Source organism: Magnetococcus marinus MC-1, from assembly GCF_000014865.1.
Lineage (GTDB): Bacteria > Pseudomonadota > Magnetococcia > Magnetococcales > Magnetococcaceae > Magnetococcus > Magnetococcus marinus.
This window is the reverse complement of sequence record NC_008576.1, coordinates 3,682,672-4,144,044: the sequence shown is the minus strand read 5'-3', so window position 1 is coordinate 4,144,044 and position 461,373 is coordinate 3,682,672. Positions and strand designations below refer to the sequence as shown.

General features: G+C 54.6%; 355 protein-coding genes, 5 tRNA genes, 3 pseudogenes and 1 riboswitch (1 of these 364 only partly in view). Of the genes and pseudogenes, 190 read left to right on the top strand and 173 right to left on the bottom strand.

What is annotated here, in order from left to right; translation table 11 throughout:
* Positions 1-1,238: the 3' portion of a glycosyltransferase gene (locus MMC1_RS17015; RefSeq protein WP_011714871.1), read on the top strand. It extends 13 nt beyond the left edge of the window; only the last 1,238 of its 1,251 coding nucleotides appear in the window; the start codon falls outside the window, past its left edge; it ends in the stop codon at positions 1,236-1,238.
* Positions 1,239-1,303: 65 nt separating this feature from the next.
* Here the strand turns inward: MMC1_RS17015 and MMC1_RS22575 are convergent, their stop codons facing one another.
* The 6 genes from MMC1_RS22575 to MMC1_RS22570 all read right to left on the bottom strand — a co-directional run bounded on the left by MMC1_RS22575 (position 1,304) and on the right by MMC1_RS22570 (position 7,492).
* Positions 1,304-1,525 carry a transposase gene (locus MMC1_RS22575; protein ID WP_011714870.1) on the bottom strand — a complete coding sequence of 74 codons (222 nt, stop codon included), beginning with the start codon at positions 1,523-1,525 and terminating at the stop codon, positions 1,304-1,306.
* Positions 1,526-2,184: 659 nt separating this feature from the next.
* Positions 2,185-3,978 (bottom strand): hypothetical protein, encoded by a 1,794-nt coding sequence (locus MMC1_RS17005; protein WP_011714869.1) that lies wholly within the window; start codon positions 3,976-3,978, stop codon positions 2,185-2,187.
* Between the two features lie 42 nt (positions 3,979-4,020).
* Positions 4,021-4,767 (bottom strand): tellurite resistance TerB family protein, encoded by a 747-nt coding sequence (locus MMC1_RS17000; RefSeq protein ID WP_041641374.1) that lies wholly within the window; start codon positions 4,765-4,767, stop codon positions 4,021-4,023.
* 8 nt (positions 4,768-4,775) lie between these two features.
* Positions 4,776-5,255 carry a hypothetical protein gene (locus MMC1_RS16995; RefSeq protein ID WP_143711452.1) on the bottom strand — a complete coding sequence of 160 codons (480 nt, stop codon included), beginning with the start codon at positions 5,253-5,255 and terminating at the stop codon, positions 4,776-4,778.
* A gap of 944 nt (positions 5,256-6,199) precedes the next feature.
* A complete protein-coding gene (locus MMC1_RS20590) occupies positions 6,200-6,727 on the bottom strand; it encodes a DUF4760 domain-containing protein (RefSeq protein WP_011714866.1) in 528 nt (175 codons plus the stop codon).
* A gap of 567 nt (positions 6,728-7,294) precedes the next feature.
* On the bottom strand, positions 7,295-7,492 hold the full coding sequence (locus MMC1_RS22570; RefSeq protein WP_407081020.1) for a transposase: 198 nt from the start codon (positions 7,490-7,492) through the stop codon (positions 7,295-7,297).
* Between the two features lie 741 nt (positions 7,493-8,233).
* Between MMC1_RS22570 and MMC1_RS16980 the strand changes: the two genes are divergently transcribed.
* Positions 8,234-8,548 (top strand): hypothetical protein, encoded by a 315-nt coding sequence (locus MMC1_RS16980; RefSeq protein ID WP_041641371.1) that lies wholly within the window; start codon positions 8,234-8,236, stop codon positions 8,546-8,548.
* Between the two features lie 43 nt (positions 8,549-8,591).
* Positions 8,592-9,155: a hypothetical protein gene (locus MMC1_RS16975; protein WP_011714864.1), complete on the top strand. Its 564-nt coding sequence runs from the start codon at positions 8,592-8,594 to the stop codon at positions 9,153-9,155.
* Positions 9,156-9,355: 200 nt separating this feature from the next.
* On the opposite strand, the gene MMC1_RS16970 is transcribed toward MMC1_RS16975, so the two are convergent.
* Positions 9,356-10,300, bottom strand: a complete 945-nt coding sequence (locus MMC1_RS16970) for a GDP-L-fucose synthase family protein (protein ID WP_011714863.1) — start codon at positions 10,298-10,300, stop codon at positions 9,356-9,358.
* A 93-nt stretch (positions 10,301-10,393) separates the two neighbouring features.
* Between MMC1_RS16970 and MMC1_RS16965 the strand changes: the two genes are divergently transcribed.
* Positions 10,394-11,428, top strand: coding sequence for an MBL fold metallo-hydrolase (locus MMC1_RS16965; protein WP_011714862.1), 1,035 nt, complete (start codon positions 10,394-10,396; stop codon positions 11,426-11,428).
* Positions 11,429-11,441: 13 nt separating this feature from the next.
* Here MMC1_RS16965 and MMC1_RS16960 read toward each other — a convergent pair whose 3' ends face one another.
* The 3 genes from MMC1_RS16960 to MMC1_RS16950 form a co-directional block, all read right to left on the bottom strand.
* Complete coding sequence (locus tag MMC1_RS16960) at positions 11,442-12,293, bottom strand: GNAT family protein (RefSeq protein ID WP_011714861.1); 852 nt, start codon at positions 12,291-12,293, stop codon at positions 11,442-11,444.
* Positions 12,294-12,501: 208 nt separating this feature from the next.
* Positions 12,502-13,899, bottom strand: coding sequence for an SPASM domain-containing protein (locus tag MMC1_RS16955; RefSeq protein WP_011714860.1), 1,398 nt, complete (start codon positions 13,897-13,899; stop codon positions 12,502-12,504).
* A 193-nt stretch (positions 13,900-14,092) separates the two neighbouring features.
* A complete protein-coding gene (locus MMC1_RS16950) occupies positions 14,093-15,265 on the bottom strand; it encodes a glycosyltransferase (protein WP_011714859.1) in 1,173 nt (390 codons plus the stop codon).
* 225 nt (positions 15,266-15,490) lie between these two features.
* Here MMC1_RS16950 and MMC1_RS16945 point away from each other — a divergent pair, with 225 nt between their 5' ends.
* Together MMC1_RS16945 and MMC1_RS16940 are read left to right on the top strand one after the other, a co-directional pair.
* On the top strand, positions 15,491-16,339 hold the full coding sequence (locus MMC1_RS16945) for a hypothetical protein (RefSeq protein ID WP_011714858.1): 849 nt from the start codon (positions 15,491-15,493) through the stop codon (positions 16,337-16,339).
* Positions 16,340-16,345: 6 nt separating this feature from the next.
* On the top strand, positions 16,346-17,362 hold the full coding sequence (locus MMC1_RS16940; protein ID WP_011714857.1) for a polysaccharide deacetylase family protein: 1,017 nt from the start codon (positions 16,346-16,348) through the stop codon (positions 17,360-17,362).
* 239 nt (positions 17,363-17,601) lie between these two features.
* Here MMC1_RS16940 and MMC1_RS16935 read toward each other — a convergent pair whose 3' ends face one another.
* Both MMC1_RS16935 and MMC1_RS16930 read right to left on the bottom strand, forming a co-directional pair.
* Entirely contained in the window at positions 17,602-19,650 is a 2,049-nt protein-coding gene (locus MMC1_RS16935; RefSeq protein ID WP_011714856.1) for a HAMP domain-containing methyl-accepting chemotaxis protein, read from the bottom strand.
* Positions 19,651-20,029: 379 nt separating this feature from the next.
* A complete protein-coding gene (locus MMC1_RS16930) occupies positions 20,030-21,589 on the bottom strand; it encodes a bifunctional ADP-dependent NAD(P)H-hydrate dehydratase/NAD(P)H-hydrate epimerase (protein WP_011714855.1) in 1,560 nt (519 codons plus the stop codon).
* A gap of 104 nt (positions 21,590-21,693) precedes the next feature.
* Here MMC1_RS16930 and MMC1_RS16925 point away from each other — a divergent pair, with 104 nt between their 5' ends.
* From MMC1_RS16925 to MMC1_RS16915, 3 genes are all read left to right on the top strand, one after another.
* On the top strand, positions 21,694-22,602 hold the full coding sequence (locus MMC1_RS16925; protein ID WP_011714854.1) for an ATP-binding cassette domain-containing protein: 909 nt from the start codon (positions 21,694-21,696) through the stop codon (positions 22,600-22,602).
* A gap of 77 nt (positions 22,603-22,679) precedes the next feature.
* Positions 22,680-23,456 carry an ABC transporter permease gene (locus tag MMC1_RS16920; RefSeq protein ID WP_011714853.1) on the top strand — a complete coding sequence of 259 codons (777 nt, stop codon included), beginning with the start codon at positions 22,680-22,682 and terminating at the stop codon, positions 23,454-23,456.
* A 147-nt stretch (positions 23,457-23,603) separates the two neighbouring features.
* Positions 23,604-24,467, top strand: coding sequence for an SHOCT domain-containing protein (locus MMC1_RS16915; RefSeq protein WP_011714852.1), 864 nt, complete (start codon positions 23,604-23,606; stop codon positions 24,465-24,467).
* A 63-nt stretch (positions 24,468-24,530) separates the two neighbouring features.
* On the opposite strand, the gene MMC1_RS20585 is transcribed toward MMC1_RS16915, so the two are convergent.
* The 4 genes from MMC1_RS20585 to MMC1_RS16895 form a co-directional block, all read right to left on the bottom strand.
* Entirely contained in the window at positions 24,531-27,827 is a 3,297-nt protein-coding gene (locus MMC1_RS20585; protein WP_011714851.1) for a tetratricopeptide repeat protein, read from the bottom strand.
* The gene (locus tag MMC1_RS16905; RefSeq protein WP_011714850.1) at positions 27,824-28,510 is read right to left on the bottom strand and encodes a helix-turn-helix transcriptional regulator; all 687 of its coding nucleotides are present in this window, start codon (positions 28,508-28,510) and stop codon (positions 27,824-27,826) included. Before MMC1_RS16905 ends, MMC1_RS20585 begins: the two co-directional genes overlap by 4 nt.
* An 87-nt stretch (positions 28,511-28,597) precedes the next feature.
* Complete coding sequence (locus MMC1_RS21990; RefSeq protein WP_041641365.1) at positions 28,598-29,254, bottom strand: nitrilase-related carbon-nitrogen hydrolase; 657 nt, start codon at positions 29,252-29,254, stop codon at positions 28,598-28,600.
* A 795-nt stretch (positions 29,255-30,049) separates the two neighbouring features.
* The gene (locus tag MMC1_RS16895; RefSeq protein ID WP_041641362.1) at positions 30,050-32,038 is read right to left on the bottom strand and encodes a penicillin-binding protein activator; all 1,989 of its coding nucleotides are present in this window, start codon (positions 32,036-32,038) and stop codon (positions 30,050-30,052) included.
* A gap of 29 nt (positions 32,039-32,067) precedes the next feature.
* On the opposite strand from MMC1_RS16895, the gene rsmI reads away from it, so the two are divergent.
* From rsmI to MMC1_RS22285, 9 genes and pseudogenes are all read left to right on the top strand, one after another.
* A complete protein-coding gene (gene rsmI / locus MMC1_RS16890) occupies positions 32,068-32,928 on the top strand; it encodes a 16S rRNA (cytidine(1402)-2'-O)-methyltransferase (protein ID WP_081436333.1) in 861 nt (286 codons plus the stop codon).
* Positions 32,929-33,001: 73 nt separating this feature from the next.
* On the top strand, positions 33,002-33,376 hold the full coding sequence (locus MMC1_RS16885) for a YraN family protein (protein ID WP_011714846.1): 375 nt from the start codon (positions 33,002-33,004) through the stop codon (positions 33,374-33,376).
* Between the two features lie 86 nt (positions 33,377-33,462).
* The gene (locus MMC1_RS20580; protein ID WP_011714845.1) at positions 33,463-34,068 is read left to right on the top strand and encodes a BON domain-containing protein; all 606 of its coding nucleotides are present in this window, start codon (positions 33,463-33,465) and stop codon (positions 34,066-34,068) included.
* A gap of 53 nt (positions 34,069-34,121) precedes the next feature.
* Entirely contained in the window at positions 34,122-35,543 is a 1,422-nt protein-coding gene (locus MMC1_RS16875; protein ID WP_011714844.1) for an FAD-binding oxidoreductase, read from the top strand.
* Between the two features lie 158 nt (positions 35,544-35,701).
* Entirely contained in the window at positions 35,702-36,169 is a 468-nt protein-coding gene (gene dksA, locus MMC1_RS16870; protein WP_011714843.1) for an RNA polymerase-binding protein DksA, read from the top strand.
* Between the two features lie 128 nt (positions 36,170-36,297).
* A complete protein-coding gene (gene tnpA / locus MMC1_RS16865; RefSeq protein WP_011712018.1) occupies positions 36,298-36,639 on the top strand; it encodes an IS66 family insertion sequence element accessory protein TnpA in 342 nt (113 codons plus the stop codon).
* A complete protein-coding gene (gene tnpB, locus MMC1_RS16860; protein ID WP_011712019.1) occupies positions 36,639-36,998 on the top strand; it encodes an IS66 family insertion sequence element accessory protein TnpB in 360 nt (119 codons plus the stop codon). Before tnpA ends, tnpB begins: the two co-directional genes overlap by 1 nt.
* A gap of 35 nt (positions 36,999-37,033) precedes the next feature.
* Complete coding sequence (gene tnpC, locus MMC1_RS16855; protein ID WP_011712020.1) at positions 37,034-38,614, top strand: IS66 family transposase; 1,581 nt, start codon at positions 37,034-37,036, stop codon at positions 38,612-38,614.
* Between the two features lie 816 nt (positions 38,615-39,430).
* Positions 39,431-39,568 (top strand): annotated as a pseudogene (locus MMC1_RS22285) (IS110 family transposase); the annotation flags it as partial.
* Positions 39,569-39,955: 387 nt separating this feature from the next.
* Here the strand turns inward: MMC1_RS22285 and MMC1_RS16845 are convergent.
* From MMC1_RS16845 to MMC1_RS16810, 7 genes are all read right to left on the bottom strand, one after another.
* Positions 39,956-40,921, bottom strand: a complete 966-nt coding sequence (locus MMC1_RS16845) for a hypothetical protein (protein WP_143711451.1) — start codon at positions 40,919-40,921, stop codon at positions 39,956-39,958.
* Complete coding sequence (locus MMC1_RS16840) at positions 40,902-41,432, bottom strand: ImmA/IrrE family metallo-endopeptidase (protein WP_049757720.1); 531 nt, start codon at positions 41,430-41,432, stop codon at positions 40,902-40,904. The genes MMC1_RS16845 and MMC1_RS16840 overlap by 20 nt, the downstream gene beginning before the upstream one ends.
* A 545-nt stretch (positions 41,433-41,977) precedes the next feature.
* Positions 41,978-42,622, bottom strand: a complete 645-nt coding sequence (gene thiE / locus MMC1_RS16830) for a thiamine phosphate synthase (protein ID WP_011714838.1) — start codon at positions 42,620-42,622, stop codon at positions 41,978-41,980.
* Positions 42,619-43,017, bottom strand: a complete 399-nt coding sequence (locus MMC1_RS20575; protein ID WP_011714837.1) for a PilZ domain-containing protein — start codon at positions 43,015-43,017, stop codon at positions 42,619-42,621. Before MMC1_RS20575 ends, thiE begins: the two co-directional genes overlap by 4 nt.
* Positions 43,018-43,119: 102 nt before the next feature.
* Positions 43,120-44,112, bottom strand: coding sequence for an adenosine kinase (locus MMC1_RS16820; RefSeq protein ID WP_011714836.1), 993 nt, complete (start codon positions 44,110-44,112; stop codon positions 43,120-43,122).
* Between the two features lie 43 nt (positions 44,113-44,155).
* A complete protein-coding gene (locus MMC1_RS16815) occupies positions 44,156-44,980 on the bottom strand; it encodes a 3'(2'),5'-bisphosphate nucleotidase CysQ (protein ID WP_011714835.1) in 825 nt (274 codons plus the stop codon).
* A 301-nt stretch (positions 44,981-45,281) separates the two neighbouring features.
* Complete coding sequence (locus tag MMC1_RS16810; RefSeq protein ID WP_011714834.1) at positions 45,282-45,782, bottom strand: rubrerythrin family protein; 501 nt, start codon at positions 45,780-45,782, stop codon at positions 45,282-45,284.
* A 127-nt stretch (positions 45,783-45,909) separates the two neighbouring features.
* On the opposite strand from MMC1_RS16810, the gene MMC1_RS16805 reads away from it, so the two are divergent.
* Positions 45,910-46,551 (top strand): O-methyltransferase-like protein, encoded by a 642-nt coding sequence (locus tag MMC1_RS16805; protein ID WP_011714833.1) that lies wholly within the window; start codon positions 45,910-45,912, stop codon positions 46,549-46,551.
* Between the two features lie 647 nt (positions 46,552-47,198).
* Here the strand turns inward: MMC1_RS16805 and MMC1_RS16795 are convergent.
* Positions 47,199-47,570, bottom strand: a complete 372-nt coding sequence (locus tag MMC1_RS16795; protein WP_011714832.1) for a hypothetical protein — start codon at positions 47,568-47,570, stop codon at positions 47,199-47,201.
* 198 nt (positions 47,571-47,768) lie between these two features.
* On the opposite strand from MMC1_RS16795, the gene cobT reads away from it, so the two are divergent.
* Together cobT and MMC1_RS16785 are read left to right on the top strand one after the other, a co-directional pair.
* The gene (gene cobT / locus MMC1_RS16790) at positions 47,769-48,860 is read left to right on the top strand and encodes a nicotinate-nucleotide--dimethylbenzimidazole phosphoribosyltransferase (RefSeq protein ID WP_011714831.1); all 1,092 of its coding nucleotides are present in this window, start codon (positions 47,769-47,771) and stop codon (positions 48,858-48,860) included.
* Positions 48,829-49,623 (top strand): adenosylcobinamide-GDP ribazoletransferase, encoded by a 795-nt coding sequence (locus MMC1_RS16785; protein ID WP_160162732.1) that lies wholly within the window; start codon positions 48,829-48,831, stop codon positions 49,621-49,623. Before cobT ends, MMC1_RS16785 begins: the two co-directional genes overlap by 32 nt.
* A 7-nt stretch (positions 49,624-49,630) precedes the next feature.
* Here MMC1_RS16785 and MMC1_RS16780 read toward each other — a convergent pair whose 3' ends face one another.
* Complete coding sequence (locus MMC1_RS16780) at positions 49,631-50,452, bottom strand: glycosyltransferase family 2 protein (protein ID WP_011714829.1); 822 nt, start codon at positions 50,450-50,452, stop codon at positions 49,631-49,633.
* Between the two features lie 80 nt (positions 50,453-50,532).
* Here MMC1_RS16780 and MMC1_RS16775 point away from each other — a divergent pair, with 80 nt between their 5' ends.
* On the top strand, positions 50,533-51,708 hold the full coding sequence (locus tag MMC1_RS16775; RefSeq protein WP_227665276.1) for an aminotransferase class I/II-fold pyridoxal phosphate-dependent enzyme: 1,176 nt from the start codon (positions 50,533-50,535) through the stop codon (positions 51,706-51,708).
* A 98-nt stretch (positions 51,709-51,806) separates the two neighbouring features.
* Here the strand turns inward: MMC1_RS16775 and MMC1_RS16770 are convergent, their stop codons facing one another.
* A complete protein-coding gene (locus MMC1_RS16770; RefSeq protein WP_011714827.1) occupies positions 51,807-52,274 on the bottom strand; it encodes a hypothetical protein in 468 nt (155 codons plus the stop codon).
* Between the two features lie 207 nt (positions 52,275-52,481).
* Between MMC1_RS16770 and MMC1_RS16765 the strand changes: the two genes are divergently transcribed.
* Together MMC1_RS16765 and MMC1_RS16760 are read left to right on the top strand one after the other, a co-directional pair.
* Positions 52,482-54,122, top strand: a complete 1,641-nt coding sequence (locus MMC1_RS16765; RefSeq protein WP_011714826.1) for a nitroreductase family protein — start codon at positions 52,482-52,484, stop codon at positions 54,120-54,122.
* Between the two features lie 71 nt (positions 54,123-54,193).
* Positions 54,194-54,269 (top strand) — tRNA-Thr (locus MMC1_RS16760).
* A gap of 451 nt (positions 54,270-54,720) precedes the next feature.
* Here the strand turns inward: MMC1_RS16760 and MMC1_RS16755 are convergent.
* Positions 54,721-55,899 carry a glycosyltransferase gene (locus MMC1_RS16755; RefSeq protein ID WP_011714825.1) on the bottom strand — a complete coding sequence of 393 codons (1,179 nt, stop codon included), beginning with the start codon at positions 55,897-55,899 and terminating at the stop codon, positions 54,721-54,723.
* 595 nt (positions 55,900-56,494) lie between these two features.
* Here MMC1_RS16755 and MMC1_RS16750 point away from each other — a divergent pair.
* The 6 genes from MMC1_RS16750 to MMC1_RS20560 all read left to right on the top strand — a co-directional run bounded on the left by MMC1_RS16750 (position 56,495) and on the right by MMC1_RS20560 (position 68,358).
* Positions 56,495-57,451, top strand: a complete 957-nt coding sequence (locus MMC1_RS16750; protein ID WP_160162731.1) for an MJ1477/TM1410 family putative glycoside hydrolase — start codon at positions 56,495-56,497, stop codon at positions 57,449-57,451.
* Between the two features lie 110 nt (positions 57,452-57,561).
* Positions 57,562-62,637 (top strand): response regulator, encoded by a 5,076-nt coding sequence (locus MMC1_RS20570; protein ID WP_011714823.1) that lies wholly within the window; start codon positions 57,562-57,564, stop codon positions 62,635-62,637.
* Positions 62,638-62,795: 158 nt separating this feature from the next.
* Positions 62,796-63,944: an NAD(P)/FAD-dependent oxidoreductase gene (locus MMC1_RS16735; protein ID WP_011714822.1), complete on the top strand. Its 1,149-nt coding sequence runs from the start codon at positions 62,796-62,798 to the stop codon at positions 63,942-63,944.
* 183 nt (positions 63,945-64,127) lie between these two features.
* A complete protein-coding gene (locus MMC1_RS20565) occupies positions 64,128-66,209 on the top strand; it encodes a tetratricopeptide repeat protein (RefSeq protein WP_011714821.1) in 2,082 nt (693 codons plus the stop codon).
* A 96-nt stretch (positions 66,210-66,305) separates the two neighbouring features.
* Positions 66,306-67,211 (top strand): glycosyltransferase family 2 protein, encoded by a 906-nt coding sequence (locus tag MMC1_RS16725; protein ID WP_011714820.1) that lies wholly within the window; start codon positions 66,306-66,308, stop codon positions 67,209-67,211.
* A gap of 52 nt (positions 67,212-67,263) precedes the next feature.
* A complete protein-coding gene (locus MMC1_RS20560; protein ID WP_011714819.1) occupies positions 67,264-68,358 on the top strand; it encodes a glycosyltransferase family 2 protein in 1,095 nt (364 codons plus the stop codon).
* 100 nt (positions 68,359-68,458) lie between these two features.
* Here the strand turns inward: MMC1_RS20560 and MMC1_RS16715 are convergent, their stop codons facing one another.
* The 5 genes from MMC1_RS16715 to MMC1_RS16695 all read right to left on the bottom strand — a co-directional run bounded on the left by MMC1_RS16715 (position 68,459) and on the right by MMC1_RS16695 (position 74,305).
* Positions 68,459-69,382, bottom strand: a complete 924-nt coding sequence (locus MMC1_RS16715; RefSeq protein ID WP_011714818.1) for a phosphate ABC transporter substrate-binding protein — start codon at positions 69,380-69,382, stop codon at positions 68,459-68,461.
* Entirely contained in the window at positions 69,379-71,652 is a 2,274-nt protein-coding gene (locus MMC1_RS16710) for an AAA family ATPase (protein ID WP_011714817.1), read from the bottom strand. Before MMC1_RS16710 ends, MMC1_RS16715 begins: the two co-directional genes overlap by 4 nt.
* Positions 71,639-71,854: a hypothetical protein gene (locus MMC1_RS16705; RefSeq protein WP_011714816.1), complete on the bottom strand. Its 216-nt coding sequence runs from the start codon at positions 71,852-71,854 to the stop codon at positions 71,639-71,641. The genes MMC1_RS16710 and MMC1_RS16705 overlap by 14 nt, the downstream gene beginning before the upstream one ends.
* Before the next feature lie 109 nt (positions 71,855-71,963).
* Positions 71,964-73,109, bottom strand: a complete 1,146-nt coding sequence (locus MMC1_RS16700; RefSeq protein WP_011714815.1) for an ATP-grasp domain-containing protein — start codon at positions 73,107-73,109, stop codon at positions 71,964-71,966.
* A gap of 38 nt (positions 73,110-73,147) precedes the next feature.
* A complete protein-coding gene (locus MMC1_RS16695) occupies positions 73,148-74,305 on the bottom strand; it encodes an MFS transporter (protein WP_011714814.1) in 1,158 nt (385 codons plus the stop codon).
* A 234-nt stretch (positions 74,306-74,539) separates the two neighbouring features.
* On the opposite strand from MMC1_RS16695, the gene polA reads away from it, so the two are divergent.
* From polA to MMC1_RS16675, 4 genes are all read left to right on the top strand, one after another.
* Positions 74,540-77,275: a DNA polymerase I gene (gene polA, locus MMC1_RS16690; RefSeq protein WP_011714813.1), complete on the top strand. Its 2,736-nt coding sequence runs from the start codon at positions 74,540-74,542 to the stop codon at positions 77,273-77,275.
* 149 nt (positions 77,276-77,424) lie between these two features.
* Entirely contained in the window at positions 77,425-78,132 is a 708-nt protein-coding gene (aat, locus tag MMC1_RS16685) for a leucyl/phenylalanyl-tRNA--protein transferase (protein WP_011714812.1), read from the top strand.
* Between the two features lie 283 nt (positions 78,133-78,415).
* Positions 78,416-80,887: a pilus (MSHA type) biogenesis protein MshL gene (gene mshL / locus MMC1_RS16680; RefSeq protein WP_160162730.1), complete on the top strand. Its 2,472-nt coding sequence runs from the start codon at positions 78,416-78,418 to the stop codon at positions 80,885-80,887.
* 363 nt (positions 80,888-81,250) lie between these two features.
* Positions 81,251-88,615, top strand: a complete 7,365-nt coding sequence (locus MMC1_RS16675) for a FecR domain-containing protein (RefSeq protein ID WP_011714810.1) — start codon at positions 81,251-81,253, stop codon at positions 88,613-88,615.
* Between the two features lie 291 nt (positions 88,616-88,906).
* Here the strand turns inward: MMC1_RS16675 and MMC1_RS16670 are convergent, their stop codons facing one another.
* The 13 genes from MMC1_RS16670 to MMC1_RS16615 form a co-directional block, all read right to left on the bottom strand.
* Entirely contained in the window at positions 88,907-89,584 is a 678-nt protein-coding gene (locus MMC1_RS16670; protein WP_011714809.1) for a methyl-accepting chemotaxis protein, read from the bottom strand.
* A 161-nt stretch (positions 89,585-89,745) separates the two neighbouring features.
* Positions 89,746-90,456: a nucleotide-binding protein gene (locus MMC1_RS16665; protein WP_011714808.1), complete on the bottom strand. Its 711-nt coding sequence runs from the start codon at positions 90,454-90,456 to the stop codon at positions 89,746-89,748.
* A 459-nt stretch (positions 90,457-90,915) separates the two neighbouring features.
* Positions 90,916-91,293 (bottom strand): sulfur globule family protein, encoded by a 378-nt coding sequence (locus MMC1_RS16660; RefSeq protein ID WP_011714807.1) that lies wholly within the window; start codon positions 91,291-91,293, stop codon positions 90,916-90,918.
* 93 nt (positions 91,294-91,386) lie between these two features.
* On the bottom strand, positions 91,387-91,773 hold the full coding sequence (locus tag MMC1_RS16655) for a hypothetical protein (protein ID WP_041641348.1): 387 nt from the start codon (positions 91,771-91,773) through the stop codon (positions 91,387-91,389).
* Positions 91,774-92,084: 311 nt separating this feature from the next.
* On the bottom strand, positions 92,085-92,768 hold the full coding sequence (locus tag MMC1_RS16650) for a chromosomal replication initiator protein DnaA (protein WP_143711449.1): 684 nt from the start codon (positions 92,766-92,768) through the stop codon (positions 92,085-92,087).
* A 334-nt stretch (positions 92,769-93,102) separates the two neighbouring features.
* On the bottom strand, positions 93,103-93,720 hold the full coding sequence (locus MMC1_RS16645; protein WP_011714804.1) for a hypothetical protein: 618 nt from the start codon (positions 93,718-93,720) through the stop codon (positions 93,103-93,105).
* A gap of 22 nt (positions 93,721-93,742) precedes the next feature.
* Complete coding sequence (locus MMC1_RS16640; RefSeq protein WP_011714803.1) at positions 93,743-94,492, bottom strand: hypothetical protein; 750 nt, start codon at positions 94,490-94,492, stop codon at positions 93,743-93,745.
* Positions 94,493-94,634: 142 nt separating this feature from the next.
* A complete protein-coding gene (locus MMC1_RS16635; protein ID WP_011714802.1) occupies positions 94,635-95,612 on the bottom strand; it encodes a hypothetical protein in 978 nt (325 codons plus the stop codon).
* Between the two features lie 13 nt (positions 95,613-95,625).
* A complete protein-coding gene (locus MMC1_RS16630) occupies positions 95,626-99,516 on the bottom strand; it encodes an efflux RND transporter permease subunit (protein WP_049757856.1) in 3,891 nt (1,296 codons plus the stop codon).
* Between the two features lie 66 nt (positions 99,517-99,582).
* Positions 99,583-99,711 (bottom strand): hypothetical protein, encoded by a 129-nt coding sequence (locus MMC1_RS22425; protein ID WP_265101282.1) that lies wholly within the window; start codon positions 99,709-99,711, stop codon positions 99,583-99,585.
* A 374-nt stretch (positions 99,712-100,085) separates the two neighbouring features.
* A complete protein-coding gene (locus MMC1_RS16625; protein WP_227665275.1) occupies positions 100,086-101,144 on the bottom strand; it encodes an efflux RND transporter periplasmic adaptor subunit in 1,059 nt (352 codons plus the stop codon).
* 551 nt (positions 101,145-101,695) lie between these two features.
* Positions 101,696-102,091, bottom strand: a complete 396-nt coding sequence (locus MMC1_RS16620; protein ID WP_011714799.1) for a hypothetical protein — start codon at positions 102,089-102,091, stop codon at positions 101,696-101,698.
* A 530-nt stretch (positions 102,092-102,621) separates the two neighbouring features.
* Positions 102,622-104,022, bottom strand: coding sequence for a dihydrolipoyl dehydrogenase (locus MMC1_RS16615; RefSeq protein WP_011714797.1), 1,401 nt, complete (start codon positions 104,020-104,022; stop codon positions 102,622-102,624).
* A 183-nt stretch (positions 104,023-104,205) separates the two neighbouring features.
* Between MMC1_RS16615 and MMC1_RS16610 the strand changes: the two genes are divergently transcribed.
* The 3 genes from MMC1_RS16610 (at position 104,206) to MMC1_RS20555 (ending at position 109,018) form a co-directional block, all read left to right on the top strand.
* On the top strand, positions 104,206-105,087 hold the full coding sequence (locus MMC1_RS16610) for an EamA family transporter (protein ID WP_011714796.1): 882 nt from the start codon (positions 104,206-104,208) through the stop codon (positions 105,085-105,087).
* 107 nt (positions 105,088-105,194) lie between these two features.
* A complete protein-coding gene (locus tag MMC1_RS16605) occupies positions 105,195-105,689 on the top strand; it encodes a hypothetical protein (RefSeq protein ID WP_011714795.1) in 495 nt (164 codons plus the stop codon).
* A 245-nt stretch (positions 105,690-105,934) separates the two neighbouring features.
* Complete coding sequence (locus MMC1_RS20555) at positions 105,935-109,018, top strand: ATP-binding protein (RefSeq protein WP_011714794.1); 3,084 nt, start codon at positions 105,935-105,937, stop codon at positions 109,016-109,018.
* A 13-nt stretch (positions 109,019-109,031) separates the two neighbouring features.
* On the opposite strand, the gene MMC1_RS16595 is transcribed toward MMC1_RS20555, so the two are convergent.
* On the bottom strand, positions 109,032-109,472 hold the full coding sequence (locus MMC1_RS16595; RefSeq protein ID WP_011714793.1) for an STAS domain-containing protein: 441 nt from the start codon (positions 109,470-109,472) through the stop codon (positions 109,032-109,034).
* A 499-nt stretch (positions 109,473-109,971) separates the two neighbouring features.
* On the opposite strand from MMC1_RS16595, the gene MMC1_RS16590 reads away from it, so the two are divergent.
* Complete coding sequence (locus tag MMC1_RS16590; RefSeq protein ID WP_011714792.1) at positions 109,972-111,978, top strand: methyl-accepting chemotaxis protein; 2,007 nt, start codon at positions 109,972-109,974, stop codon at positions 111,976-111,978.
* Between the two features lie 79 nt (positions 111,979-112,057).
* Here MMC1_RS16590 and MMC1_RS20550 read toward each other — a convergent pair whose 3' ends face one another.
* Complete coding sequence (locus tag MMC1_RS20550) at positions 112,058-112,705, bottom strand: methyltransferase family protein (protein WP_011714791.1); 648 nt, start codon at positions 112,703-112,705, stop codon at positions 112,058-112,060.
* 227 nt (positions 112,706-112,932) lie between these two features.
* On the opposite strand from MMC1_RS20550, the gene MMC1_RS16580 reads away from it, so the two are divergent.
* Both MMC1_RS16580 and MMC1_RS16575 read left to right on the top strand, forming a co-directional pair.
* Positions 112,933-114,540, top strand: coding sequence for a fumarate hydratase (locus MMC1_RS16580; RefSeq protein WP_011714790.1), 1,608 nt, complete (start codon positions 112,933-112,935; stop codon positions 114,538-114,540).
* Between the two features lie 158 nt (positions 114,541-114,698).
* Positions 114,699-114,956 carry a hypothetical protein gene (locus MMC1_RS16575; protein ID WP_011714789.1) on the top strand — a complete coding sequence of 86 codons (258 nt, stop codon included), beginning with the start codon at positions 114,699-114,701 and terminating at the stop codon, positions 114,954-114,956.
* Positions 114,957-115,204: 248 nt separating this feature from the next.
* On the opposite strand, the gene MMC1_RS16570 is transcribed toward MMC1_RS16575, so the two are convergent.
* From MMC1_RS16570 to MMC1_RS16560, 3 genes are all read right to left on the bottom strand, one after another.
* On the bottom strand, positions 115,205-115,705 hold the full coding sequence (locus tag MMC1_RS16570) for a hypothetical protein (protein ID WP_011714788.1): 501 nt from the start codon (positions 115,703-115,705) through the stop codon (positions 115,205-115,207).
* A 9-nt stretch (positions 115,706-115,714) separates the two neighbouring features.
* Positions 115,715-116,239, bottom strand: coding sequence for a bacteriohemerythrin (locus MMC1_RS16565; RefSeq protein ID WP_011714787.1), 525 nt, complete (start codon positions 116,237-116,239; stop codon positions 115,715-115,717).
* A gap of 217 nt (positions 116,240-116,456) precedes the next feature.
* Complete coding sequence (locus MMC1_RS16560; protein WP_011714786.1) at positions 116,457-116,888, bottom strand: PilZ domain-containing protein; 432 nt, start codon at positions 116,886-116,888, stop codon at positions 116,457-116,459.
* Between the two features lie 484 nt (positions 116,889-117,372).
* Here MMC1_RS16560 and MMC1_RS16555 point away from each other — a divergent pair, with 484 nt between their 5' ends.
* Positions 117,373-117,927 carry a GDSL-type esterase/lipase family protein gene (locus MMC1_RS16555; RefSeq protein WP_011714785.1) on the top strand — a complete coding sequence of 185 codons (555 nt, stop codon included), beginning with the start codon at positions 117,373-117,375 and terminating at the stop codon, positions 117,925-117,927.
* A gap of 65 nt (positions 117,928-117,992) precedes the next feature.
* On the opposite strand, the gene MMC1_RS16550 is transcribed toward MMC1_RS16555, so the two are convergent.
* Entirely contained in the window at positions 117,993-118,850 is an 858-nt protein-coding gene (locus MMC1_RS16550; protein WP_011714784.1) for a tetratricopeptide repeat protein, read from the bottom strand.
* 94 nt (positions 118,851-118,944) lie between these two features.
* Positions 118,945-119,763, bottom strand: a complete 819-nt coding sequence (gene murI / locus MMC1_RS16545; protein WP_011714783.1) for a glutamate racemase — start codon at positions 119,761-119,763, stop codon at positions 118,945-118,947.
* Positions 119,764-120,007: 244 nt separating this feature from the next.
* Between murI and MMC1_RS16540 the strand changes: the two genes are divergently transcribed.
* From MMC1_RS16540 to MMC1_RS16495, 10 genes are all read left to right on the top strand, one after another.
* Positions 120,008-120,092 (top strand) — tRNA-Leu (locus MMC1_RS16540).
* Between the two features lie 281 nt (positions 120,093-120,373).
* Positions 120,374-120,652, top strand: coding sequence for an AAA family ATPase (locus MMC1_RS21410; RefSeq protein ID WP_081436325.1), 279 nt, complete (start codon positions 120,374-120,376; stop codon positions 120,650-120,652).
* Between the two features lie 355 nt (positions 120,653-121,007).
* Positions 121,008-124,595, top strand: a complete 3,588-nt coding sequence (gene dnaE / locus MMC1_RS16530) for a DNA polymerase III subunit alpha (RefSeq protein ID WP_011714781.1) — start codon at positions 121,008-121,010, stop codon at positions 124,593-124,595.
* A gap of 33 nt (positions 124,596-124,628) precedes the next feature.
* Entirely contained in the window at positions 124,629-126,590 is a 1,962-nt protein-coding gene (gene asnB / locus MMC1_RS16525; RefSeq protein ID WP_011714780.1) for an asparagine synthase (glutamine-hydrolyzing), read from the top strand.
* 145 nt (positions 126,591-126,735) lie between these two features.
* Positions 126,736-127,140, top strand: a complete 405-nt coding sequence (locus MMC1_RS16520; RefSeq protein WP_011714779.1) for a response regulator — start codon at positions 126,736-126,738, stop codon at positions 127,138-127,140.
* 7 nt (positions 127,141-127,147) lie between these two features.
* The gene (locus MMC1_RS20545) at positions 127,148-130,903 is read left to right on the top strand and encodes a transporter substrate-binding domain-containing protein (protein ID WP_011714778.1); all 3,756 of its coding nucleotides are present in this window, start codon (positions 127,148-127,150) and stop codon (positions 130,901-130,903) included.
* A 707-nt stretch (positions 130,904-131,610) separates the two neighbouring features.
* Positions 131,611-132,429 carry a flagellin gene (locus MMC1_RS16510; RefSeq protein ID WP_011714777.1) on the top strand — a complete coding sequence of 273 codons (819 nt, stop codon included), beginning with the start codon at positions 131,611-131,613 and terminating at the stop codon, positions 132,427-132,429.
* A 154-nt stretch (positions 132,430-132,583) separates the two neighbouring features.
* Entirely contained in the window at positions 132,584-134,575 is a 1,992-nt protein-coding gene (locus tag MMC1_RS16505) for an EAL domain-containing protein (protein ID WP_011714776.1), read from the top strand.
* 452 nt (positions 134,576-135,027) lie between these two features.
* Positions 135,028-136,062, top strand: a complete 1,035-nt coding sequence (locus tag MMC1_RS16500) for a GGDEF domain-containing protein (protein ID WP_011714775.1) — start codon at positions 135,028-135,030, stop codon at positions 136,060-136,062.
* 199 nt (positions 136,063-136,261) lie between these two features.
* Positions 136,262-137,230: an acetyl-CoA carboxylase carboxyltransferase subunit alpha gene (locus MMC1_RS16495; RefSeq protein ID WP_041641329.1), complete on the top strand. Its 969-nt coding sequence runs from the start codon at positions 136,262-136,264 to the stop codon at positions 137,228-137,230.
* Positions 137,231-137,293: 63 nt separating this feature from the next.
* On the opposite strand, the gene MMC1_RS16490 is transcribed toward MMC1_RS16495, so the two are convergent.
* A complete protein-coding gene (locus tag MMC1_RS16490; RefSeq protein WP_011714773.1) occupies positions 137,294-137,878 on the bottom strand; it encodes a DUF4276 family protein in 585 nt (194 codons plus the stop codon).
* Positions 137,875-139,059, bottom strand: a complete 1,185-nt coding sequence (locus tag MMC1_RS16485) for an AAA family ATPase (protein WP_011714772.1) — start codon at positions 139,057-139,059, stop codon at positions 137,875-137,877. Before MMC1_RS16485 ends, MMC1_RS16490 begins: the two co-directional genes overlap by 4 nt.
* 486 nt (positions 139,060-139,545) lie before the next feature.
* Here MMC1_RS16485 and MMC1_RS16480 point away from each other — a divergent pair, with 486 nt between their 5' ends.
* The 4 genes from MMC1_RS16480 (at position 139,546) to MMC1_RS20540 (ending at position 144,711) form a co-directional block, all read left to right on the top strand.
* Positions 139,546-140,955: a transposase gene (locus MMC1_RS16480; RefSeq protein ID WP_011711816.1), complete on the top strand. Its 1,410-nt coding sequence runs from the start codon at positions 139,546-139,548 to the stop codon at positions 140,953-140,955.
* Between the two features lie 205 nt (positions 140,956-141,160).
* Positions 141,161-142,225 (top strand): class II fructose-bisphosphate aldolase, encoded by a 1,065-nt coding sequence (gene fba, locus MMC1_RS16475; RefSeq protein ID WP_011714771.1) that lies wholly within the window; start codon positions 141,161-141,163, stop codon positions 142,223-142,225.
* 3 nt (positions 142,226-142,228) lie between these two features.
* Complete coding sequence (locus MMC1_RS16470; protein ID WP_011714770.1) at positions 142,229-143,824, top strand: caspase family protein; 1,596 nt, start codon at positions 142,229-142,231, stop codon at positions 143,822-143,824.
* Positions 143,821-144,711, top strand: a complete 891-nt coding sequence (locus MMC1_RS20540; RefSeq protein WP_011714769.1) for a formylglycine-generating enzyme family protein — start codon at positions 143,821-143,823, stop codon at positions 144,709-144,711. Before MMC1_RS16470 ends, MMC1_RS20540 begins: the two co-directional genes overlap by 4 nt.
* Positions 144,712-144,926: 215 nt before the next feature.
* Here the strand turns inward: MMC1_RS20540 and MMC1_RS16460 are convergent, their stop codons facing one another.
* Together MMC1_RS16460 and MMC1_RS16455 are read right to left on the bottom strand one after the other, a co-directional pair.
* Positions 144,927-145,814 carry an MBL fold metallo-hydrolase gene (locus MMC1_RS16460; RefSeq protein ID WP_011714768.1) on the bottom strand — a complete coding sequence of 296 codons (888 nt, stop codon included), beginning with the start codon at positions 145,812-145,814 and terminating at the stop codon, positions 144,927-144,929.
* Between the two features lie 36 nt (positions 145,815-145,850).
* Positions 145,851-146,732 carry an HDOD domain-containing protein gene (locus MMC1_RS16455; protein WP_011714767.1) on the bottom strand — a complete coding sequence of 294 codons (882 nt, stop codon included), beginning with the start codon at positions 146,730-146,732 and terminating at the stop codon, positions 145,851-145,853.
* Positions 146,733-147,265: 533 nt separating this feature from the next.
* On the opposite strand from MMC1_RS16455, the gene yajC reads away from it, so the two are divergent.
* The 5 genes from yajC (at position 147,266) to MMC1_RS16425 (ending at position 151,420) form a co-directional block, all read left to right on the top strand.
* A complete protein-coding gene (gene yajC / locus MMC1_RS16445) occupies positions 147,266-147,667 on the top strand; it encodes a preprotein translocase subunit YajC (RefSeq protein WP_011714766.1) in 402 nt (133 codons plus the stop codon).
* A 90-nt stretch (positions 147,668-147,757) separates the two neighbouring features.
* Positions 147,758-149,335, top strand: a complete 1,578-nt coding sequence (gene secD, locus MMC1_RS16440; protein WP_011714765.1) for a protein translocase subunit SecD — start codon at positions 147,758-147,760, stop codon at positions 149,333-149,335.
* A gap of 12 nt (positions 149,336-149,347) precedes the next feature.
* Positions 149,348-150,283: a protein translocase subunit SecF gene (secF, locus tag MMC1_RS16435; RefSeq protein ID WP_011714764.1), complete on the top strand. Its 936-nt coding sequence runs from the start codon at positions 149,348-149,350 to the stop codon at positions 150,281-150,283.
* An 86-nt stretch (positions 150,284-150,369) separates the two neighbouring features.
* Positions 150,370-150,744 (top strand): response regulator, encoded by a 375-nt coding sequence (locus MMC1_RS16430; RefSeq protein WP_011714763.1) that lies wholly within the window; start codon positions 150,370-150,372, stop codon positions 150,742-150,744.
* Between the two features lie 253 nt (positions 150,745-150,997).
* A complete protein-coding gene (locus MMC1_RS16425) occupies positions 150,998-151,420 on the top strand; it encodes a rhodanese-like domain-containing protein (protein ID WP_011714762.1) in 423 nt (140 codons plus the stop codon).
* Between the two features lie 103 nt (positions 151,421-151,523).
* On the opposite strand, the gene MMC1_RS16420 is transcribed toward MMC1_RS16425, so the two are convergent.
* From MMC1_RS16420 to metX, 17 genes are all read right to left on the bottom strand, one after another.
* Complete coding sequence (locus tag MMC1_RS16420) at positions 151,524-151,799, bottom strand: hypothetical protein (protein WP_011714761.1); 276 nt, start codon at positions 151,797-151,799, stop codon at positions 151,524-151,526.
* A gap of 338 nt (positions 151,800-152,137) precedes the next feature.
* Positions 152,138-154,870 carry a hybrid sensor histidine kinase/response regulator gene (locus tag MMC1_RS20535; RefSeq protein WP_011714760.1) on the bottom strand — a complete coding sequence of 911 codons (2,733 nt, stop codon included), beginning with the start codon at positions 154,868-154,870 and terminating at the stop codon, positions 152,138-152,140.
* Complete coding sequence (locus MMC1_RS16410) at positions 154,867-155,721, bottom strand: transglycosylase SLT domain-containing protein (protein ID WP_011714759.1); 855 nt, start codon at positions 155,719-155,721, stop codon at positions 154,867-154,869. Before MMC1_RS16410 ends, MMC1_RS20535 begins: the two co-directional genes overlap by 4 nt.
* A gap of 526 nt (positions 155,722-156,247) precedes the next feature.
* Positions 156,248-156,742, bottom strand: a complete 495-nt coding sequence (locus MMC1_RS16405) for a chemotaxis protein CheW (protein ID WP_011714757.1) — start codon at positions 156,740-156,742, stop codon at positions 156,248-156,250.
* A 311-nt stretch (positions 156,743-157,053) separates the two neighbouring features.
* Positions 157,054-157,245 carry a YgaP family membrane protein gene (locus MMC1_RS16400; protein WP_041641325.1) on the bottom strand — a complete coding sequence of 64 codons (192 nt, stop codon included), beginning with the start codon at positions 157,243-157,245 and terminating at the stop codon, positions 157,054-157,056.
* A gap of 90 nt (positions 157,246-157,335) precedes the next feature.
* Positions 157,336-157,998 carry a Crp/Fnr family transcriptional regulator gene (locus MMC1_RS16395; protein ID WP_011714755.1) on the bottom strand — a complete coding sequence of 221 codons (663 nt, stop codon included), beginning with the start codon at positions 157,996-157,998 and terminating at the stop codon, positions 157,336-157,338.
* Between the two features lie 368 nt (positions 157,999-158,366).
* Positions 158,367-159,191 carry a TIGR03943 family putative permease subunit gene (locus MMC1_RS16390; RefSeq protein ID WP_011714753.1) on the bottom strand — a complete coding sequence of 275 codons (825 nt, stop codon included), beginning with the start codon at positions 159,189-159,191 and terminating at the stop codon, positions 158,367-158,369.
* Positions 159,188-160,294 carry a permease gene (locus tag MMC1_RS16385; protein ID WP_041641324.1) on the bottom strand — a complete coding sequence of 369 codons (1,107 nt, stop codon included), beginning with the start codon at positions 160,292-160,294 and terminating at the stop codon, positions 159,188-159,190. The genes MMC1_RS16390 and MMC1_RS16385 overlap by 4 nt, the downstream gene beginning before the upstream one ends.
* A 204-nt stretch (positions 160,295-160,498) precedes the next feature.
* Positions 160,499-160,810 (bottom strand): ribosome hibernation-promoting factor, HPF/YfiA family, encoded by a 312-nt coding sequence (gene hpf / locus MMC1_RS16380; protein WP_011714751.1) that lies wholly within the window; start codon positions 160,808-160,810, stop codon positions 160,499-160,501.
* Positions 160,811-160,838: 28 nt separating this feature from the next.
* On the bottom strand, positions 160,839-161,972 hold the full coding sequence (locus tag MMC1_RS16375) for a sodium ion-translocating decarboxylase subunit beta (protein WP_041643020.1): 1,134 nt from the start codon (positions 161,970-161,972) through the stop codon (positions 160,839-160,841).
* 134 nt (positions 161,973-162,106) lie between these two features.
* Positions 162,107-163,891: a sodium-extruding oxaloacetate decarboxylase subunit alpha gene (gene oadA / locus MMC1_RS16370; RefSeq protein ID WP_011714749.1), complete on the bottom strand. Its 1,785-nt coding sequence runs from the start codon at positions 163,889-163,891 to the stop codon at positions 162,107-162,109.
* 144 nt (positions 163,892-164,035) lie between these two features.
* Positions 164,036-164,281, bottom strand: coding sequence for an OadG family protein (locus MMC1_RS16365; RefSeq protein WP_011714748.1), 246 nt, complete (start codon positions 164,279-164,281; stop codon positions 164,036-164,038).
* A 127-nt stretch (positions 164,282-164,408) separates the two neighbouring features.
* On the bottom strand, positions 164,409-165,290 hold the full coding sequence (hisG, locus tag MMC1_RS16360; protein WP_011714747.1) for an ATP phosphoribosyltransferase: 882 nt from the start codon (positions 165,288-165,290) through the stop codon (positions 164,409-164,411).
* Positions 165,291-165,646: 356 nt separating this feature from the next.
* On the bottom strand, positions 165,647-166,399 hold the full coding sequence (gene gph / locus MMC1_RS16355) for a phosphoglycolate phosphatase (protein WP_011714746.1): 753 nt from the start codon (positions 166,397-166,399) through the stop codon (positions 165,647-165,649).
* 26 nt (positions 166,400-166,425) lie between these two features.
* Entirely contained in the window at positions 166,426-166,980 is a 555-nt protein-coding gene (hpt, locus tag MMC1_RS16350) for a hypoxanthine phosphoribosyltransferase (RefSeq protein WP_011714745.1), read from the bottom strand.
* A 3-nt stretch (positions 166,981-166,983) separates the two neighbouring features.
* Positions 166,984-167,616, bottom strand: a complete 633-nt coding sequence (gene metW, locus MMC1_RS16345) for a methionine biosynthesis protein MetW (protein WP_011714744.1) — start codon at positions 167,614-167,616, stop codon at positions 166,984-166,986.
* Positions 167,613-168,797 (bottom strand): homoserine O-acetyltransferase MetX, encoded by a 1,185-nt coding sequence (gene metX, locus MMC1_RS16340; protein WP_011714743.1) that lies wholly within the window; start codon positions 168,795-168,797, stop codon positions 167,613-167,615. The genes metW and metX overlap by 4 nt, the downstream gene beginning before the upstream one ends.
* A 340-nt stretch (positions 168,798-169,137) precedes the next feature.
* On the opposite strand from metX, the gene MMC1_RS16335 reads away from it, so the two are divergent.
* Positions 169,138-172,365: a PAS domain S-box protein gene (locus MMC1_RS16335; RefSeq protein ID WP_011714742.1), complete on the top strand. Its 3,228-nt coding sequence runs from the start codon at positions 169,138-169,140 to the stop codon at positions 172,363-172,365.
* A 1-nt stretch (position 172,366) separates the two neighbouring features.
* On the opposite strand, the gene MMC1_RS21985 is transcribed toward MMC1_RS16335, so the two are convergent.
* The 5 genes from MMC1_RS21985 to MMC1_RS16315 all read right to left on the bottom strand — a co-directional run bounded on the left by MMC1_RS21985 (position 172,367) and on the right by MMC1_RS16315 (position 179,265).
* Positions 172,367-172,525 carry a hypothetical protein gene (locus MMC1_RS21985; protein ID WP_160162729.1) on the bottom strand — a complete coding sequence of 53 codons (159 nt, stop codon included), beginning with the start codon at positions 172,523-172,525 and terminating at the stop codon, positions 172,367-172,369.
* Positions 172,526-172,719: 194 nt separating this feature from the next.
* Positions 172,720-175,821: an efflux RND transporter permease subunit gene (locus tag MMC1_RS16330; protein ID WP_011714741.1), complete on the bottom strand. Its 3,102-nt coding sequence runs from the start codon at positions 175,819-175,821 to the stop codon at positions 172,720-172,722.
* Positions 175,818-177,137 (bottom strand): efflux RND transporter periplasmic adaptor subunit, encoded by a 1,320-nt coding sequence (locus MMC1_RS16325; RefSeq protein WP_011714740.1) that lies wholly within the window; start codon positions 177,135-177,137, stop codon positions 175,818-175,820. The genes MMC1_RS16330 and MMC1_RS16325 overlap by 4 nt, the downstream gene beginning before the upstream one ends.
* Positions 177,138-177,159: 22 nt before the next feature.
* The gene (locus MMC1_RS20530; RefSeq protein WP_011714739.1) at positions 177,160-178,569 is read right to left on the bottom strand and encodes a sensor histidine kinase; all 1,410 of its coding nucleotides are present in this window, start codon (positions 178,567-178,569) and stop codon (positions 177,160-177,162) included.
* Positions 178,570-179,265: a response regulator transcription factor gene (locus tag MMC1_RS16315; RefSeq protein ID WP_011714738.1), complete on the bottom strand. Its 696-nt coding sequence runs from the start codon at positions 179,263-179,265 to the stop codon at positions 178,570-178,572.
* 610 nt (positions 179,266-179,875) lie between these two features.
* On the opposite strand from MMC1_RS16315, the gene MMC1_RS16310 reads away from it, so the two are divergent.
* Positions 179,876-180,526: an EF-hand domain-containing protein gene (locus MMC1_RS16310; RefSeq protein WP_160162728.1), complete on the top strand. Its 651-nt coding sequence runs from the start codon at positions 179,876-179,878 to the stop codon at positions 180,524-180,526.
* A 263-nt stretch (positions 180,527-180,789) separates the two neighbouring features.
* Here MMC1_RS16310 and MMC1_RS22420 read toward each other — a convergent pair whose 3' ends face one another.
* Together MMC1_RS22420 and MMC1_RS16305 are read right to left on the bottom strand one after the other, a co-directional pair.
* Complete coding sequence (locus MMC1_RS22420) at positions 180,790-180,924, bottom strand: hypothetical protein (protein WP_265101281.1); 135 nt, start codon at positions 180,922-180,924, stop codon at positions 180,790-180,792.
* Positions 180,925-181,059: 135 nt separating this feature from the next.
* Positions 181,060-182,175 carry a zinc ABC transporter substrate-binding protein gene (locus MMC1_RS16305; RefSeq protein WP_011714736.1) on the bottom strand — a complete coding sequence of 372 codons (1,116 nt, stop codon included), beginning with the start codon at positions 182,173-182,175 and terminating at the stop codon, positions 181,060-181,062.
* Positions 182,176-182,298: 123 nt separating this feature from the next.
* Between MMC1_RS16305 and MMC1_RS16300 the strand changes: the two genes are divergently transcribed.
* From MMC1_RS16300 to MMC1_RS16285, 4 genes are read left to right on the top strand one after another with little or no spacing between them, the layout of a single operon-like run.
* The gene (locus tag MMC1_RS16300) at positions 182,299-182,784 is read left to right on the top strand and encodes a transcriptional repressor (RefSeq protein WP_049757712.1); all 486 of its coding nucleotides are present in this window, start codon (positions 182,299-182,301) and stop codon (positions 182,782-182,784) included.
* Positions 182,766-183,548 (top strand): ATP-binding cassette domain-containing protein, encoded by a 783-nt coding sequence (locus MMC1_RS16295; protein ID WP_011714734.1) that lies wholly within the window; start codon positions 182,766-182,768, stop codon positions 183,546-183,548. The genes MMC1_RS16300 and MMC1_RS16295 overlap by 19 nt, the downstream gene beginning before the upstream one ends.
* Positions 183,548-184,366, top strand: coding sequence for an iron chelate uptake ABC transporter family permease subunit (locus tag MMC1_RS16290; protein WP_011714733.1), 819 nt, complete (start codon positions 183,548-183,550; stop codon positions 184,364-184,366). Before MMC1_RS16295 ends, MMC1_RS16290 begins: the two co-directional genes overlap by 1 nt.
* Positions 184,356-185,360, top strand: coding sequence for a CobW family GTP-binding protein (locus MMC1_RS16285; protein WP_011714732.1), 1,005 nt, complete (start codon positions 184,356-184,358; stop codon positions 185,358-185,360). The genes MMC1_RS16290 and MMC1_RS16285 overlap by 11 nt, the downstream gene beginning before the upstream one ends.
* Here MMC1_RS16285 and MMC1_RS16280 read toward each other — a convergent pair.
* Positions 185,357-186,463 carry a tetratricopeptide repeat protein gene (locus MMC1_RS16280; RefSeq protein WP_011714731.1) on the bottom strand — a complete coding sequence of 369 codons (1,107 nt, stop codon included), beginning with the start codon at positions 186,461-186,463 and terminating at the stop codon, positions 185,357-185,359. The genes MMC1_RS16285 and MMC1_RS16280 overlap by 4 nt on opposite strands.
* Positions 186,464-186,624: 161 nt before the next feature.
* On the opposite strand from MMC1_RS16280, the gene speD reads away from it, so the two are divergent.
* From speD to MMC1_RS16230, 10 genes are all read left to right on the top strand, one after another.
* A complete protein-coding gene (gene speD / locus MMC1_RS16275) occupies positions 186,625-186,996 on the top strand; it encodes an adenosylmethionine decarboxylase (protein WP_011714730.1) in 372 nt (123 codons plus the stop codon).
* 49 nt (positions 186,997-187,045) lie between these two features.
* Positions 187,046-187,456: a YbjN domain-containing protein gene (locus MMC1_RS16270; protein WP_011714729.1), complete on the top strand. Its 411-nt coding sequence runs from the start codon at positions 187,046-187,048 to the stop codon at positions 187,454-187,456.
* Positions 187,457-187,495: 39 nt separating this feature from the next.
* Complete coding sequence (locus tag MMC1_RS16265; RefSeq protein WP_011714728.1) at positions 187,496-188,203, top strand: PspA/IM30 family protein; 708 nt, start codon at positions 187,496-187,498, stop codon at positions 188,201-188,203.
* 26 nt (positions 188,204-188,229) lie between these two features.
* Entirely contained in the window at positions 188,230-188,868 is a 639-nt protein-coding gene (locus tag MMC1_RS16260; RefSeq protein WP_011714727.1) for a DUF4178 domain-containing protein, read from the top strand.
* Complete coding sequence (locus MMC1_RS16255; RefSeq protein WP_011714726.1) at positions 188,865-189,710, top strand: DUF350 domain-containing protein; 846 nt, start codon at positions 188,865-188,867, stop codon at positions 189,708-189,710. Before MMC1_RS16260 ends, MMC1_RS16255 begins: the two co-directional genes overlap by 4 nt.
* Positions 189,707-190,303 carry a hypothetical protein gene (locus MMC1_RS16250; RefSeq protein ID WP_143711447.1) on the top strand — a complete coding sequence of 199 codons (597 nt, stop codon included), beginning with the start codon at positions 189,707-189,709 and terminating at the stop codon, positions 190,301-190,303. Before MMC1_RS16255 ends, MMC1_RS16250 begins: the two co-directional genes overlap by 4 nt.
* Positions 190,300-190,602, top strand: coding sequence for a hypothetical protein (locus MMC1_RS16245; protein ID WP_011714724.1), 303 nt, complete (start codon positions 190,300-190,302; stop codon positions 190,600-190,602). Before MMC1_RS16250 ends, MMC1_RS16245 begins: the two co-directional genes overlap by 4 nt.
* A gap of 76 nt (positions 190,603-190,678) precedes the next feature.
* Positions 190,679-192,268: a polyamine aminopropyltransferase gene (locus tag MMC1_RS16240; RefSeq protein WP_011714723.1), complete on the top strand. Its 1,590-nt coding sequence runs from the start codon at positions 190,679-190,681 to the stop codon at positions 192,266-192,268.
* 37 nt (positions 192,269-192,305) lie between these two features.
* Positions 192,306-192,626, top strand: a complete 321-nt coding sequence (locus MMC1_RS16235; RefSeq protein WP_143711446.1) for a hypothetical protein — start codon at positions 192,306-192,308, stop codon at positions 192,624-192,626.
* A gap of 281 nt (positions 192,627-192,907) precedes the next feature.
* Entirely contained in the window at positions 192,908-195,688 is a 2,781-nt protein-coding gene (locus tag MMC1_RS16230) for a bacteriohemerythrin (RefSeq protein WP_011714721.1), read from the top strand.
* Between the two features lie 36 nt (positions 195,689-195,724).
* Here MMC1_RS16230 and nhaR read toward each other — a convergent pair whose 3' ends face one another.
* Positions 195,725-196,627: a transcriptional activator NhaR gene (nhaR, locus tag MMC1_RS16225; RefSeq protein ID WP_011714720.1), complete on the bottom strand. Its 903-nt coding sequence runs from the start codon at positions 196,625-196,627 to the stop codon at positions 195,725-195,727.
* Between the two features lie 191 nt (positions 196,628-196,818).
* Between nhaR and htpX the strand changes: the two genes are divergently transcribed.
* A complete protein-coding gene (htpX, locus tag MMC1_RS16220; RefSeq protein ID WP_011714719.1) occupies positions 196,819-197,721 on the top strand; it encodes a protease HtpX in 903 nt (300 codons plus the stop codon).
* 307 nt (positions 197,722-198,028) lie between these two features.
* Here the strand turns inward: htpX and MMC1_RS16215 are convergent, their stop codons facing one another.
* The 3 genes from MMC1_RS16215 to MMC1_RS16205 all read right to left on the bottom strand — a co-directional run bounded on the left by MMC1_RS16215 (position 198,029) and on the right by MMC1_RS16205 (position 204,664).
* Positions 198,029-199,132: a response regulator gene (locus MMC1_RS16215; RefSeq protein ID WP_011714718.1), complete on the bottom strand. Its 1,104-nt coding sequence runs from the start codon at positions 199,130-199,132 to the stop codon at positions 198,029-198,031.
* Positions 199,133-199,315: 183 nt separating this feature from the next.
* The gene (locus MMC1_RS16210) at positions 199,316-203,197 is read right to left on the bottom strand and encodes a PAS domain-containing hybrid sensor histidine kinase/response regulator (RefSeq protein WP_227665332.1); all 3,882 of its coding nucleotides are present in this window, start codon (positions 203,195-203,197) and stop codon (positions 199,316-199,318) included.
* 15 nt (positions 203,198-203,212) lie between these two features.
* The gene (locus tag MMC1_RS16205) at positions 203,213-204,664 is read right to left on the bottom strand and encodes a PAS domain-containing protein (RefSeq protein ID WP_011714716.1); all 1,452 of its coding nucleotides are present in this window, start codon (positions 204,662-204,664) and stop codon (positions 203,213-203,215) included.
* Between the two features lie 306 nt (positions 204,665-204,970).
* Between MMC1_RS16205 and MMC1_RS16200 the strand changes: the two genes are divergently transcribed.
* The 3 genes from MMC1_RS16200 (at position 204,971) to MMC1_RS16190 (ending at position 209,994) form a co-directional block, all read left to right on the top strand.
* A complete protein-coding gene (locus MMC1_RS16200) occupies positions 204,971-206,140 on the top strand; it encodes an efflux RND transporter periplasmic adaptor subunit (protein WP_011714715.1) in 1,170 nt (389 codons plus the stop codon).
* Positions 206,141-206,142: 2 nt separating this feature from the next.
* Positions 206,143-209,265, top strand: coding sequence for an efflux RND transporter permease subunit (locus MMC1_RS16195; RefSeq protein WP_041641318.1), 3,123 nt, complete (start codon positions 206,143-206,145; stop codon positions 209,263-209,265).
* Positions 209,266-209,376: 111 nt separating this feature from the next.
* Positions 209,377-209,994: a TetR/AcrR family transcriptional regulator gene (locus MMC1_RS16190; RefSeq protein WP_011714713.1), complete on the top strand. Its 618-nt coding sequence runs from the start codon at positions 209,377-209,379 to the stop codon at positions 209,992-209,994.
* A 216-nt stretch (positions 209,995-210,210) separates the two neighbouring features.
* On the opposite strand, the gene MMC1_RS16185 is transcribed toward MMC1_RS16190, so the two are convergent.
* The 7 genes and pseudogenes from MMC1_RS16185 to rsgA form a co-directional block, all read right to left on the bottom strand.
* Positions 210,211-210,287 (bottom strand) — tRNA-Arg (locus MMC1_RS16185).
* Positions 210,288-210,415: 128 nt separating this feature from the next.
* Complete coding sequence (locus MMC1_RS16180; protein WP_011714712.1) at positions 210,416-210,769, bottom strand: histidine triad nucleotide-binding protein; 354 nt, start codon at positions 210,767-210,769, stop codon at positions 210,416-210,418.
* A 606-nt stretch (positions 210,770-211,375) separates the two neighbouring features.
* Positions 211,376-211,693: pseudogene (locus MMC1_RS22565) on the bottom strand (phosphoribosyl-ATP diphosphatase); the annotation flags it as partial.
* Positions 211,690-212,079: a phosphoribosyl-AMP cyclohydrolase gene (gene hisI / locus MMC1_RS16170; protein ID WP_011714710.1), complete on the bottom strand. Its 390-nt coding sequence runs from the start codon at positions 212,077-212,079 to the stop codon at positions 211,690-211,692. The gene hisI and the pseudogene MMC1_RS22565, both read right to left, overlap by 4 nt.
* A gap of 45 nt (positions 212,080-212,124) precedes the next feature.
* Positions 212,125-212,901, bottom strand: coding sequence for an imidazole glycerol phosphate synthase subunit HisF (hisF, locus tag MMC1_RS16165; RefSeq protein WP_011714709.1), 777 nt, complete (start codon positions 212,899-212,901; stop codon positions 212,125-212,127).
* Positions 212,902-212,905: 4 nt separating this feature from the next.
* Complete coding sequence (hisA, locus tag MMC1_RS16160) at positions 212,906-213,655, bottom strand: 1-(5-phosphoribosyl)-5-[(5-phosphoribosylamino)methylideneamino]imidazole-4-carboxamide isomerase (RefSeq protein WP_011714708.1); 750 nt, start codon at positions 213,653-213,655, stop codon at positions 212,906-212,908.
* A gap of 322 nt (positions 213,656-213,977) precedes the next feature.
* Positions 213,978-215,018 (bottom strand): ribosome small subunit-dependent GTPase A, encoded by a 1,041-nt coding sequence (gene rsgA, locus MMC1_RS16155; RefSeq protein ID WP_011714707.1) that lies wholly within the window; start codon positions 215,016-215,018, stop codon positions 213,978-213,980.
* A gap of 154 nt (positions 215,019-215,172) precedes the next feature.
* Here rsgA and MMC1_RS16150 point away from each other — a divergent pair, with 154 nt between their 5' ends.
* Together MMC1_RS16150 and MMC1_RS16145 are read left to right on the top strand one after the other, a co-directional pair.
* Positions 215,173-216,084, top strand: a complete 912-nt coding sequence (locus tag MMC1_RS16150) for an HpcH/HpaI aldolase/citrate lyase family protein (protein ID WP_041641316.1) — start codon at positions 215,173-215,175, stop codon at positions 216,082-216,084.
* Between the two features lie 464 nt (positions 216,085-216,548).
* Positions 216,549-218,510: a GGDEF domain-containing protein gene (locus tag MMC1_RS16145; RefSeq protein ID WP_011714705.1), complete on the top strand. Its 1,962-nt coding sequence runs from the start codon at positions 216,549-216,551 to the stop codon at positions 218,508-218,510.
* Between the two features lie 195 nt (positions 218,511-218,705).
* On the opposite strand, the gene MMC1_RS16140 is transcribed toward MMC1_RS16145, so the two are convergent.
* From MMC1_RS16140 to MMC1_RS16130, 3 genes are all read right to left on the bottom strand, one after another.
* The gene (locus tag MMC1_RS16140) at positions 218,706-219,785 is read right to left on the bottom strand and encodes a hypothetical protein (protein ID WP_143711445.1); all 1,080 of its coding nucleotides are present in this window, start codon (positions 219,783-219,785) and stop codon (positions 218,706-218,708) included.
* Between the two features lie 127 nt (positions 219,786-219,912).
* Positions 219,913-221,118: a cation diffusion facilitator family transporter gene (locus MMC1_RS16135; RefSeq protein ID WP_011714703.1), complete on the bottom strand. Its 1,206-nt coding sequence runs from the start codon at positions 221,116-221,118 to the stop codon at positions 219,913-219,915.
* Between the two features lie 42 nt (positions 221,119-221,160).
* Positions 221,161-221,415 carry a sulfurtransferase TusA family protein gene (locus MMC1_RS16130; RefSeq protein WP_143711444.1) on the bottom strand — a complete coding sequence of 85 codons (255 nt, stop codon included), beginning with the start codon at positions 221,413-221,415 and terminating at the stop codon, positions 221,161-221,163.
* A 381-nt stretch (positions 221,416-221,796) separates the two neighbouring features.
* Here MMC1_RS16130 and MMC1_RS16125 point away from each other — a divergent pair, with 381 nt between their 5' ends.
* A complete protein-coding gene (locus tag MMC1_RS16125; RefSeq protein ID WP_143711443.1) occupies positions 221,797-222,651 on the top strand; it encodes an alpha/beta hydrolase in 855 nt (284 codons plus the stop codon).
* A gap of 122 nt (positions 222,652-222,773) precedes the next feature.
* Here the strand turns inward: MMC1_RS16125 and MMC1_RS16120 are convergent, their stop codons facing one another.
* Together MMC1_RS16120 and MMC1_RS16115 are read right to left on the bottom strand one after the other, a co-directional pair.
* A complete protein-coding gene (locus MMC1_RS16120) occupies positions 222,774-223,220 on the bottom strand; it encodes a putative toxin-antitoxin system toxin component, PIN family (protein ID WP_011714700.1) in 447 nt (148 codons plus the stop codon).
* Positions 223,217-223,441 carry an AbrB/MazE/SpoVT family DNA-binding domain-containing protein gene (locus tag MMC1_RS16115; protein WP_011714699.1) on the bottom strand — a complete coding sequence of 75 codons (225 nt, stop codon included), beginning with the start codon at positions 223,439-223,441 and terminating at the stop codon, positions 223,217-223,219. The genes MMC1_RS16120 and MMC1_RS16115 overlap by 4 nt, the downstream gene beginning before the upstream one ends.
* 798 nt (positions 223,442-224,239) lie before the next feature.
* On the opposite strand from MMC1_RS16115, the pseudogene MMC1_RS21755 reads away from it, so the two are divergent.
* Positions 224,240-224,398: pseudogene (locus tag MMC1_RS21755) on the top strand (IS4-like element ISMasp2 family transposase); the annotation flags it as partial.
* A 44-nt stretch (positions 224,399-224,442) separates the two neighbouring features.
* Here MMC1_RS21755 and MMC1_RS16110 read toward each other — a convergent pair.
* Positions 224,443-225,483 carry a tRNA (5-methylaminomethyl-2-thiouridylate)-methyltransferase gene (locus MMC1_RS16110; RefSeq protein ID WP_011714698.1) on the bottom strand — a complete coding sequence of 347 codons (1,041 nt, stop codon included), beginning with the start codon at positions 225,481-225,483 and terminating at the stop codon, positions 224,443-224,445.
* Between the two features lie 107 nt (positions 225,484-225,590).
* Positions 225,591-226,565, bottom strand: coding sequence for a porphobilinogen synthase (gene hemB / locus MMC1_RS16105; RefSeq protein WP_011714697.1), 975 nt, complete (start codon positions 226,563-226,565; stop codon positions 225,591-225,593).
* A gap of 325 nt (positions 226,566-226,890) precedes the next feature.
* Here hemB and MMC1_RS16100 point away from each other — a divergent pair, with 325 nt between their 5' ends.
* The 16 genes from MMC1_RS16100 to cobJ all read left to right on the top strand — a co-directional run bounded on the left by MMC1_RS16100 (position 226,891) and on the right by cobJ (position 242,183).
* Positions 226,891-227,712, top strand: coding sequence for a PP2C family protein-serine/threonine phosphatase (locus MMC1_RS16100; RefSeq protein ID WP_160162726.1), 822 nt, complete (start codon positions 226,891-226,893; stop codon positions 227,710-227,712).
* Positions 227,713-227,738: 26 nt separating this feature from the next.
* Positions 227,739-228,647 (top strand): adenylate/guanylate cyclase domain-containing protein, encoded by a 909-nt coding sequence (locus tag MMC1_RS16095; protein ID WP_011714695.1) that lies wholly within the window; start codon positions 227,739-227,741, stop codon positions 228,645-228,647.
* Positions 228,648-228,916: 269 nt separating this feature from the next.
* Positions 228,917-229,167, top strand: a riboswitch (cobalamin riboswitch).
* 143 nt (positions 229,168-229,310) lie between these two features.
* Positions 229,311-230,111: a DUF4198 domain-containing protein gene (locus MMC1_RS16090; protein WP_011714694.1), complete on the top strand. Its 801-nt coding sequence runs from the start codon at positions 229,311-229,313 to the stop codon at positions 230,109-230,111.
* 12 nt (positions 230,112-230,123) lie between these two features.
* Complete coding sequence (cbiM, locus tag MMC1_RS21400; protein WP_011714693.1) at positions 230,124-231,416, top strand: cobalt transporter CbiM; 1,293 nt, start codon at positions 230,124-230,126, stop codon at positions 231,414-231,416.
* Positions 231,413-232,180 carry a cobalt ECF transporter T component CbiQ gene (gene cbiQ / locus MMC1_RS16080; protein ID WP_011714692.1) on the top strand — a complete coding sequence of 256 codons (768 nt, stop codon included), beginning with the start codon at positions 231,413-231,415 and terminating at the stop codon, positions 232,178-232,180. Before cbiM ends, cbiQ begins: the two co-directional genes overlap by 4 nt.
* Positions 232,180-232,845, top strand: coding sequence for an energy-coupling factor ABC transporter ATP-binding protein (locus MMC1_RS16075; protein WP_011714691.1), 666 nt, complete (start codon positions 232,180-232,182; stop codon positions 232,843-232,845). Before cbiQ ends, MMC1_RS16075 begins: the two co-directional genes overlap by 1 nt.
* Complete coding sequence (locus MMC1_RS16070; RefSeq protein ID WP_011714690.1) at positions 232,842-234,161, top strand: cobyrinic acid a,c-diamide synthase CobB; 1,320 nt, start codon at positions 232,842-232,844, stop codon at positions 234,159-234,161. Before MMC1_RS16075 ends, MMC1_RS16070 begins: the two co-directional genes overlap by 4 nt.
* Positions 234,162-234,178: 17 nt before the next feature.
* Entirely contained in the window at positions 234,179-234,997 is an 819-nt protein-coding gene (gene cobM / locus MMC1_RS16065; protein ID WP_011714689.1) for a precorrin-4 C(11)-methyltransferase, read from the top strand.
* Positions 234,997-235,836, top strand: coding sequence for a sirohydrochlorin chelatase (locus MMC1_RS16060; protein ID WP_011714688.1), 840 nt, complete (start codon positions 234,997-234,999; stop codon positions 235,834-235,836). Before cobM ends, MMC1_RS16060 begins: the two co-directional genes overlap by 1 nt.
* A 106-nt stretch (positions 235,837-235,942) precedes the next feature.
* Positions 235,943-236,596 (top strand): precorrin-8X methylmutase, encoded by a 654-nt coding sequence (locus MMC1_RS16055; protein ID WP_011714687.1) that lies wholly within the window; start codon positions 235,943-235,945, stop codon positions 236,594-236,596.
* Positions 236,596-237,741: a cobalt-precorrin-5B (C(1))-methyltransferase gene (locus tag MMC1_RS16050; protein WP_011714686.1), complete on the top strand. Its 1,146-nt coding sequence runs from the start codon at positions 236,596-236,598 to the stop codon at positions 237,739-237,741. Before MMC1_RS16055 ends, MMC1_RS16050 begins: the two co-directional genes overlap by 1 nt.
* Positions 237,734-239,005 carry a bifunctional cobalt-precorrin-7 (C(5))-methyltransferase/cobalt-precorrin-6B (C(15))-methyltransferase gene (locus MMC1_RS16045; RefSeq protein ID WP_011714685.1) on the top strand — a complete coding sequence of 424 codons (1,272 nt, stop codon included), beginning with the start codon at positions 237,734-237,736 and terminating at the stop codon, positions 239,003-239,005. The genes MMC1_RS16050 and MMC1_RS16045 overlap by 8 nt, the downstream gene beginning before the upstream one ends.
* Before the next feature lie 2 nt (positions 239,006-239,007).
* Positions 239,008-239,766, top strand: a complete 759-nt coding sequence (cobI, locus tag MMC1_RS16040; RefSeq protein WP_011714684.1) for a precorrin-2 C(20)-methyltransferase — start codon at positions 239,008-239,010, stop codon at positions 239,764-239,766.
* The gene (locus MMC1_RS16035; protein ID WP_011714683.1) at positions 239,763-240,512 is read left to right on the top strand and encodes a cobalamin biosynthesis central domain-containing protein; all 750 of its coding nucleotides are present in this window, start codon (positions 239,763-239,765) and stop codon (positions 240,510-240,512) included. The genes cobI and MMC1_RS16035 overlap by 4 nt, the downstream gene beginning before the upstream one ends.
* Positions 240,513-240,516: 4 nt before the next feature.
* Complete coding sequence (locus tag MMC1_RS16030) at positions 240,517-240,915, top strand: cobalamin biosynthesis protein (protein ID WP_011714682.1); 399 nt, start codon at positions 240,517-240,519, stop codon at positions 240,913-240,915.
* Positions 240,912-242,183 carry a precorrin-3B C(17)-methyltransferase gene (gene cobJ / locus MMC1_RS16025; protein ID WP_011714681.1) on the top strand — a complete coding sequence of 424 codons (1,272 nt, stop codon included), beginning with the start codon at positions 240,912-240,914 and terminating at the stop codon, positions 242,181-242,183. Before MMC1_RS16030 ends, cobJ begins: the two co-directional genes overlap by 4 nt.
* Positions 242,184-242,195: 12 nt before the next feature.
* Here the strand turns inward: cobJ and MMC1_RS16020 are convergent, their stop codons facing one another.
* Positions 242,196-243,662, bottom strand: coding sequence for a cobyric acid synthase (locus MMC1_RS16020; protein ID WP_041642981.1), 1,467 nt, complete (start codon positions 243,660-243,662; stop codon positions 242,196-242,198).
* 77 nt (positions 243,663-243,739) lie between these two features.
* Between MMC1_RS16020 and cobD the strand changes: the two genes are divergently transcribed.
* From cobD to MMC1_RS16005, 3 genes are all read left to right on the top strand, one after another.
* A complete protein-coding gene (cobD, locus tag MMC1_RS16015) occupies positions 243,740-244,786 on the top strand; it encodes a threonine-phosphate decarboxylase CobD (protein WP_011714679.1) in 1,047 nt (348 codons plus the stop codon).
* Between the two features lie 107 nt (positions 244,787-244,893).
* On the top strand, positions 244,894-247,152 hold the full coding sequence (locus MMC1_RS16010; RefSeq protein WP_011714678.1) for a hypothetical protein: 2,259 nt from the start codon (positions 244,894-244,896) through the stop codon (positions 247,150-247,152).
* Positions 247,153-247,498: 346 nt separating this feature from the next.
* The gene (locus MMC1_RS16005) at positions 247,499-248,557 is read left to right on the top strand and encodes an HD-GYP domain-containing protein (protein ID WP_049757709.1); all 1,059 of its coding nucleotides are present in this window, start codon (positions 247,499-247,501) and stop codon (positions 248,555-248,557) included.
* A gap of 45 nt (positions 248,558-248,602) precedes the next feature.
* Here MMC1_RS16005 and MMC1_RS16000 read toward each other — a convergent pair whose 3' ends face one another.
* Positions 248,603-249,349, bottom strand: a complete 747-nt coding sequence (locus MMC1_RS16000) for an HlyD family secretion protein (RefSeq protein WP_011714676.1) — start codon at positions 249,347-249,349, stop codon at positions 248,603-248,605.
* A gap of 243 nt (positions 249,350-249,592) precedes the next feature.
* On the opposite strand from MMC1_RS16000, the gene MMC1_RS15995 reads away from it, so the two are divergent.
* The 3 genes from MMC1_RS15995 to MMC1_RS15985 all read left to right on the top strand — a co-directional run bounded on the left by MMC1_RS15995 (position 249,593) and on the right by MMC1_RS15985 (position 252,038).
* On the top strand, positions 249,593-250,420 hold the full coding sequence (locus MMC1_RS15995) for a class I SAM-dependent methyltransferase (RefSeq protein ID WP_011714675.1): 828 nt from the start codon (positions 249,593-249,595) through the stop codon (positions 250,418-250,420).
* 92 nt (positions 250,421-250,512) lie between these two features.
* A complete protein-coding gene (locus MMC1_RS15990) occupies positions 250,513-251,757 on the top strand; it encodes a ribonuclease H-like domain-containing protein (RefSeq protein WP_011714674.1) in 1,245 nt (414 codons plus the stop codon).
* Positions 251,758-251,762: 5 nt separating this feature from the next.
* A complete protein-coding gene (locus MMC1_RS15985; protein WP_011714673.1) occupies positions 251,763-252,038 on the top strand; it encodes a hypothetical protein in 276 nt (91 codons plus the stop codon).
* Positions 252,039-252,326: 288 nt separating this feature from the next.
* On the opposite strand, the gene MMC1_RS15980 is transcribed toward MMC1_RS15985, so the two are convergent.
* Both MMC1_RS15980 and MMC1_RS22560 read right to left on the bottom strand, forming a co-directional pair.
* Positions 252,327-253,784 (bottom strand): tetratricopeptide repeat-containing protein, encoded by a 1,458-nt coding sequence (locus MMC1_RS15980; protein WP_011714672.1) that lies wholly within the window; start codon positions 253,782-253,784, stop codon positions 252,327-252,329.
* Complete coding sequence (locus tag MMC1_RS22560; RefSeq protein WP_227665274.1) at positions 253,781-253,966, bottom strand: TIR domain-containing protein; 186 nt, start codon at positions 253,964-253,966, stop codon at positions 253,781-253,783. Before MMC1_RS22560 ends, MMC1_RS15980 begins: the two co-directional genes overlap by 4 nt.
* Before the next feature lie 660 nt (positions 253,967-254,626).
* Here MMC1_RS22560 and MMC1_RS15975 point away from each other — a divergent pair.
* Positions 254,627-255,043 carry a TIR domain-containing protein gene (locus tag MMC1_RS15975; protein WP_011714671.1) on the top strand — a complete coding sequence of 139 codons (417 nt, stop codon included), beginning with the start codon at positions 254,627-254,629 and terminating at the stop codon, positions 255,041-255,043.
* 163 nt (positions 255,044-255,206) lie between these two features.
* Here the strand turns inward: MMC1_RS15975 and MMC1_RS15970 are convergent.
* Positions 255,207-255,283, bottom strand: a tRNA-Pro gene (locus tag MMC1_RS15970).
* 226 nt (positions 255,284-255,509) lie between these two features.
* Positions 255,510-256,283, bottom strand: coding sequence for a peroxide stress protein YaaA (gene yaaA, locus MMC1_RS15965; protein WP_011714670.1), 774 nt, complete (start codon positions 256,281-256,283; stop codon positions 255,510-255,512).
* Between the two features lie 162 nt (positions 256,284-256,445).
* Here yaaA and MMC1_RS15960 point away from each other — a divergent pair, with 162 nt between their 5' ends.
* The 7 genes from MMC1_RS15960 (at position 256,446) to MMC1_RS15930 (ending at position 265,953) form a co-directional block, all read left to right on the top strand.
* Positions 256,446-257,423, top strand: a complete 978-nt coding sequence (locus MMC1_RS15960; RefSeq protein WP_041641308.1) for an SUMF1/EgtB/PvdO family nonheme iron enzyme — start codon at positions 256,446-256,448, stop codon at positions 257,421-257,423.
* A gap of 882 nt (positions 257,424-258,305) precedes the next feature.
* A complete protein-coding gene (locus MMC1_RS15955; protein ID WP_011714668.1) occupies positions 258,306-260,951 on the top strand; it encodes a hypothetical protein in 2,646 nt (881 codons plus the stop codon).
* A gap of 14 nt (positions 260,952-260,965) precedes the next feature.
* On the top strand, positions 260,966-261,772 hold the full coding sequence (locus MMC1_RS15950) for an ABC transporter ATP-binding protein (RefSeq protein ID WP_011714667.1): 807 nt from the start codon (positions 260,966-260,968) through the stop codon (positions 261,770-261,772).
* The gene (locus tag MMC1_RS15945; protein ID WP_011714666.1) at positions 261,765-263,624 is read left to right on the top strand and encodes a hypothetical protein; all 1,860 of its coding nucleotides are present in this window, start codon (positions 261,765-261,767) and stop codon (positions 263,622-263,624) included. Before MMC1_RS15950 ends, MMC1_RS15945 begins: the two co-directional genes overlap by 8 nt.
* 717 nt (positions 263,625-264,341) lie before the next feature.
* Complete coding sequence (locus tag MMC1_RS15940; RefSeq protein WP_011714665.1) at positions 264,342-264,749, top strand: c-type cytochrome; 408 nt, start codon at positions 264,342-264,344, stop codon at positions 264,747-264,749.
* A gap of 7 nt (positions 264,750-264,756) precedes the next feature.
* Positions 264,757-265,056, top strand: coding sequence for a hypothetical protein (locus MMC1_RS15935; protein ID WP_011714664.1), 300 nt, complete (start codon positions 264,757-264,759; stop codon positions 265,054-265,056).
* Positions 265,057-265,230: 174 nt separating this feature from the next.
* Complete coding sequence (locus tag MMC1_RS15930) at positions 265,231-265,953, top strand: SOS response-associated peptidase (protein WP_011714663.1); 723 nt, start codon at positions 265,231-265,233, stop codon at positions 265,951-265,953.
* A gap of 93 nt (positions 265,954-266,046) precedes the next feature.
* Here MMC1_RS15930 and MMC1_RS15925 read toward each other — a convergent pair whose 3' ends face one another.
* On the bottom strand, positions 266,047-266,808 hold the full coding sequence (locus tag MMC1_RS15925; protein ID WP_011714662.1) for a hemerythrin domain-containing protein: 762 nt from the start codon (positions 266,806-266,808) through the stop codon (positions 266,047-266,049).
* Between the two features lie 224 nt (positions 266,809-267,032).
* On the opposite strand from MMC1_RS15925, the gene MMC1_RS21980 reads away from it, so the two are divergent.
* A complete protein-coding gene (locus MMC1_RS21980) occupies positions 267,033-267,173 on the top strand; it encodes a hypothetical protein (protein WP_160162725.1) in 141 nt (46 codons plus the stop codon).
* Between the two features lie 126 nt (positions 267,174-267,299).
* Entirely contained in the window at positions 267,300-267,542 is a 243-nt protein-coding gene (locus MMC1_RS15920) for a hypothetical protein (RefSeq protein ID WP_041641305.1), read from the top strand.
* 17 nt (positions 267,543-267,559) lie between these two features.
* On the opposite strand, the gene MMC1_RS15915 is transcribed toward MMC1_RS15920, so the two are convergent.
* Positions 267,560-268,675 carry a hypothetical protein gene (locus MMC1_RS15915; RefSeq protein WP_011714660.1) on the bottom strand — a complete coding sequence of 372 codons (1,116 nt, stop codon included), beginning with the start codon at positions 268,673-268,675 and terminating at the stop codon, positions 267,560-267,562.
* 490 nt (positions 268,676-269,165) lie between these two features.
* A complete protein-coding gene (locus tag MMC1_RS15905; RefSeq protein ID WP_011714659.1) occupies positions 269,166-270,008 on the bottom strand; it encodes a hypothetical protein in 843 nt (280 codons plus the stop codon).
* 184 nt (positions 270,009-270,192) lie between these two features.
* On the opposite strand from MMC1_RS15905, the gene MMC1_RS15900 reads away from it, so the two are divergent.
* A complete protein-coding gene (locus tag MMC1_RS15900; protein ID WP_011714658.1) occupies positions 270,193-272,121 on the top strand; it encodes a PhoX family protein in 1,929 nt (642 codons plus the stop codon).
* 24 nt (positions 272,122-272,145) lie between these two features.
* Complete coding sequence (locus MMC1_RS15895; protein ID WP_011714657.1) at positions 272,146-272,847, top strand: invasion associated locus B family protein; 702 nt, start codon at positions 272,146-272,148, stop codon at positions 272,845-272,847.
* Between the two features lie 124 nt (positions 272,848-272,971).
* On the opposite strand, the gene MMC1_RS15890 is transcribed toward MMC1_RS15895, so the two are convergent.
* Together MMC1_RS15890 and mazG are read right to left on the bottom strand one after the other, a co-directional pair.
* A complete protein-coding gene (locus MMC1_RS15890; RefSeq protein WP_011714656.1) occupies positions 272,972-273,298 on the bottom strand; it encodes an STAS domain-containing protein in 327 nt (108 codons plus the stop codon).
* A gap of 127 nt (positions 273,299-273,425) precedes the next feature.
* Positions 273,426-274,259 carry a nucleoside triphosphate pyrophosphohydrolase gene (gene mazG, locus MMC1_RS15885; protein ID WP_011714655.1) on the bottom strand — a complete coding sequence of 278 codons (834 nt, stop codon included), beginning with the start codon at positions 274,257-274,259 and terminating at the stop codon, positions 273,426-273,428.
* A gap of 350 nt (positions 274,260-274,609) precedes the next feature.
* On the opposite strand from mazG, the gene flgF reads away from it, so the two are divergent.
* The 9 genes from flgF (at position 274,610) to csrA (ending at position 281,244) form a co-directional block, all read left to right on the top strand.
* Entirely contained in the window at positions 274,610-275,419 is an 810-nt protein-coding gene (gene flgF / locus MMC1_RS15880) for a flagellar basal-body rod protein FlgF (protein WP_011714654.1), read from the top strand.
* A 65-nt stretch (positions 275,420-275,484) separates the two neighbouring features.
* Positions 275,485-276,276, top strand: coding sequence for a flagellar basal-body rod protein FlgG (flgG, locus tag MMC1_RS15875; protein ID WP_011714653.1), 792 nt, complete (start codon positions 275,485-275,487; stop codon positions 276,274-276,276).
* Positions 276,277-276,362: 86 nt separating this feature from the next.
* Entirely contained in the window at positions 276,363-277,073 is a 711-nt protein-coding gene (gene flgA, locus MMC1_RS15870) for a flagellar basal body P-ring formation chaperone FlgA (protein ID WP_011714652.1), read from the top strand.
* A gap of 57 nt (positions 277,074-277,130) precedes the next feature.
* Positions 277,131-277,829, top strand: a complete 699-nt coding sequence (locus MMC1_RS15865) for a flagellar basal body L-ring protein FlgH (RefSeq protein ID WP_011714651.1) — start codon at positions 277,131-277,133, stop codon at positions 277,827-277,829.
* A 320-nt stretch (positions 277,830-278,149) separates the two neighbouring features.
* Entirely contained in the window at positions 278,150-279,211 is a 1,062-nt protein-coding gene (locus MMC1_RS15860) for a flagellar basal body P-ring protein FlgI (RefSeq protein ID WP_407081019.1), read from the top strand.
* The gene (locus tag MMC1_RS15855) at positions 279,211-279,687 is read left to right on the top strand and encodes a rod-binding protein (RefSeq protein WP_011714649.1); all 477 of its coding nucleotides are present in this window, start codon (positions 279,211-279,213) and stop codon (positions 279,685-279,687) included. The genes MMC1_RS15860 and MMC1_RS15855 overlap by 1 nt, the downstream gene beginning before the upstream one ends.
* Before the next feature lie 217 nt (positions 279,688-279,904).
* Complete coding sequence (gene flgM / locus MMC1_RS15850; protein WP_049757707.1) at positions 279,905-280,222, top strand: flagellar biosynthesis anti-sigma factor FlgM; 318 nt, start codon at positions 279,905-279,907, stop codon at positions 280,220-280,222.
* A 117-nt stretch (positions 280,223-280,339) separates the two neighbouring features.
* Positions 280,340-280,846 carry a flagellar protein FlgN gene (locus MMC1_RS15845; protein WP_011714647.1) on the top strand — a complete coding sequence of 169 codons (507 nt, stop codon included), beginning with the start codon at positions 280,340-280,342 and terminating at the stop codon, positions 280,844-280,846.
* Positions 280,847-281,010: 164 nt separating this feature from the next.
* Positions 281,011-281,244, top strand: coding sequence for a carbon storage regulator CsrA (csrA, locus tag MMC1_RS15840; protein WP_011714646.1), 234 nt, complete (start codon positions 281,011-281,013; stop codon positions 281,242-281,244).
* 791 nt (positions 281,245-282,035) lie between these two features.
* Here the strand turns inward: csrA and MMC1_RS15835 are convergent.
* The 3 genes from MMC1_RS15835 to MMC1_RS15825 are packed head-to-tail and all read right to left on the bottom strand — an operon-like array spanning position 282,036 to position 285,674.
* Entirely contained in the window at positions 282,036-283,184 is a 1,149-nt protein-coding gene (locus tag MMC1_RS15835) for an N-acetyl sugar amidotransferase (protein WP_011714645.1), read from the bottom strand.
* A 43-nt stretch (positions 283,185-283,227) separates the two neighbouring features.
* A complete protein-coding gene (locus MMC1_RS15830; RefSeq protein WP_011714644.1) occupies positions 283,228-284,550 on the bottom strand; it encodes a glycosyltransferase family 4 protein in 1,323 nt (440 codons plus the stop codon).
* A complete protein-coding gene (locus MMC1_RS15825; RefSeq protein ID WP_011714643.1) occupies positions 284,547-285,674 on the bottom strand; it encodes a glycosyltransferase in 1,128 nt (375 codons plus the stop codon). Before MMC1_RS15825 ends, MMC1_RS15830 begins: the two co-directional genes overlap by 4 nt.
* A 574-nt stretch (positions 285,675-286,248) precedes the next feature.
* Here MMC1_RS15825 and MMC1_RS15820 point away from each other — a divergent pair.
* Positions 286,249-286,638, top strand: a complete 390-nt coding sequence (locus MMC1_RS15820; RefSeq protein WP_011714642.1) for an acyl-CoA thioesterase — start codon at positions 286,249-286,251, stop codon at positions 286,636-286,638.
* 29 nt (positions 286,639-286,667) lie between these two features.
* On the opposite strand, the gene MMC1_RS15815 is transcribed toward MMC1_RS15820, so the two are convergent.
* Positions 286,668-287,516, bottom strand: coding sequence for a LysR family transcriptional regulator (locus tag MMC1_RS15815; protein WP_011714641.1), 849 nt, complete (start codon positions 287,514-287,516; stop codon positions 286,668-286,670).
* A 272-nt stretch (positions 287,517-287,788) separates the two neighbouring features.
* Here MMC1_RS15815 and MMC1_RS15810 point away from each other — a divergent pair, with 272 nt between their 5' ends.
* From MMC1_RS15810 to MMC1_RS15775, 7 genes are all read left to right on the top strand, one after another.
* Positions 287,789-288,136 (top strand): hypothetical protein, encoded by a 348-nt coding sequence (locus MMC1_RS15810; protein ID WP_011714640.1) that lies wholly within the window; start codon positions 287,789-287,791, stop codon positions 288,134-288,136.
* Between the two features lie 35 nt (positions 288,137-288,171).
* Entirely contained in the window at positions 288,172-289,026 is an 855-nt protein-coding gene (locus MMC1_RS15805; protein WP_011714639.1) for an N-formylglutamate amidohydrolase, read from the top strand.
* 9 nt (positions 289,027-289,035) lie between these two features.
* Positions 289,036-290,934, top strand: coding sequence for a flavohemoglobin expression-modulating QEGLA motif protein (locus tag MMC1_RS15800; RefSeq protein ID WP_011714638.1), 1,899 nt, complete (start codon positions 289,036-289,038; stop codon positions 290,932-290,934).
* A complete protein-coding gene (locus MMC1_RS15795; protein ID WP_011714637.1) occupies positions 290,934-291,977 on the top strand; it encodes a glutathione synthase in 1,044 nt (347 codons plus the stop codon). The genes MMC1_RS15800 and MMC1_RS15795 overlap by 1 nt, the downstream gene beginning before the upstream one ends.
* A 114-nt stretch (positions 291,978-292,091) precedes the next feature.
* Positions 292,092-292,262, top strand: coding sequence for a hypothetical protein (locus MMC1_RS21975; RefSeq protein WP_160162724.1), 171 nt, complete (start codon positions 292,092-292,094; stop codon positions 292,260-292,262).
* A 652-nt stretch (positions 292,263-292,914) separates the two neighbouring features.
* Positions 292,915-293,250, top strand: coding sequence for a phage protease (locus MMC1_RS15780; RefSeq protein WP_011714634.1), 336 nt, complete (start codon positions 292,915-292,917; stop codon positions 293,248-293,250).
* A 223-nt stretch (positions 293,251-293,473) separates the two neighbouring features.
* Entirely contained in the window at positions 293,474-293,686 is a 213-nt protein-coding gene (locus tag MMC1_RS15775) for a cold-shock protein (RefSeq protein WP_011714633.1), read from the top strand.
* Between the two features lie 178 nt (positions 293,687-293,864).
* On the opposite strand, the gene MMC1_RS15770 is transcribed toward MMC1_RS15775, so the two are convergent.
* Positions 293,865-294,302, bottom strand: coding sequence for an Hsp20/alpha crystallin family protein (locus MMC1_RS15770; protein WP_011714632.1), 438 nt, complete (start codon positions 294,300-294,302; stop codon positions 293,865-293,867).
* 304 nt (positions 294,303-294,606) lie between these two features.
* Here MMC1_RS15770 and MMC1_RS15765 point away from each other — a divergent pair, with 304 nt between their 5' ends.
* Entirely contained in the window at positions 294,607-295,500 is an 894-nt protein-coding gene (locus MMC1_RS15765) for an RNA polymerase factor sigma-32 (protein ID WP_011714631.1), read from the top strand.
* A gap of 101 nt (positions 295,501-295,601) precedes the next feature.
* On the opposite strand, the gene MMC1_RS20525 is transcribed toward MMC1_RS15765, so the two are convergent.
* A complete protein-coding gene (locus MMC1_RS20525) occupies positions 295,602-297,317 on the bottom strand; it encodes a mechanosensitive ion channel (RefSeq protein WP_011714630.1) in 1,716 nt (571 codons plus the stop codon).
* A gap of 178 nt (positions 297,318-297,495) precedes the next feature.
* Between MMC1_RS20525 and MMC1_RS15755 the strand changes: the two genes are divergently transcribed.
* The 6 genes from MMC1_RS15755 to MMC1_RS20520 all read left to right on the top strand — a co-directional run bounded on the left by MMC1_RS15755 (position 297,496) and on the right by MMC1_RS20520 (position 308,375).
* Positions 297,496-299,148 carry an ATP-binding protein gene (locus MMC1_RS15755; RefSeq protein WP_011714629.1) on the top strand — a complete coding sequence of 551 codons (1,653 nt, stop codon included), beginning with the start codon at positions 297,496-297,498 and terminating at the stop codon, positions 299,146-299,148.
* A 91-nt stretch (positions 299,149-299,239) separates the two neighbouring features.
* Complete coding sequence (mgtE, locus tag MMC1_RS15750) at positions 299,240-300,667, top strand: magnesium transporter (RefSeq protein WP_011714628.1); 1,428 nt, start codon at positions 299,240-299,242, stop codon at positions 300,665-300,667.
* Positions 300,668-300,837: 170 nt separating this feature from the next.
* On the top strand, positions 300,838-301,668 hold the full coding sequence (locus tag MMC1_RS15745; protein ID WP_049757704.1) for a DUF3050 domain-containing protein: 831 nt from the start codon (positions 300,838-300,840) through the stop codon (positions 301,666-301,668).
* An 841-nt stretch (positions 301,669-302,509) separates the two neighbouring features.
* Positions 302,510-303,571: a response regulator gene (locus tag MMC1_RS15740; protein ID WP_011714626.1), complete on the top strand. Its 1,062-nt coding sequence runs from the start codon at positions 302,510-302,512 to the stop codon at positions 303,569-303,571.
* Between the two features lie 50 nt (positions 303,572-303,621).
* Complete coding sequence (locus tag MMC1_RS22455; protein ID WP_160162723.1) at positions 303,622-304,752, top strand: PP2C family protein-serine/threonine phosphatase; 1,131 nt, start codon at positions 303,622-303,624, stop codon at positions 304,750-304,752.
* Between the two features lie 122 nt (positions 304,753-304,874).
* On the top strand, positions 304,875-308,375 hold the full coding sequence (locus MMC1_RS20520; RefSeq protein ID WP_011714624.1) for an MASE3 domain-containing protein: 3,501 nt from the start codon (positions 304,875-304,877) through the stop codon (positions 308,373-308,375).
* 40 nt (positions 308,376-308,415) lie between these two features.
* On the opposite strand, the gene MMC1_RS15725 is transcribed toward MMC1_RS20520, so the two are convergent.
* From MMC1_RS15725 to MMC1_RS15710, 3 genes are all read right to left on the bottom strand, one after another.
* Entirely contained in the window at positions 308,416-308,745 is a 330-nt protein-coding gene (locus tag MMC1_RS15725) for an STAS domain-containing protein (protein ID WP_011714623.1), read from the bottom strand.
* Positions 308,746-309,896: 1,151 nt separating this feature from the next.
* On the bottom strand, positions 309,897-310,265 hold the full coding sequence (locus MMC1_RS15720) for a hypothetical protein (RefSeq protein WP_011714622.1): 369 nt from the start codon (positions 310,263-310,265) through the stop codon (positions 309,897-309,899).
* Between the two features lie 906 nt (positions 310,266-311,171).
* On the bottom strand, positions 311,172-311,495 hold the full coding sequence (locus tag MMC1_RS15710; RefSeq protein WP_011714620.1) for a hypothetical protein: 324 nt from the start codon (positions 311,493-311,495) through the stop codon (positions 311,172-311,174).
* 496 nt (positions 311,496-311,991) lie between these two features.
* Here MMC1_RS15710 and cysE point away from each other — a divergent pair, with 496 nt between their 5' ends.
* The 11 genes from cysE to MMC1_RS15650 all read left to right on the top strand — a co-directional run bounded on the left by cysE (position 311,992) and on the right by MMC1_RS15650 (position 320,484).
* Positions 311,992-312,705, top strand: a complete 714-nt coding sequence (cysE, locus tag MMC1_RS15705; RefSeq protein WP_011714619.1) for a serine O-acetyltransferase — start codon at positions 311,992-311,994, stop codon at positions 312,703-312,705.
* Between the two features lie 11 nt (positions 312,706-312,716).
* On the top strand, positions 312,717-313,190 hold the full coding sequence (gene iscR / locus MMC1_RS15700) for a Fe-S cluster assembly transcriptional regulator IscR (protein WP_011714618.1): 474 nt from the start codon (positions 312,717-312,719) through the stop codon (positions 313,188-313,190).
* Positions 313,187-314,338 (top strand): cysteine desulfurase family protein, encoded by a 1,152-nt coding sequence (locus MMC1_RS15695; protein WP_011714617.1) that lies wholly within the window; start codon positions 313,187-313,189, stop codon positions 314,336-314,338. Before iscR ends, MMC1_RS15695 begins: the two co-directional genes overlap by 4 nt.
* Before the next feature lie 127 nt (positions 314,339-314,465).
* Positions 314,466-315,677 (top strand): IscS subfamily cysteine desulfurase, encoded by a 1,212-nt coding sequence (locus MMC1_RS15690; RefSeq protein WP_011714616.1) that lies wholly within the window; start codon positions 314,466-314,468, stop codon positions 315,675-315,677.
* A gap of 108 nt (positions 315,678-315,785) precedes the next feature.
* A complete protein-coding gene (gene iscU / locus MMC1_RS15685) occupies positions 315,786-316,178 on the top strand; it encodes a Fe-S cluster assembly scaffold IscU (RefSeq protein WP_011714615.1) in 393 nt (130 codons plus the stop codon).
* Positions 316,179-316,180: 2 nt separating this feature from the next.
* Positions 316,181-316,522, top strand: coding sequence for a HesB/IscA family protein (locus tag MMC1_RS15680; protein WP_011714614.1), 342 nt, complete (start codon positions 316,181-316,183; stop codon positions 316,520-316,522).
* Positions 316,523-316,604: 82 nt separating this feature from the next.
* Positions 316,605-317,228 (top strand): Fe-S protein assembly co-chaperone HscB, encoded by a 624-nt coding sequence (hscB, locus tag MMC1_RS15675; protein WP_011714613.1) that lies wholly within the window; start codon positions 316,605-316,607, stop codon positions 317,226-317,228.
* 85 nt (positions 317,229-317,313) lie between these two features.
* Positions 317,314-319,191, top strand: a complete 1,878-nt coding sequence (gene hscA / locus MMC1_RS15670; protein WP_011714612.1) for a Fe-S protein assembly chaperone HscA — start codon at positions 317,314-317,316, stop codon at positions 319,189-319,191.
* Between the two features lie 60 nt (positions 319,192-319,251).
* Entirely contained in the window at positions 319,252-319,584 is a 333-nt protein-coding gene (locus MMC1_RS15665; protein WP_011714611.1) for a 2Fe-2S iron-sulfur cluster-binding protein, read from the top strand.
* 9 nt (positions 319,585-319,593) lie between these two features.
* The gene (gene iscX, locus MMC1_RS15660) at positions 319,594-319,788 is read left to right on the top strand and encodes a Fe-S cluster assembly protein IscX (RefSeq protein ID WP_011714610.1); all 195 of its coding nucleotides are present in this window, start codon (positions 319,594-319,596) and stop codon (positions 319,786-319,788) included.
* 620 nt (positions 319,789-320,408) lie between these two features.
* Positions 320,409-320,484 (top strand) — tRNA-Lys (locus MMC1_RS15650).
* A 319-nt stretch (positions 320,485-320,803) separates the two neighbouring features.
* On the opposite strand, the gene MMC1_RS15645 is transcribed toward MMC1_RS15650, so the two are convergent.
* The 4 genes from MMC1_RS15645 to MMC1_RS15635 all read right to left on the bottom strand — a co-directional run bounded on the left by MMC1_RS15645 (position 320,804) and on the right by MMC1_RS15635 (position 324,257).
* Complete coding sequence (locus MMC1_RS15645) at positions 320,804-321,652, bottom strand: Nmad3 family putative nucleotide modification protein (RefSeq protein ID WP_011714609.1); 849 nt, start codon at positions 321,650-321,652, stop codon at positions 320,804-320,806.
* The gene (locus MMC1_RS21750; protein ID WP_011714608.1) at positions 321,649-322,317 is read right to left on the bottom strand and encodes an Nmad2 family putative nucleotide modification protein; all 669 of its coding nucleotides are present in this window, start codon (positions 322,315-322,317) and stop codon (positions 321,649-321,651) included. Before MMC1_RS21750 ends, MMC1_RS15645 begins: the two co-directional genes overlap by 4 nt.
* A gap of 273 nt (positions 322,318-322,590) precedes the next feature.
* Positions 322,591-323,931 carry an IS1380-like element ISMasp7 family transposase gene (locus MMC1_RS15640; RefSeq protein WP_011712653.1) on the bottom strand — a complete coding sequence of 447 codons (1,341 nt, stop codon included), beginning with the start codon at positions 323,929-323,931 and terminating at the stop codon, positions 322,591-322,593.
* Between the two features lie 29 nt (positions 323,932-323,960).
* Positions 323,961-324,257: a hypothetical protein gene (locus MMC1_RS15635; protein ID WP_011714607.1), complete on the bottom strand. Its 297-nt coding sequence runs from the start codon at positions 324,255-324,257 to the stop codon at positions 323,961-323,963.
* Positions 324,258-324,420: 163 nt separating this feature from the next.
* Between MMC1_RS15635 and MMC1_RS15630 the strand changes: the two genes are divergently transcribed.
* From MMC1_RS15630 to MMC1_RS20515, 3 genes are read left to right on the top strand one after another with little or no spacing between them, the layout of a single operon-like run.
* The gene (locus MMC1_RS15630; RefSeq protein ID WP_011714606.1) at positions 324,421-325,431 is read left to right on the top strand and encodes a helix-turn-helix transcriptional regulator; all 1,011 of its coding nucleotides are present in this window, start codon (positions 324,421-324,423) and stop codon (positions 325,429-325,431) included.
* Between the two features lie 28 nt (positions 325,432-325,459).
* Positions 325,460-326,962 carry a DUF2779 domain-containing protein gene (locus MMC1_RS15625; RefSeq protein WP_011714605.1) on the top strand — a complete coding sequence of 501 codons (1,503 nt, stop codon included), beginning with the start codon at positions 325,460-325,462 and terminating at the stop codon, positions 326,960-326,962.
* Positions 326,962-327,330: a hypothetical protein gene (locus tag MMC1_RS20515; RefSeq protein ID WP_049757703.1), complete on the top strand. Its 369-nt coding sequence runs from the start codon at positions 326,962-326,964 to the stop codon at positions 327,328-327,330. The genes MMC1_RS15625 and MMC1_RS20515 overlap by 1 nt, the downstream gene beginning before the upstream one ends.
* 44 nt (positions 327,331-327,374) lie before the next feature.
* Here the strand turns inward: MMC1_RS20515 and MMC1_RS15615 are convergent, their stop codons facing one another.
* The 4 genes from MMC1_RS15615 to MMC1_RS15600 form a co-directional block, all read right to left on the bottom strand.
* A complete protein-coding gene (locus tag MMC1_RS15615; protein WP_143711440.1) occupies positions 327,375-327,728 on the bottom strand; it encodes a hypothetical protein in 354 nt (117 codons plus the stop codon).
* Positions 327,729-327,965: 237 nt separating this feature from the next.
* Complete coding sequence (locus tag MMC1_RS15610) at positions 327,966-328,919, bottom strand: SLAC1 anion channel family protein (protein WP_011714603.1); 954 nt, start codon at positions 328,917-328,919, stop codon at positions 327,966-327,968.
* Positions 328,916-329,884, bottom strand: a complete 969-nt coding sequence (locus tag MMC1_RS15605; protein WP_011714602.1) for an alpha/beta hydrolase — start codon at positions 329,882-329,884, stop codon at positions 328,916-328,918. Before MMC1_RS15605 ends, MMC1_RS15610 begins: the two co-directional genes overlap by 4 nt.
* A 572-nt stretch (positions 329,885-330,456) precedes the next feature.
* Positions 330,457-331,317: a hypothetical protein gene (locus MMC1_RS15600; RefSeq protein ID WP_011714601.1), complete on the bottom strand. Its 861-nt coding sequence runs from the start codon at positions 331,315-331,317 to the stop codon at positions 330,457-330,459.
* Positions 331,318-332,089: 772 nt separating this feature from the next.
* On the opposite strand from MMC1_RS15600, the gene MMC1_RS15595 reads away from it, so the two are divergent.
* Entirely contained in the window at positions 332,090-333,226 is a 1,137-nt protein-coding gene (locus tag MMC1_RS15595; protein ID WP_011714600.1) for a class I SAM-dependent methyltransferase, read from the top strand.
* A gap of 126 nt (positions 333,227-333,352) precedes the next feature.
* Here MMC1_RS15595 and MMC1_RS15590 read toward each other — a convergent pair whose 3' ends face one another.
* The 4 genes from MMC1_RS15590 to MMC1_RS15575 all read right to left on the bottom strand — a co-directional run bounded on the left by MMC1_RS15590 (position 333,353) and on the right by MMC1_RS15575 (position 338,823).
* Positions 333,353-334,747, bottom strand: coding sequence for an MFS transporter (locus MMC1_RS15590; RefSeq protein ID WP_011714599.1), 1,395 nt, complete (start codon positions 334,745-334,747; stop codon positions 333,353-333,355).
* Positions 334,748-334,868: 121 nt separating this feature from the next.
* Positions 334,869-336,053, bottom strand: a complete 1,185-nt coding sequence (locus tag MMC1_RS15585) for a YbfB/YjiJ family MFS transporter (protein ID WP_011714598.1) — start codon at positions 336,051-336,053, stop codon at positions 334,869-334,871.
* A 496-nt stretch (positions 336,054-336,549) separates the two neighbouring features.
* Positions 336,550-338,130, bottom strand: a complete 1,581-nt coding sequence (locus MMC1_RS15580; protein WP_011714597.1) for an MBOAT family O-acyltransferase — start codon at positions 338,128-338,130, stop codon at positions 336,550-336,552.
* A gap of 147 nt (positions 338,131-338,277) precedes the next feature.
* Positions 338,278-338,823: a DUF2059 domain-containing protein gene (locus MMC1_RS15575; protein ID WP_011714596.1), complete on the bottom strand. Its 546-nt coding sequence runs from the start codon at positions 338,821-338,823 to the stop codon at positions 338,278-338,280.
* 212 nt (positions 338,824-339,035) lie between these two features.
* Here MMC1_RS15575 and flhA point away from each other — a divergent pair, with 212 nt between their 5' ends.
* The 7 genes from flhA to MMC1_RS15540 all read left to right on the top strand — a co-directional run bounded on the left by flhA (position 339,036) and on the right by MMC1_RS15540 (position 346,736).
* Positions 339,036-341,162: a flagellar biosynthesis protein FlhA gene (gene flhA, locus MMC1_RS15570; protein ID WP_011714595.1), complete on the top strand. Its 2,127-nt coding sequence runs from the start codon at positions 339,036-339,038 to the stop codon at positions 341,160-341,162.
* Positions 341,163-341,262: 100 nt separating this feature from the next.
* A complete protein-coding gene (gene flhF / locus MMC1_RS15565; protein ID WP_011714594.1) occupies positions 341,263-342,621 on the top strand; it encodes a flagellar biosynthesis GTPase FlhF in 1,359 nt (452 codons plus the stop codon).
* Positions 342,622-342,752: 131 nt separating this feature from the next.
* Positions 342,753-343,739: a MinD/ParA family protein gene (locus tag MMC1_RS15560; RefSeq protein WP_041641290.1), complete on the top strand. Its 987-nt coding sequence runs from the start codon at positions 342,753-342,755 to the stop codon at positions 343,737-343,739.
* 12 nt (positions 343,740-343,751) lie between these two features.
* Positions 343,752-344,525: a FliA/WhiG family RNA polymerase sigma factor gene (locus MMC1_RS15555; protein ID WP_227665269.1), complete on the top strand. Its 774-nt coding sequence runs from the start codon at positions 343,752-343,754 to the stop codon at positions 344,523-344,525.
* A gap of 126 nt (positions 344,526-344,651) precedes the next feature.
* Positions 344,652-345,212 carry a hypothetical protein gene (locus tag MMC1_RS15550; RefSeq protein WP_011714591.1) on the top strand — a complete coding sequence of 187 codons (561 nt, stop codon included), beginning with the start codon at positions 344,652-344,654 and terminating at the stop codon, positions 345,210-345,212.
* 122 nt (positions 345,213-345,334) lie between these two features.
* Positions 345,335-346,429 carry a flagellar hook-length control protein FliK gene (gene fliK, locus MMC1_RS15545; protein WP_011714590.1) on the top strand — a complete coding sequence of 365 codons (1,095 nt, stop codon included), beginning with the start codon at positions 345,335-345,337 and terminating at the stop codon, positions 346,427-346,429.
* 4 nt (positions 346,430-346,433) lie between these two features.
* Positions 346,434-346,736 carry an EscU/YscU/HrcU family type III secretion system export apparatus switch protein gene (locus MMC1_RS15540; RefSeq protein WP_011714589.1) on the top strand — a complete coding sequence of 101 codons (303 nt, stop codon included), beginning with the start codon at positions 346,434-346,436 and terminating at the stop codon, positions 346,734-346,736.
* Positions 346,737-346,748: 12 nt separating this feature from the next.
* Here MMC1_RS15540 and MMC1_RS15535 read toward each other — a convergent pair whose 3' ends face one another.
* Positions 346,749-347,663: a class I SAM-dependent methyltransferase gene (locus tag MMC1_RS15535; RefSeq protein WP_011714588.1), complete on the bottom strand. Its 915-nt coding sequence runs from the start codon at positions 347,661-347,663 to the stop codon at positions 346,749-346,751.
* Positions 347,664-347,747: 84 nt separating this feature from the next.
* Positions 347,748-348,482, bottom strand: coding sequence for a class I SAM-dependent methyltransferase (locus MMC1_RS15530; protein ID WP_011714587.1), 735 nt, complete (start codon positions 348,480-348,482; stop codon positions 347,748-347,750).
* Between the two features lie 635 nt (positions 348,483-349,117).
* On the opposite strand from MMC1_RS15530, the gene MMC1_RS20510 reads away from it, so the two are divergent.
* From MMC1_RS20510 to MMC1_RS20500, 4 genes are read left to right on the top strand one after another with little or no spacing between them, the layout of a single operon-like run.
* Positions 349,118-351,541 carry a PAS domain S-box protein gene (locus MMC1_RS20510; RefSeq protein ID WP_011714586.1) on the top strand — a complete coding sequence of 808 codons (2,424 nt, stop codon included), beginning with the start codon at positions 349,118-349,120 and terminating at the stop codon, positions 351,539-351,541.
* A gap of 6 nt (positions 351,542-351,547) precedes the next feature.
* Complete coding sequence (locus MMC1_RS15520) at positions 351,548-353,953, top strand: PAS domain S-box protein (protein ID WP_011714585.1); 2,406 nt, start codon at positions 351,548-351,550, stop codon at positions 353,951-353,953.
* Positions 353,940-355,388 carry an adenylate/guanylate cyclase domain-containing protein gene (locus tag MMC1_RS20505; RefSeq protein ID WP_011714584.1) on the top strand — a complete coding sequence of 483 codons (1,449 nt, stop codon included), beginning with the start codon at positions 353,940-353,942 and terminating at the stop codon, positions 355,386-355,388. Before MMC1_RS15520 ends, MMC1_RS20505 begins: the two co-directional genes overlap by 14 nt.
* Positions 355,385-356,278, top strand: coding sequence for a response regulator (locus MMC1_RS20500; protein WP_011714583.1), 894 nt, complete (start codon positions 355,385-355,387; stop codon positions 356,276-356,278). The genes MMC1_RS20505 and MMC1_RS20500 overlap by 4 nt, the downstream gene beginning before the upstream one ends.
* Before the next feature lie 25 nt (positions 356,279-356,303).
* Here MMC1_RS20500 and MMC1_RS15505 read toward each other — a convergent pair whose 3' ends face one another.
* Positions 356,304-357,041: a PilZ domain-containing protein gene (locus MMC1_RS15505; RefSeq protein ID WP_011714582.1), complete on the bottom strand. Its 738-nt coding sequence runs from the start codon at positions 357,039-357,041 to the stop codon at positions 356,304-356,306.
* A 167-nt stretch (positions 357,042-357,208) separates the two neighbouring features.
* On the opposite strand from MMC1_RS15505, the gene MMC1_RS15500 reads away from it, so the two are divergent.
* Positions 357,209-357,862, top strand: a complete 654-nt coding sequence (locus tag MMC1_RS15500; protein WP_011714581.1) for a response regulator — start codon at positions 357,209-357,211, stop codon at positions 357,860-357,862.
* Between the two features lie 139 nt (positions 357,863-358,001).
* On the opposite strand, the gene MMC1_RS15495 is transcribed toward MMC1_RS15500, so the two are convergent.
* From MMC1_RS15495 to MMC1_RS15485, 3 genes are all read right to left on the bottom strand, one after another.
* On the bottom strand, positions 358,002-359,471 hold the full coding sequence (locus tag MMC1_RS15495) for a multiheme c-type cytochrome (protein ID WP_011714580.1): 1,470 nt from the start codon (positions 359,469-359,471) through the stop codon (positions 358,002-358,004).
* 394 nt (positions 359,472-359,865) lie between these two features.
* Positions 359,866-360,852, bottom strand: a complete 987-nt coding sequence (gene pfkA / locus MMC1_RS15490) for a 6-phosphofructokinase (protein WP_011714579.1) — start codon at positions 360,850-360,852, stop codon at positions 359,866-359,868.
* A gap of 375 nt (positions 360,853-361,227) precedes the next feature.
* Complete coding sequence (locus tag MMC1_RS15485) at positions 361,228-362,331, bottom strand: response regulator (RefSeq protein ID WP_011714578.1); 1,104 nt, start codon at positions 362,329-362,331, stop codon at positions 361,228-361,230.
* A gap of 304 nt (positions 362,332-362,635) precedes the next feature.
* Here MMC1_RS15485 and MMC1_RS22415 point away from each other — a divergent pair, with 304 nt between their 5' ends.
* Positions 362,636-362,758 carry a hypothetical protein gene (locus MMC1_RS22415; protein ID WP_265101280.1) on the top strand — a complete coding sequence of 41 codons (123 nt, stop codon included), beginning with the start codon at positions 362,636-362,638 and terminating at the stop codon, positions 362,756-362,758.
* 54 nt (positions 362,759-362,812) lie between these two features.
* Here the strand turns inward: MMC1_RS22415 and map are convergent, their stop codons facing one another.
* The 3 genes from map to MMC1_RS15470 all read right to left on the bottom strand — a co-directional run bounded on the left by map (position 362,813) and on the right by MMC1_RS15470 (position 365,397).
* Complete coding sequence (map, locus tag MMC1_RS15480) at positions 362,813-363,580, bottom strand: type I methionyl aminopeptidase (protein ID WP_011714577.1); 768 nt, start codon at positions 363,578-363,580, stop codon at positions 362,813-362,815.
* A 174-nt stretch (positions 363,581-363,754) separates the two neighbouring features.
* Positions 363,755-364,453 carry a DNA/RNA nuclease SfsA gene (gene sfsA / locus MMC1_RS15475; protein WP_011714576.1) on the bottom strand — a complete coding sequence of 233 codons (699 nt, stop codon included), beginning with the start codon at positions 364,451-364,453 and terminating at the stop codon, positions 363,755-363,757.
* 11 nt (positions 364,454-364,464) lie between these two features.
* Positions 364,465-365,397 carry a PDZ domain-containing protein gene (locus MMC1_RS15470; protein ID WP_011714575.1) on the bottom strand — a complete coding sequence of 311 codons (933 nt, stop codon included), beginning with the start codon at positions 365,395-365,397 and terminating at the stop codon, positions 364,465-364,467.
* A 316-nt stretch (positions 365,398-365,713) separates the two neighbouring features.
* Between MMC1_RS15470 and carA the strand changes: the two genes are divergently transcribed.
* From carA to MMC1_RS15435, 7 genes are all read left to right on the top strand, one after another.
* Entirely contained in the window at positions 365,714-366,847 is a 1,134-nt protein-coding gene (carA, locus tag MMC1_RS15465; protein ID WP_011714574.1) for a glutamine-hydrolyzing carbamoyl-phosphate synthase small subunit, read from the top strand.
* A 21-nt stretch (positions 366,848-366,868) separates the two neighbouring features.
* Positions 366,869-370,093, top strand: a complete 3,225-nt coding sequence (carB, locus tag MMC1_RS15460) for a carbamoyl-phosphate synthase large subunit (protein WP_011714573.1) — start codon at positions 366,869-366,871, stop codon at positions 370,091-370,093.
* Between the two features lie 192 nt (positions 370,094-370,285).
* Positions 370,286-370,759 (top strand): transcription elongation factor GreA, encoded by a 474-nt coding sequence (greA, locus tag MMC1_RS15455; protein ID WP_011714572.1) that lies wholly within the window; start codon positions 370,286-370,288, stop codon positions 370,757-370,759.
* Positions 370,760-371,013: 254 nt separating this feature from the next.
* Complete coding sequence (locus MMC1_RS15450) at positions 371,014-371,658, top strand: RlmE family RNA methyltransferase (RefSeq protein ID WP_011714571.1); 645 nt, start codon at positions 371,014-371,016, stop codon at positions 371,656-371,658.
* 36 nt (positions 371,659-371,694) lie between these two features.
* Positions 371,695-373,158: an IMP dehydrogenase gene (gene guaB, locus MMC1_RS15445; protein WP_041642925.1), complete on the top strand. Its 1,464-nt coding sequence runs from the start codon at positions 371,695-371,697 to the stop codon at positions 373,156-373,158.
* Positions 373,159-373,260: 102 nt separating this feature from the next.
* A complete protein-coding gene (gene guaA, locus MMC1_RS15440) occupies positions 373,261-374,829 on the top strand; it encodes a glutamine-hydrolyzing GMP synthase (RefSeq protein ID WP_041641288.1) in 1,569 nt (522 codons plus the stop codon).
* Positions 374,830-375,388: 559 nt separating this feature from the next.
* Entirely contained in the window at positions 375,389-375,715 is a 327-nt protein-coding gene (locus tag MMC1_RS15435) for a hypothetical protein (protein ID WP_011714568.1), read from the top strand.
* Positions 375,716-375,850: 135 nt separating this feature from the next.
* On the opposite strand, the gene MMC1_RS20495 is transcribed toward MMC1_RS15435, so the two are convergent.
* The 3 genes from MMC1_RS20495 to MMC1_RS15420 all read right to left on the bottom strand — a co-directional run bounded on the left by MMC1_RS20495 (position 375,851) and on the right by MMC1_RS15420 (position 380,506).
* Positions 375,851-377,137: a GGDEF domain-containing protein gene (locus MMC1_RS20495; protein ID WP_011714567.1), complete on the bottom strand. Its 1,287-nt coding sequence runs from the start codon at positions 377,135-377,137 to the stop codon at positions 375,851-375,853.
* Positions 377,138-377,352: 215 nt separating this feature from the next.
* Complete coding sequence (locus tag MMC1_RS15425) at positions 377,353-378,702, bottom strand: sigma-54-dependent transcriptional regulator (RefSeq protein ID WP_011714566.1); 1,350 nt, start codon at positions 378,700-378,702, stop codon at positions 377,353-377,355.
* Position 378,703: 1 nt separating this feature from the next.
* Entirely contained in the window at positions 378,704-380,506 is a 1,803-nt protein-coding gene (locus MMC1_RS15420) for a HAMP domain-containing histidine kinase (RefSeq protein ID WP_041641286.1), read from the bottom strand.
* A gap of 307 nt (positions 380,507-380,813) precedes the next feature.
* Here MMC1_RS15420 and rdgB point away from each other — a divergent pair, with 307 nt between their 5' ends.
* Both rdgB and MMC1_RS15410 read left to right on the top strand, forming a co-directional pair.
* Positions 380,814-381,422 carry an RdgB/HAM1 family non-canonical purine NTP pyrophosphatase gene (rdgB, locus tag MMC1_RS15415; RefSeq protein WP_011714564.1) on the top strand — a complete coding sequence of 203 codons (609 nt, stop codon included), beginning with the start codon at positions 380,814-380,816 and terminating at the stop codon, positions 381,420-381,422.
* Between the two features lie 2 nt (positions 381,423-381,424).
* The gene (locus MMC1_RS15410) at positions 381,425-381,874 is read left to right on the top strand and encodes an NUDIX domain-containing protein (protein WP_011714563.1); all 450 of its coding nucleotides are present in this window, start codon (positions 381,425-381,427) and stop codon (positions 381,872-381,874) included.
* Positions 381,875-381,975: 101 nt separating this feature from the next.
* On the opposite strand, the gene MMC1_RS15405 is transcribed toward MMC1_RS15410, so the two are convergent.
* The 6 genes from MMC1_RS15405 to MMC1_RS15380 all read right to left on the bottom strand — a co-directional run bounded on the left by MMC1_RS15405 (position 381,976) and on the right by MMC1_RS15380 (position 388,106).
* Positions 381,976-382,461, bottom strand: a complete 486-nt coding sequence (locus MMC1_RS15405; protein ID WP_011714562.1) for a hypothetical protein — start codon at positions 382,459-382,461, stop codon at positions 381,976-381,978.
* On the bottom strand, positions 382,455-382,880 hold the full coding sequence (locus MMC1_RS15400; protein WP_011714561.1) for an NUDIX hydrolase: 426 nt from the start codon (positions 382,878-382,880) through the stop codon (positions 382,455-382,457). The genes MMC1_RS15405 and MMC1_RS15400 overlap by 7 nt, the downstream gene beginning before the upstream one ends.
* A 283-nt stretch (positions 382,881-383,163) precedes the next feature.
* The gene (locus tag MMC1_RS15395) at positions 383,164-384,411 is read right to left on the bottom strand and encodes a L,D-transpeptidase family protein (protein ID WP_011714560.1); all 1,248 of its coding nucleotides are present in this window, start codon (positions 384,409-384,411) and stop codon (positions 383,164-383,166) included.
* Entirely contained in the window at positions 384,404-386,281 is a 1,878-nt protein-coding gene (locus tag MMC1_RS15390) for a nuclear transport factor 2 family protein (RefSeq protein WP_011714559.1), read from the bottom strand. Before MMC1_RS15390 ends, MMC1_RS15395 begins: the two co-directional genes overlap by 8 nt.
* Before the next feature lie 268 nt (positions 386,282-386,549).
* Positions 386,550-387,320, bottom strand: a complete 771-nt coding sequence (locus tag MMC1_RS15385; RefSeq protein ID WP_011714558.1) for a hypothetical protein — start codon at positions 387,318-387,320, stop codon at positions 386,550-386,552.
* Between the two features lie 24 nt (positions 387,321-387,344).
* Positions 387,345-388,106 (bottom strand): MlaA family lipoprotein, encoded by a 762-nt coding sequence (locus MMC1_RS15380; RefSeq protein WP_011714557.1) that lies wholly within the window; start codon positions 388,104-388,106, stop codon positions 387,345-387,347.
* 396 nt (positions 388,107-388,502) lie between these two features.
* Between MMC1_RS15380 and MMC1_RS15375 the strand changes: the two genes are divergently transcribed.
* Positions 388,503-389,177, top strand: coding sequence for a Tgt2/MlaC family protein (locus tag MMC1_RS15375; protein WP_011714556.1), 675 nt, complete (start codon positions 388,503-388,505; stop codon positions 389,175-389,177).
* Positions 389,178-389,314: 137 nt separating this feature from the next.
* On the opposite strand, the gene MMC1_RS20490 is transcribed toward MMC1_RS15375, so the two are convergent.
* From MMC1_RS20490 to ndk, 9 genes are all read right to left on the bottom strand, one after another.
* Positions 389,315-392,221: an ATP-binding protein gene (locus MMC1_RS20490; protein WP_011714555.1), complete on the bottom strand. Its 2,907-nt coding sequence runs from the start codon at positions 392,219-392,221 to the stop codon at positions 389,315-389,317.
* 11 nt (positions 392,222-392,232) lie between these two features.
* Complete coding sequence (locus MMC1_RS15365) at positions 392,233-393,147, bottom strand: ABC transporter substrate-binding protein (RefSeq protein WP_041641281.1); 915 nt, start codon at positions 393,145-393,147, stop codon at positions 392,233-392,235.
* A 418-nt stretch (positions 393,148-393,565) separates the two neighbouring features.
* Positions 393,566-393,901 (bottom strand): thiosulfate oxidation carrier complex protein SoxZ, encoded by a 336-nt coding sequence (gene soxZ, locus MMC1_RS15360; protein WP_011714553.1) that lies wholly within the window; start codon positions 393,899-393,901, stop codon positions 393,566-393,568.
* Between the two features lie 52 nt (positions 393,902-393,953).
* A complete protein-coding gene (locus MMC1_RS15355; protein ID WP_011714552.1) occupies positions 393,954-394,427 on the bottom strand; it encodes a thiosulfate oxidation carrier protein SoxY in 474 nt (157 codons plus the stop codon).
* A 529-nt stretch (positions 394,428-394,956) separates the two neighbouring features.
* Positions 394,957-396,237, bottom strand: a complete 1,281-nt coding sequence (locus MMC1_RS15350) for an NAD(P)/FAD-dependent oxidoreductase (RefSeq protein WP_011714551.1) — start codon at positions 396,235-396,237, stop codon at positions 394,957-394,959.
* A 22-nt stretch (positions 396,238-396,259) separates the two neighbouring features.
* Complete coding sequence (locus MMC1_RS15345; RefSeq protein ID WP_011714550.1) at positions 396,260-396,901, bottom strand: c-type cytochrome; 642 nt, start codon at positions 396,899-396,901, stop codon at positions 396,260-396,262.
* Positions 396,902-397,037: 136 nt separating this feature from the next.
* The gene (locus MMC1_RS15340) at positions 397,038-397,616 is read right to left on the bottom strand and encodes a DUF302 domain-containing protein (protein ID WP_011714549.1); all 579 of its coding nucleotides are present in this window, start codon (positions 397,614-397,616) and stop codon (positions 397,038-397,040) included.
* A gap of 505 nt (positions 397,617-398,121) precedes the next feature.
* Positions 398,122-399,192, bottom strand: a complete 1,071-nt coding sequence (rlmN, locus tag MMC1_RS15330) for a dual-specificity RNA methyltransferase RlmN (protein WP_011714548.1) — start codon at positions 399,190-399,192, stop codon at positions 398,122-398,124.
* 159 nt (positions 399,193-399,351) lie between these two features.
* Positions 399,352-399,780, bottom strand: coding sequence for a nucleoside-diphosphate kinase (ndk, locus tag MMC1_RS15325; RefSeq protein WP_041642909.1), 429 nt, complete (start codon positions 399,778-399,780; stop codon positions 399,352-399,354).
* 351 nt (positions 399,781-400,131) lie between these two features.
* On the opposite strand from ndk, the gene MMC1_RS15320 reads away from it, so the two are divergent.
* Together MMC1_RS15320 and MMC1_RS15315 are read left to right on the top strand one after the other, a co-directional pair.
* Positions 400,132-400,971, top strand: a complete 840-nt coding sequence (locus tag MMC1_RS15320) for a hypothetical protein (protein WP_011714546.1) — start codon at positions 400,132-400,134, stop codon at positions 400,969-400,971.
* Positions 400,972-401,440: 469 nt separating this feature from the next.
* Entirely contained in the window at positions 401,441-402,745 is a 1,305-nt protein-coding gene (locus MMC1_RS15315; protein WP_011714545.1) for a TolC family protein, read from the top strand.
* A 444-nt stretch (positions 402,746-403,189) separates the two neighbouring features.
* Here MMC1_RS15315 and MMC1_RS21970 read toward each other — a convergent pair whose 3' ends face one another.
* Positions 403,190-403,366, bottom strand: coding sequence for a hypothetical protein (locus tag MMC1_RS21970; RefSeq protein WP_160162722.1), 177 nt, complete (start codon positions 403,364-403,366; stop codon positions 403,190-403,192).
* Positions 403,367-410,321: 6,955 nt separating this feature from the next.
* Here MMC1_RS21970 and MMC1_RS15305 point away from each other — a divergent pair.
* The 6 genes from MMC1_RS15305 to MMC1_RS15280 all read left to right on the top strand — a co-directional run bounded on the left by MMC1_RS15305 (position 410,322) and on the right by MMC1_RS15280 (position 434,096).
* On the top strand, positions 410,322-424,037 hold the full coding sequence (locus tag MMC1_RS15305) for a calcium-binding protein (RefSeq protein ID WP_160162721.1): 13,716 nt from the start codon (positions 410,322-410,324) through the stop codon (positions 424,035-424,037).
* Positions 424,038-424,889: 852 nt separating this feature from the next.
* The gene (locus MMC1_RS15300; protein ID WP_011714542.1) at positions 424,890-426,731 is read left to right on the top strand and encodes an ATP-binding cassette domain-containing protein; all 1,842 of its coding nucleotides are present in this window, start codon (positions 424,890-424,892) and stop codon (positions 426,729-426,731) included.
* Entirely contained in the window at positions 426,728-428,059 is a 1,332-nt protein-coding gene (locus MMC1_RS15295; RefSeq protein ID WP_011714541.1) for an HlyD family type I secretion periplasmic adaptor subunit, read from the top strand. Before MMC1_RS15300 ends, MMC1_RS15295 begins: the two co-directional genes overlap by 4 nt.
* Before the next feature lie 83 nt (positions 428,060-428,142).
* Positions 428,143-431,376: a tetratricopeptide repeat protein gene (locus MMC1_RS20485; RefSeq protein WP_011714540.1), complete on the top strand. Its 3,234-nt coding sequence runs from the start codon at positions 428,143-428,145 to the stop codon at positions 431,374-431,376.
* Between the two features lie 115 nt (positions 431,377-431,491).
* Positions 431,492-432,283 (top strand): hypothetical protein, encoded by a 792-nt coding sequence (locus tag MMC1_RS15285; RefSeq protein ID WP_011714539.1) that lies wholly within the window; start codon positions 431,492-431,494, stop codon positions 432,281-432,283.
* 85 nt (positions 432,284-432,368) lie between these two features.
* Complete coding sequence (locus MMC1_RS15280) at positions 432,369-434,096, top strand: glycosyltransferase family protein (protein ID WP_011714538.1); 1,728 nt, start codon at positions 432,369-432,371, stop codon at positions 434,094-434,096.
* Between the two features lie 49 nt (positions 434,097-434,145).
* On the opposite strand, the gene pelG is transcribed toward MMC1_RS15280, so the two are convergent.
* The 9 genes from pelG to MMC1_RS15235 all read right to left on the bottom strand — a co-directional run bounded on the left by pelG (position 434,146) and on the right by MMC1_RS15235 (position 449,494).
* Positions 434,146-435,528 (bottom strand): exopolysaccharide Pel transporter PelG, encoded by a 1,383-nt coding sequence (gene pelG / locus MMC1_RS15275; RefSeq protein WP_011714537.1) that lies wholly within the window; start codon positions 435,526-435,528, stop codon positions 434,146-434,148.
* 3 nt (positions 435,529-435,531) lie between these two features.
* Positions 435,532-437,244, bottom strand: a complete 1,713-nt coding sequence (gene pelF, locus MMC1_RS15270) for a GT4 family glycosyltransferase PelF (RefSeq protein WP_011714536.1) — start codon at positions 437,242-437,244, stop codon at positions 435,532-435,534.
* Positions 437,241-438,413: a tetratricopeptide repeat protein gene (locus MMC1_RS15265; protein WP_011714535.1), complete on the bottom strand. Its 1,173-nt coding sequence runs from the start codon at positions 438,411-438,413 to the stop codon at positions 437,241-437,243. Before MMC1_RS15265 ends, pelF begins: the two co-directional genes overlap by 4 nt.
* The gene (locus MMC1_RS15260; protein WP_011714534.1) at positions 438,410-439,936 is read right to left on the bottom strand and encodes a GAF domain-containing protein; all 1,527 of its coding nucleotides are present in this window, start codon (positions 439,934-439,936) and stop codon (positions 438,410-438,412) included. Before MMC1_RS15260 ends, MMC1_RS15265 begins: the two co-directional genes overlap by 4 nt.
* Before the next feature lie 16 nt (positions 439,937-439,952).
* The gene (locus tag MMC1_RS21745) at positions 439,953-440,645 is read right to left on the bottom strand and encodes a CsgG/HfaB family protein (RefSeq protein WP_011714533.1); all 693 of its coding nucleotides are present in this window, start codon (positions 440,643-440,645) and stop codon (positions 439,953-439,955) included.
* A gap of 62 nt (positions 440,646-440,707) precedes the next feature.
* Entirely contained in the window at positions 440,708-443,563 is a 2,856-nt protein-coding gene (locus MMC1_RS15250) for a tetratricopeptide repeat protein (RefSeq protein ID WP_143711437.1), read from the bottom strand.
* Positions 443,560-446,265, bottom strand: a complete 2,706-nt coding sequence (locus MMC1_RS15245) for a tetratricopeptide repeat protein (RefSeq protein ID WP_011714531.1) — start codon at positions 446,263-446,265, stop codon at positions 443,560-443,562. The genes MMC1_RS15250 and MMC1_RS15245 overlap by 4 nt, the downstream gene beginning before the upstream one ends.
* The gene (locus tag MMC1_RS15240; protein WP_011714530.1) at positions 446,262-448,649 is read right to left on the bottom strand and encodes a polysaccharide deacetylase family protein; all 2,388 of its coding nucleotides are present in this window, start codon (positions 448,647-448,649) and stop codon (positions 446,262-446,264) included. Before MMC1_RS15240 ends, MMC1_RS15245 begins: the two co-directional genes overlap by 4 nt.
* Positions 448,646-449,494 (bottom strand): glycoside hydrolase family 191 protein, encoded by an 849-nt coding sequence (locus tag MMC1_RS15235; protein ID WP_011714529.1) that lies wholly within the window; start codon positions 449,492-449,494, stop codon positions 448,646-448,648. The genes MMC1_RS15240 and MMC1_RS15235 overlap by 4 nt, the downstream gene beginning before the upstream one ends.
* Positions 449,495-450,292: 798 nt before the next feature.
* Between MMC1_RS15235 and MMC1_RS22410 the strand changes: the two genes are divergently transcribed.
* A complete protein-coding gene (locus MMC1_RS22410) occupies positions 450,293-452,332 on the top strand; it encodes a sensor domain-containing diguanylate cyclase (protein WP_011714528.1) in 2,040 nt (679 codons plus the stop codon).
* A gap of 224 nt (positions 452,333-452,556) precedes the next feature.
* Positions 452,557-455,961 (top strand): EAL domain-containing protein, encoded by a 3,405-nt coding sequence (locus MMC1_RS20475; protein WP_011714527.1) that lies wholly within the window; start codon positions 452,557-452,559, stop codon positions 455,959-455,961.
* On the opposite strand, the gene arsJ is transcribed toward MMC1_RS20475, so the two are convergent.
* The 5 genes from arsJ to MMC1_RS15200 all read right to left on the bottom strand — a co-directional run bounded on the left by arsJ (position 455,952) and on the right by MMC1_RS15200 (position 461,224).
* A complete protein-coding gene (gene arsJ, locus MMC1_RS15220) occupies positions 455,952-457,163 on the bottom strand; it encodes an organoarsenical effux MFS transporter ArsJ (protein ID WP_011714526.1) in 1,212 nt (403 codons plus the stop codon). The two genes, MMC1_RS20475 and arsJ, sit on opposite strands and share 10 nt — an antisense overlap.
* A gap of 88 nt (positions 457,164-457,251) precedes the next feature.
* Complete coding sequence (locus MMC1_RS15215) at positions 457,252-458,253, bottom strand: ArsJ-associated glyceraldehyde-3-phosphate dehydrogenase (RefSeq protein ID WP_011714525.1); 1,002 nt, start codon at positions 458,251-458,253, stop codon at positions 457,252-457,254.
* A gap of 229 nt (positions 458,254-458,482) precedes the next feature.
* Entirely contained in the window at positions 458,483-458,845 is a 363-nt protein-coding gene (locus MMC1_RS15210; protein ID WP_011714524.1) for a metalloregulator ArsR/SmtB family transcription factor, read from the bottom strand.
* A gap of 346 nt (positions 458,846-459,191) precedes the next feature.
* The gene (locus MMC1_RS15205; RefSeq protein WP_011714523.1) at positions 459,192-459,866 is read right to left on the bottom strand and encodes a pseudouridine synthase family protein; all 675 of its coding nucleotides are present in this window, start codon (positions 459,864-459,866) and stop codon (positions 459,192-459,194) included.
* Positions 459,863-461,224: a M48 family metalloprotease gene (locus MMC1_RS15200; RefSeq protein ID WP_011714522.1), complete on the bottom strand. Its 1,362-nt coding sequence runs from the start codon at positions 461,222-461,224 to the stop codon at positions 459,863-459,865. Before MMC1_RS15200 ends, MMC1_RS15205 begins: the two co-directional genes overlap by 4 nt.
* Positions 461,225-461,373 lie beyond the last annotated feature (149 nt).

Here is a 461,373-nt window from a genome sequence, read left to right as displayed (position 1 = left end):
GCGTGCTGATGATCGCCTTCCATTTTCCACCTGCCATGGGTTATAGCGGCACCCAGCGGGCCTTAAAATTTTGCCGTTATCTGCCCGATTATGGTTGGCAGCCCATTGTTTTATCGGCCCATGCCCGCAGCTATGCGCAAACCACACCGGAGCAGTTGGTGGAGATTCCCCCACAGGTGCCGGTGTACCGTAGTTTTGCGCTGGATGCCACCCGTCATTTAGCGATTGCGGGGCGCTATTTTGGTTTTACGGCGCGTCCTGACCGTTGGCGTAGTTGGCGCTGGCCTGCCATTTGGCGGGGTTTGCGCATCATTCAGCGCGATCAACCGGATTTGATTTGGGCCACCTATCCCATTGCCACCTGTCACCGTATTGCCCATAGTTTAAGCCTGATTAGTGGGGTGCCATGGGTGGCGGATTTTCGGGATTGTCAGCTCAACGCGACCTTTCCCGCGCATCCGCGTCAGCGTGAGCTGTTTGGCACGTTAGAGGCGCGCCATATCAGCAGTGCCAACCGGGTGGTGGTGACGACGCCGGGCATACAGCGGTTATACAGGGAACGTTATCCCTATATGGATCCGGATAAGATTCAGGTGATCGCCAACGGTTTTGATGAAGAGAATTTTCAGGGTTTGCCTTTGGCCAGGGTAGCAGATCCGGAAAAGCCGGTGCATCTGCTGCATAGTGGTATTATCTATCCGGGTCAGGATGAGCGAGACCCGGTTACGTTATTGGAGGTTTTGGGGCGGTTGCACCGTTTGGGGGTGGTGGGTCCGGAGACTTTGCAGATCACCTTTCGGGGCAGTGGAATGGAGGAGTATCTTCAGCAGCAGATTGATCAAAATGGGTTGCGTAGCATGGTGCGGTTGGCCCCTACGCTGCCCTATGCGCAGGCTCTGGAGGAGATGGCGCAGGTGGATGCGCTGTTGTTGTTGCAAGGGGCCCATTTTAATGATCTGATTCCGGCCAAGTTGTTTGAGTATTTGCGCATGGGCAAGCCTATTTTGGCGTTGGGGGATGTTCAAGGGGATGCGGCGGATTTGATGCGAGCGGCGGGGTTGAGCAGCATATGGTCGTTGCACGATGCCACGGCCCAGGAGAATGCATTACCGGCGTTTGTGGAGCAGGTACGTAGCGGCGCGGTTGAGCGGGCCAAGCCAGCGGTGGTAGCCCGTTATTCCCGGCACGCTTTAACGGGCGAGTTGGCCGCGCTGATGGATGGCGTGGTGGGCAAGTAACACGCTCCTAGTGGATGGCGTGGTGGGCAAGTAACTCGCTCCTGGTGGATGGCGCGAATCTATTTTTATATAGTATTTTGCAGCGTCTCCTTGGCAAAGTACGCAGTGGCCTTTTTTATCACGTCACGCTCTTCTCGGACCTGCTTTAACTCTTTGCGTAATCGTGTAATTTCCGCCTCAAGATCAGAAACAGATCTGCCTCCTAGCATCTCCTTACCATGCGTCCTGGCGGCGGATGTCCAATTCGACAGGGTGCTCTTGGGGATGGCGAGCCTTTCAGCTGCCAACTCCAGCGTAAGCCCTTACTCCAAAACCAATTTGACCGCTTCGCTGCGGAATTCCGATGTGTAACTCTGAGCCTTTTTCATTATGAACACCCCTTTTGGGCATCATACCAAACAAAAGTGTCCAGAATCTTCAGGATACCTCACGAAATTGGTCTGTGTGGATATTGGAACTCAAAACACGCTCCGCAACGAGGCTTGTGGATATTCTGTACGCTACAAAAGGCGTTGTGTCGTGCCAGCAGGCTTTTACGGTACACAAACCATAGAATTCCGGGGAGAATTCCGGGGACATACACTTTATTCATGATCAACACTCATTTTTGACTTTGGTCCCGATTCAGACCTCCACACCACAAGCTTCACACCAAACACGTACATCTTTCAAATCGGCCTCATAATCGGATTCCTCAAAAAATATATCCTGCCTGCGGTTACCCTTCTGCGTAACATGGTGCGCTACACTTGGAATGACCACTCTTGCCAATCTCACCATTATTTGTAATCACTCCTAATCGCTCATTAAGTGTATGTCCCTGGAACTCCCTGCTTGCTCAGCCCGTTTTAACCAGCTCAAAGACCTCTGTGCACACGGAGATTTAAGTCTTCAGGAAAACGGCCCCTTAGAGCTCTTTGGCGTTCTTTGAGTTCTTGATGAGGAATCATTCACTTTCCTCCACTTCTGGTTGAAATCCGCGTAGGGAGTCAATATCGGACTTCCACTTTATCAATGCTTTAAAATGGTTCCCGTAGACATAACCGATTTTGCCTTCTATCATAATCAGTGTTGATGTTGGCATATCAATTAGCCATCTGCCTCCGAGGATATGACAATCATCGCTCACAGTATGCTTGACACGGTTTAGTGCAATTTCATCATCGTCAACCTGAAATTGCCAAATGTGATGTAAGGCATCGGATCCATGTTGAGCCACTAGCTCAAGACGCCCCTTCGCACCTACCATCCAGAATTTTTTATAGTCGCAAATGGCATTATCAGGAAGAGACACGTGATCATAAATAAAATCAGGTAAAATATGGACCAGATTTAATATAAAACTTGCAAGATTCCTATCTACGGCTTCAACAGGTGAATCAGTATGGAGAACCTGCTTCAAATCACTATCAGATTGAAAGTCAGCTTTAAATGAGAGTTTAGATCCGCAGCGATCAAATAACTGCTTTCTCCATTCAAATGTTTTCTTGGAGTTGTAAATCTCTTCCCCTGCCAAAAGGCCTGACTCATTAATGAAAGATTCAAGCTTTTCTACAAGAACACTTCTGTCACTTTGGTTTAGCTGGTAAGCTCCATCTACGCTATATACAAGGCTTTTTCCCGCAGCTAAGTGCCTGTATACATAGATACGATCATATTCACTTTTGAAAGAGATTCCAGAGACCGTCTGAAGTGATTGAGAAAGGACATTATGAGGTAAGGGGTGGAACACCTTGGAAATTTCTGTGAGTTCAAGGGAAAACAGCCATTCAATCCCTCTAAACCTGACAGAAGGCCCATAGAGATAAGCGACTTGATCTCCTACCATATTGACCAAATCACTTAATGTAGCCAACCCCATGGCTTCCTTTTTATGTTTAATGAACTCTTTCCCGGCTTCAGCAGCAACAGTTGAAGCCACTGCAGTCAGTGGGTGACTACCAGCGGAAATTCTAAGCAGTGGAGTGACGTACTTTGCCTTGGAGAGAATGGGCTCTGCTTTTTTATAAACCTTATAAAAAGCCACTCCTTTTTTAATGTATGCATAAAAATCGCTCAGTGATGTTTCCTTCATATTGAAGGGTAGTTGGTCAAGCATTACAAGAAGTTGAAGGCTTAATCTATTAAATGCCCTAACTGTTTTTTCAATGTTTGTTTCTAAAATCGGGCTTTTTGCATCTGGGTGATAAATTTTAGCTATTTGTTGAGCTATGGACACTAACTCATACTCCATCCTACCCCATTGAAATTGCCCGTCTTTAGTGTAGTAGTCAGTTTTAATTCTATCAAAAATCTCATGAATTTTTTCATCAATGAATTTTGAAACCTCTTTATCTTGCTCAGACTGTTGATGAATCTCTTCTTGTAGAAATTTATCTGCGTCGTTAAACTCTTTAAATTGTTGTAGCAAAACAAGTTTATCTCTGATTGCAGATTCTTTCTTTTGCAAATCATCCACAGCTTCTTTTAAATACGATTCTTTTTCTTTAATCGCTGCAAGTTTTTCCTGGTTATTTATTATTTCTAATTGGATCTTGTGATATTCAGCACTTTTCCTCGCCTCTTTCAGAAAAAGTGCTGCTATCGCAGACAGAAAACACCCGGCCAATGCAATGAACTTTAGGCCACCAAGATCCTGTTCTTGAGAAATATAGTAAATAGCAGTTACTGAAATTACATTACCTAAGATAACCGAGGGTACAATAAGCTTTACAATTAGTTGGTTTGATAAATTCGGCATCTTGTCTCATGCTTTTTTCTGGGTTTTCAGTTAAAACACCTGCTATATAGCTTTAAATGCGGCCATTAGGTTTTGGAGATCTTTCTTTTCAGCCTCGTGAATAAATCCATCAGCGTTACAGACTGATTTAGCGATTGTAAGAATTTCCTTTGTCATAACAGAAAATTTCAGATCACCAGTTTTTTCAAGATCACGCAAATTATCTGAGAGAACAGCGTAACTATACTTGTCCAGGTTTTTCTCCATTTCGGCTAAAGCCTCAACAAGATATGAACGATTGAACCCCCAATCATTGATAAAATATCTTTGTATGACCTTGCGTTCTGACTCGCGATAGTTTCCATCAGAATGAGCTAATTTGAGGGCTATGGGAGCAAAGATATTTAGGATTGATGCAGCCAAGACATCAATAGGACTATTAATGAATTTGGGAACTTCAGAAATAGCCTCTTTTTTTACAGATTTGAATAGGCGCTGAGCTCCAAACACTGCCGCAGCTCCCCCAACTCCAGCAAGCGTAACACACCCGACAGGGGTAGACACAGCCCCTACAGCAAGCCCCAATTGTCCAACCAACCCTAAAGACCCAAACCAGGCTGTTGCTGCTCCAGCGGAGGCCAAGCCACCTCCTCCCAGCACAGTCAAAAAATCGCTCAAATTTTCAGCCTTGTTTAAGTACGTGAATGACTCAGAACCAATCTTCAGGCGAGCTTTGAATTTTTCTGGTTCTTCGAGAACCGACTCTTGAGAAGTTGAAAAAAAATCCTCAATCTCCTGATTAATAGACATAGCCAACACTACCCTTTAAGAGGCTCAAAAATTTCTGCGCTCTTGATAATTGAATCTGCCAAGGAGATATTATCTTTTTTTAGATCTTCCCAAACTCCCCTTCCTAAGCCAAAGAGCATCAAAACTGGGCCAAGGAAGCTCGATAGGATGGGGCCAATACCTGGGATAACGCTAATCAAGAAAGTCAATAAAGCTGCAAAAATCAATCCGAAAGTTGAATGGGGATATTTACCTGTCAGGGTCAAAACAGTCTCCAAGATTTTCTTCCCAATGTTAATCACGGTGCTACCCACAGTGATTGAGCATTTAGCGAATTTGAACATGAAAGCTTTCGCTTCAGCTGGTATAGGCAATTTCTCTAAGCTGTTTTTGATTTGTTTATCAGTTGCATACTCTTTCAATAGCTTATTCAAAGCATCAGCATCCAGGTCAGGAAGTTTAAGTTTTATTATTTCCCCAGTTTCAGGGTGAATGGTTTCAGCAATCATAGCGACCTCAAACTCGTAAATTTTGATTAAAAAACTCATCTAAACATGCAGAACTACATGGTACCAATTTGACTCATCTTCCAGCAATATGCAATATGGAATTCGGATACTCTTCCGAATTCCATTTGACCTGCGGAATTCCGGGGAATTCCGGGGACATACACTTTATTCATGATCAACACTCATTTCTGACTTTGGTCCCGGTTTCTGCTTACCAAGCTTCCGTCCCGTCTGCTGCTCTAATCGCTTTGTAAACGCTTCGCTGCCCATTGGCCGACCTGTTCGTTCATGCAGTGGAATCAGCATCTGTTCCTCACAACGACTAGCGGCTTTTAAATATACCTCCCAATCGTCTACCCAATCCAATAAAGGCCCCAATGGGATTTAGGGAGCCCACTCTTGACCCAAATGTGTGCTCGCACTACTCCATGGATGATCACCTACTTCTGATACCATTCCTGCCCTAACAGGGTTCAACTCCACATAACGTGCGGCCTGCAATGTGTGCGCTTCATCCATTGGCGTTGATGCAAATCGACCCTGCCAAAGATAACCTCGCCATCCCTTCTTGAAATTGATTCTTCTCGTATGGCGTTGAATTCATGGGACATCCCTTTATTCACGAGCAACACTCTTTTTTGACTTTGGTCCCGATTCAGACCTCCACACCATAAGCTTCACACCAAACACGCACATCTTTCAAATAGGCCTCATAATCGGATTCCTCAAAAAATATATCCTGCCTGCGGTTACCCTTCTGCATAACATGGTGCGCTACACTTGGAATGACCTCTCTTGCCAATCTCGCCATTATTTGTAATCACTCCTTATCGCTCATTAAGTGTATGTCCCTGGAACTTTATCAACTTTATCAAACAAGGCTTAGAAAACGGCCCCTTTATCCTCTTACGTAACCACCACCGATCTTCTGTCACTGTAGCACTCTATTTTTTCTTGAGAGGGGATTTTTTCCAGCGTACGACCAAGGCTTCAAATGCTTGGTAGTGGGTGCCTCTTTTGTCGTGCTGGACCTGAACCCGCAGCATATTAACGTATGGCTCCACCTGGGGCCACGTATTCACAATCATCGTGTACCAAGCCTCTTTAACGGTCTTTTCATCAAAAACACCATTGTCTATGCAGACAGCGACCCGCTCAAAATGGTTGGCAATGTAACGTATATGCTCGGCCTCAAGGCTTAAAAAATTATCAGGGTAGGCAAATTTAGCGACGTCAACATCTGGGTCGTTGCTGTAAGCGCGCAGCTGCTTCATGCCTCCTACAAATTTGTCATCTCGTTTAGAGGCAAACAGCATATCGCTGGCGTTTTTTACGCGGGCAATCTTTCGCGAAGAGCGAATCGAAAAAAAGGCAAAGATACTGGCTAACGTGGCCGATACTAAAATGGCAAGAGCGCCACGCCCTTGCCATAAAAGTTCCACCAGAGTTATGGGTAGTGGACTTTCATCCACGGTTAAAACCCTTCACTTTCATCATGAATGCGCATTATTTTCTCCCTGCTTCAGATTCTCTTGCAAACGAACTTACCGCCAATCGTCTGCAAACAGCCTGCCATCTATCGTTAACGCATCATAATGACCTCGCTTGGAAAGATGCAAGCAAATTTATGGCTAAAAGAGAATAGAACCCCCCATAAGTAAGCGGTTATCGTGGGCGAGGGTTGCGTGTAAATATTTGAATAAAGGCTTAGGAATTCCGGGGACATACACTTTGTTCATGATCAACACTCTTTTCTGACTTTGGTCCCGGTTTCTGCTTACCAAGCTTCCGTCCCGTCTGCTGCTCTAATCGCTTTGTAAACGCTTCGCTGCCCATTGGCCAACCTGTTCGTTCATGCAGTGGAATCAGCATCTGTTCCTCACGACGATTACCGGCTTCTAAATAAGCCTTCCAATCGTCTACCCAATCCAATAAAGGCCCCAATGGGATTAAGGGAGCCCACTCTTGACCCAAATGTGTGCTCGCACTACTCCATGGATGATCACCTACTTCTGATACCATTCCTGCCCTAACAGGGTTCAACTCCACATAACGTCAGCCTGCAATGTGTGCGCTTCATCCATTGGCGTTGATGCAAATCGACCCTGCCAAAGATAACCTCGCCATCCCTTCTTGAAATTGATTCTTCTCGTATGGCGTTGGCTAATCTTCTTCATCGCTTTCTGTAAAGCATTTTCTGACTTTGGAACCAATATGAGATTAACATGATTCGTCATCAAACAGTAAGCCCAGACCTCCACACCATAAGCTTCACACCAAACACGCACATCTTTCAAATCGGCCTCATAATCGGATTCCTCAAAAAATACAATACATCCGGCCTGCGGTTACCCCTCTGCGTAACATGGTGCGCTACACTTGGAATGACCACTCTTGCCAATCTCGCCATTATTTGTAATCACTCCTAATCGCTCATTAAGTGTATGTCCCCACAACCCCCTCGCCATTATTTGTAATCACTCCTAATCGCTCATTAAGTGTATGTCCCCACAACCCCCAACCCCACCCACAACCCAATACTTGGCAAGCATATGCCTCATATATTGGTCCTGGGGCGTTATCTCTTTTGTGGCGGCTAACTTGCTACCGCGTCTGGTTAGAAAAAAGAACTCCAAGAAAATCTATAGCAGCCACCTAATAACAAGCAAAATTTCTGCACCTAGCACAAACAGGGTGCAGAGGCTGAATTCTCTTTGGCCTTTTTGGTAGGATGCTTATTGAATCCCGCCCTATGATAAGAACGATGCGTTTTCTCACGCACAAATGACCCCATTCAAGCAATCCATGAACCTTGTTGTCTCTCAATGCGGTTACAATCCCTCAATCTCACCAAGATGGTCCATGCCGTGGTGCCTGTTTTTAGAGCCCCCCAAAATCTACCATTGACAAGATGATTGTTGCGAATAAGAATGTATATTATTCGCAACAATGTAGACTCTAGGGAGACAGAGCAACCCATGGACGCCAATGTCAACTATTTCGCCCCCGCAACACGCCCTGCGCAGGCGTTAAAACAGCCAGCCGTGGCAGCCCCTCGTCCCAGAAACCGACCCGCAGCACGCCAAACTCCAACACGTACCAAACGTCGTATGGGCCGGGAGGCCATCAAAGCGGGTATGGCCGCCACCTTGACACTCAGCATGCTCACCGGCCTGCGCATCATCAAACCCATGAGCCTACACGGACCTGTAAGCTGGGCCTTTGTGGGATTGACCCTGGCTCATACCCTGATCTATGAAATTCCTAATAAAAAAAGCCGAAACGAAAGCTAATCCGCTCCTCGACCACAACACCCTTGTTATGGTGACTCAACCCATGATTCAACTAATCCCCATTGCCATGGCTGGTGGCTATCTTTGTGCCGCAGTGGCCCATCGCATCGCCCATAAGCGAGCCCCACAGCCCGCACCCGTTAAACCGGGTGAAATCATGATCCACTTCGTCAAAGAGTTTGTGGAAGCGGAAAACGAAGTCGTGGTGGCAGTGGAAGAGTTTCCTCTCGACAACCGACACAGCCAAACCGCCCTCGTCAGCGAACTGAGCTTTAGCCGCAGCGCCATCACCCGAATTCACGTCGAACAAGCCAAAGGGCGCGGCTTCGAATTACAAGGATCATTGTTCAAGGCATTGGAAAAGAAGACCAAAAATCACCTAACCCAAATTTTAAATCTGTCTTTAGAAGGGGAAACCCGGCGCGAGGTGAAGCTGCGACTCTCCGCCGAACCCCATACGGAAAATCTCTATCGCCTAACCTGGAAACAACAGGGACAACGGGGTTATCAAGAGGTCGAGGTAGGCGGGCGGTTCTATCAACTCCCCTTTTTTGTCACCTACGGGCTCTCGGTCACTGTCGAATCACTGCCCGTTGCCGCCGCATAAGCAAAACCGCACACCTCAGGGGAATTCAGGCGGGCGGCTTCGTCGCGCTAACCCGCTGCACCCAAAAGTAGGATTTTGTAAAACAGGAGCCAGAGTGTTCCGGCACTCTGCCCTTCAAAACACCCCATACTCGCCCCAAGTAGCCCCCTTTGGGGGAACTCCCCCCAACTTAAAAAATGTACACGGCTTGAGCCAGCGTGTCAGCGCATGCGCACAGCGTCGATATGGTCAAGGTACCACTGGTAAGCCCCCTGTAAACCCTGCGCCAAGTCGATCTTGGGGCTCCAGCCCAGCGCTTCAATCTTACTAATATCCAATAACTTTCTTGGTGTGCCATCGGGTTTGCTGCTGTCCCAGACAATCTCCCCCATATACCCCACCGTCTGCGCCACCAGTTCGGTCAAATGCTTAATGGTCACATCCTGCCCCGTGCCCACATTAACCTGCTGCCCCCCCTCATAATGATCCAAGAGGTGGATAACCGCCTCCGCCAAATCATCCACATGCAAAAATTCACGCCGGGGCGAACCCGTGCCCCAGGCCATCACCGAGGGCTGCCCCGCTAGCTTGGCTTGATGAAAACGCGCAATCAGCGCCGGTATCACATGGGCATTAAGATCATGAAAATTATCCTCTGGCCCATATAAATTGGTGGGCATGGCGCTAATGGCATTAAAACCATACTGCTCACGGTAAGCCTGACATAACTTAATGCCCGCAATCTTGGCAATGGCGTACCACTGATTGGTGGGCTCTAGGGCACCCGTCAGCAGACAATCTTCGGTCATAGGCTGCGGGGCCAGCTTGGGATAGATGCACGAAGAGCCCAAAAACAGCACCTTTTTAACCTTGGCCCGGTAAGAGGCATCAACTAAATTGGTGGCAATTTGGATGTTATCGCGGATAAATTCAGCAGGATAGGTGCTGTTGGCGTGAATACCCCCCACCCGCGCCGCTGCAATAATCACATACTCCGGCGCATGCTGGGCGACAAACTGCTCCACCTCAGCCTGACGGCATAGATCCAAGGTTTCACGTCCTGCAAGCAGAAGATTGCTGTACCCCTGCCCCTGTAGATAGCGGCAGATCGCGGAACCCACCATGCCACGATGGCCCGCCACATAAATTTTTGCTTGCTTATCCATGGAATAGACTCAATAGGCTGGTGTGAAACAACAGTTGCTTGCAAGATTGTCCCTGAATGTGCCCAAGAAATCCACCCACAAAGGTGTCTCGCTATGTTGAAAATAGCTTTAGGGTTGCTCTTGCTGATCGTGCTGGGGTTGCTCATGCGCTCTATGCTGGCAACCCCATACTATGGTGGCCCACTCAGCGACCATTTTGATGGTCAGCGCTTTTATGACACGCAAACACCCCCCAAACGGTTCTTGGATCTGTTCAAATGGAAGCTGTTCGGCGAGAAAACCCCCTGGCCAGAGTGGGTGGAAATCGCCCCCCAGCCCGCCCCCCCCAAACGGGTTGCGGGGGGTGCGCTGCGGCTGACCTTTGTTAACCATAACACCGTACTCATCCAAACCGCCGGGCTAAATATACTTACCGATCCACAGTGGTCCCAACGGGCCAGCCCGGTGCGTTTTTTGGGGCCCCGGCGGGTGCATGCCCCTGGGGTGGCCCTGGCCGATCTGCCCCCCATTGATGTGGTGCTGATTAGTCATAGCCACTATGACCATATGGATCGTGACACCCTGCAACAGCTCTATGCCCAGCATAAACCGCGCATTTTAGTGGGCTTGGGCGGTGTGGCCCTATTACATGAGATGGGTGTGCCCGCCGAAGCGCTGGATTGGGGTGGGCATCTGCCCCTAACATCCGTAGTGGAGGCCCACTTTGTACAGGTAAAACATTGGTCGGCGCGTACCCTGTGGGACCGCAATCAAGCCCTGTGGGGGGGCTTTGTACTCACCACCGCCCATGGCAACCTCTACTTTGGCGGGGATTGTGGCTATAGCGACGCCTTTGTGCAACAGGGGCAGCGCTATGGACCCTTCCGGCTGGCCCTGCTACCCATGGGTCACTATGCGCCGCGCTGGTTTATGCGCCATGCCCATATGAATCCCGCCGAGGCGGTGCAGGCGCATACCGATCTGGCAGCCCGCTACACGCTGGGTATTCATTGGGGCACCTTTCCCCTGACCGATGAAGGGCGCACCCAGCCGCTGCAAGATCTCGCCGTGGCCCTGCAAGCGGGAGGCGTGGATGCAGAACATTTTCGTACCTTACAGCCCGGGGAGAGCTGGCTGGTGCCCGAGTAGCACGGCAACGGCGTTATTGATCCAAAGCCACCGACTCGGAGTAGATATAGCCAAAATCCGCACCTTCCAGGGTGGGGCTGGAGTAGAGTTTGGGTTGCCGGTCAATAAGCGTGTAAGAGAGGGGTGGCGGTGTTGGGAAAAAGCGGGTATCGACCTGCATGGTCGCCATGCCATGGCGAAGCAACAGGTAACGACCCAACACCCAGCGCTGAGCCAAGAAATGTGTGGTATTGCTCAGGTAAAGAATGCGGGCACTGGGCAGTTTTTTAAAGATGCGGGTTTTATACAGCACCAAGCAGGCTTGCTGGGGGGGGCCAACCACCACCCATTTAAGCCAGGGCAACCCGCGATGGTCCCGCACGATGGCGCCATTGGCGGCATCCAGGGAGGCTTCTATGGCGTCCAGGTCGGTGAGGATGGCCTGTCTTGGTAAGGGTAGCCCCGGTAGACAGGGCAGCAGTGAGAGACGGGCATCCATGGTGGTAAAATGGGCACGCTCAAACAGCTTGGTCACCACCGGGTTGGGGGTGGTAATAAAAAAATGAAAATCCGGCTGCTCCAACAGCGCACGCATTAATAGGCGACTGTAGTTGCCCCGGTATGCGGGCAACACCACCCAGCTATTGGGGTTGCAAAAGCGGGCCAGCGTGCCCCGGATCAAGCGCTGTCCGTAAACCGCCATAAAGAGCCCCACAATCTCCCCCTTATCCACCAACATAAAACCATGGTTGGGGCGGTCGGGCAACCAGCCATGCTGAAAGGCTTGGCACCACTGGGTGGTGCTTAGATTGGGGTTCATATGGGTGTGCAGAAAGTGGGCGGCTGCGGGTAAATCTGCATCCAAAATGGGGTGAATGTCGGGCATGGCTGGGCACCTTGGGTTGGGGCGGGCCGTTCAAATAACCCCAACAGCATAACATAGTGACCACTTTGCACGCAGTAAGGTTATTAAAAACAAGAACCAAGAAGGGCGATCACCGCAGGGGGCAATCGAGGCGGGCGGGTGGCTTTAAGTGGCGCCATGCCCCGTAATACCCCCTCCGCACTGGCGGCAGAGGGGGGCAACCATCCGCTTAGTCGTGGCTGTCGTGACAACTGTGACATTGGCTGTGGGACTCCAGCCGGTTAAGCAGCAGATCCTCGGCATGATCGGTGGCGGTAAGGCCATTCCAGATCATATCTACCCCTTGCTGCTGTACGCTACCAAGGGGCATGCGGGCATTGATGTCCTTACTACAGGGGATCAAGGTACCATCCCACAATAAATTGAGTTGGTAGAAGGGCTCCCGACATTTGGGGGTGGCATTTTCATAGTTAACCGCAGCGGGTTCAATACGGTCTACAAGGTTTGCCAGAGACTCCAACAACAGCGGCGAACCAGCCTCATAATGGGCATCCAAAACCAGGGTGATGAGCATGGCATCGTTTAAATGCAGGGTGTTACGCTCCTGCCGGAGCAGGGTCAGCCCCTCTAGCATGCGCGTCCAGGCACCAGGGCCATGAATGGCGTCAACCTCAGCGGCACAGGTGCCATCTGGGGCGATCTGGAGGGTGTCGGGCGGGGCCAGCAATAGGCGTTGGCGAATGGCGGCATCGGCCAGTAATACGGCGTTGGTGCGCAGATGGACCCTGGCCCCCTTGGCTTTCGCCATGGTAATGAGCTGATCTAATTGGGGATGCAACAGCGGTTCGCCCACCGCTTGCAGGTGCAACGCGCCCTTGAGCACCACCTGCGTGACCACCTCGGCTTGGGGTAGATAGGCGAGGCTAAGCTGATGGCAGGCGCCATCCCAGCTGCTCAGGGCCTGCTCAAAGGTGGTGAGTGCCAACACACCTTGAGTGCGACTCATCTCCCCCAACCGATGCAAGGTGCCCAAACCTTGGTTGGTGGGCTCCACTTGTAACGCGGGGGGTGAGGGGGGACGATAGTGAAAGCGGCTACGCCCAGAGCGATCCCGATAGGGCTTTAAACGCTCTAAAAAGCGCACCTCAGGGTCTTCTTTAACCACCGGGTCGCCTAGGGCGTTGCGCAGGTTCATGGAGGTGCGGGCGGTGCGATAGCCCATGCTGCATAGGGCATGGTGTAGCTCTGGGTTGCTCTGTAGGGTGACCAGATGGTTAACCTCGCCGCACACTTGCAATAACTGGCCGCAAAAGCTTTGTAAAAACAGCAGCTGCTGGGGCTGCAAATAGAGTAACTGCTCGTGATCGTGCAGCAGCTCTACCAGATCTTGCCAGCTATTTAAGCCGGACAGCAGATTGCCTTGGGCACAGTAGAGATAGCCCAAGGTATAAATAGCGTGCAGATTGTGGGACTCCGTCTCCAGCAGGCGGCGACTATCCACCTTAGCTTGGGCCAGGTTGCCCACCGCGATAAGGTGGGCCATGCGTTGGGTGTAAGGCTGAGCCGGCTCCCGTTGCATGGAAGCGGGCATGCCATCATGGGCTTCTGCCTTATGTACAAGGGCCATGGTCATTCCTTTCAGACCAAGTGGGCAAATCCTGCCCATGTATGCCAGTCGACCAGACGATCCATTCGTCTGGTTTATAGCGGAATCCCTTGCCAATCCATTGGTTATACGGCCTATCCTGGCCTGTGCGGGATCAAAAAATGCAAACTTAATGATCCCTACAGCATCTTATGTGCCAGGATTAAAAGAGAGCCTACGCCAACATTTCCAGCAGCCAATTTTCCAGGGTGCTGGTGCGTTGGTCCCAGGTGTTGAGCAGGGCCACCTGTCGGCGGGTCTGGGGGGTGCCCACGCCGCCGTTGGTGAGGGCGGCTTGCAGGGCATCGGCCCACTGTTGGGGGTGCTGGGCGATGGCGGCAACATGGCTAAACTGATCCTTAACCGCACTTTGTGCTGCGGCTACCACCGGTTTGCCGGTGGCCAAATATTCATGCAGTTTGACCGGGTAGCCATGGATTACCCAATCGTCGGGGCGGATGCGGTAACAGATGGTGTTGACATCCATATGCTGTACATAGGCAGGTACCGCCTGCCTGGGTTTGGCCCCCAACAGATGCACATTATCCAGGGCGCAGCACTGCTGCCACAGCGCTTTAGCCTGCTTGGCCTGCTCGCCTTCCAACATGACCGGGCCAATAAACACCCAGTGCCAGTGGGGGTGGCGGCTGGCGACATACAAGATCATCTCCAGATCCAATTTGGCATTGACCGTGCCCACATAACCAATGCGGGGGCCGGGGATCATGGCCAAATCTGCCGGGCAGGGGCAGCCATCGGCCTCGATAAAGGGGCGGGGATCGGCGCCATTATTGAGCAATTTGGCCTTTTGCGGGCCCGGCGTGGGGAGCTGCTCCAGCATGCCTTGGGAAGAGGTGGTAATCAGATCGGCCCGCTCCACCAACTGCTGCTGGTAGTGATCCATTTGCGGGCTCCAGTTATCCATAACGGAAAAGACATCATAGATATGGTAGACCACATAGCGCGGCTGTAGCCGTTCTACGTAGGGCCAAAAGCGGGGATGAAACAGAAAAAGAATCTGTCGGTCAGCCTGGGCATGCCCCATAAGGGCCTGCATGCGTTGGGCGTGCAGACGCAGCGCCACATGATCCCACCAGGGGTAGCGCTGCCAAGCGGGAAACCAGCGGCCCGGTTGATCCACCTGCACATGGTCAACCTGTTCAACCCCCCCCAACCAACCGGCCTGTTGCCACAGGGGGCTTTCGCGCTGCCACACATTGAGGGGACCATAGCTGTAGGTGACGGGCCAACCCCGGCCACCCAGACGGCTCATTAACTGCTGCCGGCTGAGCCAGCGGTCGTGCCAACTGTGGGGGGCAAGCGCCAGAATGGGGGGCCGGTTAAGCATCGGTATTGGCGCTCCAATAGGTGTAAAAACAAAAACTTGAAATCATAATCGGGGGTATTGTAACCCGTTGTGCCAAGGGCGTCCAGCAGCAATCAAAGCGGGCTGTGTGGGCATCGCCCCACCTGACAAGGGTGGAGAAACCTACCTAAAGCAACTAGACTGCACAGGTTTAATAAGCAAGCCTTAAGGTAGAGGCCATTGTTACGGCAAAAGGGTGCGAGCAAAATGAAGGTAGGCGTGTTACCCATAACCGATGCTGATCTGGATGATGTATGCGATTTTTTGCAGCGACAGATGCACGGCAAACCCAATGCCATGCAGTGGCGCCAAGCCCTAAGTCAACCTTGGTTGGCAGAGCGGCGCAACCATGGGTATAAAATGGTAGAGGGCAACCTGCTGGTAGGGGTAATGGCGGTTATCTACAGTCAGCGCATCGTGGAGGGACAGCAGGAGCTGATCGCTAATTTGGCCAGTTGGCGGGTATCCGAAGCCCATGCAGAAATCTCCATGGAGATGCTTAAAAGCTTGTTGCAGCAGCCCAACCTTACGGTGGTGGCGACCAACCCCAGCCATGGGGCCCGTCGCATTTATCAAGCCTTGGGTTTTCAGATGGTCCCTTTGCTGCGGCGGGTGCTCTTACCCCATCCCGGTTGGGGCGATACCGCTAAAATGCTTGAGGGTGCCGATGCCTTGGCGGTGTTGCCGGAGGCGCAACAGCTGGCGTGGCGGGAACATGCCAGCTTCCCCTGGTTGCACCAAGCGGTGTTGCAAGATTTGAGCGGGGGTAAACCGTGCCACTTGGTTTGGCAGCGGGGCATGTGGAAACGTTTACCCGCAGCCATGTTGCTGCATATTGGCGCACAACATACGTTACTGGAACATCACCACAGCTTTAGCCGCTGGCTGTTGCGGCAGGGGCTTTTTTCTGCCCATGTGGAGCAGCGTATGCTGCCCGCGCTGCGCGTGGGTACCCTAGAAGATTATGGTATTGCCATGGCCTTTTTAAGTGAACGGCTTAGCCCAGCCCAACTAAGCTATCTTTATACCGAGCAGGCGGCGCTGCCGTGGGAGTAAAACCCTATGCACCCTTCTATGCGGCCCGTGCGGCTGCCCACCGAACATCCCCCCATTTTACAGATGGTGGTGGACACCGAGGAGTCCTTTGACTGGGCCGCCCCCTTTAATCGCGAGCAGATCGACGTAAGCCATATGCAGTATGTGCAACGGCTACAAGCCATTGCCGATCAGTTTGGGGTGCAACCCATCTATGTGGTGGATTATGCGGTGGCGGCTCAGAAGGCAGGTTACCAACCCCTCAAAGCCTTGTTACAGGCGGGGCGCTGCCACATTGGCGCGCATCTGCACCCCTGGGTTAACCCCCCGCACCGGGAGCCGGTTACGCCCTATAACGCTTATCCTGGCAATCTGCCGGAACCCTTAGAGCGGGCCAAACTGCTGGCGTTGACCGAAACCATTGCCCTCCATTTTGGGGTACGGCCCACCCTCTACAAGGCGGGACGCTACGGTTTTGGTCCCAACACCGCCGCGATTTTGGGGGATTTGGGCTATCAGGTGGATCTTAGTCCTTCGCCAGGGTTTGACCAATCGGCGGATGGTGGGCCGGATCATCGGGCTTACCCCTGTCACCCTTTTAGCTTTGCCGCGGGTTCTAAACGGCTGCTGTGTCTACCCACCACCGGCGGTTTTATGGGTGGGCTGCATGGTCTGGGGGGGCGACTGCAACCCTGGTTACACACCCCCTGGGGGCGGCGGCTGCGGTTGGGCGGGCTACTCTCGCGCAGTGGTCTGCTCAGCCGTATGCGGCTCTCGCCCGAAGGCTATGAGCTTGGCGATTTGCAGCGCTACAGCCGCTGGTTGTGGCAGCGGGGAGAGCGGGTTTTTACCCTGAGCCTGCACTCCCCCAGTTGGTCAGTGGGCAACACCCCCTATGTGCAGAGCGAGGCTCAGTTACAGCACTTGTTAACCACCGTCCATGACTATTGCGCCTTTTTTATGGGCAGCATGCAGGGCTGTTACCGCACCCCCGAGCAGATTAAGCAACTCGGCCATTGGCACGATCAGCACGGCGAGGCGTAGGTAGCATAAGCGGGTCATGATAAGGGGGGTAAAGCACACCAAACATCAGGCCTGTGGCGTACCATTCAGGTATACAGCACCCTTCAGGCATGAAAAAAAGGGGGTGCGATGCTGGGATAGGGTTTGAAGGTGCTGCGCTAGGCAACACCCCATAGCAGGGGGAGGGTGGGGCTTGCCGGTGGGTAGAACGGCGCCCGGGGGAGGGCGATGCTCCCCCCGGGCCTGGTTCCGATCAGACATTAAAAACGCTGGTAGTCGGCATCATTATCGTCATCATCACTTAGGTCCAGCATGACGCCCGATGATTTGGCCGAACCGGCCTTGGCGGTGGGTGCTTTAGGCATGGGTGCGGCATGTACCACCGGTTTGCTGGTTTTGGGAAGGGCGCGGGCAGTCACTTTGGGATGTGCCGTAACCAGATGCTGCTGGCTTGCTCTTCCTTGCCGCGTTACGCCGTGGTCCATGCTGAAAAAGGAGACCGTATCCTGTAACTGGCGGGCCTGCCCCTGCAACTCAACCGCTGTTGCCGCCATCTCTTCGGCCGTGCCCGCATTTTGCTGGGTGACTTGGTCCAGTTGCTGGATGGCACGGTTAATCTGATCGACCCCTTGGTTTTGCTCAATAGATGCTGTGGTGATCTGTGCCACCAGCTCTGCGGTTCTCTGAATATCCGGCACCAATTTGTTGATGATGCTGCCCGCCCGCTCAGAGACCTCTACCGAAGAGGTGGAGAGTTGAGAGATTTCGCTGGCGGCGCTCTGGGAGCGCTCCGCCAGTTTGCGCACTTCAGCCGCCACCACGGCAAACCCCTTGCCATGCTCACCAGCCCGTGCGGCTTCAATGGCGGCATTGAGGGCCAGCAGGTTGGTCTGTCGGGCAATCTCCTCAATAATGGAGATTTTATCGGCAATCTCTTTCATGGCGGTTACAGCGCTGGCAACCGCTTTACCCCCTTCACGGGCATCTTGCGAGGCTTGCTGGGCAATGGTCTGGGTCTGCCGGGCATTGTCTGAGTTTTGCGCAATGTTACCCGACATCTGCTCCATAGCCGCCGAGGTCTCCTCGACGCTGGCCGCCGCTTCGCTGGCCCCTTGGGAGAGGGAGTCTGACGAGCTGGACATCTGCGCCGAGCCACTGCCCACACTATCGGCAGCCAATTTGACTTCGCCCACTACCCCACGCAGCCGCTCCACCATATTGGCCATGGCAGCCATAAGGCTGCTGGTGTCGCCGGGTTTGGTTTCGATTTTGACATTGAGGTTGCCCTCTGAAACGCGGGTAACCAGATTGGTCAGGAAGGCCGGTTCGCCACCTAATGGACGTAGCACCAGACGGGTGATGTACCAGCCGATGATTATTGCCACCAGCACACTAAGCAAAGAGACAATGATGACCAAAGTGATGGTCGCTTCGTTCGCGGCCTGCACGGCAGGACCAAGCTTGTCTTGCTCGTTTTTAAGGGAGAGTTTGACATCCTCAACGGCCTTGGCCACTTCTGGCCCAAGACGATCCAGGCTCTCTTTTATCACTTTGTTGCGTGCTTCAATAATGGTGACAGCTTCTTTAAAAGCAGAGAGATAAGCATTGCGTGTGATTTTGGCCGACTCCATCAAGCTTCGACGGTGAGAGTCTTGTAGCTCTTTTTCCAAGGTGGCAAACAGGGGGTCTAGGTTGCTCTGTAACTCCTGTAAGGCGCGGTCGGCATCGGCTTGGTGATTGTCTTGTAAAAACTTCAGGGCATACAAGCGCCCCAATAACAGGTGCTCTTGGGCGCGTCCTGCATGATAGGCCACCGATGCCATGCCATCTTTGGAGGCCGACTCCACCATGGCGGTGAGATCTTCACGCATTTTTAGACCATTGGGGTCCATGCCTACTTCAACAGCCTTGTTGCGTGAAACGCGGAAGGCCTTGATCTGTTCAAAAGCGCGTTTGTATTCGTCAATCTTACGGTCGATTTCAATGATGAGAGAAGCCAGCTCTGGTTGCACAATCTCTCTTTTGGCTTCTTCGAGAAACGCACCGGTCGACGTGGCGTAAGCATTAAATTCGTCCGCATCCTTTTGGTCGCCAGAAATGTTAAAATCCTTAACATTCATGCGCATCATCAGCATGTTGGCCTGCAAACGCCCCAACAGGTTGGTATCGCGGGCTAGGGTGCGATAATTGCCAAAGCCGGTTACCGCACTCTGCAAACCCGAGTAAGAGGCTACGGAGACCACCAGGAGTAGGGCGGTCACGATGCCGAATCCCAAAGCCATCACCGACGAAAGTTTAAAATGACTCATGTCACTCCCCTAATTGATAAAACAGCGGCGACGTTTTTAACCCAGACGGCCAAGTTAGGGCGTGATAGCTAATATCTCACCAACTGTAACCGAGAAGGCCATGGTGTCAGAAATTCGGCAAAAGCGTAACCAGAAATTTTGAAAAATGAGTAAGCCTGCAACAATGCACTGGAAAAATAGTCATCCTGGGCCTAGGCATACCGCGCAATGCCTTAACCAGTATGACAGGTTTGAGAAATTTCCGTAAAAAATGTGCTTTATCCCGTCATACGCCTGAAGCCTGCCCCTGTGGCTCCATCCCTAAGGGGGACCATAATGGCAGGCTTCAAGCGCATCTACCCTGTGTGACGGATGCTTAGGGTTGGGCACTGCGCGACGCTCATGGGGTGGTTTGGGGGAGCTGGTTGCGGAGCCTGCGCAGGTAAGGCAGCAGGTCGCGGCTCTGCATGCCTGCCGCGCCGCCCTGTTCGGCCGCGCTCAGTTCCGCTGCTCGGCCATGCATCCAGACCCCAGCCAGGGTGGCGTCTTGCAGGCTCCAGCCCTGGGCCATCAGCCCAGCGATGCAACCTGTGAGCAGATCACCACTGCCACCGGTGGCCAAGCCATGGTTGCCGGTGGGGTTGATCCAGACCCGGTTATCGGGTGAGGCGATCACCGTACCGGCTCCTTTGAGCACCAGCCACACCCGCCAGGAGCGGGCAAAATTGCGCGCTATGGTGACACGGTCGGCTTGGATCTCTTCAACCCGATGCCCGCAGAGCCGGGAGAATTCACCGGGATGGGGGGTAAGCACCAACTCAGGCGCCCGGTGGGCGCGGAGTAATCCCGGTTGTAGGGCCAATAAATTGAGGGCGTCGGCATCCATCACCATGGGCAGTGGCGTGATCATAAGCTGGGCGATCAACTCTGCCGCACCACCACCGGTGCCTAAACCGGGTCCCACCGCCACCACGCTGGGGTTAAAACCAAGCTGCTTACAGGGGCCGCGATGCTCCGGCAGTATGCCGCCATCGCTCTCTTCATCCATGGCAAAGGTCATGGCTTCGGGGCAGAGGGACGCCACCTGGGGCTGTACCGAGCGGGGCACCGCACAGGTGATCAATCCGCTGCCCATGCGTTGGGCCGCCATGGCGGCAAGGGCTGGGGCGCCCCCTTTTCCCCGTGATCCCCCCAAAATTAATAGGTGTCCATGGTTGCCTTTATGGCTGGCGGGGGAGCGCGCGGGGGGGTGCCATCGTGCTGGGCTGTTGAGTGATACGGTGTGCTCCGGGCGCTCCAGCATGGGGCGCGGGATGCCGATAGGGGCAACCGTGATCTCACCACAATGCTCCGCCCCTGGGTGGGTGTAGTGGGCGATTTTGGCGGCGGCGAACGTTACGCACCAGGTGGCCCGTACCGCACAACCCAAGATCTGCCCTGTATCGGCATGAATGCCGCTGGGTAGATCCACCGCCAATACCGGTTTACGGCTGGCATTGAGCTGCTCAATGGCCAGGGCAAAGTGCCCCTCCACCGCTCTTTCCAGGCCGGTACCCAGCAGGGCGTCCACCACCACCCCCGCATGGCCCAGCCAGGAAGGCAACTTGGCCAGATCCTCTTCATGCAGGGCCTCGCGCAGCTCGCCGCCCAAACGGGTGTAGAGACGCTGGTTGGTGGCGGCATCCCCCGTTAAACGGTCAGCCGGGGTAAACAGGACCACCCGCGTATCCACCCCTGCATCCCGCAGCCAGCGGGCGATCACCAGACCATCGCCGCCGTTGTTGCCACCGCCACACAGAATCAGCACCCGCCGCCGGGCCAAGTCGGGCAGGCGAGCGTAAAGCAGATCCACACAGGCGCGGCCTGCGTTCTCCATCAAGACCATGCCGGGCAGGCCGAACCGTTCAATGGTGTCCTGGTCGACGCGGCGCATCTGTTCTGCGGTAAGAAGAGGCTGCATAATGGGGTTTCCTTTGGTGAAAAGCTGTTTTTACCCATTGCCGTAGCCGGTTGGACGCGCAAAGATGGGCCTTCACCCACTTTTTGATCACACCAGGAGCCATGATGGCCTGTGTTGTCCAAGCGACGGACCTAACCAAACAGTATCAGAATACGCCAGTTGTGCACGGAATCAACTTTGAGATTCATGGGGGCGAGTGTTTTGGCATTCTCGGCCCCAACGGTGCGGGTAAAAGCACCACCATGCGCATGGTGACAGGGCTCTCCCCGGTGGATGGCGGCGAGCTGTTGGTGTTTGACCAGCCCATGACCCCCGAAGCCACCCAGGTACGCCGCCGTTTAGGGGTGGTGGCTCAAGAGGATAATCTGGACGATGACCTGTTGGTTTGGGAAAATATTCTGGTTTATGGTCGTTATTTTCAGTTGTCCGATCGCCAGATCAAGCCGCGTATTCAGCAGCTTTTGGCCTTTGCCAAGTTAGAAGATCGTGCCAACGCCCCGGTGCGCACCCTCTCTGGGGGGATGAAACGCCGCTTAGTGATTGCGCGGGCGCTGGTCGCCGAACCGGAGCTGATGGTGTTGGATGAGCCCACCACTGGGTTGGATCCCCAGGCGCGGCACCTAATCTGGCAGCGCTTGCGTCAATTACGGGAGCAGGGCATTACCCTGCTGCTGACCACCCACTATATGGAGGAGGCCGCGCAACTGTGCGACCGTCTGCTGATTTTAGACAGTGGTCACATTTTGGATCAGGGCACCCCGCTGGAGCTGATTAACCGCCATGTGGAGCCCGAGGTGGTGGAGGTGCGTTCCAGCATCCCCTTGCTGTTGGCGGAGTTGCCCAAGTTGCCTGCCCGTTTGGAGCAGGTGGGGGATACCCTCTTTTGTTACACCCATGAAGCGCGGGCTGTGTTAGAAAAGTTGGGCAACCGCCATGATCTAACCCTGCTGGCCCGCCCGGCCAATCTGGAGGATGTGTTTTTAAAACTGACGGGCCGGGAGCTGCGGGATTGAGGGCGGCAGCCCCTGTTTGATTAACTTTTTAGCCCCGATTAAGCCAGAGTGATGGGGATTAGGTGGTAAGGGAAACCATGCGAGTAAGGGACTACATACCCAGTAGCGGGTGGATACAAACCTGGCGTCGTCATTTTATGGTGTGGCGCAAAACCTATACCGCCTCGTTAGCGGGCAATCTGGGGGAGCCGTTGCTCTATTTGGCGGGTATGGGTTATGGCCTGGGGCGTTTTGTGGGGGAAGTGGGGGGGATGAGTTATTTGGTGTTTGTGGCGTCGGGCATTCTTGCCAGCAGCTCCATGAACAGCAGCACCTTTGAGGTGCTCTATGGTGCCTTTACCCGCATGACCCGCCAAAATACCTATCATGCCCAGCTTACCACACCGTTGACGGTGGCCGATGTGGTGGCCGGTGAGGTGGTGTGGGCCGCCAGCAAGGCGTTGATAGCAGGGTTGGCGATCTTTCTGGTGGCAACCCTGTTTGGGGCCTTTGCGGTGCAAGATCTTTTTCTGACGCTGCCCATTGTCTTTCTGTCCGGGCTTACCTTTGCCTCTCTGGGCATGGTGGTGACGGCGGTGTCGCCCAGCTATGAATTTTTTCTTTATTACACCACCTTGGTGACGGTGCCCATGTTTTTGTTTTGTGGGGTTTTTTATCCGGTGGATAGCCTGCCTGTGCTGCTGCAACAGGGGATACAAATGCTCCCGCTTACCCATGTGGTTGCGCTCATGCGGCCCTTGGCGACCGGTGGGGTGGTGAGCGATGTGCTGCTGCATTTGGGGGTGATCAGCCTTTACCTGGTGGTGGGCTTTGTGTTGGCGGTTAAGTTGGTGCGGCGGCGAATTATTGTTTAGTCGAGGGGGGCTATTCGGCGCCGGTGGGGTGGATTGCACAAGCTATCTTAGCCCATCCGTGCCATGATAGAGCCACTGGTCAGACCCTACGCAGTGTGGCGTTGGGCCATCAAAGCATGGACCACGTAACCGAATAGGATGAGATCAATGAGCCGTTTAACGCCCCAAGGACAACAGATGGTGGATGCCATTGCCGCCCGTTATGGACTCTCAACCGCTGCGGTGTCGCAGATGTTGGAGGCTGTGGCGGCTGGTGGTGGGAGCATGGCCCAATTTAATATCGCCGAGCTGGGCGGTGGTGGGCAGTGGATGCAGGGTGGCATGACCATGGTGGGGGATATGTTTAACCATGGCCTTAAAATGACAGTGGATAACCTGTGTGGGGAGCTGGCCTCGCTCTATTTGAGCCAACCCTTCGCGCCCCCCCCCAAGGCGGCACCGGGGGCGGGGGTGAGTCTGTTTATGCCGGGTGGCAACCAAGCCCAGTGGTGGCCGTCAGCCTTGGGTCAACCGGCCTCGTCGGGCAGTCAAAACAACATGCGTTACGCCTATTTTCCGCAGATCAACCGTTTGGCGGTGGATGCTGGTGGGGTGGTGGTTTATGACACCCTTAACCACCAGATAGGGGGGTTTAGCCAGCAGCAGTCGGTGGATGGTTCAATTACCCTCACCAGCCAGTTTGGCGTGGTTGCGTTAAACCAACTGCCCCGTGTGGCCTTGGATAACCCCTTGGCCCCGCCTGAGCCCTTGGTAGCGGCTGCGCCGATCGAGGCCGCGCCCCAGCCTGAGCAACGGCCTGCCATGGAGAGCCCGCCCCAGCCACCGCAGCAAGCTTTTATGCAGGAGCCTATGGCTCAGCAGCCGGTACTGCATGGGGCTATTTCTGGGGTTGGCACAACGGGGGAGGCGATCTTTGCCACCATTGAAAAGTTGGCCGGTCTCAAGGAAAAGGGCTGGATTAGCGAGCAAGAGTTCAACGCCAAAAAAACCGAACTGCTGGCCCGTCTGTAGGAGCGGTCCGCTGGGCAGCCCCATAGAGGGCTGCCCCGTTTTGCAGCGTGGAGGGCCCTTTGCTCAAGTCGTGGTGTCGGGCCATGGCTCTAGGGTTTCTACGGGTGCACCGGCAGAGATTACCTGGGCCAAGCGGATTAACCACGGGTAATGGGGGTGGCCCCTTTGCTCAGCTTGTTCAAGGATGCCAGCAAAATCCCACCCTGGAGAGCGCCCTTGTTTCTCCATGAGTACCCGCCGCAGTACAGCCAGGGCTTCGCTGCGCTGGTGGGCCGGGCCAAGAGCGTATTGATAAAAGCGGGTCTCAGCTTGCAGGGTAGGATCCGCCTCTTCTTGTTGGAGCGAGAGCGATTTTTCTAATTGGAGGCGTCCCTCTTCAAGGCGTCCGCGACCGAGCAAAAACCAAGCAAAATTGCCTAGGTTGTTGGCGTGATTCGGATCGGCCTCGATGGCTCTGTTGAAGAGAATTTCAGCCTGCGCATGATCCCCCTTTATATTGGTCATGAAGAGGGCAAAATTGCCTAGGGCGTTGGCGTTATTTGGAGCGGCCTCGATGGCTCTGTTGTAGAGAATTTCAGCCTGCGTATGATCCCCCTTTATATAGGTCATGAAGTTAGCAAAGTTGTTGAGGATTTTGGCGTTATTCGGATCGGCCTCGATGGCTCTGGTATAGAGAATTTCAGCCCGCGCATGATCCCCCTTTTTATCGGTCATGAAGTGAGCAAAATTGCCTAGGTTGTTGGCGTGATTCGGATCGGCCTCGATGGCTCTGTTGAAGAGAATTTCAGCCTGCGCATGATCCCCCTTTATATTGGTCATGAAGAGGGCAAAATTGCCTAGGTTGTTGGCGTGATTCGGATCGGCCTCGATGGCTCTGTTGTAGAGTCTTTCAGCCTGCGCATGATCCCCCTTTATATTGGTCATGAAGTGAGCAAAATTGCCTAGGTTGTTGGCATTATTCGGATCGGCCTCGATGGCTCTGTTGAAGAGAATTTCAGCCTGCGCATGATCCCCCTTTATATTGGTCATGAAGGTAGCAAAATTGCCTAGGGCTTTGGCGTCATTCGGGTCGGCCTCGATGGCTCTGTTGAAGAGAATTTCAGTCTGCGCATGATCGCTCTTAATCTTGGTCATGACGGTAGCAAAATTGCCTAGGGCTTTGGCGTGATTCGGATTGGCCTTGATGGCTCTGTTGAAGAGAATTTCAGCCTGCGCATGATCGCTCTTAATCTTGGTCATGAAGTGAGCAAAATTGCCTAGGGCGATGGCGTCATTTGGATCGGCCTCGATGGCTCTGTTGTAGAGAATTTCAGCCTGCGCATGATCACCCTTTTTATCGGTCATGAAGAGGGCAAAGTTGTTGAGGATGCCGGCGTCATTCGGGTCGACCTCGATGGCTTGCTGGTAAAGCGCTTCGGCCCGTTCTAGGTCTTTGCCTGATTGGGCTAAAAACTGTGCAAAATCAGCCGCTGTCCACGCATCCTGCGGATTTTTTGCCAGCGCTTGTTCATAAGCTGAGCTGGCGGAGCCATCACATCGAATAACATGCTGGTAGAACTGGGCAACACTCCGCCAAGCCGTGCCTGTATGGTCCAAGTCGGCCAGCGTTTTTACGCGTTCTAACAGGGGGGTGGTCAAGTCAGGGGCATGCTGGTGAATTAATTCAATCAGCGATAAAACCCCCTGCAAAGAATGGGGTTTCCATTGCTTGTGTATATATTGGCCTGCCCTTTTTATGCCAGCCTGTAGGGTAGCGTGCCGCGCCTCTTTAAGTAGATCGCTTCCATGGATGACATTTTCCAGAATAGCCCGCCAGTAGTAGGGTGTCTCCCGCCAAGCAATAAAGGCATCGGTGCCCTCTAAAGGCCACTCTAAAAGCGCCCTATCCCCCGCCGTTGGGCTCTCTAGCATAAGGCCAGCCCATGCTCTTTGATGTTCAAATAATTGGGTGAAGAGTTGCTCTTCATGCTTTACGTCAAGAGATGAAAGTTTGTACTGCTCTTCTTGGAATATTTTCACAAGTTCTGTTTGTTGGTACAGGCTTAGATTGTCTAAATTATCAAAGATTTTCTTCTTCTCTTCGATTTTCAAAGAGAGAGAGATGCAAAGTCCATTGAGCAGAGGTTCAAACTGCTTTGTGTGCCCCTTACTTGAGGGCACCTTGCTGAGCCATGTACGTTTAAGGTCAGGAGAATTTTTAAAGGGCCAGTCCCACTTAGGCAGTCGGAAAAGGTTGGCCAAGGGTCGGTTGTTGGAAGAGCTGGGTTTTAGTGGCGGCCCCATATAAGGCCCCTCTTGGCTCCGTGGCTCGCGTGGGGTGTGCGCATGTAAGCCCAGTGTACGGATTGTCTCCTGGCGTTGTTCCGCCATTAACTGCTCAGGCTGCTGCTGGGGCAGTAACGCATTGGCGATCTCCACCACACTCTGCCAGTAAGGGTGTGCTCCGGCAGGCGAACTGCCACGGGGCAGAGGGATGTCCGATATGGCCAAATGGGGTGTGTAGGGTAGGGTGAATACTTTAGGGGGTAGCTCCTCTTGCAGCCCCTCCTCTTGGATGCACGCCTCTTCCAGCAGATCATAACCGGTTTGTAACGCCGCCAGGGCTGCGGGGTCGTCATGCAAGTGGGCTGGTACCGGGGAGAAGACACAAAGGGCCTGGTTGGCAAATTGCCCCGCAGGAATGCGTTGGGGTCTTAAAGCCTTTAGGGTAAGCGCTAGGCCACGCAGGTTTTGACCATTTAGGCCAGAGATGAGCACAACTTGATCGGCCAGATACCCCACAGCCAGATCTTCCATCTCCAGATAACCGGTACGGCTGTCGATGAGGAGCAGGTCAATGGGGCGTTTGCTGTCTGGGGTTTTAAATTGCTCCAAATCTTTTCGAAAACGGTCCGCAAAGGCGTGTAGCGTGCGTTGGGCGGGGGGGGGCGTTGTGCGCTCTGCACGGTCAGTGTCTGCTGGAAAATGATGATCAGCCGTGGGCTCATAGTGGTCCGCTTGGGGTAGGCTTAGACCCCCTGCGGGCAGGGCATAGAGCCGGCCACCACTGCCCCATTTACCGCTGGGGTCGCGGACCTCTCGCAAAAGCTTGCTGGGGGGGTAAAAACCAAAGAGAGGGGGCTCCTGCTCAAGTGCTTGCTCACTGTAGTAGATGGAGAGTAGATCACTCATTCCACGCTCTTGCAGTTTAGGGTCGCTGTGGGCTTGCAGCCATGGATGAAAGCTCAGACCAGGAGCCTGAAGATCCATATCCACCACCGCCACAATAGCCCCCCGGTCCGCCCACTGTATCGCCAAATGCATCAGCAGTGCAGTGCGGCCCACACCCCCCTTAAAAGAGTAAAACGTTATAATTTTCATGCCGAAGCCAGCTCCCATCCTTTTGGGCGCCAAGGTTCGTTCTTTGTGGCCTTGGGGTCACGGTTAAAGGGCAAAATATTGTTTGTCACGGGGGTGGAAGAGGTGGTTGCTTGCGTTGCTGGTGCTTGAGCCGGTTGAAGCATCTCACCAGCCCGTGGTCCTAGGCTTAGCCAGTTCTGCTTGCCCACGCGATTGCGCACCACCAGTTCCCACCCCTCCAACATCGTAAGAATGCGGGAGAGGTTGGCCGGTTGTAGCGCAAGCTGCTCTTGTAAGGCTTGTTGGGTCATGCCCCCAGTGTCACGAATGAGCCGCAAAATGGGTAGCACGTGGGGGCGGGTCTTGACCGCTTTGGGGATGCTTAGCGCCCGAACGGCCATACGATCCTCCAGCACATCCCGCAACATCTGCCAGCGATCTTTATGGGTAGCGGAGAGCTGCTTGGCACGACGGGGCACAACGGCAACACTCTCCATATGCAGAGCCAGTGCTTCCATATCCTCAGTGGCCGGGTGGCCCATGAGCAGCCGGGCAAAACGCACCCGATAAACATAATCCAGGGTTTCGGCAAGCGGTCCACTTAATGCCAGCGGATCGGTAGCCTCTATGGATTGCAGAATCTCTGAAAGTTCGGGGACTTCCGCGACCCAAGCAGGGTCAACGTGATTAAAATCAAAGTTCATGGCAACTCAAAGTAAAGGGTTTGGGTGGCTCCAAGGGAACAGTTTACCATGGTTTACTACACTTTACAGCTATCTATCGGCCATTTGCTAGAGTGGGATTAAGAATAAACGTTCCCAGGGTGTTACATGCGTAACTACAGGGGTGCCGTTAACCTCTGGCCACACGGCAAAGCCATGTTTACTGGGAGATGTCTCGCTATAAATTGGTTGGCCGGCAGGAAAATTACCATCTAAAGATTGGTTGGGTACCAGGGCACGTGTGCCACAAGCCATGGCAAGGATTTTGGCTTGGCGTAGATGTGCCCTCACCCCCTGTATCTCGCTCATGGAAGGGATCAGTGCCCAATGGGGGGCGACACTCTGCCAGGGTAGCTTGGTGTTGTCATCGGATTCCAGAAAATCCCGACAGATGGCGAGGGCGATTAGGCCAATGGGGCTGTCTAACAAGGTAAGGGTATCGCCCGATGTAATGTTTTCATGCATGCCAGCGGTGCTAAAAGGAATGATTTTGTTATGCTGTAAAAGGGTTTCGCCTAAGCCAGAGAGCAGCACAGCGCGGTTGATGGGATCTTGGGAAGGTTCAACCATTTCATGAAAACTGCCAGGTATAAGCATGGCAAAACCATGATCTTGATTATCATAAAGCCACGTTTGAACACATTCACGCAACTGTGGGGTGAGGGTGAGTTCGGGGAAAATAACCAGATTAGCTTTAAGTTCTTTTGCCGCCTCCAGCGCGGCCAAGAGGCTTCTCTCTCGGAGGTCTGGGTCTATCAACTCCTGGCATCGACAATTTCCCCCCGGCTTGTCCCCCCAATCAGGGGCGGTTCCATCCGGAAAACTCCCCAGATAGCAGCGTAATACGCCCTCTTGTGCCTGTGCGATCGTCTCAAGGCGGAGTCGTAAACCTGTTGAATGCAAGGGCCTAATTGTGAGCTTAATGCCGCGCTCTACTTCAGGAAAAATATGATGGTGGCGCACATAGTTGCGTAAATGTCCCCCCTGTTTCTGAAAGTGGATAGGTCCTAGGGGGCGATGACGCCGTACCAGATTCCACGACTGTCCATTTATAATAAAGCGCATGGGCGGGCTACGGTGCCCACTTTGCTGGTTGCTTAAGTTGGGAATCACAGAATCAAGGGCAGCTAACCAAAGCAATTTTTCCCCAGGGTTATGGATTCCTTCTGGTAATGGCCCATCGCCACGTGCATACGCTTCAAGCGCTTGTCGAAGCGTCGAACATCGTTTTTTCCAACCTCGTTTATCATTGCAGCACGCACTGTCTTGGCCTAAAAACAGTGGCGTATCGTTACAAAAATCGACCCAAAAAGAGACGAGGTAGCATTTTAATCTACGGATAGGCTCTTGAGCAGGGCAATCCTGGGGGGCGTGAACCGTCATCTTCTCTCCATAGGTATAAAAGCCTATCGTATATTAGAATATAGAGCATATACGCTTAATCAGTCAGAAAATGATAAACTAAAAGATTATGTTTGCTCAAGCCCCACCCCCACACAAGGGGGGTGGGTTCAGGCTCTGTTATTGGGGTTCGTCCAACACCACGGGGATGATCTTGCCATTGCCTACCTGATAATAGGGGTAGCTGCGCACAGAACGGCCATCGGGCATATAGCGCAGCGGGCCAGTGATGCCCGCAAAACCCTCGCCCCGGCTCAATAGGCTCAGCCAATAGCTGTGCTGGAGCTCCTCCATGCGCATATCCCGCATCAGTTGCGCCACCGTTACCACACTGTCATAGGCTAACATGGATAAAGTTGAAGAATCTTGATCCCAATGACGGCGATAGCTGTTGTCAAAGCTGGCCTTGCGGTCAGCAGGCAGATCGGTAAAGACCGCGCCCTGTAGATAATCGGTCCCCTCCGCCAGTAACTCCGGGCTGTTCCATAAAGGCATGCCCAGCAGTGAAACCGTGGGGGTGCGCACATTGTAAAAGGCAAGCTGGGGTGCCACCAGACGCGCTTGCTGGGCCGCAACCGGTAGAAAAATCGCATCAAAATCCGCCCAGGGCTCCACCTCATCCCTGTCCGTGGGCGCAGGGGGATCGGCAGGATCCAGCGAGCGATAGCGGCTGCTGCGGCGTAAGCGCTGCGCCACCGTGTCGGGGTCCACATGCACCATCTTTTTTAGCCAGGGCGAAAAATCCCGGCTCTCTTCAGGAAAATAATAGGGGTCCAATACCGTGGCCCCCAACTTAATGGCCTCACTGCGAAACGCCGTGACGCTCAAACGCCCATAGTCGCTGTCTGGTGCCAGAAAGGCGATGCGCCGCCGCCCCTCCACCTTAACCGCATAGTGGGCCATATCCCTGGCCTGCTGCTCGGGATCAAAGGCATTGAGATAGATCCAGCGAGGATGCTGCCGGCCCGATTGGCTGGCTGGATCTATCTCCGCAATGCTCTTGCGGGGGTTGAGCACAATAATGGGGCGCTGTAGTGTCACCGCCATGCGGGCGGCGGTGGCGGCCTCAAGATGAAAAATGGGGCCCAATAGGAGCTCCACCCCCTGCTTGACCAAGCCTCGCACCACCTTTTCTGTCACAATCTCATCGCCCTGGGTATCCCCCACAAACAGCGCGAGGGGTACGTCAGGATAGTCCGCCAACGCCTGCTGTACCCCCTGTAGAGCATGGTTGCCCAGTTGCGCGTAAGAGCCCGTTAAGGGCAGCAACAAACCCAACTGCATGGCCGCTGTGCGGTCCGGCGTCAGACGATGCCGGGCCTCGCGGGTTAAGGGGGTCCAGCTGCTCTTGCTCAACGCCAGTTGCCAGAGTTGCCGCGCCCCTTGGGCATCCCCCTGCTTCCAACGGGCATCCCCCAAAGCCAGCGCCAGATAGGGGGTAATAAGGGGCCGGTCGGTGGGTTGCTGCTTGAGCAAGATCTCTAACCGCTCAGGGCTTTGACCGCGTATCATGCGCCAAGTCAAATGGGCCTGCTGGCCTTGAATCACCGTATCCGCCGGATAGGCGTAGGCGAGGGTCATGGTATCTTGCAAGCCACCCTGGGTCAGATAGTGGTTAAAATAGCGCTGCCACTGGAGCAACTCCGCAGGTAACTCAGGATTTGTATAGCGTTCATGGGGGTTGTTAACCAATAACGCGCTGCCCTGACGGTGGCTGCTATACGCCTTGTTCATAGCCAGTAGCAGCGGGTTCATGCTACCATCGGCAGATGATGCCTGGAGCGACTCGGTATCCGACCGGGTGGCCGCCTCTTCAGCAAGCCCAGCGGTCTCTGGGGCGGCGAGGGTGGTGGTGGCCAGTGTCGGGGGTTGCGCCGCGTCGGTTGGGGTGTTGGGCGCTTGTGCGTTGGCCGCTGTCGCCGTCGTGCTGGCCGATGGGGCAGGGCTGGACGGCGGTTCGGCCTTCACCTTTTGAGTGATGGGTGAGGGCGCCTGCCCCTTGAGCAGCGGCGTCGTTGCACAGCCACCCAGCAGCGCTAACGCTAAAAACAGGGTGGTATAGGTGCGCCCTAAGGGGCGCTGGGTCGTCAGATAAAGGCGGCTGGGCATGACTGTTTCCACATAACGGGGATCGCGCGGTGACAACGGCACAAAGCACCAATTCTAGCACCACAGTAGGTGTTTTGTACCTTATTCCGACCCCCATCGGCAACCTAGAGGATATAACCTTGCGGGCGGTGCGCCTTTTAAAAGAGGTCGATCGCATTTTAGCCGAGGATACCCGCCACACCAGCCGGCTGCTCAATCACCTGGGGATTGGGGTGCCCATGACCAGTTTTCACACCCACAATACCCAGAGTCGTATCCCCACCATTTTGGCGCAATTGCAGCAAGGGCAGAACATCGCGCTGGTCTCTGACGCGGGCACGCCGGGCATTCGTGATCCCGGTGAACCGTTGGTGCGGGCCTGTATTGAGGCAGGCATAACCGTGGTGCCCCTGCCCGGAGCCACCGCCGTAACCACCGCATTGAGCGGTTCGGGTCTGCCCACCGACACCTTTTTGTTCGACGGTTTTGCCCCCCGTAAAGAGGGGGAGATGAAGCGCTATTTAAGCAGCATTGAGAGCCAGTCACGCACGGTGATTCTGTTTGAATCGCCCAAACGCATTGTAAAATTGTTAGAGCGGGTGGTAGCGGTACTGGGGGGGGCGCGGCAGGTGGTGGTGGCCCGCGAGCTGAGCAAAATACATGAAACCTTTCATCGGGGGCGTGCCGATGCGCTGTTAGACTATTTTGCCAGCCATGAGCCACGGGGCGAGATGGTGGTGTTAATTGCCCCTGGCGAGCCTCCAGTACAGGCCCCAGAGCCGCTGTTGCAGGCAGCCTTGGCACGGGGGTTGTCGGTTAAGATGGCCGCAGCAGAGGTGGCGCAGCTAACCGGGTTGCCACGCAAACAGATTTATGAGATGGCGTTGCACCATAAAGATTCGACCTCATGAAGGGAGTGCTGGTGTGGTTAGCACGTTTCTTGCTGCAAACAGGCTGTTGTCGTTGGGCAAAGGGGGGCCGTGCATGGGTTTTTTGACCCCGAAAAGCTTTGGTGAACAGGCCGAAGATTTTGCCTGTAAGATGATGAAGAAAAAGGGCTATCATATCTTGCAACGCAATGCCCGCAGCCGCTATGGCGAGTTGGATATCATCGCACTGCACGGTGAGGTGGTGGTCTTTTGCGAGGTTAAAGCCCGTCAAGGTGCTGTCAGTGGCTCAGCGGGTGAAGCCATTGATGGCCGCAAGCAGCGTCAGTTGGGCCGCTTGGCCGAGGCGTGGCGTCTGGCCAACCCGGCCTGGATGGCCGCGCCATGCCGCTTTGATGCGGTGTTGGTGGCGCGTGAGGCGCAAGGATGGCACGCAGAGATTGTGCAAGATGCTTTTCAACTGGGCTGGTAGCTCAGTGAGCAGAGACGGGCGCATGGATGGGCCTGGGGAAAACCTCCTTTATTTGGAAATCAAGGATGGAGCAGATGGGGAACAAGATGGCGCGTGGATGGATGGTGGCGTTGGTGGTGGGCCTGCTCAGTGGCTGTGCGCCCATCGTAGGGGGGGGCGTGGTAACCGGCGTGTCGGTGGAGCGTCGCGGCACCGTCGAGATGGTGGAGGATCTGTGGGTCTCCAACAAAATCCGTTCGGCCTACATTGAGAGCGATAAAGTAAGCTGGGGTAATGTCAATGTCACGGTGTTTCGTGGCAAGGTGTTGCTAACGGGTACCGCAGCCAATGAAGAAGAGGTGCAGGAGTCGGTGCGCATTGCCAAGGCGATTCGTGGGGTGCGGGCGGTGCATTCGGAGTTAAAAGTGCAGTATGCCTCGGCGCAGGAGCTGGCCGAAGATACCTGGATCTCGACCCAGGTCAAGATGATGCTGCTGCGGGATGAGCAGGTACGGGGTCTGGATATCCATGTGGATACCACCAAAAACGTGGTCTATTTGACGGGTTTGGCGGCCTCCATTCAGGAGCGGGACCGGGCAGCGCGTATCGCCAGTGTGGTGAAGGGGGTTAAAGAGGTGGTCTCTTACATTGAGGTTGACCCCGAAAGCTATAAACCCACCCCATTAGAAGAGAGCGAGCCGAGCAAACCGTAGCGGCTTATCCCTTGGGTAGGGTGGCACGGTTCCAGTGTGGTTAGGAGGATAGCGTGAACACCAAGGGTGCCCCACATAGCGGGTCAATGGCCGTGTTAACGGCTCTGCAAGCGCGGCTGGGGGCACACAAGGTGCTGCGGGATGGTGCCCATTTGGAGTCCTACGCCTGGGACAATACTGGCCTGTATGCCCGCCCCGACGGGGTGGTATTGGCGAGCACGTTGCACGATGTCCAGACCACCTTGGCGCTCTGTCATGCACATCGTGTGGCGGTAACACCGCGCACAGCCGGTACTGGCAATGTGGGGGGGGCTTTGGCGGTGGAGGGGGGGATTGTGCTCTCCTTGCAGCGTATGAACCGTATTCTTGAGATCAACCCGGCTGACCGTTTGGTGGTGGTGGAGCCTGGGGTGGTTAATGCCGATTTACAAGATCAGTTATCGGCCCATGGCCTGTTCTGGCCGCCCAATCCTTCCTCTTCAAAAAGTTGTGCTATTGGTGGCAATCTGGCCATGTGTGCGGCGGGTCCCAATGCGGTGCGCTATGGGGTGGTGCGTGATTGGGTGCTGGGGTTGGAGCTGGTCACGGCGGAGGGTAAGGTGATGCGTACCGGCTCGCGCTGCTCGAAGAGCGTGACAGGTTACGATATGACCCGGCTGTTGGTGGGTTCGGAGGGCACGCTGGGCGTGATTACACAGGCGATTCTGAAACTTACCCCAAAGCCTGCGGTCCAACTTACAATGCGCGTTGTTTATGCAAGCGTGACGGCAGCGGCCCAAGCGGTGAGTGCCATTATGGCTGCGGGTGTGCCGCCGTCGGCGCTGGAGTTTATGGATAGCTCCTGTTTGGGGTTGCTGCGCCAAGCGGGCATGGCCATACCGGCCCAGGGTGCCGCTTTGCTGCTGTTGGAGGTGGCCGACGAGGTGACGCGGGTTGAGGGTGAAGTGGCGCGGTTGCAGGAAATTTTACAACGTTACGCGCCGTTAGAGCTGGTGGTGGCGCGGCAGGCTGCTCAGGCTAAGGCGGTGTGGGCGGCTCGCTATGCGCTCTCACCCTTATTGAAAAACTTGGCCCCTAAGCGCGTTAATGAAGATGTGGCGGTTCCGGTTTCGCGTCTACCGGAGCTCATTGAGGGGTTACAACGCATCGCCGAGCGGGTGGATTTGCCCATCGTTAATTTTGGCCATGCGGGTAATGGCAATATTCATGTTAATCTGTTGGTGGACCCGGAAGATTCTGTGGTGATGGCCCGTCTGCCCGATGCGTTGGATCGGGTGTTTGATCTGGTGGTTAAGCTGGATGGTACCCTCTCTGGTGAGCACGGTATTGGTTATCAAAAAAGGGACTATCTGGGTTGGGAGTTGGATGCGGAGAATCTGGCGATGCAGCGGCGTTTAAAAGCGCTGTTTGACCCTAATGGAATTCTAAATCCTGGCAAGCTCTTTTCACCCAAGCCAAGGGCAACCTTGGTGTAAGGGGATAATTGGGCGCGGTATTCACTTTGTGCCTGTCATTTTGGCGTGAAATGGACTAAAGTTCGCCGTTGGCTTAAACGGGTTTGGAACCAAGCTGGGGGTTGCATGGGCTTGGATTCGGTCGAGTCCATTTTGAGGCTCGGGATGGAGGAAAGATAATGAGCGACCAAGGCGTAGCCGAAAAAAAAATTGCGGATATCATTCTGCCAGAAGGGTATACCCCCTCTGAGGATGAAGAGTACATGTGTGAGATGCAGCGGGCTTTTTTCCGGCATCAACTCTTGATATGGAAACAACAGTTGGTGGAAGAGGCTGAAAAAACGGTGCTTGGCATGCATGAGGAGAAGGCTGTCTTTGCGGACCCCACGGACCGGGCCTCGCTAGAGACGGACCGTAACTTCGAGCTGCGCACCCGTGACCGTGAGCGTAAGCTGATTGGTAAAATTGATCGTACCATCCGCACCATTGAAGAGGATGAGTATGGTTTTTGCAGCGGTTGTGGTGTGGAGATTGGCCTTGGCCGGTTGCAGGCGCGTCCCGTAACCGACCTGTGCATCGACTGCAAAACCAAAGAGGAACAGATGGAGCGGGTGCATCGGGACGAGGACGAGTCAGAAGAGGAATAGCATCCGCCCCCTTTATGGGGCTGGTGGGCACCACACAAAAAAAGGGTAAGCGCCCATTTATCCCCAGGGTTCAGTTTGATCTGAAGGTATGTCACGCTTTCTGAAATTCAAAATTTTAGGAGGCGAACATGGAAGACAAATCAATTGAGGCGTCTGTGCTGAGTGAGAAGCAGCGGTACTGGCTGGATCATTTACGCAGTTGTCGTTCTGAGGTCGGCACCATTAAGGAGTACGCTGAAGTCCATAAGCTGAGCCTTCCATCGTTGTATTTTTGGAAGCGCAAGCTGACGCAAATGGGTTTTCTGGAAGAGTCAGGATCAGGCAAGCGACGTTTTCAGCGATTGGAATTGAGTTCAAAGTCTTCAGCAGGGGTCTGCCGGATTCAGTTCCCAAATGGTATGACGGTGGAGTGGTCAGGGAATGGTGGCGAGAGCTTGCTCTCTGTCCTGCGATCTGTGGCAGCCTTGTGATGATGCGCCCATCGCCGGATATTTCTGTCGTCCATCTTTGTTTGGAGCCGGTGGATTTCAGGAAGGGGATCAACGGACTGGCTGCATTGGTGGAGGCAGAACTGGAGTTGAATCCCTTTGATGAGGCTCTGTTCGTGTTTCGCAATCGATCATTGGACAAGGTGAAAATCCTTTACTGGGAACGTAATGGCTTCTGCCTGTGGCAAAAGCGGCTGGAAAAGGACCGATTTCACTGGTTGCGCCAGGGAGGTGCCGCAGAAATCCAAATCACGGGGCGGCAGCTGAATTGGCTACTTGATGGCTACAACCTGGCGGCAATGAAGGGTCACAATAAACTGCATTTTTCTTCGATTGTATAGAGTGTTAAGGCGGTTTTTTTGGTATAATTTCGGCTATGAAAACGCTACCAAAGACACTCCCTGATGACCCTGCCGCTTTGCGGGAAATAATACTTTCCTTGCAGGCTGAAAATGTCCTTTTACAGGACAAAAGCAAGCGTATGGAGCATGAAGCCCAGCTTCTGAGGGAGAAGCTGAATATTCTCATTGCCAAGCGGTTTGGGCGTTCCAGTGAGAAGAGCGATCCCCGTCAGTTGGGTCTGTTCGATGAGGCAGAAGTGACGGCTGCCGAGGAACCTGAAGAGGATGCCGAAGAGATCCAGGTTCCTGCCCATAGCCGCAAAGTGAAGTCCAAAGGGCGCAAGCCATTGCCAGAGTGGCTACCCCGGGTGGATATCATTCATGAGTTGCCTGAGTCGGCATTGGTTTGTGGCCTGGATGGTCACCATTTGGTCGAGATTGGCCGTGAGACCAGCGAGCAACTGGATATTATTCCGGCCAAGGTGCAGGTATTGCGGCACATCCAGATCAAATATGGCTGTCCTCATTGCAAACAGGGCGTGAAGACGGCCCCTACACCCAAACGTCCCATTCCCAAGGCGTTGGCTACAGCTGCTCTATTGGCCCATGTGGCGGTATCCAAGTATGCCGATGGGTTACCGCTCTATCGACAGGGCGCCATTCTGACCCGTGCAGGGATTGATGTCTGTCGAACCACGCTGGCCAATTGGATGATCCAGTGCGGCCAACTGGTGCAGCCGTTGATCAATCTGATGCGGGACAAGATGCTGGATTACGATATCCTGCAGATGGATGAAACTACGATTCAAGTGCTTAAGGAAAAAGATAAAGTTGCAGCCAGCAACTCCTATATGTGGGTACAGCGAGGTGGTCCCCCGGGTAGTCCGGTGATTTTGTTTGATTACGATCCCACACGCGGTGCCGAGGTTCCGAAACGGCTGTTGGCGGGCTATAAAGGCTGGTTGCAAACGGATGGGTATGCAGGTTATCTGGGTGTGGGTGCGCAGGAAGATGTGATCCTGATGGGGTGTTTTGCGCATGCCCGTCGTCAATTCGACGAGGCGATCAAAGCGTTGGGAAAATCCAAAAAAGGCAAGATAGGCAAGGCTGGGCAGGCACTGTCGCTGATCCGGAAACTGTACGCTGTGGAAAAGGATCTGCGTGAGGAAGAGGCTACTCCAGAGCGACGTTACAAGGTGCGCCAGGAGCGTTCCCGCCCCATTATCGATGAGTTGAAAACCTGGCTGGAAGATAATCGAGCAGGGGTGTTACCGAAAAGCAAACTCGGCGAAGCGATGGGATATCTGACCAATCAGTGGTCCTCTCTGATTCGATATCTTGATGATGGACGCCTGGAAATTGACAACAACAGAGCCGAGAACGCCATTCGCCCCTTTGTGATTGGCAGGAAAAATTGGCTCTTCAGCAACTCTGTTCGAGGTGCAAAGGCCTCGGCAAACCTCTACAGTTTGATTGAAACGGCCAAAGCCAATGGTTGGGAGCCCTTCGTCTATCTCACAAAGGTCTTTGAGGGCCTCGCCACAGCGCAAACCGTGGATGAGTTCGACTTGTTGCTCCCGTGGAATTTGAAATCTGCTGCTGAACCGGCAGGGTAGTTGATGGGGATAAATGGGCGCTTACAAAAAAGGCGACACCGTCACATCGGTGTCGCCTTTTTTTGTGTGGTGCCCGTGACACGCACATCCGCTTGGAAGGGGTAACGCCTCTCCTGGCCCCACAAGGGCTGCGTGGGGTTGGCTAATGGGTGGGCGCGACGTGGCAGCAGTACAGAGCGCTTGGTGTTTTGCATGCAGCGAGCAGGTGTTTTTGAATAAGATTGATATGTAAAATGCTGTAAAATTTGAAAGAAATAATGATTCTGTGTGCGCGATCCAGTGGGGTTTATTGAAACCCTTGCGGCGGGAGATCCTTGTCAAAGATGAAAACGGCAGTTAATGGTCACAGCCAGCTTGAAATGCGCGTTCAAAATATGATCAAAGAATAACTTCTCATGAATATAGCATGTTATATTAGGTGACATTATGCACTTAAGGTCATTCCTCGCCGCGATCCTGAGTATCTGGGTTTTTATGGTCGCTGCTGCGCAGGCTGATGGAACAGCAACCGCTGGCCCTGGCAAGGGTACGTTGGTTTACTTGGTCTCGGATGTGCGCATCCCTTTTTGGCGGGTCATGGCCTTGCAGGAGTTCTGGGAGGAGGAGTTCTGGGGACATACACTTAATGAGCGATTAGGAGTGATTACAAATAATGGCGAGATTGGCAAGAGTGGTCATTCCAAGTGTAGCGCACCATATTACGCAGAGGGGTAACCGCAGGCAGGATGTATTTTTTGAGGAATCCGATTATGAGGCCGATTTGAAAGATGTACGTGTTTGGTGTGAAAGTGTATGTCCCCGGAATTCGATCGACGAAGCCAATGGGTCAACGCATTAAGGGAGCGCCGAGGCTATAACATCACCTGTGTGGCGGTAGCCAACAAAAATGCCCGGATATTGTGGGCTCTGTTGGTAAAGGGAGAAAACTATCGTGAGCAAACCGCACATGGATAGCCGTCGAACCGCTGTTAAAAGATTCTGATAAGGGAAAGTGAAGGGGTTGTTCTGAGTTCTCACCGAAGATTGCGAGAGAATAAGTTTTGATGGCATAACGGGTCGAGCCCGGCGTTTTCAAAACCTCACGGGGACAGGGGCCTTCGAGGCCGTGAAACTGACCAGGAGAAAACGCGCGGTTTCCATCAGGGCCAGGGATCAAATAGTCATCCCACCTAAAGGCCGAATAGATGTCTGCATTCGCACCTTGTTTGTGTCAGATAAAAAAATTCTTCTTGCAATTAGGGGGTGGGTCCATAGATGTCCCCGGAACTCCTTTGAACTCCTTTGATCATGAATAAAGTGTATGTCCCCGGAACTCATGAAGCAGCTATGCCGTCTATCAATTTACGATAACTTGCTATTCAATTCTTTTTCAGTTTGTTCGATAGCGTTTTTGACCGCTTGTTCGTCTTTATCTGAACTGATTTGGATGTCTACGGATTCACCGTCCTCAATCGATGGGTGATCATCTGGGACGCTATTTCTAAGCTTTCGGATACACTTTAGATCCTCATCATACCCATCTGGGCGACGCTCATTATCATCTGGGCAAAAAGGAAAAATTAACGGTTTTTGAGCTCTTTCTATAAAGCATTCGCAATACTTGTTGAGATTAGCCGAGTCGATCTTGCTTAATAAGCCGACTGATGTCATTTTCTCAGTCAGGGCATTGTCCATATCCCACCAAATGATTGGATAGTCTCTTCCTCCAAGAACACCTTTTAAAGTCTCTAAGCCATGAAGATAAAAACCATCAGGGCGAGAATCACTCTTTGTGATGTACCAGGCCAAATCTACCGAGATGACCATTTGTTCTCTTGATGCGAATTTAGAGAGACGGAAGCCAGTGTCAATTAATGGGCCTAGATAATCTTCGCCTGTCGGAGTGTCAACAACCGAATTTCCAACAGGAAATCCAGCAAGCCATGCTGTAGCTTTTAAACTTACAGAGTTCCGTGAGTCCTCTATTTCATTCCTGTGCTCTATAACAGCACTTCTAAAGGATTTTAACAAGAAAAGCGCTTGCCAGCTTTTTTTGATTTCTATTGAGTAAATGATTTCATCGCCCATAAATTTCCATGGCGAGATATCTCTATCTACTTGTCTCTCATCTTCTTTTGCGTGGTCAGCAATGCAGGATTTGAACTTTGTGTGGAAGTCGTTGAAGAATGATTCGAAAAAAATAAACCAGGAGTCGTTTGACTTGGTATCAATCCAGTTCTGCTTGAAAGCAGTTGATCCAATCACATCAACGCTCAAAAAGAGCCTGAGTTGTGGCTCTAAGTGTCGGTCAATCGATTGTGTGGCCAAATTCCTGGGCCCTGTAATTTGCAGCGGATTTTGACACTCGGAAATGCCCAGCAATTAGCTCTAGATCTGGATTTTCACCCATTGAATCAAAGAAGGTTAGAAACTGCTCCTTGGGCATTAAAAAAGCTGCAGCAAACGCATCAGCTTGTCTCTCGGCAACTGAGCGCCCTTTTCGAGGAGCTTCAATAGGAACTTCACCCATACGAGAGTGGATTACGTAGTGCCCAAGCTCATGGGCAATAGTGAAGCGATTTCTCAGAGGCCCAGTAAAATTGGCTAGGGTGATCGTAAAATCTTTGCGTGCACGCACCTTTATTGAACCATCTTCGGTATTAAACCATTCAGATGCGTCAGCATATTTCAGCTCGCCGCCAAGTTTGTTTTCAATGATTTCACGAAGGTCACCGCCTGGCTGGTAGCCAACAACCTGTGCGAACTGCTCAGCTAGCTCCTCAATTTTTTGTTTTGATATTTGCGCAGGTTGAACCATAGACTCTTGCCCTGTTGCCATTAGGTCTCCCCAGTACCACAGAATGTCATTGTCAGGTTTGGCTGATCAGACTATGCCTTAACAGCTTAAATCTCAAGATTAAATCAGCTATTAGTCACATTTATGGTTAGTATGACATAAGCGGTACGCAGCATGTCTTCCGCGTTTTCCATCCAATTCCAATATCTTAAATGCTACTAACGTGGCTAGCTCTCTACTTGCTGTTCGAGGTGAGATACCAAGCTCCTTAGAGAGTTCCAACCTGGAGATGCGTTCCATGGCTTGTGCCATGGCGACCGCTTGTTTCTGGCGAGGTGTTAGAGATCCTACTTTGGGCACCACTTTTTCAGTTGAAAATGTAACGTCCCCAGAGATCAGATTCCGCCACACGCGGCCCTCAGTGATCATTTTATTCAAATTACGATATATGGTTGTCTTAGGTGCCTGCAGCTCTGCCTTCAGCTGTGCAAGGCTCGCAGGACCATTCTGGCGCAGGAGTTCCGGGGACATACACTTAATTAGCGATTAGGAGGGGGGCCGCCGAAGGAATGTCGAGCAGCCTTGGTTCATTTATGCACGCGGTGCTGGGCATCGGTTAGGCGCTCGATCCAATCCTCTTGACGCCAAAGGGCGCTGATCATCGCGACACCGGCGGCCCCTGCCTGCATGCAAGGGGTAATGCGATCTTTGCCAATGCCACCAATGGCAATAACCGGTAAGTGAGCAGCCAGATGACACGCCTCGGCCAGGCGTGCGTAGCCCTGTACGCGATAAGTGTTCTGCTTGGTGTCGGTGGTGTGGACCGGGCCAAAACCAATATAGTCACATCCACTCTGACGGGCGAGAGCAATCTCTTCGGCGTTGTGGGTGGATAGGCCAACCCAAGCTTGGTTGCCGAGGATTTGGCGACAAACGGCAACCGGAAGATCCTCTTGTCCAACATGCACCCCATCGGCGGCCAATGCCAGGGCAATATCCACCCGGTCGTTGATGATAAGACGGCAATTGGGCGCGTGGCGGCGAAAAGCAGCGGCCCAGGGCTGCATAAATGCCCACTGTGCCCCCGCTTCTCCCTTACTACGCAGCTGAATAAGCGGTAGCTGTAGGGTATTAAACTGCTGTGCGACCGCTTCCGCCGAAATATGAAATCCCGACTGATCCAGCCACGCTTGATCCAATATGGGGTAGAGCGTATGGGTAGGAAAACTCATAGGCTATCAAACAGCTCCCGGTCAATGCGTTCCGCATCCCCTAGATTTAATGAAACCAGAGTGCGCAGGTGGCTAAAGGATTCTAAATCAATATCCATAAAGCGAATGGCCGCACCCCGATCGGCTTGACTCAATACCACAGTGCCATGCAGCTCAATCACCACATCCCCCAATAGAAGCTCACCACCTACCTCTGTTCCAGCTTCGGGCAGATGTTCTGCAAGAAACAGCATGCCTTTAAGGCTAATATCGTTGAAAGAGCCATCGTAGCTCTGCCCCGAGGCATCCTTGAGCAGTATGGCGTGACGATATTCCACACGGGTATACTGGCGTCGCCCATTGGGGTGTTCAGCACGCTCGGCAATGCGTCGATCATGGGGGGTGTCTGTGTTCATGATGTCAAATTCCTTAAATGAGCGATCACTCTTTCAGCCCATAATAACATAATGACGAAACAAATGTTAGCGGGGAGCGCATGGCTCCCCGCACGGGTCTATTTATGGGACAAACTGGGCCAGAATCTCTTGGGTGCGCGACTTAGGCAAACGCGCCCCCGCATGGGTCACCAGCACGGCGCAACAGCGACAGGCCAGTTGGGCGGCTTTGGTAAAATCCCAGCCTTGGGTGATGCCGTAAAAAAAGGCACCCGCAAACATATCCCCCGCGCCATTCGTGTCGATGGCTTTGGCGGGTTGACCGGCGACCTGGATCTCCTGCTGGCCGTCCCACAGCAGTGCCCCTTCCGCGCCAAGGGTGATCACAAAAGTACGGCTCTGTTTTTTTAGTGCGGCGGTAGCCTGTGCCATGTCGTCGGTTTCGGCAAAAGCCAGGGCCTCTTCGGCATTACAAAAAATCAGGTCTACACCGCTCTCCCCCAACATTTGGCTAAAGCCGTCGCGGAAAAATTTTACCATATTGACATCGGAAAAACTCAGGGCGGTTTTAACCCCGTTTGCCCGTGCCTGTTGCAGCCCTTTTAGGGCTGCGGCCAAGGTGTTGGGTGCTGTAACCAGATACCCTTCAACATAACACCACTGGGCGGTTGTCAGAATAGCGTCGGGAACATCCTCGGGCTGTAGGTCAGCCGAGGCCCCTAAAAAGGTACACATGGTGCGTTCCGCATCGGGGGTGATAAAAACCATACAACTGCCGCTGCTGCCAGCGGGCAGCGTGTGCAGTTGGTGCTGTACACCGTTAGCGGTTAGATCCTGGGCAAAAAAGTGGCCGGTTTCATCTTCTGCAACACGGCAGGCATGAAAGGCGCTCCCCCCCAATTGGGTAAGAGCAATCAAGCTATTGGCGGCTGAACCACCACACGCCCGCAGGGCTGGGGTTGATGCCAAAGCACGGCTAAGTTCGGCTTGGCGCTGCGGATCTACCAGGGACATGCGCCCCTTTTCTTCGCCGATCTGGGTTAGAAAGGACTCTTCTACAGCATAAACTTGATCGACCAGGGCGTTGCCGATACCAAAAACATCAATCTTAGCCATATTTTTTATCTCTAGGGTGGCAGGTTGGGTCCAAAAGGTCTGTTTAACGTCGATCGCGTCCCAAGGGGACATCACGCAAGCGGTTGAGCAGGGGTTCGTGAAGGGGGCCGTTGGTCGCGACAACGGAGCGGGTTTTGGGCTGCGCTTGATTGTAGATAAAGGGTGACCCCTCTTTGTGACTAATGGCACCGCCAGCCTCGGTTACCAACAGATGACCTGCGCAGAAGTCCCATTCATTTTTGGGTGTAAGGGTAAAGGTCATATCATAGCGACCCATGGCTACCAGGGCCAGTTTATAGGCGATGGAGCCCATAGTGGTCAGTTGCAGCTCCGAGGTAAAGCTATCCCACTCGCCGCGTTTGGTTTCGGAGCGGCTGGCCAGGCAGCGAGCGCCTTGTAGGCTGGTGCGGGTGGAGGTATGAATGGGCGTGCCATTTAACTGTGCCCCACCGCCAAGGTGGGCACTAAACATCTCCTGTAAGGCGGGATTGTAGACCACCGCAGCGACAGGTTGGCCGTTATCTACCAGGCCAATGGAGATGGCAAACTGAGGAATGCCAGCTATAAACTCTTTGGTCCCGTCGATGGGGTCCACGACCCATACACGCTGGTTTTTCAGGCGGCTTGGGTTATCCACCGTCTCTTCAGAGAGCCAACCATAGTCGGGCCGGGCGGTTAACAGGGTGTCGTGCAAATAACCGTCGACGGCGAGGTCGGCTGCGGTTAGGGGGTTGTTGATGCCTTTATCCTGTACATTGGCCCCTTCGCCAACGGTTTGGCCCAACCGAAAATGTTGCATAATGGTGTCGTGGCACTGTTGGGCCGCTTGGGTCATCAGTTGGCACTCAATTTCATAAGCGCTAGGCATAGATCCAGTTCCGTTAGGTAGTCTGCGTCACAATTGAAGCATACCCTAAGCCAATGATCTGCATTTGTCAGTGAATTTATTCTTGAGCGGGTGGTGCAGGGGAGCTGCCGCAGCGGCCCGGCAGGGTAGAGAAGCGGAGCTTGGTTGGGTAGGTTTTGTGGGGCTTCGTTGATTTGGCACCCCTTTTGGTTGCGGAGTGTGGCGGGGGGGTAGCGTGGCTGTGTAGGCCACATGTGCGCTATAAAACCTGGTGGCCAAGGCAGCTTTGGGCTGCCTTGCCACACGGTTTGTCAAACATGGGTTAGGCTAGGGCGAGAAACTTCTCCCCTTTGACGCCGCAGACGGGGCAGCTTTCGGGGGCGGGGCCCATTTCGGTATGGCCGCAGACCGGGCAGATGTGGAAGGTTGCCTCAGCAAGATCTTGACCGGCCTTCACCGCTTCGAGCGCTTGGATAAAGAGCTGGTGATGGATCTTTTCCACGGCCATGGCGTGTTTGAAAGATTTAACCGCTTTGCTATTGCCTTCAGCTTCGGCGGCGGCGATAAACTCGGGGTACATGGTGGTGAACTCATAATCTTCACCGGCCATGGCGGCTTCTAGGTTGGCGGCGGTGTCATGTACACCATCAAGCACGCGCAGGTGGGAGTGGGCGTGGATGGTTTCGGCTTCGGCCACGGCTTGGAACAGTTTAGCGACTTGGCTAAAGCCATCTTGTTCGGCCTTTTTGGCAAAAGCGAGATATTTACGGTTGGCTTGGCTTTCGCCAGCAAAGGCGGCTTGTAAATTTTCGGTGGTGCTCATGGGTACGGCTCCTTCTGGATGGGCTGATCGCTGATGTTTGCTTGAGCCCCAAGGTACCCACAATCGACAGATAAGTACAATACTATATAAATATAGACAGCATAGTTAAATGCTATAAGAGGTGTATATGGTTGAGTTAACGGGGGTATGTCGGCGTACGGGTGGTGGGCCGGAGCCGGCGTTATTAGCGCGGGTTGTGGCGGGTTTACCGGGACGGCGCTTTTTGGAGTTGGGTGCGGGCTGTGGGCAGGCATCGGTGCGCTTGGCGGGATTGCGGGAGGGGTGCGTGATTGATGCCTTGGAGCGGCAGTTGGTACTGGTTGAGGAGGCGCGGTTGTTGGTGGCGCGGTATGGGGTGGCGGTACGGGTTATAGCGGGGGATTTACGGGATTGGCGGGGGCTATTGGGTGGGGGTTGTTATGATGGAGTATTTTTTAATCCGCCCTATTTTGAAGCGGGTGCGCATCGTGAGCCGAGGGATCCGTTACGGGCGGCGGCGCGTATGACATTGCATGGTGGGTTGGATGCCTTTTGTGCGGCGGCGTATGGGTTGGTGCGGGTGGGTGGGTGGGTTGTGGTGGTCTATCGTGGGGATGGGGTGGGGGGGTGTGTTGGGGCGTTGCAGGGGGCGGGGTTCTGTGTGGAGCGGCAGATTGTGGTGGAGACGGGGGGGCGGGGTTTGGTGATGATGGTGGCGCGCAAGGGTTGGGTGGGGCCGTGGTATGGGTGTCGTGGGGCTGTGGGGGAGGGGATGTTTAAGGGGTTGTGAATGGCGCCATAACCAGGGAGTCTAATGATTAAAAGGGATTGGGGGGCTGGGGGGAGGCTCTGCTTGCCCACCTAGCGGGTCTGGGCAGCGCCCAGTGGGGTTCGGGGCGAAGCCCAGAGATCTTTTGATCGTTTGATTTTTTTTAGCTCCGCATCGGTTGGACAAGGGTGCAGGGGCTTTTTTAGGCGAGCTGGGGTTTTGTAGGGACGTGGTACGGGGCGTCGGGTAGCGATGCCACGCGCCAGCGTGGCGGGCGGATGGGCACACGGGCGCAGGGGGAAAAACTTTGCATCCCCCAACCCCAGCCCGGAACGAACCCCCGCTGGGGCATTTGGCATACCCTACTGGGGAAAATTGAAAAAACCCCCAATTTTCCCCAGTAGGGTATTAAAAGGCTGGCTCGCTGGTCGCTAAGCGGCAAAAAGACGCAGCTTAGCTCCCCTAGCGCAGGGCGAGCCAAAAAGAAAAAGATCAAAAGCAAAACCCTGGTGGGAGACAGAGAACGTCTCCCCCCAGCCCCCCCTCTAACCTTTTTCTAAGCATAGAAACCACACCGTTCGGTGCCGAGCCTTGAGAACATGCAAAAAGATCAAAAGAGTAAAAGCAAAACCCAAGGGGGAGAGAAAACCCCTCCCCCCCAAAGCTTGTTAAGCCGCCTCGTCAACCGCACCACCAACCGCAGGCAATAAACCAGCCTTCTGCAACGCCGCCTTAAACGCCTTCATCTGTGCCTTCTCAATGCGCGACTCAGCCTCTTCACGGGCTCGACGAATGGTATCGCCATCCACCTCGCCACCCCGGGCCCGCTCAATGAGCCCCTGAAAACGAGCCATTAACAGACCCGTCGGCTCAACCGCATCATACAAACGCATCATCAATTCAGACCCAGTCGCAGACATCTTGCACTTGCCATCCAAAATTTTAAGGGCAATGGCACAAATGCAATCATAATCTTGCTCGTTAAACACAACGTGCTTTAACCAAACCTGAAACGGGTCACTCATACTCAAACTGGACATGGCCACTCAAACTCAACAAAGGGTGAATACCAAAACCGCAACCCTAACCTCTAGGCAAACGGGATGCCATATATAAGCATTTGATAATAGGTGGTCAAGGGAATGCATGGTCCGTCACTTTTGCAACAAGCCTTCCCCTTTGCACGAAACACCACAAGGGCCGTGTAAGGTTCCCTATCCCCCTAGGGGCGTGCTAGCATGCAGAGCACCATAACCCTCAGCATAGGTATCACCATGCAACCCTCTTCATGGTTTCAAGCCCCCCCCAAAGCCCTGGATCAACACACCCAGCACATCGCCCAACAACGCCAGCTCAAACTGACCAAACCCCCCGGCTCACTGGGGCGGCTAGAGAGCCTTGCCATCACCTTGGCCGCCATGCAAGGTAATCCTCAACCCACCTTGAATAAAGTGGGCATCGTTATTTTTGCCGCCGATCATGGCGTGGCCGCCCATGGCGTATCCGCCTTTCCCCAGGCCGTTACTGTAGAGATGATCCGCAATTTCTCCCGTGGGGGGGCTGCCATCACTGTGCTGGCCCGCCAACTGGCGGCCCAACTCACCGTGGTGGATGTAGGCGCGCTCTCTGATGTAGGACCTCTGCCCGGCGTGATCAGCCGACGCTGTGGGGCTGGAACTGCCGATTTTCGTAGCCAACCCGCCATGCAGCCCACGACCCTGGCCCAAGCTATGGCCGCTGGCTGCGAACAGATTGAACAACTCCACCACAGCGGCGGTAACCTGTTTATTGGCGGCGAAATGGGCATCGGTAATACCACCTCCGCCAGCGCCCTGCTCTGTGCCTATGCCCACATCGAACCCCAACAAGCCGTGGGACCAGGAACCGGTGTGGATGCCGCAGGCCTGCAACGTAAAATCGCCGCCCTACAGAGCGCCCTGGCTTTCCATCAAGGGGTGCTGCACGATCCCCTGGCCACCCTGCAATGTTTGGGTGGCTTTGAGATCGCCGCCCTCACCGGTGCCTACATCCGTGCCGCCCAACTGGGTATGCCGGTATTGGTGGATGGCTTTATCTGTAGTGCCGCAGCGCTGGCCGCTCAACGCCTCTGCCCAGGGGTGGAGGGGTGGTTTTTCCTCGCCCATCACTCCGCTGAACCCGCCCATGCCATCCTGTGCCGCATGTTGGGTAAAGAGCCTCTGCTCAACCTTGGCATGCGCTTAGGGGAGGGCAGCGGAGCCGCCATGGCGGTGCCCCTCTTACGTATGGCCTGTGCGCTCCATAATGAGATGGCCACCTTTGCCCAAGCTGGGGTCTCCGGCGGTGCGTGAAGGGTGGCAACAGCAGATCTGGTGGCCCCTCTGTAGTGCCGTCAGGCTGCTCAGCCGTCTACCCTTTCCCCAACCCGGTGGCTGGTCGGGAGAGGTGCAGGGGCGGGCGGTGCTGTTCTACCCCCTTGTGGGTATGGTGATTGGCGGGTTGGTGGTGCTGCCCCTGTGGCTGCTGGGCGATACCCTGCCCATGCTGGCCGCCGCCCTGGCAACCCTGCTGTGGGTATGGCTCACGGGTGGTTTGCACCTGGATGGTGTGGCCGATATGGCCGATGGTTGGATCGGTGGGTTGGGCAATCCCCAACGCACCCTGGAGATTATGAAAGATCCCCATATTGGCCCCGCCGGTGTGATGAGTCTCGTCATGCTGCTGCTGCTCAAGTTTACCGCACTGCACGCCTTGCTTACCCTGCAACTCTCGCTGTGGGCGGTGGTGCTGGCCCCCATGCTGGCCCGCTTAGCGGTGGGCCTGCTGTTTTTAACCACCCCCTATGTCTCCCGTCAGGGCATGGGCCAAGCCCCAGCCCACCATCTGCCCAAACCCTGGCTGGTTGTGGTGCTGGCGTTGGCATGGTTGGGGCCACTGCTGCTGCAAAGCGCCTTTTGGCCCATGCAGGGCACGGTTATCCTGGTGTGGTGGCTTATAAGAGCCAGCAGCCATAAGCGGATCGGCGGGTTTACCGGTGATGTAGCCGGTGCCCTGGTGGAGTGGAGCGAGGTGAGCATGCTGGTGGTGCTAACCAGCGCCGAGGCCATGGTATGAAAAAAACCTATACCATGATGGAGGCAAAGCCCTGTTTTTGCAGGATGGCATCAATCTTTTCCACCGGCCATTTTTGATGATAGAGCGCCTTGTTAAAATGGCGGCTGCGATCATAGACAGCCTGCTCCAAATGGGGCATGGAGGCGCTGTGGAGATGCATAAAACGGGCAGCAGGTTCATAATAGACTCGATAGCCTGCCTGAGAGATGCGTAGGGAGAGATCGGTATCCTCCATAAATACAATGTCATACTCTTCATCAAAAAAACCAACTTCGGCAATAACCGCGCGGTCCAATACCACACCGGTCCCCATGAAGGAGTGTAGCGGGCTGGCTTGGTGGACCCGGGGGTCATGCATGGGTAGGTTGGGTAGACGGTAGATTGCCTCCCCCTTGGCATTAAATTGTGAGCCGCAGGTCTGCACGCTCCATTGATCGACCCCTTGCTCGGCGCTGGGCAGCACAATTAACCCCTGCACAGCCCCACACTTTTCAACTTGGGCAAAGCGGTTATGCACCGCGCCTAACCATGGGGCGATGGGAAACATGTCGCTGTTAATCAGGGCGATATAGCGACCCTTGGCCTGGGCTAGGCCGAGATTGTTGGCCCGGCCAAAACCGAGGTTGGTCTTATTGCGGATCACCTGAATACGGGGATCTTGGCTTAGGGCGGCGTAGGTGGCATCGGTCTGGGGTTCCCAGGAGCCATTATCAATCAAAATAATTTCAAAGGGGGTCTCGGTAAATTGAGTGAGGTATTGTATGGAGGTCGCCATAATGTCAATGTTATTGAAAACTGGCATTAAGATGGAGGTTAGGGGCTGGGACATGGTGGCCTCGATGCTGGGAAAATAGGGGATGTTGCTAAACGGGATGCAACCTCAAGGCCAGATGGGTAAGGATGATGGCGATGCAGTGGGCAAAAAAAATAGCGCAAATTCAGCCGTTTTATGTGATGGAGATGCTCGCAAAAGCCAAAGCGTTGGAGGCCCAAGGCCGCCATATTGTGCGCATGGAGGCCGGTGAGCCCGATTTTACCACCCCCGCTCCCGTGTTGGCGGCGGCCCGGCTGGCGTTGGATGAAGATCGCACCCGCTACACGCCATCCCTGGGCATACCGGAGCTGCGGGCGGCCATCGCGCAGTGGTATCAAACCCGTTATGGGGTGGCGGTGTCACCCCAGCGGGTGGTGGTAACGCCGGGTACCTCGGGGGCGTTTCAACTGATCTTTGGTCTGCTGTTGGATGCCGGGGACCGGGTGGCGCTCTCCGATCCGGGTTATCCCTGCTACCCAAACATGGTGCGCTTTGTTAATGGCGAGCCGGTGGCGATCCCGGTTTCACCCCAGAGCCACTATCAACTCTCTGCCGAGTTGCTGGTGGAACAGTTGGCTCCCCAGCATGCTCGTGGTTTAAAGGCGGCGATTGTAACCTCCCCCTCCAACCCCACGGGCACCTTGATTCCCGATGCCCAGATGCAAACCCTGTTGAGTGCCGTAGAGGGGCAGGGGGGGTATGTGATCTCCGATGAACTCTACCACGGCATTACCTATGGGTGTAAGGCGCGTACGGCCCTGGAGTTTTCTGAAAATGCTATTGTTATTAATGGCTTTTCAAAATATTTTGGGATGACAGGCTGGCGTTTGGGGTGGATGATTGTACCCCCTTCGGCGGTACGGGGCATTGAGATGTTATCACAAAATCTCTTTATTTCGGCCCCCACCATTGCTCAGTATGCGGCGCTACAAGCGTTTGATTGCGCTGGGGCTATGGATGAACAGGTAGCCCGCTACGATCTTAACCGGCGCTACCTGTTAACGGCGTTGCCCAAGTTGGGTTTTGGCATTGGGGTTGAGCCCAAGGGGGCCTTTTATATCTATGCGGATGCCACACAGGTTTTAAGCAAAACCGGTCTGGCCAATGGCGAGGCGCTCTGTATGGCGGCCCTTGAGCAGGCGGGTTGCGCCTTTACCCCAGGGTTGGATTTTGGCCGTTACCGCAGCCATGAACATGTGCGGTTCTGTTATGCAGCGGAGTTGGCGCAGCTAAAAATCGCCATGGAGCGGCTCGCAGCGTGGTTGGGTTAAGGCAACCTTATGCTTGGGTTTGGGTGTTATGCGGTAAGACCAACAAAGCCCCGGCGTTGGGCAGCGCCGGGGCTTTGTTGCAGGGGGTGGGCTTGCCTTTACCAAGGGTAACCAACGGCCTTTTTTTTCTTCTTTTTTTTCTTCTTTTTCTTGGGGATGAAATCGTCGTCATCCTCATCATCGTCGTCATCGTCACCCAGGGGTTGCATGAGCACCATGGGTTCGCTGCTCTCTAAAATCGGGGTATCGTCGGCGAGGTCAGCCTGTAGGGCGGCGGCCAGCTCTTTTTCCCGGTTGAGCGCGGCGGCCAGTTGCATGCGCAACATGGCGATACGGTTATCTTTTTGGCCTAAGAGCAAAAACACAGCGCGCATCAGTTGGGGCACTGTGAGCTGTAGCTCCGAGGCATCTTGATCGGTGTCCAGTTCCAGACCCGCAGCGGCTAAAAAACGCAGCATGGCATCGGGGGTAATACCGGCTAACCAAGCGGCATCTTTAAGGGATAACTCGGGCAGATCGGCGTTGCTCTGCGGTCCTGAACGCAATGGGGTGTCCATCGATTGCATGGGATAAAACCCTCTCTATACGGTCGCATGCCCCGGCGAGGCAGGCGTCTTTGCCAACAAAACGGGGGCATTATGCCACAGCCTAGGGCGCGGACCAATGAAATCCCGTGCATCTTGGTGCTTTCCTCTGTAGGGGTGGGGAACTTATGCGCCACCCGTTTTTCTGAAAGAGGGGGAGATAATCATGCTGCTTGCAGGGGTTAAGGGATGACGATGGATGCTATTGTACGCTATCACCAACAGACCAAACATCGCACGGATCGCTATGCGGCCAGTCCAGAGTTTATGGATTGGGATACCCAACCCAATCCCTTTCGGCACTATATAGGGGCGCCTCGGTTGGCGTTGCCGCGCCAAGCTATGCAGCAGCAGAGGCCCTTTTGTCACGTTCATCAACCTCGGGCTAAGGCGGAGCCTATCACCCCATACAACATAGCGGCGGTATTGGGTCTGACCTTGGGTCTGGCGGCATGGAAGGCGATTCCCCATAGTGAACAGCGTTGGGCCTTACGCTGCAACCCCTCAAGCGGCAACCTGCATCCTACGGAGGGCTATCTGGTGATTCCCGCCCTGGGGGATGAGCATATGGCGCTACCTGCCGGGGTTTATCACTATGACAGCTATGGGCATGCCCTGGAACAGCGGCTGGTGGTGGCTGCGGGGCAGCCCTGGCTGAGGCATGAGCAGCCGGGTTTTGTGGTGGGTTTTTCCTCCATATTTTGGCGGGAGATGTGGAAATATGGGGAGCGTGCCTACCGTTATTGTCAGTTGGATATGGGTCATGCGGTGGCGGCATTAAGTTATGCGGCGGTGACGATGGGCTGGCGGGTGCAGGTGTTGGATGGGGTGGGGGATGCCACCATTACCCAGCTGTTGGGGTTGCCCACGGCGGCGTTACAGAAGGGTCAGCCCGAGCCAGAGCATCCGGATTTGTTGGTGTGGGTTTCCCCTTCTGGGGTGGGGGCGGAGCTGGTTCAGGAGCAGGTGGTGGCGTGGGCGCAAAGTGCCCTGCGGGGCGTGTGGCAGGGCAGCCCAAATGTGCTGAGCCCGCGCTATATGCACCGCTGGCCGATCATTGAAGAGGTGGCGCAGGCCGCAGAGCGTCCTCAACGTAGGGTAGAACTCGCAGAGATTGGGCTACCCCATTGGCCGCCGTTGGCGGCGGGTCCTTGTACAAAAACGTTGTCGCAGGTGATCTATCAGCGACGTTCGGCGCAGCAGTTTGATGGTAAAACGGTGCTGGATCAGGCGGGTTTTTATCGGATTTTGGATGCCCTGTTGCCCCGCCCTGGGGTGGCGCCTTGGGACAGTCAGAGCTGGCCGGTGGCCCTGCATCCCCTTATTTTTGTGCATCGGGTGGCGGGGTTGGCAGCGGGGCTCTATCAGTTGGTGCGTCATCCGGATGCCTTGGCGGAGTTAAAGCAGGCGTTGTCCGCCGATTATGTGTGGCAAACGGTGGAGGGGTCTCCAGAGCATCTGCCCCTCTATCGGCTGATGAGCGATGATCTGCGCATGTCGGCGATGATTGTGAGCTGCAAACAGGCCATAGCGGGGGATTCGGCCTTTAGTATGGGCATGTTGGCGCAGTGGCAGCGGGGTATGCAGATTGGGGCTTGGCACTATCGCAATATGTATTGGGAGGCAGGCATGTTGGGGCAGGTACTCTATCTTGAAGCGGAGGCTGAAGGGGTGCGGGGCACGGGGATTGGCTGTTATTTTGACGACCTCTTTCACGAGCGGGTTGGGGGTCTGCAAGGCATGGCTTGGCAGAGTCTTTATCATTTTACCGTGGGCACACCGTTGGAGGATGTGCGATTAACCACCGAGCCCCCGTATGGTCATTTGTAACATTGCCAGGGGTGGGGTTGAATGGTCTTGACATCCCCCCGCCCACTGAGGTAGAAAACGGGGTTCATCATGCCCACATGGCTCAATTGGCAGAGCAACGGATTTGTAATCCGTAGGTTGGGGGTTCAATTCCCTCTGTGGGCACCAGACAAATAACGGCTTGCGTCGATTTAGATGCAAGCCGTTTCTGTTTGTGTGTAATTCCTGTGTAATCGTGTCAGAAAATTGGTCAGGCACCGGCTTGGTATCTCTGTTCCAAACGCTCATGAGGTGCGATTATGGGCGTTCAAATGTCTAATGATGGGTGATAGATGCATAAATGGACATGGGAACTACATGGATTTAAATAGATTTTAAAGCAGTGTTGAAATAAGCTTTCCGTCGCATTCTTATTTGTACAAGGGCGACCAAATGCAGCAAATTTCACAAGGGGAAGTCATCGGCCACCTCATAAGGGATAACCCTTGGTGGATCTCTTCATACTCAGCAGAAGAGGCCGCACACCTCGCAAGAGGAGAGCTTACTTTCCCAGTTTCTTACGCACCTGTCCACCTTGGTTTATAAGTGCATGGCTGATCTCCCCAGCAAAGTGGTTTTGTCAGCTCTCCTTGGGCGGTTGGTTGGTTTCAGGGGGGCTCCCTGCCATGAGCGCTTGGTAACAAAGATGATAGGCTGTCACAACCTGATCAATATCAAAATGGCCCACAATCTGCTCACGCGCCCGCACACCAAGAGCCTGCCGCTCTGGCGGGCTCAATAGCAGCATCCGCTGCATGGCCTCCCCCAGGGCGTGGGCATCGCCAGCAGGCACGATGCTGCCCGTGTCGCCAATAACCAGACGATGATCCCCAGAATCCGTTGAGACACACGGTACGCCGCAGGCCATCGCCTCCCCAATAAAATTGGAAAATCCTTCCCCCTCAGAGGAGGCCAATACCGCCGCGTCCAATCCAGGGAGCCACTGCCCCACATCTGTCAACTCCGCCAAACGCAGCACATGATCCTGTACCTGCAACCGATCCACCAACTGGTCCATCTCTGCACAGTCAAGCCCGCGCCCCACCAGCAGCAGATAGGCGTGTGGCTGACGCTGGTGTAACCATTGAAAGGCGTGCAACAGGCTTTTATGATCCTTACAAGGGTGATAACGGGCAAAACAGCCAAACAGAAAAGCCCCCTCTGGTAGCTTGAGTTGCTCCCTTAAGCGGCGCGGTGCGTGGGGGTTGGGTTGAAGTTTTTCCAAATCAAACCCATTGGCTATATAGTGCCACCATGAGGGCGTGTAGCCCAACTGCTGCAACTGCTGCTTGCCCGCATGGGCGTTGTGGAGCATGCCATCCATGCGGGAAGAGAGAAAGCGATTCAGCCGCACCAAAATATAATCCAGTCCCCCCAAACTCTTGAGCGAAAGGGAGGAGGTGCGTAGATTGCATATCAAGCGTGGAATGCCCGTCCATGGTCGTGTCAGCAGCGTAAGAAAATCCGCCACAAACAGCCAACTCACCACAATATCCGGTCGAGCCTGTCGAATGCATTGCACAAAACGCCAAATCACCCATGGGTTGGGACGCTTTAGATCCATGCCCAAATGCTCGACCTTAATGCCCGCTTCGGCAAAAATTGGGCTTAACCGGTCCGGTTTGCCCAGGCACAGCACCTGTTGATCAAACTCTGGGCTAGCCTGCCCCGCATGCAGCAATTTAAACAGCATCCATTGACTGCCGCCCGTATTAAGCTTGGGTATAACATGCAAAATGCGACAGTGTGGTTGCTCCATCTTACATCCCCCGGGCTTGCGGCCTAGTATGTTGACCAGTAGCAAATGCCTATAACGGTCGTTTTAGCCGTCAATGAAAAAGAGCGGCTTGAGCAAGGGCCTGCCAAACAGGCCCTCATAGAAAAATGGCTCTATGGTAAGAACCACAAGCCTAGCGCGTCAACGTCTTAGTAGGGGGGTGCGCACCGCCCCATAGCCCTAACCTAAGGCGCTCTGCTTGTGGGGTACACCCGTTCAGCCCAGGTTGAAGGGGGATTCCTCGGCAAGAAAAGGGGCCTAGCGTGTACACCCTAAGGCAATGTGTGTTAGCTTTAAGGTTAGGCCAATTGGTAGGTATGGATTGGTTGGTAGCTGCAAAATATAGGGTAATTCCATGGGGTTGATGTTGTTTTGCTGGATGGGTGGCCGTATGTGCACAAGGGTTGAGTTGGCGTTAAGTCTGCTTGGTATCGGCTATCCGAACAAAAGGTTGGGCGGTTATGGTGCGGCACCGAGGGGGTTTAGACAGGTTGGCGTGTGGCAGCCGAAGGAGCGATCGTGGCGCGTAACCGGCACACCTTGGATGGTTTTTTTTGCGCTTATAATGGGGGGGAGCATGGGGGTCGAACCGCTGCAAGCAGCTCAACGGGACTGGCTCTATCAACTGCAAGGGGCGGAGCCTGCGGCCATTTGTAAGACGCGTTTTCCGTTAGTGGTGATGGACCCGGCTCGCCACGGGGATGCCAACAGCCGCTATCACCAAAAAGAGATCGACCAACTTACCGCCTGCGGAACCGTGCCGGTGGCTTATCTCTCTATCGGCGAGGCCGAGGATTACCGGGGCTATTGGAATCCAGCCTGGGTGACGGAAAAAGGGGGCAACCAGCGCACCGAACAGGCACCAGTTTGGTTGGGTAAAACCAACCCTAACTGGCCGGGTAACTATAAGGTGCGCTATTGGCACCCCGCATGGTGGCAAGATGTGCTTAAACCCGAGCTGCGGCGAATTGTGCAACAGGGCTTTCGCGGGGTCTATTTGGACATCATTGATGCCTTTGAATATTGGCCTGACCCAACCTTGCAAGGGCTACCCCAAGGGCATGAAAAAAGGGTGGCAGACGATCCCGTGGGCAATGAACGTGAAGCCGCGCAGCGTATGATCGCCTTGGTCAAACGTATCGCCCAAACCGCCCGGGAGATGGGGGGGGATGGTTTTTTGATTATTCCCCAAAATGGCGAGGCCATTATGGATTATGACTGGGGCGGGGATTATCTGGCGGCCATCGACGGTATTGGGGTAGAGAGCCTGTGGTATGTGCGTACCGCACAACAGGATGATAAAGCTTGGTTGCACAAACGGTTAAAACGGATATGGCGTATTGCAGCGGCACCGGGCAAACGGGTCTTTTCGGTGGATTATGTGGATAATGGCCACCCTGAGGATGCCGCGAATCTGGCACGTATCCGGGAGTATCAGCGACGCTGTTTTAAAGAGGGTTTTCACTGTTACGCGGCCCGTGATAATCAAGCGCTGGATGTCATGAACATCATACCCGGTTATCAGCCAAAATAGTGGAATGAATGGCCGGTCAAAAGGGTTATTTGATTGTGAGTATGGATATAAAATGATTACACTGAGAGCATATCACTCCATTTGAGCTGCTTGCCTAAGACAGGAACCTCATGGTTGATTCCAACGACAAGCTAGTAAACATCCTGCTGGTGGAGGATTCCAAAAGCTTTGCTGCCCTGCTCCAAGGGCAGATCCAAAAGCGCTTGGGCTTTCGTGTGGTATGGGCAGACTCTCTCGCCCAAACGCGCCAGCATCTTGAACAGGCTAAACACCCCTTTCTTCTGGCCATATTGGATCTGCACCTGCCCGACGGCCCCCACGGCGAGGTGGTGGATCTGGTACTGCAACACAACCTGCCTGCCATTGTGCTGACCGGTGACAAACAGGTGGAAATGCGCACCCAACTCTTTAAAAAGGGTGTGCTGGACTATTTTGTTAAAGATAACCGCAGCGTCATTGATGCGGTTATCCATAGCGTGTTGCGGGTGGCGCGCAACCGCCACTTGACCATGATGGTGGTGGATGACTCTCGCAGTGCCCGCGCCGTATTAGGGCAGTTTTTGCAGCGTTATGGGTTTCAGGTGCGATTGGCTCAGGATGGGGCTGAGGCTTGGGCGCTGTTGCAAGAGACGCCCGTGGATCTGGTTGTGACTGACTATGAGATGCCCAACCTTAATGGTGTGGCACTAACGGCCAAGCTGCGTAGCCGCTACAGCCGGGATGAGATGGGCATTATGGGCCTCTCGTCGGCGGGTCAATCTGAGCTGGCGGTGGATTTTATTAAGGCAGGTGCCAACGATTATATTAACAAACCCTATGAGCCTGAAGAGCTTATTAGCCGAGTTTACCAAATGGCTGAGAGTGTGGAACGCTACGGCGAGCTCAACCAGATGGTGGCCCGTCACAAGGCCGTGCTGGATAATGCTCAGGATGCCATTATCACCACGGATCAGCAGGGTGATGTGCTGAGCTACAACCCCGCCGCAGAACGGCTGTTCGGCTACCCACGGCAAAACGTTATGGGTGTTTCTCTGACCGAACGGTTAATCCCTGAATCGTTACAAAACAAGCAGGCCCCCTCCTTGACAAATGCGATGCATGGAGCGTTGGAAATGGTTCCGAACAAGGGCCGATTGGAGGCCATTGGTAAGCGCATTGATGGAGAGCTGATTGATCTTCAGGTGGCCTTATCCGCTATGCCGCAGCAGGGGGGAGAACTCCATTATACCGCCTTTATTCAAGATATTACCGATAAAAAACAGTTGCTTAAATCATTAGAAGAGACCCTCTCTGCGGCGGAGAGCGCCAGTAAGGCAAAGAGTGCTTTTATTGCCAATATGAGTCACGAAATCCGCACCCCCATGAACGCCGTGTTGGGTTTTACCGATCTGGCTTTGCGTGGAGATCTCTCCCCCAAAGTGCGCGACTATTTGGAAAAGACCAAAAATGCGTCCCATTCGTTGATGGGTATTATCAACGATATTTTGGACTTCTCCAAGATGGATGTGGGGCGGCTGGAGCTGGATCCGGTTAAATTTGATCTGCATTTTCTATTGGAGCGGTTGGCGGATCTGTTCAGCAAGCAGGCTGCGGATCATGCGGTGGATCTGGTCTTTTTGGCCCCTTTAAATTTTAATCAGGTGCTCTATGGCGATGCCATGCGGCTGGAGCAGATTTTCATTAATTTGATCCGCAATGCGGTTAAGTTTACCAAAAATGGTTTTATTACCGTACGCGCCCAACCCGAGCTGCTGGAGGGGCACCGTGTACGCCTGACCTGTTCGGTAAGCGATAGTGGTATTGGTATTGATCCCGAACAGCTCCCCCATCTGTTTGCCCCGTTTGTGCAAGCGGACAGCTCCACCACCCGACGTTTTGGTGGCACGGGTTTGGGGCTCTCCATAGTCAAGCGGTTGGTCTCGCTTATGGATGGCTCGGTGTGGGCCGAGAGTGAGCCGGGTAAGGGCAGCCAATTTCACTTTGAGATCTTGGTGGATCTGTATGCCGAGGATCGCCGCAACCGTAGCCTGTTGCCGGATGTCCTATGGGGCGAGCGGGTGCTGGTGGTGGATGACAATCCAGACAGCCGTGAACATTTGCAGGCACTGCTCAGTGCCTTGAGTCTATCACCCAGCCTGTGTGCCACGCCAGCGCAGGCACGGGCATTGCTGCTTAGTGAGCAGGGTGGGCCGCAGCCTTTTCGGTATCTATTGGTCGATTGGGGGTTGCCAGGTAAGGATGGGGTGGTCGCGGTTATTGAGATGCGGGCCATGTTAAAGGCGGAGCTGCCCGAGGGACTACACCCGCGCATCATTTTATTAAGCGCCTTTGGGCAGGATGAGATTAAAAACCAAGCCGAGCGTGCAGGGGTGGATTATTGTCTGGACAAACCCATTAGCCGGGATCGTCTGGTGACGGCCTTGAGTGGCGGTTGGCACGATCAGGAGCAGCATAAAGATCGCCGCAAGGTGCAGCAGTTGGCGGCGGAGTCGGAGATCGGTCGTTTGGTAGGAGGGGCGTATCTGCTGCTGGTGGAGGATAATCCCATTAACCAGCAGGTCGCGGCGGAGCTGCTGGAGCGGGTCGGTTTGGTGGTGGACATTGCGGAAAATGGTCAGCAAGCGCTGGATCGGCTGGCGCGGTTTGAGTATGACTTGGTGTTGATGGATCTGCACATGCCGGTGATGGATGGCAGTGAGGCCATGCAACGCATACGGGCTCAAGAGGCATGGCGGTCATTGCCGGTGTTGGCGCTCTCTACGGGCACCGGGGAGGAAGAGCAGCTGGATTTGCAAGATCTGGGTTTTCAAGGTTTTTTGCATAAGCCGATCCGCCCCGAGCGGCTCTATGGGGCGTTGAAACGCTGGATTACGCGGCCTACCTTGGATGCCTCTTGGCGGATTGTGGCGCGGGGGGATGAGGTACCCCTATTACGGGGGGTGGATCCTGAGATTGGGATAAACCGTTTAGCGGGCAATCAAGAGTTGTATGTGGTTTTGCTATCACGTTTTTTTCAACTGTATGCCGAAGTGTTGCCCAGTATGCAGCAACAGCTACAAAGGGGTCAGTGGGCCGTGTTGGGGCGGCAGATTCATGGGTTGAGAAATCGCGCGGCGGCCCTGGGTGCGGTGGAGTTGGCCAAGGCGGTGGTGGCCTTAGAATTGGCCATGGCCGACGGCCATGAGGCGATGATTGAAGCGGCTTTTCAGAGTTTTAGCCATCGTCTGGAGCAGGTGTTGCAGGGCATTGCTAGCCATCAGGTTGAGCAGAAGGGGGTGGCGCTCTCCTCGAATTTGCTCCACGATGATCTGCCGGAGTTGGTGGTGGACCTGCACCAAGTTGGGCCGCTGCTGGATCAACTGGCGGGACGGCTTAAATACCACAGTATCGACGCTGCGGCGCTGTTGCAGGCATTGGGGGAGCTGCTTAAAGAGACCCCTTTAGCGACGGCCTATTGGACCGTATGTAAGCAGGTGGATCGCTATAACTTTTATGAGGCATTGCAGAGCTTTTTGCTTATTGCCAAGGCATTGAAGTACCCAATTATTGATCAAAATGTGCGGTGTCCAGCCAGTGTAAAAGAGCGGATTTTGATCGTGGATGATCAGCCGGACAACGTGGATGTGCTCAAGGATATTTTGGAGGATTATGAGCGGATGGCGGCTCTGAGTGGCCCCGAGGCTTTGATGTTGGCCCAGTGTGACCCTGCGCCGGATATGGTGCTGCTGGATATTATGATGCCAGAGATGAACGGTTATGAGGTGTGCCGACGCCTTAAAGCGATGGAGGCTACCCAGGAGATTCCGGTCATCTTTGTGAGTGCTAAAAAAGAGGTGGTGGATGAGGCCGAAGGGTTCCTGATCGGGGGGGTGGATTATATCACCAAACCCTATCATGGGGAGGTGGTTAGGCGGCGCATCCATAGCCAGTTAGAGCTCAAACGGCATCGGGAGCGGTTGGAAAAGCAGGTACGTATGCGCACCGCCGAGTTGGAGTTGGCCACCCGTGAAGCGGAGCTCCGTAAGGATGAGGCCGAGGCTGGTAACCGCGCCAAGAGCGAATTTTTAGCCATTATGAGCCATGAGATCCGCACCCCGTTAAATGCCATTTTGGGCACCCATGAGTTGCTGAGTGAAAGTGCGCTTAGCTCTGAGCAGCAACGGCTTATGGAGATCTCCCGGAATGCGGGTGAACTGTTGCTTAATTTGGTCAATGAGACCTTGGATCTCGCGAAGATTGAAGCGGGCAAGTTGGATCTGGAGTATACCATCTTTGACCTGCCGAGGTTGGTGGAGGAGATTACCCAAATTAAACGGGTGGCGGCGGAGCACAAGGGGGTGCGGTTGGAGAGCGAGATGGCCCTGGAGGTCCCCCGTTTTGTGATGGGGGACCCGGACCGTTTGCGCCAGATCCTGGTTAATTTGCTCTCCAACGCCATTAAATTTACCAACAGCGGCACCGTGAGTTTGCAGATGAGCCGGGGGGTGGCGGATCGTACCTTTTTTAAAGTGAGTGATACCGGTGTGGGCATAGCGGCTCATAGTATGGAGAAAATTTTCCATCCCTTTACCCAGGCGGATACCTCCACCACCCGCAAATTTGGTGGTACCGGTCTGGGGCTGACCATCTGTAAACATCTGTGCGAAGCCATGGGGGGAGATATTCAGGTAGAGAGTCAGGTGGGGGTGGGGTCGACCTTTAGCGTCAATTTGCCCTTGCCACGGGCCGAGAGCTCCATGGATGAACCCTCAGCCCCAGAAGAGGTGATCGTCGAGCAGGTACAAGCGCCCTTACGTATTTTAGCGGTGGATGATGCCGAGGATAACCGTAAGCTGGTACAAGCCTTTTTAGCCAAAAGTGGGCACCATCTGGATCTGTGCGAGGATGGTGCGCAAGCCTTGGATCGCTTTAAGCGCGAACACTATGATCTGGTGTTAATGGATCTGCTTATGCCCGTGCTGGATGGTTATGGCGCCACCCGTAAGATACGCCAATGGGAGCAGCAGCAGCATCGACTACCTACCCCTATCATTGCGTTAACGGCGCTGTCGGTGCGGCGGGATCTGGACAAGGCGCTGGCGTGCGGCTGTGATTTTTATTTGACCAAACCCTTTCGCAAACACCAATTGCTGGACGCCATTTACCGTATTCACGGTATGTTGGCAGGCTCCATTCACCAAGGTTAATTGCGCTATAAGGGGCTTTCAGCGGTGGATCAACAGGGTGCGTGCTCTTTTAAGGGGGAACCAAACAGTAGGGGGGATCTCTTAGCTCTGGGTGGGCAAAGGTTTTTTAATCGAGTGGATTTGTTAGCCAAAAAGGCTGTTTTAGAGAGGATAGTGGCATGAATCGATTAGTGATTATTGGGACTGGACTGGCCGGTTATGGTTTGGCTAAGGAGCTGCGTAAGCGGCAGGATAAGCGTCCCATTACCCTTATTAGCAGTGATGATGGTGCTTCGTACTCCAAGCCCATGCTTTCCAGCGCCTTGGCGCAAAATAAGGATGCCGCAGCGTTGGTGATGGCCAGTGCAGAACAGATGATGGCCCAGTTAGAAGCAGAAATTATTACCCACACCCAGGTGGAGCAGCTGGATACCGCTGCGCGTACATTGCAGTTAAGCAGTGGTCAAAGCATCGTTTACCATACGCTGGTGCTGGCGGTGGGGGCCAACCCCATTCAATTGCCGTTACAAGGCAGTGGCGCCGCTGAGGTGATGCAGGTCAATTCGTTGGCCGATTATGCCCGGTGGCGCACCCGTTTGCAGGGGGTGGAACGGGTGATGGTGATCGGTCCCGGTTTGATCGGTTGTGAATTTGCCAACGATCTGTTGAAGGTGGGTAAACAGGTCTCTTTAATCGGTCCGGACCCGTGGCCCATTAGCGCTTTAATCCCCGAGGCGGCGGGGCGGGCGGTGCAGCAGCGGTTGGCCGAGGCTGGGGCGACGTGGCATTTGGAAACCTTTAATGGTGCCATTGAAAAGAGCGCTCAGGGGTTTGTCACCGAGCTCAAGAATGGGCAGGTGGTCGAAGGTGATCTGGTGTTGTCTGCGGTGGGTCTGCGGCCCAATATTGCGTTGGCTCAAGCCGCTGGTTTGGCGGTTAACCGGGGCATTGTGACCGATGCTTATTTGCAAACCTCCGATCCACACATCTACGCCCTGGGGGATTGCGCGGAGGTGGAAGGCCGCAATCTGCCCTATGTGCAGCCGTTGATGGTTGCTGGTCGGGCATTGGCCGCCACCTTGAGTGGTGAGGCCACCGCAGTGGTCTATCCCCTTATGCCGGTCGCGATCAAGACCAGCTTGCACCCGGTTGTCACCCTGCCGGTGGGTAAGATGGAGGGGCGCTGGGCGCTCTCCCAGGGGGAGGATGGCGTGCTGGGCCGCTTTTTTGATCAACAGGAGAGGCTGCAAGGGTTTGTGCTTACCGGTAGTAATGCGGCCTTAAAGGGGCAGCTGCTCAAAGAGATGGAAGAGCGCGCTGCCAGCTAAGGGAGAGCGTAACAATAGGGTTGAACATAACAAAGGGCGGCTGTGACCCTACAGCCGCCCTTTGTTATGTTCAACTGGGGGTGTGCGACTTGGGCGGGGTGTGTCAGGGGGCGCTTGGGGTGGCACGCTTTGCGCATAGAACAGTGGGTTAGGTTTGGGTTGTTCACTGGCGTGGAGCGGGTTATGACACTGGAAGAGGCCTTTCGACAGGCGGCACAATGGCAGCAAGAAGGGCTGTTGGAGCAGGCAGAAGCCCTCTATGGACAGATTTTGCAAGTGGCCCCTGAACATCCGGTGGTGCGCTACCACATGGCCTTAATCAGCCAACAGCGTGGCGACCAAGGGCCGTTGGAAGAGCGCTTGCAGGCGGTATTGGCGGTGGCCCCAGAACACCATGATAGCCACCGTCTGCTGGGCATGCTCTACACCGAGCAGCAACAGCTTGAGCGGGGGGCGTACCACTTTGAACAAGCGCTCAAGGGGGCGGATCAACCCCTAACCCTGTCTGTCAACTATGGCTACAATCTCTTGCGCCAGGAGCGTTTGCAGGAAGCCCAACAGTGGTTTGAGCGGGCCTTGGCCCAGCAGCCCATGGATGGTGCCTGGGATGGCTTGGCAAAAGTGGCGCGGGCGCGGGGGGATCTGGAGGCGGCCAATGACGCCTATAAGCAAGCGCGAGCACTCAACCCGGCGTCCATCAATCATCTCTATAATCATGCCCTTTTGCTCAACCAAATGGAGCAGCATGAGCAAGCGGAGGCGCTTTTTTTAACGGTGTTGGCGCAGCGTCCCCGCATGGCGGTGGCGCACAATGGCTATGGGGTGTTGCTGCGCAAGACCAAGCGCCATCCACAGGCGCAACACCACTTTGAGCGGGCCTTGCAAGAGGATGCGACGCTGGTGGCGGCCCACAATAATTTGGCCAACACGCTGGTGGATATGGGACAAGCGGATGCGGCGATTGCGCATTTTCGGGCGGCTTTGGCGTTGGAGGAAAACCGCGAAATCCGTAGTAATATGCTCATGGCACTCTCGTATAGCAGCCACTACCGTGGTGAGGATCTCTATCAAGAGTTGCGTGTATGGAACAAACATCATGGGGGGGGAGAAACAACACCCTCTTTTCCCAATGATGCCGATCCCCAGCGCCGGCTACGGGTGGGGTATTTGAGTGGGGATCTGTGTCAGCATCCCTTGGGTTTTTTTACCCTGCCGCTGCTACAAAACCACGATAAGCAAGCGGTCGAGAGTTTTGTCTATGCCAATATCCCCAAACAGGATTGGTTGACCGAGGCGTGCCGTCAACAGGTTGACCACTGGTATGATTTGGCCGGTCAGCCCGATGGGGTGGTGGCTCAGCAGATTGCCCAGGACCAGATTGATGTGCTGGTGGATCTCTCGGGTCATACTCGGGGCAACCTCATTGGGCTGTTGGTCAAACGTAGTGCACCGGTACAGTTGCTGGGGGGGGGCTGTTACTGCTCCAACGGCATCGACACCATGGATGGGGTGTTGGCGGATGCCTATCAGGTCCCCGATGCTTTGGCGTCGACCTTTAGTGAACCATTAATTCGTCTACACGGATATCTAAATACCGTCTATGCCCCACCCCCATATCTGCCCCCCGTGGCCCCATTGCCTGCCTTAGAGAAGGGGCACATCACCTTTGGCTGTTGCAATAATTTGGCTAAATTTAATCCAGCGGTGGTGGCCTTGTGGAGTACGTTGCTCAAACGTCTGCCCCATGCCAAGCTGTTGTTGCGCACCTTTGCCCTGAATGGCGCCGAGACGCGGGCTTGGGTGTGTCAGCAGTTTGCGCAACACGGCATTGAGGCCCAGCGGCTCGTGTTGCACGGCGGGGTGAGCCACGAGCAACTTTTACAAGGGTATGGGGAGATGGATATCGCCCTAGATCCGTTTCCCTACTCGGGGGGGTTGACCACGGTAGAGGCGCTGTGGATGGGCGTACCGGTGGTGGCGCTGCATGGGGATCGCATGGCGGGGCGTCACTCGGTGGGTTACCTTAACTGTGTGGGGTTGGGCGCGTGGGCGGTTAAAAATGAGCAGGCGTATGTGGAACACGCGGTGGCCATGGCCCAGGATCTTGCGGGTTTGGCGGCGCTGCGCCAAGCTTTGCGTGGCCGGATGGAGGCTTCGCCGGTTGCCGATGGCGCGGGTTATACCCGTATGGTGGAGGGGGTCTATCGCACCCTCTGGCAGCGCTGGTGCCAAAGCCGCACGAGGGTAAAACCAACGGTCATGTGACACAACGCGATGACCTGACGGTGAAGTTCATGTAGTTTAACAGATGGGGTAGAGGGATTTTCCCGCATCTCCTGAGCAAGCATAGGGATGAATATCATGAAAGTTATCATCATCGTTCCTGCTTATAATGAAGAGGAGATGATTGGCCGCACGGTGGAGGCACTCTGCCAGCTCAAACCAGCCTATGCGGCCGAGGGCATGACACTGAGCGTGTATGTGGTGGATGACGGCTCCACCGACGCCACGCGCTCTAAGGCCGAGCAAGCTGGAGCCGACCGGGTGGTACGCCACCGGGTTAATCAGGGTTTGGGCGCGGCGGTGCGCAGCGGTTTGACGGCGGCTCATGGGGATCAAGCCGATATTACGGTTAAGTTTGATGCCGACTTGCAGCACGATCCCCAGGATGTCATGACCCTCATCCAGCCCATTCGCGAGGATACGGCGGATGTGGTCTATGGCAACCGCTTTGAGCGCATTAGCTACCGTATGCCGTTTATTCGACGGATGGGCAATAAGGTGTTTACCGGGTTGATGCGCTGGTTGACCAAATGGCCCTTAAAAGATAGCCAACCGGGGATTTTTGCGGTCAGTCAAGTCTACACCCGTCAATTTTATCTGCCGGGGGACTATAACTATACCCAGCAGATCTTGGTGGACGCCTACCGTAAAGGGATGCGCTTTGAGCATGTGTCGGTTGCCTTTCATAAACGGGTTACGGGCAAGTCGTTTGTTTCGCTACGCTATCCGTTTAAGGTGTTGCCGCAGATTTTTTTGGTGCTCATTTCGGTACGGCCCCTGAAAATTTTTGCACCCTTGGGTTTGGGCTGTTTTTTCCTGGGTGGGGGTGTGGCCATGGCCGAGCTGGTCCATTGGCTGTTTGGGGCTGGGATCAAACCGGTGGTGCATGTCAACTTGGTGTTGGCACTCTGTACGTTTGGGTTGCAAACCCTGTTTTTTGGTATCTTGGCCCACCTAATTGTAGATTTTAAGGGGCGTCACTAAGGCGCAACAGAGATCGTACCGATGGGGTTGATGGATAAATGGAGGGGTGCTCATGCAAAAGTCAGGCGCCACCGATGGGGTCGAGGATCACCCCACCGTAAGCTTTGTAATGTCGGTACGCAACGGTGAACGCTATCTGCGCGAGGCGGTACAGAGCCTGCTAAATCAGAGTTTTGGTGACTTTGAGTGTATTATTGTCGATAGCGCCTCAACGGACGCCACGCCGGTTATATTGCAAGAGTTGGCCGCCCAGGATGGGCGGATTCGACTGCTAACCGTCCCTGATGTTAAGCTCAATCAATCCCAAGCGCTCAACCTGGGGCTGGCTGCGGCGCGGGGCACTTGGATTGCCCGTATGGATGCCGATGATCGCAGCCATCCTCAACGGTTAGCCAAACAACTGGCCTTTTTAAGCGATCATCCCACAGTGGGGCTGCTTGGTACGGCCTGTCGGGTCGTCGATGGTAGTGGTACTGTACAGCAAAAGTTAAGCCAGCCGCTGGATGATCTGGCGATTCGCTGGACATGGCTGTGTCACAATCCCTTTTTGCATGCCTCGGTGATGTTTCGTCGGCTGTTGGTGGATGGTCGTGCGGTGCGCTATGACGAAAAAGCGCCCTTTCACAGCGATTATCTGTTGTGGGGGCAATTGATGCAGCAGATGCAGGTTGCCAACCTTGGCGCGTGTTTGGTGGATCAGCGTGACCATGGCGACAATTACAGTCTGCTTAAACATAATGAGAGCCAAGAGGCATTTAAGCAGTTGGTTAAGAGCAATTTGCAACGCTTATTGCCCGATCAGCTGTGGAGTGACGCCAGTGTGCAGCGCTTACGGGGTATGGTGCTCTATCCGCCCTATTTAAAAGATTATCGCACCATGCGTGAGGCTGCCGAGGTATTGCAGGTGTGGCGGCGTTTTAAAGAACAACATGCCAACGTGGGTGAGACCCACCTGGAGCAGGTGGAGCGCGAGGTTCTTGTGCAACTGCTGGCGGCGGTGCCCATGAGCCATATGCTGCAAGCTTGGCGCTGTGGCCTGCTTAAAGAGGTGTGGCAGTTGAACGCGGGGGTGGTGAGGCAGCATTTAAAATTTCGGGTACGCCGTTTTACCCAGGGGGCGCCCCAGCCAGAGGCGCAAGGATTATGAGCCATGGATCTACAGCGCGACGGGCTTCCCCTGTGGGTAGAAGGGTGAGGGCCACCCCAACAGGGGGTGGCGCGGGTTTAATCAAGCCGTAGTCAACCGTTTAAAAGGTTTGACCGCTGCCACCATAGCCAATGGGAATAAAACCGTGGCTCTTTAACATGCGTTGCCCGTCGGCCCCACGCACCCAATCCAGATAAGCACGTATCTGGGGATCGGGCTCGCCCATGGTGTACATATAGAGGGGATGTAAGAGGGGATAGTTCACCGAAACCCGCTGGTCCGCTTGCTGGTCGATACAGTAGCTGCGGGGCGGTTGCCCTTTGTTTAGGCGGGTCAGGCAGAGGGGCTTGATACGGTCTGAAAGATGGGCAATGCTGATATAACCCAGCGCACAGGGGTCGTTGGCCACCGTATCCACCATCTCAGCGTGGTTGCGTTGAAAGTGGATATCCCGACGCATAAGCGCTTTGCTGCCCAAGACGGCATGGCGGAAATAGGCATAAGAGCCCGAGTTCAAACGGTGGCTGGTGATGGTCATGCGTTGATCTTTACAACCCGGCACGGTGACGCCTAGGTCGCTCCAGCGCTCAATATCCCCCTTTTTACCGTAGATGCGATTAAGCGCATCACCGGTAAGGGCTTTGATGGGATTGTCGGGGTGAACAATGGTGGTTAGGGCATCCCAGCCCACCACAAAGCCCACCGGTTGGCTGCGCAGACGGCTGTTGGCCAGTTTGATCTCCCGAGCTTTCATGGCGCGGCTGGAGTTGGCGATCTGTATATGCCCATTGATTAACGCCGCAATACCGTTGCCAGAACCGCCTCCAGAGGCCTCGATCACGGCGGTACGCGACTCCGGCACCATGGCTTGGTAGGCGCTGGACCACATGCTTGCCACCTCCAGCATGGTGTCTGAACCCTTGTTGCGAATAATGCGGGGCGATGCGGCATCGGCTAGGTTGATCGTGGCCAGTGGCGCACAGAGCAGCATCAGCAGAAAAACAAATGTGTCATTTCGTCTCATGAACGCTTCCCATTAAAGATTAGGCTCTCTTGATCCTGATCACAGGTTATGCGTATTAGCCCCTTTTCATCAAGCACTTCAGGAAAAGTTTGTGTTGCCACCCAAATTTGGGTGATAGGCTCCTGTAACTGACACAGGGCGTGCATTGCCTGCTGTGTGCGGAAATGGTCAAAAAAAGCAAACGGTTCATCCAATACTATCAACTGCTCTGGGGCAGAGATGTAAGCGGCCATGGCCCGCGCCAAGGTGAGTCTAAGCACCAACTGCATCTGACGTTGCGTGCCGCTGCTCAGATCGGCCACCGCCACCAGACCATGGTGGTCGGTGCTGCGGGTTTGTAGTTGCATCTCTTCATCCAACTCCAAATGGCGATAGTGACCCCCGGTAAAGTGGGGGGTCAGCGCCGAGAGAGAGCGTTTAAGCTCTTGTTGAAAGCGTTGATGACACGCCTTCTGGGCACCCTGTAGCAGGGTCAAGGAGATCTCCCGCACCCGCACCCCGTGGCGTTGCTGGCGGTGGGTGGCGTGGCACGCTTGTAGCTCTTGACGTAAAATCACATCCCGCTCGCGACGTTCATTCTCTTCGCGAATGGCGCGATCCAGTTGATCCAGCCGGTCCGAGAGGCTCTCATGCTCGGTAAGTGCCCGTTCTAAGCGATGTTCCAACTGTTGCCGATCATGCAGCAGTTTATCGCCTACTTCATCCAGGTTGTGCCGCAAGCTCTGGTGGGGTTCGCGGGATTGGCTGGGCTCGATAAACATATCCCCCATACTGGCAAACCAGCGGTTAAGCTGCTCTGACCAGGGGGCGTCAGTTAGGGTAATGGATTCCAGAAAACGGGAGAGCATGGGGCGTTTGAGCAGGGTATTTAAGCGCTTATACTGGTCACGACCATATTTAGCCTGTTGCTCTAGGGCATGCAGTTGTTTGCTTACCCGGCGTTTGGCGGTGGTGTAAAACCACACTCCAGCCCCAGCCAGTAACGCAATGCTGCCCTCTAGGGTGAGCAGTGCGATAAAACGCTGGCTCATCTGTTGGGGGTTGCCCAGGAGCGCCATCAATAGGCCATGTTCAGAGGTGGTGATGCCAGGGTCATTTACCAACGCCAGTTGGGCAATATACCACAGAATGACCGTTGCGGTGGAGAGTATGAGCGCCAAGGCAAACAGCCAGCCGCTACGGCGCTGCATGGTCAGTTGCTGCTCTCGCTTGCGTTGCAAGGTGGCTTGGCGTACCGGATAGCTGGTTTCGCCCGATTGCTCTTCGGCATAACGGATGTGTAGGGGCTCCTCCTCCGCCAGCCAAAGACGCCACTTCTCCCCTTGCTGGTGGATCTCCGTCATCAATTTATAGAGTTCCGACAGGGCCGAAATACGGCGCTGAACCAAGGGGCGTAGTTGACGGGAGGGATCTTCATCCACCCCCAAAGGGTTGCCCCGGCAGAGTCGGTCCAGCCCATCCATGGCGGTTTCCATGGCTTCCAGCTCTTTTTGCCACACCCCCAGCTCATCATTGGCTCCGAGTTGGGGCAGGGGGCTCTCCACCAGTTGGCGGGTGGCCTCTTGCAAGGTCAGTGAAAAACTGCGCAGTTGGCGGATCTGTTTTTCCAAGACATTACGGGTGGAAAAGGCTTCTTCGAGCTGCCGTTGCATGGTCTCCAAAGAGCTGCCCATGACATCCAAATCTTCCAGCTCTTCTTCAATTTTTTCGATCTGGTGGCCGCTGTTTTGGCTGTCGGTGGCCATGTCGATGACTTCATCGGAGAGCTCGTCGGCGACCCGCTCTAACTGGGCGACCCCTGAGATGCGGTATAAAAGGGGCTCGTAGGCGGGGGTTGAGCCCTGCTGGCTTAGGCAGATGCAGCTCAAAAAGGTGTCATAGTCCATGCCAATGAGCTGCACAATGGTACTGTTTACCCCGGCTACCCCTTTAACCAGGGGGGGGGTGGGCTCTTCGGCGAGGCTTAAATTGGCGCTCTGCACACCCTCGCTGTTTAGATAGCGCACCACCCGATAGCGTTGTTGATCGTTGCTGCTAAACACCACGCTAAGCATCGCTTGGTCACTGCCCCAGCGCACCGCCCGGGCCAACTCTTCATCATTCAGACGGCTGGTGCGGCCAAACAGAGCCAGCAGCAGCAGCTCCAGCAGTGAGCTTTTACCGGCTTCGTTGGCCCCATCAATGGCAATAACCCCACGATGGGGCAGATTGTCGAGCTGCACCGTGGCAAAACGGAACAGGTTTTCCCCGTGAATACTATGAATGATCATAAGGGTGTGTCGTCTCTAAACGTTGGTTCAGACGTTGATTAACCACCTCCAGCGCTTCGTCATAGAGGGCCTGATCAAATTTGGGGTCGGTCAGTTGCAGCCGCTCCATCTCGCGCATGGCATGGCTCATAAAGGCCTCAATAGGGTCGATGAGCTTAAACGGATCTTCAATCGCTGGGCTCTGCTTGGCTGTCTTGGACATGGTGCGACAGGCTCCCCATGGTTGGGTGTAGAAGGTTTTACCCCACTTTTTCAGACAAATGTCCTGTATAACAGGGGTAGCAGTAGGGTTCAATCACAATGGCATTTCTTCACAAGACCTTTACCGCAGCGTAACCGCTGTGGGGGTCCTTGAAGTTGGTGATCTGTCCCGTATAGACCCGCGCGGTGACACCCAACATGCGGCGGGCGTAGGCAAACAGGCGTATGTCCAGTTTCATGGGGGTTGCCACATGGGGGCACTGCACCTGGGAGGGGGGCACCACCGCCTGCACCAGGGTGGTGGCCTCATCCAGCTCATTAAAACGGTTTTGTCGCATGGATTTGCCCAACACCACGCCACGGCTGCCATGGGCATTGGCGGGTTTAAACACCCACTGCTTACGGGCGCTCCAAAGGGCACTACGGTCGCTAAAGCTGCTCAAGCTGCGACAGATCGGAATGGTGCGCAGCAGCCGCTCAATGTGGAGGGTTGGCAAGCCCAGCTCCCGCAACCATTGGGGGTCGGAGAGATGCACCAGCCGGCGTTTATCGGCCAACAGCCCATAGAGGCGGGGGTTGGGTGTCAGGCAGATGGTATTGCTCGCATAGGCGGCTTTGAGACCGGCTAGGGCAGGGGTTTCCAGATAAAAATCGCAGTGGCGCATGTAGAGCAGGTCAATGGCCTGACCTTTGTAAAAGACCCCCTCTTCCGTCATGTGCAGTGCGCTGGGATCACACACCACGGCCTCAATGCCCCAGTGTTGAAAAAAACGGGCAAAAGCGAGCATCTCGGGATAAAGAAACTGGGCACTGGGGTTTTCATCCATAATGGCGATGCGCTGCAAGGGGCGCGGTGGCTGTTGGTTGTGGCGCTGAAACAGGGACCACTCCTGTTGAAAGGCATCCAGCAGGGCCAATTGGTGGCGGCGCGTGGGGGCGTCATCTGTCGCCTCAAAGGCTTGCCCTTGAAAGCTCGGGGTGTGGGCGCGGTAGGCCAGCAGTCCCCCACCCGCATTGGTATTGACCTCAATGAGGCGTGGCCCTTGGGGGGTGAGGTGAAAATCAAAGCCCATCATCACCGAGTGGTGGCCAGGATCGTGGCGGGCAATGGCGGGCAGTTCAGGGGTGATCGCCTCCAGATAGGCCGGGTTGCTGCGCAGATCGTGCAGCAACCGCCCCAACTGTACCATATGGCGCAGATCCTGGCTGGCGAGGGTGATGGGGCAGGGGACAAAGCCCGTGGCGGTGTCTGTCATGGGGGAACATCCTTTAGGCAGAGGGGGCGTTCTGTTGGTTATACCACATCCGCAGGGTCTCTGTGGTAGAGAAGCACCGCCCGATAGCAGGCAAAGACCCCCAATGCGGCGGTGGCCGCCATCACCGCAAACAGACCTTGGGCGCCCACATGTTGATAAAGATAGCCCGAACAGGCCATGCCCAAGCCGCCACCGATCCCAAAGGAGAGGGCCGAATACCAAGATTGGGTGCTGGCGCGGCGTCCGGGGGGGGCCAGATCATGCAGCCGTTTGACCGAGGCCACATGAAAGGCGCCAAACGAGAAGGCGTGTAGGGTCTGTACCAGGCCAATGATGAGCCAATGGGTGGTGCTGACATAGACACTCCAGCGCAGCGAGGTCAGTACCAGGGAGATGATTAAGAGCTTGGAAACGCCTATCTTTAAAAAGGGTTTGGACCAAGTAAGCAGCAGCACCTCGGCCAGCACGCCGATGGACCAAAAGCTGCCAATTTCGCCCCGGCTATAGCCACTGGCCTGCATATGCAGGGAGAAAAAACCATAGTAGCCGCTGTGGGAGAACTGCATCAACAGCGCAGCCAGATAGAACCACGCCAAGCGGGGGTCGGTCAGGGCGCTCCAGATGCGTACCGGTTTGGCATCGGGGTTGGTGTGGCGCTCCTCGTGGGGCATGAGCAGGGCCAGCAGCACATCGAAGAGAATCAACAGGGTGATGATGGGTAGGATGAGGGTAACGGGCTGCCAGTCCAGCAGCAGCCCCACCAGTTGGGCGGCGGCAATAAAACCGATGGAGCCCCACACGCGGATGCGACCATATTGGCCCCGATATTTGGTCGCCTGTTCCATGGCGGTGGCATCCACCAGTGCCAAGGGGGCGGAGTGCACAAAGCTGTAGAGCAGCGTGACCACCACCAGATACCAAAAGCTGGTACCAAAATAGTAGAGGCTAAAAATGGCGAGGGTGGCCAGCGAGGTGATGATAATGATGGTTTTGCGGCTGCCTTGGTCGGCCCAATGCCCCCAGATGGGCGAGCCGATAACCCGCATGCCGTGGATAAGGGCCACCAGAATGCCGATCTGTTCCGCCCCCAGGCCGATCTCTTTCAAATAGAGGGGCCAATAGGGCAGCATAATGCCCAGGGCGGCAAAAAAGGCCCCGTAGTAGGCAGCAAGGACCCAATAGGTCTGTCGGTTCATCGCCATCACCCCAAGCAAAGATCGGTCATTAGCATAGGCAAGTTTGTTTAGAAATGCTATTTTTCACCGGTTGGTTTGGCAGGATTGCCAAAAACAGCGCGGGGGTTATGCCTCACCCGCGTGCCCTGAAGGGCCAACACGGCGTTTACCACGCCCCGAGGTTGGAGCCCAAGCGGCCCTGTTGCGGAGACTCCGCGCTAATCCTATTCACCATCCTGCAACCCATGGAATCTCATGACTACCCAACGTCTGTTTTTGATTGATGGCTCTGGCTACCTCTATCGTGCCTTTTTTGGGGTGCGTAATCTCACCCGGCGGGATGGTTTTCCTACCAATGCCATCTTTGGGTTTATCAAGATGTTGCGTAAGGTGATTGAGGATGAGAAACCCGATTTTGTGACCATCGCCTTTGATACCAAGGCCCCCACCTTTCGCCATACCATGGATGCGCAATACAAAGCCAACCGCAAACCCATGCCCGATGAGTTGCGGGTGCAGATTCCCGTGATCCACGATGTGATTGATGCCTTTAACATTCCCCGTATCGCCTTGGAAGGGTATGAGGCCGACGATATTATCGGCACCTTTGCCCGTTTGGGTTGCGCGGCTGGGGTGGAGGTGGTGGTGGTCTCTGGGGACAAAGATTTGATGCAGCTCATCACCCCCCAAGTCAAAATGTTTGATGGCAGCAAAGATAAATGGTATGGCCCCGAGGATGTGGTGGAGAGTTGGGGGGTTGCCGCGGAGCGGATTCCCGACCTGTTGGGATTGGCGGGGGATACCTCGGATAATATCCCAGGGGTTGGTGGCATTGGTCCCAAGACCGCCGCTCAGTTAATCGCCGAATTTGGCAGTTTAGAGGGGGTACTGCATGGGGCCGAGCGCATCAAACAGCCTAAGCGACGCACCGCCCTGTTGGAACAAGCCGATACCGCCCGGCGCAGTTTGCAACTGGCCACCATTAATCGAGAAGTGCCGCTGCCCTTTGATCTGCAAGGGGCACGCATGCAGCGCCCCAACTGGGCGAGGTTGCGGGAGATCTATCAGGATATGAGCTTCGCCACCCTGGCGCGGGAGGCGGAAAAACAGCTGCAAGCGCTGGGCAGCGAGGCCGCTCCCTCTATCCAGATAGAGACTCAACCAGAGAGCCTGCCCAACCAGCCCAACTATCAGGTGATTACCAGCGAGGCGGCGTTTCAGGCATTCATGGAGCAGCTTAAGGGCCTGCCCCGTTTTGCGGTGGATACCGAAACCACCGACCTGCACCCCCACAGCGCTGAGCTGGTGGGGATCTCCATCGCGTGGCAGCCGATGGTGGCCTATTATATTCCCGTGGGTCATGCCCTGGATGCCGCCCCCGAGGGGCAGTTGCCCCGTGCTGATGTGTTGGCCGCCCTCAAGCCCCTGTTGGAGAGCCCCGAGATTGGCAAAACCGGCCAAAATATTAAATATGATTATCAAATCTTCAAGCGCTACCACATCACCATGCAGGGGATCGAGCGGGATAGCATGCTCTACAGCTATCTGCTGTATGGGGCCAACCGGGCACACAATCTGGACGCCATCGCCACCGAGGAGCTGGGACGCACCACCATCAAGTTTGAGGATGTGGCGGGCAAGGGGCGCAAGCGTATCCGTTTTGACCAAGTTCCCCTGCATCTGGCCGCCCCCTATGCCTGCGAAGATGCCGAGGTAACGTGGCAAGCGGCGGCGTCGATGGCGCCCAATCTTGATCGAGAGCCGGGCCTCAAGCGGCTCTACGAAACCATTGAGCGCCCCTTGATCCCCGTATTGGCGGAGATGGAGTATGCCGGGGTGTTGGTGGACCGGGATGTGCTTTCCACCATGTCCGCAGACTTTTCCAAGCGCCGGGCGCGTTTGGTGGAGGAGATTCACGAATTGGCGGGGGAGGTTTTTAATGTCAACTCCACCCAGCAGTTGGGGCATATTTTGTTTGAGAAGATGGGGATTAAGGGGGGCAAGCGTACCAAAAGCGGTTTTTCTACCGATGTCTCAGTGTTGAGCAAGCTGGCCGATGATGGGGAGAAAATTCCCCAACAGGTGTTGGCTTACCGCAGTTTGACCAAGTTGCAATCCACCTATACCGATGCCTTGGTGGCGCTTATCCATCCCTACACGGGTCGGGTGCATACCAGTTATAATCAAGCGGTTACTTTGACGGGGCGGCTCTCTTCATCGGACCCAAACCTACAGAATATCCCCATCCGCACCGAAGAGGGACGGGCCATTCGCACCGCCTTTATTGCCCCCGCAGGGTGGTCGCTGTTGGCGGCGGATTATAGCCAGATTGAGCTACGGGTATTGGCCCATATGGGCAATGTGTCCCGTTTGAAAGAGGCCTTTCATGCTGGGTTGGATATTCACGCCGCCACCGCCGCCGAGCTGTTTGGGGTGCCGTTGGCGCAGGTGACGGGGGAGCATCGGCGCATGGCGAAGACCATCAATTTTGGTCTGGTGTATGGCATGAGCCCGTTTGGTTTGGCCAAGCGCTTGGGCATTCAAAACAATGAGGCGCGGGCCTATATGGATCTCTATTTTGCCCGCTATGATGGGGTGCGTCAGCATATGGACGCCACCATTCGCGATGCCCGCGCACACGGTTTTGTGGAGACCTTGGGGGGGCGGCGCTGCCCCATCCGCGACATTAATGCCACCCAGCGCAGCTTGCGGGAGTTTGCCGAGCGCACCGCCATTAATGCACCATTACAGGGCAGCGCATCGGATTTGATCAAACTGGCGATGATCCGACTGCATGGGGCCTTGCAAGCTGGCGGCTTTAAAGCGCGTATGGTGTTGCAGGTGCATGATGAACTGGTGTTGGAGGTGCCCGATAAAGAGCTGGCCGCTGTTAAAGAGGTGGTGCGTAGCTGCATGGAGGGGGTGATGACGTTGAGCATTCCCTTGGTGGTGGATATGGGGGTGGGCCAAAATTGGGGCGAGGCCCACTAAGCAAGCAGGGCGGGCCGCCCTGTGTTTACCCCCTTGAGTGGCCGATGGTGCCGGTTTGACCGGCCCTTATGGGTGGCGTGTGTGAGGTAGGCACCGGCTCACCGCTCAGGCCACCACCCCACCACCCCACCACCAACCGGGAGAATCGCATGCCTGTCTATCGACTCGCTGCCGAACATAATGCCTTTCCCCCCGCCGAGGGGGCGAATGAAGATGGCTTGGTCGCTGTTGGTGGCGATCTGTCACCGCAACGGCTGTTGGCGGCCTATCGAAGCGGTATTTTTCCCTGGTACAGTGCCGGCGAGCCCCTCTTGTGGTGGAGTTTGGATCCCCGCTTGGTGCTGCGGCCCCCCGCGCTGCATGTGCCGCGCTCCTTAAAAAAAGCGATTCGGCAAGGGGCGTTTCGTATCACCTTTGACCATGTGTTTGAACAGGTTATGCACCAATGTGGGGCCGTGCGTGCGGCAGAAGGCACCTGGATTACCCCAGAGATGGAGCAGGCTTACCTGCGTCTGCACCAGATGGGCTTTGCCCATAGCTGCGAAAGTTGGCTGATGGATGAAAACCACCGCTATCAACTGGCGGGGGGGATTTATGGGGTGGCCATTGGCGGGGCTTTTTTTGGGGAGTCGATGTTCTATCGCCAGCCCAACGCCTCCAAGGTGGCGCTGGTGGCCCTGGTGGGGCACTTGGCCCAGCAGGGCTATAGCCTAATGGATTGCCAAATGACCACCCAGCACATGCTGCGCTTCGGGGCGGTTGAGATGCCCCGTTCGGTGTTTTTAGAAGATCTTCAACAGGCGATTGCACAGCCCATACCGGCGGGCCTGTGGCAAACGGTAAGCCCGCTTATTTAAGGTATGGGCGGCTTATGCTGCGGGTGTGTAACGCTGGTACGGTTGTTGATACGGTTGTTTCCTACCTTCCCAAACGGGTTGCACCTTGCTTGACGACAGTTTTTTCCACGTGCTTTGATTTCTCTGGCCCGTATATTGCGATATGAGCTTTGGGTCTGTGGGTTTGCTTAGGCAACCCTTGGCCAGGGAAAGATAGCAAATACCTGTAATTGTATGCTCTTGGTAGCCGCGTTGGGTGTCTGGCAAGGGTGTCAATCCATTGATGAACAGGCAGGAAAAGACCATGAGTCGGCAAATGACAATCCATAAATACGCCCCCTGTGTCTCCTGGAAGACGGGTTTGGTATTGGGTTTGGTGGGGCTGCTTAGCCTCTCAGCCTGTCAAACGCCTTCCAGCATTACGCCGTCCAAGCAGCATTTCCTGCGGCCAACGGATCCACCCCCTGGCGCCCTGACTACAGCCTTGCCGCCAGAGGCCCAGGATGTGGTGGCCGATACCGGTCAAGCGGATATGGAAGAGGGGGATCAAATCTCCATTACGGTGAACGATACCCCCGCCCGTACAGTGTTGTTGGCGTTGGCGCGGGATACCAAGAAAAATTTGGATATCCACCCCGGTATTCAGGGTAATGTGACCATTTCGGTGGTCAACCAAACCCTGCCTCGGGTGTTGGAGCGTATCGCCAAACAGGTAAACATGCGCTACGAGATCAATGGGGACACCATCCAGGTCTACCCAGACAAGGCGTTCCTGAAGATCTATCAGGTTGACTATGTCAATATTGTGCGTAGCAGCAAGACCACCAACAAAATCTCGACACAGTTAGATACCAACAGTGCCATGGATCCTGCCATGGCCGGTAAAGAGGTGCCCAACCAGTCAGACATGACCCTAACCACCGACTTTAAAAACGACTTCTGGGCCAGTCTGACCGCCAACATTACGGCCATTGTCAGCCAAGGGCAGGCATCCGCTCCCGAAGCTTTGCCCGCGATGGCGAATGGTAGTTTGCCCCTGCCCAGTGCCGCACCGGGTGGCACTGCCTCGCCCGCTAAGGCAGAACCCAAAGTGACCAGCAGTGGGGTGGTTTCCATCAATCAGGAGACGGGGGTTATCAGCATTTTTGCCACCGCTGCGGACCATGAGCGCATTGGGAGCTATCTGGAATCTTTGATGGAAAATGCCCACCGTCAGGTGCTGATTGAGTCCACCGTGGTTGAGGTCACGCTCAGTGATGATCATCAGCAAGGGGTGGATTGGGCCAGCATTAATGACGATGGCTTAAGCCGTCTGTCGGCTCCTTTCTTTGCCAACTCCATTGGTGTGAATGGGGGTTCCCGGCCCATGGCGTTGAGCGATTTACCGGTCTTCTCGCTGCCCACCAGTATCAATAGTGGTTTTGGTAAAATTACCTCAACGGTGCGTGCGCTGGCTAAATTTGGGAATACCAAGGTGCTCAGCAGCCCGAAGATTATGGCGCTGAATAACCAAACCGCCGTGCTAAAAGTGGTGGATAATACGGTCTTCTTTACGGTGGAGGCGGAAGCCGGTTCTTCGGCCAATGCCAGTGGCGGCACCGATACCACCGCCCTTATCAATACCCGTGTGCACACCGTGCCGGTGGGTTTGGTGATGAGCGTTACCCCGCAAATCAGCGCCGATGATGTGGTCACACTGAATGTGCGTCCCACCATCTCCAGCGTAAGCCGCTGGGTGTCGGATCCCAACCCCCATTTGAACGCTGGCGTGGAAAACCTGATTCCTGAGATCCAGGTTAAAGAGATGGAGTCGATCCTGCGGGTGCATAGTGGTCAGATTACCGTGATGGGTGGTTTGATGCAGGATAAAATCTCCAAGGTAGATACAGGTTTGCCGCTGATTTCCCAAGTTCCGGGCATTGGTGGGCTGTTTGGTTATAAAGAAAAGACCGTCTCTAAAACGGAACTGGTGATCTTCATGCGGCCCGTGGTGATGACCCATGGTAAACCCCGTGGGGTGGCGGTGGCCAACAGTGGTTCATCCACCAACACAGTGATCACCCCCCGTACCATGGTGGCACCGGATCCTGCGGCGCTGTCGGCGGCTGAGGCCCCTGTCATGCAGCCCCGTGAACCCCAGGCCAGCAGTGGTGGTTACTTAAACTTTACCAATGGTGGCCAAGCCAGCAGCTATGCGGCCCCCGCCGCGCCGGTATCCCCCAGTGTGGTGATGCCCCAAGCGGGCATGCGCAGCCCCTCCATGACGCCGCAAGCAGAGAACCCAAGCGCATGGAATGGTCAGCAGCAGGTCGTACCCACCACTTATACGGGGGGTAGTCAGCAGCAAGGTTATGCCCAACCCATGCAGCAGCAGGGTTACTATCAGCCTGTGCAGCAGCAGGGTTATGCCCAGCCTATGCAGCAGCAGGGTTACTACCAGCCCATGCAGCAGCAGGGTTACGCCCAACCCATGCAGCAGCAGGGTTACGCCCAACCCATGCAGCAACAGGGTTATGCCCAACCCATGCAGCAGCAGGGTTATGCCCAACCCATGCAGCAGCAGGGTTATGCCCAACCTATGCAGCAGCAGGGTTATGCCCAACCTGTAGCGCCTGCCGCATATGGCATGTCTCAGGGTTACGCCAACCCCAATGTGGCCTTGCAACCCTCGACCATGGGCTACCCGGTCATGCCGAATGATCAACAGATGGTGGCCGCGCCAGATCCCTCCATGATGGTGCAGCCAGTGCCTGTGAGCCCCACAGCTACCCACTAAACGGTTGCTGCTTAATAAAAAAAGCCCCGCCTTGCAAGAGGTGGGGCTTTTTTTATGCTTTGGTTTTTGCGCCGGTTATGGGTGAAAAGAGGGGGCGGTGGGCGTTTATAGGGGGGATTTTCTATCTTTTGTTGCGTATACTAGGAAAATCGGGGTATGTGTGCGCCCCGTTGTTGATGGGTCATTGCTGCGGGGGTATGCGCCGACATCGAGAACTCAAGCCTCTCGTGTGCCAGACCGGCCAAACAGCTCTCCGCCGGGTTGACATCGCTCTGCTACGGGGCAACTTCAGCCTGAAAATGGTGACGCATTCAAGAGAAAGTGTCATTTTCCCCTTTATTGTTCAAAAGATAGGGTGTTCCTATGGGTAACCAAGCACCTTCCAAGTGGAACGTTGCCGTGTATGTGGTGGTCGGCCTGTTGGTTGGCGTTATCGCGGTGGGCGGTCTTTTTCTGTTTATGGGTGGCGATCAGCCAGATCCCCAGCGGCAGGTGGTGCTCTCACCAAGCGGGGTAAAACCCCGTGCCCAACCCCTTGAGCCGTCGCTGGAACCGATGGCAACCCCAGCCGTTGCGGCGCAAAGCGCCACCCCCACGGTGCCGTTGGCGGCGGAACAGGCCCGTGAACTGGCGGGTAAGGTAAAAAAAATCAGGGGTAAAGCGCAGGCTGTTTTTAAAGGGGAGGTGCGCCCCCTTAAAAATGGGGACCCTGTTTTTGCCGGGGACACACTGGTGACGGAGGTTAACTCTCGCTTGATTTTGATTATGAGCGATGATGCCATGTTGGCCCTGGGTGAAAAAACCGAATTTGAGATTAAATCTTACCATTTTTCAACAGATGGTAAACCCAGCGAAGGGCGCATGCTGTTTAAGCGCGGGTTCTTCCGTGCGGTTTCCGGTAAGTTGGCCAAACTGGAGAACAAACCCTTTAATATTGAGACCCCTGTGGCCTCTATGGGGGTGCGGGGAACCGAGTTTGCCGCAACCTTAACGACCGGTGCCGATGGCAAACCTAGCTTGGAAGTCGTCTCCATTGCCCCCACAGCGGTGGTGAAAAACGAGGCAGGGACCACCCTGTTGGATAAGGCCCATACCGAAACCAAGGTGGCGGATAACAAGCAAGCGCCTTCGGCTCAAGCCAAGGTTTCACCCGCTAAGGTTGCCAGTGTCAAACTCTCTACGGCGGTACCCCGTCGTTTGACCAGCGAAGCGAAAGAGGCGATCCAAAATCAAGCAGCCCAATCCTATCTTGAATCCGGTCTGGCAAAAAATGAGGCTGAAGCCCAGGCATTGGCCGAAGCCAGTCTCTCCAAATTGGTGGAAGAAGCCTCTTGGAACGCCACAGCCGACGCACTGTTGGAAGCGGCCAAAACCGAAGATAAAATTCTTAAACTCGATGAGCAAATGCAAGCGCTGGAAGGTGATCTGGGGCGTGATCCGGCGACACTGACCAAGCTGACCGAGGTGCAAAGCCAACAGGCGCAAGCCAAAGCCGCGTTGGAACAGAACACCACCACCGCTTTGGCCGATGCCGTAGGGCAGGAGAAGTTGGATGAGGTTAAAGAGGCGTTAGCACAAGTCGATGCGGAAAAGAGCACGTTGGATGAAGCGCTCTCGGAAAATCTGTCAGGGTTAGATGGCACCGCGCTGGCGCAGGTTAAGGCGCTGGATGCCCAGCAGCGTGCGGAGCAGGCCGCGCTGGATGGTCAATTGGCAGAAGCCCTGGGTGAGGGGGTTAACCCCGCTCAGGTGGAGCGCCTAAAATCCGTGGCCGATGAGATCGCCCAGCAGCAAGCGGCGGTGGAGCAGGGGCTGGAGAAGCAGCTTGAGAAGCTGGATGCCACAGAGAAACAGGCGCTAGAGAGCCTCAACCAGCAGTTGGAGAGCAACCAAGCAGCCCTGCAAGAGGGCTTGGCGGTGCAGTTGAGCAGTCAGGGTTTTACCCCAGAGCAGATTGCCCAGGCGCAAGCGGCGAGCCAGCAGGCCAAAGAGGGAGCCTCCCTCGATGGCGATCAGGTGCAGTCCAGCGTTGCGGGTCTGTCGGCTTTGCAGGCTTTGTCGCTAAGTCAGGTCCTTAATGAGCAAGCCAAGGCTTTGAAAGGCTTGGAAAATGATTTTTCGAAAGCGCTAAGCAACCAACTGGGTGAGGGTAAAGCCAACCAGGTGGAAAAAGCTTTGGCCGAGGCCAGTGCGCAAAAGCAGGCGCTGCAAGAGAAACTGCAAGAGAAGGTCACCAATGTGGTGGGCGGTGAGGCGGCGTCCCAAGCTTTGAACGCAGTGGCTCAGCGCAATGATGCGGTGGCCCAGTTGGAGAAGCAGACCCTTAGCAAAATGGCCGAAACCGTGGGGGAGGGGGCCGATGTTGCCAAGGTGAGTAACCTGCTGGATCAGCGCGCTGAACGGCTGGCCCAGTTGGAGAGCAAGCTGGATAAAAACCTAGCGGATGCTGGTGTCGCGGCGGATGCGGTGAGCAAGGTTAAGGATGTCGCTCAACAGGCGCAGCAGCAGAGTGAGCAGCTTAAGCAGCAGATGCAGCAAAGCTTGGAACAAGGGGGGCTTTCAGCGGATAAAGCAGCGGCGTTGGCGCAGCTGGCGACCCTTAAAGAGCAGCGCTCCACGCTAGAAACGCCCCCATCGTTGGATCAATTGATTGATCAACCCGTAGCGGCTGATGCTAAGGAGCTACAACGTGTCTCTGAGCAGTTGGTCAACCAGATGGTGGCGAAGGTGGCCGAGCAGGTCGCCAGCCAGGGTGGCAGCCCGCTGGATACCATTAAGAGGATCGTGGAGCAGGCCAAAACGGAGTCTACACCGTTAATTGCTCAACCCACAGTAGAGCCTTTGTTTAAGGCGTTTGAACCCGCTCAACCGGAGGTCAAGGCAGAGGGCGATCAAGGGCCGCCCGAAGCCACCGATAAGGCCGAAGCCAAAGACAAAACTGAAACCAAAGATATGGCTGAGGTTACGGATAAAGCGGAAAGCAAGGATAAAGACCAAGTTGATAACCAACAGCAAGCTACCGAGCCCGACAATGCAACCAAGAAAGAGAGCGCAAGCGCAGCGGTAGCTGGAGGGGGTGGCAGCAATAAGAGACCGACCGCGCTCTACCTGAGTGCAAGCAGTGTCTCTGCGGGGGCTGCTGCGGGTACCGTGGTGGGTAAGTTGTCGGCGGTTGACCCGGATGGGGATACCCAGTTGGTCTATACCTTGGTCAGCCCCTACAAGGGTGCCGATGGGGCTTTTACGATTAGCGGCGACCAACTTGTGGTGGCGAGTAATAGCTTGCTTAATCAAAATAAAAGCGCCAATGGCGAGAAAAAGATCACCGTGCGGGTTACGGATACGGCGGGTAAGGGGCAGTATCTGGATAAAAGCTTTACAATCGTGGTCTCAGGGATGAGCAATTTTGCCCCGACAGCCATTCATTTGAGCAATACGACCATTCCGGCCAACAGCTCAGTGGGCACGGTGATCGGCTCTTTGGTCACCAGTGATCCAGATGTGGTGGATCAGCACAGCTATAGTTTCGCGACACCCAATATGGATGCCAGTGGGCGTGTGGGGCTGGAGGGAAATACGCTGGTGGTTAAAACCCCGAGTGCCATTGTGGGAGGGGGCAGCTACAGCATTACGTTGCGTGCAACGGATGCCGGTGGGCTCTCTACGGTGCAGGATTTTGTCTTGACCGCAGCCCAAGTGGAGAATAAAGCGCCTACAGTGCTGCTGCTGAGTGGGCAGACCATCCAGGAGGATCGCCCGGTGGGGAGCGTGATAGGCGCACTCAGCGGTGAAGATCCTGAGGGTGATACCCTGAACTACAGTTTTGGTCAGCCCTACGGGGATGCTGGTGGCCTGTTTGGCTTGGATGGCAACCTGCTGCAAGTGAAGCAAAGCCCTCTGGTGATTGGTAATTATAAAGTGACGCTCAATGCCACCGATAGCGGCGGCTTGGTCTACAGCGAGACTTTCGTGATTACAGTGACCGAGGTGAATAAAGCTCCCACCGATCTTATGTTAAGCAACAGCAGTGTGGATGCCAACAGCCCCGCCGGGCGTACGGTGGGGGGGTTGAGTGTGATCGACCCCAACACCTTTCAAGATAATTTTGTCTACAGCTTTGCGCCGCCCAATGGGGATGCAGAAGGCCGCTTTGATCTTGTGGGCAACACCCTGGTGGTTAAAGATGCCGCAGCCCTAGTGGCGGGCAGCTACCCCATTACACTACGTGTCACCGATCTGGGGGGCACAGGGCTTAGCTTTGACAAAAGCTTTACCATTGTGGCCAATGCCGTCAATCACCCGCCCACCGATCTGTACTTAACCAGTGAGGTCATCCCCTTAAACAGCGCCAATGGTACGGCGATTGCCACGGTTATTGGGGTAGATGCTGACCAGGATGAGCAGTTGCTCTACAGTTTTGACGCCCCACACAGTCATGGTGGAGGACGCTTTAGCTTGGTGGGTGATCAGCTTGTGGTGGCCGATAGCGCCGCCATTATCCCAGGTGAAAGCTATACCATTACGGTTAAAGTCACCGACCATAATGGTGCCGGTTATAGCTTGAGCAAAGATTTTACGCTGCTGGCTTCCACCGACCCCAACCGGGCCCCAACGGACCTGTTTTTGAGCCATCAGAGCCTCTCGGAATATGCTCAAAATGGGAGTATTGTTGGGCAATTGAGCGCACAGGATCCCGATGGTGATACCGATCTGGTCTACAGTTTTGCCAACCCAGACAGCAATGCGGGCGGCCTGTTTGCGCTGGATGGGGCCAATCTGGTGGTGGCGGATCAAACCCTGCTAAACCCAGGTGTGAAAGCCATTGTGATACGGGTAACGGATAAGGCAGGGGCTGGATTAAGCTTTGAAAAGAGTTTTCAAATTGAGGTGACCTCCACCAATCAAGCTCCTACGGATCTTGCTTTGAGCAGCAGTGTGGTCCCCTTGAACAGTGTCAACGGTGCCCTGATTGGCCAGTTTACCCCCACCGACAGCGAGCCCACCGACAGCTTTGTCTATAGCTTTACCGCACCCGATGCGGATGCTTTGGGTCGGTTTTCCATAGAGGGCAATCAGCTTGTGTTGCTGGATGCAGCCCGTGTGGTTGCAGGGGAGAGCTACCCCATAACGGTACGGGTGACGGACCGCAATGGAACAGGACTCTCGCTGGATAAAGGGTTTGTGATCCAAGCCTCAACGGATCCCAACCGGGCCCCAACCGATATTCAATTGAGTGCCTTGACGGTTGGCGCGGGCAGTACCCCCGGAACCGTGGTGGCCACCCTTACCGCCACCGATCCCGATGGGGATACGGATCTGGTGTTTGCTTTTGCCGATCCTAACGGCAATGGCGGGGGGCGGTTTGCCCTTAATGGCAGCCAACTAGCGGTTTTGGATGGAACCCTGCTCACGGCTGGCAGCTACCCCATTACCCTGCGGGTGACGGATAAAGCGGGTGCGGGTTTAAGCTTTGAGAAGAGCTTTCAAATCGAGGCTGTGGTGGTGAATGAGGCCCCAACCGCTCTACAACTGAGCAGCAATGTGGTGCCCTTGGGCAGTGTGCAGGGCGACTTGGTGGGGGTGCTCACCGCGACCGATCCCAACGTGGGGGATAGCTTTACCTACAGCTTTACCACGCCTAACGGCAATGCATCGGGCCTGTTTCAGCTAAATGGCGACCGCTTGGAAGTAGCGGACGGTACCGCCATAGTGGCGGGTAGCAGCTACGCCATTACCGTGCAAGTGAGCGATCAGGGTGGGTTAAGCTTGGCACAGGATTTCACCATTTTGGCGTCGACGGATAGCAACAGAGCGCCCACCGATATTATGCTCTCGGCGCAAAGCATACCTGCGCAGAGTGCCGATGGCAGCGAGGTGGCACAGCTCACAGCGACCGACCCCGACGGGGATACAGATCTGGTGTTTGCCTTTGCGGATCCTAACGGCAATGGCGGTGGTCGTTTTGCCCTAAATGGCGACAGATTGCTGGTTGCGGATAGCACCCTGCTCACGGCGGGTAGTTATGACATCACCCTGCGGGTTACAGACAAGGGGGGGGACGGGCTAAGCTACGATGAGACCCTGAGCATTACCGTGACCCCCATCAACCAAGCGCCCACCGATATGACGTTGAGCAGCACCAGTGTGGCTTCGGACAGTGTTAATGGTACCGTGGTAGGCATGCTCACCACCACTGACCCTGATGGGGAGGATGGCTTTGTCTACAGCTTTGCCGAGCCTAACTTGGATGCCAATGGACGCTTTGCCTTGAACGGTGCCAACTTGGTGGTGGCGGATGCGGCGCGGTTGGTGCCCACCACCGGGACGGCAGAGTACCCCATTACCATTCGGGTAACGGATAAAGAGGGCACAGGTTTAAGCTTGGATAAGAGCTTTACCATCGTTGTCTCTATGGTCAACCATGCGCCGACCGACATCTTTTTGAACAAGGATAGCGTACTGGCGGGTAGCCCCACCGATCAGGTTGTGGGTAGCTTTAGTGCCAGTGACCCTGACGGCGACACCGATTTTGTCTATGCTTTGGTTGAGCCCAATGGCGATGCCGGTGGTCGGTTTGGGATCTCTGGTAGCAATTTGGTGGTGGCGGACAGTACCAAACTGGATGTGGGCAACCATTTAATCACCGTGCGTGTTACCGATCAATTGGGTGCGGGTTTGAGCTTTGATAAGTCCTTTACCATCATTGTTTCCCAAGGCAATCAGGCACCCACGGCGCTGGTTTTAAGCAATAATCAGGTGGCCTATACGGCGACCTCTGGGACAGTAGTGGGCAGCTTTAGTGCCACTGACCCCGATACCGATGAAAGCTTTGTCTACAGCTTTACAGAGCCTGGTTTGGATGCAGGAGGGCGCTTTAGCATTGTGGGTGACACGCTACAGGTGGCGGATGCACAGCTGCTCAACACCTTTACCAGCAGCAGTCGCCAACACGCCATTACGGTTAAAGTGACCGATCAAAATGGAGCGGGCTTATCCTTTACCCAAAGTTTTTCCATTAACGTTACCCGCTTGACCGATACATCGAGCGTGCCGGTGGTGGGCGGTACCAGCAGTAGCATTGCCCAGACCGCTAAAACCAGCTTTACCTCGGTAGAGAGCGCCTTACAAGCGGGTGGCGCGGTGACTTTGAGCGAGGCGGACATCACGGCGCTGGTGTTGGGTAAAATGGCGCAGCAGATGACCCCTGGTGGTGCTTTTACGGGTGAATTGAGCGATGTCATTAAAAAATTCACCCTCTCTGTGAGTGGGGATGAGGTGGTGGCAACGGCGGTGATTGGTTCGTTGCAGAGCGTTTATGACCGTCTGCCAGAGGCGGCGAAAACGGTGAGTGATACGTTGTTTGGTTCGGTGGCGGCCTACAGTGCGACGGATACGGCTTCGGTACGGATACGTATGAAGCCCATTGTGTCGGGCACTACGGTTAGCTTTGATGCCGCCAACTCTTATGTGGATGTGGTGAACGAATCGACCTTGTTGCCCAACTTAACCTTTGGTTTGAGCGATCTGATCAACGAATACAATGTTGCGCTGGCGAAGTTACAGACGGGTGGACTGAGCTTTTTTACCGGGGCCAGTGATGGCAATGGCTCGCAGCAGCTTTCGAGTTCCATTTCCGTGAATACCTTCTTCCCTGGATTGGTGGATACTTTGAGTATTGAGAGTGGCGCGATCACTTTGACGCCGCCGGTGCCTGCCACGAATCCATAAGATTGCTTGGTGCATCGATCTCTGTCCAACAAAAACCCCCGGCTTACCAGTAGCTGGGGGTTTTTGTTGGTCGGTTTGAAAAGAGGGCAAAGCGGGTGTATGGGGCTGTTGTGGCGGTGCGGGTCCAGGAGCCGCGGCCTCTTGGTGGGGTCGAGGGGCGAAGCCCTCGTAGGGTCAGGGGCGAAGCCCCGGTGGTGTTAATTTGTGGATCTTTCTGTAGGGTGGGAAGGGGCATTAAAAAAACCCCAACAGGTTGGGGTTTTTAAAGAGGGCGGATGGTCTAAGGTTGTATTAGTTACCAAACGGCATAAAGCGATTCATGAAGCTCATGGGGCGGGCGGCACCACCGACATCATAACCGAGTCTGGCCATGTTGTTGGTCATGACATGCATGGCTTGGTTCATGGATTCCACATTTTTAGAAATGGGCTCTAAAGCGTTTAATTTGGTGGACATGTCGGTTACGGCAACACTCATGGTATCGACGTGGCGGGCCATAAGGGTTACATTTTCGGACATGGTTTCCATATTTTCAGACATGCTCTGCATATCCACAGACATGGTTTCCATATTATCGCTAATATATTCTAGGTGGGTGCTCATGACCTCCATATTATCGGACAAGAGCTTAATATTGGCGGTTAAGGAACCCATATTGGCGCCCATACGGGGATCTATGGCAGAGGCCATGGAGCGCATATCTTGCGTTAAACTAAAGATGAGAAAAAAACCATACATGGCAAGGATAATAAAGGCGAACAGTGTGGGGTAGACAATCAACTCCCAACGTTTCGCGCTCTTATCAAAGCTGCTGGCAAACTGGTTGAGCACCGTTGCCGAGCAGTTGACGCACTCCGAATGGTTACCCACTGGAAAGACAGAAGGCAGACCACGTGGTGCTTTGTTAGCCCCAGCTGTGGTGGACTTCTCATCATGGACGGTCTCTGACCCCTCTTTGAGGCTTTTCATAACTCTCTCCTGCCCAGACCAGTGAATTTACTCAGGTGGATGACTCGGCTCTCTCATTAGTATGTCTTATAAGGGTCATTATGGAGCCTTGTATGTCTATGGCGCAGCGCGTGGTACGCCTAGGCTTAGCCCTCCGACTTTGAGGGAGGACAGCCAACATCTTACCCCGTTTTAGAGATCTTTGCGCTTTTTTTCCCCTCTTTAGGGGCTTTTTTCTTCTTTGATGAATCCCCGGCAAGCTCGGGATAGAGCAGCTTGGTTAAGCTGAAAAACTCATCCGAAGCCTTGCTGCGTTCCGAGAGTTCAAACACCGCCAACCCTTCGCTAAAAGAGCGGCGATAGGCGGTACGCTGACCAATACGACAGGGTAACACCTGTACATCGGGCAGCATATGCAACGCTTCGTCTGTTTCGTCACTCTCTTTAAGCCCAGGGTGGGTATCGGCCCGGTTAACAAACAGCAATACCTGGGGTGGTACCTCCACCCGCATGGTGGCCTCTTTGACCATATTGAGAAACCGCTGCGTTGACCACACATCCGCTTGGCTGGGCGGAACAGGGACCAAAATACGTTGGGCCGAAGCAATGGCTTGACGCATAGCCCATAAGTTAGAGGCACCCACATCCACCAAAATTTCATCCTCGGCATGCTCGCGAAAAACTTTACCTGGATCGCTGTCGGGACGGTAGATGGTTAGTTCAGGATCGCCCGACTCTTCACGGCGCACCTCGTTAACATCGCTGAGGGTGGCTTGGGGGTCTAAATCGAAAGCCACCACACGCTGATTTAACCGTGCCAGCCAAATGGCAAGGTTGAATGTGATGGTGCTTTTGCCGCAGCCCCCTTTAAGGTTGCCTATGACAGTGATCATATGCTCAATCTACTTTCGTGCCGATGCGACATCGGTTTGAGTGTACGTACTGGGTGGTTGCTGCCATGCCAAGGCGGGCGGCCCTACTATAGCACTACAGTTTGGGGGATGGCAGGGTTGCCGATACAACGCCATGGTTAACACGACCAAGTTGTGTTGTCATCCCCCATTGCCCAGCACCAGGGGGAGCCATGGAAGCTCGGGCGGCACCTGCCTTGGTCTAAGCTTGACCCTAGCAGGATGCAGTACATCTGTTTGCAATAAGCCCCTAGAAGCCGCTTGTGCGGTGGCGTTGTATCTGAACTAATCCCTTAAAAAAGAAAAAAAATAACTATTGACGGAGTAACCATAGACAAAGAAAAAGGGTGGCAGAGCCACCCCTCATCATGTAAAGGTGGCTGGGCACAAGGCCCAGCCAAGCCTTTAACACGTTACCCTTGCGGGGTATCCCTCACAAAATTACTTAGCAGCTTCGGGAGCGGCAGGGGCCTTAGGAGCCACACCCCAAGGGGCGACAGGCGCACCATAAGGAGCTGCATAACCATAAGGCGCATAGCCATAAGGCGCATAGCCATTGTAGCCGTTCCAGCCGTTATAACCGTTGTAGCCATTGTACATGTTGGAGTTGCCGGTGGCGTTGCCAGACATGTTGAAGCCAAAGTTGCCGGAACCAGAACCGTTACCAGCACCGTTACCCCAGCCATTGTTGTTCCAGCCGTTATTGCCCCAGCCGTTGTTCCAGGGATTGCCACCCCACCAAGCATCAGCCTGGGAAGCAGAAACCATAACAGCACCGCCCATCAGGGCAGCAATAGCGATAATGCTCAGCTTTTTCATCGTACAACTCCTAAAAGGTCAAAGTGTGTGTGCTTACTTAATGGTCAGAACGTCCATAACGTTCTACAAACACAGTTAGTAAAGAGGATCCCCTTACCAACCAGGAGCGACGCCCCATGGTGCGCCCATACCGGGCCCCCCCCAGGGATTGCCTCCCCAACCAGGACCGCCCCAACCAGGACCGCCCCAACTATTCCAAGGTGCATTATAGCCGTTGCCCCAGCCATTGCCGTTGCCCCAGCCATCCACCAGAGTAGAGATATCACCACTAATGGTCAGGTTAAAACGGCCATCACCCCAACCGTTACCCCAGCCATTGCCATTACCCCAACCGTTATTACCCCAGCCGTTATTACCCCAACCACCGGGACCACCCCAACCACCGGGACCACCCCACCATGCAGCGGCTTCGGAAGAAGCCATCACACCAGCGGTTCCAAGTAGTGCGGCAAGCATTAAAATGCGTGCTGTCTTCTTCATGGTTAATCTCCTCGCACCTACAGTTTCGATTTCTAAGGGGCTCTTTATTCTCCCCCCCAGGTGCAGGTGAGTGAGCCGCTTTTGCCCCGGTTGTACCGGCAGTTTCATTGTGGATCATTTTTATGACGATTTCATGACAAAAAATGATCTTTTACCCTTTTTACGATTTGGTTACCAAACCTACAGATCTGTTCCTTACCTGTAAAAAAACAAAGGTTTGTTACGAAACGGTTGCAGGTAAAACGCATTCTAAAACAGAGGTTACTCCCCTTGGCCATGCGCGCCACAGTGTGGCGCTATGGCGGGGGGAATCATCTCCAGGGATGCCATAAACCACCATCCCACCCATCTTGCCATGGCTGAAAAGCGTTCGGCCAACCCTGACCGGGTTCTGACCAACGGTCTTGCCTATCCATCCACTCGGTATCATCCCTGCGCCCTAGCCAACGCTCTGATGCATCGGGTGGGGCAATGCTATCGGGGCTCCAGCGACCATAAGGGTCACTCCATTCCGGATTTGAGCCGTGCAACGCTCCCTGCTCCGGCGCGTACCAATCCCCATGCATACCGGGGATGCCACCATTGGGGGGCCACGGGAACCAGATATCCGACTCTGGCGGCGGTGGTCCGTAGTGGGTCACGCCCCAGGGATCGTAGCGCCACTGTGGCCGTTTTTTTTGCGGAAGCCTAGGCGCAAGGTTCTCAACGGCCCCTCGCTGCGGGTAGCCATCACGCTGGCTATAGGGCTCACGTCTCCGCGATCTAGGTTCTGCATAAGGGGGTTCCCCATAACCCCGGCTGGGTTCCCCATAACCCCGGCTGGGTTCCCCATAACCCCGGCTGGGTTCCCCATAATCTTGTTCACGGCGCGGTACGGGGCTGCTACGGGGGGGCGTGTCCGGCTGGCCCATCTCCCGCGTAAAGCCGCGCATAAACTGGCCAAATTGCTGCCCAAGATAGCCCGCGCCAAACGCCTGCTGTTGGGCGTAAACCATGGGGCTGAGAAATAGCCCGATACCCAACCCAACGGTGGTTATCCACGGTCCAAGTAAAGAGCGCGGCAGGGACCGTAATTCCGAAAGCGGCGTTCGTAAAACCCGAGGCGCACAAAGTTTTACTAACCATGATCGAAAAGGTCGGTTTACCATCGTCACTCCAAAGGCTCTCCCCACGGGCAGCCATGATTTTTGTAGATGTGACACGTGTGAAACAAGTCACTGAGAGTTGGTCACAAATCAAATATCATGGTTTTCTAATATACGGACTCTACCGAAAAACACAAACAAAAAATTTTGATCCATATTTTTTTCATCGTCAGCCCAGTTGCGTTTATTTTGGAGGTGGTTCATACTTTTCAAAATCTCCAGGAATTTCAAATAAATCTGCTGTGGGTTCCTGTAAGATTATCTGCTGCATGGTGACGGTTGTTCCATCGGCGTAGCGCTCGCGGATGGGCAATTTTAACGCCTCATCTATCCAAAAAACCGCATAATTTTCGATTTGATTGTTACGATTGTGTTCCACTTTCCAACGTTTGGTGACCCGCCCAGAGACCAGTTCATCGCGTTGGGCTGTACACCGGAACTGCTGGGTTTGTTGACAGAGTGAGTTTTTTTCATAGGGCAGCGGGGGGCGCAAATCTGGCATAGCGGGCTGTTCAAGATAGCGTTTTGTTTTTGGAAAAAGCAGCCAACTCTTCTGCTTGTCTGTGCGAATGATCAACACCACAGGTTCTCCTTCGCTAACCGCTTCGGTACGCAGCCCTAGCTTACCATAGAGCATGCGCCCTTGATCAACCTCTTGATGGCCCGGCTGGGTGCGTAGCACTTGAGCTTGAAAGGGAAAAGCTGGAAGATAAGGGGGCTGTTGCGCATAAAGCGAGCTCAGCGGTGCCAAACCCAATAGGGCCAGCCACATAGCGCGTCTCAAGCAACGTAGAAAGGGCATGGCGTATCTCACCACCGCTTATCTATCGAAAGCGGCCTTCAACATTGGGTGTGGCCCAGGGATCATAAAAACGGTCAAAGCTACTAAACGGATCTAAACTCCAAGGGGAAAAGGGTGCCTCGCGGCCACCAAACGCATTAAATTCACGGGACCAAGGGTTGCTGCTACGCTCTCCCCAACCCGAATCTGCGGGATAATCCCCATAGCGGCGGGTGTGACGGTCCCCTATCCGGTAGCCATCCCGATAGCGGGGTGCATAGCTGTCACGACCATAACCTGAACGTTCCCCATAACCCTCTCGGCCATAACCTGAACGCTCCCCATAACCCTCTCGGCCATAACCTGAACGTTCCCCATAACCCTCTCGGCCATAACCTGAACGCTCCCCATAACCCTCTCGGCCATAACCTGAACGTTCCCCATAACCCTCTCGGCCATAACCATAACGCTCGTCACGTTCCGCAGAGGGGGCATGGTCGGTAAAAGGGACTTCACCCCAGGGGCGGCGGTTTTGGTAGCGTGGTAGGGTACGATGCTCATAATAACCGCGTCCATAACCGCCATTGTCATAGGGTGCCGTCTCGTACGGTTGTCCCCAACTGCTTTGCGGCCAAGATGGGCGGTAGGTATTGCCATAACCATTGGGAGCTGGGGTATCATAAGCCTCGCGGGGGACTTGGTTCCAGTTACTATTCTGTGCCCACAGGGGTTGGGTAAAGAGAACACCTGCCGCGATAAAAGTGAGGCGAAAATGGCTGAAAACGGTCCTCATGACGATCCTCCTTGTGGCTGACCCGCGATGCGTATCTATGCCTTGTGGATCTGCCGCCGCATGCGCTGTTTCCCCCCCTAAGGTTCGCCAAACGCACAACACTATATCCGTTACATAGGCTACCTAGCAAAAAGGTGCAACCCTAGCGCTCACCGGTGTAGGGGGAGCCGGAAGGTGGGCCGTTCCACGACCCGCCATTGCGGTTTGCACGACCGCTGCCGTCTGGCCACACACCAGGGAGCTCTGGGGTGGGACTGGGCACATAACCACCAGAGTCGCCGTAGTGAGGACGTGATCCATTGAAATCGCGTCCATCATAACCACGGTTGGCATCGTTGGAAAAACCGCCATAGTTGTCATAGCGGTTGTTATGGCTAGAAGAGCTGCTCGAACCATAGCCCCCCGGTGCGCCACGGTAGGTGTCATAAGGTTGGCTGTAGCCGCTGCCATAGTCCCCCCCATGAGAGGAACCCCCATAAGGTTGATCACGATAGCCCCCCTCATAACGTCCCCCCCTTGGCTCAGCCGGAGCACGGTTGGGGTAGACCCCATAACGGGGTGGCTCTGGGCTGGGTTGATACCCGCCGCTCTCCTGTGGGTGATCGTAGCGGTTGCGTTCATCCCAGCGGGCAGGGGGTTCCCGATAACGATCATCATAACCGTCTGTTCCATAGCCATCGCGGCGGGGCATTGAGGGGTCCCCATCATAGGCCCGAGAATAACGATCATAATAGGGATCATAGCGACGCTCCCGCGTGCTACCCCGCTCCTCTCTATCCCGGTCAGAACCAAACCAACGGTCCGGGCTAAAGCGCTTCTGCCAACCCTCTTTTTCATCACGACGGTCACGATCTTTATCAAAGACCTCCGCCGGGTTGAACTCCCCCCACATGCCATCCATGGGCATTTTTTTCATGTTAAACCCGCCGGGCATGCCGCCAAACCCACCAGGCATCCCCCCCCAACTATAACCCCATGGATTGTCACTAAAATCACCCCAATCCATGGCTTTTGCCTCCATGACCACGCCGCTCAGGGCAAGGGTTATCCCCAAGCCCAGCAGAGTAGGGCGTAACAACCGGCTTGCGCGCATGGGTGAACCCTTGACGATGGCCAACATGGGCGGCTCCTGCTTAGGTTTTCAGGCGGATGCCGCGGCGTTTGCCACGACCGCCACCACGGGTGGTTTCGCTGTCGGTCTCTACCTCATCCGGTATGACCGGTTCAGGAATCATAACACGCTCCACAGGAGGCGCAGTGCCCACCGGATTTTCAGCAACGGCCTGCTTGGGCGCATCGCTTACTGGCGCGGCCTCGGAGAGCGTTGGCTCAGCAGACGCCGTGGCGGTCGCCTTACTCACCGTTTTACGAATCACCGTTGCACGTTTCTTAGCGGCTGGCTTGGGGGTATCCTCCGCAGGTTTACTCACCGCACGTTTGGCTTTGATCGTCTTGCGCGGGGTGGTCTCCGCAGCAGGGGACGCCTCCTTGTCCGGGGAGGGCGGCGTAACCGCCTCTGTAACCTGGGGTTGCTCAACCTCAACAGCGGCTTGTGTTTCAATACGTGCGGCTGGTGCTGCTTCTGGCTGTGGCGCAGGTTCCAGTGGTTCAGGCGCAGGTTCCAGTGGCGCAGGCGCAGGTTCCGGCTTTGCGGCGGTTACTGGGGCTACATGCTCAGGGGCCTCGTCGGCCTGCCCACTCTGGGCAGGGGGGGGGCTCAGAGGCTGATGGGGCAGTGGCGAGGGCTCAAAATGGGTCATCACCAAACCGGTGTCCGGCTGTTTGAACGAACTGGCCGCCGTGACACAACCCAACGGAATCACCACCAAAGTAAGGACCGTGGAGACCAAAGCGCCCGCCAGCAAAGAGATCGCCATACCCTGGAAGATATAGTCGCTCAAGATGACGCTAGAGCCAGCGACCAGGGCCAGCGCGGTAATAACAATGGGACGGGTCCGCGCTTTACACGAAAGAATCACCGCATCCTGCACCGAGGTGCCCTTGAGAATCTCCTCCTGGGCAAAGTCCACCAGCAGGATGGAGTTCCGCACAATAATACCTGCCAGAGCGATAAAACCGATCATGGAGGTGGCGGTAAATTTGGCGTCCAAAAGCCAGTGACCCGGTATAATCCCCATCAAAGTAAGGGGAATGGGGGCCATAATGATGGCAGGCAGGGTGAAGTTTTTGAACATCCCCACCACCAGCGCGTAGATGAACAGCAGCGCCACGCCAAAGGCAATCCCCATATCACGGAAGGTCTCATAGGTTACCGTCCACTCACCCGTCCACTCAAAACCGCTGACGGAATAGGTGTCGGGGGGGCCTAAATAGGTGCCTGCGATCTTCACGCCATCCGGTGCGGTATAGCCCTTAAGCATATCTTCAATATCAAACATACCATAGATGGGGGCATCCAAACGCCCGGTCACTTCCCCAGTTACAAACTCCACAGGGCGTAGATCTTTATGGTAGATCACCGGATCTTGATTGGCCTTGATAAAACGACCCAACTCACCCAAGGGAATGGTATGCCCCGCGCTGGATTGAATGGGCAAATCGGAAAGGTTGGCAATCTGCGCCCGCACCTCTAAAGGTACCTGTAAGACAATATAGGTGGGCTCCAAAATAGAACCGCGCTTAATATCCCCTAGCTTATGCCCACCCATGGCCATGGCCAAATTGCGGTTAATGCTGTCCACAGAGATACCACGACGTACCGCCTTTTCGGTATCCACCTCAAAGCGCCACACCTCATTGTTGTCCTGAATTAAGGTATCCACATCCACAATGCTGTCGGAGCGCTCAAACATCTGCTCCAGATCTCGTGCCACTTGACGGCGAATCTCCGCCGTGGGGCCCGTTACTTCCGCTACCACCGACTGTAATACCGGCGGCCCAGGAGGCATTTCGACCACCTGAATCTTACCCCCAGCAGCATGGGCAATAGGGGTAAGCAGTTCGCGCACCTGTACCGCCAAGTCATGGGAGGTATTTTTGCGCTTAGACTTGTGGACCAACTGCACCTGAATATCCGCCTGCCAGGAGTCCTGACGCAGATAGTAATGACGGACTAAACCGTTAAAGTTATAGGGCGAGGCGGTGCCAACATAAGTTTGCAGGGCCATAACTTCAGGTAAATTTTCCCGAATCTGTTTGGCTAATTGCTGGGTAAGGTTGGCCGTTTTAAACAGGGCTGTCCCCTCTGGCATATTCACCACCACGTTAAACTCTGGCTTGTTGTCCAAGGGCAGAATTTTAACCGTAACATGGGTGGTATAAAACATGGCGCAGCAGATAAAGAAGACAACAACCAAACCCGCCAAAAAGCCATAGCCCTTAGCCCGACTCTTAAGAAACTGGGGAATCAGCCAATAATAGAAGCGCTCCATCATCTCCGCTTGGCGATGCTCCTTCTTGGCGTGATGCTCCAAATTGGTCATGGAGGGTTTTAAACGCTGCGCTAGCCATGGGGTAAAGACAAAGGCAGCAAATAATGAAAAGAGCATGGCGACCGAACCCAGTGCAGGAATCGGTTCCATATAAGGCCCCATCATACCCCGTACCGCACCCATGGGCACCAGCGCCGCGATCACCGTGAAGGTCGCCAAAATGGTGGGGTTACCCACCTCACGCACCGCATCCACCGAGATGTCAGAGTCGGTTTTGCCATCCAACAACCAGCGCCGGTAGATGTTCTCCACCACCACGATGGCGTCATCCACCAAAATACCAATGGAGAAAATCAAGGCAAACAACGATACCCGGTCAATGGTATACCCCATCAGCCAAGCGGCAAACACCGTCATCAAGATCACCACCGGAATGACGATCAACGTCACAATGGCAGGCCGCAGACCCAGGAAAAACCAGATCAATACCGTCACCGCCATGGTGGCAATAAACAGCTTAAACAGCAGCTCATTAACCTTTTCGTTGGCGGTTTCACCATAGTTACGGGTTACGGCAACGTGCACATTAGCTGGAATAAGGGTGGTTTTCAGCTCTTCGACCTTCGCTAAAATGCCATTGGCGACCGAAACGCCGTTGGAGCCCTTTTTCTTGGCAACATAGATGGTCACTGCCGAGGCACCATCCGCTTCAGGAACCCCTTCGGGTTTCGCAGCGCCGGTGTAATAGTTGACCAGTTGGTTGGTCTCGGCGGGGCCACTAAAGACACGCGCCACATCGCTAATATAGACAGGCACATTTTGATGAGTACCCACCACCAGCCGCTTAATATCCTCAGCACTCTTTAAAAAGGAGCCGGTATACACCCGATAGCCGGTGTCACCTGTTTCTGAAGAGCCCACCTCTTTTTCACTGTTGGCCGAACTGATGGTCTGGGCAATCTGATCGAGGCTAATATGGTGGCCGGTCAGCCGCTCAGGATAGACCTCTACCCGGATCTGCTCACTACGCCCACCAATGACGCCACCTTGGCTGGTATTGCCAACCTCATTGAGCTGCTGTAACACATCCATCGAGAGAATGCGCAAATAGGCATCATCCACACTGGTGGACCACAGGGTCAGGGCAACGATGGGAACATCGTCCACGGCACGAGGCTTGACCAGCGGGCGGGGCACACCAGGGGGCATTTTATCCATGTTGGATTGCAACCGGTCATACAGCTTGACCAGGGACTCCTCCATGTTTTGCCCCACGTCAAACTCCACCGTGACCATGGCTTGACCGCGCATGGTGGCCGAGTAGACATGTTTAACCCCATGCAGTTCGCTCATGATCCGCTCCAGCGGATCGGATACCAAGGTCTCCACCTGCTCAGAGGAGGCCCCCGCGTACTGCACAAAAATATCCACCATGGGGACCGAAATTTGCGGGTCCTCCTGGCGGGGGGTGAGGATCAGTCCCATCACGCCCATAGCCAAACAGGCGATTAGAAACAGTGGGGAGAGGGGCGAGTGAATAAAGGATTTGGCCATGCTACCCGCAATGCCCAAGGCATGGTCGGGCGTCTGTGAGCCAGTATCCTTATCGTGTCCCATTTGATCGGATTGCATCATTTTTGATCCCATAGTGTCGCTGCCAACGTCCTGAAAAAGCAAATTTAAGTTAAGTTTTTCACCTTAACCGTGGTTGGCTTTTTGAGACGCAAGACCGGCCTGCCTGTCGACCTGGTAAAGAGCCAATCCCAGCACATGCCCCATGCCGTTATTGACATGCAGGCGGATGTTTTTACCGGATGTGGTGTCCAAGACATCTTCTCCGGGCTCAAGCATTTTCGTGTTTTTTTGGTGCTACTGTACAACGCCAAACGGGCCGTGTGTGGTCATAAACTGCCCGTCCAAGAGTTCGTTTAGATCAATGGGCGGCTGCCATCAAACCCTGCTATCCATTGATTGTGGTACATACCCTAGCATTACCCCCGTGTGGGAAAAATCCCGCATGAACACCAGGAGAAGCGACTTCGCTTAAGTATCCACGTAAAGATAGTGACTGTAAATCAGAACCTATTTTTAGGTCGATACTTAGATGCTTTGGTCAAGATAACGTTGCCTGACACACGCCGCACAACACCAAACGGGAAAACGGCATACGGGTTGCCCCGTATGCCGTTAATACCGATGGGTTAGGGCGCTTTTTGTTCGCCTGAACCGGCATCCCAGCTACCCGCCAGCCCATTGGGGGGGTTGATCACAATGGTCTCACCCACTTGCAAACCAGAGAGCACCTTGACCTTGCCGCCCTCCAGGGTATCGCCACCCCGGCGGATCATGCGTAGCTCCATTTTGCCATTACTGACCACGTAGACCGAAGGCAGACTGCCGCGCCAGATAATCGCACTGGCAGGAATCGCCGGTACTTGGTCACCAGGGCTGGTTACATCGGGAATCATCACCTCAGCATACATACCCGGACCGCCAGGAACATTGCTGGGCAGATCCAACTTAACCGTCACCGTGTGGCGCTGAGGGTCAGCCATGGGGAAGACCTGGGCAACACGTGTCTCAATAAGGGTTCCCCCCACATCCAGACGCGCCGGGATGCTCATCCCCTTTTTGATGCCGGGCATCAAACGGGCCGGTACCTCCACCTTGATTTGCAGGTGGTGAATGTTGGCAAACTGGAGCAGTGGCATGCCAGGCTGTACCGTATCCCCAACCTCCACATGTTTTTGCACGATGGTACCGTGAAAGGGGGCAATGGTACGGGTATCCCGCAGTTTGGCATCCAACTCTTGCAGAGCGGCCTGGGTTTGCATCATCTGCGCCCGGGCTTGGTCAATGCGGGTGCCAGAATCCCAAATCTGGGCGCGCCGCGTTACCTCGGAGTTGTCCGCGCCAACCATGTCCGAAAAGGGACGGGTCATGTACCGGTCAAACATCTTAGGTATGGCCATGCCGGTATTTTCCGACTCCATGTGCGACCCAGAGTAGACCTCTCGGGTATACTGCACGCGGGAGTTGCGGAAAGCCGCCTGGGCCTTCATATATTGAGCGTAAGCTGCGCGCCGCTTGGCCAGCAGATCATCTTCGTCCAGTGCGACGAGTACGACCCCCTCTTCAAACGTTGCTCCCTCCACGCCCGCGATAAACTCCACACGGCCAGGCATCTGCGCTGAGAAGGATACCTCCTTGAGCGGGACAACCGTGCCACCAAGCATGGTGTGAGCTCCACTTTGTGCCATACCGACCTGCTCTGTCTTATACTGGCTTGCATGCATCGGTGCAGCAGACAGTAGGGGCGGGACAAGCATCCAGCACCCGAAAAGCGCGGCCGGAAGGGTCATGGGCAGATGCTTTTTCATCGACATGAGCCTCATCCTTAACAATAGGTCAAAGTATACGCCTCCTGCGTATACCTAACTCGCGCTCCCGGATTTTTTTATTATCGTTATAGTACTGCCATTAAGTCTATTCATCGGGCATGCCGACGATAAACTTTACTGTAAAATGCGCTAAAAAGTTCGAAAAAGTGATTATGTTACTTTTTGTCAGAACATAGTCATCAATGTCAGACTTTTTAGTTGAAACAGAACCAGCCTAGAGGATGACGGCCCCTGTTCTTATTCTGTTGCGGATCGCTTGGATCCAGGGGGTAGGGTAAAGCTTTTTCGCGGGCAGACTCTAGCCGGTCTGTGCGGGAAAAAGATTTGCCTTACCCCTCCTTAGCGATGAAGGGCACCCGCGCTCGCCAACGAGGGTGCCCTGCACACACACAGGTATGGGTAAAAAGGGATTAAACCCGTCCCATTACCGTGAAGCTTTTGATAAAGGGTGCCGCCATGCGGGGGTCCTTTATCATGGCGCCGTAGTCACCCACATTAAATTTTAATTTGCGGGTGGTGTAGGCCATGCCTAGGCCCATGGTGCCCAGCCCTTTTTGAATCCATTTGGACCAGTTGTCTTGGGAAGCGCGCAGGTCCCAGTTCATCTCTTGCCCTGCAAAGGCAGCGCCCGTTACGGCTTTGCCATTTTCTACAACAAGGATACCACGGGGCTTCTCTTCACCGTCAAACCCGTACGCAATACTCGAGGTAAAACCAATCTTTTCCAGTGCGCCAGCCAACTCGGGCTCTTTGTTCCACTCTTCAGCGAAGCGCTGCATCCACTCTTCAGAAAACAAATCAGCCATGTTCAATACCTTATGTTTGGGGTTTGGAAAGGAATCGTCGTGGGTAGCTGGGCCTTGGCCCTGAAAACCATTTTTTGCAGCGCACCGCTTGCCATGCTGTGGTTGCAAAAATACCACCCATCAGAGTGATCACAGTATACCCAAAAGTTCCGAAACCGCCAGCTTTTCACGCAAGACCGTTCGAAAAACCGCCTGCCATGCAGCCGACACAGCAAAAAGGTTCCCAACAGCGATCCAAAAAAAACTGCCTATCCAACCAATTTTCAATATTAGGTTATACTTATATTGAAAAGCAATCAAAATCGCCCACTTTGTTGTGACGCAACGAGAGAGGGCTGAGATAGGGTTATCGGCAGCGTAAAAAAACACTTAACCAAACAAATCGCTAAAGTATTGAAAAACGCAATAACCCCTTTAACAGCGTGCAAAATATAAAAGGGGGGCAAAACAGCGCCACGCAAAAAAAGCGGGGCAGCGCTTTGACACTGCCCCGCTGGATGGGATTTATTAAGAGGTGGTAAAAGCCCAAATCAGGCCGGAATCAACCCGGCTGGAACCCCTTCATAGCCCCCCTTGCACTGTTTGCTTAGGGCACTGCTCACGGCAAACAGGGCCTCTTCCAGATTGGGGTGGTAGTAGGGCATGCTGGCCATTTGGTGTACCGTCAGTCCCCCTTGTACCGCCCACACCAAGGTGTGGGCCATATGCTCACCCCGTGGTGAGATGAGGGCCCCCCCGAGCAGGCGACCGGTGGCTGGGTCGGCATACAGGCGTACCATGGCGGCCTCAACCCCCATCACTTTGGCGCGGCTTTCGGTGTGAATGGTGGCACTGGCCATCTGCGCACCGGCAGCCAAGGCGGCCTCGTAACCCATGCCAAAGGTGGCGATGTTGGGATCGGTAAAGATAATGCCCAGCGGGGTTTTGCGTTGAAAGCGCTGGGGATGTTCCCGCAACCCATTAAAGCCCGCCATTTTGCCCTCTTCGGCCGCTTCATGAAAGATCACCCGGTCGTTGGTGCAATCTCCGGCAATAAAGATGGGGGCCCCTTCGACCTTGGTGGTGGTTGGGTCAAACAGTGGCACGCCGCGAGCGTCCAAGGCAATGCCCACCTCCGCCAATCCCATATCGGCCACGCGGGGGCGGCGGCCTAGGCTGACCAACACTTTTTCAACCTGAATATCCAACGGGCCGGCTTGTACCCGGATCTGCCCATTCTCCCCTTCAGAGAGGCTTGCCGCATGACCGAGATGAAGGGGGAATTGCTTACCAAACTGTTCCAGCGCCATGGCTCGGATTTCAGGATCTTGCAGGTTGGCGACATGCTGCGCCATCTCCACCCCTGTGACCGCCACACCCAAGGTTGAGAGGGCTTGGCCCAACTCTAGCCCAATGGCACCCAACCCCAAAACAGCGAGGCTTTTGGGCATCTCTTGCAGTTGAAAGACCCCTTCACTGTCAAGGATGCGCGCCCCAAATGCCCGCCATGGGGCAGGGATAACCGGCTCGGAGCCCGTGGCAAGAATGATCGCTTTGGCTTGCAGGGTCTGGCCATTGACCTCAATGGTATCTTTCGCCACAAAGCGGGCACGGCCTTGAATCAGTTTTTCGCCCAACCCACCGCTTACGCGCTCGCTGATTTTAGATGAGAGCATGTGACTGATTTTAAGGGCAAAGGCTGGACCAGCTTGGGGCTGCATAGTGGGCGTCTCGGAGAGCAGACCTTCCCGCACCATGCGTTGGGCGTTGTGGTAGTCATCGGCGGTCTGAATGAGCGCCTTTGAGGGCATGCAGCCTACCCGAGCACAGGTGGTGCCAAGGGGTCCTTGGTCGACCACCACAAAATGGCTGGTCTGCTGCTTGACCACGCTCATGGCGTAGAGCCCCGCCGTACCGGCACCGATTATAATAACATCTACCTGTCTGGTCATGGCTGTACCTCACAAAGATGGCGCAAAAAGGGTCCAATAGATAAAACGATCCTATGCAGCATAAAGCTGCTTATCGGGTTACCGTAACAAACCCAGCGCGTCATGGGTAGCGCTTTATGCTGTGCATGGGGCCGGTGGCCCGTTATGATTGCCGCTGCGTGCTTAAAATGTAAGGAGGGTGTCATGGAGATGATCGGTTGGCTGCCCCTTGCCTTAGCAGTGGCGCTGTTTACCGCACTAAAGGATCTGCTTAACAAACGCAGTGTCGCCCAACTGAACCCCTGGACGGTTGCGCGCATGCAGCATCTTGCTGCCTTTGTGGTGTTACTCCCCCTGTTGCCCTTTATCAGCGTGCCGGAGATCGGCCCTAACTTTTGGTGGGCACTGCTGGGCAGTGGTACCATCAATGTGGTGGCGTTGTTGCTCTATGTGCAGGCGTTGCACCACTCGGATCTTTCCCTGACCACCCCGATGCTTACCACCACGCCGGTCTTTTTGCTGATCACCAGCCCCATCATTGTGGGGGAGTTTCCCTCGTTGACCGGGGTGATGGGGATTGTATTCATTGTGTTGGGGGCATGGTTGCTCAATGTGCAGCAGCGCCATATCGGTTTTTGGGCCCCTTTTAAGGCGCTTTATCGTGAACGCGGCCCCCGTTTGATGCTGATTATTGCCTTCGTCTGGTCGGTGAGCTCCAATCTGGATAAAGTGGGCATTCAAAACAGCAGCCCGCTGGTTTGGCTGCTTAGTCTGTTTGCCTTTATCGCGCTGGGTACCACGCTGGCGGCGCACCATTTTGGCCCCCGTGAGTCGGGTGCCGATTGGCGCCCCCATACGGCGACCTTATGGATACAAGGGGGACTGTTTAGCGCGGCGGCGCTCTGTCAATTTTTAGCCCTTGAGCTGACGATGGTGCCTTATGTCATCGCGGTTAAACGCACCAGTGCCCTTATGGCCGTGGTGTTGGGGGTGTGGTTGCTCAAAGAACAGGGAGGGCGTGAGCGGATGCTCGGCGCGGCGGTTATGTTTGCCGGTTTTTTATTGATCACCCTGGCTCAGGCTTGATCTGAGTCAAGGTGGTGCTTGCGCCGCGCCTATAGGGTGTATTTTGTGGGGATATGGGCATTACGTCTAGGAGACCCTTAAATAAATAGCATGAAGGGGGGTTATGTATGAATAAGGTACGGGTGGCTTGGGTGATTGGGGTGCTGTTTAGCATGGCTTCGGCCACGGTCATGGCAGAGATGGCGGGCCAAAGCCCCATTGCGGCGAAGCCTATGGCGCATGGCCACATGGGGCAGATGGCCGCGCCACAGGCCGCGCCTGAAAAAACGGTGGATAGCCGTAAAGCGGCGATCAATCATGGTGAAATCCGCGCCATGGTGGCCGCATTTCCACTGATTGAGCAACTCTCTAAAGCTGCCGCAAAGTGTCAAGCTTCGGCGCAAGATGGCAACTATGCTACCGAAGCCTGTGGAGCCTTTATGCAGCAGCACAGTGCCGGTGAGGGTACGTTGCAAGCGGCGCTGGCCCAGGTGGAGCAGCTTATGGCCGGTGAGGGTGAAAAGCCGCAGTTAGGGCATGCTGAGATGTATCTGTTAACGGCATTTATGGAAAATTACCATCAGTTTAACAATCAGAAAAAGCGCATCCAAGCCGGACATTAAGGGTTTGGTCTTGGGGCATTTGCGGTATTTGTGCAAAACGCACGCTGGGCTACTTAGCTTAAGCGTGCGTTTTTTTTATAGGGTTGGGAAAGGGCCCAACATGGTTTGCTGGCTGGGAGCATGAAAGCTTTTGGTGGAAGCCCTTTTTTTATGTAGAATGAAGGTTTGATCCGGGCCGTTTTATTCTCGTAAATTTATTATGGGTGTTGTCCCTTTACCTCCCTCTGGAAGATGCTCAGGCAACCATGAAAAGTCTTCTTTCCATCAACCATATTTTTGGTCTCTTTACCTTAGCGGGCATGCTGCTGCTGTCGCTCTTTTTTGGTGGTTTGATGTTGAGTGGTTTTAATGAGGTATTTGACCATCACGTTGAACGCACGATGGATGCCCGTCTGACTGGTTTTGCCCAACAACTGACCGATTATGTGTCGCTACACGATGCGATGCTTCACGATTTGGCGAGCAATCCACTCTTGGTGCAGGGGGTTATGCAGCAGGAGAGCGGCAAGGCTAATGCGGTGGATTTTCTTGAGCGATACCGCATTATGGGGGCACAACGGCGCCTGACACTCTACGGCTTTGACGGACACTTGTTGCACGATACCGCCAAGCAACCTAGGCGGCCACCCTTGTCGGAAAATTTGGTGCAAATATTGTTGCGGGGGCATAACAAACATATCTGGCGGTTTCAGGCGCAGGATAAGGATCAGAGCAGTTTGTGGATGGCGGTACCAATCTCCTGGAATGCGGTGCCAGAAGGGGTGCTGGCCATGGAGATTCCTTCATTGGAGATGCCCCAGCTCAAACGCCATTATGGTCAGGGTGAGGAAGACGATATTGAGCTGTTTAAGGATGGAGAGCGCATCTTTGGTGTGGATGGTCATCTTAATGGGCGTCAAGCGCAGCTTTATATGCCCACACTGGGGATAACCCTACGTTACACCGCGCATTTGGGGGAGATCTATAGCCACCGGGATCGGCTGCTCGCGCGCATTAAAATGATCGGTTTGGCGGCACTGCTGCTGGCGGGTAGCGGCGTGTTTTGGATGGGCCGCGTCCTGTTTGTGCGCCCTTTGCAGCGTCTCAAGGAGCGTACCACCCATTTGGCCAACGGTGAAGTGCGGGATCTGCTGAATGAGGTGCGGCGGCGGGTGATGGTGCGTGAGCTACAGGAGCTAACCGATCAGTTTGATGTCATGGCCCTGCAAGTGAGCAGTGCACGCACCTCCCTTGAAGAGAAGGTGCATGAGCGAACCGCTCAGTTGGAGTGGGAACTGGAAGAGCGCCACAAAACGGAACACCGCTTGCGTCAAGTGTTAACCCTACAAACCGCCATTTTGGATTCGGCCAATAGCAGCATCATCTCCACCGATCGCACCGGCATTGTGCAGACCTTTAATAAAGGGGCTGAACGCATGTTGGGTTATAAAGCCGTCGCTGTGGTGGGTCAGTATACCCTGGATATGTTTTATAATTCCAATGAGTTACGACAGCATTCCCTACAGCTTAGCGCGACGTTGGATAAGCGGGTTGATCCGGGCATTGAGAGCCTGTTTGTGTTGGCCCGTGAGGGTAAGGTAGACGAACGGGAGTGGATGATTTTACATCAAGATGGACATCAGGTGCCGGTATTGATGACGGTAACGCCCATTTATAATAGCAGCGGTCTGTTGGTAGGCTATTTAAATATGGGTACAGAGATCTCTGAGCGCAAGCGTCTGGCGGCGGAGTTGAAAGAGACCAACTGGCGCTTGCAGCGGGCGTTGGACTCGGCCCAAGCAGGGACCTTTTACTATGCGGTTGTCCATGACCATATGCAGTGGAATAGGCGCGCCTTGGAGATGTTTGGGCTAAATGATGCCACCTTCAACGGGCACCTGCAAGATTGGTTACAGCGGGTGGTGGCGGTTGATCGCCACCGCATTGACACGCTGTTTGCCGAGGTATTAGCTACCCCTAACGTTGAGACGCTGGACATCTCCTATACCATCTTACGTCAGGGTGATGAAGCGCAGCGGGTGATCCGTACTCAGGGTTGGATCCATCGTGATCCCCACGGTAAAGCGACCCATCTATCGGGGCTGTTTTTGGATATTACGGAGCAGATGCAGGCTCAACAGGTGTTGGAAGAGGCTAGGCAGGCGGCAGAGGAGGCCAGTCAGGCCAAGAGTGACTTTTTGGCCTCTATGAGTCACGAGATCCGCACCCCTATGAATGCCGTCATCGGTTTAAGTGATGTTTTGGCAGAGACCCCATTAAATCCAGAACAGCAGCACTATGTGACGACCTTGCAACGGGCCAGCCATACCCTGTTGGATTTGATTAACGCCATTTTGGATCTTTCTAAAATTGAGTCAGGTCGGTTTGAGTTGATCGAGCGGCCCTTTGATCTGTCGGATATGGCGCATGGGGTCTGTTCGGTCTTGCGGGTGCAAGCGGAACAGAAGGGGCTGTCTTTAGCGTTGGAAATGGATGAGACCTTGCCACCCTTTGTGGTGGGTGATTCACCCCGGTTACGGCAAATTTTAATCAACCTTATTGGTAATGCCATTAAGTTTACCGAGCAGGGCTTTGTTAAGGTATCGGTACAGGCCCGGGACCAACAGCGTACCCTTTGGTTTGGTATTGCCGATAGTGGGGTGGGTATTGCGCCGACCCAGGTTGAGCAGATTTTTGAAAAATTTACCCAAGTTGACTCCTCCGTGGTGCGGCGCTTTGCTGGTTCTGGCCTGGGGTTGGCGATCTCTAAGCAACTGGTGGGGTTGATGGGTGGGCATATTGGCGTGGAGAGCCGCTTAGGGGAGGGCAGCCTTTTCTATTTTAGCCTGCCCTTGCGCCCCGGCGAGACTTTGTTTGAAGCGCCTTTGCGGGCACCAATTTACCAGGAAAGCCCTGCGGAAAGTGTACCGATACGTCTATTGGTGGTGGAGGATTCGGTCGATAACCGTATGTTGGTGCGTACCTATTTTAAAAAATATCACTGCGAACTCCGTTTTGCTGTGGATGGGCAGGAGGGGGTTGAAATGTTTCAAGAGGGGGGGTGCGATCTGGTCTTTATGGACGTACAGATGCCCCGTATGGATGGTTATACCGCTACCCGGCTGATACGCAACTGGGAGCGCAGTCACGGCATGCAGCCCACCCCTATCTTGGCCCTTACCGCCCACGCTTTAGAGAGCGATGTTAAAAAGAGCCGTCAGGCGGGTTGCAACGAGCATTTGACCAAGCCCGTCTCCAAACGCACCTTAGTTGATGCGGTGGAACGCCAACTCAACATCAAGCTTATGCTACGAAGCCTACCTGCCGTATCCCTTCCCCAGACAGTTTAGGTCAGCGCTGGTTTTAGTCAGGGGGGGCGATGTCGCTTCTGTCGTTTTCCATCAAAAAAAACCGGGTCATGCCTGTCATTTGCAAGAGCTGTTCGATGTAGTGATTGACGTTGATAAGCAAGATTGGTAAGGGTTGTTCCAAGGCCAATTGTAACATCATGCCCAATCCGGTGCTATCTATCTTCTCCATCCCGTTAAAATCAATGACCAAGGCAAACTGCTGGGTTTTGGCGTGGATTAAGCGCTTTTTCATGGTATTGAAAGCGAATAGGGTCTCAAGTCTAAAATAATGAGAGGCCGGAATCACCTTAAGCTCTGCGCGTTTACCAGCGGCAGATTGCGGATGGGTATGGCTCTCGCTGGTTACACCAGGCAATGGGATCGTGGATGGGGTGAGCATGGCGAGCATCCATCGGTAAATATGGTACTGAAAAAGTACTCTAATGAGTTCCATTATAGCCTTTCCCTCTGTAATGGGAAGTGGTTTTTGCACATGCAGCTGAAAAAATGAAAAAGGGGGCAGGGTGTCACTTTTGGCAAGATAAGGTCCCCCTTTTTTTGCCTAAGGCTGTGGGCTACTTGTCGCATAAAGTAGAATAATCACGATGCAGGCATACACAGTCGGGTTTCATGAAACAGGGGGTTATGAAACGATCCTAAAAAGCCTAAAAACTGTCGATCTAGCGAAAATCAAAGGAAAAATATCCCACTCTGTGTGAAAGGCTAAGGGGCGTATGTATGCATCAATCGACATATATCGAGATATTGGACGTTGCAAAAATGGGCAATTTGCGTAAAATATTTGCGCTGCGAGATAAGCAGATTTTGTGAACAAAACGGTCATGCTGGTTGACCGTATGCCAGCACCAAGGGGTGCGGGCTTCTTCTGCTACGCCTCTTACGTTGTGGCCGTTTATTCGGCTTAATGGTTGGATTATCTGCTGAGACTCTTCATGATACAAACCTTTCTGCGTCAGTTTTCTATCCGTGCCAGGCTCTGGTTTTTGATTGCGAATGCACTGTTGGCAATGACGGCCATGGGGCTATTTGCCATTGTTTCGCAAAAACAAATGTTGCTTGATGATCGCGAAGCGGTTGTGCAGGGCCAAGTGGAGAGCCTTCACAGCCAAATTGCGGCGCTGCATGCGCGCGCCGAACGGGGGGAGATTGATCAAGCTGCTGCTCAAAAAATGGCGATAGACGCGGTGAACGCCATCCGTTTTGCCGGTGATAACTATCTGTGGGTTAACGATAAAGATGCGGTCATGGTGGTACACCCCATCAAGCCCGCACTTAATGGTAAAAATCTGTCGGAGGCCAAAGACCCTAACGGTAAATTGTTGTTCAAGGCGTTTGTGGAGCAGGCCGCCATAGAACCAGGGTTTGTCTCCTACCAATGGCCCAAGCCCGGCTTTGCGCAACCGGTGGATAAAACTTCCTATGTTAAAGCCTTCGAACCGTGGGGCTGGATTATCGGCAGTGGTATCTACTTAGATGATGTGGACGCCTTTTTTTCGGCGGCCATGACCACCTTTTTTGTGACCATGGCGCTGGTCAGCGCCGGCCTGTTGCTGCTCTCGTGGCTGTTGGCGAAGAGCATTATTGCACCCCTGGATATGTTAATTGGCATGGCGAACGCCATTGCTGAGGGTGACTTGCGCATTCATCTGCCGAGCTGTCGCAACGAGCTGGGCCGTTTGGCCGACGCTTTTGAACGTATGGTCGGTGGTCTGCGGGAGATGTTTACCCAACTGGGGGAGAGTGCCAAGCTGCTGGAGAAGAATGCCTTTGATCTAGAACATGTGGCGGTTGGCTTGGCCGCCAGTGCTGATCAAATGTCCAGCCAAACCAACCAGATGGATGACAGCTATGGGCGCATTCATAAAGAGCTCAATGTGATCTGTCAGCAGGCTAAACAGGTCTCGACCCAGTTGGATCGGGTCACTTATGCGGCCAATGAGGCCAGCAGTAACATGGTGCAGGTCTCTGCGGCAACCGAGCAAGCCAGTGCCAATCTGACGGCGGTTGCGGCGGCATCGGAACAGGCCACCACGGGCATGGGTTTGGTGCGGCAGGCGGCGGTACGCAGCGGTGATCGTTTACAGCAAGCGGGTGGATCGGTGAGTCAAATGGAAACGGCCTTGCACGGGGTGCGTAAGCTGTGCGAAGTGGCCGCCCAAGAGGCGCATCAAGCACGGGATGAAGCCCAGCGTAGTACGGTGGTGGTGGCAGATCTAACCGCCGCCGCGCAAGAGATCGGCAAGGTGGTTTCGGTCATTAACAGTATTGCGGGACAGACCAATATGTTAGCCCTAAACGCCGCCATTGAGGCTGCTGGGGCGGGCGAGGCGGGCAAAGGTTTTGCCGTGGTGGCGAATGAGGTTAAAGAACTGGCCAGTCAAACCTCTGATGCCACGAAAATGATCTCAAAACATATTGAAGAGATCCAGCAAGAAAGCCAAACTGTGGGTAAGGTTATGCGCCTTGTCACCGACGCCATTGGCTCTTTGAACGATGCCAACCATGAAATTCTGACAGCCATTGAGGATCAGGGGCAAAGCCTGAATCAACTGGTTACCACCATGCACGATGTGTCGGATGAGTCTAAAGAGGTGGTGCGTCGGGTATCGGAATCTGCTCAGGGGATTGAAGAGGTCAACCGCAATGTGGGAGAGATCTCGCTGGGCATTGAGGAGGTTACGCGCAATGTCTCGCAAGCCTCGGTGGGGATTGATCAAATGGCCAATGATGTGAACCATGTCTCCGGCAGTAATCAAAAAACCAACCGGCAGATGGGTGCCTCGGTGGATGAAGTAGAAGGGCTTGCCGCACGGGTGGGTGAAATAAAGCAAGCCTCGGCACAGGTGAGTGTGGTAGGCCACCAGTTACATAGCAAATCCACCGGGATGAAAGAGATCGCGGGGGTGATCAAAACCCAGGTTGCCAAGTATAAAATCTAGGAAGGCCCCTCGTCTCCTATGGTAGCAGGGTGGTTGGCGGCGCGTGGTCGCGGACAAGGCGACAGGCTGTGTTTTGGGGTTAAGCGGCGATAATTTGCTCCAGTTGTTGGGTGGAGAGTCGACGCCACGGTCTGGGCAGCAGCATGGGCACCGATTGCTGAAAGCGTCGATAGGGCTCACCATAAAGATCACGCAGGCGGCGCTCTTCAAAGCTGGCCCCAATACATAGATAGAGGGTGGCGCAGCCATGGAGCACCAAATTGCTGTAGCTCAGAGGTTGACACCACAGCAAGAGCAGTGCGGCAGTATAGATGGGGTGGCGCACCCAGCGGTGCAGCGGCCCGATGCGCAGGGGCTCTGGTGCGAGGGGTTGTTGAGGGTGGGCAATCTGTTTAAGGCCAGTAAAGCGGGTGAGGTCATAAGCGCGTAGCGCCAGCAGCAGCAGAACGATGCCCATCAGTTGTCCTACCAGCAGCAGGCTGCTTAACCAAGCCTCGGGCTGAAACAGCACGTTGTGACTTAGGGCGAGGCGTGCATGCAGCAGCAGGCCCGCACTGGTAACCAGCGCCACACCATTAAAAATCAGCCGTTCGTAGGCGTGCCAGTGGCCCAGCCGTGCGCACCAATGGTGTTTAAAGCTGGCCGAGCTCATGCCAGAGTGCACCAGTGCAAACAGCACCCATAGGGCAATATGCAGCAGGGTGGGCCATTCCATCCCAGGGGGCATAAGAGGCTCCTTTTGTTAGTGCATAGCTGGGGGTTGCCCCGTTTTAGACCCCCCCTCCACCGGCCATAGATGCGGTAAAAGGGGTGCCCCAGCAAGCCCCTTTTCATGCTTAATGGGGACACATAAGGATTGATTCTAGCTGGCCGCTCCCGTAGGATCAATTGCCGCACAGATCTGTTTATCCCATGGGGTGGTTACTCAGCCCCTAGCTCCCTAGGAGGACAAAGATGGCTGAATTTCGCCACGTAGAAGTGCTCAACCCCGGTAAAGATACCACAACTTACCGCCTGCTGAGCAAAGCTTATGTGCAGCTGGAAAAGGTGGGTGAGCGTAATCTGCTACGGGTTGATCCCCAGGCGTTGACCTTGTTGGCTCAAGAGGCCATCCGAGACGTTTCGCACCTTTTTCGCACCAGCCATTTGCAGCAGCTCGCCCAAATTTTAAAGGATCCTGAGGCGTCAGACAATGATCGCTATGTGGCCACCGAGATGCTAAAAAATGCCAGTGTCTCAGCGGGCATGGTGTTGCCAAGCTGTCAAGATACTGGAACGGCCACCATCCTTGCCAAAAAAGGGGAGCAGGTTTGGACCGGGGGCGGTGATCGCGAAGCGCTCTCCCGTGGGGTGTTCCGTATCTACCATGACACCAATTTACGTTATTCGCAGGTGGCCCCGATCACGCTGTTTGACGAAAAAAATACCGGTACCAATCTGCCCGCCCAGATTGATATTGAGGCGGTGGATGGCGAGAGCTACAAGTTTATGTTTGTGGTCAAGGGTGGGGGTAGCGCCAATAAGACCTTCCTCTATCAAGAGACCAAGGCGCTGCTTAACCCAGAACGTTTCCGCAGCTTTATTACCGAAAAGGTCAAAAGTTTGGGTACCTCCGCCTGCCCGCCCTATCATTTGGCCATTGTGGTGGGGGGGAGCTCGCCGGAGATGAACCTGAAAACGGTTAAGTTGGCCAGTACCCGCTATCTGGATGGATTGCCCACTCGTGGCTCGGGTTTGGGTGAAGGGATTCGTGATCTGGAGTGGGAGCAGGAGGTCCATAAAATTACCCAACAGCTAGGCATTGGCGCCCAATTTGGCGGTAAATATTTTGCCCATGATGTGCGGATTATCCGCCTGCCCCGGCATGGGGCTTCGTGTCCGGTGGGGATTGGGGTGAGCTGTTCGGCGGATCGGCAGATCTTGGGCAAAATTGATAAAGAGGGCGTTTGGCTTGAGGATCTGGATCGGGATCCCGCCCGTTTTCTGCCCGAAATAAGCGGTACAGAGCTAACCGAAGAGGTGGTGCATCTGGATCTTAACCGCTCGATGGCTGAGATCCGCGCCGAGTTAACACGCTACCCGATCAAGACCCGCTTTATGCTTACCGGCCCCATTGTGGTGGCGCGGGACATCGCCCATGCTAAAATCAATGAACGTCTGGATGCCGGTGAGGGTATGCCAGAGTACCTGAAAAATCATATTGTTTATTATGCGGGTCCTGCTAAAACCCCCGAGGGCTACGCATCTGGCAGCTTTGGCCCCACCACCGCTGGCCGCATGGATAGCTATGTAGACCGATTCCAAAAAGAGGGGGGCTCGTTGGTTATGCTCGCCAAGGGCAACCGCAGCCCGCAGGTGACCGAGGCCTGTCGTAGCAATGGGGGCTTTTACCTGGGTTCTATTGGTGGCGTTGCTGCCCAGTTGGCGAAAGAGTCGATCCGCAAGGTCGAGATTATCGACTATCCCGAACTGGGTATGGAAGCGGTCTACCGCATTGAAGTCGAGAACTTCCCCGCCTTTATTATCGTGGATGATAAAGGCAATGACTTTTTTACGCCATGATGCATCGTTTTTCATGGGGTTAAAGGCACGGCGTTCAAGTTTTTACTTGAACGCCGTTTTTGCGTGAAAGAGAGCGGCGATCATGGCCGACATCTTGCCTGTAGGGAGAACGTCTCCAATTCAGGCGTCACATGCTTGTTTAATGAAGGAACCCGAGTATGGAACTGAAAGTGCTTATGGTGTTTGCAACCACCGTTATTTTGCATGTCCACATTATCTTTACCCTCTCTGGACGCAAAGCCGACACCTCCGGTAGCAAGGCCATATTGATTGGTATGAGCACCCTATGGTACGCCATCGCCTTTAGCTTTATGGCCCAAGTTAGTGGGGTTGATCTGCTGATGTGGTGTATTCCCGGTGGCGTGTTGGCAACCGCTATGGCGGTGTTGGGGGGCAAGTCATCCACCATCGGCTAGGGCTTTGTTCGCGCAATCCGACGACCAAAGTCCGTTTGAACGCGATAAATAGAGCTGTAGTCGCCGGTCGTGCGGGCACCCCTCCTATAGGGGTGTATGCGAGCGTACTATGGCCGGTGGGTGAAGGGGCATGATCTACTATGTGTTAGGTGCGGCTAGAAGGCGATGTGTCTGCCGTGTAAAGGGGTAGGCTGTAGGGCTGGGGTAGCTTGAGCACAGATAGGGTGGTCTGCCGCGCAGCCTATCGGCTATCCGGCCTCTCCCCCCGATGGGTTGCGCACGTGGATGGGGTGGGGTTTGCTCTTGGGGTTGCGTCCTTGGGTAACCAGTTCGGCTTGCAGCGACCAGCGATGGCTGGCCTGTTTGCCCGCATAGCTGGGTTGGGCATCGTTGGGCAGGGTGAGGGTAACGGGCCAACTCTGCTGAGCGCGGGGTGGTAAAATGAGTTGGGCATCAACCGTGAGGCGCTGTTCGTAGGTGACGACGCTTTTATCCTCTAGACCGTTACGGTGGGCTTGGCGCACGGCGGCCTCTTCATGGGCGGGGCAGGGCTCTCCGGCGCTGTGTTCGACCGCACGCAGAATAAGATCCAACCGGTCCACATGGAGGGTATTCTCCTTGAGCTTGACCTCAATGGTCACCGCTAGGCTTTCGCCAAGTTGAGCCTGTGCAGGCGCCGAGAGCGTGACCCAAGCACTCTGCCCGCTGATCATCTGCCAAGTGGATTTAAGCGTTGCAAAAAGATCCATAATGCGCACTCACGAAGCAGCCGGACGATCCGACTCTAAAAAGCTGAAATCTTGGTTTGCTAAGGGACCCTTGGCGGCCTCGGTATGGTTTGCCAACTCAACATCCATGCCGCTGGTATGGTTGAGAATCCAATCCACTAAAAAGGCCACCACCCGTTTGGCAGGGTCAAGTTGCGGTAGGGTTGGTAACTGGTGCATTTTTTGGATCTCCTCCACCATCGCCTGCAATCCCGTGGTTTTGGGAGCTGCTCGGTTTTGCAGAAGCTCTAAAAAATTCTCTACCCGTTTGACAAAGATAGCATGCTCGTGGATATGGGCCTGGCGGGGTTCGCCGGTTAAGCCAATTTCCTGCATGAGGCGCTCTTCGCGTCCAAAATGGTAGCGGGTGTACGCCAGCAACTCTTTTAACACCGCAAGCGCTTCATCCTCCCGCAGATCTTTTTCAAGCAAGGTTTGAAAAAGATCCCATAGATGCAAATGGTCGCGATCAATGGGACCAATACCTGTACGGACAAGACCGGTTGGTTGAGACATATCCCCCCCCTCAATAACAGACGACAGCAGGAACAACAGCAGCCAAAACTGCGCTGATGGTCGTTCATTTTTTATCAAAATGTTAAACAATACCTAATCGTTAAACCTATGGCAGCGCTTATGGAGATACGGAGTCGCCCACGTGAAGTAATGCCAAAATAAAGGCTATAAAAAACAATCTGTGGTTAAATTAAGGATAAAATGGTGACGGGCAAAATTACCGATCCTCTTCTGTTATGGGTGCAAAGCGTCCATTTTCGCCGGGTTCCAGGCCGGGGCACAGGGCGAGCTCCTGTAAAAGGTCATCGGCGTGATCACAATGGTGCAGCATCAATTTTTCAAAATGTGTGTAGCTGTCGGCTTCAATACCGGTTAAATGCAAGCCTAAACGGCCATCTTTGTGGGCATAGACGAGGCTTGCGTGAAGATGAATATCAAACTGTTCATCCTCAGGGTTGAGGGTTAGCTGCAAGCGTAGCGCCTTATTTGGCCATGTTGCAGGGGCATGGTCGCAATAGACGCCAGCACCAGAAAAGCTCATATTCTCAACGCGGACACGAACGGGCGGCGCTTGAGTAAGCTGCAACTCTCCTTGAAGATGCATCGGTAAGCGGGTCAGCTTACGGCGGTTGTCCGAGGAGGGCAGCATGGTGGCTCCTATTTTAAGCATGCTCAAAAGGATAAATTATGCCTGCAACAACGTGCCTAAGGTATTAACCCATATAATGACAGGGAGAGCAATAGAATTCTCGTGGCATTTCAGCATCAGACCGGAATGAGCGAGAGGGGGAAGCTGGGTAAAATCGTTGTATCAAGGTGACTAGGCTGGGTAAGATATGTGGTATTAGGTGCAGGGTGTTGTTGGATAGGTGGTTCCTATGGCTAACCCTTATTTCCAATTGTCAGCAAGAGAAAAAGGGGGGAGACTGTTAACAACTGTGCAGATGGTCGCCAAGCGTACCCTGCACAGTTGGGTTCATGGTTGCGGGTGCCCGCTGGTCCGGTGGTGGCACTCGTTTTGGTCGAGCGTTTGACCAAACTGCCATGATCCGCATCCTCTCCTGAAGCCCTGCCTTTGTCAGGGCTTTTTTTTTTGGTCACGCTGCTCGGTGACCAATGGTTAGCAGGTCACAATGATGCGTGTGCTGTTTGTGGGGGATCGTTTTGTCGCTGGGGTAGGGGATCCAGCGTATGCCGGTTGGGTGGGACGTTTGTGCGCCGCCAGTCGGGCGGATTTGACCCTCTCTAATCTAGGCGTGCGTCAGCAGACCAGTGTAGAGATCGCCCAGCGCTGGCATGCCGAAGCGGTCACGCGGTGGGCCAATGATGCGCCATATGGGCTGGTGTTTGCCTTTGGGGTTAATGATGTGGTAGAGCAGCAGGGGATGCTCCGTGTCGGCCATGAGGAGAGTTTGGCGGTCACGAGGCTTATGTTAAGCCAAGCGCAAACCTTGGGGCCGGTGTTGCGGATTGGCCCGCCGCCGGTGGCGGATTCTGCCCTCTGTGCCCGTTTGCAGGGGTTGGATGCGGGCTTTGCCGGGGTGGCCCAAGGGTTGGGCGTGCCCTATCTGTCGGTATTGGGGCCACTGCTTCGCCATGAGACCTGGATGCAACAGGTGGCGTTGGGGGATGGTGCCTATCCCACTGGTGAAGGGTATGCCGCTCTGGCTGAGCTGGAGGCCGGGTGACCAGCCTGGCAGGCATGGATGAGGGGATAAAAAAAGGGGGCTTGTGAAGCCCCCTTTTTTTGGCGTCAGGTAAAGAGTACTTGGGAAAGTTTGCCCCGATAGTGGCTGGTGATGGGGTGGGCATGCCCTAGCATCTCAAATACTTTGAGGATCAATTTGCGGGCGTGATCTTCTTTGTAGTGGCGGTCCTGTTTAACCGCCAATAACAGTTGCTCCAGCCCCGCTTCGATCTGTTCCTGGGCAATCAGTGCCTGCCCTAGAGTGATGCGGTGGTCCAGGTTGTCAGGATGGCGCGCCACATCCTGTCGCAGGGTCTCCACATCTTGGTTGGTTTGACGAAAGGCCAGCTTGTTTTGCAGGGCCTTGGCGGCATCACTGTTTAACCCTTTGGGGGTAAGACGCTCCATAAAGGCGCTGGCTTCGGCATCCTTGCCCTGGGCAAGGGCGATGCTGGCGGCGCCGACGAGGCAGCCGGTGTGGTCGGGTTGCTCGGCGAGCCCTTTTTGGTAGAGCTCCAGTGCTCCAAGCAGATCACCCCGTTGGGCTAAGAGCGCGGCCTGAGCGGCCTCGTTGTCGGCGGCAGAGGGAATGGCCTTATCCAAAAATTGACGCACCCCCGATTCGGGCAGCGCCCCGGTGAACGCATCGACAATAGCCCCCTCGATCACCAGCTTACAGGCCGGGATGCCCTGCACACCAAACTGCTGGCTTAATTGGGGGTTTTCGTCGGAGTTAACCTTAGCCAAGATAAAACGACCGGCCATTTCGTTGGCCAGTTTTTCAAGAATAGGACCCAGAGCGCGGCAGGGGCCACACCATGGCGCCCAGAAATCCACCAGCACCGGCACCCGGTAGGATGGCTCAATCACCTGTTGGTTAAACGAACTTTGGTCCACATTGATGACCCATTGAGAAGCAGCCATGAGGGATCTCCGTCAAAAATGGAATGAAGGTGATAAGGGTTGATTCAGCATACCCAAAGCACCCGGATGGGACACACTGAAAAGCACGGCGTGGTTACAAATCCACCATCTCTACCTGTTCCAGGGGGATCTCTTCTAAAAAGCGGCGGGCGACACTGGCAAAGCGGGCCGCTTCGTCGGTGACCAGATAGAGAATGGTGCGCTCAGCCCCGCTGTGGTTGGGTAGAATGGTATCGCTTAGGCGCTGTTCCAGCTCATCGGCCACCGCCTCGGCGGAGTCCACCAGCATAACCCCCTCCCCCATGACTTTTTGGATCACCTCTTTGAGCACCGGGTAGTGGGTACAGCCCAAGATAAGGGTATCGATGTCGCTGTCGAGCAGTGGGGTTAGGGTTTCGCGCACGATCATTTCCGTCGCGGCGTGGTGGGTCCAGCCCTCTTCGGCCAGGGGAACAAAGAGGGGGCAGGCGATATCGCTGACCTCAATTGTGGGGTTTAAGAGGTTCAGGGTGGTGCGGTAGGCGCCACTGCTGATGGTGGCGCGGGTACCTATAACTCCCACCCGTCCGGTTTGGGTGACGTTTAGGGCGCTGCGGCAACCGGGTACGATCACCCCCTGCACGGGGAGTTTGGGTTGATGAGCCCGTAGAGCGCCCAGTCCCAAGGCCGAGGCGGTGTTGCAGGCGGCCACTACCCCCTTTACACCGTGGCGTTGTAGATGGTCGGCGACCTGTAGGGTGTAGCGTTCCACGGTGCGGGGGGATTTGGTGCCATAGGGTACCCGTGCGGTATCACCCAGATAGATGAAGGACTCCTGAGGGAAGCGGCGGGCTAGTGTGCGCAGCACGGTTAATCCCCCGACACCGGAATCAAAAATTCCGATGGGGCGGGCATCGCTGGTTGGCAGAGTCATGGGCACCCCGAGTTGGTTAACAGAGAATAAGTGGGTAGTTTAGCCAATCCTTATATAAAAGGCATGGTTTGACGCAAGGGCGATGGTAAAATGGCAAGCTTTGTTGCGTGGTAAAAGGGGGGAGGATAGCTAACAGGTTGGGAAAAAACAGGATCGACAGCGGTGCGAAGAGCGGTTGACGTTGCTGTGAAAAAGTGCTTGCAAATCGTGAATGATCTGCTATTATCCCCGCTCTTGATTGTATGCGGATGTGGTGGAATTGGTAGACACGCTGTCTTGAGGGGGCAGTGGCGCGAGCCGTGCCGGTTCGACTCCGGCCATCCGCACCATAGATTGGCACGGCTTTAGGGTCGTGTTTGTAGCAAAGCAGAGCCGTTGAGTGGGTTCGGGTCACCCCAACCCCATAATCCCCTGGACCCACTCCGGACTCTGCTGCCCCATTTGAACGTCAGAGCTGTTGAGCACAGCTCTCGACACCACCCTCCCAGAGGGCGGTGCTCCAGTTCTGATGCAACAAAAGCCGCACCCTTAACAGGGTGCGGCTTTTGTGTTATTAAGGGGTATTCCACTGCGGCCCCCGTGCGTTTTTTTAGTAGAAAGTCGTGACCCTATGAGATTGACCCGCGTTACCCTTGAGCACTACCGCCGATTTAAACAGTTGGAGATTCAACTTGGCAATGCGCCCATTGTCGTTTTGATAGGGAATAATGGTGCGGGTAAAAGCTCAATATTAGAGGGGGTCGCCAAAGGTTTGAGCTGGTTAACGGCGCGGATTCGACGAGAGCATGGCACGGGACGCCCGATTTTATTGAATGAGATTTTTTGTGTAACGCCGAGAATCACTGTGGAATTTACCGTGGAACAGATCCGCTCCCCATTACACCACTGATGGAGAGCTGTGAAAAGGCGTTTAAATTTTACCTCAATGGCAAGGTGTGCGGTAAAAGTAAGGATGCGGAAATAAGTATTCAATCCTTAAACCTAAACCATAAGGCTTTATGCTATCAGCGCAAGCGTCATATGGACACACTGCTCTTGTGGAGCGGGGCAAGTCTGGTTCACTGGAAGAGGAAGAGGGCCTGGAAATGCTATTAGAGATGATATGTGATGTCGATAAGGAGGGCTTGATGGCGCCTTTTGCACCTGCCCTTGGTGGGATTCTTCGGGATCTTCTGGCACACTGATCTTGACCACCAAGAACGGTGTTATTGTATCAAAGCCCCCTATTGGAATACGGCTAAGCCATGCCTGCATCCTTTGTTCATCTGCATCTGCATACCGGTTATTCGCTGCTCACCTCGACGGTGCGGCTCAAGCAGGCCATTGAGCGTGCCCAGAGCTTGCAGATGCCGGCCTTGGCGCTGACCGATCAGGGTAATCTGTTTGGCGCGATCCAGTTTTATAGTGGCTGTTTAAAGGCGGGTATCAAACCGCTGTTGGGGGCGCAGCTCTATCTGGTACCCGACCACACCAATAAAGAAGAGCGGGTGGATAAAGAGGTGCGGGATCAAGTGATCCTGCTGTGCCGCAATGAAGAGGGCTGGAAAAACCTCATGCGCCTTATCGCCAAGGGTCACTTGGATGGCAGCCATGGTTTGCCACGCATCGACCTGCCCTTGCTAAAACAACATAGCGCCGGGCTGCTGGCGCTCTCTGCGGGGGCAAAGGGGGCAGTGGGGCGGCTGCTGGCCCAGGAACGCCCCGCCGAGGCCGAGGCCGCCGCTGCCGAACTGGCCGCGATTTTTGGTGACGATGGGCAGATGCCCAATTTTCACCTAGAGCTACAGCGCCACGGTGAACCCGGTGAAGAGAGGCTGATTCAACAGACCGTCGTCCTGGCCCAAAAGCTTAATCTACCCATCGTCGCCAGTTGTGATATCCACTATATGGATCCCGAAGATGCCAACGCCCGGGATGCCCTCTACTGCGTAGGGGCGGTGCGGACTCTATATGAGGAGAATCGCCCGCGCCTCTCAGATCGCTACGCCTTTGCCACCCCTGCGGAGATGGCCGAGCGCTTTGCGGATCTGCCCGAAGCCCTGGAAAATACCCGCCGTATCGCCATGCGCTGTAACCTCCAGCTCAAGCTGGGTACCCCCATGCTGCCCGATTTTGCGCTCCCCCCCGGGCAAACCTTGGAAGGGGAGATGCGCACTCAATCAGAAGCCGGTTTGGAGGAGCGCTTAAGTAAATATGTGTTGCCCCGTTTTCCCGCCGCAGAGCATGCCGAGCTGCGCCAACGTTATCATGACCGGCTCACCTATGAGCTTGGAATTATTAACCAGATGGGTTTCCCTGGTTATTTTCTCATCGTTTCTGACTTCATAAAATGGGGTAAAGATCACCACATTCCGGTGGGGCCGGGGCGGGGCTCGGGGGCGGGTTCGCTGGTGGCTTGGTCTCTCTCCATCACCGACTTGGACCCCATTCGTTATACCCTGCTGTTCGAGCGCTTTCTCAACCCCGAGCGGGTGAGCATGCCTGACTTTGACGTGGATTTTTGCATGGATCGCCGTGAAGAGGTGATCGGCTATGTGCAGCAGAAATATGGGGAGGATCGTGTTGCCCAGATTATTACCTTTGGCACCATGCAGGCCAAGGCGGTGATCCGGGATGTGGGGCGGGTATTGGAGTTCCCCTATGGGCGGGTGGATAAGATCGCCAAATTGGTGCCCAACGTGTTGGGCATCACCCTCAAAGAGGCGCTGGAGCAGGAGCCCCGCCTGCGCGACATGATGGAGGATGAGGAGGAGGTGGGCCACCTAATCAATCTGGCGCTGGCCTTGGAGGGCTCTCCCCGCTCCTGTGGTACCCATGCGGCGGGGGTGGTGATCTCCAATGGACCCTTGACCGATACGGTTCCTCTCTATCGAGATCCCCGCTCCAGCATGCCGGTGACGCAATTTAATATGGGGGATGTGGAGAAGGCCGGGCTGGTCAAGTTTGACTTTTTGGGCCTCAAGACCCTCACGGTGATTGATAATACCCTCAAGATTGTCAACGCCCGCCGTGCGCAGGAGGGTGAACGGGCGGAGGATCGTGTTCCCATTGATATTGCCGCCATTGATATTGAGGATGAGCGGGCCTTTCGGCTGCTTATGGATGGGCGCACCAAGGGGGTGTTTCAGTTGGAATCCTCAGGGATGCGGGAGATCCTGAAAAAGCTGGCACCAGATACCTTTGAGGATATCATCGCGCTGGTGGCTCTCTACCGGCCCGGACCATTGGGTTCGGGCATGGTGGATGACTTTATTGCCCGTAAACATGGGCGGGCGGTGGTGGAGTATCCACTGCCTCAGTTGGAGCCTATCCTGCGAGAGACCTATGGGGTGATCCTCTACCAGGAACAGGTGATGAAAATTGCCCAGGTGCTGGCGGGCTATTCGCTGGGGGCGGCGGATCTGCTGCGCCGGGCGATGGGTAAGAAAAAACCGGAAGAGATGGCCAAGCAGCGCTCCATTTTTATGGACGGTGCCAAAGCCCAACAGATTGATCCAGAGAAAGCCGGTTATATTTTTGATTTGATGGAGAAGTTTGCGGGATATGGTTTTAATAAATCGCACTCGGCGGCCTATGCGCTCATCTCATACCAGACGGCGTGGTTAAAGGCACACTATCCGGTCGCCTTTATGGCGGCCACCCTCAGCGCCGACATCAACAACACTGACAAAGTGGTCAACTTTGTGCGGGAGTGTCACGACATGTCGGTGCAGGTATTGCCGCCAGACGTCAACCGCTCGGCGGTGATTTTTTCGGTACAGCCTGGGGCGGGGGATGAGGATGCGGTGCGCTTTGGCTTGGCGGCCATCAAAAATGTGGGTGAAGCACCCATGGCCGCCTTGGTCAAAGCCCGGGAGGAGGGGGGACCGTTTGCCTCGCTGTTGGATCTCTGTCAGCGCACCGAGGGGGGCAACCTGAACCGGCGCACCCTGGAAAACCTGATCAAGGCGGGGGCCTGTGATGGTTTGGGTAAGGGCAATCGGGCGGCGCTGTTAAGTGCCCTGCCCGAGGCATTAAACCGAGGAACCCAGCACCAGAAGGATCAAAAGCTGGGGTTTATGAATCTGTTTGGGGACGAAGAGGCGGAAAACAGCGAAAGCACCGCCAATTGGAAACTGCCCGAAGTGCCGGATTGGCCGGAAGAGGAGCGCCTAGAACGTGAAAAAGAGGCGCTGGGTTTTTATATCTCCAGCCATCCGCTGCGCAAATATGAGGCGGAGATGCACGATTATGGTCTCATGAGCCTTTCGGAGCTGCGGGAGAAATATGGCCCCACCAGTCAGGAACCCATGGGCAATGATGGGCGGGTTTCGGTGCGTTTTACCGGGGTGGTGGTGGAGCGCAAACTGCACCGCACCAAAAAGGGCGACCGCATGCTGTTTGTCACCCTGGAGGATATGTTGGGGCAGATGGAGGGGGTGGTGTTTCCCGATGCTTATGTGGCCAATCGGGAGGTGCTGGAGGAGGAGGGGCCGTTAATCTTTGAGGGGCAGGCCGAGGTGCGCGATGAAGAGGTCAAGGTGGCCATCCACAGCGCCGTCACGCTCAACAACTATCGACGTCACGCCTGTCGTTTTTTGCGGGTAGAGGTGCCTGCCGGGCTGCTGCGGGGTGGCGGTTTGGATGAGTTAATGGCCCTGCTGCAACCCCACATCGGGGTGGATGGCTGCCGTACCATCCTGGTGGTGCGCATGGCCAAAGCGCGGGTGACGCTGGAACTGACCCTGCCGGGTCTGGTGGTGCCCAGCGATGGGGTATTGGATACCCTCATCCAACGGTTTGGTAACGGGGCGGCCAGTTTTCGCAAAACCCTTAATCTTCCAGCGGCATAGTGGTATTTTGCGCAAAGAAAAGGTAGGCCCGGCATGTGTGGTATTAGTGGTTTTTATCAGCCAGCGGCCAGTGAGCAGGAGTTGGCACATAACATCACCCGCATGACGGCGACCTTGCAGCGGCGCGGTCCCGATGATGGCGGCTTTTGGTTGGAACCTTCGTGTGGGCTGGCGTTGGGGCATCGGCGTTTGGCGATTCAGGATCTCTCCCCGTTGGGGCATCAGCCCATGGCCGATGCCAGTGGTCGTTACCAGATTGTTTTTAATGGTGAGATCTATAATTTTCTTGAGTTAAAACAAAATTTAGAACGTCACTATGGCCCGCAGCCATGGCGGGGCCATAGCGATACGGAGGTGCTGTTGGCCCTCATTGGGCATAGCGGCCTAGAGGCCGCATTGGCCCAGTGTCGGGGCATGTTTGCATTGGCCCTGTGGGACCGCCAGCAGCGCATTCTGACCCTAGCGCGAGATCGGCTAGGCGAAAAACCCCTCTATTATGGTCGCCAGGGTGACAGCCTGCTGTTTGCTTCGGAGCTTAAAGCGCTGCGGGCGCACCCCCATTGGCAGGGGGGGGTGGATCGGCATGCGTTGACCCTGTTTATGCGACACAGCACCGTACCTGCCCCCTACACCATCCATCCGGGCATTCATAAGCTGCAAGCGGGCTGTTATCAGCGTTTTCAGTGGCACCCTGAGCAGGGGATGCAGGATCTGGGCATGATCCACTATTGGAGTATGTCTCAGGTGGTGGCGCATGCCAACGCGCACCCCTTTGATGGCGATGAGACGGCGGCCTTGCAGGCGGTGGAACAACAGCTCATGGCGATTATAGGCCGACAGATGGTCGCCGATGTGCCCCTGGGGGCCTTTCTCTCGGGGGGGATTGATTCCTCCTTGATTACCGCCATGATGCAGGCCCAGAGCAGCCGCCCGGTGCAGAGCTTTACCATCGGCTTTGCCGAAGCCAGCCATGACGAAAGCGCCTATGCCCAAGCCATTGCCCGCCATTTGGGCACCCAGCATACCACTTTGCAGGTGACGCCTCAGGATGCCTTGGCGTTGGTGCCAAGCCTGCCCTTAATCTACGATGAACCCTTCTCCGATGCCTCGCAACTGCCGACCACGCTGCTGGCGGGGCTGACCCGCCAACATGTGACGGTGGCGCTGTCGGGGGATGGCGGTGACGAGCTGTTTGGGGGTTATGATCGCTATGGGGAGAGCATGGCGCTGTGGCGGTTGCGGGGGCGGGTGCCTAGCCCCTTGCGGCGCCCTTTAGCCCGGGCTGGACGGGCATTGCCCAGTGGCGTGTGGTCGGCCCTGTTGCGCCCTGTGGCGGCTTGCTTGCCCGCCAAGGCACGGGATAATCCTGGGGATATTGTACATAAGATGATGGATCTGCTGGTGCAGCCGGATTTTGCCCATCTCTATCGGCACATGCTCTCGCACTGGAGTGATCCTGGCAATCTGGTGGTGGGAGGGCACGAGCCACCGACCAATCTAACCCGTGGTTGGACACAGCCTTGGCGGCAAGATCCCGTGGCCCAAATGATGTATTGGGACACGCTGCTCTATCTGCCCGACGATATTTTGGTCAAGGTGGATCGGGCGGCCATGTGGTCCAGCCTAGAGTGTCGCATTCCACTGTTGGATCACCGCTTGGTGGAGCTGGTGTGGTCCATGCCGATGCATTTTAAACGACGGGATGGTGTGCCGAAATGGCTACTCCAGCGGCTGTTGGGGAAGCGCGTACCCGAGGCGTTGTTTGAGCGGCCCAAGATGGGTTTTGGGGTGCCATTAGAGCGCTGGTTGCGGGGTCCCCTCAAAGGGTGGGCGCAAGATCTGCTCGCCCCGGCTTTGTTGCAGCGTCAGGGCTATCTTAATCCAGAACCCATTGCGCGGATCTGGCGGCAGCATCAACAAGGCAGCCATAATTGGCACCATCTATTATGGGATCTATTAATGTGGCAGGCGTGGTTGGCTGAGCACGAAGGTTAAACCGCCCAGAGGGTCGAACCTACCCCCTCTGGGCGCTGGGATTAAATGAGATAGTAGGGGTGGGCGGCGGTATTGATTGTGTTTTGTTGTTACTTATGGTGATATTAAAGAGAGATTTTTTTTGCAGCTTTTGGTGGGGAGTGATATGGCAACCATTTTATTTATTGATGATGATGAGGTGATGTTAACCCTTATCTCACCGCAATTGGAGGAGTTTGGCTACCAACTGGTGCATGCCTTCTCCGGGCGGGAAGGTATGCAGGCCTTACAAGAGCATGCCATAGATCTGATTTTAACCGACCTAGATATGCCGGACATGAACGGTATAGAGATGATTCAACAGATCCGAGCACAGGAGGAGAGTGCGCATATTCCGATCGTCGTATTAACCGCATACGACTCATTGGTACTCTCCAAACAAGCGACAAGTTTGGGGGCTGACCTGTTCCAAAGCAAGCCGGTGGATGTGGCCCGTCTACATCCTGAGTTGCAGGCATTATTAAACAAAACCTCTGCCGCCAAGCTTGGTGGCAGCAGTCGACAGAACTGAACGGGTCATGGTGCGCCCTCTCTACATATGGGTGCTATTACTGGTCTTGAGTATTCCCGGTTTGGGGGCGTCGTTGGCCCATGGCGAGGGATTGCTCTCTAACGACCTGCAAGCTTACCTAAAACAGCTAGGCAAGATCCGCATGTGTGTGGCACCCGATTGGATGCCCTATGAGCAGGTAGATGCCCAGGGTCGTCATGTGGGTATGGCTGCGGACTACATGCGTCTGTTTGAACAGCGTTTGCATACCCCGATCCAACTGGTTCCCACCGCCAGTTGGGCGCAGAGCCTGGAGGCATCCCGCCAGGGTCTGTGTGATATTCTCTCCTTGGTCAACGAAACCCCCCAGCGACAAGCATGGCTTGATTTTACCACACCTTATCTGCGTTCTCCGGCGGTGTTGGTGGTCAGGCGTGATCGCCCAGATAGGGTGCAAGATATCGCGCAGATGCGTGGGCTAAAATTGGGCATCACCAAGGGTGCTGTGTTTGCGGAGACGGTTAAGCCCAACCACCCTGAAATAACCCATGTAAGCGCCAATAGTGTGGATGAGCTGTTGGAGATGGTCTCTAACGGCCAGTTGGATGGCGCGGTCGCCTCGCTCTATGTGGCTTCCCATCGGATTCGCGATCTGGGCTTGGCCAACCTCATCATTGGTAAGGTGGCGGGGCCGCCCTTGATGCTAAGAGTGGGGGTGCGTAAAGGGGCTCCTGAGCTGTTGCAAGCTTTTCAAGCGGTGGTGGATGGCATAAGTCAAGAGGATCATATCCGCATACGCACCAAATGGCACCCGGTTCTGGCGGGTGAGTTGGATGCCTGGCGTCTGTCACTTAATCCTGCCCAGCAAGCATATCTGCAAGAAAAAAAAAGGATTAGCTATTGCGTTGACCCCCATTGGTATCCTTTAGAGAGCATGGATGAGGGTGGCTTCCATGTGGGTATGTCGGCAGACTATATGGCGCTGATGGGCCAACGTTTGGGTGTGCCGCTGCGGTTGGTTGCCAGCCACTCTTGGAGCGACTCGCTACGTATGGTGCGATTGGGCCAGTGTGATATGCTGGCTTTGGCTCAGGAGACGGCGGCGCGTGGCAGCTTTTTAAAGTTTACCGATCCCTATTTTTCTACCCCGGTGGTGTTGGTTACCCGCAAGGATGCGCCCTTTCTGGCGGGTATAACCGATATTGGGGATAAAGAGGTGGCTATCCCCCTTAATTTTGCCACCTATGATTTGGTCCGGCAAGACTATCCATGGATACCGATCCGTGATGTGGCAACGGTCGATGAGGGGCTGCAAAAGGTGAGTCGGGGAGATCTGTTTGCCTTGATCAGTGCGCTACCGGTGGCCTACTACAGTCTTACCCTAGGTCCGTTGGATAATCTAAAGATCTCTGGTCATACCGACTATAAACTCAAACTGGGGGTGGGGGTGCGTAAGCAGGACGCCATGTTGCATGAGATTATGCAGCTCGCGGTGCGTAGCATTACCCCTGAGGAGCATATTCATATCCGCCAGAAATGGGGCATGGCATCCCTGAGTCCACAGACGGACATCGCCCTTTTGTTAAAAGTTGGTGCCGGGCTGCTGCTTGCGTTTGTCATGGTTTTGATTTGGAACAGAAAATTATCCAGGCTTACCAAGCAGTTGCAACTGGCCAGTGCCGAGGCGCGGGTGGCCAGTGAGACCAAAAATCTCTTTTTGGCCAATATGAGCCACGAGGTACGCACGCCGTTGAACGCCATTATTGGCATGTCCCGGCTGGCGCAAGATCTTAGAGAAGAGCATGTTCGCCAAGATTATTTGGTCAAGATCCATGGGGCATCCCAATCGCTGCTGGCGATTATTAATGATTTGTTGGATTTTTCCAAATTGGAGGCCGGTAAGCTGGCACTGGAGCGTACCCCCTTCCAGATCGATGAGGTGATTGCCAATATCAACGCCATCTTGGGGCATAAAGCGGTACAAAAGGAGCTCTCGATTCGCTACTACGTGGATGCCGATGTGCCCAATCATGTGGTGGGCGATCCGTTACGTTTGGGGCAGGTGTTGATTAATTTGATGGGCAATGCCGTCAAATTTACCGACCAGGGTTATATTGCTTTGCGGGTTGAGCAGGTTGCCCATAGCGAGCATCGTTTACGCCTGCGTTTTTCGGTGAAGGATAGTGGGGTGGGTATCTCCCCCAGTGCGGTTGCGGGTCTGTTCCAAGCCTTTACCCAGGCGGATAACTCCATAACCCGGCGCTTTGGTGGTACCGGCCTCGGATTGGTGATTAGCCGTGAGTTGGTGAAGGTCATGGGGGGCGATATCCATGTCGAGAGCGAGCTTGGGGTGGGTAGCCGCTTCTTTTTTGAAGCCGAGTTTGTGCCCATTGATGAGGGCTTGCATGCCAAAACCGAGCAGCCTTGGCAAGGGCGCGGGGCGGTTGTGGTTGACGCGGATCGCGATGAACAAAATTATCTAAAACATATCCTTGAACGGTGCGGCTTGGGGTGCCACTGCTACAGCGATCCGACGCTGTTGTTGAGTGAGGCTTTTGCTCGTCTGGATCCTGCACCGCATTATCTGTTTATTCGCGAGTCCAGCCTCTCCAGCAGCGCCTTGGAGCATCTTTCCCACCATCTGCGGCACCATGGGGTTGTTAAGCCCATGAAGCAGATTTTGTTGTGTCGCCGCCAAGGTGGTGACGAGCGGTCGGGTTGGCATAGCCCCCTGATGGATAAAATGTTGGTAGAGCCTCTGCATGCGCAACAGTTGCGCCGTCTGCTTGCGCAGTTAGAGGGGATTGAGACGCAGGAGGGGGGTGGGTTAAACGATGGGGTTTCGGCAGCGCGTCTGCGGCGCATCCAAGGGGCTCGGGTGTTGTTAGTGGAGGATAACGCCCTTAACCAACAGGTTGCGGTGGCCTTTTTAGAGCAGGCGGGCATGGAGGTGGCGGTTGCTGAAAATGGTTTGCGTTGTATTGAGATGGCTGAGCAATCGCATTATGACTTGGTGTTCATGGACATTCAGATGCCGGTGATGGATGGTCTGGAGGCGACCCGCCAGTTGCGCCAACGGTCAGCCTTGGCCAAGTTGCCAATCATTGCCATGACGGCGCAGGCCATGCCCAGTGAACGGGAATGTTCGATGGTGGCGGGCTTGGATGACTATTTGACCAAACCGGTCTCTCCAGAAGCCATTCAACAGATGTTGGTGCGTTGGATTAGTCCCCGTCACCCGGCCAAAGTGCGCACCCAAATGGTCGAGCCGGCGGTCATGCCTGTGAAGGTCGTTGAGCCGACTTTGCCGTTTAAGGCCTCCCCCGGTTTGGGCGATACCCCGACGCAGCGTTTGCAGGAGGATGCTCACGAAGAGGTCGCTGCGGGGCGTGCAGAGGATTTGGCGCGGTTTGACACGATTACTCAGATGGATGTGTCGGTGGGGTTAAGCCGCACGGGTAACAGTGCCAAGCTTTATGAGCAGCTTTTGCGGGGCTTTTTAGAGCGCTACTTGGATGCCCCCTTGCGGTTGGATGCCATGCAGAGCAAGCAAGCTTGGGCAGAGATTGGCGATTTGGCCCATGCCATTAAAGGGGTGGCGTCGTATATGGCGGCAGAGGCGTTGGTGCATGCGGCGCAAGCGATGGATCAAGCGGTTAAGCAGGAGAGTACGCACCGTTTTGAAGAGATTGCCGGGATGCTCAATCATGAGCTTAAATTGGTCTTGGCAGATTTACAGGTATGGCGCTCGGGCCAGCCACCACAGCAGGATGCTTCACAGTAATTTCTCGCGTTAATCCGTGTCGGGCGGCCCTAAGGGTGGCCGGATAGGGCATCTTTTCAGCACGCCTCTCAAACATTCCTCTTTTTTTATCGGTGCCGAGCCCCCCTGAGCATGGCTGGGCAGGGCATTTTTTCACGATGCTTTGCCCCATACGGCAAAAAATGCCCCCTTGGGCGCCCGGTAAGAAGTGCCGGAGGGTGCCGGATCTGCCGTTTTCTTATGGGGGAGGGTAGGTCATGATCTTGTTGGAATGGTTCGAAGTTTCATGTGAGTTGTTAAGTTGGCCTGTGGTTTGCTTCGTAAAATAACGGGTCAAGATGGTAAAGCAGCAGCGTTTGGCCCGCTGGAAAAGAATAAAAAAAACGGTAGGGGAACATTTTTTTCTAAAGTATCTTGTTCACGTACCGATAAGCTGAACTGGAGGGGTAGGTTTTTACGGCGTAGGTCAGCCTCTTCGGGTGGACATCATTATATAAAAGCTGGGTGGTTCAATAAACACACTGGCTGGTAGGAAAAAACGCCCATACCACCGATCAACAGGTGGGGCTGCCAACAACGGGTTGAGATGCAGCTAAAATAAAGAGGGCGAGGCAGGGATAGGCCGAAGTGACACGTAGGATGGGCGTCCGCGCGTGCCAAGGGGAGGGAAGTTAACCCCACTGCCAACGACACTATGACGAATCGAGAAATACAAGAGGAAGAACATCATGTCTATCACCGTGAACAGTGCTATGTTTGTTGCGCCACAGAGCGGTAGTCAACTTTTTAAGGTTCAGGAAGAGAGTAAGAGTTCATTTGCCGCGCTCTCCTCCGGTATCAAGATAAATCAGGCCAGTGACAACCCAGGCTTAATGGGTATGATCAGTCGTCTGACCAGTGAAGTGCGTAATATTAATGTGGCCCGCCAGAATGTGAACCAAGGGGTTTCCCTCTCCCAGGTTGCACAGACCGGTGTGAGCATTGTTAGTGACGACGTGCAGCGTCTGCGGGAGCTGGCGGTGCAGGCGGCCAACGGTACCTTGAGCGATGCGGATCGCTCCAATTTGCATCAGGAGGCCGCGCAGCTCCAACAGAACATTGCGGATACCATTCGCGATACCCAATTTAATGGGCAAAGCTTGTTGGATCGCAACAGCAGCATCTCCATTCAGTCGGGTTCGGGTGCGGGGGATCAGACGGATTTACAACTGCGGGATCTGTCGGGGCTTAACAGCACGGGTACCATTGATCTGAGCAGTCAGGCTGGGGCAGAAGCCGCGTTGGCTCAGTTGGATGCCGATTTGCAGGAGCTAAGCGACTTTAACAGCAGCTTGGGTTCTTATCAAAACCGTTTGGAGGCCGCTGCCGACACCATCAGCCAAGCCGCGATTAATACCGAGGCAGCGCGGGCGCAGGTGCGGGATACCGATATTGCGGCGGAGATGGCCCGTCAAACCGGTTCAGCGATTCGTATGCAGAGTGTCATTGCGGTACAGGCCCAGGCGACCCAGATTTCTGAGCATATTGTGGCGCGTTTGATGGGGTAGTGGTGGCGCAAAAGCGTTTTGTAGAAACAGCCCCCTTGGTTTTACTGAGGGGGCTGTTTCTATGGTGGGGGTATGCTCTCCGCCTTGAGTCCAGGGGGGGTGGCGTTTAACATGGGTGGCCTGATTGTTTAGCACCTGCCTTGAGGCCGTCGCCATGATCCGTACCGTTCAGCTCCTTCTCACGCTTACGCTGATGGCGTTGTTGCTGCTGCCCAACACCATGCCCAACAGCCAGCCAGCCCCTCATGGAACGAGCCAGCGCATTCAGGCGCAGTCGTTGCTGCACCATGCCTATAACCAGGGCTATGCTTGGCAACAGCTGTTGGTGGAGGGGCTGGAGGCGACAGCTTTTGAACGTGCGCTGGCCCGTTTTCATGAACAGCGCCGGCTTACCCGTGATGGCTTGCAGCAGATGGTGGGCGGGGCGGGCGAGGCAGATAGGGTGGTATGGCAGGGGTTGATGCAGAGCCACGCCGCCCTGGATGGGGCCTTTCGGTTGGCGTTGGAACGGTATCAAGTGGTACAGCAAAATCCTAAGGGGGCTGCCGTGGCGGTGATGCCCGACTATGCGGCACAGTTTTTAAACCCGTTGCAGCAGGCCGTGGTGGGGTTGCAGCAGGATGGCGGGAGGGCGAGGTCCGTAGGATGGCTGGGCGCGGTGGGGTTGATGGGTGGGCTCGGGTTGGTGATTGGGGGGCTCTTGCTGGGCACGCTGTTGTTAAAGGGGCGCTATGGGGTGGTGTGGCAAGGTTCGGTAGGGCTGCTCAACGGTTTGTGGCCGAAGGATTTACCCCCCCTGCCGCCGATACGGCGGGGGGGCGAGTTGGCCTGGATGGAGCAGGCCTTGTTGCGATTGACACAGGCGTACAAAACAGGGTGTGAGGAGATCACCGCGCAGCTTGCCAGCCGCCCAGAGGTGCTAGATGGTGCGCCTCGCGGGTTGTGGCAAGGGGGTAGCGGGAGTCCCAAGGATATCCATGGGGTAGTGGTGGTGGTGCTGGAGGCGTTACCCCAGTTGGCCGCCCAGTGGGGTACGCTGCCCTTGGAGCAGCGTTTAAGGGATACGCTTGAGCGGTTGCAACAGCCATTAGAGGGGGTGCAGGCAACGGTGGCGCTGTGGGGAATGGATGCCATAGCGGTACGGTTGCCGCCACTTCCGGAACAGTTGGCGTTGGCGGGCTGGGTCAGCCGTATTAGCGCGGTTGTGCATGGGCCCTCTCAGCAGGATCCTCTACCGCTGCCATGGCGGGGGCAGATCGGGGTGGCGCTGGGGGCCGATGGTGATCTCTCCGCAGCGCTGCGGCGGGCGTGGTTGGCAGCGCACCAGCCCAAGCAGGGCGGCTATCGCTGCTATGCAGCCCCCCAGGATGGGCCTTTGGAGGGGCTCCAGAGCTGGTTATCGCTGAGCGTTGCGGTGCAGGCTCGGCAGGGAGAGCCCCGTTTTACGCCGGTGGTGACCCTGCGGGAAGGGGGTATGGCCTATTTAGAAATGACCATGCAGTGGCAGCATGCCAATGGTGCGGCGGTGGTGTGGCCCGAGGGATTTTCAACATGGCAGAACAGCTTGCAGTTGCCAGGGGTGGCCTTTTGGCTGTTAGAGCAAGCGATCTATGCGCTACACCGTTGGGGTGAACGAACGCTGTCGCTGTTGGTGGATCTGCAAGGCTGGCCACTCCCGGAACGGGAAATGGTGGGGCGGTTGCGTACCCTATTGGTGCGGTTGCAGGTGCAGCCCCAGCAGTTGGTGCTGTTGATGGATCATCAAAGCTGGAACGAGAGCCTTCAACAAAGGGCGTGGCAGGGGTGGCAGGCTTTGGGCTGCGGCTTGGCAATTGGTGGAATCGCTGGGGTGGCGCAGTGGCAGAGCTGGCCAGAAGGGTGCATGGTGCGCCTGGATGGGCATGTACTGCAACGCATGCAGGGTGAAGGCAGCGGTGCGGCGGCGGAGTTGGAGGCGATGGCGTTAATGGCGCGGGAGCAGGGCATGCAACTGCTGGTCAGCGGGGTGGAGAATCGGATTGGTCTGGAGTTGAGTAAATCGTTGGGCTGCGACGCCTTTGCGGGGGCCTTTATCGCAGAACCCATGGATGAGACCAGCTTTTTGCAGTGGCGTAACCACTCCCCATGGGTGGGTGGGCAAGGCTGACGGCACTTTATGTAAAGGGATTGCCTTAGCGTTATGATTAAACGAGATTTTTGTATCGTTAGCGGTATGTTTCCCGTGGCGCATACGGCACCTTTTACCCCCTGCCTTGAAAAGCTTTCCTAACCTGTTCCTATTGCGAGGGGTCGGGTTTGGTTGTTACCCAATGTTACCTTTAGCCTGTTTATAATCCATCAATAAAATCAAACAGTAAAGATGCTTTTGTGACGATGTTTGCAGTTGGCATGCTCTTGGCTACAGGTAAGTTTGCAAAGCTAAGTTTGCAAAGCTAAGTTTGCAAAAATTGAATCTGTAGCAGGGCCTGAGCTGTTACGGTGGCAGGGGGCTAGGCGGGTGTGGTGGTAAGCCCCATTCATTCTGTCGTGTGCGGTGAGAAAATCATTTGTGGGATAGGCTGTTTTGCGGGCTAACCCCTCGGTTAGAGAGGTCGTCGTATGGGCATTGAGATCAAGCGGCAGTGGGATCGTGGCGCGCAACTGCATCTGCTGGCTTGCAACCCCAAGGATTTGGTGGAAGAGCTCAACCGTTACCGATTGCAGAGCGAGCAGTTGGAGCGGGTCTATGAGTTGCACCGTCGTTTGGGGGAGAAGCCCGATCTGGCCTCGATGATGGAAGCCTTTTCGGCATGGTTAAAGAGCTATTTTCCCCATGAGTTGGTGGCCTATCGGCATGGTGGGCGGCGGCGTTCGTATATCTCGTGTAGCTGTCATGGTCCGCAGCGGCAGAGTTTGGTGGATGCGGCCTCCCAGCTTTTAACGGCGGAGTCGGTGGCCTCTACGTTGGGTCATCTGGACCTGTTGGATATGCGTTACCGATTTTTGCTGCTCAATCCCGAGCCGGCTGCGGAGCGGTTGTTGCTTATTTTTGACCAGCAGAGCGATGTGGATGGTTATGAAGCGATGGTCACGTTGGTGGCTCGGGAGTTACGTGGCCCGCTGGATCGTGTTTTGGCTTATGAGGATCTTTATGATCAGGCGCGTCGGGATGCTTTGACCGGTCTGGTTAACCGCCGGGTATTGGATGAGCGGTTGGAGCAGGAGGTGGCCAATGCGGTGCGCTATGGGCATCCCCTCTGTTTGGCGTATCTGGATCTGGACCATTTTAAGGCGGTCAACGATGTGTTGGGCCATGCTGAAGGGGATGTGGCGCTGCGGCAGGTCTCCTTGGCGCTATCGGGTATGATCCGCGACTCGGACTGCTTGGCACGGGTTGGGGGAGATGAGTTTGCCATGATTTTACCCCACACTGATCTGGAGCGGGGGCGTAAATTTATGGAGCGGCTCTGCACCACGGTGCGTTCGTTGAACATTCAAGCGCCGGGCCACCCTGTGTTAGGGGTGAGTATTGGCATTAGCCAATGGCACAGTGGGTTGGCGATGGATCACTGGTTAGAGGTCACGGATGCCGCCCTCTATAAGGCCAAGGCCGGGGGGCGTTGCCGGGTCTGTACGGCGGAGGGTGAGGAATAAGAGTGTGTTGGGTGATGCTAGGGAAACGGCGTGAGGCAGGTTGTCACGCCGTTTTTCTATTTTGGGGGTGGGGTTGTGGCTGTTTTGGCTTCCCCTGACATGGGAAAGGGCGTAATCTATGGGGCCTTAACCCCATGGTCCATGTCGTCACGAGCTCGGTCTGTTGAGGCTGGCTGTGCATATCGGTAACGGAACTCTCATGAACCAAGCCCGCAATTTCCTTGAATTTGAACGTCCCATTGGCGAATTAATGGCCAAGGTGGATGAGTTGCGCCATCTCTCCAGCAACTCCGATATAAATATTGAGGAGCAAATTCAGCAACTGGAGCAGAAGGCTCGCACGCTGACCGTAGAGATTTTCGCCAAGCTGACCCCGTGGCAGAAGACGCAGCTCTCCCGTCATCCCGATCGCCCTTATACCAGCGACTATCTGGAGTTGGTGTTTGATGATTTTGTTGAGCTGCATGGGGATCGTCGTTATGCCGATGATCTTGCTTTAATTGCTGGCATGGCCCGGCTGAATGGGCGGGATGTGATGGTGATGGGGCAGGAGAAGGGGCGCGGCACCAAGGAGAAGGTGACACGTAACTTTGGTATGCCCAGGCCAGAGGGGTATCGCAAAGCGTTACGCTTGATGAAGATGGCAGAAAAGTTTCGCATGCCCATTATCGCCCTGATTGACACGCCGGGAGCCTATCCGGGCAAGGGGGCGGAGCAGCGTGGGCAGGCGGAGGCGATTGCGCGCAATCTTAAAGAGATGGTGATGCTCAAGGTGCCCATGATTTCGGTGGTGGTGGGCGAGGGGGGCTCGGGTGGTGCGCTGGCCATTGGTATGGGCAACCGGGTGATGATGATGCAGTATGCCATCTATTCGGTCATTTCGCCGGAGGGGTGTGCCTCGATTTTGTGGAAAGATGCTGGCAAGGCCTCCTTAGCGGCTGAGGCGATGCGTTTGACGGCGGATGAAATTTTGGAGACTGGTGTGATTGATGGCATCGTGCCGGAGCCGGTGGGGGGTGCGCACCGTAACCGTGAGGAGGCCGCGCGTCTGTTAAAGGTGCATTTGGTCAAGCAGTTGGATGGTCTGTTGGCTCTATCGCCAGAAGAGCTTCAGCAGCAGCGCTATGAAAAATTTATGGCCATGGGTGAGCTGGAAGAGGTGGGCTAATCCCCGTCGCTCCATGGTTAGGCATACGACAAAGGGGGGCCTATGGGCCCCCCTTTGTGATTTTTAAGCCATAATGTTAAGGGCAACCAGCCGCAAGCCTTCTTTGAATTCGGCAAAGCTTGGTGAGCGGTTCTGTTCTAAGCGCATCTCTTTGGCAATACGTCGTGAGCCATCAAGGAGTTGGTAGGTTGGGATAAGCTTACGCAGCTCTTCTTTGGGGTTGGCAAGTTTGTCAGGGTTGCGAAATTTTTGATGGGTTTGCCGTTTGGCTATATTTTTTTGATGATACGCTTTTTCAACCGCGTGTAAGTCTCCTAAAAACCAAGATTCTAACTCTTGGCAAGCTAATTTTATCAGCGTATCAGGACGGCCTGCTTGGGCGCAGGCTTGGGTGAGGCGGTCACGCAATAGATGGTCTGGTCGGTGATCATTGTCGCGAATAATGACAAATTGGGTGTGAACATGGGGTTGGTTCCACCCGCGCAATTTCACGGGAATATTTTTTTCTAAATCCGTCCAGCCATCAAAGGTCAAAAATAGGGGGTCCATGGGCAAATCGACCATTTTTGGCACGATCTCTCTGAGGGTGTTCTCCATGCTGCACTCTTCAAGCATAAAGACAAGTTGAATAGGGAGACCCTCCTTCATGGGTGAGCCCCTGTGAAGAGGCCTTGTTTCCAGAGAGAGCCAGGCTTGTCGCCTGCTTTAATAAGGCTGGTAAGCAGTAAGGAGTCAGAAGCCCGGTGAATGGTAGAAACACCGTTTTCCTTGCGCAGCCAAAAAATATCGGTTAAGTCGAAACCGTTCAAAAAATCAGGGGAGTGGGTTGAGATAAAGACCTGTCCGCCCTTTTGAGCATAGCTTGAGAACTCTTCGGCAAGTTCCAGCAACAGATGCATATAAAGCTGGTTTTCAGGCTCTTCCACGGCCAGCAAAGGGTAAGGAGCCGGGTCGTACAAAAGGATCAGATAGGCAAACATTTTTAGAGTGCCGTCTGAGACATAACGTGCCACAAAGGGGTCTTTGAAAGAGCCATCCTGAAACCGGAGTACAATACGACCATCTTCGGTTGCTTTGGCTTCGACTTTTTCAACACCGGGAACTCTTGTGCGCATTTTTTCGAGAATGGTATCAAATACCGGTCGGTGGTTTTCGAAAAGATGTTGGGCGACGAGGGCTAGGTTATCACCATTTTTCGAAAGGTGTTCCGCGACCCCGGCATCGACGCTAGAGCGTGCAGCAGATATGTGAAAGTCGGATATGTGCCAATTTTCAATGAGGTTGCGAAAGGCGTTGGCCGCTTTAAAACGTTGGAACTGCCCGATACCTTTAATGGCGAGAATATTCGGGTTATCCAGCGTCTGTTCTTCTCGTTCAAGCTGTTCTTCTGGCTTCGAGAAATCTTCCTCATTGGTGATGGCGTAACCTCTGCCATTTGAGAAATCCATAAAGTGGTATGGGGCACCTGCACGGCCGCGCTTATAGCGTAGTACCTCGCGTAATACAACGGGTAGATTGTTTTGCAATCCAATGTTTAACCAATAGGTTACAAGTCTTTGAGTGCCGGTTATTTCTAAACGATATTGAATTTTAATATCAATGGTGCTGTTAATATGGTCTCGTGTGATCACCTCCTTAAAGCCACCACGTTTCTGTAAAGCTGTGCTGATGTTGTTGTCCAAGGCATCTTTGATGAAAGATAAAATGTCAAAGAACGTAGATTTTCCGCTACCATTGGCCCCAACAAGCACGGTGACACGCGATAAACGGTCTATCTTTATATCTTCGAACACGCGATAGTTTTTAACCTCAATGCTCTCAATGCGCATCGTGCTACCTTTAGGTCGTGGTTGGGCGAGGAGGGTGCGTCTGGTGTTGCAGATGATGGAAACCTAAGAGATTCTATACTAGATCTGGAGGGGATTTCTAGGCGCGCCATGCCTGTTCATGCGGGTTTGTTTGTTGGGTTGGCAGGCTTGATGGGGGCGTGATGTGGTGAGTGAAGGCAGGATTCATGCGGGGAGCGGCCCAAAAAGAGCACGGTTTTGTTGGGTGGAGCATAAATATGCGCCTAATTCGACTCTTTTACGCAGATTAGGTTGTGGCGTCATCAAACCTTCATGTATACTCGATGTTCAAGTTTTCTGCGCTTGACATCTGAGGGGAAAAGGGCAGCAGTGTCATCCCGTCGGACTCTGGATCAAGATTCAATCGAGACCCTTCATTATCTGACGGGCTGGCCTGCTGCCCCTGCTTTATTTTACACTTTCCTCCAGGGATGAACCAATGTCCCGTTTTCCATGGAGGGAAGACGGATGATTTTCAATCGACCTCTGCCATTTATCAGCGCCTTTGTTGAAGAGATTGATGGAGCCCTGCGGGAGCAGCATACGCATTCGGTTGGGATGAGCGTCTGCCAGCGGAGCTGGTTTGGTTTCTGCATCATGGCGATCATGCTGACCAACTCGATCTGCTGGGCACAGTTTGAGCGGGCTGGGTTGGGACGCTACGGCCTCGGGGCACTGGCTTGGATGTTTCGGAGTTCCAAGATTCCCTGGGAGCGGCTGTTTCAGATGAGCGTTCGGGTTGTTTTGCGTCGCCATGGGATCACGCATGGTGTGCTGGTGGTCGATGACACGGACAAAAGGCGGGCCAAGGTCACGACCCGCATCTCACATGTCCACAAGATGAGGGACAAGAGCAGCGGCGGTTATCTTTTTGGCCAGCAAATTGTCTTTTTGCTTTTGGTGGCCGACATGGTGACGATTCCGGTCGGGTTTGCGTTTTATCGTCCAGACCCGGCACGGACGGTTTGGCGCAAGGAAGTCAAAGCGCAGAAGCGCAAAGGGATTCTGAAAAGCAAGCGCCCAGTTGAACCGGCCAGGAACCCGGACTATCCGACAAAACCAGAATTGGCACTGCGATTGTTGCGGCAGTTCAAGCAGTGGCATGCTGTGGTGCAGGTCAAGGCGATCCTGGCTGATGCACTTTATGGAGCTGCTGATTTTGTAGACCAAGGGTCATCCCTGTATGCTGGCATCCAATGCGTCAGTCAGTTGAGGAAGAACCAGAAGGTCCGTTTCCTGAGCCGGGATCTGACTGTTGAGGAATTTTTCCAGCGCTATCCCGGTGTAACGGGGAGGCTCCCGGTCCGAGGTGGAGAGAACAGGGCCATCGTGTTTCGCAGCGCCCGCATCCATGTGAAAGCACATGGCGTGAAGCGCTTTGTTATTGCATTGAAATATGACGGAGAACAAGATTATCGATACCTGTTTGCCTCCGACTTGACGTGGCGAACGGAAGATATCCTGAAGGTGTTCACCTTGAGGTGGCTGATCGAGGTGTTTTTCCAGGACTGGAAGGCCCACGAGGGCTGGGGGAATCTGACCAAGCTTCAAGGTGACGAAGGATCAAGCCAAGGCCTGATCCTGAGCCTGATGGTTGATCATTGTCTCCTGGTCCAACCAGACCAACTGGCCCAGTTGAAACACAAACAACCCGCGTTCACTGTGGGAAGCCTGATCAATCACATCAAGGCCGACAACCTAGTGGCACTCATTCACGATCTATTGAACGCAAATGCACCAGAGCAGGAATTGACCCAATTGGCCGACGTACTGGCTAAACAGTTCAGGCTGAACCTCTCGGAAAAACACATGGTTGGGCGTGATCTGGGGCGGCAGGCCCCATCAGCGTCGCTCAAGTATAAAACTGCGTTGGCGTGACACCTTGAACGGCTGTCAAGCGCTGAAAACTTGAACATCGAGTGTATAGGGAATAGAGTGTAGGATTACACAGGGTGTTTGGAAGCCCTGTTTTGTGTCGAACATTTCGGCCCGCTATGTGCATGTATGTTTGGTGGATGGTTCTGTCTGGCGCACATGTTCGGGTTGTAAGGGTTTGTGACCTTCTTTTTCTAGGAGAATTTTAATGCCTCTCGTTTCCATGCGCCAACTGTTGGACCACGCTGCTGAAAATAGCTATGGCCTGCCCGCTTTTAACGTCAATAATATGGAGCAGGTGCGTGCCATCATGCGCGCAGCCGATGAGACCGATAGCCCGGTTATCCTGCAAGCCTCTGCTGGGGCCCGTAAATATGCTGGCGAAGCCTTTTTGCGCCATCAGATTCTGGCCGCACTGGAGCTCTATCCCCATATCCCCATCTGTATGCACCAGGATCATGGGCAGTCCCCCGCCATTTGTCAGGCGGCTATTCGTTCCAACTTTAGCTCGGTCATGATGGATGGCTCCCTGCGTGAAGATGGCAAAACCCCTTCCGATTGGGACTACAACGTCGCCACCACCGCTAAAGTGGTCGAGTTCTCCCATGCCATCGGCGTTAGTGTCGAGGGTGAGCTGGGTGTGCTTGGCTCCCTGGAAACCGGCATGGCTGGTGAAGAGGATGGCGTCGGTGCCGAGGGCAAAATGGAAAAAGATGCCCTGCTGACCGATCCCGAAGAGGCCGCCCGCTTTGTTAAAGAGACCCATGTGGATGCTTTGGCCATCGCCATTGGTACCAGCCACGGGGCCTATAAATTTACCCGTAAACCCACCGGTGATATTCTGGCCATTGGCCGTATTGCCGAGATTAATGCACGCATCCCCAATACCCATTTGGTGATGCATGGCTCCTCATCAGTGCCCCAGGAGCTGCTGGCGATCATCAATGAGTTCGGCGGTGAGATCCCCGAAACCTATGGTGTGCCGGTGGAAGAGATTGTGCGTGGCATCCAACATGGTGTACGCAAAATTAACGTGGATACCGATCTGCGTTTGGCTATGACTGGTGCCATTCGTAAATATTTCCACAAGAATCCCAGCGCGTTTGACCCGCGCGGGTATAACCGTCCTGCGGAAGATGCGGCCTATGCCGTATGTAAGGCCCGTTATGAGGCCTTCGGTGCCGCTGGCAATGCCTCTAAGATCAAAGTGATCACCATGGAGGATATGGCCAAGCGTTACGCTTCCGGGGAGCTTGACCCCAAGGTGAATTAAGGTATGTGGCGACCGGCGCTCTTTGGCCTCTTTACTCTACTGACCGCCCTGGTCCCGCTCTCTACAGCCTCCGCATTGGAGGTGTTGGGGGAGCGGGCCAACGCCTGCCCAGCCGCGCGCGAGATCGCGCTCAAGGGCATTGGGCTGTTTGACGTTCAGCCAAAGAAGGGCCTGGCCGCTTTGCAAGAGGCCTATGAGTTGTGCCCTGCCGATCTTGCGGTAGGGTACAACCATGGGCTTGCCCTCTATCTATCGGATCAAAAAGAGCAAGCCCTCCATATCTGGGCTAAAGTTCTGGAAACCCACCCCGATCATCTGCACACCATTGCCAACCACGCCTGGACCTTTTTTGAACTGGGCAAGGATGAAGATGCCCACATCGCCGCATTTAAGGCGTTGGAGCGTTTTCCTGGCGATTTTTCCCTAGCGCATACCAAACTCTACAGTCTCTTCCGCATGGGGCGTTATCTTGAAGCCTATGATTGGCTGAACCGTGCCAATCTACAGGGGTTACGTGCCAAAAAGTGGCAAGAGCAAGCCGCTCGCTATGTGGTGGAGTGGGAGTGCTGGCGCAAATTTCGGGCGGGTGAACAGTACGAAGCGCTGAAACAGAGCATCAATCTGCTGGTCAAAGAGTACGCCAAAGAAGAACAATTTGTGGTGGCCAAGGATATGCTGGCCCGTGCCCATGTGGATAATGAGGCTGAGGTGCCAATTGTGCTGCCACTGCCCCATGAAATATGGGCAAAACAGGGGGATGTTGACGACCAGCGACTGGTTTTAGATGATTATATTGAGGCGCTGCCCCCCATCAATGGTTGGGAAAAACGGACAGATACCTTTGCTTTGATTATTGGCATCAGTCGCTATGCCCACCTGCCAGGTCGCTATTTTTCGGCTCGGGATGCCGATAATATGGCCAAACTGCTGGTCAGACGGGGCATCTTGCAAGGGGACCCCGATCACTTGCGGTTGCGCACGGACCGCGAGGCGACCACCCTTACCTTGCAGCGGGATGTGGATTGGTTGTTGGAACAGGGGCGTTTAAACCCAAATGCACAGTTGATTTTTTACTATTCTGGGCATGGTGTGCCCTATCAAGCGGTGTCGGGCGGGGCTTTGCAGGATCTGCTCATGGTGCCGGTGGATGTGCGTCAAACGTGGATCGCCCCTGAGCATGCGCTCTCCATGAAGGATCTGCGAGACTCCTTGGACGCCTTACAGAATCGTGATGTAGCGGTGATTGTGGATAGCTGCTTTTCGGGCAAGCCCCCCTGTTTGGCGCGCGATGTCCAGTTGAAACCGCATCACCGTTCGGGTGCTGAGCGTGCGCAAAAACCGTGGCTGTTGGCCGCTTGGGATGATCGGGCCGCGCACTACTATGCGCCGGGTCGGCAGAGTGCGATGACCTACTTTTTGCTTAAGGGTATGTTAGGTGCGGCAGATGGTGCGGCAAACAGCGGCAAAGATGGTTGGGTCGGGCTCTCAGAGGCTTTTCTCTATGTTCGAGATGCCTTGCAGGAGAAGGGTATCGCCATGACCCCTTGGATGACCCAGAGTAGTACCATGCGCTTGACCCAAACCGGAGGTGATCGATGAGCCGTTTAGGGGTGTTGCGCGCGGTGTGTGTGGCGGTAGGGCTTCTGCCTGCACTGGCACACGCTTTTTTAGTCAACCAGTGGGAAACCATTGACACCAGTACCAAACGGGCCCAAGCCGCCCAGGATGTGCAACCGGGGCGCGCTTGGATAGAGCCCTTAACCGGCATGGATATGGTCTGGGTTGAGGGGCGCTGTTTTAAGTTGGGCAGCCCACCTAAAATGGAGGGACGGGATGGTGATGAAGGGCCGGTCCGGGAGGTCTGCCTGAGTGGTTATTGGTTGGCCCGTACGGAGATGACCCAGGGACAATGGCGCCGGGTGATGCGCAATAATCCATCGAAAAACCGTAAAGGTGACGACTATCCGGTGGAGCAGGTTGCATGGGATGATGTGGAGATGTATCTCGGTCGTCTCAATAGTTTTTATACGGGCCGCGTGCGGTTTCGTCTGCCGACGGAAGCGGAGTGGGAGTTTGCCTGCCGCAATGGGGGGCAGCAGGTCCGTTATGCGACCGGTAACAGTGCCGAGCAAGGCTCATGGTTTCAGCGCAATAGCGGTGGTGTGTCGCAAAAAGTTGCCACTCAGCGGGCCAACCGGTTGGGCTTGTTTGATATGAGTGGCAATGTGTGGGAGTGGACACAGGATGCGTATGACAGCCACGCATATAAGCAGATAGAGCCGCAAAATCCCTTGCGGCTTGGAGCGCACCCCTTCCGCGTGATTAGGGGTGGTGCGTTTGACAGCAAGCCTGCTGCTCTGCGCTGTAGCAACCGAGGTTTTGAACACTTTTCCCTGCAAGCAGCCAACATAGGTTTGCGGTTGGCGGCTGAGGTGGAGAAACCGGTTAAACCCAGGCCGATTAATCTACGGGATACGCTCCTGTAGAGGTCGGGGAGTGATAGGGGTGGGGAGTTGGCTGTGGGTGGTTCAGCGCAGCGGTGGTTTTGCCCAGGTTATTTTTGTGGGATAGAGTGGGGTGGTCTTGTTGGTCAAGGCCACCCCCTTTTTATGGGTTGGATGGGCTCGGGTTGCCATGCGTCGTTCACGCCAAAAGGGCTGTTGGCGTGAACGACGCAACCGATCCCGCCTGAGTGGGGGGGTTACACCTCGAAATAGCGCCCCTCTTGGGCCAGCAGATATTCAGGGTCACCGGGCTGGCGGGGATAGCGCTCTAGGGTTTCTTGATAGATTTTTTCCAGGGCATCATCGCTGCGGGTGGGTTCGTGATGGGTAAAGAACAATTTTTTAGCCCGGCAGGCTTTGGCCAGCGCCACGCTGGTGTCGTAGGTGCCATGCCCCCACCCTTTCTTCATCGCATATTCGGCCGCGGTGTAGGAGGTGTCGGCAATTAAAACATCAACTTGGTCAATAAAATCCAGAATCGCTTTATCCTTGGCTTCGATAAAGCGCGAGTACTCATCATGGTAGTGGTGGTCGTCGGCATAGATATTGGTGATGGGTTCATGATCCCCGGTAAAAAAGACCGACTTGCCGTTGCAATTCACCCGATAGCCCAAGTTAAGCACGGGATGGTTCATATAGATGCAACTCACCGTCGCATCACCGACTTGGATCACTTGGTACTCTTTAAGGGTGACATACTCTAAGTTTGCCTTGAGCTCAACTTCACGCACGGGGAAGTAGCAGTATTGATACTGATAGGTGAGTATTTCCCGCAGATCCCGCTGTTCAACAGGGTCGTGGGCACCGTGTAGCACCAGACGGTTAGCGGGGATATATTGAGGGATAAAGAAGGGCAGCCCCTGAATATGGTCCCAATGGGTGTGGGTAATAAAGATATGGGCGGTCAGGGGCATCTGTCCCAGCAGAGTTTGGGCCAGGGGAAAGATACCGGTACCGCCATCAATGATAATTAAGGCGTCATCATCGGTACGGATCTCGATACAGGTGGTGTTGCCACCGTAACGTAAGGTGTTGGGACCCGGTGAGGCGATTGAGCCACGTACCCCCCAAAAACGAATTTTCATGCGCTTTCCCGCTTAATCAATAGGGTGATTACCCATCTAATAGGTTGCCGCATTTTGGACATACTGTAGAGCGGCTTCACGGTGATGCCAGACGTGTTGCATCGCTTCTGCCAACGCTTGATAATCCCCACCCATGCGTGCCTTAACGGGTTCAGGCATGGGGGTAAGGTTGGGTAATGTCGCACTCTCACGGAGACCCATCACCGTGGCCAACTGGTTGGCCACAAACACACAATCACGCATCAAAGTGTGCTCATCTTGTTCTCCATAGAGCAAGCTATTGGGGTTGTGGTGGGCCCCGATACTGTCGGCCAACATTTCAGGCAAATGCCAATGGCGAGCCAGGGCCGCGCCAACCTCGGCGTGATCGGTTTGCAACTGGGCCCGTTCGGCCTCTACCACCGAGATTCCCTCATGGGCGACCATCTTTTGGATGATGCGATAGGGTTCTGGGTAGGCCGACGAAAGGGCAAGCTTGCCAATGTCATGCAAGAGCCCCGCCAAAAAAAATTCTGAGGTTCTAGGTTCCTCGACCCCACTATGCAGGGCAAGACCTCGGCTGAGCATGGCAACGGTGATGGCGTGGCGATGAAAGAGAGCGGTGTCCACACCACCACTGGTTAAGGGTGGTAGCACCCCCCGGTTGGCGGTGTGGATAGCCAGATTTTTGATGGTATTAAAACCGATATAGACCACCGCATGATTGACCGAGGAGATGGTTTCTGAAAGCCCAAAAAAGGGCGCATTTACGGTTTGTAAGAGACGAAAGGTCAAAATGGGATCATGAATAATCACATTGACCAAGGCTTTGGGATCAATATTGGCGTCGGATGTTAACTGCAACACCAGCCGCACACTTTTGGGGAAGGCGGTCAGGCTATCCATGCGGCGCAGCAGTTGATTCGGTAGGTCAGCCATGGGTCTTTTCCCATTTCAATAGGGCTGCTTAGGGTGATGCTCAAAGGCATGCTTTAACGTCTACGCAGCGAGACTGGGACATAAAGGGCAACGCACAAGGCCGCGTGAGGGTAGACCATCGATGGGTCTTTATCACGCCGAAGGGGTCCGCTGTGCAACCACCCTGCTTGTCCAACTAAAGATTGTTTTTTTAATTGTTACACAATCTTTTCGGTTAGGGGTGGATTTTTCTTTAATGCCGAATCACATTTGCCGGAAATAGGTGGGTGACAGACAGGTTTTGGGCAGCACCGGGAAGGGGCATCCCTGCTCGGTGTGGCGAGGCGGGTTAAGTGGTTTTTTTTGGGGGGGGGCGATAGAGGCTAAACATAGGGTTGATGGGGGGGGCGGTACTGGGATGGGCGCTCATGAAGGCCCTGTTGCTCAAAAAATAGGGGTAAGGTGCAGCTAGGCTTTCGCTTTGTGGGGGTTTGCTGGTAAGATCCTCTGTTCCTTTTGTAGCTTCCGCCCAGTTTGTCACGAGTGAGGAAACGATGTTGGATTTTCTGATTGCCCCTGCATTTGCCCAAGGCGCTCCCGTTAAAGGGGGTGGCATGGATACCTTAATCTTCATGGTTTTGCTGTTTGTTATGCTCTACTTTTTGCTGATTCGCCCTCAGCAAAAGCAGGTTAAACAGCATAAAGAGATGCTTAATAACCTTAACCGTGGCGACCGCATTCTCACTTCTGGTGGTCTGGTTGCCAAAATCCACCGCATTGACGACGCCAACGATGAACTGGTGGTGGAGATCGGTGAAGTGGATATTGACGGTAAAAATCGCAAGCCTGTACGTGTGCGTCTGGTACGCGGCAATGTGGCTAAGGTGCTGGATAAAAGCATGCCCGGCACCAGCAACGATGATAAAGAAGAGGAGGCTAAAGAGGCGAAATCCTAACCTCTTTACGCCAAGATCCGCTGAATGTAGAGCCCCTGCATGGCTACTTGCTCTGTTTGGGGCTCTTAAAGTGTTTGAAGGATGGGTGTCATGCGACAGCAGCCGCGCTGGAAACTGTATCTGGTAGTATTGGTGGCACTGGGTTCCATCTACTATGCCCTGCCCAGCCTCTTGGGTGGCAACCTGCCCAGTTGGATGCCCAATAAGGTGATTCATCAAGGGTTGGATCTGCAAGGGGGACTCTATCTACTCTACGATGTCAAAGTCGAAGAGGCCATCAAACAGGCGGGCAACAATATGGTGGATAGTGCCCGGAACCTGTTGCGCAAAGAGCGGCAGCGCTATCGGGGCATTGAGCAGGTTGGGGCAGATCAGGTGGTGATTCGACTCACCCCCAACTCCGATACAGAGCGCATGCTCAGCGTGCTCAAAGATGAGTTGCGCGAGTCCAAGGTGGAACACTTCCAACCCGAAGCACAGATCCGCCTAACCCTTGGTGAGGCCGAGAAGGTCGAGATACGCAAATTTGCCGTGGATCAGGCCATCGAAATTATTCGTAACCGGATTGACGCCTTTGGCGTCTCAGAGCCCAGCATTCAAAAACAGGGGGAGCGGCGCATCATTGTGCAGCTCCCCGGTATTAAAAACCCCGATCGGGCCAAGGGGCTGATCGGTCGCACCGCACGGCTGGACTTTAAACTGGTTAACGAAAAGGGTGATCTTAACCGCGCCCTGGAGGGACAAGTTCCCGCCGATAGCGAGTTGATGTATGAAGAGCGTAGCGCCAACCAAGGGGGCAAAAGCGCCTACCCTCTGCTGGTGTTTAAACGCACCATCCTCTCGGGGCAGCATATCCAAAATGCCCAGACCACCTTTAATGAGTATAACGAACCCATCGTTTCAGTAAAATTTGATGCGGTGGGGGGACGTAAATTCTCGCAGATTACCGGTGAACATATCAAAGAGCGGTTGGCCATTGTGTTGGATGGCAAGGTGCAGTCCGCACCGGTGATTCAGGATAAGATCGCGGGTGGTCGTGCCACCATCTCTGGCTCCTTTACCCGTGAAGAGGCCCACGATCTGGCCATCGTGCTGCGGGCGGGCGCCCTACCGGCCCCGCTGGTGATTTTGGAAGAGCGCACCGTTGGTCCCACCTTGGGGGCCGATTCAGTGGCGCAGGGTCTAAACTCGGTCTTGATCGGCGGTGTGTTGGTGGTGCTGTTCATGGTGCTCTACTACAAGGGCTTTGGCATGCTGGCCAATCTGGCGGTGGTGCTTAACGTGACAATCCTGGTCTCGCTGTTGGCGCTTATGCAGGCCACCTTAACCCTGCCCGGTATTGCCGGTGCGGTGCTGCTGTTGGGTATGGCGGTGGATGCCAATGTGCTGATTTTTGAGCGCATTCGTGAAGAGTTGCGCTTGGGTAAATCACCATTGGCGGCCATTGATCACGGCTATAGTAAGGCCTTCTCCACCATTTTGGACGCAAACATCACGACCCTGATTACGGCGGTGATCCTCTATCAGTTTGGCACCGGTCCTGTGCGTGGGTTTGCGGTGACGCTCTCGGTGGGTCTGTTGGCCTCCATGTTTACGGCGATCTTCGTTACCCGGGTGGTGCTGGCCGAGGTGGTGAAAAACCGTCGTTTGAAAACGCTGAGCATCTAAGGGAGCTCGATCATGCAGGTCTTTTTAAAAGCGACTCACTTTGACTTTATTGGTCGACGTAAACCGGCAATCTATGCCTCGCTGTTTCTTATTGGGGTAAGTCTGGTTTCACTCTTCACCCAAGGTTTGAATTTTGGTATTGATTTCGCCGGGGGTACCTTAATCCAGGTACGCTTTGAAAAGCCCATGGATCTGGCACCGGTTCGGCAGGCTATCGCCCCTCTGGATCTGGGGGATACAGTGGTGCAATCCTTTGGTACCCCAGAAGAGGTGTTGATTCGGGTAGAAAAGCAGGGTGCGGATAATGCCGCCCAGCAGGCCATCGTCAGCGGTGTGCTGGATGCCCTCAAACCCATCGCGGGTGAGCATGGCGTGGAGATGCGCCGGGTGGAGTATGTGGGGCCGCAGGTGGGGGAAGAGCTGACAGAAAAGGGGATGCTGGCGATGCTCTACGCCATGGTCGCCATTCTGATCTACATCTCTTTTCGCTTTGAGCTCCGCTTTGCCCTGGGTGCGGTGTTGGCGTTGGTGCACGATGTGGTGTTGACCATGGGCTTTTTCTCGGTATTGCAGAAAGAGTTTACCTTGGTGGTGGTCGCCGCTTTGTTGACCGTGGTGGGTTACTCCCTCAACGATACCATTGTGGTCTATGACCGCATTCGCGAAGAGATGAAGCGCATGAAGCGCCAACCGCTAGCAACCATCATCAATGAGGCGGTCAACCGCACCCTTTCACGGACGTTGATTACTTCTCTAACCACCGTGTTGGTGTTGATTGCCCTGTTTGTGCTGGGTGGGGCGGTGATCCATGATTTTGCTTTGACCCTGCTGTTTGGTGTGGGTATCGGTACCTACTCCTCCATCTTTGTGGCCAGTCCGCTGGTTTTGCTAATGGACCCTGGCAGCCGACGCAAAGTGGCGGCTGAAACGGCGGAAGAGACCCCATAAACCCAGTTTTGGATGACACTGTGGGGGAAATCGTGCACCATCAACGGTGATGCATTTTGGTTGCAATGAGATAGGGGACCGATGTTATGGCGACGGTATTAATCATTGACGACGATATGGCCGTGCGGGAGTTGCTACGTCAAATTTTGGAAGATGATGGGCACGATGTCACCGAAGCCAGCGATGGGTTGGAGGGGGTGCGTAGCTACCAAGAGCGCCAGACCGATATCATCATTACCGACATGTTGATGCCAGAGAAGGATGGGGTAGAAGTGATTATGGAGCTGCGTGAATTTGCCCCTACCGCGCGTATTATTGCGATTTCTGGAGGGGGGCGAGGTTTGGATGCCCACTTTAACCTGCGTGTCGCTGAGGATTTTGGGGCCATAACCACCTTGGCTAAGCCGTTTACCCGCAACGAAGTACTTGCAGCGGTGCAGAGCCTGTTGGAGATCGTCTAACGCCTTTCAATGGTAAAATCTCTAAAAAAGCCCGCCACACAATTCTGTGGCGGGCTTTTTTATGGCGGTAGAGGTCAGCACGGCGTTGTGTGGTGCTTAGATAAACCCAGACAATAAAATTATTTTTACACTCCAAATATAGTGTACAAAAAAAGAAAATTATAGAACATTCACAAAATAAATTTGTGATTCCACAATATCCAGGCATACTGAAGCTAACCGTAGATTCACATTTTTACTGTAGGAGGCCGCCATGTTGCCTGCATCGCCCCACTCTCCGTCCAATCCTGATCTGCACCATCTGACCGCTGTGGAAGCCTATGCCGTGGTGCAGGATGAGCAGGTCATGTTTATCGACATACGTACCGAGATGGAGCACTACTATGTGGGCCATCCCATTGGGGTCTATAATGTGCCGTGGCAAGATTACCCTGACTTTGCCATTAACCCTGATTTTCTATCGGAGGTGGAGGAGTTGGCTCAGCGGAATCAGCACATTGTGCTGATCTGCCGCAGTGGGCACCGCTCCATTGACGCGGGTAATTTTTTAATTCAACACGGTTTTCAGCGGGTATCCCATGTGACCGAGGGTTTTGAGGGGGATAAAAATGAGAAGCACCAACGGGGCTTAATCAATGGCTGGCGTCAGCGAGGTTTGCCTTGGATGCAGTGTTAAACAGAAACAGAATAGCCAAGCCTAGAGGGGTGCCCCGTGGGTGTTGCCCCTCTGGTGTAAAGCCGGTGGTCGAGGGGTTTAGGGGAATCGCTTGGGCGCTGACCTACGCTTCAGTGGGGGCACTAAAAACAATACATTTGGCCACGTCGGAGGCTTGGATACGGGAGCCCTCCCGCGCGGTTAGCTCAACCCGAATGTGACCATTGTGCTGTGGGTTAACCTGCATATCATCCAGGTTGCTTAGCGCAGCGCTGGCGCAGGTGCAGTGTCCTGCGCGGCAACTTTCAAACTGTTTGAGCAGCGCCACGGCCTGGGCATCGTTATCGGGTTGAATATCTATCGCGAGGGTACGGCCTTGCTGTTGCAAGTCAAATTTCATGATAAAATCCTTCCGAAATAGCACAGCAGTAGAGCGAGTAACCGGCCAGTTAGGTGGGGATCGCCCGGCGAAATTTATTTGGGTAAAAAACCCCGTTTAGACGGTTTTGCTCAGCTGAAATAATGGTGACAAAGCGTCACTCTATTTAGGCATAAGAGGATCGCTTGTGTATAGACAAAATCGGTAAAAATTTTGGTGACCCCGCAAAAAGATCTTTGCATTGGCCCAAGCCAGCGTGAGCGCTGTTGCGGAAGAATCCGACAGGTGTAGCGCCCGTGCCTCAAGTAGAATAAAGGCCAGCATGCCTTGAATCGACCAAAAAAAGGCCAAGCATAGCCTTAGGTTTTATGGTGCATAGCTCGGGCGATGGCCCGTTTTAGCGTCTCTAAGCGGACGGGTTTGGTGATAATTTCTTGCATACCGACCTCATCCCCCTCGATCAGGGTCTCTTTAAGTACATCTGCGGTTAAGCCAATGACCGGAATTGGCGAAGTAACCCCATGGCCACGCTCACGGGCACGGATACGCCGGGTGGTGTCTAACCCATTTAAGCGAGGCATGCGTATATCCATCAGAATCAGGTCAAAGCGGTCCAGTTGAAAGAGATCCAGAGCCTCTAAGCCATCCTTAGCTAACGTAACGCGATGCCCCTCACGCTGCAACAAGCCGCGTGCAACCACCTGGTTAATGGGATCGTCCTCCACCAATAAAATCTCCAGGGAAGACACCACGGCCAATAAATCGTCCATCCCCTGTTCTAACAGCAACGCTTGACTGGGCGGTTGATGGGGGATGGTCATTAGAAATGATGAGCCCTCCCCAACTTGGCTGGTGACGGAGATTTGGCCGTACATGGCTTCTACCAAGCGTTTGGAGATGGCTAACCCCAATCCGGTGCCCCCATGACGACGGCTTATGCTGCCATCGGCTTGGGTAAAAGGGGTAAAGAGTTGCGCCAACTGAGCCTCGGGGATGCCGCTGCCACTGTCTGAAACATTAATGTGTAGCTGTGCAGGTGCTCCCTCTTCCAGATAGGCTTCGATCTGCACATAACCGGTCTCGGTAAATTTGATGGCGTTGCTGACAAGGTTGATCAATATTTGCCGAATGCGGGTTGGGTCACCCATGCTTGAGCTGGGCAAATTCGGGTGACAGTGGCAGCTTAGATCAATCCCCTTTTCATGGGCCAGTAGTTTGTGCAGCTCGATGCCATCTTGGATAAGTTGTTTAGGTCGATAGGGAATAGACTCAAAGCGGAGTTGGTCTGCTTCAATTTTTGAAAAATCCAGAATGTTGTTAAGCAGGTCCAGCAGCACCTCGGAGGAGCGGCAAATCAGATCAAAGCGCTCTTTGAGAGCGGCTTCTAGGGGTTCTTGGCGCAGGTGTTCGAGCATGCCAATAATGCCATTGAGTGGGGTACGGATCTCATGGCTCATGGTGGCTAAAAAGGCGCTCTTGGCGGCATTGGCACTTTCAGCGCGATCTTTGGCTGTTTGCAGTTGGCGTTGCTGTTCCCGCTCACGGGTAATATCACGAAACTGCCAGAGACGTCCAACCATGTCACCATTGTGGTAGAGGGGGCGGCTATGGCGCTCAAAGACCCGGCCATCTCGGAACATGAGCTCATCCAAGCTAAACTGATCGTCTTCGTAAAGGCCATTGACCTTCGCCATAAAACTGTGGGGGTGGCTCAGTTGGGGCAGTACATGTTGCAGCAGGAGTGACTCATCTTGCTGCATGATGATGGATTCAGGAATCTGCCACATCTGTGCAAAGCGCTGATTGCTGTGGGTGACATTACCCTTACGATCCACCACCAAAAAGCCATCTACGCTGGTTTCTAAAATATCATGCAGCAACTCTTGGTGTTCACGTAGCTCCTCTTCGGCGGTGCGGCGCTGCTCAATCTCTTCCAACAGGCGGGCGTTTGCTTGGGTTAAATCCTGGGTTTGAGCCTGCACACGACTGGTCAAATCTTGGGTGTGACGCAAGAGCTCATCCAGCAACAGATCCAGCAGCGTTCCCAGTGTAACCACCTCATTTTGGCGATCACGGCGGTCATTGAGCCGTTGATGATCAATATCTAAGTTAGGGAGCGCTTGGTGCACACGCTGGTAGGCTTCATTGGCTAATTGGGTGATGGGGGCGGTAATCTGTCCGGACATGCGGGATATGCCCACCAAACCTACTGCCAGCAAGGCAGCCCCCACCGCAACAAGGATAAAAATCTGTTGGGTAATAATGGTGCGTTTTATACTAACCGGCTCATGACCAAAAACAGCAAAAGGGTAGATGGCATGACGCCGCCCATGCAGATAAAAGGATTTTGTCTGAAGAGGCCGTTGGTGATGCCAAGCCCACTGGGGAATGCCTTGCTCAAGCAGCTGTTGCCAGTGGGGATCAATCTGGTCAACATCTTTAAACATAGGATGATTGTTATGGTCTAAAGGGGCAAACAGGATAGAACCCACATGGTCTTCGCCACCGGTTTGAAAAAGCTGCAATTGAAGCTGGCTTGGGTTAATGCGGGCGGCGATGGCATAAGGTTCGTCTTCTCGATGGGGTATAATCAGCGGCACCCGTAACAAAATTTCGCCCCGGTAAGGATCATTTTCTAGGGTGGTAATAGGCTGCTCTGCAAGGCCAAACAGCTCGATCCCTTGATGGGGTATGAGGGTAGGATGACGGTGACGATAGACCACCAAATCACCGTGCATAAGCATGATGGATGAAAACCAGGGTTTATTATCCAACTCCTGCTGGAAAAGGGTGTCTAGTCCTGGTTGGGATATGGAAATCATGGCCGGATTTTGGAGATAGACCCGTACCGCTGGTGTGCTACCCAAGAGGGCTAGGTTAAGCCGTTGGCTCTCTAAAAACCGGGTGGTGGATTGTAGGGCCAGTAGCGTACGCTGCTGCAAGGCTTGATCCATGTGAATGCGGATGGCCTCTCCGGTAAGCAGGGCCGAGAAGGTAGTAAACAACCCCACCACCAAGGCCATGAGTAAGGAGGCTACAAAAAACAGTTTCAGGCGGATCGGGCTAAGACGCAAACGTGTTAGCAGATTCAATGCTCACCTCCACCTGGGGTGGAGGTGATAAAAAGATTAAACGCCGATAGGGCAATGCCCACATGTTGTTCCCAAAGATAGTCAAAGAGTGAGCCCGGTACGCGTTGCAGGGTAAAAAACTCGACGAGCTTGTTGCGCAGTTGATGATGTTCCGGGTGGGTGCCCCAGCCTACCTGTTGAATGTTTCCCACCGGGAAAGCCACTTTAATGGCAAGCAAGCGGATTTGGGTTTGACGAAAAACCTCTTGAGCGCTCAGTATGGAAAAGTCGATCTCTTCCCGGCTGAGGGATTCAACCGAATGATCCGTTGAGTCGAATGCAATGATAAGCGGATGCTCTTTAAATACAAATTGATTTTGCTGTTTAAGCCAATCATGGGCGCTGGAGGTCGGTGCAACAAGGGTGCGCTTGCCTCCTAGATCTTGTAGGGAGCGGATGGGTTGTAGCACCGATTGGGGCACAACAACGGTCATGCGAGTGGCGAAGAGCGGGGTAATCGTAAGCATGTTCATGCGCCATGCAAACAACTCGATATCATTGGGGTAGATGTCACAGCGACCATCAGCCAACAACGCAGGGATGTAAGCGCGAAACTTGTGGGTCACGCGGTCGCGGTCATGGAACTGTTGATCCCAACTGTTTAAATGGATGATATGGGGGGTGACGCCAAGGTAACGCGCAAAAGTCCGGGCGGTGGCGTTGGTCAGGGCAAGATGGTCGCCGCTAATACAGAGCCGCAGTTCTCCGCTGCGCATAATTTCATCAAGGGGTCTGGCCAAGGCTGGGGTGACCAGGCCAAAGGTTGCTAAAAACAGCATTGCCCATAAAAAGCTGTAGATTCTCAAACCCATAGGAACCACCATGCTTTATGTTGTGCCATGGGATGGGGACGCGCTGGATTGGAATAACCGGTGTTTGCACGGAAGATGAGAATAAGTCGTCTCGGTGCGCTTTGAGTGGCAGAAGAGAGGGCAACAGGAGAGACCACCTTTAATCCTCAGAGCATGGGCTGTTAAAAAAAGCGCTTATTTGGTTGCTCCAAAAACAGACGAAACCGCATGTCATGAGCGGTTGTCGGTGTGGTACAGTTCACCAAGCGGGCCAGGGGCGGAGAGTATGCCGGAAAGCTAAGGGGGAGAGAACCGCGTTCCACCCTGCCCAACCGTTGAGCGCCTGTGCAACGACCCAGGCCGCCTCCAACCCCTTTAGAGCTTGGTGTCACAGAGCGGGGCTCTGGTAGGCCAAGGGCGCTTTTGCTTAAAAAACGGCGATCCCACAAAAAAAACCAGGGTATGCCTGCTACGCAACCACGGATCAAGTGTAAGGGGTGCGGGTTTAAGAAAGGTTCATCTGCATCCTGTCGGGGTTGCAGGCCGCTTAGTCGTCCATCTTCTCTGGGTCACCAAAGCCCATCAAGGCGGGTAGGTTGAGCACCACCAGCAGCTTGCGGTCCAGTTCGATCACCCCTTTGGCAAAACGCGCAGAGATGCCCTCTAAGTTGGCTGGACGCGGTTGGAAACCCTCGTTGCCAAAATCCTGCACCACGCCAAGCTTATCGACCCGCAGACCAAACCGATCTTCCCAGGGACAATGCTTGTCTACCTTATCATGGTACCACTCCTTAACTTCAGGCTTGGTTTTCATGATGATAAAGTAGCCGGTGTTGTCTTGGCCCACACCACCTTGTTCCCAGCCTAAGCGGGTGCGCAAATCGGCGATGGTGGCAACTTGACCACGAATATTGACCAGGCCCATGTAAAAGTCTGGTGCCCCAGGCACTTGGGTACAAGGGGTCGCTCGGCGAATTTCCCGCACCAACATAATGTCGATGCCCAATAGAAGGTCGCCTACGGTAAAGCTACAAAGAACCATCGGTTACTCCGGGAATAGTTATTTCCAGTTCTTCCCATTGTAAGCATCTTGCCAAGAAATACAACCGTCACGGGCGATAAATTCGATGGCGAGGAGAAAAAATAAGATTTTAGGTGAAAAGGCTGAGGGTTGTTGTTTGTTTTGCTTGCGAGGGTTTGCATGAGGGGAAAGTATAGGCGTGTACCGCGTAAGATCTCCGGGGCACAATACCCTTGGAAAACGGCACTCCTGTTGAGCCAAGCCAACAGCATGGTGGGGGTTGTTTAAAGTGGCCATGAAGGATGCTTAGGCATCCTTCATGGCACAGGGGACTACTCACACTTGCTACAGCTACTGATGCCCAGAATGGGGTAGAACGGACAAAATTTAAACAAGCCAGTCAGCAAGGGTACTACCCCAACCCAAGCCCACACAGGACCACCCAAAACAGCGGCCCAAGCAATGAGGGCAATACCGGCAACCATACGTAAAATGCGGTCAATACCGCCAACGTTCGCTTTCATATCTGCATACTCCATCAGTTGTAACGTGTTAGAAACGCTCTAACGATGAACCCTTATAGAACATGTGGGGCAAATTTACAGTGACTTTGATCACATAGTTCCCGTTTTGTAGGCAAGCAGCGCCGAGCGGTTTACAATTTCCACCTGTTTTCGCCCCAATACGATCCAACCATTGGCCTCAAACTGTTTTAGTAGACGGCTAATCATCTCGCGTACACTGCCCAACTCATCGGCCATCTGTTGGTGCGACACCAGGATGGGCCCCTCCTGCTGGACCAGCCACTCCGCGAGGCGTTGGTCCAGCTTTTGAAAAGTCACAGCTTCGACCAATTGCATCAACTCCGCCAGTCGGCTGCTATAGTGGGCAAAAGCCATATCGCGAAAGCTTGGCTCACGGCTAATAAGCGTCAAAAAAAGGGCGCGGGGTAGGGCAACGGCTTCTACTTCGCTCTCGGTCACACCGGTTGCTGGGTAAGGGGTGCCCCCCATTAAACAGCTTAGGGTGATAATGCATAACTCATCGGGCTTGACCCGATAGAGGCTGATCTCACGACCATTCTCCCCTTGTTTAAAAACCCGAATGGAACCTTTTAATAAAAAGGGTAAGGCCTGACAGGCGTGGCCATCATCAAACACTAAGGTACGCGCCGGTATGGTAATGACTTGGCACTGTCGTACAATCTGCTCTTGGATGGGTATGGGCAGCAACGCCAGCGGAGGGTGGGTTTGCAGCAACGCAAGATCCATGGGCATGATTAAGGGATTCCTTATCGGCCTGTTGTGTAAGCCATGTTGATGGGCCACCACACATGACAACCCTGACCTTATTGTGCCTGTGCAGGGCGCGGTTTGACAAGCTTTACCCCCCAAAAAAAGGGTTCAAAAGGGCGCTGCTCGGGTAAGTGTAAGAATGGCGGATAGAATAAATCCACGGCGTTGTGCATCCTCCGAGCTGTAGGCGTATGATGGATCAAAAAGGGGCAGGGGCAGGGGCAGGGGTTGCATGGGTGGTAGAGGGGCCGTGCGGTTAGGGGGCTGTGCCAAGGGGGAGCCATCTGGTCGCGCAGCCCCTCCCTGAGCATCAGCACCCTAGCCCGGATATTTCATGAAATATATCCGGGTTAGAGGTTACTTAACCAAAAGAGGTAGGGCTGTCTGGGGGCGGCTATGGTTTGTACGGCTTCCACCGCCAGGCCCAAAATTTTTTCGCCCTCAATTTCATTGCTGGTGGTACCTTCGACCACCAACCACGCATCTGTGGCTACCTTGGAGAGCAACTGCCCGGGGTCGCTCAATAAGAGTCCAATGGGTGAGGCGTCGGCGGCGCAACAGGCGATGGCATGGCGGTAGAGCAGCGCCATCTCTGTGGTATGGCCCGGCTTATAGCTCTGCACTTGTTGGGGTGTTAGGCGCATCAGACGCCCCACCACCCGCACCTTGGCCCCAGATTTAAGGGCATCGTGGCTATAAATATCAATCAAGTTGACCTCGACCCGCTGACCCGACTGTAAGGCGGCTGCATCAAAGGGTGGGGCCGTTGGCTCGCCCGCTTGCTGCAACCGTATGGAGGAGAGACGCAAGCTCTGATCCTGTTGCATGGTCAGACTGGTGACGCCGGTTATCCAAAATAGCAACCAGGGGATAAAGTGGACCGCCGTAACGGCCATCAGTTTTAAGGGTTGGGGGGGGGCTTCATGATCGTGTACATGCTCATGGTCGTGGGCCTGACAGGTGGCCGCTTGACCGCCACCGCGCAGGGTTTGCACAATCTGAGTGATCACCATCAGCAACAACAGCCACCAGCCCCAGCGGAGCAAGCTGCTCTGGAGGTCGGCCAGATAAGCGGCATCATAACCCCCAAAGCTGATCCAGCCCATAAACATTAGCCAGCCCACCATTTGGAATACTGGCGCCCAGTTGAGCCATGCCATCACCACACGTCTCATAGCAGACCTCCCCCGCCCAGCAGAAGATCCAGATAGCCCCATAAAACCCTATCCATAAAGATGAGGTAGAGTGTGGTGCCCACCACCACCGCCAAACTGAGCAGCGCAATAAAGCGCCCGCGCAGCAGGCTGCTATACATGATAATCAGCTTGATATCCAACATGGGTCCAAGCACCAGAAAGGCCATGTGGCTGACCACATCAAACTCCACAAAACTGGCGGCCAAAAAGGCATCGGCTTCGGAACAAAGCGACATGACAAAAGCGGCCACCATCATAATGGCGGGGCCGAGAATGGCATGCCCACCCCACTGGAACAGGGCCTCTTGCGGAATAAAGGTTTTCATGCAGCTGGCTAAAAAGACCCCAAACAGAAAATAGGGGGCGATCTCTAAAAAATCTTCGCGCACATGAAAGGCCAGATCTCGCCAGATTGTGCTCAGGCGGTTAAGCCTGCTCGTCGGCACCGTTGGTACATGGGGCTGGATGGGAATAATGGGGTATGCGGGCTGGCTGAAGGCATCGGCGTTTAATAAGGCACGGCGACGGCTGTAACCGTAAAAAGCAAAGGCGACCAACAAGGCCACAAAAATACCCCCCGCACCGCGCAGGATGGGGTAGATGGGGTCTTTATAAAAGGCCAGCCAGGTGCCCAGCAATACCACCGGGTTAAAGATGGGGGCCGCCAGCAGATAGGCGATGGTGTGGGAGAGGGGAAGGCCCTTTTTGAGCAGCCGCCGCGCCACCGGTACCACGCCGCACTCACAAATGGGGAACAAGGGTGCGGCCAAAACCACCGCAGGAACCCCCAAAATCCCCAGTTTTTTCGCCATTTTTGGCAAAAAGCCAGCCGGCACAAACAGCTCAATCAAAGCCGATGCCAAGGTGCCCATAATCATAAAGGGCACCGCCTCCAGGGTGATGGCGATAAAATAGGCGGAAAAATTCTCACGCCAACGGTTTACTTGAGAAAAATCACCATTTAAGAGCTGCTCAGCGGTGTTGGGTGCCAGCAACGCCGATACCCAGGGATTAAAAAAAATCGCAACAAAACCCACTAACAGCAGGCTAAGAAAGAGTTTGTCCTTGGAGATATGTGACATAAGCATGGCCTGAAGGCAGGGAAGAAAGCGCGTATTCTATACCAAATCCCCACCTATGAACATCCTTGTTAACGAGTCCCTCCCTGGGGAAGCGTCTCTGCCAAGAGGCAATCCTCCACCAACGCTTGTTTTTTGCGGGGCTAAGGGAATAAAAAAAAACCCCGCCTTTAGCGGGGTTTTTGGGTGAAGGTCAAACGGGCAACATTAAGGACGCGTATGGCTCTTCTTGTTTTTTTCAGCCCAGGTTTGTAGCTCCATGGTCAGGGTATCTAGAGCTTCGTTAACCGCAGGAATCACCGTCGCCGCCTCTTTGGTGGAAGAGATGGTGTTGCCAGGCACGTTGATTACCGTCTTCACTTCGGCACGCTGCTCATTATTGTGCGATTTACGCTCAATGCTCACCCGAGCATGGGTGATGGGGCCAAAACGCTGGTCCAGGGTCTGGAGTCGCGTGGTAATGCGATCACGCAGCTCGTTACCGATGTCCATTTGACGGCCTTCAAGCTTGAGTTCCATAGTTTCATCCCTCTACAAAGGGTTTATATTATCCGCCTACGATAGCCAACAACACGCCAGCCGCGACAGCGGAGCCGATGACCCCCGCCACATTTGGACCCATGGCGTGCATCAGCAGAAAGTTGTGGTGGTTTGATTCTAATCCTACCTTATTTACCACCCGCGCCGCCATAGGAACCGCACTAACCCCGGCAGCACCAATCAAGGGGTTGACCTGCCCCTTCGTCATCCGGCACATCACCTTGCCCATCAATACCCCCGCTGCGGTACCGATGCTAAAGGCGATCATACCCAAAACCAAAATCCCTAAGGTTTCCACTTTCAAGAACTTATCCGCTGAAAGTTTGGTGCCAACCGCCAGCCCTAAGAAGATGGTTACAATGTTAATCAGCTCATTTTGTGCGGTTTTGGAGAGACGGTCCACCACACCACATTCACGCAGCAGATTACCAAAGGTAAACATGCCGATCAGCGGAGCCGCCGAGGGCAGGAACATGGCGCACAGCAACAGCACCAGCATGGGGAACAAAATTTTCTCCGTTTTACCCACCGGGCGGAGCTGGGTCATCTCAATTTTGCGCTCATCTTCGGTGGTGAGCGCTCTCATGATGGGGGGCTGAATCATGGGCACCAAGGCCATGTACGAGTAGGCCGCTACCGCAATGGCCCCCATCAGGTCCGGTGCCAAACGGGAGGAGAGAAAGATCGCGGTCGGACCATCCGCCCCACCGATGATACCAATGGCCGCAGCGTCTGCTAGGCTATAATGAAAACCAGGGATGGCGTTCATCGCCAACGCGCCAATGAGCGTCACAAAGATGCCAAACTGGGCCGCCGCCCCCAACAAGATGGTGCTGGGCCGCGCAATGAGCGGACCAAAATCGGTCATGGCACCAATGCCCAAAAAGATCAACAGCGGAAAGGCCCCCGAACCAATGCCGATTTCATAGACATTGTGCAGCATGCCACCGGGATCATTCAGCCCCGCCAGGGGGATGTTGCTGAGAATACAGCCAAACCCAATGGGGATCAGCAGCAGGGGCTCAAACCCCTTAACAATGGCCAAATAGAGCAGCAGTGCGCCCACACAGAGCATCACAAACATATCTAACTGAATATTGGCCAGACCGGTGCTGTTCCACAACACGGCCAATTTGTCCATATACATGGGAACCTCCAAAGGGGGAACCGACGAGGCCGGTCAACCCACACCAAGCATACCTAAAAGGGGAAAGGCCGGGGCAACGGGCATGTTGCCCCAGTCCTATATCAAGGTTCTCTAACCTGTGATCATGCTTAGAGAGTAATCAAAATGTCCCCAACGTTGACCACATTCCCCTCTTTGCAGTTGATGCTGCTTACGGTGCCCGACAGGGGTGAGCGAACCTCGGTTTCCATCTTCATCGCTTCCATGATCAAAACCACGTCACCCGAGTTTACGTGCTGACCCGTTGAGACATGAATTTTGGAAATAGAGCCTGCCAATGGGGCTTTAATGGGTTCTCCACCCGCAGCAGGTGCGGCAGCCACTGGTGCGGCGGCTGCGCTGGGGGCGACACTGGCAACCTGACCTTGAGGGCCAACCTGCACATTATAAGCGGTACCATTAACCACCACGGTGTAGGCTTCAGTCGCGGTTGGGGCGGTGGCGGGTGCCGCTGCTGGGGCAGCAACAGGGGCGGCCTCTTCCCAGGGCTTGGGCTCAAAGGCGGCGGGGTTGTTGCGGTTTTCCAAAAATTTTAAACCCACCGCCGGGAACAGGGCGTAGGTGAGCACATCGTCGATCACATCTTTAGCCAGGGTGATGCCCGACTCAGCGGCCTTTTGTTTCAGCTCGGCGGTTAGGCTATCCATTTCTGGTTGCAGCAGGTCAGCCGGGCGGCAGGTGATGGGCTCTTCGCCCGCTTCCAAGCAGCGCGCTTGCAACTCCTTATTCACCGGGGCAGGGGTGGCACCATATTCACCACGCAAAATACCACGGGCCTCTTTGGTGATGGTTTTGTAACGTTCCCCCATCAGCACATTAAAGACCGCCTGCGAACCCACAATTTGCGAGGTGGGGGTCACCAGGGCGATGGTGCCCAGATCCTTACGCACGCGGGGAATCTCTTCGAGCACGGCGTCCAACTTGTCGGCGCACCCTTGCTCTTTAAGCTGGTTTTCCATGTTGGTCAACATGCCGCCAGGAACCTGGGCCAGCAGGATGCGCGAATCCACACCCTTCAAAGAGCCTTCAAATTTGGCGTATTTTTTACGCACTTCACGGAAATAGGCAGAAATCTCTTCTAACTTAACCAGATCCAGCCCCGTATCCCGCTCAGACCCCTCCATGATCGCCACCACCGATTCGGTGGCTGAGTGACCATAGGTCATGGACATGGAGGCGGTGGCGCTGTCCACCATATCGATTCCAGCTTCAGCCGCCTTAACAATGGTCGCCGTGGAGAGACCCGTGGTGGCGTGGCACTGCATGGCAATGGGCACCTTAACGGCGGCCTTTAACTTTGTAACCAGCTCCGTGGCGACATAGGGCTTGAGCAGACCGGCCATATCTTTAATGCAGATGGAGTCACTACCCATATCTTCAAGCTTTTTCGCCATATCCACCCACATATCCACCGTGTGCACATCGCTGATGGTATAGCTAAGGGTGCCTTGGGCGTGCTTGCCCACCTTTTTGGTCGCCTTGATGGCGGTTTCCAGATTACGGGTGTCGTTCATGGCGTCAAAAATACGGAAAACATCAATACCGTTAACCGCACAGCGCTCCACAAATTTTTCCACCACATCATCGGCATAGTGACGATAACCAAGGATATTTTGACCACGGAAGAGCATCTGTAAAGGGGTCTTGGGCATCGCCTTTTTCAGTGCACGCAGACGTTCCCAGGGGTCTTCACCCAAAAACCGAATGCAGCTATCAAAGGTCGCGCCGCCCCAAGCCTCAATGGACCAAAAGCCCACCTCGTCCATTTTAGGGGCGATGGGGAGCATATCCTCCAAACGCATGCGGGTGGCAAACAGAGACTGATGGGCGTCACGCAGGGCAAGTTCGGTGATACCGAGGGGCTGCTTTTTCATGGCGTTCAAAATCCTCGTTAGGTTGGTGAGAATCTTCTCAACCCCACCGTGGTCGGTCCATTCTTTTAAGTAGTGACCAAAGTGGGCTCAGGGCTGATCATGTTAGCGAACAGCACCTGCAATAAATGGCGTCATCGCTGGATCTCAGCGATGTTTCGCCCGATACTGATGCACCGCAGCAGCAATCGCCGCCGTGTGCTCCCCAGGGGTGCCGGTGGGGGCTGTGGCCCGTGTGATCGGCACCACTTGAGGTTGTTTGGATTCAATCCAGCGGGCCAAATGGGACATCTGCCCCACCATAAATACAAGCAAGGCCAAAAAGAGAAAGACCGTGCCCATACCTAGCACCAGTAGACCAAAGCCTTCTGAGAGCAACGCACTCGTATCCATGCCGTATGCCTCTTTCAAAAGGTGGTGTATTTTCAATAGGAAAATACAACCGTGTTAAAGGTTTGTGACATCTATACCGCAAGGTTTCATCCATTTGAAACATGTCTAGCATATTTCAAATGGCTATTTATACCACTTTTTTAAGGTCGTATTCCACAATTCCTTCCGCACCGGCCCCCACCAGCTTGGGCACCAAGTCCCGGATTTGATCCCGATCCACCACCGTTTCTACCGCACTCCAGCCAAGGGCTTTAAGGGGATTGACGGTTGGGGCGTGCAGACTGGGTAGTAGCGCACAGACGGCATCTAGGTTGATGTCTGCGACATTGAGCTTGAGCATGGATTTATGGTGGGCCTTTAAAGAGGCATTAAGCATCAAATAGAGCTGCTCAATTTTGGCCCTTTTCCAGGGGTCCTGCATGGCGGCTGGGTTGGCGATCATGCGGGTGTTGGTGTGCAGCAGATCCTCAATAATTCGCAGACCGTGGGCACGGATGGTGCTGCCGGTTTCGGTGATCTCCACCACCGCATCCACCAATCCTTCCACCACCTTGGCCTCGGTAGCCCCCCAAGAGTAACGGATGTCCGCCTGCACACCGCGCTCGGCAAACAGGCGTTTGGTGGTTTTAATCAACTCGGTTGAAACCACCTTGCCGTGCAGATCTTCAATCTTTTGCACCGGCGAATCATTGGATACCGCCACCACCCAGCGACAACCGTGGCTGGAGGATTTTGAATAATCAAGCACCCCTAACTCATGGACCTTATCTTCACAATCCTGTTCGAGAATCCAATCATATCCGGTAAGTCCCACATCCAGCGTACCGTCGGCGCAGTAGGGGGCCATCTCTTGGGGTTTGATGAGCGCAGGTTTGATCTCCGGGTCATCAATGGAGGGAAAATAGTTGCGGGAGCGGTTGACGATGGTCCAACCCGCCTGTTTAAACAGCTCAATGGTGGAGTCCTGTAGGCTGCCCTTGGGAATGCCCAGTTTCAGTTGTTGGGACATGCTCTGTCCTTTGCTCTTTCGTCAGTCGGGGTCGATGAGGGTTCGACCGGGATTATAAAGGCTTTTTTTGTTTCTTCTACGTGGTTCTTAGCCCATGTGTCAGCCCAGCGTGAGCAAGCACGCTGTCTCAATGCGGTAAAGCTTTGAAAGACTGTCAAAAATAATGCCCAAGCGGTAAGAGTTGGTTGGGCATTTTTTGATTTTAATCGGGCTTGTTTGCCGACGATTATCCCCACTTGCCTGAAGAGGGTAAGGCGAGCTCAGCAAAAGCAGGGCGAGCAACCCGGTACCAGAGCACGTCGCAATCCCCCTCTGGTAAGGGCGTGGCCAGCGTGGTGGCCCCATTGGCCGCTAAACTAAGCCTGCTCGCGTACCACCAGCCCTTCAATAGCCCCAAAACAATCCACCAAAACGTCAGGGTGCAGGGCCGCTAAGGCATCATGCTGGTTGTAACCATAGTTGACCGCAATCACCGGTATGTTTGCACGCTGAGCGGCCAAAATATCGTTGTCCGAATCCCCAACCATCACCGCCTCGTTAATGGCGCTGGCCATGTGCACGGTGGCGTGGTAGAGCATCTCTGGTGCGGGCTTGCGGGTGGGTAGTGTATCTCCCCCCACCACCACTTTAAAAAAGTGCGCCATGTTGAGCTCTGCTAGCAGCTTGTGGGCTAGAAATTCCGGTTTGTTGGTCACTACCGCCATAAAAAAACCCGCCTCTTGCAAGCGTTGCAACCCCTCCATCACGCCTGGGTAGGGGTGGGAGTGGTCGGCAATATGGTGGGCATAATAGGCTAAAAATTGCTGTACGGCGGCCTCAAAATCGCTATCCCCTTCAGGGGCTTCGGCACCCCTGCCCCAAAAGCCCCGGGCCAGCAGCGAACGAGCACCATTGCCGACGAGATGTTGGACCTCTATGGGGTCCAAGGTGGCCAGCCCCCGGCTTTGCAGAACATGGTTCATGGCTCCCGCCAGATCGGGACCGGTATGCACCAGGGTGCCATCCAAATCAAACAGCAGGGCGCTACAGGGGAAGGGCGGTTGTTGTTGCGACCGACCGTGGGTCGCGACGACAGATGCGGGAAAAGGGATGATTTTAGCGCTGCACATAGGATGGGGTCCGTTGCTGGGTGGGGTTAGCGGTAGGCTTCAGGGGGGATAACCCCTACATAGGGGAGCTCACGAAAATGGTTGTCCCAATCAATACCATACCCCACCACAAAGGCATCGGGTACCTCAAAGCCAATAAAATCGGCCACGACAGGTTGCTGGCGGCGGGCCTGCTTGTTAAGCAGCGTGCAGGTTAATACCTGTTGCGCACCCTGCGCCTTGAGCAACTCAATGACGTGGGCAAAGGTATTGCCGGTATCTAAAATATCATCAACCAACAGCACATCGCGGCCCTGCAAGGGCTCCTTAATGGCAAGCTGAACCTGTACCTGACCTGTGGATTGGGTGCCGCTACCATAGGATGAAACCGCCAAAAAATCCAGCTTGGGTTTGGCCCCTTGGCGGCCCATCTCCCGCAGCAGATCGGCCGCAAACAAAAATGAGCCCTTGAGCAACGCCACCATCACCGGCTCTTGCCCCATGCGGGCGATAATCTCCTTAGCCAGTGCTTGCACGCGGCGTTGAATCTTCGCTTCGGTAATCAAGGGTGCGGGGGTAACGTCGCGGGGGTGGCTGGCCATGCATCACTCCTTTTCCAACAAAAATACTGCCATAGGGGAGAGCCAGTTGGCCATGAATTGCATCCATGGCACGTTGGAAGCCCGTAATGGCAGGCCGCCTTTGACATCACCGCTGGCGGCCAGTGGAATCTGCTGCACAATGCGGATGTCCAACTCATGGCAGAGATCCCGAAAATCCAGCAACGTACACATGCGTATATTGGGGGTATCGTACCACATGTAGGGCAGTACCCCGCGTTGGGGCACGCGACCACTGATAAGCAACTGCCAGCGAAAACGCCAATGTCCAAAGTTGGGAAAGGAGACAATGCCCCGCCGTCCTACCCGCAGCATCTCTTCCAAGACAAAGGCAGGACGGTGAATCGCCTGTAGTGTGTGTGAGAGCAAAACATAATCGAAAGTGGCGTCAAAGTGGTCCGAGAGCCCCTGATCCATATCCCCTTGGTAAACAGGAACACCATGGGCAATGCAGCTTTGCACCCCTTCTGGTGAAATCTCGACCCCAATCCCCTTACACTGTTTTTGATGGATAAGGTGCTGCATCAACAGCCCGTCACCACAACCTAAATCCAACACCCGGCTGCCCGGTTCAATGAGGGAGGCAATGATGCTCTGGTCAACACGCAAGGAGATCATGCTTGGCCTCCGGTTATGCTCTGCCAAGTGCGCAGCAAGAAGGAACCTAACGATTTTTCATAGCTGGGGTGGGGTAGCAAAAAGGCATCGTGCCCGGCGGGCGAAGAGAACTCCTGAAAGGTGCAATCCTTGAGGCTGCGGTGCAGAATGCGCACCAGCTCCTTGGAGCGGCTGGTGTCAAAGCGCCAGTCGGTATCAAAACTCATGACCAAAAAGTGGCTCTCCACCCCGGTAAGACGCTGCACCGTGGTCTCGGCGTCGGGGAAGGGGTCAAAATAGTCCATCGCTTTGGTGATGTAGAGGTAGGAGTTGGCATCAAACCGTTTGACGAAAGAGGAGCCTTGATAGCTAAGGTAGCTCTCTACCGCAAAATCTGTCTCAAAACCATAAGATAGCGCATCACGATCCTGCAAGCGGCGGCCAAAGCGTTCATGCAGACCTTGCTCGGAGAGGTAGGTGATGTGGGCCATCATACGGGCTAACGCCAGCCCGCTCTCTGGGCGGGCTTTGGTGGTAGGGTCACCGGGAAGGGTGTAGTAGTCGCCCCCATTAAAGTGGGGGTCAGCCATAATGGCTTGGCGGGCCACCGCATTAAAGGCGATGTTTTGCGCCGTTAAACGAGGTGCGGCGGCAATGATGACACTGGCGGGCACCATATGTGGGTAGTCCAGCGCCCACTGGAGTGCCTGCATCCCTCCCATGGAGCCACCCACCACCGCCATCAACCGTTCAATCCCGAGCTGCCGCACGAGGGCGTGTTGCACCCGCACAATGTCGCCAATGGTGATCATGGGGAAGTTGAGCCCATAGGGCATGCCGGTGGCCGGGTCGATACTGCTGGGGCCGGTAGTGCCGTCACATCCGCCTAGATTATTGCTGGCAATGACAAAATAGCGATTGGTGTCAAAGGGTTTGCCGGGGCCGATATAGTGGTCCCACCAGCCAGGGCGTTTGTCATCCTTACTATGGTAGCCTGCGGCGTGGGCGTTGCCCGAGAGAGCGTGGCAGATCAAAACCGCGTTGGAGCGCTCTTGATTAAGGGTGCCGTAGGTTTCGTAAGAGACATCCACGCTGTGCAGCAAGGTGCCGCCGTCCAATTGCAGGGGGGTACTTGCGCCAAACAGACGCACGTGCTGGGGAGTGACGATGCCAACCGAAGCGGTCAGGGGCTCGTGTGTCATGGTATCTTATCGTCCATGCATGTTACGGGAGCCCTTTCTAACGAAGGCTCCTCCGAACGGGTAGGGAAGAGCTCTTCATACCCTATCAAGAACAAAAGGTCAATATGGCATGGTTGACGTCACCAGCAAAACCGCGTGCGGTGAGGGCGCGTAAGGTGGCATTTAAGAAAATGCGGCCAGCCGTAGCTTGGTTATCGCCAGGGAAAAACCACAGAGAGATTTCGGGCATAGGAATCTCTGGTGGCGTTGAAAAAGGGGTGGGCAAATGTCTTGTTGTCATGCACACTATGGGGGCAGTCGTTTAATATCAAAGCTTAACATGACAACCAAAAGGTGGATCATGAGTCGATTGGTCAAATGGCTGCTGGTGCTGGTGCTGCTGCCGGTGGTGGCAGATGCCCAACAAGGGGAGCGTCCTTGGCCGGTTACGGTTGCGGTGTTGCAGGATTTTCCCCCCCTCTACAGCTTAGATACCCACGGAAAGCCCCAAGGATTGGCCATTGATCTGTTGCAGCAGGTTGCTCAGCAGGCCCAGTTAAAGATCACCTATAAAGTGGTTCAAAATTGGGGTCAAGCGATGCAGTTGGTGCGTCAAGGCGAAGCTGATTTTGTACCAGGAATCGGTATCACTGAGGTGCGACGCGCCGAGTTTCTTTTTTCCCACCCTATGGAGAGCGTACCGGTCTCCTGCTTTGTGCGTAAACAGAACCGCAGTATCCAGGGTTTGCAGGACCTGCCCGGCTATAGCGTGGGGGTGATCGCCCAAAGCGCGGCCCATACCCGGCTCAGCCAAATACCCAATATGCGCTTAAAGCTCTATCAGAGTATTGATGAAGCCTTTTTTCAACTTTTGGCGGGGGAACTGGATGCCTTTGTGACTTCCCGCCCGGTGATGGAGAAAAAAGCCCGGAAGATTGCTCCTCAAGAGATGATTAAGGTGGTGGGTGAGCCGCTGATGGATTTAAAGCGGGGTTATCTGCTATCCACGCAGAACCGTGCTTTGTTGCAGCGTATAGATCCTATTATTCAGCATCTTACACGGTCTGCGAGGTATGGTGAAATCTATGCCCGCTGGTATGGTACCGCCGCCCCCTTTTGGAGTGTGGAGCAGGTTTTTTGGATCATGTCGGCGCTGTTGGTGGCCGTGTTGGTGGTTGGGGGGCTCTACCGTGTGTTTGCCATAGCCCGCTATAATCGGGAGTTACAGCGCAGCATCGCGGCCCAGCAGCAGGCCGAACAGCGGTTGCAGCGCAGTGAAGAGCGCTTTGCTCTGGCGATGCGGGGCAGCAATGATGGGTTGTGGGATTGGGATATACCCACCGATAGGGTGACCTTTTCGCCCCGTTGGTTGGAGATGCTCGGCTACCAAGGAGCACCGCAAGATGCCGATATGCGCCACTGGCAGGCCCATATTCACCCCGACGATCAGCCACGGGTAGAGCAGGCGTTGGGGCGGTTTTTGTCCGGCGACCAGCAGCACTATCACTCTGAATATCGCATGCGCCATAAGGATGGACACACCATCGCCGTACTTTCGCGGGCGTTTGTCTTGCGGGACGCCACAGGCCGCGCCATACGTATGGTGGGCACCCATGCCGATATCACCGCACTCAAAGAGCAAGCGCGGCGCTTGCGTGAGAGCGAGACGCGGTTTCGCGCCTATTTTGAACAGTCGGTGGTGGGTATGGTGATGGCCAGCCTAGATCGCCACTTTATAGACGCCAACCACGCCTTTTGCCATATGTTGGGCTATTCCCGTGGTGAGTTGTTGAAAATGAATTTTCCCCAGATCACCTACCCCGATGATCTGGAACGGGACCTTGTACAGTTTGAGCAATTACGGAGCGGCCAGGTTAGCGCTTTTGAGATGGAAAAACGTTATCTGCATCGCGACGGCCATCCTGTATGGGGGTTGCTCAGCGCCACCACCGTCAAAGATGAACTGGGCCAAGCCAGCTACTTGATTGCCCAAGTGCAAAACATTGATACCCAGAAAAAAGCACTGGAGCAGCTGCGCCAAAGTGAATCCATGATGCGGGGCTATTTTGAGCTGGGATTGATCGGTATGGCCACCACCACCGCCCAACATGGCTGGGTGCAGATCAACCAGCGGTTGTGCGAAATTTTGGGTTATCCCGAAATGGCGTTGCGCCAGAAAAGTTGGGCGGAGATCACCCACCCACAAGATCGACAGGCCGATGAGGTGGCCATTGAGCGGCTACGCAAGGGACTCAGTGAGGGCTACGCGCTGGAAAAGCGCTTTATCCGTCAGGATGGCGCGTTCATCTATGCCAGCATATCGGCGGGATGTTTGCGCAAGGAGGGGGGGGAGATAGGCCATTTTTTAACGCTGGTGCAGGATATCACGGCACGTAAGCGCATGGAGTTGGCCCTACAGGAACAGAAGGAGCAGGCCGAAGCGGCCAACCGGGCCAAGAGCACCTTTTTGGCGGTGATGAGCCATGAAATTCGTACCCCCATGAATGCCATTTTGGGTATGGCAGAGCTGCTACGGGAGAGTGACCTGACCAGCCGACAGCATTGGTGTGTGGAGACCTTAAACCGTTCTGGTGAGAGTTTGCTGTCGTTGATCAACGATATTTTGGATCTTTCCAAGATTGAGGCCGAGCGCTTAACCCTAGAGCATGTGGTGTTTGATCTGGTGCAGCTGGTAGGGGATGTCTGTAGCCTGTTTGGGTATGAGGCGCAAAGTAAGGGTTTAGCGTTAAAGCATCACATCGCCCCTACACTGCCCCGCTATGTGGTGGGTGACCCCATCCGCTTGCGGCAGATCATGATGAACCTGGTGGGCAACGCGGTTAAGTTTACCAAACAGGGGCATGTGTCGGTTGAACTAAATCCCCTCGCGGATGGGCGGCTATCCTTTGTGATCCGTGATACCGGTATTGGGGTGTCCGTGGAACAGCAGCGCAATATCTTTAAGCCCTTTACTCAGGCAGACTCCTCCATAACCCGTGAGCATGGGGGTACGGGGTTGGGCTTGACCATCTGCATGCGGTTAGTGGCATTGATGGGGGGTGAAATGCAGTTAGAAAGCACCCTGGGGGAAGGGAGCTGTTTTCATTTTGAGTTGGAGCTGCCTGCGGCCCCGCCGGGTGCCGAGTCGGTTGTGGGTACGCCGCGCACCTTGGCCGATGTAGCCAGTGCATTACGCTTAGAGAGTGCCGCACACCATAATGATCCCATTTTGGTGGTGGATGATGCCGAAGATAATCGTATGCTGGTCAACGTTTTTTTAAAGAAAACCCGTTATACGCTGGTGATGGCAGAAAATGGGCTTGAGGCCGTCAATGCCTTTAAACAGCAGCCCTTCGCGTTGGTGTTAATGGATATTCAAATGCCCCTTATGGATGGCTACGAGGCAACCCGCCAGATTCGCCAATGGGAGCAGCAAAAGGGTAGTGGACGCACGCCCATTATCGCATTAACCGCCCACGCTTTGAGTGAAGAGTCGCAGCAGATTTTAGAAGCAGGCTGTGATATCCACCTGACCAAACCCATCCGCAAGAGCAAGTTATTAGAGGTTTTGGCCGAGGTTTTGGCCTAGTTTAGCGGCGGAGATTTCTCTGCGCCGCTTTCCAGCGTTGGCGGGCTTTCCACCATAGGTAGAGCACCAATGCCAGCGCAGCGATGGTGTAGAGCATAAAGATCACCTGACCGGCCCAGAAGAGCAGATAACCAATGATGATGAGGGCAACATAGATCATGGTGGTGGGCTTTCCGGTGGGGTTGAAAGGGGTTCAGCATAGGAGATGGTGTTAGGCTTGGCAAGGGGCTGCTCGGCTGTCAGGTGCGCGGTTTGGATAAGTGGATAGGGGGGGCACCGAGCGGGCCCACCGCTCGCTTGCCCCATAGCCCCCTGCCTCTGTTTTCTCAAGCGGCCCCAACCTTTGTCCGTCAGTTACGCATCCTGTTCACCATGCAACCGTTCTAGCTTGCCGTGATCGTCCAAAATGCAGTAGACCGAGGGCACCACAAAGAGTGCCCCTAGGGTTGCAACGGCAAGCCCAAAAGCCAAACTGGTGGCCAGTGGGATTAAAATTTGCGCCTGTAAGCTGCGCTCTAACAGCAGCGGCATTAAACCGGCTACGGTGGTGATGGAGGTTAGTAAAATGGGGCGCAAACGCGCCCGTCCAGCCTCTTTTGCGGCCACCATCGTCGGTATGCCTGCCGCCCTCTGCTCTCGAATAAAAACCACCATCAAGATAGAGTCATTGACCACCACCCCAAACAGTGAGGCCATGCCCACAATGCTGGGCATGGTAAGATCCAGTCCCATCACCAGATGGCCAAAAACAACCCCAATAAAGGCGGTGGGTATAACCAGCATCACGGTGAGCGGAGCCATATAACCGCGGAACTGCAAGGCGAGCAACATATAGACCCCAATCATGCCTAATAACACATTGCGCATGATGGATTGGCCGGTCTTAGCAGACTCCTTGCCCTGTCCTTGGGGATCAAAGGTAATGCCGGGATAATCGGCCAATAGTTTGGGAATAAAACCTGCCTTTGCCAAGCTCATCAGCTCCTGCGCATTGGCAAAGCGACGGTCGACATCCCCCTGGATGGTAACGGCACGCTCACCATCCACCCGGTGAATGCGTGCCCAGCCCCGCACCGGTTGCAGATCCACCACCACGGAGAGGGGGATTAACACGCCATTGCTCCCGACCAGGGTAAAATCGTCCAGATCTTCGGCGCTGTCTCGGTCTGCTGCGCTGAGGCGTAGATCCACGACATACCGCTCCGCATCAGCGGGAAATTCATCCACCGTTATGCCCTGAAAAGCCCCCCGTAGCTGTTCGGCCACCGCGCGGGCGTCCAGCCCCAGCACCCCCGCAGCGGGTTTAAGGTGTAGACGGAACTCCCGCTTGCCAGGGCGTAGATCGTCGCTTAGATCCAACACCCCCGCATAACCGCCCAACCACTGCTGGAGCTCTGTGGAAGCCTGTTTAAGCTGGTTCAAATCGGGACCCCGTAGGCGCATATCAATGGCCCGCCCGCCAGGGCCGAGAGTGGGTTCGGTAAATTTAAGGGCGATGACATCAGCCAGCTCCCCCACCTCTTGCCGCCATGCGCTGGTAAACTGGTCCAGGTTGGTGTTCCGAATCTCTGCCCCCAGCAGATCGGTAATGACCCGCGCCACATGGGGGCCGCTCTCGTAGGCATCGGGATTTTGCCCAAAAATGACCGAAATGTGTTGAATGAGATCCACACCACCGGGCTGTGCGGTTTTAAGGCGCGCGTTGACCCGCTGTGCGGCCTGTTGCAGGTGCTCCACCAACGACTCGGTGCGGCTTAATGGTGTACCCTGGGGCAGCAGTAGGCGGGCTTCCACCACATCCCCATCCAGGTCAGGAAAGGGCACAAATTTTAAGAGACCCCCGGCGGGCATCGCCAAGGCAAACAGCAGCAGCATCCCCACAAGGCCGATGGTCAGGTAACGTTCGTTGATGGCGCGGTCCAAAAGCGGCCCAAACTGGTGATCGCGAAAATGGGCAAAGCGGCGTTCAAAAGCGTCACGCCAGGGGTGGTTCTGGCGTTGTGCCATGTGTTCGAGTGCATGGCTTAAATGGTGAGGCAAAATAATAAAGGCTTCTAATAAACTGACCGACAGCACCAAGATGAGCACCAACGGTATGACCCGTAAAATCTGCCCCATCTCACCGGTTATAAAGACCAGCGAACCAAATACCAATATCGTGGTGGCAAAGGAGGATATAACCCCCGGAAAAACCTGTTTGGAACCCTTAATGGCCGCTTGCAGAGGGGATTCGCCCCGGTCCATGCGGGCGGCAATGTTTTCGGCAATCACAATGGCATCATCCATCAATAGGCCCACGCCAATGAGCAGACCCACCATGGAGATCATGTTGATGGACACCCCAACCAGGGGTAAGAGAAAAAAGGCACCCAAAAAGGAGACCGGTAGTCCCATGGTGACCCAAAAACTGTAGCGCAGGCTAAAAAACAGCCAAAGCACCAGAAATACCAAGATCAACCCCTGTATGCCATTGCTTACCAACATATTCAGGCGATCCTGCACCACCGAGGAACGATCCTGGCTGAGGGTTAGGGTGATCCCCTGGGGGGTGGGCTCTTGGCGCACAAACTCAACGATGCTTTGGCGCACCTTGAGAATATCCTGGGCGCGGGTTTTAAAGATGTTAAGTATGGCGGCGCGTTTGCCATCGAAGAGAATTTTGTCCTCATCCCGATCAAAACGGTCGGTGATTTTGGCAATCTCGCCCAAACGCAGAGAGGCTCCGCTTTGACCTGAAATCACCACCAGATTTTCAAAATCTTCAACACCCTTACGCTGATCATCCAAGCGCAACAGTAGATCCTCGCTGCCCCCCTCTAAACGGCCCACCGGCTGGCTGACACTGCGGCGCTGCACGGCGTTGGCAATATCCACTGCGGAAAGGCCATATTGGCGCAACCGCCAAGCGGGGATCTCAATACGGATCTGATGCTCCGAAAAGCCATCCATGGTTACTTCGGCGACAGCGCTAAGGCTTTGTAAACGGTCCTTGAGCTGCTCGGCATAGGCTTTCAGCGCGACGGCGTCGTCAGGTCCGGTTACCGCAATGGAGATAACCTGTTGGGTGCGTGCCAGCTCTTGTATCACGGGCCGTTCGGCAGAGTCGGGAAAATCATCAATGGCATCCACCTCGGCGTTGATGTCATCGAGAAAGCGCATCATATTGGCCCCCTCGCGCATCACAGCGGTTAGGGTCGCCATGCCTTCACGGGCATCACACCGCAGCTCATCCAGATCGGTGATGCCCTCCAGCCCATCCTCCAAGCGGCGGCAGAGGGCATCTTCCGCCTCTTCGGCGGTGGCACCGGGGTAGAGAATTTTAACCTCAACCTTATCGCTCTTGATTTCGGGAAAGGTCTCCCGTTGCAGCCCTGGCAGGGTAACCACGCCCAAGATAATAAAAATGGCCATCAACAGATTGGCCGCCGTAGGGTGGCGGGCACACCAAGCGATCATGGCGCACCCCCACCCAGTAGCTGTTTGGAGAGCGCCTCATCCATCACCGGGTTAAGGGCCATGCCCGCTACCGCTGGTATCAGATCCGAAACCACCACCCGCTCACCGCCTTGCAGGCCCTGCGCAATGACGGTGAGGTTGCCCTGTTGAAACAGTACCTGTACGGGCTGGAGCTGTAGACGATTGTCGGCTGTCACCAAATAGACCACCTCACCACGTAGCGCCGAGCGGGGCAAGACAACCCGATTTGGCTGCGGTTTTCCCTCTACAGAAACGTGTAAAAACATGCCTTTAGAGAGTGGTGGGCGGTGACCAGGGATGACCTTTTGATAGGGGTTGTCGACGGCAACCACCATGCCCATGGTGCGGGTTTTTGGGTCGACTCCATCACTAAAGCGCACAAAGCGGGCCTGCCACTGGGCCGTGGTATTGCCCAAATCTAAGCGAACCACGGGTTTGAGCTCGGCCAGGGTTGGTAGGTCAAGTTTGCCGCCTGGGATAAGGCTGCCTTGAATATCATCGCGGCCAATAAACAGGCGACGCAGATTAGACAGGGCGACCTGGGCCTCAATCTCCACCTGTTCCACCCCGTCACCGGCAAACAGCGTCTGTCCGGTGGTGATGATTTGATCTTGTTCCACCGCCAATTCGGCAACGCGCAGGGTAAAGGGGGCACGAATGATGGTGTGCTGTAGATTGCGCTGGGCCAGCTCGGCCTTGGTTTGCAAAAGTTTGCGCTGGGTGGGGATAAGGTCCAGCGTATTTAACAAGTTTTGCACCGAGCCCCGCACCGTCAGGGTGGCCCGCTCGGCCTCGTCTAGGCTGGTTTGGGAGATGGTTTTTTGATTTAACAGCGTCTGTTTGCGGGCCATCTCCTGCTCGGCCAGCTTCAGGGTGCGCTGCTCAATCTGTAGGGAGGCGCGGGTGTTGCTCTCCTGCACCTGTAACTCAGCCAATTCAGCCTGTGCCTGTGCCAAGGCGAGCTCATAATCCACCGGGTCAATGCGCACCAGTTCGGTGCCCTGGGCCAAAATCTCGCCATTGTGCAGGCGTTCATGCAGGGCGACGATGCGCCCGGAGACCTGGGGTATGGCCCGCCAGACCCGCGCCGGACGGGCAGCACCATAACCCTGGGCGGTGGGGATTAGAGTGACGCGGGCCACGGTTACCACGCGCACGCTCTGTACCGGCTCCGCTTTGGCGCGCTGTTGGGGGGGCTGGCGGCCTTTGACCATCCAGACCAAGAGCACAATCCCAATAAGAATAGGCGGGATCACACGGAGTTTGCGCCAAACGCTGGGTTTTTGGTGGGTCATGGGTCAAGGCTCCCGTTGAGGGTTATTCCGGTTCAGGTGCCGCGATGGGTAGGGTGATATGGACCACTAAACCGCCCTCGCTATGATTGGCCGCCCAGAGAGTGCCATGGTGTTCGCTAATCACCCGCTGCGCAATAGCCAACCCTAAGCCATAGCCGCCGCTCTCCCGCTCCCGTGCAGCACTGGTGCGGTAAAAGGGTTTAAAAATGCGCAGCAAGTCAGCTTCGGCCACACCAGGGCCGTGATCGCGCACCTGGATGTGCAGCTGTTGGGCCTGCTCAGTCAGGGTGACATCCACCGTGCTATGGGGTGGGGTGTAGCGTAGCGCGTTGCGCACCACATTTTCCAGGGCTGAGTGTAGCGCTTCTGGATTGGCTTTGACCAGCCGCTCTTCACTGGCGGCCAGGATAACGTGACGTCCGCTGGGGCGGCCTTCCAGGGTGACATCGGCGGCAATGCTGGTGAGCATGCCTTGCAGATCCACCATGCCTTCCAATACCACAGGCTGCCCTGCATCGGGATGGGCCAAGGTGAGGATCTCATGGATCAAGCGGTCTAGGCGATGGATCTCCCGTTCAACCATGGCGAGATGCGCTTGAGATTCCGTTGGATGCGTCCGTGTAGCCAGCTCCAGTGCCACCCGCATGCGGGCCAAGGGCGAGCGGAGTTCGTGGGAGACATCCCGCATCAGACGTTTTTGCGCAGAAAAAATTTCCTCCAAGCGTTGGGCCATATGGTTAAAGCTATGCACCAGGGTGCTGAGCTCGTCGGGGATACGCAAGCGCAACGGTGCGCAGCGGGTGCTGAGCGCGCCAAACGAGAGCTGCTGCGACGCTTTGGTGAGCCGTCGAATGGGGTTGGTAAAGTGCAGGGTAAGCAGCAGCACCCCCAGCAAGCTGTAGAGCACGATACCCGCCAAGGCCCAGCGGTTCTCAAGGATTAGCCCCATAAAGGGGGGCCTCTTAGGGGTTAGCATAAGGCCATATAGGGTGTTGTCTGGCCCGCGCACATACCACAGCACCGGTGGGGGGATGGGGTGGTCGCGTAGATGGGCAAGCTCCTGCTCGGGGGTGGCTTGGGTGGCTACCTGGGCGCTGTAGATGTGCAGGCTGGCCTCTGGTGCCCAGCGGTGGCGAAGAAAATGTTGTGCATGGCCGGGCAAGGGGCGTTGCAGCAGATCTTGTCGTTCCTCTTTGACCACGTAGATCCAGGGGTTGTCTGGGTGGTTGCGCAGGGCGTCTCGCAGGGCTTGCTCCCCATAAAAGGCCAGGGCATGGCCCAGGGACATGCGCTCTTTGGCGAGGTCATTCATTTGGTTATGAAAACGATCCTCCAAATCCCCGCGTAGATGAAATGCGGCCCACGCCGTCAGGCTGCCCATGACCAGCAGGGTTAACCAAAAGCCGATAAAGAGTTTGAGAAAAATACGCATTTAACCCTTCTCCACCGGTATGGCATAGAGATAACCGGAACCCCGTAGGGTGTGAATGCGTGGGCTGCTGTCACCTGTAGCGGCCAGTTTTTTACGTAGGCTGCTGATGTGCATATCCACACTGCGGTCATAGGGCATCCATTTACGTCCCAGCCCCTTTTGGGAGAGGCGCTCTTTATCCACCACCTGACCGGCCTCCCGTAAAAGCTGCTCTAAAATATTAAACTCTGCCGAGGTCAACTCAATCTCCACCGCCCCCAGCATCACCTTACGCGCCATGGGGTAGAGGGTTAATGCGCCTTGGTTGAGCTGTTCGCTGCTGGTGGCACGCTCACCGCCGGTGCGCCGCAGTACGGCCCGTAGACGGGCCGCCAACACACGGGGATTGCAGGGTTTGGAGAGATAGTCGTCGGCACCGATCTCGAGACCGACAATGCTGTCGGTCTCTTCACCACGGGCGGTGAGCATGATCACTGGAACTTCAGTCTGTTGGCGCAGTTTGCGCAGCAGATCAAAGCCGTTGATCCCCGGCAGCATGACATCCAACACCAACGCCTCATAGGGGCTCTGCAACGCGCGATTTAGGGCCTCTGTGCCCGAGTGGCAAAGATCGCAGGAGAACCCCTCTTCATAAAGATACTCGGCCAGCATGGCGCAGAGTTGTTTGTCGTCATCCACCAGTAAAATCGTGTTCATGGGGGGCAGCCCTCGGGAAAGTCTGTGTCCGTACAACGCTATCTTTTGGCGGTTTGCCCCATTAGGCAAAGCCTCACGACATATCTTTACACTTCTCCTACCCACCTTTACATGGGCATTGTTTACACTGCGGGCAAGCTGTGGGTGTAAACCCGGGCCTATGCAAAGCCCATCAGGACTGCGCATGATGAAAAAGGTGTATGGAGCAAATGCCCAGGGGTGGGAATGCTCAGGTCGCGCGCCTGCCGATGGGTGTGGGTGAGCGCCTGGGTCTGTACGCTTTTTTCACAAAAGGGTGCCGTTTTTAAAACGGTGCCCTTTTTTTTATCCTATTGTTTTCCTACCGGTAAATATTGCCTGCCGGGGGTGTGGGCAAAAACTGCCGTTGGTGTGGCTTGTGTTTTATAACCTAAAGAAAAATAAGGAATATTTAATTGGCATGAGGCGTGTAATAGGGTTGAGCATAACCATCCCACCCCGATGGCCTTTACTCCCCTGCATCGCTTTCCCATGACGCCGTACCTGCTGCGGACGCGCGATCTCAATTCTTTATAACTGCCAAGATGTGGATGAGGAGAAAACCATGATTTCTTTCAGTGGTATGAGTTCCATGTTATCGCAAACAAGTCAGACAAACGGCCATAATCGTTCCGGTGGCATGGGGCGCATGGGGGGAAAAGAGGGCCAACCCAGTGTTGAAGATCTTATGGCCAAGCTGGATCAGGATGGTAATGGAACCATTGGGGTGGATGAAGCCAAAGGCCCCATGGCAGAACATTTTAACGATTCTGACAGTGATGGGGATGGTCAACTCACCAGCGACGAATTAACGGCGGCGATGGAGAGCTTCCACGCCCAGATGAAGGGCCAAATGGGGGGTGCTGCCCAGGGTATGGGGCAGCCTCCTTCGGCGGCGGATCTTATGGCGATGATGGATACCGATGAAGATGAGGCCATCAGCAGTGACGAAGCCAAAGGTCCCTTGGCCGATATGTTCAGCGATGTGGACAGCGATGGTGACGGTTTGATCACCAGCAGCGAGTTAGAAGAGGGCATGGCCAATATGCCGCCCCCACCGCCGCCCCCCAACCGCATGGTGGGTGGTACCAACAATATGGATCTGCTCAGCCAGTTGATCGGGGAGAGCTCTAACGATGAGGGTTCCACCAGTGGTATGACCAGCAAGCTGGATCTGCTCCGTCAGCTCCTGGGTAATGATGAAGAGAGTAAAGATAGCTTGATGGATCTGTTAAACGCCTGATTCCAGCCTAAGCTTAAGGCCATAAAAAAAGCCCTGATCAAACGGTCAGGGCTTTTTTTATGCGGGGATGGGGTAAAAACCCCCCAGTGAAACACCAGGGGGAAGGCGCAGGAGCTGAGCGGCCCGCGCTCTTTTTAACATGCCTAATGGCTAGCCCGTTGGCTAAAGCCCCCCATTGGTGATCCTTGCGGGGAACGGTGGCGCCCTCCAGGGCAAAGGTGTAAAAAACAGTCAGTTTGGTTGCTGACGTGCTCTCTATGGTTTTACCACTGCAAGCGGTTTTGACGCGGCAGGGTCTCGATATGCTCCAGCAACATGTTCCATAACCAGCGGCCAAGGTAGAGCACGCCCAACATGGGGAGCAGGTAGAGTAAGGTTTCCAGAATGATGTTTAACATGGCAAACTCCTTCAGATAGTAAGACGGTATTTGCCCCCTCTTATGGCTCTTATGTCTATTAGAGCATGACCATGTTCTAATTGTTGCATTTTTTGATGTAACTTCTGTAACCCAATTGCAACAAGTGAGTTGGTTTTAGGGTGTTGTTAAACAGTTGCTTAGGGCGTTTGCCAGGTTTGTGAGCAGGGTAAAATAGGCGCCGATTCCCGGTTGCAGCTGACTGCCCAGCGGGTCCAGTTCTGCGGTGCGTAGGCCGGTATCCCGGGCGATGGCTTGTACCATGGCGGGCTCAAATTGGGGCTCAGAAAAGAGACATACCGCACCTTGCCGCTGGATGAGTTGGCGGACCTGCTGCATCGCCTTGGCACTGGGCCGACTTTCTGGGTTGAGGGTGAGGGCCGCTGTGGTGGCGAGACCAAAACGGCGCTCAAAATAGTGGTAGGCATCGTGAAACACCAGATAAGGGCGCTGCCGCACCGGTTCGAGCTGGGTGGCGAGCCGAAGGGTCAGTTGCTCAAGCCGCTCCACCAGATGCTGGGCGTTTTGTTGGTAGCGTGTGGCGTTGGCGGCATCCAGTTGAGAGAGCTGTTTTGCAACGGCGTGGACCATGAGGATCGCCTGTTGGGGATCCAGCCACAGGTGCAGATCTAGTTTGCCGTGGTCATGGCCAGTATGATCCTGGTGGGCATCATGGTCATGGACGGTATCCGCAGTATGATCCTGGTGGGCATCGTGGTCATGGTCGGTATCCGCCGCATGATCCTGGTGGGCATCGTGGTCATGGTCGGTATCCGCCGCATGATCCTGGTGGGCATCAAGGTCATGGTCGGTATCCGCCGCATGATCCTGGTGGGCATCGTGGTCATGGACGGCGCTCTGCTCCAGCCAATGCAGGGGTTGGCGGTTTTCCAACAAGGCTAGCCCTGGCACTTGGTGCAGGGTCAGAAGGGTGGTCTGCTTGCCCAAGGTTTGTAGGGGTTTAACCAGAAAGCTCTCCAAGCCAGCACCCATCCAAACCACCAACTCCGCTTGGCTTAATTGCCGCGCCTGGGAGGGGCGCAGGGCGTAGCTGTGGGGGGAGCTGCCACCATCCAGCAGCAGTTGGGGTTGGGCAACCCCCTGCATGACCTCGGCAACCAAGGCATGTAGGGGCAGTATGCTTACCACCACACGGGGGGCCGCCCAACTGTTGGGGGTAAACATGAGCAGGGTGAGTAGAGTAAGAAGGGATAGGACACGGGATCGAGGCATGAGCGGGCTCCTAAATGTTATAGTATAACGTTTTGCTTGGCTGAGGGTAGCGTGCTATAGTGGCAAGGTCAAGCGGTAAGATGGTCTGCGGAGCGCTGGGTGAGTTGATTAAGGATGCGGCGGATGGCGACACATTTCCCCCCTGGGGATCACGATCATGGTGCGTGTGTAAACACGCTGGTAGCACGGGCCGAGTTGCAGTGTGCAAGCAATCAAGCCCGCTTAACCCCATTGCGGCGAGAGGTGTTGACCCTGCTCGCGGCCAGCCACAAGGCGATGACTGCTTATGAAATTTTGCAAGAGATGGTAATGGGTGGATCGCGCAAACCAGCGCCCATCACCGTCTATCGCACCTTGGAGTTTTTGATGGAACAGGCGTTGGTACACCGTATCGAGTCGCGCAATGCCTATTTTGTCTGTTATCGGCAAGGGGGGCATGTGCAGCCCGTACAGGTTTGGATCTGCCGAAACTGCGGTGTGGTGGCCGAGACCTGTTCGACGCAGATGGCCTCCTTAATCCCACAATTGGCCGATCAGATCGGTTTTACCCCCGCCACTACGGTGGTGGAGATTGAAGGGGTGTGTCGCGTATGTCAGACACAAGCTTAACCCATTGTAGCGAGGTGTTGCTCACCGCCCGCAACCTGTGTGCTGACCGTGGTGGGCGGCGGGTGTTGGAGGGAATTGATCTCTCCATCGGGGCTGGCGAGGTGGTGACCATCATCGGCCCCAATGGTGCGGGTAAAAGCACGTTGCTCAAGGTGCTGCTGGGGGTGGAGCCCTACAGCGAAGGGCAAGTCATCCGAAAAGCCAATCTATGCGTCGGTTATGTGCCGCAACGGATGCCGGTTGACGCCATTTTGCCCATGACCGTGCAGCGCATGTTGCGGCTGGCTAAGGAGGTGGATGAGACGGCCATGCTGGCGGTGCTGGAGGAGACCGGGGTTGCCCATGTGTTACACGCACCGCTGCAAGGCTTATCTGGGGGGGAGTTCCAGCGGGTGTTGTTGGCACGTGCCATGTTGCGCAATCCCCAACTATTGGTGCTGGATGAGCCGGTGCAGGGGGTGGACTATAGCGGCGAGGTGGCCCTTTATCAGTTGATTGGTGCCTTGCGCAAGCGTCATGGCTGTGGGGTATTGTTGGTCTCCCACGATCTGCACATGGTGATGCGGGATACCGATCGGGTGGTCTGTCTTAACCGGCATATCTGTTGTACCGGTACCCCTGACCATGTGAGTGGGCATCCTGAATTTGCCCGTCTGTTTGGGGATCAGGCACTACAGACCCTAGCGCTTTACCAACACCATCACCACAGTTGTACACACCACATGCCGGTGGACGTCGCGATAGACCCGCAGGAGCAAGCCTAATGTGGAACGATTTTATGCTGCTGGCCTGGGTGGCGGGGGTGGGCGTGGCGTTGGTGAGTGGTCCTTTAGGCTGTTTTGTGGTGTGGCGGCGTATGGCCTACTTTGGGGATACCATGGCCCATGGGGCGCTGTTGGGGGTGGCGCTGGGGTTGATCATGGCGCTTAATTTGACCCTAGCAGTGGTGCTGGTCTGTATTGCAATCGCCTTGATATTGCTCATGTTGCAGAGTAATTCGCGGGTCTCTGGGGATACCTTGCTGGGCATTCTTTCCCACAGTGCCTTGTCGCTGGGCTTGGTGGGGTTGAGCTTTATGTCTGGCTTGCGGGTGGATCTGATGGCCTATCTGTTTGGGGATATTCTGGCGGTCTCCTGGCAGGATCTGGGCTGGATTTACGGGGGTGGGGCGCTGGTGTTGCTGCTGTTGTGGCGCATATGGAATCCGCTGCTGGCGCTTACCCTGCACGAAGGGTTGGCGCGGGCCGAGGGGGTGCCGGTTACCCAGATACGTCTGATCTTTATGTTGCTCATTGCGGTGGTGATTGCGGTGGCTATGAAGATTGTAGGGATTTTATTGATTACCTCGCTGTTGATTGTGCCTGCCGCCGCCGCCCGCAACCTGAGCCGCTCCCCCGAGCAGATGGCCGGGTGGGCGGTGGTGGTGGGGGTGTTGGCGGTGAGCGGCGGTTTATGGGGCTCGCTTAACTGGGATACCCCCTCGGGACCCTCCATTGTGGTGGTGGGGTTGGGGCTGTTTCTGCTCTCGCTGCCGGTGGGTTGGTGGCTGTTGCGTCGGGGGGGGGATCTCCGTGGGGCCTAACACCACTTTGCCGGTCACGCTGTTGACGGGCTTTTTGGGCAGTGGCAAAACCACCCTGCTTAACCATGTGCTGCGCCAGCCGGAGCTGCGCGATACCCTGGTGGTGATCAATGAGTTTGGTGCCATTGGTCTTGACCATGAGCTGGTGGCCGAGGCCACCGAGCAGGCGGCGCTGCTCATGCCCAGTGGCTGCCTTTGTTGTAGCATGCGCGGGGATCTGCTTAAAACCCTACGTGAGGCGATCTGGCGCTATGCTCGGGGTGGCCAACCGTGGTTTAAACGGGTGGTGATTGAAACCACAGGGTTGGCCGATCCCGTGCCGATTTTGCAAACGCTACTGGGTGAGGCAACGCTCCAACGCCACTACCATTTGGCGGGGGTGGTGACGGTTGTGGATGCTCAGTATGGCGAAGCGAGCTTGGCCGAGCATGCCGAGAATCAGCGGCAGGTAGCGGTGGCCGATGGTCTGTTCATCAGCAAGAGCGATTTGTGCAGCGGAGCGGCTTTAGAGCGGCTAACGGCGCGATTGAGCGTCCTTAATGCCACCGCAGCGCAGCATCGGCTTGAGCATGGGATGATGGCGGCGCACACTTGGTTGCAGTATGCCGGCGCGGTGGAGCGCCACCCGAGCGGCGCGGTGTGGGATGCTGTGATGTGGCAGGGTGAAGAGGCCACACCAGCCCCACCGCCGCACGGTGATATAGAGGCTCATGCGCTGGTGCTGGATGAGGCACTGCCCAGGGCGGTGCTTGAGGCGTGGTTGAGCGCCCTGGCGCAGGGGCCGGAGCTGCTGCGGGTCAAGGGCTTGGTGTGCCTGCTTGGGCAGCGCGGCCCCTGGCTTATTCAGGGGGTCCGCCACACCCTTTACCCGCCTCAGCCGTGGTCCCAATGGCCCACTTCAGACCAGCGCAGCCGACTGGTGTTTATAACCCGTGGCCTGCCAAGAAGTAGCCTGTGGCAGGCCCTGCAACAGGCTCGGGCAGCCGTGCTTTAGTAGCGTTGCAGGCCGCCATTAACCCGCGCGATGGCGCGGCTTATGGCATCATTGGGCTGGCTTAACAGGGCCTCAGCCTGTTGATAGAGCTGGTCTGCGGCGGCAAGATCCCCTGCCACCTCTTGACACACCCCCAGATTATAGAGCAGCGCCGCATTGGGGCTAGGGCTTTGCTCCAGACTCTGCTGCCAGAGGCTACAGGCGCGGGGCATGCGGTTATCCCGGGCAAAGGCGACCCCTTGGAGCAAATTTTGGGTTGCCCTCGGGGAAAGCCCTTGGGTCTCTTCCAATAGGGGAATGGTGACTGCCCGCAGGTAGGGGGCAATATCCTGGCGATAGGCGGTTAGGCTCTGGCTCAAGGCTTGGGCCAATAGAGTTTCAGCGGCGGTGGATCCCTTGGCCTGATCGCCGGGGCAGGTGAGTGCCCAGCGTTTGGCCTGCTGTTTTTTGCTGTAGATCAGTTGGCCGCTGGCCACCTCCACCACCTGGGGTAAAATCTCCACGCGGGCGGTGCGTTTGCGGCAGATGACCGGGGTTGTCACCCGCTCCTTAGTGCGGCGTGTGGTGATCTTACGCACACTTTTGTGGGCTTTGCCGTGTCCAGAGTTGCTCTCTTCTATCACCACCTCGACCTGCTCCTCATGAGGATGAAAGGGGTGGTTACTGGGTCTCTCCTCGCCATAAAGACAGGCTTGAAGCTGATCCTTGTTGCGTTTGACGCCCCGATAGGGGCGTTTACACCACTGTTCACGGCTCATGCTCAGGGGCTCATCGTGCCAGCCATAGTGCAGTACCCTGCCAAAATGTACCGCATCCACCCCCAACCGTTGACCGCGCTGGCGCGCCTGCTGGGCGTCCTCGGCACGCTCTGCTCGGTGTAGTTCAAAATAGGGCACGCCGCGTACCTCAATGGCGCTAAGGGTCTGTTCCACTTGGCGGGTGACGCGGTGGCTGGCGGTGCCACTGTAGTCGAGCAGGGCGATGTTCTGGTGCTGGTAGACACGGGGATTCTCCGCCGCGACCAAAAACTGGGTGTGCAAGCGTGGTCCGCATCCCCCCAAGAGCAGGGTAACAAATAGGATAAACGGGGGGAAAATGCGCATAAATGGCTCCTGACCAAGGTGAGCGTGTGTAGTCAACTCTACCGCAGCTTGGGGCATCCACCAATGGTAACGTTGCGGTGACGGCGGAAAAGGGAGCTTGATGTTACCGCCTAGGCTTGCCACAATCAAACCCCTAGTAACCTTGTTAACCTAGGACGCTTGTGAAAATTCAACAGTTGATTGTGGACGCCTACCGCTGTCGTGGGCCGCTGGATGATGCCGATCTGCTGATCCACAGCATGACCCAGGCGGCGGACCTGGTGGGGGCGCAACGGGTCGGCGAGGCCCAACTGCGCTATGTACCCCATGGGGTAACTGCGGTACTGTTTTTGGCGGAGTCGCACATTTTAATCTCGACTTGGCCAGAGCATGCCTTGGCGATGGTGGATGTGCTGCTGTGTAATCCGCAGATGAACCCTTATCAAGCATGGCAGGTGATGGCGCAGCTTTTGAAGCCCCAAGGAGAGGTGCGCTTTCATGAACACATTCGTGAAATAGGTGCCATGCCCGCGCAGGAAAAACCGTTTGCCTGACGTTCAACCTTGAACGGAAACCCTTTTACCGCAACAAGAGGATCAATTTATGTCAGAGCAGAGCCATTTTGAGACCGTGCGTGGCTACCTGGAGGCGCTGGAAGTCACCATTGATCATGAGGATGCAGCCGAAGCGCTGTTTCGCATCAGCGATAACGCCCGTGGCATCGCCAACATGGTGGTGGATTGCGAGGATGATCTGCTGGTGATCGAGCAGGGGATTCTTGCCATTGGGCGCGACGATGTGGCGTTCTATAAAAAGCTGTTACAGATCAATCGGGAGCTGGTACACGGCGCTTTTGTATTGGACGATGCCGGTCAGATGTTGCTGTTTCGCGATACCTTGCAGCTGGCCAACCTGGATCTTAATGAGTTGGAGGCCTCCATCAATGCCTTGGGCTTGGGGCTTGCCACCCATGCCCAACTGTTGCTCACCTATGCCGCCGAGCAAGCGGCCTGAAGCGGGCGTCGCCAAACACGAAACCAAGGAGTAGACACAATGAGTGGACTGTTTCAACGCCTCTTTACCTGGGGTAAGTCCGAGGCGCACTCGGCGATGGATAAATTGGAAGATCCGGCCAAAATGGCCGAGCAGGGTATCCGCGATCTCCAAGCCGAGCATGCTAAAAATATGGATGCCTTAGCCAAAGTGAAAGCGCAGGTTATTCGCCTGCGGCGGGAGATGCTCACCTTGCAGGAGACGGCCTCCAACTATGAGCGCAAGGCGATGCTGCTGGTGCAAAAGGGCCAGCAAGGCGCGCTGGATGGGGCCGAGGCGGATCGTCTGGCCAGTGAGGCGCTAAGCCGCTATGAGGATGCCCAAACGCAGGCCAACCGTCTGAAGGCGGATCTGGAGAATATGGAGAAGATGGCGGCCCAGTTAGAGCGCAATGTGCAGCAGATTAAAAGCCAGATCGGTAAGTGGGAAAATGAGCTGCGTACCCTCAAGGCGCGTGCCCAAGTGAGCAGCGCCACCCGCAAGCTTAATGCGCAACTGGCCAGTGTGGATGGCAAAGGTACCATCGCCATGTTAGAGCGCATGCGTGATAAGGTGCAGGAGCAAGAGTCGCTGGCCGAGGCCTATGGTGAGATGGCGGCGGTGCCTAAAACGGTAGATGATGAGATTGATAAGGCACTCATGGGTGGTGGTGGAACACAAACCGATGCTTTGGCCGCGCTCAAGGCGCGCATGGCGGCTAAGGATTAAGTGGCCCCTGGTGGGCAGGAGTGGGAATGATGGATAGTAATCATCTGGTATTGCTCATACTGGTGGCTGGGGCTGGTTTTTATATCTACAGCCAGCAGCAGCGACGTACCCGCCGTGTGGCCAACCCCAAGCGGGCGTTGACCATTCAAAATGTTGGTGCGGGCGGGGTGGTGGCGCTGCGTGGGGTAGGGCCAGATCTGGAGGATCTGGATCTCACCATTTTGGGTCGTCACAGTTATGACGAGGATGGTTACCGTTGGTTCGAGCTACAGGGGGATGCGGGCAACCGCACCCTGTGGCTCAGTGTCGAGGATGATGACACCCTAGAGGTGTGCCTCACCCTGCGCAAGGAGCCCCTTGCAGCCCTGGGTGTGGCTGAGGCGCAGCTAAGGGCGATGCAAAAGGCCAAGCAAGGCAGCGTGCAATTTGAAGGGCAAACCTACCATTTTGACGAGGCAGGTAAGGCGATTTTCTACCGTAATGAAGACCGTTTACCCCCGAATGGCGAGGCGTTTCACTATTGGGAGTTTCTTAGCGAAGATGAGCAAAACGGTATAACGGTGGAGCAGTGGGGCAACAGTGGTAATTTTGAGTGCCATATTTATCAATGTCTGCGTCCAGCCCAATACACGGTGTATGCCCTAGAGGGGAGTGACGCCCTATGAACGACTGGCAGCAGGGGTTGATCACCATTGTCGCTTTTATGGCGCTCTATGTGCTGGTTTTGGTGGTGGGGCGGTTTTTGAATGATCGCTTCACCCCCTATTCCCTTACCCATGCCTTGGCGGTGGAGGATAACCCGGCCATTGGTCTCTCTCTGAGTGGCTATCTGTTGGCCAGCACGCTGATCTATTTGGGGGCGTTGCTGGGGCCATCCAGCGGCTCACTGATCAAGGATCTAGAGGTGGTGGGGGGCTATAGTCTGCTTGGGTTGATGTTTTTAAATCTTTCACGCTGGGTGCTGGACCGCCTGCTGCTTAACCAGTTTTGCAACCTGACCGCCATTGTTAAAGGGCGCAACATGGCCATGGGGGCGGTGCGCTTTGGGATCTATCTGGCAACCGGTTTCATTGCGGCGGGTGCGCTGCATGGTGAAGGGGGGGGGCCGCTGACGGCGAGCCTCTTTTTTGTATTGGGGCAGGGGGTGCTGATTGTTTTTTCCCGGCTCTACGACTGGAACACCCCCTACGCGTTGCAACGGGAGATTGAGCAGGGCAACCTGGCGGCGGGTATTGCCTTTGCAGGGGCCATTATGGCGCTGGGTATTCTCATTGGTAAGGGGATCAGCGGGGCCTTTGTGGGGTGGAGTGCCAACCTATGGCAATTTGCCCAGGTTTCGCTGGTGGGCATGGTGTTGTTGATGATGGTGCGTTTTGTGGTGGAACACCTGTTATTACCCGGGCACGATCTGGATGAGGAGATTGCGCGGGATCGTAATGTGGCGGCGGGTTGGGTTGAGTGCAGCGGTACCCTGGGGTTTGCCCTGCTGCTGGCGGTGCTGCTATGAAGGGGGATACGATGCAGGCCGAGGGGGTTGATTTTGGTAAGCTGGCCCTGCTTTGTGTAGGGTTGGCGTTGTTCTATTTGATTACCGCCATCTATATGGCTTCAGGCAGTGACGAAAAACAGGTCAAGCAGTGGCCCATGGCCAAAGCCTATGGCCCCATTACCACCACGCAAGAGAATCAGGTGGTGGCCCTCAAGGCCCATATTGCCCAGCGCGAAGGTAGCTGGAGTTATCTGGAGGTGGAGCTGCTGGCCTCGCCCACCGGGCCGCTCATTACCGGTTTTAGTGGCGAGATGCACTTTGAGACCGGTTATGACGATGAAGGGCGTTGGGAGGATCGGCAGGAGTGGGTGGAGCAGCGTTTGGTGATCCCTCAGCCCGGCAGCTACTACCTGCGATTTAAAGGGGGTGGCGGGGTGGTGGATAACGCGACGGCCCCCCTTGATCTGACACAATTGGATTTAGAGATTCGCACGCTGCGTGGGGGCGACCGGGGATTTAATATAGGGGTGGTGATCCTGCTGTTGTTGGGGGTGGGCTTTAACGGGTTTGCCAATGTTCGCGCCAAACAGCTACAGGAGCAGAACCCATGAACCCAACCTTAAAAGCGATGTTGGTCTTGGTGGCGGTGGCGCTGGTGGGTTGGACCGCGCTGCTGCCCGCAGCCCGCAGTGGTTATGGGTATAGCGGTTATGGCGGCCAGTTCTACCCCTATGTGGCCAACAGTGGCTCCATTTTTGGCCATCGCGGCAGCGCCACCGGCTGGGGCGGGGCGGGTGGCCGCGTCAGCGGCGGTGGCATGGGTAGCAGCGGCAGTTGGAGCGGCAGTGCCCGCAACGGCAGCGTGTTGGGTCCATCCTCTTCTGGGCGGGGATTGCGGGGAGGGAAATAGGTGTAGCGCAGCGGTGTTATCTTGGTGGGGGGCTTTTTTAGGCCCCCCACGCTTATTTTAAGCCTTTGGAACAGCCATGCAGAATAACCTTGAACATGCGCCCCACGGGGACGCGGCCCGCTCGCTGGATCTGGCCACCCTGGTCTATGCGGTCTTTACGGCGGGGCTCTGCTCCATCATCTACGAACTGCTGATTGCCACCACCGTGGTCTATTTTTTGGGGGATAGTGTGCGCTACTTCTCCCTCACCATTGGGCTCTATATGGCCTCTATGGGGGCGGGGGCCTATCTTTCCAAATATATGCAGGGCGTGCTGCTGCACAAGCTGATTGTGGCGGAGATCATTCTCGGTTTGGTGGGGGGCTTTTGTGTGCCGCTGCTCTATCTGGCGTTTACCTATGAGGCGCTGTTTCTCCCCCTGTACGTGGTGTTAACCCTGACGGTGGGTTTTCTGATTGGGCTGGAAGTGCCCCTATTAACCCGTATTTTGGAGGGCTACGACAGCCTGCGGGTGAGCATCGCCCATGTGCTTTCGTTGGACTATCTGGGGGCATTGGTGGCAACGGTGGCGTTTCCGCTGCTGCTGTTGCCGCTATTTGGCATCTTTCGCAGTGGACTCTTTTTTGGGTTGGTGAACATGTCCATCGCGGTGCTGTTGTTATGGCGTTTTGGCTCGCGTCTGGGGTCTCACCGCATCAAGAGTTACCGGTTGGCGGCATGGTCCATTACGCTGGCCATCGGCGCGGGTCTGCTGTTTGCCCAAGTGCTACTACAGGCGTGGAACCAGAGTGTCTACCGAGATCGGATTTTGCACACCGAACATACCGCTTACCAAGAGGTGGTGCTAACCAAACGGCGGGATGATCTGCGTCTCTATCTCAATGGTGCCTTACAATTTTCGACCAGTGATGAGTTTCGCTATCACGAAGCGCTGGTGCATCTGCCCATGGCCTATGTGCAGGCTGCTAAAGCGCGCGGGCCGCTCTCGGTGTTGGTGTTGGGCGGGGGTGATGGTATGGCGGTGCGGGAGCTGCTGCGCTACAACCGTATTGAGCGGATTACCCTGGTGGATCTGGATGAGCGGGTGCTCAAACTGGCGACGGAGAACCCCTATCTACGTCAAGCCAATGCCGCCAGTCTGAGCCGGGATGAGCGGGTCAAGATCCGGGTGGGGGATGCCATGCGCTTTTTGCAGGAGCGGGCCGCGTTGTTTGATCTGATTGTGGCAGATCTGCCCGACCCCAGTAGCACCGAGACGGCGCGTCTTTACAGCCGGGCTTTTTACCGGTTGGCACGCAGTAATTTGGCCCCAGCCGGGGTGTTTGTTACCCAAGCCACCAGCCCCTTTCATGCGCGGGAGGCCTTTTGGACAACCCATGCCACGGTGGCAGATGTGTTTGCCCAGGCCCGTCCTTACCATCTATTGGTGCCATCGTTCGGGGATTGGGGCTTTGTGATGGCGGGGGGGGCCGTACTGCAAACACCGCTGGAGCAGGTGGTTAAAGATTTTCCGCCTGGGTTACGGCATCTGCGCCCCGCCATGGCGACGGGTATGTTTATGTTTGGTAAAGATGTGGAAGATCCTGGTCAGTTGGGGATCTCCACCCTGGATCAGCCGCAGGTGCTGGAGCGCTATCGGGCAGGTTGGCGACACTGGGGTGGGTGATGGGGGCGGTTTATGGGAAGGCGTTGTGGGTAATCGGGTGGCAGATGGATCGGAGGCACGGGTTATGCAGGAAGATACTTCGTTTGAAGAGTGTCCCGCTGGATCTGAGGTCGAGGCATTCCATCAGCGCATTTACAGAGGGTTGCAAGAGGGTCTAAAGAGCGTACAAGCGCGCCATGAGGAGATTTTAGCGCTGCCTATGGAGGCGCGTGACGCGGATGCCAAAAGCTTTTTAGTCGATTATGCGACGGTGACGCAGGGATTGGTGCAGCTGCTTGATCCACACGTTCCCTATGATCAACGGTTGCAGCTTGCCAGCTCCTTACAAAACCTTATCATGGAACTACAACTATTGTAGCGGGTGGAGATGACTAAAATTTAGGCAATTGCCAAGCTTTAAGGGGTGGTTGGCAGAGTAGTCTGAGATTCTTTTGTGGGTTGTGTTACGATGGGTGACCAAGGTGGATGGGGTTTGCGCCGGCCAGTGGAGATGAGCAGGTGGGTATGGGCATTTAAAGGGTGTCTCTCTTTTTCTTCACGGTGGTCGCCGTGACAACTTGCCGATCACGTGTGTCGGTAGGGTGATTGTGGGTAAATGCGACCGATTTAATCAATAACCATAGGGTGGTGGGGGGCTTCATGAAACATTTAAAAATTGTGTATAAAATTGGGCTGGGTTTCATGGTGCCTGTGGTCTTGATGATCGGTGTCGGTGTTTGGAGTTATCTGGTCAGTGGCAGTGTTGCAGAAAAGTCCTACCATGCGCGGGATACCAGCGTGCGTTTGGCGCTACAAGCGAGCCAACTTGAGCTGGATGTGGTGCAGGTGCAACAGTGGCTGACCGATATTTCCGCAACCCGAGGTGCCGAGGGTTTTGATGATGGGTATGGCGAGGCAGAAAACTACTATCAAGCAGCCTTGTTCAAGCTGGATGATTTTGCCAAACATTATAAGAAGCAGGGTAAAACCGACGAGGTTGCACAGATAAAAAAACTGAGCAGTGCGTTGACAGCTTGGTATGCCGTGGGCAAAAAAATGGCCCAGGGTTATATCGAAGGCGGACCGGTGCTGGGTAACCAGCTCATGGGGGGCTTTGATGAACAAGCGGAGATTTTGCAAGGTCAGCTCAAACCCTTTTTGGATGGACAACGCCAGCAAATTTATACTTTGCTGACCATGGTTGTGGATGAAGTGAACTATTTTGAGCATGGGGTGGCGCTGCTTTCCTCGCTGTCGGTGGTGTTGGTGTTGGTGCTGGGCTACCTGATCTCGCGCACCATCACGGTGCCGGTGGCTAAAATGGTGGGTGCCATCAAACAGATGGCGGGGGGGGATCTGGTGGTGCGTTGCACCATGGACGAGCGCCGCGATGAAGTAGGCCAAATGGCGGTAAACCTAAACCGTTTGGCCGATGTGCTGTGCGAAAATATACGGATGATTAACCTGCAAGCGGCCAACATTAACTCCTTTGTGGGGGAGGTGGTGCAACTGCGGCAGGGATTGGGGGAAAATAACCGCGACCTGAACGATACCACCGAGCAGGTGGATGCCAAAAATCAGGGGTTAAGCATGGAGATCCAAGGGATCCAAAGCCATGTGGGGGAGACGGTGGTTAACTTGGAAACCCTGTTCCATGCTATCCAGGAGGTCAGCAGTGGGGTGAATACCATCACCCATGGGGTGGACGAGGCCAACAGCAATGTCAACACCATGGCTGGTGCGGCAGAGCAGATGTTGGCCAATGTGGAAGATGTGCATACACAGATGGCCCAGGTCTACACCTCGGTAGATCACGTTTCACGCTCGGTGCTGGAGTTGCAGAACTCACTCAAGGATGTACGCAAACGCTGTCAAGGGGCGGCTGCGGAGTCGGAACAGGGCAAAACCTTGGCTCAGGATGCCACCACAGTGATGGGGCAACTGACCGGTTCGGCGCGGGAGATCTCCAAGGTAGTGGAGGTCATCAATACCATTGCGGAGCAGACCAATATGTTGGCTTTAAACGCCTCCATTGAGGCGGCTGGGGCCGGTGAGGCTGGTAAGGGGTTTGCGGTGGTGGCCAACGAAGTTAAGGATCTGGCCAGTCAAACGGCCGGTGCCACGGAGACCATTTGGCACCAGATCGACACCATGCGTGGTTTGACCGAACGGGCCGAAAACAGCACCAAGCGCATTCAGGAGGTGGTGGATCGCATTGCCATGGCCAACAGCGATATCAATATGGCGGTCGATGAACAAGGTCACGCCACCAATGGGATTGCCGAGGCCACCAATCAGGTCTCCCGGGTGGCCGAAGAGGTGGCCCGCAATGCCCAGGAGCTCAGTGCGGCGGCTGGCGATGTGGCCCGGGCAGCGGCAGAGGCCGCCAGTGGCACCCAGCGTATCGCCTCCACCAGTGATGAGATCGCCCAGGCGACCCATGCCATGGAGCAGCAGGCACAGCAGGCAACCTCCTCGATTCACGCCATTCAACACGCGGCGCAGAGCACGGCGGAAGCCTCCCAGGTGGTGGGGCAGCAGTTGGCGGTTACCAGAAGTGTGGTGACGGCCATGCGCGGTTCAGTGCAACAGTTTAATGCCCTAAGCGATGTCGCCGCCGGGGTGAGTGAGGCGCTCTATGCGGCGCAATCCCGCATGGATGTTGGACCAGAGCTGTTTGATGTGCAATTGATCCGCGAGGGAATTTTGCAGGTCATGGGTCGCATCGGCCATGCCGCAACGGTGCGGGATGTTTCGTTGGTTAACGATCTGTTGGACAACCAAAACCAGCCCATGTTGGACAAATTGCGCCAGGAGCTGCCAAAATCGGTACAAGCCCTGCCGCTGTTTGTAAAAATGGAGCGTACCGCCGAGCAGTTGCACAAGAGCGGTCAAGATATTATTCACTTGGTCTCTGCGGGTGAAGAAGAGGCTCTTGAAGATGCCATGCGCTTCTACCACCAGCTACGTAACACTTTGTTTGAGCAGCTTAACCAACTCTATATGGGCAGTGATAAGGATGCCAATGCGATCGAGCCAAAAATTCGCTGGCTCAGCAGTTATGAGGTTGGTATTGAGACCATTGATAGCGATCACAAACGTTTGGTCGGCATGATGAACCAGCTCTATGCTGCCATGAAGACCGGTTCTAGCAGTCAAGTGATGGAAGAGCTGTTTGATGGCCTAATCAACTATAGTGTGGTCCATTTTCAACGGGAAGAGCGCCTGTTTGAACAGCATCGCTACCCCGATGCTGCCGGACACAGCAAACGGCATGAAGCCTTTAAAACCTACGTGCTGGGTAAGCGGGATGAGTTTGTGGCGGGGAGCAATATTCATCTGAGTCAGGATATTTTTACCTACCTGGAAGAGTGGTTGATCAACCATATTATCCATGATGATATGGCTTACGTACCCTACCTGACCAAAAAACGTGCTTAGGCACGGTTGGTTGGGCGAGTCATGGGGTGCGCAAGCTTAGTCCTCTGTGGGGGCGTGGAGGGTATCATCACGGTGCTGCTGGATCGCCTGGGCCGCCGGGTGAGACAAGCGGCGTTCGGTGGTTATGGCAAAATAGTTGGCTTGCAGTGCATCGGTGCGGCCAATGCGCACCACCTGGTGCTGGCGTATAATCTCATCCTCGATCATGCTGGGACCGTGGAAAAAGCCCACTCCGGCCTGTCCAAACGCCTTTAATAGGGCGGTGTCTTGAAACTCCGCAATAATATGTGGGGTGATGCCCTGCTGCTGCAACCAGCGGGTAATCTCCCCGCGCAGGATGCTTGCTTCGGTGGGCATAAGCATGGGCGCCTGCTGGAGCCGCTGGGGAAAGCTGCCTTCATAACGGGCGGCCAGCGCGGCGCTGCCAAAAAAGGTCACACCCCCGGTAGCCAAGGCGTGGTGGTAGGCTTTCACCGAGGTGCCCGCCAGCATAGGCCCATCGGAGATCACCATATCCAACTTGTGCGCCGCCAAATCGGCCAACAAGGTTTCTAGCTTATCCTCATTGCAGACCATATGGATCTCACGGCCACACTGGAGCGCCGGTTCAAGAAGATGGTAGGCAATGAGTTTGGGGACCACATCCGCAATACCCACCCGAAATTTTAGAGGGCGTCGGGCGGGTAGTCCCGCCAACACCTCTTGCATCTCATTGCCCAACAAAAACATCTCATTGGCATACTCATAGACCAGTTGTCCCGCATCGGTCAGCACCATGCGACGCCCGATACGGGTGAACAGGGGCTGCCCCAGGGCGGCCTCCAAGGCCTGAATTTGGGTGCTCAGCGTTTGGGGTTGCAGGCGCAAAAGCCGACTGGCCGCCGTTAAGCTGCCCAGTTGAGCGACTTTCCAGAAATAGTGGAGATGTTTATAGTTCATAATCAACACTTCGGAAAAATCTGAAAGGATATTCCATATTATCTAATTTTATTGAATAGAACAATGCTCTATAGTGCGTCTACGGTATGGGTGGTGTATGGCTGGGGTGTCGTTCGGTTGTACGCAAATCCCAGCGCCATCCCTGGTTAGGCATGCCGATGGGCATGTGAGAGAGGATTAATGAGGTCGCAATGAAACGTATTGTGCTGTTCCTAATCACCAACCTTGCCATCATGGCGGTGTTGATGGTGGTGCTTAACGTGATCTTTAGCCTGTTTGGGCTAAATCATGGTTCTATAGGAGGTATTGTGGTACTGGCGCTGGTCTTTGGTATGGGGGGATCGTTTATCTCGCTGTTTATGTCCAAATGGTTGGCCAAACGCTCCACCGGTGCGGTGGTGATTGAGCGACCACAAGACGCCACCGAGCAGTGGTTGCTCGAAACGGTGCGGCGGCAGAGTCAGCAGGCCGGTATTGGTATGCCCGAGGTGGCAATTTTTGAATCAGCCGAGGTCAACGCTTTTGCCACAGGGGCGAGCCGCAACAATGCTTTGGTGGCGGTGAGCACGGGGCTGCTGCATGGCATGCGTAAAGAGGAAGCCGAGGCGGTATTGGCCCATGAGGTCAGCCACATTGCCAATGGTGACATGGTGACCTTGGCGTTGATTCAAGGGGTGTTGAATACCTTTGTGATCTTGTTGGCCCGTCTCATTGCTGGAGCGGTGGATAGCGTGTTGTCCAGCCAAAGTGATGAGGAAGAGGAGCAGGTCAGCGGTGGCGAAGGGGGCGGCATGGCCTATTTTGTGACCTCGCTGCTGGCTGAGATTGTGTTGGGGGTGTTGGCCAGTGTGGTGGTGATGTGGTTTTCGCGCAAGCGTGAGTTCCGCGCCGACGCCGGCGGGGCCAAACTGGCCGGGCGTGAGGCCATGATTGCCGCCCTGGAGCGTCTGCAAAAGAGCCCGGTGGAGTCTCACCTGCCCGCTGAAACCGCCGCGTTTGCCATTGCCGGTAAGCGGGGTGGTTTAATGGCGCTGTTTGCTACCCATCATCCCCTGGAAGAGCGTATCGAGGCGCTGCGTCACGCTCGGTCGTGAGGCTTTCAGTGGCCCCTCTCTGCCAGTAGGGGGCCGCTGTGCAAAGGAGCCCTCCTATCCAATCCACAGGTTTCTCCCACCTGGGCTAGGATGGCTCCTTTGATTGACAGCATGAAAACCCGCAGGCCGCTCACGAGACCGTGCGCCCTGAGCCTCCCTTAGGTCGCCAAAGGTGGCGTGCTGCCACCTAAAACACTAAGACACTAAGACACTAAGACACTAAGACAGGGGGGGCAGGGCAGCCCAAACCGACACGCCGCGCAGAACCCTCTCCCCAGGGTCAAGCATCGTGCATGGGCAGCTTGGGTCACATAGAGCGGTTGGGGGGTATGGATTCTTCAGCATAGCGCTCTTTGATCTCAATAATTGTGGGTAAAACCCTTAAAAAGTGGTCCACCAGAAGCGGGTCAAACTGTATGCCCCGCTCCTGTTTAAGCAGATCAACCGCTTTTTCCACGCTCCAGGCTTTTTTGTAGGGGCGTTGGGTGGTTAAAGCGTCAAATACATCGGCTATGGCAACGATTCTCCCTGAGATAGGGATCTCTTCCCCCTTTAAGCCTTGGGGGTAGCCAGTACCGTTCCACTTTTCGTGATGGGTCAGGGCAACCTCTCGGGCCAAGACCATTAATGGGTTGTCGTGTTCTCCGATAATGTCGGCACCCATGTGGGGGTGTTGGCGCATCATGTGCCACTCGGCCTCGTCTAATTTACCAGGTTTTAATAGAATAAAATCCGGTACGCCAATTTTACCCACATCATGCATGGGGGCGGCATTGAGCAGCAGCTCGGCCCGTTCCACTGAAAAACCAGCGGCAAGCGCTAAAACCTTAGCATAGTTGCTCATGCGTATGACATGCAGACCCGTCTCGTTATCGCGATAATCCGAGGCACGGCCCAGTCGGCGCACAATCTCTAACTGCGTAGCTTGGGTCTCTTCAATCGACCTTTGCAGGGCGCAATTGGTCTCTTCCAACTGGCTGAGGGTTTGGCGTAGATCGGCGGTTCGCGCAGCAACCTGATTTTCCAAATCACGTCGCTGGTCGGCTAGGGCCAGATGGGTCACTACCCGAGATTGCAGGATGGGGGGGCTGATGGGTTTTAAAATAAAGTCAGCCGCACCAAGGATGAAGCCTTTAACCTCATCCTCAACCTGATCCTTGGCGGTAAGAAAGATAATCGGAATATGTTTGGTCTGGGGGTCGGATTTGAGCTGTTGACACACCTCATAACCATCCATGCCGGGCATCATAATATCCAGCAGAATCAGGGATGGCTGTTGAGCCCTGGCAATTTTTAAAGCCAACGTGCCGTTAACCGCCAATAAAATATTGTACGACCCACCAAGAATGCTACGCACCACATCAAGGTTTTCAGGGGTGTCGTCAACAGCTAAAATTTTCTGCTTTTCCATGATCTATCCACTTAATCTAAAGGCGATTATCGTTACAGGTGCTGCAAAAAAATGGGTTGCCGGACATTCAAGAACATGGGGCCCATGGCCAAACTGTTGGCCCCACCCCTATTGCACGTACTGAGCTTAATAACCACCAGGATTGGTGAATGGGACAACGCTCGAAACGTCTCTATTTTACCATTAGATTATTTTAACCGCCATAATCGGTGTTAAGTATTCCAAGGCGCCCTCAAAATCATACTGGCTGAGGGCCTGTCGCATCTTTTGCACCGCCTCTTTATCGTCCCCCGCAGGGAGCAAAGCATCCAGGGCTTCGAGGGTATCAACCCCTTGGGCGCTGTACTGTTGCAACTGCGCGTAGAGTTGGGTAAACAGGGCATCCCGTTGCGCAGGGTCTACACCAGTGGCCGCTGCATTGTCCTCCCCGCGCAGAGAGGCAACAACCTCTTGTATCTCTGCGATGGCTTTTTCAAAATCATACTCGGCCATGGCTTGGTAGGCATTTTTTAGAGAATGCGCACAGGGGTTTCCCTGCGCGGTGGGTAAGAGGGTTTCCAACCGTTCAATGGCCTCTCCGCTAAACTGTTCGGCCTGTGCGATAACCGTTTCCAGTTGCAGGATAAAATCTGGGGGCAGTGGCAGCGCCTCGTACGCTTGGGGCTGCGGGGTTGCTGCTGTGCTGGGCAGAGCCTGTTGGATTACCGCAATGGTCTCTTGTAGCGCGGCTTGTGCGGCAGGGCATTGAGCCAAAGCCTGCGCTGTGTCGCCTTTATTGAGGGTGGTTTCAATCTCTGCTGCCCGTGTTTGCAGCAAATCGGCCCCTATGGTGCCGGCAATCCCCTTTACGGTGTGTGCCAAGCGGGTAGCCAGCTTAATATCAGCAGCCTCAAGTGCCTGTTCAATCTCGACGATACTGTTGGCTTGATTAAGGATAAACTTGGATAACAGCTTTTTATAGCTGGCAACCCGTCCCCCCATGCGTAAAATGCCATTGCGGGTATCGATCCCCGGCAGTTCGGGCAGCTGCTCTTGGGCGTCGTCCACCACGGCAAGCTTGGTGGTGGTGGGCAACGGTTGCTGGCGCGGCTCGATCCATTTGGCTAATGCGGTAAACAGCTCCTTGGGATCAATGGGTTTGGCGACATGGTCATTCATGCCCGCAGCGAGACATTTTTCCCGATCCCCCGCCATGGCATTGGCGGTCATGGCGAGAATGGGCAGGGTTTGAAAACGCGCCTCCTGGCGAATGGTGCGGGCTGCGGTATAACCGTCCATGACCGGCATCTGCATATCCATAAGAACCAAGTCAAACGGTTCGGCTCGCACCATCTCAACCCCAATCTGACCATTGCTGGCAACCGCGACTTCTAAGTGGGCCATCTCCAATAATTCGGTTGCAACTTGTTGGTTAATCTCATTGTCCTCTACCAACAAAATGCGTGCCCCAGCCCTGCTTTGGAGCTCCTCTAGGCCCAGTAGTTCGCCGCCATTCTCCAAGTCGGTGCGCGCTTCTAAGCCAAAAACCAACATGGCTGCTTCCATCAAGGATGAGCATGTCGCGGGTTTGGTTAAAAAGCCATCCACGGTGTTGGAGCCTAGACGGCGCAACATCTCATCCCGATCATAGGCCGTTACCATGATTATCTTGGGGGGGTGTTGCAGGTCTGTGGCGGTTTTGAGACGGTGGGTAAGCTCGACACCATCCATGCCAGGCATTTTCCAATCGGTATAGACCAGTTGGTAGGGTGTGTCTGCGGCTTCTGCTCGGTAGATGGCAAGCAAAGCTTCGCTTGCACTGGCCGCTAAGTGGGCGTCAAAGCCGAGGCTGATGGCCAGTTGTTCAAAAATTTCACGGGATGTTGCGCTGTCATCGACGATTAAAACCCGCAGACCCTGTAGATCCCCTGTCAGTTTAAGCTTTGACTTAGCCGGGTGCGTTGATAGGCCAAAGCGGGCGGTAAATAGAAAAGTACTGCCTACCCCTGGAGTGCTCTCTACCCAGATTTTACCGTGCATCATCTCCGTCAGCTTTTTGCTGATGGTGAGACCCAGGCCCGTGCCACCATATTTGCGCGTGGTGGAGGCATCGGCTTGGCTAAAAGAGTTGAACAGCTTGGCAACTTGGGCCTCGGTCATGCCGATGCCACTGTCGGAAATGGAGAATTGTAGCATGACCTCGCGATCATTGGCCTCCACCTGTTTGACCCGGACCACAATCTCCCCAGTATCGGTAAACTTAACCGCGTTATTGACCAAATTGACCAAAATTTGTCCAAGGCGTAGATCATCGCCTATCAAACCATCGGGCACAGCGGGATCCATGGCGATGAGCAGCTCAAGCCCCTTTTCACGCGCCTTAACCGCGATAAGGTTGGTTAAACTCTCTAAGGTGTCGCTCAATAAAAAGGGCAGGTTTTCCATGTCTAGCTTGCCCGCTTCGATCTTAGAAAAATCTAAAATGTCATTGATAATGCCAAGTAATGCATTGGCAGCATTGTGGATTTTGTTAATATAATCTTGCTGTTTGCGGCTCAATTCTGTCTGTAGAGCCAGATAACTCATGCCAATAATGGCATTCATGGGGGTACGAATTTCGTGGCTCATATTGGCTAAAAAATCGCTCTTGGCTTGGGTGGCCTCTTCGGCGATCTCTTTGGCCCGCAAGATCTCACGTTCTGCGGCCCGGCGGGTGGTAATATCCTGGGTGACGCCATAAACTCTGTAGGGTTTGCCTGTCTCGTCGCGTTCAACATAGCCCGCTGTTTCCAACCAGATGGTGCGGCCATCGACGGGGCGGACGTAGGGATAACTAAAATGGATATCCTGGCCGGTGGCGATGGATTGGGTAAAATTGGCGAAAACCTGTTCAGCCATGGCTGGGTCGGTTTTGCGAATGTTGGCCAGCCAGTCGTCCTGGATATGGTAGCGGAAGCCAGGATGAGGGGGGTCCCCCATGATCAGTGCTTTGCGTTCTGACGAAATATAATAGCCTTCATCCTCAAGCAGTAGGTGCCAATAGCCTGAATTGGACAGGCGCAGAGCCATGTCCGAGAGATAGTTGTTGTTTTCAAGCTCTCTCTCGATCTCTCGTCGCTGGGTAATATCGGTTTGGATCGAGATGTAGCGTTCTACCTGCCCCGCTTCATTCATAAAGGGCACAATGGCGGTGCTTACCCAAAACAGTTTGCCGTTTTTGGCCCGATTGCACAGTTCCCCTTTCCACGCTTTGCCGCTGGAGATGGTGCCCCAGAGATCACGATAAAAGGCGTGGTCATGCACGCCAGAGTGCAGCAAGCGGTGTTTGCCGCCAACAATTTCCAGCTCGGAATAGCCGGTGATGAGGCTAAAGGGTTCGTTGATATAGGTGATAAAGCCGTCACGGTCGGTAATGCTGACAATGGCGTGTTGGTCCAAAGCATGTTTCTGAAAATTGACTTCGTGGAGCAGGCTGATCAGTTTACGTTCAGACTCTTTCTGTTCGGTAATGTCGGTGCGGATGGAGACATATTGTTCGGGCTTGCCCTTGTCATCCATAAACGGCACGATGGTGGCCCGAACCCAATAGTAGCCCCCCTGTTTTTTGTTATTTTTAACCTCGCCATGCCAGGTTTCACCCTTTTGAATGGTGCGCCACATCTCTTGATAAAAGGCGGGTGGGTGTTCAGTAGATTTAAGAATGCGATGGTTTTGCCCCAGCAGTTCATCCCGCTCATAGCCGCTAATGGAGACAAATTTTTCATTCGCATAAATAATGCGTCCAGCGGCGTCAGTGGCACTGACAATGGCGTGCTGATCCAGCGCATATTTTTGAAAATTCACCTCACGCAACAGCGAACGCAGCGCTTGATCGGCCTCTTTTTGCTCGGTTATATCTTGTACGGTGCCCACCATGCGGTGCACCGTGCCCTCGCTGTGCATTTTAACCGCTGAGCCTTTAGAGACAATCCATCGCGTTTGCCCAGAGGGGTGGACCACCCTAAAGGAGACATCATAGCTGGAACGCACCCCGAGCCGGTACTCTTCGCCCTGCTGTAAGACACGCTCTAAGTCGCCTGGATGAATGCTTTTAATCCACGCTTAGCGGCTGATCAGAAGATTGTCAGGGGAAAATCCAAAAATCTCGGTATAACGGTGGTTTACCACGGTTATACCGGTGTCTAAATTGACATCCCAAAATCCTAATTCGCCCCCTTTTAGGGCCAGCTCTTGGCGCTCTTGGCTCTCTTGCAGTGCCTCAGTACGTTCACGAACGCGCGCTTCCAACTCTCCTTTGGTCTTGCGCATGGAGATTGAAAGCCGTTCACCAAAGAGAATGATCATCAGCGTAGAAAAGGTGGTGATGAACAGTGTTGACTCGACAATCAACATGACGTTACTGGACAAAGTCTCATGGTCTTGCAGCATTTCGTCGCGTTCAATCTCGGTGGCGATGCCCATGCCAAACTGAGGTTTCCATATCCAAGCACCGTAGACCGGTTTGCCGCGATAATTTTGGTAACCTTCGGTATCAATAAAAATTTCACTTGGTTTTTTGGTGGAACCGGCGTCACCTTGGCTTTGAGCCAGTGCCCTCATGTGCGTAGCCATACGGGTAAAAGGGAGCTGGGAGTAGGGTTTGTCCACGGTATAACCGTTGGTTAAATCCCCACCAGGATCCCGCAACTCAAAACCATGAGTGCCGCCCTCTCGTGTGCTCGGTGGTGGTGCCGGTTGGGGTTGCTCGGCAAAACGGCTGGTGGTGACCATGCGGCCTTGGGCATCGACCAGATAGCTTTCGCCAGTTAGACCTGCGGTACCACCCAGTATCTGGGTTGAGGGCTCCTTGGCGGGGTCTCGTTGTTGGGTTAGGAGCGCTACGGTCTGCCCTTGATGGTCCATAATGGGGGCCATTAAAAAAAGGTAAGGGCGGGTATCGGCTGGGGCTGCATCAGATGGAGTGTGGCCAGAGTGGTGCAAATAAAGTGGCGGGGATAATTGGGGGTTTCCAAGTGTAACCTTATTAAAAATTTCAGGATAATGGTCCTTAATTGGATGTGTTTTTCCCAGTTCTAAAGGTTGTGGTGCGCTTAGGGTGATGCCTTTAGGATCAAGGATGTAGAGGGTGTCGGCCGGGTGCGTGAAGTCGGCGAACATGTTGTGCAGCGCTGCGCGCGCGGCTGGGGCGGTGGCGGGTAGATCCACCATAGGGGTGTGGAGCAGCTTTTCAGTGAGTTCCCGCAATGGCTGTTGGTGCGCACGTTCAGTCAGTTGTCTAAGGGCCTCTTGACGCCAGCGTTCATGACGTTCAGAGGTGCTTTTTAGGATGATCTCCAACTTGTCCGCTGCGTCGGCGCGCAAATGGTCTTTGTGTTTCGTTAGAGAATTCCACGCCAATAGCGTGACCAAGCCGATCAATACCGCCAAGCCGCTCAAGGTAAGGATGCGAAAGGGGCGGGTGCCAAAATGGTGCAGCAGCTGTTTGTCAGACATTAAACGTGGCAACAAAAAGAGTGCCAGCAATAATAACACAACGATCAGTAGCACTTGCATGGTAAGACCCAGGCTGGAAGGTTGGCTTTGGTGAAACAAGAACCGGAACCAAAGTGTGGCATTATCCCATGCCTTGCGCTCAGGGTGAAGGTGATAATGAATTCGCACGGCGCAGCTGAGCCATAAAACCGGCCCATGTGTTGGCAGGTTTCGCCAAATGCCACACGCTGGCTGCGTACCGTTAAGGGCATACCCTTCACGGTGGTTGCTGGGTTAAGGCTTGACATGCTGGGGGTAAGTAATTAAATTAACGTTTGGTAAGTTTACTACCAGTCTCTTCCTGCTTCAATTGATTAAGGCAATCTCATGAAATTTTATGCAAACTTTTGGGTTACACTGCTCATCCTGCTGGCGTTAGCGGGGGGGGGGCTCTATTGGCAGCTACAACAGGCTGGTGCGCCCGTTGCCCCGGCCCCCTCGCCTAGTGGGGAAAAAGCGCCGCCAGCCCTCGCGGTGTTACCGCTGGAGGCAAAAACTATAAACATTGCTGAAGAGGCCGCAGGGCGGGTGGTGGCCTATCAGAGTGCTGAAATTCGGCCCCAGGTGAGTGGTATTCTTACCGAGCGCCTATTTACCGAAGGGGGAACGGTCAAAGAGGGGCAGCCGCTCTACCAAATAGATCCCGCCGTGTTTCAGGCCGCCTACGCCAGTGCGCTGGCCGATTGGAGAAAAGCCCAGGCAAACAAAGCGTTGCTAGAGGCAAAAAATCAGCGCTACGAAGCGTTGGTTAAGCGTGATGCCGTCAGTCAGCAACAGTATGACGATGTTCGCACCAATCTTGCGTTGGCCCAGGCCGAAATTGCGATCACGCAGGCCGCCATTGCCCAAGCCCGGATCAATTTAAACTATACCAAGGTGTTGGCACCCATCTCTGGCCGAATTGGCAAATCTCTGGTGAGCAAGGGGGCGCTGGTAACCGCCAACCAAGCCCAAGCACTGGCCACCATCACCCAATTGGACCCCCTGTATGTGGATATTAACCTACCCATAGAGAGCCTCATGCGCCTGCGCAAGCAGGCCGCCCGTTTGCAGCAAGTGCCCGCGCGGCTCTATTTGGGTGATGATGCCCAAGCGTATGCCCACGAGGGTCAAGTGCAGTTTCATGAAATGGTGGTGGATGAGAGCACTGGTACAGTACCGCTACGGGTTCAGTTTCCCAATCCCGACACCATGTTGCTGCCCGGCCAGTTTGTGCGTGTACAGCTGCTGCTCGCCTATGCCCAGGCGTTATTGATTCCGCAAAAGTGTGCCGAGCGTAAGGCGGATGGCTCTCTGTCGGTTTGGGTGTTGGATGCAGAAAACAAAGCCCAGCCCATGACCATCCAGGTTGCCCAAGCGGTGGGGGATGCGTGGCGTGTGGTGGAGGGCTTAAAACCAGGGGATCGCCTAATCACCGAAGGGACCATGAATCTTAAAGCCGGTGCGCCGGTGCAGCCGGTGTTGCCCCAAACAACCGATACCGGTAATGGGGGCTGATGATGTCGAGTTTCTTTATTGACCGTCCGGTTTTTGCCTGGGTGATCGCCATTGTCATTATGCTGGCTGGGGTCTTGTCCATTTTACGTCTGCCGGTGGAGCAGTACCCTAACATTGCGCCACCCTCAGTCTCCATTAACGCCAGCTATCCTGGTGCTTCGGCTGAGACCCTGGAAAATAGCGTCACCCAAATTATTGAGCAGAGCCTGACGGGCATTGACCATATGCGCTATTTCTCCTCCAGCAGCGATGCTTCGGGGATGGCGAGTATTACCATCACCTTTGAGCCCGAGGCGGACCCGGACACCGCACAGGTGCAAGTGCAGAATAAACTTCAGGCGGCCATGCCGCTACTTCCCCCCGAAGTGCAGCAGCAGGGGGTGAGTGTCACCAAGGCCAACAACAGCTTTTTGATGGTGGCCGGTTTTTATTCGGAGGATGGTTCCATCTCCCAGATGGAGCTGGGGGATATGCTCAACTCCAAGGTGAAAGATGCCATTGCCCGAGTTAATGGGGTGGGTAGTGTGACCATCTTTGGCGAGCCCCATGCCATGCGAATCTGGCTGGATCCACGCAAACTGTTTAGCTACAACCTCACGGTCATGGATGTGCAACAGGCCATTCGTGCCCAAAACAGCGATATTTCCGCCGGTCAATTGGGCGGCCTGCCTGCGCGCAAGGGACAACAGCTCAACGCCACCATCACCGCCCAATCGCGGTTGCAAAGCGTGGAGGATTTTCAACGCATTTTACTGCGTGTCAATACCGACGGCTCCCAGGTGCGGTTGCAGGATGTGGCTCGGGTGGAGCTGGGGGCCCAAAGCTATGGTCGGGTGGTGCGCTACAAACGTTTGCCCGCAGCGGGTGTGGCGGTAAGCTTGGCCTCTGGGGCCAACGCCTTGGATACCGCAGCAGCGGTCAAGGCGCGGATTGCAGAACTGTCACAGACCCTGCCGGCCAAGGTTAAAATTATTTATCCCTATGACACGACCCCCTTTGTTAAGCTCTCGATCAAAGAGGTGATCAAAACGCTGGTGGAGGCCGTGTTTTTGGTGTTTGTGGTGATGTTTTTGTTTTTACAGAACTTTCGCGCTACCCTTATCCCCACCATCGCGGTGCCGGTGGTGCTGTTAGGCACCTTTGGGGTGCTGTCAGCCTTTGGTTTTTCCATCAACGTGTTGACCATGTTTGCCATGGTCTTGGCCATTGGTTTGTTGGTGGATGACGCCATTGTGGTGGTGGAAAACGTCGAACGCATTATGGAGCATGAAGGGCTCTCGCCCCGTGAGGCTACCCGTAAATCCATGCAGCAGATCACCGGCGCATTGGTGGGGATTGCCTTGGTGTTGTCGGCGGTGTTTGTGCCCATGGCATTCTTCAGCGGCTCAGCGGGGGCGATCTATCGCCAGTTTTCTATCACCATTGTCTCGGCTATGACCCTCTCGGTGGTGGTGGCGTTGGTGCTTTCGCCCTCGTTGTGTGCAACCTTTCTTAAACCCGCCGTAAAGGGGGAGCATAGTCACGGATTTTTTGGCTGGTTTAACCGTACGTTTAATGCTGGACGGGAGCGGTTTGTGACCAGCGCGGGCTATATTGCCGCCCGAGTGGGTCGCTTTACGCTGATCTATGGGCTGCTGGTGGGGGGCATGCTCTATCTGTTTATGGGTCTGCCCAGCTCCTTTTTGCCCAACGAAGATCAAGGCACCATGTACCTCATGGCCAGTGCCCCTGCGGGCTCCACCGTGGAACGTACCATGGAGAGTGTGGAGCAGATTGAGGACTATTTTCTCGAACATGAAACCGAGAATGTGCGACATCTATTTACTGTAACCGGGTTTAGCTTTGCGGGACGGGCGCAAAATGTGGCGCTGGGTTTTGTGGGGCTGCGGGATTGGAGCGAGCGCAGCCGTAAGGATCAATCGGTATTTGCCCTGTCGGGACGGGCCATGGGGGCCTTTGCGGGCATTAAAGATGCCCGTGCCTTTGCCTTTTATCCCCCTCCTATCCGTGAGCTGGGTAATGCGGCAGGCTTTGACGTGCAGCTGGTGGATCGGGCCGGTTTGGGGCATGCAAAATTGATGCAGGCCCGCAACCAGCTTTTGGGGATGGCGGCTAAAAATCCCAAACTCCAGGGGGTGCGTCCCAATGGCTTGAACGATGTTCCCCAATTCACGGTGGATATTGATCATGAAAAAGCCAGCGCCCTAGGGCTCTCCATCGCCGATATTAACCAGACCTTGCAAACCGCTTGGGGATCGGCCTATGTCAATGATTTTCTGGATAAAGGTCGTATAAAACGGGTTTATATTCAAGGGGATACTCCCTACCGCATGATGCCCGCAGACCTGGACCAATGGTATGTGCGCAATACCCAGGGCAAGATGGTTCCATTCGCGGCTTTTTCCACGTCTCGGTGGAGCTATGGCGCACCCAAGCTGGAGCGCTTTAATGGGAGTGGCTCGGTCAATATTCAGGGCTCCGCTGCCCCCGGCGTGAGTACCGGTACCGCCATGCAGGAGATCGAACAGATGCTCCAGAAGCTGCCCGCTGGGATTGGCTTGGAGTGGGTTGGACTCTCCTACGAAGAGCAGCGCTCGGGTGCGCAAGCGCCGATCCTGTACGCGGTATCCATCTTGTTTATCTTTTTGTGTCTGGCGGCGTTGTATGAGAGCTGGTCGGTGCCCTTTTCCGTCATCCTTAGTGTCCCGCTGGGGATTTTGGGTGCGGTGTTGGCGGCCAAAAGCTATGGTTTGAACAATGATGTCTACTTTCAGGTAGGTCTGCTTACCACCATGGGTTTGGCTTCCAAAAATGCCATTTTGATTGTGGAGTTTGCTAAAAAACAGTATCAGGCTGGCATGGACCTCCGGACTGCTACCCTGATGGGGGCCAAACAGCGTTTTCGCCCCATTATCATGACATCCATGGCCTTCGTTTTGGGGGTATCCCCGTTGGCCGTGGCCAATGGAGCCGGTTCGGCCAGCCAAAACGCCATCGGTATTAGCGTGGTGGGGGGGATGCTGGCGGCGACCTTTATTGCGATCTTTTTTGTGCCGATGTTCTATATGGGCATACAACGCCTCGCGCGCGCCCCAGAACAGCTCAAGCAGGAGGTTGCTCCGTGATCAAGGCGCAACAAGGGTATCGCCCTCTATGCGGTGGCGCGGGCTGGGCCGTGTGGCCGCTGTTGGGGTGGAACGTGGTTGGGTTTAATGGGGTGGGAAGGAGCATGCTCCATGCGTCCTAAACAGCCTAAGAGTCCAGAAGAGATTTTGCAAAAAGCCATTCCCTTGTTTGCCAATGCGGGTTTTAGCGGCGTTTCTATGCGGCAGATTGCCAAGCAGGTCAACATAAGTGCCGCAGCCCTCTATCACCATTTTCCAGATAAAGAGACCCTCTATCTCTCTGCTGTGGATCTGGTTTTTAAAGAGAAAGCCCAGCATCTCTTGCTGGCGTTACATGCCTCAGGAACGCTGGAAACCCGACTCTATGGGGTGATTTTACAGTTTATCCGGGTGGTGGGTATGGACCACACCTTTCGTGCGGTTATGCAGCGCGAGATGCTGGAGGGCGAACCCGAACGGTTACGCATTATGGCAGACCGCATGTTTAAACAATCGTTTGGTGAAATGCGTGCGCTAGCGGCAGAGATTGCCCCTGGGGGGGATGCCACCTTGCTGGCGGGTACCCTGGTTAGTTTGGTGGCGTACCATTTTCAAACCCGCGCCTTGCGCCCCTATCTGCCTGGTTATCAGCCCTGCCATGAGTCACCCGAACATCTGGCCCGTTTTTACACCCAACTCATTTTAGAAGGGGGACGTCGTTTGCCCCGCCTAGATGGTGCGAGCGCCTGAGAGGGGGTCTCTCAGATTAAGCGCAGCTGTTTATGATTAAGTGGTACGGTGGGAAAAGGGCTGTCGATTAGAAAACCCTATCTACCCAGCTTGGGCCATCTTCCTAGGGTGGGTAGGTGATTGGGGTTGGTGCAATCGTCGTGGGTTTTGATGGACAAGATAAACAAAGGGCCTGAAGAGAGATCTTCAGGCCCTTATGTTATATCGACAAAAAAATGGCGCGCTCGGAAGGATTCGAACCTCCGACCACCTGGTTCGTAGCCAGGTACTCTATCCAGCTGAGCTACGAGCGCATAGCGTCGAGGGAGACAAATATAGAAAGCTCTAAGGCTTTGGTCAATAGAAAAATAGCAGAAATTGGACATATTTATTATGCTATTGATATTGAACGATTAATTTAGAGCCTTTTCCTGCTGTTTGCCTACTTGTTGCAGACCATGGGGCCTATGGCCTTGCCACCAAGGATATGCACATGGATATGGTAGACCTCTTGCCCCCCATCACCACGGGTATTTATCAGGGTACGATAGCCTTTTTCGGCCACGCCAATCAGCCGGGCAACATGGGCAGTGCGCTCCATGAGATGCCCCATCACTGCGCGCGCCTGCACCTGCACGTCATCCAGGGTCGCGATGTGCTGCTTGGGGATCACCAGCACATGCTCAGGAGCCTGGGGATGAATGTCGCGAAAGGCCAACACCAACTCATCCTCATACACCTTGTTGCACGGAATGGTGCCCGCTACGATTTTGCAAAAAAGACAGTCATTGGACATAACCAACCAGACTCCGTACAAAAAGGGGTAAACGCTATCCTATCTCTGCGCTGCTCAGCAGGGGGCTCCGGGCACTGGCAAGGCCATCTGTGCCTTTATATCCCCCGCTCAGGTCGAGAAGAGGGCACAGCGCGCACAACCCTCGGTTGGACACAAGGGTAAGCCCTACATGAGATCATTAAACACTTCATTGGCTAGGGCAAAGCTGAACATCCCTTTGTCGCCAATAATACGCAGGCCGATGGCATCTTCAGTGACCCGCACGATCTCAAACTCAAACCGATAGGTGCGCGCCGAATGCACGGCAGCCATCAAGGGATTGTTATCCATGGTGGTGGGGATCTCTAAGCCAACCAGCAAATTATTGGCATTAAAAGTCGCTTTGTTTTGTACAGAGAGTTCAAAATAGCCCTTCTCTCCCAATAACCGAACCTTATCGGCATAGTCCACGTGGAGCTGCATGCCGTCTAGGCTAATATCCCGGGTTAGGCCATCTATGGTAATGCCCGAGCTAAAGATAAGATGAATGGTCTTGCTGTGCAGGCGGCGTTCAAATTGGCGGCGACTGGGTTCAAGCTCCACGCTGGGTGTTTGGTTGCGGGTAAGACCTGTCTTACCAAAGCGGCTGGAAAGGACATTCATCACCTCTGTCGGGGGGATGTTCATAATGGCCAGCCCCACCAAGGTGTGAAAAATCAGGTCGGCGGCTTCGTGGGCGACTTCGTTGCGGGCGGCGCGCCCTTTGATGGCCAGTACCAATTCGGTGGCCTCTTCGCCCACTTTTTTAAGGATGGCATCATCCCCTTTGTGGAACAGCTTGGCCACATAGGAGGCTTCAGGATCTGGCGCAGATTTGCGTTGCTGAATCACCTGATAGACCTGCTCCAGAATATCCACCGTAGACGGGGGGCTTAGATTGTTCATTTTCCGTACAGCTCCTCAGGGTCAATCTCAGGGTCGGTGATGGTTTTCCAGCTACCATCCTGGGCCTCTAAATAGAAACAGTTGTGGCGGCCCGTGTGGCAGGCCACGCCTTGTTGGTCCACCAACAGCAGCAGGGTATCTTTATCGCAATCCAGACGCACGGCCTTAACGGTTTGTACTTGACCAGAACTCTCCCCTTTGCGCCAAAACCGATTGCGGCTGCGGGACCAATAACAGGCCACGCCGGTACTTAGGGTTTCTGCCAAAGAGGTTTGGTTCATCCAAGCCATCATCAACACTTCGCCCGTGTCATACTGCTGGGCAATGGCGGGGATAAGACCTTGTTCATTATATTTCAAGGTAGCCAGATCGGGCAGTTTTTCCATCAAAAAAATCCCATTCACGGATAAAAAGGGGTAGGTCGTCGCTCTTTAGAGTCGTACCGCGATATGGTTATCACGCAGATAGCGTTTAACTTGGGGAATGGTATATTCGCGGAAATGAAAAATGGATGCGGCCAAAACCGCATCGGCGCCCCCTTGGCGAAGCCCTTCCAGCAAATGTTTGGGTTCGCCCACACCGCCAGAGGCAATCACGGGAATGGTGACGGCATCAGAGATGGCGCGGGTCATCTCCAGGGCGTAGCCGCTTTTGGTGCCATCTTTATCCATGGAGGTAAGCAAAATCTCGCCACTGCCAAAGCTCTCCATGCGGTGTGCCCACTCCAGGGCATCAATGCCGGTGGGCTGGCGGCCACCATGGGTGAAAATTTCCCAGCGAATAGGGCGGCCATGTTTGTCATGTTCGACGCATTTGGCGTCAATGGCCACCACCACACATTGCGAACCAAACTGTTCGGCGGCTTCTCGCACAAACTCAGGGCGCTTGACCGCTGCGGAGTTAATGGAGCACTTATCTGCACCGGCCACCAGCATGCGGCGAATATCATCATTGGTGCGGATGCCTCCGCCCACGGTGAGGGGAATGAAGACCTGTTCGGCGGTGCGGCGCACCACATCTTCCATAATGCCGCGATCTTCATGGGTGGCGGTAATGTCTAAAAAGGTGAGTTCGTCGGCGCCCTCTTCGTCGTAGCGTTTGGCGGCCTCTACGGGGTCGCCTGCATCGACCAGTCCTTCAAACTGCACCCCTTTGACCACACGACCTGCTTTGACATCCAGGCAGGGGATAATGCGTTTGGCCATCATGGTATTAATTCTCCCAACGGCGGCTTAGGGCAATGGCGGCGGCCAGGTCCAGGCGGCCATCGTAGATGGCTTTGCCGGTAATAACCCCGGAGATACGGTTGCCATTGGGGTAGGGGCCGCTATTTTCCAGCAGAGCCTGAATATCGGCAAGGCATGAGACCCCCCCTGAGGCGATGACGGGAATGGTGGCGGATTCAGCCATGAGTCGGGTAGCGGCCACGTTGGGGCCAGTGAGGGTGCCGTCACGGGCAATATCGGTAAAGATAATTTCAGCCACGCCGGCATCTTCAAATTTTTTCGCCAGATCGACGGCATTCAGGTCGGTGGTTTCGGCCCAGCCTTCGACAGCGACCTTGCCATCGCGGGCATCGATGCCCACGGAGATACGGCCAGGAAACTGTTCACAGGCGCGAAACACCAGTTCAGGGTCGCGGGCCGCCACGGAGCCGAGGATGGCAAAATCCACCCCTAGGTTAAAGAGTTTTTGCAGGGTTTCCAGGGTGCGGATGCCGCCTCCCAGTTGCATGGGGATGGTGATGGCTTTGCGGATGGCGGCGATGGCGTCGGCATTGACCGGTTCCCCGGCAAAGGCCCCGTTAAGATCCACCACATGCATGCGTTCGGCACCTTGTTCGGCCCACTGTTTGGCGGTCTCTCCAGGGTTGTCGGAGTAGACGGTATTTTGGTCCATGTCCCCTTTAAAGAGGCGAACACACTGACCATCTTTCAGGTCAATGGCAGGAATAATGCGCATGAAGCACTCCAGCTTAGGTTGTGCCTGGGGTGCCTAGGGGTCACCACCGGGTCCAAAATCAAAAACCCACCCATTATAGCGGGCTGTGCGCGTGGCGGCTACACCTAGATGGTTGTTTTTAGCGTTTAGCCATCTCTTTGATCCCTCGCCCAACCCATTCTGCCGTGTTGCAGAGTGCCTTGGGGTGGGCATGCTCTACGCAGTGGGCCAAGCTGTGGAACGGCATGCACGGCTTGTTAAGCCTCCTAGAAGGGGTGCTTCCCATTGCGCTCAATGAATGTTGAAGAGTCTGTTTTGCATGAGGCTTTGGAAGAAAGCTCTCTTACCCCTCTTCTTCCAGAATGCTTTCCAGGATGCGGTGGTAGCTCTCTAGGCGGATGGCGTCGGCGATTTCGTGCTCAATGGCCTCTAACACCGCGCAGCCGGGCTCCTGCTCGTGTTTGCAGTCATTAAAATGGCACTGCTGCGCCAAGGGTGCGAGATCCCGAAAATGGTGAATAACCTCCTCAGGCTCAACCCCATGCAGACCAAAAGCACGGACCCCAGGCGAATCAATAATCCCACCGCGACCACTCTTCAATGGGTAAAGATGCGCCACCGTGGTGGTGTGACGTCCCTTGCCCGTGTGGGCGTTAACATCAGCAATGCGTAGCGAAAGATCATCAATCCAGTGGGCCACCAAAGAGGATTTGCCCACGCCCGACTGCCCCACAAAAGCCGATAACCCAAAAGAGAGAATATCATCCAACTCTCCCATGCCCTGACCCGTCGTCGCAGAGACCGGTACAATCTCGTACTCCATCTCCTGATAAGGGGCCAATAACATGGCCAGATCATCCAACGACTCTTCATCCCGGATCAGGTCCATCTTGTTCACAATAATCACCGGCTCAATATTGGCCGCCGAGGCCGCCACCAGATAGCGGTCCACCAAAAAAGGATTAAACAGCGCCGCCGAAGTGGTAACCAGCAGTCGGTCCAAATTGGCCGCTAGGGTCTGGAGTCGATTGTAGGGGCCAGGACGCCGCAACACATTGCTGCGGGGCATAATATCCTCAATGACCCCCTGCTCATTTAAACCCGGACGCCAGATAACCCGATCCCCACAAACCGGATTTTCCGGTAAAGTCTCCCGCACCGCACAGCGGTGCTCTGCCATGCCCTCGCTGGTTACGGCGACATTTAAACCATAGTGGGCAATCACCAAACCCTCGCGAGGCTCCCCCAAACCTTGGGCGTCAAACTCCGCCGCATGTTCGGCGCTCTTGGCCTGTTTGCGGTTCATGCGGCGCTCACGAATCGCCTCAATGCGGCGTTTTTGCTGGTCGGATAATTTTTTAATACCGGAAGGGCGACGGGGCATGTCTGCACATCCTTTTGGGGTCGAAGTCGAAATTGGCTTGATTCTAACCTGTTTGCTGCCGAATAGGGAGTCTATAGCTCTTGAACTTTGCGCTTTCTCTGTCCCTACCGTAAAGGGGGGAGGGGGGCGAACCCTAGAAATGATAGGTCTCCCCATGAAACATGCTGCGCCCGCACTGCTGCGTTCAACACTTTATGTGCCCGGTTCTAACCCTCGGGCGCTGGCAAAATCCACCCAGTTGGGTGCCGATGCCGTGATTTTTGATCTGGAGGATTCGGTTGCCCCAGAGATGAAAGGAGAGGCCCGCCGCTTTATACGTGAAGCACTGGGCGAGGAGCGTAACAGCACCCCTTTACGGGTGGTGCGCATCAATGCCATGGCAACCAGTATGTGGCAGGCCGATCTGGAAGCGGTGCTGGGGGGGCAGCCAGACGCCATTGCCGTACCCAAAGTGAACCATCGGGACGAACTGCAAGTATTGGTGGATTTTTTGATGGGCTGGGAGCAGCGCAATGGGGCCAGCCGCTCCATGAGTGTATGGCCCATGATTGAATCCCCCTTGGGGGTGCTCAACGCCTTGAGCATCGCTCAATCCCCTCGCGTTAACTGCTTGATCATGGGTACCTCCGATCTGGCCAAAGCGCTGCATGTGCGCACCGGTCCCGAAGGGCGGGATGGCATGTCCTACGCCTTGCAACACTGTGTGTTGGCCGCGCGCGCCGCTGGTGTGGCAATTTTGGATGGGGTCTATGTGGATATTCAGGGTGAGGAGGGCTTCCTGGCCCAATGTCAGGATGGTGTGCGCCTAGGCTTTGATGGCAAAACCCTCATCCACCCCAGCCAAGTACAGCCGGCCAACCGCGCTTTTCTCCCCAATCAAGAAGAGCTGCAACGGGCCCGCCGTGTATTGGAAGGGTGGCGCAAAGCCTCGGCCCGTGGCGATGAGATCTGCGTGGTGGATGGCTATCTGGTGGAACGCCTGCATGCCGAGGATGCCAAGCGACTCATTGCGTTATGGGATCAGGCGCAAAACCATCTGCGCCGGGGTAGCGAAGCGTCGCTGTAACGAAGGGCAGTGGCATCAGTTGGTTTGATGCTCAATCGTATCGGTAGAGACCCCGCCTGTTCCTCGGCGGTTTGCGCGCTGTTGTAGGGGGCGGAAAAATGTCAAACTGTCAGAGTATAGGAAGAAAAGCGTAGCTATGAAAGGGTTTATCATCTTTTGGCGCGTCTGCATCACGGTGGGTACCACCCTATAAAAATGGATCCCAGTGGTATGACGCATGCGTCGTGTTCTGTGAGGTCATGCCCTTGCGTAAGGATCAAAAAAAATTGATCTTGGCAAAAAAAAGATTTGTCCCGCTGGGCTGCCATGCCATAATGGCAGGGTCGGATTTTGGCCTCCCACCTGGGCGTATTGGATCGTGCAACGGTCGCCGACGCACGCAGGTCAGGGGTTGCATCATTTAACATACAGATATCGAGGGGGAGCCATGGATGCGCACTCAGCGGCATCCATGAGGTATGCCGATGAAATTAACCACCAAGACGACGATTTTTACTATCACCCTCTCAATGGCTCTGCTGGTGGTTTTATTGATTATCAGTCTCTACGCCTTTCGCCAGTTTTCCCTTTCCAATGCAGAAGAACATGCCCGTACAGCGGCTGAAATTGTGCGGGTTGGGCTAACCGAAGCGATGGTCAACGGGGTGATCACCGAACGAGAGCGCATGCTCCAGCGCTTATCGGCGGTGGAAGGATTGCGGGATGCTCGGGTGGTGCGTGGGCAGCCGGTTGTTAAACAGTTTGGCGAAGGTCTCACCCAAGAACGGGATCTGGACAGTATTGAAAAAGATGTGCTCAGCCATGGTAAGGCACAGACCTTTTTGGAAGAAGGTGGAGAAGAGCCGATCTTTCGCATGACCATTCCCTACATCGCCACCCAAGAGAGCAACCCCAACTGTCTAGCCTGTCATGATGTCAAACCGGGTGCGGTATTGGGGGCGGTAACAATCTCAATCTCCTTGGGTAACCAAAAGAGCCAGGCGTTGCTGACGGTTGGTGCCATGGTGCTGGCGTTAGGCATCTTTTCCGGGATCACGATTTTATTGGTGCGGGGTCAAATTCGCGCCATTGTGGCAACCGCAGAAGGGGTTAGTCATGTGGTCTCCTTGGCCAAAGGTGGCGACTTTACGGCACGCATTGAGCTTAAAGAGCAGCGGGATGATGAGATCGGCACCATCGCCCAGGATCTCAACGATATGATGGGGCATCTGCAAGAGAGCCTAGGTGGCCTAACCCGCGATGTGGCACGGGTCATTCAATATGAGTCCACCGGCCATAAAAACATACTCGATACCACCACCCATATGGTGGATACCCTCGTCAACGTCGCCCACTTTAAACAGACCATCGAAGAAGATCGCACCCCGATAGAGGTCTATCAGCATATTGGCCATGTACTTAGAGATGAGTTTTTGATTCAGCGTTACACCATCTACGAGGTGCTCACCGATAAAGACCAACTAGAGACCATGGTGGTGGATGGCGAGCTCAAAGCGGGTTGTCGTTGGTGCGATCTCCAAATTTTGGCCCAGGCCGAGGCGTGTCGTGCACGTCGCAGCGCCGGTGGCCGGGTGGTGGATGCGGTGGATACCCCCGGGCTATGCAATATGTTCTCCCCCAGAAAAAATATGGAGGGGGATTGGACCCATATGTGTATCCCTGTCTTGCACTCCGGCACCATTAGTGTGGTGGTGCAGTTGGTGGTAGAACGCAGTCATGCGACCTTTTTCCGTCATCAGTTACCGTTTATTCAGGTTTATCTGCGGGAAGCAGCCCCGGTTATTCAGGCCAAGCGGCTATTGGATACCTTGCGGGATTCTGCCTTGCGAGATGCCATGACCGGCTTGCATAACCGTCGGTTTTTGGAAGAGTATCTGGATACGATGCTGGCTACCGCTAAGCGGCAAGGTAACTCCATTCGCATTATGATGTTGGATCTGGATCACTTTAAAAATGTGAACGATACCTACGGTCACGATGCGGGTGATGCGGTGTTGATTGGTTTTGGCAAGGTTGCCATGGCGCAGGTGCGTGCCTCGGATATGGTGATCCGCTACGGTGGTGAGGAGTTTATGGTGCTCATCGCTGAGGGTAAAGATGAAGGGGGGAGTGCCGGGGATGTGGTGGCGGAGAAAATCCGCGCTGCGGTGGAGGCCATGCGTACCCCGGTTGGGGGGCATGTGTTGTCCAATACGGTGTCGGTGGGTCTCTCTCGCTTCCCGGATGATGGGGGTGAGTTTTGGGAGGTGGCCAAACTGGCGGATGTGGCGCTCTACCAAGCCAAGCGCAGTGGCCGTAACCGGGTGGTCAGTTATGTGGCGGGTATGGAGTCGGAGGATGAGGATAAGGCTGCGGCCAAAGGTCCCTCTCCCCGAGGGGGTGAAGCGCCGGTGCGTGCTAAAGAAGAGAAGCCCCGCAAGGGCTAGTAAAATCGCTTATGCAAAGGGGGAGCTTCACGAGCTCCCCCTTTTTTTTAATGGCTCAGGTGCAGCTGTGGTCTTTATTAGTGGTAGGCCCAGCCGCCATAGGCAAGGCATGTAAGGCGGGGTTTTTATGGCCGGTGCCTTGTCTCAATCTCAGCGCGAACGGCGTTTAAGCAAGCTCCCTTGGCAGCGAGGGGTCTATTGGGCGTTGTGCAGTGTGGTGGGGCCGCGCAGCTCTCTTTGTGCCAGTAAACCCAGAATCGCCCGTGCCCCCACTTGAGCGCCGTTGAGGGCGGGTTTGGCTGGGGCAGGGCGCTGTTGTAGGGTTGACCAATCGGCCAGCCACGCACCTTGTTGCAGCCTCTGCCAAGTATAGGCTTGGGCGCGGCCAAAGCGGGCCAGCCAAGCCTCGATGGGGGGCTCATCGGCAAAGTGGCCACGGGCAGCGTAGAAAAAGGGCAGATTGTAGGCCACCGTCTCCACCGCCATATTATAACCCGGTTTGCCCACCACACCATCCACCGAGGCCATGATGTCGGCAAAAGGCCAGTGGGCGAGGGGGGCGAGTCCATGTAGATGGGGGCAGGCCGGTCGGTGGGGCAGATCCAACAAAATATGCTGATCGTTGGCCTTCAGCAAAGGGGTTAAGGGAAAATTTTTAGAGGGAATACCCCCCAGGCTAACCAGCAACAGAGGGCGCTTGTCTTGGGCGTCGATGCCTAGACGGGCACGCAGTGCTTGGGGGCGGGCGCTACCCGGTTCCCAAATGGGGGGGATCTCCAGGGTGTGGCTAAAGCGACGCCCTCCCATGTGGGGGATCGGTAATAGGGCTAGGTGGGCGCTGGCATAGGCTGCCTGTAGCGGATATAACCACTGGGTAAGGTTGGGGTGTTGGGCAAAATAGCTGGCATAGATGGCATCCCAGCTCAGCGATGAGAGGGCAACGGTTGGCACATTCAGCTTGGCACCAGCCGCTAGGGTAAGGGGCGGAATATCTGCCAGCACCAGATCGGGTGCAAAGGCGCGTATGCGCGCGCACTCCTGTTTCAGCAGCGCTGGCCAGTTGCGGCAGGCCTCATTCAGAGCGGCCACCGTGGCAGGCAGGTCGGCTACCATGGGGTCCTGTTGCACGATGCCGATGTCGGCGCTCCGCCGATCGTGCTGCCAGGGGAGCGTGCCGAGCTTACGTGCCAATCGGGGCGTGTCCACCTGACAGTGAATGTGCAGCTGAAGTGGAGTTGGGCTAAGTTGAGCGAGGGCTGTAAGCAGGGGAGCCATCTGCCCCACATGGCCCATGCCATGCCCAGATATGGCGCACCAGATCCTCACGGCTCGTAACGTTGGGGTAAGCCGCGCTGGCCGAGGCTGTACCCGGGGATGCCCCAGTAAATTTGCACGGCTATGCTCAGACTATGGTCGTTTGGGGCTGACGACAAAGGGCCAAGTGTGCACGCACTTCTTTGACCAACCCTCCAGGGTGGGCAAGAATGGCGGCAGCGAGGGTTTCAGAACCCCGTTGCAGGTCAGCGCTGGAGATGTTGCCAGCAGGGTGTAAAACCAAGTCCAGGATGATGCCATCTACGGTATAGTGCAGCATCAGCCCGTCGATTCCGGCGAAGGGGGCTGTGACCAGGGGCTCGATCCAACGGCGCACTTCCCCACGGTTGGGATAGCTGATGGGAATCTCCGCCTTGGTATCATCTTCTGGGTCAATATGCACCAGCACATCTTTCACCGCCATAATCTCCTTGAGCAGATGCAGGCGGATCTGCTCGGCGATCTGGTGCCCTTCGGAGACCGACAAGGTGCCTTTGACCACCACATGAATATCCACCTGCACATCGGAACCTGAACGGCGGGCCTTAACCAAATGGGCAGAGCGTACATCGGGGTGGTTTTCGATCACCTGATTAATTTGAGACTGAATTTTTTCATCCACCGCTGAGGAGGCATCGGTAAATTCGCGATAGACCTCCAGCAAAAAGCCATACGCTACTTTAAAGAGAATGGCCGCCACCACCACCGCCGCGATGGGGTCCATAACGGGCCAGCCCAGTTGCGCCCCGACAATCCCCACCATGGCTGCGACCGAAGAGACCGCATCGGAGCGGTGATGCCACGCATTGGCAACCAAGGCGCGTTGGTTCAGACGTTCACCTACCCGTTTGGTATAGTGAAACAGGGCCTCTTTGGTGAAAATGGAGACCACCACCGCGATTAGGGCGACATCGGTTGGCACCGGTAGCGGTGTGCCAACATTGCCGCCCCATTGAATGCGGTCCACGGCATCGGCCACAATGCCAATCGCCACCCCGGCCAGAGCCAGGGCGATAAATAGTGTTGCCAAGGTTTCAAACCGGCCATGCCCGTAAGGGTGTTCTTCATCGGGCTCTTGCCGGGCGACCCGCATGCCCAGCCACACCGCACCATCGGAAATGAGGTCCGAGGCGCTGTGTATGCCGTCTGCCACCATAGCGGCGGAGTTGCCGACCACGCCAGCAATAATCTTGGCAATCGTAAGTAAAAGGTTAACCCACACACCAACGATCAAGCAGCGGTTGGCTTGCTGTTCGCGGGTATCGAGTTGGCCGGGGGGGGTGTGCATATGCATAATGATTCGGTTTCTTCAAACGAGATCGAGGGGGAGGCTGGCTTAACCTTTGCGGACCAGACCAACTTTTTCACCGGGTTCATCAATAAACCCCAAAAACTGGTGGCCGTTGATATCGCTCCAGGCGGGCAGATCTTTTTCGATGCCCCGGTCGGTGGCGCGTACCGCCAAAATTTCTCCCCGTTTAAGGGGCATCATGCCTGATTCTGCTTTAAGTATGGGCATCGGGCAGAGCAGATTCCGCGCATCCACGGTGCCATCTGGTGCTAAGTTTTTGAGGGCTATTTGGCTCATCATGACCCGGGTCCTCACCGATAAAAAGGGTTGCTCAGGGTAGCAAACAGCGTTTGGAGCAATCTAGTGTAACATAGGTTCCCATTGAAGCCACAGAAAGGCGTGGCCACGAGGCATGCTTTGCCTGGTAGGTCAGTGAAAAGCGCTGGTGTTCTACGGCAAATCGCGCCATAAAGGGTCGGGTGAGCGAGCCTTTGGGGCGATCTCTTATTGGTCCACGGGGGGCGTTGTCATGCCTACCGCAAGCGCATTCAAACGGTTTATGCTATCTGGGATTGCGCTTTATCATTCTATGGGCAGCGGCCGGGGTTGCAGGTTGTGGGGGCACCAAGCGGCCCCGGTTGGCATGGAGGGCGAAACAAAACCATCCGTCATGGCGAAGCGATGAAAAAACTTCAAAAGATCGTGATTTTCTGTTGGGCTGTGCTATTGCCTGGCTGCATGTTGAGCACCCAGGAACGTTTACAGCAGGTAGATAATCAGGCCGAGCAGGTCGGTCTGCACCGTGCGTGGGTCGATGGAGGTTCCTTCGATATCTGGACGGCTAGCCGTCTGACTCAACCGGAACAGCCCATTACCGTCTATATCGAGGGGGATGGCTTTGCATGGGTAACGCGCTATCGCCCCTCCGATGATCCTACCCCCCATCTCCCCATAGCGTGGCAGTTGGCGCGGGAGGACCCCGCTCCTAACCTGCTCTATCTGGCTCGCCCCTGCCAATATAGTATGGCGGTACAAGGCAAAGCGCGAGGTTGCCGCGTACCCATTTGGACCCATCAACGCTTTTCTGCGGAGGTTCTGGAGACCATGCAAAGCGCGTTGCTGGAGCTGTTAAGCCGTGCCCATGCTGAGTCTGCGTCCCTGAATTTGGTGGGTTTTTCGGGAGGTGCGGCCATCGCAGCGCTGCTGGCGGAAAGCGGTAGGTTTAACGTACGCTCTCTACAGACCGTATCGGCCAATTTGGATCATCGAGCCCTAACACGCTGGCATGGTGTGTCGGAGATGCAGGGCTCTCTTAACCCCATGGATGGGGTCGCCGCGCTACGCAACATACCCCAACGTCACTTGGTGGGGGCCGAGGATACCATCACCCCGCCTAAACTGGTCGCGCAGGTGGTGCAACGGATCGGGCACTGTGCCACCCTTAGCATCTACCCAGATCTTACCCACGGCGATACACGCTGGGGGGCTGTTTGGAAACAGCTACCGCCCATGCGCCCCGTCTGTGCAGCGCCATAATAAAGAGCAGATCGCCGATTTTTTCGTTGAAGGGCTTGTTTGTGTGCGGGGGGAACATTAAACGAGGGGGTTGCTGTGCTGAGAGGTGTCCTCGTCTCGTGTCAGCCAGTTCAGGATCGGCATCAGTCCCCCTTGGTCTTGCGTTTGGTGTTGTTGTCAAAGCGTTCCTTGAACGCGGCGGGGGTTAGAATCGGAACCTTGAAATTATCCGCCAGGGCCAGCAGGTCTTTGTCGCCGGTAACAAGGGCATCGGCCTTGGCGGCAACGGCCAGCGCTAGAAACGGGCGGTCAAACGGGTCGCGGCAGTCGGGGACTGGGGTTTTGTTTGGCACGGTGATGGTCTCGCACCACGGCAGGTAATCGCCGAGTAGGTCTTCCCGGTCCCCGTCGGTCAGTTTGAATTTGGGGTAAGCCAGAACCCGGATCAGTTCCTCGGTGGTGTCCCGGCTCGCCAAGGGGCGAACAGCGTCCGACTGCCAGGCATGGCGCAGCCATGCGACCGAACCCTGATGGAACAGCAGGGCCGAGAGCAGCACGTTGGTGTCGAGGACGAGGCGCGGCGGGGTCATCCGGCTTTGTGGGCCCAGTTGACCGCGTCCGCCACATCATCCTCGCTGATGCCCATATTGGCCAGCTTAGAACGCACGGCGTCGGCCTTGTTCAACCGCACCGGCGTCAGTACGATGCGCCCGTTGTCTTCCGACACGTCGAAATACTCCGCGCCAGGGCACGACGACAACACCGCCTTGGGCAGCGTCAATTGATTTTTGGATGTCAGTTTGGCAAGCATCAAAAAGCTCCTTAGGTAAGGATGTAAGAATATGCTACAGGCCGCGACACATGATTTCAATGATTATTCGGTTCGCACGGGTTTCGTTGAGTGGTGGGGTTGCGCGAATTTGCTACCCGCAGTGTAATTGTTTTGGCTTTTCCGCCCCCGAACCGCCCCTCCCGCCAACGTGAGATAACCCTATCCATCTCCTTGCGAAGTTTAGAAAACCGTTGTATCTTATGCACTTATGGAATAAGGTTCCGCTGTTTATTTTCCTGGGTTGGCGTTACGTCATACGACGATATATCTCCCACACCTGTTGCTGAGTCCAAAGTGATCGCGGTGGCGGTCACATTGCCTGCAAAGGTTGTCGTGGCAGTACCAGCTGCGTTGGCGTTACCATCCAAGTAAATGTTGGTGGCCGTGACCGTGCTATTAAAGTCGGTCAGGAGTGAAAATTTTAAGGTATCGAGCCAGATCCTCTATATAATATATGTAAAGCAGAATGTTAAAACATTTATTGTGCTTGCTCTGTGGTGCTGCTTTAAGAAACGAAATATAATAACTAATCAAAGCAAGCGATAGCGTCGTAACATAATTCGGATAGGCGGTGTTAGGATATTGTATGTGATGAACAGGGGGTCAAGTTGGTTGGGCGATCTCGGTGTGCAACAGGTTTCTCAACTTTCGCAGTTCATAACCGCCCATTAGGCTGAGAATATCCAAGCAAATCAAAGACACATCTTGCCTGTGTTAGCTATAATTGTTGTGTTTAATCAACAATATAGCTCATGAACGAGGCCAGCTTCATGAGACATGAGACAGCGGACCAAGGAACAGGCCATCGTGCCTACCCCCATGATTGATGAGATCAAAATTCAGACTTTCGGTGTATTCGGTGTATTCGGTGTGGATAACGCCATCGTCGATTTTTTTCAGGAAATTGGCCTCCTGGCAATTTTCACCCGATATGGATAGGGCAAGCGGACGGGGCTATGTGGCCCGTTGTGGGGGCCTTATTACGCGATGTACCAAGTTTCGGGGATCTGCTCAGCAGGCATGGGGGCGACGCTGCGGATGCTTTCGCGACCGTTTTGTTCCACAATCATCTCGATCGTCGCTAAATTTTTGCCTTTGCCAAAGCGGGCGGCGACCCGGCAGGCGGTGGTGATCTCGCTTTCGCTGGCGGCACCCTCAACCAGTGCAACCGGACCGGGTACCCCATGAGCCCGGATCAAGATACGCCCAAGGCGGAAGCCTTGTAGAAAATTGTTCTCTGCCTCTTCCCGACCAATCACCATCTTACAGCTTGCCGAGAGGCGTAGATGGCGGCCCGCTTTGAGCAGGATAATATCATCCATGCTATATTTTTTCTCCCCCCGGGTATCCCAGAGATCCTGCAAACGCTTGCTGTAGTTTTCATCCGTCAGAAAACAGCAGCCCCCCGCCGGGGCGGGATAGTCGGTCAATCCATACTGCTTGGCCAGTGCCATCTGCGGTTTGCGGGTGCGGCCATGAAAATCCAGCAGCCGCTGCCGATCAACCATGCCCAGCAACTCCGGTTGCGTCTCTGGCAAGCGCTTGGCGGAAAGAGGGCGTACCAGCCACCCTTCGACCCCAGCCTCGCGGGGGACCACCGGCATGGTGTCCTTGCGTTGACTCATGGGGCGCTGTCCGACGACCTCTCCCGTAAAGAGAAAATCAAAGCCCAACTGCTCTTTGAGCGCCCAGGCTTTTTTGATCATAAAGATTTTGCAATCCATACAGGGATTAAGATTTTTCCCATAGCCATACTTGGGGTTGGTGACAATCTCCACATACTCTTCAGAAATATCCACGATGTGGAGCTTAATCCCCAGAATTTGTGCGGCGTGCAGGGCGTCATGCTTGGGGGGGGGATCGCCCGCTTTGGCGCGGATCGCGCCGGTGTGGGACTGCACACAAAAGCCGGTGTAAAAATTGACGCAATGAACCTCAATATCCTGTTCCATCAGCAACTTGGTCGCCAACATGCTATCCAAACCACCAGAGAGCAGGCCAAGGGCGCGTGATTTACTCATAATCGGGATCCATTTGCGGTGTTGTTGGGGTTACAGACAAAGGGGATGTAAACCTTCCCCCCCCATGGGCAAGGGGGAAGGCCAATCGTTGGGCTAGGGTCCCATGCTCAGCCTTGCAACCAGCGTGCAGCATCCAGTGCATGGTAGGTCAAAATCATATCCGCTCCGGCCCGTTTAAAGCCTAACAGCATCTCAAGCACAGTGCCTTGTTCATCAATCCAACCATTCATAGCGGCGGCTTTAATCATGGCGTATTCGCCGCTCACGTTATACACCGCGGTGGGGCGGTTGGTGTGGTTGCGTAGATCCCGCACAATATCCAGGTAGGGCAGGCCAGGTTTGACCATAAGAATATCCGCCCCTTCCAAAATATCCTGTTCGGCCTCTTTGATGGCTTCACGGCGGTTGGCGGGGTCCATCTGGTAACCCCGCCGATCCCCCGAGCTGGGGGTGTTTTCGGCGGCATCCCGGAAGGGTCCGTAAAAGGCCGAGGCATATTTGATGGCATAGGACATAATCGGAATTTGGGTATAGCCCTTGGCGTCCAGCCCCAGGCGAATGTGACGTACCATACCGTCCATCATGCCCGAGGGGGCCACCATATCAATGCCCGCATCGGCATAACTGACCGCAATGCGTTGCAGCACACTGAGGGTGCGGTCATTGTCTACCTGCCCATCCACTAGGATACCGCAATGGGCATGGTCGGTATATTCACACATGCAGACATCGGCAATCAGGTAGAGATCAGGCACCGCCGCTTTAATGGCGTGAATGGCCTGTTGCAAGATACCCTGCTCGGCAAAGCTTTCGCTGCCGGCGGCATCTTTATGGTCGGGAATACCAAACAAAATAACACCACCAACGCCCAAATCATAAGCGTGTTGGCACACCTCAATGGCTTGGTCGATGGAGAGTTGGCTAACACCGGGCATGGAGACCACCGGTTTGCGGATCTGCTGGCCCGGCACGATAAAGATGGGGTAGATCAAATCCACAGCGCGCAGATGGTTTTCCCTTACCATGGCACGGATTGCGGGTGTTGTACGCAGTCGACGTGGGCGAAAAGGCAGATCGGCCATGGCTTTCCCTTATCCTTGTTTATAGATGTATAGATGGAGCAAACATAGGGTTGACCGAGGTGATGGATGATCACCAAGTTGGCCCCAGTTGTGCTTTATGTGCGAGCTCAAGGGCAGCGAGTTTAGCAAATTTACCCACCGGAGTACATCTCTTTGGCGTGGAGGGGGGCGGGTATGACGAAATGTTTCAGAAATTATCTGTTTCCAAGATAGATTACTGGAATCAGCGATAAAAATCTTTATACTGACCAGAATGGGACCTTGTGGATACGGGCCCTTGGTGGTTGGAGTTGACGCAACCCTTTTTTACGGGCGAAAAGCGGCGATGATGCAAAAGATCGGGCCAAATATGCTGTGCGTAGGGCTTACGGATGTAGGCTGTGTGCGCACACTTAACGAAGACAGTTTTCGGATTGTGCCAGAGTTGGGGCTGATGGTGGTCTCCGACGGTATGGGTGGGCACGATTCCGGCGAGGTGGCCAGCAACTTGGTGGTGACGGCGCTAGAGTTTTTTTTGCACGAGCGCGGTGAGCCAACCCTGCCCCATGGGGTGGCGGTGGCGCCCTCGGTAGAGGACGATGAAGATAGCCCGACCCTGGATGAATTGGCCGATCCCAATGCTTTTTGTATGCGTGAAGCGGTTAATTATGCCAACAGCCGGGTAAACCGCTTAAATCGAGAGCGGGGTTACAGTGAGGGTGCTGGCATGGGGGCCACGGTGGTGGGCATGTGGCTAGCAGAAGATGCCGAGACGGGGATCATTTTTCATGTGGGGGATAGCCGTCTCTACCTGTTGCGTGACGAGGGGTTAAAGCCTCTTACCCGCGATCACTCGATGTATGAACAGTGGAAGGCGTTTGGCTCCAAGGGAAAAGCGCCCTCCAAAAATATTTTGACCCAGGCGATGGGCCCCACGGGTGCGGTGGCTCCGGATATTACGTTGTTTGAACCTCGACCTGGGGATGTGTTGCTGGTCTGTTCCGATGGATTGCACGGTATGGTGTCGGAGGCTGCCATGGCGATGGTGATGGCTGAGACCAACCCCGACAACCTGGAGGCCCAGGCTCAGGTGCTTGTTGATCTTGCCAAACAGGCGGGTGGTAAGGATAATGTCACGGTCATCCTAGCCATGGTGCCCGAAGCATAAATTGTTTCACCGTAAGGTATGAAACCATGAGAGAAAAGACGCGTCTGGCGATTATGTTCGCCGATATTGCAGGTAGTACCAAACTCTACGAGCAGTTTGGTGACACCAAAGCGCGGGAAGTGACCTCCCGCTGTATCGAGTTGCTGACGGCGATTACCGAGGTTCACCAGGGTAAAGTGGTGAAAACCATTGGTGATGAGGTCATGTGTACCTTCAATACCGCCGATAGCGCGGCTGAAGCGGCCATCCAGATGCAAGAGGATGTCACCAACAATGCCCATGCTTTGGGAGCCGCTTTGCGAATACGCATTGGTTTTCACTTTGGCGAGGTGATCCGCGAAATGGAGCGCCAGCGGGTGGATGTGTTTGGCGATGCGGTGAACACAGCGGCACGTATGGCGGCCCAGGCCAAGGCCGACCAGATTATCACCACGGGCGAGACCTTGGGGATGTTGGACCCGGATATCGCCGAAGATAGTCGTCCGGTGATTACCACCACGGTTAAGGGTAAAGCCAAACCGCTGGAGATCTTTGAGATCACCTGGGGGGAAGAAGATGATTTAACCGTGATGGGCGGCATGCCTTCGTCCATTGATTGTGCGCCTAAGACGGCATCCATGGTGGTAAGCAATGGTGCCTCGCGCATAGAGCTTGGACCCAACAATGCCAACTTGACTTTGGGTCGGGGCCAGCAGAGCGATCTGCGGGTGTTGGATAATATGGCGTCGCGGCTGCATTGTCGCTTGGAGTTTAAGCGGGATCGCTTTGTGGTGGTTGACCAGAGCACCAATGGTACCTATGTGATCACGGAACAGGGCGAGGTCTTTTTGGTGCATCGGGATGAGCATCAGTTGTTGGGTAAGGGGGTTATCGGCTTGGGGCAAAAGGTTAACCCTGGTGATGAGATGGCCGTTGCCTTTGAGGTGCTTGATTAAGGGCTTCAAGCCCCGCATTAAAGCGATGATGCTGCATGAATAACAGCGGCGGACCCCAAGGGTTCGCCGCTTGTTTTTTTAGGGGGTGGAATGGCCCTGTGCGACAGGCGTTATGGCACCTCAGTTGGAGGGCGGCTGGCGAGGGGTAGGGTGTTGCGGGTTATACAGGGATTGCATGGTGGCGGTGCGCAACGTCTTGCAGGTTAAAGGCGTGTGCGGTAGGCGCAGAGGTGCGTTAAGCAGCGCTTGCTTTTTGGGAAGGGGTGTGCCATAGATAACGCCTCTCCGGTGTGCCGCCTTGGCGGTACGGAAACAGGGAACCCGGTGTAAATCCGGGACTGTCGCGCAGCGGTGTGAGAGAACGAAAGCTGCTAGGGGGTGCTCTTTAAGGTAAAGGGTCGCCACCAGACACTCTGCCCCACGTGGCAGGGGAAGTCGCAGCCGTAGGGTGGTAGCATAGGCTTGGCCGGTGCTGCCCATGCTCTCAAGTCCGAAGACCTGCCGGGGGCATCCGTCTTGAAAGGCGGATGATATCCGGGCTCTCGCGATTTTGGAGCGGTGATGATCCACACCATCCCTGGTGTTCCTCGTCTCATTTTCCCCGCTGAAAAAAGCTAGCCCATGGTACAAATCCCTTTTCGCCGATAAAAGGATGGGTTGGTCATGTCTCAATCAAAAAAAACAGCAAACACACTTCTGCTTGTGCTCTGGACGCTGCTCTATAGCAGTGGGGCACAGGCTCACTTTCAACTGCTCTACACCCCAGAAGTTAATCTTAGCAAAGCGGCCACCCTGCCCATACGGCTGATCTTCGCCCATCCCCTGGAAAATGGTCATGTGATGTCCATGGCCCGCCCGCAAGCCTTTTATTACTGGCACAAAGATAAACGGGAGGAGCTGCTGCCCGCGCTAACAGAGATTACCTGGCAGGGACCAAGCAATGGCAATACGGCCTTTGCCGCCGAGGTACCGATTAAGCGCAATGGCGACTATATCTTTGTGGTCGAGCCTACCCCCTATTTTGAGCCCAGCGAGGAGCTTTATATCCAGCAGCTTACCAAAAGCTTTGTCAATAAAGGGGGGCTGCCTAGCGGATGGGAGCAGCCGTTGGGGTTAAAGGCTGAAATTGTACCCTTGAACAAGCCCACCGCTATTTTGGTGGGGAGCACCTTTAGTGGTGTGGTGCTCAGTGAGGGGCAGCCCGTGGTCGGGGCTGAAATTGAGATTGAGTGGATTAATGGTCAGCCGGATCTGCAAGCCAATCGCTTTGGGGCGAGCCGAGTGACCCCCCCGGCCTCGGTCTTGGTCGCGATTAGCGATGCCAATGGGGTGTTTACCTTTGGTATTCCCCGGGCGGGATGGTGGGGTTTTGCCGCTTTGGGGGTGGGGCCAGATAAGCGCTATCAAGGCAAAGCGTTAAGCCAGGACGCGGTGCTCTGGATAAGCGCCACAGAACTGCGTTAGGGGGATAGGATTATGCACATTGTGGATGGTGCGTTGGCCCCTGTTGTCTTGGTGGTGGGGGGTGGTGTGGCGCTGCTTGGTTGTGCGCTGGGTTTAAAACGGATGGATGAGGCACATATTCCCCAAGTGGGGTTGCTGAGTGCCGCCTTTTTTTTGGCCTCGTTAATCCATGTGCCCATTGGCCCTTCGAGTGTTCACCTGATTTTAAATGGTTTGGTGGGGTTGGTGTTGGGGTGGGCCGCTTTTCCGGCGCTGTTGGTGGGGTTGTTGTTGCAGGCGGTCTTCTTTGGTTTTGGCGGGCTGTTGGTGCTGGGGGTTAATGTGGTCAATATTGCCCTGCCTGGGGTGGTCGTAGCCGCGCTGGTGCGGCCCCATTTGGCAGGGAACAACAGCAGTAAGCGCGCTTTTTATTGGGGTGCGTTGGGTGGTGGTCTGGCGATCTTGTTAACCTCGGTAATGGTGGCATTATCGCTCTATCTGAGTGGGGATGCTTTTCTCTTAACGGCCAAAGCGGTATTGCTGGCGCATCTGCCGATTATGCTGGTGGAGGGGGTGCTGACCGGTGCGGCGGTGGTGTTGATCCAGCGGGTTAAGCCTGCACTGTTTACCCCTCACTTTATCCCGGTTGCGCCGGTTAAGGCGGTCGAGCCAAAAGCGCCGCCGTTAATCCTGGCGGGTCTGTTGGCCTTTGCGCTGTTCGCCCTGCAAAGTGGGATGGTTTGGGCCCACAATATGGTGGCGGATCTCTACGCTGAGGGGATGCAGATTGAGGGTGAGGTGGGTTTTAGTGGGGGCGGGGCGGCCCGTGATGTAGCGGTGAGCATGTATGATGCTGAGGGCAGACTGCTGGGGCAGACCCGCAGTGATGCCGAGGGTATCTTTCGTTTTCACGCGCAGCAGGTGATGGATTACCATTTTCGGGTGGATGCCGGGGCCGGACATGTGGTGGAACTGACCCTGCCTGCCGAGCAGTTAAGCGGGGATGGTACAGAAGCCACAACCCCAGCCAGCTCCAGTTTGGATCAAGAGGGTGGGGGGCAAAGTACGGTTCAAAGTGGGGGCGAAAAGCTGGCGCAAGAGGGCGAGATTTTGCCCATCGCGGCGCCCTCGATGCTGGATGCGGCGCAGTTGGAGCGTATGATTGAAAGCGCGGTTGCCAAACAGATTAAGCCCCTGCGCAAACAGCTTTTACAGTATGAAAACAAGGTGCGCTTGCAAGATATCCTGGGTGGGTTGGGCTATATTTTGGGTTTGACCGGCTTGGCCATGGGGTGGAGCCGTCGCCGTGGGGTTAATCCTCCGTGAGCCATACGGTTGCCCCAGTGCGGACAGCGGCGTTGGCGGCGCTGCCCCAGGCCAGTTGGCTGCACCGTATCGACCCACGGCTGCGCATTGTGTGTGCCTTGCTGTTCGCGCTGGTGCAGGTCGCGCTGCACGAGCTGGAGCCCCTTGGTGCGGGGGTGGCTATGGGGCTGGCTATGGTGCTCATGGCGCGTCTGCCGTGGCGCACCATCATCAAACGCACCTTGGGGGTGGATCTGTTTGTGGTGTTTCTGCTGGTGATGTTGCCCTTTAGTGTGGCCGGTGAGCTATGGTTTAGTGTGGGCCCCTGGCAAGCCAGTTGGCAGGGGTTGCAGCAAGCGGCCGAGATTGGCCTGAAAGCGGTGGGGGTTATGCTCATGCTGCTGGCCTTGGTGGGCACCCAGGAGCCCCACCAGCTTGGGCATGCGCTGCACCGCTTGGGGGTGCCGGATAAGTTGGTGTTGATTCTGCTGTTTACCGCCCGTTATCTGGAGGTGTTGCGGATGGAGTATGGGCGTCTGCGTATCGCCATGAAATGCCGTGGTTTTCAACCCCGCAGCAATGGGCATACGTGGCGCAGTTTCGGCTATCTGTTTGGGATGCTGCTGGTGCGCTCGTTGGAGCGTTCCGAGCGCATTTATGCGGCCATGAAATGCCGGGGGTTTACTGGCCATTTTTATGTGCTCAGTCCCATGGGATTGGGGCGTGGGGATGGGCTGTTTGGGCTCTGTTTTGGGCTGTTGCTGCTGGTGTTGGGGGGGTGGTGATGGGGGAGCGTGTGTTTGCCCTGCATGATCTGCACTACAGCTACCGGACGGGGCATCCGGTATTGAGCGGGGCGGATTTTGAGCTACAGCCGGGGCAGCGGGTGGCATTAACGGGGGGCAATGGCAGCGGTAAAACCACCCTGTTTCATGTGATGATGGGCCTGTTACTGCCCCAGCAGGGGCAAGTTTACGCCTATGGCCGGTTGTGCAAGGCAGAGGTGGATTTTATACCGGTACGGGCCCGTACGGGGCTGCTGTTTCAGGATGCCGATGATCAACTTTTTTCCCCCACCGTGGCCGAGGATATTGCCTTTGGTCCGCTCAATTTGGGTAAGAGTCCCCAGCAGGCCGCTGCCATTGTGGAAGAGGTTTTGGCGCAGTTGCAGATGAGTGGGTATGAAACGCGCATCACCCACCATCTTTCGGGGGGGGAGAAGCGCATGGTGGCCTTGGCGACGGTGTTGGCCATGCAGCCGGATGTGCTGTTATTGGATGAGCCAACCAATGCCCTGGATGAAGCGGCAGAGGCCCGTTTGGTGGCGCTGCTGCAAGGGTTGCCTCAGGCGTTGGTGGTGATCTCCCACGACCGCCGGTTTTTGGCGCAAGTGACCCAGCGGCGGGTGGTGTTGCGGGATGGGTTGTTGCTGGAGGGTGGCGCGGTATGAGTGGTGATGCGCCTGCCCTCAGTTGCCCGGCCTTGATGGTGGCCGGGGGTAGCTCGGGGGATGGAAAAACGGCGGTGACGGCGGCCTTGGCGCGGCACCATCGCAACCTGGGGCGGCGGGTGCGGGTATTTAAGGTTGGTCCCGATTTTTTAGATCCCCAAATTCATCAGCAAGCCAGCGGTGAGCCGGTTTATCAACTGGACCTGTGGATGGGGGATGAAGCCCATGTGCAGGGGCTGCTCTATGAGGCGGCCAGCCAGGTGGACCTGATTTTGGTCGAGGGGGCCATGGGGCTGTTTGATGGTACCCCTTCTGCGGCGGTGTTGGCCAAACGGTTTGCCTTGCCGGTGGTGGTGGTGTTGAGTGCGGCCGCCATGGCGCAGACCTTTGGGGCGTTGGCGCTGGGCTTGAGCCGTTATGATGCAGAGTTGCCCCTGTGGGGGGTGGTGGCCAACCGGATCGCCAGCCCCACCCATGAGGCGATGGTGGCAGAGTCGATACCGGCGGGGGTGCCCTATCTGGGGGCGCTGCCGCGCTGGTCCGATGGGGGGCTGCCCAGTCGTCATTTGGGGCTGGTGCAGGCCGAAGAGGTGGCGGATCTGGAGGGGCGGTTGCAGGGCATGGCGGCCAGTTTGGCGGGGCATGCGCTGGGCCAGTTGCCCCCCTCTGTTGCCTTCACCGCCCCCCCCCAGGCGCAACCGTGGCCGGGGTGGTTGCAGGGGTGGCGGGTTGCCATTGCCTGGGATCGGGCCTTTCGCTTTGTCTATGCGGCCAATGTGGATCTGCTGCGGCAGATGGGTGCCGAGGTGGTGTGGTTTTCGCCCGTGCAGGATGCCTGTTTACCCCCATGTGACGCCCTCTATCTGCCGGGGGGCTATCCGGAACTCTGTTTGGCGGAGTTGGCGGGCAACGGTGCCATGTTGGCCGCCGTGCGGGCCCATTGCGCGGCGGATAAACCGGTGTTGGCAGAGTGTGGGGGAATGCTCTATCTGTTGGAGCAATTGCGCCATCATGATGGGTGCAGCGGGGCGTTGGTGGGGGCGTTGCCGGGGCGGGCCACCATGCAGAAGGAGCGGGTGAATTTGGGTATGCAGCAGGTGGCACTGCCCGAGGGGGTGTTGCGGGCACACACCTTTCACCATTCCGCTTTAGAAATGGCTCTAGAGCCGCTGTGTCAGGCAACGCCTCAGCGTAAAACCCGGGTGGGTGAGGCGGTATATCGCTTGGGGGGGGTAACGGCCAGTTATCTGCATCTCTATTTTCCTTCCAACCCGTGGGCGGCGGCGCGGCTGTTGCGTCCGTCGTTAGGGCCATAACAAAGGGTGTTCGTGTAATGGTAGACGCAGACAAGCCGACGGTGTGGTTTGTGGGGGCGGGTCCAGGGGATCCCGATTTGATTACGGTGAAGGGGCGGCGTCTGTTAGAGCGGGCGGATGCCGTTTTGTATGCCGGTTCGTTGGTGGCCGAGGGGGCGTTGGCGTGGTGCCGCACGGAGTGTGTGGTAGCGGACTCCAAGGGCATGGCGTTACAGGAGATTACCGACTGGTTGAGCGCCCATGCGGGGGTGGGCAAGGTGGTGGTGCGCTTACAGACGGGTGATCCTTCGCTGTATGGTTCCTTGGTGGAGATGGTGCAGCCGTTGGATGCAGTGGGCATCGCGTCACGGGTGGTGCCGGGGGTTTCGTCGGCGTTTGCCTCGGCGGCGGCGGCGGTGGAGAGCCTGACCCTGCCCGAGGTGACGCAAACGGTGATGTTTACCCGCATGGAGGGGCGTACCCCCATGCCCGCCGGGGAGCAGTTGGCCGATTTGGCGCGGCATGGTACGACGCTCTGCATTTTTTTGTCTGTGACCTTGTTGGCCCAGGTGCAGCAGGCTTTGTTGGCGGCGGGCTGGCACGAGGAGGCCCCCCTGTTGGTGGTCTATAAAGCCAGTTGGCCGGGTGAGGAGCAGATTGTACGGGGGCGGTTGGGGGAGGATCTGGTGGCCCGCTGCCGGGCGGCGGGGATTAAGAGCCAAACGATGATTATAGCCAGTCCCGCGCTGGGTGCGCGGGGGCGGGTGGGTCTGAAAAAGTCAAAACTCTACGATGCACACTTTTCCCATGGTTTTAGACGGGGTGTGGCAGACGACGATCAAGGAAAGCAAACCTAATGAGTGATACCATACTATTGGTGGGGCATGGTTCCCGGCATGCCAAGGGTAATCGTGAAGTGGAGAAGTTTGCCGAAATGTGGCAAAAGCGGCATGGGGATTGGCGGGTAGAGCTTTGTTTTATTGAGTTTGCCGAGGTTTTGTTGGCCCAGGGGTTGGACCGCGCCGCCCAGGGTTCGACACGGGTGGTGGTGGTGCCCCTGGTGATTAATGCGGCGGGGCATGTCAAGATGGAGATCCCAGAGCAGTTGGCGGCGGCGCGGCAGCGGCATGAGGGGGTCGAATTTGTCTATGTTTCACATTTTGGCTCGGTAGAGGGGGTGTTTAAGGCGGTGAAGCGGCAGTTGCACCGGGCCATGTTGGAGATGCATCTGCCGGATCCTTGCACCACCGGGGTGGTGGTGTTGGCGCGGGGTTCGTCGGACATCGGGGCCAATGGCGAGGTGGCCAAAATGGCCCGCTGGATCTGGGAAGAGACCCCCCATGAGCTGGTGGATATCGCCTTTACGGGCATCACCTTTCCCCGTTTGGAGCAGGTGGTGCAGCGTCAGGTAAAGTTGGGTATGAGCCAGATTGTGGTGGCCCCCTACTATCTGTTTACCGGCACCTTGATGGAGCGCATTCGGCAGCAGGTGGCTCGCTTGGAGCGGCAGTATCCGACGATTGCTTTTGCCTTGGGGGGCTATTTTGGTTTTGAAGAGGAGATTTTTGACCTCTTGGATCACAAAGTGGGTGAGGCGTTGACGGGGGTAGGTCACCAGCCGTTAATGGAGTGCGATGGCTGTAAATATCGCGCTTTTGCCCAAGAGCATGGACATGGGCAGCATCACCACCACTAAAGGGTAGAACGAGATTGCTGTTTAAAAAGAGACAGACATTTGCCCGCCAACATGCTAACAAAGCCATGGGCCACTCCATCGCTAAAGCCAGAGAGTTTGCAAACGTATGACCATTGCCATTACCGAACAAGATACCCGTGCGGGTCGCCAGATCGAGCATAACTCCTTCGCCATCGTGGACGCCGAGGCCGGCCCCCACCCCTATAGCGAGGCACAGTGGCAGGTGGTGCGGCGTATGATTCACGCTACCGCCGACTTTGAATTTAATGGTCTGACACGCTTTCATGATGACGCCATGCAGGCTGGTATGGATGCGGTCAAGGCGGGGGCGGCCATCCTCTCGGATGTGGAGATGATCCGGGTGGGGCTCTCCCAGGCCCGTTTGGCACACTTTGGTATGAGCTGCCACCAGTTTATTAATGATGACGATGTGGCGGCCAAAGCCAAGCAGGAGGATACCACCCGCGCGGTACAGGCCATGCGTAAAGCCCGTGATAGGGGGCTTATGCAAGGGGCTATTGTGGGCATTGGTAATGCCCCCACGGCGTTGTTGGAGGTGATTCGGCAGGTGCAAGCGGGGGAGAGCCAGCCCGCCCTGATTATTGGGATGCCGGTGGGCTTTGTGTCGGCGGCGGAATCCAAAGCGGCGCTGCAAGGGTTGCAGCAGGTGCCGTGGATCGTAACCCATGGGCGCAAGGGGGGCTCGACCATGGTGGTGGCGGCCATCCATGCCCTGCTTAGCCTATGTGCCCAGCCCTAATGGCGACGATTCAACGGAAAAAGGGCAACCGTAGCGGTTATACCACCGGAGCCTGCGCCGCAGCGGCGGCCCGCGCGGCGGCCTTGGGTCTGCTGGAGGGGCGGGTGCCGGATCAGGTCGCCTGCCTGCTGCCCAATGGGCAGCAGGTGCAGTTTAGCGTCGCCGAAGGCTGTTTGGGTGAGCGCTTGCAGGATGAGCCGCTTACCTGCACCGGCACGGTTGCCCATGCGGTCATTATTAAAGATGCGGGGGATGATCCCGATGTCACCCATCGGGCGGCGATGAGTGCTGATCTGCGGCCACTGCCCGACCAGCCCAACCGGGTTGTGCTTAAAGGGGGCGAAGGGGTTGGGGTGGTGACCAAATTGGGGTTGGGGTTGGAGATTGGCGCCCCGGCCATCAACCCGGTACCTCGCGCCAATATTGAAGAAAATGTGCGGGCGGTCGCCGCCCCCTATCTGGAAAAATGTGGGATTGAAGTGACCATCTCGGTCCCCGGTGGGGATGAGCTGGCCAAACGCACGCTAAATCCTCGTTTGGGTATTGTGGGGGGCATCTCGATCCTGGGCACCAGCGGCATTGTTCATGCCTACTCAACCTCTGCCTTTCGGGCCAGTGTGGAGCAGCATATTGAGGTGGCCGCCAAACAGGGATTGAGCACCATGGTGCTCACCACCGGTGGCCGTACCGAGCGGTTTACCCAAGCCCAGCTGCCCCACTTGCATGAGGCCTGTTTTGTGCAGATGGGGGATTTTTTACAACCCGCATTAGAGGCGGTGGTTAAAGCGGGCATCCCCCATGTGGTGATTGGGGGCATGGTGGGTAAATTGATGAAAATGGCCCAGGGCGAGCGCAACACCCATGCGGGGCGTAATCCGGTGAATATGGGGCTGGTGGCGCAGATTGCTGCCGAGGTGGGGGCCCCTGCGGCGGTATGTGACGAGATACGCCGTGCCGAAACCGCCCGCTTTGCCAGTGATTGCATGGCAGAGCTGGGGTTAAGCCTACCCTTTTATGACAATCTGGCCCAGCGGGTGGTGCAAACTCTAACCCAACGCTACGCGGGGCGTTTTACCCTGCGTATTCTGGTGTGTGATTTTGAGGGCAACAAAGTGACCGAAGCCCAGGGAGGCTACCATGGCTGAGCCCTGCCATATCATCGGCGTATTGGATAATGGCCCCGAGGGGTTGCATGGGCAGAGCGTGGGATTAATGCGCCGGGCTCAGGTGGTGATTGGGGTGCCGCGTACCTTCGCCCTGTTTGAGGATCTGTTGCCGGAAGAGGCGCAGCGCCTGGATCTGACCGGCCATTTGGATAAAGTGCCCCAGTGGGTGCAACGCGGCTTGCAAGCGGAAGAGACGGTGTTGGTGCTGGCGACGGGGGATCCCCTGTGCCATGGCATTGGCAGTTATCTGGTGAAAAAATTGGGCCTGGATGCCTGCCAGATCCACCCCAACACCTCGGTGATGCAGTGGGCCTTCGCCCGTTTGGGGCTGCCTTGGCAAAAGGCGCAAATTTTATCGGCCCACACCGCCGATTGTGGCGCTTGGCAGCCGGGGCTGGGGCCGGAACACCCCCTGACCGGGGTGATGCAGAGCATCCAGCAGCAGCCCCTATTGGGTATCTTTACCAGCCCGGAGAATGATCCTGCCCGCATCGCGCAGGCGATCCAAGCGGCGGGTATGGGGGAGCATGTGCTCTTGCATGTGGCCCAGCAGTTGTTGCTGGATGATGAGCGGGTGGAGCGGGATCTTAGCCCGGCTACCGTGGCCGCAGGCCACTATGCCCAGCCCAATGTGATGATTGTCGAGAATACCGCCCCCCAGCGGCTGCCCCTGTTTGGGTTGGAGGATGCCAGCTACCAGCAGCGTAAGCCCGATAAGGGGCTGATTACCAAAAAAGAGGTGCGGGTGGTGACGCTGGCGCAGCTGCGTCTGCATCGTGAGAGCATCGTGTGGGATATTGGGGCGGGTTCAGGCTCCATTGGGTTAGAGGCCGCCCGCATGGCCGGCCATGTCTATGCCATAGAGAAAAATGGGCCAGATCGTGAGATTATGGAGGCCAACCGGCAGCAGATGGGCTGTTTAAACTACAGCGCCTATCTGGGCGAAGCCCCTGCGGGGCTGGAGAACTGGCCGGACCCGGATGCGGTGGTGATTGGGGGCTCTGGCGGCCATTTGGCCCCGCTGCTGGCGTTGGTGGCCCAGCGTCTGTTGCCCGAGGGGCGCTTGGTGATGAACTTTGTTACCCTGGAGAATCTAACCACGGCCCTTGACCAGTTACAACGGCTGGGTATGGTGTGGGAGCTGATCCAGATGCAGATTTCCCGCAGTCAGCCTATTTTAGAGATGCACCGTATGCAGGCAGAAAACCCGGTGTGGATCCTTACCGCCAGACATGGAACCTGATCATGCCAACACAACAGGGCCGATTAATCGGTGTCTCTTTGGGTCCGGGTGATCCACAGTGGATCACCCGTGGCGCTTGGAGCGCCCTACAGAGCGCCGCCCACTGGACCTATCCGGTCAAAAAGAGTGGGGCAGAGAGTTATGCCCTGGAGATTGTGCAGCGTAGTGGTTTGGCGATCCCGGCGCGTAACACCGCGCTGGTTTTCCCCATGACCAAGGATGCGGAGATCTTGGCTAAAAGCTGGGCGGTGGCGGGGCGGCAGGTGTTGGAGCTGCTGAATGGGGGAGAGGATGTGCTGTTTTTGGTGGAGGGGGACGCCTCCACCTACTCAACCTTTAACCATGTGCGGCGTGCGGTACAGGCCCTGGATGGGGGGGTGGCGGTGGAGGTTATTCCGGGTGTAACCTCCTTTAACGCCGCAGCGGCCCGTTTGCAGGATGTGCTGTGCGACCAGGATGAGACGGTGGCCATTGTGCCGGCTGCCTATGGGGTGGCGGTGATTGAGCAACTGTTGGCGCAGTTTGATACCATTGCGTTGCTGAAAGTGAATCCGGTTTTGGATCAAGTGTTGGATATGTTGCAGCAGAAGGGCATTATAGAGCATGCCCGCTTTGTGGAAAAAGCGGGCAGTGAACAGGAGTGGTTGGTGGAGGATGTTAGAACGTTGCGGGGGCGCAAGGTCTCTTATCTCTCACTGATGCTGGTGCATAACCCGAATCGGGTCAAACCTACATTACAGCGGGGCTGTCGAAAGAAATGATCGAAACCAATAGTGTCAAACCCAAGACCGCCGTCATCGCCATCACCAAGCATAGCGTGGCCCACGCGCTCAAGCTGGTCAGCATGATGGAAAATACCACCCTGCTTGTTTCCGAAAAATTTGAGTCCCATGTGGCCGACTATACAGGGGCCAAGGGGGTGGTGCGCGGCCCCATCAAGCACCATATGGCGGAGCTGCTGGCCAGCTTTGAGCAGCTGGTGTTTTTTGTCTCTATCGGTGGGGTGGTGCGGTTGATCGCCCCTCATCTTAAGAGCAAAGAGAGCGATCCTGGGGTGGTGTGTGTGGATGACGCCGCCCGCTTTGTGATCCCTATTTTGGCCGGTCATGTGGGGGGCGCTAATGATCACGCTCGGCTGGTGGCGCAACTGCTGGGGGCCGAGCCGGTGATTACCACCGCATCGGATGTGCGTAAAACCATTCCGGTGGATATCCTGGGTCGGGAGCTGGGCTGGAAGGTGGAGGCCCTGAAAGATAATATTACCCGTGTCTCTGCCCATATGGTCAATGAAGAGGCGGTGGCCTTTGTGCAGGAGGTAGGTAGCCGCAACTGGTGGCCAGAAGATAAACCCTTGCCCAAGAATGTACAGCTTTTTAACCGCTTTGAAGAGGTTCCGGTGGAAGCCTTTGCGGGGATTTTATGGGTGACCAACCGCCCTGTGTCGCAATCCTTTTTGGAGAGCCTAAAAGGTAAGTTGATCATCTATCGGGTGCCCGAGGAGTCGTGATCCCATGAAGCTGGTGTTGGGCATGGGGTGTGATCGCAACACCCCGCTTGAGACCTTGGAGAGGGCGGTGGCGTTGGCCTTGCAAGAGGCCGGCGGCACCCTGGCGGATGTGCAGCGGCTGGCCACCATTGAGGCCAAACGGGATGAGCTGGCGCTCTGCCAGTTGGCCCAAAAGTGGGGCTGGCCGCTGGATCTGCACAGCGCAGAGGCCCTCGCTGCGGTTAAGGTGCCCAACCCCTCGCCGGTGGTGCTCAAATATATGGGCACCCCAGCGGTGGCCGAGGCGGCTGCGCTGCTGAGCGGGGGTAATCCCGGTTGGGCGGCGCTGTTGGTGGAAAAACGCAAACATCGGGGAACCGATGGTAAAAATGCCACCGTATCGGTGGTGAGGATGGCCACATGAAAGCAGGCAAAATCTATCTGGTGGGGTTGGGTCCCGGTGCCGAAGCCCATATGACCGCCCGCGCCCGCGAGGCCATTGCGGATGCCGATGTGGTGATTGGCTATACCACCTATATTCGCTTGGTCCAGCCGCTGCTTAGCCATCAACAGGTGGTCAAAAAGGGCATGGCCGAAGAGCTGGACCGCTGTGAAGAGGCCATTGTGTTTGCCAAACAGGGTAAAAAGGTGGCGCTCATCTCGTCGGGGGATGTGGGCATCTACGGTATGGCGGGTCCCACCTATGAGGTGCTCTTTAAGAGCGGTTGGAGCCCCGACAGCGGCATTGCGGTGGAGGTGGTGCCCGGCTGTACCGCGCTGAGTAGCTGCGCCTCCCTGGTGGGGGCTCCGTTGGGGCACGATTTCTGTAGCATCTCGCTGTCGGATCTGCTTACCCCTTGGCCGGTTATCGCCAAACGTTTGAATGCGGCGGCCTGCTCCGATTTTGTCATTGCCCTCTACAACCCCAAGAGTGGGCGGCGTACCGAGCAGATTGTGGCGGCGCAAAAGATTTTGCTGCACCACCGCAGCGGCAAAACCCCGGTGGCCATTGTTAAATCCGCCTATCGTCCCCGCCAGAGTGTGGTGATGACCACCCTTAAAAAGATGGTGGATGAGGAGATCGGCATGCTCTCGACGGTGCTGATTGGTAATGGTGAGACCTTTGTTAAAGAAGGGATCATGATTACGCCTCGGGGTTATGCCGATAAGTATGTGGATTTTACCAAGGAGATTAAAGAAGGGGAGCAGGCGGGCCATTCGCTAAGCATGGGCTTGACCGGCTGGCATGAGATTGTGCGGGAGCATCTGCGGTTGCACCCCAAACAGTCCATGCAGATCACCTCCGAGCGGTTTGATGTACCCATGGGTGAGGTGCTCAAGGCGGTCTCCGAGGCGGGGGATCGGCCCATTCCTGGCCGTACTGTGGAGCGGATCAAGCGCAAGGCATTGCCTGGGCTGCTGATTACCATGAAGCAGGTGCGCATTCGCTGGGTGGCGGGGGCGGCGGAGGGTACCATTACTCTGCAAGATGCAACCTGGGCGGTGTCGGAAAGTGAGGTGCAGTTGGTGGGCCCCGGTACCAGTGTGGCACTGCCCATCGACTCCATCAAAGGTATCTGGTTAAGCCGCAGTGGTTCGGGTAAAACCCTGTTTATGACCGACCGTTTTGGGGCGGTTTTGCTGCGGGTACAGGTGACGGCCCAATCCGCGTTGCGGGTGGCGGGTCCTTGATGGGGTGCCCCGTTAGTTGGGCTGGGCGCGGTGCAGAAGCGCGTGGATGAAGGCCATGTCCACATGCTCGGCAAAAGCATCGGCAAGCCGGTCGATGCTGGCCTCGCGGAGCTGGCGAATATCCTGAACCGGCAGGCTGTGGTGGGGGGCTGCCCAGTTTAGTAGGCTGGCGAGGGCTTCGGGATGGTCCAGCAGACCATGCAGATAGCTCCCCTTAATCTGCCCATCTTGGCTGCTGGCTCCCTCGTGGCTGCCATCCTCCAGGGTGAGCAGTGGATGGGCCAAGGCGGGGCCTGAGCTGCGCCCCATGTGGATCTGGTAGCCCTCTACGGCCCCTCCCTGCAACAGGTTGCCGGTGTGGCGGGTAAGCTGTTTTTCTGGGGTGATGGTGGTCTGCATCTCTAATAAATGGAGCCCATCCATGGAGCCGGGGCTGCCTTCCAAGCCGTGGGGATCATGAATCTGACGGCCAAGCATTTGAAAACCCCCGCAGATACCCAACAACCGCCCACCGTAGCGCAGGTGGCGTTGCAGTACAGCTTGCCAGCCCTGTTGGCGCAGCCAGTGCAGATCGGCCCGCACGCTCTTGCTGCCCGGGAGCAGGATTAAATCCGCAGCGGGGATCGCTTGCCCGGCCTCCACCAGATGCAGGGCGACGTCGGGGTGGCTGCGTAGTGGGTCCAGATCGGTATGGTTGCTTAGACGCGGCAGGCGGGGGACCACCACCGTCAGCTTGGCGTGGGGATTGGCGGGAGTGGTGGTAAAAAAAGAGTCTTCGGCCTCCAGGTGCAGGCCGTGCAGGTAGGGTAGTACCCCTAGGGTGGGTTTGCCGGTGAGCTGCTGAAGTTGTTCCAGCCCCGGTGCCAACAGGGCTGGGTCGCCTCGAAATTTATTGACCAAAAACCCTTGAATCAACTGCTGTTCCGGGGGGGCTAAGAGCTGCATGGTACCCACCAGCTGCGCAAACAGGCCGCCCCGGTCAATATCCCCCACCAACAACACCGGGCAGCCCACCGCCGTGGCAAAACCCATGTTGGTGATGTCATTGGCGCGTAGGTTGATCTCGGCAGGTGAGCCTGCGCCCTCCACCACAATGACCTCGTAGTGTTGACACAAGCGTTGATGGGCCGCCAAGACATACTGCATGGCTTGGGGCTTGAAATGGTGGTACGCCAGCGCCTTCATATTGCCTACCGAGCGGCCCTGGATAATCACTTGGGCGCCAACATCGGAGTTGGGTTTGAGCAAAATCGGGTTAAAATCGCTATGGGGTTCCAAGCCACAGGCGCGAGCTTGCAGCGCTTGGGCGCGGCCAATTTCGCCCCCGTCGCTGGTGACGGCGCTGTTGAGGGCCATGTTTTGGGGTTTAAAGGGTGCCACCGCCACCCCTTGCCGGTGCAGCAGGCGGCACAGGGCGGTGACCATCAAACTTTTACCGGCATCGGAGGTGGTGCCTTGAATCATAAGGGTATGGGCCATGGGTGCGACTTTCAGCAAACAGAAAAAAAGAGCCATCATGGAGCAGCTTGGGCTATCGGGCAAGGCGTATTAAGCCGATGACAACCCTACAGCATGGTGGTCGTCTCTATCAGGCGGCCCGCCAATTTGGTCGGCCACCGGCGGCATGGCTGGATCTTTCCACCGCCATTCATCCGCAAGGGTGGCGTCCACGGCAGCCCATTCCTGACGCCTGCTGGGGGCGCTTGCCCGAGGATGAAGATGATCTGCACGCGGCGGCCCAGGGCTATTATGGCACCCCCCACCTGGTGCCGGTGGCAGGGTCGCAGGCAGCCATCCAGGCGCTGCCAAGGTTACGTGCCCCCGCGCGGGTTGGGGTGGTGGCCCCCACCTATGGGGAGCATGCGCTGGCTTGGCAAGGGGCGGGGCATGGGGTGCAAAGCTTGGCTGCGGAACAGGTGGAGTCGGCTTTAGCGGCGCTGGATGTGCTGGTGGTGGTGAATCCCAATAACCCCACCGGGGAGCGCTTTGCGGTAACGCAGTTGCAGCGCTGGTTGCATCGGTTGGCCGGTCGAGGCGGCTGGTTGGTGGTGGATGAAGCCTTTATGGATGCCACCCCCCAGCAGAGCATGTTGCCCCAGGTGGGGCAGCCGGGATTGGTGGTGTTGCGCTCATTGGGTAAATTTTTTGGGCTGGCGGGCTTGCGGGTGGGCTTTTGTATGGGTGAGCAAGCCCTGCTTGAGGCCATGCAGGGCCTACTGGGGCCATGGACACTGGCCCATATGGCCCGCTGGGCGGCGAGCCAAGCGTTGCAGGACCGCGCTTGGCAGGCGCAAACCCGCGCAGAGCTACCCCAGCAGAGTGACCAGTTGGGGCAACGATTGGCCCAGTATGGTTTGCCCGTCTGGGGTGGCACGGCGCTGTTTCAATACGTGCGCCATGAGCAGGCCCAGCCGATCTGGCGACAGTTTGCCCAGCGGGGTATTCTGTTGCGTCATTTTGAGCAACCCCAGGCGCTGCGCGTGGGGCTGCCAGGGGATGCTGCCCAGTGGCAGCGGTTTCAGACGGTTTTGCAAGAGGTTATGCAAGAACAAGCCAGGTTTCGGCCAGGGTGTGCAGAGGGTGGAGCTGGGGCGGTTGGGTAACGATTTTTGCGGCACCGTAAGAAATACTTGATTTTTTGAGGGAAATTTTCTTAAAGTTAGGGTTGGCTCGAAATGCCTCTGTCGAACGGTAAGTTATTGGAGAAACAATGAAATTCCCCCGTCTGTCGACATCTTTACGACTGATTTCCCTGCTCGCAGCGGGGTTGCTGCTGCCTGCCTGTTCCACGCTGGATGCCTACCATGATGTAAGCATGGCGCGTCCGGACGTGCAACATGAAGGGGCGCTGGGTAAACAAGTCACCGAATATGGTGGCCTGCCCCAGACCCGTGGTGTCACCATCGCCGAGGCGCAGGAGTTTGCTCGCCTGCTGCAACTGCGCTATGACGCCGCCATTCGCGGTCAAGCCAAAGATCAAGAGGAGGTGCGCTTGGCACTGACGGGTCTGGTCGCGGGGGCGGTTGGCTCGGTGCTGTTTGACAGTGATCATGATGTGCTTAAAGGGTTGGGTTTGGCCGGGGGTGCGCTCTACACCATCAATCAGGTGGCGGCGGATAACCATCGGCGGGGCATCTATACCCGGGGTATTGAGGCCCTGGGGTGTTTGGTCGAAGCGGTGGATAAGTCAGGTCTTTCCACCAGCCGGGTGCAAAATGCCATGTCCGCCGTGCGGGCCGCGCAGGAGACCCGCCAAGCCTTCCGTCGCGCCCTGTGGGAATTGCGGGATGCCAATGCAGCCCAATCGGCGCCCATTGCTGATATGATTAGCCGCTTGCAAAGTGAGCTGCCGGTGCCCGAAAGTCCAGAGAGCGCCCAAGGCTGGCAGCAGGAGGTACGCCAATTGGCCGAGGTGCAACGCACCGTGCAAAAGCTGCTGCAAACCGTTAAGGATAGCGGCAACCTGTGGATTTCGGATCAACAAGAGCGTAACCGCGATCTGGAAGCCACGGTGGATGGCATCGAGTCCTACGCCAAGATTTTGGTGACGAAAACCTTTCATGTGCAGATGGCCATCAACCAAGAGCTCAGCCGTCTCGAGCCCGATCAAAACCGCTATCTCAATGAGCTGCGGGGGCACCTGCAAGGGGGCTTTGCGACCTCTAATGGGCGCGATTCCATGAGCGGGTTAAGCAACCCTTTTGGCAATGTGTGGAAGCCCGATGGCACGGTGCTTAGTTTGATGGAGACCCGTAATGCCATGGCAAAAACCCTGTTGGCTCTGGGTGAACTGCGGGTTAAAGCCCTCAAAAATCCCGTAGCGCGGGGCAAAATGGAGGGGTTGGAAAGATTAAGTCAAGCGGTGGCTCAGGTGGACGGCGCTTTTGATCGTATGGTCGCCACTCAGCAGGAGCTACAGTTTGGCACCATCAGCTTTGATACTTCGTCGGCCCTGTTTGCCGACTGTTCGTTGGATGTAGAGAATGGTCAAGTTTTGCGTCTGATGCCTCCCGCTGTCGCCTTGGAACTGGATAGCAGGGCGCAGGGGCTGGTGCAGAAAAAAGTGCTGGTCAATGGGGGGCGGGCACCTTATCTGGCGGTTTCGGATAATGATGATCTGGTGGTTGTGGAGCGCATGGAGGCATTGGGCGAGAATAAAGGCTGGATGACCTTAAAAGTGGCGGTTAATCGGGGCCACACCACCAACGTCACCGTGGTGGATAATAAAGGCACCCCGCAGGTGTTGAATGTGATGGTGCCCAGCGCTAAAGCCAACTTTACCCCCATTGCCCCGCCCACGGGGTTGGAACGAGAGCGGACAGCAGTACAGCAGGGGGTGGCTGCTGTGCCGGTCAACGACCTGAACAGCTGTTTAACCCGCAGCAAACAGGGTTATCTACAGCGTTCGGCGGGCTACTATAACAGTGGCTGGTTGATTCAGGATATCCGCCGCTTGCAACGCATCGCCGATAAAGCCCCCGGTATGGGTAAGGATGTCACCATTGATGGTTTGATGGGCTACAAAACCTGGAATGCCGTCTGTCTTTTACAAGATCTCTACGGTGAACGGGTTACGGGGAAATTGAGCCGACCAGAGCTGGCGCGTTATGAGCAGCGTCTGGAGATTACAGCAGATATTGTACCCGGTGCGCTCTCCCCTTTTGAGTTTAGCCCCCGGTTTGATGTTACCCTGCTCAAGCAGTTTCAGAGCAATCTTAAAGAGGCCTTGGGGGCCGAAGGGGCCGCCATTGAGCCCACAGGGGTGCTGGATGCCGCGACCCGTACCGGGATTGAGCGCTATCGAAGCCGCTTTATTGAGCGCAGCGTGGATGAAGCCGAGGATATTGCCCAGCGCACCCGCGAGGTTTATGAGGACCGTCACCCCACGGCCAGCTTTGTGAGCTATCCACAACGCTTGACCAACCTTTTGTTTCATAAGGTGATTAAGTCCGAAAAAAGCCAGCACTAAGGGTGTTGATCTTGCCTTTGTCAAGGGTCGTTTCATAACCATGAAGCGACCCTTGCTGTTTGTGCCCTCCTTTTGCTGGAGCAGGTGGGCCGCGCCGCACCCGCACAAACGGGGGTGGGGCCGGGGGCTAGGGCTGTGCGGTGACGCAATTGAGGGTGTGTAGCTGTCTTAACCACGGGGGCGGGTTAGGCTCTCCATAGTGGGTCGGTTGTCGGGGTGTGAGGGCTTCTTGGTAATATCTCCACAGGGTTTGAAATGTAGGTGGATTTTTTAACAGTTTATCCCTAATGTTAAGGATCTGTGAGAAAAGATGATAGAGGCTTGGTAACAATGGGTTGGGGGAGCGATGTCACAGTATCAGGTGGATAAAGAGGCAGAGATGGCCTTTTTGGCCGCACAGTTAGAGGACCTGGGTGAAGGGGTTGTCGACCAACGCGAGCAGCAGGAACAGCAGTGGGTGGATGAGACCAGTCACGCGCTGGAGTTGATGTCCGCCACAGAGCACGAGCTGGCGCGTCAGTTTCAGCGGGTGGCCGATGGGGATCCCTTGCAGGTTACCGAGTTGGACCTTGCCATAACCCGCATGAACAGTTCATTGGCGAAAGATCCCGATGCCTTAATTGGGCTGGCACTTCTGCGCCAGCATGATCATGAGGGCTTTGACCATTCGGTGAACGTGTCGATCTATCTGATGAGCATGGCGCGGGCCATGGATATGGATGAGCAGATGATCAATGCGGTGGGCTTGGGGGGGCTGCTGCACGATTTGGGCAAGTCTCAAATTGCCGAGACGGTCCTGCAAAAAAAAGATAAGCTTACCGAAGAGGATTGTCGCGTTATTCGGCAGCATGTGGAGGCCTCCATGTCTATGATGGATGTGATGGAGGTCTCTCCCTTGAGCCGTACACTGGCCGTTCAGCATCATGAACGGTTGGATGGCTCGGGTTATCCCCATAAACTCAAGGGGGATGCCATTAGCCAAGAGGGGAGAATGGCGGCCATTTGCGATATTTTTGATGCCATGACCTCTAACCGCATCTACCGCCAAGCCCGCGATGGTAAAGAGGTTCTGCGCTATCTGCTTAAAGAGAGCAAAGAGAGCCAACGGCTTGATAGCCGTTTGGTGGAGATTTTTATCCGTGCGGTTGGCATCTATCCGGTGGGTTCGCTGGTACGTTTGGCCGATCAACGCATGGGGGTCGTGGTGCGCAACCATCGTTCGGATCTGCTGCGGCCTGTGGTGCGTATTATTTATAAAGGTGATATACAGGTAGACCCCTACACACTGGATCTTGCCAAACATCCAGAATCTGCGGCTCAGCGGATTCTGGGTACCGAGAGCCCCTCCATGACACGGCTTAATCCCGCCCTTTATATGCCTGGGCCGGGGTGCTATCAAGTGTGACGCTGTCTATATCTTCTCTATGCTTTGTAACCGCTAAGATTAGGTTTAACGCTGTGTAAGGCGTTCTTCTATGGTTTGGGCAAGCCTGCCTAGGATGCTGCGGGCTGGCGCGCTTAGCCATAATTTACCGCGCATACGGCGACTTGGTGCCGGCTGTTCCAAGCGGACAGCGAGCCGGGCTTGGTTTGGCTGGGGCGGGCTGTCCCGCATTGCGGCAGGGTCGGGATGATGGGGCAAAATCACCATCCACAAGGGCTCTTCCGCCAGGATGCCGCTCTGAAAAGGCAGACGCAAACCAGGGCGTAAGGGGTGCTGCTGGGTTGTGGACCATTCAAGCAACACGCTACCGTGTAGATCATCACTCAAAGTGAGTAGGGGGGCCTGTTTGGCGACCCACTGCCCCGGTTGCAGTTGGGGTTCGAGCTGTATGATTTGCCCAATGTGGCGGGCGTGTAGGGTGATGGTGCTTAGCGTGGATGGCGTTGTCGCCGGGGCCGCTTGGCTCGGTGCGGTAGGGAGGGGCAGAGGCGCATTGGCAGGTGGGTTTATGGTGTGGTCAGGTTCGTCATAGCGCAGGGTAATAAGGGGTTGATCGACCGTGACCCAATCGCCCAAGGTGACATGCAGGGCGGTGATTTGGGCCATGGCCGGTGCATACAGCGGCTGGGGTGGGGCAATCTCCAGCGTTGCCGGTAGGGGCATGGCGCGAGGCAAGGGCAGCGCGACTACGACCAGCACACATGCTGCAAGCAGCCAGCGTTTGGGGTGGGCGATGGTGGGGAGGATAGGCATACGAATCTCCCGAGCTAAGTTTGGGCATCTTTGGGGTGGCCGCGTTGATGGGGGTAGTATGCGCATCGGGCGGCATAAGAGCAACCGTTTAGGCTTTCCCTGGAAGGTGCAGGGGTGGGTGATGAGAAGGGTAGAAGGTGGGGTCTGGTTTAGGGTAGTCTCGCAGACGCCATGCTTTAACAGGGTTGGTGGTGCTTGGCTATGTCGGGGGACGCCTGAACCGTGCAAAGGAGTGATGCCATCATGCCCTTGTGGATGAGCAATGTGGAGTATGTGGTGCTGCGGATGATCCGCAAGTTTGTCTTTAATCGCGCCATGCTGGACCGTCTGGAGCGCTGGTTGCCTTACTACCGTAAGACCGGTGCTTCGGCCCAAGGGCTGCCCCAGAGCTTAGCGTATGGCGAGCACTGCTTGGGCTTGGTGCTGGCCCATCTGAGCGAGGCCGAGCAGCAGGGCTTGCAGGGCACGGTGTTGGAGATTGGCAGTGGTCAATATTCACTGTTGGGGCATCTATTTAGTCGCCGTTTTGGGGTAAACTACATCGCCCTTGAGCCGTTTGCGCACGCCAGTCAGGCAGAGATGCAGCAGTTTGACCAGCGAGTGGCCCGCTTTGCCCCCAACTTGGCCCATGCCCAGGTGCAGCGTATCCGCCACTGGGCGAGTATGGCGGAGGCTTCGGTGGATTTTTCCTGCTCCCTCGCGGTATTGGAGCATGTGTATGATCTAAATGAGCTGGTGGCCCACTATAAACGGGTGCTTAAACCGGGGGCCATGATGGTGCATATTGTGGACTATCGAGACCACTTTTTTAAATATCCCTTTCACTTTTACCAGTTTTCGCCACCCTTTTGGCAGCGTATGTTAGACCCGGGTAGCATGCCCCGGCATCGGTTGAGCGACCATATTGCCGCCTTTTCACAGGCGGGTTTTCGGGTTGAAGTACTTGAGCGGAACTATTTGTGGGAACCCTTTCGCAGGGTGCAATCCAACCTGCACAGCAGCTTTGCCCATTATGATGAAGAGACCTTGGCGACCTCGGGGGCGGTATTAAAGATCTATGCGCCGAGTTAGGGGATGCCTTTGGTGTGGCCTGTCGTGGCGCATGCGTAAGGCAGGTAAGGGGTTGGGGCTGCGGCCCAAGAGGCGAGGGTGTGGGGGTGTCGATGGCTGGGTTACGAGATCGCTTGCGCCAGCTTAAAGGGGAGGCTCCGCTGCCGCCGCCAGCGGAGCTAGAGCCGCTGCCAGCGGAGCTAGAGCCGCTGGCGGAGCGGGATGCCGCTTTGGCGGGACGGTTAAGGCGTTTGCGCCCCATCGCGGCCCAAACCGAAGGGGCAGGTACACCGTTGGCGGATGAGGCCGCGCTTGCTGCTTTTTTGCAGGGGGAGGTGGTGGCTCCAGGGCTTATTTTGGTGCGTTGGTGTGCCCCTTTGCAGCAGCATCATGGCCGTTACCCATTAGAGCGGCTTATGGAGCCGGTGGCGCAGATTGTGGGGGGAGGGCTGCACGATCCGACGCGGTGTGCCTGGATTGATACCGAGACCACCGGTTTGGCCGGGGGCACGGGCACCACGGTGTTTCAGATCGGGCTGTTGAGGTTGTGGCAAGGGGCACTGCATGGGCGGCAGTGGTTGTTGAGTGGTTATGGGGGCGAGGCCGCCATGTTGCGCCAGTTTCAGCAGGCGCTGGCGGGGGTGACGCAGCTGGTGAGCTTTAATGGCAAATCCTTTGATGTGCCTCTCTTGGCGACTCGCTTTCGGTTGCAGGGCATGGCGGATCCTTTGAGTGGTTTGGCCCATTTGGATCTACTGCATCCCTTTCGGCGTCTGTTTGCGGGTCAGTTGCCGGACTGTCGTTTGCAGCGGGGGGAGCAGCATCTATTGGGATTGCAGCGGCAGGACGATCTGCCGGGTGCGGAAGCACCGCTGGCGTGGCAGGCGTGGTTGCGGGGCAAGCGGGGGCATGCTTTGGCGGGGGTGCTTAGGCATAATCAGGATGATTTATTGAGTTTGACGTTGCTGCCGGTGGTGTTGGGGGAGTGTTTTCGCAGTGCGGCCCATGGGGCTTCACCGTTGGGGGTGGCGCGGGCGTGGATTGAGGCTGGGGATGAGGGGGTGGCGCGGCAGGTGTTGGAGATGCACATGTCGCGGCTGGATGGGGATGGGTTACAGCAATTGGGTTGGTTGTATCGTCGGGCGGGTTTGTGGTCGCGGGCGGTGATTGTGTGGCGCATGGCGGCGGCAAAGGGGCATGCGGCGGCGATGGAGGCATTGGCCAAGTATCATGAGCATCAGGATCATGATTTGGCGCAGGCATGGATCTGGGCGCAGCGCTTACAGCAGCGGTTGGGGCGCACGGGTGAGGTGAGCAAGCGGATTAACCGTCTGCGCAAAAAGCGCGGTGAGGAGTAAGCACGATGAAATTACCGGTCAACGCTTCGGTTAAGGGTGATCAGTTGATATGTGATGGTTTTGCCGACAGCGCGGAGAGTGCGGTGGCCATGGCGGTGGGGGCTGGGCGGGATGCGACGGAGGCGTTTAAGCAGGATTTTGATCTGGACATGGTGGGTAGTGAGGATGAGATTGCGCTGGGTCAGCAGCAGTGGCAGGCGCGTTTGCATGGTCAACAGCCCGACCGGCGCTCATCGTTGGGGGGCTGGGGTCTCTTTGCGGTGGGCTGGGTAACCTATTAAGCGCGGGGCGCTGCGCATCCCCCTGGTTGGGTGTGTAATTAATATACGAAGGTCGCTTAGTCTTGCTTAAGTTCCTTTAGGGGAGACTTGCGCCTTCTATATTATGTGGGGATTGAGTTGGGTGGTGGCTTGCTGAGTTTTAATTTCGCTGCTTTGGCGTGCGTGAGCGTGCTTTAACTGGGTGTTCGGTATTTTAGCACCGTTTGAGTCTGCAATTATGCAGCTCCGCGCTGATTAAAAAATAACGAGTCTAAATTATAAGATTGGCGATAATAGAGAATGGTTATGTTAGTCGAACGAAGATAACATTTTTAAGATATTATCAATGATATTGCTGTTTGTGCTGGTTAATTCAGAGAAAATTTTTATTTGTGTATAGTTCGCCATTTTTTCAAATGAATTAGGCTTGTGTTTTGTTATTATATTTTTATATTTATCATCCAAATTTTCATAATCACCTATAATAATATCACACTCGAGCAGCGTGCTATCAATCCACCAGTCAGAGCCTGCGCTCAACTTCCAATTTTTTAAGATATAGTTAGCAAATTTGATTCCCTTTCCAGCGTTGTCTCCCCCAATTATCTTATAAAGATATGCAACATTAATAGCAGGATAATAATCTTCAGTATTAATTCTGAATGCCTCTATATACAGGCTAAGAGCTCGTTTTAAGAGATCGTAATTTATACCCTCTTTGTCACATAAAACATTATTATTTCCATATATCGCTCTTCTTTTGTATTGCGCGGCTAACATGCTGAGAGTATTAGAATCTCTATAGCCTAAATTCCATACGCCATAAATTAAATTAGCTGCTTCTTCATATCTTCCTTGTCTTGTCAAGCAGTTAGTTTCAAGTTTCATCAATTCTTTGCTGTACCCAAGTAAAGAAATATTAATACCATCAATAGACCTTTTTTGATCCTTAATTTTTTTTGTAAGAACTAAAGCTTGCTCATATAAACCAAACATTTTATAAATTTTAGCAATCTCTAGCAAAAAATTTTCGTTAAAAATTTCAGGAGATGTCCACCTACCGATCGAAGCATTATTTAATAAAGCATCTGCATCGTAAGAGTTTTTTAGACTATTTAATAGCCTTTTGTTATCGTCAGTTATAGCCTCAACCTCCGGAAGCATCTTCGACAAGTCTTGTTCAAGTATTCTGTCAATGATTTCTTTATCTTCATTCATTTTTCGGAATTTGTAGAGTTCATGAGTTCCGAAATTTTTTGCTAAAGGGACTTGGCCAATTATATCAAAAGCAAACTTATTTGATAGGTTAGGGTCGGGTGTCGCTTCAAATCGATCCTTGAACTCTTTCGTTACAAATATTTCTTTTGGTTTTGTAATGGGCTCAATTCTAGCAGAAGTGTTAATATTTATTCCAAGAGCATTCTTTTTTCCACTGAGTAATGGATCGTCGAATAGATCAAACCTGCCAAAATGACAGGCTATTCTAGGGTACAAAGGAGGTATGTTTAAAGTCGTGTAGTCAAAATCATTAAAAAAATCTCTGTACTCAAATGCTAGATCAGCTATGGATGCCTCATTCTCGTTTATTACTATTAAAGAGTCACCCCAGGTATTCCAGACAGTAGATTCTTCTTTAAACTTCATTATTTTCTGAGCCAATAAAGGCAAAAGTGTACTATAATAAATTCTCAGGTCAACATCCGACAGTTTTGAAAAACCAGCCAAGTCTGTAAATAGAATATAAGCATTTTTTGCTGGTGTGTTCATGCGTATCTCCTTACAGCATCAATGACGCTCGCGCTATTCCACCCTACCATTATGTTTGAATTACTTTTTATCTTGCGTGGCATAATTTGATTTCCCCAAGGTTTAACGCCTATTATATTTTTCTTCATCCTCAGCGCTTCATCAATTTCGTAATCAATCCAAATACTGTGAGCCGTATACATTCCAGCTAAATAACAACTGCTTGAGCAGGATTAATCTGCCTTGTCAAGCATAGTTTTAAACCATTCATTGTTTTTTCAGCGCAACCATCATGTTTTGGCACGCTACAGTTTCTCCAGCTAAAATGCGCATCCTGATCAAACCACCGACTATCGTTTCGTAGTGAGCACTGTAATTCCAAGCATGGCTAATGGAAATGCTTATACTTGTCTTTAAATTTGGCAACTTTAGCCTCAATAAAAAATAAGATTGATTGACATAAATGCAAGACTAGTATGATTTCTATGTTGATGTCAATATAAAAAGTAATTGCGACGTTAGATTTAATAGTTTAAAATTCGGTGATACAGCGCTACGAGATGGAACCATGACGATGTATGAGTTCCCCGCAAAAAGACAGGTTCATGATCTATGTAGATGTTTGAAATTAAAGGACGCTACGGGCTGACTGCCCTAAGGGCGGTCTATGAGGATAGTCATATGGCGCTCCGGATAATACGCTGAGCTAAATGACGAGATCGTATTGAAGATTTGAAAAAATAGAAAGTTGACGCATTTTTTTTGCATCCAAAGGCAACTTGCCTGGACAGAAAAATGAGCCCTCGCATTTTATGCGGGTCAATCTAATTATTGTTAGCCCTTTCAATCAACAAGGAGGCACCATGCCCGCACTTAAGAAATACCAACTGTTCATCAGCCACTCGTGGACTTACAGAGACACTTACGAAAAACTCGTTGAACTCTTTGATGAGCACCCCAACTTCATTTGGGTAAATCATTCCATACCAAAGGATGACCCAATTCACAATGCTGAGAACGATAAAAAGTTGTATGAGGCAATCAAAGATAAAATGTATCCCGTCAATTGCGTCGTGATGCTTGCGGGCGTCTACAGCACCCACTCTAAGTGGATCAATAATGAAATAAAGATTGCCAAGCAGTTCTACGGAAAGCCCATCATTGCTGTTGAGCCATGGGCTTCTGAAAAGACATCGCAGCCAGTGAAAAACAATGCTAATGCGATTGTGAAATGGCAAAGTAAATCAATTGTTGAAGCCATCCGCGACCACGCCCTTTGAACGCTCGGTGGATAATATGGGTCTCATTAGGCAGAATAAAGAATCATAAGCAAAAAGCCTCTACACCTTCCCTTGTGCAACGCATCTCTGCTTAGGGCGGGTGTTGGTGGTGAGGCATAAAAAAACCGCTGAAAGCACGCTTTCAGCGGTTTTTTTAAGAAACTGGTCGGGGCGAGAAGATTCGAACTTCCGACCCCTAGCACCCCATGCTAGTGCGCTACCAGGCTGCGCCACGCCCCGATGGTCTCTTTTCCTTCCTTGCGAAAGGAGCCTCAATATGGCGAAAAGGTGACAGCGAGTCAAGAGGAATTTTCAGAGTGCGCAAAAAAGATGAAACGGCACCCTTTTCGCCGCTCATAACCGCCTCAGCAAGCCGAATGGCTGCCCCCGCTTGGTATCGCCCAACCTCCTCCATCTTATCGCCCCAGGGCATCACCCTGGCGAGTAAAAAAAGAGCAGGCTTTGCTTAGGCCGCCGAACGGGTAAACACCCACTGCTCGGCTGTGGAGAGCTTGGGTTGATAAACATACCCCCCTTGGTTAAACGTTTTTAAGGGTTCCGGGCTCTCTAAGCGCTGGTTGATCATGTAACGCGCCATCATGCCCCGGGCCCGCTTGGCCATTAAACCAATCACTTTGGCCTCGCCCCCCTTGACCTCCTTGAAGATTGGGGTAATCAAGGCTCCCGCCAGCTTGGCCCGCTTCACCCCCTTAAAATATTCTATAGATGCCAGATTGATCAACGTGCGCTCCCCATGCGACTCGCTCGCAGCGTTCAGGCGCTCAACCAGATGCTCCCCCCAATAGGCATAAAGATCCTTGCCCCGGCCATTGACCAGCGCCGTGCCCATCTCCAAACGGTAAGGCTGAATGAGATCCAATGGACGTAGTACCCCATATAATCCCGATAAAATACGCAGGTGTTGCTGGGCAAACAGAAGCGCCTGCTCATCCATGCTGCCCGCTTGTAGCCCCACATAGGTATCCCCCTGGAACATAAAGAGCGCCGCTTTGGCGTTGGCCGGGGTAAAGGGGAAATGAAAGGCTTGGTAACGTTGGACATTAAGCTCGGCTAAGGTCGGGCTAAGTTTCATCAAATGGGCAAGTTGCGCAGCATCATATCCACGCAATTGCTCAATCAGGTTCTGGGTGTGCGGCAACAACTCCGGTAACGTATGGAGCCGCGCGCTAGGGTGCAGGGTTTCATCCAGCTTTTTTGCCGGGGAGAGGACAGCCAACATGGGTAGCTCCTAAAATTGACAGAAAATCGTAACAAACACGATGCGTTTGTCAGGTTATACGTTGACCCCGTTCACGGGATGGTGTTCCATACCAAACTGCACAAAAGTTCATGGGACCCCACTCTAGGATAGACTCGGGGTCGGGTAAAGCGTGAGGTGCTTGTGAAAGATCAACCCAAACAAGGGCTCAGTCGGACACACCCCCTATTAAAACATCGGGTGGGGCAGGGTGGCTTACGCCCTGCTATGGCCCGCCGTATCCAAAAAGAGCACGGCCCTAAAGAGAGCCGCTGGGGTGGCTTGCGCCTGCTGGTTGGCTCCATCCTGTTCATTGTGGCGGTGGCCGCTGGCTTGACCCTGCTCCGGCAGGAGCCCGTCGCGCCGCTGCTGAGTGTTTTCACCGACACCCCGCAACACCCCCCCGCCGATCCCTCCCCCAAGGCTGCGGCGGTGGTGATCAAAAAAGGGCCGGTTGCCCACTGCGGTAGAGAACAATGGCTGTTCAAACGCAACGAAATGATGGTTATTCCCGCAGGTGCCCACCGTATTACCGGGGTGGAGTCCAACCACGAAGCGGTGCGGGTACTCAGGGCGCAAAGCCTCGATTCGGTGCATCTGGAGCAAGAAGTGTGGATGATGCCCCAGGAGATCAGCATTCAGCAGTTTAAAAATTATGTGGATTATGTGCAGAAAATAAAAGATCCCGCCCTGCGCCAGAGTAAATTAGACCAGATCGGTCTACTGTGGAACCGCACCGATCCCAAAGCCAAGGTTAAGGGGGTCTATGCTCAAGGGGAAAATCAGCCCGTGCGGGGTATCGCCCACGATACCGCCACCGCCTATGCCCAATGGGCCGCCGAAAGCAGCGGCTGTCGGGTGCGCTTGCCTACCCGTGAGGAGTGGGCCGCCAGTGTGATGGATCGCTTTAATGCCCTAGCCCAAGTGGAAAACCCCGTCCAGGATGAACAGCGCCTAGAAAGCCTGCTGCGGGGCGTGCGGGAGTGGTCCGATAGCAGTTGTTCCATGGGGTATCACCTGCTGGGCCAAGATGATTGGACCGGCGTGCAACACCTGGGCGGTACCGTCTGTATGCCAGCCTCACTTTCAGTGGCAGGCTTCCGTCTGGTGGTGGATCCCTAACGGGCTAACAGGCTTGGCAACCCTGTATGGCTCCGAAGAGGATGCGCGGATCGACGACACAGGCTAAAGGGGGCGCTGGTGGTGCCTCTTGCCGCCCCTGTTTGTGGTGTGGTGGTACGCTGGCTGTCATCTTGCTAAGTCGCCTTTGCCGGTTATGGGTCGGGGCGTTTGTTGCGCTGACAGATACCCTTTGTTCATAGCTTCGCGTCTCCCTTGCGGATAATCTAAATCTTGCCAACATAAGCGCTGTCCATACAAAACGCTGTGAACCACACATCCCTTTGGTCCTGGGCATCCTGTATTCTGGCGGCATTTAGGAACAAAACCATGCCCAATTTCCCCTCCCGTATCTCCGAGGGAAAAGGTTTATGGGGTGGTTTGTCTCTGGCGTCCGCATCAAAGCGTGCCCTGGGAACGGGGTGAACTTGGGTGCGGCCCCTTGCGGGAAACCAAGCCTTTAAGGGCGGTGTTAGGGGCTTGCGCTGGGGGTGTTAGGGGCTTGCGCTGGGGGTGTTAGGGGCTTGCGCTGGGCTGTAAAAGCTTAAATGGGCCGTGTGGGTTGCAATACCAACATATATTTAAAGGGTTAATGGTCTCTATGCGCGATCCTAATGGCTCTGTTTAGAATAAGCCGTGCGGCGGGACGGCGGTAGAATGTGTTCGGCTAAGGGGTGCTGGCACGCTGTATGCTCTATCTGGCCGAAGCCTCTCTTGCCGTGGTAGGGGGGGTGCATGGCTAAGGAGAGTGCTCATTCTGCTCAAAAGGTCATGCAAGGCTTTTTCCACGCAGGATTTTCATATAGACTGCCTCTCTTGTGCATCTGCGGGTGCATCGGTAGAGGCGTTTGAACAAGTCGAGTCTTTTTCGGCGGAGGACGATCCGTGAATTGCGGAAATCTGAAAGATAGTGCGCTGCTGTTTGGGGCAGTGGTCATGATCATGCTGGGGCTGAGTGGTACGGTGCTGGCGGATGCCCGCAGCTCAGGCAGCTGTGCAAACTATGATTTTAGCCCCTACTACCATAAAGAGAGTCTGCGTTGGGCCGGTTTGGTGCGGGGAACCCGCCAAGATACCCCGGTTTTTGCAGCCGATACCGGCACCCAAGAGAAGGGCAAATTGACCTTTAATCAGCAGGCCGAGGTGGTGGCTGAAGCGGATGGGCGGCTTAAAATTCGTACCTTTGCGGTGGGGGAGCAGCCGGAACTGGTGGGTTGGGTAAGCCGTAGTGATATGCTCTGTTATAATGTCCCGGTTAAAGGGGTCTCTGGGCTGGAGATGAAATTTTTCATCCGTACCGGTACCACGGCCAGGGATGAGGAAAAGGAGCCCCCTACCGTTACCGTTTATCAGGACCCTGATCTCAAAACCTGTGTGGGTGGAGCAGGCAACTGTCGTACAGGGGCTTCACGCTTTCACATGTATTTTGTGTTTGATCAACGGGACGATGCCGTCCTCCTAGGCGACCGTTTCCGTTTAGAGGATGATGATAAGCTGCTCGGTTGGGTGCGGCGTAGTGATGGTTTTATCTGGAACAACGCCTTTGGCCTGCGCCCCCGCGAGGATCTGCGCTCCCCCGATGGGGCAAGTAATGGCACCATCTGCTCCTATGAAAAGCTTAACGATGCGGTCGAACGTAACCCCCTGACCTGCTCCCCGGTAGAGGGCGGCATTGATTGGTTTAAGTCACCGGTGCGTGTTCCCGTGCTGGATCTGGTGGATGCCAAGGGCAAACATGTAGAGCCCGATCAGGTTTCAGCCAGTGGCGACAAGCGGCGTTTTTATCAGGTGGCTTTGGCCCGTCCAGGTCTGGTTGGCCGCCCCTTGGGGGATGGCCGGGTGGCCATCAATGCCGGGTTGGCCCAGCAGATTTTGCCGGAAATGAAGTCGTTATCGAGTAAAAAGAATGTGGACGTTTTCTTTCTGCTCGATGGTACCGCCAGTATGGAAGCGGTGATTGACGCCGTGCGCGGCACCGCGCAGCGGCGTGGAGTGATTCAGGAAATCATTCACCGGCTAAAGCAGGTGCCGGGTTTTCGCAGCACTCAGTTCCGTTTTGGTTTTAGGGTCTACCGTGACTCTTATGCCGATAAAGAAAAGCCAGGTCCGGGTGATGGTGTGGGTGAAGGTTACCCCCTGCCTGAGCAGTGCGAACTCTCACCCGCTGAGCAAAAACAGGAGTTTGTACGCTTTCAACAAGCCATTAGCACGGTAACCACCACCGCCGGTGATGCAGCGGATGATTATGAAGAAAACCTCTATGGGGGGCTGGAACAATCGCTGAAAAGTGATATGAAGAGCTGTGCAGATCACTTAAAGGTCATGTTTGTCATCGGCGATAATGGCTATAAAAGCCGCATGGCGGTGATGGAGGGGGGGCGGCTGGTCTCGAAGAGCAAATATAAAAATGAGGTAAGCCGCGATACCCTGGTGCAGCTGATGCGCGGCAGCAGTAGCGGCGAGAAGACCAACAACGTGGTGCCTTTCTTTATTCAGACCCCACGCCGGCCTGATACGGCCAAGCACCCCATCGCCTACAACCGGGCCTATAGCCGCTTTGAGAGCCAATCCAAGCAGATTTTAGGCGATAGCCTGCCTGCGGGGCAGGGGCAGGTTAATGAGCACTTTTTCCGCATGGGCGAATCCAGGCTGGTACAACGTCTGACCACCCAGGTGGCCAAGCTGTCGAGCAGCGCGTTGATTGATGAAATTATCCTGGATATTCGTGGGGGGGCCGCGCTGGGTACGGTGATTGATCGGCTCAAGCGGGAACGGGTGGATATTCCGGGGGTCTATTGGCACATTCTGGAAAAGGGCGCCTGTGGCGAGCTTGGGGATCAATGCCATAACCGCATCTTTGATACCACGCTGATTGGTTATGTGGAGGCGGATGAAAAGGTGGTAGAGGAGTTGTGGGTAACCTCGAACTCACTCTCCTCCTGGATTCGCATTTTGGGCGGCTTCGAGGGCTATTTTGAACTGCCCGAGCCCCAGCTACGCAAGGCGCTGATTAGTGCGCTGATTTTGGGCTTGCAGCAGGAGATTCGGCGTCCCCCTATTGATGTTTCGGGGGAGACCCCTGCCGAGTATGCCCAGCGACGTGGTGGCCTGCCGGTGCGTTGGCACAGCCCGCTGCTGAGCTACAATGTCAACGCGCTGTCGGCGGAGTATGTGGGCCGGGATAAACAGGGCACGCAGATTGTGGTGGATGCCAATGGCAAGCCGATCCTGGACCGCAACAAACAGACTGTGCCAGCGGTGCCCATTTGCGAATTGCGTCACTTGGCTCTGTGGGCCATTAAATCCAAGCAGATGTTGGAAGTGGTGGAGCGGGAAAACTATCGCCCGGTGTTTGAAGCGGGTCGTTTTGACAGCCAGCGTTGTCCGGATGCTACCGCCAATGGCAAGGCGTTGATGCGCATTAGTGGTCCGGTTGGGTCTGAGGCGTTGGGTCCTGACAAGGATTACCGCTATGGACACAGTTATGGTGGTCGTCGTGGCTACTGGATTCCCCAGGAATATCTACCATAAGGATACCGTGATCCATGGGTTGGGGATTTCAAATCGAGAAGCCGGGTTCCACCGGCTGGGGCAACACCTTTTCGTTGGAGGTGGGTGGTCTGGGGCTGGATGCCGATGGGGTGAATGGGCGGCTGCCGGTGCTGGGTCGTAGTGGCAGTGGTAAAAGTACCTTACTCTACCTGCTCACTTTCATGAAAAAACCCCGTAGCGGCGTGGTGCATTGGAGCTTTCCCGATGGGCATCAGGCGGCTTGGGGCAAACGGGGCTTGGTGGGGCGCTACTCAACCTTGAACCTGACCGAGATCCGGCGCCGTTATTTTGGCTTTGCCTATCAGCGCTCGACCTTAACCCCTTACTTGACGGTGCGGGAGAACCTGCGCACGCCGCTTTTGTTGCGTGGCGAGTTGGGTAATCGGGAGATTGAGGAAAAGGTGGCAGAGGGTGTCAATAAAATCCTCATGGCCGGGCAATCTTCTGGGCGTTCACGGGGTGAGGATTCTTTAGAAAAGTTTATGCAGCGTTACCCGAATGAGCTCTCTGGTGGGCAGTTGCAACGGGTGGCGTTGATGCAGGCGATGATCCATGATCCGGTGGTGCTGTTTGCCGATGAACCCACCGGCAGTCTGGATGCCGCTACCCGCAAAGAGGTGATGGGGGTGGTGGATCAGTGGTTGGAGCAGGGGGATCGTCTGCTGATATGGGTCACACACCACCTGTCGGATGCGATGGATCCCCGCGTTACTCACCGTATTGTGGTCTCCCATGGGCGTTGTCATCTGCAACGCAACGAGGGGGCTCAACTCAATCCCGGGAAATTGTTGGATGGATAGCGGCAACCCCCCTGAAATTCGCCGTGCCAAACCACCGCGTAGCAGCTTGCCGCGCCGCCCTAAACGGCGTTTTAGGCTGTTCCCGGTTTGGTTTAGGTTGGGCTTTGTGGCCTATCGGCGCAGTTATGCCTGTAGCGGGTTTGGCTGTGAGGGGGGCGGGCGAGATTTTGCTTGGTTGACCTTGCTGTTGACCCTGGTGACCGCGCTGGCCTTGCTCTTGGTGACCAGCCGTACCAGCTTTTTGGACCGCATGACCGATGCGCTACTGGGGTCGTTGCGTCCTTATGGGGTGCCGGTGTGGGTAACATCGCATTGGCAAAACCATGATGGTATTGGTCGGGATACGTTGGCTCAGGTACAATCCTTAAAAGCCAAATTTCCCCACTTGCAGGTGCACCCTTACCGTCGCTTAGAAGGGGGGCGTCCCCGTATTAATCTCCCTGGTACCAACAGTTGGAGTATTCAGCCCAAGTTTGTCGGGTGGGCCGTCTATCCAGACGATCCCCTTTGGCAGCTCTCGTTGAGTTTAGAACAGCGCGGCCAAAAAAATCCCGATTGGTTGGGTTTACCCTTGGAAATTGTGCTCAATGAGCGCCTGTTTGCCCGCCACTTTGACTACCGGGCCTATCGGGAAGAGCTGTTGACGGAGCTGCCGGCGGACAAACGTTATACCTTACCTGAGCGCATCGACCGGGATAACCTGCCGGGCACCTTCAGTACGCTGTGGATGCGGGTGACGGTGGGGCAGGGTGAGCAATTTTTACCCTTTAGGGTACGCTGGATTCCGCATATCCCCGCGATGGAAGAGGTTGCCTTTCTTTTTCCGTTGACCACCTACCACGCTTTGTTGGCGGCGTATCACTTGCCGGATCTTAAATATGATCCCTTGCAGGAGGGGGGCAATGCCCGGGGGGATTTGCATGCGCTCTATCGTAAGGGTTTTGATCGGGGTGGTGTTTCAACCTATGTGCAGTGTATTCAAGAGGCTGTAAAAGAGACGGGTTTAACCGGCGTACCCATGATCAGCGATAGCCGCTGTCCCCGTCCCGAGAGTATCGCCCTGGATACGCCGGTGGAGGGTAAAACCGACTGGGACGCCATGGCGCATGATGCCATCCACCAACTGTGGTTGCCTTGCCATAAACTGGCTCGGGATGACACGGTGCGGGGTACCATTTGTCCGGGTTCGAGCCGTCGTTATGAAGAGCGTCAGCCCCAGTTTGTGCCGTGGGATGTCACCGGCTATGGGACCGCTTTTGCAACGTTACATGTTTACGTGCCCGCGCGCTCGTTGACGGATTTGCTGGAACAGCTAAAAGAGTTACGGGTGGGGGATAACCAGTTAGCCTTTAATATTCACCCCAAATATCAAGATGCCCTGAACCGCTTTAACCTGTTAAATGATGTCTTGACCCATATGGTGCCCGCCTTTGCGTTGGTGGTGGGGTCTTTGTTGGCGGCGCTGCTGTTGGCGCAGATTGGTACCCTGTTGGGGCACCGTAAGCACCACTATGGCATGTTGATGACCCGTGGCATGACTTGGATGGGGATCCATTTTAAAGTCTATTTGCAGATGAGTTTGGCTATGCTGTTTGCGGGGGGGTTGGCATTGTGGGGTACGGTGGAGTTGGTACGCATCTATCTTGATCGCCAGTTTGCCGATGCTTTGGCCCACTATCGGGAGTTGCTAAATCCCAGCTTGGGGTTGGAAGGGCTGCCCATGCCGTGGTTGGAGATGGGGCTCACCTTGGCGGTGATCTATGTGACGGTATTGGTCGTGACGTTTTTGCTGTTGATTAAGCTGCCTTTGCGTTGGGGTGCAGCCCCATCGGATTTGCTACACGGCGAGTAAAAAAGAATAGACCTACCCATAAAAAAAGGGGAGCCATCGCTCCCCTTTTTTTATGTAAGGCAAAGAGGGGAGCAACCTGGTGGCTAAGGGGGGTCACCCATAGATATAAGGGAGGCTCATAACAGGTTGGCCTAAAGTTTGCGGGAATAAAGGTTAACCCCGGTTAATTTCGGTGTTCTATTAACCCTGCTGCATGGGCAATCAGGTGGGTGAGCTGGTGTTGGTGTGACCATTGGGTTTTTTGGCGATGGGTTAACCTGCAACGCAGCCATGCACACCTGCTGTAGATGGCCCATGGGGCAATTTAACAACACGGAGGTACGGATGGCATCTGATGCTGAGCTGAAGTTCCGCCCTCACGTTTGTATGGTGCTCAAGTTCGGTTACCGTCGTTGACGCCACGAACCGAATGGCGGAAAAAAAGAGCTCCTTTTTGATCAAGCGGCCCGGAGAGGTCGCTCTGCGACTGCGATAGACGATACAATGTTAAGAGGGTTTAATTCTGTCAGTGATGTGGGGTATCCACATATAGTGTTTGCTCAATAGCTGTGGTTAAGGCACCATGGCGGTCATGAGTTGGCGGAGCGCCAGCTGTTGACCGCTTGGTGGGTTGCGCATGCAGGGTTAACTTAGGTGGACGACGCGCGTTTGGCGGGCCGTCTTTTTGTTGGTGTGACGGTTGATTGGAGTGTTAACGTGTCCCGTTGGATGTCTTGGATGTTGTGGTCCACTCTTATTGCAATGGCTTGTGCAGGGGTTTGGTGGTTCTTTGTCCGTGACGATCTTAATGTGGGGGGGCGTTTAGCGATCAACCACTGTGGCATGTGCCACGATCTGACCGCACGACAGGTTATGGATAAAGGGCCGCCGTTATGGGGCTTAACAGAGCGTCCACCGGGTACCCACCCCCGCTATGATTATAGCCCGGCGTTTTTAGAGCATGTGCGCCATCACCCATTTGAGTGGAACCGAGAGGTTCTGGAAGAATTTTTGCAATATCCCGAGAAGGTCATTCCTGGAAATGTGATGTCCCGAACGAAGATGGGGCATCCCAACTTTTACCAGGATGTGGATCACTCCCGTTTTCGTAAAGATCTGGTTGCCTATATCATTCAGCTTAAATGATCGGTGTATGAGACGATTTGTCCTGCTATTGTTACTGCTGAGTCTGCCTCGTGTCGCTTTTGCGGGGGGGGCGCTCTCGCCGGAGTGCAACTGGTTTGGCGCCCAAGTTGGGGTGCTGGGTGAGGCATGGCAGCAGGTACTCAAGCAGAGGAGTATTGATGCCCTGCTGTGGAAACACTGTAACACCCCCTATTGTGGCCGCGAGGATCGTGGTCACTACTCCATGGTCTACGAACACATGCCGTGTAACCGGACCTGTTTTAAAGAGAAGAAGGCCCGTTATGTGGCGGCCTGCGGGGGGCCATAGTCTGCGCTCCGTGGTTTCGGCGGGTTGTTGGGTCAATGGAGGGTTGCGGCGAGGGGTGGCTCACTTGCCAAATCCGGCTGCCCCTGCGCGGAGTCTGTGGCCCGTGTGGTGAGTGGGCTTTTTGATGGTGGCCTCTGTTGGGGGCACGCGAGAGCATCGGGATTGGTTGGCTTTATGTGTGGACGCTTTGCCCAAATTGATGCCCCACAACAGCTGCTAAATCAGTTGGGTGGGGTCATGCTGGAGCCGCTACACTTGGGCTACAATGTTGCACCGGGTGGTTGGGCTATGGCCTATCGACAGGGCGAGCGTGCGGCGCAGCGGCAGATGGTCTCGCTGCGTTGGGGGCTGCTACCCGGTTGGGCCAAAGATGCCGCTCTGGGGTGGCGTACCAGCCAGGCTCGGCTTGAGAGCGCGGCGCAGAAACCGGCCTATCGCCATGCGTTGCGGTGGCGGCGCTGTGTGGTACCGGTAGACGGTTATTATGAATGGCAAGGTAGGCAGGAGGCCCGTCAACCGTGGTTGATACGTCATGCCCAGCAACAGCCCTTGCTGCTGGCTGGGTTGTGGGAGCGTTGGAACGACCCACGGGGCCATGTGGTCGAGACCTTTGCCCTGCTCACAGCGGCGGCTGTGGGGGGGGTGCAGTCGTTACATACACGCATGCCGATCATGCTTATCCCCAGCATGGTGGCCCCTTGGTTGGATCCTCACCTGAGTGAGCCAACGCTTTTCTTGCAGCGCCAGCATCAAGCCAGTGTGGGCTTTAATTTGACCATGCATCCGGTCACGCGCCGGGTTAACCACACCGCTTTTGATGAACCTACCTGTCTGCAACCCCTCTCGCCTGGGGCTTGGCAACAAGCCCAAAGCGGTCAGCAGGGGTGTCTGTTTTAAGTCCTTAAAAAATCAGGTTTGACCAAACGCGCCAAACTGCGGCGTCTACCCTACAGGTGGTGCGGTGTGACCGGCCTTGTTGGTGGTCGGTCGTCACCGTGAGCTGTGGGACGTATGTTTAACCAGCTTAAAGATATGGTCGACGGATAAACCATCGGGCAAACTCAGGGCGATGCCTTGTCGTGGGTCGATGCGCACCACCGTACATGTTCTGCCGACCGTTTGGTCCAAGGGTAAAAGACGGATTTTAGCGGCCGCGTTTGGTTTTACCCACTCAGGGAGAGGGGGTGGGATGTGTAGGAATAGTCCTGAATGGCCGACATTTTCAAGTCGGCCTGTTATTCCAATTCCTGGTTGAAATTCAATCAAAGCGCGTCCAGAGATCTGGAAACGCGCATTCCTGGGGGTTGGAGCGTTTGCTCGCGGTACCATAAAATCAACCGCCAGACGATCCACATTCATGATGTGGTCGCACAACCATGTTGTGAGCAAGTCAAATAATTGGGGTGCCTTTGCAATACAAGCAGGGCCCGAGCAGCGTGCCAGTTCATCTTGAATTTTATGGCTGGTGGCAACAAAACGGGCGTGCGCTAATCGGTGGCTTTTTTGTTGAGGGTAGTGGTTGCTCGACAACAGTTTTTCTTCATAGACAAGATGTTCTTGAACATAAGCCTCCAGTTCAAGTGCGTTCATGCGCACGGCGTCTTCTGTTGCACCAGATTGCAGTGTCTCATTAATGCCTATGGCAAGCCGGAATAGTTGTTCGTGCTGTTGGTCAATGGCAGGAATGTTGAGTTTAAGATTTTGCTCAAAAGTGAGCGGACCGGCTTTGCAGGGTACAAGGAGAGCAGACATTTTGACCTTACGTGCAAACTTTGTTTAAGTCCATCATTCAGTTTATACCTGTCTTATACGTAATGCTAGCAGAGGCGAGGTACTCAAAGCAAGCATCACTCGTCGAGAAGTGCAACCTGGTGGCAAACCGATCGCTGTCTGTTTGTGAAAGCAAGTAGTGAAAGGGATGTTGGTGGAGAAAATGCCCATAGAGTATGGCGTGGCTTTAGATTGGTGGATCACTTATGCCCCAAGGTAAAGGGTTGCAGATGTATGAATCAGGGGTTTCGGAAAAGATGGGTATTTTGACCTGGATTCTCTATGGTTTAGCGATTCCGTTTAAGTCGCGCATAGCAAGCCGTGACCTCTGCCTAAGCAGCGCGTAAGATGAGGGCGGCACATACCGCGCCGTTTGGGTGGGGTAGGAGATGGGTCTCTCCTGGTTTTGCGGAGAGTGGCATAACAGACGGGGTCAGTGGCCCCTGCGTGGGCGATGGCGTGGAGCGCAGATCATGCAAGAGGATGAAGGCTATTTGCTGGATGATGACGATGATTGGGGGATCGAATTGCCCATGGAGGAGATCGCCGAAGCCTTTGGTATTACCGAGCTGGAGCTGGAAGTCGCCTTGGAGACCGGTCGTGCCGAGGTGAGCCAAACCCCCCAGCAGGTGATCGTTAACGGCGAGTTGTTAGATAGTTATAAAATTACCATCAGCCTGGAAAATATTACCGTTTCAATTAATTTAGAGCCCTAGGGCTTGGCTCGGTTGCCCTATTTAGGGGCTGGACCCAGCCGATCTAGCACAAAACGACTCCCCTCATAGTGCCCCCATAGCTGCCAGAGCGCCTTGTCGGCCCAACCATGACAGCGGTGCGTGCTGGGCTCTATAGGCTCTTTAAGGGGTTGAAAACTTAATGCGCTAGCTGCTGTGCGATCCATGCATTCCCCCTGTTCCAGATAGATGGAGAGCTGGTCTAGCCGCTCGTTGAGTAGAATATGGCGATCCCGGTCCAGCTCGGCGGCTCCATCACGAAAAGCCTCAGTGAGGATAATGTGTTCACTGATGGGTTCCAACATCGACTCCCCATACAGATCGCGCCGATTGTGGTCCCATAATAACTCCCCATAAAAGGAGAGGCGGCTGCGGTCGTCTAGGCCCTGCATCAACACCTCATGGGGGATTTTATCCAGCTTTTCAGGGTGTACTTCCAACCCCATCGCCAAGCGGCGAAAAGTGTGTTGGTGCTTTTGCAAAATGCGCTGCCCTTTGGCCTGTACGCTGGGCATGGGCAAACGTACCAAATTACGCCCAGGTTCCAAGAGATAAGCGCTCTCATGGGCGTAGAAGGGCGCCAGTGTTTGCAACAGACCTACCAGGATGCGAGACCCCCCCGCTGGATTAAATAAAATATGAAATTCATAAATTTTATAGTTAGTTAAAACATCTCCACACCAGCGGGTAAATCGGGCCATAGCACCATGCAGGGCGGTGGTTTCGCCCTCGCGCAGGCCGTCAATGCCCATGGTTTCGACGCTCTGTCCGTGGCTACGCAGCCAGTCGGCAATTAAAGCAACGGAGATGCTGTCGGGCCACGCTTGGGAGTGAATGAGGATATGCCGATCATGGCCGTTCTTAAGGTCGCCCCCGTAGATTTGCACCAGGGATAATAGCTCAGGGCAGAGGGTGGAGATCACCCCGGGGGTGGCATTGAGCAGCATTTGGCGCAGGGTGTCCAGACGTTTTTCCAGCTCGGGTACAATCTCTGTATCAGGGGTTGACTCACCTGCGCGCAGCAATATACGGCTTAGGCGTGGATCATCGGCGCATTGACGGCGAATTAATTCCCGTCCGCAAGCGGTGATGATGAGCTGGTGATCCATATCCATGGGTAAGCTCCTGCAAAAGATCGTGACAGTAGGGGCACTTAAAGAAGAGGTGCCGTACGGCTTGAATGGGAACCCTGTGTTGGAGTGCCCGGTTGGGCGGTGGGTTCCGTCTGGGCAGATATTGTACAAAAAAAAGCAGCCAAGAGAGTGCTCTCCGGCTGCGATAGTCACGATACATGATACGTGATGGGTTTCCCGGAGACGTGAAGACCAGTCGCACGAACAGCCAAAACCAATGGTATACGTTACAACGTGCTTAAAGTGTTGTCTCGGGTCGTGTAACCAGTACATCCGTACCGGGAATCCATAACGCATGATTTATTATGCAAGGGTTGGGCCGATTTTTCTGTGGATATTTTAACCATTTGAATAATATAGAAAACACAAAAAGTCATCAAGATCTTATGGGGGAATCGTGACACCCAAGTGGCAGATTTTGCACAGGGGGGTGGTCATATGGGGTGTCAACAGAGGGGGTGGGCAAGGATGGCTACATGTAGAAGGCATAGGGGTGGTTATAGATGGCTTCATCCTGCCACGGAGCCAGTTGCAGATCAATTTGCTGTTGGGGGTTGGGGGGCAAAAAGGCGTCGGCAGCATAGCGTTGCTGAAGCTGCTCATTGAGTCGCGTTATCTGCTCCCTCGTCGCCAGTAGATGGATGCGCCAACGTAACCATGGGGTGTAGGAGGTCTGTTGGGTTTCCAGGGAAGCATGCTCTGCGGTGGTTAGGCTAATATGTACGGCGGGGGCACGAAGTATACCGGTAGGGTAGAGCGGTTGGGCATGCAGTAGATCCATGGCGTGTTGCTGCATGCGGGCCACCATTGGGTCGCTCCATTGATGCTGAATGAGCAAACTTTGTAGGCTCTCTAAAAAATGAAACTGGGCGCGAAAAATGGGCTTGCTGGCGCGCACCGCCTGTTTAAGATAGGCCCCTGCCTCTTGAAAATAGCCGCATAGAATATCATCCCGGATGATCTGCTGTTCAATGCCGGGTTGTGTGTCATCCTCTGCCATGGCCTGCAAGGTGCTCTCTCTGGCCGCAGCATAAAAGCCCAGCTTGCGCAGATTGAGGGCATGCTCCACATGGATCCATGCTTGTTGCGGGTATTGCAGCAAAAGCGGTTTATAGAGAGCCACCATGAGCTCTGGTTGTTGCTCCATACAGGCGATGCGGGCCAGCATAAGGGTCGCGGTTAGGCTGTCGTGGCTGTGTAGGGTCTCGGCCTCTTTACGCAAGCGGCGCAGGGTGAAGGGGTCGGGATTGGGGTCTTGATTAAACAGTCGGTTAACCGCGCGCTGTAGCGCTTTACCGGGGCTCTGTTGGCGCATGGCAGGGCTCGTTTCTGAAAAGGAATGGGCAAACAGAATTCAAGAGCACTCTAATCGAACTCGGCCCAGCGTGGACAGGCCAAAATAACCGTACAGTGGTTGTCCTGTGCAAAGGACATGAAAAATTCATAAAGCGTGGCGTAATATAGGGGCTCATAAACGTGCCTGCCAAAAAGGTGAAACCATGGCTCAACGCCCCATTAGTGCCACCCTTAATCAGATTATTGCCAAGCGTCTGAGTCGCCGTCAAGCGATGCAAGGCTTAATGGCCGGTGGGGCCATGGTAGCCCTGCATCGCTTGCCCGGTGTGGCCTGGGCTGGCTGCGATGATCCTGAAGTGGTGCCAGAAATGGACCCTACCAGCTTTGGTTTTCGCCGTTTGGATGATGCCATCCAGGTCAATCATCGGGTCGCCGAGGGTTATACCGTACAGACATTGCTGCGCTGGGGGGATGGCGTGCTGGCGGATGCGCCCCCTTTTGACCCCTTCCAGCAGAGCCCCGAGGCGCAATCCAAACAGTTTGGTTACAACAATGACTTTGTCACCTATATGCCCCTGCCCGTTGGCAGTCACAACCCCAACCATGGGCTGCTCTGTGTCAATCATGAGTATACAGACGCGGCGATGATGTTCCCCAAAGCGCAGCGTGCAAGTGAGAGTCCTGAAGATCTTAAAAGAATGGTGGAGACCGAGCAGGCAGCCCATGGCCATTCGGTGGTGGAGATCCGCCGTCAAGGTCCTGGAGCGGCTTGGCAGGTGGTTAAGCGCAGCCGCTACAACCGGCGCATCACCGCATGGCAGAGTAAACTACAGATCCGTGGTCCGGCGGCGGGCCATGCGGATTTGCGTACCCTCGATGATCCCACCGGTACGGTCTGCGTGGGTACCCTTAACAACTGCGCTGGTGGTACAACTCCATGGGGGACGGTGTTGCTGGGCGAGGAGAATATTAACGCATATTTTGGCGGCAACCCAGCCCGTACCACAGAGCCCCAGCGCTACACAAGTATGGGTATTCAGGGACGTCCAAGCTATCGTTGGCACGAGGTGCAGCCCCGCTTTGATATTGAGCAGAACCCCAATGAACCCAACCGATTTGGTTGGGTGGTAGAAGTGGATCCCTACGACCCCACCGCGCGTCCCGTTAAACGCACGGCACTGGGGCGGTTTAAGCATGAAGGGGCCACCAGCGTGGTGCTGCCCGATGGCCGTGTGGCGATCTACAGTGGGGATGACAGTGCCGGTGAGTTCCTCTACCGTTTTGTTACGCAGGAGCGTTGGAACCCCAACGCCCGCGCCGCTAACCGGGATCTGTTGGATCAGGGCAGCTTGTCTGTGGCCCAATTTAGCGAGGAGGGTTTTGTGCGCTGGATACCCTTGGAGCATGGACAGCGGGGGCTGGATGCCAGCCAAGGCTTTGCTTCGCAAGCGGATGTGTTGATTCAAACCCGCCGGGCAGCGCGGGTGGTGGGGGCCACGCCGTTGGACCGGCCTGAGGATGTGCAGGTTAACCCCATCAGCGGGCGCCTCTATGTGGCACTGACCAACCACACGCAGCGGCAGCAGGCGGATGGGGCAAATCCCAGGGCACCCAATCCCTACGGCCATATTTTGGAGCTGACGCCGCCCATGGGTGAGGGGGTTGAACATGGGGCCGAGCGGTTTTTATGGAATATATTGCTGCTGGGTGGCCCTCTGGATGAGGCGTCGGGGAGTGCCTATAATGCCTATGTGGAAACCTTTGGTAACTGGCTGGCGGCCCCCGATAACTTTGCCTTTGATCGCCAAGGGCGTATGTGGATTGCCACCGACCAAGGGGGGGCACAGCTCAAGCGAGGCCATGCAGATGGTCTGTTTGCCTGTGACCTCCAGGGGATGGGACGGGCGCTGCCGAAACGATTTTTTAGCTGTCCGGTGGGGGCGGAGATGTGCGGACCCGCCTTTACCCCCGACGATACCAGCCTGTTTTTGGCGGTGCAGCATCCCGGTGAGGTGAAGGGCAGTAGCTTTGAAAACCCGGCCAGTCGCTGGCCCGATTTTGCAGCCCCACTGCCCCCCCGCCCCGCCGTCGTGGTGGTGACCCATAAACAGGGTAAGGTAATCGGTGGTTAAAACAAGCCGCGCTGGCGCTGGGCCGTGCATTTTTTGACCCTAACCGCCACAGCAGCCCTCTACAAAAGCGGTGAGATGTGCCACATTGATGGCTGCTTTGGTAATGTTGCCGTTTCACCCTTACTTTTGAGTTGCGTCATGCCCCTCTATTTGCTGCTGTTTGTATTTATGGTGGGTTTGGTTACACCTGCGCCGCTGTTTGCGCAACGTTTGAGTGATCTGCCCGATTCAGCATCTGCCGCGCCAATGGACTCTGCGGGGGCAATTGCCCAGGATAATGCCAAGGTGGTGGTCAAAGAGAAATTTGACGCTTGGCAGGTGATCTGTCTGGAGGAGCCCAGCGCGCGCAAACGGCTCTGTACCGTGCAGATTGTCGCGACCACCGCAGAAGGGAATCGTCCCATTTTTGCCCTGCGGGTGATTCACCGTCCCGATGGTAAGCGCCTATTGGGTATGGCGTTCCCCTTGGGTATTAACGTGCAGGCGCAAAATGGTTTTATCGTGGATAAAAAGAAAGAGTGGAGCTGGGCTGTGCCCATTACCCACTGCCTGCCCGATGGCTGCCACGTGCTGCTGGCCTGGGATGAAAAAATGGAAGAGGCCTTTCGTAAAGGTATCGATGGGTTATTGGTCATGGTGCGCTATCCCAAAGACCAGCTTAATATTCCCTTCCCTCTAAAAGGGTTTAGCAAAGCGATGAAGTTGATGGATGATTCCACAAAATAACTGTGGGGCTTGCTGCACACACAGACCCAATAGAAAAAGGGGTGCCTCAGGCACCCCTTTTTCTATTGGGACCATGGCTTGGTAAGTGGCTTGGGGTTGTCCTGTAGGCCCGTGCTGGGGCTGTTTAGGGCAGCTCTTCCAGATGAAAAAGCTGTTGTAAATGGGCTGTTTTTAATTTTTTCATAACCTTTGGATGTATTTCACGCAGGGTGACAGGTTGGTTCAGATGAGCAAGATTGTTATGAAACAGGATCAACGTGCCTAGTCCCCCGCTGTCTATGTGGTCAAAGGTCGAGCAGTTAAAGATCACATGCAAATCCTGCGGGACCTGTTGGGCCAAAATAAGATAATAACTGCTGGTGGCAAACGAGGGGGCTTGATGGGGGATAATCTCAACGTCATGTTCGGAGAGGTAAATATTAAAATATTGGCAAGATCTTAGGGTTTCCATGGCAGCTATCCCAAAAGAATGGTTTACCATGGGATAAATATAACAAATTTCGGTTGTTAATCCCATCAATAAAAGGATAGAAGACAAAAATAATGGTAAATTGGAGTGTGGTTATGGGTAGGTTGGTTTACAGCCCCTGTTTTTTGGCCTGTTGCCAGAGCGACTCCATCTCCTCAAGCGAGGCTTGTTCGACAGCAACACCCTGTTCTTGCAGGTGAGCTTCAATATAGCGAAAGCGTGCTTCGACTTTATGGGTGCAGGCGCGCAGGGCGGTTTCTGGCTCAATCTCCAGACGACGGGCCAGGTTAACCAGGGCAAACAGCAGGTCGCCAAGTTCCTCTTTTTGTCCTGCGCGGTCATTCTCGGCGCGGGCTTGCGCCAATTCATCAATCTCTTCGCGAATTTTGTCCAAAATACCATCGGTATCGGGCCAGTCAAAGCCCACTTTAGCCATCTTATCCTGCACCTTTTTGGCCCACAGCAGCGCCGGTAGTTTGTTGGAGAGACCGGCAAAAACGGAGTGGTCCTCACTTACCTCGCCCCGCGCTTGACGCTCGCGTTTTTTAAGATCTTCCCAGTTAGCCGCAACCTCGGCGGCACTGGTCAAGGACTCCTCCCCAAACACATGGGGGTGGCGATGGAGCATTTTTTGGACCACCGAGTTGACCACCTGCTCTAGGGTAAACTGGTTGGCTTCGGCGGCAATTTGACTATAAAAAACAATATGGAACAGCAGGTCACCCAGCTCTTTTTTAAGTTCTTGATGGTCTTGTGTCTCCACCGCGTGCAGCACCTCATAGACCTCTTCCAGGGTGTAGGGCAGCAGGCTTTGAAAGCTCTGCTCGCGGTCCCATGGGCAGCCGTCTGGGGCGCGGAGTTGGCGCATGAGGGACTCTAAAGCGGTAAAGGCGTGTCCGGCTAAAGAGGCGGGGTCTTGGGAATTGGGCGCTTTGGGGGGCATGATTTCGGTCCATTTTTTGCGGCATCGTTCTGCGGCATACAGGCCAGCCGAGCTGGACCATGCAGGAGAGCCCAGTTGTAACGGGTTTGCTGGTGCAGGGCAATGGTTGGCGAGCGGAACATTTTTCCCGGTGACCCTGGCGAGCCGTGGAGTAAGGCAAATGCTACCGGCTAGGGTGGATGGATGCGTTTGCTAGAAAATATTTTAACACTAGGAAAATCCATGTAAAAAATAAAATATTTCAGCAGTGGCACAAGGGTTGCTTTGTTAAATCGTGATTGAAATCGTGATTGCAAATGTGTGATCGGCGCCAAACAACGGCGTGAACACAAGGAAGAGGGTGCGAGAACATGGATAGTGGTGTTTATGCAGCGGTAAACGGGGCAAGACGGACGGAGTTGCGTCTCTCAACTCTGGCCAATAACTTGGCCAACGTCAATACCACCGGATATAAAGAGGACAGGCTCACGTTTGAGTCCTTTATGACCTCTCCAGGGCCGGAGTTGCATCCTCTACCCACCGACGATTTTATGGGTATGCGCGGACCAGGGGATATTCCCTTTCCCTTTAGCAATCCCTCTTCGAACGCCTACCGCATGACCTACCCCGTCGCCTTTGAAACCGAGGTCGATGTGCAGCAAGGTGCCCTGCATGGAACCAATAACCCGCTGCATGTGGCCATTGAGGGCGAGGGCTTTTTTGTCCTTAACGGCCCCGATGGACGCCGTTACACGCGGGATGGTTCGTTTGAGGTCAACAATGTGGGTGAGCTGGTCAGTAAAGATGGTTATCAGGTGCTCGGCCCCGGTGGCGAGCCCATTGTGGTGGGAGACGGGCCGGTAAATATTGCCCCTGACGGTTTTGTGACCAGTAATGGGGAAGAGGTCGGCACCATCGCTCGGGTTAAGCTACCCTCGGAGCAGTTGGATAAGGTGGGGCAAAACCAGTACAAGGCCCCCCAAGATCTGGAGGTCCCGGTTGACGCCGCGCAAGCTCAGGTGCACCAGGGCTTTTTGGAGGGTTCCAATAGCAACCCCATTCGCGCCATGACCCAGATGATCGAGGCGCAACGGGCCTATGAGATGCACATTAAAATGATTCAAAACCTCGACAACCTGGATGATCAGGCGGTCAACCGCATTGGCCGGTTACAGGGTTAATTCTAGGCAACGGCTTTGACCGCTTAGGTCGAGCATAAAAGATACGCTTCACAGGAGTCGATACCATGATTCGCGCACTCTGGACATCTGCCACCGGCATGCAGGCTCAGCAGACCAATATTGATGTGATCGCCAACAACTTGGCCAATACCAACACCGCCGGTTTTAAACGTTCCCGGGCAGACTTTCAGGATCTGCTCTACCAGAACATGCGGGCCGCCGGTGCGGCAACCTCGCAGGCGGGCAACCAAGTGCCCGTGGGCATCCAGCTCGGTCATGGTGTGCGCACCGTGTCGGTGAGCAAAATGTTTACCCAGGGTGACTATGTGCAGACCGGTAATGAGCTGGATATGGCCATTGAAGGCAAGGGATTTTTCCAAATTCAAATGCCCGATGGCTCCACCGCTTACACCCGTGACGGAACCTTTAAGCTGGATAACAGCGGGCAGATCGTAACCGCTGACGGTTATGTGTTGGATCCTGGTCTGACCCTGCCCCAAAACGCCACCAATGTGGCGGTTGGTCCCGATGGTACGGTGGCGGTCAAGACCCCCGATCAGGCCGATCTGACCCAGGTTGGTCAGATCCAGTTGGCGCAATTTATCAATCCAGCCGGTCTGAACGCCATTGGTCGTAACCTCTACACCGAGTCTGGTGCTTCGGGCGCGCCGGTGGTGGGCACGGCTGGTGAAGATGGTCTGGGTACCGTGCAGCAGCAATATCTGGAACTCTCTAACGTGAACATGGTGGAAGAGATGGTGAATATGATCGCTTCGCAGCGGGCTTATGAGATCAACTCCAAAACCGTGCAGACCGCCGATGATATGCTGGGTAAAGTGGCCAGCATGAAGCGCTAAGTCGCTAACATCGTAACCGAGTAACCGCCTTGGCTTTGGTTGGCAAGGCGGGTGATCATGCCAATCCAGGATGGAGGAGACGGCAGATGAAAAAAAGCATCATCACCCTGATAACCCTGATGGTGAGCCTATTATGGGTCTCTATGGCAGGTGCTCAAGTGCTCTCTCGTTATGAGATGGCGCAAGAAGCAGGCGTGAAACTGCAAGATTTGCTGCGCCTTCACCATCCCTCTTTGGAGAGCCATAGCCTCTATTTTCCCCGTAACCTGCAACTGCCAGAGGGTGAGGTGGATTTGCAGTTGGACACCATGCGTCTCGAGGATCGCCCTGGTCGTCAGACCGTGCCGGTGACGGTGCTGGTGGATGGCACCGCCCAAGCGGTGGTGGATGCCGTGGTGGTAATCCGCAAAAATGTGACGGTGGCGGTCCTCAAGCGCCAGCTCAAGCGGGACGATATTGTCGCGTTGGGGGATATCGACTGGCAAACCATCCAGATTAGCCGCGAGGGATTCCGCTATGTATCGGACGTTCGCGAGATTGTGGGTAAAGCCGCATCCCGGCCCGTGCGTGCCAACATTGCCTTGCAAGCCAGTTGGTTTGAAGAACCGGTGGCGGTGGAGCGTGGGGACCGGGTGCGGGTACTGCTCAAGGATGGTGCCTTGGTGATCAATACCGTTGGGGTGGCGGGTAAAGATGGACGGGTAGGCGAGGCCATTTTGGTGCGCAACTTGAGTAGCAATAAGAGCTTTCTTGCCCGTGTGATGGCACCGGGGCAGGTGGTGGCAGAAGGTTTGTAATCCATGGAGTTGGAGCGGAACCCCGCTGGGGTTGCCAGGATACAGGAGTGAAGTTTCATGCGTATGAATGTGCAGACAATGGTGGTAGGGGTGTTGGCCCTGGGGTTGCTTTCCGGTTGTGGTATGACCCGCTCCAGTCAGCGTCCGCCAGCGCCACAGGCGATTATTCAGGCTCAGCCTGCGGAGATGTTGAACCCCAATAAGGGTTCGCTGTGGAACAGCGGTGGGCGTAACACCCTGTTTGCCGATGCCAAGGCCCGTTTTGTGGGCGACCTAATTACGGTGAACGTGTCGGAGAGTTCGTCGGCCAAAAAAAATGCCATGACCGAACTTAAACGCGAGGCTGACAGCGAAGTGGCGTTGGGCGGATTGTTTGGTTTGACCGAGGCGTTGCAGAAGGGGGGGCTCTCTAAATTAGTCGACTCCAACAGCACCACCAGCAACCAAAACCATAAAGGGGAGGGTACCACCTCCCGCGATAGCACCTTTACCGCCACCATCACCTGCCAAGTGACAGAGGTGCTCTCCAACGGCAACCTCCGTATTGAGGGCCGTCGGGATATTACGGTGAACCATGAAAACCAGTTTATCATCCTCTCTGGGGTAATTCGCCCTGAGGATATTTCCAACACCAACTCGGTTAACTCGGCACAAATTGCCGATGCCCGCATCGACTATTCCGGTGAGGGGGTGTTGGATGACCAACAGCAACCCAGTTGGCTGCAACAGTTCTTTACCACCTTTCACATCATCTAGGTGTGGGCCGGGGGGCGCGGCTTTGCCCCCCCTGAGCCGAGCTGGATGAGGTACCGTTTCCCGTTGTTGCTGGTTTATGATGAAGCCAGCGTTGATTCGTCAGTGTCCAGTCTGGCCCGGATCTCTCCCCTGAGATCCGGGATTTTTTTTATCCCGCCTCCATAGGCCCCGGTTGGCCTTGTGATTGCATTGTTCCATACACGCCCACGGATTGGGCGTCAATGTATGGCGTAACTTGCAGCGAAGGCGACGAAATCATGAAGATGCGCGCGGAACGCAGAGGGTTGGGGCGACTGACTGTTCTGGCACTGGCGGTGACCATGGGGTTACTGCTTACCAGCTCACCGGCCCAGGCCACCCGTCTGAAAGATGTCGTGACCATTGAAGGGGTGCGGGATAACCCGCTGAATGGCTACGGCCTGTTGGTGGGTTTAAACGGTACTGGAGACTCCAGTGCGGCATTTACCCAGCAATCCATGCAGCAGATGTTGCAGCGCATGGGAATCAGCATGAGCACCCTGCCCAAAGTCAAAAACGTGGCGGCGGTCATGGTCACGGCGACGCTACCCCCTTTTGCGCGGCAAGGCAATAAAGTGGATGTAACCATTGCCTCTTTGGGTGACGCTAAAAGCTTGGAGGGGGGCACTCTGGTGATGACCCCGTTACGGGCGGCGGATGGGCGCATCTATGCGGTGGCGCAAGGGCCGGTTTCGGTGGGTGGCTTTTCCGCTGGTGGTGCGGGGGGCAATGTGCAGAAAAATTTCCCTACCGTGGCGCGTATTGCCGATGGGGCGACGGTGGAACGAGAGGTTGACTTTAAGTTAGCCCGTGAGACCAGCTTGCAATTAGCCTTGAAAGAGCATGATTTTACCACGGCCAACCGGGTGGTTTCGGCCATTAATGGCCTGTTTGGCGAACCGCTGGCGCATGCCTTGGATTCGGGCACGGTGAAGGTGCAGGTTCCCCCCAGCTATAAAGGGCGGGTAGTGGAGTTTGTTTCCCGTATGGAGGGGGCCGAGGTTGAGGTGGATACCCGGGCGGTGGTGGTGGTCAACGAGCGTACCGGCACCATTGTGATGGGGGAAAATGTGCGGGTTTCGACGGTGGCCCTCTCTCATGGTGCTTTGAGTATCCGTATTACCGACACGCCCCAGGTAAGCCAGCCGAATCCCTTGGCGGGTGGCGATACGGCGGTGGTCAACCAGCGCGATGTGCAAGTGACCGAAAAAGACGCTCGGTTGGTGCAGATGGAAGAGGGGGTCACGCTGGGTGATCTGGTGAAGGGTTTGAATAATCTGGGTGTCACACCACGGGATCTGATTGCCATTTTACAAGCGATTAAGGCGTCGGGTGCGTTGCAAGCGGATCTGGAGACGATGTAATGAACGATTTTCTCTCCACCAAGGCACAAGGGGTGATGATGCAGCAGATGGCCGGTGGTCAGGTGCGTCATAGCACCGCCGGGCGCAGCAATAACCCCTCGATTGCCGGGGCGGATCGCAGCAATCGTGTGCCCCTCTCAGAGCAGGATGAAAAGACGTTGCGTAAGGCGGCGGCCAACTTTGAGGCGATGTTTATCAAGCAGCTGTTAGGCTCCATGCGTAAGACCGTGCCGGATTTTGGTGAGGGCGGTTTGATGCGTAAGAGCAATGGCGAGAAAATTTTTCGCGATATGCTGGATCAAGAGTATGCCGATCTGGCCAGTAAAGGTGAGGGCGGCTTGGGCATGAAGGAGGCGATCTATGATCAGCTGACCCGTCGTCCTGGTGGGCGTCCTGGTGGGGCGCTCAATCCCTCGATCGAAGCGTTGAATGCACAATATGCGGCCATGCAAGCACAGAAAAGCCGGGAACATTAAGGTTGGCGCGGGTTGTGCAAAGTATCTTAGGCACACTCGGTTGAGCAGGGTGTGTTAGGCGCCGTTTAGGGTTGGGTATCATCTGTAACGGGGCGTGTAGGGTATGCAATGGGGCCGGTTGAGCCAAGCTCAGTTGGTGGATTTATACAGGCACAAGCGGATGTTAAGTGCCGGAGCCTCACGGTGAGGCTGGGGAAAGTCAATGGAGTGGACACCCATGAGAATCAAAGGGTTGGGGTCGAATAAGCTGGAGCGTATCACAGGCAACAATCGGGTCGCGGCGGAGCGTCCGGTGGCTAGTGGCCGTGCCGCCAAAGCGGGTTCCAGCCGGGGCCGTGATGATGTGGCTCTCTCTGAGGGGGCACGCATTGCCGGTCAGGCGGGCGAGGCGGTACAAAGTTCCCCTGAGTTACGGATGGAGCTGATCCAGCCCATTAAGGAGGCGCTCGCCTCGGGCACCTATAATGTCTCCAGCTTAGATGTAGCCGATAAAATGCTGCGTCAGGTATTGATGGAGCGCAAGCAGTCTTTATAGAGAATCGGAGCGGCCTGTAGGCCGTTGGATTGACATGATCTGAGCGGTGCGGGATGCGCCGTTCTGACGGAAGGGGATATTGCCCCGCTGTCTTGAAATTGACCAGGAGTCTTAGCCATGCAAGCAACCATGCAAGAACATACCAACGCCCTGATTGGGGTTATGGATGAGCTGAACGAACATTTTCAGAAGGTGCTGAGCCTCTTTGAACAGGAGCGTGACGCCCTCAGTCGTCGAGATATTGATGGCATGGAGGGGACTTCGGCCATCATTGGCAAGGCGCTGGAGGATGCGCGTGTTATTGAGATCCGTCGTCAGCATGTGACGGGTACTTTGGCGCAAAATCTGGGCATGCCGGCGCGGGGTACCAAGTGGGATCAGTTGACCAGTCGTTTGGATCTGGACACCGCCCGTCCTTTGCGCAAGGCGCGTAATCGACTGCGTGCGACCCTGTTTGCGGTAGAGCATGCCAACCGTATGAACCAAGCGGCGTTTCGTGGCGTACAGGCGGCGACGGACAGCATTTTGAGTATTTTGCATGGGGGTAGCAGCAGCTATGACCGCAAGGGTGCGCGTCAGCAGGGCACCACAGGGGCAAATCGGTTTTTGTCCAAGCAACTGTAAGGGCGATGCCGTAGGCATCATTTTGGGCAGGGCTCAGGAAGAGCCCGCCTGTTTCGATCACCAAGGGCTACGGCTCGGGGTGAGACGATGCCGCATCATGCGGAGACGTTGCGGCACGGCTGCCACAGTGCCCGACGCATAGACGACCTAGAGGAATGTAGGTTATGCTGATTTTGACACGGAGAGTCGGTGAGAGTCTGCACATTGGGGATGATATTAAGATCACCCTGTTGGGCATCAAGGGGAATCAGGTGCGCATCGGCATTGACGCGCCGCGAGATGTGGAGGTGCATCGTGAGGAGATTTACGACCGCATCCGCCGCGAGACGCGCAAGGCCAACCGCCGCACCGCCGAAGAGACCCTGGATCAGGCGTCGCGCCTGCTTTCGCAAAAATAGTTGCCCGCTGGCTCTGTAACCCACTGGTTCTGTAAGAAAAAAAGCCGCCCCTGAATGGGGGCGGCTTTTTTATGGTGCGCCAGGCGTGGCGCGAAGCGCCTTGACTGGCGCTGTTCAGGCCGCTGTGGTGATGTCTGAATGACTTGGGGGGGTGGAACTCCCCTACGGACCCTGATGACGGGAACCGTTAGTTGAACAGCAAGGGTGTCCATCGTGAGATGGAATCTGAAGGAAGCTGCTGGCAAAGTTCCGGCCCGACGAACAGGAATCGCATACGAGGCAGCCATATCTGGGCGAGGGAGCCATGATACCCAAAGCCCGATCGTCATCCAGAAGATAGGGAAGTATATGCGGCGGGTATATGGAATGAAGGTCTCGTGTCTTACCCTGGGAGATCTGCCTCTCTGCTTTGAGCTACTGATATCGTAAGGTATTGGGATGGGGTGGCAGAAGTCAGCAGAAGCCATAGTCGTTACCGTAACTGGGTAACGAAGGGCTGAACCTGTGTGGTGTTCATGTGCAATACTCTGCGTGTTCTGGGCAGATGTCCCGAAAGAGGGTCTTAAAGCTCATAAAGGGATCAGACGGAATCTGTGAACTTAGCAGGGTGTCTATAGGGCAACAGGCGTTGCGTACAATGATGAGCAACAGACAGGAACCGCCGTGGTACGTGATCCGTATGCCCAGTGGTGGAGAGGTCGGCGGGGGTAACCATCCCGCCTCCTACCCGATAATGTTTTTTCCCTGAACGATTGAGCCGGTTCTTTGGCCATGTTGGTGCGGGCGGGCGGCTACGCTTGCGGTGCCACCCATTTTTTTGCCAGATTCACCAACCCGCGCAGGGGTTTAAGGGCCGGATATTGGGTGAAAATACCCTGCTCCATCGCAAAGTCACTGTGGGGGCGCGGGGGGGTTTGCATAATTTGCGTAAACTCTTCTGGGCTAAACCCCAGCTTTTTGATCACAAAGGTCCGATCTTCCTCGACCATGCGGGGGGATAAGGGGGGGCTCTCTAGCTCTTTAAGCGCCGCTTGCTTGGTAAGTTGACCGGCAAAAATGAGATTACTCAAATGGGCCTTGCGCTTATCCACCCCAAACTTGGTGGGTAGAATATAGCCCTGATAAAAGCGGGTAAAGATCGACTCAAAATGTTTTCCCCCATAGTCGCGCCAACCCAGCTCTTGTTGAATAATCTGTTTAACCTCGGCTTTATGGTAGGGTACCCAGTTAAGGATGGAGTGGGAGCGGATCTGTTTGACCAGTTGCAGCCATTTTTTCACGCGCAGATCCATAAAGGGATAGTTGACTAAGGGTTGGGTGCCATAGGCTTTGTGGATGGCCTGAATATTTACATGGTCCCCTTTATTAAAAATCCAGTGTGGGGGTAGGACAAACTCCGTGACCACATTGGTGCCGCTCAGAATATGTTTAATGCCTTTCTTCCCGGCTATGCGGTAGAGCAAGGCAAAAATGGCATGATCGGTAATCACCTCAATATCAATGACCGAGGCTTTAAGATAGGCCCGCTGGAGATCCCGAAAGGCGTTCCAGTCCAATACATGGGTATAGAGATCCATGTTCAGCCGGGTGACAATCTGTTCAATATTTTGTACGGAGAGCTCGGAGTTCCAGCCATTATCCAGGTGTACCGCCAAGGGGCGCAGCCCCAAACGGTGCGCCTGCCAAGCGACATAGCTGCTATCCACGCCGCCACTTAGCCCCATAATGCAATCATAGGGTTTGCCGCGCCCATCGGCTCGAATACGCTCTGCGAGATTTTGGAGCAGTGTCTCACCTTCCGATCCTGTTTTGACGTCGCGGGCTTCTGCTCGTTTATAAGCATGATAGTAGTGGCAACGCCCTTGGGCATCAAAAGTCATGTGGGGGTCGTCGAGGGTATCTAAAACCGACAGGCTGCATTGGCGATAGGGTTGTGACATGGATCAATACTCATCTTTCCAAGTAAGGTAGGGCGAAAGCTCCCTAAGAACAGGCATCCTGATAGATGGCATACAAGCGCTGGGCAAAACCCCGCGACCCATAGCGTTCGAGTGCGTTTTGTCGAATCGCCGCGCCTTCAAACTGGGGCCACTGTTGCTGTAGATGTTGCATCGCCTGTGCCATGGCCGAGGGTTCCCCCGGGGGTACCAAAAGGCCATTGTTGGTCTCTACCAGATCGTTGGGCCCACCACAAGCAGTGGCGAGAACAGGTAGTCCACAGGCCATGGCTTCAATAAGCACCACCCCAAAGGTCTCAATATGGCTAGAGAGCACCAGCGCATGGGCGGTCAGCATCTCTTGTTTGACCTGTTGGGCCGAAATCTCCCCTAAAAAGGTGATCTGTGGCTCAAGGCCCAACCTTGCAGCAAGAGCGGTTAACGCCTCTCTTAATGGTCCATCCCCCGCCAGACGGAGCAGCATGTGGGGGTTTCCAGCAAAGGCCAGGGCAAAGCTTTCCAGCAACAGTGCGTGCCCCTTGACAGGAAGTAGGTTGCCTACCGCCAAAAACACAAAAGGGTTGGCAGGTTTGACCGGCAAGGGCAGCGGCTGTTCCTCAAACAGTGGGGGTAAAACATTGGCTAAAGGTTCAGCCCGCTGCGCAATTGGCCCAAGCTGCGCCACCATCACTCGGCCCAGTTGAGGGCTAACCACAAAATAGCGCCGAGCTTGGGCCACGGTTTGACGGATCATCGGCAGCAAACCCATGGGTACGCGCCCCTGTTGATAGTATGAGCTGTGTTCGGTTAAGAGATAGGGGACCCCATAACGGCGTTGGATCCACTGAGCCAACAGACCCGCATTGAGGGCGTTGTGGGCATGGATCAAATCGGGCATGCCATGCCGTTTGACGTAATGAAAAAAGCCATGTTTGCCTGCCCGTAGCCAGCTTAGATGGTCCCAACGGGGATGGGGGGGCAGTAACCACGCTCCTTCTACCCGCACGACTTGGGCTTGGGCAATCGTTTCAAAGGTAACTGAGTGCTGGCTTGGTAGCAGGCGCTGCCACAACAGTTTTCCCAGTGCGGCAAACCCGTATTCGGTTAGGGGGTAGGTGCGGGGGCGTCCGAAACAGCGCCGCACAAGGTTTTTAACCAGCATGGGCAGAGAGTAGCGTAGCCGCACAGAAAGAACCCCAAAATGTAAAGGGTAGCCTTGCATGGCTTGGATCTGGTGGTGCTGAAAGATGCCTGCCAGATGACTCTCCGCCGGTAAAAATTGCTCGGAAGGGAGGATAAGAATATGGCGCTGTCGGGCCGCGTCTGCGGGGCGGGCAAACCGTTCTGTATTGCTGGAGACCGCATTCATGCGTGCTTAACTTTCTCTGTGACGCTTTGGGTCAGTAGCGTATCAATCCGCAGGAGATGTTTTTCATAAAGATTTTCCAGAGCCAAAGTGCGGCGTTGGGTTTGGAGCGTTGGGCGATTATAAAAATCTAATTGTGCCACGGTTTCGGCAAACAGTGGAGCCAGTTGGTGATCATCCCCATCGGCGGGGGCGCGGATGAGCATGGGTTGGTGGCGGTAGGTTTCGATTAGGCTGGAGACCACCACCTTGCCTGTGGCTAAATATTCAAGCAGCTTATGGGCATTGGATCGATCATAGCTATAACCATCATCGGCATAGGCTAGGATAAACAGATCCATTTGCGCGGCCTGTTGCGCCAGTTGGGGCTTGTCAACCATGCCATGCAGGGTGACGTGGGGCTGGTTTTGTAAAAAGGGGATTAGAGGTGCCGCTGGGTCGTAAGGCCCCCAAAAGTGAAACTGCACGTTGGGGTGCTCACGTACCATACGGTGGAGCGCCTGTACTTGCAGGACCGGTCGGCTAAAATTACCAAAACAGCCGGCGCGAATGGGGCCCGCTTGGCGGGGTAAGGGGGCGCGTGCCAGTTGGGCAAAGGGGGCGCTAAGACCATGGTTAATCCAGTGACACTTGGTGGCGAGGCGAGGATCGGCAAAGGTTCGCAGGATGGATTGAGAGACGCTAAAGATTAAATCGGCACTGTAGCCAATATTGATGCTGGCGGGGTCAGCCATGGGGTCAACCGGATGAAAGATCGTCTGTTGTGCGCCAAAGGCGCGCAGATCGGGGAAGGTGTTAAAATCAAAACTCCAGACCAGATCGGCGGTACCACCAATGGCCTGATTAATCCGTTGGATCTGTAGGTGCATCAACCGTTTGTAGAGCCATGGTAGATGAAACCGGATGCGCCGTGGGAAAAAAGAGCGGTAGACTACCTGCCACACATTCTCCTGCTCTGGGATGGGGTGACAGGTTATCCCAACGGGGCCGTGGTCCAAGGGTGGTTCCACAAAATAGACCCGGTTATGTTGGGCCAGTAGTTGCGCATAGTGGTGTTTAGATATCTTGACGTGTGCCCACGGTTGTGGAGAGAGCAGCAGAATGGTCTTGTTGGTGAGGTAGCGCATAAAATCCTGACTTTATCTGGCCCATAGGCGTCTGCCAATATGCCAAGGCAAGGGGGTAGGGCGTCTATGTAACCATAGGGTGCGGTTAAATCTTTCCCCCGCGAGTGTGCGCCAAAGATGCCTGTTGGCAGTATGTGCCCAACCGTTGCGGGAATGACACGGGTGGTGTTGCTCTAGAACATCGTTCCCCTGCGTGATGATGCCCATCCAATCCTACCCTATCACAGGGGGTTAGGGCCAGTTGTAAGGCGTGATGTGGGTCGCAAAACCAGTAAAGATCCAGAGGACGTGGCGGTGTGTGCGGCAACACGCCAAAACAATCTGCCCTTTTGAACGTCAGGGAGGTATGGGGTGGCACCGGTGGTTGCCGATAAAAACAGTGGTTTAGATAATGACGTTCGTGCCGCGATGGCGTTATAATCCTGTAAGGCTTGTCAATTCCTTGGTGCGAGGATCGTCTTGTGGCGTGCGCATTCCATGCGGGCTTTTGAGCCCCGTACTAAGGGTTGAAAAGGGCCTCTTGTCGGTGCGGAGATATTTTTGTTTTTTTTACCCCATTTAAGGAGCCCTGCGCATGCAAGGTGAACTGCCGAGTGAATTGACCATACGTACCCTGGCGATGCCCGCCGATACCAATCCGTCGGGGGATATTTTTGGGGGCTGGGTGATGTCCCAAATGGACTTGGCCGCCGGTATCTGTGCCGGGCAACGGGCAAGGCGGCGGGTGGTGACGGTGGCCGTGGATGCCATGAGCTTTATTCAACCCGTGCGGGTGGGCGACGACCTATGCGTCTATACCCAAGTGGTCACCGTAGGGCGTACCTCGATGACCATCCAAGTGGAAGCATGGGCACGTCGTGACCGCATCGGGGAACGGGTTAAAGTGACCCAGGCCCACTTTAAATTTGTTGCTCTGGATGACGAAGGCCGACCGACCCCCATTCCCGCACTAAGCGAAATCTAACCCACACACAGAGACGCCGCAAGCTTGCCCTACGCATGGCCGGGTTGGAGCTTCTCTAAGAGTTGCAAAATGAACCCCTTTAACGGGTGCTCTTCGCGAAAGATGGCGTAGACCTGACGGCTAAAAGTAGGGGCCTCTTGAACGGGAAAGAGTGCCCCTCGCTGTAAAAATTCCCGCACCATAAGATCGGGCAGGTAGGCAACCCCCCCATATTTGACCAAAGACTCCAAGGCCATGCCCCCCCAGCCAAGCCGCAGAAAAGGGTGCGGTAGCTCAGGAAACCAACGGGCATGGGCGACCCCAAAGGATTGCCCCCAATCCACAAAATGGTAGCGGTATTTAATCGCCTGCTGCGGGGTTAGCTCAGGGCGGTCACTCACCATAATCAGCTGCAAGGGGGTGATCTCAATCTGTTCCAACTCCACCAGCTTTTGTGAGGTGTAGACAAAGCCCAAATCCAGTGTTTTACCCAATACCCGTTGAATAATGCTTTGGGCCGGTTCGCTGTCACAGCTTAAAATAAGCTCGGGGTGGCTCTGGTGTATGTCCAACACCCAATCCTTGAGAATAATCTCCCACAAACTGGGTATGCCCCCCACCACCAACATGGGCTTGTCTTCATTAGAAAGCTGAATGCTATGGCGGGCCTGTTCCCACATGCTGACAATCATCTCAGCGGTTTTAAGAAAACGCTTGCCCGCAACCGTGAGCTGAATATCGTTGCGGGCACGGGTAAACAGCTTGATGGAGAGCTCCTCCTCAAGCTGCTTAATGCGTGAGCTGATGGCCGACTGAGTCACAAACAGATTTTGCGAGGCCCGCCCAAAGTGGCGTGTACGATTGACCTCTAAAAAGGTCCTTAATTGATCAATGTCCACTTATAATGGCACCCTTCGTACTTTCCACAGGTACACCCTTGCCCCCCGGATAAAAGGGAATCAAGCCCCCCTTTTGGAGCCCCACACTATAACATTTTTTTAATCGTTTCTATCTATTTAATTTATCAAATAAATTCAATCAATTGAACAAAAAACTTGAGTTGGACCCAGCGCCCTTTTAGCTCTATGTATAGGCCATCAACAACCGTGTGGCCAGCAGATGCGTGGGAGCAAAGCCCCTCTGCTCTGTGGCATGAAGGGTGGAGAGATCCATGAAAAACACCAAGACAATCCTCATCGGTGCGGTTTCGCTGGTTTGCGTGACGCTGGCCATCACCCCCGCCATTGCCCAAGATGAAAGCATTGAAGCAGAGAAATTGCGTCTCTGCACCCAGTATGGTCAGGAAGATCAAGTCTCTCCCGACAATATGGGGGCCTACATTCAAGAGTGCTTGAAGAGTATGGACCCCGTCTCCGAGCCTAATCAAGAGATGATGGCTCCAGCCCGTCCTGATATTCCGGATGTCAATCCCGACTCCTTGGATTCGCTGATGCAGCGCGAAGGGCATTTTCCCCCCAGCGAAGAGATGATGCCTCCGTCGGAAGAGCCCAAGCAGTAAGGTAAACGTGCCTTGATCGGGTGGGGGTGGCAGATATGGAACGCGCCAATATGGCCTGTAGCGAAGGGTGTCAAAGCTCGTTTAATCAGGGTCCGCTATGGGATATGCATATTGAAGATAGCCCCATTTTAGCCACCGCCATCCACCAAGGTCACGGTTTGTCGCAGCAAGCCCAGCATAACAGCGCGCTCACCAATGCCAGTCGCCTACGGGAAGAGGACCCCTTTACCGGTACTTGGGCCGAGATCGCCCCCAGCCGGATTGTGGTCAACCGCTCCCGTTTTGATCTGGATCTCAACCGCGATCGCCTGCGGGCGGTCTATCGGCAGCCGGAACACGCCTGGGGGCTGGATCTCTGGCACGAGCCGCCAACGCGGGCGCAAGTGCTGGCTAATATGCATCTTTACAACGCCTTCTACAGCACATTAGAGTCGTTATTGGGCTTGATGGAGCAGCGCTGGGGCTATTTTGTGGTGTTGGATATCCATAGCTACAACCACCGTCGTGGGGGGATGCAGGCACCGGTGGATGATCCCCTGCATAATCCCGAGATTAATATTGGCACGGGTACCCTGTCGAACCGGGCGATGTGGGAGCCGCTGCTTGCTGAGTTTATGCAGGATCTGCGGCAGTTTGATTTCAATGGGCGCATGTTGGATGTACGAGAAAACCAGAAATTCCAGGGGGGTGAAATGGCCCGCTGGATCCATAGTCGTTTTCCGTTTGCGGCTTGTGTTATCTCCATTGAGGTCAAGAAATTTTTTATGGATGAGTGGACGGGCTTAAAAGATGAAGCTTTGTTCCAACAGATTGGGCAGGCTTTATCCGCAACACTACCCAGTCTCTTCCGCCATTTGGCCTCGATGCAGGAACAGCGTCCCATGGAGTAGTGGATTCTGATGAAAAAAAAGCAGCCCCCCGCCTTGCTTAACCCAACAGAGCAGCCCAATCGGCTGGCTGAAGGGCGGGTGGATATCTGTTTAAAGCAGGATGGCCGACTCTACCTAGAACGTCCTCTCCCCTTTTTGATCCTCTATCGCATCCCCCATCGTCCTGATCCTGGCACCCGCTACCTGTTAGAGGGTGAGGCCGCCTTTATGGTGGTGGGCCATCAGCGTGGTTGTGGGGTTGAGGCGCGGGGTTGGTTTCGTCAGGTGGTGGCGCGCAGTGTGGCGCGGTTTGGGGCGATTTTGGTGTTGGAGGTGTGGGCGCAGTCTCATGGTGAGGTGGACGAAAAGGGTTTGCCCCGCACCAAGGTTGAGATTGTCAGCAGTGCCGCCACCGCCCGCAGCCCGTTTGTGGCCACCCTAGAGCGTCGTTTGGCCACCATGGCGATTAAGGGGCGTAAGTTTCAAACCCAGCTCAAGGTAAAAAAGGGGGTGGTCCACACCCCCAATTTTCCTGCGTTGGAGGTGGATGAGGCGTGTCAGGATAAGGTCTACCGGCTCGGTCTGGCGCTCCCCCCCGTTTATCAGATGTTTGAGCAGGATATCGCCTACATGGCGGCTCCGCAGATGGTGCGTCAGTTGCGGCGGGCGTTGGGTTATGCCATTCGGCAGACGGTGTTTCGTTTTAGTATGGATGAAACCTCGGTGCGGTTTCCCCACTTTCACCGGTTGGGGCCGCGTCGTTGGAGTAAAACAGCGCTGTGGGTGGACCGCCAGTTGGCGGGGTTGAGTGAGCATGTGGATTATCTCTACCAAGTCACCCCCACCAATACGCCTCAGGCGATGCGGCAGTTTAATAAAGAGGGGTGTTCCACCACGCCGGTTTTTCAATATCGGCCCGTGCCCTTTGATCTGGCGGTGATGAAGCGGGCGCTTTTTGCCATTCCCATCGAGAAGGTGAACGATCCGGCGCTGGCCTATCTGCTCCGGGAAAAGCAGGAAGAGCTGGACCGTATGATCTCCCTGTTGGTGGATGTGGATACCCCCCGTTTTGTGCATGGCAGTGTACAGCTCTTTGGGGCGCCCTCGGCCAAGACGATCCAGATGGCGCGGCAGATTTTGGCTGCTCGCGCTCTCCCCGAACGGGAGAGTCGCGGCTTACCGGTGCAGACGGTGGTGGAGCATGTGGAGGCCTGTTTTGCCTATTATCATGCCAAAAACGCGGGCTTTAAGGGGCGGGTTAAGCGGGTGGATGACCTGCCCGCAGGGCTTATGGTGTCGGGGGATGAGCTTTTTGTGGGTAGTGATACACGCATACCGGCGTGGCGACTAGAAGCCTTGATTAATCATGAAGTTGGTGTACATGTTCTGACCAATTACAACGGGCGCCAACAGCCTATGCGGCTGCTGTCGGTGGGGTTGGCGGGTTACGAGGCGTTCCAGGAGGGGTTGGCGGTGCTGTCGGAGTATCTGGCAGGGGGCTTAACCCAAGCGCGGGTGCGAACGCTGGCGGCGCGGGTGGTGGCGGTTGAGGGCATGTTACAAGGGGAGCGCTTTGCGCAGGTCTACACTGACTTGGTCGAGCAGTATGGGTTTAACAAGCAGCAGGCTTTTTTAATCACCATGCGGGTATTTCGTGGGGGAGGCTTGACCAAGGATGCCCTCTATCTGCCCGGCTTTTTGGCGGTGGTTAAGCATGTGCAGGAGAAGGGGCTGGATGAGCTGTTTTGGGTGGGCAAGATGGGGCTTGAGCATCTACCGATGATACGGGAGCTGCGCTGGCGTGGCATGTTGCATGGGGCGGCATTATTGCCCCATTTTTTAGAAAAACCGCAGGTGCAGGAACGCTTGGCGCTATTGCAGGAACAGGGATGGTCGCTGGAAAATTGGCTCGATAAGGAGTGGATGTGATGAAAATTGGATTTATGGTTAACCATATCCAAACAGAGGAGGTTGGCTATACCACCACGCGTCTGGCCATGACAGCGGTTAATCGGGGGCATGAGGTTTGGTATATCCAGGCCGATGATTTCCTTTATGCGTCCGATGAAAAGGTCTATGCCACCGGCTATGGGCACCCGAAGGCGGGCTATAAGACGCTCAAGAATTTTTTGGCGGACATTCAGGCCAAAAAACCGTTTACCCAGCGCATTTGTGTGAGCGATCTGGATGTGTTGATGCTACGTAGCGACCCCTCCAATGAAGATCTGCGGCCTTGGGCGCGGGATGTGGGTATACAGTTTGGGCGACTGGCGACCCGCCACGGGGTGATTGTGGTCAATGATCCCAACGGGCTGTCGCGGGCCATGAACAAAATGTATTTGCAGACCTTTCCCGAAGAGGTGCGCCCTCCCACCATTATTACCCGGTGTAAAAGTGAGATTCGCGCCTTTGCTAAGGAGATGAATAGCGCCATTGTGGTCAAGCCGCTGCAAGGCTCTGGGGGTAAGGGGGTGTTTTTGGTGCGTTCGGGAGATATGTCCAACCTGAACCAGATTGTGGAGGGGGTCGCGCGGGACGGTTATCTGATCGCCCAGCAATATATGCCCGAGGCTGCCGCTGGGGATACCCGGCTGTTTGTCATGAACGGTCTGCCCTTGCGTTATAAGGGGCGCTATGCGGCTTTTCGGCGGGTGAGCAGCGGGGAGGATCTGCGCTCTAACCTGCACGTGGGGGGTAAAAAGGTACGGGCTGAAGTGACCCCCGAGATGCTGCATGTGGTGGAGATGGTGCGCCCAAAATTGGTCAAAGATGGCATGTTTCTGGTGGGGTTGGATATTGTGGGTGGGCGTTTGATGGAGATCAATGTGTTCAGCCCCGGCGGCCTGGGTAGTGCTCAGAGTTTTGAAGGGGTTAACTTCTCCATTCCGGTCATCGAAGCGCTGGAGCGGAAGAGCCAGTATATGGCCTTTTACCGGCGTAATTTTGATAATAGTGAGATGAACACCCTCTAACCCTACGGGGGGAGAGCGTCGTGCATGCCCCCCTGTTTTACTAAAGGTAAGGGGGGCGTGGCCACCGGGTGGGGGCTAAGCTGGGACGCGGTGGCTTGCGCTGGGAGGGTTGCAGTGGGGGAGAAGGATGCCAAACTGGTGGTTAAGATCGACTATCGCGCCAAGGTCAAACGTGAGGACCGGGTGGTACATCAGGTGGTCAACACGGTGCGCACGGCGACCATGGTCGATACCCAGGCGTTGCAGGATGATGGACGCTTTGATCTGGTGGAGGGTACGCTGTGAGGGTGGACGTGGAGAATCAGGGGCCGCACCGGTGGGACGCCACCTCCCACATCGACGGCCTCATCCTCAATGGGAGGGTCCGTAGTCCGGCGGACCCGGCGATTTTCCGCCTGTCAGCACGGCCCTGATTCCTATTTTTCATCGTAGCAAGATCCCCGCCGCATGACCAGAAAAAGCGTCATCAGATCGTCAATACGGTGCGTACCGCGACACAGATGCCCCTCGATGCGCTGCGCGACCGTAACCGCTATGATGTGGTGGAGGGTGAGATTTGAGTCGCGCACTGGCGGGACGCCATCCAGGTCCTTGCCTGGCACTCCCGCATCGGGTTCCGCATCCTCATGGGAGGGCAACCCCGTGGCCCGACGATTTTCCACCGATCAGGGCGACTCACCACCATAGTACCAATTTGCCCACCCCGTGACCACTAAAACAGTCAATCGGGATTTGCCCCTTTTAAGCGCTTTTTGCAACGCTGCTACCCCACCGGCCAATCCCCAAAATGGCCCATTAAACGGCCATTAAACACCTTTACGGCGCGATCCCGCGATTGGCGTCAACCCCACACCCGCCCTTGTGCGCTAATACGCACCCAAACCCCGCCAATCTCCTAACGTCAGCTGGCATCTTAATAGGCTTGCGGCATCCCGCTATGGTGCAGTCCCAGGGTGATGCTGTGTTGGTTGACTACGAGCACCAATCGATGCATGCCGAGTATAATGGGCAACCGGCCCCGGCAGCGGGCTGGATTGAGACGCTGGAATATGTGGCGGGGCAAGGTCTGTATGCCACGGTGCGCTGGACTGAGCGCGCTAAGGAGATGATCCGGGCTGGTGAGTACCGCTACATAAGCCCGGCGTTTAACTATGACAACCGTACCGGTGCCGTCAGCAGTCTGATCAGCGCCGCACTGACCAATCAACGGGTGGTAAAAATTTTGTGCGAGGGCTCTATTTTTCGCTTGTTTTTTCCACCAATCGGCCTATAGTGAAACCTCGATTTGTTTGGATGCTGTTTGAGTAGCACATTACCCACGTGATTAAATGTACCGTAGCGTTTGGTGGCGGTCATACCTTTGAGAAAAGAGTAGTTTCTCCCAGGTTTGTCGCCTCGCCTTGAAAAAGGCTCCTTGCCGCGGCTTTTTGATCTCTGGTGGTACAGCTGCATCAGTGCACCAGATACCATAAAACTGTTTGTGTAGGAGTTACATCATGGCTGAGCGCGAAACCGGTACTGTAAAATGGTTCAACGACACTAAAGGCTTTGGCTTCATCGAGCGTGACGGCGGTAAAGGCGATGCTTTCGTGCATCACTCTGCCATCAACGCCACTGGCTTCAAATCCCTGGCCGAAGGTCAGAAAGTGGAGTTCACCGTTGTTGCCGGTCAAAAAGGGGCTGCTTGTGAGAACGTTGTCGCTATCTAAGCGATTCCGTTTGCAGCTGCTTTAAAAAATAAGAAAGGCCACCCCTCCGGGTGGCCTTTTTTTTTATAGTGTGCGGTTTGCTGGGGCCTGATAGGGTGACCACGCCGTGGCGCTCACGCTCAGGGGCGCCGTCGCGCGTTGGCGCTGGGGCTTAAGCGCGGCGGCGTCGGGCTTGCCCTCATTGGACCTCAATCTGGATGGCGCGGGGTTTGGATTCCTCCCGTTTGGGCAGCGCCACTTCCAGCACACCATTCACATAGCTGGCTTTAATATTGGCGGTGTCGGTGGTGTTGGGCAGTTGAAACGAACGGCTAAAACGTCCATAGGCGCGTTCGACCCGGTGGTAACGGTCCCGGTTGACCTCATCCCCAAAAGTGCGTTCACCGCTGATGGTTAAGGTGTTGTGCTCCACATTGACCTGAATGGCCTCCTGGCTCATGCCGGGCAGGTCGGCCTTGATGACAATTTGGTTCTCATCCTCGCGAATATCTACCCCCATCGAGAGTTTGGCCATCTGGCTGTTGCCATCGTCCCAGCCGGGATCGAACAGGCGGTTTAACTCATTTTGCAGCGTGCGGACACGATGGAAAGGGTCGTAGCTCATTAAGGTGCTCATGGTCGGTCTCCTGCTTTGTGTTGGTTTTGCTCAGTGGGCACCCGGTTTGGAGTGCCTCTCTAAGCCGTTAAATAGGGGCGTTTGCCCGCCATGCAAGGGGGGCGGGTGATTTTTTTTGTCGGTGGCATGGGGTTGGTCGGGGCAATAAAATAGGCGCATGGTGGAGGGGGGGTAAAAAAATGTGGAGACCCCTTGAAACCCCGTAGAAGCAGCCTTATCTAAGAGAGTGAAAAGAAGGGTGCGTGGTAGGTGCGCCTGGATTGAGAAGGAATGAGAGATACAACGAAACCAATGGAGAGCCTAAATGACGACCCAGTCTGTTGCCATTTCCCGTCCTGCGGAGCTTGCCCTCGGTCAAGGGGAAGAGGGTTTTCAGCGTTTTTTAAAACAAGCCGCACAAGCCCCCATGCTCAGTGCGGATGAGGAGTACCAGCTGGCGACCAACTACCGTCGTCATAACGATCTGGAGGCGGCCCACCGATTGGTGCATGCCCATCTGCGTTTGGTGCTCAAGATAGCCCGTGAGTATCTTTATTATCGCAGTTCTCTGCCCGATTTGGTGCAGGAGGGTAGTATTGGGCTGATGCATGCGGTGAAAAAATTTGATGCGCAGCGTGGTAATCGCTTGGCGACCTATGCCGTTTGGTGGATCCGGGCGGCGATCCATGACTTTATCTTAAACACCGCACACATGGTCAAAGTGGCGACAACCAAGCTCAAGCGGCATCTGTTTTTTAAATTGCGCCAAGCCAAAAGCTCGCTGGCCCCCCTCAATCAGCAGGAGGCCGAAGAGCTGGCGGTCAAGTTTGCGACCGATGCCCAGACCATTTTGGAGATGGATAGCCGGTTGGCCGGTGCCGATAGCTCCCTCAATCAGCCGCTGTTTGATGAGGGGGGAGAGCTCATCGAGCTGCTAGAGGATGAGCGTCCCAATCAAGAGCTGCAACTCCAGAGCGCGCAGCAACAGCAGCGGCTTGGCAGGTTGGTTAAACAGGGGTTAAAACAGCTTAATGAGCGGGAACAGGCGATCATTATCTCACGTTTTATGGGGGAGCATGCCGAGCCCCGCGAGCAGTTGGCGCAGCGTTTTCAAATTAGTGGGGAGCGGGTCCGGCAGATCGAGCAGCGGGCTATGGCAAAACTGCGCAGCTATTTCCAAAGCCAGCCAGATGCCCAAGAGCTGGCGATGCTGATTTAACCTGCGAGCCGAGGGTGCGAGCGATAAGGAGGAGCCCCTGACCATCGTCTGGTCAGGGGCTCTTGAGGTTTTAAAAGGGGCTTCAGGACCGCACTGCCCGCTTAGGTTGCTTGGTGAACCGTCACTTGGGTGAAGGGAATCTCCCAGCCGTGGCGGTTACAGCTCTCCACCGCCAAGCGCTGGATGGCGCGCTGAGCGGCGTAGTACTCTGTGGCAACATCCCCGTCAAACTGGACGATAATTTTTAAGTTCAGAGATGAGGCCGCCGCTTCATCAAACTCCACCACTACCTGGGTGATAAAAATGCCGTAGGGTTTGGCTTTTAGGCCGGTTTCCACATCCTCAGCCAACTGTTTGGGGATGGCGTCGGTGCAGAGCGCTTGGTGTTTGTAGTCGATGCCAAAAACCACCACCAAGGCAAAGCCGGTGGAGAGATTTTTCGGCGCAGCTGACAGAAAATCAGCGGTAGAGTAGCTGCGCATGGTGCCCCCCGAGATTCTTAGTGCGACCGTTTCGGGGCTGATCCATTTAACCTGTCCAAACTGGCCGTCGGAGAGCATAACATAATCCCCGCTTTGACAAGGAAACCACTTTTCATCGTCGTGGGGGCGGCGGGAGTGTAGGTTGGACATCTCTTTAAGGGGGACCCGCATGCGGGGTTGGGACATGTAGGGATTGTGGAGGCGGGCAAAGATATCCAGCGCCTCGACACGCCACTGTACGCCCCGAAACACCACCCACTCCTCTTCACGCACCGGCCCGATATTAAGTAGCAAGGTGAGCTCTTCCATATAGCGGGGGATGGCGCTTTTTAGGGAGAGAATCAGGGCGAAGATGAGCAGCAGAAAGATCCCCTCCAACACCCGATCCCCCCGTTGATGGACCACAATAAAGATGGTCAAGATCGCGGCGGTCACAGTCATAAAACGGTAGGCGACCATCAGCAGGCGTACCGGCAGGGAGCGTTTCGCAAAGAGCTGTCCCCGTGAAAAATAGCCGAACATGCGGACTGGTAGGGTAAGCAGAATATAGATGCCCAGCGCGGAGAACAGCGAGAGGGCTAGGGTGGCGCTTCTGCCCTGTAAAAAGGCTTGCCACTTCTCTTCCAAGCTCTCCCCAACCTCAACCTTGACGCGGGTCATTTCATCCAGTTGCAGTTGGTTGACCTCCAACAGGTGTTGATGTTCCCGTACCTTTTGGTGCCACTCTTGGAGAACCTCTTTGTAGCGTTTGGCGGTATCTCGCTGCATGCCCTTGGTTTGTAGCTTTTCTATGGATTCATAGGTGGCTTGGGCCACTTTGAGCTGCTGGGTATGAAAGAGTACGCGGTTTTTAAGATTTTGGGTGCGGCGTTTTTTTTCGGTGAGTTGGCGCAGCTCACTCATGATGGGCTGAACAATTTCCAAGAGGTCGCTTTGCCAGTCAAATTTTTCCTGTCGGTTGGCGTCTAATTTGCCCAACTCCATGCCAGCGGTAATAATCAGATCAAAGGAGCGGTTTTGGTCTAGAATACTCTGCTCTATCTGGGCGAGCTCCCCTTCCAGGGCTTGTTTTTCAGGCCCAGCGGGGGCTTTGCGGATGGCGCCAATCAGGCGGTCCCGTTCGCTTTTGCGCAGTTTGAGATCTTCTTGGATATCATTAAGTTTATGAATGGTTTTTTCTTCGGCACTCAGCTCCATTTGCTTAGGTGCGATACCCGTAGGGCTGGGCTGCTCTTGGGCGTGCAGCGGGCCACTAAAACAGAGGGCAAACAGGCCGAGAGCCAAGCTATGGCGTAATATCGGCTGTGAAAGCAGGCGGAGAATGGCGGATAGCATGGTGATAACCTGTGCAACGAGGATGGGTTAACAATGGGTGCCGATGTATTTGCCCAGGATAAAAACCACATTTGGGGTGGTTGGGTGGCACGATGGGTTTGCTAATCAGTCTGGTAAGCATACAATGGTGGGCCTTGCCTGTCACCCGTTCAAGGTTTGTGTTGAAGAGAGGTGTGTGATGATTCACCAGGGGGAAGATGGGGTGTCTCAGGATGCTTTGCTGGGGGCGATGCTTGCAGAGCACCAGGATGAGATTTTGCAGAGCTGGATAAGACACATTGTTACCCATGCAGGCATGCGCCAGCTTGAAAAAGCGGGGGAGGCTGAGTTGCGTCGGCAAGCGGCACAGCTTTGGGCGCACTTGGTAGCGCTGTTTGAGGGTTTGCCGTTAGAGGATACCCGTTGCCCCGCCTACGGTGATGTGGTGATTGTGTTGCGAGAGATGAGTGGGCTGCGGGCTGAGCAGGGGTTTAGCCCGATGGAGACCTGTCAATTTGTGTTTCTGCTTAAAGATGCCCTGCTGCCCTTGCTGCAACGCCGCTTTGCCGATCATCCTGAGTTGTTTACGTGGGCGTTGATCCGGTTAAACCGCTGGGTCGACCGCTTGGGCATGATCACCTTTGAGTGTTATATGGAAAGCAGGGAGCGCACCATCATGGAGCAGAGCCGCGCCATGGTGGCCTTGGCCGAGTCCAGCAACCGCACCAAAAGTATGTTTTTGGCCGCCATGAGCCATGAAATTCGCACCCCTTTGCATGCCATTAATGGGTTGGCGGAGCTGCTGGAGCGGGAAGAGCTGAACCAAGATCAAAAGCACTATGTGCATATTATCTACCGGGCGGGTTCACGTTTACTGGCGTTGATTAACGATATTTTGGATTTTTCACGCCTAGAGGCTGGGCGGATTGAATTGGAGTCCCTCGTTGTTGAAGTGCGCCCCTTGGTGCATGAAACCATGGAGATGCTCTCTTTCAAAGCCAAGGATAAAGGGCTGGCTTTGCAGTGGACGCTGGAGCCCCAAGTGCCCCAGTGGATGATGAGCGACCCGACCCGTTTGGGGCAGGTATTGGTTAATCTGGTGGGGAATGCGATTAAATTTACCCAGAGCGGCGAGGTGGCTCTCGAAATAAGCGTGGCTGAACAGCAGCTGTGCGTGATGGTGCGGGATACCGGTTTGGGTATTGCAGAGGATAAACAGCAGATTATCTTTGAGCCGTTTTCCCAGAGTGATATCACCATCAGCCGACGCTTTGGCGGCACAGGTTTGGGGCTCTCCATTACCAAACAGATTGTGGCATTAATGGGGGGGACCATTTCGGTACAGAGCCGTTTGGGGGAGGGTAGCCGTTTTTATGTCAGGCTGCCATTAAAGGAGGTCGCTGCCGGGGATCTGCTGGCGGCTCAGCAGGCGACTCAGGAGGTAGAGGTTATCACCCTGCCTACGTTAAACATCCTGCTGGCGGAAGATACCCTGGAGAATCGGGTACTGTTTCGAGCCTTTTTAAAACATTGCCCCTGGGCGATTGATGAAGCCAAGGATGGTGCCGAGGCCCTCATTAAGTTTACCACTGGCCACTATGATCTGGTGCTTATGGATGTGGAGATGCCCATCATGGATGGTTATGCGGCAACCCAGGCGATCCGTGCCTGGGAACGTGCCCAACAACGTGTGGCAACCCCCATTTTGGCCCTTACGGCGCATGCCTTGTCGGAGTATCGGCAGCAGAGTATTAATGCCGGTTGCAATGGTCATGTGGTGAAACCGTTGGGTAAACGGGATTTGATCGAGGCCATTCGACAGGCCGTGACGCCACCCGTACAGGGGGGGTAAGGGGTGTAGGCGCAGTGAATGTGGGGGGTGTGCGGCGGTTTTGGTCGTGCCTGACAGCCCCGTCAGCGAGTAAAGTAAAAAAGGTGTCTTCATGGAGCAGGTAGAGGGGCTTAGTCCCGAACAAGAAGAGGATGAAGTTGAGGTTCCTGAAGCGGTAATTGTGACCCCGGGTGAGGGGCAGAGCAATACCGATGCCTTGATTTTTCATACCCTTGAGCAATTGGCTAATGAGCAAACGGAGGCGTTGCATACCGATCTGCGTTTATACACTCCTGCCGAGATCGCCGATCTGCTGGAGAGTCTGCCCCTGGCTGAGCGGCAGGCGGTGGCGGAGGAGATTGATCCCGAGGTGATGCCCGATGTGCTCTCCGAGATGCAGGTGGGCACGCGGAGCACCATTACCGAGACCTTGGATCTGGAGACCCTGACCGCCTCCATCAACGCTTTGCCAGAACCCTATGCGGTGGAGCTGTTGGACGGTCTGCCCGAAGAGTTGGCCGATGAGATCCGTGAATCGTTGGACCCCAAGGCCCGGCAACGCCTGGAAGCCACCTTGGAGTGGGAAGAGGGCTCGGCTGGACGCTTGATGCATGTGGATGAGGTGTCGGTACGCACCGGCATCACCTTGGCGACCATTCAGCGTTATTTGCGGTTTCTCAAGCATGTGCCTACCAATAGCGATGGCTTGATGATTGTGGACCGGGAGGGCTTTTATCTGGGCAAAGTGAGCTTTGCGGCCATTTTGACCCATCCACCGGAGACCCTGGTGGAGAGTGTGATGGACCGCAATGCGGTGGCCGTGCAAGGGGATAGTTCGGAAGAGGAGGTGGCCCGCCTGTTTGAACAGCGAGATCTGCTCTCGGTGGCGGTGGTGGATGAACTGGGCATGCTGGTAGGGCGCATCAGCATTGATGATGTGGTGGATGTGATTCGCCAGATGGCCGATGAGCAGATGATGCACATGGCCAACCTGCATGAGTTGGATGACACCTTTGGCCCTGTTTTGCCCTCGGCTCGGCGGCGGGCGGTGTGGTTGGGCATCAATCTATTGACCGCTTTTTTAGCCTCGTGGGTGATTGGGCTGTTTCAGGGGGCGCTGGAAAAAATTGTGGCGCTGGCGGTGCTCATGCCCATTGTCTCCAGCATGGGCGGAATTACTGGCTCACAGACCCTGGCCTTGGTCATTCGTGGCCTCTCGTTGGGTACCATCAGCAGCAGTAATGCCCGTCAATTGGCCATGAAAGAGCTGGCGGTTGGCACCTTAAACGGGGTGTTGTGGGCGGTGGTGGTGGCGGGTGTCACCATGGTGTGGTTTCATGATTACGCCTTGGGGGCGGTTATTGGGGTGGCCTTGGTGCTCAATATGGGCATCGCTGCGCTATCAGGCTGGGGGTTGCCCCTGCTGCTTACCCGGTATGGGCAAGATCCTGCCATCTCGGGTTCGGTGCTGTTGACCACCGTAACCGATGTGGTGGGCTTTATGGGCTTTTTGGGGTTGGCCACGCTGCTGCTGCTGTAGGGCGTAGGGGGGCGCATTGAGTTGATCTTTGTCAAGTTTTGCTTGCCAAAATTGGAACCGATGAGCCATCATGGAGCACCAATATCAGCAGAGGCTTATAGATGCCGCCCCTGCGGAACGCATCCTGTGCCGCAGGGTGCGCGCTACCGTTAGTGAAGAGAGGCCCCCCCATGAGCGCATTTCCCATGGGTAGAATTCTGCCCTTAAAGGCGCAGCTTAACCAGCATCCGGTCTATGGTCGTGTACAGAGCCTGGATGAGCTGCATCTCTTTATGCAACACCATGTCTATTCGGTATGGGACTTTATGTCCCTGCTTAAAACATTACAACACCATGTTGCCCCCTCTGGTATGCCGTGGCTACCCCGTGCCCACACCGCCTTTGCCCGCTTTATTAATGAAATTGTGGTGGAAGAGGAGTGTGATGAAGGGTTGCCCGGCCCCCGGGGTGAAACCACCTACAGCAGCCACTATCAGCTCTATGTGGATGCCATGCGCGAGGTTGGGGCCAATACGGCGCAGGTGAGCCAGTTTGTGCAGCGGGTGGGGCAGGAGGGGGTGCAAACCTTCCTTAAAGTCGCCGATGTGCCAGAGCCTGCACGGGGCTTTATGCAGACCACCTTCGGTTTTATTCGAACTGGTAAGCCCCATGTGGTGGCCGCAGCCTTTGCTCTGGGGCGGGAACATATCATTCCCCCCATGTTTCGAGCCTTGCTGCAAGAGATGAGCATTGGTGCCGATCAAGCGCCCATTTTCCACTACTATCTGGAGCGGCATATTCATTTGGATGGGGATCATCATGGCCCGCTCTCCATGCAGTTGTTGGAGTCCTTGTGTGATGGCGACCCGATCAAGATACGCGAGGCTGAGGATGCGGCCATTCAGGCGATTCAAGCCCGCATTATCTTTTGGTATGGGGTGGCGGAGGCGATTACCGCGCAGCGTATGGGGCGCACCTTGAGCAAGGTGGTGGTGCCCTTGCGCAACCGCCACAGTGGCTAAGCGGACGGTCTAAAGCGTGATACAACCCTAAAAAAGGGGGAGCCTCCACGGAGGCTCCCCCTTTTGGGTTTAAACCAGAGCAGCAAGGCGTAGCCCGAGCTCGTGGGGGTGTTGGGGGTTGTGCCGCCATGCACCGAGGTGTGGACCGAGGCTAAGAGCTCTGGGGAGAAAGGCCCCAGTCGGCAAACCCGTATGGAGATGGGGGATAAAAAGGGGACTCTGTTTATTGGGTGCGGTACGGTGCGGCCTAAACGCATGAGCATGCCCATTTGCTGAACGAAGCACTATGCCCGCTAAGAATGGCGGCTCATGCCGAAAATATCTTGAGCAAACAGGATAAGGCGTTTGGCAAGGTGGAGCCCCGCTCGGCCTTATGCAGGACAAGCGTTACTATTGAACAGGATTTATGCCGCAGAGAAAAATAAAAACATCCTATCCAACACTAAAGCCTGATAATACAAAAACCAATATAATTGCAAATTTCAGCGATGCCGCGTGTAGCGCTCTACGCGTATGGGGGTAAGGGTTCTTGTATATGTGGGTTGAATTATGATAGATTGCGTTACAATGAGTTGAAAAGTTACATAGAAAAATAAAATTTCAAATAGTATAATGGGTTAAATTAATCATTGTTTGTGATTTTTTTAGGAATGATGGCTAGTCATTTATTAAATATGCGTGTAATGTAATATAAACAGCCAAAATAGTAGCGGAGTGTGGGGGCTCGGCGTAGCCCCAGTGGGTGCTGCGCAAATTTGAAAATAGCCTTAGATATTAAGTTAACAACTGAAAGTTGAATCAAATAATATCATGGCGTTTCAGGTTAAGGCGGGGGATGACCATGAAACAAAAAATTTTGGTGGTGGATGATGCTCCGGCCAACCTGCGGATTCTGGTGGAGTCGTTGAGTGACGAGTACTCCATTGCCGCCGCAAGGGATGGCCATAAGGCCATCGCGCTCGCCAACGCCAAGCACCGTCCAGACCTTATCCTGTTGGATGTCATGATGCCCGGTTTAGATGGGTTTGAGGTCTGCCTTAAACTCAAAGCGGACCCTGCCACTTGGGATATTCCCGTGTTGTTTATCACCGCCCTGAACGATGAAGAGAATGAGGTCCGTGGTCTGACGGTGGGCGGGGTGGATTTTATCAGCAAACCGTTCAATCCGGCGCTGGTCAAGGCGCGGGTGCGCAGCCATTTGGAACTCAAAAGCCACCGGGACCGGCTGGAGGAGTTGGTGGTCAATCGCACCCGTGAGCTGTTACGCACCCAGGATGTGACCATCAACGCTTTGGCATCGCTGGCCGAGACGCGGGATCCAGAGACAGGGGGGCATATCAAACGTACCCAGCACTATGTGCGTCTGCTGGCAGAACAATTGATTGATCATCCTGATTTTATGGAGTTACAGGAGCCTGGCATGATCAATCTCTTGTATAAATCATCCCCGCTGCACGATGTGGGTAAGGTCGGTGTGCCCGACCATATTTTGCTCAAACCCGACACCCTCACTCGCGAAGAGTTTGAAGAGATGAAACGCCATGCCGACTATGGTTGGAAGGCCTTGGACGGGGCGATGCGGGAACTGGGGGATAATTCGTTTTTGCGCGTGGCGGCGGAAATTTCTTATACCCACCATGAAAAATGGGACGGTAGTGGTTATCCAAGAGGTTTGGCAGGGCGAGAGATCCCCGTGTCTGGCCGGTTGATGGCCCTGGCGGATGTCTATGACGCCCTGATCTGTCGTCGTGTTTACAAACCCCCCTTTACCCATGAACAAGCCACCGAGATTATTCTACAAGGGCGCGGGCAGCATTTTGACCCAAATGTGGTTGACGCCTTTTTGCGTCTGCAACACCCTTTTCAGGAATTGGCCCAACAGTATGCGGACAGCGCGGAATAGCTAAGGAGATGACCTGTCGCAGCTTACACAACCAGCCGGTCATGGGATCTATGGAAACGAAATCGAAGATCGTCATTATAGATGATGCGCCAGAAAATCTGCACATTCTCTTGGAAGTCCTAGGGGAAGGGTATTCCGTGGTGCCCTTTAAGAGCGGGAAAAAGGCGCTGGAAAGCATGGAAAATGGTGCTCTGCCAGATCTGATTCTGCTGGATGTGATGATGCCGGACATGGATGGTTTTGAAACTTGCCGTCGATTGAAAGAGCGCTCTGATACATCTAATATCCCCATCATTTTTATTACCGCGCTGAATGATCCCATAAGCGAAGCCCGCGCATTGTCTATGGGCGGGGTCGATTTTATTTCCAAACCCATCAACCCCATTGCCGTCAAGGCCAGAGTAAAAACCCATCTCTCCCTGTGTCGGGCCTATCGAGACTTGGCAGCCAGTTTGGAAAAATTGAGTTGGGAGCGGGAGATCATTGAAGAGATTCTGCTGACCATGCGCCAACACCCGCTGTTGCGGGCACCCTATCTGCGCACACTGTTTACCCCCGTTGAACGTACTTCGGGTGATATTGTGCTGTTGGAACAGCGGCCAGATGGGTATCTGCACGTCCTGCTGGGCGACTGTACCGGGCATGGTATTCCTGCGGCGATCCTCGGCCCTATGGTGATGGATATTTTTTTCGCCATGACCCGTAAGGGGCTGCCGCCACAAGAAATTTTAGATGAAATTAACCGAAAATTATATGAAAGGGTCCCCCCCAACGTTTTTATGGCGGCCTATTTTCTTGAAGTTTCACCGGCACAGGAGCGTGTGCGTCTATGGAATTACGCCATGCCTGAAGCGTGCCTGTTGCGCAGGGGCCAGTGGCTCTTCCCAAGCCACTCGACGGCGACTTTCCTGGGGGTACAGCCCCATGTGGTAAACGTAGGCAGCCAAGCCACCCCCCTGCTTCCCAGTGATCGGCTCTATGTTTTTTCGGATGGGATTGTGGAAACCCAATCGCCCCATGGCGAAGTGTTTGATTCAGAACGCCTACGCAAAACACTGGGGGAGATCGTTCGAGAGGGGGAAACGTTGGAGGCATTACTCCCGGTTTTAAACCGCTATCGAGAAAAAGGCGCATCGGATGACGACATTACCTTGCTCGAACTACGCACACCAGGGAATTGATGTGGCCAACAGCGTCTGCTTTTAATCTAGGGCTTGGGTGAGGCTGCAACGGTGTCGAACAGATGTCGTTAGGCGATTGAACAAAGAGCGGTATGGCTCCGCAGAGTAGGGATAGAAAGCAGATGATCAAAGAACTGACAGCCTATCATGATATCAGCTCACCAAAAAAAAGGATGGCGGGCATAGCCTTTAAACTTTTGGTGCTGGTGCTGCTGTTCGCAACGGCGTTCGAAAATTATCCTCTTTTCCATATTCTGGCGGAGTTGTTCAGCGTTATCATTGCCATAACCTTTTTTGTGATTACTTGGAACAGTCGGCGTTTTTTTGATAATCACTTTCTCCTCTTTATCGGAATTTCATTTTTATTTGTGGGCATCCTGGATCTGATTCACGCCTTGGGTTATAAGGGCATGATGATTTTTGAGCGCAAGGATGCCAATTTGGCAACCCAAATATGGATAGCCACGCGTTTTCTTGAAAGCTTCTCCTTTTTAGGCGCTTTTCTGTTTATTCGTCGTAAAGTGGTGCCAGAGCTGTTAATGGCGCTCTATGGGATCATAACGACGCTGCTGTTGTTGTCGATCTTTGAATGGAACCTGTTCCCTGACTGCCTGGTGGAGGGGCAGGGATTAACCCCCTTCAAAATTTACAGTGAATATGGGGTTAGTCTCTTGTTGGTGGTTGGCATGCTGTTGTTACACCACCATCGAGACCGATTTAATAAAAGTGTGTTGGGCTATCTGCATTGGGCCATGCTCATTACGATCTGTGCGGAATTGTGTTTTACCAGCTATTTACATGCCTATGGTGTCTCTAATCTACTGGGGCATGTTTTTAAAATCATTGCCTTCTATCTGCTCTATAAAGCGGTCGTGGAGACCTCGTTAAAAACACCCTTTCAAACCCTTTACCATAATATCCTTTTGGGACAAGAGGCCCTAGAGAGCGCTAACCAAGCCTTAATACACCAAAATATACAGTTGGAAATGGTGCAAACGGTTGCTCATCTTGGCCACTGGTTCTGGGAGATTAAGCCAGATAGGTTTGTGTTATCGACAGAAGCATACCACATTTTGGCGATCGATCCGGCTATCGCGCAGCCCACCGTGGAGATGATCCACAATCATATCCCTGATCCCTACAAACAACAGGTTATCGAGCAGTTAGAGCAAGTGCTTACCGGAAACGCGGTGCACTTTCAGACCGAGCATCCTGTGCGCCATGCCGATGGCCGTTTAACGCATGTCTTTGCGCGGGCCGAGGTGATCTGGGAGAGCGGGGTCGCGGTAAAGATGATCGGTACCGTGCTGGATGTGACCGAGCAGAAGCTTAGGGAGCAGGAGTTAGATGAGGGAAAATTAAAACTGCGCACCGCATTGGAGGAGAGAGAGAAGGCCCTACAGTGTGCAGAGCAGGCCAACTTGGCAAAGAGTGATTTTCTGGCGAATATGAGCCATGAAATTCGCACGCCGCTGAATGCCATTATCAACCTGAGCTATCTTATATTACAGACGCCGCTGACGTCAAAACAGTCGAATTATCTGGAAAAAATTGAATCGGCAGGGCGTACTTTGCTCGGGGTAATCAACGATATCTTGGATTATTCCAAAATCGAGGCGGGGCATCTTGTGCTGGATCACGTCGCCTTCCAATTAGATGATGTGATCAGCAATGTTGCCAACATCGCCATTGCCCGCAAAGAGGATAAGGATCTGGACCTGCTCTATCACGTGACGCCCAGCACACCCACACAGATGATGGGCGACCCCATGCGGTTGGGTGCCGTGCTGATCAATTTGACCAACAATGCTATTAAATTTACAGAGCATGGCGAGGTGGTCATTCGGGTGGATGCCAAGCAGCAGCGTGAGCAGCATTATCTTCTCCATTTTTCCGTGCAGGATACGGGTATTGGTATCTCTGCTGAGCAACAAAAGCGCTTGTTCCAAAGCTTCAGCCAGGCGGACAGCTCCATTTCTCGCCGATATGGGGGGACCGGTTTAGGGTTGGCGATCAGTAAGAAATTGGTTGAACTGATGGGTGGCACACTCAGCTTGCAGAGTGTTGTTGGTCAGGGCACCACGTTTGAATTCACCATTCCCTTGCAAGCCGTTGAGATCAAGCCTGATGAGGTGCCCTCTGCCACCAGCCTCAATGGTGTGCGCGTGCTGGTGGTGGACGATAATGCAACAGCACGGGAGATTCTTGAAGAGCAACTAAACGCGTTTCATATGGAGGTGTGCAGCGTCGCTTCGGGCGAGGCGGCGTTGGATGTTTTACACCATGAGCCCCGCCCAGAGTTGATCTTGCTGGATGATCAAATGACCGGGTTGAGCGGGGTAGAGACGGTGCGGCGGCTACGCGGCCAAATCAATCTGGCGCGTATACCCGAGGTGCTTATGCTGTCGGACCATGGCCGAGAAAAGGTGCGTCAGGAGGCCGAGGCGCTTGGCATAACCCACTTCATGTGTAAGCCCATTTCGCCCTCGGTGCTGTTGGAGACACTGCTTGAGGTGCGTGGTGAGTGCTTGCCGCGCAAGCAGCGCTCGCGTCGTCCCCTTATCCATCCGGAGCTTAGGGATGGTCTAAGCGCCATCGCGGGGGCGCGTGTCCTGTTGGTGGAGGATAATGCAATAAACCAGGAAATCGCCATAGAGTTGTTAGGCTATGCCGGGGTAGCGGTCACACCTGCTGCCAGTGGGCAGTCGGCACTGGACCTGCTCAACAGCGAGGCCCCTTTTGATCTGGTTTTAATGGACATTCAAATGTCCGATATGGATGGCTATGCAACCACGCGTCAGTTGCGCCAGGACCCCCGTTTTAAGACGCTGCCGGTGGTGGCGATGACGGCCCACGCCATGGTAAGTGACCGTGAAAAGGCTTTGCAGTTGGGCATGCAGGACCATATACCCAAGCCCATAGAACCCGAGCAACTTTTTGCAGCACTGGTACAATGGATCAAACCGCGACAGGCCAACCAGCAACCGCTCAATCTCTCTCCGCAAGCCCCTAGGCCGCTAGAGGAGATGGTCTTGCCAGAGCTGACCGGTGTTGATGTACAAGCAGGTTTGGCCAGGGTGGGGGGCAATGCGGAGTTGTTGCGCAAACTGCTGGTTCGGTTTGCCCAGGAGAACAGTGCTATAACGCAGAAAATTTCTAATCTGGCGACGGAGAACCCAGCTCAAGCGGGAGAGTTGATCCATTCATTTAAAGGGGTTGCTGGAAATTTAGGGATGCCTCAGGTGGCCAAGAGTGCACGCGCTGTAGAGTTAGCTTTAAAGGGTTCTGAATCTCTTGATGCGGCCTTGCATGGGCTCACGCGGGTTTTAGATCCCATTTTAAAAGGGTTGTCTAAGCTGGATACCACGCTTGAAGAGGCCTATTCAGAAGCCCAGCCTTTGGAACCTGCGCGGGTATTGTCGCGGATTGAGGAGATGTCTGCCATGTTGGAACAAGATTTTGCTGTGGCACAACATGTTCAGGGGCAACTGCAAACGCTGTTACAACAGAGCCGATACGCCCATAAATTCCAGCAGGTAGTGGCGGCGATGGATGAATTTGATACGGACCGGGTGCAAGCTCTGCTTACGGAAATCGCTGGGCAATTGAGCCAGCCTGCATAAAAAAGTGTTCAGCGAGTTGCTAGGGTCTGGCTCGGTAACATTACGCGGAGGGTTGATACGTCTGGTTCGTGACGATTTTGAACATGGTGTCGAAACGAGCAGCCAGCAGCATGCGTAAAACCAAGTTTGTGGGGTTACGCAGGGTAATGTCTGCCTCTGCTTCACCAGCATGCGCGCGCAACATAAGAAACATGCCGAGTACCGAGCTATCCAAAGATTTTACCTGGCTCAAATCAATACAATAACGAAAGCTTGGGCCAGGTGTAAGGGGGAGATAAGCGTTCTTAAATTCCTTGAATATGGCATGGCTAAAGCTACCAACCAAAGAGATAACCAGTTCGTTGTCATTCAATGAAGTATGAATGGGCATGTCGCCTCCACTGAAAAAAATGTCGTCGTGTTACCTACGCTTGGAACGGCAAAACAGTCGGAAAGATGTTCCGGCCTGGTTGCGCGGCCTATGTCGTGGGTCAGGGTTTGTCATCCTTGCTTTATGGTTCATGCATATATCTGTAACGCCAAGTAACGATTAACCTGGTTGGATGAGTTTCCCAGATTTAAAGGCGCGACGCAATAAAATATCTACGCATTATACATAAAATGGTATGTGGCTGCGTTTTGCAAAAAGTTTTGTTTAAAATGCATTAACCCGATGAAAAGCGGCAAGGAAATATTTTTTTCAGGCTAAACCTTATATGATTTCAAATAAATCAATATCATAATCTGTTAAGTGCAAGGTGTGAAATTGTCTTGCTAAACCTGTTTTTGGGCGCACAACGGGGTTAGGCTCCACGCGTACGGGATGGTGCCCTATGCGCAGCCTCATGGTGGTCTGCGAAGGGGGCGGGGATACTCTTCACTATGAATGCACAGCACACCATGTTGACCTGCACAGCAATGTAGCCCTCATGGCACCGGCTCGGCGGCGCGGTAGCCATTGGCGTGCGTGGCTGCCACAACCCTCGATTGTTCGCGGAATGGGGGCAATTAAGGCGATGGCCAAAATGGTCCTATAGAGCGCGTTGTTAGAAAACCTCGCTTCCTGCGGTGAAGAAGATAATGTTAACTGCGCCCAATAAATATATGATGTCCAACAGCAAGCATAATAAATAGTATCAATGAAAAAACAATAAAGAGTATAAAAAAATAGAGCAACAATAAGCGCGGCCCCTTGTTTTCAGGCGTGTCATAATAAAGGGAACCCGCTAGGCCGATAGGTTGGCCTTTGTAATATCCATAAATTTGGTTGTATCCAACAATAAAAAAATAGCCGCGACAAGATACGCGCCATAATCTTCAGGTTGGAGGATAAGATAGAGAAGAGCAAAAAAATGTCATATATTCTATCAATATTAAATTACTAATTTAACCAAATTTCATCATTATCTGTGTCTTCTCTATCTTTTTCCATGAGCTTTATGGTCCTTTAGGTTTAGAGCTCGCTGTATGAGCCAACCCACCAGCAAAAGAGGTAAGTTTTGCTGCTTTTGCGGGGGCAAAGCCAAGTCCACTCAGAACGATTCAAGAATAATCTTCAGCTTCCAACCCACGTATTACGTCAATGGCCAGCGCACCAGCTCCAGCTGCGGCGGCTGTACCAGTACCGATAGCAGCGGCAGCACCCGCAGGAACGACAAAAGGAGCCAGCGCAACCATACCTAGACCCAGGGCAGCGCCATCCATAATCTGGTTCACCGTATCCTTGCCTTCCTTGACAACGTCGTGATGCAGGAGGGATTGAGGATCTTGCCCAGCCTGATGAGGCTTGCCCTGCTTATCAAGCCATACACCATCGGCTCGACGCGTTGCGACCAAACTACCCCGTTGATAGAGCCGCCCCTGATCAGGCTGAAACGTGTAATGAGTAGCAAGATGGCGAGCACGATGCACTGCATTTTGTGGCAGTTCGTCCGACCGATCGCACTTCCTATCTCATCACACCGCTGTTTGCTCACTTGGTCAAACAAATCTGTCGGTGTGAGAGCGGCGTGATTCACCCTGCTTGGCTTAGAGTGTGATGGCGAGGCGTTAGTGGTGTCAAGTTGTTGCTTTACCAGACTCTGTTGGGTTTGGGCGGCATTGTTTTTGAAAGTCAATGTGCGAAGTTTAGCCGCAGCAAGGGTGTTTGCAAGCGGTCTACGCCCATTGATTGAGTGAGCGGGTTAGATGTATTATAAAAGTTATGATGCATGTTGCTGGTTTTATCGTGTTCTTTGATCAAGTTCTGCAAATGGGCTGGAAATTGGGTAACACCCTGTTTAAAGGGGTGAGGTGCCAAACCCTGCTGTTTGAAGGCTTTTTGGTGATAGAGAGGCTTGGGAGAGGGTCTGAGTGCAACGCATTTATAGAATTGCCGTCCTTGTTCTTGAGCGGCAGGGTTGAACCAAAATGGAATGGGTAGGCAGACGGGCCTTTGAGTGGGATGGGGAAGTTTTTTTATCGCTAATATTCCCAAAAAAGGGGGAGCGTTGCGCATTACGCATAATAAGCATATAAATACCGTATAAATGCATAATTAGACGGCACAAGATTATACAAAGCTAAAAATTGCATAAAACGCAATATAATACTTCCACGAAAGCTTTGTTGCTGGATGTTTAATGAAAAACGTTCTTGTTTTTTTGCCTCGATGCATTGCACGCGCACGAAGCACTTTTCAACCGGGTTAAGCAGGGGCTCTCCTCAAGGGAGCGGACACTCACTGTTTTGGGGAACGGTTAGATCGTCTTGGCATGCCCTATACAACGAAAGGGGAGGGCCATGTGGTCCTCCCTTTTGGTTGTTAAGGAGATGGGGTTATAAAATTTGATCCACCTCATGGTTGCGCACCAAGGTCATGGGCTCCATGTTTTCAGAAGCGCGTCGACGGGCGCTCTTGGCCTTGGTTATGATCTGCTTGTGGGTTGTACCCATGGGCTGTTCTGGTTTGGGAAAACCCAGTAGACCAAAGGGACCGATCCAGGGATAGTCGCTAACCCGCCCATTGTGTATGGCACCACCGGCCATGGCATCGGGCGAGGGCTCCACATAATCCGTAATAGGGGACGGAGGACCCATGTTAAACGGATTGGAGGTGGAGTTTCCGTTGAGGATCTGGTCAATGGGACCGCGTTTGTCCATGGCGCTTCTCCTCTCAAGGCTAATAGCCGTAGGTGGCCCTAAACCGGTGAGGGTCACACCATGGCCCAACCCAACCTTTTTATTGCCGGGCGCGGGGCCGTGGGCAAGGGGGCTAAGCTGTCATGCCAGTTTAAACCGGCTCAGGTAAAAGATGGGCATATAGGGAACCTTTGCATGGCCATCTTTGAAAATCAGATTAGAACGGCTCATAGGAGGATTGCAACCGCTTATTTTTTGCAAAGCCTCCATGAAATTGGGTAGCGTCTGGTGGCACTAAAGTTACACCCGCTCCACGAAAAGGCTGGCTGCCATCACGCCAACACTATGTTTTAGCGGAATCCCCACCATTCAATATCACTATTAGCGTCTCATAATAAAATAGTTGACAAAGTTGGTGGGGTATTTAAAATGGGTACTACAGCTGTACTGCTTTTGGGTGTGGTTGTGGGGGTAAAGTTGACTGATTTTATCAACTACTGCGTAAGCCGGGTGGCCCATGTTTAAAACCATACGTGACGACATCGCTGTAATCTTTGACCGTGACCCGGCTGCTCGCAATGTCTTAGAGATCGTGCTCTGTTACCCTGGCGTACACGCCATGATTGCTTATCGCTTTTCCCATAAATTATGGCAATGGAATTTTAAACTGGCCGCACGTTTTATCTCCCATGTGGGGCGGGTGTTGACCGGTATTGAGATCCACCCTGGGGCCAAAATTGGTAAAGGCTTTTTTATTGATCATGGCATGGGTGTGGTCATTGGCGAAACCTGTGAGATCGGCGATAACTGCACCCTCTATCACGGCGTAACCCTGGGGGGGACCACTTGGAACAAAGGTAAACGCCATCCCACCCTTAAAGATGGGGTGGTGGTGGGGGCCGGGGCCAAGGTATTGGGGCCGATCACCTTACATGAAGGGGCACGGGTAGGTTCCAACGCGGTGGTGGTTAAAGATGTCCCGCACGATACCACCGTGGTGGGTATCCCGGGGCGCGAGGTGCGGGCGAAAAAAGAGTTAAGCCCCGATCAAGCCCATGCTTTCCCCTCTTACGGGGTAGAGGGGCAGATGCCTGACCCGGTCGCCAAAGCGGTAACCTGTGTGCTGGAGCAGATGCACCAAATGGAGCGCCGTCTGCACACACTAGAAGAAGAAAAACGGGCACTCGTGGCCCAGGAAACCGAACAGCAACCCGATAAAAAGCGGGCCTGAGAGGGGGAGTCATGCGTTTAACCACGCGAGGACGCTATGCCGTGACAGCGATGCTGGATCTGGCCCAGCATGCCAACCGGGGTCCCGTGACGTTGGCAGAGATCTCCAACCGTCAGCAAATATCGCTCTCCTATCTGGAGCAGCTGTTTGCCAAATTGCGTCGTGGTGGATTGGTGGGTAGTGTGCGCGGCCCCGGTGGGGGTTATCAGTTGGATAGAGGGGCCGAACAGATCTCAGTGGCGGCCATTATCCGCGCGGTGGATGAACCGATTCATGCCACCTCTTGCAAGGATAAGGGCACGGAGGGGTGCCGCCGTGATACCCGCTGCATTACCCACGATCTGTGGGCACGGCTGGGGGAGCATATTTACCACTATCTGGAGTCGGTTTCATTGGCCCAGTTGATGCGGGACGGTTCAGCCTTGGCCATGCTGGGCGAGGCCGAGGTGGACCATACCGAGATGGTGCTGCGGGGTCCCCATTGAGCATCTATCTGGATCACAACGCCACCACGCCGACCCGCCCCGAAGTAGTGGAGGCGATGTTGCCCTACTTCAGCGACAAGGCTGGTAACCCCTCATCCGTACACAGTGCGGGGCGGGCCGCCCGCGAGGGGTTGGATCGAGCACGGCGCCAAGTGGCGCACCTGCTGGGGGTACACTTTAGCCAAGTGCTGTTTACCAGTGGCGGTACCGAGGCGAACAATCTGGCCCTTTTTGGCATGGCGGCGCAGTTTGGTTTTGCGGGCCATATGGTGACCACCACGGTGGAACACCCCGCAGTGGGGCGGGTGGTGGATGCCCTAGAGGCGCGGGGTATGCGGGTTACCCGCTTGCAGCCAGACCAGCAGGGGCGAATTGGCACTGAAGCGTTGCAGGCCGCATTGCAGGAGGAGACCCGCTTGGTCTCCATCATGGCGGCCAATAATGAGACCGGTGTGCTGTTGCCGGTGGTGGAGATGGCGGCGCTGTGTCGGGCACGAGGGGTGCTGTTGCATAGCGACGCGGTGCAGTGGGTGGGTAAAATGCCCCTGGATTTGGCGGCAACCCCCATCTCTTTAGTGAGCCTCTCCGCGCACAAGTTTGGTGGCCCCAAGGGGGTTGGTGCGCTGGTGGTGGATAGCGCCATTGCCCCTCATGCGCAACTTCTCGGTGGTGGGCAGGAGCGGGGACGCCGCTCCGGCACCGAAAACCTGACCGGCATTGTGGGGTTGGGGCGGGCGGCGGAACTGGCGATGGCGGAGATGACCGAGCAAGCCCAGCGCTGGCGTACATTGCGCCAGGATATGGAGCAGCAGTTGGTCACGGCGCTACCGGAGCTGGTGATCTATGGGGCGCAGGCCCCGCGTCTTCCCAATACCACAATGCTGGGTTTGCCCGGTATGGATGGTGAGACCCTGGTGATGCAGTTGGATCTGGCAGGGGTGGCGGTGAGCAGCGGCAGTGCGTGCAGCTCGGGCCGCACCGAGCCCTCCCATGTGCTCAAGGCGATGGGGGTGGATACAGAGACCGCCCGGGGGGCGATACGGGTCTCTCTGGGGGCGGAGAGCCAGCAAAGTGATATAAACCAGCTTGTTCAAGCATTGATCAGCAGCGTTAAGCGGCTGAAAGATATGGCGGGCATGCGGGTATAAAGGCCGGTGTAGCCGGTAGGAGTGGGCAGTTGGTTGCCTGCGTGGGGCGTTTTGACGCCATCAACGGAAAGTCAGAGCGGGTCTTGGTTGGGAACAGAGATCCGGGCTCGGCATTGAGGATGTACGGATGAGCATGCCTATTTATATGGATTATCAGGCCACGACCCCCATGGATCCGCGTGTGTTCGAGGCGATGACCCCGTGGTTTGTGGAAAAATTTGGCAATCCTGCCTCGCGCTCCCACCCCTATGGCTGGGAGGCTGATACGGCGGTGGAAAATGCCCGTCAGCAGGTGGCAAGCAGCATTGGTGCCGATCCCCGTGAGATTATCTTTACCTCTGGCGCGACAGAGTCGGACAACCTCGCCATTGCTGGGGTCGCTAAGTTTTATAAAGACAAAGGCAACCATATCATCACCCCGGTGACGGAGCACAAAGCGGTGTTGGATACCTGCCGCTATCTGGAGCAGGAGGGGTTTGAAGTAACCTACCTGCCGGTGCAGAAAGATGGCTTGGTGAATATGGCCGAGCTGGAGGCCGCCATTACCGACAAGACCGTGCTGGTTTCGATCATGGCGGTGAACAATGAGATTGGGGTGATCCAGCCTTTGGCCCAGATTGGTGCCTTGTGTCGCCGTAAAAAGGTGTTTTTTCACTGTGACGCTGCCCAGGGCGTGGGTAAAATGCCCATTGATGTGAATGAGATGAATATTGATCTTATGTCTATCTCTGGGCACAAGATCTATGGTCCTAAAGGGATTGGCGCTCTCTATGTGCGGCGTCGTCCTCGGGTGCGGGTCAACGCCATTATCCACGGTGGTGGACATGAGCGGGGCATGCGCTCGGGCACCCTCTCTACCCCGCTGATTGTGGGGTTGGGCGAAGCGTGCCGTCTGGCCACGGAAGAGATGGTGGTAGAAGAGGCACGGGTGCTGCGTCTGCGTGAAAAGCTGCGCACGGCCCTAGAGAGCCAAATGACCCATGTGCAGACCAATGGCTCGTTGGAGCATCGGATAGCAGGCAATTTGAACATCTCTTTTGAGTATGTCGAGGGCGAGTCCATGATGATGGCCATTAAGGATGTGGCGGTCTCTTCGGGCAGCGCCTGTACCTCGGCCTCGTTGGAGCCCAGCTATGTGCTGCGCTCTTTAGGGCTTAATGATGAGATGGCACACACCTCCATCCGTTTCGGTTTAGGCCGATTTACCACGGAAGAGGAGGTCGATGCGGTGATCAAGATTGTCACCGGTGCGGTGGATAAATTGCGTGAAATGTCGCCACTGTGGGAGATGGTACAAGAGGGTATTGACCTCTCCAGCATCAAGTGGGCAGAGCACTAAGCCAACCAGAGAGCCGTAGGGCTTGCCATGCGGCGGTTTGGCATTGGGCAGCTACAAAATAGACAGTAAACAGAGCCTTAATGGGCTTTAACATAAGGAGTATCAACCATGGCATACAATGAGAAAGTGCTGGACCACTACGAAAAGCCCCGCAACGTAGGCAGCATGGATAAAGATGCAGATGATGTGGGAACCGGCATGGTGGGGGCGCCCTCATGCGGTGATGTCATGAAGCTACAGATCAAGGTTGACGACAATGGCGTGATTGAAGATGCCAAGTTTAAGACCTTTGGCTGCGGCAGTGCCATTGCTTCCTCCTCACTGGTGACGGAGTGGATTAAAGGTAAGACCATTGATGAGGCACTGACCATCAAAAATAAAGATGTGGCCGAAGAGCTGGCGCTGCCACCGGTAAAGGTTCACTGTTCGGTGTTGGCCGAGGATGCCATTAAGGCGGCGGTTAAAGATTATCGTGAAAAGCAGCAGAAGAAGGGAGCCTGATCATGAGCGAGCAACAGCAAGGGGTGACCATTACCGAGAAGGCTGCGGCCCAGGTGCAAAAGATGCTGCAAGGGCGCGGCACACCCGATGCGGCGGTTCGCATTGGGGTGGGCACCTCCGGTTGTTCGGGCTTCAGCTACAAGCTGGAGTATGCCGACCAGCTTGAAGAGGGGGATATGGTCTATGAGGCCCACGGGGTACGTGTGGTGGTGGATAGCAAATCCCTGCTCTATATGGCCGGTACCCAGATGGACTATGTGACGGAAAACTTTAAATCCGGCTTTACCTTTACCAATCCCAAAGAGACCAGTCGCTGCGGGTGTGGTGAGTCGTTTAAGGTTTAAGCGGTGTAACGGGTAAGCGTAAGGGGTGTGAGGTTGCGCTTCGCACCCCTTTTTCGTGGGTGTTGTCACAAAGGGGTGGTTCATGTCACTGCATGCCTGTTGGTCCTGCAAGGGGCCGGTTGAAGCCTCGGCTTTTTGTCCCACCTGTGGGGCCATTCAGCCACCGCAGCGCGATCAAAGCCTGTTTGAGTTTTTAGGGCTGCCACCCTCGTATGGGGTGGATCCGCAGGCGTTAGAGGCCGCTTGTCTGCGGCTTCAGCAGCAGTTTCACCCCGATAAATTCGCCACCCAGGCCGATACCGCCCGTCGTTATGCCATGGAGTATGCTACCCGTTTGAACGAGGCTAAGCAGATTTTAAGCGCTCCCTTGCAGCGGGCCATCTATCTGTTAGAGCAGCTTGGGGGAACAGCCAGTCACGCCAGCGGTGGGGGGCAAGACCCCATGTTTTTGATGGAGGTGATGGAGCTGCGGGAACGGTTGGAAGAGCTGGATGCCGAGAGCGAAACGGTTTGGGATAAGCTGGAAGCGCTCAAGCATGAGGTGACGGCACTGGCGGAGGAGGAGATTGCCGCCCTGAGCAGCGGTTTTGCCAAGCAGGACGGGGACCCAGAGTGGTGGGTGGTATTGGCCCGGCATATTGACCGGCTGCGTTATCACACCAAGTTTTTGGAAGAGGTGGACCGCTTTGAGGAGCGGCTGTTTTAGGGTTTGAGCTCCATTCAAGATAGAGATCTATCAATTTTGCGCCGTGCTGTAGTGCGCGAAGCGTCAGGAAAGAGTAGGGATCGACATGGTTGTTCTACTGGATATTGCAGAACCTGGGCAGTCGGCCAAACCCCACGAGGCACGCCCCGAGGATATGCGGCGGGTGGTGGGGATTGATTTGGGGACCACCTATTCGCTGGTGGCGGCAATAGATCAGGAGAATAAGCCGGGTTGTATTCCCCTGCCCGAGGGTGGGTTTGCCATTCCATCGGTGGTGCATTATGGGGCCGATGGTGGTGTGTTGGTGGGCCATGCCGCGCGGGAGCTGGCGGTGAGCCATCCCCACGCGACGGTGATTTCAGCCAAGCGTTTTATGGGGCGTGGTTTAGAGGATGTGCAGGGCGAGGGCAAGCGCACCCCTTACCGGTTGGAAGCGGGTGAAGGGGGCATGGTGCGTATGGATACGGGGGTGGGTAAGGTATCACCGGTTGAGGTCTCCGCAGAAATTTTAAGTTATTTAAAAGCCCAGGCTGAGCAGGCTCTGGGGGGTGCGTTGTATGGTGCGGTGATTACCGTGCCCGCCTATTTTGATGATGCCCAGCGCCAGGCAACCAAGGATGCGGGGCGCTTGGCGGGGTTGGAGGTGATGCGCTTGGTTAATGAGCCCACCGCTGCGGCCTTAGCCTATGGGTTAGAGGCGGGCAAAGAGGGCATGTATGCGGTATATGATCTGGGGGGTGGTACCTTTGATATCTCCATTTTAAAGTTGAGCAAGGGGGTGTTTCAGGTGATGTCCACCGGAGGTGATTCGGCGTTGGGTGGGGATGATTTTGATCACGCTTTGGGGGATCTGTTTTTGCGGGAGATGGGGGTTGAGCAGCCCAGTGCCGAGCAGCAGCAGCAGGTGATGCGCAGTGCGCGGCTGGCCAAGGAGGCGCTTACCGATGCTGAGCAGGTTGAGGTGGTGATCGGTGACTATGGGCGCACACTGAGCAAGGCTGAGTTTGAGGGGGCGATTGATGCGCTGGTTAAGCGTACGGGTCTGCCCTGTCGGCGGGCTTTAAAGGATGCCGGGGTGAAGCCGGGGGCGTTGCAGGGGGTCGTATTGGTGGGGGGTTCGACCCGGGTGCCCAAGGTGCGTGCCTATGTGGCGGAGCTGTTTCAGCGGGAGCCTTTGAGTGATCTGGATCCCGATAAGGTGGTGGCGTTGGGGGCGGCTTTGCAGGCGGATCTGTTGGCGGGCAACCGACGCGGTGAAGATTTGCTGTTGTTGGATGTGACGCCGCTGTCGCTGGGGGTGGAGACCATGGGGGGGTTGATGGAGAAGATTATTCCCCGCAACAGCCCCACGCCCACGGCGCGCGCCCAGGAGTTTACCACGTTTAAGGACAATCAGACGGCGATGGTGATTCAGGTTGTGCAGGGTGAGCGGGAGATGGCGGCAGAGAACCGCAGCTTGGCCCGTTTTGAGTTGCGGGGTATTCCACCCATGGTGGCGGGGGCGGCGCGTATTCGGGTGACCTATCAGGTGGATGCGGATGGGCTGCTGACGGTATCGGCGGAGGAGATGACCACTGGGGTTAAGCAGACGGTGGAGGTCAAGCCGGCTTATGGTTTGTCGGATGCTGAGATTGAGGGCATGCTACGGGACGCGCTGAGCCATGGTGAGGCGGATATGGAGGCGCGTCGGTTGAGTGAGGCGCGGGTTGAGGTTGATCGGGTCTTGAATGCGCTGGATGCGGCGTTGGCTAAGGATGTGGATCTGCTTAGCGAGGCGGAGGTGCAGGGCATTAAGGCGGCGGTGGAGCAGTTGGTGGGCGTTGCGGCGGGCACTGATGCGACGGCCATCAATCAGGGCATTGAGGCATTGGACAAGGCGACCACCTTTTTTGCCCAGCGGCGCATGGATCGTGGGGTGCGTCAGGTGATGACGGGGCAGAGTCTGGATACCTTTGAGCGGTAGGGTTTGCTTGATGCTTGGGGTTCTGTTGGATCTTTAATGGATAGGTTAAGGAGAGGGGCGATGCCCAAGGTTACATTTTTACCGATCAATGAGACTGTGGATGTTGAGTCGGGGCAGTCGTTAATGGATGTCGCGCATGAGCACCATATTCCGTTAGAGTGTGCCTGTGAGGGTTCGTTGGCCTGTTCGACCTGCCATGTGATAGTGGATGAGGCGTGGTTTGATAAGTTGGAGGAGGCGACGGAGGATGAGGATGATATTTTGGACAAGGCGTTTGGTTTGACGCCGCACAGTCGTTTGGGGTGTCAGATCGTGATGACGGAAGCGTTGGATGGTTTGGTGGTGACCATTCCGGAGTACAGTCTTAATTTTAAGGTTGAGGTCAAGAAATAGGGGGCGGTGATGAAGTGGACGGATGTGCGGGATATTGCCATAGAGTTGGTTGAGAGCAAGCCGGATGTTGATCCGCTGACGGTACGTTTTACCGATCTTCAGGAGTGGGTAATGGCGTTGCCGGGTTTTGAGGACGAGCAAGAGCGTTGTAATGAGAAGATTTTGGAAGCGATTCAGATGATGTGGATCGACGAGCGGGATTGAGCCACAGAGTGCCGCAGGGATGGGTGGCCGTGCTGGCTGTGGATTTGCCGTGAGCGGGCTGGTGTGGGTATCAAGCACGGGCATGGCACGGACATGCTTGGGTGGCCATCGCGGGTTTGTCAGGGTGGGGGCTGGCTTCTGCACGATGAGCGCGGTTGTGGTGAGCGGGCTGGTGTGGGTGAGCGGGCTGGTGTGGGTGAGCGGGCTGGTGTGGGTGTCAAGCACGGGCATGGCAAGGGCATGCTTGGGTGGCCATCGCGGGTGTTTGTTAGGGTGGGGGCAGGAAATGGGGCTTAGAGAGGGTACAGGGGCGCTGTGAAGGGGGTTTTGAGTACGGGTAGGTGTCCTTACTAGGGTTGGTGTGTGTGACGGGTTGTAAGGGCGGTTATGGGGTTTGGGGTGGTTTGTGGTCTATGGGGTGCCATATCGTATTGGTTGCGGAGTGTATACAGGGGTTGGTGGTGGTAAAATTTATTTTGTATTTTAGGGTGTTGTCGTGTTTGTTGGGATTGTCTGACGGAAAAATGTCCATTCTGTGAATTTTTTTCTTGGAAAGCGGGCATGGTTTTGTTAAATTTCAGGACCTCGGAGGCAGGGTCGTAAAGCCTACGGGTTGCTAAGGGGTGTTAGCTCAGTTGGTAGAGCAAGTGACTTTTAATCACTGGGTCGCAGGTTCGACTCCTGCACACCTCACCATTAGATTACGGAAAACCCCGCGTCCTAACGGATGCGGGGTTTTTTGCTATGTGGGAAAGGCCAATAAATCCAACGGTTACAGCGGATGTCCGATCGTTGAAACTCCTCTCCTTTGGCCTCCAGGAAGGCCCGTTATTCTCTGTTCTCCGCCATATTCTCCAAAAGCTGTGTACCGTGTAAAAAAGTACAATGGCTGTGTACCATGAACGAATTCAATGGAGTACACAGCTTTTGATTCTGTGGCTTTTTGTTATGGGGTTGTTTTCAAGAGACCTCTGGGGACGGAAAGGGAATAAAAACCATATGAAATCCACAACTATCAAAGCATCAGGCTTATATGTTTTTTGATATGCTCTCTTTCCTCGTTTGTTTTTACCTTATCAAGATTCAGTACAAATTCTTGTCCGTAACCTTGGTAGGAAATAATGACATCATGCCCATCAATTGAGAAATTATTTAAATAGCTGAAGGCCTCTGGCTGGTTGAAATATCGTGGTAGTCTCCAGGTTGAGCGGCCTTTGTATTTTTCGGTATCAGTTAGGCAGCGTTGAGTGTGGAAATCAAATAGTTCTGATGATTTTGATAGGTAAATTCTATTTTTTCCACCATCTTGTTTTCCTACATGAGGATGATTGATTAAGAAAGGATGTTCCTGTAGTGCAGCCTCTTGATCTTGCTGGCTATCTAATTGAATGACTTTTCCAACAGTTATTTGACTCCACACCAAATGTAAATCTTTAGCTGTTGAATCAAATGACCACAGATCACCATTTTTTTTGATTTGTTTAAACCAACCATAGAAAAGAAAGATATCATCTTCCGATATACCTTGATTCCGCAAATGGCCCTCTGCAGATCCTACCTGTCCTAATGTTAAACCAGAATAGGACTCCTCTCGGAAAAAGTATGGATCATGATGACAATATTGAGGATAAGACGATTGCGAAAGCTCCTCTACACTATGCTTGCAGTACATACCGTTTGTGATATCTGCGAGAATTTTTTGGATTTCATCTCCTTCGTAGCTATACTCAAGATCACTGTATGTATATTTATCTCTGTTGCTTGGGATTGGAATGGAAAAGAGAGATCCATCAGGAAATATAATGCTTGGAAATCCTCCTGCACTGCTGTCAAATCCCTTTCTGCTAAAAACGATCTTCTTCATGATGAACATCCTCCACAGCTGGAACCAGGTTCTTTGCTCCACATACAGGGATAACCAGTTCTTCCTTCGCCAAAAGTACTGTCAAGCCAATCGATAAGGCGTAAAATTGATTCACTTTTTTCAGTTTTATATCCATACGGTGATGGACCTGATGGACGTGAGATCTGGATCTGTATGTCTTTAGGTATGGGAATACCTTTCGCCCCTAAATAGTAAAAATTCCTAAAAATTAGTGCATTAACTCCATTTGTATCATGTTCAAGATCCCCTGTTCCATGTTGAAGAGTGCTTACCTGTTCAAATTTTGGCTTTCTCACGGGTGAAAGGCCAATCTGCTTGTAGATATTATCTCCAACATTCTGAATCTGATCATCAGTCAATTGTTGTGGTGGAATTTTTAGTCTAAACATAGGATCAATGAAATACTCTCCAAGTGGTTTTATTTCACTGACTTGTCCAAGGTAGAGTAATGCGTCAATGTCTATTGTAACCCCGAATTTTTTGGCATTGCGACTGAGAGCAATTGATGAAAATCCTGCGATCCAGTCTCCAACTTGTTTGGTTCTACGAATACCCGGTTTACAAGTGGCTAATGTCAATGTTCCATGAAAAGGATTGGGGGCAAAACCAGAGTCATGGGTCATGTTATAAGAAAATAGTCGCATCTGCTGATCCTTGATTATGTGCTTGTTGTTACCAAAAATATTCCGATTAAGATGTACCCTGAATCGGTGACTTTCTTTGGGGCGTGTTGACCGAACGCTTCTCCCAACACATCAACCCCTGTTTTTGCCCTCAGAATATGGTCAGACCACTGTTTCCCGGCAATATGTGGCCAGATGCTGTCTCAGTTTACCCCGAACGCCCCCATTTTTCAATATCAAGGCGCAAATACCCGGATTAGCGTGCATTCACGCCGCCATTTCTGTGCTCTGTGATCATCCAACCAACAGCTTTCCAGGAGCAAATCGCTCATACACCCGTTCGAATGCGTCGAATGCAGGGCAATTCAGTCCAAAGCGCAATCGTAGCCGCCTTCCGCTTCTGACCAAGCGAGCGGCCAGATAGATCATCTCTTGGATAACCGTCTTCAAACGCCGACGCTTAGCTGGGTGCCGCACTGGCCCATCTTTGCCCATCAGACCCAAAAGTCCGATCCACCGCAGGATATTGTAGGCAAATGCCGCCATTCCCATAACCAGGGCGTTGGTGGCAAACTTGCCCGACGGAAGCCGCTCCAAATCCAGGTCTGTCTTGAACTCGCTGTGAAATTGCTCTGATGTCCCGTGTGCCTTGTAAAGGGCAATGACATCCTCTTCCACCAAGTCCAGCGATGTCCACCAGCCCTCAACTTCCACATCGGGAACCAGCAAGCCTTGTCCGTGACGATCAATTCGGCGTTCAGTCACCTGCATCACGCGCCGGAACTGATAGCTTTGGCCCTCGTAGCTTTGCTCCTCAATGACGCTGAACCGGGAAACAAACTTTCCAGGACGTGTTTCAACCCAGCACTCTTCCTCTTCCGCCATGGCCAGCCAGGGTGTCATATCAGCGGTTCGGGGATTCCATTTGAGAATATAATCGGTATCCTCGTTTACCAACGCCACACGCGTTTCCAGCGCATCGTGCCCGCTATCCAGGCGGACCAGTAAACGGTGACTGGCGCTCAAGCGGCGGGCTTGGGGCAACACACGCGTCAAAAAGGAAATAAATCCCTTCTGGCTGTGCTGTTTGCCCTCACGAAACTCCATCCCAACACACCAGCCCTCTTCCCCGAGGTAGGCCCCAATGGGCGCGAATCCGTCATGTCCCTTGTAGGTGCGGGAAACCCCCGCTTTCTTCGTGCTGGAGTTGTCCATAGGAAACACATCCATATCCAGCGCCACATGCCCGGTCACCAAGCACGTCACGGGAACTTCGGCGTTGACCAAAAAATCAACTGTGCAGCACTCTATTACAGACAACCACGATTCAGCCCCTTCATCCAGCCGCTGGCGCATTCTCGCAATGGATGGCACATGGGCTATACCAAGTGCCTCCATGAAAAATCGATTTTCTCTGAACTGTGCAATCGCCTCAAAGTCGCTCTTGCCCTGCAACAACAAACCCAGGTAGCTGCGAGCAATGTCAGCATGGCTGATACCGTGTCGCAACGGCTGTGCTTTCTTCAATTCCTTGTCCAAATTCACATAGCGGTCCAGACAAGCGCCTGCCAGTGCCAGACCACTGGTCGCCGTGTAGATCTCCTGCTCCGATTGCTCCAATTTGAACCGCTTCATCTCACCCCCTGGGTGAATCAAAAAACAGTTCATATAATAACAAATTTATCTGCTTTGCCATACGGTTGCAGGACGCAAACTAAAAATAAACTCACGGATCCAGGTAAGACTCTGTAGAGTTTTCGTGCGCTGGAATTCTTTCGGATGGCATTCTGATAATCGTCGATGGTTTCAAGAATCTCGTCGATATCCTCCTCAATGCCGAGGAAAGGCATGCCGGTCTCCAGGAAGTCGCAAAGTTCCTTGAATGCGTGAGCCGACAGCTCTTTGCTAAGGATGTTTTGCATATACTGGATGATGGTCCGTTGCTCAAATTTTTCGATCATGTCTCTCTCCAACTTTTTGAAATTTCATGTTGCTTATAAACTTAACACCTGTCTGCGACAAAATGCGTCGCTTATGATTCGTGTTGTCGATTTGATGAGAAAAGGCTATAAATGTTGGAGTGCGACACATTCTGTCGGGATGACGTGATAAAGGATATGGGACATGACAAAGCCGAAAAAATATTATGCGTTACTCAGGCAGTGGAAAATGTTGCAGCTTTTGCCCTCCAGACATCCGAAGGACGCGGCCACGATCCGGGAGGAGCTGGAAAGCGAAGGATTCAATGTTGATCTTCGAACCGTGCAAAGGGATTTGAAGGAATTGATGGAGGTGTTTCCGGTTACTGCCAAACAGGGCAAGCCGATATCATGGCGATGGGATCGCGAAGCGATGTCCTTTGATATTCCTGGGATGGATCGAACCGGTGCGCTGACGTTGAAGATGGTCAGTGAATTCATGACCCGTTTGCTGCCCAAGAGCTGTCTTGAGTCTCTGGCCCCGAATCTGCGACGGGCGAACGCAATTCTCGATGAACTGGGTGACAAGAGTTATGGTGGCTGGCCGGACAAAGTAAGAGTTGTTCCAAGAACTCAGCCGTTACTACCTCCGGATGTCGATGCGGACCTACTTGAAATTGTTTACGAGTCGCTATTCCGGGATCGGCGATTCAAAGCGATGTATTTAAAGAAAGGGGCAGATGATCCAGTCGAGTATACAGTCAACCCGCTGGGCCTGGTTGCTGCAGATCCGGTTTTGTATCTGGTTGCGACACTTTGGAACTATGACGATATAAAGCTCTTGGCTGTTCATCGCTTTCAGGCTGTCGAGATGATTCATGAAGCGTCAAGAAAGCCGGAGGGGTTCAAGCTCGACGATTATCTGGAAAGTGGCGCGCTTGGATTCCCGTTGCCAGGAGAGAAGACGATCAAGCTCAAGGCCCTGTTCGACAAGTATGCTGCGGCTCATCTTTACGAGAGTCCATTAAGCCTAAACCAAACGATTATTGAACAGGAAAATGGCGATGTTCTGGTTGAAGCTGAAGTTCTTGATACCCATCAATTACGCTGGTGGCTGTTGAGTTTTGGTGAATATGTCGAAGTTGTTTCTCCAAAATCCCTCCGCAAGGAGTTTGCCGAGACAGTTCGGAACATGGCAAGCTATTACGAAGATTGATTTTCGATTTTTTGAGTCAGGAGATTTTATGAAGCGAAGTCTTTACCTGAGTAAATCCCAATACATTCGTGGCATACAATGTCACAAATCCCTTTTCCTATATAAGCACCACAAAGAACTGCGCGACGAGATCAGCGCAACTCAACAAGCGATTTTTTCAAGCGGAACGGATATAGGTGTCCTGGCTCAGAATCTTTTTCCGGGAGGGGTTGAAGTCCCATATGAAGGGCTGTCGATTGCCGAGCAGCTCAAGATGACGGGGTATATGATTGCCAAGGGAGTAAGGACAATCTATGAGGCTTCGTTTGAGCATGACGGTCTCTTCGTAAAGGTCGACATCCTGCACCGGGGTGATAAAGGATGGGAGTTATACGAGGTAAAAAGTTCAACTGCGGTGAAAGCTGTCAATTACCATGATATCGCTCTTCAGTATTATGTGCTTGCAGGAGCCGGAATTAAGATTAAAAAATCTTGCCTCGTACATATCAATAACCAGTATGTTCGCAACGGAAAAATTGAAATTGACAAGCTTTTTGCCATCAACGATCTGACGGTTGACGTCGTTGGGATGCAGCAGGACGTAGCAAATAACATCTCCTCAATGCGGTCCATGATTGAAGGAGATATGCCGCTGGTTGATATAGGACCGCACTGTTCCGATCCCTACGACTGTGATTTCCGAGGCCACTGCTGGCAGCACATCCCTGAAAACTCGGTCTTCGATCTGCGCGGTCGGGGTATCGACAAGTTTGCTTATTACAATCGCGGTCAGATAGCCTTTGCCGATCTTCCACTGGATGAACTAAACGACAGCCAACGCTTCCAGGTTGAGATGCATCTGAATCAGGACGAGCAGGTTGACACTGATGGGATACAAGAGTTCCTTGGCAACCTCTGGTATCCGCTCTGTCATTTTGATTTCGAAACCTTTATGTCGCCGGTTCCGCTCCACGATGGAATGCGCCCTTATCAGCAGATCCCGTTTCAGTATTCGTTGCATATCCAGCGACAAGAAGGCGGGGCCGTCGAGCACTATGAGTTTCTGGCGGAACCGAACGTTGATCCACGTCCAGATCTGATCAAGGCGATGTTGGAGCAAATCCCTAAGGATTCTTGCGTGCTGACCTTCAATATGGCTTTTGAAAAGACTCGTATCAAGGAAATGAGTCAAGACTTCCCGGAGCACGCTGAAGATCTGAACCACATCCATGATCGCGTTATGGACCTTATCGTGCCTTTCCGTAAACGCTACGCATATCGCTGGCAGCAATACGGGTCGAATTCGATCAAGAACGTTCTGCCTGCATTTGTCCCGGATATGTCCTACAAAGATCTTGAGATTTCAAATGGTGGGATGGCGATGGATGCCTATCACTTGATGTGTTCCGAGACAGATCCGATTAAGCTCGAATTGTTGCGATGCAATTTGTTGAAATATTGTAAGCGCGACACTGAAGCGATGGTGAAGATACACCAGGTCTTAGTTGAGATGGTTTTTACCTGGAAACTTTCGACCGGAATTGATCATTGATGATCGGGATTTTCTGGGTCTACAAAGGGACGGTGTTCGGCAAGGCAAGGGCCGTCAGCGAAGGTGTGGAGCATGTTGGCATTATCGACAGCCCTGATAATCATGCCGATTTTTGGGACAGCGATAAAGGTTACACCAGTCTATTTCCGGATCTGCGCTTCAGAGAGTATATGGACGTACCGAGGGGGCGAGTTGTTTACTCGGTAGAAGACCACCGGGCGGTCGTATATATGGATAGGACGCTGTTTTCAGATGCCATTAAGCGGCAGCTGCGGATTTTCTTCCGTTTGGAAGATGATGCCGTTGTCTGGCGGACTGATCTGCACTATACGACATCGGGCGACGAGATTGATCATCTATTTAATTGATTTGTAAAGGAAGGGGAAGTTGGAGAATTCCGGGGACATACATTTTATTCATGATCAACACTCTTTTTTGACTTTGGTCCCAGTTTCTGCTTACCAAGCTTCTGTACCGTCTGCTGCTCTAATCGCTTTGTAAACGCTTCGCTGCCCATTGGCCGACCTGTTCGTTCACGCAGTTGAATCAGCATCTGTTCCTCACGACGACTACCGGCTTCTAAATAAGCCTCCCAATCGTCTACCCAATCCAATAAAGTGTATGTCCCCGGAACTCCAACTCCATTTTGTTCCTCACGACGACTACCGACTTCTAAATAAGCCTCCCAATCGTCTACCCAATCCAATAAAGTGTATGTCCCCGGAACTCCCACTAAATAAGCCTCCCAATCGTCTACCCAATCCAATAAAGTGTATGTCCCCGGAACTCCCCAATAAAGTGTATGTCCCCGGAACTCCCCAATAAAGTGTATGTCCCCGGAACTCCCCAATAAAGTGTATGTCCCCGGAACTCCCACGGAACTCCAACTCCCGGAACTCATTTGCGCGAATCACTAATAAAGTGTATGTCCCCGGAACTCACCGGAACTCACCGGAACTCACGGAACTCATTTGCGGAACTTGTTTGAATCGACCTTTTACACTTACTCCTCCACACAGATTTCCCGCCGATAGACGGCCAAACCGGTGCGCACCGCTAGGCCCAGAATAACAAGGCAGAGGATCCCCATCAGCAGCATGCTCAACCATAGATAAAAGAGTGTATTCAAACGCTGCTGCATCACCAGTGTAGCCACCGTGATGGCCGCCAGCGGAAAGGAGTAGGCCCACCAAGAGAGAAAGAATTTTAAACGGGTGAAACGTCTAATCTGTGTAAAGAGCATCAGCGTTAGGAACAGCCCGGCATAATAGAGTATTCGGGCAAAGGCATCCAACTCACCAGTTAACTTGAGATAAGCAAGAAAACCCACCGCTGGTGGTGCGATCAGAATAAACAGGGTGGGCATTAACTTGTCTGGCAGCGGAGGATGGAAAAACAGACGATAAAAGACAATGACCATCAATACCAACCAAAAGAGCAGGCCAATACTAAAAAAAAACCACGAAGGCTCTAGATAGCCATGTTCCACACCCGCCAGCGGGATAACAATATTGCCAACCACAGGTATAAACCACGATGGGTTCATGTGCTTGATCTCAAAATGATCATGATTAAGCCAAGCGCTCAACACATAGAGGGTCAGGCCAAGATGAAGCCCTGCACCGAGCAACCACAGCCCTTTTGAGAGGTGCGGCATCAGATGCAGGGTAACAATCGAGAGCAGTAGTAAACTAATGGAGATGGTGGGAAAAAAGCTCAATTTGATGGGGTGGTGCAGCTCAGCACGGACGGCCTCTGGATGTCTAACAACCTTGACAACATAGAGCAACAGTAACACCACAAACAGGGTACCCGTCAGCCCCATAAGCAGCGGGCTGAGGGTGGCTAACTTGAGCAACGGTTCCGCCTTTGTCCAAGCGATACTCAAACCAGCCAAACCCATAACCGTGGCAAAGATGGAGATGGGCAGGAAGGGAAGTCTTGGTGGGCTTATCATAGCGACACTTTCTTGGAATAAACGGTAGGGATGGGCTCGCTCTGCGCGCGGCTTATTGCGGTTGGGTTCAATGCCGCGATCCAAGCCAGTAGCTGCTCTGTATGGGGCAGCAGCTCCTCCACCCGGTTATGTCCGGCCTCGGGCAGCACGAACAGCTCGGATAGGGGGTTGGCCCTATGCAGGCGCTGGGCGTCGGCCACGGGCACAGTGGTGTCGGCTTCGCCATGGATAAGCAGCAGAGGAATTTCCAGTTGGCGTATGGTGTGGATGGGGGCAATGTCATCAAATCGGTGGCCGATGATGCGTTGAACGTGGCGAAGCAGCCATCCTCCAATGGGCCAATAGGGGATGTGCCAGCCGCGCAGGCAGCGCCGCATCATCTCCTGCGGATGGGCAAACGCCGAGATGCTCACAACGCCCTGTAGCGATTTCCAACGGGTTGCCGCCAACAGGGCCGCGCCTGCTCCTACGGAGTGCCCCAACAGCAGAGGAGTGGTGTGACCAAGGGAGGCTAAATAATGCAGTGCCGCCAAAATATCCTCACTAAAACGGGGTAAGGAGGCAAAACCGTCATCATCGCTCAGCCCATGGCAGCGGGCGTCAAACAGCAACACAGGGTGGCCCGCAGCGACAAAAGCTTGAGCCAAGGGAAACAGGTGGGAGGCGTTGGCTCCCCAACCGTGCATCATGACGACCACTGTACCTCTTTGGCCTGGATCACACCACCAGCCTATGAGATTTTTACCGTTGGCGGTAGGGAACTGTACTTGGTGGGCATGCAAGCCGTCTTTGATCGGCGGAGCCGCATAACCGCGCTGACGAATGCGAAAGGCGTGCAGAAGCCAGCGGTGAGCAATGGAAGTTAGAAGCGTCAGGGGATTGTAACGCACGCTGAAGCGCCCCTTGTTATCCATAACGGCTGTCATGAGCATGCGTACGGTTTGGCTATTATGGGGGGGGTGCACGACTGCTCCAGTGCCAAGAAGAATGATCAAATTACCCGCCTTAGAGTGTGCCAATCAAGAGAGGTTCCATTGATGGGAATGTAAAAATAGCCTTTATTATTTTGTGGTTGAAGAATATGCCAAGACCTTGCCTAAAGATGGGGATGAGGCGCCGTCCTGACAAAGCAGGAACACTTTTGCCCTCATAAACCAGCACCTGCTTATGGGCTTAACTGGACCCAGCTCAATCACGGGGCTTCTTCATCCAATCAATCATTAGGGTTTATTATGGTGTTATTGGGAACGTCAGCGGGTCGCTGATCTTGATAAAAATGCTGCCCTAGGGTTTATGGAATGCTCATTTTTATACAACGATTGCTGAAAAAAAAAGCACTAAAACCATACGTGAATCACGGTTACAGGACGTGACGGTGTACGATTTTAGTGCCCATTTTTAGAGATATTTCAGATCTCTCGCTAAGCTCTAAGGAAATCGGATCAATGCAAGCTAACCCCTTATCCATACCATAGAGTATGCGTTCATCGTTGTTTCTTAAGACGTTTTTTTACGCCAATCGGGTGAAAACCATACATCAATGTTGGATGGTTTTTTTCATAAGGGTGACACCCTCTTTAACCTCAAAACCGGGTAGTGACCATTTTACTTTTTGGCCAGCTACACTAAAACTCACTTTCTCACCACCTACCTTCGCAATCGCTTCAGAGGTGGCTGTTAAAACCACCGACGCACTACCGGTACTGGTGTTGATGTTGATTTTATCCGCGACCATGGTGAACTGGATGCCGGCTTTAAAGAGATCAACGCCCTTGATGCCGCTAAAGAGTTTCATATCAGGCGTATTAAGGGTACACCCCGACACTCCAGCGCTCATCAACTGATTAAAGCTCGCGCTGGCCACAGCCCCTGCATAACCGCTGGAAGCCTTGCCGTTACTAACCTTGGCGGTTGCAGCCTTATTGGCCATGGAACCCACTTTAGCCGCCGCTGCTCGGGTGATTACCGCGACCACGATATCTTTGATGCTGACGCTAGGAATGGCAGGCGTTGAAAGGCTGTAACCTAAGAAAACCCCCGTTTCAGCTTTTTTGCTGTTGTTATACTGGCAGATAGCCCCAACTTCTATTTTAGTCCCAAAGAGATTGACCACAAAGTTTTGCTCGGCCAGCAGCACGGCACCGATCTCGCCGGTATCCTCATTGGCAAAAGTTAGTAGGCTGGCTTGCCCATTAACGCCGCCACCAATGGTGCCCGCTTTAATGCACTTTTTTATTTTTTCGCCGAAGAATTTTTCCTGATAACATTTCTCCAGCTTTGTTTCTGAATACTCGTTATACGACACGGCTGGCTGATAGCTGGCAGCCTTGGCACTCCCAACCTGAAAAGCGCCAAAAATCATAGGCACAGCAACAACGACACGTAAATACCGCTTCATCTATTTTTCTCCTCAGAATGATCGCCAGTGACACGATGTTCCACTGGATAAGTGAATAAACGCCTGCATAACCCTGTAAAGTTAAGCAAAGAATAGGACGCCTTTTGGGCAAAAAAGCAAAGGCGACGACCGTACCTGCCTCTCGCGTATGGCGTGCCTTAGTGCTTATTGACGGACTCGTGTGTGATTGCTCCGTCTAAGCGTCGGGTAGCAGAGCCATCTTGCCTAAGGAGTGCTTGCAAGAAAAACAGGGACTCCAGTTCCGCGTCCGTTACCCACCGATGGTATCTTTTGCAGCATCCATAGGATCATGTGTTACCAAACTCTAGGTGGTTAGGGATTTACAACCCTCGGTTGCAGCGGTCTATTCTGAGAGAGCATGTCATACCCGAAAGAAAAACAAAAGTTTATATATTTTATTTATTTTAGCGTGCTAGGTTGCAGGTAGTGTAGGGGGGGGGTTGCGTGTAACTTTATAGCACCATACCCTCTGTTTTGCCGTGCGGGCAGGAGCATTGCCATGGCCACTTGATCGCCTGTGCGCGGTATTTTTTACTGGGTAGGATTCTCATGGTTAGGGGGGGCCGCCGCAATGGAGGGTGATTAGGTAAAACGTCACGCCAATGTTTGAGCCATGTCATGATAGGCATTGGTTTCGGGGCTCGATGTGCTACAATCCGACGCCCGAATATCCATTTTTGTAGTGGCCGCATCATGGCCTGTTCGCCATAGCCGTAATCCCCTTGAGTGGTTTCCATAGGGAGTTGAAACCATGCAAAACAGATATGTAAACTATTATGCACAGGAGGGGCGTTTGATCCCAGCGCAGGTGCATGTGCGAGATTTAACGCAGCTCTTTGCGACACGTCGGGCGCTGTTTATGCAATTGGGGTTGCCGCCTGGTCTTTTGGCGGGTAAATCGGTATTGGAAATCGGCCCGGCCCAGGGTGCGCATGCCCGTTATATTTTGGAGCAACGGCCCGCCAGCTATACTTTTTTAGAAGCCAATCCCTTCTGTACCCCCACTCTGCAACAGATCGCTCAGAGCTATGCCGCCCATACCCGCTGCGAAATTATTACCGAACTGTTTGAGTCGCGCCAATGGTCGCAACAGTATGATGTGGTATGGTGTGAACGTACCATCGAGTGCCAGCAGGATCCCAAAGGGTTTCTTGCGCAGGTGCTGCCACTGGTGGCCCCCGGTGGTATCTTGTTGCTCACCACCATTGATACCCTCTCGGCCTTTCCCGATTTTTTACGCTATCTGGCCGCTAAACGGTTGGTCGACGCACAAAGCCCTTATGCGCAACAGTGTCAACGTCTTGCTGCACTGTTTGGCCCCCATTTACAAACCCTGTCAGGGTTAAAAAAACCGGTCATAAATTGGGTTGAGGAAAATTTAATGTTTCCCCTCTGCGATAAAAAATTTATCTCGCAAAGGGATGTGCTAGAGGTGGTGGGCGGGCAGTTTCAGGTCACAGGTACCGCCCCTCAGATTCTTAAAGATTGGCGTTGGTACCAAAATATTACCGATACTCCCGCGCAGGCTAATGAGCGCATCGCCAAACTGCTGTCGAAACAGGCCCATAACCTGTTGGATTATCGCTGCCACTATCCGGCCATGGAGCATGTGGAGCAACTCTACCGGTTAAGTGAGCAAATTATGAAGCTCATAGAGCAGCACGATGTGCAAGGGGATGCACAGCTCTTACCCATCATCTTGAATGCCTTAGAAGAGATGATCCACTTTTATGCGCCATTGGATGGCCCAACCGCCCAGAGCTTGCAGGATTTTAGTCAAGCGCTGCCGTTGCTCTCGCCCACCACAGAGCGGCTGGAGATGGGACTGTTTTCCAGCATGTTTGGGCGGGGCGTGCAGCATATGCTGCTCACACGGGTCACGGTGTAATCCTCCATTGGTGTGCGGTTAAGGGATGTTTCGCCTCCACCACTGCCAGGATACCGCTGGGCTTGGGCGTATTGCCGGGGAGTTTGCTGCGTGCTGAGGGTGGTGGACTCGATTGACAGGAGCCCCTTAGCGACCCCCTTGTGGCTCTGGCCAGTGGGGGTGGTGGGTGTCGATCACAAAGCTGTGGCTATGCTGCATGGGGCGATGTTGATGGTGGTGAACATGGGGGGTTTTGGCATCCCTAGGTTCATCATCTGGGTGATGATGATGCTGGTGGTGGGCATCATGAATGTGGGGGTGGTGATGGGCCGTAGCATCGTGATGGTGGTTAAGCTGGTGGGGTTCATGGCGGGGCCAAAGGCGGCTAGCGGTATAGACCGAAACGGCGATCAGCAGCGCCAACAGGGCAAAGGTAACGGAGAGGCCCAGTTGGGTGCCTAACAGCCCCGCTAGGAGATAACTGAAAAACCAGCAACTATGGGAGAGCGAAAAGTTGGCCGCAAAAAAGGCGGTGCGGTCGGCCCCTTGACAACTGGCGGTGATTAACTGGCCCGATGGGGTTTGCACCACCGCCAGCCCAACCCCCAATACAAACCAGAGCAGCAGTAACCCCGTGTAGTTGGGGTGCAACACCCCGGCCAGCATAGCGAGCGCCAACAACCAGCCACCCCCCAGCATGAGGGAGCGGCTGTGCCACCGTTGTAAAGCTCTGGGTAACAGCAGGGCTGCTAGCACAGAGCCCGCTCCCACCGCCAACATCGCTTGAGCGGTCTCGACATCATGTCCCGCCAGCTCCCCCTGGACATAGACCACCGTGTTGACGATGACCATGGCACTTGCCGCCGAAACCCCCATGTAAAGGGCCAGCAGGCCCCGTAAGCGGGGGGTGGCCAGATAGCTTTTTAAGCCGAATAGCAAATTGTGTCCCACGCCAGCCAGTCGGTCGCTGGCTGCCGCAGCGGGGAAGGAACTTGCCAACAGCAGCAGAGCCGACACGATAAAGGTGAAGCTGTTCAAGAAAAAGAGCTGGTTATAGCTGGCGATCATCAACAATAGGGCCGCCAACGCCGGGCTAAGGATATTTTCCATATCATAGGCGATGCGGAACATGGCAAGGGCGCGGGTGTAGTTCTGTGGGTCGGGCAAAAGGTCGGCAATGACCCCCTGGTAGAGGGGTTTAAACGAAGCGGCGCAGGCATTAATCAAAAAGATTAAGAGATAGAGCTGCTCAATGCTCTGGATAAAGGGCAGACTACAGAGCAGGGCGGCACGCAGCAGATCCATGCCGATCATCCAGCGTCGGCGGGGCAGCCGATGGGCTATCCCACCCATGAGGGGGGCGACCACCACATAGGCTACCATCTTGAGCGCCAGCGCAATGCCCAATACGCTACCCGCTTGCGCCCCGGCCAACTGGTAAGCCAGTAAGGCTATGGCAATGGTGGAGATACCCGTACCGGTCAGGGCAATAACCTGTGCCGCGAAGAGTTTAAGATAGGTGGCATTGCGGTAGAGTGTCATGGTTTAGGTCGCTGCGGGTGTGGGGTTGCCGAAGTCAGGACAAAAAGGCGCAGCCATTCTAGCACGCTCAACAGGTTCCGCTACCCAATAAAAACCAAAGAGGCCGCTGGGGAGTCGGGGGCTAGTTGGTTGGGGCGGCTTGCTGGTGTCGGTCCACCTGCTGGAGAATGAGCAGCAGCAGCGTGCCCAGCAGCATCATGGCGGCGGCCAGATAGAGCCCCGCCCGGTAGTTGCCGCTAGAGGTCGCGATCCAACCCGTTAGGGCTGGTCCAATAATTTGTGCCACGCCGTAGGAGAGGGTCATGCGCCCCATCATGCGGGCGGGGCGGGTTGGGTAGTAGTGTCCGGCCATGGTCAGGACCAGCGAGACGATGCCAATAAAGGTTCCACCGAACAGCACGGCTCCCAGCAGAGCCCAGAACAGACCATCCAACCAGAGGGGCAGCACGATGCCCAATACTTGCAACAGGCTGGCCAGGATAAGGGCGGGGATCTCACCCATAACGCGGGCAACGCGGTCCCATAGCAGGCAGGCAGGGGCGGCGGCTAAACCAAGAATGAGAAAGGCGCTGTTGCCATAGCCTTGTTGTGCGGGCAGGGCCTCCATAACCGCCACAATAAAGGTGGCGCTTACCACATAACCGATACCTGCGCAAAAATAGGCGGCTTGGAACAGCGCCATAAAGAGCGGTGTGGGGGGGTTGTCTTGCAAGCGCGTACCGCTGGTGGAGTAGGGGTTGGCGTCGGGATGGGGAAACCAGCGCAGGGTCAGCAGTGCCAGCACCACCCCTAGGGCGGTAAGCAGCCACCACTGCTGCTGCCAGTTCAGCCAAGGGTCTGCCCAGGCCACCACCGCTGCCCCCAGAAAGATCCCTAAACCCACCCCGGAAAAGTGCAGTCCCAGCTCGCTTTTGTGGTTTTGCCGCAGCAACCAATTGAGCAACAGACCTGTGCCCAGCAACAGACCCGCCGCACTGCTTAATCCAGCCAGATAGCGTAAGAGCGACCAGATCCAGAGCTCTTGGGTTAGGCCCATGCCTAGGGTGGAGAGCAAGGCAACCAATAGCCCCAAACGGAACAGGCGATCTTTGAGGTAGAGATCGTTGATCAGCGCAGCCACCAACGCCCCGCTCAGGTAGCCAAGATAGTTAAAGGCAGCCAGCTCTCCACCACCCGCCAAACTCAAGCCTGCCTGTTGTTGCATGAGGGGCAGCAGCGGCGTATAGGCAAAGCGGGCGATGCCCAGGGTAAGCACGATGCTTGCGATGCCGGCGAGCAACGCCTGCAACAGAGTGGGCTGCGGCATGGGTTCGACTCCCAATAGGAAAAAGGAGGCACCATGTTAGCTGTTTTTGTGACGTATGCAAAATAGATCGCTTTAGAGGTATGTTCGACCGGTGGGGGAGGCAAGATCGCGGGGGGGATACCCTTCCAGCAACCCCAATGATGGACCCCTGCAAAGCTCTTAGAGCAAGTTAAACGATTATCCAGTGAAGCCAAAGTGGCCATTGTAGGCAACGGCTAACAGGGGGGGCACGGGTGTCCAGGTCATTTTTCCGAGCAAAGGGGTGGTATGGTGTCAACCTTTAAGAAAAATGATGCAGACATTCTGACGGGGAGCCAGTGTCTGGGCATCAGCAAACAGAGTGCTGTCTGGATAGGGATTTTTCCCGCAGGGCAGGGTCTATGCGTTGATGCGCGAAAGCGGCTATAACTTGCCAGCCCTTCTCAAAAAGGGGGGGCTTTTACGTGCCCAAACTTTTTTTGGCGCGATGCTTCTGGTTCCGCTAAATCAGGTGAGGCTAAAACTGAAAATAGATAAACTCCATCTCCAGTTGGGTGGAGGTGGTGATCATTAAAAACAAGAGCAGGTAGACCAGCCCCCGCAGGGGGGTTGGTAGCGCCCCTAAATGGCACTCATCGGGCTGTTTATAGGTAAGTGCTTGCAATACCAAGAGGGGCAATGCATGGGCGGCGATCCATTTGAGCGCACCGGCGATGGGTTCTATGCCCTCCATGCTCCAGTGGCCCAGCGCCAGCCACCATGTGGCAAATCCCGCAAGATCCTCGGCGCGAAACAACGCCCAGCCCACCAAAGTCAAGCCAAACATCAAGGCCCAGGCACCCAAATTGACCCACCACCGGTGGTGCTGCGCTTGATCCTTCAATTGCGCCAAAGGCCCCACCAGCCGATAGAGGGCCAACAGCGCACCATGATAGAGCCCCCACAGCACAAAATGCCACGCCGCACCATGCCATAAACCGGCTAAAAACATGGTGATGCTCAGGTTGCGTAAGGTGCGCCGCCGACCATCACGACTGCCCCCCAAGGGAATAAAAATATAGTCGCGAATCCATGACGAAAGGGTAATGTGCCAGCGTCGCCAAAACTCAGAAGGGGTGCGCGCCAAATAGGGGAAGGCAAAGTTTTGACTCAAACGGATGCCAAACAGCAGCGACGAACCCCGTGCAATGTTGCTGTACCCTGCAAAATCTCCATAGATTTGAAAAGCAAACGCCACCGCCCCCAGCAGCGCCCATGGGCCATTGATGGGCTCGCCACTGGCAAACACATGGTTGGCGATAAGGGCGCAGTTATCCGCCACAAACAGTTTCATAAAATAACCCACCAGCAACAACCGGGCGGCTTCATGCAGGAGCGCCGGGGTAAGGGGGGCCGGATTGCTCAGTTGGGGCAGCAGATGGTGGCTGCGCTCAATGGGGCCTGCCACAAGTTGGGGAAAAAAGGCCACATAGGCGGCAAAGTGGCCAAAATCATCCACAGGGCGGGTCTGGCCCCGATAGATATCAATGGTGTAGGAGAGGCTTTGAAAGGTGTAAAAAGAGATGCCCACCGGCAGCAGTATCTCCAAGCTCCAAGTGTTGCCGCCCAAACCAACCGTGGCAAGGAGTTGCTGGGCCGAGTCGATAAAAAAGTTAAAATATTTAAAAAAGGCCAATAACGTTAAATTGGCCCCAATGCTTAGCAGCAAAAAACCCCGTTTACGGGATGCCTCGGGCAGCCGCAACAAACCTTGGCTGATCCATGGCAGTATGGGGGTAAGCAGCACAGCCCCCAGTAGCGGTGTCTCGACATTCGGTTGTCCCACCAGCCAGCAACCCGCCAACCACAAAGCCGGTAAGGCACTGAGCAGGTAGGGATGGCCGCGCTTGAGCATGCGTCCATCAAGCCCCGCACCGGTGATATAGTCAATAACGGTGGAGGTCAGAATGAGCGCCAGAAAACGGACATCCCACACCCCATAAAAGAGGTAACTGGCCGCCACCAGCAGAGCCATGCGCAAGCGCCCAGCGGGCAGCCGATGAAACAGCCCCAGAGTGACCAGTAGCAGTAAAAAATAGTGCCAAGAGGTAAAAGCCATAGGCCCCGTGTCAAGCTAGGATGGTAAAAGAGCGCCGCTTAATGGCGCGGGCCAGTGTAATGGGTCGTTGCCGGGAAATCCAGTTAGGGTAGGCGGCCACGGTCTGTTCCCAGAGGAAAAAATAGGTGCACTGCCGCACGGGCCTGTTTACATCTCATACTCTTTGTTGGGGCGGGGGTTGGGGTTGCTCTTTTCCTTGAGCTGCTGTTGCAGTTCAAGGAAACGTTCGTTGGCTCGGGTTCTGGCCTGCTGAAAGGCGCCTGCAATGGCTTTTTCCAGGTGAGCGCTATTGAGCAGAAAAAATTTACGTCCGGCGGTGCTGCTGAAAAACTGTTTCATCTGGCGCAGTTCGCTTTGCGTATACTCTTCAGCGTAGATGGTGGTCATGCGTTTTTCAATATCTGGGGCGCTGTTCCTCTCCTCTTCCCGCAAAAGTTGAACATATCTCTGAGCCAGCGCCGAAGCCACCTTGCCCTTAAGATTGGGGTTGCGGCGGGTGATCTTTAGCTGCATCAAAGTGTGGGCTGTGCGGTAGTAATCCTTGCGCTTATCAATAAGTTTTTTAATCAGCCCGCCGGTGTCCCGCAAAATAACAATATCCTGAGAGAGCTCCAACCGGCGCTTAAGATCGCCATCCGCCAAGAGGGTGTGGGGTAACAGAAGGAAGAGACAAAATAGAAGCAGGGTACGCATGGGTAAGCGACTCCTTCGCAGTAGAGGTAGGGGCGAGTATGCCATTTTTTAACGCAAAGTGCTATGCGGCCCGTGGTTTGCGTGGCAACCCGGCAAGAGTCGCCCACTGCTAGGCAGAAAATGCCGACTTTTGTGATTATTGGCAGGAATGTTGCTTGTTCCTTGGTGCCGGAATCTCCCTTAGCACTAAGGGGAGGGTTCCAAGCTCACGGATGAGATTCGAGGAAAACAGGAGATTCCCTTTGGCTGCCATCGGACTACCCCTTAAACTCCAGGGCATATCGCTGAAAAAATATAGCGATCTCTATATGGCCGTGGGCGTCATTGTGGTGATGGCGGTGATGATTATCCCGCTGCCATCGGAGTTGCTGGACTTCTTCCTGTCCATCAATATTGCCATTGCCATCGTGATTTTGCTGACCACCATCTACATTCATAAGCCCTTGGATTTTTCGTCGTTTCCAAGTGTGCTGTTGTTGGCAACCATGTTTCGATTGGCCTTGAACATTGCCACCACCCGACTGATTTTGCTGCATGGTGGCGAAGGGGAGTCGGCGGCGGGCGAGGTGATCCGTGCCTTTGGTCAGTTTGTTGTCGGTGGTAACTATGTGGTGGGTGTGATCATCTTCTCGATTTTGGTGATCATCAACTTTATCGTCATCACCAAGGGTGCGGGACGTATCGCCGAGGTGGCCGCGCGTTTTACCTTGGATAAAATGCCCGGTAAACAGATGGCCATTGACGCCGACCTTAACTCGGGTCTAATCACCGAGGACGAGGCCCGTAGACGACGCAGTGAAATTGAGCAAGAGTCTGAATTTTTTGGAGCCATGGACGGTGCTTCTAAATTTGTGCGGGGGGATGCCATTGCGGGTATCTTGATTACCCTGATCAACATTGTGGCGGGCTTTATTATCGGTGTGGCCCAGTTGGATCTGAGCGCGGCACAGTCGGCGCAGATCTATACAATTTTGACGGTTGGCGACGGATTGGTGGCGCAGATCCCCACCTTGGTGATCTCCGCAGGGGCTGGTTTTTTGGTGACCCGTGCTTCGGGTGACGCCAACATGGCGGACCATGTTAGCCAGCAGATGACCGCACAGCCTCGGGTGATTTTGATGAGCGCCGTGGTGCTGGGTCTGTTGGCGATTATCCCTGGCATGCCCACGGTGGCCTTTGGTCTGTTGGCAATTGCCATGGGTAGTTGGTCTTGGTACCTGTTCCGCCGGGCCGAGCAGCGCGATGAAGCGGTACAGCACAAAGCCATGGCCGAAGCCGAGGCCGAAGCCGAGGCCGAGGAGCCCATTGAAAGCTATCTGGCCCTGGATCTGCTACGCTTGGATGTTGGCTATGGCCTGATTTCGCTGGTGGATGAGACGCAACATGGGGATCTGTTGGATAAGATTCGCTCCATCCGTCGCCAGTTTGCCCAGGATATGGGCTTTGTGGTGCCCCCCATTCACATTAAGGACAACCTGCAACTCAAGCCCGGCGAATACAGCTATCTGGTGAAGGGGGTTGAGGTGGGGCAGGGTGAGCTGCGTCCCGGTAGTTATCTGGCCATGGAGGGGGGCGATGTGACGGGGCAGATTCATGGCATTGCAACGGTGGAGCCCGCCTTTGGTCTGCCTGCCCAGTGGATTGCCTCAGGGGAGCGCGAGCGGGCAGAGATGTTGGGTTATACTGTGGTGGATGCCTCCACGGTGCTGGCGACCCATATCACCGAGATGGTGCATAACCACGCCCATGAGATGCTGACCCGCCAAGAGGTGCAAAACCTGCTGGATCTGGTCTCTAAAAACCAGCCTAAGCTGGTGGAGGAGTTGATCCCCAATATCGTCTCGTTGGGCGATGTGCAAAAGGTGCTGCAAGGTTTGCTGCGGGAGCGGGTTTCCATCCGCGATATGGGGACCATTTTAGAAACCCTCGCCGACTATGGCAAGATTATCAAACAGCCCCAGCAGTTGGTAGAGTTGGTTAGGCAATCACTGTCGCGCTCCATTGTGCGCCGCTATCTGGATGATGAGGGCACCCTAACGGCGCTGGTGTTGGGGCCGGATGCGGAAAACTTGGTGGCAGAGGCCATTGTCAGTGGTGACTATGGTTCTTACCTGTCATTGTCGCCGCGCTCGGCCCAGCAGCTCCTTACCCGGGTGCGGAGCGAGGTAGAGAAGGCGGCCACCGTGGTGGTGCAGCCGGTGTTGATTACCGGTTCGCGGGTGCGACCCTTTGTTAAGCAGGCGTTGGAGGGGGTGCTACCCCATTTGGTGGTGTTGTCACAAAATGAGATACCCGCCAATGTGTCGGTTAGCAGCTTGGGTAGCATCCATTTGTCGTAACAAGCAGGCCCGCTCGGGCTTATAGGATAATAGGGCCAAGGATGGCCAAGTTGGGAGTGCCGTGCCCACATCGGGAGACGGGTAAAAGGAACAAACGCCCATGAAGATCCGTACCTTTCAAGCTCAAGATATGCGCGAGGCGCTGAAGATCGTCAAGGAGGAGATGGGGGTTGATGCCGTCATTCTCTCGACGCGCAGCGTGCGGGAAAAGGGAGCCAATGGGGCCCCCACTGGCCGCCATATCATTGAGGTCAAAGCCTGCCCGCCTGCCATGGCACAAGCCATTGAGGAGGCCAATCCTGCCACCGATGCGCCTATCGCGGTGACGCCCCGCAGTGAGGCGCGTGAAACACCGGCGCCGCGCCGGGGTGGATTTTCGGCGGTGGTCAGTGATGACCCAACCCCGCCGACCCGTAACCGTCCCTCGGATCGGGCTGCCGCCCGCGAGGCCCAGGCGGCCCCTCCGGAGCGTGAGCTTGCCCCCCGTAGCCGTGTGGCGGCCCCCGAACCTGCCCATAGTGAACCCGTTGAAGCACCCGTGGGGCGAGCAGGCAGCCGGGCCAGTATGCGCGCGGCAGGGGGAGCCAAGAATCTGGCATCGGATCTTTCGACCATTCGCAGCTCATTGGCCACGTTGGAGGCCCGGGTGGCCGGTCTGCCCGGTCCAATGGATGGTGAAATCCAGCAGTTAGATGGGGAGGGCCGCAAGCTCTACTCGTGGCTGATTATGCATGGCACCGAGGAGCCTATCGCCCGTAAATTGGCGGTCAGTTCGCGCAATGAGCGGGGGGGCTTTGAGGGATCCTTAAAAAAATATCTCAAGTTCCGCGATCCGTTGGAGGGCACCGCACGGGTGATTGTGCTGGTGGGTCCCACCGGGGTGGGTAAAACCACCACTTTAGCAAAAATTGCCGCCGATCTGCTGCTCAATCGGCGGCGTTCGGTGGGTATGATCACCTTGGATACCTTCCGCGTGGGGGCGGTGGCGCAGTTGGAGACCTACGCCAAACTGTTGCAGGTGCGTTTGGTGGTGGCCCGTTCGCTCTCTGAGGTGAAGGCGGGCATGCATGCGTTGAACCGCTGTGACTATATTTTGGTGGATACGGTGGGCTCTTCGCCCTACAACCGTCGTCAGGTGAACTCAACGGGTTCGTTGTTGCCGGTGATGGGGGAGGATCGTGAGACCCTGTTATGTATGGCGGCCAATGTCAGAGAGACGGAACAGCAGGCGGTTTTCCGACGCTTTTCGACCCTTAACCCCACCGGTTTAATCTTTACCAAGTTGGATGAGACCGTCACCTTTGGCAATCTGCTCAATGTGGGGTTGCGGGCACGCTTGCCATTGACCATGTATGCCGATGGGCAACGGGTGCCGGAGAATTTGGGCTGGTTTTCTGCGGAAGTGTTGGCCAAATGGTTCGAGCAGCGGGATGGTGAGCCGGGCGATGAGATGGTTTAAGGATAATCGTGGGCGCTCTAAAAAACGGCATGTTTCGTGAATAGAATATCCATGGGTACCCCCGCATTAATGGGGTGAAACCATGGATGGAGTCCGGGCAACCGGTGCCAAGGTGCGAAGGCATAGGGATTATGATCGACGATATGGACAACCAGGCGGCCAGACTGCGCGAGTTGACCGAGCAGGCCCAAAAGCGGCGTGATGACGAGGCCCGTGGCTTAGTACCGCCACGGCCGGTTCCCCCCCGTACGCCGTTGGGCAAACATGCCCGACGCAAAGTGCCCTACACGCTGGCTGTTACCAGTGGCAAGGGGGGGGTGGGTAAAACGTTGGTGTCGGTCAATTTGGCGGTACGATTTGCCCAGCGTGGCCTAAAAGTATTGATCATTGATGCCGACCTGGGTTTGGCCAACATCGATGTGGTGTTGGGTGTAACGCCCAAATATAACATGGCCGATGTGCTGTCAGGCAACCAATCGTTGGATGATGTGGTGGTGCAGGGGCCTGAGGGCATCTATATCCTACCCGCAGCCAGCGGTGTGGCCGAGTTGTCGGATCTTAGTGAAGAGCAGCGGGCTTCGCTGATGGACCATCTGGATAACTGGAATGCCGACATTGATGTGGTGATTGTGGATACCGGCGCAGGGATCTCGCCCAATGTGCGTTATTTTATTCTGTCGGTGGAGAAAATTCTGGTGGTGGCAACGCCAGACCCCTCTTCCATTACCGATGCCTACGCCTTGATGAAGGTGATGTATAAAAACCATCGCCTAAACAATTTTGACTTAGTTGTGAACCAAGTAACCGGTCTTAAAGAGGCTAAACGGGTCTATAAAGCGATCTCGGATGTCTCTAGCCGTTTTCTGAATATTGGACTGCAATTTGCTGGATATATCCCTAAGGATGATCTGTTGCAACAGGCAGTGCGGGAACAGCAGCTTGTGTCACTGGCCTATCCCGAGGCTGAATCTTCCATCGCTTTTACCCGACTTTCTCAATGGTTGGTGGAAACGTGGCAGCGTCAGGAACGGGATAATAATGGTCAGGCCACATTTTTCTGGGGGCGGCTGCTGGATGAAGAGGATCCCCCATCAACCTCCGAGCCGGAAAGCTCTTGAGCCATGTCCATCATGAACATGCATAAACCGGATGCTAGTCAGGCGCTCTCCACAGCCGAAGCGTGGAAAAGCCTGTCGCGGGAGGAGATCATCCTCAAATACGCGCCGCTGGTGCGTTATGTGGCGGGTCGCATCTCCATGAAACTGCCCCAGTCGGTGGATCTGGATGACCTCTATCAGGTGGGGGTGATGGGGCTGATTGATGCGGTCTCCAAGTTTGATCCCGACCGTGGCATTAAATTTCAAACCTATGCGGAGTTCCGCATTCGTGGGGCGATTTTGGATGAGTTGCGGGCCATTGATTGGGTGCCTCGACAGCTGCGCCAAAATGCCAGCCAAATGCAGGAAGCCTACAACCAGTTGGAGGCCAAATTTGGCCGCCCTGCTGAGGATGTTGAGGTTGCGGAACATCTGGGCATTAGCCTGAATGAGTACCACGAGCAGATTGATCAGGTGCGCGGTATCTCCATCGTCTCGTTTGAGGATATTCGTCCCAATAACGATGATGAAGAGTGGGATGTGCTAGAAGTGTTGGCCGACCCCTCGGTGCAAGATCCGGTAGAGGCCATCGGTTTGATGGAGTTGCGCCATGCCATGGCCGATGCCATTGAGACCCTGCCAGAAAAAGAGCGCTTGGTGGTGACCCTCTACTATTTTGAAGAGCTGACCATGAGTGAGATTGGCGAGGTGCTGGGTTTGACCGAATCCCGCATATCGCAGTTGCACAGCAAAGCGGCGTTGCGCATGCGAGCACGGATCAAACGTTTTTTAAATCGCGCCAATTAGTAAAATGGGTGTGGTAGGCTACCAAAACCCGGTGCAGGGAGTGCGCTGAGGGGGTGGTGGTGAGATGGGCGTTAATGCAGCGGTGGAGCTTTTTCCATTGATGCGGCACCTTCAGGGATGAATGGCATGAGCCTTTGGAACCTACTTGTCGTTGTCTGTTTTGCAGTTCTCTATATGGGGATGATGTTAATATTCAGCCAGCTCAGGCAGCTGCGTGGCGATCTACGGGCGGTAGAGCCAGGCATGGATGATGACCGTATCTCCATGGTGGAGTCTGAGGTCATGATGGACGACCCTGTTCCCGCACCGGTTATGGGTATGGATCCTGCGGTGGTGATGGCGGAGGGTCGCGAGCAGACAGAGATTATTCTGGAGGAGTTGGCTGGGGTTGAGGACCGCATCCTGCGCACCGTCGAGGGATTGCCGGAGCAGATTCAATCGGGTTTGGATGCGCTGCAAAAAGAGCTACGTTATCTGGATCGGGGCATGCCAAGCCAACATCATCATGAGCCACAGAGCAGCAACCATAGCCAGGGTGCCAAACCCGATGCCTATCGCGAAGCCAAACTGCTGCTCTCCAATGGTGTGGATGAGGAGCGGGTGATTGAGGAGACCGGTTTAACGGTAGAGGAGGTTAGCCTGCTCAAGCGTCTCTCCGGTGCCCAAACCAGTCGTGAGATAAGCTAAGCGCTGCTTCCAACGCTCCCGTGTGGAATGGTGACAAACGCTGCGACCCTGGGTCGTGGCGTTTTGTCGTTTTAGGCCCTAAGTATAGGGCTGGATAGGGTTAAAACCAAGAGAGAGACGCCATGGTTGCCCCCCTGCAAAGTTTTGTCACCATAACCGGTGCCGCCGCTGGTGCCAAAGGTAGCGTACAGCTAACCCTGGTGGTAGGGGATACCCTGACGGGACGCATACAGGATATGCGTCAAGACGGGCAGGGTACCATTCGTCTGAGTAATGGCAGTACGATGAATTTTCAGGGCAATACGGCGCTCCAGGCAGGGGAACAGGTGCGTTTGCAGGTGATGAGTCTGGAACCCCAGCCGACCCTGCGCATGGTAAGTAGCGAGAGCGCCCAAGCGGCCAAACTGGCCTTTGATGGACAGCAGAGTCTGGCCCGTGCGCCAGAGCTCTTTACCAAGCTGTTGGAGGGGGCCGGGCTGCTTAAAGGGGAGGGTGGTGGGCTGTTGGTGGGGGGGGCAAAGGGGGGGCTTGCCCTAGCCAATGGGCAGACACTGGCCCAGCTGCTACAGAGTAATTTGAGCAATCTGTCGGTGCAGGGGTTGCTCAAAGGGGACGGTACAGCGCTGGCGCGTCTGCTTGAAAGCGGCAGTAAACAGGAGTTGGTGGAGGCGATCCGCAATATGCGTCAAGCCGCCGATGGGGTGCGCAGTGCAGAGGGGCGTAGCGAGGGCGAGGTGGCCTCGCTACGGCATGCCCTAGGGCGTATGGGGGATCTGTTGGCGATGCAGGATTTGCTGCCCCGCACGCCGCAGATGGACCCCAACAGCGCCATTTTGGGCTACCGTATTTTTTGGCTGAACGAAGGGGGCTTGGGCGAGGCGATCATCCGACGGGAGCGGGCGCGTGGCGGTGGGGAGGCGGAGGATCTTACCTCCGTTTTGCTCTCCTTGAATATGACTGAGTTGGGCATGGTGCAGGCCAATGTGCAGTCCCGCGAAGGTTATATTGGCATCAACTTGCGTGCCGAGCAGGAGCTTGCCTTGACCGCTTTGCGTCAGGAGTTGGCGACGCTGCGGCAGAGCATGAATGCCGCAGGTTTGCCGTTGCAGGCCCTGGAGTTGGCCAAGCTGAGCGGGGCGCAGATTCGCGCCGAGCGGGCCGCCGCTTTGGGATTGGACGGCGGTGGTCACAACACCGGCTTTCAGGCGCAAGGATAAGGGCATGGCAGACTCCCAGGATGGCAATAACAGCTACATGCACAAACGGGCAGTGGCGTTGCGCTATCGGTTGGGCAAGGATACCTCCCCCAGGGTTACGGCCTCTGGGCGGGGGCGTTTGGCCGAGACCATTTTAAAGCGGGCCAAGGAGGGCGACGTTCCGCTGTTGGAGGATCCCGATTTGGTGCATCTGCTGGAAAAAATTCCGGTGGGCAGCGAGGTGCCGCCTCAGCTCTATCAAGCAGTGGCCGAGGTGCTGGCCTACATCTACCGCATTAACGGGCGCATGGGGGGCAAGGGTAGCTAGCCATGGGTGGGGTTAAGCGGGAGGTGCCGCGACAGTTTTTTTATGGGCAAACAGGACAATCCCCTCATGGGAGAGGGGCAACAAGCTCTCCAGCCAAGTGATTCCCCGACCCAATGGTAGCCAACAGAGCCACCAAAACAACCCACGGTGCCAGCCCTTAGTCAGCCAGAGCAATACCCCAAAGAGGGGCCGCCCCAAGGGGGTGGCGAAGAGGCGGTTCATGCGTTGGCGTTGGGGCGAGAGGGTGGCTGGCATGGGCTGCGTGCCGCGCAGTTGGGCGGCCAGGGTCTCCATGCGTAGACGTAGAGCCTTGGCCCGGTTCTGCAGTCGCTGGGTGGGGCGGTGAAAGCGCTGGAGCAGGGTGTTGTGGTAGTAAAGATGGTCGACAATCTCAAAATGGGCCGCCAGTAGAGCACGTGCGCGTTCCTCATCCAAGCCATTGCCCCGATAGTTTATCTTGACCGAAAAACAGAGCCAGCCATCGGGCTGAAGCAGTCGGCTGATCTCCAAGATGGCGGCTTGGCGCTGGGGGTCGGTTAGGTGGCCCATCACTTCGAGGCAGATGACCCCTTCTAGTTGCTCTGGGGCCAGCGGCAGGTCGGGAAAGCCCCCTTGAAAAAAGTGGGCGTGGGGCAGGCTCTGTTGGGCATAGCTTACGGCAACCCCGGAGATGTCGCTGCCCAGGTACTGTTTTTGCGGGGCTTGTTGCTGCAAGGCGGCGAGCAATCCCCCCGTGGCGCAGCCAATATCCAACACTTGGCCGGTTTTGGGCTGTAAGCGCTTGCGGATAAACCGGGCGATGCGTGCATAGCGGATGGGATAGAAGGCCTGTTTGAACAGATCGCAACCAAAGATTTCTCCGGGTCCATTTTGCCGATAGTGGGCATCCATGGTGCGGATGGTTTCTCGCAGCGAGGCACTATCCATGCCGTTGGCTCCCCAGGGTTAGCCACGGATGGGTTGGGTTGTGTATCGGATATGGGACAAACCAAAAAAGCATGGGCCGTCCCTTTAGGGCAATAGGTTGACGCGCACATAGCGTGCGATGGCGGCGGCAAGGTTGCGGGCCGACTCGGTGATGCCAGGGGGGTTGGGCCACTCTGCTGTCACCATGGGCGGCTTGGGTTGGGTGCCCATGGGGGCAAGCTTTTTCATAATGCCACGACCGCTGATGCCAAAGTGGTAGGCAAGAAACAGATCGTCCAGATTGGCATAGAAAAACTCACGGATCATCTCAGACATATCCCCAAACTCTGCGCAGCGCTGTTGGTTGGGGGTGCGTCCTCCCTGCCGGTAGGTGGTGGGGTCAATATCATCAAAGGCGATATAGCCACCCTGTTTGATCAGGGGGTACCACGCCTGTAACTGTGCCCAAACATGGGCGCGGCTGTGCACGCTATCTAAAAACAGAACGTCGATACCCTCGCTTAAATAGGGTGCCAAGCCTAGGACATAGGCGGCATCACGATCATCGGTTTGAATAAACTGCCAGCGGTCGGACTGGGCCACATGGGCGCAATCCTGTATATCCAAGGAGCAGAGGCGGCCTTGCTGCTCTTCGACAGCGGTAAGCAGCAGGCAGGTGGATTGTCCCAATGCGGTGCCGCACTCCAACACGGTGGGTTGGGAGAAGGATTTGACGAGGTGGTAGAGCAACATATTGTGGTTGGCGCGTTTTCCGGCATCTCCGTGGGCGAACTCATGTTCGGCGAACCAGGAAAAAGTGTGATGCTTAAAGGTGGCCATGGCGTGCCTTTTTGCAGGGGGTGGGCAGGTTTAAGGCGCTTAGCCGGTGCTGGGGGCATTATGGTTTGCCTCGGTGGTCGTGTCAAGAAACGGCTCCATGGTAGCCTGTTGTGTGGGCCACGCGAGAAGTGAGGTATGGCAAGGCCAGTGCAATCCAATCTTTTACAGATTTCACGGGAGTTGATGAAAGAGACAAGGGCAAGTGCGGCACGTTTTGCCTAATCGTGTGATAACCTCTTGGTCTAGAGGGAATCGGTGCTACCCAGATTGGTGTGGTCGGGTTATACTTAAGGAAAAGAGCATGCCGGTTGGATGGATCGCTTGTAGCCCCGGCTCGGTGCGCGGTTGACAACCGCTGCCGTTCCAAAAAACCCCGTTCCAGCCACACGCGCTTAAAGGGTGCGCAGTAGGCCGAGTGGGCCATATGGGGTGAGGGTGCGCAAAGCTCCAAGGCGGCACGGGTAAGGCAAGGTTGCTTTCAAAGGGGTGTCTCCACAACTTAGGGCGTGTCAGCCCTGTGGCACAACAACGGGGGGCTCTGAACGCTCCTTGTAACGCATCCAGCCGTTGCAGATCTAGGGTTGGTCTGCGATCGGCTGTCAGTCTCCCCACCCTTCGCGAAAGAGGGAGGAACGATGAAATCCTTCATTCCCAATGCAACGGCTGGTGTTTCATTTTTCCCCACCATGAAAATGGCCATTCTGTGGTCACTGCTCATGCTGCTGTTGGTTGCTGGTAGCCTTTTTGAAATCAAACAGGATATGCAACGGTTGGCCCTTTCTCAGGCTCGCACCGCCCTAGAACGAGACCTCGACTTCCGCTACTGGGCAAGTATGCATGGTGGCGTCTATGTGCCTATGACAAAAATAACCCCTGCTAACCCCTTTTTGGCCCATGTGGATGAGCGCGATATCTCTACCCCCTCGGGGCGTCAACTCACCTTAATGAATCCCGCTTACATGCTACGCCAGATCTACCAAGTCATTCGCGATAATGGGGATATTCAAGGCCACCTCACCAGTCTTAAACCCCTTAATCCCGGTAATTATGCCGATCCCTGGGAAATGAGTGCATTAAAGCATTTTGAACAGGGCGAAACAGAGGTCGCCGACTTTCTCCAGAAAGACGGAAAAAGCGTCTTACGTCTGATGCAGCCGTTGATCACTGAGGAGGGCTGCCTCAAATGCCATGCTCATCAAGGTTATAAACTGGGTGATGTCCGGGGCGGGCTATCGGTCACCATACACATGCTGCCCTGGGAGACCATGGGGAGGCAGCATGTGCTGCGGCAGGGATCGGTCATCTTTGCAATCTGGATCATCGGTATGTTTGGCCTGTGGCTGTTGGGGCGCCGAATCCACCAGGAAACCGCTAGGTGTTGGAATGCCGAAACCGAAAGTAAGCAGGTTGTTTTGGAGCGCAACAAAGCTAAACAATATCTTGATATTGTTGGAAGTATCATTGTTAAACTGGACCGTGACGGCATCGTTGAGTTGATTAATAATAAAGGCTGCACCGTTCTAGAATATTCTCGGGAAGCGCTGCTGGGTAAAAATTGGTTTGATAAGGTTAGCCCCTCCGATGTGCGTGAACAGCAGAGGAAGATTCACACCGCCGTCTGTCTTGGGCAGATCGAGGGCGCAGAGTATGTAGAAAGCGCAGCGGTCACCAAGTCAGGCCAGCGGCGCATGCTGGCGTGGCACCATACCTTGGTCAAAGATGATGAAGGGCAAATCACCGGCTCTTTGAGCGCTGCTGAAGATATCACAGAGCAGATCAAAATGACCCAAGCGCTGCAAGAGAGCATCGAACGCACCCGCATGATCGCCCAGGCTGCCCAGGATGCCATTATCATGATTGATGAATTTGGCCGGGTCTCGTTTTGGAACGCTGCGGCAGAACGCATTTTTGGCCATGCCGAGTCGGAGGTGCTGGGCCAAGATCTGCATACCCTCGTAGCTCCCAAACGCTACCATGAGTCCTTCAAGCGAGGTTTTGCCCAGTTTGCCATGACCGGCTCTGGTGCGGCGGTAGATAAAACCCTTGAACTTACGGCGCTGCGCAAGGACGGCTCTGAATTTGCCATGGAGATCTCTTTGGCCGCCGTCCCCCACGGCGATAACTGGCACGCAGTAGGGGTGGTGCGCGATATTAGTGACCGTAAACGCGCGGAAGAGCGCGAGCAACATGCCTCCTTCCAGGCGGGCGTGGCAGAGATGAGCATCTCTATCCTGCATAATATCGGTAATGCCATCATGAGCATCATGAACCGCTCTGAGCGCATTACAAGTGCCAGTGAGGCGTTGGCACATACGGCAGAACTGTTTGACCGGGTGGGCAGAAGTGTGGCCCTTAAACGGGAAAAAGGGCAGAGTGATACGCAAATTCTCACCGGTTTACTGCCCGCTTTTGAAGAGATTAGTACAAAATTGGCCAACATGGCCAAGGCCGATTTTATGGAAAATGCCGCCGCGATTCATCAAGGCGTTTTCCACATATCAGAGATCATTAAAATCCATCAGGACTCCGCCCAACACACCATGGTTACCCGGTTTGATCTCGCCAGTTTGATTGACGACGCCATTATGATCCAGTCTGACAGTTTGGATAAATATGACATTGAGGTGCAGCTAAACTTTACCCAAACGCTGGAACAGGTAGCATTGCCGCGCAGTCAGTTGTTGCAGTTGATTATTAACTTAATCAAAAACAGTCGCGAGGCGATTGTTACGCGCTTTCAAGATCATGATGAAAAGGGTCAAATCATAGTGAGTGTGGAACAAAAAGAGCGTGCTTGGTTGGAAATTAGGGTACAGGATAATGGCTGCGGTATTGCGACCGATAAATTAGCCGAGACTTTTCGCTTTGGCTATACCACCAAGGAGAAGGGCACAGGGTTTGGTCTGCACTCGGCCGCTAACTTTGTGCAGTCTATAGGGGGTGAAATCGTTTGCCAAAGTGAAGGGTTGGGTCGAGGCGCGCTCTTTATTGTCACGCTGCCTATGGAGATCTTGCCGAATGAAGCTGGTGCCAATCATCCGATCGTCAAGGAAGGGTAGCGTGCAATGTCTGGCTCGTGCGGCAAAAAATTAAAAATTTTGTGTGTTGATGATAATAAGGATTTCCCAGCCTTCCTGCAACACCGCTTGGCTCACGATGGCTTTGAATGGGTGTGGGTGCAAGAGCAGGGTGCGATTTTAGCAGAGGTGCAAGCCGGCGCATATGACGCGATCCTTATTGATTACCATCTCAAGGGCAGCGAGGATGGCATTGATCTGTTGCGACGGCTGTTGCAGGAGGGAGACAATGTTCCGCCGGTCATTATGGTGGCACATGAGGCCACGGTACAGGTAGCGGTTACTTCGATTCGTTTGGGGGCAACGGATTTTGTCTACCGTGATGACGGGGCAAACTTTGCGGATTTTCTCTCAAAAACACTGCATAATGCCATTAACAAGAGTAGCCTCATGGATGCCATGGCGCGTAGCGAGCGGCGCTTTAAGGCTTTGGTTGAGAGCAGCAATGACTGGATTTGGGCGGTGGACGCAGAGGGTGTATACACCTATTCCAGCCCCATGGTGGAACAGATGTTGGGCTATTCACCCGCAGAAATGATGGGAAAAACCCCTTTTGACCTCATGCCCCACGATGAGGCCCAACGGGTGAGGGCCAACTTTCAGGTGCTTGTTGAACAACGTAGGCCTATTGAAAAACTGGTCAACCGTAACCGGCATAAAAATGGCCACCTCGTGGTGTTGGAAAGCTGTGGTGTGCCCATTTTTGATGAAGAGGGCCATTTTGCCGGTTATCAAGGGGTAGACCGAGATATTACCGACCGGGTGATTTTAGAAGAGCAAAATGAAAAGATCCGTGCGCGCTTGGAGCGGGCGCAACAGCTGGCCCATCTGGGCAGCTGGGACTGGGATTACGCCACCAACCTGTTAACCTGTAGCGATGAGGTCTACCGCATATTTGAGCGGCCTCTACAGCCCCAAGCCATGCCTGCCGAGCAGTTTTTGGAGGTGGTGCATGTTAAGGATAGGGCGTTGGTGCACGAAGCCTTGCAACGCGCGTTTGCCGATCCAAACGATATCTATGACATAGAATATCGCATACGCCGTCCGGCAGGCGACGTGCGGGTGGTGCGCGCCAAGGGAGATGTGGTGCGGGATGCCGCAGGTAAGGCGTTGCGCATGGTCGGCACGGTACAGGACATAACCGAGATAAAACAGGCCGAATGGGCTTTAGAGGAAGCCAGAGATGCGTGGAAACGAACTTTTAATGCGATCACAGAGCCAATTTTAATTGTCGATACCCACTATAAAATTGTGCGCTGTAACCGAGCAATGGCTAAAGTTTTGGGAATCTCACAGCAAAAAATACAAGGCATGCCCTGTTATGAAGCGCTGCATGGGGTTAAAGAACCCTTCGAGGCTTGCCCTCATGGGCAGCTTTTGTCCCAGAGCTGCCCCAACAGCAAGGTACTTTTGGAGGCACGCTTGGGCGGCAATTACGAGGTGTCGGTCTACCCGATCCACGCAGTGAGCGGGGAACTGACGGGTTCGATCCATATTGCCCATGATTTGACCGAGCGCAAAAAGGCAGAGGAAAAAGAGCGTTATGCCTCCTTCCAAGCGGGGGTGGCAGAAATGAGCGTTTCAATTTTGCATAATATCGGTAATGTCATTATGGGGATTATGAGCCGTTCCGATATGATTGGAGATTCTAGCAAGGAGTTAAAGGCGTTAGCTGGGCTGTTTGGTCGGGTAGGGGAGAGTATTCAGAACAAAAGGGCGCAGGGCAAGGGTGAGGGGGATATTCTGAATGGTGTGCTCTCCATCTTTGATGAACTCTCCAGCCGATTGGCGAAAATGTCCAACCTGGACTTTACCGACAATGCCGAGAAAATCCGCACCGGTATTCAGCATATTTCTGAAATTATTAAGATTCATCAGGATGCCTCGCACTATATGCTGCTAACCCATTTTGATCTGCGGGATTTGCTCAATGATGCGGTATTGATCCAAGCGGACAAGCTGGAAAAATTCCATATTGAACTCACCCTTGAGTGCGAGGATGGCTTGGAAAATATCTATTTACCCCGCAGTCAACTGTTACAACTGGTCATAAACTTGATTAAAAACAGCCAAGAAGCGATTGGGCAGCGCTTGTCCACGGACCCTGCCGCAGGATGGATTCACATCGTCGCCCGGCGAGATGAAGGGGGGGGCTTGATGCTTCAGGTGCAGGATAATGGATGTGGTATTGCCCCAGAGCAAGTGGCGCATGTTTTTCGTTTTGGTTATACCACCAAAAATCGAGGCACGGGTTTTGGTTTGCATTCGGCGGCCAGTTTTGTGCAATCCATGCAAGGCAAACTTGAAGTGGAGAGCGCTGGCATAGGGCAGGGTTGTCTCTTTCGGCTCCATTTGCCGCTAACCGGGGAGGATGTCAAACATGCAGACCAATAACCGTGTACTGGTGTTGGATGATGATGCCCATTTAAGGGATGCTTATCGGCATATTCTGGCCCCTCAACCAGCCTCCGCCCATGTGAGTGACCATCTGCTGGATTTTTTGGCAGAAGGAGAGGTGGCGCCACGCCCAGCAGAGGAGGAGTGTGACCTGCTCACCCATTTTGATGTGACGGCGGTTGCGCAGGGGCTGGAAGGGGTCGAGGCGGTGCGCCAAGCGGTCCAGGAGGGGCGCCCCTATGCGGTTGCCTTTGTGGATATACGTATGCCACCGGGTATTGATGGCCTTGAGGCCGCCTCGCGTATTCGCCAAGAGGATCCCTCCATCTACATTATTATCGTCACAGCCTATAGTGACCGCAGCATTGAAGAGATCCAGCGGCAATTAAGGCACGATGTGGTGCTGGGGCGCAAGCCGCTCTCTAAAGAAGAGATTTTTCAAATGGCCCGCAATGCCTGCGTCAGTTGGCAGCGGGATCGGGAATTGGCAGAGAGTCGGGATTCGCTGGCGCGCAAACATCACCAGTTGCAAGAGCAGTTGGAGGTCTTTAACAAATTTGTGCCGCGTAAATTTATTCATGTGCTGGATCCCGCGACCGATGGGGGACACCTTTCATTAGGGGAGTGCAGTGAGCGGGTGATGACGGTGATGTTTTCGGATATACGCTCCTTCACGGCCTTTTCCGAGACCTTAACCCCAACGGACAGCTTTCGTTTTATCAACAGCTATTTGGGCCATATGGGGCCCATCATCCGCAAGCACGATGGGATTATTGATAAATATCTGGGCGATGGCATTATGGCGCTGTTTGAAGAGCCAGATAATGCGGTACGCACCACCATTGAGATGAGTCATCGCCTGCATGAATACAACCTGGGGCGAGGTCGCGCCGGATATCAGCCGATTGCCATTGGGGTTGGCATCAATGTGGGGCGCTTAATGTTGGGCACCATTGGTGAGTCGGACCGCATGGACACCACCGTTATTGGCGATACGGTCAATCTTGCCGCACGTACCGAAGGGTTAACCAAGACCTATGGGGTGCCGGTCATGCTCTCGGCGGCGGCCTGTGCGGCTTTGCTTGCCCCTGACGCTTTTTCCACCCGTCTGGTGGATTGGGTCAAGGTACGGGGAAAGCGGGATTCTATGGCCTTTTATGAAATTGTGGATGCCTGGCCAGAGCCGCAACGCACTGCGCGAGAGGGGATCATTTCGCTCTACGAAAACGGTGTAAAGTTGTACCATGAAGGGAGCATTAAAGAGGCTTTGCAGTGCTTTCAGGATTGTTTAGCCGCCTGTCCCGATGATGTGCCAACACGACTGTTTCTACAACGCTGCTGGGGTATGGCTAACCGTTATTCAGAAACCATCGATCTTACCGTACAGACACCCTACAAGGTGCCGCTTGGGAAGGAAGGGGAAACGTCGTGACGATCAACCAACGCATTCTGGTGGTGGATGATGACGAACAACTGCTGAATGTGTATCGCAATATTCTAGAGCCACGGGCCAAGCAGGTTTCCGCACTGGCCATGTTTACCGATGAGGTCGAGGTTGAACCTGTAGGGTTGGAGCGTGCCTTTGAGCTGGCAACCGCCCTACAGGGGGTGGATGCGGTGACGCTGGTCGAGCAGTCGTTGGTGGACAATCGCCCCTTTGCAGTGGCTTTTGTGGATATACGCATGCCCCCCGGTATTGATGGCTTGGAGACGGCTCGTCGGATTCGAGATCTGGATGATCGCATCTACATCATTTTTGTCACGGCCTATAGTGATCGTGGGGTGGATGAGATCCAGCAGACCATCCAACACGATGTATTACTCACCCGCAAACCCCTGACGCGGGATGAGATTTTGCAGCTGGCCCATAATGCCTGTAACCGTTGGACACAGGATCAGCAGTTGGTTAATCGTCAGCTTAGCCTAGAGCAGCAGGTGCAGGAGCACGCCATCGCGCGCTTGAGCATGGAGAGTCTGGTCTCTTCCCTCTCCGAAGGGCTGGTGGTGTGTGATGCAGGGGGTATGATTACCTCCAGCAACCCAGCGGCGGCGGCCATGAGCCGGTATGATGAAGAGGATATCTTGGGGATGTCGGTGGGGGGGTTGTTCCCTGATTTGGTCATGGAAGATCTGCTGAGCCGTGTTCAGGCCCAGGGGGCCCAACAAAACCTGTCGTGCCAATTGTTGTGTGGCGATGGTGCGCAGCTGCCGGTGCTGCTGTCGGCCTCTGCCATCCTATCTGTTGCGGCACACGGTCGTGCGCAGGGCAGCCAGACGGCATGCGCCTTTGTGCTGGTATGGCGTGGTCTGGGGGAAAACTGAGGGGGCCGTCCTTGCGGGGGGTGGGCTAACTAAACAGTTCGGCCCGTTGTTGCAGATGTTTGCGTTGGACCAGGGCGACCAGCTCTTCAATGCTCTGGGCGGCGGCCAGTGATTCGGGTAAAAAGCGGGCGCGCAGCAGCTGTTCCCCCTCTTTATTTATCTCTTTGAGCATCAAAGCCCGCACTTTGATGTGGATTCCTTCGTTTTTCCAGTCAAGAATGAGATGAATACGCGATTTTTCAGAAATATGGGGAACATTGCCGATGCTGGCAAAGCTGATTCCCCCGGCGCTGATGTCGATGGGTTTAGCCAGGAACGAGATGCCTGAGGGACGGATAATTTTGAGTATAAAGGGCTTTTTTTCATCAATTTTAACCCGTACATCGGCCCGTCGTTGGGGGATGAGGGTGAGACGTTCAGGCAAGCTAAGGTGGATGCTACGGTTGTCCTGGGTTTCCAAAAAGGTGCATTGGCACTCGGCACTAAACTGTGCGGTAAAAAAGCGCAGCATAACCCTTTCGCACAGGCGTATTTTGGCGTTGCCCACAGGGGGATCAAGGGGGGTTAGGGTCAGGTGATCGGCGCTTTGCAGTGCCTCAAGCTCATCGGCTGAGCTGCGGAACAGGGAAAAATATTCCACCATGCCGTGGTCTAGACGGACGTGTACATGTGACTCGTCTAACATGGCCGAGGTGAAAATTTTAACGATTTCTCGTGGATCTGTGGTTTGCAGGCGTTTGGCGTCATCTTTGGCCTGGAACATCTATTTCGCCCTCTTCCAACAAAAGCGCCTTAAGCTACGTGGCCATTGCCATGTAATGGCGCATGACTTGACCCCTAAATGGCTTGCGATAAGTATAGCAGAGGCCCATCATAATAGCTGTAATTATGTCAATGTAGGCGTCTGGTTTTTTGGGTAGGGAGGCGAAGATGACCTTTAATACTAGAATTTTGGTGATGGATGATAACCCTGAGGTGTTGGAAGCCTACCGTGCCATTTTTTCGGCGCAGGCGACGCAGCCGGGTTTTTTGGAACAGTTTATCGACGAATCCGCCAGCCAGCCCCCGCTGAGTGAAGTAAGTAGGTTAGTCTTTGAATTGGTTGCGGTCAGTCAAGGGCAGGATGGGGTGGCAGAGGTTGAACGGGCCATGCAACAGCAGCGCCCCTTTGCGGTTGCTTTTGTGGATATACGCATGCCGCCGGGCATGGATGGGCTGGAGGTTGCCCGGCGCATTCGGGCGTTGGATGCGCATATCTATATTAACATTGTTTCGGCCTACAGTGATCACTCTGTGGATGAGATCCATGATCAATTGCAGCATGACGTGCAATTTATTAAAAAGCCGGTCTCCCGTGGGGAACTCTACCAGATGGCGCGGGATGGTTGCGAACGTTGGAACCATGAACAGGCGCTGGAGGCGACGCTCCAAAAGTTAAAGGATGAGAAACAGCAGTTGGAAGCCTCTATGCACCGTTTAGAACAGGAGCGCCAAAATGTGGTGCGGACTGAAAAGACCGTGGTGGTAGATTTTGGTCATAGTGGGGAAGAGTTTGCGAGTTGGGTGGATATGTTGGATAAGTAGGGTGCCCGCCTAGAGCGAGCTTTCAGCGTGCTGGAGGGGGTTGTGGCGATGCGGTGACGGGTTTGCCCGTTCTCTGACAGGGGCATGGTGTAAAAAAAAAGGCGACCCCGCAGGGTCGCCTTTGATGATTCGGCTTGGCTTAGTTGACCGAGCCTTTGCCGTAGCGCTTTTCGTACTCTTTGTTGATCTTCTGTAGGGCCTCTTTGTTCATACCATTGAAGTACCAGTCATGCCCTGCAATGGGTTTGAAGTGCTTCTCCAGCAGTCGCTTGGCCTCTTCCTCGCCCACGACATGCTTGAGCTCAGGAATAAACTCAAAGTAGGTGTGTTTGGCCACTTCATACATGCCATGCCACCAAGCATAGTCGGGTCCCATCATGGAGGCGCCATGGCGTGCAACACGCCCCTCATGGTGCCAAATTTCCCACCAAATCCACTCAATCTTTTCATCAAAGGGCGATTTGGTGATCTTACCGCTGGCTTTGAGCTCTGCCATGATATTCTTGATGGGGTTGGCAAACTTTTCGTTGTAGAGCTCAACAAAGTCATCCAACTGCTTATAGTGACCGGTGACAAGACGCTCACCATGACAGGCAAAGCAGACATCCTGCATGCGTCCACGGCGCTCTTCAGAGGTGATGACCTCAATCACTTTACCGCCCCGGGCCTCAATCATATCCCCAACCTTAGGCAAGGGTTTGCCGTCGGGGGAATCAAACGAGGTGCCGTTGTCCAAACGGATGAGGTTAATACGGTTGGAGATGGGGGAACGCAGGTTCCAGGAGATGCGCTCACCCACATCGTGGGTCTTGGGGCGACCCGGAACGGCGCTCATGTGACAGGTGGAACAGGTGGGGGCGGCGGTGTAGTCAATGCCTGCTTCCCACTTGTCGGAGCCCAGGTTCATCTTGTTAATGTTGGCGCGGAACTGAATGCCATGCTGAGACTCGTTGTAGACCTCCAACTGGGGATGGTCCGGGCCAATGTGGCACTTGCCGCAGGTGTCGGGATGCCGGGCTTGGGCACGGGAGAAGTTATGCCGACCATGACAGGCACTGCAAGAACCTAAGCTGCCATCGGGATTGATGCGGCCAATGCCGGTATTGGGCCAAGTGTCGGTGGTGGGGCGCTTTTTGACATCTAACTTGACCACCGAGCCGTGGCACTGACGACACCCCACGTTAACCGCCGCAGGTCCCCCAACCACCTCACCCAGCAGGTTGTCCAGCGAGTGCAAAATCTTACCCGCGCTGGCGTGGTGAGAGCGCTGCTGCTCGTTGACCTCTGTGGCATGGCACTGGGCGCAATCCTTAGGGGTTACCAGTACAGCAATGTTTTGCCCTTTGTGCTCAAAAGCATCCACATCTTTTTCTGCCGCTTTATGGCAATCCAAACAGCCTACGCCATTTTGACCGTGCTGGCTCTCATTCCACTGCTTCCACAGGCCAGGACTCTCTTTCATGTGGCATTCGGCACACTTGGCATTCTCTGGTCCGCCCCAATCTTTACCCGGTTGGCCAGCAGGGCGGACCGCCTCAGCCTGGCTTACCGTGAAGAGCAGTAGCGCAAACGCCACCACACTCCAAAATTTTTTTAACCCATATTTCATCGCTCTTCCCCCATGTTTTTTTTGCGGCCTGCACGGGCCAACCGAAATCGCGTTGACCACCGTTTATGCGTGATACCCTGCCTGGTTGCTCAATGGACGGCCATGCATGCTTTATTGGTGACAGGGTTCCCCCCGTACCTAATTTTACAGTGTGGTTCTTGCTTAACAGAGAAAGCAGAGGCTTTGATTTGATCTGTATCAAGAGTGTGGAATTTTATGGGAAATGGGGCTATTTTTTTTATGAATGAGAAGGAATCTTATAAAATCAAAAACTTAAAAATATATATACAAATATAACTTCAGGCTAAGTTGTGGGCCAAGCCCTATAAAAAAGCCCTCTTTCGGCTGTGCCAAAAGAGGGCTTTAGGGATCTCAAGCGTGGGGCTGTGGGGGGTCAGATTGCCAACTGCTGGGTCAGGTTTAAGGAGAAAGCGTCGATGGCATCATTTTTTTCCAAACACTCTTGTAAGGGGACCAGCTGAATACGTCCGTCACGGCAAGCGGTAACCGTGGCCACTTCGCCGGTTTTGAGGGCTTGGACAGCGTGAAAACCCATGCTGGCGGCAATAAAGCGATCATGGGCGGTGGGCGATCCGCCGCGTTGCAGGTGGCCCAAAATGGCCACATGCGAGGCGATTTGATAATTGTCCGCCAGATGCTTTTGCACCTGATAGGCTGAACCAGGAACTTGCCCCTCAGCGACGATGATAATAAAGGAGTTTTTGCCCCGCTTACGGCCCCGCCGGATCCCTGAGACCAAGGTGTCATAGTCGGTATTTTCGGGGGTGTGAATCACATGTTCAGCCCCGGTGCAGACACCGGTATGGATGGCGATGGCGGGGCTATGTCGCCCCATGACCTCCACCAAAAAAATACGGTCGTGGGCATTGGCGGTGTCGCGGATTTTATCCACCGCATAGACCCCGGTCTCCACCGCCGTGTCAAAACCGATGGTGTAGTGGGTACCTTGGATATCATTATCAATGGTACCCGGTACGCCAACCACCGGTATGTCATGCTCTTGGTGCAGTTGGTAGGCGCCATTAAAGGAGCCATTGCCACCGATGACGACCAAGCCATCCACATGTTTACGGCGTAAAATATTGGCAGCTTCTTGGCGAATCTCCGGTTTAAGAAACTCCGCGCAGCGGGAGGTGCCCAGCACAGTACCACCCTTTTGTAGAATATTACCCACCGAGGCGGCATCCATGGGGATAAGATCCCCTTCCAGCAGGCCACTGTAGCCGCGGCGGATGCCCAGTACCTCCATCTCTGCACCGATGGCGGTACGCACCACCGCACGAATGGCGCTGTTCATGCCTGGAGCATCGCCGCCACTGGTCATAACCGCGATGGTATTCATAGGCTTAGGTTGGGACATGGGGGGTATCCTCATGGGTTGTCGATAAAACCACTGATAACCGAACAGCCTATCACAGTCGTGTGATGGCTTGGTGGCGCGTGGGTAATATTTTCGTTTATGGGCCAAGGGATCTCGGTAGAGAGCTGAGCGCACCGGTGATGATGAAACGCTCAGGGATGCGGTGCAACATTTTATTTTATGAAGATCAAAATATTTTTAGAAAGGGTCGGGGATTGAGTGCTGGAGTGCGTGGAACGTGTGGTATTGGGGCAATGGGTGGTGTGGCCGCAACGCGGGCCGGTTGTCTGCACAAGGGTAGGCAGGAGCAATCGGAATCGTTTGGGTGTGCGGCGTTTGTAAGCGGGATCTGCGCAAGCGTGTCGCTTAAAATCCTTACGCGGTTAAGGTGATCTCGGCAATGGTGATATCATCCTTGATGGGTGCCGTGCAGCCCGTAGATAAGGTGGGCTGGTCGGGCAGAGGAGGGGTCTGCCCTTCCTCAAAACAAGCCCTTAAAAAGCAATGAATATCCTCCATATATTGGCTTTCGGAGTCGTAGGCAACCAATGTGTTTACCCCATCGGAAAAAAGATAGAGTCGACTGCCCTTATTTATAGGTTGCACGGTGCAGACCATCGATTGAGGGGTCATTTCATGGATGCCCATCGGTAAAAGGTGTTTCCCATAGAGGAAGATTTGCGACCCGTCGATATGCACGCATGCAGGCATGCCAAAATTCCAGAGCCGCATCTGTCGCTGGTCGGGTGAAAGTTCTACAAAATGGGCAGCCATAAACATACCTTCAGGCAGTTTATGGCATAACAGTTCGTTGAGTATGAACAGCAACGCGGTGGTCTCAATATGGGCGAGAAAATGGGTGTAAAAGGCGTGACTAATGAGGGGACCACAGATCGCCGCACTTAAACCATGACCGGTAAAATCCACCACCGCGATCAATTGTGTGCCATCATGTCGTTTGGCCGAGAGGATAAGGTCGCCGCTCACCTGCGCCATCGGGCAGGTGATGGTGCGTAAATTTTCCCCATAATAGCGCGTATCGCGACGTAAGTTCTCTACCACGCGGGCAATATGTCGATGGTCGCGGGCCATCTCTTCGGACATGTGGCGTTTTTTTAGCCAAGCATTTAGGCGGGCTTTGAGGGTGGTTGTGCTAAAGGGTTTGCTGATAAAATCATCCCCCCCACACTCCAGGCACTCCGCCAGCACCTTTTCACTCTCGATAGCCGTTAGAAAAAGAATAGGAACCTGCACGGGATCGCCCAAGGTGAGTCGGCGTATTTCGCGCGTTGCCTGGTGACCATCCATGGCGGGCATGAGCACATCCATGAAGATAAGATCCGGTTGATGGATCTTAAACATCTCCACCGCCTGTTCTCCATTATTGGCAATGAGCACCTTATGGCCAAGGCTTAGTAAAAAATGCTCCAATATGAGCGCATAGGCGTGGTCATCCTCGGCGATTAACAGGGTGTACATGGCGGAAAAGCTCCGTATTCACACGGTGGAAAAAAGGGTGGCAATGGCCCCCCCTTTAACAAATGGATCTCTTAAACAGGGGGAGGGACCGCTTTAAGCCGTGTTGTGGTCCGCTTGGCTGCTGTAAAGGGGGTGGCGCGGCGTGCCATGAGCCCTTGGAAAAAAAAGTACGCCCAAGATCGTTTTAAGTATGCGAAAGACGGCATGCAAAGCAGGCTTCTTGGGTGTCGACCGTGGCGTTTTTTATATGCGCTAAAGGCCCTTTGCGGGGGGGCGCAAGCGATGGTCTCGGGCTGTTTCTTGCGTGGGTAAGGCGCCCCGTGCCGAGGCGCTGTTTGAGCAAGGAGATCACGCATGGGCAGCCTTACACCATAAAAATCTAAAGATTATTGAGATTTTGCAGGATTATCGTCGCTTTGTCCCTTAAAAAAACAAACGGGGCGCAGGCATGCATAAAGGGGGGCCGCGCGTAGGGGCATGCTTAGCAGGGCGGGTACTCCCCATTAATATCGGTGAGCACATCATGGCCACTTTCGGTGACCAGAACCGTGTGTTCATACTGGGCGGAAAGGCTGTGGTCCTTGGTAACGACCGTCCATTGGTCCGGCATCAGTTTAATGTAAGGTTTCCCCAAGTTGACCATGGGCTCAATCGTAAAGATCATGCCCGGTAATAATTTAACCCCTTCGCCATAGTTGCCAAAGTGCAGCACCGCTGGCTCTTCGTGAAATTTTTCACCAATGCCATGCCCACAATATTCCCGTACCACGGTGCAGCGATTTTGACGGGCATAATCTTCGATAATGGCACCAATATCCCCCAAATGTATGCCAGGGCGTACCGCAGCAATGCCAAGATCCAAACATTTTTTGGCAATTTCGGCGATTTTAAGCCCCTTTTTGGTGGGGGTGCCAACCTGGAAGGTGCGGCTGGTATCCCCATGCCAGCCATCCACGATGGTGGTAATATCCACATTGATAATATCCCCATCCCGTAATACGCGGTCACTGGGGATGCCGTGGCACACCTGATGGTTGACCGAAGTGCAGATGGATTTGGGAAACCCCCGATAGTTAAGGGGGGCCGGAATGGCATGGTTACGGACAATAAAGTCATGGCAGATGGTGTTTAGCGTTTCGGTGCTCACCCCAGGTTTAATGTGCGGTGCAATCATATCCAAAGTCTCTGCCGCCAGACGGCAGGTAACGCGCATTTTTTCAATCTGTTCCGGAGTTTTAATGATGATCATGACAACGCACTCCACACGTCCCAGCGATGAGACGTAGGTTAATATTTACACAATTTCAATAAGACCTCGCGCGGCACACAGCTCAGGCTAGGCTGTCGTGCATGAGGCTAAATCTGACCGGCCTGAAGTGCAGAATGACAAACCAAAGCAGGGTGGTGCAGCCATCCCGCCCACTCAACCGAGCGTATAGCTTAAAGGGCGTTCAACGTAGATGGATGCCGTGGTGAGCGCGCAGGCATAAACCAGTATTTCAACCCCCTCGGAGATCGCCCATTGTAGCGTCTGGGCATAGCCTGGATCAATCTCATGAGCAGGGCGAAAATGGTCGAGATCCGAACGCTGGACAATAAACAGGATCACCCCCCGATGTCCAGCTTTAACCGCATGGCGCAAAGCCGCCAGATGTTTTGCGCCGCGCTTGGTTACCGCGTCGGGAAAAGCGGCTTCGTCGGTCAAGCGCAGGGTAACGCTCTTCACCTCAACATAGGTTAACGCACCAGCGGGGGCGGTTAGGCAAAAATCCAGGCGAGAGTCCTGATAGGGGACCTCTCGCCTAAAGTGGGCAAACCCCTGTAAAGGGGGGATGCGGTCTTGCTGTAGCGCCTCGGCCACCAGTGCATTGGCCAAGCCCGTATTGACCCCAACCAGCGCGCCACCATCGCACACCAACTCCAGGGTCCAGGCCAGTTTGCGCTTGGGGTTGTCCGAGTGGGAGAGGTAGACAGGCTCACCCACATGCACCAACCCGCGCATGGAGCCGGAGTTGGCACAGTGGGCGGTTACTTGAGTGCCATCGGCCAGGGTGACATCGCTTAAAAAACGTTTATAGCGTTGCACCATGCGGGCGGGCGTTAGTGGCGTTGGATACTCCACACCGCCACCCTTTACGGATGGGCTGGGCGGCTAACCAGATCCACCACCACGGCGTTTGATTTGCCGTCACGAACATAGTGTATCGTCAGCTTTTGCCCGGGCTGTAAGGGGGCTAAGCTCTGCACCAGTTGTTGGTCCCCGGTGATGGGGGTGTCATTGATTTTTTCAATGCGATCCCCGGCCTGTAAGCCTGCCTTGGCGGCGGGGCTGGTGGGGGCTACCCCTTCCAGCACAACCCCAGCGGCGCTGTTCTGTACCGCGATACCTAACCACGCTTTGTTGGTATCCATGGGCATGCCACGCAGGTGAGGCGGTGGGCCGAACCCGCCCTGACGTTGATCGTTAGGGGGTGGCGGGGGAGGGGTGAAAGCAAGGTCGTTCGCCTCGCCAGCTTGGGCAAAACCGCCCTGACCAGGAGGGGGTGGCCGATTGCCAAAATCTTCGCCGCCAAAGCCGCCTTGGTTACGCCCGCCGGGAGGGGGCCCATACGCCCCGCCCGGAGCGCCATAAGCATCAGGATTGCCGCGCATGGGTGGAAAAGGCATGCTCCGCATCATTTGATTGGGGGTCTCTAACATGCTCCCCATAGGCCCCCCCATGTAGGAGGTTACGCTTGCATGGTCTTTGCTATCTTCCAGGGTGGTTTTTAGCTCGGTGAGCTTGCCTTTACGCATCACTTTTAGGGTGATGCGGGTACCCGGTTTGGTGGTGGCGATGCGGCGGGCAAATTGGCCGGGGCCGTGAATGGCCTGCCCATTCAATTCCAAAATAATATCCTCGGGCTCCAAACCAGCATGATCGGCCGGGCTGCCCTTAATAATCTCGCCTACTTGGACCCCGCGTGGCGTGTTGAGGCTGGCCCCTAGCCAGCCAGCGGCCAAAGCGGGGGTGCTGCTCAATAGGCCAGCAGCCAGCAACGTCAGATAACGCAGCGGTTTTTTCATGGTAGCCTTCTCCTTTAATCCAACCCTATGCCTGCTGCAAAGGATTGAATGGATGTGTGAATCGCTTGAATTTTTTGCGAACACCCGGTGAAAAAATCCCATTCACCGTAATGATGCCCCCTCTGTCGCGGAACAAGCTATTCATTTAAACCATTTTTTCGTATGCTCTACAAGCGGCGCTGTCTAAGTAACGCTTATTGACGAAAGTAACGAAAAAGAGTATAAGCGGCGGCACGCTTTTAAAAAAGTCCATCATGTCATCGTGAAGGGGCCGCAGTAACCACCCCGTCCCAACGCCGGAGCATACACTTTGAACATGCAGCAATCCAATCAAGGCCGCGCGGTTTTGGTTCTAGAAGACGGCACCCGTTTTGATGGGCGCTCCCTTGGTGCCCAAACTGAACAGGTAGGGGAGGTCTGTTTTAACACCTCCATGACCGGGTATCAGGAGATTATGAGCGATCCCTCCTATGCGGGACAGATCGTCACCATGACCTATACCCAAATTGGTAATGTGGGCATCAACCCAGAGGATATGGAGTCCCGACGCCCCTGGATTCGCGGCTTTATTGTCAAGGAATCCGCCCGCCGCTTCAGTAGCTGGCGGGCTCAGGAGAGTCTGTCGGTCTTTTTAACCCGCCATAATATTCCCGCGATTGAAGGCATTGATACCCGCGCCTTGGTTTCGCACCTGCGGGATAAAGGGGCCATGCGCGGGGTGCTCTCTACCCTGGATTTTAATACCGAAAACTTGATTGCCAAAGCCAAGAGCTTTCCCGGATTGGCGGGGATGGATCTTACCGGGGAGGTCAGTTGCCAAACACCCTACCCTTGGCAACAGGGGCTGTGGGACTTGGAACAGGGCTACCGGCAGATCGAAAGCGGGAGCAACCGCAAGCGGGTAACGGTGATGGACTTTGGGGTCAAGCACAACATCCTGCGCGGTTTGGTGCAGGCGGGTTGTGACCTTACCGTGGTGCCCACCGATACCCCAGCCGAAAAAATCCTGGCGGGCAACCCCGACGGTATTTTCCTCTCCAATGGCCCCGGCGACCCTGATGCTGTCAAACACGGCGTGCGTACCATCCGCGCCTTGTTAGAGACCAAAATCCCCATCTTTGGTATCTGTCTGGGCCACCAAATGCTCTGCTTGGCCCTGGGTGCGCAGACCTTAAAGATGAAATTTGGTCATCGTGGTGGTAACCATCCGGTGCAAAACCTCTCCACCGGTGTGGTGGAAGTCACCAGTCAGAACCATGGTTTTGTGGTTTCAGATAGCGCACTGCCCGACACGCTGGAGGTAACCCATCGCTCCCTGTTTGATGGCAGTGTGGAAGGGGTGCGCATGAAGGATAAGCCGGTCTTCTCGGTGCAGTATCACCCCGAGGCCAGCCCCGGCCCCCACGATGCCCACTACCTGTTCAAACAGTTCGCCGATCTGATGCGCTAATCGAAGGGTTTAGAGGACGCCATGCCCAAACGTACCGATCTAAAAAAAATCATGCTCATTGGCTCGGGACCCATCGTCATCGGGCAGGCTTGTGAGTTCGACTATTCAGGTGCACAAGCTTGTAAAGCTCTAAAAGAAGAGGGTTATGAAGTGGTGTTGGTGAACTCCAACCCCGCCACCATCATGACCGATCCCGAGCTGGCCGACCGTACCTATGTGGAGCCGATCACCTTGGCGTCGGTGACGCGCATTATCGCCAAAGAGCGCCCCGATGCGATTCTCCCCACCATGGGGGGGCAGACCGCCCTGAACATGGCCCTTAACTTGGCCGATGCGGGGGTGCTGGAGCAGTACAATGTGGAGCTCATTGGTGCCTCGCGGGATGCCATCAGCAAAGCGGAGGATCGCGAACGTTTCAAACAGGCCATGGATGATATTGGCCTAGAGATGCCCAAATCTGGCTTTGCCCACTCCATGGAAGAGGCGTGGGAGATCCAGACAGAGGTCGGTTACCCCACCATTATCCGCCCCAGCTTTACCCTGGGGGGGACCGGCGGCGGCATCGCTTATAACTCGGAAGAGTTCGAGGAGATTATCCGCCGTGGTTTGGCCGCCTCGCCCACCACAGAGGTGTTGGTGGAAGAGTCGGTGCTGGGCTGGAAAGAGTTTGAGATGGAGGTGGTGCGGGATCGTCTGGATAACGCCATCATCGTCTGTTCCATCGAAAACTTTGACCCCATGGGGGTGCATACCGGGGACTCCATTACCGTGGCTCCGGCCCAGACCTTGACCGATAAAGAGTATCAGATTCTGCGGGATGTCTCCATCGCGGTGCTGCGTGAGATCGGTGTGGATACCGGCGGTTCTAATGTGCAGTTTGCCATCCATCCAGAAAATGGGCGGCTGGTGGTCATTGAGATGAACCCACGGGTCTCCCGCTCGTCGGCATTGGCTTCTAAGGCAACCGGTTTTCCCATCGCCAAAGTAGCCGCCAAGCTGGCCATTGGTTATACCCTGCCGGAGATTATGAACGACATTACCGGCGTAACCCCGGCGTCGTTTGAGCCCACCATCGACTATGTGGTGACCAAGATCCCCCGCTTTACCTTTGAAAAATTCCCCCAAGCCAGCGCCCTGCTGACCACCCAAATGAAGTCGGTGGGCGAGGCGATGGCCATCGGGCGTACCTTTAAGGAGTCCTTGCAAAAGGCATTGCGCTCCATGGAGATCGGCCTGGATGGCTTTGGCGAAATTTTGGATGTGGCGGATGAGAGCTGGGAAGCGGTGCTGGAAGAGCGGCTACATAATCCTGGCCCAGATCGCATCCTTTATGTGGCCGAGGCGTTTCGCCAAGGTAAGGATCTGGAGTGGTTAAATCGCGTGACTGCCATTGACCCTTGGTTCCTGGATCAAATTCAGCAGATTGTGGAGGCGGAAGCCTCTATTCGTGGGGTGAGCTTTGAGAATATCTCCATCCCCCGCCTGCGTGAGCTTAAAGAGATGGGCTTCTCCGATGCCCGCTTGGCTCGCCTTACCCAAACCAGTGACACAGCGGTACGGACCAGCCGCTTGACCCATGGTGTGGTGCCGGTGTTTAAACGGGTGGATACCTGTGGGGCCGAGTTTGCCTCGCAGACCGCCTACCTCTACGCCACCTATGAGCAAGTATGTGAGGCTGCACCAAGTAGCCGTAAAAAAATCATGATCTTAGGCGGCGGCCCTAACCGCATTGGTCAGGGTATTGAGTTTGATTATTGCTGTGTGCATGCGGCCTTTGCCCTGCGGGATGTGGATTATGAGACCATTATGGTCAACTGTAATCCTGAGACCGTCTCCACCGATTATGACACCTCGGACCGTCTCTACTTTGAGCCGCTTACCTTTGAAGATGTGATGACCATTGTGGATATCGAGAAGCCCGACGGGGTGATCGTGCAATTTGGTGGTCAAACCCCCCTCAAGCTGGCGAAACGGTTGGAGGCTGCCGGGGTGCCCATTATCGGCACCACGCCCGAGGCCATTGATGTGGCCGAGGATCGGGAACGTTTTCAGGTCTTGCTGCAAAAGTTGGGCTTGCGTCAGCCCCCTAATGGTATTGCCCGCTCTGAGCAAGAGGCGATTCGCGAGGCGGAGGCCATTGGTTTCCCGGTGGTGGTACGGCCATCCTATGTGTTGGGTGGGCGAGCCATGGAAATTGTACACGATGTGAAGGATCTGGAGCGCTATATGCGCACGGCGGTGCAGGCTTCGCCGGACCACCCTGTGCTGATTGACCACTTTCTCAGGGATGCCATTGAGATTGATGTGGACTGTATTGCTGACGGCAAAACGGCGGTGGTGGCAGGCATTATGGAGCACATTGAGGAGGCTGGTGTGCATTCCGGCGACTCGGCGTGCTCGTTGCCGCCCTATTCGGTGGGGCTGGATCTGATCAATGAGATCGAGCGGCAAACCAAAATGTTGGCCGCCGCGCTGGAAGTCAAAGGGTTGATGAATATTCAGTTTGCGATCCAAAAGGGGGCGGTCTACATTCTGGAGGTCAACCCTCGTGCGTCCCGCACGGTGCCCTTTGTCTCCAAGGCGACAGGGGTGCCCTTTGCCAAGCTGGCCGCGCGGGTCATGGCGGGAGAAAGCTTGCAAGAGTTGGGGTTAACCCACTCACCCAAGCTGGGGCATGTGGCGGTTAAAGAGGCGGTCTTCCCTTTTGAGAAGTTTATGAATGTGGACCCCGTGTTGGGGCCGGAGATGAAATCCACCGGCGAGGTGATGGGGCTGGCGGATACCTTTGGGGCGGCTTTTGCCAAGGCCCAAGAGGGGGCTGGGGTCTATTTGCCCATGGCGGGCAAGTGTGCCAACCAGCGCATCTTTATCTCCGTTAAGGATGAGGACAAACACGCCATTGTGATGCCAGCCAAACGTCTGGTGGAGATGGGCTATAAACTAAGCGCCACCAGCGGCACCGCCCGCTTCCTGGAAGGGGAGGGGGTGCCTGTGGAGACCGTGAATAAGGTGACTGAAGGTCGCCCCCACATTGTGGATCAAATGAAGAGCAATGAGGTGGCGCTGGTCTTTAATACCACACAGGACAAACGGGCGTTGGAAGACTCCTTCCCCATTCGTCGTACGGCGCTGATGAGTAAAATCCCCTATTTTACGACGGTTGCGGGTATGCGGGCGGCGGTTTCGGCCATGGAAGCGATGCGGGCCGGGGACTTTAGTTGCAAGGCTTTGCAAGATTACTATTGACACGCCGCGGTCAATCCGACATAACTGATTCACTACGGCGACGCATCCCTAAGGATGCGTCGCCGTGTTTATTCATAAACCTAACGGTTGATCCAAGCCTGTCAAGCACTGCTTATGCAGGGTTTAGGTCGGCAGGGACCGGAGCCGTCATCCGTTGGCGACCGGTTGGAAAAGGCTTGCAAAGGTAGAATCATGAATCCAAAAGTACCCATGACTTTAGAAGGTGCCCAGCAACTCAAAGAGGAGCTCAAGCGCCGCAAAACCACCGACCGCAAACGTATTATCGCGGCCATTGAAGAGGCGCGAGCCCATGGCGATCTGTCAGAAAATGCAGAGTACCATGCCGCTAAGGAGCAGCAGAGCTTTAATGAGGGCCGTATCGCCAAGCTAGAAGGGATGTTAGCCAGTGCCGAGGTGATTGATACCAGTCGCCTTAACTCTAGCCGCATTGTGTTTGGGGCCAAAGTAACTGTGATTGATGAAGATACGGAAGAGGAGTCCACCTACCACATCGTGGGCGATGAAGAGGCGGATTTGGAGAAGGGTAAGATCTCCATCTCCAGCCCCATGGCACGGGGTATGATTGGTAAGGAGGCCGGCGACTCTATCGAGGTGCGCGCCCCCGGTGGTACCCGCCATTTTGAGGTGGTTGAGATCACCTTTTGAACGGTTAAAATGGGATCGTCAGGGTGGGGGAGAGATGTTTTGACGTCTCTCCCCCATCTGTTTTTTGTGGGGCCACCATCCTGGCTCAGGGGGGATGGGGAGAACAAGCGGCTGGGTGCCGTGGAACAAGGTCGATCGAGTCTCTAAAAATGGGCTGAATTTGTTTGTATTAAAGTGTATAATAACCGCCTTTTTCAGCGTTCCGTGGCATGGTGTCTTAGGGCGCGATGTAACTTTTATTGGACAATAAGCCTGTGGCTAAGCAGCGTCCCAGCAGCAAACGGTGGCTTAGAGAGCACCATAATGACCCCTACGTGCAGCAAGCGCGTCGTGAAGGCTATCGCTCCCGTGCGGCCTATAAGCTGATGGAGCTGCAAGAGGTGGTGAAAGAGGACGGTAAGAGCCTGTTGTTGATCCCTGTGGGGGCCAATGTGGTGGAGCTGGGTGCTGCCCCAGGGGGGTGGACCCAGGTTGCGGTTAAGTTGGCGGGGGTAGAGGGTTCGGTGGTGGGTATAGACCTGTTGGCGATGGACCCGGTACCGGGGGCGGAGATCCTGGTGGGGGATTTTTTGGACGACGCGATGCTGGCCCAGTTGCAAGGGCTGTTGCACGAAGGGCGGGTGGATGTGGTGTTGTCGGATATGGCCCCCAATATGTGCGGGGTTAAATCGGCGGACCAGTTGCGGGGCGAGGCGTTGGCCGAGGCGGCCTTTCAGTTTGTGGAAGAAAATCTAAAAACAGGCGGTAATTTCGCCGTGAAACTTTTTAATGGACCCGGTTTCCATGACATGGTTAAGCAGGCCCGCGCCATGTTCACGGTGGTGAAGGTGGTTAAGCCCGACTCCAGCCGTAGCCGCAGTCCAGAACACTACCTAGTGGGTATGGGCTTTAAAGGCTAACCTGCTCAGGCTCCCTAAAGAAGGAACAGGAACATGTTGCGCATAGCCAAAATGGCATTGACCTTTGATGATGTTCTCCTGGTACCCGACCACAGCAATGTGTTGCCCCATGAGGTGGATATCTCCACCCGTTTAACCCGCAATATCCGCTTGAATATGCCGCTGCTGTCCGCCGCGATGGATACCGTGACCGAGGCGGGTACCGCAATCGCCATGGCGCAAGAGGGTGGGATTGGTATTGTCCACAAAAACTTGAGCATCAAAGAGCAGGCCGATGCGGTGCGGCAGGTTAAGCGCCATATTAGCGGCACGGTGATCAATCCGTGGACCCTGGGGCCGGATGAGCCCCTCAAGGCGGCTCTGGAGCTGATGGCACGGCGTAAGGTCTCTGGCATTCCTATTGTGGAGGCCGATGGACGGGTCGCGGGTATTATCACCAACCGGGATGTGCGCTTTGCCACCGATGATAGTCTGCCTATTCGTGATTTGATGACCCAGGGGGAGAAGCTGGTCACGGTTCCCCAGGGGGTGGATATGGGCACGGTGAAACATCTGTTCCATCTGCATCGCATTGAAAAATTGTTGATGGTGGATGATCAGTACAAACTGACCGGTCTGATTACGGTTAAGGATATTGAACAGAACCATGCCCACCCGATGGCCTGTAAGGATGGTTCGGGTCGGTTGATTGCCGGTGCGGCGGTGGGGGTCGGTAAAGATAATAAAAAACGTCTGGCCGCGCTGGTGGAGGCGGGTGTGGATGTGGTGGTGGTGGATACCGCCCATGGTCACTCCCAAGGGGTGATCGAGATGGTGGCTTGGACCAAAGAGAAGTATCCTGAGCTGGATGTTATTGCGGGTAACGTGGCAACCCCCCAGGCGGTTAAGGCCTTAGTGGAGGCCGGGGCTGATGGGATTAAAGTGGGTATTGGCCCGGGTTCGATCTGCACCACGCGGGTGGTGGCGGGGGTGGGTGTGCCGCAGATTACCGCCATCTCCGACTGTGCGGAAGAGGCCGATAAAGCCAATGTGCCCATCATTGCCGATGGCGGGGTGAAATTTTCTGGCGAGGTGGCCAAGGCCATTGCGGCGGGGGCCTCTTGCGTGATGCTGGGTTCCATGTTTGCAGGCACCGATGAATCCCCTGGCGAGGTGTTTATCTACCAGGGGCGTAGCTATAAAACCTACCGGGGCATGGGCTCCATCGGTGCTATGGCCAAGGGTTCCAAGGACCGTTATTTCCAGGCGGATGTCTCCGATGCGGAGAAGCTGGTGCCTGAAGGGGTCGAGGGGCGGGTGCCCTACAAAGGGCCGCTCAAGCATATTATCTACCAAATGGTGGGTGGATTACGTGCGGCCATGGGTTATACCGGCTGTGAGGATATTGAGACCCTGCGGGCCAAGGCTCAATTTGTGCAGATCACCAGTGCGGGTCTGAAAGAGTCCCATGTACACGATGTAACCATCACCAAAGAGACCCCTAACTATCGTATGGAGTGATCGGGCTTAGAGGCCGTTCAGGTCAATTTTTGTGGGGGCGAAAGTGCCCCCCCCGGAGCTCCCGCCCGCTTGTCACCCTTAGCCTTCACTCTGGATATTGCTATGTCAGACGCGCTGCATTCGGAAAAGATCCTTATTCTGGATTACGGTTCTCAGTATACCCAGCTTATTGCGCGGCGGGTGCGGGAGACCCAGGTCTATTGTGAAATCCATGGTCATGAGATGGCAGCGGAGGCCGTTAGAGCCTTTAATCCGCAGGGGGTTATCCTCTCTGGTGGGCATCAATCGGTCTATGATGTTGGTGCCGCTGAGCTGAATGATGCGGTGATGGCTTTGGGTGTGCCGGTATTGGGCATTTGTTATGGCATGCAGTTGTTGGGGCGTCATTTTGGCGGCACTGTGGCCCCCAGCGATAAGCGCGAGTATGGTCGTGCGGAAATTCAGGCGTGTGCGGGGCAGGTTGGAGCATTGTTTGAGGGGTTTGTTGAAGCCGGCGCCAAAAGCACCGTGTGGATGAGCCACGGCGACCATGTTGAGATGCTGCCCAAGGGGTTTGTGACCACCGCATCGACCCTGAATGCCCCCCTTGCGGCCATGGCGAATGAGGCGACCCATATGTATGGGGTGCAGTTTCATCCCGAGGTCAACCATACCGATAATGGTGAGCGTTTGATCCATAATTTTGTGCGCACCATTTGTGGGTGTCACGGTTTGTGGACATCGGATGGGTTTATTGAGTATGAGGTGGAGCGGGTTCGGGCCTTGGTGGGGGATGACAAGGTTATTTTGGGTCTATCGGGTGGGGTAGATAGCTCGGTGGTGGCGGCGCTGCTGCACCGGGCCATTGGCGAGCAGCTGACCTGTGTGTTTGTGGATAATGGCCTGTTGCGCTTGAATGAGGGGGATCAGGTGATGGAGACCTTTGCCCAAAATATGGGGGTAAAGGTGATCCGTGTGGATGCTGAGGCGCGTTTTTTGGGCAAGTTGGCGGGGGTGTCTGATCCAGAGAAGAAGCGCAAGATCATTGGTCACACTTTTATTGAGATCTTTGATGAGGAGGCGGGCAAGATCGAGAATGCCAAATGGCTGGCGCAGGGCACGATCTATCCGGATGTGGTGGAGTCGGCGGGTACCAAAACCGGCAAGGCGACCAATATTAAGTCTCATCACAATGTAGGGGGCTTGCCGGAGGATATGCAGCTCAAGCTGTTGGAGCCGCTGCGGGAGCTGTTTAAGGATGAGGTGCGTAAGGTTGGCTTGGAGTTGGGTTTGCCGCATCGCATGGTGTTTCGTCATCCCTTTCCGGGTCCTGGTTTAGGGGTACGGATTTTGGGTGAGGTTAAAAAGGAGTATGCGGATCTGTTACGCCGGGCGGATGCCATTTATATGGATGAGCTCTATGCATCGGGCCACTATGAGCGTATTTCTCAGGCGTTTACAGTGTTTTTGCCGGTGAAGAGTGTTGGGGTGATGGGGGATGGTCGCACCTATGATTATGTGGTGGCTTTGCGTGCGGTGGAGACCAAGGATTTTATGACCGCCACTTGGTACCCTATGCCCCATGATCTGCTGAGCCACATTGCCAACCGCATCATCAACGAGATTGACGGCATTAACCGCGTCACCTACGACATTACCAGCAAGCCCCCCGGCACCATTGAGTGGGAGTAGTCTGCTATTCCTCCATATGAGGTTTCACCATAAAAAAAGTCCCGCCGGTTGGCGGGACTTTTTTTGTTTCCCCAAAGGGGCGGGCTTCATGGATAACGGACTAATAGGCCATACCCAGAAACCACAGCAACACTAAAAACGACCAAATTCCAACATCCACGATCAAGGGGGTCACGCCGTCCATGGGGTGTCTCCTTCAATTGAGGGGTTATTAACGGAGCGGCATCCTAAAAAAAATATACCTATTAGTCAAGGCTAATAGAGGTTTTTTTTTGAGCTTGCCCACCGTTGTCCAAAGTGTGCGGATAAAAACGCCAATCCCCCTCCCATAGATGGCTAAAAAATACCCATTCAGAGGGCGGTTGCCCAGCTTATAGACGGCCTTAGCCGGCAGGCTTGGACCGTGAAGCCATGGAGTGAAAATCGGCCCAATGTGAAATCTTGTCACATAAGTCAAAAATCGGTTTCATAAACTTCACAGTAAAGTTACAATAAAGGCGTTCTGAAAGGGTTCGCCTAAGCTTGGCTGCCGGGGAAAATTTTGGTTGGGAGAAAGAGTATGGAAGTGTGTGGCTATGAACGGGACGCCATGCTGGTGATTAAAGCCTCCATCGCCCAGTTGCTCAGTGAGCAAACAGGCGCACCGAGCGCACGAACCAGTCTGTGCCAGATCTTCGATACCTTACCCTCCCTGGCACAGATGCAGGTGCAACACGAAGCATGCCCCCAGTGCAGCGCTCAAGTGTGTCGCAATCGTGCCCATTTAGAGGGGCTGGTGGCACGGATGGAGGCGGTAAACGGCATGGAAGATGGGGCTATGCAGTTGCAACAGGCCAATCTGCACGCCCACCCATGGGGTGCAGCGGCAAGAAGTTTACACGCCTAGTCTGAAGTGAGACGGAGCCACCTTTACACCGTGGCAGCGCAGAGACGGGCGGCCTGAAGCCGCCCCGCTTTGCAGGATAGTTAGGCCGCTTGTTGGTTGAGAATGGGTCAATGAGGGAAGGGCAGCGGGGTGAGGTTACGCTAACCCTTTACGGCGGCGTTTATCGGCATACATGGCCTCGTCGGCAAAATCCAGTAGCTGCTTGGCCTCATCCCCATGATCGGGGTAGAGGGCAACCCCTATACTGGTGCCCACACTAAGCTGCTCCCCTTCATAAACAATGGTGGTTTGTTCAATTAAACTACGCAGTTTCTCTTCAAACTGGCTGGCTCCCTGACTGCCAATCTCAGGCGCTAACACCACAAACTCATCCCCCCCCACACGGGCAATAATATCGTTATCCCGCAACTTGTTCTGCATCTCCCGACCCAAGGCTTGTAAAATCGCATCCCCGGCACCATGGCCGTAGGTGTCATTAATGGGTTTAAAACCATTGAGATCCAGCATAAACAGCGCAACCGAGTGCTTGTAGCGTTTGGCGCGGCTCAACTCGGCGGCAAAGGTGCGGTTAAAAAATCGGCGGTTAAACAGCCCCGTGAGCTCATCCCGCTCCGATTGATCCCGTAACCGATTTTGTGCACTGTTTAAATTTTGCATCAGGTCACAAAAATTTTCCGTAAGGTGGTGCAACTCCCGAAACCACGTGGGCGAGTCGCGCAGTGTTTTTTGTGAGGGTAGCTCACGGGTTTCACGTATGGTTAAAATATGCTCGGTAAGGTTCATGATGGGTTGTACAAAAAAACGTCTGAACACAAAAAATTGGATGAGCAAAATCAGCAGAGTTATCACCCCAAAAATATGGATGATATTGGTCAGCGCAAAGGATAACGGTACTTTAAGCTCTTTAAGAGGAAAGGTAATGTGGATCACCCCGTTGACATAGCCTTCTTGCACATTGGTGTGGCACTTAATGCACCCTTCATCGGCCACCAAGGGGTAGATAAAATGCAACCGGTCAGCCTCGGCTCGCAATAACTCTTGCCCGCTCTCCATGACTTGGTTGACCTGGGCGGAGTGTTCCCGCTGCTCCAAAGAGTATTCACTCTCGCCAAACATCTCCGCGAGTTTCTTGTTGCGCACCAAATGTATGTCAATCTCAGGCAAGGTATAGTGAATGCGTGTCACGACATCCTGAATATCATGTTTAATCCACCCTTTTTGCATCACCCCGTAGAGGCTTTGAAAAATCAATTGAGAGGTCTTGCGCGCCTGCTTGGCCGCTAATTCATCAATAGATCTCTGCGTAAGAATGTCAGAAGCCAAATAGATGGCCATAGCAGCACAAGTGAGCAGCACCATGAGCGCGGCTAATAAGAGTTGGGCAATGGAAAAACGACGAAAGGTTAATGCCAACGGATTCATGCTTATCTTGCCTGTGCCAAATTTGAATGAAAACGAGCGGATGCAGTGTGGAATTATAACCCGTTTTGTAGGGCTTCGTCTGCAAGAATATCCAAAAGTATTAGGCGGTCAGGGATAATCAATTTAGGGTACTAGGTTTAGTTGGGTGGGGTAGGCAGCAAGCTCGCTTGTTTGCGACGCCTGCAACATGAGCGGGTGGCGCCTTTTTTTTTGTATTAACGGACCTCTTGTAGACCATATTTGCGAATCAACCGGTAGAGGTTACGCTCGCTAATGCCCAAGGTGTTTGCCACCGAGGCACGATGCCCCTGATAGCGCTGCAACAGGGATTCGAGATAGTGTTTTTCCATCTCTTCCAAGGTGGGCTCAAAGGGGAAGGCTAGGGTAATGCTGCTCTGTTTCGGGGCTGCGGAGCCCGGTTCGCGGAAGGGCAAATGCTCAACCTGGATCACCTCTTCGCGGGCCGACAGCAGCACCGCCCGTTCCATCGCATTTTGTAGCTCTAGGATATTGCCCGGCCAGTGATGGGCAAGGCAGCGTTTCATGGCGCTAGGGGAGAGCCGTTTGGGTACGGTAAGAGCAAACGGGTGGTTGTCTAAAAAATGATGGATTAATGCGGGTATATCCTCAGCATGTTCCCGTAAGGGCGGTAGGTGGATGGCGTGAACATTCAGGTGCTCAAGCAATTCAGGCAGCAGCCGTTGCTCAGCGAGCAGCTGTTGGGGGGATCGGTCGGTAGAAATCACAAGGCGCGCTGTGGTGGTGAGCTGACGGGTACCCCCTAACCGACAAAAACGCCCCTCTTCAAGCAGGGTCAGAAGTTTTTTCTGAAAGCTTAGCGGCAGTGACGCCAACTGATCCAGCAGCAGGGAGCCTTGGCGCGCCCCCTCTAAAAGACCCAATTTGCGACCAACATGGCCGGGGAAAACCCCCTTTTCATGGCCGAATAATTCGGCTTCCAACAGGCTTTCGGGCAGGCTGTCGCAGTGTAATATGCCAAAGTGACCGCCACGGCGTAGGCTTTTTTCGTGGATGGTGCGCGCTACCAATGATTTACCTGTGCCGGGTTCGCCAAAGACCCAAACCGGCTGTTCATGCTCCAGCATCTGTTGAATCTGCTGTTGAAGATGCAACATGGCGACACTCGTGCCGATCATGCGCTGCTGTTGGGGCTGCTGTTGGCTAAAAAATTGGCGGTCATGCAGCATGTTGGCATGCTCTAAACCCCGCGACACAACCAACTCCAGCTCCTCCACATTAACCGGCTTCACCAGATACTCAAAGGCACCGGCTTTCATGGCCTTAACCGCGCTGGTTACCGAGCTATAGGCGGTGAGCATAATGACCGGCGCGGGCACTGGTATTTGGGGCAAATAGTCAATGCCGTTTACGTCTGGTAGCCGGAGATCCATGATAATCAAGAGCGGTTCATGTTGATTAAAATAGTGTTCAGCTTCGGCCCGGCTATGGGTGCCAGTGACATGGTGGCCTAACCGACTAAGATGGTTGACCATAAGCCGGTTTAAGGTAGGATCATCCTCAATAATCAGGATCTTGGCGCCCATACTAAACCTCCTCCCCGAGAGGAAGCGGTGTGTCTGCATCGGTTAAGGTGATGGTAAAACGGCTGCCTTTGCCGGGAGTGCTATCCAGCATAATCTGGCCATTATAGCGGCTAACCAGCGAGTGAACTAAGGTTAAGCCCAAACCCGCACCGCGACTGCCATCGGCACGGCGACTGAAAAAGGGGTCGAACATGTGGCTCTGTATAAGGGGGTCCATGCCGACACCGCTATCCTCGACCACAAAGGCCACACGCCCATTGCCACGGCTGGTACCAACGCGCAAAGAGCCGCCATGGGGCATGGCGTGCAAGGCATTTTGCATGAGATTGAGCAAGATAATGCGTAGGTCACTATCCGCCGCTAGAGTGCGAGGTTGTTGGTTAGAAAGCTCAATCTGCATGTTAACCGAGTGTTCCCGTGCGTTCCAGGCCATGAGCGCGACGCACTCTTGGCTCAGGCTGTTAAGCTCTAATAGGGATAACTCGCCAGGGGCTTCGCTCAGCTTTAAAATGCGTTCGGTGATCTCAATACAGTGATCGACCGCTTGTTCGGTAAGGGCCACCGTCTCTTCTAACTGTTCGGTGGTAATGCTGGCCCCACGCAGGTTAGACTGTATGGCAAAGCGTATATTGGCTAAGGGATTACGTACTTCATGGGCGATGCCCGAAGCCAATTGGCCCAACACCGCCAGCTTTTGCCCGTGGGCAAAGGCCATGGCCTCTTTAATATCCCGCACCGATTCGACAATAACCTTGACGGGTTTACCCTCCTTTAGAATCTCGACCGCTGAGGCAACCACCTCAACTTGTAGCTCCTGCTGCCCATCGGTATGCAGGTGGGTCTGTAGAGATTTTAAACGTTGCCCCGGTTTGTCCAAAATTTCATATACCGGACAGGTAACAAGGGTAGGCGGGCAGGGGGTGGTGCGGGCATGGCTAACGGCAAAACAGGGGGCCATCTCTGCGGCATCCTCTTCCAACCCTAAGCGTTCGCGGAAAATACGGTTGGTTAATAGGGTGCGCATCTGTCCATCAATCACCCGCACCCCATCGGGGAGCTGATCTAAAATGGAGTGGGTATAGGCTTCCTGCTCCGCCAGACGGCGCAGGGTTATTTGTAGATTGTCCGCCATTTGGTTAAGGGTGCGGCCCAGTTGGTGGAGCTCATCTTGGCCCGCTAGGGTGCTGCGTGCTTGCAGATCCCCCATGGCAAAGGTTTGCGCCAGTTGGCTAAGCGCGGCTAAGGGTTGCAAAATAACACGCCGTGCCGCTAGCCATGCAAACAGCATGCTTAACAGTAAAATAAGCAGTGCCACATAGAATAACAGCATGGTCTTATGCCGTGCCTCGTGTTCAACGGCTTGCGCCGCGAAATCAACCGCCACGATCCCATTGATTGGGGAATGCTCTAGGCTGCCATGACAGACCTGGCAAGGGGCTTGGTTGGGCACCGGGAAGTAGCTACGCAGGACCGCTTGTTGTTGCCGGTCTTGCATAAAACGGTTGCTAGGCTGCTTAACTTGGTCGGGCATGGCCTCGGGGTCAAGTATTTGATAAAGGTCGCTGCTGTTCGAACTAAAACGCACTTCACCAACCGGGTTAAGAATCATAACATTTTGAATGCCCGGTTGCTGGGCGAGCTTTTGCACAATATCATCTAAGCCCTCTAAGTCGCGTTTGAGCATGGCATTTTCTAAGGAGGCTTTAAACAGTAACTGCACCTGGGCCGCCATGCTATGGGCACCTTGGGTCAACTGTTGTTGATAGAGATACTGGAATAAAAAAAGCAGACTTGCCAGCGCCATGGCGGCACCAAGTGCGGTAGCTAGGATCAATTTCCCCTGAACCGATGTGGCCAGATGATGTTGTCGCGCAGCAAGGGATAAGCGCATGGAGGGCCTTGAGTTAACGAAGTAGGCATGATTATTAAACCGCGTGTGATTATGCCATGCTCTTGAAGAATTCCCAACTCTTTCATGACTGCTGCGCTTATTATCCTGTTAGACAAGGGAAGTAGGCAAGGCAAGTCGCCAGGGTCAGCTTGGGCTTGAACCGTGGCTTGATACCTTTTAGAGTGGGCGACGTATAGTGACCATGAATAGGGGTAGGTAAATGGTACGTTTGGTGTTGGCGACGGGAAATCGTAAAAAATTGATCGAGTTAAAACGGGCTTTAGCAGGGCAGCCTGTCGAACTGTTGGGGTTGGATGCCTTTCCCCAGGCACCAGAGGTGGTAGAAGATGGCGAGAGCTTTGCTGAAAATGCCTTTAAAAAAGCGGAGGCGTTGATGCAGCACACCGGTTTGGCGGCCTTGGCCGATGATTCGGGCTTGGTGGTGGATGCCCTACATGGCGCGCCAGGGGTGCGCTCGGCGCGTTATGCGGGTGAGCAAGCCAGTGATGCGGAGAATGTGGATAAACTGCTGCACGCCATGGCGGGTCACAGCAACCGCGCTGCGCATTTTCACTGTACCTTAGCCTTGGTGACACCAGAAGGCGGACGTGCGTGCTTTGAGGGGCGGGTGGATGGTTGGATTGTACAGGCTGCGGTGGGTGAGGGGGGCTTTGGTTACGATCCGCTCTTTCAGCCGGAGGGCGAGGCGCGTACCTTTGCCCAAATGGCCCCCCATGAAAAGGATGCCATGAGCCATCGTGGTCGTGCGGTAAATGCTTTTGTGGCCGCGCTGGCCGCGCGTCAAGGCCAATGGCCCGGAGAGGCGTAACAATGAATGGAAATGCTTGGATCATTCGCCCTTGTGGGCTGTTGCAGCGGGATGGCGCAATGTTGTGGATGCGTTATCACTACAATGGGCAGGAGCGCTACAACCTGCCAGGGGGGAACCTAGAGGCGGGTGAAGAGATGGGCCGTGGACTGGCACGAGAGTTTGATGAGGAGATGGGGCTTAAAGTAACGGTCGGTGCCCTGTTGGGCTCTATACAGACCCAAGCTGCGGGGCGGGATGTGCTGCACCTGCTCTTTGCGGTTACGGCCAATGGGGAACCCCGGCTTAATCCTGCCGAAACCAAAGCGCTTGAACTGGTTTGGTTAAATCTTGAGGAAGCCACTGCATATCCTCTTTACCCCATTATTCCAGCTGCAACGTTAGCCCGGCTGTTTCAGGGGCAGGGGATCGAGGGTGGGCATCTGGGCCTGTTGCAGCAACCCTGGTTTTAGGCGTTGAGTCTGCTGCCGTGGTGCTGCGCGTGGGGTCTTGAGTCTGGCGGTATGATCGGTTAACCGCTCTGGCCTATCCTGAGCATGGTGGCGGATAGTGCCTAGATTAATTGTCCCTCTTCTACCGCATCATGCTCTGGCGTCGTTGGGGGATGGGGCGGCATAAGCGGTTGCAAGTGCTCTTGCAGCAGCTCTTTAAAACGGGGAAGGTTTTTTTGCCATGCACTCTGTCCCTGACGCAGTAAAAGCTCCAACTGCGCCCCACCTTCATGCAATAAAGCCTGCCACTGGGGCTGGTGGTGGTCGATCAACGCCTGTAACCGTTGCTGGGCCTGTTGGACCTTTTTTTGTAAGGCTTTTAGGTGTTCAGCACTGACATCCTTGCTGGCCTCTTGCAGATTTATTAATGCCCGTTGCAGATCATACAAAGCTTGTTTCAGCGCTTGGCTGGGGGAGGCTTGATCCGGTTGTTGGGCCAGCTCTGGCGTGTTGACCGACCCAGCCGAGGGCTGCATGGCCAGAGCTGGGCTGGCAAAGAGGGTGAGCAGTAAACAGGCTGCACAGAGTATGGAACATGGCTTTACCACGTGAGTAAATCCCCTTGAATACGCATCTCGGTATAAGCCAGCTCGCCGGCGTCGGCCATGGCATTAAAGGTTTCACGATCGACCCAACGTAGATCGCAGAGTTCACGACTGGTTAGCCGTGGTGTGCCCTGCCAGCCATCGCAGCGAAATAAAAACCCCACATGGGGAAGCTCGCAAAGCAGCAAGGGGACCACCGAAAATTGCTGCCATTGGTTCAACGTAAGGGCGACCTCTTCGGCGACCTCCCGCTGTAATGCCTTTTCAATGGTCTCACCTTGATCCACAAAGCCACCGGGCAAAGCCCATTTATGGCGCCGTTGGTCCGAATAGTTAAGTTGGACCAACAGCAGTCGGGTTGCTTGCCCAGGCTGGACATCCATCACAAAGGCGTGGGCCGAGAGGGTGGCACGTACCAGCATAGGTGGCTCCCATGACATTGGCAAAATTAGGTAAGGTTTTGGGTCATTATGCCCCATTCTAGGCGTAAAGGGGAACCGCTTTAACCCGCTAAATCGGGAAATTGAACACACTGGGGTAACGCCATCGCTGTCACGACCCGGCGCGGGCCGTGTCGATTGGGGAAGCGACACGCTCAAGTTGGGATGATCGTTGGGAATTAAGGCCGCCTAATGCCGAGCAAGGCTCTCCCTAAGGGGCAAAAAGGGACAATAAAGTTAAGTGCGTTAGGCAAGGTTAGACGGCTTACCCGACATCTTCATACACAATATGCCAAACCCCGTCCGCAGGTTGCATCTTCCAATATTGACGGCGCAGACGCCAAGAGCCAGGGGGGCCATCGGGATCTTGTTGAGTAAAGGTAACCACCACCATAGCCTGCTCACCGGGATACTGCATGATGCTTGGGTCAGTGAGAATAAAGGCGCTGTTTTTCCAATTAAGCACCACATTGCGGATATATTTGCTCCAGCTTTCATAATCCTGCCGCTGGTTATTAAAATCCGGTGCGTAGTGGCGCAAAGCCCGGCTAGGATCACCGCTTTGCAAATCCTGGTACCATTGGTGCAGCCGTTGTAAAAATAGTTGCTGCTGCTTTTTCCACGCTTCTGGTTTAATCCACAACAGACGTTTGCTTAATAAAACCGGCGTACCAATACTGGTTTTCTCCTCCAACTCTTCAAAATCGAGGTTGGTGAGTGCCACACAGCCATCACTGGCACGGGGTGGCCGACTGTAGGTGCCCGAAACCGTGCCATGCAGCCAAATACCATACCCGGTGCGCTTGTGCAGCCGGTCCCATTCATTGGGATAGTTGATGGGCATCGCACCGGCCCCGTAGAGATCGGGTAGTTTTTCCCCAGGGATATATTCGGTCACGTAATAGAGCCCCGCAGGGGTGCGCTTATCCCCCTGTTTAATCTTTTCCGCACCCTTTTTGCCGCTGGAGATATAGTAATCGGCAATCAGCTTAGGCATGCCCTCACGGTTATCAAATAAAAAAAGCCGGGAGCGGGTCAGATCGACAGCAATAACATGACTATGACGCTTGGAAAGACGCAATAAAGGGGCCGGTAATTTATCCAGGGCTATAGGCTTGAGTTGATGCATCAAACGGGCTTTCGCCTCGTTCATCAGCCGTTGGAACTCCTCATCGTCATGGTTGACTTTTGCCCCAAATTGAGAGATGGGCGAAGCCTGTGCCAGCAGTAGGTCAGCATAGATTAACTGTGCCAACTTAAAATCCGGTTTGGTTTCAGTCAATGTGCGAAAGTGCATTAATGCCAAAGCCATGTCATTGTTGGCAATGGCATCCATCCCTTTCAGGAAAAGACGCTCATAGCTCGACATTTGAATGCGGTCGTCGGGCAATAAGATACCCTTAAACAATTTCTGCTTATCTTCTGCGGCGTTGGCCATGGTGGCGTGCCATACCACAACGCTTGTTAACAGAATCAACAGCAGCAGGCGGCTTGCTGTGAAGGTGTTAGCCATCGGATAACTCACGGACAATCTTCCACTGACCGTTTTGACGCTCCATCAACAGTATCTTACTCACCTTGTCCTGATAGCTGTCAGCACGATAGTTCTGCACAAAGCTAACCTTAGCCCGTCCCCCATGTACCGACACCACCCGCACGTCATCCAAGGTTACTTGAATAAAACGGGGCTGGGTTAACCGCTGAACCCGCTGCTTCTGCCAGTTACGTAAAGAGAGACCCTTGGGGGGGCGAAAGCCATCACCATAAGCAGCCAGATAGGTGCTGATATCCTTGTTGCTCCAAGCGGCGGTCCAGCGCGTCACGGCGCTGCGCACACTGTCCCGCCAATCTTCCACAACGGTGACCTCAGCCTCGTCGGGCAAAATGTATGAGGTGACAGGCGTGGTTTTTAGGCTGACCATGAGCTCAGGGCGTTGTACGGCTTTGGGGGTCGGTTCCGCCACGATCGCTTTTGGGGGGGAATCCTGCGGGGCCGCAACCGCAGGCTCAGGGGCGTTGGCCGGTTCCGTTTGTGCTGGCGTAGGGGCGGGCACGGTTGTGGCGGTCTCGCTTTGGGATGAGGCGAGCGGAGACTGCTCTAACTGCCGAATTTGCGTGTTTAGTTTGGCAAAACGTGCATTAAGTTGCTCTTGGGCGAGCATGGCTTGCTGCTGGCGAGCCTTGGCATTTTCTATGGCGCTCTGTGCTTTAGCATAGCGTTGTTGTTCCGTTTCAAGATCTTGTTTTAAACGCGCCATGGATTGGGTGCTGGTGTTCTGCTGGTTTTGTAGTTGGCTAACCAGCTGCTGTGAAGCCAATAAATCCGATTTGAGCTTAGCGATGACAGCCTGTTGGTCGTTTTCCTGGTTATTCAACTGGGAAAGACGCTGCTCCAGATTGTGTTTTTCCTGAGCGAGAGCCTCTTGACTTTTTTTGCTGTTAGCGCGTTCCCGGGCCAGCGCCTGTTCACTGGTTAAACGAGCCTGTTCCAAGGTGCGCAACTGAGCAGCCAGCTGTTCCTGTAGCTGGCTACTCTGCTGCTGCTGTTTCGCCAGATCAGCCAATGCCGTGGCCGAACTGGATTGCTCTTTTTCTAAGCGGCTGTTGTATTGCGCGGTCAGGCGTTCAATCTCTTGAGACTTTAATGCCAGCTCGTTTTCTGCGGCGGTGGCACGTTTGAGCGCTTCACTTTGGGCTTCCTCAGACTGCTTGCGCTGCTTAGATTCGAGCTTTAAGCGGTTTTCAGCCTCTTGTTGGCGCACTAAGGTTTGTTGAGCTTGATCGCGTATTTTACGCAAAACCTCTAACTCACCTTGTAGGGAGGCCAGCTTTTTCAGAGTCTCCTGGTCCTGCTCCACCAATACCTGCACCTTCGAACCTGTTTTTTTTAAAATAGCGAGGTCCGGTTGTTCGTCAAACACCTCTTCCATCTCCAGTGCTTGACCATAGGCGCGGGCTGCCATATTTGCGTAGATTGCCTGGAGGTTGCGATGGGCTGTCGCGTAGCTTGGATGGCTCATGACCGCATTTAAAAAGGCTGCACGGGATTGATCCATCATGCCCTGGCGGGCATACAGCACGCCTAGGTTGTTGTAGGGTTCAGGTTGGCGGGGGAACTCCTTGCTCAGCTGCTCAAACAATTCGAGCGCCTTGGGGTGTTGATTGCTCTCAGCAAAAGTGACAGCCAGTAAAAAACGTACATCCAAATTTTTGGGATGTTTTTTGACAAGGGCCTCCAATTTAGGCTGCGCCTCGGCATAGGCCTGGCGATCCACCAAACGGTGGATGGCATCCAATTGAGCCTCAAGATCCTCAGCTAAACACAAAGAGGGTATCAATAGGGCTAAAATGACCACGATTAATCGTTTGCTTAGAGATCTCATAAGTTACGTGCACAATACAGACTGGGCTTGATTGCCCACTATGAGAAAAGCAAATTTGCCTCTCCACAGCCACCCCGCATACCGTTCGTATGCCCACCTGCGTTACCTTGAAAGGCGCGAAACCTGACCGGCAACTTACCTATAATAGCCGCAATGGTTGCACCCGCAAGGCATCGCATGGAAAATAGCTAAAAAGGATGAAAAAAAGGAGAAAAAAAAAGTCCCCACCCCCATATGTGAAGCAAGAGCTGGTAAGGGGTTAGAGCGCTTAAATGGGTAAAAATACCGCTGAGGCCATAAATGAAAAGACCTGTTTAATGGTCCGTTTACTTTTTTGCGCCATAATCTGCGCCATAAGATCTTGCAGGGCTATCAACTTACCCGTGGTACGTTCAAAGCTCAGATTGGGTGGTTCAGCGGCATCCCCTAGGTGGATGCTGTAGAGATAGGGCTCCCCCATGGCTGTGCGGGTATTAAACAGCCGCCAAGCCGCCACCTCTATATTGCGGGCGCAATTGTAGAGCTTTTGAGGGTGCAGGGTGTCTTGAAAGGTAGGAAATTGGTCGAACATGTTAAAGGAGCGCTTGCCTTCGTAGGAAGCATGGATCATGTAACCCAGCCCAGCAATAAAAGCAAATACGCGGTCCCCTTGATAGGTGTCATCAAAAGCAAGGTAGATAGCTTCAGGCCCAAAATGGTCGTTTAACTCAGCAAACTTCCAATCATGTTCCAGCTCAAAGAGCTGCTGAAGCCGCTCGCCATAACCGGTGGCGTTAACCTTCGCCAACTCCCGAGGGTTGCGGAGATAGAGTTTTTCCGCCAGATTACGCAACTCCTTCATAACCGCCATAAGGGTGGTTTCCACCACAATGTTGGTTTCTGATTTAACCAGATCCGAAAGCTCAAACTCGGCATTGCGGGGATGCCACTGAGGATCCCCCGCTGAGGGTGGGGTGGCGCAGCCACTTAAATAAATCAGCATAAAAAAACCGCTGAGCCAAAGGCTAAAGCGGTTTTTATGGTTGGGATGGTGTCTCACAGCCATCTCCTGATGCAGAACGGATTAGCGTTTGATTTCGCGATCTCGTATCTGTTTATAGCCATTGCGAACCGAAATATAGGGATCAATCGCCGCAGTTTTAATGCTCTCGTAGTCACCGAGACCCAGGGAGGTACGGTTGACCGTTTCCACCGCACGCACCCCAACTTGGGTCCATGTGTCGTCAATATAGGTCACAGGGGTCAAGAAGGCATCGCCCACCAAGCCAAAGGTATCGCGCACCGAAGAGGCCCCCAACACAGGCCAAACGATGTAAAAGCCTTCGCCGGAGCCATAGCTACCAAAGGTCTGGCCAAGATCATCTTGGTGCGAAACCAGATTGTGGTAGTCACCTGCAATATCAAACAGACCCAAAAGTCCAACCGTCGAGTTGACGGTAAAACGGGTAAGCTCAATGCTGGCCTGCTCCATTTTACCCTGCAACAGTGCATTGACGAAGTAGATGGGCTCTTTCAGATTAAGGAAAAAGTTGCGCACAGCATGTCGACCCGCCTGGGGTATGATGGCGGCATAACCTGTAGAAACTGGTTTCAAAAGCCAGAAATAGAGCTTGTCATTAAAGGCAAACATGGCTCGGTTCCAGCCTTCCAGGGGATCTTCAATGGCCTTGCCTTGGTTCCATAGATCGGCATTATGCTCATCAAATTCCGCCAAGATGTTATCATCCAAAAAGCCGAGCTGTTCTTGGGCTTGAAGGGGATGGGGCAACAACATCAACCCCACGACAATCCCTAAAATCCCGAACCATTCCTTGTAAGTGGACATGATTGTTTCCTATTCACCCTGTTTGGATCTGCTGGCTTTTAGTACCACACATTTTAAGTAAGCGATAGTGCGTCATAAACGATCATTTTTCAATGGCCCGAGTGCATCATAACGGAAAAAAACGCACACTTCAGCAAGAGAAGCGCGCAAACTCCATTTTTTTCGAACGTTTTTCGTAACAGTTTGATCTGGCTGTTACAAGAGGCTATCGCGCCGTTATGCCTAGTCCTGTTACTGTGAGTCAAAAAATGCAAAAAAGGTGCATTAAATTATGCTAGCGCCTCATTTTTCACACGCTAAACCTATGCATGCGCGACACAAGTATGGTATTAAATCAGCCATAATCCCCCGAGCTTTACCTGCTCTTGTACGTATCAAAAGTCGTGAGTGAAAATAATGATACAGCATCGTACCTTGGCCATACTCTATTTTTTGGTGGCACTGCTACTGCCCCTGTCAAGTCAGGCAGAACCCCCCACCGACCCTCCCGCAACCGATGCCATTCAGCGCTCGATAAAACTGGCGCTGGAGTTGTTGCGCGATCCTGCCATGGCCAAACCCGATATGCTGGAAAGCCGACGCGATAAATTGCGCGCGCTTATCTATGGACATTTTGATTTTGCCATGATGTCTCGGGGGGCCATCGGTAGCTATTGGTCCAATTTTACCCAAAAACAGAAAGAGAGCTTCATTGATCTGTTTCGGCAGACCCTCGAAGATGCTTACCTGGATAAAGTGGAATCCTATCGCGGTAAAGGGGCCGAATTTGCCCCAGAACAGCGCAAATCGGCCCGGATTATCATCCTGGATAGTCATGTGGATCTCGGCGGAACCCCTATTAAGTTAACCTATCTCTGCTTGGAAACCCCACAGGGTTGGAAAGTGGTGGATCTGGTTTTGGAGGGGGTAAGTATTATCGCTAACTATCGAAAACAGTTCCAATATCTTCTGCAACAACACGAAGTTGAGGAGATGTTGGAGATGCTCCGTAAAAAAATTGAATCCAACCGACAAGCCCGCATGCATGTCATTGATGAGGCAAAAGCGGCTGAAAAAGCGTCCAACTTGTAGGGCGTTTGTGCAAGCCACACATAAAAAAGGGCCTGCTCCAAACACGCAGGCCCTTTTTTATGTGTGGCCCTAGTTAGAATCACAGCTTACCTTTGGTGCCAGCCTGCCCAACCTTGCGTGTGCAAAGCCTTCTCGATCTACAGGGTAGGGGAGACAGCGTAGTGGGCCAAAAAGGCCAGCAACTGCTTTTTACGTATGGGCTTGGTTAAAAAATCATCGCAGCCTGCCTTCAAACACTTTTCCCGGTCCCCCTTCAAAGCGTGAGCGGTGAGGGCAATGATGATGGACGGCGGAAGCTCATCTAACGCTTCACGCAGACGGATCTGGCTGGTAGCCGTATAACCATCCATAACGGGCATCTGCATATCCATTAAAACCAGATCAAAATTCGAATCTTGCAGCCGATCTAGGGCTTGCTGCCCATCCTCTACAATCTCTAAATGGTAGGGTGTGCTTTTAAGGAAGGAGCGAATGAGTAAGGCATTATCTGCTGAGTCCTCCACCAGCAGGATCTTAAGGGCACGCAACGGTGCTGTCACATCAAGGGGTGGCAAGGCGGCCTCCTCCGCCGCAGGGAGAGCGCAAGGCGCCTCACTAAGGGGCAAGGCCAGCGTAAAGCAGCTTCCCTGGTCAGGTTGACTTTCCATGCGGATCTCTCCCCCCATAAGATCCATAAGCTTTTTGGTGATCGCCAGCCCTAAGCCCGTACCACCATGTTTACGTGTCGCAGTAGAATCAACCTGATGGAATCTTTCAAAAATTTTATCATGATGACGGGGATTAATGCCCGCACCACTATCTTTTACCCTAATTTCAAGACCATTGGCCATCGGTTGGGCAGAGATCCAGATCGAGCCTCGATTGGTAAACTTAATGCCGTTCCCAACCAAGTTAATCAATACTTGACGTAGCCGCCGTTCGTCACCAATCCAGTTTGGTGAAAGGCCCTCAGCAATTTCCAAATGCACGGACAAACCCTTATGCTTGGCGCTCGGCTCCAACAGCGTGCTCACAGAACGCAGCAATTCGTAGAGATCAAAGGGAGCCGTTTGTAGCTGTTCACGGCCCGCTTCTAACCGCGAAAGTTCCAGAATGTCGTTGATCAAGGTTAAGAGTGCTTGTCCAGCCTTGGCTTGCACAGTGAGAAATTCAAGCTGTTCCTTTTTGGAAGGTTGCTCTTGTAGCAACTCGGTTATGCCCAAAATGGCATTCATCGGGGTACGGATTTCATGGCTCATCATCGCCAAAAATTCGCTCTTGGCTTGACTGGCTGCTTCAGCACGCTCTTTGGCGACACGTAGCGCCAGTTCAGTCTCCTCACGCTCTAGTTCCATGGCGGCTCGCCCTGAAAAAATACCTAAAATAGAGCGTGCTAATTCAATATCCGTTAGGGGCTGGACGTCCATAACAACCAAAATCCCCAAGGGCTTGCCATCGGAGCGAAACAGTGGTGTGCCCATGTAACTCTCCACCTTCAGTTCGGCAAGCAGGGGGTCGTTGGGAAAATGCGTTTGCACATGCTCCGCATACACGCTGGTCTCTTTGCCGATCACTTCCGCACAAGGAGTGTCCGCTAATAGGTAGTTAAAAGGGGCGCCCTGGCGGCCATTCGCCCACACCGAAGTGGTTTCGATGCGTGGCATGGGATCCTCATGAAAACGACCCACAAAAACAAAGCGCATCTCCAAAGATTCTGAGATATTACGCACCAGTTCACGCTGAAAAGCCTCCCCCGTAACCTTCGAGGTGCCTTGAATAATCGTGCGGGTTAAGCGCTCAGTCCGACGATTGGCGGTGATATCATTAAAGGTTACCACAACACCGGTAACCTGACCTTGCTCTAAGATGGGCATGACAGTATAGCCTACTTGCAAGGTATGCCCACGCATATGCACAAACCGCCCCTCGCCTTGTTGTGGCTGGTGGTTGGTAAGGGTAACGCCGATGGGATTGGGGTTTTTACCTGTGCCATCATGATACCACAGCGAGAGGCCCGATTGCCCTAACATGCTCTCAATAACACCACCAAGCATATTGGCTGCGGCCGGATTTATAAATTGAATTTTACCGGTTAAATCCAAGCCAAACACGCCTACTGAAAGCGACTGTAGAATGCTAACCAGCAGGGTTTTACTCTCCCGCAGCGCTTCTTTATTTTGATGCAGTTGATCATTCAGTCGGCGCTGCGTGGTGATGGCTTGTTCTAAATCATCATTGCGTTCAAGTAACAGATGATTGGCCGCTGCAAGTTCATGGGTGCGGCGGGTTACTTTCAGCTCTAACTCAGCCTGATATTGCGTTAAATCTTGAAATTGTTGATGGAGTGTGGCAGACATCCGGTCAAGGGCGGTGGAAAGCTGGCCAACCTCATCGCTGCGTTGCGTGGGGGGACCCGTCTCAAAGTGACCTTCGCTAATGGCACGGGCTTGCTGAGAAAGAATCTCAACAGGCTTAATAATAAGCCGCACCAGCACAAAGTTAAGCAACAGCGCAATCAGGCCGAAGGTGATGAACATATTGATCACGATAAGGGTGATCTCATGCCAAACCCGGTCATCGACCTCTTTACTGTTAAAACCGAGACGAATAACGCCAATATGTTGTTTGGTTTGATCAAAAATGGGTAACGCGACATCATAATAACGCTTGCCATCAAAACGGTTATAAATTTGCCAAATGGGTTCGCGGGTATTGGTACTTTTGATCGCGGCTTCGTCTTTAAAGTGACGTCCAATAAGCTGTGCATCACTGTGAAACAGCACCATGCCTTGCAAATCCGTAATAGCAGCATAGGTAATGTGTGGGGTTTGCTTGACAATATTGCTTAGCTTTGTATCCATGCCGTCCAACGAGTTCAACGGCAAGCCAAGCGAGAGCATCTCGTTAAGAATATCATTAATGCCGTGGCCTATGCCAAACGAGCCTCTGAGGAGAGCATCGGTATAGGTACTGCGAAAGCTTGCCACATTTAGCGCCGTGCTACCGCTGAGCAGCAGGGCTAAAATGGCTATGGTCAACAGCAAGATCTTGTGGTTAAGGCGCATGAAAGACCATTCTATTTAATGACGTTGTCGCCAGCGAGTTGTAAGAGCCCAACAGGCACGGAAATATGGTATTGACGGGTTTTGGGTAAATCGATGGCATAACCAAACTGGGTTGGCCACTGGGGTATAATGTTGGCAACCACTTCCCCCTCCAAGAGTCGTTTGATCATAAAAGCGGCCTGCTGACCGATGCTGGTGTGAGAAGGATAGATGACCGCACTAGCCCCCCAATTTTGCATAACATCCTGCCGAACCAGCCCTATTAATGGTTTTTTGGCATGTTCATAAACCGTTTGTGCAAAGGCACGCCGGGATCCTAACTGATCATTGGGCTTAATAAAGGCATCAACTTGGTTATCCAACGCTTGAATGATCGGTATCGCGGCTTGGGCCATACGGAGGTCCCCTTCCTCACCCAAAACCAAGGGAACGGCACGATAAAGGATACGTATATCCTTAAACTCGGGGTCATCTTGCAGCAACGCTTGTAGCCATCGGTTATAGCTGTGGGACTGAGGCATGTCGGCAAAAATTAACCCAAAAGTTCGAGCTTTTGGGAGCAATTGACGAATAAAACGTAGCCTGGCTTTGACGGGTACGGGATAACAAACCCCCGTAAAATTAGCTTTGGGAGGAAATTTAAACCCATCAATCACACCAATACCAACCGGGTCTGTGGGGGAAGCAAAGACAACCGGCGTCTGCTGCCCCAAAAGTACATTTTTTGCGGCAATGGTGGCGACCGTACCGCCCGTATAGAAGAGATCAAACTTATTCAATTGAGCCTTTTCTAACAAGGTCATGCCCTGTTGTACATCGTTCTGTGCAGACTCAATGGTGATGTGCAAATTCTCACCACGACGGTAACCATAAGCTTGTAAACTTTGGATAAGCGCATGGCGGACTTCGTCATAAGGCAAGCCCAATTGGGACTCCAAAATATAGAGGCGAAAAGGCGATTGTTCTGCCGCAAAGGCTAGGGGTGTGCAAAGCAGGCATAGCAGTGAGATCAATAAACGGAATGGTCTATAGCTAAGGGCGTGGAGTGATTTCGTACAAAGCATCGTTGACCTGTCCAAACATAGGCAAAAGACTAAATCAATCACCAGTTTAGCGAAATAAACCAATAAGGTCTATTAAGAACCGAAGTTTGCACGTTTTGAACCAAACGGATTGTTAAAACCCCAATTCAAGGCGGGCGGCCAGATTCTTGGCCCGACCGCTCCTTGGTCGATCCGTTGTTAAACAAAAAAAGTGTCCAGTCAGGGGCGCTGAGGATCTGCTTGAGCACGAAAAAAGAGACCGCCCGAGTAGGGCGGTCTCTTTTGAGATAATTAGCGTCGGTTAAGCGACGGTGAGATCAAACTTCTCGTTCCAGGATTCCCCCTTGTTGTCGGTCCAAGTGACCTCAACAGGACCTGATTTGGTGGCTTTCAGGCTAAAGGAATAAAAGGGGTTTTTAGAAACGCCACCCGACCACTCAGCAGAGATCACCGTGTTACCCAGATAGTTGACCTCTACCTTGGCAACATAGTGCGCCGGATAGGTCTCGCCCGTGGCGCGATCCTTACGAAACCCAGATTCCATGGGGTGCTTAATCAGGGTTTTAACGTCCACCATAGAGCCGGCAGAAACAGCCCCATTGGGGCCGCGAACTTTAGGGGAGCCGATATTAGCCATGTTCACATTTTCCTTATCGAAAGGTTGGCACGCGTCAAAAGAGGGCGCATGATCATGCGCAACCACCCTCAGCCACATTGATATTCTTTACGGCTGCATAGAGCTTGCCGGTGTTGGACTTAGCGACTACCCGCAGTGGCGAAGTTTTTGCGATTTTGATGCGAACCTCAAAATCGACGCCACCCAACTCAGGTTTGAAATCAAACTTGGCGATAAAAGGTGCGGGGTTGTTGTCGACAAAGATGCCTACACTTTCAATAAAGTTGCCCGGTTCCATGGGGTGGTCAACCTTGATTGGAACACGCACCAGCGAACCGTTTTCAGCAGTATCAGGGGTACTTAACACGACTTTACCTTCCGTCACATCAGAACCACCCATTTTGGCTTTGATGCTATCCATCACATTTTCAGCGGCCCATAGCTTGCCCGGTTGTGCAGAAACGGCCGCAACACCCAGACCAGCAGCACCTACGGTGCGGAAGAAACCACGTCGGCTTACGCCCATCTTTCCCTCCTCAGTTACCATTTACGGATCTCCTAAGTAAATCGATCTCAATGCGGGCCTTTGGCTAAGACCAGATAATTTTCTTAAAACGACTCACTAGAGAGTATCAAACCCAACCGAACCTCTCAAGCATGATCCTCTGTTTTTCGCAACCAAGAGAATGAATATTTCTTGGAGCATGACGAAATTGTAAAAACAGTGTAACAAAAAGAAGAAGATAAAAAAGCTTGAAAGGGGGTGCTCCATAAAAAGCGAACCAGAGCCCCTTTTTACGCGGTACCTTCTTTAAATAATGCGTGGGTATCTAGCTCAAATAGAATATTGCGGGAGTTTGATAGGCAAAATCTATGCGCGCAGAGACCATAGCCCGATAGGAAGAGAGGATTTATTGTAAGAGCAAGGCAAAACAAACAATGCCTGTACAATTAAAGCCTTTCAAATATTAACCGGAATGGGCGCAGCCTGCTAAAACACCAGAGATATCTAGAGCGACATAAAAAAACGGAGCCCAAAAGGGCTCCGTTTAAGATCAAGCATACAACCATGATGCTTAAGCGAAGGTATCGGCCATGATGCTTTGATACCAAGACTCAGCATAAAAAGCCTCTTGCTTACGGTGGGCCTTGCTGGCCGTCGAAGGAGAGAGACCGCCGGATTTTTTGGTGATTTTACCATCCTCAAAAACCGAAACCAACGCAACAGAGATGCCGTAGTCTGGTGCCAACAAGCTGTAACATGTATTGACATAAGAAGGCATCGGCGCAGGTTTACCCTGAAGAGCAGCGACCACAGCCGCCGCCGCCACTTTTGCTTCGGAGTTCGCGGCATAGCCAGATTTGGGCAGGCCCGCTGCGGCGCTGGAGTCACCAATGACATAGACATCTTTGGCCAAGGTAGACTCAAACGTTTTAAGATCAACAGGACACCAGCCAGACTTATCCGTCAGGCCAGAGGCAACGGCAATGGATCCCGCTGTCATGGGCGGGATGATGTTGATACAAGAACTCTTGTATTCACCCATGTCGGTGTAGACAGTACCGGTCGCAGCGTCAACTTTAGTGACTTTACCGCCTTCTGCAGCAGGAATCCACTCGATATAGTTGGGCTCGTAGCCCAACTCTTTCCAACCGCCACGGAACAGGCCCATTTTGGAAAACTTGTCTTTAGGATCCAAAATGATCACTTTGGACTTAGGCTTGTGCTTTTTCAGATAGTGTGCCACCAATGAGGCCCGCTCGTAAGGCCCAGGAGGGCAGCGGAACGGGTTTGGTGGTGCCACCATGACGAAGGGTTCGCCATCCTTCATCGCCGCCAGTTTGTCACGCAACAACAGGGTCTGAGGACCCGCTTTCCATGCGTGGGGCATGCTGGTATGGGCAATTTCTTTGGTCAAACCAGGAATGGCTGCATAGTTAAATTCAACACCCGGTGAAAGAACCAACTTGGTGTATTTGAACTTACCACCTTTGGTGGTGACCGTCTTAGAACCAGCATCAATACCCGTAACCGTGTCGATTACCACATCAATGCCATGCTTTTTCAAACCATCATAGCCCCACTTCTGTACTTCCATGTCACGGATACCGATGATGACAGGGTTGGACAAGGGGCAAGAGTAGTAATATTCGTTCTGCTCAATCAAAGTCACCTTAACGGTGGGATCGGCCATACGAATATATTTGGCTGCAACAGCGCCACCATAACCGCCCCCAACAACAACCACATGGTTGCCGTGGCTATTGGCAATGGCAGGAGCAGCGACACCCATAGCACCAACGGCCGCAGCAGCGCCAGTGGTTTTAATAAAATTACGACGTGTCAGTTTAGACATGCGAAACTCTCCTCTCCCCCGCTTACTTCTGGCTGGCGTAGAAATGGGCAATGGCCTCAAGCTCTTCTAGAGAAGCATTATCAATATTCTTCTTCATCTTTTTGGGCTGAGGAACCTTCATGTCAGGATTTTTATAATCCTGCATCTTGATCAATAGATAGTCCTGCCACTGACCCGCGACACGAGGGGTGTCATCTTCCATGCTGCGACCATTGTCTTCATGACACTTTTTGCATTTTAAAGATTCGTGCAGTTTGGCACCTTTAGCAACCAGAGCATCATCCACCTGATTGAAAGGGGTGCCGGTTTTCATGCTAAGACGTGCATTGGCGACATTGTTCCCCCACTTTTGTGTAGCGAGGTATTTAGAGAGCTCGGTAATCTCTTCGTCGCTGTAACCCTTGGCAATGCGATCCATAATAGTCGCAGGGCGCTCGCCAGATTTAAACTCCTTCATCATGTTGACCAAATGTGCCGCAGGTTGCCCCGCGATGGTGGGCATCGCAGGACCAACAGCTACGCCATTGGTACCGTGGCAACCTGCGCAAGTGTTAGCAAGCGCAGCGGCGGTGATGCCTTCGGCGCGAGCATCCGCACCCATCATCATCCCGCTTGTTACCATGGCTGCTGCCAAGAACAGTGTCTTGATCTTATTATGTTGCATCTCTCCCTCTCCTCCCGTACAGGAATGGCTAGGTTGGCCCTTATGTATCGGACCGGTTTAACCGGCACCCCCGTTGTGTGCCGGCGTTTAAAAAAAGCTGTTGGTACAGCATTCCAACCCATAAAAGGGCAGCGGCTTAAAATTCCCCTTGGGCCGCGCCTTGCATAATCTCACGAATGACATTACTCACCCGCATGGCTTGCTTCTTGAGTTCTGGGGGGAGCTCCCGTCCGCCGTAAATCATCATATCTAAGTTCATAGAGTATAAACGGATTTTACCATCCTTACCCTGCACAACAGAGATACGACAGGGCATAAAGCCGGTATACTCATCCCGATAATCGGCCATCATTTTGCCGACACTGGCGTCACAAAAAGACATGAAAGAAATATGACGGTAAGGCTCGCCGGTTAAAGCCTGGACCTGTTTGTAAAAAGGAGCCTCTCCCACAAACAAAAAGCTACGTGCTGCGGCCAAACTTTTCAGAGACTCCTTGACATCTTCAATAGAGATATCAGGTTTGACCTCGGCCACCCACATCATCGCCACGCCAGGGTCTTTGGAGGTCAAGAGATCCGAGGCAAACTTTGAGTACATCTTCTGGTAGCCAGGATCAAACTCTGCCAAAACAGGGGCCAGCTTGACATAACCATAGAGACCAGCTGCGATAGCAAGGGCCCCAACTAATGCGAACAAGTTCTTTAAGAATCCCATGGATTCACTCCATCCTTGTTTAAAAGGGTTTTACCTACTGTCCCCCCGGCAGCACCTAGTCACAGTACCCACCCGCTGACTGCGGGATGAGGTATTCACGCTGCGATTATTAGGAAAACCTTATAATCGAAGAGAAAATCGCCTTATCTTGGCCTTTTTACAGGGGGATTGCAAGCCCATTTTCATAATAATTATGGGCCTCATTTTATAAATGGTGGTGGTGGGATGGGCTTTCGAGAGTGCTCAATAATAAATAATAAAAACATAAGGATAAAATTTGAGTCTTGTTTGCAGTTATCGTGAATGGTTTCTATGCAGGCAGGTGGCGGCGATAATTTTACAGGTATAATTGACAGTATTAAATATAAGTATGATCAAAAAAGGGCGTCTCACCTGCGACATTCGATCAAGCAAGGTTTAATCTGTTGGGACAACGTAGGCGCCGCCAAGCCCAATCCGGTTAAGGAATTGGGCCCCGTGTCATCGCGCACACATAAATGAAAGCTTAACTTGCCCCCGGTGGGCGAGGGCGGGCCCCTTGTACGGCGCCTTTTAATTGACCACAGGCTGCGTCTATATCTTCACCGCGGCGGTCGCGAATAACCGTTACAAACCCTGCTTGATAGAGGATTTTTTGAAAGGCGGCGATGCGTGTCATGCTGCTCGATTGATAAGGCACACCTGGCCAAGGATTAAAGGGTATAAGATTGATTTTAGAAGGGATATCTTTTAGGAAGGAGACGAATAAACGGGCGTCATCCTCGCTGTCATTCACCCCGTGGAGCATGACATACTCCCAGGTAACGCGCCGTCCAGATTTAAGCGGGTAGCGGAGGGTAGCGGCCCGTAGCGCTTGCAGGTTATACTTCTTATTGAGTGGGACTAATTCGTCACGCAGCGTGTCGCGTACCGCATGTAAAGAAATCGCTAGATTCACCCCAAGCTCACGCCCTGCCTGTTCCATTTTGGGGAGTAATCCCGCTGTACTCAGTGTCACTTTACGGGTCCCAAAAGCTAATCCAGAGTCGTCTAACAAGATCAGCACAGCATCCCGTACGGCTTCATAATTATAGAGGGGTTCCCCCATGCCCATAAGCACGATATTGGTGACCCGCTTGTCACGTGCCGCTAAAGTGCGCCGCGCAAACAAAACTTGTTGAACAATTTCAGAGGGGGTTAGATTGCGGGCAAAGCCCTGCGCGCCGGTGTGACAAAACGGGCAGCTCAAGGTGCACCCCACCTGGGACGATATACACAGGGTGCCTCGCTCATCCTCTGGAATGTAGACGGTCTCGATTTGTTGTCCATCACTCAATCGTAGTAACCATTTTTCCGTGCCATCACGGCTGATTTGATGGGTCGAAACCTCGGGCCGTAGGGGGGTGCTTAATGCAGAAAGTTTCCTGCGAAAATCAATGGATAAGTCACTCATCTCATCCAGGTGTTGGGCTAATTTAACATGGAGCCAAGACCATAACTGTCTTGCCCTAAACGGCTTTTCTCCCAACTGCTCGACCACCAGTGAGGTTAATGCTTCCCGGGTCAAACCGGTTAAATCTAAGAGGGGCGTGTGCATAGAGGGCTCACAATCGATGGGCAGTGGTGGGGAAAACTGAGGGTTCGTTTGTAAAAAAAGAATGGATTAAAGAATGAAATCTCGTTGATTGTGCAGGTGTGGTGGTGAAATAGGGGCCTGTCTAGCTTTTAGACGAGGCCCCAGCCATTCATACGAGCATCAAGGGCGATCGCACAGTTCTGTGCCACTAAAGAAGAAGGCGATTTCTTGGGCAGCCGTTTCAGGGGCGTCTGAACCATGGACCGCATTGGCATCAATGCTCTCGGCAAAATCAGCACGGATGGTACCTGGAGCGGCGTCCTTAGGATTGGTGGCACCCATAATGTCACGGTTTTTCAGGACAGCGCCATCACCTTCTAAAACTTGCACAACCACAGGGCCTGAGCTCATGTAGCTGCACAGATCATTGTAGAAGGGGCGTGCTTTATGCACTTCATAGAATTTTCCTGCAATTTCAGGCGTTAGGCGAATCATTTTAGAAGCAATAATACGCAGGCCCGCTTTCTCGAAACGGCTTTGGATCTCCCCTACGACATTTTTAGCAACTGCGTCAGGTTTGATGATGGAAAAAGTGCGTTCAATGGTCATGGTAAACTCCTGATGAAAAAACACCGCCAGCATGAACAAGCAGGGCAGCATGTGGGTGATTAAATTATGTGGCACTCATTGGATAAGCAAAACATAGCGGGCCATAACTTGCGCAGGCATGCGAATCCTTAGTTGATGCTCTGGCCGCAAGAGTGCCTAACTAGAGCCCTTTTTGTAAAGTTTGGCGAGGGTATCAATTGGTATGAAGGTTGCCAAGCTTTTTAATCAAATGATGGGGGGAGAATTAAAAAAAATGAAGATCTGCTAAACTTTGGACTTGTAATTGCATTCTTTTTAACGACGGTTAGTGTCGACCATCTCCTCTATTAAATATCAGTTGGAACGAACCCAATGCTCAAAATACCCTACAATAAAGTGTTTGTATTGTTGGCTCTAGCAGTCGCAATGAGTGGAAGTAGGGAGCTGTTGGCTGCTCCCGTATGGTTTGGCGGTTCATTTCGCGCAGACATCATTATGCATAGTCCTGACAAACCCGAGCAGGTTGCTAAAGGGACGCTCTATGTAGGGCCAATGCGTCTGCGTGCGGAAGGTACGGTAGGAAATCAAACCCGAGCGCTTATCATGGATTTAGAAAAAGAGCGTATGTGGACATTAGACCTTGCCAACAAACGGTATCATGAGGGGCCCGGTCGTGCACCGATGCCTCCGATGCCAGATTTAACACGTCTGCCGAGTGATCCGGATCATCCCGTTTGTGGTAAAGATAACCCGGCGCAGTGCGTGCTCAAAGGGGAGATCGCGTTGGATGGGATAATGACGCAACTTTGGGAGGTGAGTATGGCACGACGGGGGCAAACCACGCAGATGCAGCTCTGGGTAGACCCGCAACGCCGCGTCGTACTAAAGTACCAGCTGCTAAAGGGGCCGACGCTCTACCGTAAATTGGTAGAGGTTAGTCATGAACAGGGGCGGGCTACAGAAAAGTGGCAATTCACAGAGACCATAGGTAGCAAAACTAGAAATAGCGAACTCTGGGTAGATGCCCGCCTATTTTTACCCGTGCGCGTGGTGCAGAACGGGCAGGTAACGGCGGAGATTAAAAACATACAAGAAATGGTTCCAGATGCCTCGCTGTTTGAACTACCAAAAGATTATGTTCAATATTCAACTAAAGACCAAGAAAAAAAAGCAGATCCAGCTCAGCAAAAACAAGAAATGCAGTTCCATTGAGTTTTCCTATACATCTACCAATTTGCGCAATAGCTATGTTTTAAATGCAATGGTTAGGTGTACTTTGTTGGTGGGGTGGTTGAGCTTTGTTGTGCCAAGCAAAGGAATCGTTGTAAATATCTGAAATTGAGATAATCTTTTCAATTTTGGTGGCTGTTTAACCATAAACAATGTTGTCATTAGTGGTTTCTATGGCGGAAAATGGCCTTAGCTTATTGGTTAAGCGATTAAAAGAACCGGAAACAACGAGGTTGGCATGAGACAAAAAAAAACAACATATGCAAGTTCTTGTTTAACGGATAGAATATGAGCCGTCAGCGGTTACACTCTAAACCGTAGTATGAGTTAGAGATTGACGTTTGTGTCTAGTTTTGTTACCAAGTTACGGTTGCGTAAATTGGCCGTCGAGCCGGATTAGACCATCGCCCAAAGGGCTTTGAGAAATCACGATAAAAAAAAGGTCTGTACCATGCTTTTGAAACGTTTCGTTAAAAACGCCATCGTCGTCGGCGTCGCTTCGGTCTCTATGGTCGGTGTGGCGCAGGCCAACGATCTTCCCGAGTTGTTGCGCGGGTTGATCCAAACCAATGCGGAGGTAAAATCTGCTGAAGCCAAGCTTGGCGGCGCGAAAAGCGACGTCAGCTCCAAAAAAGGTGAATGGTTTCCAACCGTCACTGTGAACGCAAAAATTGGTCATGAGGGTACCAACCAAGGGGCGACACCCTTTACTGATGCGCGTTCTAGTGAGCTGAAAACCAGCTTTGATCAGTTGTTGTGGGACTTTGGTCAGCTGAATGCCGAAATAGACGCCGAGCGTGCCAACCAAATCGGCAAAGAGTACTCGGTCAGTCAAACGACCCAAAAAGTGCTGCGTTCCGGTGCCAAGGCTTACATCGATTTGGTTGCCGCTTACCGCGTGCTGGAAAATACCAAAGCGGTAGAGGGCCGTATTCGTGAACAGACCGCTTCCGAAGAAAAGCGTCTAAAAATCGGTGCTGGCTTGCGCAAAGATGTTTTGCAAAGCGAGGCTGAGCTAAGCCGGGCCATCGAAAAGCGGTTAAAAGCGGAGCTGAATTTGGCGAAGGCCATGAACGGCTATCGCCAGTGGTTCAATGTTGTGCCTGACGATCTCTCTAAATTGAACATGGTCGATGTCAACGTTGAGATTCCCTCAATGGAGGACATGATTGCGCAGTTTGAAGCCCAAAACTACGCCTTGCTTGAGACAAAGCAAAACATCGTTAAGGCTGTCGCGAGCAAAAATTCTACCCGCGCCAAAGGCTATTTTCCTGAGGTTACGCTGACGGGTAGCTATACCTTCCAAAACGATATGGGGGGCACTGTAAACTATGATGAGGACACCTCCATCCTCGTCAATGTCAAGATGCCTTTCAACTTGGGCCTTGCTGCGGTGCACGATGTTAATTCGGCACAGCATAAAGTGGAGGATTTTCAGGCTATTCACGACAAAGCTCGTGATGCGTTAGAGAAAAATCTTCGTGATACCTACCAAAAGCTGATTACGAGCAAAGAGTTAGTCGATCGTTATCAGCAAAGTGTTAAGTTGAACGAGGATTTTCTGACATTGGCCCGCAAAGAGCGCAAGCTTGGTGGTGGTAGCATGTCTTCTCTGCTTAGTATTCTCATTGCTGAGCGCAAAGTGATTGAAGCGAACTCTGACCTAGAAGAATCCAAGGCAGACGTGGTGAGTGCAAAGGTTGAGCTCCTCGAAGCCATTGGACGCCTGAGCCCCGATCTGTTTGTGCAACAGTAAAAAAAGCACAAAAAAAGCATGGACAGCCTCGCCCTTGGGTACAAATGTACCCAAGGGCTCTTTATGGCCTGCAACAAATGCTAAAACAACGTGACATAGTTAAGTGATGATTGCATGGCACGATGATCGTGTAGCGGTCCATGGCCATGCCTCCTTTGAATTGTCCAAAAAAATCACGGGAAGGGCACGATCTGCGGATCATGCCAACTGACAGATATAGACCCCGAAATAGCGTGGGTCTGAAAAAAATGGCGATCCAACGCCTTATCCTAATCAAGCATTATCGTCCTTACATCTGGTTAAGTGACGGTTTGTACCGGCAACGCGGTTCAGGGGGCTCCTAACATGAGCGAACAGACTGGGCAGAATGATATGGTTAACAACGAAGGTGAGATCCTTCTGGCTCAAGCTGATACTACCGATCAGGCTTCCGCGTCTGGCGGGTCAGATGATGCAACGCAGGCCGGTACCGGTCAGGGTGGGGCAGCGGCACAAGGTCAGGCCAAAGGTCAAGGTCAAGGCCAGGGTCAAGGCCAGGGTCAAGGCCAAGGCCAGGGTGAAGGCCAAGGTCAGGGTGAAGGCCAGGGCCAGGGTAAAGGCCAGGGCCAGGGTGAAGGCCAAGGTGTTTTGCTCCCAGGAAAGCAGGGTAAGGACAAAGAATTAGAAAAAGAGGATGGTAAAGGCGCCGCTGACGGTGAGCCAGATGCAACCGAAGGTGGGGGCGGGGAAGGCGTCGGTGCCGAGGCCACTGGAGCTGACGGCGAGGCCACTGGAGCTGACGGCGAGGCCACTGGAGCTGACGGCGAGGCCACTGGAGCTGACGGCGAGGCTGCTGGAGCTGACGGCGAGGCCACTGGAGCTGACGGCGAGGCTGCTGGGACCGATGGCACAGACGCTGAGTCTGAGGCAGAGGCAGAGGCAGAGGCAGAGGCAGAGGCTGAGGCCCAAGCTGAAGCAGACGCAGAAGCCGATGCCGAGGCTGAGGCTGAGGCTGAGGCTGAGGCTGAGGCTGAAGCTGAGGCAGAGGCCGCAGGTGACGAGGGTATGGATGCCATTTTGGCGGAAATTCAGGCTGATAGTGATGATGCCGCAGGGGACGAACCAGAACCCGATGCCGAACCCGATGCCGAGCAAGAACCCGATCCTATCATTGAGCCAGACTATCTAGATATCGGAGAGGATCTGGATTTATCTGATCTCGAATTAGAAGGCATTACCACGCTTTATCTCGATGATGGTATTACCATCACCACGAATGTCGAAACGTTAATGGGGTCGGCCAGTAATATTTCCAGCTTTGATGGGGCAGGGGATGTTGATTTAGCCAACAATACCACCATTGGCAATGGTGATGGTTTAAATGCTGTTGTCAAAATTGTAGACACCGCAGCCAATATCGAAACTTTGACGGACCAAGAGCTACAGGAGTGGTCCCAAGCCGGTATTAATGCCATTGAAATTACCAGTGGCCAGCTGAGCATTGAAGGTTCCATTGCAGAACTCTTCATTCTTTCGACCTCCGGCGGGACCGTCAACATTACGGATTCTTCCTCCACGGTAGAAGCCTCAACTCTGTATGCAACAACAGGGGATGATACGGTAACTGCGGATGACGGTGGTGATGCGCTTTATGGTCTGGACGGTAACGATACCCTAACGGGTGGTGCGGGAGATGATACGCTTAATGGCGGTGCAGGTGCCGATATTATGTACGGCGGTGATGGTGCCGATACCTTTGTCTTTAATACTGACGATGTAACATCGACAGACGCAGAGACGATCTATGGTGGTGATCTGTCAGGTGATACCAGCACCGGTGATATCATCCATGTGGTTACCAATACCATAGATTTTACAGGCTCAACCATCATCGGCATTGACTACTTTAAAATTGAAAGTGGTCAAGTTGCCATTATTGATAGTGATGAGCTTTCGACCAAGGACATCACGCTGATGGATGGTGATGTGGGTGCTGGCACACTGCGTATCACTTTACAAAGTGATGGGGATGACAGTGCGGATTTGAGCCTGCTTGATGTGAGCGGAGCAGGTGTTATTCAGTTTTATCTGACAGCTAATACCGATATTACCGGAATGGCGCTCAATACGAACACCATCTATACGGTCTCCACATCGGCCAGTGAAGTGCTTTCGCTCTCTATGACTCAAATGGAGCGTTTTTCTGGGCTAAGTGACGGATCGTATCTGGTTAAAGACACGGCCGCCGCGCTGGTTGCCAATACCAACAGCTATGTGACGGGTTCTGCAAGTGTCAGTGTTACGGACACGATTACAATGGCGCAACTCTCGGCCATTGATCAGGATACTACGGGTACCCTGACCTATGCGGCGGGCCTAAAGGACGGTGCCTCAGCACTAGCGGCCAACACTAACAGTTATGTTACAGGTAGCTATGTGGTATCTGTAACCGATGCAGCCACCATGGCAGAGCTTTCGGCCATAGATACGGCGACCTCGGGCACGTTGACCTATGGTTCAGGTTTGAAAGATAGCGCATCCGAACTAGACGCCAACACCAATAGCTATGTGACCGGTGCATTGGCCGTTTCTGTTACAGATGCGGCATCCATAGCACAGTTATCCTCGATTGACCAGGATACCACGGGCACACTGACCTACGGTGCGGGTTTGAAAGATGCTGCGGCGGCACTGGAAACCAATACCAATAGCTATGTTACCGGATCGCTAGCCGTCTCCATTACAGATGCCGCCACTATGGCGCAGTTGTCGGCCATTGATCAGGATACCACGGGTACGCTGGCTTATGGTGCGGGTTTGAAAGATGCCGCTGCGGCGCTGGAAGCCAATACCAACAGCTATGTGACGGGCAGTTATGTGGTCTCCATCACCGATGCGGCCACAATGGCGCAGTTGTCGGCCATTGATCAGGATACCTCCGGAGCGTTGACCTACGGTGCGGGCTTACAGGATGGGGTTTCTGCCCTTGATGCCAACACCAACAGCTATGTAACGGGCAGCTATGCTGTCTCCATCACTGATGTGGTGACCATGGCGCAGTTGTCCTCTATTGATCAGGATACCACCGGTGCGTTGACCTATGGTTCCGGCTTAAAGGACAGTGCAGCCGCGCTGGCCGCTAATACCAACAGCTATGTGACAGGTTCCTATGCTGTTTCTGTAACGGATGTGGCCACCATGGCGGAGTTGTCAGCCATGGATGCGGCAACTTCTGGCACGTTGACCTATGGTTCCGGATTGAAAGATAGCGCATCAGCGCTGGCCGCCAACACAAACAGCTATGTGACGGGTGCGTTGGCTGTTTCTGTTACGGATGCGGCCACCATGGCGCAGTTGTCGGCCATTGATCAGGATACCACTGGAGCGCTGATCTACGGTGCGGGTTTGAAGGATGGTGTTACCGCCCTGGATGCCAACACCAACAGCTATGTGACAGGTAGTTATGCGGTTTCCATCACCGATGCGGCCACCATGGCGCAGTTGTCGGCCATTGATCAGGATACCACTGGAGCGCTGACCTACGGTGCGGGTTTGAAAGATGCCGCTGCGGCCCTGGAAACCAATACCAACAGCTATGTGACGGGCAGCTATGTGGTTTCGATCACCGATGCGGCCACCATGGCGCAGTTGTCGGCCATTGATCAGGATACCACCGGAGCGTTGACCTACGGTGCGGGTTTGAAAGATGCCGCTGCGGCGCTGGAAACCAATACCAACAGCTATGTGACGGGTAGTTATGCGGTCTCCATCACCGATGCGGCCACCATGGCGCAGTTGTCTGCCATTGATCAGGATACCACTGGAGCGCTGACCTACGGTGCGGGTTTGAAAGATACCGCTGCGGCCCTGGAAGCCAATACCAACAGCTATGTGACGGGCAGCTATGTGGTTTCGATCACCGATGCGGCCACCATGGCGCAGTTGTCGGCCATTGATCAGGATACCACCGGTACCCTGAGCTATGGTGCAGGCTTGAAGGATAGTGCAGCGGCCCTAGCCGCCAACACCAATAGCTACATTACGGGCAGCTATGTGGTCTCCGTTACCGATGCGGCCACCATGGCGCAACTTTCGGTCATGGATACCGCCACCAGCGGCACCCTGAGCTACGGTGCGGGCTTGAAGGACGGTGTTGCGGCACTGGATGCCAATACCAACAGCTACGTGACCGGTTCTTACCTCGTTTCCATCACCGATGCGGCCACCATGGCGCAGTTGTCGGCCATTGATCAGGATACCACCGGAGCGCTGACCTACGGTGCGGGTTTGAAAGATGCCGCTGCGGCGCTGGAAGCCAATACCAACAGCTATGTGACAGGCAGCTATGCGGTCTCGATAACCGATGCGGCCACCATGGCGCAGTTGTCGGCCATTGATCAGGATACTACTGGAGCGCTGACCTACGGTGCGGGTCTGAAGGATGGTGTTGTCGCGCTGGAAGCCAATACCAACAGCTATGTGACAGGCAGCTATGCGGTCTCGATAACCGATGCGGCCACCATGGCGCAGTTGTCGGCCATTGATCAGGATACTACTGGAGCGCTGACCTACGGTGCGGGTCTGAAGGATGCTGCTGCGGCGCTGGAAGCCAATACCAACAGCTACGTGACAGGCAGCTATGCAGTCTCCATTACCGATGCGGCCACCATGGCGCAGTTGTCTGCCATTGATCAGGATACCACTGGAGCGCTGACCTACGGTGCGGGTTTGAAAGATACCGCTGCGGCCCTGGAAGCCAATACCAACAGCTATGTGACGGGCAGCTATGTGGTCTCCGTTACCGATGCGGCCACCATGGCGCAGCTGTCGGCCATTGATCAGGATACCACCGGTGCGTTGACCTACGGTGCAGGTTTGAAAGATGCCGCTGCGGCGCTGGAAGCCAATACCAACAGCTATGTGACGGGCAGCTATGTGGTTTCGATCACCGATGCGGCTACCATGGCGCAGTTGTCGGCCATTGATCAGGATACCACCGGAGCGCTGACCTACGGTGCGGGTTTGAAAGATGCCGCTGCGGCGCTGGAAGCCAATACCAACAGCTATGTGACGGGCAGCTATGCGGTCTCGATAACCGATGCGGCCACCATGGCGCAGTTGTCGGCCATTGATCAGGATACTACTGGAGCGCTGACCTACGGTGCGGGTCTGAAGGATGGTGTTGTCGCGCTGGAAGCCAATACCAACAGCTATGTGACGGGTAGTTATGCAGTCTCCATTACCGATGCGGCCACCATGGCGCAGTTGTCGGCCATTGATCAGGATACTACTGGAGCGCTGACCTACGGTGCGGGTCTGAAGGATGCTGCTGCGGCGCTGGAAGCCAATACCAACAGCTACGTGACAGGCAGCTATGCAGTCTCCATTACCGATGCGGCCACCATGGCGCAGTTGTCGGCCATTGATCAGGATACCACTGGAGCGCTGACCTACGGTGCGGGTTTGAAAGATACCGCTGCGGCCCTGGAAGCCAATACCAACAGCTATGTGACGGGCAGCTATGTGGTCTCCGTTACCGATGCGGCCACCATGGCGCAGCTGTCGGCCATTGATCAGGATACCACCGGTGCGTTGACCTACGGTGCAGGTTTGAAAGATGCCGCTGCGGCGCTGGAAGCCAATACCAACAGCTATGTGACGGGCAGCTATGTGGTTTCGATCACCGATGCGGCTACCATGGCGCAGTTGTCGGCCATTGATCAGGATACCACCGGAGCGCTGACCTACGGTGCGGGTTTGAAAGATGCCGCTGCGGCGCTGGAAGCCAATACCAACAGCTATGTGACCGGCAGCTATGCGGTCTCCATCACCGATGCGGCCACCATGGCGCAGTTGTCGGCCATTGATCAGGATACTACTGGAGCGCTGACCTACGGTGCGGGTCTGAAGGATGCTGCTGCGGCCCTAGCCGCCAACACCAACAGCTACATTACGGGCAGCTATGTGGTCTCCGTTACCGATGCGGCCACCATGGCGCAACTTTCGGTCATGGATTCCGCCACCAGCGGCACCCTGAGCTACGGTGCGGGCTTGAAGGACGGTGTTGCGGCGCTGGAAGCCAATACCAACAGCTACGTGACAGGCAGCTATGCAGTCTCCATCACCGATGCGGCCACCATGGCGCAGTTGTCGGCTATTGACCAGGATACCACTGGAGCGCTGACCTACGGTGCGGGTTTGAAAGATGCCGCTGCGGCGCTGGAAACCAATACCAACAGCTATGTGACGGGCAGCTATGTGGTCTCCATCACCGATGCGGCCACCATGGCGCAGCTGTCGGCCATTGATCAGGATACCACCGGTGCGTTGACCTACGGTGCGGGTTTGAAAGATGCCGCTGCGGCGCTGGAAGCCAATACCAACAGCTATGTGACGGGCAGCTATGTGGTTTCGATCACCGATGCGGCTACCATGGCGCAGTTGTCGGCCATTGATCAGGATACCACCGGAGCGCTGACCTACGGTGCGGGTTTGAAGGATAGCGTTGTAGCGCTGGATGCCAATACCAACAGCTATGTGACAGGCAGCTATGCGGTCTCGATAACCGATGCGGCCACCATGGCGCAGTTGTCGGCCATTGATCAGGATACTACTGGAGCGCTGACCTACGGTGCGGGTCTGAAGGATGCTGCAGCGGCCCTAGCCGCCAACACCAACAGCTACATTACGGGCAGCTATGTGGTCTCCGTTACCGATGCGGCCACCATGGCGCAGCTTTCGGTCATGGATACCGCCACCAGCGGCACCCTGAGCTACGGTGCGGGCTTGAAGGACGGTGTTGCGGCACTGGATGCCAATACCAACAGCTACGTGACCGGTTCTTACCTCGTTTCCATCACCGATGCGGCCACCATGGCGCAGTTGTCGGCCATTGATCAGGATACCACTGGAGCGCTGACCTACGGTGCGGGTTTGAAAGATGCCGCTGCGGCGCTGGAAGCCAATACCAACAGCTATGTGACGGGCAGCTATGTGGTCTCCATCACCGATGCGGCCACCATGGCGCAGCTGTCGGCCATTGATCAGGATACCACCGGTGCGTTGACCTACGGTGCGGGTTTGAAAGATGCCGCTGCGGCGCTGGAAGCCAATACCAACAGCTATGTGACGGGCAACTATGTGGTTTCGATCACCGATGCGGCCACCATGGCGCAGTTGTCGGCCATTGATCAGGATACCACCGGAGCGCTGACCTACGGTGCCGGTCTGAAGGATAGCGTTGCAGCGCTGGATGCCAATACCAACAGCTATGTGACGGGCAGCTATGCGGTCTCCATCACCGATGTGGTGACGATGGCGCAGTTGTCGGCCATTGATCAGGATACCACCGGTACCCTGAGCTATGGTGCAGGCTTGAAGGATGGTGCAGCGGCCCTAGCCGCCAACACCAACAGCTACATTACGGGCAGCTATGTTGTCTCCGTTACCGATGCGGCCACCATGGCGCAACTTTCGGTCATGGATACCGCCACCAGCGGCACCCTGACCTACGGTGCGGGCTTGAAGGACGGTGTTGCGGCACTGGATGCCAATACCAACAGCTACGTGACCGGTTCTTACCTCGTTTCCATCACCGATGCGGCCACCATGGCGCAGTTGTCGGCCATTGATCAGGATCACTGGAGCGCTGACCTACGGTGCGGGTTTGAAAGATGCCGCTGCGGCGCTGGAAGCCAATACCAACAGCTATGTGACGGGCAGCTATGTGGTTTCGATCACCGATGCGGCCACCATGGCGCAGCTGTCGGCCATTGATCAGGACACCACTGGAGCACTGACCTACGGTGCAGGTTTGAAAGATACCGCTGCGGCGCTGGAAGCCAATACCAACAGCTATGTGACGGGCAACTATGTGGTTTCGATCACCGATGCGGCCACCATGGCGCAGTTGTCGGCCATTGATCAGGATACCACCGGAGCGCTGACCTACGGTGCGGGTCTGAAGGATGGTGTAGCAGCGCTGGAAGCCAATACCAACAGCTATGTGACGGGCAGCTATGCGGTCTCCATCACCGATGTGGTGACCATGGCGCAGTTGTCGGCCATTGATCAGGATACCACCGGTACCCTGAGCTATGGTGCAGGCTTGAAGGATGGTGCAGCGGCCCTAGCCGCCAACACCAACAGCTACATTACGGGCAGCTATGTTGTCTCCGTTACCGATGCGGCCACCATGGCGCAACTTTCGGTCATGGATACCGCCACCAGCGGCACCCTGACCTACGGTGCGGGCTTGAAGGACGGTGTTGCGGCACTGGATGCCAATACCAACAGCTACGTGACCGGTTCTTACCTCGTTTCCATCACCGATGCGGCCACCATGGCGCAGTTGTCGGCCATTGATCAGGATACCACTGGAGCGCTGACCTACGGTGCGGGTTTGAAAGATGCCGCTGCGGCGCTGGAAGCCAATACCAACAGCTATGTGACGGGCAGCTATGTGGTCTCCATCACCGATGCGGCCACCATGGCGCAGCTGTCGGCCATTGATCAGGACACCACTGGAGCACTGACCTACGGTGCAGGTTTGAAAGATGCCGCTGCGGCGCTGGAAGCCAATACCAACAGCTATGTGACGGGCAGCTATGCGGCCTCGATCACCGATGCGGCTACCATGGCGCAGTTGTCGGCCATTGATCAGGATACCACCGGAGCGCTGACCTACGGTGCGGGTTTGAAAGATGCCGCTGCGGCGCTGGAAGCCAATACCAACAGCTATGTGACGGGCAGCTATGCGGTCTCCATCACCGATGTGGTGACCATGGCGCAGTTGTCGGCCATTGATCAGGATACCACCGGTACCCTGAGCTATGGTGCAGGCTTGAAGGATGGTGCAGCGGCCCTAGCCGCCAACACCAACAGCTACATTACGGGCAGCTATGTTGTCTCCGTTACCGATGCGGCCACCATGGCGCAACTTTCGGTCATGGATACCGCCACCAGCGGCACCCTGACCTACGGTGCGGGCTTGAAGGACGGTGTTGCGGCACTGGATGCCAATACCAACAGCTACGTGACCGGTTCTTACCTCGTTTCGATCACCGATGCGGCCACCATGGCGCAGTTGTCGGCCATTGATCAGGATACCACTGGAGCGCTGACCTACGGTGCGGGTTTGAAAGATGCCGCTGCGGCGCTGGAAGCCAATACCAACAGCTATGTGACGGGCAGCTATGTGGTCTCCATCACCGATGCGGCCACCATGGCGCAGCTGTCGGCCATTGATCAGGACACCACTGGAGCACTGACCTACGGTGCAGGTTTGAAAGATGCCGCTGCGGCGCTGGAAGCCAATACCAACAGCTATGTGACGGGCAGCTATGCGGCCTCGATCACCGATGCGGCTACCATGGCGCAGTTGTCGGCCATTGATCAGGATACCACCGGAGCGCTGACCTACGGTGCGGGTTTGAAAGATGCCGCTGCGGCGCTGGAAGCCAATACCAACAGCTATGTGACGGGCAGCTATGCGGTCTCCATCACCGATGTGGTGACCATGGCGCAGTTGTCGGCCATTGATCAGGATACCACCGGTACCCTGAGCTATGGTGCAGGCTTGAAGGATGGTGCAGCGGCCCTAGCCGCCAACACCAACAGCTACATTACGGGCAGCTATGTTGTCTCCGTTACCGATGCGGCCACCATGGCGCAACTTTCGGTCATGGATACCGCCACCAGCGGCACCCTGACCTACGGTGCGGGCTTGAAGGACGGTGTTGCGGCACTGGATGCCAATACCAACAGCTACGTGACCGGTTCTTACCTCGTTTCGATCACCGATGCGGCCACCATGGCGCAGTTGTCGGCCATTGATCAGGATACCACTGGAGCGCTGACCTACGGTGCGGGTTTGAAAGATGCCGCTGCGGCGCTGGAAGCCAATACCAACAGCTATGTGACGGGCAGCTATGTGGTCTCCATCACCGATGCGGCCACCATGGCGCAGCTGTCGGCCATTGATCAGGACACCACTGGAGCACTGACCTACGGTGCAGGTTTGAAAGATGCCGCTGCGGCGCTGGAAGCCAATACCAACAGCTATGTGACGGGCAGTTATGTGGTTTCGATCACCGATGCGGCCACCATGGCGCAGTTGTCGGCCATTGATCAGGATACCACCGGAGCGCTGACCTACGGTGCGGGTCTGAAGGATGGGGTAGCAGCGCTGGATGCCAATACCAACAGCTATGTGACGGGCAGCTATGCGGTCTCCATCACCGATGTGGTGACCATGGCGCAGTTGTCGGCCATTGATCAGGATACCACCGGTACCCTGAGCTATGGTGCAGGCTTGAAGGATGGTGCAGCGGCCCTAGCCGCCAACACCAACAGCTACATTACGGGCAGCTATGTTGTCTCCGTTACCGATGCGGCCACCATGGCGCAACTTTCGGTCATGGATACCGCCACCAGCGGCACCCTGACCTACGGTGCGGGCTTGAAGGACGGTGTTGCGGCACTGGATGCCAATACCAACAGCTACGTGACCGGTTCTTACCTCGTTTCGATCACCGATGCGGCCACCATGGCGCAGTTGTCGGCCATTGATCAGGACACCACCGGAGCGCTGACCTACGGTGCGGGCTTGAAAGATGCCGCTGCGGCGCTGGTAGCCAATACCAACAGCTACGTGACGGGCAGCTATGTGGTTTCGATCACCGATGCGGCCACCATGGCGCAGCTGTCGGCCATTGATCAGGATACCACCGGTGCGTTGACCTACGGTGCGGGTTTGAAAGATGCCGTTGCGGCGCTGGAAGCCAATACCAACAGCTATGTGACGGGTAGCTATGTGGTTTCGATCACCGATGCGGCTACCATGGCGCAGTTGTCGGCCATTGATCAGGATACCACCGGAGCGCTGACCTACGGTGCGGGTCTGAAGGATGGTGTAGCAGCGCTGGATGCCAATACCAACAGCTATGTGACGGGCAGCTATGCGGTCTCCATCACCGATGTGGTGACGATGGCGCAGTTGTCGGCCATTGATCAGGATACCAGCGGTACCCTGAGCTATGGTGCAGGCTTGAAGGATGGTGCAGCGGCCCTAGCCGCCAACACCAACAGCTACATTACGGGCAGCTATGTGGTCTCCGTTACCGATGCGGCCACCATGGCGCAACTTTCGGTCATGGATACCGCCACCAGCGGCACCCTGACCTACGGTGCGGGCTTGAAGGACGGTGTTGCGGCACTGGATGCCAATACCAACAGCTACGTGACCGGTTCTTACCTCGTTTCGATCACCGATGCGGCCACCATGGCGCAGTTGTCGGCCATTGATCAGGATACCACTGGAGCGCTGACCTACGGTGCGGGCTTGAAGGATAGCGTTGCGGCCCTGGAAGCCAACACCAACAGCTACGTGACAGGTTCTTACCTCGTTTCCATCACCGATGCGGCCACCATGGCGCAGCTGTCGGCCATTGATCAGGATACCACCGGAGCGCTGACCTACGGTGCAGGTTTGAAAGATACCGCTGCGGCGCTGGAAGCCAATACCAATAGCTATGTGACGGGCAGCTATGTTGTCTCCATCACCGATGCGGCTACCATGGCGCAGTTGTCGGCCATTGATCAGGATACCTCTGGAGCGCTGACCTACGGTGCGGGTCTGAAGGATGGGGTAGCAGCGCTGGATGCCAATACCAACAGCTATGTGACGGGCAGCTATGCGGTCTCCATCACCGATGTGGTGACGATGGCACAGCTGTCGGCCATTGATCAGGATACCACCGGTACCCTGAGCTATGGTGCAGGCTTGAAGGATGGTGCAGCGGCCCTAGCCGCCAACACCAACAGCTACATTACGGGCAGCTATGTGGTCTCCGTTACCGATGCGGCCACCATGGCGCAACTTTCGGTCATGGATACCGCCACCAGCGGCACCCTGACCTACGGTGCGGGCTTGAAGGACGGTGTTGCGGCACTGGATGCCAATACCAACAGCTACGTGACCGGTTCTTACCTCGTTTCCATCACCGATGCGGCCACCATGGCGCAGTTGTCGGCCATTGATCAGGACACCACCGGAGCGCTGACCTACGGTGCGGGCTTGAAAGATGCCGCTGCGGCGCTGGTAGCCAATACCAACAGCTACGTGACGGGCAGCTATGTGGTTTCGATCACCGATGCGGCCACCATGGCGCAGCTGTCGGCCATTGATCAGGATACCACCGGTGCGTTGACCTACGGTGCGGGTTTGAAAGATGCCGCTGCGGCGCTGGAAGCCAATACCAACAGCTATGTGACGGGCAGCTATGTGGTTTCGATCACCGATGCGGCCACCATGGCGCAGTTGTCGGCCATTGATCAGGATACCACCGGAGCGCTGACCTACGGTGCGGGTCTGAAGGATGGGGTAGCAGCGCTGGATGCCAATACCAACAGCTATGTGACGGGCAGCTATGCGGTCTCCATCACCGATGTGGTGACCATGGCGCAGTTGTCGGCCATTGATCAGGATACCACCGGTACCCTGAGCTATGGTGCAGGCTTGAAGGATGGTGCAGCGGCCCTCGCCGCCAACACCAATAGCTACATTACGGGCAGCTATGTGGTCTCCGTTACCGATGCGGCCACCATGGCGCAACTTTCGGTCATGGATACCGCCACCAGCGGCACCCTAAGCTACGGTGCGGGCTTGAAGGACGGTGTTGCGGCACTGGATGCCAATACCAACAGCTACGTGACCGGTTCTTACCTCGTTTCCATCACCGATGCGGCCACCATGGCGCAGTTGTCGGCCATTGATCAGGATACCACTGGAGCGCTGACCTACGGTGCGGGCTTGAAGGATAGCGTTGCGGCCCTGGAAGCCAACACCAACAGCTACGTGACAGGTTCTTACCTCGTTTCCATCACCGATGCGGCCACCATGGCGCAGTTGTCGGCCATTGATCAGGATACCACCGGAGCGCTGACCTACGGTGCGGGCTTGAAGGATAGCGTTGCAGCGCTGGATGCCAATACCAACAGCTATGTGACGGGCAGCTATGCGGTCTCCATCACCGATGTGGTGACCATGGCGCAGCTGTCGGCCATTGATCAGGATACCACCGGTACCCTGAGCTACGGTGCGGGTCTGAAGGATGGTGCAGCGGCCCTCGCCGCCAACACCAACAGCTACATCACGGGCAGCTATGTGGTCTCCGTTACCGATGCGGCCACCATGGCGCAACTTTCGGTCATGGATACCGCCACCAGCGGCACCCTAAGCTACGGTGCGGGCTTGAAGGACGGTGTTGCGGCACTGGATGCCAATACCAACAGCTACGTGACCGGTTCTTACCTCGTTTCCATCACCGATGCGGCCACCATGGCGCAGTTGTCGGCCATTGATCAGGATACCACCGGAGCGCTGACTTACGGTGCGGGCTTGAAGGATAGCGTTGCGGCGCTGGAAGCCAATACCAACAGCTATGTGACGGGCAGCTATGTGGTTTCGATCACCGATGCGGCCACCATGGCGCAGCTGTCGGCCATTGATCAGGATACCACCGGTGCGTTGACCTACGGTGCGGGTCTGAAAGATGCCGCTGCGGCCCTGGAAGCCAATACCAACAGCTACGTGACGGGTAGTTATGTGGTCTCCATCACCGATGCGGCCACCATGGCGCAGTTGTCGGCCATTGATCAGGATACCACCGGAGCGCTGACCTACGGTGCGGGTTTGAAAGATGCCGCTGCGGCGCTGGAAGCCAATACCAACAGCTATGTGACGGGTAGCTATGCGGTCTCGATAACCGATGCGGCCACCATGGCGCAGCTGTCGGCCATTGATCAGGATACCACGGGTGCGCTGACCTACGGTGCGGGCTTGAAGGATGGGGTAGCGGCGCTTGATGCCAACACCAACAGCTACGTGACGGGCAGCTATGTGGTTTCGATCACCGATGCGGCCACCATGGCGCAGCTGTCGGCCATTGATCAGGATACCACCGGTGCGTTGACCTACGGTGCAGGTCTGAAAGATGGCGTCGCGGCGCTGGAAGCCAATACCAACAGCTATGTGACCGGTTCTTACCTCGTTTCCATCACCGATGTGGTGACCATGGCGCAGTTGTCGGCCATTGATCAGGACACCACCGGTACCCTGACCTACGGTGCGGGCTTGAAGGATAGCGTTGCGGCCCTGGAAGCCAATACCAACAGCTATGTGACGGGCAGCTATGTGGTTTCGATCACCGATGCGGCCACCATGGCGCAGCTGTCGGCCATTGATCAGGACACCACCGGAGCGCTGACCTACGGTGCAGGTTTGAAAGATACCGCTGCGGCGCTGGAAGCCAATACCAACAGCTATGTGACGGGCAGCTATGCGGTCTCCATCACCGATGCGGCCACCATGGCGCAGTTGTCGGCCATTGATCAGGATACCACCGGAGCGCTGACCTACGGTGCGGGTCTGAAGGATAGCGTTGCAGCGCTGGAAGCCAATACCAACAGCTATGTGACGGGCAGCTATGCGGTCTCCATCACCGATGTGGTGACGATGGCACAGCTGTCGGCCATTGATCAGGATACCACCGGTACCCTGAGCTATGGTGCAGGCTTGAAGGATGGTGCAGCGGCCCTAGCCGCCAACACCAATAGCTACATTACGGGCAGCTATGTGGTCTCCGTTACCGATGCAGCCACCATGGCGCAACTTTCGGTCATGGATACCGCCACCAGCGGCACCCTGAGCTACGGTGCGGGCTTGAAGGACGGTGTTGCGGCACTGGATGCCAATACCAACAGCTACGTGACCGGTTCTTACCTCGTTTCCATCACCGATGCGGCCACCATGGCGCAGTTGTCGGCCATTGATCAGGATACCACTGGAGCGCTGACCTACGGTGCGGGCTTGAAAGATGCCGCTGCGGCGCTGGTAGCCAATACCAACAGCTATGTGACGGGTAGCTATGTGGTTTCGATCACCGATGCGGCCACCATGGCGCAGTTGTCGGCCATTGATCAGGATACCACCGGTGCGTTGACTTACGGTGCGGGTTTGAAAGATGCCGCTGCGGCGCTGGAAGCCAATACCAACAGCTATGTGACGGGCAGTTATGTGGTTTCGATCACCGATGCGGCCACCATGGCGCAGTTGTCGGCCATTGATCAGGATACCTCCGGAGCGCTGACCTACGGTGCGGGTCTGAAGGATAGCGTTGCAGCGCTGGAAGCCAATACCAACAGCTATGTAACGGGCAGCTATGCGGTCTCCATCACCGATGTGGTGACCATGGCGCAGTTGTCGGCCATTGATCAGGATACCACCGGTACCCTGAGCTATGGTGCAGGCTTGAAGGATGGTGCAGCGGCCCTCGCCGCCAACACCAACAGCTACATTACGGGCAGCTATGTGGTCTCCGTTACCGATGCGGCCACCATGGCGCAACTTTCGGTCATGGATATCGCCACCAGCGGCACCCTAAGCTACGGTGCGGGCTTGAAGGACGGTGTTGCGGCACTGGATGCCAATACCAACAGCTACGTGACCGGTTCTTACCTCGTTTCGATCACCGATGCGGCCACCATGGCGCAGTTGTCGGCCATTGATCAGGACACCACTGGAGCGCTGACCTACGGTGCGGGTTTGAAAGATGCCGCTGCGGCGCTGGTAGCCAATACCAACAGCTATGTGACGGGTAGCTATGTGGTTTCGATCACCGATGCGGCCACCATGGCGCAGTTGTCGGCCATTGATCAGGACACCACTGGAGCACTGACCTACGGTGCAGGTTTGAAAGATGCCGTTGCGGCCCTGGAAGCCAATACCAACAGCTATGTGACGGGCAGCTATGTGGTTTCGATCACCGATGCGGCCACCATGGCGCAGTTGTCGGCCATTGATCAGGATACCACCGGAGCGCTGACCTACGGTGCCGGTCTGAAGGATAGCGTTGCAGCGCTGGATGCCAATACCAACAGCTATGTGACAGGCAGCTATGCGGTCTCCATCACCGATGTGGTGACCATGGCGCAGTTGTCGGCCATTGATCAGGATACCACCGGTACCCTGAGCTACGGTGCGGGCTTGAAGGATGGTGCAGCGGCCCTCGCCGCCAACACCAACAGCTACATTACGGGCAGCTATGTGGTCTCCGTTACCGATGCGGCCACCATGGCGCAACTTTCGGTCATGGATACCGCCACCAGCGGCACCCTGACCTACGGTGCGGGCTTGAAAGACAGCGTTGCGGCACTGGATGCCAATACCAACAGCTACGTGACGGGCAGCTATCTGGTATCCATCACCGATGCGGCCACCATGGCGCAGTTGTCGGCCATTGATCAGGATACCTCCGGAGCGCTGACCTACGGTGCGGGCTTGAAAGATGCCGCTGCGGCGCTGGTAGCCAATACCAACAGCTATGTGACGGGTAGCTATGTGGTTTCGATCACCGATGCGGCCACCATGGCGCAGTTGTCGGCCATTGATCAGGATACCACCGGAGCACTGACCTACGGTGCAGGTTTGAAAGATGCCGTTGCGGCCCTGGAAGCCAATACCAACAGCTATGTGACGGGCAGCTATGTGGTTTCGATCACCGATGCGGCCACCATGGCGCAGTTGTCGGCCATTGATCAGGATACCACCGGAGCGCTGACCTACGGTGCCGGTCTGAAGGATAGCGTTGCAGCGCTGGATGCCAATACCAACAGCTATGTGACAGGCAGCTATGCGGTCTCCATCACCGATGTGGTGACCATGGCGCAGTTGTCGGCCATTGATCAGGAAACCACCGGTACCCTGAGCTACGGTGCGGGCTTGAAGGATGGTGCAGCGGCCCTCGCCGCCAACACCAACAGCTACATTACGGGCAGCTATGTGGTCTCCGTTACCGATGCGGCCACCATGGCGCAACTTTTGGTCATGGATTCCGCCACCAGCGGCACCCTGACCTACGGTGCGGGCTTGAAAGACAGCGTTGCGGCACTGGATGCCAATACCAACAGCTACGTGACGGGCAGCTATGTGGTATCCATCACCGATGCGGCCACCATGGCGCAGTTGTCGGCCATTGATCAGGATACCACCGGAGCGCTGACCTACGGTGCGGGCTTGAAAGATGCCGCTGCGGCGCTGGTAGCCAACACCAACAGCTATGTGACGGGTAGCTATGTGGTATCCATCACCGATGCGGCCACCATGGCGCAGTTGTCGGCCATTGATCAGGATACCACCGGAGCGCTGACTTACGGTGCGGGTTTGAAAGATGCCGCTGCGGCGCTGGAAGCCAATACCAACAGCTATGTGACGGGCAGCTATGCGGTCTCCATCACCGATGCGGCCACCATGGCGCAGCTGTCGGCCATTGATCAGGATACCACCGGTGCGTTGACCTACGGTGCGGGTTTGAAAGATGCCGCTGCGGCGCTGGAAGCCAATACCAACAGCTATGTGACGGGCAGCTATGCGGTCTCCATCACCGATGCGGCCACCATGGCGCAGTTGTCGGCCATTGATCAGGATACCACCGGTACCCTGAGCTATGGTGCGGGTTTGAAGGATGGTGCAGCGGCCCTAGCCGCCAACACCAACAGCTACATTACGGGCAGCTATGTGGTCTCCGTTACCGACGTGGCCACCATGGCGCAGCTCTCTGCCATGGATACGGCCACTACCGGCACCCTGACCTACGGGGCAGGCTTGAAGGATAGTGCCGCTGCCTTGGTCGCCAATACCAACAGCTATGTGACTGGGGCTGTAACGGTTACAGTTACGGATGCAGCGACCACGGCTCAGCTGGGTGCAATTGACCAAGATACCACGGGTACTGTGAACTACAGCTTGGCAGGTATTAAGGATACGGTTTCCAATATCACCATCGACTCTGGTAACTATGTTGCCAATGCGGGTGGGGCCACGATCACGGTAAATGATGGTATCGCTAACCTGATTACGGACGCCGGTACAGTCGTTACCGGAACCCGCAATGTTACGGTAACGGATGCAGCCTCCATGGCGCAGCTGTCGCAAATTGACAACTACACCACAGGTGCTCTGAAATATGTCACGATTAAGGATGCGGTGGCGGCCCTGGTTGCTAATACCAATAGCTATGTGACAGGTTCCTATGCTGTATCGGTGACGGATGCCGCCAGCATGGCGCAATTGTCGGCTATTGATCAGGATACCACCGGTACCCTGACCTATACAAAACTGACCGATGCGGTAGCGAATTTGGTAACCAACACCAACAGCTATGTAACCGGGTCTGTCAATGTCACGGTGTCGGATATTGCGACCATCAGCCAACTCTCAAGCATTGATGCGAACACTACAGGTTCTGTGACCTACACCCAAATTGGTGATGCCGCAGCAACCTTGGCAACCAATGCTGGCAACTATGTCAAAGCAACAATCCATGTCACGGTGACGGATGCTGCGACGATTGCGCAATTGACAACCATTGATGGGGATAATACCACAGGGTCGTTGGTCTACACGGCGGGTGGGGTGAAAGATAGCGCGGCTAATTTGGTGGTTAATACCAACAGCTACGTGACAGGGGCCGTCAATGTTTCGGTAACGGATACGGTCTCCATCGCTCAGTTGTCCGCTGTCGATGAGTACACCACCGGTACATTGACCTACGGGGCCGGTGTGAAGGATTCGGTGGCCAACCTGTTGGTCAATACCAACAGCTATGTCACGGGTTCTTATGCGGTCTCGATCACCGATGTCGCCAGCATGGCGAATTTGTCGGCGATCGACCAGTTTACCACGGGCACGCTTAACTATACGAAGCTGAGCGACACGGTGTCGGCTTTGGTTGCCAATACCAACAGCTATGTGACTGGCTCGGTTAATGTGACCATTACTGACAATGCCAGCATGGCCAACATGTCGGCGATTGATCAAAACACCACGGGCACATTGACCTATACCAAACTCAGCGATACCGCCGCTGCTTTGGCGGCCAATACCAACAGCTATGTAACCGGTTCGGTCAATGTAACCGTGACGGATAATGCCACGGTCGCTCAGTTGACCACCGTGGATGCGGCTACGACGGGGACCATTAAGGTCGCCAGCGTGGTGGATAGTGGCTCAAATATCTCCAGCAACTTCGCCTACGTGGATGGCTTGGGTGTGAGCTATGTAAACGCCAACGATAACGTCATGGCCGTGACTGTGGCTCAGGCGACGGATGCCACGGTAACCATAGCCGATGATGACGTGCTCACCATCACCGACACCTCCAGTAACATCCAGGGTTCGACCTTTAGCGCTTTGGTGACTGCGGGTGCTGACGCGACCTACCTGGATGCGACGGATGACATATTGACGGTAACAGCCGCACAAGCGGCCACCACCAATATCAACTTTACCGCCGCAGATGTGGTTACGGTGAGCGACACCGGGTCCAACATTCAGACCAACATCACCACGATTTTGGCCAAAGATGTGGATAAGTTGAGTGCCTCTTCGGCGCTGGATCTTACCGATAGTGATGTAACCGGCAAAACGGTGGACTTCTCTGGTGTTGGGGATACAACCATTACCATGGCCTACGATAGTTCCAACGTAGCCTTCGGTAGCCTGACTTCAACGGGTGGTGGTGAGCTGATTCTGTCGGTTACAGGTACGGGTACCTTGGCAACGGTGACGGGCCTATCAAACTTCAATCAACTGTCTGCGGCCAGTGACTTGACCATCGACTCTGCTCAGGTGGCGGGCCAAACGTTGGATATGAGTGGTGCTGGTAATGTCACCGTCTCGTTGGCTTCGGCGACCACGGCCAGCTACAGTAGTTTGACATCCACGGGGGCGGGCACCTTGGGTCTGCAAATTGGTTCAACCGGAACCTATACTTCGGTTACGGGTTGGGAGGTGTTTGATAGCATTACCAGCGATTATGCGATCACGGTTGCGGCCTCGGCCGTTACCGGAAAAACGGTGGCCTTTAGTGGTACTGGCGCGGTCACCATTGATGGTGCGAGCAGCAGCAATGCAACCTTCCTAAACGTGACCCATGATTCAGGCACCTCGGGTGATTTGATCTTGGCGGTTAGCAGCAGCACGGGTTCGGCTGTGTTTAGCTCGGGTGCGGCTAACTTTGATAAGGTTTCGGTGGATGGTACCCTCTACACCGGTATCACCAGTGCCAATGGTCAGATTATTGTCAACGGTTCCACAAGTGTGGCTGCGGGGATTTCGGGTACGGCGTACACCGACTTTATCGTGAACTATGATACCGACAGCTTGGGAACAACCTATGCTTCAACCCAAGGTTTGTTGGGTGGTGCCGGTGACGACCGCTTGATTGATACCACCAGCAGCGGTGTGTTGCTGGCAGGTGAGGCTGGAGACGACACGCTAACCGGTGGTGCTGGAAATGACATCTTCTACCATGATGGTTCCAGCCATGGTTTGGATACCATTACCGACTTCGCATCAGGGGATCTGTTGCAAATTGCTTCGGGCAATGCAGGTCAGTGGACGCTGGATTCTACCGGTCAAGCGCTGACCAAGGCGACCAACAGCAGCCTGGGCTTTAACTTTAACAGTGGTAATGACCTGAATGATGCGACCTATGATCTTCAGTTCAACGGTGCCAGTGATGCAGCGGGTCATATCATGACCTTTGACTTGGATACGGATGCTGATCATACGGTGGCCGGTTCTTCGTATGCAGATCTGATGGTTAACTTTAGCAGTGGTACCACCGATGGTTACACCATGAGTGGTGGTAGCGGTAACGACCGTTTGATCGACTACAACGATAGTGCCTCTACCTACATGACGGGTGGTAGTGGTCAGGATAACTTTGTCTTCAACGAGAACACCACCGGTTTGACAGCGGGTGACTACACGCTGGCGACAGGCAATGCAGATATCATTACCGATTGGTCGGTGGATGACTTCTTCATCTGGGCTTCGAGCAACCTGATTGCGGGTGGTGTAACAGCAAACGGAGCTGCGGCAACCAAGACCTACTTGGATGCTTCGGTTGCGGGTGGTAGCGATGGGTATGATGAGAGCGCCTCTGCACACATCTACATCCTGCGCGATGCCAACAACGTCGCAACCAGCGGGGATGGAACAGTGGCAGATGCCCAAGCCACGATTGACGCCATCAACGGGGCTACCTCGGATGGTACCTTTAATGCGGCGAGTGCCAGTGATGTGCTGCTGTTTGCGGTCTATGACAGCACGACCACCGACACCCATGTTTGGTTGGCGAGTGTTGGTGCTAACCAGACGTTGGATGTGGCAGACATGACCATGGTGGCCACTTTGCAAGATACGAACATCACAGCGACTGGTGTTATGTACACAGCCAACTTTGCGTAAGTTGTTTGGATAAAATTTGGCTAAGAGACCGGCCCTTTCGGGGGCCGGTTTTTTTTATGGTGTGCCCGGCAGGGCACACGTACTTGGAGGTGGAACGCCTCTACAGGCCCGACGAACGGCACGGGTGCTCATCGTGAGGTGGGATCTGAAGGAAGCCGAAGGTAAAGCGCTAATCCGACGGACTGGAATCTCATATTTTATGGTGTGCCCGGCAGGGCACAGGTACTTGGAGGTGGAACGCCTCTACAGGCCCGACGAACGGCACGGGTGCTCATCGTGAGGTGGGATCTGAAGGAAGCCGAAGGTAAAGCGCGAATCCGACGGACTGGAATCGCATACGAGGCAGCCATATCTGGGCGAGGGGGCCATGATACCCAAAGCCCGATCGTCATGCAGAAGATAGGGAAGTATCTGTGGCGGGTATATGGAATGAAGGTCTCGTGTCTTACCCTGGGAGATCTGCCGCTCTGCTTTGCTGAATCCAGGAGTACGGCTGGGGTGACACTATGCCGTTAACCCCGTCCGTTAGCGAATGTTTGCCCAATAAGCGACGATGTAGAAAGGGCGGGTTCGTGTCACTTGAGCGCTTATGTGTCAATAAAAGAGGATCTTTCCATGCAATTGAAAGGGTAAGAGAATATAATGGCGGGCTAATCGTGCGGCTGCTGGCTTGGTTGTGCAGCGGTTGTTTCGGTGCTCTGTGTCTGTTTTAGCTGCAACTCCTGGGGATAAATGGAAACGCATGGTAAGAGCAGAGTGTGGGGCAGATTGAAATAGCCTGTACACGGCATGCTCCCCTATGGAATGAAAGGTTAAAGCTCACGGCTTTGACCATGCAAAGGTGTGGTGACTATGCAAGAGTTGTTTCGTCGTCTGCTGCGGCGCCCGATGGTTTTTCTGTACCTATTGTTTGCCACCTTTATGGTAAATATCATGGCGTTGGGTGTGACCTTTTACGCCATTAACGTGATGCAACGCTACACCAGTTTTGGGGTGGTAGAGACCCTTTTCACGCTTATGGTGGGTATAGCCATTGTGCTGTTGTTGGAGCATGTTTTCCAACGGTTGCAGATGCGCTTGGCCCGTACCATTAGCGCCACGCCAGACGCCTTTGTCTCTGACGCGGCCTTTGATGCCATTATCAATGCCGATGCGCAACATCTGGATAAATTAGAGACCACCACCAAACATCAGGCCATGCGCCATATTACCGATGTGCAAAAAGCCTTTAGCGCCCGCACGATTATCTCCATTTTTGATTTGCCCTTCTCCTTTTTATCCATTGGGGTGCTCTATGTGCTCGAACCAAGGGCAGGGGTATTTGTTACCATTATGGCGGTCATCACCTTTGTATTTGGCATTGTCCACCAATACCGTGTGCGACAACCCACCAAAGAGCTGGATCAACTGACCGGCAGCAGCGGTGTGATGATGGGATGGGCGGTCAGGGCGCTAGAAGATGTGCGGGCCTTTAACCACCATCAAAAATTGATGCAACGTTGGCGCACGCTCAGGGTGCGCACACAACAAGCCAGCGAAAAATATCAGCAGTTGATGGAGTCTGAACAAAATTTTTCTCAAACCGTCAACATGATAACCATGGTAGGCACCATTACCATCGCTGCCCAGGGCATTCTGGAGGGCACCATGTCCATGGGTATGATGCTGGGGATTAACATTTTGGCAACCCGTGCGTTAAGCCCGGTCATACGCTTTTCAGCATCGAGCGATGTGTTGGCAAAAGGGCGGCAGGCTACCTTGGAACTCAACCAGCTGCTTCGTCTCAATCGAGAATCCAAAGTGGGAACCCGCTTGAACAACTATAGCGGACGGGTTGCCTTTAAGGATATGGCGTTTGCCTATCCAGGGGGGGCTGGGCCGCTGTTTGAGTCGTTGACCCTGGAGTTGGTGGCAGGGGATTCTCTGGTGGTAACCGGTAGCAATGGCGCGGGTAAATCCACCCTAGCCAAAATGCTGATGGGTATTTACAGCCCCATTCGTGGGCACCTGCTTATTGATGGTGTAGACCTGCGCCAAATGGATTTAACTTGGTGGCGCAGCCATGTTATGTATCTGCCCCAAGAACCTCAGTTTGTGGATGACACGATTGCGGAAAACCTGCGGGTAAATAATCCCGATATTGATGATGAGGGGTTGGAACGCATCATTAATATGGTGGAACTGCGCGAGTTTATTGACCACTCTGAGGCAGGTTTGCAAACTCGCATTGTCAGTCAGGGGCTTCATCTCTCTTTGGGTATTCGGCGGCGTTTGGCCATCGCCCGAGCGCTGGCCAGCCGTGCCCGGGTCACGATCTTTGATGAGCCAACGGAGGGATTGGATCTAACGGGGCAGAAGGCCGTCTATCAAATTCTCTCCCGCTTATCTCAGGAGGGTAGTACCATGATTCTGTTTACCAACGATCCTAATATTACCCGCGTACCCAATCTGTTGCTTAATCTGGATGTCAAACCCGTGCCGGAGTTGGTGCGTCGGCGTCCCGCCCCTGTTCCAGAGAGCAGCAAGCCGCATACCGAACAGGCAGAGCCCAAAGGGGGCGAACAGGCAGCCCCAAGCGTGCTTTTAGAAAGCCCGGCGGTGCCACCGGTCAGTGTAGCCTCTGCAACCATACCAGCCGAGGGTACGCTCTCTACGGTACCGGTTGAAGCGGCCAATAAGGGTGATGCATCATGAACGAATTAGAAGCAACGCCCTTCACCGAGGAGGCGTTGGATCCTAAAAACGCGCCCGGCGGTTCATTGGGATTGGCGGGTTGGATCTACATTCCCCTCTTTTTTGGTTTTGTTATCTCGTTGGGTGTATGGGCCTATTTTGGTGTGTTAGATGTGGTAACGTTTACCACCGGCGAGGTGGTGCCCAGTTCACAGATTAAACATGTGCAGCATCTGGAAGGGGGAATTTTGCGGGTAATCCACGTCAAAGAGGGCGAAGAGGTCAAATTGGGCCAGCCTTTGATTGAGTTAGAGTCCATTGCCGATGAGTCCGACCTAAGTGAACTGACTGCCCGCATGGTGGGCTTGCAATTGGATATTATCCGCCATGATGCGGCGGCAAAATTGGCCGCACACCCTGACTATCCCCCAGAATTGGTGAGTAAATACCCCCAACTGGTTAAACAATCCAGAGCGTTGTTTGAAGCGCGTGCCTCCACCTTGCACGGGGAAAAGGTGGAAATGCTCAATCACTATAAAGAAAATGAGTCGCTGTTAGGTGAGATCCGCGCCCGTCTGCGCAACAGCCGCGAGCGGATGAAGTTTTTACATGAGCAGGTTAAAATTAGTGAAAATTTGCTTAAAGATGAGCTGACCAGCCGGTTGGACCATTTGGCCTTGTTGCGTCAGGAACGCAAGCTGCAGTCGGATATAGATGAGGATGAGGCGGGCATCACGGGGCAACAATCCAAGTTGCGGCAGATTGAAAACGGCATCCAGACCCTGGAAAATCGTTTTGTGGAGCAGGCTAAAACAGAGGCAGATAAGGCGCGTCAAACCTTATCAGAGTTAAGCCATCGCTTAAGAAAGTTTGATGATCGTGCGGCGCGTACGATCTTACGGGCACCCGCCAATGGGGTGGTGAAGGCGATCTTAAATAATACGGTGGGTGGGGTCGTGGGGGCAGGTGAGACGGTGATGGATATTGTGCCTATGGATGATCGTTTGATCGTCGAGGGGCACCTGTCGCCGGGAGATGTGGGGCATGTGCAGATCGGGCAAAAGGGGTATATTACCCTAGCCAGTCGGGAGGGTGTTCGTTATGGACGCCTAAATGCCGAGGTTGTCCACATAAGTCCAGACACCTTTACCAATGAGCGTAACCAACAGACCTACTACAAAGTACGGATGCAGACCGAGGGCAGCACCTTTGTACAGGGTAAATATCGTTATGAACTCTACCCAGGTGTTCAGGTAACTGCTGCAATCCGTACCAGTGAACGCAGGGTGATTGACTATTTTCTTGAGCCACTTATGCTGGGTCAAAGTCGGGCACTGCGGGAACGCTAAGTTTGCGTTTATGACTTTCTTTTAAGGCGCGTTCCAGGGTGTGTAGCGGGACTGGCCTACGTTAAGGGTGGCTGTTAACGGTTATGGCACGAAAAAAAAAGCAGAAAAAATTCCCCTCCAGCCAAGCTGCGGCCATTTCCGCTACCGAGGCCCCACAGCAACCCACGACTGGAGATCGCCACACCCCTCCCGCGCAGCGCTACAGTGCGGCCATGGCTTTGCACCGTCGTGGTGCTTTAAACGAGGCCGAGGCTGCTTATAAAACAGAGTTGCTGCAAGATCCTGATGACGCAGAGGGGCATCATCTGCTGGGGCTGCTGTTGTATCAACAGCAGCGTCATGCCGAGGCACGCCCCCATTTGGCGCGGGTCAGTGCCCTTAGGCCACAGTCGGCCTACCACCACTACCATTGTGGATTGGTCGATATGGCGCTACAGGATTTTGCCGCAGCCACGACCTGTTTTCAAAAGGCTTTGCAGTATAAACCTGACTATACGGATGCTCTCCTGAATCTAGGGGTGGTTTACCAGCAGCAGGGCAAGCCACAGGCTGCGGAACAGGCGTGGCTGCAAGCGATTCAGGTAGATCCAAGTTCAATGGGGGCCTACATCAACCTGGGGCTGTTTTATCAAGAACAGCAGCGCTTGCCGGATGCCAAACAGGTGTTGATGCAGGGGTTAAAGCACGCTCCGAATGCGCTGCCCTTGCAGGAAAAACTGGCGCAGCTCTTGACCACCCTAGGGGAGTACCCGGCGGCGTTGCCACTGCTTGAGGCGGTGGCTCAGGCCAAGCCAACGGATTGGGGGGCGCAGCGGGCGCTTGGTTTGGCGCAAATTCAGGTGGGGGCTTTTGCCGCAGCGGTGCCTCAACTGGAGCGGGTGGCCCAGGCAGACGAAGGTAGGATCGCAACCCTGCATGGGCTGGCCACCGCCCTGCAAGGCTGTGGACGGGTGGATGAAGCGGTGCAGGTGTGGTGGCGCATACTCGATAACTTTCCTACCCATAAAGATACCCTGTTTCAACTGAGTTCAACCCTTTTTCATCAAGGTGAAAAAGAGGTCGCAGAACCCCTCTTTGCGCGTATGGCCGCCTTGCATCCCCATTCCCCCGAAGCCTTTGCCAACTGGGGCCATTGCCTTTCGGAGATGGGGCGGTTTGCTGAGGCAGAGCGGGCCTGCCGACACGCCCTGCGCTTAAACCCAGCCACCTTAGAGGCGGGTATTGTGCTGGGTGGGCGGGTGCTGCGCCGATTGCACCGGCTGGAGGAGGCGGTGGCAGTGTGCCAAACCCATTTGGCCTACCATCCTAACAATCCGCGGGTGGCCAATAATCTGGCGATGATATTGCTCAATGTGGGAAAGATCGCCGAGGCTAAACAGGTCTGTTTGGAGGTGCTGGCCCACGACCCCAACTACTCGGACACCCACATGAACTTGAGTGTGATCGAACTGGTGGAGGGGGATCTACGGGCCGGGTTTAAACGTTATCAGCACCGCTACCATACCAAGCTGTTTGTGCAGGGCATGCAGGCTCTGGCGGGGAACACCCTCTGGGAGGGGCAGGATCTCGCGGGTAAATCCCTGGTGGTGTTGCCCGAGCAGGGTTTGGGGGATCAGTTGCAGATGGTGCGCTATCTGCCCCTCTTCAAAACGCGTGGGCTGCGCCGTTTGGAGGTGGTCTGTTCAAAGCCGCTGCTCGCTCTATTCCAGCAGGTTGCAGGGGTGGATGCATGGCATACCAGTGCTGAGGCGCTCTCTATGCAGGCTTTTGATTATTACTGCATGGATATGAATCTGCCCCACGGATTTGGGACAGAGTTGGCCACCATACCGGCGACTGTGCCCTATTTGCAGGCCGAGGCTGCCATTCAGGCGGCCTGGAAAAGCCGTCTGGATGCCGCGTGTGACCAGCCGCTGCGGGTGGGGCTGGTGTGGGCCGGCAACCCCAATCATGAGCGGGATCAGGCACGCTCCATACCGTTAGCGCGCTTGGCCCCGCTGTTGGCGATTGAGGGGATCTCCTGGGTTTCCTTACAACTGAATGCCAGCAGCGCGGATCGTAACAGTCCGCTCTGGTCGAAACTGGTGCACCTGGAGTCCCATGTGAGCGATTTTGCCCAGACCGCAGGGTTGCTGGCTAACCTGGATCTGCTTATCGCGGTGGATACGTCAGTGGTGCATTTGGCGGGGGCCATGGGCTGCCCGGTGTGGAGCTTAATCGCCTATAGCCCTGATTGGCGGTGGTTGTTGGAGCGCCAGGACTCGCCATGGTACCCAACCATGACGCTGTTTCGACAATCGCGCTTAGGGGACTGGCCTGGGGTTGTGCGCGGGGTGGTAGAGGCGTTGGGTGAACGGTTTAAGCTGCCCTTGCCTGTGCGGCCAGCGGCGGTGGAGCCCCTCGCCCAAGCGGAGCCTAACTTTAAGTCTCGCTGCAGCGCGGTGTTAACGGATAAGCAGCAGCTATTTTTCTGTTTTGGCCCCCCCAAAAATGGGACCACCCTGCTGCAATATCTGTTGGATCAGCATCCAGAGATCTCCTGCCCGGCGGAGCATGATTTTAGCAAGCTAAAAACGTCGCTGAATACCGGCTGTGTGGAGTATGCCGCCCATGCGGCACGGATTCATAGCCGTATTGGTGGGTTAAGCGTGGGGGGGGTGAATCCTTTATTGTCGTCACGCGGCTTTCGGTTTATGGTGGAGACGATTATCCAAGATAGTGCCCGGGGACGATCCATTATAGGGGCCAATGATAACCAGATCATTGAGGATATGGAGGGGTATTATCTGGATTTTGAGCGGCCCAAGATGATTGCGATTTTTCGCAATCCCATCGATATGGCCCTCTCCTCCTGGAACCACAACCATCTTCTGGCTGAGCAGGAGAAAAACGATGCTCATTTGGAGGTTATGCGCCCCTATGGGGGTCTGGCCGGGTGGGCTGATCGCATGGTAACGGAGTTTATCCACCATGTGCAACAGGCGCTGGCCTTTCATGGACGCTATGGTGATCTGCACGTTATGCGGTATGAGTCGCTGGTAAAACAAAAGCGCCAGGTGAGCGCGGGGCTGTTTGATTATCTGGGGGCTAGTTGCAGCGATGCTCTGTTGGAGCGTATCGAGCAGCTGACTTCGTTACAAGCCATGCGCGAACAGGCGCGTCGGCGTGATTTTTTCCGGTCGGGTTCGGTGAATATGGGGGCTGGTGCCTTGGATGATGGGGTACGTCAGCATCTGCTGCAACGGGCCCAACCTTGGTTGCAGCAGTTGGATGCTTTGATTGAAGGTCAACGGGCGACGGGACAAGGGCCTGCATAAGCGCGGTTGGGATGCGAAGCCGGGCTTGCACATGATGGGGCAAACGGCTTAATTGGATGAGATTGACCATCAAGCGTGGTGATTCGCAGCCGTTTATTTGGGGAGAAGATAAGGCATGACCGCAGCAACCACGTGCCAACGGACCATTCTCTATGCCGCCACCGGTGAGGCCTATCGGCAGGAGGCGCTCAACAGTGCCCGCTCATTGCGTCCGCATTTGCAAAATGCCCGTGTGGTGCTGTTTAGTGATGCCCCCTTGGAGAGTGCGCTATTTGATCAGGTGGTGGTGTTGGAGCAGCCCTCTTTTGGGTTTATGGATAAGATTAGCGCCATGTTGCAGGCCCCTGGTGACGAGGTACTGTTTTTGGACAGTGATACCCATGTGGCGGGTTCTGTCGAGGGTCTGTTCTCCCTGTTGCGTCGGGTAGATCTGGCGGCGGCCCATGCTCCGGGACGGTTATCCCACCTGTTTGAGGTGCAAGATCGCAGTTGCCGTTTTGGGCTGGTGTTACCGGGTGTGCCCAGTAGCTTCCCTGAATTTAATACCGGTGTGATCCTGTATCGCAAGACTCCCGCCATGCATGCGTTGTTGCAACAATGGCGACAGATCTACCAAGAGCAGTTGGCTTTTGTTGGGCAAACCTATGGTGGTTTGCATGACCAGCCCAGCTTTAGACAGGCGGTGTGGCAGAGCGATCTGCACTACCATGTGCTCACACCAGAGGATAATTTTCGCTATATTTTTCCGGCAGTCGCCCACGGTTTGGTGCGTATTTTCCACGGGCGTGATCGGGATATGCAGGTGCAGTATCAGCGGGTGGATGCGGTGCAAGATCTACAAAGGGTCATGAACAGCATGTCGCATACGCGGGCCTATCTGCCCCGTCAAGGACAGGTTGTTGGCTAGAACAGGGGTGTGCCATGGCCGTCGTGCCCTGCCAAGCTGCGCAGAGGGTAGAGATTAATGGATTGTTTGCGAGGGTGGTCTAAATATGCATGAGCCGCAGCCGGTTTTTATTACAGGGGCAGACAGCCATTTTCTTATGCCGCTGTTTGCGCTGCTGCAAAGCATGCGCAACTACGCCCCCCAAAGCAAACTGTATGTCTGTGATTTTGGCATGTCCCAGCCTGTGCAGGATTTTTTTCGTGCCTTAGGGATATTGCTGCCACGCCCTGCGGCGATGGATCCCACCATTCACGCTTTTGAAAAGAAGATGCGTATTACTGAGTTTTTGGGGGAGATGCGCCCAGAAACGGTGGTGTGGATTGATAGCGATTGCTGTTTAACCGGTGATTTGCTGGCTCAGGTGCAGGAACTATGTGCGCAGCATGAGGCTCCCTTTATGGCCGCCGTAACCGAAGAGGTGGCGACCGTGGGTGGATTTATTGAGGCTACCCAAGAAAAACACAATATTGCCCCTTTTATGGCGATGCTTGCAGCACATCCCGCCACCACGACCCATGCTTGGCCCTATTTTAATGCCGGTTTTTATATCGCCCATAAAATGTGGGATTGGCAGCAGCGCCTAAACATGGAGGGGCGTCATGTCCCTGGGCACTTCTTGCACGAACAAAATTTTTTCAACTATCTGTTACAGACCGCCTGGTCCGGTGAGATTATCCCACTGGATGGGGATTGTTGGAATGTGCATGACGAACGTCTTAAGCAAGTGCAGGGTAGGGTATGCCATGAATCGAGCCCTTCAGCGCGGCTCTATCTGGGTGATAAACCGGTGCTGTTTGTACATACCACCTCACCTGACCCTACGGTGGTCCGTGGAGGGCGTTGCCCCATTTCGGTAGATAACGAGCTCTTGCCAGTCTCGGTGGTGCGGCGGGTACCGTGCAATCCATGGGTGGATGACCATATCTTGAAGCAGGCGTTCAGCTTCATCCGCCATGAAGCGGCTTTGTTGCGTCGTTGTGGTCTGTTAACCGATGCGCCAACGGTTGATCCCACCCCAGCAGCCCCGCTGAAGCGTCATGATTATCGAAGCCCTGGGGGTGTGCATCTGGATCCCAGTGCACTATTGCCCTCTTTGCAAGCGGTTGAGCCGCTCCAATTTGGCGCTTTAGCGCTGCGGACAGAGATCCCCCATCGCTTTTACGGGGCTTCTCTAGGGGGGGTGCCGTGGCCCTGTTCCACCTTGGACGAAGCCCACCTTATCTTTAATCACGCCCTTGCGGTAAACGGAGGGCGTGGTCTGGTCATGGGGCAGCATGCCTTATGGTTTGTGGTACACTTGGCTTTAGCGGGGCTCACGCTGGATGTGGTGGATCCCACTCTGGAGCAAGCGGAGGTGAAGGCCCTCTACCAGCAGACCTTAACCAAGGCACATCTGCTGGAGCGGGTCAGGCTCTATGCGCAGCCGCAGCCGTTGCATAAGGGGCAACCCGAGGGAGCGCTGTGGGATCTGGTTTTTATGGGTTGGATGGGGGTCCCGCAGAGCGAGGCCGAAGCCATTAACCACGTGGCTGGGGCCATGCAAGCACGAGCCTTGCTGCTGCTGTATGGAGGATTGGCCCAGCCCAGCCGTCAGCAGGGGGTGGTGCAGCTCCAAGAACGGGGTTGGCAGGTACAGGTGCAGCAGACTATGCAGCAGATCGCGGTAGCGTGGCGCGGTTCCGTGCAGCCCTTTAGCCATCAGCCCGACCCAGCGGTAAACTGGCCAGAATGCCCTCTGGCCCGCCGCTTAGCAGCGGTTAAAGCCCAGAGATAAAGGGGGGCTTGCCGTGATTATGAGGGGTTCCGCCCCTTGGCGGCCTGCTTTAGCCGCGTACCGAGTCGTTGCTGGAGATAAAGGTGTGGAAGGGCAGGTTGCGCAGCATGTGAAAAACCAGCAGGAATGAGAAACCAAAGGTGACGGCGGTGGCAGCAAAATAGCCATAACCGTAGTAGGGAAAGCCCTGCTTGAGCGAGATAAGGGAAAAGGTAAAATTGGTGAGCAAAAAGACCCCGCTGATGGCCAGCGCATGACGCCGAAAATCAAAATAGGAGAGGGCAATGTTCAAAAACAGCAGCATGGCGTGATAAAAGGCCCCTAATACCCCTAAACGGAACATGCCCAACTGCAAAAAATTGACCCCAAAAGCCTGAAAAAGGGTAGGGGCCAACACCAGCGCGGTAATCGAAATCCCCCCCTGTAAAATAAAAAAATTACGCCCACTGTTATGGATAGAGCGGATCAAATCCTTTTGATTGGCGACAATCTGTTCATAGGTGACATGTTTTTGAATGTCGCGATAATATTTAAGATAGCGCTCGTAAAAGCTGGTCTCCATGCTTAATACAAAAGAGGCCATCGAGGGCACAATGGTCAGATAAGCAAGAAACATGGCGCTGTCATAATTGGGGTAAGAGGGAAAGCCCCCCACCAGTTGCTCACTCTCTGGGGCGAGCCACATGATCCATTTATCCATCCAGGCGGCCATATTAAAAAACAGGCCAATCAATGCCAGATCCCAATATTTGCGGAAGTAGGGCAGAAACCGAAACAGCCGACGTACCTTATAGGGGTACTCCGCAAACACCCGCGCGGTCAGGGCAAAAAAGATCACCGCCAGACCCACATTAAAGCCAAACAACATGCCCGCAACCCCGAACTCCATAGAGAGAATGGGGTTGCTCAGGGTGCCCAAGGTCATGCCCATGATAAAAATACGAATAATAAATTTGTAGTCCTTTAGAGCGGTAATAAAGACCGTAACCAACCAGATGCCCGTGATTAAAAAATAGTTGCTCAGTCCATGGATGCGGTTGCTTACCTCTAAATCGGCGGCAAAAATATAAAAGCCAATGGCCAAAGGGGCCTGTAGGACAAACAGCAAGATCAACCCGCCCAGCAGAGTGCCCGGCACATGTTCAACCTTGCGGGTGTAAATAAGGTCGGCCAAATAGCGGGTGATGACCATCACCACCGGTCCCGAAAAGACCAATGAAAAGGCAAAATTGTAGATGACAATAATACGAAAGGTAGACTGCTGCTCAAAGGTGGTAAACAGCGAACCCAACGCCATGGAGCCCGATAGGGAGAGAATGGTAAACAACCAAGGACCCGTTGCCACCAACGCCGAATAACCAAAGCCCGCCAGCAACCCCATTAGGTTATCTTTATAGGTTAGGTTGCGTAGTACAAAGCCAATACCAGCCATGGATTACTCCTCTGCTGCCGGGGTAGGGCGTGGATGCGGGGGTGGGGGCTGGTTGGCAGACGGCCCCTTATCACCGGAGGCTGGGCCGTGTTGCGCGGCGGGTGCGGTTGGTTCGTGGGCTGGTTGGTGATCGGTGAACCCTTGTGGGTTCTCTTCATCCGGTGTGTTAGGGTCAGCCCCTTGGCGCTGTACATCGGGCATCTGCACCAACTGGGCGTAGATCTCACCATAGGCTTTGGCCAGATCCTCCTGGGCATAATAACGGATAACCCGTGCCTTGATGGCGGTTGAGCACTGCTCATACCAAGCGGAATCGGTGAGCAGACGCGCCATGGCGCGGGCGGTGGCGGCGGGGTTAGAGACCTCGGTTACTTCGCCGCCGGGACCCAGAGGGGGCTCTTCATCGGCCATGCCCTCGATCATCTCGCGACACCCCCCCACATCGGTGGTGACGGAGGGGACACCCGCAGAGCCCGCCTCCAGAATGACCAAGGGTTGCCCCTCGCTGATGGAGGTGAGCACCAAGAGATCAATCTTACCCATCCACTCTTTTAGATTGACCCGCCCGGTAAAGGTGATCATCTCTTCCAGCCCTTGGTGGCTAATAATATCGGTACACTCATCAAAATAGTGGGGGTCTTCCTCGGTGGGGCCCATCACATAGGCCACCGCATGGGGTACCGTTTTACGCAAAATGCCACAGGCACGGATAAAGCTTTTCACATCCTTAATGGGGACCACCCGCCCAATCAGGGCAACGGTGGGGGGACGTTGCCCCCGGTTGCTGGGAATATCCGCAAAGGATTGCCAATGGATACCATTGGGGATAATACGCATGCGGGCAGGGTCAGCCCCATCGGCCAACTGAAATTTTTGGTTGCCGCCGTAGAGGGTGAGAATCTGGTGGCACGCCTCATAACAGGTGAGTGAGTAGGCAGCGAAGGCATCAATCCACAGGCTTTTAACATCCTTATCCAGTTTTTCCACCTGTAGGTCTGCTTTAGGCTGATCATAGAGCCAATCGGCCATGGTAATCTCAATGCGCCGCTCATTGGTATAGATGCCGTGCTCGGTGACAATGGCCGGGCGGCTGTATTGCAGGTGACAACGGGCCAGCAGCAGACCTGCATAGCCGGTGGAGACCGCATGATAGCTGCGGCACTTGGGCAGCTCGCAGAGCAGCGCCGTGAAGAGGTTGCCCCCCAAAAAGCGCCACGTCCAGAAAAAGTCCAAAAAAGGCCCCTGGCCTAACAACGCTTTATAAAGCGTCACGGTCATATGCCATGCGTGCAGATCGTTAAGCAGATTGTTGCGGCTTAACTTGGCGCGGTAGGGCTCGATAATGGCCAGCAACCGACGCATGGACTCCAGCCCGCCCTTGCTCTGAAAACGGGCAATCTCCGGTTGCAGAGCCTGACAGATTTTTTTGCCCTTAAACCGAGGTAGCGTGTGCTTACCCTCGGGGGCTAACCAGATATGGGTGATGCCGGTGACATTGCTGGGTAGGGCATAGCGTAGTTTGAGTTCTGCCCCTTGGGGGAGAATGGCCAATAGATGAAAGCTGTGGTTGGACTGGGTTTGGATAAGATCATGGGCCCAGCCAGAGACCCCCCCCGCCACATAGGGGTAGGTGCCTTCCACAATCAGACAGATATCTGCCACAAAGCCATCGGCATCGGCTTGGGGGGTCGGTAAAGTGGAGTGTGAATGGCTCATGCCTGCCCCTCGGCTGGTACGGAGGAAAGGGGTGGTGACGGTTGCCCATTGTCACGGCGGTGGTGCCAAAACAGGACCGTTTCCATGATATGGGCCGGAAAAGCCATGTCGCCATATTTTTCCACCAGCTGGTCAGCCGCCTCTCCGAGGGCATCATAATCTTGCAAATGAAACAGGCACTCCATATACCACAGGTAGAGAGATTTTGGGGCGTGACCCTCTTGAAGAAGATGCTCCAAAAAGGTGCGAGCTTCTTCAAACCGTTCATTTTTTAGTAGATTACGTCCCAGGGCATTATGAACACGGGTGTTATCCTTGTCCTCAAGCAAATACAACTGGTAAAGCTCAATGGCTTTGTCGCGGTTTTGTTGCTCCCGTTCAAAATCCAGCAGCCCGGTATAGGCGTAGTCATCATAGTGACTGGCCAATGCCAATAAAATTTCAGCATTCTCTGGGGCTTCTTTAAGCTGCTCTTCAAGTGCCATGGCCTGTTTAAGAAAGCCATTTTCCACAAAGGTGGCGGCGGTAGCCGCCTGCACGCGAATGGAGTTGTCGGGGTCGTTGAGCGCTCGGTTTAATACAGGTGCAAAGGCGGGTTTAAAATTACGGCTAATGAGGGCGATCATGCTCTGTTTTTGGCGCTGGCTGCCGTGGTTGAGAATATCATTAAAAGGGGTCAAACTGCCCTCTCCCCCCGTGCCGCTGGCCTCCAGTTTATTGGCCAAGGTGCGGGCCTCGCTGACCTCCTCCTCGGGGAAAAGGGCTTCATACCACTCGTCAAACGAGGTGGTGTGGCGGGCATACTCCCAGTAGAGCACCATGGTGATGGCGCTGCCCATGGCCCCGATAAAACCTAAAAACAGGGTGCTGCCAATGAGCAAAATATAGATTCCCTTGCCGCAACCTTGCTTGATGGGGCGGTAGGCCAGGAGGCTCATAAACGCCACCCAACCCACATGTATACCGATCACCTCAGCCCAGGGCAGGGGTTCCAGATTGGCCTCTGCCATGGCCAGACGATAAAACAGCCACAACTCAATCAAGCTACTGATCACCGCCAAAGCCATAAGTAGGGCATTGTGCAGGGGCGCGCGGGAGCCAACACTCTCATCCTCGCACTGTTGGTGTGCTTCGCGCTCTTGGATCTCTTTTTCGAGGGCGGTGCTCACGGGGGCGATGACTCGGTAGCGAGAGGTAACCCCTGCGGCCCCGCAACGTGGCCAGCGGTGGCAACGGGTGGGGTGCCATCCAGCATGGATGGGCTGGGGGCATGCTCGGGCGGCGCCTCTTCTTGGTGTAGGATCTGGGTCTGAATGGAAAATTTGGCCCGGGGGGCCGTAGGCCGAATTAAGGTTTCAATGGCTTCATCCAGCTTTTTTAACACAAAGTGTAAATTTTTAACCGGCGTGGCGGGCAGTAACAGGGCAAAATCGTAACCGGGGCGCTCATAGTCAAAGGCCATGTCGGTATTACGCATGACCGTACGCAAAGCCTCGCTGAGCACTGGAGGTACCTTGCGCCGCTCCTCTAAATTAAGGTCGTCGGCATTCTCCAAACGGATAATAACGAGGCAGACCTCAAATTTAAGCCGTCGCGCCAAACTGGTGAAAAGCTGAACTTGTTTGGGAAAAAAGCCAAAGGAAAAAAGCTGATGCTCATGGTTGAGCACACTGTCGGATTTGGCGTTCTGGTAGCGGTTGGCATTGTCCAGTGAGGTGCCAATCCATTCGCACAGCGCTTTAAAGTTTTCGACGGTGCTCACATTAAGATCCATAAAACCAAGCTCTTCCAGCTTCATCACCCCAGAGACAGTGCCTGTCTCTTTGGAGAGCAGCGGGCCTACCAGCATGCCTTCGCCATCCAGCGCGTCCCGTTGGTCAGATTTCACCACCGATAAAAATTCATGCTGCCCAACGACCCTTTGATAGAGGGCGCTGGACTCTGGCAAGCTGGTTTTAAACCGTTCATCGCCATCCCAACCACGGCTGATACGCATCTTTAAGCCGCCCTTGTCCAGGGCAAACAGCGAGAATTTTTTGGGGTTGAGAACCTGAGCCACAATATCCGCCGCGCCATTCATAACCAAGGCGGGCTCCTGCTGCTCTACCGCTTTGGCCGCCTGAATAGAGCTCACCACGGTGCGCATCTGCCCGGCGGCACGGGTCTCTAACATCTCTTTGGTGCGGTTGACGCGGTTGTAGGCTTCGGTAATGCGCTGTTCCCGCTCACGGGTTTCAAGCAGAGCATCCCGTAGTTCAAGTTGAAAACGTTTCTGCCGCGTGCGTAGCTCTCCCATAAGCACTGCGGCCATTAACCACATCATGGGTTGACGCATGAGCAGCAGCAGATAGTCAAACACCTCTTGGTTAAAGGTGGGTTGGGGAATGTTCCAGCTACGCAGCGCCACGGTGGCAGAAATCGCCGCCAGCAGCCCCTCGGTGGTGCCATACTGGACGCTAATCACAATCACAATAAACCAGTAGGGGTGGGGGGCTACCTGGGCAAAACGGCTGCCGTCAAACAGACCAAAATCAATGCTAAACACAAGCGCAAAAAAGAGGGCGATCTCAATGAGCGCCGAACGCTGCACCCCCCCTAGCGTACGCCCCCCTGCAATCGCGGTAATGGCATCAGCACGCGACGCTTGGTCATTGGGTTCGCTCTGCTTGTGCGGTTGCTGGGCCTGGGTCATGGATAAACCTAACCGGTTAGGGTTCCGAATGCGCAGGCACGGTGGCCGGGGCTTCCGCTGTGGGTGCAAGGGCGGCGGTCGTGCCGCTTGGCTGGGTAGCGCTGGCTGCTGTCGGGGCGGTCTTTGAGCCGTCGGCCCCATACCCGTGATCCATGCGCGCCACCAACTGACTGGCCGCCTGCTGGGCGGTGTAGATGAGGCTCTCACGACGCAGCCAGCCACTGCCCATCAACGATTGACTGCCCCGCCACACCACCTTGCTATCCGCAACCCGCAGCAGTTGCACATTAAAGCCCACCGCAGGCTCCTCGCGCAGACCGTGTTGATACGAAAGCTCCGAAACGCTGCCCAGAATCACCGCATCCACCCCCAACATCAGCCCAACCTTGCGGGCCAGTGAGACATCGGACAGGCGATCCATATCCACCTTGTTCTGGGTTAATAGGCGGCGCATTTCGGTCTCTTCCATCTGCTGAAAAATCTGCCGATGGTAGAGCTCGGTGGAAAGGAGTTGAGCGACAATCAATCCGCCATTAGGGTTGTTGCTCAAATTTTCAAAGGGCAGTACCGCCACCGTCATCTGGCGGGGCAGCGCATCTTTTAGTACAAACGAGCGGTCCGTACCCATGGAGCAACCCACCATCAGCAGTGTGCCCAACAGCAACAGCAGACAGCTACGCCCTTTTTTTATCCATCCCTTAATTTTCATCTTTAAACTCTCCCCGATTACGGGTTTTTTTGGGTTGTTCAAGCCTGCTGGGTGCGGTGCCATTAAAAACGAAAACGCAAATACCAGCTAAAGCTCTCGGTGCGTCCAGCAACGCCGTTGGAGCTGCTTACCGACCCCTGCAAACGTAGGCCGGTTTCTAAATCAGCCAAGGGTTCATAGACCAGCCCAATCTGCCAAGCTGGCCCCTTGGCTTTGGTTAGCCGATCATAGGAGTAACCCACCGACGCGTCATAACGCAGATAGTCGGTAAGCGGCTCATACCAGCCAAAATTAAGGCTGTGGGTTTCGCGATCATCAATGGGGAACAGATAAAAGAGGTTCCCTCCGGCATCCTGGCGCTGCGCTTTGCTCTTTTCGTCGACATACTCCTTCTCCACCGTGTAGGAGATCTCCTGATTGGGGCGTTGCAGCAGGTCGTAGCGCAGCGAACCCGAGAGAATAATCGACTCCACCGCATTTTCATCCGTTTCAAACCCATAGCGGTTAACCGAGCCGGTCACAATGGAGCGCCAACTGTTGGGCCAAAAATCCAGCCGACTAAGCTCCAACTTAGAGCGGTGTCCACCATCGGCCAATGAGAGAGCCAGCCCCTCATACATCGCCCGATAGCTGGCCTGCAAGGTGGTGCGGCTGCTAAAGGGGGTGATCCAGATCTGGGTCGCCGTAACCCCAAGGCCGCCCTTGTTGGCATGCTGAAGTTCCAGTTCGGCACGGTCGCCATGGTCATAGTCGTAGCCCATGCTCAGCGCTTCTTGCCACCAGGACTCTTCGGCCCGGATGGCGGTGGTGCCGTCGCTCCTGAGTAGGTTGTCGATGGACACCGAGCCATGTTTGGCCTGTAGGGTCATATCCCAGTGGTGGCGAAAAGTGTGGTGATAACGGCTGTAGCTGCTAACCTGTCGCTCATTACTGGTGCTGGTGTTTTTATAGGTTTGACCCACATCCGCCCAATCCCCATGGGTGTAAATCTGGTTGGCCTTGGCGTAGATAATGTTGAACTCGCCAGGGGCCTGCTCCAAACCGCGATCATACAGCGCCACCGCATGACGCCAGCGGCCTAGATCTTGTTCAAGATTGCCCTGCTCGGCAAGAAATTCCGTATTGGTCAAATCCTCGGACAATAAGCCGCTCATACGTGCCTTGGCCGAATAGAGCGCCCCTTCCTCACGCATCGCCTTGGTTTGCAGATAACGCAGGCGAGACTCAGTCTGGGCGCGGCGCTCATCCCGTTCAGGCTCTGGCGGCGGACGGGAGATGCCGATGATCATGCTCTGACCATCGACCACGACATCAAAATTCGTGCCTGCCATGCTGGCACGCACCAGCAAAGTGTCATAACCATAACGCACATCGCCCAACCAACCGGTTAGTTCAGCAAGGGCCTTATCCAAATCCTTGGGGTTAAAGGGGGCATTAAAGCGCAGCAGCGCCTCCTTGCCCGTGACCTGTTTCTCAAATTGAATGGGCTCCGGCCAGATCAACACCAGTTTGGCGTGATCATTAGACTCAATCTGTCCCGCAGCGATAACCTGTCCGCTGGCTCGGGCTTGTTGAATCATCTCCGCATAGGGGCCGTCGCCCAACCCTAGTGGCAAGGGGGGCGCAGGCATGTTGGCAAGGGCCTCGTTCAACCAATCCGCATGGGTTGGGGCGCGGCCTTCAGGAGGTGTCAACCCGGTGGCGGGGGCAATAGAAGCGCTCATCTCCAGCTTGTTCTCCAAGCTGCGCCGCCGGGGGGGACGGTCCAAGGGGGCATCCTGGGCGTGGCTCTGCCCCGCACCCGGCTGAGCTGGGGTTGCTCCACGGGCCGATTGTAGCTGGATGGCTGGAGTGGTGTCGTGGCGGTCCACCGGTGGCATCGAGCCGGTGGGGCTGGGCAACATCGGTAGAGCCTGCCCGGAGGGGGATGCTGGCCTGAACGGTTGCGGGGGCGTCTGCTGTAATAGACCTGGATTGGGCCGTTGTGCAGGGGGCTCGGGTTGCTTGCCACGTGCAGGCATCATGGGTTGCAGGGGTATGCCCATGCCCAGCGGCAAAGCGGGCATGGGGTCGATATCATCCTGCTCGGTATCGCGGGCAGCGCGTGCATGGGGTAGGGCCATCGAGCGTTGGGGCGGGGGCTCCATCAGCGTGGCAGGATCTTCCAACTGAGCCAACTCCACCACCGGAATGTCCGACAGCGCCTGCTCATCCATGGGGCGTATGCCCATGTTCTGCATGGATTCCCCTAAAGCATGGGGGGGGCCTTCCGCCGGTGCATCCATCGGGACCATCTCGATGGTGGGAATACCATCATGAAAAACACTTGGTCCAGGCCGTTGCATGCCCCGTGGAGGAGGCGCATAGCGGCTTATGGGGCGCATCATCTGTTGGTCAGAGAGGGTGAGTGCCGCCAAGAGGCGCCCCCCCGTGGGGCGTTCGTCGGCAAGGCTCGCGACCGTTTCCCGAAAAATTTCAGCCTGTTGGGGTGCTGGTGTCAGCAGCGTCATCTCTACCGTTGCGACGGGCTGCTGCATCATCTCCTGAATCCAGGAGTAGTAACTGGGCAGGGTAGTGGGAAAATCAATGCGCCTACCTTGGCGCTCATCAATGAGCGAGACCAACTGCGGCCCCCCTTCTGGCACATTAAAAATGGGCCGTTGTAGCGCTTTTTCCAAAGAGATCGGCGGCACCTGCGGACTCTGACGCTCATCGACCAACAGAGGGTTGTTGCTCAATCTCTGGGGGGCGCGCCAAAGGAGTTGTTTCGGGCCGTGTGGAGGGGGGGTGGTTAGGGTGCTTTGGGCATGGGGCGCCGATTGCGAGACCAGCGGTAAGCCGGTCATGCAGACTCCTACAAACAGTCCAGCCATACGTTGCAGTCGGCTAAACCGTGCTGATTGCCCCAAAAGGCTCATCGCACACCCATCTCCCGCATGATGTTCCCTGCCTCTTTGACGTGGCCTGCGAGCAATAAAAGCTCAACATAATCGGCCCTTAAAAATGGGTTGTCTGGCTGCTCTTTGATTAACTTAGCGTACTCTCGCAAGGCCAGAGCATGCTCCCCCATGCGTTGATGAATGCGCGTGCGGGTCATGCGAATCGAAAAAGGCTGCTCTTTTAATTGCGCGATTTTCTCTAAAGTGCGCAGATAAAAGGGCTTGGCTTGCTCCAGCCGGTTCATGGAGTAGTAGACCTCGGCCAGATAAAAGCTGGTCTCATAGTCCCCCTCATAGTGGGCCAAAAAGCGGCCCAAATATTTTTCCACCACCTCCCACTTGCCATCAAAGAAGGCCATATAGCCCAACCGCTTTAAGGCCACCTCATCCAAGGGGTCACGATCCAATACCAAGTTAAAACAGTAGCCCGCATCGGCAGGCAGGTTCTCCTGCTCGGCGCGTTTGGCTAAGTCATGGAGTCGTTCAATGGATTGGGCCACATCCGCTTCCCGGCGGATCACCTCACCCATACGTTGTTTTTTATTCAACGTGGCTAGGATCAGGAGATAGGCATCGGTAAAGGCGGGGTCCGTTCCCGCCGCCGGGGCACGTGGCGCTGCAAGGCGTAGCGCATACGCTGCTGCCCCGGATTCTACCAGATGAGTCAGCCATCCAGGTAACGCTTTTTGGTCGCCATGGCTGGCTTGTTCGGCCATCCACTCGATATACGCCTGTTTGGGTCGCGGCCCCCAGATGTAGCGTAGCGAGGCCATGGTGGGGCTGTTGGGTCCCTCCTTGGCGCTCAACTGCATAAAGGTTTGCACCGCCTCCTCACGATTACCCACCTCAAGTGCCATGAAAGCCAGTGCCTTACGATCTTCATCCCCCAGCTTGGGGTCGTCCATGCGCTGGGCTAAATAGTGGGCCAGCTCAGCCTGCACCGATTTATCCCCAGCGGCCCAAACCGCCATTAATACCTGCCCATAGAGCCCCTCTTCAGCCTCGCTCTGGGCGGGTCGCAGGCTCTGTATCAGGCGTAGCGCTTGCCCAGGCTGTTTATGGGCAAGGGTGGCATTGACCAAGGTAAGTCGGTTTTCACGAATGGGGTCCAATTGCACCAGCCGTTGGGCACCCCTTACCCCCAGTTCACCAAGCTGCCGTTCAATGGCCAAATAGGTAATGTCGGCTACCAAGTTGCTGGGCAAGTTTTCTACATGGCTTTTAAACCAATGGCTCACTTCCTCAATCTGGCTGTTTTGGCTAATGGCCATCAACGCCCATGCCGCCTGTACCGCAGGCTCCTGGCGCTGGCTGCGCAACACATCAAACATGGCCAAGCCCTGTTTGTCGCCCTTGGTGCGCAGGATAAACCCTGCCAGATCATAAAGCAGCCAAGGGGGCGTGCGTGGGTCGGGGGCGAGCACTTGGATACGCTCCAACGCCTCAGCTTGCTGACCGGTGCGCATCATCAACGCCGCTAGCCGTAACTTGCGGTCCACCGGCAGAGTGTTCTGGCGCTTGGCCAGTTCAATCCATTTGAGCGCTTCTGCCGGACGCTCCAAGGTCAAGGCAAACTCACCCGCTAACACGGGGTGCGCCTGTAAAAAAGAGTCACTCAAATAGCTATGCAACCGCTTGGCCAAATCTGGTTTTTTTAATTCCATGGCCGCCGCGATCAGATTAATGGCCAACCACTCCGGCAGCACCTTTTCGGGCATGGCGAGCGCGACGTCAAAGGCGTAGTCAATCTCTTTGCGCTGTAAGGCTAGATCGGCCAATTGCGCCACAAGCTCATGGCTTAATCCTTGAGCTTGATAGCGTTTTTTTAGTAGCGTATAGGCCTGTTCCCCTGCGCCAACGGCGGTGGCCAACTCGGCCCATTTGGCCAGCAAACGGGCATGCTTGCTCACCTGCTCCACATAGGGATTAATGAATTCCCAAGCGCTGCGAAAGCCAACGCCATAATGGAACTGTTCGGTGTAGCGTAGCGCATGATCTGGGTCAAAACGCTCATCCAACCACGATTTGCTCAAAGTCTGCGCCTGCTGTAGTCGATCAGCCAACAGCAGCAGGTCCAACAGCAGCTCCTTTTCATCCTCCCTAAGGAAAAGATGTTTCTCTTCACGGAGCCTTAGCATCACCTCCACCGCCTCGTCATAGCGCTTTTTGGAGGCGAGCATGCGCGTTAGATCCCCATAAGGACGGGTGTCTTCGGGGTAATACTTGATAAGTTGATAGAGCACATCAATCTGGCTGTCATGCATGCCCCGTTGGTTGTAGAGGCGTGAGAGTCGAATTAAGGCATCCTTGTCTGGGGTTTTTTTGACGATCGCTTCCAAATTACGCAGATATTCGGTGGGGCGCTGCGCATATTGGTAGTAGGTGTTGAGCAGCTTTTGCGCTTCGATATTTTCGGGACGACGCTTTAAAAAATCTTCCAGCAGCTTGACAGCTTTATCCACTTGGCCATTCTGTAAATGGAGCTTTGCCAAGGGTAGGACGGCACTGTCGGGCATCTCTTTGCTGGCGTCAACAAAGGATTCTAAATAACCTTGAGCCGTATCAAAATCTTTATCTTTCAAATACATCAAGGCCAACACTTCATCATTTGGCAGCATGAGTGTCGATAGCGCCACGCCAAGAGAGACCAAAAACAACATGGTCAACAGGTAGCGTATCATGCGGCATCCTGTTGGGTGTGGGGGCTATTGGCGGCGGGCTGCAAGGGTTGGCCCAACTCAATGGAGATGGTGACGCCATCAATGGCTCGTGCCGGCAAACTAAAATGCAGAATACCCAAAGCGTCGGTCTGCACCTGCACCTCTTCGCGCCAGTTCTGCGCAGGGGTCTCCATGGTGATGTAGTAGAGCCCCGGTTGGCTCATTTTCCAACGCATTTCCCCCTCGCCAAAGCCACGTGCCGCAAAGCGCAACTGAGCATCCCCCTCGCGTTGAAGCTTGGAGACCCACCAACGGGCGTCAATCAAGTAGGGCATTTTGGCGTCAGTGATGCGGTGTGGGGTGGTGTTTTCCGCCAACGCGATGATGGGCTTATCGACACTGCTATCCAGCGCGACATAGAGACTGCCCTGATAATGACGGTAGCCAAGCACGCCCTGTGAACGGGGCATGTCGACCACCTTTAGTGAGGCGTCATCAAAGCGTAACGTGCCAAGATTGCCATGATTTTCGACCCGCCATAAGTCGGGACCCTCGCTGTAGAGGCGTGCCACCATGGCCCCAGCGGTAATGCTAGCAAACTGGCTGGTGGTGACCGGGGTTAAGGAACGGGAACGGGCATAGTCCAGGTTATGGCGCAGCGCCTTGAGGCTGGCAACCCGTTCTCCACTATACATATGGTAATAAATATTCATGGGCTGGAGACGTCTGGGGGTCTCGGTGTTTTTAAAGGTTTCCACCAGATGCATGAAACCAAAAAAGCGGTCGGTCCATAGATCGGTGTAGGTGTTTTCGTTACTGGCCGAGGCGTAAATCTGCACCTCGTCGCCCACATAGCGGCCAAAGGGACTTAGCCATGCCACCGAGGGATACTCGGGATCAAAGCGGCTATCGCCGCCATTAAGGTTTTGCACCCCCGCTTCGCGGGTTTGTCGTACGGCCGCTTCAAAGGGTACGCAATTCCCTGACCATTGCAGCACCTCGACACGTTTTTTTGCGGGCAGCAGCGTGTTAATAAAATCAAAGGAGCCCTGGATCTCTAGGTTAAGGTCAAAGGGCTTGACCGCAAAGGCACGGGGAATATCGTAATGGTTAAAGAGTTGAAGGGTCTCTTTTTTAGCCTGTTCATTCTTTTTGCGTAGGGCTCTTGCGGCAACCTGTTTCCAACCCTGAGAGTCCGGTGTGGCCGAGGCTTCATTTTTGCGTAACCCTACCGAGCGCAACAGATAATCCACCATGTCGGTTTGGTCCCGTTGCGGGTAAAGATGCAAAAATGGGAGCTCGGCTTCGGGGTCAGGATTTTCAAAAAAGCTCCACTGAAGAGGATGGCTGTAGGTATGGCTACCGGCCTCCACATGTTTATAAGAGAAGATCTCTCGGGCGGTCTTAATAAAGGTAGGGCGGCCAAACCAGGTCGGGTCGAGGTCCGCCACCACCGGGGCCACCGTAACCGGTAGGTCGGGATACGCTTTGACCACCTCTTCTAAAATAACATCCGAGACATAACGCATCCCCTTGCGTTGGTATTTTTTAATGCGGGTTTCACTGCGCCAAGCATCGCCATCAATGTGGCTGTAAAAGATGCGTCGTCCAGAGAGGGTGGTGTGATCCGGTTTGGGCATCGCTTGGGTGGCAAAGGCGTCTCGAAAAAAGCGGAAAGGGTTGAGATACCACTGGCGAAAAATCTCTTCTTCATTACTCAAATAAAAGGCATACCCTTCGGCCACATACCCCCCATTTTTTGTGATAGCGGCCAGAATATGCGGGGGGGCATCGCTCCCTTTTAACTTCGCAGTGAGGAGTGGGCGTACATCTTTACGCACTTTATAAATGGGCTGGTATTGCGCCAAAGTGCCTTGATAGTCCCGCTCATAGGGTACAATACTTGGATCATCATAGGTGAGTTCTAGGTTGTGGGTGGCGCTCAGCCAATCTTGGTCGGTCGCCAGCCCCAGCATGTTCCAAAAAGTTTTTAACAGACGCTGGGGGGCCGGTTTGTCGTGAATGTCGTTGTTAAAGACCAAGGGACCTATTAAAACAAGCCGCTTGCCGGCGCGCATGGCACGAATGCACCACTCTAAAAAGGCGGCGGGGTCTTCGAGTAGCGGATTTTCAAACCAGAGTAAAATTCCCCGGACGTGGGGCATCTTGTGCAGATCTGGCAGCCCCCCTTGGATGGGGAGATGACGCAGGGTGAGGCCCAGATGGTTGAGGGGCTGCTCAGCATTTTGGTGGGCTGGGGTAGAGAAGTAGCCCAACTCGTTTTCTGCATTATAAAAGGTTAGGATAACCCGTTTTTCTTCCTCGAACAGAGCGAGTGCCGGGTGCGCCAAGGTGCAGACCCAGAAGAGAATCCATAGTTGTAACAGCGGGTGTTGGCGACTCATGGCTCGTCCACCAATTGATCCAGAAGATGGGTCGCAACGTAGGGTGTAAAACCATTGTTGCGCTGGGTGGTGTAGATGGAGGCAATTCCTGCACGGTCTTGGGGGTCCCAATAGTCCAGGGTAAATATTTGTAAATGGGGCGCACCTTGTTGGAGCTTTTTCAGAAATTGCACCTGGGCAGTATAGCTGGCTTGTGGCACAAGAGTGTAATTTTTATCAATAAAATTATATTGGCTGTAAACCGATTCGCCCAGGACCATGTTGATCTGGGTTTGAATATCAGACAGGATCGCATAACCACGATTGACCATGATTAATATGTCTGGGTAGTGCAAACGAATGGCGTGGACCAAATTGATGGCCGCTTGGGTCATGCCCTTAAAGCGTTTTGGGTCTTGTTGTTCCAAATAGGGGGGATTGTCGAGGGTGTCGATGAAAATGCCCTGAAACCCCTGGCGTAAAATATCTGGAATTAACTTTTCCAGTACCCGCTTGGCCCATAGATGGCTGCGCACATCGACAAAATAACTGCCAGGCCAAAATTGATTTTCCTGCAACACAATGCCCTGCGCCTTAACCTGGGCAAAATAGTCACGATGGGAGCCTACCTCACCCAGGCTAAGGTAGCCAAGCAGGGTTTTACGTCGTTCAACCAGTGGCGCGAGGGCAGGGTGATAGCTGCTATCTAACACCACCAGTTGATAGGGTGTGAAGGCCTCGGTTGGAGCTAAGTCGGCATAGTAGACCGCCCAACGGTTAAACCGCTCAGCGGGCGCAGCATGGGCTGTTGAGAGAAAGACCAGTGCCTCACAGAGTATCATGATGGCAAGCATGGTGGCGCGCATGGGTCTTAACCTATTTCCGTGGACCAAAAAAAGGGCGGCATGATTGGGTAAAAAACGCTTTAACAAACGTGTCAGGATTGAGGTAACGCATCTCTTGTTCTATGGCATGCCGATGCTATTTAGGGCGTGTCGGCACAGCCCGCTTGCAAGCGGCTAAGCGCGTTCCAACCCATGCATCGTACACGCCACACCGGCTTGTGTGACTTAAATGGCATGAGGCGCATGTCCGTTATGACCAAAAAATAGTACAGCAAGGGGGGTAATGAATTTTGCTAGGGTAACCGTAAGGGTTGAAAAGCATACAGTCGTCAACGTGGTCTCTTTAATAGCCAACTTAAGGGCGAAAGGGAAGTAAAACCGAAAAATTGGGTTAAAATATTGTATAATCACAAAATCTTACAAATTTTAAGCAAGATGTTACGAGACAGTGGCATGTTTTTTTGCGGAACGGGTACAAACCGGCGGCATGCTTATTCTGCCAAGGGCGCACCCGTTTTTGTTGGGCGGGGAGCATGGCTGGGTAGGCGCGCCTTGCTCGGGGCCTTATGTGTAAAGGGGGCAAGGGGAGAACGAGATGTTTGGTGAAGGGTCGTCGGTCATGGTGTCGGGGAAGCGTAAAATTCATAACCCGTCAGTCAACATAAAGGTAGCGTAAAGGATAGAGAGTTCGTAACATAGTGTAGCGGTTTTATGCACGACAGCTGGCTTGGCAGATTTCCCATCCAGACAGCGCAGGTGTGGGTGTCGGAAAGAGGGGGGGATTTCCGTTACACCATCAAGCGGGGTGTAGGTTTTGTTATGGAAAAACCAGCGATAGACCGATCCGCAAAAAAGGTTATTAGGTCTGCCAGCCAAATATTGGGCTGGCGGCTAAAGCCCCCTTTTACCCTGAAAAGCATCATCCACCACCACTATCTTAGCTCGGCGCTGTTCCCTATATTAGCCATCGATCTGGTTTTGTTGGTGCTCTATTTTGGTGTGACAGGCTATCTATCCAACCACAATGGCGCGGCATTGCGGCAAATTGCACTGACCAATTTGCACGGATTTATGCTGCAAGAGGCCGAATATTTGAACCAGCGGCTCTCTGAAATTAGCCGGACCGCGCGGATTTTGCAGGACCAACAGAGCCGTTTTTTCCAGATGAGCCCTTGGCAAAACCTCACGCTGCCCAATGGCGAGCCCCGCTTTGCGGTACATGCCAATGGGGTCTTTTATAAGGAGGAGGATAATGGTGGCAGTAGCCTCTACTATGCGGCCACCACCAATATTGGGGAGGTGGAACGGCGCAAGGCGCGCGCGACAGAGTGGTTGGACCCTATGCTTAAACAGGTGGTGGAGAGCCAACCGCTGGTGGCTCAGGCTTACCTGAATACTTTTGATAATATGAACCGACTCTACCCCTTTCTATCCGATGCCCCAGGCATGTTTGGGCCAGAGTTAAATGTGACAAGCTATAATTTTTACTATTTGGCCGATGCGCAGCATAACCCCTCGCGTAATCCGGTATGGACCACCACCTATCTGGATCCTGCGGGCAAAGGTTGGATGGTCTCCTGTGTCGTACCTATCTACAGTGGCAATCTGCTGGAAGGGGTGACAGGGTTGGATGTGACGATTCGGGATTTTGTCACTCATGTGCTGGCTTTGCCGTTACCTTGGTCCGGTAGTGCATTTTTGTTGGATGAGCAGGGTAGTATTCTTGCAATGCCACCCAAGGTTGAGGTCATTTTAGGGCTTAAAGAGCTTAAAGATCACGACTATAAACAGACCGTGGACCGGACCATGTTACGCCCTGCATCCTATAATATCTTGAAACACGCCGATCCTATGGTGCAACAGCAGTTTCACAAGTTGCTTGGTGAAGGGCAAGAGCAGGGTGTATTGGTAAGCAAAGGTGAGCGGTATTTGATGGCGCACCGAAAAGTACCATTGACAGGCTGGCATTTGGTCACGTTGGTGGATGAGTCGGTGTTGCTGGCCTCCCAGGATGCCTTGGCCAGCTTGATGTTGCGCATTGGGCTATGGGTTGGCACGGCTGTGGTGGTTTTTTATGGGCTGTTTTTTATCTATCTTAGCCGTAAATCCTTACGCTTGGCCGGGGTAATCGCGCAGCCTTTGCTGCATTTGGCGCAGCAGGCTAAGCAGGTCGAGGCTCAGCAAAGTGGTGTGACATTGGCACCGGTTGGCGTGATGGAGGTGGACAGCCTAAGTGAAAGCTTTAATAGAATGGTGCAAACCGTGCAACAGCGTACAGAAAAGCTTGAAAGTACGCTCATTGAGTCGCAACTTCATGAAGAAAAAGCCAAACTTTATGCCAGTCAGGTCAGCACCGATAGCCTGACCGGATTTTATACCACAAGCGAGATTGCGGTTTTTGCCCAGCGTGAAATAGCCCGAAGTCGTCGTTATTATCAACCTTTCAGCTTGTTGTTGGTTAAGGGCGTACGGTCTGACTTAAGCCAAGAACCACACGCTTATGGGGCGATGGCTTGGCTGAAAAATCTCGCTGAAGCACTGGACGAACAGTTGCGGGAGATTGATCTGGTTGGGCATTGGGGGGATCGCTTTTTGTTGGTGTTATTGCCCTCTACTGAACTTGGGCAGGCCGCACAGTTAGCCAAGCGTTTGCAGGATGATTTAAGCCAACGGATGATGGAGGATCAAGAGGCCTTCCAACTGAACATTGTTGTGGGTCAGTTGGGAGACGAAACCGAGCTGGAACCCTTGTTGCAAAAGTTTCTGGATGGGCTGGCCAGTGATGCAAACGCACCTGAGCGACGGACTGTGGTGCTACAGATGGGTAGAGCGGTGCCGTTATCAACATATTTAAAGTAGAGGGCCTGTGGCCCGTTGGCAGGGGTTAGGCTGGATTCTTTCTCTTTCCGGCGTCCACATGCCGGATAGCCCTGTTGCAGGGCAATCGGTGGTCATGTAAGTAACGCGATAAACCGATGGCGAGCAGAGATTAGCCGATTCCCCCTTGTCGATTAGGGCGGATGGCGCAATGCTCGCCCACCCAAGCAGGCCCGCGTAGGTTTAAAATTGGGGCAATAAACCGCATGAAAAGTTTAACCCATAAGCTGGTGATCTTTGTTAGCGCTCTGGTGGTGGTCGTGGTGGCCATTTCTGGCTGGTTTGCCTATGAGCAGACCCGACATTTGCTACTAGAGCGCGCGCTCCCGTCGCTGCGGGCAAAGGTTGAAGCATCCATGGGCGATTTTTTAAAGCCCTATGCCGCCGCTCATGGCCCGTTGCAACTGTTGGCGACAGCGCCTTCCATGCAGGCGTTGCTGCGGGCAAAACTGGCGATGGATGTAGACCAGCAAAAGACTCAAGTTCTCCTGAGGGATGTGGAGAACTTGTTGCAAAACTATATAAAATTTTACCCAGACACTTGGCAAATCCGTCTGGAAGGCGTCGCCACAAACGGTGCGGCTTGGTTGATAGTGGTACCCGCTGGCGCGCAGCCAATCGCGGTGGTAGAGGATAAACTGGGACAAACCAACCAGGGTGGTGAGCCTGAGGCGTCGCCCTTGCGCGCGGGAGAGGTGCGCTATTCCGCCATTGAAAGCGATATCTCCCAGGGCGCTGAGGGAAAGCCCTCTCAAGCAGGTCTAAGCATGACCCTGCGGGTGGATTATGCGGGTCAGCCAGCAGCTCGATTGGTTGTATATCAAAAACTTACGCATTCTTTGGAACAGCTTCGCGGCGCTTTGGCGGGTGCCGGTCAACTCTACGTGGTGGAGCCCCGTCATTTTAGGTATGTTGTCCATCCAGATCGGGCAAAACAGCTTGGACAAACCCTCGGCACGGTTTGGGGATTAAGCGAAGAGTTCCCTCTGCTGGCCGAAGGCTTGGCCGCCTTACAATCGGTGCAGACTGGTGGCCGTTCGCTGCAACGGGAAGATGGGGAACACTTGGTGCATATGGCTTGGTACACCGTGGGCCAAGCTGGCCGTGGGGCGGATGTGGGGGTTATTTATCGCCTACCACGACAAGCGGTGCTGGGCGCTTTTGATGCGCTTGTCCAGCGTAGCTTGTGGATCAACTTGGCGTTGGTGATGGTTGCGCTGTTGGGCAGTGCCCTGTTTGCTGGTTCGGTAACAAGACCATTGCGCCATCTTGCGCAGGTAATCTCCGGTTATGGTCGGGGAGAACATCTACCGCTGCAATACACAGAGCGTAGTGATGAGGTAGGGCAAATCGGTGAGACCTTTTTGGAGATGCGACAGGCCATTGAAGCCCGAACCCAAGCTTTAGAGGAAGAAGAACAACGGCTTAATTCACTGTTTGAAAGTGCCGTGGATGGCATTCTTATCATTGATGCGAAAGGTATAATCCAACGCTACAATGCCGGTGCGTGCAAGCTGTTTGGATACACCTCTAAAGAAGCGCTGGGGAAAAATGTCTCCCTGTTGATGCAGGATGTGGTGGGACAAGAACATGATCTGTTCATTACCCGCTTTTTGCAAGAGGGTGGCACGCGGGTGGTGGGCAATAGTCGTGAGGTGGAGGCGCGTCATAAAGATGGTAGTGCGCTGCCGGTGCAGCTCTCGGTCAGTCACTTTAAGTATGCCGGGGAGGACTATTTTACCGGTATATGCCACGATCTGCGCCACCAGCATTGGTTGCAGAGTGCCTTGAAAATGGCCAACGATCACTTAGAGAGCCAGGTTGCCGAACGCACCGAGGATCTTACCCAGGCCAATCAGGCACTCCAGCAAGAGGTGGCGGAACACCAACTAACCCAGGCCAAGCTGTTTTTGGTGAATCAAGTTTTTGAAAAAGCACGGCAGGCGATTGTTATTACAGATCATAATAATAAAATATTGGATGTTAATCCCGCCTATGAGGCGTTGACAGGGTTTCAGAAACAGCAGGTCGTGGGTCATGATCCTGCGGTGGGTAAGTCGGGGCGGCACGATCCTGCTTTTTACGCCCGCATGTGGCGCAGCTTGTTGTCAGAAAATCATTGGGAAGGTGAGGTGTGGGATCGCCGCTCCGATGGTTCGATCTATCCAAAATATTTAAGTATTGACCGTGTGTTGGATCGTCAGGGTAGCGTGCTTAACTATGTGGCCATGTTCCAGGATTTAACCGAGCAAAAAGCCACGGAGGAGGAGTTGGAGCGGCTCTCCCACTACGATCCGTTGACGGGCCTGCCCAACCGGGCGCTCTTTCGCAATCGTCTCGAACATGAGTTTTTGGTGGCACGGCGGCATAATCGCAGTGTGGCGCTGGTTTTGATTAATCTGGATCGCTTTAAACAGATTAATGACTCCTTTGGCTTTACGGTGGGGGATCGGTTGCTGGCGATGGTGGCCAAGCGGCTGGAGCAACTGGTACGCAAAACCGATCTGATCGCCCGCCAAGAGAACCGTCAGGAGCGTGATTCGGATACCCTCTCTCGCTTGGGGGGGGATGAGTTTTCCATTATTTTGGCCGAGTTGCGGGCGGCGGAAGACGCCGCCATCGTGGCCCGGCGTACGGTGGCGTTATTAGAAGAACCCTATGACATCGAGGGGCAGGAGGTGTTTTTGGGCGGTAGCTTGGGGGTCTCTATCTACCCAGAAAATGCCGAGAGTCTAAATGGTATGATCCAGTGTGCCGAACGCGCCTTGGTTAAAGCCAAGGAGGGCGGGCGCAACACCTTCCGCTTTTATTCAGAGGAGATGAACCGCCACAGTGCTGAGCAGGTGCGGTTGGAAACGGAGCTGCGCCGGGCGGTTATGCAGGAGCGCTTTCAACTCCACTATCAACCCAAGCTGGAGATTGCCACCGGTGAGATTGAAGGGGTAGAGGCGTTGGTGCGGTGGCCCCGCAGAGATGGCAGAATGTTCTCCCCCGACGCCTTTATTCCCTTGGCCGAAGAGACGGGTTTGATTGTACCGTTGGGGCGTTGGATCCTTAAACAGGCGTGCGCCGACGTGGTAGCCATCAATGCCCAGCGGGTCCGTCCCCTACGGGTGGCGGTGAACCTGTCGGCGAAACAGTTTCAACAGGAGGATCTGGAGCAGATGGTGTTGGAGGCTCTGGAGGAGACAGGGTTAGAGACCCAACTGCTGGAGTTGGAACTGACCGAGAGTATGATGATGGGGGATGTGGATGAGGCGATCAATACCATGAGCATTTTAAAAGGCTTGGGTTTGACGCTCTCCATTGATGATTTTGGCACTGGTTACTCTTCGCTCTCTTATCTGAAGCGTTTTCCTGTGGATGCCCTTAAGATTGACCAATCTTTTGTGCGGGATTTAGAACGTGATTCGGAGGATGCCGCCATCGTACACGCGGTGTGCAACCTGGGTGAGAGCTTGGGTATGAAGGTGGTGGCCGAAGGGATAGAGACCCAATTGCAGATGGATTTTCTGCGCCAGCTTAATTGTGACACTGGCCAGGGTTATTTTATTGCGCGCCCCATGCCGCTGGCCCAGTTGCAGGATTTTTTGGCGCAACATCAGGGTTGAGGCTGGCTCTGTTCAGGGGCGGGCATGGGGGGTAGGCTGAGAGAGATCAGCCCGGTTGCCAGCAAAAAGGCACTGGATACCCAAAGACAGGCCACTAAGCTGCCCTCGGTATAGACCCAGCCAGAGAGCACCGTGCCCACCAGCCGCCCTCCGGCATTGGCCATGTAATAAAAGCCCACATTCATAGCCACCTTGTCGTGGTCTGCATAAGCAAGGATCAGGTAGGAGTGCAGGGCCGAGTTAATGGCAAACACGGCACCGAACAGGATAAGCCCGGTGGGGATGATGGTTGCCACCGGCCACGGCATCTGCATGCTCAAGGCAATACCCGCTGGGAACAGCGCCAGCAGCAGCGCCCAGACGATGGCGCTGGTGGGGCCTGGGGTGCCGCTGCCCAACAGTTTTGGGGCAATGGCTTGGATGATGCCATAACCGATCACCCAGAGCGCCATGAACCCCCCAACCTGCATCTCTTGCCAATGCAACACCTGGGTCAAATAGACCGGCAGGGCCACCACAAACCAGACATCGCGGGCACCAAACAGAAAAAAGCGGGCGGCTGAAAGGCGGTTGATGGCGGGTTTGTTGGAAAAAATATGTTGAAATTTGGGCTTTTGTGGGGCTTTGCCCAAATGATTGGGCAGCAACCAGTAAGTGAGCAGCAGCACCAGCAGCAGTCCACTGGCTAAAATGATTAAACTGCCGCGAAAGGTAAACAGGTGCAGCAGCAGGGCACCTAAGAAAAAGCCTGCCCCTTTAAGGGCGTTTTTAGAGCCGGTTAGCAGGGCGACCCATTTAAAGAGGCTGGCTTGGGCTCCCTCTTTGACGATACTCTTGACCGAGGCTTTGGCAGACATTTTATTAAGATCTTTGGCGATGCCCGAGAGCGCCTGAGCCAGCATCACATAGGGCACGCTGAGCCATGCCGTGGGTAGGGTCAGCATGGCCAGGGCGACAACTTGTAGTCCCATACCGATATGCATGGTTTTATTGAGCCCAATACGCGCCCCCAGCCAGCCGCCCAGCAGATTGGTGACAATGCCAAAAAACTCGTAGAAGAGGAAGAGGCTGGCGATCTCCAGGGTGGAGTAACCAAGGCTATGAAAGTGCAGGACCACCAACATGCGGATGGCCCCATCGGTCAAGGTAAAGGCCCAGTAGCCCGCCGTAATGACCAGATAGTCGCGCATGGAGGAGGTCATGGGGTGGTTCCTTCCCAATTTAGGGATGCAAAGGGGGAGGCTGCGGGGGTATGCCCCCCGCAGCCAAGATCCATAGGTTACGGGGTCATTATAAGGTGTTGGCGATTTTAAGCGCGAGGTCCATCAAGCGATTGACATAGCCCCACTCATTATCGTACCAAGCCAACACTTTAAGCTGGGTGCCGTCAATCACCATGGTGGAGGGGGCATCGATAATGGCTGAACGCGGATCATTCAGAAAATCCACCGAGACCAATGGCCGCTCTTCATAACCAAGAATGCCGTGCAGATAACTTTCAGAGGCCTCCTTGAACAGGGTGTTGATGGCGCTTTCGGTAACGGGCTTGGCCATTTCAAAGACACAATCGGTGAGGGAGGCATTGAGCAGGGGCACACGCACCGCGACACCGTTGAGTTTACCGGTCAACTCCGGAAAAATTTTGGTGATCGCTTTGGCCGATCCGGTGCTGGTGGGTATGAGGGAGTTGCCACAGGCACGGGCACGGCGCAGATCTTTGTGCCCTTTGTCCACAATGGTTTGGGTGTTGGTGATATCATGAATGGTGGTCATGGTACCGTGTACAATACCAATCTTTTCATGCAGTACCTTGATGACAGGGGCCAAACAGTTGGTGGTACAGGAGGCTGCGGTGACAAGATGGTGCTGCTGGGGCTGGTAGAGGTGATCATTGACGCCGTAGACCAGGTTGAGGGCCCCCTCGGTTGGAGCGGCCACCAACACCTTTTTAACCCCTTGCTCAAAATAGCGCTGTAGGGTGTGGGGCTGTTTGTGGTGTTTGCCGGTGGCTTCAATCACCAGATCGCAGGTTGACCAGTGGTGGGCATCAATATCGGCCACGCTGTGGTAAGGGATGCGGCTATCCTCAATGCAGATCTCCCCCTGTTGGGCCGTGCAAGGGTGTTGCCACCTGCCGTGTACCGAATCAAACTGGAGCAGGTGGGCGGAGCCGTGGGCATCGGTACTGGTCTCGTTAATCGGCCCCCAGATAATGCCTGGGCTGTTCCAGCCTGCCCGTAAGACCAGACGGCCCATGCGGCCAAAGCCATTGATACCTATGGTGACGCTCATCTTAAATACTCCCTTTGCCTCGGTTGCTTGGATGGGTATAGCAGCCTTATTTTAGAGGGTACGTGTGGCTAGCGTGGCACCTGATCTGGGTCGGTATCACCGGCTAACGCAGATTACCCCCTGTGGTGTGCGCGAGGGTATACGCCGGTTGTGACGTAAGTGTGGCGATCAAGCGTAAGCGGGGAAAAGGGTAAAGCATATGGTATATACGTTCAAGTGTATATTATGCTCAGGCCACGGCGGAGAGCGCGGAACTAAATTTTGGGGGTCTATCCATGGTGGCCAACCGCTTAATATCTTGTTCAAGCAGGCTCTGTTCCTGGCACCCACGATGGGAGGCGTGCAGCATCTCTTTAGCCCATTGGGGTAACTCGGGGTGTAGGGCATAGAAGATCCACTGACCATTGCGGCGGCTGGTGACCACATTGTGTTGGCGTAAGAGGGCGAGATTGCGGGAAATTTTTGGCTGAATGGCATCCACAGCTTGGCTTAGTTCGCAGACGCACATCTCGCCTTCAATAAGCAGCAGCATAAGGCAACGGAAACGGGTTTCGTCAACCAGGGATTTAAGAAACTGTTGAGGCGTTAGCATGGGATCAACATCTTTAGCTGGTTAGGTGCGTGGGCGGATTAGGGTAAAGGGTAAAAATTTTCCCCATTATAGGCAGCTTGACGCAGATGAAAACCCTTCAAATATTGATGCCCCCTATCATAGCAACTTGATAACGAAGATTTTTTTGCGTGATAAGGGGGATTGATGGTGCAAGGGATTGTGGTCTATGGCGAGAAAGTTTGGGTTTTTGGCCGTTATGCCGGATAGCGCGACACTGGTTTTTTTCGAGGTGACCTGTGTCGGTAAACGGCTGTCATGCTCATTTGACCAAACCTATCAAAAAAACAGAAGCTGTTGCGCGGCATGGATGAGCACATTAGCCGTTTTAGAAAGGGCGCATCTGCTCCAGAAAGCGCTGTAGATGGGGCGGCGCCGGTGCGGTAAAACTCTGTTGGATGGCACCGTGCAAGAGAATGCGCCGAGCATGGAGATGCATGGGGGGGCCATCGCAGGCCGCGCCACCATAGAGGGGGTCTCCCACAATGGGGCAGCCCATGGCGGCACAATGAACCCGCAGTTGGTGGGTGCGACCCGTTTGGGGCATCAGCGCCAGCAGCGTCTCATTTTGCCCATAACCCATGACCTGGAACAGTGTGCGGCCCCATTTGCCCCCCATCCTAACCTTGACCCGTGGGCGTCCCGGCCAGCCCACATCCTGTAAGGGTAGCTCAATAAGCCCTTGATCCATGAGGGGGCGTCCCTGTACCACTGCCCAATAGAGCTTTTCAACACCACCCTGGGCAAACAGGTTGCTGAGGCTGCGACGCATGCCCTTGTGGCGTCCCAGTACCAAGCAGCCGCTGGTGGCGCTATCCAGACGATGCACGGCGGCGGGAGGCTTGCCGCGCTCAAAACAGAGCTGGGGCAGATGGTCCGCCAGGGTCTCGCCCCCACCCGGTCCGCGATAGATGGGCATGCGGTTGGGTTTGTTGAAGATAAGCAGATCGGCATCCATGTGTAGGATATGCCGCGTTGGATCGCCTGCGTCGAGTAAGCTCATGGTTGGGGATTCGTCTGGCTCCACTGCTGCAACCGCTGCTGAGCGTAGTGGCTGTAGGCGTCGCGGCTGCCGCGACGCAGATAGGCGCGGTAGTAGCGGGCGGCTTCGCTGGGGCGCTGCATATCATCCAAGGCCTTGCCTTGCAAAAAGGTGGTCTGGGGGTTGCCCGGCACGACCCGTTCGTAGGCCAGCAGATCTTCGTGGGCCGCGCTGGGGTTGCCACTGGTCAGGTTGGTGATGGCCGCCACATGCAGTGCCTGGGCTTCATTTGGATAGGAGTGCTTGGCCAGTTCCACATAGCGCTTGGCCCCGCGCGCATCGCCCTTGGCCAGCTGAATTTTGGCCATTTTAACCAGGGCGGTGTAGTCATCTTCGGTGCTTTTTAGGGCCTTGGCCAAACAGGATTCCGCTTGCGAAACTTGCTTGTTTGCAAGGGCGGTGTCGGCCTTTTGGATCCATTCTATGGTGGGTTTTTGGGCCCGAATGGTGGCGGTGTGATCCATGTAACGCGCCCGGTTGTTGGGGGCCGCTTGGTGGTTGCGGTAGCTCTCTTGAAAGCGGCGTTTGGCAGTGGAGAGCCGCTCGCGACTCATGGGGTGGGTGGCAAACATGGTCTCTAGGGCGTTGGGCTTCTGTTTGGATTGGGCACTAAGGAGCTCCATCAACCCTACCATGCCCGCTGGATTGTGGCCGCCCTTGGCCATATACGCCATACCTAAAGCATCGGCTTGGCGCTCATCATCGCGGCTGTAACTGGAGAGTAGCGCTTTCGAAGTGACGCCTCCCAACGAGTTGACCAACATACCAGCGGTCTGACTGTAGTAGCTGCTTAAGTAGCCTATCCCACTCAAACCCAATTGGGTAAAGAGGCTGCGGGTTTGGCGTTGGGCGGCATGCCGTGCGTTAACATGGCCCAATTCATGCCCCAATAGCGCCGCCAGTTCGGCTTCGTTCTGCATCTCCAATAAAATGCCACGGGTTACGGCGGTGCTGCCCGCTGGAAACGTGTACGCGTTGACGTGGGTGGCGTTGACCGCACGATAATTATAGGGCACCTGCGGGCGATGGCTCAGCTGGGCCATCTCTTGGCCAACGCGGGTGAGATAGCGATTAAGCGCCTCATCCTGCACCGCGCCAAAGTCATTGGAAAATTGCTGGGGGGCGTGCTGCCGATCCACCGCCAGCTCCTGGGCGGGGCTCATCAGCATAAGCTGCTGTTCCCCTGTGACCGGATTAACAGAACAGCCGCTCAATAGGGAACTGCTCGCCCAACCCGCCGTGGTAAGGCTAAGCAACCACAGCGTTTCGCGGCGGCTATAGCGGCGGCTTGAAGGGGGTCGTGAAGGGGGGTGAAACATGGTAAAGCTCCCCGATTTAGCGCTTATGGCAACAAGGTATGTGCTCACCTTGCCCCATGATTAAAGGTGCGCGGATGCATAGTAGGTCATCATGTTTGGCTTTTTGTCCATGCTTAGCCTGCGTAGGGGGCCATGCCTGCTGTGGGCGG

Excerpts from the sequence above, each read along its gene's own strand:
- MMC1_RS17005 (WP_011714869.1), bottom strand. The coding sequence starts at position 3,978 with ATGCCGAATTTATCAAACCAACTAATTGTAAAGCTTATTGTACCCTCG.
- MMC1_RS17000 (WP_041641374.1), bottom strand. The coding sequence starts at position 4,767 with ATGTCTATTAATCAGGAGATTGAGGATTTTTTTTCAACTTCTCAAGAG.
- MMC1_RS16995 (WP_143711452.1), bottom strand. The coding sequence starts at position 5,255 with ATGATTGCTGAAACCATTCACCCTGAAACTGGGGAAATAATAAAACTT.
- MMC1_RS22570 (WP_407081020.1), bottom strand. The coding sequence starts at position 7,492 with ATGACGAATCATGTTAATCTCATATTGGTTCCAAAGTCAGAAAATGCT.
- MMC1_RS16980 (WP_041641371.1), top strand. The coding sequence starts at position 8,234 with ATGGACGCCAATGTCAACTATTTCGCCCCCGCAACACGCCCTGCGCAG.
- MMC1_RS16975 (WP_011714864.1), top strand. The coding sequence starts at position 8,592 with ATGATTCAACTAATCCCCATTGCCATGGCTGGTGGCTATCTTTGTGCC.
- MMC1_RS16970 (WP_011714863.1), bottom strand. The coding sequence starts at position 10,300 with ATGGATAAGCAAGCAAAAATTTATGTGGCGGGCCATCGTGGCATGGTG.
- MMC1_RS16965 (WP_011714862.1), top strand. The coding sequence starts at position 10,394 with ATGTTGAAAATAGCTTTAGGGTTGCTCTTGCTGATCGTGCTGGGGTTG.
- MMC1_RS16960 (WP_011714861.1), bottom strand. The coding sequence starts at position 12,293 with ATGCCCGACATTCACCCCATTTTGGATGCAGATTTACCCGCAGCCGCC.
- MMC1_RS16955 (WP_011714860.1), bottom strand. The coding sequence starts at position 13,899 with ATGGCCCTTGTACATAAGGCAGAAGCCCATGATGGCATGCCCGCTTCC.
- MMC1_RS16950 (WP_011714859.1), bottom strand. The coding sequence starts at position 15,265 with ATGCTTAACCGGCCCCCCATTCTGGCGCTTGCCCCCCACAGTTGGCAC.
- MMC1_RS16945 (WP_011714858.1), top strand. The coding sequence starts at position 15,491 with ATGAAGGTAGGCGTGTTACCCATAACCGATGCTGATCTGGATGATGTA.
- MMC1_RS16940 (WP_011714857.1), top strand. The coding sequence starts at position 16,346 with ATGCACCCTTCTATGCGGCCCGTGCGGCTGCCCACCGAACATCCCCCC.
- MMC1_RS16935 (WP_011714856.1), bottom strand. The coding sequence starts at position 19,650 with ATGAGTCATTTTAAACTTTCGTCGGTGATGGCTTTGGGATTCGGCATC.
- MMC1_RS16930 (WP_011714855.1), bottom strand. The coding sequence starts at position 21,589 with ATGCAGCCTCTTCTTACCGCAGAACAGATGCGCCGCGTCGACCAGGAC.
- MMC1_RS16925 (WP_011714854.1), top strand. The coding sequence starts at position 21,694 with ATGGCCTGTGTTGTCCAAGCGACGGACCTAACCAAACAGTATCAGAAT.
- MMC1_RS16920 (WP_011714853.1), top strand. The coding sequence starts at position 22,680 with ATGCGAGTAAGGGACTACATACCCAGTAGCGGGTGGATACAAACCTGG.
- MMC1_RS16915 (WP_011714852.1), top strand. The coding sequence starts at position 23,604 with ATGAGCCGTTTAACGCCCCAAGGACAACAGATGGTGGATGCCATTGCC.
- MMC1_RS20585 (WP_011714851.1), bottom strand. The coding sequence starts at position 27,827 with ATGAAAATTATAACGTTTTACTCTTTTAAGGGGGGTGTGGGCCGCACT.
- MMC1_RS16905 (WP_011714850.1), bottom strand. The coding sequence starts at position 28,510 with ATGAACTTTGATTTTAATCACGTTGACCCTGCTTGGGTCGCGGAAGTC.
- MMC1_RS16895 (WP_041641362.1), bottom strand. The coding sequence starts at position 32,038 with ATGCCCAGCCGCCTTTATCTGACGACCCAGCGCCCCTTAGGGCGCACC.
- MMC1_RS16885 (WP_011714846.1), top strand. The coding sequence starts at position 33,002 with ATGGGTTTTTTGACCCCGAAAAGCTTTGGTGAACAGGCCGAAGATTTT.
- MMC1_RS20580 (WP_011714845.1), top strand. The coding sequence starts at position 33,463 with ATGGCGCGTGGATGGATGGTGGCGTTGGTGGTGGGCCTGCTCAGTGGC.
- dksA (WP_011714843.1), top strand. The coding sequence starts at position 35,702 with ATGAGCGACCAAGGCGTAGCCGAAAAAAAAATTGCGGATATCATTCTG.
- tnpA (WP_011712018.1), top strand. The coding sequence starts at position 36,298 with ATGGAAGACAAATCAATTGAGGCGTCTGTGCTGAGTGAGAAGCAGCGG.
- tnpB (WP_011712019.1), top strand. The coding sequence starts at position 36,639 with ATGATGCGCCCATCGCCGGATATTTCTGTCGTCCATCTTTGTTTGGAG.
- tnpC (WP_011712020.1), top strand. The coding sequence starts at position 37,034 with ATGAAAACGCTACCAAAGACACTCCCTGATGACCCTGCCGCTTTGCGG.
- MMC1_RS16840 (WP_049757720.1), bottom strand. The coding sequence starts at position 41,432 with ATGGCAACAGGGCAAGAGTCTATGGTTCAACCTGCGCAAATATCAAAA.
- thiE (WP_011714838.1), bottom strand. The coding sequence starts at position 42,622 with ATGAGTTTTCCTACCCATACGCTCTACCCCATATTGGATCAAGCGTGG.
- MMC1_RS20575 (WP_011714837.1), bottom strand. The coding sequence starts at position 43,017 with ATGAACACAGACACCCCCCATGATCGACGCATTGCCGAGCGTGCTGAA.
- MMC1_RS16820 (WP_011714836.1), bottom strand. The coding sequence starts at position 44,112 with ATGGCTAAGATTGATGTTTTTGGTATCGGCAACGCCCTGGTCGATCAA.
- MMC1_RS16815 (WP_011714835.1), bottom strand. The coding sequence starts at position 44,980 with ATGCCTAGCGCTTATGAAATTGAGTGCCAACTGATGACCCAAGCGGCC.
- MMC1_RS16810 (WP_011714834.1), bottom strand. The coding sequence starts at position 45,782 with ATGAGCACCACCGAAAATTTACAAGCCGCCTTTGCTGGCGAAAGCCAA.
- MMC1_RS16805 (WP_011714833.1), top strand. The coding sequence starts at position 45,910 with ATGGTTGAGTTAACGGGGGTATGTCGGCGTACGGGTGGTGGGCCGGAG.
- MMC1_RS16795 (WP_011714832.1), bottom strand. The coding sequence starts at position 47,570 with ATGTCCAGTTTGAGTATGAGTGACCCGTTTCAGGTTTGGTTAAAGCAC.
- cobT (WP_011714831.1), top strand. The coding sequence starts at position 47,769 with ATGCAGAGCACCATAACCCTCAGCATAGGTATCACCATGCAACCCTCT.
- MMC1_RS16780 (WP_011714829.1), bottom strand. The coding sequence starts at position 50,452 with ATGTCCCAGCCCCTAACCTCCATCTTAATGCCAGTTTTCAATAACATT.
- MMC1_RS16775 (WP_227665276.1), top strand. The coding sequence starts at position 50,533 with ATGCAGTGGGCAAAAAAAATAGCGCAAATTCAGCCGTTTTATGTGATG.
- MMC1_RS16770 (WP_011714827.1), bottom strand. The coding sequence starts at position 52,274 with ATGCAATCGATGGACACCCCATTGCGTTCAGGACCGCAGAGCAACGCC.
- MMC1_RS16765 (WP_011714826.1), top strand. The coding sequence starts at position 52,482 with ATGACGATGGATGCTATTGTACGCTATCACCAACAGACCAAACATCGC.
- MMC1_RS16755 (WP_011714825.1), bottom strand. The coding sequence starts at position 55,899 with ATGGAGCAACCACACTGTCGCATTTTGCATGTTATACCCAAGCTTAAT.
- MMC1_RS16750 (WP_160162731.1), top strand. The coding sequence starts at position 56,495 with ATGGGGGTCGAACCGCTGCAAGCAGCTCAACGGGACTGGCTCTATCAA.
- MMC1_RS20570 (WP_011714823.1), top strand. The coding sequence starts at position 57,562 with ATGGTTGATTCCAACGACAAGCTAGTAAACATCCTGCTGGTGGAGGAT.
- MMC1_RS16735 (WP_011714822.1), top strand. The coding sequence starts at position 62,796 with ATGAATCGATTAGTGATTATTGGGACTGGACTGGCCGGTTATGGTTTG.
- MMC1_RS20565 (WP_011714821.1), top strand. The coding sequence starts at position 64,128 with ATGACACTGGAAGAGGCCTTTCGACAGGCGGCACAATGGCAGCAAGAA.
- MMC1_RS16725 (WP_011714820.1), top strand. The coding sequence starts at position 66,306 with ATGAAAGTTATCATCATCGTTCCTGCTTATAATGAAGAGGAGATGATT.
- MMC1_RS20560 (WP_011714819.1), top strand. The coding sequence starts at position 67,264 with ATGCAAAAGTCAGGCGCCACCGATGGGGTCGAGGATCACCCCACCGTA.
- MMC1_RS16715 (WP_011714818.1), bottom strand. The coding sequence starts at position 69,382 with ATGAGACGAAATGACACATTTGTTTTTCTGCTGATGCTGCTCTGTGCG.
- MMC1_RS16710 (WP_011714817.1), bottom strand. The coding sequence starts at position 71,652 with ATGATCATTCATAGTATTCACGGGGAAAACCTGTTCCGTTTTGCCACG.
- MMC1_RS16705 (WP_011714816.1), bottom strand. The coding sequence starts at position 71,854 with ATGTCCAAGACAGCCAAGCAGAGCCCAGCGATTGAAGATCCGTTTAAG.
- MMC1_RS16700 (WP_011714815.1), bottom strand. The coding sequence starts at position 73,109 with ATGACAGACACCGCCACGGGCTTTGTCCCCTGCCCCATCACCCTCGCC.
- MMC1_RS16695 (WP_011714814.1), bottom strand. The coding sequence starts at position 74,305 with ATGAACCGACAGACCTATTGGGTCCTTGCTGCCTACTACGGGGCCTTT.
- polA (WP_011714813.1), top strand. The coding sequence starts at position 74,540 with ATGACTACCCAACGTCTGTTTTTGATTGATGGCTCTGGCTACCTCTAT.
- aat (WP_011714812.1), top strand. The coding sequence starts at position 77,425 with ATGCCTGTCTATCGACTCGCTGCCGAACATAATGCCTTTCCCCCCGCC.
- mshL (WP_160162730.1), top strand. The coding sequence starts at position 78,416 with ATGAGTCGGCAAATGACAATCCATAAATACGCCCCCTGTGTCTCCTGG.
- MMC1_RS16675 (WP_011714810.1), top strand. The coding sequence starts at position 81,251 with ATGGGTAACCAAGCACCTTCCAAGTGGAACGTTGCCGTGTATGTGGTG.
- MMC1_RS16670 (WP_011714809.1), bottom strand. The coding sequence starts at position 89,584 with ATGAAAAGCCTCAAAGAGGGGTCAGAGACCGTCCATGATGAGAAGTCC.
- MMC1_RS16665 (WP_011714808.1), bottom strand. The coding sequence starts at position 90,456 with ATGATCACTGTCATAGGCAACCTTAAAGGGGGCTGCGGCAAAAGCACC.
- MMC1_RS16660 (WP_011714807.1), bottom strand. The coding sequence starts at position 91,293 with ATGAAAAAGCTGAGCATTATCGCTATTGCTGCCCTGATGGGCGGTGCT.
- MMC1_RS16655 (WP_041641348.1), bottom strand. The coding sequence starts at position 91,773 with ATGAAGAAGACAGCACGCATTTTAATGCTTGCCGCACTACTTGGAACC.
- MMC1_RS16650 (WP_143711449.1), bottom strand. The coding sequence starts at position 92,768 with ATGGTTTACGCCCAACAGCAGGCGTTTGGCGCGGGCTATCTTGGGCAG.
- MMC1_RS16645 (WP_011714804.1), bottom strand. The coding sequence starts at position 93,720 with ATGCCCTTTCTACGTTGCTTGAGACGCGCTATGTGGCTGGCCCTATTG.
- MMC1_RS16640 (WP_011714803.1), bottom strand. The coding sequence starts at position 94,492 with ATGAGGACCGTTTTCAGCCATTTTCGCCTCACTTTTATCGCGGCAGGT.
- MMC1_RS16635 (WP_011714802.1), bottom strand. The coding sequence starts at position 95,612 with ATGTTGGCCATCGTCAAGGGTTCACCCATGCGCGCAAGCCGGTTGTTA.
- MMC1_RS16630 (WP_049757856.1), bottom strand. The coding sequence starts at position 99,516 with ATGCAATCCGATCAAATGGGACACGATAAGGATACTGGCTCACAGACG.
- MMC1_RS16625 (WP_227665275.1), bottom strand. The coding sequence starts at position 101,144 with ATGGCACAAAGTGGAGCTCACACCATGCTTGGTGGCACGGTTGTCCCG.
- MMC1_RS16620 (WP_011714799.1), bottom strand. The coding sequence starts at position 102,091 with ATGGCTGATTTGTTTTCTGAAGAGTGGATGCAGCGCTTCGCTGAAGAG.
- MMC1_RS16615 (WP_011714797.1), bottom strand. The coding sequence starts at position 104,022 with ATGACCAGACAGGTAGATGTTATTATAATCGGTGCCGGTACGGCGGGG.
- MMC1_RS16610 (WP_011714796.1), top strand. The coding sequence starts at position 104,206 with ATGGAGATGATCGGTTGGCTGCCCCTTGCCTTAGCAGTGGCGCTGTTT.
- MMC1_RS16605 (WP_011714795.1), top strand. The coding sequence starts at position 105,195 with ATGAATAAGGTACGGGTGGCTTGGGTGATTGGGGTGCTGTTTAGCATG.
- MMC1_RS20555 (WP_011714794.1), top strand. The coding sequence starts at position 105,935 with ATGAAAAGTCTTCTTTCCATCAACCATATTTTTGGTCTCTTTACCTTA.
- MMC1_RS16595 (WP_011714793.1), bottom strand. The coding sequence starts at position 109,472 with ATGGAACTCATTAGAGTACTTTTTCAGTACCATATTTACCGATGGATG.
- MMC1_RS16590 (WP_011714792.1), top strand. The coding sequence starts at position 109,972 with ATGATACAAACCTTTCTGCGTCAGTTTTCTATCCGTGCCAGGCTCTGG.
- MMC1_RS20550 (WP_011714791.1), bottom strand. The coding sequence starts at position 112,705 with ATGCCCCCTGGGATGGAATGGCCCACCCTGCTGCATATTGCCCTATGG.
- MMC1_RS16580 (WP_011714790.1), top strand. The coding sequence starts at position 112,933 with ATGGCTGAATTTCGCCACGTAGAAGTGCTCAACCCCGGTAAAGATACC.
- MMC1_RS16575 (WP_011714789.1), top strand. The coding sequence starts at position 114,699 with ATGGAACTGAAAGTGCTTATGGTGTTTGCAACCACCGTTATTTTGCAT.
- MMC1_RS16570 (WP_011714788.1), bottom strand. The coding sequence starts at position 115,705 with ATGGATCTTTTTGCAACGCTTAAATCCACTTGGCAGATGATCAGCGGG.
- MMC1_RS16565 (WP_011714787.1), bottom strand. The coding sequence starts at position 116,239 with ATGTCTCAACCAACCGGTCTTGTCCGTACAGGTATTGGTCCCATTGAT.
- MMC1_RS16560 (WP_011714786.1), bottom strand. The coding sequence starts at position 116,888 with ATGCTGCCCTCCTCGGACAACCGCCGTAAGCTGACCCGCTTACCGATG.
- MMC1_RS16555 (WP_011714785.1), top strand. The coding sequence starts at position 117,373 with ATGATGCGTGTGCTGTTTGTGGGGGATCGTTTTGTCGCTGGGGTAGGG.
- MMC1_RS16550 (WP_011714784.1), bottom strand. The coding sequence starts at position 118,850 with ATGGCTGCTTCTCAATGGGTCATCAATGTGGACCAAAGTTCGTTTAAC.
- murI (WP_011714783.1), bottom strand. The coding sequence starts at position 119,763 with ATGACTCTGCCAACCAGCGATGCCCGCCCCATCGGAATTTTTGATTCC.
- MMC1_RS21410 (WP_081436325.1), top strand. The coding sequence starts at position 120,374 with ATGAGATTGACCCGCGTTACCCTTGAGCACTACCGCCGATTTAAACAG.
- dnaE (WP_011714781.1), top strand. The coding sequence starts at position 121,008 with ATGCCTGCATCCTTTGTTCATCTGCATCTGCATACCGGTTATTCGCTG.
- asnB (WP_011714780.1), top strand. The coding sequence starts at position 124,629 with ATGTGTGGTATTAGTGGTTTTTATCAGCCAGCGGCCAGTGAGCAGGAG.
- MMC1_RS16520 (WP_011714779.1), top strand. The coding sequence starts at position 126,736 with ATGGCAACCATTTTATTTATTGATGATGATGAGGTGATGTTAACCCTT.
- MMC1_RS20545 (WP_011714778.1), top strand. The coding sequence starts at position 127,148 with ATGGTGCGCCCTCTCTACATATGGGTGCTATTACTGGTCTTGAGTATT.
- MMC1_RS16510 (WP_011714777.1), top strand. The coding sequence starts at position 131,611 with ATGTCTATCACCGTGAACAGTGCTATGTTTGTTGCGCCACAGAGCGGT.
- MMC1_RS16505 (WP_011714776.1), top strand. The coding sequence starts at position 132,584 with ATGATCCGTACCGTTCAGCTCCTTCTCACGCTTACGCTGATGGCGTTG.
- MMC1_RS16500 (WP_011714775.1), top strand. The coding sequence starts at position 135,028 with ATGGGCATTGAGATCAAGCGGCAGTGGGATCGTGGCGCGCAACTGCAT.
- MMC1_RS16495 (WP_041641329.1), top strand. The coding sequence starts at position 136,262 with ATGAACCAAGCCCGCAATTTCCTTGAATTTGAACGTCCCATTGGCGAA.
- MMC1_RS16490 (WP_011714773.1), bottom strand. The coding sequence starts at position 137,878 with ATGAAGGAGGGTCTCCCTATTCAACTTGTCTTTATGCTTGAAGAGTGC.
- MMC1_RS16485 (WP_011714772.1), bottom strand. The coding sequence starts at position 139,059 with ATGCGCATTGAGAGCATTGAGGTTAAAAACTATCGCGTGTTCGAAGAT.
- MMC1_RS16480 (WP_011711816.1), top strand. The coding sequence starts at position 139,546 with ATGATTTTCAATCGACCTCTGCCATTTATCAGCGCCTTTGTTGAAGAG.
- fba (WP_011714771.1), top strand. The coding sequence starts at position 141,161 with ATGCCTCTCGTTTCCATGCGCCAACTGTTGGACCACGCTGCTGAAAAT.
- MMC1_RS16470 (WP_011714770.1), top strand. The coding sequence starts at position 142,229 with ATGTGGCGACCGGCGCTCTTTGGCCTCTTTACTCTACTGACCGCCCTG.
- MMC1_RS20540 (WP_011714769.1), top strand. The coding sequence starts at position 143,821 with ATGAGCCGTTTAGGGGTGTTGCGCGCGGTGTGTGTGGCGGTAGGGCTT.
- MMC1_RS16460 (WP_011714768.1), bottom strand. The coding sequence starts at position 145,814 with ATGAAAATTCGTTTTTGGGGGGTACGTGGCTCAATCGCCTCACCGGGT.
- MMC1_RS16455 (WP_011714767.1), bottom strand. The coding sequence starts at position 146,732 with ATGGCTGACCTACCGAATCAACTGCTGCGCCGCATGGATAGCCTGACC.
- yajC (WP_011714766.1), top strand. The coding sequence starts at position 147,266 with ATGTTGGATTTTCTGATTGCCCCTGCATTTGCCCAAGGCGCTCCCGTT.
- secD (WP_011714765.1), top strand. The coding sequence starts at position 147,758 with ATGCGACAGCAGCCGCGCTGGAAACTGTATCTGGTAGTATTGGTGGCA.
- secF (WP_011714764.1), top strand. The coding sequence starts at position 149,348 with ATGCAGGTCTTTTTAAAAGCGACTCACTTTGACTTTATTGGTCGACGT.
- MMC1_RS16430 (WP_011714763.1), top strand. The coding sequence starts at position 150,370 with ATGGCGACGGTATTAATCATTGACGACGATATGGCCGTGCGGGAGTTG.
- MMC1_RS16425 (WP_011714762.1), top strand. The coding sequence starts at position 150,998 with ATGTTGCCTGCATCGCCCCACTCTCCGTCCAATCCTGATCTGCACCAT.
- MMC1_RS16420 (WP_011714761.1), bottom strand. The coding sequence starts at position 151,799 with ATGAAATTTGACTTGCAACAGCAAGGCCGTACCCTCGCGATAGATATT.
- MMC1_RS16410 (WP_011714759.1), bottom strand. The coding sequence starts at position 155,721 with ATGGGTTTGAGAATCTACAGCTTTTTATGGGCAATGCTGTTTTTAGCA.
- MMC1_RS16405 (WP_011714757.1), bottom strand. The coding sequence starts at position 156,742 with ATGGTTCTTTGTAGCTTTACCGTAGGCGACCTTCTATTGGGCATCGAC.
- MMC1_RS16400 (WP_041641325.1), bottom strand. The coding sequence starts at position 157,245 with ATGAAAGCGAACGTTGGCGGTATTGACCGCATTTTACGTATGGTTGCC.
- MMC1_RS16395 (WP_011714755.1), bottom strand. The coding sequence starts at position 157,998 with ATGCCCATGGATCTTGCGTTGCTGCAAACCCACCCTCCGCTGGCGTTG.
- MMC1_RS16390 (WP_011714753.1), bottom strand. The coding sequence starts at position 159,191 with ATGAGACGTGTGGTGATGGCATGGCTCAACTGGGCGCCAGTATTCCAA.
- MMC1_RS16385 (WP_041641324.1), bottom strand. The coding sequence starts at position 160,294 with ATGTCACATATCTCCAAGGACAAACTCTTTCTTAGCCTGCTGTTAGTG.
- hpf (WP_011714751.1), bottom strand. The coding sequence starts at position 160,810 with ATGGAACTCAAGCTTGAAGGCCGTCAAATGGACATCGGTAACGAGCTG.
- MMC1_RS16375 (WP_041643020.1), bottom strand. The coding sequence starts at position 161,972 with ATGGACAAATTGGCCGTGTTGTGGAACAGCACCGGTCTGGCCAATATT.
- oadA (WP_011714749.1), bottom strand. The coding sequence starts at position 163,891 with ATGAAAAAGCAGCCCCTCGGTATCACCGAACTTGCCCTGCGTGACGCC.
- MMC1_RS16365 (WP_011714748.1), bottom strand. The coding sequence starts at position 164,281 with ATGGATACGAGTGCGTTGCTCTCAGAAGGCTTTGGTCTACTGGTGCTA.
- hisG (WP_011714747.1), bottom strand. The coding sequence starts at position 165,290 with ATGTCCCAACAACTGAAACTGGGCATTCCCAAGGGCAGCCTACAGGAC.
- gph (WP_011714746.1), bottom strand. The coding sequence starts at position 166,399 with ATGTGCAGCGCTAAAATCATCCCTTTTCCCGCATCTGTCGTCGCGACC.
- hpt (WP_011714745.1), bottom strand. The coding sequence starts at position 166,980 with ATGGCCAGCCACCCCCGCGACGTTACCCCCGCACCCTTGATTACCGAA.
- metW (WP_011714744.1), bottom strand. The coding sequence starts at position 167,616 with ATGATCTCCTTGCGTGTTGACCAGAGCATCATTGCCTCCCTCATTGAA.
- metX (WP_011714743.1), bottom strand. The coding sequence starts at position 168,797 with ATGACACACGAGCCCCTGACCGCTTCGGTTGGCATCGTCACTCCCCAG.
- MMC1_RS16335 (WP_011714742.1), top strand. The coding sequence starts at position 169,138 with ATGAGTCGATTGGTCAAATGGCTGCTGGTGCTGGTGCTGCTGCCGGTG.
- MMC1_RS21985 (WP_160162729.1), bottom strand. The coding sequence starts at position 172,525 with ATGATCTATGTTGCCCTCATCATCATTGGTTATCTGCTCTTCTGGGCC.
- MMC1_RS16330 (WP_011714741.1), bottom strand. The coding sequence starts at position 175,821 with ATGATCGCTTGGTGTGCCCGCCACCCTACGGCGGCCAATCTGTTGATG.
- MMC1_RS16325 (WP_011714740.1), bottom strand. The coding sequence starts at position 177,137 with ATGACCCACCAAAAACCCAGCGTTTGGCGCAAACTCCGTGTGATCCCG.
- MMC1_RS20530 (WP_011714739.1), bottom strand. The coding sequence starts at position 178,569 with ATGCGTATTTTTCTCAAACTCTTTATCGGCTTTTGGTTAACCCTGCTG.
- MMC1_RS16315 (WP_011714738.1), bottom strand. The coding sequence starts at position 179,265 with ATGAACACGATTTTACTGGTGGATGACGACAAACAACTCTGCGCCATG.
- MMC1_RS16310 (WP_160162728.1), top strand. The coding sequence starts at position 179,876 with ATGTTATCGCAAACAAGTCAGACAAACGGCCATAATCGTTCCGGTGGC.
- MMC1_RS22420 (WP_265101281.1), bottom strand. The coding sequence starts at position 180,924 with ATGTTAAACATCATTCTGGAAACCTTACTCTACCTGCTCCCCATGTTG.
- MMC1_RS16305 (WP_011714736.1), bottom strand. The coding sequence starts at position 182,175 with ATGCCTCGATCCCGTGTCCTATCCCTTCTTACTCTACTCACCCTGCTC.
- MMC1_RS16300 (WP_049757712.1), top strand. The coding sequence starts at position 182,299 with ATGGCGACACATTTCCCCCCTGGGGATCACGATCATGGTGCGTGTGTA.
- MMC1_RS16295 (WP_011714734.1), top strand. The coding sequence starts at position 182,766 with ATGTCAGACACAAGCTTAACCCATTGTAGCGAGGTGTTGCTCACCGCC.
- MMC1_RS16290 (WP_011714733.1), top strand. The coding sequence starts at position 183,548 with ATGTGGAACGATTTTATGCTGCTGGCCTGGGTGGCGGGGGTGGGCGTG.
- MMC1_RS16280 (WP_011714731.1), bottom strand. The coding sequence starts at position 186,463 with ATGCGCATTTTCCCCCCGTTTATCCTATTTGTTACCCTGCTCTTGGGG.
- MMC1_RS16270 (WP_011714729.1), top strand. The coding sequence starts at position 187,046 with ATGTCAGAGCAGAGCCATTTTGAGACCGTGCGTGGCTACCTGGAGGCG.
- MMC1_RS16265 (WP_011714728.1), top strand. The coding sequence starts at position 187,496 with ATGAGTGGACTGTTTCAACGCCTCTTTACCTGGGGTAAGTCCGAGGCG.
- MMC1_RS16260 (WP_011714727.1), top strand. The coding sequence starts at position 188,230 with ATGATGGATAGTAATCATCTGGTATTGCTCATACTGGTGGCTGGGGCT.
- MMC1_RS16255 (WP_011714726.1), top strand. The coding sequence starts at position 188,865 with ATGAACGACTGGCAGCAGGGGTTGATCACCATTGTCGCTTTTATGGCG.
- MMC1_RS16250 (WP_143711447.1), top strand. The coding sequence starts at position 189,707 with ATGAAGGGGGATACGATGCAGGCCGAGGGGGTTGATTTTGGTAAGCTG.
- MMC1_RS16245 (WP_011714724.1), top strand. The coding sequence starts at position 190,300 with ATGAACCCAACCTTAAAAGCGATGTTGGTCTTGGTGGCGGTGGCGCTG.
- MMC1_RS16240 (WP_011714723.1), top strand. The coding sequence starts at position 190,679 with ATGCAGAATAACCTTGAACATGCGCCCCACGGGGACGCGGCCCGCTCG.
- MMC1_RS16230 (WP_011714721.1), top strand. The coding sequence starts at position 192,908 with ATGAAACATTTAAAAATTGTGTATAAAATTGGGCTGGGTTTCATGGTG.
- nhaR (WP_011714720.1), bottom strand. The coding sequence starts at position 196,627 with ATGAACTATAAACATCTCCACTATTTCTGGAAAGTCGCTCAACTGGGC.
- htpX (WP_011714719.1), top strand. The coding sequence starts at position 196,819 with ATGAAACGTATTGTGCTGTTCCTAATCACCAACCTTGCCATCATGGCG.
- MMC1_RS16215 (WP_011714718.1), bottom strand. The coding sequence starts at position 199,132 with ATGGAAAAGCAGAAAATTTTAGCTGTTGACGACACCCCTGAAAACCTT.
- MMC1_RS16205 (WP_011714716.1), bottom strand. The coding sequence starts at position 204,664 with ATGCAAGTGCTACTGATCGTTGTGTTATTATTGCTGGCACTCTTTTTG.
- MMC1_RS16200 (WP_011714715.1), top strand. The coding sequence starts at position 204,971 with ATGAAATTTTATGCAAACTTTTGGGTTACACTGCTCATCCTGCTGGCG.
- MMC1_RS16195 (WP_041641318.1), top strand. The coding sequence starts at position 206,143 with ATGTCGAGTTTCTTTATTGACCGTCCGGTTTTTGCCTGGGTGATCGCC.
- MMC1_RS16190 (WP_011714713.1), top strand. The coding sequence starts at position 209,377 with ATGCGTCCTAAACAGCCTAAGAGTCCAGAAGAGATTTTGCAAAAAGCC.
- MMC1_RS16180 (WP_011714712.1), bottom strand. The coding sequence starts at position 210,769 with ATGTCCAATGACTGTCTTTTTTGCAAAATCGTAGCGGGCACCATTCCG.
- hisI (WP_011714710.1), bottom strand. The coding sequence starts at position 212,079 with ATGGAAAAACTGCCCGATCTGGCTACCTTGAAATATAATGAACAAGGT.
- hisF (WP_011714709.1), bottom strand. The coding sequence starts at position 212,901 with ATGATGGCCAAACGCATTATCCCCTGCCTGGATGTCAAAGCAGGTCGT.
- hisA (WP_011714708.1), bottom strand. The coding sequence starts at position 213,655 with ATGCGCATTATTCCTGCCATTGACCTGAAAGATGGTCAGTGTGTTCGC.
- rsgA (WP_011714707.1), bottom strand. The coding sequence starts at position 215,018 with ATGCCCCGTCGCCCTTCCGGTATTAAAAAATTATCCGACCAGCAAAAA.
- MMC1_RS16150 (WP_041641316.1), top strand. The coding sequence starts at position 215,173 with ATGAAACATGCTGCGCCCGCACTGCTGCGTTCAACACTTTATGTGCCC.
- MMC1_RS16145 (WP_011714705.1), top strand. The coding sequence starts at position 216,549 with ATGAAATTAACCACCAAGACGACGATTTTTACTATCACCCTCTCAATG.
- MMC1_RS16140 (WP_143711445.1), bottom strand. The coding sequence starts at position 219,785 with ATGGCTCCCCTGCTTACAGCCCTCGCTCAACTTAGCCCAACTCCACTT.
- MMC1_RS16135 (WP_011714703.1), bottom strand. The coding sequence starts at position 221,118 with ATGCATATGCACACCCCCCCCGGCCAACTCGATACCCGCGAACAGCAA.
- MMC1_RS16130 (WP_143711444.1), bottom strand. The coding sequence starts at position 221,415 with ATGATGAGCCAAATAGCCCTCAAAAACTTAGCACCAGATGGCACCGTG.
- MMC1_RS16125 (WP_143711443.1), top strand. The coding sequence starts at position 221,797 with ATGAAAAAACTTCAAAAGATCGTGATTTTCTGTTGGGCTGTGCTATTG.
- MMC1_RS16120 (WP_011714700.1), bottom strand. The coding sequence starts at position 223,220 with ATGACCCCGCCGCGCCTCGTCCTCGACACCAACGTGCTGCTCTCGGCC.
- MMC1_RS16115 (WP_011714699.1), bottom strand. The coding sequence starts at position 223,441 with ATGCTTGCCAAACTGACATCCAAAAATCAATTGACGCTGCCCAAGGCG.
- MMC1_RS16110 (WP_011714698.1), bottom strand. The coding sequence starts at position 225,483 with ATGAGTAAATCACGCGCCCTTGGCCTGCTCTCTGGTGGTTTGGATAGC.
- hemB (WP_011714697.1), bottom strand. The coding sequence starts at position 226,565 with ATGGCCGATCTGCCTTTTCGCCCACGTCGACTGCGTACAACACCCGCA.
- MMC1_RS16100 (WP_160162726.1), top strand. The coding sequence starts at position 226,891 with ATGATGCAAAAGATCGGGCCAAATATGCTGTGCGTAGGGCTTACGGAT.
- MMC1_RS16095 (WP_011714695.1), top strand. The coding sequence starts at position 227,739 with ATGAGAGAAAAGACGCGTCTGGCGATTATGTTCGCCGATATTGCAGGT.
- MMC1_RS16090 (WP_011714694.1), top strand. The coding sequence starts at position 229,311 with ATGTCTCAATCAAAAAAAACAGCAAACACACTTCTGCTTGTGCTCTGG.
- cbiM (WP_011714693.1), top strand. The coding sequence starts at position 230,124 with ATGCACATTGTGGATGGTGCGTTGGCCCCTGTTGTCTTGGTGGTGGGG.
- MMC1_RS16075 (WP_011714691.1), top strand. The coding sequence starts at position 232,180 with ATGGGGGAGCGTGTGTTTGCCCTGCATGATCTGCACTACAGCTACCGG.
- MMC1_RS16070 (WP_011714690.1), top strand. The coding sequence starts at position 232,842 with ATGAGTGGTGATGCGCCTGCCCTCAGTTGCCCGGCCTTGATGGTGGCC.
- cobM (WP_011714689.1), top strand. The coding sequence starts at position 234,179 with ATGGTAGACGCAGACAAGCCGACGGTGTGGTTTGTGGGGGCGGGTCCA.
- MMC1_RS16060 (WP_011714688.1), top strand. The coding sequence starts at position 234,997 with ATGAGTGATACCATACTATTGGTGGGGCATGGTTCCCGGCATGCCAAG.
- MMC1_RS16055 (WP_011714687.1), top strand. The coding sequence starts at position 235,943 with ATGACCATTGCCATTACCGAACAAGATACCCGTGCGGGTCGCCAGATC.
- MMC1_RS16050 (WP_011714686.1), top strand. The coding sequence starts at position 236,596 with ATGGCGACGATTCAACGGAAAAAGGGCAACCGTAGCGGTTATACCACC.
- MMC1_RS16045 (WP_011714685.1), top strand. The coding sequence starts at position 237,734 with ATGGCTGAGCCCTGCCATATCATCGGCGTATTGGATAATGGCCCCGAG.
- cobI (WP_011714684.1), top strand. The coding sequence starts at position 239,008 with ATGCCAACACAACAGGGCCGATTAATCGGTGTCTCTTTGGGTCCGGGT.
- MMC1_RS16035 (WP_011714683.1), top strand. The coding sequence starts at position 239,763 with ATGATCGAAACCAATAGTGTCAAACCCAAGACCGCCGTCATCGCCATC.
- MMC1_RS16030 (WP_011714682.1), top strand. The coding sequence starts at position 240,517 with ATGAAGCTGGTGTTGGGCATGGGGTGTGATCGCAACACCCCGCTTGAG.
- cobJ (WP_011714681.1), top strand. The coding sequence starts at position 240,912 with ATGAAAGCAGGCAAAATCTATCTGGTGGGGTTGGGTCCCGGTGCCGAA.
- MMC1_RS16020 (WP_041642981.1), bottom strand. The coding sequence starts at position 243,662 with ATGGCCCATACCCTTATGATTCAAGGCACCACCTCCGATGCCGGTAAA.
- cobD (WP_011714679.1), top strand. The coding sequence starts at position 243,740 with ATGACAACCCTACAGCATGGTGGTCGTCTCTATCAGGCGGCCCGCCAA.
- MMC1_RS16010 (WP_011714678.1), top strand. The coding sequence starts at position 244,894 with ATGAAATTCCCCCGTCTGTCGACATCTTTACGACTGATTTCCCTGCTC.
- MMC1_RS16005 (WP_049757709.1), top strand. The coding sequence starts at position 247,499 with ATGTCACAGTATCAGGTGGATAAAGAGGCAGAGATGGCCTTTTTGGCC.
- MMC1_RS16000 (WP_011714676.1), bottom strand. The coding sequence starts at position 249,349 with ATGCCTATCCTCCCCACCATCGCCCACCCCAAACGCTGGCTGCTTGCA.
- MMC1_RS15995 (WP_011714675.1), top strand. The coding sequence starts at position 249,593 with ATGCCCTTGTGGATGAGCAATGTGGAGTATGTGGTGCTGCGGATGATC.
- MMC1_RS15990 (WP_011714674.1), top strand. The coding sequence starts at position 250,513 with ATGGCTGGGTTACGAGATCGCTTGCGCCAGCTTAAAGGGGAGGCTCCG.
- MMC1_RS15985 (WP_011714673.1), top strand. The coding sequence starts at position 251,763 with ATGAAATTACCGGTCAACGCTTCGGTTAAGGGTGATCAGTTGATATGT.
- MMC1_RS15980 (WP_011714672.1), bottom strand. The coding sequence starts at position 253,784 with ATGAACACACCAGCAAAAAATGCTTATATTCTATTTACAGACTTGGCT.
- MMC1_RS22560 (WP_227665274.1), bottom strand. The coding sequence starts at position 253,966 with ATGTATACGGCTCACAGTATTTGGATTGATTACGAAATTGATGAAGCG.
- MMC1_RS15975 (WP_011714671.1), top strand. The coding sequence starts at position 254,627 with ATGCCCGCACTTAAGAAATACCAACTGTTCATCAGCCACTCGTGGACT.
- yaaA (WP_011714670.1), bottom strand. The coding sequence starts at position 256,283 with ATGTTGGCTGTCCTCTCCCCGGCAAAAAAGCTGGATGAAACCCTGCAC.
- MMC1_RS15950 (WP_011714667.1), top strand. The coding sequence starts at position 260,966 with ATGGGTTGGGGATTTCAAATCGAGAAGCCGGGTTCCACCGGCTGGGGC.
- MMC1_RS15945 (WP_011714666.1), top strand. The coding sequence starts at position 261,765 with ATGGATAGCGGCAACCCCCCTGAAATTCGCCGTGCCAAACCACCGCGT.
- MMC1_RS15940 (WP_011714665.1), top strand. The coding sequence starts at position 264,342 with ATGTTGTGGTCCACTCTTATTGCAATGGCTTGTGCAGGGGTTTGGTGG.
- MMC1_RS15935 (WP_011714664.1), top strand. The coding sequence starts at position 264,757 with ATGAGACGATTTGTCCTGCTATTGTTACTGCTGAGTCTGCCTCGTGTC.
- MMC1_RS15930 (WP_011714663.1), top strand. The coding sequence starts at position 265,231 with ATGTGTGGACGCTTTGCCCAAATTGATGCCCCACAACAGCTGCTAAAT.
- MMC1_RS15925 (WP_011714662.1), bottom strand. The coding sequence starts at position 266,808 with ATGTCTGCTCTCCTTGTACCCTGCAAAGCCGGTCCGCTCACTTTTGAG.
- MMC1_RS21980 (WP_160162725.1), top strand. The coding sequence starts at position 267,033 with ATGCCCCAAGGTAAAGGGTTGCAGATGTATGAATCAGGGGTTTCGGAA.
- MMC1_RS15920 (WP_041641305.1), top strand. The coding sequence starts at position 267,300 with ATGCAAGAGGATGAAGGCTATTTGCTGGATGATGACGATGATTGGGGG.
- MMC1_RS15915 (WP_011714660.1), bottom strand. The coding sequence starts at position 268,675 with ATGGATATGGATCACCAGCTCATCATCACCGCTTGCGGACGGGAATTA.
- MMC1_RS15905 (WP_011714659.1), bottom strand. The coding sequence starts at position 270,008 with ATGCGCCAACAGAGCCCCGGTAAAGCGCTACAGCGCGCGGTTAACCGA.
- MMC1_RS15900 (WP_011714658.1), top strand. The coding sequence starts at position 270,193 with ATGGCTCAACGCCCCATTAGTGCCACCCTTAATCAGATTATTGCCAAG.
- MMC1_RS15890 (WP_011714656.1), bottom strand. The coding sequence starts at position 273,298 with ATGGAAACCCTAAGATCTTGCCAATATTTTAATATTTACCTCTCCGAA.
- mazG (WP_011714655.1), bottom strand. The coding sequence starts at position 274,259 with ATGCCCCCCAAAGCGCCCAATTCCCAAGACCCCGCCTCTTTAGCCGGA.
- flgF (WP_011714654.1), top strand. The coding sequence starts at position 274,610 with ATGGATAGTGGTGTTTATGCAGCGGTAAACGGGGCAAGACGGACGGAG.
- flgG (WP_011714653.1), top strand. The coding sequence starts at position 275,485 with ATGATTCGCGCACTCTGGACATCTGCCACCGGCATGCAGGCTCAGCAG.
- flgA (WP_011714652.1), top strand. The coding sequence starts at position 276,363 with ATGAAAAAAAGCATCATCACCCTGATAACCCTGATGGTGAGCCTATTA.
- MMC1_RS15865 (WP_011714651.1), top strand. The coding sequence starts at position 277,131 with ATGCGTATGAATGTGCAGACAATGGTGGTAGGGGTGTTGGCCCTGGGG.
- MMC1_RS15860 (WP_407081019.1), top strand. The coding sequence starts at position 278,150 with ATGGGGTTACTGCTTACCAGCTCACCGGCCCAGGCCACCCGTCTGAAA.
- MMC1_RS15855 (WP_011714649.1), top strand. The coding sequence starts at position 279,211 with ATGAACGATTTTCTCTCCACCAAGGCACAAGGGGTGATGATGCAGCAG.
- flgM (WP_049757707.1), top strand. The coding sequence starts at position 279,905 with ATGAGAATCAAAGGGTTGGGGTCGAATAAGCTGGAGCGTATCACAGGC.
- MMC1_RS15845 (WP_011714647.1), top strand. The coding sequence starts at position 280,340 with ATGCAAGCAACCATGCAAGAACATACCAACGCCCTGATTGGGGTTATG.
- csrA (WP_011714646.1), top strand. The coding sequence starts at position 281,011 with ATGCTGATTTTGACACGGAGAGTCGGTGAGAGTCTGCACATTGGGGAT.
- MMC1_RS15835 (WP_011714645.1), bottom strand. The coding sequence starts at position 283,184 with ATGTCACAACCCTATCGCCAATGCAGCCTGTCGGTTTTAGATACCCTC.
- MMC1_RS15830 (WP_011714644.1), bottom strand. The coding sequence starts at position 284,550 with ATGAATGCGGTCTCCAGCAATACAGAACGGTTTGCCCGCCCCGCAGAC.
- MMC1_RS15825 (WP_011714643.1), bottom strand. The coding sequence starts at position 285,674 with ATGCGCTACCTCACCAACAAGACCATTCTGCTGCTCTCTCCACAACCG.
- MMC1_RS15820 (WP_011714642.1), top strand. The coding sequence starts at position 286,249 with ATGCAAGGTGAACTGCCGAGTGAATTGACCATACGTACCCTGGCGATG.
- MMC1_RS15810 (WP_011714640.1), top strand. The coding sequence starts at position 287,789 with ATGAAAAACACCAAGACAATCCTCATCGGTGCGGTTTCGCTGGTTTGC.
- MMC1_RS15805 (WP_011714639.1), top strand. The coding sequence starts at position 288,172 with ATGGAACGCGCCAATATGGCCTGTAGCGAAGGGTGTCAAAGCTCGTTT.
- MMC1_RS15800 (WP_011714638.1), top strand. The coding sequence starts at position 289,036 with ATGAAAAAAAAGCAGCCCCCCGCCTTGCTTAACCCAACAGAGCAGCCC.
- MMC1_RS15795 (WP_011714637.1), top strand. The coding sequence starts at position 290,934 with ATGAAAATTGGATTTATGGTTAACCATATCCAAACAGAGGAGGTTGGC.
- MMC1_RS15780 (WP_011714634.1), top strand. The coding sequence starts at position 292,915 with ATGGTGCAGTCCCAGGGTGATGCTGTGTTGGTTGACTACGAGCACCAA.
- MMC1_RS15775 (WP_011714633.1), top strand. The coding sequence starts at position 293,474 with ATGGCTGAGCGCGAAACCGGTACTGTAAAATGGTTCAACGACACTAAA.
- MMC1_RS15770 (WP_011714632.1), bottom strand. The coding sequence starts at position 294,302 with ATGAGCACCTTAATGAGCTACGACCCTTTCCATCGTGTCCGCACGCTG.
- MMC1_RS15765 (WP_011714631.1), top strand. The coding sequence starts at position 294,607 with ATGACGACCCAGTCTGTTGCCATTTCCCGTCCTGCGGAGCTTGCCCTC.
- MMC1_RS20525 (WP_011714630.1), bottom strand. The coding sequence starts at position 297,317 with ATGCTATCCGCCATTCTCCGCCTGCTTTCACAGCCGATATTACGCCAT.
- MMC1_RS15755 (WP_011714629.1), top strand. The coding sequence starts at position 297,496 with ATGATTCACCAGGGGGAAGATGGGGTGTCTCAGGATGCTTTGCTGGGG.
- mgtE (WP_011714628.1), top strand. The coding sequence starts at position 299,240 with ATGGAGCAGGTAGAGGGGCTTAGTCCCGAACAAGAAGAGGATGAAGTT.
- MMC1_RS15745 (WP_049757704.1), top strand. The coding sequence starts at position 300,838 with ATGAGCGCATTTCCCATGGGTAGAATTCTGCCCTTAAAGGCGCAGCTT.
- MMC1_RS15740 (WP_011714626.1), top strand. The coding sequence starts at position 302,510 with ATGAAACAAAAAATTTTGGTGGTGGATGATGCTCCGGCCAACCTGCGG.
- MMC1_RS22455 (WP_160162723.1), top strand. The coding sequence starts at position 303,622 with ATGGAAACGAAATCGAAGATCGTCATTATAGATGATGCGCCAGAAAAT.
- MMC1_RS20520 (WP_011714624.1), top strand. The coding sequence starts at position 304,875 with ATGATCAAAGAACTGACAGCCTATCATGATATCAGCTCACCAAAAAAA.
- MMC1_RS15725 (WP_011714623.1), bottom strand. The coding sequence starts at position 308,745 with ATGCCCATTCATACTTCATTGAATGACAACGAACTGGTTATCTCTTTG.
- MMC1_RS15710 (WP_011714620.1), bottom strand. The coding sequence starts at position 311,495 with ATGGACAAACGCGGTCCCATTGACCAGATCCTCAACGGAAACTCCACC.
- cysE (WP_011714619.1), top strand. The coding sequence starts at position 311,992 with ATGTTTAAAACCATACGTGACGACATCGCTGTAATCTTTGACCGTGAC.
- iscR (WP_011714618.1), top strand. The coding sequence starts at position 312,717 with ATGCGTTTAACCACGCGAGGACGCTATGCCGTGACAGCGATGCTGGAT.
- MMC1_RS15690 (WP_011714616.1), top strand. The coding sequence starts at position 314,466 with ATGAGCATGCCTATTTATATGGATTATCAGGCCACGACCCCCATGGAT.
- iscU (WP_011714615.1), top strand. The coding sequence starts at position 315,786 with ATGGCATACAATGAGAAAGTGCTGGACCACTACGAAAAGCCCCGCAAC.
- MMC1_RS15680 (WP_011714614.1), top strand. The coding sequence starts at position 316,181 with ATGAGCGAGCAACAGCAAGGGGTGACCATTACCGAGAAGGCTGCGGCC.
- hscB (WP_011714613.1), top strand. The coding sequence starts at position 316,605 with ATGTCACTGCATGCCTGTTGGTCCTGCAAGGGGCCGGTTGAAGCCTCG.
- hscA (WP_011714612.1), top strand. The coding sequence starts at position 317,314 with ATGGTTGTTCTACTGGATATTGCAGAACCTGGGCAGTCGGCCAAACCC.
- MMC1_RS15665 (WP_011714611.1), top strand. The coding sequence starts at position 319,252 with ATGCCCAAGGTTACATTTTTACCGATCAATGAGACTGTGGATGTTGAG.
- iscX (WP_011714610.1), top strand. The coding sequence starts at position 319,594 with ATGAAGTGGACGGATGTGCGGGATATTGCCATAGAGTTGGTTGAGAGC.
- MMC1_RS15645 (WP_011714609.1), bottom strand. The coding sequence starts at position 321,652 with ATGAAGAAGATCGTTTTTAGCAGAAAGGGATTTGACAGCAGTGCAGGA.
- MMC1_RS21750 (WP_011714608.1), bottom strand. The coding sequence starts at position 322,317 with ATGCGACTATTTTCTTATAACATGACCCATGACTCTGGTTTTGCCCCC.
- MMC1_RS15640 (WP_011712653.1), bottom strand. The coding sequence starts at position 323,931 with ATGAAGCGGTTCAAATTGGAGCAATCGGAGCAGGAGATCTACACGGCG.
- MMC1_RS15635 (WP_011714607.1), bottom strand. The coding sequence starts at position 324,257 with ATGATCGAAAAATTTGAGCAACGGACCATCATCCAGTATATGCAAAAC.
- MMC1_RS15630 (WP_011714606.1), top strand. The coding sequence starts at position 324,421 with ATGACAAAGCCGAAAAAATATTATGCGTTACTCAGGCAGTGGAAAATG.
- MMC1_RS15625 (WP_011714605.1), top strand. The coding sequence starts at position 325,460 with ATGAAGCGAAGTCTTTACCTGAGTAAATCCCAATACATTCGTGGCATA.
- MMC1_RS20515 (WP_049757703.1), top strand. The coding sequence starts at position 326,962 with ATGATCGGGATTTTCTGGGTCTACAAAGGGACGGTGTTCGGCAAGGCA.
- MMC1_RS15610 (WP_011714603.1), bottom strand. The coding sequence starts at position 328,919 with ATGATAAGCCCACCAAGACTTCCCTTCCTGCCCATCTCCATCTTTGCC.
- MMC1_RS15600 (WP_011714601.1), bottom strand. The coding sequence starts at position 331,317 with ATGAAGCGGTATTTACGTGTCGTTGTTGCTGTGCCTATGATTTTTGGC.
- MMC1_RS15595 (WP_011714600.1), top strand. The coding sequence starts at position 332,090 with ATGCAAAACAGATATGTAAACTATTATGCACAGGAGGGGCGTTTGATC.
- MMC1_RS15590 (WP_011714599.1), bottom strand. The coding sequence starts at position 334,747 with ATGACACTCTACCGCAATGCCACCTATCTTAAACTCTTCGCGGCACAG.
- MMC1_RS15585 (WP_011714598.1), bottom strand. The coding sequence starts at position 336,053 with ATGCCGCAGCCCACTCTGTTGCAGGCGTTGCTCGCCGGCATCGCAAGC.
- MMC1_RS15580 (WP_011714597.1), bottom strand. The coding sequence starts at position 338,130 with ATGGCTTTTACCTCTTGGCACTATTTTTTACTGCTACTGGTCACTCTG.
- MMC1_RS15575 (WP_011714596.1), bottom strand. The coding sequence starts at position 338,823 with ATGCGTACCCTGCTTCTATTTTGTCTCTTCCTTCTGTTACCCCACACC.
- flhA (WP_011714595.1), top strand. The coding sequence starts at position 339,036 with ATGAGATTCGAGGAAAACAGGAGATTCCCTTTGGCTGCCATCGGACTA.
- flhF (WP_011714594.1), top strand. The coding sequence starts at position 341,263 with ATGAAGATCCGTACCTTTCAAGCTCAAGATATGCGCGAGGCGCTGAAG.
- MMC1_RS15560 (WP_041641290.1), top strand. The coding sequence starts at position 342,753 with ATGATCGACGATATGGACAACCAGGCGGCCAGACTGCGCGAGTTGACC.
- MMC1_RS15555 (WP_227665269.1), top strand. The coding sequence starts at position 343,752 with ATGAACATGCATAAACCGGATGCTAGTCAGGCGCTCTCCACAGCCGAA.
- MMC1_RS15550 (WP_011714591.1), top strand. The coding sequence starts at position 344,652 with ATGAGCCTTTGGAACCTACTTGTCGTTGTCTGTTTTGCAGTTCTCTAT.
- fliK (WP_011714590.1), top strand. The coding sequence starts at position 345,335 with ATGGTTGCCCCCCTGCAAAGTTTTGTCACCATAACCGGTGCCGCCGCT.
- MMC1_RS15540 (WP_011714589.1), top strand. The coding sequence starts at position 346,434 with ATGGCAGACTCCCAGGATGGCAATAACAGCTACATGCACAAACGGGCA.
- MMC1_RS15535 (WP_011714588.1), bottom strand. The coding sequence starts at position 347,663 with ATGGATAGTGCCTCGCTGCGAGAAACCATCCGCACCATGGATGCCCAC.
- MMC1_RS15530 (WP_011714587.1), bottom strand. The coding sequence starts at position 348,482 with ATGGCCACCTTTAAGCATCACACTTTTTCCTGGTTCGCCGAACATGAG.
- MMC1_RS20510 (WP_011714586.1), top strand. The coding sequence starts at position 349,118 with ATGAAATCCTTCATTCCCAATGCAACGGCTGGTGTTTCATTTTTCCCC.
- MMC1_RS15520 (WP_011714585.1), top strand. The coding sequence starts at position 351,548 with ATGTCTGGCTCGTGCGGCAAAAAATTAAAAATTTTGTGTGTTGATGAT.
- MMC1_RS20505 (WP_011714584.1), top strand. The coding sequence starts at position 353,940 with ATGCAGACCAATAACCGTGTACTGGTGTTGGATGATGATGCCCATTTA.
- MMC1_RS15505 (WP_011714582.1), bottom strand. The coding sequence starts at position 357,041 with ATGTTCCAGGCCAAAGATGACGCCAAACGCCTGCAAACCACAGATCCA.
- MMC1_RS15500 (WP_011714581.1), top strand. The coding sequence starts at position 357,209 with ATGACCTTTAATACTAGAATTTTGGTGATGGATGATAACCCTGAGGTG.
- MMC1_RS15495 (WP_011714580.1), bottom strand. The coding sequence starts at position 359,471 with ATGAAATATGGGTTAAAAAAATTTTGGAGTGTGGTGGCGTTTGCGCTA.
- pfkA (WP_011714579.1), bottom strand. The coding sequence starts at position 360,852 with ATGTCCCAACCTAAGCCTATGAATACCATCGCGGTTATGACCAGTGGC.
- MMC1_RS15485 (WP_011714578.1), bottom strand. The coding sequence starts at position 362,331 with ATGTACACCCTGTTAATCGCCGAGGATGACCACGCCTATGCGCTCATA.
- map (WP_011714577.1), bottom strand. The coding sequence starts at position 363,580 with ATGATCATCATTAAAACTCCGGAACAGATTGAAAAAATGCGCGTTACC.
- MMC1_RS15470 (WP_011714575.1), bottom strand. The coding sequence starts at position 365,397 with ATGAAAAAACCGCTGCGTTATCTGACGTTGCTGGCTGCTGGCCTATTG.
- carA (WP_011714574.1), top strand. The coding sequence starts at position 365,714 with ATGCAGCAATCCAATCAAGGCCGCGCGGTTTTGGTTCTAGAAGACGGC.
- carB (WP_011714573.1), top strand. The coding sequence starts at position 366,869 with ATGCCCAAACGTACCGATCTAAAAAAAATCATGCTCATTGGCTCGGGA.
- greA (WP_011714572.1), top strand. The coding sequence starts at position 370,286 with ATGAATCCAAAAGTACCCATGACTTTAGAAGGTGCCCAGCAACTCAAA.
- guaA (WP_041641288.1), top strand. The coding sequence starts at position 373,261 with ATGTCAGACGCGCTGCATTCGGAAAAGATCCTTATTCTGGATTACGGT.
- MMC1_RS15435 (WP_011714568.1), top strand. The coding sequence starts at position 375,389 with ATGGAAGTGTGTGGCTATGAACGGGACGCCATGCTGGTGATTAAAGCC.
- MMC1_RS20495 (WP_011714567.1), bottom strand. The coding sequence starts at position 377,137 with ATGAATCCGTTGGCATTAACCTTTCGTCGTTTTTCCATTGCCCAACTC.
- MMC1_RS15425 (WP_011714566.1), bottom strand. The coding sequence starts at position 378,702 with ATGGGCGCCAAGATCCTGATTATTGAGGATGATCCTACCTTAAACCGG.
- MMC1_RS15420 (WP_041641286.1), bottom strand. The coding sequence starts at position 380,506 with ATGGCGCTGGCAAGTCTGCTTTTTTTATTCCAGTATCTCTATCAACAA.
- rdgB (WP_011714564.1), top strand. The coding sequence starts at position 380,814 with ATGGTACGTTTGGTGTTGGCGACGGGAAATCGTAAAAAATTGATCGAG.
- MMC1_RS15410 (WP_011714563.1), top strand. The coding sequence starts at position 381,425 with ATGAATGGAAATGCTTGGATCATTCGCCCTTGTGGGCTGTTGCAGCGG.
- MMC1_RS15400 (WP_011714561.1), bottom strand. The coding sequence starts at position 382,880 with ATGCTGGTACGTGCCACCCTCTCGGCCCACGCCTTTGTGATGGATGTC.
- MMC1_RS15395 (WP_011714560.1), bottom strand. The coding sequence starts at position 384,411 with ATGGCTAACACCTTCACAGCAAGCCGCCTGCTGCTGTTGATTCTGTTA.
- MMC1_RS15390 (WP_011714559.1), bottom strand. The coding sequence starts at position 386,281 with ATGAGATCTCTAAGCAAACGATTAATCGTGGTCATTTTAGCCCTATTG.
- MMC1_RS15380 (WP_011714557.1), bottom strand. The coding sequence starts at position 388,106 with ATGTCCACTTACAAGGAATGGTTCGGGATTTTAGGGATTGTCGTGGGG.
- MMC1_RS15375 (WP_011714556.1), top strand. The coding sequence starts at position 388,503 with ATGATACAGCATCGTACCTTGGCCATACTCTATTTTTTGGTGGCACTG.
- MMC1_RS20490 (WP_011714555.1), bottom strand. The coding sequence starts at position 392,221 with ATGCGCCTTAACCACAAGATCTTGCTGTTGACCATAGCCATTTTAGCC.
- soxZ (WP_011714553.1), bottom strand. The coding sequence starts at position 393,901 with ATGGCTAATATCGGCTCCCCTAAAGTTCGCGGCCCCAATGGGGCTGTT.
- MMC1_RS15355 (WP_011714552.1), bottom strand. The coding sequence starts at position 394,427 with ATGGTAACTGAGGAGGGAAAGATGGGCGTAAGCCGACGTGGTTTCTTC.
- MMC1_RS15350 (WP_011714551.1), bottom strand. The coding sequence starts at position 396,237 with ATGTCTAAACTGACACGTCGTAATTTTATTAAAACCACTGGCGCTGCT.
- MMC1_RS15345 (WP_011714550.1), bottom strand. The coding sequence starts at position 396,901 with ATGCAACATAATAAGATCAAGACACTGTTCTTGGCAGCAGCCATGGTA.
- MMC1_RS15340 (WP_011714549.1), bottom strand. The coding sequence starts at position 397,616 with ATGGGATTCTTAAAGAACTTGTTCGCATTAGTTGGGGCCCTTGCTATC.
- rlmN (WP_011714548.1), bottom strand. The coding sequence starts at position 399,192 with ATGCACACGCCCCTCTTAGATTTAACCGGTTTGACCCGGGAAGCATTA.
- ndk (WP_041642909.1), bottom strand. The coding sequence starts at position 399,780 with ATGACCATTGAACGCACTTTTTCCATCATCAAACCTGACGCAGTTGCT.
- MMC1_RS15320 (WP_011714546.1), top strand. The coding sequence starts at position 400,132 with ATGCTCAAAATACCCTACAATAAAGTGTTTGTATTGTTGGCTCTAGCA.
- MMC1_RS15315 (WP_011714545.1), top strand. The coding sequence starts at position 401,441 with ATGCTTTTGAAACGTTTCGTTAAAAACGCCATCGTCGTCGGCGTCGCT.
- MMC1_RS15305 (WP_160162721.1), top strand. The coding sequence starts at position 410,322 with ATGCGGCCACCATGGCGCAGTTGTCGGCCATTGATCAGGATCACTGGA.
- MMC1_RS15300 (WP_011714542.1), top strand. The coding sequence starts at position 424,890 with ATGCAAGAGTTGTTTCGTCGTCTGCTGCGGCGCCCGATGGTTTTTCTG.
- MMC1_RS15295 (WP_011714541.1), top strand. The coding sequence starts at position 426,728 with ATGAACGAATTAGAAGCAACGCCCTTCACCGAGGAGGCGTTGGATCCT.
- MMC1_RS20485 (WP_011714540.1), top strand. The coding sequence starts at position 428,143 with ATGGCACGAAAAAAAAAGCAGAAAAAATTCCCCTCCAGCCAAGCTGCG.
- MMC1_RS15285 (WP_011714539.1), top strand. The coding sequence starts at position 431,492 with ATGACCGCAGCAACCACGTGCCAACGGACCATTCTCTATGCCGCCACC.
- MMC1_RS15280 (WP_011714538.1), top strand. The coding sequence starts at position 432,369 with ATGCATGAGCCGCAGCCGGTTTTTATTACAGGGGCAGACAGCCATTTT.
- pelG (WP_011714537.1), bottom strand. The coding sequence starts at position 435,528 with ATGGCTGGTATTGGCTTTGTACTACGCAACCTAACCTATAAAGATAAC.
- pelF (WP_011714536.1), bottom strand. The coding sequence starts at position 437,244 with ATGAGCCATTCACACTCCACTTTACCGACCCCCCAAGCCGATGCCGAT.
- MMC1_RS15260 (WP_011714534.1), bottom strand. The coding sequence starts at position 439,936 with ATGACCCAGGCCCAGCAACCGCACAAGCAGAGCGAACCCAATGACCAA.
- MMC1_RS21745 (WP_011714533.1), bottom strand. The coding sequence starts at position 440,645 with ATGAAAATTAAGGGATGGATAAAAAAAGGGCGTAGCTGTCTGCTGTTG.
- MMC1_RS15250 (WP_143711437.1), bottom strand. The coding sequence starts at position 443,563 with ATGAGCCTTTTGGGGCAATCAGCACGGTTTAGCCGACTGCAACGTATG.
- MMC1_RS15245 (WP_011714531.1), bottom strand. The coding sequence starts at position 446,265 with ATGATACGCTACCTGTTGACCATGTTGTTTTTGGTCTCTCTTGGCGTG.
- MMC1_RS15240 (WP_011714530.1), bottom strand. The coding sequence starts at position 448,649 with ATGAGTCGCCAACACCCGCTGTTACAACTATGGATTCTCTTCTGGGTC.
- MMC1_RS15235 (WP_011714529.1), bottom strand. The coding sequence starts at position 449,494 with ATGCGCGCCACCATGCTTGCCATCATGATACTCTGTGAGGCACTGGTC.
- MMC1_RS22410 (WP_011714528.1), top strand. The coding sequence starts at position 450,293 with ATGGAAAAACCAGCGATAGACCGATCCGCAAAAAAGGTTATTAGGTCT.
- MMC1_RS20475 (WP_011714527.1), top strand. The coding sequence starts at position 452,557 with ATGAAAAGTTTAACCCATAAGCTGGTGATCTTTGTTAGCGCTCTGGTG.
- arsJ (WP_011714526.1), bottom strand. The coding sequence starts at position 457,163 with ATGACCTCCTCCATGCGCGACTATCTGGTCATTACGGCGGGCTACTGG.
- MMC1_RS15215 (WP_011714525.1), bottom strand. The coding sequence starts at position 458,253 with ATGAGCGTCACCATAGGTATCAATGGCTTTGGCCGCATGGGCCGTCTG.
- MMC1_RS15210 (WP_011714524.1), bottom strand. The coding sequence starts at position 458,845 with ATGCTAACGCCTCAACAGTTTCTTAAATCCCTGGTTGACGAAACCCGT.
- MMC1_RS15205 (WP_011714523.1), bottom strand. The coding sequence starts at position 459,866 with ATGAGCTTACTCGACGCAGGCGATCCAACGCGGCATATCCTACACATG.
- MMC1_RS15200 (WP_011714522.1), bottom strand. The coding sequence starts at position 461,224 with ATGTTTCACCCCCCTTCACGACCCCCTTCAAGCCGCCGCTATAGCCGC.